This is a genomic window from Phaeobacter sp. G2, from assembly GCA_025163595.1.
Lineage (GTDB): Bacteria > Pseudomonadota > Alphaproteobacteria > Rhodobacterales > Rhodobacteraceae > Pseudophaeobacter.
In genome coordinates this window covers 3,720,418-4,141,732 of record CP104100.1, presented here as the reverse complement: position 1 = coordinate 4,141,732, position 421,315 = coordinate 3,720,418, and the positions used below count along the sequence as shown (strand labels likewise).

The window sequence follows — 421,315 nt, the reverse complement described above, 5'->3', positions numbered from 1 at the left end:
ATGACGGAAGAAAAATGGGGACAGCTCAGAACACGGCTTTTGAAGACTGTTGGCCAAAATAACTTTACGACCTGGATCGAACCGTTGGAGTTCAATTCAGTTGACGATGGTGTGGCGGTGTTTCACGTGCCAACCAATTTTATGGGCAACTACGTTAGCCAGAACTTTGCCGATCTCATTCTGCATGAGTTCAGCATCTCTGGCGAACCGGTTCAACGCCTGGCCTTTCGGGTTGCTGCCAATTCACCTGCACGCCCCGTGCGTCAGGTCGAACAACCCGCAGAGCCCTTTGCTGAAATGCAGGGCGGCTCTGGCCAACAGAACAATGAGTCTCAGTGGCACCAGGAGCCTGCGCGTTCTGCAAATACTGGTTCTGCAAATACTGGCGCGTCTTTGTCTGCCAAAGCAGCTGCCGCAGCGCCAATGGACACATTGCAGGCGGCGCCGCTGGATCCACGGTTTACCTTTGACAACTTTGTCGTTGGCAAGCCAAACGAGCTGGCCCATGCCGCAGCGCGCCGGGTTGCCGAAGGCGGCCCCGTGACCTTCAATCCGCTGGTGCTGTATGGCGGTGTCGGGCTGGGTAAAACGCACCTGATGCATGCGATTGCCTGGGAAATCAGCGCTCAGAATCCTGGTCTGAACGTGCTGTACCTGTCGGCTGAACAGTTCATGTATCGTTTTGTGCAGGCTCTGCGCGAACGCAAGATGATGGATTTTAAGCACCTGTTCCGTTCGGTTGATGTGCTGATGGTGGATGACGTGCAATTCATCGCTGGCAAGGATTCCACTCAGGAAGAATTCTTCCATACCTTCAACGCTCTGGTGGATCAGAACAAACAGATCATTATCTCAGCCGACCGCGCCCCGGGGGAGATCAAGGATCTGGAAGACCGGGTGAAATCGCGTCTGCAATGTGGCCTGGTGGTGGATCTGCACCCAACAGACTATGAGCTGCGCCTGGGCATTCTGCAAACCAAGGTGCAGCTGCAGCAAAAGACCTATCCGGATCTGGAAATTGCCGATGGGGTGCTGGAATTCCTGGCGCATCGGATTTCCACCAACGTACGTGTTCTCGAAGGCGCGCTGACCCGGCTGTTTGCTTTTGCTTCGCTGGTGGGGCGCGAGATCGACATGGATCTGACCCAGGATTGCCTGGCGGATGTTTTGCGCGCCTCTGAGCGCAAGATCACCGTCGAGGAAATCCAGCGCAAGGTGTCAGAGTATTACAACATCCGGATGTCGGACATCATTGGCCCTAAACGTCTGCGCTCTTACGCGCGGCCACGGCAGGTGGCGATGTATCTGTGCAAAAAGCTCACCAGCCGCAGCCTGCCAGAGATTGGCCGTCGCTTTGGGGGCCGTGACCATACAACGGTCATGCATGGGGTGCGCCGCATCGAAGAGCTGAAGTCAACTGACGGTCAGATCGCCGAAGATGTGGAAATGCTGCGCCGCGCGCTTGAATCCTAATCTGCCGACCCGGCTATGACTAAAAGAGACGGTCCTGGATTTCCGGGGCCGTTTTCTGTTTGACGCCCAGTCTGTCGGCCGGTTTGTCGGCCAGTCTGCGGCCCGGTCTGTTGTTCGGCGTCTTGTCCGGTGTAGCCGCCTGTGTAGCTGCCTGTGTGGCAGCCCGTACAGCTGCCTGCGTTTCGCCTGTGGACCGGGTTCAATCGCAACGATTCTGTGGCTTTCAGGCTGTTGTGGGATCTCACCTCTTGACGCTGCCGGGAATCCCTTAGAAAACTCAATAAAAGCCTTGTGCATGAGGGGCAAACCGCTACTTTGCTTGTCCCGACCCTTGCTCTGTCAGGGCCCGGGGCGGGAGCCTGCAGGGACAGCGAAACAGCTTTGACGAGACGGGCGCGACGAAGAGGAAAGCGACATGAAGATCAGCATCGAACGCGGCACACTGCTGAAGGCGGTTGCGCAGGCCCAGTCAGTGGTGGAGCGTCGCAATACCATTCCGATCCTGGCAAATGTCCTGATCGAGGCCGAAGGCGAAGTGGCCCAGTTCCGCGCCACCGACCTGGATATCGAAGTTGTCGACAAGGCCCCGGCGCAGGTTGAGCGCGCAGGTGCCACCACCGTCGCTGCCACAACCTTGCATGAAATTGTGCGCAAGCTGCCGGATGGCGCCTTGGTGACGCTCACGGCGGATGCGGCAACTGGCCGCCTGACGGTTGAGGCCGGGCGCTCGAACTTCTCGCTGGCCACCCTGCCACGGGAAGATTTCCCGGTTATGGCCAGTTCTGAATACCACTCGAACTTCACCGCCAATGCGGCGATGCTGCGTCGGCTTTTTGATAAATCCAAATTTGCCATCTCCACCGAAGAGACCCGCTATTATCTTAATGGCGTCTATATGCATGTTTCTGATGCGGCGGAGGGCGGCAAGGTGTTGCGCTGCGTGGCCACCGATGGTCACCGTCTGGCCCGGATTGATGCGCCGCTGCCAATGGGGGCCGAGGACATGCCGGGCGTGATCGTGCCGCGCAAAACCGTCGGCGAGATGCGCAAGCTGCTGGATGACGACGACATGGATATTGCGGTCTCTGTCTCCGAGACCAAAGTCCGCTTTGCCACCCCCAATATCACCCTGACTTCCAAGGTCATTGATGGCACTTTCCCGGATTACACCCGGGTCATTCCGGTCGGCAATACCCGCCGGCTTGAGGTGGACGCGGATGAATTTGCCCGCGCGGTGGACAGGGTTGCAACGGTTTCATCTGAGCGGTCGCGCGCGGTGAAGCTGCAGCTGGAAGAAGATCGCCTGATCCTGTCGGTCAATGCGCCCGACAGCGGTGCCGCCGAAGAAGAGCTGGCGGTGGCCTATGCGGATGAACGCTTGGAGATTGGCTTTAATGCCAAGTATCTGCTGGAAATCGCCAATCAGGTTGATCGTGAGAACGCGGTGTTTATGTTCAATTCCTCTGGCGATCCGACCCTGATGCGCGAAGGCAGCGACGAAAGCGCGGTCTATGTTGTTATGCCGATGCGCGTATAATTGGTGGTTTGCGGCTGCGCCGTGTAGCAAAAGGCGCGCCCATTCATGTTGGCCTTAACTGAATTGACTTTGTCCCACTTCCGCTCGCATCTGCGGGCGGAATTGCATTTGGATGGGCGCCCCGTGGCCATTCATGGCAATAATGGTGCCGGCAAGACCAATATCCTGGAGGCTGTTTCACTGTTTTCTCCCGGGCGTGGCCTGCGGCGGTCCAGTGCCGCCGATATGGTGCGCCGTCCCGAAGGGCTGGGCTGGAAGCTGAAAGCGGTCTTGCAAGCGCCGGATCAGGCCTATGAGATCGAGACCTGGTCGGACGAGGGTTCTGCGCGCCAAGTGCGGATCGACAACAAGGCGTCGAACCAGATTGCCCTGGGGCAAATCTGTCGGGTGGTCTGGCTGGTGCCGGTGATGGACCGTCTGTGGGTCGAGGCCGCTGAGGGGCGTCGCCGGTTTCTGGACCGCATAGCGCTGAGTTTTGATCCCAACCATGCTGAGGCGACACTGACTTATGAAAAGGCCATGCGCGAGCGCAACAAGCTGCTGAAGGATCAGGTTCGTGATGCGGCCTGGTACCGGGTGGTTGAGGCCCAGATGGGCGCAGCTGGACATCGGATTCACAGCGCGCGGTGCGCTGCGGTGCAGCGGCTGGCGGCGGCGCAGGCCACCGCCGAGACGGCCTTTCCCACGGCGCAACTGGAGCTGGTGCAGTCCGAGGGCGAGATGCCGACAAGCGAAGCGGATCTGGTTCAGGCTCTGGCTGAGGGGCGGATGCGGGACATGGCGGTTGGCCGGACCCTGGTTGGGCCGCACCGAAGTGATCTGATTGGCACCTATGCGCGCAAGGGGATTGCTGCCAAGGAATGTTCCACCGGGGAGCAGAAGGCACTTTTGGTCTCGTTGATTTTGGCCAATGCCCGCGCCCTGGCCGCCAGCGAGGGGGCGCCGCCAATCCTGCTGCTGGATGAGGTTGCAGCACATCTGGATGCCGATCGGCGCGCCGCATTATATGATGAAATCTGCGCTCTTGGGGCGCAGGCCTGGATGACAGGCACCGGGCCAGAGCTGTTTGCGGAGCTGGGAAGTCGCGCTCAGACTTTTGAAATCGGTGAGGTGGACGGGGCATCGCAGGTGGTCAGCGAATGAGCCTGTCTGTCTGGGATCTGCTGCTCTATGCGGGTGCCCTGTTTGTGCTGTTTCTGACGCCGGGGCCGGTGTGGCTGGCGCTGATGGCGCGGGCGGTCTCTGGTGGGTTTCAGGCGGCCTGGCCCCTGGCTGTGGGCGTGGCCATTGGCGATCTGATCTGGCCGTTGGTGGCGATTGGCGGCATGTCCTGGCTGGCCAGCAGCCTGGGCGAGGTGATGCTGGTGCTGCGTTGGGGGGCCTGCCTGATGTTTGTCATCATGGGCTGTCTGGTGATCCGCGGGGCGGGGCGAAAGGTTGCCGAGAACCGGGCCTTGACCCGGCCGGGTGCCTGGGCCGGATTTGTGGCGGGGGTTGCTGTGATCATGGGAAATCCCAAGGCAATCCTGTTCTACATGGGGCTGTTGCCCGGCTTTTTTGACCTTGGCGCGCTTGGCTGGGTCGATGTTGTGGTGATCATTTGCCTATCCTTTGCGGTGCCGCTGTTGGGCAACTTGGCGATGGCGGCCTTGGTGCATTCCCTGCGGGCGGTGATTGCCTCGCCAGAGGCCATGCGGCGGCTCAACCTGACCTCGGGCGCATTGCTGATCGGGGTTGGGCTGCTGCTGCCCTTTACCTGATTTCACCCACGATTTTCTGCGAACTGACAGCGGGTCGGCGGCTTTGTTCTCGTCCCTGTTCGGGGCTAAGAAAAAGCCCCATCGTGGGTGACATTAGGGGCCAAGTTGCGTATAAAATCAGAAAGTTAAAACAGGAAGTCGCGAATGTCTGATAACGAACAGAACCCAGCTGAATATGGTGCCGATTCCATTAAGGTTCTCAAAGGGTTGGAGGCAGTTCGCAAACGTCCTGGCATGTATATCGGTGACACCGATGACGGCTCTGGTCTGCACCATATGGTCTATGAGGTGGTGGACAACGGAATTGATGAGGCCCTGGCCAATCATGCCGATCACGTTCGGGTCACAATTCATGCGGACAGTTCCGTTTCCGTCTATGACAACGGGCGTGGGATTCCGGTGGGCATCCACGAAGAAGAAGGCGTTTCAGCGGCTGAAGTCATCATGACCCAGCTGCACGCGGGCGGCAAATTTGACAGCAACTCCTATAAGGTGTCTGGCGGTCTGCACGGGGTGGGGGTTTCGGTTGTAAACGCCCTGTCCGACTGGCTGGAACTGCGGATCTGGCGCGAAGGCAAAGAACACGTCGCGCGGTTTGAACATGGCGATACTGCTGAGCATCTGAAGGTTGTGCAGGAGTGTGGCGATAGAACCGGCACCGAAGTGCGATTTATGGCTTCGACCGACACGTTTTCGAACCTGGAATACTCGTTTGAGACGCTGGAAAAGCGCCTGCGTGAGCTGGCCTTCTTGAACTCCGGCGTCAAGATCATCCTGATTGATGAACGCCCGGCAGAACGGCTGGAATCGGAGCTGATTTATGAAGGCGGCGTCAAAGAGTTTGTCAAATACCTGGACCGCTCAAAGACCCCGGTGATGGATACCCCGGTCTATATCACCGGCGAAAAGGACGACATCGGTGTCGAGGTGGCGATGTGGTGGAACGACAGCTACCATGAATCGGTGCTGCCCTTTACCAATAACATTCCACAGCGCGACGGCGGCACCCACCTGGCGGGGTTCCGTGGGGCGCTGACCCGGACGATCAACAACTATGCCCAGTCCAGCGGCATTGCCAAAAAAGAGAAGGTCTCTTTCACCGGCGATGATGCCCGCGAAGGGCTGACCTGCGTCTTGTCCGTCAAGGTGCCGGATCCCAAATTCTCCAGCCAGACCAAGGATAAACTGGTCTCCTCCGAGGTGCGCCCGGTGGTCGAGAGCCTGGTGAACGAAAAGCTGGCGGAATGGTTTGAGGAAAACCCAAACCAGGCCAAACAGATCGTCGGCAAGGTTGTCGAGGCAGCGCTGGCCCGCGAAGCCGCTCGCAAGGCGCGCGAGCTGACCCGCCGCAAAAACCCGATGGATCTCAACTTTCTCAGCTCTAAACTGAAAGACTGCTCGGACAAGGATCCGGTCAATACCGAAATCTTCCTGGTGGAGGGGGATTCCGCTGGTGGCTCTGCCCAGACTGGGCGTGACCGGAAAACCCAGGCGATCCTGCCGCTCAAGGGTAAAATCCTGAATGTCGAGCGCGCGCGATTTGACCGCATGCTGGGGAGCCAGGAAATTGGCAACATGGTCATGGCCCTGGGCACCGGCATTGGCCGGGACGAGTTCAACATCGACAAGCTGCGCTACCATAAGATCGTCATCATGACCGATGCGGATGTTGATGGTGCCCATATCCGAACGCTGCTGTTGACCTTCTTCTACCGCCAGATGCCTGAGCTGATCGAAGGCGGTTACCTTTATATCGCCCAGCCACCGCTGTACAAAGTGGCGCGCGGCAAGTCCGAGGTGTACCTGAAAGACCAGGCCGAAATGGATGACTATCTGGTCAATCAGGGCGTCGAAGGGGCAACGCTGAAACTGGGCTCCGGCGAAGAGCTGGTTGGTCAGGATCTGATCCGCGTTGTCGATGAGGCGCGTCAGTTGAAACGGGTTCTGGACGCCTTTCCGACCCATTATCCGCGCCATATTCTGGAGCAGGCAGCAGTGGCTGGCGCCTTTGTGCCTGGTGCCGTTGATGCCGACTTGCAGGGCGTTGCCGACCGGGTTGCGACGCGGCTTGATCTCATTGCGCTGGAATATGAAAAGGGCTGGCAGGGCCGGATTACCCAGGATCACGGCATCCGTCTGGCCCGCATTCTGCGCGGGGTCGAAGAGGTGCGCACCCTGGACGGCCCCATGCTGCGATCCGGTGAAGCGCGTAAAACCGGCAGCTTTACCAAAAGCTTGCAGGAAGTTTACGGAACCTCTGGCCAGTTGGTGCGACGGGATCGCGCCCAGGCAATCCATGGGCCGCTTGATCTGTTGAAGGCCATCATGGAAGAGGGCGAAAAAGGCCTGACGCTGCAGCGCTACAAAGGTCTGGGCGAAATGAACCCGGATCAGCTGTGGGAAACCACCCTGGACCCGGATGCCCGCACCCTGTTGCAGGTCCGTGTCGACGATGTGATTGGGGCAGATGATCTGTTTACCAAACTGATGGGCGACGTGGTTGAGCCAAGACGCGAGTTCATTCAGAAAAACGCCCTGAGCGTCGAAAACCTGGATTTCTAAGCCTTTTCTGGTTCTCGCAGAGTTTTGCATTCGGGCGATCTATCTCGCCCGAATGACGGCGCATTATTCCGTACTGCTTTTGTTACTGATCGCCCGGATTTCAGGGGCGCGAAACCGAGTGGGTGCAATTGCGAAAAGGCGGGTTTACCCTTAATGAGGCCAAGTAGGATTTGAGCGCCATTCATCATCTCTGGTGATGTGCCTTTAACAGAAACTGTGCTTCTTCTTTGCGCATGAGCTGCGATAAAGGTGTGTCAGAGGAGCCCGACCATGTCCCAGAAAACGCGTGAAAACATTGATACTCCGCAGGGGTTGGCCTTTGCTATTTCCGCCTATGTTTTGTGGGGGTTCCTGCCGCTATACATGAAACTGGTGTCCCATATTCCTGCGGCAGAGGTGGTGGCGCATCGGGTGCTTTGGTCGGTGCCGGTGGCGGGGCTGCTGTTGGTGGTCATGGGGCGGACCAGGGATCTACGCGCCGCGCTGAAAAGCCCGCGCACGTTGGCCATGGCCTGTGTGACGGCGGCGCTGATCTCGGTGAATTGGGGGATTTACGTTTGGTCGATTGCCTCGGGCCATGCGCTGGATGCTGCCCTTGGCTATTACATCAACCCGCTGTTCAGTATTGCCCTGGGCTCCCTGCTGCTGCGCGAGCGACTGACGCCAACGCAACTGGTGGCCATTGCTCTGGCTGCTGCTGCTGTGGTGGTCCTGACGGTCGAGGCCGGGCGGCTGCCCTGGGTGGCAATTGCGCTGACGCTGAGCTGGGGCTTTTATGCATTCTTCAAGAAACAGCTACCGGTTGGCCCCAATCAGGGCTTTATGCTGGAAGTGCTGATCCTGACGCCTCCGGCGCTGGGGTATCTGGCCTATGCTTCGGCCACCGGCGGAACCCATTTCCAGGGCGTGGATATCTGGCTGTTGATGGGCTGTGGGCTGGTGACGGCAGTGCCGCTGATTGTCTATGCCAATGGGGCAAAACTGCTGCGGCTTTCGACCATTGGCATCTTGCAGTACATCGCGCCAACGATGATTTTCCTGATCGCGGTTTTTGTCTTTGGTGAGGAGTTCGGCCGCGCCCGGATGATTGCCTTCCCTATGATCTGGATGGCCTTGGTGATTTATTCGATCCCGCTGATCCGACAGCTGCGTAGCCAGCCCAAGCCCGCCGTTTAACGCCGGGGCGATCCCGCAACACGACCGCCATATCGCCGCCGGGGGCTGCCTGTGAAGGCAGCCCTGACAGGTTTAGGATTTGCTCAGCTCAGGGCTTTGCGGAATTCCAAAAAGCGGGCATCTGTGCTGACCCGCGCATTGATGGCGTCGCGCAGGGCGCCAATGGTTTTGTGGGGGCGCATAACCACTTCAAAGGTCTGGATCAGACCTGCGTCATTCAGGGTGATCAGATCAACACCGACAGTGTCGAGATCGCCAACCTTGCATTGAAACTCCAGCGCCCAGTCTTTGCCCTCGCCCATGATGCGGCGATAGCGGAATTCGGAGAACACCTTGCCCACATGACCCAGCACCGCGGCAACCGGTGCGCGGCCTGTCCAGGTTTTCCAATAGGTCGGCGGCAGGAAGCTCACATCTTCGGCCAGCAGATCGGCGATAAGGCTTTCGTCGCCTTTGGCAACAACCTCCTGCATGCGGGTGATGGTTGGATGCATGGTCTCTCTCCCTCAAATTTTGACATGTGTTTGACATGTCTCTGTTGGGGGGAACTCTGCGGTTCCTCCCCAATCGGGGCAAGCGCGACGTCACGGGAACTTGCCGTGGCGGGCAAGGCACAGTAGGCAGGCGCCTATGGCTGTTTCAAGTGACTATACCCCGCCGCAGGACCCGCTGGAGATCCTGCATCACGATGCGCAGATTCTGGTGGTGAACAAACCGGCTGGGCTGCTGAGCGTGCCTGGGCGCGGCGAACATCTGGCCGACTGCCTGGTCAGTCGCCTACAGCTGGCCTTTCCCGAAGCCTTGCTGGTCCATCGTCTGGACCGGGATACTTCGGGGGTTCTGGTCTTTGGGGTGACGCCCCATGCGCAGCGGCATCTGTCGATGCAGTTTGAAAAACGCACCACCCGCAAAGCCTATGTTGCGCGGCTCACCGGCCATCTGGAGCCCCGCGCCGGAGAGGTAGATCTGCCGCTGATTGTGGACTGGCCCAACCGGCCCCGGCAGATGGTCTGCCATGACACGGGTAAGCCCGCTGTCACCGACTACCGGGTGGTGAAATACGGTGAGGGTGAGACCCGCGTGCGACTGACGCCCAAGACCGGACGCACCCATCAGCTGCGGGTGCATATGATGGCATTGGGCCATGCGATCCTTGGGGATCCGCTCTATGCCACCGGGGCGGCGCGTGAATTTCCCCGGATGATGCTGCATTCAGAAGAATTGCGGATCAAACATCCTGACAGCGGGGAATCGATGAAGTTTCGCGCCAAGGCGCCTTTCTGACCGCAGCTGCGGCGCCCCTGCGACTGATTGGCCTAGGCGGTGATTTTCAACCAGTCGTTGGGCAGAATGTCGGGGTTGCTGAGCTTGGGGTCGCCAAACCAGTTGGTTGGCCCTGCCACACGTTTCTGTGCATTTTGGTTGAGCCATGCCGCCCACCAGGAAAACGAGCTATTGCCGATGATGTTGTGATTGCACAGGCTCATCAGGCGCATGTCTTCAAAATCGGTCTCCGGCCCGTTGAAATCCACTACCACCTTGCGGCAGGGCAGCGGCAGATTGGCCTTGGCCCAATCGGGATCATCGGAAAAGACATAGACGGTCGGCGCCGCATCCGGCAGGCCGTCTAGGATGCGGGCCAGGGCGGCCTCGTAATAGGCCTGATCACAGAGCACATGGGCCGCAAGCGCCACATAATCACCGCGCCGCACATGCAGGGAAATGGCAGGGCCAGAGGCAATTTGCGCAGCCATTTCCGCGTTTTGGCTGTTGCTGAAATCCGGGAAGGTGAAGGCGGACCGGGTCAGATCCGCGATGCCATGAAAATACTTCTCGCTTTGCCAATAACCGTGCAGGTAGCTGTCATCTCCCCAGGTTTCAAAGGCTGGATTGTAGCCAAGGCCGCGTTCGCGGCGAAACCGTGGTGCCAGCCTCAGCCCACGCCAGAGGGCATAGCGCAGCGGCGCCTGCTGTTTGAGCGGCGGCAGCTTGGCGGCGGGGGTGAGATCAAGATCAAACACCCGGGTAAGCACGCCCTCATTGCGCAGCTCGGCCCCGCGGCTGTCCAGCGCGACGGTGGTGTGCAACCGATGCGCCAGCGCGCGGGCGGCAGCATATTGAAACATCTGGTTGCCGAGACGACCGTGCAGACGGGCAGTGATCATGGCGGGTTCCTCATCAGATGGCAGGCAATAGGGCGCCTGTTCTCCATAGAGTGCTTTTGATCCGGTGACCAGTTTGCGCGGGTGCCCCAAGTGTTTCGCACGCGAAACACTAGCCGCGCGACGGGGTGGGGCGCTGATGCCAGCGGCTAAAGGGGCCGTGGTTGAATGCAGGATCTGGCGGTTCTGGCAATTTGGCGATGAACTCGATTGAGTGGCCGTCGGGATCTTTGCAATAGACCGATAGGGCAGGCATCCAGCCAATGACGGTGGGCTCGCTGATCTCCTCTCCTGTCAGTCCCAGAGGCTGAATGCCGCGCTGGCAGAGCTGATCACAGAGCCCGTGGATGTCCCGGGCGGCCATACGAAAGGCAAAATGCAGCTTCATGGAAAGCGGCGCGCTGCCCGTCTCCCAGAGGCCCAGCATGGCGGTTTCCGGGCTGCCGACCCAGTAAAAGGTCACCCGGCGTTGTGGCAGATCATGGGCCAGCTTCAGGCCAAGGATATCCTGATAAAAGGCCCGGGCACGCGTCAGGTTTGCAACCGGAATATGGGTTTCATACAGCCCAGTGATGGTGCCAGAGATCTGATCGGGCTGTCCTTTGCAGTCAGGGGCGGGGTCAGGGTGTTGCAGTTGATGTGATGTCATTGGTGTGCCTTTGATTGAGATGCATTTGACTGTGCTGTCTCAACCCGGCTTTAGGTCAAGGCACAATTTTAGTCATCTGTGCGACTTGACGGAGACGGGGAAACTGGCGTAAGCGAGGCGCGAGGTTTGGGTCTCCTGCCTGCCGCAGCCCGTTTTGAGGGCCATGGTGAAACCCTGAGAAGATCAAGACGACATCTATCGCTCAACCTATGGCGCGCTGGATGGCAATGCGGTGACCATCGTGACTTGCGTGCCCTTTATGGGACGAGAAACAGATGACTGATTTTTCTAATGTACCTTCAACGGATGCGTTGAAGCTGCAGGCAAAGCGCCTGCGTCAACAACTGAAAACGAGCGGCGTTGAGGTCGGCCATTCCAAATCTCTGGAATTGGTGGCGCAACAATATGGTGCCCGTGACTGGAATACCCTGCAGGCGCGGTCCTCAAACCGGTTGCAGCTGCGGGTTGGCGATCGGGTGCGTGGACGCTACCTCGGACAGGCCTTTATCGGTGAAATACGCGGGTTGTCCCTGATGGGGGATGGTGAACACCGCCAGGTCACGCTGCATTTTGACACTCCAGTCGATGTGGTGCAGTTCGAGAGCTTTTCGGCGCTGCGCCAGCGGGTCAAAGGGGTGATCGGTTGGGGGGGCTGTTCGCCACAGAAAACCTCTGATGGAGTGCCGCAACTTATTGTCGAAGGCCCGGCCTGAAGAGGGCATAGCCCTACAGGCTTTGAACTTGCGCGTTACAAAAAGGGGGAGCTCCCGCGCGTCGGCAGTGTTTCTGGCGAAACCCTTCCTCCCCTTGGGCCCGGCGCCGCGCTTTAGCGCGGCGCCGGGCCCAAGATCCGCCATTGTTCTGGCAAAGCCAGGACAGCGGCGGGACGCGGGAGAGCTAGCTTTCTTAAATTGGAGCTACCTTTTTTCAAATTGCGTCTGATCTGTGCAGACCAGGAAGCTGGGATAAGAGTTCGATGACAGACAAAAAGAAAGGTCGCCCCTTGGGCGACCTTTTAAAATGTCCGTCTCTGGCGAGACGGTCTTTATTCTGGAGTCCAGCCGCCGACGGCTTTCACCTCGAGGAAATCCTCAATCCCCCAGCTGCCGCCTTCGCGGCCATTGCCAGATTGTTTCATGCCGCCAAAAGGCGCGCCAGCACTGCGGGATTTGCCGTTGATTTCAACCATGCCAGAGCGCAGCACACGGGCCATACGGTTGGCCCGGGCGCTGTCTTGGGTCTGCACGTAGTTGGTCAGACCATAGGGGGTGTCATTGGCGATCTCGATGGCTTCCTCTTCGGTGTCAAAGGGAATCATGGTCAGAACCGGGCCAAAGATCTCTTCGCGGGCAACCACCATCTGGTTGTTGGCATCGGCAAACACCGTGGGTTTGACATAAAAGCCCTTATTCAGCCCGTCTGGGCGTCCGGTGCCGCCAGCAACCAGCTTGGCGCCTTCGTCAATGCCCTTTTGGATCAGATCCTGGATCTTGTTCCACTGCAGCTCATTCACCACCGGGCCGATATGGCGACCACTCTCGGAGGCGGGACCAACGGTAACCTTGGAGGCAACCTCGGCCGCTGTGGCAACTGCCTGATCGTAGATGCCTTTCTGAACCAGCATCCGGCTGGGGGCGTTACAGCTTTGGCCGGTGTTGTTCATCATGTGCAGCACGCCTCGCTTGACGGCCTTGTCATCGGCATCATCAAAGATCACGTTGGCGCCTTTGCCGCCGAGCTCCAGGTGCACCTTCTTCAGGGTGTCCGCTGCCGATTTGGAGATCGCGGTACCGGCGCGGGTCGAGCCGGTGAAGGAGACCATATCCACGTCAGGATGCGCGGTCAGCTGAGAGCCAACACCGGTGCCGTCGCCGTTGACCAGGTTGAACACCCCCTTGGGGAAGCCGGCCTCGTCCATCATTTCGGCAAAGAGCATCGCGTTGAGCGGGCTTTGCTCGGAGGGTTTCAGCACCATGGTGCAGCCGGCAACCGCAGCCGCACCGACTTTCAGCGTCACCTGGTTCATGGGCCAGTTCCACGGGGTGATCAGCGCCGCAACGCCAACGGCTTCGTGGATGATACGGTCATTTGGGGCGTGATCGCCCAGCGGCGCGTCAAAGTCATAGGCCTTGGCGGCGTTGATAAAGTTTTGCAGGTGATAGCTGCCGGCGCCAACCTGCTGGCTGCGGGCCATATCAATCGGGGCCCCCATCTCGATCGACATGGCTTGCGCCATCTCTTCGCTGCGCTTGCCGTAGATCTCGATCAGTTTCTCAACCAGGGCGATACGCTCGGCCACGGGTGTGGCCATCCAGCCTGGCAGAGCGGCCTTGGCGGCGGCAACAGCTGCGTCGGTATCAGCCTTGTCGCCCAACGAGATCACCGCACAGGCTTCTTCGGTTGAGGGGTCGATCACCTCAAAATCATTTGCCTGCGCGGGGGCAACCCACGCACCGTTGATGTAAAAGTCGCGTTTCTCAATCATGTCCGGTCTCCCATTCAGACGCAGAATCCGGCAGGCTGGCCGGACGTCAGATAGCAGTGTGTCACCGCGCTTCCGGAGGGGCAAGCGATCACCTGCAATAATTTGATCATATTATTCGAGAGAGAAACGGGCGCAAGCGAAGTTTCGCGAAGTACGGTGCATTCCGCCATAGTCTTTGCCTTTTGGGCTGGCCAATCCAGCCTCGGGCTGTAACGTTGCGGCATCACAGACAGCGGGCTGTTTTGCAGCCCGGACTAAACATGAGAGGAGACCGTCATGGGTTTGCGCATTAATGATGTCGTTCCGAATTTCACGGCTGACACCGACCAGGGAGAGATCAGTTTTCACGATTGGATCGGTGACAGCTGGGCCATCCTGTTTTCCCACCCCAAGGATTTCACCCCTGTGTGCACCACCGAGTTTTCCGCTGTTGCGCAGTTGAATGACGAATGGGCCAAGCGCGGCACCAAGGTGATTGGTGTTTCCGTTGATGGTGTTGAGGACCACAAAAAGTGGAAAGGCGACATCGAGAAATACGGCAATGCCGCCGCTGGCTTCCCGATCATCGCGGATGAAGGTCTGGCGGTCTCTAAAGCCTTTGATATGCTGCCCGCCGAAGCCTATATGCCCGACGGTCGTACCCCTGCCGATAGCGCCACTGTGCGTTCGGTCTTTATCATTGGGCCAGACAAACAGCTGAAGCTGTCGATGACCTACCCGATGTCCGTGGGGCGTAACTTTGCCGAAATCCTGCGCGCCCTGGACGGGTTGCAGATGGCGACCGGCAATGGCGTGGCCACTCCGGCCAACTGGGTGCCTGGTGAAGATGTGATCATCCCGCCCACTGTGTCGAACGAGGACGCCACAGCAAAGTTTGGCGAGTTCGAGACCATCTTCCCCTATCTGCGCAAAACCAAAGCGCCGGAATAAGACGCCGGAATAAGCTCCCTGGTAAGTGAACCGGGCAAGCAAGCCGATGAATAGAAATGAGCGGGCCAGTCAGTTTTGGCTGGCCCGCTTTTCTACCACTTGGGCAACCCGTCCCATGTCGCGCCGTCTGGATGCTGCTGTTTGGTTGGCATCGGCCACAAAAACGCTTATCCGGGAATGGTGTGGCTCTGAAGTGATCTGGAAGAGGAAAACAGGTGGCATCTCTTAAGCGTTGGATCGATCTCAAGCGAAACCCGTGGAAGGCGCCGCTGCACAAGGGGATGAAGGCCTGGAAAGCTGACAAGGCTTCGGATAGCCATCTGTTGCAGTATGACGACCTGCCTGAGCAGCCGGTTGTTCTGGATATCGGTGGCTATGAAGGCGGCTGGAGTGACGTGGTCCTGGCGGTTCGGCCTGCGGCGATCATTCATATTTTTGAGCCTCACCCAGGTTTTGCCAAAGAGTTGCGTCGCAAGTTTTCAGCCAATGCAAACATCACGGTCCACGAGTGTGCCATTGGCGCACAGCCGGGGCAGATAACGCTGAGCGATTCTGCGGATGCCTCCTCTGCCTTTGGGGCAAAATCCGGTCAGACCTATGTGGCCGAGGTCCGCTCGGTTGCGGATTTCTTTGCCGCGTCAGGTTTGCAAAGCGTCGATCTGGCCAAAATCAATATTGAAGGCGGGGAATACGATCTGTTGCCGGGGTTGATCGATACCGGGCTGATCGGGCGGATCAAACGGCTTCAGGTGCAGTTTCACCTGTTTGATCCCTCGTGGAGCGCCGATCGCGACGCCATTAGAAAGCAGCTGGATGCAACCCATTCCTGCGCCTGGTGTTATACCTTCGTCTGGGAGGAATGGCGCCTGAAATAGGCGCTGTCAGGGCAGCTTTTCAGGTCAGTTTTTCAGGCCCATATTAAAGGCCCGTATTAAAGGTCAGTCTCTTTGCGGCCGGGTTGAAACCTGCGCCCGGTAGAGGCTGCGTTTGAATTCGCGGCCCAGCTTACTGCCGGATTTGCGTTTTTGAATGGTGGAGCCGCCAAGGGCCTCTGTCTGTTCCGAGACCCCATTGGGCAGGATGGTCTGGATTTGCTGCTGATGAATCCAATGCATCTGCAAAAAGGTATCTACGGGGCGGTCCAGCTGTTCGGTGGCCGCCAGCAACCGCTTGGCAGCGGCGCGACCCACGATCTGTGCAACGGTTTGCAGGCCGATGACCCTGGGCAGGAATAGCTTGCTCTCCCCCTGCTGCGCGTGTTGCGCCACAGGCACCTCCCGGCGCTTGGCTGGCAGCCGGATAAAGCTATCGGTACTGGCCTGTTCTGTGATCAGCATCAGCACATCAGCCCAGAGAGAGTGGTCAAGCGCCAGATCATCTTCGACAATTAGGGCATAGTCCCAACCTGCATCGACAATGCGCTGCCAACAGCGCCGATGCGACAGAAAGCAGCCGATTTCTCCGGGGGAGAGGCGGAAAGGGTAGCTTGGCTTGTGCAGATCACCGGGGTGCAGGATGTCACTGACCTCCGCAGCCACCGCGCGCCCGTTCACGGCCTCAATGACTTCGGCATCGGGGAGCGTAAACAGCAGGTGCTCCACATTGGCGGCACGTTTGCCGCTGCCAGGCATATGAATGATCAGCGAATGCATGGGCTGCATCTACCGCAGAAAGGCGCGTTAGAAAAGCGTTCTGACTGCCAGGCGGAATCGCGTGTGGACTCACCGGGGTGGCGGGGAGTGGCGGGGAGGCCCCTGTAAGCAAAAAGGCCCCCGAGCACTGCTCCGGGGCCTTTCCTAATTGTCATAAGACGGGATTAGTCTTCTTTTTTCTCAGGAGCCATTTCTTCGCCGGTTTCCTGATCGATCATTTTCATCGACAGACGCACCTTGCCGCGATCGTCGAAGCCCAAGAGCTTCACTTTCACTTCCTGACCTTCCTTCAGAACATCCGAAGGGTGGTTCAGGCGGCGGTTTTCGATCTGGGACACGTGCACCAGGCCGTCGCGCTTGCCAAAGAAGTTCACAAAGGCACCAAAGTCGACAATTTTGACAACTTTACCGGTGTAGATTTTGCCTTCTTCGGGCTCGGCCACGATCGAATAGATCATGTCGTAGGCTTTCTTGATCGAGTCGCCGTTGGGCGATGCGATCTTGATGATGCCTTCGTCATTGATGTCGACCTTGGCGCCGGAGACTTCAACGATCTCACGGATGACCTTACCGCCGGACCCGATCACTTCACGGATCTTGTCGGTGGGCACCTGCATGGTCTCGATGCGGGGCGCGTGGATCGAGAAGTCCGCAGCACCGGACAGCGCTTTGTTCATCTCGCCCAGGATGTGGATACGGCCAGCTTTGGCCTGCTCCAGGGCTTTTTCCATGATCTCGGGCGTGATGCCTGCGATCTTGATGTCCATCTGCAGCGAGGTGATGCCTGCTTCGGTACCGGCCACTTTGAAGTCCATGTCGCCCAGGTGATCTTCGTCGCCCAGAATGTCGGACAGGATCGCATAAGAACCGTCGTCTTCCAGGATCAGACCCATGGCAACACCAGCAACCGGTGCTTTCAGCGGAACGCCCGCATCCATCATCGACAGGGAGCCACCACAAACGGAGGCCATCGAGGAGGAACCGTTGGATTCGGTGATCTCGGAGACCACGCGGATGGTGTAGGGGAAGTCGGTTGCCGCAGGCAGAACCGCCTGAAGCGCACGCCATGCCAGCTTACCGTGACCAATTTCACGACGGCCGGGGCCGCCCACACGACCAACTTCACCAACCGAATAGGGAGGGAAGTTATAGTGCAGCAGGAAGTTGGATTTGAAGTTGCCGTGCAGCGCGTCGATGAACTGCTCGTCGTCGCCGGTGCCCAAAGTGGTCACAACCAGACCCTGGGTTTCACCACGGGTGAACAGGGCAGAGCCGTGGGTCCGTGGCAGCAGGCCGGTTTCAGACACGATGTCGCGGATTTCGTCGGTGGCACGGCCATCGATACGCTTACCGGTTTTGACAACGTCGCCACGCAGAATGCCAGCTTCCAGCTTCTTCATCGCCGAGCCAAGGTTGGCATCGTCCAGCTGCTCTTCGTTCAGAGCGGCCTTGATGGTTTCGCGGGCAGCGGCAACAGCACTGGTGCGCTCTTGCTTGTCGCTGATTGCAAAGGCAGCGCGCATTTCGGTTTCACCGGCAGCTTTTACCGCTTCAAACAGATCTGCATAATCCGGTGCTGCAAAGTCAAACGGCTCTTTTGCCGCGTCTTCCGCCAGCGAGATGATCAGGTCGATCACCGGCTGAATGGCGTCATGGGCGAATTTAACCGCGCCCAGCATTTCGGCTTCCGACAGCTCATAGGCTTCGGATTCAACCATCATCACCGCGTCTTTGGTGCCGGCAACAACCAGATCCAGGCGCTGTTCAGGGTTCAGGCGCAGGTCCTGCATGTCGTCAACGGTTGGGTTGAGGACGTATTCGCCGCCTTCAAAACCAACGCGGGCCGCTGCGATTGGACCCATGAAGGGCGCACCAGACAGGGTCAGCGCGGCGGAGGCCGCGATCATTGCAACCATGTCCGGGTCATTGACCAGGTCGTGGCTCAGCACGGTGCACATGACCAGAACTTCGTTTTTGAAGCCGGGAACAAACAGCGGGCGGATCGGACGGTCGATCAGGCGCGCAGTCAGTGTTTCTTTTTCGGTTGGGCGCGCTTCGCGCTTGAAGAAACCGCCGGGTACTTTACCCGCGGCATAGTATTTTTCCTGGTAGTGGACTGTCAGAGGAAAGAAGTCCTGACCGGGCTTTTGCTTACGGGCAAAAGTCACGTTGGCCATAACGCTGGTTTCACCCAGTGTGGCGATGACAGAGCCATCAGCCTGACGGGCAACCTTGCCCGTTTCCAGTGTCAGCGTCTCTTCGCCCCACTGCATAGATTTTTTCGTAACGTTGAACATGTCAGCATCCTAATTGGGAGCACTCCCAGGCGGATCCCGGGTCTCCCGTTGCATATAGCGGCCGCATTGCCGCCGGCTTCTTCCATCTTTATTTCGCGTGTCGAAGCCAAGCACGTGTCTCAGATAGGCCGCCCATACATGAGATTGGCCCGAAAAGAAAGCAAAAGAGCCGGTTGCTGTCTCTTGTGGCCCTTCGCACTGGCGATATAGTATCAGGATGAGAGGACGACCTCCCTCACAGTGGTGGGACAGCGCAGGGGACGGCCCCGATCACAGGCATCCCGTGGGGCAGGACAACAGGTATCTCATGCGCAGTACAGCAGACAGAATTCGCCACGCGATCAGCTTTGAGGTAATAGGATTATTGGCGGTGACACCGCTTGGGTCCTGGGTTTTTGGCATGGAGATACATGCGATTGGTGTGGTGGTTCTGGCCGGAGCGAGCCTCGCGACTGTTTGGACCTATATCTATAATTTGGGCTTTGACCACGCCATGTTGCGGTGGCTTGGCCATTGCCGCAAATCGCCGCTGATGCGGGTTTTGCACGCGCTGTTGCTGGAGGCCGGGTTGCTGGCAGTTTTGCTGCCCTTTACCGCTTGGTATTTGCAGATTGGGCTATGGACCGCCTTGATCATGGATCTGGGTTTTTCCGGGTTTTACCTCGTCTACGCCTTTTGCTTTAACTGGGCCTATGATGTGATCTTTCCCGTCCCGAGGCAGCCCATCCGTGACTAAAGCGTTTGGCCCGCTTGGGTGAAGCTGCTGGCGATGTGTTGCAGCGCTGCCTGGTTTGCCTTGTAAAAGACCCAGTTCTTGATCTTTTTCGAGCTCACCAATCCGGCCTGTTCCAGGTTTTTCATATGGCTGGTCACTGTCGGTTGGCTGAGGCCGGTTTTGTCGGTGATAAAGCCAACACAAACGCCATCCTCCACCAGGTCGCCATCGCGCTGCGGCGGAAAATGGCTTTGGGGATCCAGCAGCCATTCCATGATCTGAACCCGATGTGGGTTGGCCAGGGCACGCAGCGCGGCAAGGTGGGTGACAAGCGACTTGTTCATATAGTAAATCTTCTATATAGAATATTTTCGATATTGCATCGAATAGGACGAGATTGCCATGAATGAAGATCAGTTGCTACAGGAAGCCGACAGGCGCGGCCGCGACTATGTGGCGGGGGCAGACGCACGTCGGGTTTTCCCCCGTGATCAGGATGTTGCGGCGCTTGCGGGATTTGATGAGACCCTGACAGACCAGGGGCGCCCGGCGGCGGAAACCATTGCCTTGATGGATGATCTTGGCTCCCCGGCCACGGTGGCCTCCAACGGGCCGAACTATTTTGGCTTTGTCATTGGTGCCAGCCTGCCTGTGGCAGCAGCGGCGGAACGTCTGGCGATAGCCTGGGATCAATGCGCCTCGACCGAGGATGGCAGTCCGGCGGCCTATGCCCTGGAACAGCAGGCCAGCAAATGGCTGTTGGATATTCTGGATTTGCCGCGCAGCAGCGCCGTGGCCTTTGGTACCTCTGCCACTGCTTGTGGGCTCAGCTGTTTGGCCGCTGCCCGGGCCGCGCTGTTGGCGCGGCAGGGGTGGGACGTGGTAAATGACGGGCTGCATGGGGCGCCGCAGGTCAAGGTTGTGGTGCCTGCCAACACCCATGTCACCGTGCGTAAGGCGCTGCAGGTGCTGGGCTTTGGCTGGAACCAGGTGATCAAGGCGCCGGTGGATGATCAGGGGCGGATCCTGCCGGACCAGTTGCCCGACATGGATGCCGCAACCCTGTTGGTGTTACAGGCCGGCGAGGTCAATACTGGCGAGTTTGATGATTTTGCCGCGATTATCCCTGGCGCCAAATCCGCGGGGGCCTGGGTGCATGTGGATGGGGCCTTTGGGCTTTGGGCCCGGGCTGCGCCGGGATTGCGCGACTTGACCAGAGGGATTGAGGGCGCCGACAGCTGGACAACCGATGGCCATAAATGGCTCAACACGCCTTATGACGGCGCAATGGCCATTTGCCGTGATCCCCAGGCGCTGGCCCGGGTGATGAACAGCGATGCGGCTTATTCCACTGCCTCGGCAGATGCGCAGAAAAACCTAACGCTGGAGTTTTCCCGCCGGGCGCGGGGTATTCCGATCTGGGCAGCTCTGCGCACCCTGGGCAAGGCAGGCGTCGCAGATCTGGTTACGGGCCATCACAATCAGGCCCGTCGCATTGGGGCTGCCCTGGAGGCTGCAGGGTTTGAGGTGTTGAACCGGGTCGTGCTCAATCAGGTCTTGGTGCGCGGTGGGGATGACGCTGCGACCGAGGCCATTTTGCAGAAAGTACAGCAAAGCGGCACTTCTTGGTTTGGGGGAACCATCTGGCAGGGCCGCCCGGCTTTTCGCATCAGCCTCTCTTCTTTCCGCACCCAGGACAGCCATGTGGATCAGCTTATCTCTCTGCTGGTCAGGATCGGCGCAAATGGCGCGGGCTGACTGAATAGCGCAGAGGAGGGCGGGGCGATCCTTATACCGCGGTCTGTTTGAACTTTGGCAGTCGCACCTTGCGCGTGGCGGGGCCATAGACAGGTCCCAAGGGCTGGGCCGGGCTGGTTTTTGCTCTGGTGCGTTTCAGGATCAAAGGCTTGAAATCGCCTTTTTGCATGGATCTGTGCAGGCTCAGTGAAAAGGTCAAGGTACGTCTCCTCGTAGTTGTTGTACGACCTGAGTACCTGATTTCTTTGCCCCGGCTAAGATATGCAGGGGGAGGTTTTGGGGAGCGATAGGGGCAGGGTATATCCAAAAGTGTAGGGGGCGGCGGCGCATTGGGAGATGTTCTGCACCGTGCTGCCGCCGCCAGCGCTATGATCACCTGTCTGGCAAAGCCTGCCCCTGCCGAGGCTTTTCGCCGCGGGCCAGCGTTGCGGCCTCGGCCCGGTCGAGACTCGCCAGAGCCTGTTCCAGACTGTCGCCCCTGGCTTTGGTTTTGAGCCAGACCCTGAGGCAGGAGGCTGGCGACCAGGGCAATTTGGCGCTCTGCATCCACAGGCGCAGGTCGCGCGGCAATTGATCGTAGACCTGCATCGGATCTTCGCGGCGTCGGCGGCGTTTTACCCGCGTTTCGCCCAGGTTACGTTTGGCCATATGGCGGAGAGGGTGAGGTTGCATGAGTACACAAGTGTTATAACGTATCAGAACCTCTTACCGCTCGGTCCCACCCGATGCAAGCGCGCCTGAGCCGGGGGTAGACAAAAGACAAAAAAAACGCCCGCTCAAATCTGAGCGGGCGTTGATAATCCAGAAGGATTGGTATTCTTAGCGGCGGATGCCAAGGCGTTTGATCAGGTCCTGGTAACGGGCCACATCTTTGCCTTTGGTGTAGTCCAGCAGCTTCCGACGCAGAGCAACCATTTTCAGAAGGCCACGACGACCGTGGTTGTCTTTCTTGTGGGTTTTGAAGTGCTCGGTCAGGGTGTTGATGCGCGAGGTAAGGATAGCAACCTGGACTTCGGGCGAACCGGTGTCGCCTTCTTTGGTTGCGAATTCTTTCATCAGGCGTGCTTTTTCTTCAGCTGTGATCGACATCGGGGTCTCCTTTAAAAGGTTAGAGTGATGGCACAGGCCGGGATGTCGTCCAGCGCAGGCCCATGGAGTAGAAACCGCCGCGAATCCCTTGGGAAGCCGAGGCAGATGCGGGCGTATAGGCGGAACTGTAAGAAAAGGCAAAGCAGAACTGCAATTGCAGCCAAAACACCTGCCTTTTCCGGGCTAGATCATCCGGCCTTACCTATCTGCCATGCGGCCCGACCAGTCTAGACTGTGAGGCCAAGCTGGGCATCCACCAAAGCAATATCCCCAACGCTCAGCCCTTCGGCCCCGGTGAGGCGCAAAACCTCTGCTCCGTTGACGCGAATGATCTGCTGGTCGGGGTCGTCACTGTCTGGCTCAATCGAAATCTCGGGCTCGGGTTCGCTGTCCGGGTTCCAGAACACCACCAGCTGATCCTCAGCGCTGTCAAAATCCATCAGCTGGACAGCTTCGCCGCTGCCAGCCAGATCTTCGGCCCAGATCTCATCGGCTCCGTCGCCGCCAGTGACGATATCGCCTGCTCCGGCAACCAGTGTATCGTCGCCATCGCCGCCATTGAGGTAATCCACGTCGGTGCCATCATCGGCGCCCCAGACAAAATCATTTCCCACGCCACCAAACAGGCTGTCCTGACCGGCGCCGCCTTGCAGACTGTCGTTGCCGTCATTGCCGTGAAGGGCGTCGTTGCCGTCCTCACCGTTAAGCGAATCATCCCCTTGGCCGCCATGGCCCTGATCATCGCCACCGCCGCCTATCAGCGTATCGGCACCAAAATGGCCAAACAGGCTGTCGCTGCCTGCGCCGCCTGCCAGGCTGTCATCACCGTATTCGCCGTGCAGCAGGTCAGCGCCGCTGCCGCCCATCAGCGTGTCGTCGCCCGTCCCGCCGTGCAGCCTGTCGTCGTCGGCGCCGCCGTCAATGGAATCACTGCCGCCATAGCCGTTAATCTGGTCATCGCCGTCTTCTCCGAGGAGCTCGTCGTCGAAGTCGCTGCCGCCAAGGATATCCGCAATCTCGGAACCGGTGAGCTGGTCACCATCATAGATCAGTCGCCGTCCTGTATCGCTGCCGGTGTCGCCAGTGTCATCAGGATCGGTTGAATCGCCACTTCCCGTGTCGATAAAATCGCAGATCTCAAGCCCCTCGTCGGTGCCGCTGGTTTCACCATCAAGAAATTCATCTGCAGGGATGGTTGGGACATCGTCGGGGTAATTGGGATCAGAGCCGCCGCCAGTGGTTTGGGCCTCGTCGGCGTCATCCGTTGGCCCGTCGTCACCAAAATCCAGCAGGGCGGCACCGCCGATTCCCATGAGACCCAACAAGCCTGCAATCCACAACATGGCATCTCTCCAAAACCGGCCAGGGCAGAGCGCAACCAGACCGTTCATTTGTGATCAGTTTGCCATATTTTCCCTAATTGTATCCAAACAAATGGAGCACATCGGTTAATGTCACTTTTCGCCAGACTTCAATGGCTTGGCGAAATACCGGTGATAGAGCCACCGTTAAAAATGCATTAATCCCAGCGCAGGGGGCGCTGGCTATAGGCAATATAGAGCGGGTGTTTGGGGTGGCCATGCTTGCTGAGACCCAGGTGGTGCAACGGTCTGCCACTGGCGCGCAGTAGGGTCTCGATCTCGGCGCCCTGGTCGCGGTGGACGCCGTGGGTGCCCCAGGCGCAGATCACCATATCGGCCCAGTCCAGCCCCTTGAGGATCGCCGCCCTGTTGTCGGGGCCTTCCGGATCAGCGGCGCTGCGCATCACCTTTGGATCAGTGGCGCGGATGGCAAAGATATTGGTGGCCTGAAACCCACCAAAGCCCAGGGCGCGGGCGCGCCGTTCGCAGCGCTCGATGGTGGGGTCGTTCTGCACTTCGGTCGCCTTGGAGGGGTTCAGCATGACAAACATCACCCGCTGCCCCGCCGGGTCCCAGACACGGGTGAGGCTGTAGCGAAAGGTCTCGCAATCGGAATAGACGGCGGTAGAGGGCGCGTCGCCCTTGGTATGGCTGCGGGTGATCATGGCGCTGTCCTGCCAGTCCCGTCGTCGCGAGGCAAGCCCAGCCGTTAAGAGCGGGCTTGCCCGGGGCGGCTTCAGTCGGGCTGTACGAACACCCTGGAGGGATGCAGCTCGCCCGCCTTGTAGATGCCCACGGCGACGGCCTTGCCATCCAGCGAGGCCCAGGCTTCATCGCCGTATTCCAGGTCTGAGGCCAGCACCATGCCGGGGTTGCCATTGCGCAGACGGGTGGCGCCTTCGGGGGTGCATTTCAGCTCGGGCAACTCGGCCAGTCCCTCTTCCAATGGGCGCAGATGGCTGTCCAGCTCTGGGGTGCGCTCCATGCGCAATACCTCGTCCAGGGTCAGCCCATCGGCGGCCTCAAAGGGGCCGGACCAGATGCGGCGCAGCACTTTTACATGGCCATGGCAGCCCAGCGCGGCGCCCAGATCACGGGCGATGGAGCGCACATAGCCGCCTTTGCCACAGGTCATTTCCAGCACCACGTGATCGGCGTCGGGGCGATCCACCAGCACCAGCTCTTCGACCCACAGGGGCCGGGCGGCGATTTCAAAATCCTCATCGCCGTCGCGGGCCAGTTTATAGGCGCGCTGACCGTCGATTTTGACGGCAGAAAACTTGGGCGGGATTTGCTGAATATCGCCAATGAACTGCGACAGGGCCTCTTTGATTTCATCGTCACTGGGCCGTGCTTCGCTAGAGGCAATGACTTCGCCCTCGGCGTCATCGGTATTGGTGGCCTGACCCAGCCGCACGGTAAAGCTATAGGCCTTTAGCGCATCGGTAATATAGGGAACGGTCTTGGTGGCTTCCCCCAGGGCAATGGCCAACACGCCGGTGGCTTCGGGATCCAGAGTGCCTGCATGGCCGGCCTTCTTGGCCTCCAGCGCCCAGCGCACCTTGTTCACCACGGCGGTGGAAGTCAGCCCGGCGGGTTTATCCACCACCAGCCAACCCGAAATATCGCGGCCTTTGCGTTTGCGTGCCATGCCTGTTCCCTAAATTCTAGTGAGGCGCGCGGCCTATCCCAAGGAAGAAGCCCTGTCAATTCTGCTGTCGCTGACTGGGCAGGCCTCCCCTGGGCGCTGGTGGTCTACTCAACCACGCCCACAATGGGCCCCATCATGAAACCCGCATCACTGCGTCCGATCTGCGGCGCATGCAGCCGCGAGATATTGCCATCAAAATAAAGCGCGCTGGGCAGCTGCAGGTGGTCGCGAAACAGGCTGCCAAACTGGTGAAAGGTCACCGCGTTGCGTGAAATGGCAAAAACCACGCGGCTGCCATCGGCTGAGGTGCCAACGCCGTTGCGGATGTAGGCAGAGGTCGAATTGGGCAGAAACCGCGGGTGCAGCTCGCCGTCGATCACCAGCATTGGACCCGATTGGGTGGCTGATCTGCAGCTGATGCCGGCATCGCGAAAAGCCAGGGTTTCAAACACATCGGCGCGCCCCTGGCGCAGGCAGAACACCCCATTGGGCAGCAGGCCAAAGTTGCCAGGGCCGGCATTGGGGATCAGCCGCATTTCTTGCTTGCCGTCTTCGATATACAGGCCAACAGGGGCGCGATTGGCGTGATACATCCCGGCATTGGTGGCAAAGACCAGCTCTTTGCCTTCCGATTTCAGCGCCTTTGCGATGTTGGAGAAATGGCCAAACACCTGGTCTTTGTCGTCGCGCAGGAACAGTTTCAGCTGGGCCCGGGTCGCATCAACGTCGCAGATCGTATAGCGATTGCCTTCGTAGCTGAGATCGCTGCAGCTGACCGCGCTGCTGTCGCCGGCGTTTGCCGGCCCAACGATAGGCCCGACCACTGGCAAGACCCAGAGGGCCGCCAGCAGTATGAGAGCCCTAAGGATCAATCCTCAAGATCGCGGCGCACCGCGTCTTGTTCCAGCATCCGCCGGGTGGCATCCATCTGATCATAGGTAAGATCCAGCTGGAACCGCAGATCGGGTGTGTATTTCATCCCCAGCTTCTTACCCGCTAGGGTGCGCAACTCCCATTTGTTGCGGGCCAGCAGCTTGAGCAGATCCTCCTGCCCCTTGCCGCCCAGAGGCAGCACATAGGCGGTGGCGATACGCAGATCCGGGGTCACCCGGACCTCGCCAACGGTGATCGACATGCGATTCAGCTCGGGATCGTGCAGCTCGCCACGGGACAGGACTTCGGACAGGGTCCGGCGGATCAGCTCGCCGACGCGCAGCTGCCGTTGGGAGGGGGCGCGCCCCTCGGGAGATTTGTTCTTTGCCATATCTTGGATCTAAGCCGAAACCACCCCTTTGCCAAGTCATCGCCAAGCGGGTAGGAGAAAACCAGCAGAGTTTTTCTACGATCCATCCATCCAAGGGCGAGGACCACAGCAATGACCGAGACACCAGGCATCGTGATTACAGGGGCTTCTGGCCGTATGGGGCAGATGTTGATCAAGACGGTTCTGGACAGCGACAAGGCACGGCTTGTTGGGGCAGTGGAACGCGCGGGCCATGCCTGGGTTGGTCAGGATCTGGGGCTTGCCATGGGGGGCAGCGCCATTGGTGTCGTGGTCACCGATGATCCGCTGGAGGCCTTTTCAAAGGCCCAGGCGGTGATTGATTTCACCTCACCGGAGGCGACGCTTGCCTTCTCCAAACTGGCGGCGCAGGCAAGGGCGGTGCATGTGATTGGCACCACCGGCATGTCCGAGGCGCAGATCGCCCAGCTGGAACCCGCAGCACGCCATGCGGTTCTGGTGCGGGCCGGCAATATGAGCCTGGGGGTCAATCTTTTGGTACAGCTGACCAAAAAGGTCGCCGCAGCCCTGGATGAGGATTTTGATATTGAGGTGATCGAGGCCCATCACCATCACAAGGTCGACGCGCCCTCGGGCACCGCGCTGATGCTGGGCGAGGCCGCCGCCGAGGGGCGCGGTGTGACCCTGGCGGATGTCTCGGACTCTGGGCGTGATGGCATTACGGGCGCGCGCAAGCGCGGCGATATCGGGTTCAGCGCTATCCGGGGTGGTGACATCGTCGGGGAGCATGACGTGCTGTTTGCCGCCGCTGGGGAGCGCATCGTATTGCGCCACATGGCCACTGACCGGGCGATCTTTGCCCGTGGCGCTTTGAAAGCCGCGTTGTGGGGCCAGGATAAGGCACCGGGCGAATATGACATGCTGGATGTTCTGGGGCTTTGACAGGCCAGGTTGCAGGGGCGGCCTTTGCAGGCCGCTGCCTCCGGCGGAGGTATTTTTAGAAAGATGAAAGCCCTAGTCTATTGATCTGGATATGGGCTTTGTCGCCGGGATCAGAGTGAGGCGGTCTCGTTAAATCCCTCAAAACCCTGGGTGGTTTCCACCACTGAGGCCTCATAATGGGCAATGAGTGGCATCACCAAGGGTTCGACGTCTTGCGCCCAGACCGGACCGTCGTAGAAGGCCTGTTTGATTGCATCGCGGTGTTCAAGGTTTTGAAAGGCGCGCATCCAATGGACTTTGTCTGGATCGTCGAGGTCGCGCAGTGGGCCAAAGACCAACATGCCGGCCTCGCGCAGAGCGGCGCGGTTCATCTCTTCAAAGACCTTAATAGAGGTCTCGCGCTGGCCTGGGTGCAGGGTGTAGCGGCGGATTTCCAGAATCATCAGCGGTGATCCTTGCAAAAACAGGGCATCAAAAGTCGATGGCGATGCCTTTTTTCTCCCAGTCGCCGTAGCGGGCCGGGTCCAGGCCGTCGCGCCCGCCCAGCTCTACCGGTGGCTTGGCTTTGGCCTCTGCGGCTTTGCGCCGTTCGGCGGCTTCTGCCAGGGCGCGCTGGGCGGCGGCGGGCAGATCGGGATCAATGGTTGGTTCAGCCTGTTTGGCGGGCGGGGTTTCGGCGCTCATGGCGGGTTCCTTTATGCTGTGGCCATGATATACGCCCCTTTTTGGTGGGGACAAGCCACCTCTGGCGTCGGCGCTGTGGCAAGCGGGGCGCGCGTCTATGCCAAGGAGAGCAGCAATGTCCGATGGAACTCAGGCCCGCCGTACGGTGATCTATCTTTTGGATCAGGTTCTGGGTGAAGGGCGCCTTCTGGCGGAGTGTTATGCGGCGGGCGCCTTGGAGCGTCTGACGCCTGAGGATCGCGCCCGGACCCAGCGGTTGACCCTGCAAACCCTGCGCAGCCTGGAACGCGCCGATCGGGTGCTGCAAAAACACCTGAAGAAATCGACACCGCTGACCGTACAGAATGCGCTGCGTCTGGGCGCGGTTGAGCTGTGCCACGGGGCGGCGGCGCATGGCGTGGTGAACGATATGGTGGCAATTATCTCTAAGCATCGCCGCCATGGACAGCTGAAAGGCCTGGTCAACGCGGTTTTGCGCAAAGTGGCGGAGCAAGGCCCGGCGGAATGGGCAAAGCTGCGGGTGCCGCGCCTGCCCAAATGGCTGCGCAAGCCCCTGGCGGAGGCCTGGGGGGCTGAGGCGATGCTGGAGATCGAGGCGGCGCACTATGCCGGGGCGCCCCTGGATATCACCGGCAAGCCGGGCGCGGATCTGACGCCGTTGGGCGGGACTGCCCTGGCGACAGGATCACTCCGGTTGCAAGAGGCCGGTCAGGTTTCGGCCCTGGCCGGCTATGGTGCAGGTGACTGGTGGGTGCAGGATGCTGCCGCCGCCTTGCCCGCCCAGATGTTGCAGGCCAAAGCGGGCGAGCGGGTGCTGGATCTCTGTGCTGCTCCTGGGGGCAAGACCATGCAGATGGCGGCCAGCGGTGCCAGCGTGACGGCTGTTGATACCTCGGCCGCCAGGATGGAACGGTTGCAGGAAAACCTCACCCGGACCGGGCTGACAGCTGATCTGGTTGTGGGGGATGCGCTGGAGCAGGACGGGCAGTTTGATGCGGTGTTGCTGGATGCGCCTTGTTCGGCAACCGGCACTATTCGCCGCCACCCGGACCTCCCCCATGCCAAAGACGGCAGCGCCTTTGGTGCGCTGATCGAGTTGCAGGCGCAGATGCTGGCCCATGCCTGGAGCCTGGTAAAACCCGGTGGGCGCATGGTGTTTTGCACCTGTTCGTTGCTGCCGGATGAGGGCGAGTGCCAAGTTGAGGAGGCGCTGGAGATGTTCCCGGATATGACCGTAGACCGCGATGTGCTGCCGCCGCTGGGGATTGATCCGGCCTGGATCACCGAAGAAGGTGGCTTGCGTCTGCGGCCAGACTATTGGCCCCAGCAGGGCGGGATAGACGGGTTTTACATGGCGCTTTTGCGCAAATCTGCCTAGGGCTGCACCGTGAGGTCGCTTTCATCGGTGACTTGATGCGCCAAGGCGGCTATCCTTTTGCCAAAACGTCGGCCAATCACAGGCACACAGGCGTGAGGCAGAGAGCATGTCCAGATACGACAGAGTAGCGGGTCGCGGGACTCGCATGATGAATAGGCTATACGCCTGGCGCGCCCGCAAGCAGCCAGCAGCCACCGGGTTTGTCTCGCAACCCGAACCTCGCACCATTGGCAGTTTTGCCCGTGGCCGTCAGCTGGTGGCGGGCAATCTGCTGTTTGCCGGCTATCTGGTCGAATCAGAAACCACCGGCCTGTGGGACGTCAACGCACCGGATGCGGCCTTTGAGGCGGAACGTCAGGGCTTTGGTTGGCTTGATGATCTGGCGGCGGTTGGCGATATCAAGGCACGGGTCAAGGCGCAGAAATGGGTCTGGGGCTGGATCGAAACCCATGGCGCAGGCAATGGGCGAGGGGCGGCTTTGGCCTGGTCGCCGGATCTGACCGGCCGCCGGGTGATCCGCTGGATCAACCATGCTCTGTTCCTGCTCAGCAGCAAAGACCGCGCCGAGACCGAAGTGTTCTATCAGTCCCTGTCGCAGCAGACTTGGTTTCTGTCCCAGCGCTGGCAGGGAGCCTCGCCGGGATTGCCCCGGTTTGAGGCCCTGACAGGTCTGATCTATGCCGGTTTGGCGCTGCAGGGCCGCGAAGAGCTGGCGGATCCGGCGATCCGGGCCCTGGCGGCGGAATGCGAGCGCCAGATAGATGCCGAGGGCGGCGTGCCGACGCGCAATCCCGAAGAGCTGCTGGAAGTCTTTACCCTGTTGACCTGGGCCGCCGCCGCCCTGCATGAGGCCGGTCGCACGGTGCCTGCGGCACAGACAGCGGCGATCGAGCGGATTGCCCCGGCACTGCGCACGCTGCGTCATGCGGATGGCGGGCTGGCGCGGTTTCATGGTGGCGGGCGTGGCTTGGAAGGCTGGCTGGATCATGCCCTGGCGGCCAGCCACGTGACAGGAGATCACCGTGACGGGCTGGCTATGGGGTATGCTCGTCTGGCGGCGCGCAGAACCTCTGTGGTGATTGATGCTGCGGTGCCCCCACAGGGTGCGGCCTCCAGCAATGGCCATGCATCGACACTGGCGTTTGAACTGACTTCGGGGCGGCGGCCTTTGATTGTCAACTGCGGCTCGGGAGAGACCTTTGGTCTGGAATGGCGTCGCGCCGGACGGGCAACGCCGTCGCATTCAACCCTGTGTCTGGCAGGGCATTCCAGCGCCCGGCTGGCGGCTCCGGATCGCACCACTGGCCAGGAACTGCTGGTGGAAGGCCCCGGCGAGGTGCAGGTCGCTTTGGATGAGCAGGCCGAAGGTCATCGCTTTCAGGGCGGGCATGACGGCTATCTGCGAGGCTTTGGCCTGACCCATGCCCGCACTCTGGAGCTGTCGGATGATGGTCGCAGCCTGTCTGGCGAAGATCTGTTGGTGGCCATCGAAGATCCGGCCAAACGGGTCTTTTCCAAGGTGCTTGATCACTCGGGCGCCAAGGGCGTCGGGTTTGAGCTGCGCTTGCATCTCCACCCTGAGGTGGATTCTGCGCTGGATCTGGGGGGCTCGGCGGTGTCGATGGCACTGAAGAGCGGCGAGATTTGGGTGTTTCGCCACGACGGCAGCTGCGATTTGAAGCTGGAACCCAGTGTTTATCTGGAAAAAACGCGATTAAAGCCTCGTGCGTCAAAGCAGATCGTTTTATCTGGTCGCGCAATCGAGTATGCGACACGCGTCCGGTGGACGCTCAGCAAGGCGCAGGAGACTGCGATTGCCGTGCGCGACCTGAATCGGGATGAGCCCGAAATTTTTGACTGAGCCTAATGAGCCTGTAAAGGACCGCCCTGCCATGACCGACCAGACCCCCATCCGCCGCGCCCTGCTTTCCGTATCCGACAAGACCGGTCTCATCGACCTGGGCAAGGCGCTGAGCGCCCGCGGCGTTGAGCTTTTGTCCACCGGTGGGTCTGCCAAGACCCTGCGCGAGGCGGGCCTCACGGTCAAAGATGTGGCCGATATCACCGGCTTTCCTGAAATGATGGATGGCCGGGTGAAAACTCTGCACCCGATGGTGCATGGCGGGCTGCTGGCGCTGCGCGACAATGCCGATCACGTCAAAGCCATGGACGAGCACGGCATTGGCCCCATCGACCTGTTGGTGGTGAACCTCTACCCGTTTGAGGAAACCGTCGCCAAGGGTGCCGACTATGACACCTGCATCGAAAACATCGACATCGGCGGCCCGGCGATGATTCGCGCCGCTGCAAAAAATCATGGTGATGTGACCGTGGTGGTGGATGTGGCCGACTATGATGCGGTCCTGGCTGACATGGACCAGAACAACGGGGCCACCGACCCCGCATACCGCCGTAAGCTGGCGCAAATCGCCTATGCCCGCACCGCGGCCTATGACGCGGCTGTATCCACCTGGCTGGCTGGCGCGCTGGAGCTGGAAGCGCCCCGTCGCCGTGCCTTTGCCGGTGAGCTGAAACAGACCCTGCGCTATGGTGAGAACAGCCACCAGAAAGCGGCCTTTTACACCGATGGCACCGACCGCCCCGGCGTTGCCACCGCGCAGCAGTTGCAGGGCAAGGAGCTCTCCTACAACAATATCAACGACACCGACGCCGCCTATGAGCTGGTTGCCGAGTTCGACCCGGCTGAAACCGCCGCCGTGGCCATCATCAAGCACGCCAACCCCTGCGGTGTGGCCAAGGGCGCCACGCTGACAGAGGCCTATCAAAAGGCCTTTGATTGCGACCGCACCTCTGCCTTTGGTGGCATTGTGGCGTTGAACCAGCCGTTGGACGCAGAAACCGCCACCAAAATCGTCGAGATCTTCACCGAGGTGGTGATTGCCCCCGGTGCCTCGGATGAGGCCAAGGCGATCTTTGCCGCCAAGAAAAACCTGCGCCTGCTGCTGACCGATGGTCTGCCAGACACCCGCGTGGCCCAAACCGCCTACAAACAGGTTGGCGGCGGTGTTTTGGTGCAGGACAAGGACGTGGGCTATGTCGGGCTGGATGATCTGAAGGTTGTCACCGAAAAAGCACCGACCGAGGAACAGATGCAGGATCTGCTCTTTGCCTGGAAGGTTGCCAAACACGTCAAATCCAACGCCATCGTCTATGTCAAAGGCAATGCCACCGTTGGCGTCGGTGCCGGCCAGATGAGCCGCCTGGACAGTGCCAATGTGGCCGCTTCCAAGGCGCAGCGCATGGCGGATGAGCTGGGCCTGGACGAAAGCCTCGCCAAAGGATCGGCTGTGGCTTCAGACGCCTTCTTCCCCTTTGCGGATGGCCTGCTGGAAGCGGCGGCTGCAGGCGCGACCTGCGTGATCCAGCCCGGTGGCTCGATGCGCGACGATGAGGTGATCGCGGCAGCCAATGCCCAGGGCATCGCCATGGTCTTTACCGGCATGCGCCACTTCCGTCACTAAACCAGACACGAGCAAAACATGGCAGCAGCACGTATGATATTTTGGGGCGCCTTCTGGGCCTTTCTGTTGGATCAGGCCAGCAAATACCTGGTCATCCACTGGATGGGCCTGTCACGGCGTCTCAGCATTGATGTGCTGCCGCCCCTGCTGAATTTTCGCTATGGCGAAAACACCGGCATTAATTTTGGCTTGTTTGGCGATGGCACCGAGAGTGCCCGTTGGATTTTGATTGCTCTGTCGCTGGCGATTTGCCTGGCGCTGGTGCTTTGGATTGGGCGCGGGCGCGACAAGGGCGCCCTGATGCAGGTCTCGGCGGGGCTGGTCATTGGCGGTGCGCTTGGCAATGTCGCCGATCGTCTGCTTTATGGCTATGTGCTCGACTTTCTCAACATGTCCTGTTGTGGGCTGAACAATCCCTATGTCTTTAATCTGGCGGATGTGTTCATCTTTGCCGGAGCAGCGGGTTTGATCCTGTTTGAGGGGCGCATCAAAAAGCCTGCGTGACCTCCATTGGGAAATAGGCTAAAACCGCGTTGAAACTGTCGGGAGTATTGGGGAAATGCGAATTCCTCTGGCGATTATCGGTCTGATTTGTGCTGTGGCTGTATCTGGCTGCGGCCGAAAAGAGCTGCGGGATATCCGCAGTACCGGCACCGGACCGGATGAGTTCCTTGTCTTGCCGCCCAAACCTTTGAGCGCCCCTGAGAACTATACTGCCCTGCCAACCCCAACCCCGGGTGGGCAAAACCGCAGTGATGTGAACCCGCAGGCCGAGGCTGTTGTTGCCTTGGGAGGCAAACCTGCTGCCCTGCTGCCCGGCAACGCGATCCCTGCCAGCGATTCTGGTCTGGTCACCGCCTCCAGCCGCTATGGCGTGTCTGCGGATGTGCGCCAGGTGCTGGCCAGCGAGGACGCAGCTTTCCTCAAACGCAGACGTCGCGGTGGGCGGATCAAGATTGCGCCTGTTGATCGCTACGAACAGATCTATTCCAAACAAACGCTTGATCCCTTTGCGGCCAATGAAGCCTTTCGCCGGGCTGGGGTTGCAACACCTTCGGCACCGCCCCGGAACGAAGAATAACGGCGTTTTCTCTACTGAAATGGGTTTGATTGACCTGGCTTGATGGGGCTGCTTGCGCGGCCCCGTATGCGTTAGCGGGTCTGTCTGGCGCTGCTGTCTCGGCTGCTTCATTTCCCGGTGTTTCATCTATGATTCACCCGGTCTTGCTACCGTCATGACGACGGAAATTGGGCTGGAAATGGGCTGGGGCAAGAGGCTCTGCCAGTATTCACCTTTGCGAGAGTGTCGCTTGCGCCCAGATGTCAGGGGCGTAGGTTGAATAGAGTACAGGGCTGCCCCAAATATGGGGCCTGGCCCAAGGGCCGCAAGGTCAACAATGAGGAGAGTGCCGAATGTTCCCAAGGATTGCTTTGGCGGCCACCGTGCTAAGCTTTAGCCTGACGGCGGCTCTGGCCGACACGCAGGATGGCGCTGCGGGACCGGATGATATGGTGACCAGTTTTGCCTTGGACAATGGCATGGAAGTTGTCGTCGTAGAGGATCACCGGGTGCCGGTGGTGCAGCATATGGTCTGGTATCGCGCCGGCTCCGCGGATGAACCCATTGGTCAATCCGGGGTGGCGCATTTTCTGGAACATCTTCTGTTCAAGGGCACCGATACCCTTGCCCCTGGTGAGCTCTCGGCGACCGTGGCGGCCAATGGTGGCCGCGACAATGCCTTTACCAGCTACGATTACACCGCCTATTACCAGCGCGTTGCCTCAGATCGGCTAGAGCTGATGATGCGGATGGAGAGTGACCGCATGGTCAATCTGCGTCTTTCCGAAGAAGAGATTGTCACCGAGCGGGAAGTCATTCTGGAAGAGCGCAACCAGCGCACCGATAACAGTCCCCGCGCCCTGTTTGGCGAGCAGCTGAACGCGGCGCAGTATCTCAACCATCGTTACGGTCAGCCGGTGATTGGCTGGCGCCACGAGATGGAATCCCTGGACATCGACGATGCCCTGTCCTTTTACGGCACATTCTATGCGCCCAATAACGCCATTCTGGTGGTTTCAGGGGACGTTGACCCCGCAGAGGTCAAATCCCTGGCCGAGACTTATTATGGCAGCCTTCCGGCCAACCCTGATCTGCCAAAGGTGCGGGCCCGCAGCAAAGAGCCGCCGCAAAACGCCGAGCGGCGGCTGATCTTTCGCGATCCCCGCGTGGCCCAGCCCTATGTTCAGCGCTCCTATCTGGCAACCGAGCGCAACGCCGGAGCCCAGGAAGAGGCGGCAGCGCTTTATCTGCTGGCAGAGCTGTTGGGGGGTGGGTCCACCTCCTACCTGTCCAATGCGCTGCAATTTGACCAGCAGGTCGCGGTCTATACCGGGGCGTTTTATTCGGGTGTGTCATTGGACAAGACCAGTTTTGACTTTCTGATTGTACCTGCCGAGGGCGTCAGCCTGGACCAGGCCGAAGCGGCGCTGGATGCCACCGTGAGTGCCTTCCTGGCCGAGGGCGTCGATGCCGAACAGCTGGAGCGGATCAAGCTGCAGCTGCGGGCGTCGGAGATTTATGCCCGCGATAATGTGGACGGGATTGCAAATCGCTATGGCCGGGCGCTGACCTCGGGCTTGACGGTGCAGGATGTACAGGACTGGCCGCAGATACTGCAGTCTGTCACCTCGGATGAAATCATTGCCGCAGCGCAAAACTTGCTCCGCCCCGAAGCCTCGGTGACGGGCTGGATGATGCGGCAGGAGGAGGGCGAATGATGCGTCTTACAGCTTTGACGATGGCAGTTTTTGCCTGGGTTTCCCTGTTGGTCCTGCCCGCGCAGGCCGAGATTAAAATCAACGAAGTGACCTCTCCCGGCGGGATTACCGCCTGGCTGGTCGAGGACCACTCGATCCCCTTTACTGCACTTGAATTGCGCTTTCGCGGCGGCACCTCGCTGGATGCGCCGGGCAAACGTGGCGCCACTTATATGATGGCTGGATTGCTCGAAGAGGGCTCTGGCGAGATGCGGGCGCAGGCCTATGCCCGTGCGGTTGAAAATCTGGCGGCCAGCTTTGGCTATGACGCGGACCGGGACAGCCTGTCGGTCTCGGCGCGGTTTCTCAGTGAAAACCGCGATGCGGCTGTGGGTTTGCTGCGCCAAACCCTGCAAGAGCCGCGCTTTGATCAGGATGCGCTTGACCGGGTGCGGGCGCAGGTGCTGGCCGGGCTGCGGTCGGATCTGAAAGACCCCAACAAGATCGCCAGTCGGGCCTTTGCCGAAATGGCCTATGGCGATCACCCCTATGGCAGCTCTGGCAAGGGCACCATAGACAGTGTTTCCGCGCTGACCCGTCAGGATATCTTTGCCGCCCATGAGGCCGTTTTTGCCCGCGACAGACTTTATGTCAGTGCTGTCGGTGATATCACCCCTGATGAGCTGGGCGCGCTGTTGGACCGGCTTCTGGGGGACATGGCGCCTACGGGCGCGCCATTGCCCGGCCCGGCCGAGGTGACGATTTCTGGCGGCATCAGCATTGTTGATTACGACACGCCGCAATCGGTGGCGCTGTTTGGTCATATGGGGATCACCCGGGATGATCCCCGATTCTTTGCCGCCTATATCATGAATCAGATCCTTGGCGGTGGCTCCTTTGACAGTCGCCTGATGACAGAGGTGCGCGAAAAGCGCGGCCTGACCTATGGGGTCTATTCTTATCTGGTGCCGCAGGATCTGGCCTCTGTCTATATGGGGCAGCTGGGCTCTGCGAATGGCAAAATGGCCGAAGCGGTGGAGGTAATTCAGGGCGAATGGCAGCGGCTTGCCAGCGATGGCGTCACCGAGAAAGAGCTGACAGACGCCAAGACCTATCTCACCGGGGCCTATCCGCTGCGCTTTGACGGCAATGGCCGGATTGCCTCAATCCTGGTGGGGATGCAGATAGATGACCTGCCCATCGACTATGTCCAGACCCGCAATGATAAGGTTAACGCGGTCACCCTGGAGGAGATCAATCAGGTGGCCAGTGAAATTCTGCTGCCCGAGGCGCTACATTTTGTTGTGGTTGGCCGACCTGAGGGGCTGATCGCCAGCCCCTGACGGGTCAAGCGCTCAGGCGTAGGGCCAACAAAAGGCGACACAGCATAGCGTTCAGGGCCGGGGATTTCCCCGGCCCTGTTGTTTTGCACCCGCGCTTTCGCCGGGCCTGAATCTGGGGGTTTTCCCTATTCGCCGTAGGGCACCCAGATGTTTTTCACTTCGGTGGCTTCCAACAGGAACTTGCGGCTGTGATCGTGGCTCCAGTCGAGCGACGCGGCATGGGCGACCCAGGTCCGTTTGAGGTTGAGCGCCGAGGCCTCTTCGATGGTCTGCGCCAGATCGGTTGAAGAAAAGCTCCAGACCGCATCCACATTCATATGGGCGGCCAGGGGCTGTGCCAGCTCCGCAGCCTCGCCGGTCAGAATATTGACCACGCCGGCGGGCACATCCGAGGTTTCCAGCACCTGATAGAAATCAGTGGCGGCCAGCGGGAAGGGACCCGAGGCGGCAAGCACCACCCGGTTGCCCATGGCCAGGGCAGGCGCCATGACCGAGACAAGCCCCAACAGCGGCGCCTCATCGGCGCAGAGCGCGCCAATCACCCCGACGGGTTCTTTCATGGCCAGGGCAACCGCCCGCATGGGCACACCATGGGCCTGACCGTCGTATTTGTCGGCCCAGGCGGCAGCGGTGAACAGCCGTTCAATCGCGGTCTCAACCTCTTTGGCTCCTGCCTTTTTACCAGTCATAGCATCAATGCGATGGGCAAATTCATCCGCCCGCGCTGACAGGTTCTCGCCGATGTAATACAGAATTTGCGCCCGCAGATGGCCGGTGGTCTTGGACCAGGCCTTGGCTCCGGCGGCGGCCTCGACTGCGTTGCGGACGTCTTTGCGGCTGCCCATGCCCACATGACCCAAAAGCCCGCCGTGACTGTTGAAGACGGGCTTTGAATAGCCACTGTCGGGTCGCGCTTGCTTGCCACCGATATACATCTTGGCGGTGCGGTCCACCGGATCGGCGCTGTGGCTATCCTGTTTGCCGGCAAAGGCCGCGACAGGCGCCAGCGGTTTGGTTTTGCCTTTGGGGCGGGTATAGGCGCTGAGCCCTTCCCAGCCGCCTTCGCGGCCAAATCCGCTTTCACGGACACCGCCAAACCCGGCTGCGGCATCAAACATATTGGTGCCATTGATCCAGACCACGCCGGCCACCAGTTTTGGCGCCAGATCCAGCGCTAGATTTATATTCTCGCTCCAGACGGTGGCCGCCAACCCGTAGCGGCTGCTATTGGCCAGCTCCACCGCCTCGGCGGGGGTGCGGAAGGTGCAGGAGACCAGCACCGGGCCAAAGATCTCTTCCTGCATCAGCGGATCCGACGGGGCCAGACCCTGGATCAGGGTGGGTGGGAAGAAGCTGCCCTGGGGCGGCAGACGCAGGCTGGGCTGATAGGTTTCCCCGGCCTGATTGCCGGCAACCAGCGTGGTGATTGTGTCCAGCTGCACCGGATCCACCACCGCGCCGATGTCGATGGATTTGTCCAGCGGGTTGCCGATGCGCAGCTTGTCCATGCGGGCTTTGAGCTTGGTATAGAACCGATCGGCAATGCTTTCCTGCACCAACAGCCGCGAGCCGGCGCAGCAGACTTGCCCCTGGTTGAACCAGATGGCATCGACCAGGCCTTCCACAGCGGAGTCCAGATCGGCATCGTCAAACACGATATAGGGCGATTTCCCCCCCAGCTCGAGGGTCAGCGCCTTGCCGGTGCCTGCGGTGGCTTCGCGGATGCGGCGCCCCACAGAGGTGGAGCCGGTAAAGGCGATTTTGTCCAACTCTGCGGCGACGATCATTTCACCAACGGCGCCATCGCCGGTGACAATATTGACCACGCCCTTGGGCAGGCCGGCCTGTTGACAGATATCCGCAAACAGCAGCGCGGTGAGCGAGGTATATTCTGCCGGTTTCAGCACCACGGTATTGCCCATGGCAATCGCAGGCGCGACCTTCCAGGCCAGCATCAAGAGCGGGAAGTTCCAGGGGATGATCTGGCCACAGACCCCAAGCGCCTGGGCCTCGGGCAGTTCGCTTTCCATCAGCTGGGCCATGCCGGCGTGATAGTAGAAATGGCGCTGCGCCAGCGGGATATCAATATCACGGCTTTCGCGAATTGGTTTGCCATTGTCGAGCGTTTCCAGCACCGCAAACAGGCGGGCGTGTTTCTGCAGCAGCCGGGCAATGGCATAGAGGAAACGGGCGCGTCCCGGTCCGCCGAGCTTTTCCCATTTTGGCTGCGCTGTGCGCGCGGATTTTACCGCCGCATCAACATCGTCCTGGGTAGCCTGGCTCAGGGTGGCCAGTACCTCACCCGTTGCGGGATTGCGGCTGTCAAACCCATCCTGGGGCGCGGTGAAGGCACCGTTGATGAAATGGCCAAAACGATCGCCCTGATCAATCAGCCAAGCCAAGGCCTCGGCGGCATTTTCGGGGGCAGGGCCGTAATCCATGGCGTCGAACTTCTCTTTGATGGTCATTGTATCGGCTCCTTAGCCGTGCAGCCCTGGGGTTTGAGCACCCGTTGGCTGGAGGCAGGATGGCGCAGCAGGGCCGCTGCGGGACGAAGAGGGCGCGGCACAAGATTGCCGCCGCAGTTTGGGCAGGTGCCTTTGAGGATGTTGTCGGCGCAATCGGCGCAGAAGGTGCACTCAAAGGTGCAGATACGGGCCTCTGGGCTCTGCGGCGGCAGATCGCGGTCGCAGCACTCACAATTTGGTCTCAGCTCCAGCATCTGCTCAGGCCATCGCATGGCGGTAGCTGGCAGAGTAGGCACCGCTGGTGTGGTGTTCCAGCTGACGTTCAATGTCGTTCAGCAGGGAGGAGGCGCCAAAGCGGAACAGATCGGGCTGGAGCCAGCGATCTCCCAGCTCTTCCTTGATCAACGACAGATAGATCAGCGCATCCTTGGCCTTGGAAATACCTCCGGCGGGTTTGTAGCCAACGCGGAAGCCGGTGCGGTCGTAATAGTCGCGGATGGCGCGGATCATCACCAGGCTGACAGGCAGGGTGGCGTTGACGCTCTCCTTGCCGGTGGAGGTCTTGATGAAATCCGCCCCGGCCATCATGCAGATCAGCGAGGCCCGCGCCACATTGCGCAACGACCCCAGCTCTCCGGTGGCGAGGATCGCCTTGACATGGGCCTCGCCGCAGGCCGCGCGAAAGGCCTGCATTTCATCATACAGCGCCTGCCAATTGCCCGCCAGAACATGGCGGCGCGAGATCACGATGTCGATCTCCTTGGCGCCCGCCTTGACGCTTTCCTCGATCTCGGCGACCCGCAGGTGAAAGGGCGACAGCCCGGCAGGAAAGCCGGTGGAGACCGCCGCGACGGGAATGTCGGTGCCTTTCAGTGCCTGAACCGCTGCTGCGACCATTTCGTGATAGACGCAGACCGCCCCGGTGGTGAGTGGCGGCATGTCGAGCGCCTGCAGGATATCCCCGCGCACCGGCTGACGCGCCTTGGCGCAGAGCCTGCGCACGCGCTCTTCGGTATCATCCCCGGACAGGGTGGTCAGGTCGATGCAGGTCACCGCCTTGAGCAACCAGGCGGCCTGATAGTCCTTTTTGACGCTGCGCCGTGCAGGCAGCGTGGCGCAGCGACGTTCGATCGCAGAAGTATTGGCCTGCACGCCTGCGACCCAGTCCAGATCCAGGTCCATGCCCGGGTTGCGGGGCTCCTGGGCCAGTGCTAGCGGTTTTGTATCTTGCAAGGTTTGGCTTTCCATTCCGGGGATCCTCAACAGAGTTCTGCGCAAAAGTCGCACGGGTGCGGCATCTTGGCAAGTAAACCACGCAGGAGGCGGGTCCGATTTTGACCTTTTGGACAAACGTCAGAGAAGTTTCTTGCGAATAAGTCGCAATTTCATTGACTAAGTTGAGAATCATTCTCATATTCAACCCACCCGCTACAAACAGGAGGCTCCGGCCCATGCGTATGAGACACTTTGCCTATCTGGGCCTGATGATGCTTCTGGCTTTGCCGATGACCGCAGGCCGGGTGCTGGCCGAGGCGCCGCTCAAAGTGGTGGCGACCACTGGAATGATCGCAGATGCGGCGCGTCAGATTGGTGGCGATGCGGTAAAGGTCCAGGCCCTGATGGGACCGGGGGTGGATCCCCATGGCTATCGTCAGACGCGCTCGGACATTGTGGCCATGACCCGGGCTGATCTGGTGCTGTGGCATGGTCTGTACCTTGAGGCGCAGATGCAGGATTTTTTCCATGATCTGGAACGCAAGCGACCAGTGGTGGCGGTGGCGGAAGGGCTGCCAAAGGATCTGCTGCGGGGCCATGATGACTATGCCGACAAATATGACCCCCATGTCTGGATGACCCCCGTGCTGTGGAAACTGGTTGTCGCAGAGGTGCAAGAGGCCCTGACCACGGCGCGCCCCGAGTCGGCAGAGGTTTTTGCCGCCAATGCCGCGAGGCATCTGGCAGACCTGGACCGGCTGATCACCTATGGGACAGATGTCCTGTCTCAGGTGCCGGAAAACAACCGCGTCCTGCTGACCGCCCATGATGCCTTTGGCTATTTTGGCCGTGACTTTGGATTTGAGGTGCTGGGCATTCAGGGCATTTCCACCCAGTCAGAGGCCGGGTTGAACCGGATTGGCGAGCTGGTTGATCTGCTGGTCTCACGCGATATCAAAGCGGTTTTTGTCGAAAGCTCGGTCTCTGATCGCTCCATGCGGGCCCTGATCGAAGGGGCGGCTGCCCAGGGGCATGAGGTCTCTATCGGCGGGGAGCTGTTTTCGGATGCGATGGGCGCTGACGGCACCTATGAGGGCACATACCTCGGGATGCTGGATCATAATATGACAAGCATTGCCAGGGCGCTTGGGGCGGTAGAAACCCCGGCCCGCGGCATGGATGGAAAGCTTTCGGCGGGATTATGACTGTGACAGTAGAAATTGTAGAAACACCGGTTGCGGCCCATATGGACAGCGGCGCGGCGCAGAATGCAAAGATCGCCCAAAGCCCCCTTGCCATTCGCGGCCTTACCGTAACTTACGGTGAAAAACCGGCGGTATTCTCGGTAGATATGACCGTTGAACCGGGACAGATGACAGCGATCATCGGCCCCAATGGGGCGGGGAAATCAACCCTGCTCAAAGCGGCCTTGGGCATTGTTCCACCTGTCTCTGGCCGGGTGACAGTTTTTGGCCGCTCTTTGGCAGAGCAACGCGCCCGGATCGCCTATGTGCCGCAGCGCGCCAGCGTTGATTGGGATTTCCCGACACGGGTGATCGATGTGGTTCTGATGGGGCTGTACCGCGAACTGGGCCTGTTGGGGCGGGTCAAACGCGCCCATCGCGCCAAAGCCTTGGACTGTCTTGCCCGTGTTGGCATGGCGGATTTTGCGAGCCGCCAGATTGGCCAGCTTTCGGGTGGTCAGCAGCAGCGGGTGTTTCTGGCCCGTGCTCTGGCCCAGGGGGCGGACCTGTATCTGCTGGACGAACCCTTTGCCGGGGTGGATGCAGCCACTGAAAAGGCGATTATCGCGGTTTTGAAATCCCTGCGTGAGGCCGGGAAAACCGTGGTGGTGGTGCATCACGATCTGGCCACCGTCACCGAGTATTTCGACAATGTCTTCCTGATCAACACCCGCAGCATTGCCGAAGGCCCGGTGGCCCAGGCCTTTACCGAAGAGACCCTGCAGGCGGCCTATGGCGGGCGGCTGGCAACCTCGCAAATTGATCAACTGGCCAAGGTCTGAGAGGAGCACCCCTATGCTACTGGACGCTCTGCTGCTTCAGCTCGGCTATAATGCCACGCTTGTTGCCCTGGGGGCCGCGCTTTTGGGCACCTCGGCGGGGATCACGGGCACCTTTTTGTTTCTGCGCAAACGCGCGCTGGTCTCGGACGCGGTCAGTCACGCCACCTTGCCCGGTGTCTGCATCGCCTTTCTGGTGATGGCCTTCGCCGGGGGGGATGGCCGCAATCTGGCGGGGCTTTTGCTGGGCTCGGCGGTTTCTGCTGCGATTGGCCTGTGGTGCATGAACTGGCTGACCCGCAACACACGCCTGGCCGAGGACGCCGCTATTGGTGCGGTTCTGTCGGTGTTCTTTGGCCTTGGCATTGTATTGCTGACGGTTATTCAAACGCTTGGTGTCGGACGTCAGGCGGGGCTGGAGGGCTTCCTGCTCGGCTCTACTGCGGGCATGCTGTATAGTGATGCGGTGGTGATTGCGGCAGGCGGGGCTGTGACGCTGTTGCTGGTTTTGCTGATGCGCAGGCCGATGACCCTGGTGGCTTTTGATCCCGAATATGCCGCCGCCCGTGGCCTGCCGGTAGATCGTATCGACATGCTGATGATGGGGCTGGTCATGGCGGTCACTGTTGTGGGGTTGAAAATTGTCGGACTGATCCTGATCGTGGCGCTGCTGATCATTCCCGCTGTTACCGCGCGGTTCTGGTCGGAACGATCCGACCATGTGGTCTTTCTTGCCGGCCTGTTTGGCGGTGTGGCTGCCTATCTGGGGGCGGCCCTGTCCGCCTCGGCGCCCAACCTGCCGACGGGGCCGCTGATTGTTCTGGTTAGTTTTGCCTTCTTTGTGCTGTCCCTGTTTCTGGCACCCAATCGCGGTGTACTGGCGGCAGTGCTGCGCCATCTGCGGTTCCAGCGCCGGGTGCATCTGCGTCAGGGGCTGTTGGCGCTGGCGCAGGGCCAGGCAATCTACGAGAGCCTCACTCTGCGATTGTTGCGCCGCGCAGGACTGACTCGCGCCGATGGGGTGGCAACCGCCAGGGGCCGCGCCCGCGCTGCCAAGGCGCTGCGCGACGAGCGCCGCTGGCAAGTGGTGCGCAGTGATATCACCCATGAGGCGGCAGCGGCGCTATATGATGGGCTACGCGACATTGAAACGGTGCTGACGCAGGATCAAATTCAGGAAATCGACCGCCAGATCGGTGGCCCACGCGAGGTGATGTCATGAGCGGTGAAGAGTTTGTGCCCCTGTCGCTGACGCCAATGCTGATTGGCATTTTTGCCGCCGTGGCCTGTGCCTTGCCGGGGAACTTCCTGTTGTTGCGGCGACAGGCCCTGATCGGCGATGCCATCAGCCATGTGGTGCTGCCGGGCATTGTTGTGGCCTTTTTGGTGACCGGGATGATCGCCGCCTGGCCGATGATGCTGGGCGCGGCGGCGGCAGCAGTTTTTGCCGTGGTGATGATCGAAGCAATCCGCCGTCTGGGTCGGATTGAGCCGGGCGCAGCCATGGGCGTGGTGTTTACCTCCATGTTTGCCGCCGGGGTGTTGTTGCTGGAACAAAGTGATACCTCAGCGGTGCATCTGGATGTGGAACATGCGCTTTATGGCAACCTGGAAAGCCTGATCTGGCTGGATGCCACCGGCTGGGCCTCGCTGCTGGACCCGGAGGCGCTGCGCTATATCCCGGCTGAGCTGCCGCGTATGGCGCTGACGCTGGTCGGGGTTTGTCTGTTCATTGCACTGTTCTGGCGGGCGTTGAAAATCTCCACCTTTGATGAAGGCTTTGCCCGCACCATGGGGATCCGCACCAATCTGTTGGGGCTGGGACTGGTGATTACCGCCGCTGTCGCCGCTGTGGCGGCTTTTGATGCGGTGGGCTCGATCATCGTGATCGCCATGTTTATCTGCCCGCCCGCGGCGGCGCGCATGATGACCAACCGGTTGGAAGCGCAGATTGCCTGGAGTGTTCTCTTTGCGGTGCTTTCGGCGGTGCTGGGCTATATCTTTGCAGGGTTTGGGCCGCTGTGGCTGGGGGCGGCAGATGCTGTTAGCGCTGCGGGCATGATTGCCACGGTTTCTGGGGTGATCCTGGCCATTGCCGCCCGTTTTGGTCCCTGTCGTGGCCGGTCCGGCGCGCCGGTGGGCGTCTGACGCAGACCGCAGCAGGCTGACAGGTTAGACCACAGAGTGGGGAGCATATTTTTGTTCCCCTCTTGTTCGTTTTTTGCACCAGACCCTGTGGTAGAATCGTGGGAAGCTGCTAAATTTAGCGGTATGAGCAGCCAAGACCCCCATATCAGCGATCATGATCGCCCGACCATTCGTCAGCTTGATGACAGTGCAATCAACCGGATCGCCGCTGGCGAGGTGGTGGAACGCCCGGCCTCGGCCGTCAAGGAACTGGTGGAAAACGCCATTGATGCCGGCGCGCAGCGTATAACCATCGAGATCGCAGATGGCGGCAAGACCCTGATCCGGGTGACGGATGATGGCTGTGGCATGACCTCCCGCGATCTGCCGCTGGCGTTGTCGCGCCATGCGACCTCAAAAATTGATGGCACCGATCTGCTGAATATCCATACCTTTGGCTTTCGCGGCGAGGCGCTGCCAAGTCTGGGTGCTGTGGGGCGGTTGACCATAACCAGCCGGGCCGAAGGCCATGATGCGGCGCAGATCCGGGTGGCGGGGGGCAAGATGGAACCGGTGCGCCCTGCGGCCCTGCGCTCCGGCACCATCGTCGAGCTGAGCGACTTGTTTTATGCCACCCCGGCACGGTTGAAGTTCATGCGCACGGACCGGGCGGAATCCCAGGCGATTGGCGATGTGGTGAAACGGCTCGCCATGGCAGAGCCTTCGGTGGGGTTCACCCTGCGCGATGTTTCTGGCGGCGGTGAAGGTCGGGTGACTTTTCGGGCAGATCCGTTGACTGGCGATTTGTTTGACGCGCTGCATGGGCGCCTGGCCTCGGTGCTAGGGCGGGAATTTGCGGAAAACGCGCTGCGTATAGATGCCACCCGCGAGGGTATTCGCCTGTTTGGCTATGCCGCCCTGCCGACCTATTCGCGCGGGGCTGCGGTGGCGCAGTTCCTGTTTGTGAATTCGCGGCCGGTCAAGGACAAGATGCTGACCGGAGCCCTGCGGGGGGCCTATTTTGATTTTCTCAGCCGTGATCGCCATCCGGCGGCGGCGCTGTTTATCGACTGTGACCCTACCCTGGTGGATGTGAATGTACATCCGGCGAAGTCCGAAGTGCGTTTTCGCGATCCTGGGCTTGCGCGTGGGCTGATTGTTTCGGCACTGCGACACGCCCTGGCCGAGGCCGGGCATCGGGCCTCGACCACGGTGGCCGGCGCCACATTGGGAGCAATGCGGCCAGAGGCGCCAACCGCCAGCGGCGCGGCACGGGTCTATCAGATGGATCGCCCCTCCATGGGGGCGCGGACGGCGTCCTATGCCGGGCAACACCCCGCGTTTTCCCCAGCACCGCCGTTGACATATGGCGCGCCGGAGACCGAAGGCTTTGCCGAGCTGCAAGGAGAATACAGTGGCCGCCTAACCGAGGCCCCGGGGCCCGTGTCGGATGCGCCCGAAACCACCGCCCCCGGGGCCGAGCAATTGCCGCTTGGGGCGGCACGCGGGCAGGTGCATGAAAACTACATCATCGCCCAGACCGCTGACGGTATGGTGATCGTCGATCAACATGCGGCCCATGAGCGGCTGGTCTATGAAAAGCTGAAGCAGCAGATGGCGGAGAATGGCGTCGCGGCCCAGGCCTTGTTGATCCCCGAGATTGTTGAGTTGGGCAGCAATGACTGCGCGCGCATCTTGGCCCATGCGGAGGCGCTGAAGAAATTTGGCCTCGGGTTGGAAGCTTTCGGCGGAAATGCCCTCGCCGTGCGTGAAACCCCCGCATTGCTGGGAGAGGTGAACGCAGAGGCCATGGTAAAAGATATTCTGGATGAGCTGGACGACCAGGGCGAAAGCCAGCTGGTGCAGGCGCGGCTGGAGGCGATCCTGTCCAGGGTTGCCTGCCACGGGTCGATCCGGTCCGGTCGGCGCATGCGCGGTGAAGAGATGAATGCGCTGCTGCGCGAAATGGAGGCAACACCGCATTCCGGCCAATGCAACCATGGTCGCCCCACCTATGTGGAGCTGAAGCTTGCCGATATCGAACGGCTGTTTGGGCGCAGCTGATGGAGGGCATGGAGGAGGCAGTTCAGGCAATGAATGAGGTCGGGCTGCTGATCCTTCTGGCGGGCGGGTTTGCTGCCCTGCTGGTGTTGCTGCTCGTCCTGTCGCTGCGGGCCTCGGCGCGGGTGGCGCGGGCCATGGGGCCGCTCACGGGGCAGATCGGCCAGCTGGGCCAATCTGTGCATCAATTGCAGGGCGGTTTGCAGCATGTGTCCGACACCCAGGCGAGCGCACAGGTGCAGATGGTGCAGACGGTCGAGGCGCGCCTGACTGCGGTGCAGCAGCATATGAATGACCGGCTGGCGGACAATGCCCTGCGCCAGGCGCAGTCCATGGCGCAGATGCAGGAGCGCATGCAGGAAAGCCTGCATGGCAGCAGCAAACGCACGGTAACCTCGCTCACTCAGTTGCAGGAACGTCTGGCGGTGATCGACAAGGCACAGGACAATATCACCAAACTGTCGGGGGATGTGCTGGGGCTGCAGGATATTTTGTCCAACAAGCAAACTCGCGGCGCCTTTGGGGAAATTCAGCTGTTTGACATCGTCTCCAAGGCGCTGCCGGCGGGCAGCTACACAATGCAGGCGACCCTGAGCAACGGCAAACGCGCCGATTGCCTGGTGCATCTGCCCAACCCGCCGGGGCCAATTGTCATCGACAGTAAATTCCCGCTGGAGCCCTATGAGGCGCTGCACCGGGCCGAGAGCCGCGACGAGAAAGCCTATGCCATTCGGCAAATGAAAGCGGCGCTGCGGGCCCATATCACTGCGATCTCGGAAAAATACATTATTGATGGTGAAACCGCCGAAGGCGCGTTGATGTTTCTGCCCTCAGAGGCGGTTTATGCAGAGCTGCACGCCAATTTCACCGCCGTGGTGCGGGAAGGCTTTGCCGCCAAGGTCTGGATTGTCTCCCCCACCACCTGCATGGCGACACTGAATACCATGCGCGCGATCCTCAAGGATGCGCGGATGCGCGAACAGGCCGGGGCGATACGGTCTGAATTGGGGCTTTTGTACCGGGATATGGAACGCTTAGGGGAACGGGTGGGCAATCTGGACCGCCATTTTGGCCAAGCCGCCAAGGATATAGCCGAGATCCAAGTCAGCGCTGAAAAGGCCGGAAAACGGGCCAAGCGTTTGGATAATTTTGATTTTGAAGAGATCGCCGGCGATGTCGCTGGCACTATTGCGCCCCTGGAGCAGACCCCATAATGAAAAGCGAACCTCTGGATACAAAACTACTGCGTCAGGCGGAGGTGAAGGTTGAGCGGATGGTGGCCGTTCTGCGTGTCGCCGTGGCTGGTTGTTTATTGGCCGCCTTTTTGATCCTGGTAAAGGGAGAGGGCGCAGACCAGTCTTATCTGAGGATCCAGTGGCTATTGGCGCTGCTCACGCTGCTGTCGTATTTTGTCCTGGGGGCGATCTCTTATTGGCTGGCCACCTCGGGGCGGTTTCGGCGCTGGATGGTCTGGCCAGCGGTGACGCTGGATTGTCTGTTCATGCTGGTGAACACATGGGCGGGACTGAGCAATACCGGCTTTCCCGGGGAGCTGACCTTTTTGTTGCCGCCCACCTGGCTGGTGCCGGTTATTCTGGCCTTTGCGGTGTTGCGGTTTAATCCTTATCTGCAGGCCTATTGTGTGGTGCTGACGGTGGGAGGTTTGTTCTATCTGACGCTCTGGCAACCCGAAGAAATCACACCTGACCTGGCTGCGCGTGCCGAGTTCATGCTGTTGTTGCCCCCAAATATGGTGCGGATTGTGATGATTGCCCTGGGCGGATTGGTGTTGATTGTGGCCGCTTACCGGGCGCGGCAGCTGTTGCATAGTTCGATCACGGATGCCCGCGCCCGCGCCAATCTTACCCGTTATCTGCCGGCGCAAATGGCGGACCGGCTGGCGGCGGGTGAGCTGAGCGAGCTGCGCAAAGGGCGCCAGCAGGAAATGGTGGTGATGTTTGTCGATATTCGCGGCTTTACCCAGTGGTCCGAGGGCCGGGCACCAGAAGAAGTCGGCGCCTATATCAGCGAGTTTCGCCGCCGCGTGCAGCGTGCGGTGGGACAGAACCAGGGTATGATCGACAAGTTCATCGGCGATGCTGCAATGATCCTGTTTGAAGGCGAGAGCGCTGCGGCCCGGTCCCTAGCCTGTGTTGATGACCTGCTGGTGGAGCTGAAGGACTGGGGCAGAGAGCGTCAGGCTGAGGGGCGCGAACCGGTGCGTGTAGGGATTGGTCTGCATCTGGGCGAGGTTTTTTCCGGTGTGGTCGGCGATGCCCAGCGTTTGGAGTATTCGGTCTTTGGCGATACGGTGAACACGGCGGCGCGTCTGGAAGAGCTGACCAAATCGGCAGGCGTGGATGTGATTGCCTCGGCGGCGGTGCTGCAGGCGGCAGGAAGCGAGCCCGCGCGCGAGGGCTGGTCTGCGCTGCCGGCGGAGCACTTGCGCGGGCGCAGCAGCGGGGTCGAAATCTTCGGACGTGGGGCACTGGAGGGCTAAGCGCGCCGGGCCATTGCTCTATCGCTGGTTTCTTGCCCCAGATCAAAGACCCTCGGGTTGTGCTGCTGTCTGATGTTCTTAACGGCGAACAGAAGGAGACGAACAATGCTGGAGATTTCCACACGCAAGATTGCACAGGTGGCCCTGATGGCACGGGAGCTGGGACGGGCAGAAGGCGAGCTGCGCGCCTTTATCGACCGCCTGGGCATGGATGAGCAGGCGGAACTCACCGCAATCATGTGGGTTGGCCGGGGCAGTTTTGAGCCGGAAGAACTGGCCGAAGCCATTGCAACAGCCAAATCTGAGGCCTCTACCCCGACGGCTGACTATCTGATTGGCACCCCACATCTGGCCGACAACATAGAGGCTGGTCTGGATGCGCTGGGCGTCGATGTGCAGGATGTCGAGGACGATGTGATCGGCCGTTAGGCCGATCTGATGAGGGCCAGAACCCAGTGGCCAAAGCCCCCGAAATTCGAGGTCGTGTAACCTGAGGCCCCGGACCCTGTGCCCCCTGAAGCAGGGGCATTCGCGGGCAGATCATTTACAGCTGCGGGACTACCTGTTTCAGCTCAGCGGCTTCGGCGCGGCTGAGCTGTTGGCCCTGTTTACGCTTGAGCAGCACGTCGCGGGCGCGGGCGTATTGGTCATCCTGCCAGAAGATCATGCAGCCGTTGCAACCCTTGCCGCAACAGCCCTCGACACCAACACGATTGGTTTTTAAGCGGCGGGTATTGCCGTCTTCCTCGATGCTTTTGGTCAGGGCGTCGCGACGCTTGGCATAGGCGGCGGGGTTTTCCTTGCCGCTGATCTCCAACCCCTGGGTGAGCTTGTCAAACCGCACCCGGTTCCATTGTTCCTCGGTTAGGGCGCGTTCCTTGCGCATCACCGAATACTGCGGGAACCGCAGCTTTAGCGCGTCGATGTCTTCGTGGTCGAACAGGGTGAAGGGCAGGCGGATCACCGTCTTGGTGCTACCCTGCACGACCTCTGTCCTTTGGCCAGTGGTGGCGTTTTCAAACTCGTAGACTCGCAACAGCACTGTCTCGCGGGCGATGGGAGAGACAAACTCCAGAACCTCACCGGCAACCAGCTTGTTCTTCACCTCCACCAGAAAGGCATCCTCTGCCACCTCGGTGACGACGCCAGCATATTCCCACTGCGCCAGGGAGGCGGTGTGTTCGTAATTATGGGCGTAATTGGTCAACCGACCCTCGTGGAAGGCCAGGGTGTAGCCGCGATTGCCCACCGCCTCCAGCTCGCGCATATAGGGTTTGGGGTCCCAGTTTTCCGGGTCTGCGTAGTAGTCATCAATCGCCATGCGGTAGGCGCGGGCGACGATGGCGCAGTAGTATTCAGACTTGCCGCGTCCCTCAACCTTGAGACTGTCAACGCCGATTTCCAGGTATTCGTTCAGCTTTGGCATGATGCAGAGATCTTTGGAATTGAGGATGTAGGAGCCGCGCGCGTCTTCCTCAATCGGCATCAGCTCACCGGGGCGGCAGCCCTCTTCCAGCAGGAATTCGAACATATCGGCGTTGTCATCGGTGATCTGAAGATCCTGCACGGTGCCGTCCTTTAGGCGCATGCGGAAGCTATAGTTCCAGCGGCAGGAATTGGCGCAATTGCCCTGATTGGCACCGCGTTCGGCCATAAAGTTCGACAGCAAGCAGCGGCCGGAATAGGTCATGCACATGGCCCCATGTACAAAGGCCTCCAGCTTGATATCCGGGCATTTTTCGCGGATCTCTTTCAGCTCAGAAAACGAAACTTCGCGGGCCAGAACGCAGAGATCAGCCCCCTGATCCTGCCAGAATTTGACCGACAGCCAGGAGCAGATATTGCTTTGGGTTGAGATATGCAGCGGTAGCTCGGGGGCGCGGTCCTTGACGTATTGAAAGACGCCGGGGTCTGCGATGATCAAACCATCGGGGCGCACCTTGCGGACGGTGTCGATATATTCGTCCAGCTTGTCGATGTCTTTGTTGTGGGAAAACAGGTTCAGGGTCAGATAGGCGCGCCGCCCATGGGCGTGACAGAAGGCTACACCCTCGATCACCTCCTCCAGCGAGAACTCGGATTTGGTGCGCAGGGACATATCCGGGGTGCCGAGATAGACCGCATCAGCCCCGTATAAAATGGCCAGCTTGAGCTTGCGCAGGTTGCCTGCGGGCATCAAAAGCTCGGAGCGTTTCATAGGTGATGTTGCGGCGCGGGTCATAGGCTAGGTCTCTTCACCAGGAATGGGGAAGCGCGCCTATAGAACGGGCCGGGACAGAAAAATATGATCTAGCGCAAAGAGGTGCGCATCTGCAAAGGCCAGCCCAGTGAAACAGGCTGGCCAAAGGGCGCATAATTCCGCCAAATTATACGCCTTCTGCCGTCAGCTTTTCAGCGGGCAGGTGTTGATACCCAGGATTGTGTAGAGCGGGCAGTTGCCCAGCAGGCCAGTGGCCAGAGGCACGATCCCGATCAAGCCCCAAAGCGACTGGGGGCCGATAAAGACAAGCGAGAGCAGGACGATACCGGCGATGACGCGCAGGATGCGGTCGATTTTGCCTTCGTTCTTGGTCATGGGAAGATCTCCTTTTGCGGTGTTGAGAAGAGTATAGCAAAACCAAGATGTGAGGGGCGGTGACAGAGTCACCAGATTGGCCAAGAAATCTATTTTTGTTCGGCAATCTGCGCCAGCTCAGGTGCATTGCAGATGTGAATACCGTCCGAGAGCTGTTCGACCAGGCCACGGCGGGCAAACTCTGCCAGGCGACGCGACACATATGCGCGCCCCGAGGCAGTTTCAGCCGCCAGCGCGGTGTGGGTGACAGGCACGATCCCGGTAGCATCGACAAGACGCAGCAAAACCTTGGCGAGGCGGGCGTCAAACCCTGTCAGCGCGACGTCTTCGATCAGTTGCTGGTATTCGCTGAACCGCAGCGCAACGGAGGTCAGCACGTCATTGCGAAAGGCCTCATCCTGTTCGATCACCTGTCGAAACTGGCCTGCCGGGATCAGATCTCCGTGCAGATTTTCTTCGACCACACCCTCGGCGGCATAGGTTTGATCCTCGATCAGGCAGGTAAAGGTCTGCAGGCAGACCTCACCGGGGTGTACCCGGTATAGCACCACCTCGCGGCCGCTGCTGCCAGTCAGGGTGACCTTGATACAGCCCTGTTTCAGGACCAGAAATCCGGGGCACTCCTGTCCAGGGCTGAACAGCGTGGTGCCCTTTGGGGCCGAGAATTTTCTACCGATCTTCATCAGGGCCACTCCTAACAGAACTGGGTCTACCCGACACCAGCAGGCTGGCAAGTGCAAGCGACATCCAAGTCGCAGTCCAGCGAGACTTGGGACGTATCAAAAAAGGGGGAGAACCAAAAAAGGGCCCGCTTGCGCAGGCCCTTTAAATGTCGACTATCCGAGGTCTCAGGCGAGGCGGTCGGTGACCTCCAGGTGCTGCGCCAATGTGCCGATCTTGCCCATCCAGTCTGCGACCAGCCCAGCATCGCTGGGGGCGGCGTGTACGCCGGGGGCGATCTTACCGTTCATCACCGCCTCAATAGCATAGGACACCGGATAAGAGACCAGACGCGCCATGGCGGTGCCACGTTCGTCCCCCCAGGCATCCATCACATAGGTTTTGTGCCAGACGGTCTCGCCTGCCTTTTCCGCCTTCAGATCCACGCAGAGCACAACCCGGTCGGGCTCGCCCTCATCATAGGAGTTCTCTTCCCAGAACTGATCCGACATTTCCTTCAGCCGGGCATCGCCGGCTTCGCCTTCCAGGGTTTCTACTTCTTTGAACACAGCGTCCCAGGCCTGCGCCCAGCCATTCAGACGCAGGGTGCCGCGGACGAACTCTTTTACTTTCCAGTCAGCGCCAAACTCATACTGGCCGATAAAGGGCAGGGAATCGCGGTTGGGGTAAACTTCAAAGCTCTCTGGTGTGGGCAGAGGCGCGTCAAAGGTAGAGATCGCGTCCCAGGGGCGGGCGACGTCCAGCTCTTTGAAATCACGAATTGATTTCGAGGGTGAGCGCAGCGCTTTCAGCACGCCCAGGGGCGACCAGCTGAATTTGTAGCGGAAGGGGTTGGGGGTCTTTGGGATGCCGCCGCAATAGGACAGAAAGCTCACCTCATTGGCCGGATCAAAGGCGGCAGAGGCCTTGTACTCATCCACCAGCGCATGGGCCATCAGGTGGTCGATGCCAGGGTCAAGCCCCACCTCGTTGACCAGTGCCACACCGGCGTCTTTGGCCTTGCCATCCAGCGCACGCATTTCAGGCGCGATGTAGGAGGACGACACAAAATGGGCGCCTTTTGAGATCGCCAGCTCTGCCAGCGCTACATGCCAGTCGCCGGGCAGCATCGAGACAACAACATCCGCCGGGCTCAGCATCTCGCCCAGGTTGTTGATGTCAAAGGCATGGATATTGGAGGTCAGATCGCCGACCGCCGCGCGGGCCTTGTCGGCCGTGCGGTTCCAGACGGCAACATCGTGGCCCGCCTCAAGCAGGCGACGCAGGCCGGGAATGGCGGAGAGGCCGGTGCCGCACCAATGAATAGTCATGAGAGTTCTCCCTTATTTATAACGCAGTTTGGCGGCGACAATGCTCACCACAATGAGAATGGCACAGATATTGGCGATCATGATCGGCCAGTCGTTGACCATGATCCCGTATAAAAACCACAGGCTGACGGTGAGCAGAAACATCAAGTTTGCGGCCAGAGACAGACCAGATGTATCCCGGCTGGCCCAGGCCTTCCAAGCCTGAGGCAACCAGCAGATGGTCCCCATAAAGGCCGCGAGATATCCCACATACAGCTCCATCAGGCGGGTACAAATTCGCGGAATGTGGCCTCTGCCCGGCCCCAGACGCCGGATTTCAGATCAGCCAGCGTCAGCAGCGAGGGCAGCAGCTGTCCGGCGTAGTCATGGGAGCTTTCGACGGGCAGCATTGACGGCAGGTTGTCGATCGCCATCACATCCATCACCGGATCACTGGCAACGCGCAGCGCCGGGGCCTCCCAGCTGGTGGCCTGATCATAGATCGGCACCGGATTGTAATCGCTGTCGGGATCACAGGCGACATCGCCAATCGCCGTCAGTTTACGCGCCGCCGAGAGCGCCTCGGCAGGCACAAAGACAGGGGTGCCGGGGCGGGCAAAGATGCAGTTGAGAAACAGATCGTGCTGCAGGATCTCGGGGAAGGGGCCGCCGCTTGCAGTCTCTGCCATATCCCATTTGGTGACGGTGATCCCCATTGCCTCGCATAGATCCGCAGCGCCGGTGCCGACGCGACCCATGGCGCCGATGACAATGGCGGTGGGCACATCTGCCTGCACAGCTTTCAACTCGGCGTTCAATTCCGCCAGCAGGGCATCCTTGCCGGGGTAGACACCCACGGGGCCGCAGATGTCGCCGCGCTGCTGGGCACACCAGCTTTTCAGGGTGACGGCAGCGCCCGCATAGCCGGCCCAATAGCCAAAGGCGGCAACCCGTCGGCCTGCCTCGTCCACCAGATATTCCAGATCATACAGCGTGCCGCCGCCAGCGGCAAACCGGTCCAGCAGCGCCTTGCCCGAATGCTGGCCCTTGAAGGCATGACCAAACATGATGTGGCGATGGGGCAGTGGGGTACCATCCTCGGGCAGTTCCTTGAGGCCAAAGATGATGGCATCCGCCGGGGCACTGGGCCAGGAGTTTTCGGCTGCGATCTCACAGCCGGCATCGATGTAGCCTTGCAGAGGGATTGCGCGTACCGCGCTCTCCTCCACCGTGACTTTGATGCCGCCTGACATGAGCGCCTTGGCGCCTTCGGGCGTCAGGCCAACGCGGTCTTCATTGGGGCGCTGTTCGGCCCGTACCCAGAGATGTGTCATTGTGGGATCCTTTAGAGCATGTCCTTGGCAGAGACTGCGCGCACGGAGTCGCGCTGTTCCATTGCCGCCATGAAGGACTGTATTTTGGGAAAATCTGCAAGGGTCACGCCATCGCCTTGCAGCCAGGTGCAGACCACGTAGAGATAGCAATCGGCAAGGCTGAGCCTGTCCCCCAGAACAAAGGGACCGCGCAGCCCGTATTGGCTCAGGTGAGCGCAGCTGTCGGCCATGGTCTGTGGCACCTTGGCCTGCATGTCCTTGTAGCTGGAGGTCTTGCTAGCCCAGCGGCTGCCGCGCATCTTGTGGGCGTGGTTCACATGCATGGTCGAGGCGAGGTAATACATCACCTCCCGCATCCGGGCCAACAGAACCGGATCAGTGGGGCGCAGGTCTGCATCAGGGGCAATATCGGCAATATAGTCCAGCAGCGCACCGGTTTCGGTCAGGATGCCGCCGTCCACCGCCAGGGCAGGCACCCGTGATTTGGGGTTGATCTGGGCATAGGCGGGGCTGGTCTGTTCCTTGCTGGCAAAATCAATCTTGATGGCCTCATAGTCGAGACCAGCCTCTTCCAGCGCGATGGCGACCGCAATCGAAATGGTCCCCGGGGCGTAATAGAGTTGCATGTCAGATCTCCTGTTGGGGCTAGGGTGGGGCAGAGCGCGGGCCGCGCGTCAAAGGTGGGTCTGCGCGTAGAGCCGATCCGCAGTGTCCAGATGCGGCACCGCGTTGAACAGGACCGGGCTCAGATGACCGCCGATGGGAAACAGCCGGTGCATCGAGGTATTCATGATTGCCAGGGCCATACGGGCCATCCCGTCGGTATCAAGCCCCATGGCCTGACGCATCGCCATTGAGATAAAGCCACCCGAGGTGACCACCAGGGCGGGACCATCCCCGGCAGCAATCTCGGTCAGAACCGATTGGGTCCGGTTTTCAAAGTCTTCCCAGCTTTCGGGAGGATTTTTTATCTCTCCGGCTGACCAGGCTTTGAACACCTTTGGCAGATGCGCGATAAAGCCTTCGCGTTCCTGCGGAACGGCCAGCCCTTGCTGGACCTCCATGGCCTGGGCCATGGTGAAATACTCCATCTCGTTGAGGCGGGCATCCTGAATGACCTCGGCGCAGCCCATGCCCGCAGCGGTTTCAATATGGCGGGTCAGGGTGCCGCAATAGACGCGGGGGTGATGGCTGCCGCTGGCATCCAGATAGCGCCCCAACCAGGCCGCCTGCTGGTGCCCCAGCTCGCTCAGCCGGTCATAGCTGACTTCATCGCGGGCCTCGGTGTTGGCCTGCCCGTGGCGGACCAGGGTGATATGTGTCATGCGACGGATCCTATTTCTGTTCCTCAATTTCATAGGTGAGCCAGCAGCGACATGGAAGAGCGTGTTTGGGATGGGTGCAGCTTTTTGATGGGATGGAAAAAGTTCACCCCTGTTAGGCCGGTTTGAGCCTGAAAATGTTCGATTTGGCTATTTCGCCGCAATTAGATGTAAATGTTGCAGATCCACGTCTTGACCATTGCACTGGGGGCAAAGCCATGAATTAGTCAAGGTATCGCAGAATGCGACAAGACTGACGCCCGGCGCTCGACGCCTGACAATCCCCAACAGAGGTACGCCCATGACCCTGAACCCTGATCGCTTTCTCGAGGATCTGCACCGGTTGCGGTCCTTTGGTGCTTCGGGACAGGGAAAGGGCGTTGTCCGCCCGGCCTTTACCGCAGTGGATATCGCGGCGCGCCGCTGGTTGGCCTCTCGGATGCAGGAGGCAGGTCTGAAAACCCATCTTGATCCCGTTGGCAATCTCTTCGGGTTGAACGGAGAAAAATCTCTGTTGATCGGCTCTCACAGTGACAGTCAGCCTGAAGGTGGCTGGCTCGATGGGGCGCTGGGGGTGGTGGCAGGGCTGGAAATCGCCCGCGCTGCCAAAGAGGCAGGTGGCCCGGCTATTTCCGTGGTGAATTTTCAGGACGAAGAGGGGCGGTTTGGCATTCTCACCGGCTCTGATGTCTGGACTGGAAAAATCTCGCTGGCAGAGGCGGATGCCCTGACAGACACAGATGGCCTGACGCTGAGCGTGGCCCGCTCGCGTATGGCCGGTCGGACCCGCGAGTTTTTGCCCCATGACATGTTCACCGGCTTTATCGAGATGCATATCGAACAGGGGCCGGGCATGGATGTCTCGGGGGATCAGATTGGCGTGGTCAGCGACATTGTTGGCATTCGCGAGGTTCGAGTCACAATAACGGGTCGCCAGAACCACGCAGGCACCACGCCGATGGCGCTGCGTCAGGATGCGTTTCAGGCGCTGTCCACTTTTAACCAGCGGATCAACGAGCGGTTCTCGGCGGTGGCGACGCCTGAAACCGTCTGGACGCTGGGCCATGCGGAGCTGAGCCCGAATGCCTCCTCTGTTGTTCCAGGTCTGGCGCGGTTCGCATTGCAGTGGCGCGATGGGGATCGGGAACGTTTGATCCATATGGAAAAGATCATGCGTGAGGTGGCGGCAGAGGTTGCCCGCGCGCAAAGGGTCAAGATCGAACTGGGGGAGGTTGGCGGTATTGAACCCGCGGCGATGGATTCGCGCCTCAAACAGGCGCTGCGCACCGCAGCAGAGGATCTGGCGCCAGGAAAATGGCTGGACCTGCCGTCAGGCGCGTTGCATGACGCGGCCAATGTGTCTCAGGTAATGCCCAGTGCAATGCTCTTTGTTCCCTCGATTGGCGGCATCAGCCACGCGTTTGATGAGGACACCAAAGAGGCGGACCTGGTAAAGGGGCTGGAAGTTCTGAACCAGGCGGCATTGTCTTTGTGAGCCAAGCCTTTGGCTCGGGTCAGTCGCGGGCGTAGCCCCGTTTCAGCATGCGGTTGCGGTGTTTGTCCGCCGCCAGCGAGGCCTCGCGCAGGTTGTCATAGATGTTGATGGTGCTTTGGCCATTGCGGCCTGCAACGCCCCACTCCCGGAGGACGGAAACCTCGGAAAACAGGTTCAACGCCAGCTCGATCCGGTAGAACCGGGAGCGGCGGTTTTGGGTTTGGCAATAAAGCAGACAGGTGGCCATAGGGTGATTCTATACCAGAGCGAATCGTTGCGGCAAGAGCGGTCTGTCAGGATTTCCCGCCGCACCCGTGAGAGGCTGGCACCGCGTCACCCTTGGTTGTTTGTCCCCGGGCCAGTTCTGGCTTAGTGCCTGTTAGCGCCAGGTCACATCCCCAAGGAAAATATATCCCGCCCCGTAGATGGTTTTGATCAGGCGCGGGTTTTTGGGATCTTCGCGCAGTTTGGTCCGCAGGCGGGACACCCGCACATCCATGGCCCGGTCAAAGCTGTCACCAGCACCACCGCCAAGGCTTTCTTGCATCTGCGCCCGCGAAATCAGCCGCTTTGGACTGTCGAGAAACAGCCGCAGTACCTCTCCCTCGGCATGGGAGAACGGCACTTCGACGCCTTTGTCATCTTCGAGCAGATAGCGGTCAAAATATGCGGTCCAGCCGGCAAACTCGGCGGCGTTGCCACTGACTGGCTGGCTGCGGGGGCCAGCGCGCAGGCGGGCGCGAATGCGGGCAACCACCTCGGCGGGATCAAAGGGTTTGGTGATATAGTCATCGGCTCCCAGTTCCAGCCCGGTGACGCGATCCTGCACCTGGGCGCGGCCCGAAATGATGATGACGGCAGCGCCCTGTTCCAGCGCTAGGCGATGCACCAGGGCAAGCCCATCCACATCCGGCAACGACAGGTCAACCAGGCAGACATCCGGTGTCACCCGTTTGAGGGAGGCCTCAAACTCGCGGGCGCGGGCAAAGCTTTGGGTGCGAAACCCGGCGTCCTGCAGGCAATCGGTGAGAATCTGGCGAATTTCGGGTTCATCGTCCAGAATGGTGACGAGGGGCGCGGTCATGCTGGTGTCTCCGGAGTGATGAGGGCCGACAGTTGCTGGGTCGTAAAGGGTTTTTGCAGCACCGGTCCAGACTTGAGAGCCATGCGGTACTGCGGATCACTGGGCGGCAAAGAGGTCATCAATACAATAGGCAGATGGGTGCCTTTCAGGCGTTGCGCCAGATCAATGCCGGTTGCCTCCCCCTCTAGCCGCACATCTGACAGCACCAATGCGATATCCGGCAGGTCGGCGGCCAGGGCTGAGGCCTCGTCGACGCTGGTGGCCTCGATCACTGAATAGCCAAGATCAATCAGCATATCGCGGAAGGTGGCGCGCAGCTCTTCGCTGTCTTCGACCAAAAGCGCCAGGCCGCCTTTGGCATCGGGGGCCACCCGATAGGGCAAGCGCAGGGTGATGCTGGCCCCGGACACCGTGTTGCCCACCCGCATGTCGCCGCCTGCGGATTTTGCCATGTCATAGACCATGGGCAGACCCAGACCTGACCCTTCACTGCCCTTGGTGGTGAAAAACGGGTTGAGAGCGTTTTTGAGCGCCTCGCTAGAGAAGCCAGGGCCGGTGTCCGTGACGCTGATTTCCAGCCAGATTTGACCCACCACATGGGCGCTTACGGTGATCTGCCCGTTGATGCCGCAGGCGTCACGGGCGTTGAGGATCAGGTTCAGAAGCGCGTCCTGCAGTTTGCCGGCATCCAGCAGCAACAAGACATCGGGGGTATTGTCCAGCACGCTCAACCCCATGCCCTGCGGCAACGAAGGGGTGGCGAGAATTTTCAGCTCGGACAGCAGCGCGTGCATATTGGTGGCCTGTGGGCGCAGGCTGCGCTGGCCGGTCATCTCGGCAATCCGATTCAGCAATCGGCCACCGCGCCGCGCCGCGGCCAGGGTGCCGCGTATCATGTCCTGGGCCTGGGGCGGCAGCTGCATCTTGTCGAGCTTGCCCTGCATGCCAAGGATGATGGTCAAGAGATTGGAGAAATCATGCGCCAGCCCCGAAGTCATCTGCGCTGCCATTTCGCGCCTGCGCGCCTGTTGCAGGGCAACGCGGGCCTGGGTTTCCTCGGTGACATCCATCGACAAAATATAGACGCCGCCGCTTTTGTCGGGGGTAAAGGCCACCCGGATGCGGCGGCTGTCATGGGCTTCGGTGAATTCAAACACCGGACTACCGCCCTTGTAGGCTGCCATCAGATGCGGCTCGATCTTGGCAAATGCCTGTGGCCCCAGCGCCTCGGAGATATGCATTTCCAGAATTTCAGAGGGGCGGCTGGGAAACACCGAGCTCAGCCGCCTGTTGGTATAGGTGTAATAGCCATCGCCGTCGACATGGGCGATATGGGCTGGCATCATCTCGGTGGTGAGCCGGGTGCGGCCCTCGATTTCGGTGAGCTGGCGTTTTGCCTCTTCTAGGGCGGTGATGGTGGCGGCCAGCTTGCGGTTGGTCGCCGAGAGCTCTTCGGTGTGAGAGATCAACCGGTCTGACATTTCCTCAGATTTGGCCCGCAACAACTGCTCCACCCGTTTGGTGCGGCTGATATCGGTGTAGACCGCAACCCAACCGCCCTGGGGCAGCGGTGCGCCTTCGATTGAGATCATCTGACCATTGGCGCGGGTGCGTTCGATATAGTGGGGTTCAAAATCCAGCGCCTGTTCCACCCGGGCGCTGACAAATTCCTCGATATCCTCCATTGGCCCATATTCACCGCTGGCGGCGATATGGCGAATGGTGTCCTCAAAATGCGCTCCGGGGCTGACCAGATCATTGGGGAGGTTGAACATTTCCTGAAACCGGTTGTTACAAACCGCCAGCCGCAGCTCACTGTCATAGATCGAGATCGCCTGGGCAATCAGGTTCAGCCCGGCAGTGGTCATCGCGGCGCGTGTTTTGTCGGATGTATTCATGGTGCCTCCCCGGGCATGGGGTACCATCCTGACCCAAAAGAGCAAGGGCGGCGCGCTGACGCGGGGAAGAGTTACCCGTTTATGAGCGCGCGCATGGCAGAGCGGGTGCCGGGGCCGACCTTGCCGTCGATCGCCCCCGAATACAGCCCCATATCGCGCAGCCTGCGTTGCATCGCCATCAGGGTGCTTTGGCGCCAGGAATCGCTGGACCAGCCCAACGGGGTCTCGCTGCCCAGTTTCAGACCGTCGATGTAATAGGACACCGCGCGCTGGTCGTTTTGCGAAACCCCACGCCCCAGCTCGTACTGGACACCGATGTTGACGGTCGCGGTCGCATGTCCCTGCGCCGCCGCCTTGTGGTACCACTCCAGGGCCTGGCTGTAGCTTTTCTGAACGCCCCGGCCCTTTTCATACATCCACCCCAGCGAGGTCTGGGCCTTTGCCAGGTCACGATTGGCAGCCCTGCGGAACCAGCGCACCGCTTCGATGTCGTTCTGGGACACGCCATGCCCTTCGCGGTAAAAGATGCCAAGCTTGTACAATGCGTTCAGATGCTCTGCCTGTGCCGCCTTTTGATACCAGCTGAAGGCGCGAGAATAGCTTTGGCTGACGCCGCGACCCTTTTCATACATCCAGGCCAGATTATACTGGGCGCGGGGGTGATCCCTGTTGGCGGCCCTACGATACCAGGACAGGGCCAGGGCATCATCCTGTGGCACGGCGCGGCCTTTTTCATACATCCAGCCAAGCTGGGTTTCGGCAATGGGATAGCCTTGGTCTGCGGCGCGTTTAAGCAGGCTTACGGCGATCTGATCGTCCTGGGTCACGCCCTGACCCTTGCGGTACATCAGTGCCAGATTGGTTTGCGCCATAGGATCCTGCGCCGCCGCCGCAGTGCGGTAATGGGACAGGGCCTGCTGCAGATCTTCGGCCTTGTCATAGGCCCGGGCCAAAAACGCCTGCACCGCAGGGGTGTCAGGGTTGAGATTTGCCGCCCGTTTGCAGGCCGGGATCGCAGAGAATGCGTTCAGTTCTTTCCAGTCCACCCCAGAAGACTGGATGCGCTGGCTGATCAGCTGCGGGTGGCGCGGATGCCCGGCGGCATCGGCGCAGGACCGCAGGGCTGCCTGCTGGGCCGAGAACGTCGGCGTCGCCACTGCTGGTGAGAGAGCAGCAGGCGAGGGCGAACTGGGCGCAACAGATGCGGCTGCAGAGACAGGGGGGGTGACTGCGACCGTTGGTCGATTGCCCTTTCCTTTGGACAGCAGCGCCGCAAACTGGTCTGCGGCTGGATTTGCTGCCGATTGGTCCACCTGGCTGGGGGCCTCTGCCGCAGGATCTGGCTGCGTGGGTGTCACCGCCGCGGGGGGCTGGGGGGCTGGGGATGTCTGCGCTCGGGTTTGCGTAGTGGTCGAGGGAGAGACCGCTGCGGGGTCACAGCGCAGTCGCAAATAGGCCTCGGCGATGGGCGCAAAGACATGATCCGAACAAGTGGTCTGATAGGCAGAATACGCATAACACTGGTCGGCCTGCTGGGCGACTTGGAACAAGGCGCTGCATTGATCCAGTTCCGAGGTCTCTGCTTCGGTTTCGTCAGAGGTGGAGGGTGGCTGGACGCCACATTGCCCGGCAAGACAAATACGTTCGGTTGTCTGGTCATAATAGGCAGGCAGCTGCTGGTGCCCGCCATAGGAGGCGGCCTGTCGGGTGGTCTGCCTGCGGGCGTCCAGAATGGCGTCCTGAAGATAGGTGCCCGGTTTCAGGTGCTGGACAAAATTGCGGGTAAAGACAGAGAGCTTTTGATCCGGGCTGTCTGTTGGCAGATGATCCAGGGCCTGCTGCCCCTTGCCGGCGGAATAGACAATAAAGGTGCCGGTGCTGGGCAGAACTGGCGTCAACCCGCGTGTCACACCAATGGATTTTGTGCCGGGACTTTGCAAAAACGGGCTGTCGCGACAGGCGTCAATCACCGCGATGGTCAGCGCGACACCTCTGGCTTCCAGCTCATCCAGCAGGCCGTTATGGCCGTTCTGCAGCGGAATGGTTGCGTCTTCCAGAAGCTTTTGGAACTCGGGCTGCGGGCGCTGCACCTCGGTTGGAACAATATAGTTGACCCGGCCATTGCTCCAGCCATGCCCGGAATAGATAAAGGCAACATCATCGCCGGGGGCGACCTGATTGAGGAAGCTGTAAAAGGCGTGCAGGGTCTGGCGTCTGTTGAGGTCCTTGGTCAAGGTAACCGCAAAACCCAGACCTTTTAGTGCTTTAGCATAGGCTTCAGCGTCGGCATGGGTGTTGGCTAGATCTCCCAGTTCTGCGTAGTCGGAGTTTCCCAAAATAAAGGCATGCCGTGCCGCAGATGCCTGCGAGGCGAGAAAGACGGTCAGAACCAGAGCCAGAAAACGTCTCATCATATTCCCCGCAAAGCACCAAATTCCATGGCAGCAATGTTGGCGGACCGTAGCCCATCTTGGCAAGTGTTGTGATTTCCAGCCCCATAGTTTTTTGCCGACATCTAAAAATTAGGCAGTCTGAGAACGGCTGTTACAATTCGTTAGATTTGTGAAAACTTCACGAAAAAGTTGACCGGCTAGCATGTTGCAGTCCCTAGTCGGGACCAGAATCGTGTGACAGCGATCTGCCGGTCGGGGAAGGCCGGAATGGGAGGAGAAAGACATTGGCTCAGATGCAGTCAGGCGCTGCGGGGAAACTCTCCCTGCCGGCGCTGCTTGAACGCAACGTAGCGGAATTCGGTGATCAGCCGGCTTACCGGGAAAAAGAATTTGGCATTTGGCAGTGCTGGACCTGGGCGGAAACCGCCAAGGAGATCGAGGCATTGGCGCTTGGTCTTATCAATCTTGGTGTGAATGAAGGCGACTTTATCGCCATCATTGGCGGCAACCGCCCCTATATGTACTGGTCGATGGTTGCAGCCCAATCCGTGGGCGCCATCCCGGTGCCGCTGTACCAGGACGCCAACGCAGAAGAGATGGCCTATGTGCTGGACCACTGTGGCGCACGCTTTGTGATCGCCGCTGACCAGGAACAGGTCGACAAGGTGATCGAGGTGCAGGATCAATTGCACCAGTTTGAGCACCTGATCTACCTGGATCCACGGGGCCTGCGCAAATACGACCACCACGCGCTGCATGAATATTCCCATGTTCAGAACCAGGGTCGCGCCGCCTATGACGAGTGGATCACCGATCTGAACGACCGTCGTGCCAAGCTGACCTACGACAGCACCTGCGTGATGTTGTATACCTCGGGCACCACCGGCAAACCGAAGGGCGTGGTGCTGTCCAACCGCAACATCATCGAGAGCGCCAAGAACGCTTGCGAATTTGATAAGCTGAAACAGACAGACCAGATCCTGGCCTATCTGCCGATGGCCTGGGTTGGGGACTTCATCTTCTCGATTGGTCAGGCCTATTGGAGCGGGTTCTGCGTGAACTGCCCGGAAAGCCCTGAGACCATGATGACCGATCTGCGTGAGATCGGCCCCAGCTACTACTTTGCACCGCCACGTGTGTTTGAAACCCAGCTGACCAATGTGATGATCCGCATGGAAGACGCGGGTAATTTCAAACGCAACATGTTCCACCACTTTATGGCCCATGCCAAAAGGGTTGGTCCTGATATTCTAGACGGCAAGCCCGTTGGCATGATGGACCGGCTGAAATACAAGCTGGGCGATCTGCTGGTCTATGGTCCGCTGAAAGACACGCTGGGTTTTGGCAATGTCCGCGTCGGCTATACCGCCGGTGAAGCCATCGGCCCGGAGATTTTTGAGTTCTACCGCTCGCTGGGGATTAACCTCAAACAGCTTTATGGTCAGACCGAAGCCACTGTTTTCATCACCGTGCAGCCAGATGGCGAAGTGCGGGCGGATACCGTTGGCGTACCAGCGCCAGATGTGGAAATCCGCATCTCCGACAATGGCGAGATCTTCTACCGGAGCCCGGGTACTTTTGTGGAATACTACAAAAACCCCGAAAGCACCGCAGATACCAAGGATCCCGAAGGTTGGGTTGCCACAGGTGACGCGGGCTTCTTTGAGGCAGACTCCGGCCATCTGCGCATCATCGACCGGGCCAAGGACGTTGGCAAAATGGCTGATGGCAGCATGTTTGCCCCCAAATTTGTCGAGAACAAACTGAAGTTCTATCCCGACATTCTGGAGGCGGTGCTGTTTGGCAATGAAAAAGATCGTTGCGTTGCCTTCATCAACATCGACCTTTCGGCGGTGGGTAACTGGGCAGAACGCAACAATATCGCCTATGCCTCCTATCAGGAATTGGCGGGTCACCCCAAGGTGCTTCAGTCGATCCAGGAGCATGTCTCGGAGGTGAACAAATCAGTGGCTGCGGATCCGATGCTGTCGGGCTGTCAGGTGCACCGATTTGTGGTTCTGCACAAGGAACTGGATGCGGATGATGGTGAGATGACCCGGACCCGCAAGGTACGTCGTCGGATCGTCGAAGAAAAATTCGCTGACATCATTGGCGCGCTGTATGACGGGGCGGGTGAGATTTCGACCACCACCGAAGTTACCTATGAAGACGGTCGCAAGGGATCGATCAGCGCTACGCTGACCATTATTGACGCGGATCTGTCCGCAACGGTCCAACAGCGGGTGGCCGCAGAATGAGTACGCAATACTCAGACAGGCTTAGCGCCCGTCTCAAACCACTTGGCCTGATCTCAAACGAGGTCGGGGCAGTGTTCGGGATGAAAGGCGGTATGCACCACCTGGCGGATCATAAGCGGCGCGCTGAACTCACGGGTTCTGCGTCTGAGACTGGCGCGGCTTTCGGATGGGGACAGGCCGTTGCGTCTGCACTCAAGCGCCATGTCCAACAGGCAACTGTGCTCGAACTCGCTAAACATTGCAGGGATCTCCTTGCTGCTCATCTTTCTCAAGTGTCCGCTGATTTGGTTAACATTTTAGTGTGGCGAAAAAATGGAGACGTCGCATATGCTTGACCAATCCGATAGCTATGTCACCGCAGACGGTCGCACCATCGGCGGTGTGGTGATGGAAATGAAAAACATCACCCTGCGCTTTGGCGGTGTGGTGGCGATCAAGGATATCTCTTTTGATATCCGCGAAGGCGAAATTCGCGCCATCATCGGCCCCAACGGCGCCGGCAAATCGTCGATGTTGAACGTCATCTCGGGCTTCTATGTGCCGCAAGAAGGCACGGTGGAGTTTCATGGCAAGCCGCGCCCGCAGATGCGCCCCTATGAGGTGGCACAGCAGGGCATCGCCCGGACCTTCCAGAACATCGCGCTGTTTGAAGGCATGAGCGTTCTGGACAATGTTATGACGGGCCGCCTGAACCACATGAAAACCAACTTGCTTCAGCAAGCATTGTGGAAGGGCAAGGCTGAGAAGGAAGAGACCGCCAACCGTGAAGTGGTTGAAAAGGTTATCGACTTTCTTGAAATTCAGCACATTCGCAAAACACCTGTTTCCCGTCTGCCGTATGGTTTGAAAAAGCGGGTGGAACTGGCGCGGGCCCTGGCGGCAGAGCCAAAGCTGCTGCTGCTGGACGAACCGATGGCGGGGATGAACGTCGAGGAAAAAGAGGACATGTCCCGCTTTATTCTTGATGTGAACGACGAATTTGGCACCACCATCGCCCTGATCGAACATGACATGGGCGTGGTGATGGATCTGTCGGACCGCGTGGTGGTGATGGATTACGGCAAAAAAATTGGCGACGGCACACCGGACGAAGTGCGCAACAACCAGGATGTGATCGACGCCTATCTGGGGGTGGCACATGACTAAAGTTCTGACAGATATGAGGAGAGCGACTGATGTCTGACCAGTTTCTTTTTGCAACCGAAGTCTTCTTCAACGGGCTGATGGCCGGGGTGCTCTATGCACTGGTGGCGCTGGGCTTTGTCCTGATCTACAAGGCCTCCGGCATTTTCAACTACGCCCAGGGTGTTATGGCGCTGTTTGCGGCGATGACCCTGGTGGGCATCATGCAGGGGCAGGTGCCGTTCAGCCATATCATCAACGCGATGTTTGGCACCGAGGTGCACCACTTTGGCTGGCATGTGCCGGCGCTGCTGGCCATCTTGCTGACGGTTGGGGTGATGGTGATTTTTGCCTGGCTGGTGCAGCGCATTGTGATGCGCCATCTGGTGGGCCAGGAGCCGATCATCCTGTTCATGGCAACCATTGGCCTGGCGTATTTCCTCGAAGGATTTTCCGATCTGATGTGGGGGTCCGAGATCAAGAAGCTGGATGTGGGTCTGCCCCAGGGTGGCTCGTTCTGGATCGAAGACATGACCGCAGGTCTTGGCTCTGACAATTTCTACGGCTTCTTCATCGACCAACTGGACATCGTGGCGACTGTGATTGCGGCGCTTCTGGTGGTCGGGCTGGTACTCTTTGCCCAGTATACCAAACAGGGCCGCGCCATGCGGGCTGTGGCGGATGACCACCAGGCGGCACTGTCGGTTGGTATCTCGCTGAACTTCATCTGGGTTCTGGTCTGGTCGGTTGCGGGCTTTGTTGCCCTGGTGGCCGGTATCGTCTGGGGCACCAAGTCGGGGGTGCAGTTCTCGCTGTCCCTGATTGCGCTCAAGGCCTTGCCGGTTCTGATGCTGGGCGGCTTTACCTCCATCCCCGGCGCCATTGTTGGTGGCTTGATCATCGGCGTCGGCGAAAAGATGTTTGAATTTGCCATCGGCCCCATGGTGGGCGGTGCTACCGAGAACTGGTTTGCCTATGTGTTGGCGCTCTTGTTCCTGGTGTTCAGACCGCAGGGCCTGTTTGGCGAAAAGATCATCGAGAGGGTCTGATCCCCCAAAGCAAGACTGGCCTTCCCGCTCCGTTCCGGATGGGGAGGCATCAAGAACCCCTCGCAGCCTGCGCCATGTGTGTGCGCACCGTAAACTAGGAGACCATTTAGGATGAAGCTTATCGCCATCATCAACGTGATTGCCTGGTCCGGTTTCTGGGCCTTTGGATACCTGGCCATCAGCGCCAATGGATTTTCCGAAGCTCAGATTGTCACCGCGGCGCTGCTGGCGGCTGGGGGTCTCTTTACCGGCATCATTGCTTATCTGCGCCTGGCCCGTTCTGCTGAGTCGAGCGGATATGCAAAAAAATCCAATCAAATGAGCGCAGCGGATCGTAATCGCGCGCACCAACAGGGGAGCATCTAACCCATGTTCTATCGCGAAGCCGGAGACTTCAAAGTCTCTTATGAACAGGACAGCCAGACCTTCCCGATCAAGTTTGATCGCTATCGGTATTACTTTGTGCTGCTCATCGCCTTTCTGGTCATTCCGTTCCTTATCAATGACTACTGGGCCAGCGCCATTTTGCTGCCGTTTCTGATCTATTCGATCGCTGCGATCGGCCTCAATGTTCTGGTTGGCTATGCCGGTCAGGTGAGCCTTGGGACTGGTGGTTTTATGGCTGTGGGCGCCTATGCCTGTTACAAGCTGATGACGGCTTTCCCCGAAGTGAGCATGTTTATCCATGTATTGCTGGCGGGCGGCGTTACCGGCCTAGTCTGTGTGCTGTTTGGCCTGCCAAGCCTGCGCATCAAGGGCTTTTACCTGGCGGTGGCGACACTGGCGGCGCAGTTCTTCCTGGTCTGGTTGTTCAACCGGGTGCCATGGTTCTACAACTATTCTGCCTCTGGCCAGATCAACGCGCCTGAGCGTGATGTCTTTGGCATCCTGATCACCGGCCCCAACGCACCCGCCTGGGCAACCTATCTGTTCTGCCTGGCCTTCCTGACGCTCTCTGCTTTGGTGGCCCGTAACCTGACCCGTGGCACCGTTGGCCGCAGCTGGATGGCGATCCGCGACATGGATATCGCGGCGGAAATCATCGGGGTAAACCCGCTGAAGGCGAAACTGACGGCCTTTGCAGTTTCTGGCTTTTTTATCGGCATCTCTGGGGCGCTGTTCTTTGCGCTGTACCTTGGTGCTGTAGAAGTCGGCGAGGCCTTTGGCATCACCAAGTCGTTCCAGGTTTTGTTCATGGTGATCATTGGTGGCCTGGGCTCGATCTTTGGCTCCTTTGCTGGCGCGGCCTTTCTGGTCCTGCTGCCGGTGATCCTGAAGGTGGTTGGCGTGGATGTGCTGGGTTGGCCCACAGATATCGTGGCCCATTTCCAGCTGGTGATCGTCGGGGCACTGATCGTGTTTTTCCTGATTGTGGAACCACATGGGCTGGCGCAGCTTTGGCGCGTTGCAAAAGAGAAACTGAGGCTATGGCCCTTCCCGCACTAACGCGGCAAGGTATGAGAAGAGCGGCGGGGACAAGAGCAATATTTCAGCCCCGCCTACCCAAGACGACTATCGGATGAGACCAAGGGAGGATGAATACCGATGAAAATGAAACTTACCACTTTGGCGCTGGGCGCCATGATGGCTGCGGGTCCGGCAATGGCGGACCTGGTGTTCCCATCGCTGAGCTATCGTACCGGCCCCTATGCTGCGGGCGGTATCCCGTTTGCGGATGGCTATGCTGACTATTTCACCCTCGTAAACGAGCGTGATGGCGGTATCGGTGGTGTCAAGGCACGGCTGATCGAGTGCGAGACCGGCTATAACACCGAAAAAGGTGTGGAATGCTACGAATCCACCAAAGGCGAAGGTGCCCTGGTGTATCAACCGCTCTCCACTGGTATTACCTATCAGCTGATCCCAAAAACCGCTGCTGACGGCATCCCACTCCACACCATGGGCTATGGCCGGACCTCAGCTGCCAATGGCGATGTCTTTGGCAATGTCTTCAACTACCCGGCCAACTACTGGGATGGCGCATCTGGCATCATCAACTACCTACTGGACGAAAACGGTGGCGACCTGAAGGGCAAGAAAATTGCTCTGGTTTACCACAACTCTGCCTACGGTAAGGAGCCTATCCGCACCCTGGAAGAGCTCGCTGCAAAGCACGGTTTTGAACTGACCGCTCTGCCTGTTGACCACCCTGGTCAGGAGCAGAAATCCCAGTGGCTGCAAATCCGCCGCGAGCGTCCTGACTTTGTCGTGATGTGGGGCTGGGGCGTGATGAACCAGGTTGCTGTTCAGGAAGCCGCAAACATCCGTTTCCCAATGGAAAACTTCATTGGTGTTTGGTGGTCCGGTGCTGAGCATGACGTTCTGTCCGCGGGCGCTGCTGCTGATGGCTACAAAGCTGTGACGTTCCACAATGTTGGCCGTGACTTCCCTGTATTTGACGACATCCAGAAATATGTTGTTGACACAGGTAAGGCAGCTGGCGCTGGCGATCAAATCGGCAACGTGCTGTATAACCGTGGTCTCTATGCGGCGATGCTGGCAGTTGAAGCCGCCAAAACCGCTCAGGAAATCCACGGCACAGCTGACATCACCCCTGCGATGATGCGCGATGGCATGGAAGCTCTGGAAATGCCCGAAGCCCGGATGTCCTCGCTTGGCATGCCCTACTTTGGCCCCTCCTTCAACGTGTCCTGTGAAAACCACGGTGGCCCTGGCCTCGTTGGTATGACCCAGTGGGACGCTGAGTCCAAAACCTGGAGCCTGGTGTCCGATTTCCAAAAGACCGACACGGATGTGATCAAGCCGCTGATCGATGCAGACTCTGCGTCTTATGCGACTGAAAACAACATCGAATCCCAGTGTAACTAAAGACTAATCCGATCCCACATTTGTGTGGGGTCGGGCCTTAATCCGGCGCGGCGGCTTCATCCTGCCGCGCCACACCGACCAGACCCGGATGCGCCAAAAACAGCGCCCTGGACCGTATGAGGACAAGCTTTGATGCTGGATGCAGCCAACACCACTGATGTGCAGGCCGAGACCCTGCTAGAGGTCAACAATATCGAGGTGATCTACAATCACGTGATCCTGGTGCTGAAAGGCGTCAGCCTCAATGTTCCAAAAGGCGGCATTACAGCGCTTTTGGGCGGCAATGGTGCCGGTAAGACCACAACGCTCAAGGCGATCTCGAACCTGCTGCGCTCTGAGCGCGGCGAGGTGACCAAGGGATCGGTGAAATACCGTGGCAAGAATGTTCACGATGCAGACCCTGCCGAACTGGTGCGCAACGGCGTCATCCAGGTGATGGAAGGCCGCCACTGCTTTGAGCACCTGACAGTCGAAGAAAACCTGCTGACTGGCGCCTATACCCGAGCTGACCGGGGTGCGAAGATCCAGCAAGATCTTGAAATGGTTTATACCTATTTCCCACGTCTGAAAGAACGCCGCAAAAGCCAGGCGGGCTATACTTCGGGTGGGGAACAGCAGATGGTGGCCATGGGCCGTGCTTTGATGAGCCGCCCTGAAACCATCCTGCTGGATGAACCCTCGATGGGGCTGGCACCCCAGCTGGTGGAACAGATCTTCGAGATCGTCAAAACCATCAACGAACAGGAAGGCGTGACCTTCCTTCTGGCGGAACAGAACACCAATGTGGCGCTGCGCTATGCCCATTATGGCTATATTCTGGAATCCGGCCGGGTGGTGATGGATGGTCCCGCAGCAGAGCTGCGCGAAAACCCTGATGTAAAAGAGTTCTACCTTGGCATGTCCGATGATGGACGCAAGAGCTTCCGCGATGTGCGTTCCTATCGCCGTCGTAAGCGGTGGTTGAGCTAAGGGAGTGATGGTGAACCTATGACCTATTATGATACCCTAGAAACGCGGTCCGACGACCAGCGCGCCAGTGATCTGGCCGCGGCGCTGCCCAAACAGATTGCTTTGGCCCAAACGGCTGCCGGTTATGCCGACAGCCTGAGCGGGATTGAAGCCAGTAGTATAACGTCGGCTGCGGATCTGGCGGCACTGCCGGTACTGCGCAAGTCTGACCTCAGTAAGGCTCAGGGCGGCAATGCGCCTTTTGGTGGTTTCACTGTGAAACCGGCCTCTGGGTTTGCCCATATTTTCCAATCCCCAGGCCCGATCTATGAACCGGGCGGCGTTGATCACGATTGGTGGCGCATGGGGCGCTTCCTGCATGCGGTTGGCATCGGCGCTGGTGATGTGGTGCAGAACTGCTTTGGCTACCATCTGACCCCTGCTGGCATGATCTTTGAAAACGGCGCCCGCGCCGTCGGTGCTGCGGTGCTACCGGCTGGCACCGGCCAGACCGAGTTGCAGGTGACAGCGGCACGGGATGTGGGTGCCACGGCCTATGCCGGCACGCCTGACTACCTGAAGGTCATTCTCGACAAGGCCGAAACCATGGGCGTAAAGCTGGGCTTTACCAAGGCGGCGGTTGGCGGCGGTGCGCTGTTTCCCTCGCTGCGTCAGGAATATGCGGATCGCGGTATTACCTGCCTGCAAAGCTACGCCACAGCGGATCTTGGCAGTATCGCCTATGAGAGCGCTGCGATGGAGGGCATGATCGTTGATGAAAACGTCATCGTCGAGATCGTCACCCCTGGCACTGGCACACCTGTTGCACCCGGTGAAGTGGGCGAGGTGGTGGTGACAACGCTCAACCCAGACTATCCGCTGATCCGTTTTGCCACGGGTGATCTGTCGGCCATCCTGCCGGGCACCTCCCCCTGCGGGCGGACCAACCTGCGGATCAAGGGCTGGATGGGGCGCGCGGATCAGACCACCAAGATCAAGGGCATGTTTGTTCGTCCTGAACAGGTCGCGGCGCTGGTTGAAAAGCATGATGAGATCGTCAAGGCCCGTGTGATTGCCGCCCGTGATGGCGAGATGGACACCATGACGGTGCAGATCGAAGCCAATGCCGGCGATGAGATCACCTTTGGTAAATCGGTAATCGAAGTGCTGAAGATGAAGGCTAAGATCGAAGTGGTCGCCCCGGGTGCCCTGCCCAAGGATGGCTTGGTGATCGAGGATCAGCGCAGCTACGATTAAACACTCCTAGGCCCGGCAGTCTGATGCCGGGCTCTCGTATCCCCGCACTGCTTGTCGGTGTCCTTTCCCTCCGATCTGCCTGGCGGCTGTCGGGGGGATTTTTATATGGGAGGGATGGGGCACAACGCCGACCGGGGCCATGCGCGAACATGCTTATGGCATCGCCGGAATGTCCGTTGGCGCAGATTCAGCACCCGCCGCTGTGAGCATGGCATGTATCTGCCCCCGGTGGTGGGTTTGGTGGTTGAACAGCTGAACGACGCAGATCGCTTTTGCCATTTTGATCCTGGCAGCACCGTCAGGCGGATACCAGCTGGTCGTGCCATTGAGCTCTGCGTTGGTCAGGCTGGCTGCCCAGTCTTCGATTTCTGCATTCCGACCTGTGCGGAGGTGCTTGAACTCAGCCCAATCTGAGGGGCTGGTCAGCGCATGTTTGATCGAATCCTGCGGGCGTTGGTTGCCTTTGATGCGCTCAAGCATGAGGGCGTCTGCCCAATAGAGATGGTTCAATGTTGCAGCTATGGATTTAAAAAACGCGCCCCGATCCTGCCAGCGTTCGGAATCGGTCAATCCATCGGCTGCAGCAACAAGGCAGGTATTTTGCCAGCTGTTGTAGCGTGCCAGGAGACGGCAATAGTCGGCTGAAATCATCTTTCAGGGCCTCACTGTAATTGGGGGGATTGGATGTCTTGCATAGGCCAAGCCAGATGCACAAAGACCCACACAGGCTGTGGCACCGTGGGGTGAGTGTCAGTGTATAGGTGTCAGCGGATTTGGGTAGGCCTTTTCTGACCCTAGCTTTTGCTCAGCTACAAAAGCCTGCGCTGCAAAAACAGCCGCGTTGGGTTTCCTGCTGGAGTTTCTGACCAAAATGATCGAATAAGGGGAAAAGCCAACTAGACAGCCAAGAGCCAGATACATGACCGCCGTGAGCGAGACAGATGAATACGCCCCAAAGGGCAACCGCCGTGGGCGACGGTCGGGAACCGGGGTGTTCTCCTTCCTGGCCTGGGCTGTTGCGCTGGCTTGTATCTTGCCGATGGTTGCGGTGGCTCTGGCGGCGCTGACCGGCGGCACAGAGACAATCCGGCATCTGGTCGATACCGTGCTAACCGGCTATGCGCTGACCACCTTTGCTTTGGTGGCTCTGGTGTCTGTGGGCACCCTGGGAATTGGTGTTGGTGCTGCCTGGCTGGTGACCATGACACGGTTTCCCGGCGTGCGTTTGTTTGAAATCGCCCTGGTCCTGCCGCTGGCCTTTCCGGCCTATGTTCTGGCCTATGCCTATACCTTTGTGTTGGACCACCCCGGCATTGTGCAGAGCAGTTTGCGCCAGGTGACCGGTTGGGGGCCGCGCGATTACTGGTTCCCCGAGATCCGGTCCCTGGGGGGCGCGGCGGTGATGCTGGTGCTGGTGCTGTATCCCTATGTCTATCTGTTGGCGCGGGCTGCCTTTTTGCAGCAAAGCGGCGGTGCCTTTCTGGCGGCGCGGGCGCTGGGGAAAAACGCCTTTCAGGCCTTTTGGCTGGTCAGCCTGCCAATGGCACGTCCTGCAATTGCCTCGGGCGTGTTGCTGGCAGTGATGGAGACGATCGCGGATTTTGGCACCGTGTCCTACTTTGGCGTACAGACCTTTGCCACCGGGATCTACACCAGCTGGTTCTCCATGGGGGATCGGGCGGGGGCCGCACAACTGGCGCTGTGCTTGCTGAGTTTTGCGCTGGCGCTGGCCGTGGTGGAACGTTCGACCCGTGGCAAGGCGCGCTATCATCAGGCGGGTAAACAGCACGCGGCGATGCCACCGGCTGAGCTCAAAGGCTGGCAATCTGGCGGCGCCTGGGTGCTTTGTGCGCTGCCGGTCTGTCTGGGCTTTTTGCTGCCGGTGATTATCCTGTTCAATATGGGGCTGCAGTCCGAACAAAACCTGCTAAGCCGCCGCTATATTGGCTTTTTGCAAAACTCCCTTACCCTGGCGACACTGGCTGCCCTGCTGACGGTGCTGGCGGCGGTCTGCCTTGGCTTTTATCAGCGGCTGCGCCCCGGGCGGACGTCCTCGACGGCGGCCTATATGTCCCGGTTGGGATATGCGGTGCCCGGTGGGGTTATTGCGGTGGGGCTGATGGTGCCTTTTGCCGCCTTTGACAATGCCCTGGACGCCTGGATGCGGGCCAATTTTGAGATCCGTACCGGGCTGTTGATTTCCGGCTCGATCTGGCTGTTGGTGGCGGCCTATATGGTGCGCTTTCTGGCGGCGGCGCTTGGCGCCTATGAAAGCGGGCAGTCCACGGTGCATGCCAATATGGATGCGGCCGCGCGGTCATTGGGGCAGGGGCCCCTGGGAATGTTGCGGCGCGTGCACCTGCCAATGCTTACCCCCAGTTTGCTGACCGCCCTACTGATAGTCTTTGTCGATGTGATGAAGGAACTGCCGGCCACTCTGATCATGCGCCCCTTCAACTATGACACCCTGGCGGTGCAGGCCTACCGATTGGCCTCGGATGAGCGGCTGGAAGGCGCGGCGGTGCCGTCATTGGTCATCGTAGCACTTGGGCTGTTGCCGGTGATCCTTATCTGTCGTCAGGTAGGACGGCGCTAGGCAAGCGCTGCTGTCGCCGCTCAACCGTTCCACCAATCCTCAATCTGATCCCGGCTGATCTGGTCCTTTGGCCCCAGAGCCACCAGTTGGGTCTGGGTCGCGTCGCAGCGCTTGGCCTCGACGTTCTGGCCGACAATATGCAGCGCATAGGCGCCGCCGGTGGTCAGCACAAATCCCTTCATCCGGTAAAGCCCCTGTGGCCGCGCTGCCAGCTTGTCGCCAAGTTCACGGCGATCAAGGGGTGTTTCGCTGTCAAATTGCCAGGTGGTAAAGGCCGGATGCGCTGTGATCCTGCTGCGGTTTTGCGGCAGCGGCAGCACATCAAACAGCAGGTCAGCCAATGGCGTCGCATCCAACAGGCGCAAGCCACGGGCACCGATCTGGGAAAGCTGCGCCTGCAGATCCGTATCCAGCGCGGTGGTTTTGCTCACCAGCACCAGATCGGCGCTGCTGATTTGCTGACGCACCAGGTCGGCCACTGCCGGGTCGGCCAACAGCTCCGGGGTGTTTGTGCCATCCACCAAGGAGACGATACCGCCATAGATCAGGTCTGGGATGTTTTGGATGGTGGCCGCAATCGCAGACGGATCTGACACGCCGCTGGCCTCGATCAGGATATGATCCGGGCGGTCGGCCTGAATTGCGATTCTGCGCAGCGCCATCTGCAGATCCTGATCCATACTGCAGCAAACACAGCCATTGGTCAGCGCCAGGGTCTCGCCCTCTTCGGCCTGGATCAGGGCGTCATCAATGTTTACCGCACCAAAATCATTGACCACAACCATCAGCCGCAACCCGTGGTCTTCGGCCAGCAGGCGATTGATCAGGGTGGTTTTCCCCGCACCCAGATAGCCGCTGAGAACGGTGACAGGCAGGCGGGTCATAACGCGCCTCGCGAGAGATTATGCCGCCGGGATGCTGCCGTGATCTGAACCATTTGGGCCTCCTGCCTGTCCCTAGTATTGCTGCAGCTATAGGCCAGCAGACAGGACCGGGTCTAGGGGGCCTGATCCACGGGCAGGAGGGGCTTGAACAGATAGGTGGTGGCTTCAAAAACATCCGCGCTGGGGCTGCGGCAATATCCGGGGATTGTGCCGGCAACCTGATAGCCGAGGCTTTCATACAGATGCTGCGAGGGATCGCCAGAGCGGGTGTCCAGAACCAATAGTGTTTTGCGCTGGTGCCGCGCCTGCGCTTCTAGGGCCTGCATCAATGTCCGGCCCATCCCGCCGCGGCGGGCCTTTGGGTGAACCAGCAGTTTGGCCACATCCGCGCGGTGTTGTTGGTTGGGAGGCTGTGAAACCACCAATTGCGCGGTGCCTTGCAGCTCACCGTCAACAAAGGCGCCAAACAGTATGGTGTCGCCGCGTTGCACTGCGGGAAAGATCTGATCGCTCCAGAACCGGGCGGCATCTTGGGGGGAAAAGGGCAGGACAAAGCTGACACTGGCACCGGCCTGAACGCAGGCCCATAGAATCTCGGCCAGCGCGTCGGTCAGGCCATGCAGTTCAGTGGCAGTCACAGGGCGTATGTCGAGTGTCATATCAGTACCAGGATGTAGCGGGCCCCTTGAGGCCCTGATGAAAATTGTGAGGATCCGGTCAGATGATAGCGCAGGCAATCACCGACTTGCAGCGCATGGGTTGTCCCGGAGAGGGTCAGCTGCAGCGCCCCCTGTTGCAGGATCAGATGGTGTTCCAGACCAGGGCGCGACGGGGAATCATAGGTGATGGTCTGATCAGGTGGCAAATAGCCGGCAATGACCTCGCCAGCCAAGGTCGGCGCGGGGGGCGAGACCTGCCGTCGCTCAAACCCGGTGGTTGGATCCCGCCAGATTTGTTGGTCAGCGGCGGCTATCAGCGGCGCGTGGGTGTCTTCTACCTGCATCATCAGCCGCGACATTGGCAGCGCATAGGCAGCACACAGCTGGCCGAGGCTTTCAGCAGTGGGGCTGACCTCACCCTTTTCCAAACGTGACAGGCTGGCCCGGCTGATGCCGCTTGCCTGCGCCAACTGGTCCAGTGACCAGCCCCTGTCCTGTCTGAGTGTCGCCAGCCGGTTGGCCAGACGGCTGTTAAAGTTTTGCATCTGTGTCACCCCTCTATCATGAGGGAATATTTCCCATATATGAGATTCGCGCAAGAAAAAAACACCCGGAGCAGAATTTCTGCTCCGGGTGGATTTGCGGTCAGGGGAGGGCGTTTATTCCCAGCCGGCCTGATCAAAGATTTTCTGCGCTTCGGGGATGTTCTTGGCGACCTCAGACAGGTTCACATCGTCAGGCTTGAAGAAGCCCAGGGCGGCAATGCTTGGGGCCAGACCAACACCGGGCACGCCGGGGTATTCGTCGTTGCCCGCCGAGAAATACTGCTGCGCCTGATCCGAGGCGAGATATTCCAGGAACTTCACCGCATTGTCGCGGTTGGGCGCATTGGCGGCAACGCCGGCACCAGAAAGGTTCATGTGGGCGCCTTCGGCATCCTGCGAGGGGAAGACCCAGCCGATCATGTCACGGCTGTCGGACAGGCCTTTGACGTTCTTGCGGATCGAGCGGGCAAAATAGTAGCTGTTGCCAACGGCAATTTCGCATTCGCCGGAAACGATGCCGCGCATTTGGTCGGTATCACCGCCCTGGGGCGCGCGGGCCATATTGGCGACAACGCCTTTGGCCCAGTCCGCAGCCTTTTCCACGCCGTGGTGGGTGACGATAGAGGCTAGCAAAGTCTGGTTATAGGTGTTGCTGGAAGAGCGAATGCAGATCTGACCTTTGTAGGCCGGATCGGCAAGTTCCAGATAGGTGCGCGGTGGGGTGGCGACATCGTTTTTGTCATAAAAGATGATCCGGGCGCGCTGTGAGAAGCCAAACCACTGGTTGTCGCTGTCCTGGATGTAGCTGGGAACCTTGGCTTCCAGAACCGCGCTGTCGACGGGCTGCAAGATGCCTGCGTTTTTGGCGCGGGCCAGCCGCGAGGTGTCCACGGTCAGCAGGATATCGGCAGGAGAATTGGCGCCTTCGGCGGACATGCGGGCGATCAACTCGTCTGCTTTGCCTTCGATCCGGTTGATGGTGATGCCGGTGGCCTCCTCAAAATCGGAATAGAGGCGCTCGTCGGTGTCATAGTGGCGTGAGGAATAGAGGTTCAACTCACCTTCGGCAGCGGCAGAGGTTGCAACGGCGGCTGCAAGAGCGCCTGCAAGAATGGTTGTGGCTTTCAACATAGCGATTCCGATCTACAAATAGTCCGCGTTGGGTCTGCGGCGTTTCCGACTGATTTTGTCAATTATAGAAAAAACCGGAGAAGGGAAATGAAAACTGACAAAAACCATCAGAAAAAATCCCTGACGGACCCGCAGCTGCGGATGAAAGCCCCATCGGGGTGGGGAAAGGAAACAAGGGAAGTCCGGATCAAGGACGCACTGGATCAAGGGCAGACTGGGCAGTGTCCAAACACAAAAAAACCGCATCCAAGGATGCGGTTCTTCCGATTAGAGCGAGATCTTAGTCTCAGCCCTGGCGTGCTTTGAAGCGCGGCTGTGTCTTGTTGATCACGTAGACGCGGCCCTTGCGACGCACAATGCGGCAATCACGGTGCCGGTTCTTGAGCGAGCGGAGCGAATTCTTGACTTTCATAGTCATTCTCCTGTTCTGCGGCGCGAACCAGCGCCTGGGTTTGCGGATGTCCCGACCGAATGGCCAGAACAGTGAATTCATGGTGGGCACTACAAGGTTCGAACTTGTGACCCCTTCGATGTCAACGAAGTGCTCTACCGCTGAGCTAAGCGCCCATGAAACCCTTGCGACCCCCTGTCCCAAAATAAATGGGACGCGGAGAACCGCGCCGGTGAAGGGGTCTATAATCAGAGTCGCGAAGGGGCGCAAGAGCTTTTGATGCTAGAATTTTCGCTCTATGGTGATTTCAAGAAACCAAGGGCAGAAGCACCTATGTCAAAGCAAGCATTTTCCGTTTTTTCGCCGGTTGAACTGACGTCATCGGTGGTTTTTGCCTCACCTCATAGCGGATCTGATTACGATTCTGCCTTTTTGCAGAGTTCAATTTTGGATGCCCAGCAGATTCGCAGCTCGGAAGATGCCTTTGTGGATCAGCTTTTTGCGGATGTGACCAGATTCGGGGCACCTTTGCTTACGGCGCAAAAGCCCCGCGCCTTTCTGGATCTCAATCGCGCCACAGACGAACTGGACCCAGCCCTGATTCAGGGGGTGTCGCGCCGGGGGCAGAATCCTCGGGTTGCTTCGGGCCTTGGGGTGATTCCCCGTGTGGTGGCAAATGGTCGGGCGATTTACCGGGGTAAAATGCACCAGCAAGAGGCGCAGCGGCGCATTCAGGACTATTGGCACCCCTACCACACCGCCCTTCAAGGGTTGATGCGACAGGCACAGGGCCGGTTTGGCCATTCCATTCTTATTGATTGCCATTCCATGCCCCACGAGGCCGTTGCAACTCTGCCCGCGCGGGGGGCTGTCCCGCCCGAGGTGGTGCTGGGCGATCGGTTTGGCTCTTCCGCCGGGGCGGCGGTGATGGACCAGGTCGAATCAGCCTTTGTTGGGGCGGGATTGCGGGTGGCGCGCAATGCGCCCTTTGCCGGCGCCTATATTACCCGCACCTATGGACGCCCATCGCGGGGGCAGCATGCGGTGCAGATCGAGATTGATCGCTCTCTTTATATGAATGAGGCCGAGGTGCGCCCGAATGAAAATTTCGCGGCCTTCCGCGAGCTGTTGGGGCGGGTCGCGGGGGAAATTGCCGCGATAAAACCAGAGGATAGTAACATGCCGCTGGCGGCCGAATAGACCGGCGGCGAACGGAGGGCGGATCCAGGCGCCTTAGCGCAGGGCGCGCCCTTTCAGAATGGCGCTGTCGCCAAATCGTTTTCGAATCGCATCCGTGGCGCGCTCTGCCTGGGCGCGCTTTCCTGCCTGTGGGTCCAGCAAATCGCCACTGGAATCGGCCTGCGACTCGGGGGTCAGATCCGAGATGCCACAGCCAAGCAGCCGGTACGGGCCCTGGGCGCCAACTTGATCCAGCAAGGCGCGGGATTGGCGATAGATCACATCGGCCAATTGGGTTGGGCTGTGCAGCGATATCCGCCGGGTCAGAGCCGAATGATTGGCCCGCTTGAGTTTGAGAGTCACCACCCGGCCGGCCATGGATTTGGCCTTGGCGCGATCGGCCACCTGTTCTGCCAGCCGCCACAGATGCCCGTCCAGCACATCCAGGCTGGCGGTGTCCTCCATAAAGGTGGTCTCTTTTGAGATTGATTTCACCGGGGCGTTTGCCGACACACGGCGGCGGTCTTCGCCGCGGGCCAGATGCCACAGCCGCTCCCCGGTGCCACCAAAGCGGGCGACAAGATCCTGTTGCTCCCAGCGCAGCAGATCAGAAAAACTGCGAATACCGGCCTTGTCCAAAGAGGCCTGCGCCGCCGGGCCAATTCCCCAGATCAGCCGCACCGGTTTGTCGCGCAGGAAATCGGCGGTCTCGCCCTTGCCGATCACCGAAAATCCGCGCGGTTTATCCAGATCAGAGGCGACCTTGGCCAGGAACTTATTGTGCGACAACCCGATGGACCCGGTGATCCCCAGCTCGTCTTTCATCCGTTTGACCAATCGCGCCAGCATCACTGCGGGGGGGCGGCCGTGCAGCTTCTCGGTGCCAGACAAATCCATAAAGGCCTCATCCAGCGACAGGGGCTCCACTTCTGGGGTGAGCTCATCCATCATCGCGCGCACCGCCCGGCTGACCTCGACATAGGCGGACATGCGCGGTTTGATTGCCACCGCATCGGGGCAGAGTTTCAGCGCCTGAAACATCGGCATGGCAGAGCGAACGCCGCGGATGCGCGCCACATAACAGGCGGTGGACACAACCCCGCGCTTGCCGCCGCCGATGATCACCGGTTTGCTGGCGAGCTCGGGATTGTCGCGTTTTTCAACACTGGCGTAAAAGGCGTCGCAGTCCATATGGGCGATGGTCAAAGAGAATAGCTCATCATGCTGTTTGATGCGCGGGCTGCCACAGTTTGGGCAGCGTCGCGTCGGAGCGATCTGGCTGAGGCAATCACGGCATAGGGCTTGCATGGCGCAGTGGAGGCTTTATCTCTGTGTGGAGCGATACAGCATTTTACCCCGGCTGTTTCGGCTTGTCTGTAGGACTATCAGCTTACAAGTGAAGAACATGTCTTTTTCCGGTGCAAAACTGGCCCTGTTTCTGGGGCGCGATCTGTTGGTGATCAAGCGCGATGACAAGCCGGAGATTCCCTATCCGGGCTATTGGGATCTGCCCGGAGGCGGGCGCGAAGACGGGGAAAGCCCCGAGGCCTGTGTGCTGCGCGAAACCCTGGAAGAAGTCGGCCTGTCGATCCCTGCGTCAGATCTGACCTGGTCCCAAAGTTACCAGCGTCCACGTGGCACTGTTTGGTTCTTTGCCAGCCATCAACCGGCGGAGCTGGTGAAACAGGTCCGGCTGGGGTCTGAAGGGCAATGCTGGCGCCTGATGGCGCCGCAGAGTTATTGCAGCCACGCCCTGGCGGTGCCGCATTTTGCCGAACAGTTGCAAAGCTACCTGGCGGGCTGAGCCGCAGTCTACACCGATGGGCTGGGTCGCGGCGCTGCAAGAGCGCACCGTGGTTTTTCTATGATCTGGGCAAAAAATTCCCCCGCTCTCAGGCGGGGGCAGGAAGACGAGCCTCAGGAAGAGGAGCTCGTCAGGGGAGTGTCTCGGGATCAGAATCGCCCATAGCGGAGCGTTACGCAAATTTCATCGTGTGTGCGTATTGGTGCGCAACCGTTCGATGTGGCTTTCGTGTCACGTGGCAATTTGGCACAGCAAGGCGCGTGGGATGGAATTGTCACTTGAATACAGGGTGTTGACGTAGGGTAAGCTGCGAGATTGCGTATCAAGCCTTCGTCGCTGGGAAGGCGATCCCAAAGTAATTTGTTTGATGCATTTTTGGGCAGACGTGGCATTGATCGGGGTTTGCAACTCTTTTCAGTGGCAAACGATCAGGTAATGCGCCAAAAAAGTGCCGCAACACTTACCGCTCCCTCTTGATCGCCAAAGGGAGCGGATGCGATCCACGCTGACTGGTTTTTTACGGCTCAGGCCGCGCGGAGCTCGTCTAGAATCGCTAGGGCTGCTGCCCGTGGATCAGTGGCTTGCCAGATGGGGCGTCCTACCACAATGTGATCGGCGCCATCGGCAATGGCACTGGCCGGAGTTGCCACACGCTTTTGATCCCCCAGATCTGCCCCCACCGGGCGCACGCCTGGGGTGACAATCAGCTTGCCTGCGGCCTCGGGCAGGGCGCGAATGAGCGCCGCCTCTTGTGGGCTGGCAATCACCCCATCGGCACCAGCGGCAAAGGCATTGCCGGCGCGTTCCTGCACCAAATGGCGGATCTCTCCGGGTTTGATCAGGGCGCCATCCAGATCACCGCGATCCAGCGAGGTCAGAATGGTCACGGCGAGGATCTTCATGTCTTTGCCTGCAGCGCCCTCTTTGGCGGCTTTCACCACATAGGGGTCGCCATGCACGGTGAGAAAATCCAGGTCGAACTGCGCCAGGCCGCGCACGGCGCTTTCAACGGTGGCGCCGATGTCAAACAGCTTCATGTCGAGAAAGATCCGCTTGCCCAGCTCCTGCTTTAGCTCATTGGCCAGCGCCAACCCGCCGCCTGTCAGCATGCCAAGGCCGATCTTGTAGAAGGAAACTGCATCGCCCAGCTGTTCGGCCAGCTTCAACCCGGCCAAGGCATCGGGAACATCCATGGCAACAATCAGGCGGTCGTCGGCTGTGGTCTGGGACATGAGGCTTCTCCGGAAATCTGGGCTGAGTATCAGGGCTGAGGGATTGGCGCTTTCCTACTGCGCTGCTGAGAGTGGGGAAAGCCCCAAAAGGGGGAGTCTTTCCTTGGCATTGATACATATCAGGGATTTTTCAGGAATTTTGCCACAGTATGATCTTGAAGAGGCGCTAAGACCTCCCAAATTGATCTGTGAGGCCCGGACCGGGGCGTGCCGCAAAGCGGGCGCAACCACATCTATTCGGGCGCTTGTAAAAGGAGAAAGACATGGACTTGAACAAGTTCACCGAGCGGGCACGGGGTTTCGTGCAGGCGGCGCAGACCATTGCGATGCGCGAAGAGCATCAGCGGATGATGCCGGAACATCTACTCAAAGCATTGATGGATGACGATCAGGGGCTGGCGAGCAATCTGATTGGTAAATCCGGTGGCAATGCCGCCCAGGTGGTTGTGGCTGTCGATATTGCCGTGGGCAAGCTGCCCAAAGTCAGCGGCGACGCCGCGCAGGTCTATCTGGACGGCCAGACTGCCAAGGTTCTGGATGAAGCCAGCAAGATCGCCGAGAAGGCCGGCGACAGCTTTGTGCCCGTCGAGCGGGTGCTGATGGCGCTGTGCATGGTGAAATCCAAAGCCAAAGACGCGCTGGAGGCAGGTGACGTCACAGCGCAGAAGCTGAATGAAGCCGTCAACGATATTCGTAAAGGCCGCACAGCGGACAGCGCCACCGCCGAAGAAGGCTATGACGCGCTAAAGAAATACGCCCGTGACCTGACCGAGGCAGCGCGCGAAGGCAAGATTGACCCTATTATTGGCCGCGATGAGGAAATCCGCCGCGCCATGCAGGTGCTGTCGCGCCGTACCAAGAATAATCCGGTTCTGATTGGTGAGCCAGGCGTGGGTAAAACCGCCATCGCCGAAGGCATGGCCCTGCGCATCGTCAACGGGGATGTGCCCGAATCTCTGCGCGATAAGCAGCTGTTGTCCCTGGACATGGGCGCGCTGATTGCCGGGGCAAAATATCGTGGCGAATTCGAAGAGCGCCTGAAGGCGGTTCTGACCGAAGTCACCGAGGCTGCGGGTGAGATCATTCTGTTCATTGACGAGATGCACACCCTGGTGGGCGCGGGCAAATCCGATGGCGCCATGGATGCGGCCAACCTGATCAAACCTGCGCTGGCGCGCGGTGAGCTGCACTGTATCGGGGCCACCACCCTGGATGAATACCGCAAATATGTGGAAAAAGACGCGGCCCTGGCCCGTCGGTTCCAGCCCGTTGTGGTGCAGGAACCCACGGTAGAAGACACCGTGTCGATTCTGCGTGGCATCAAGGAAAAGTATGAGCTGCACCACGGGGTACGGATTGCCGATGCCGCCCTGGTCGCGGCGGCAACCCTGTCGAACCGCTATATCACTGACCGTTTCCTGCCGGATAAGGCCATTGATCTGGTGGATGAGGCCGCCAGCCGTTTGCGCATGCAGGTGGACAGCAAACCAGAAGAACTGGATGCGCTGGACCGTCAGATCCTGCAGATGCAGATCGAGGAAGAGGCGCTGAAGGTCGAAGACGATGCCGCCTCCAAGGATCGGCTGGAAACCCTGCAAAAGGAATTGTCGGATCTGCAGGAACAGTCCTCTGAGATGACCGCCCAGTGGCAGGCCGAACGGGATAAACTGGCCGGCGCCCGCGACATCAAGGAACAGTTGGACCGCGCCCGTGCTGATCTGGAAATCGCCAAGCGTGAGGCCAATCTGGCCCGCGCCGGGGAGCTGTCCTATGGCGTTATCCCGGATCTGGAAAAGCAGTTGGTCGCGGCCGAAAGCCGCGAAGAGCAGGATGTGCTGGTCGAAGAGGCGGTGCGACCCGAGCAAATCGCCGGGGTGGTGGAACGTTGGACCGGTATCCCGACCTCCAAAATGCTGGAGGGCGAGCGCGACAAACTGCTGCGCATGGAAGACGCGCTGCATTCCCGTGTCATTGGCCAGAACGCACCGGTGACGGCGGTGGCCAATGCAGTGCGCCGGGCACGGGCTGGGCTCAACGATGAAAACCGCCCCTTGGGCTCTTTCCTGTTCCTGGGGCCAACTGGGGTAGGGAAAACTGAGCTGACCAAGGCGGTGGCGAACTTCCTGTTTGACGACGACAACGCCATGGTGCGGATCGACATGTCAGAATACATGGAAAAGCACAGCGTTGCCCGTCTGATCGGGGCACCTCCCGGCTATGTGGGCTATGACGAAGGTGGCGCCTTGACCGAGGCAGTGCGTCGGCGCCCTTATCAGGTGGTGCTGTTTGACGAGGTGGAAAAAGCGCACCCGGATGTCTTTAACGTGCTGTTGCAGGTTCTGGACGACGGCATGCTCACCGATGGTCAGGGGCGCACGGTTGATTTCAAGCAGACGCTGATCATCCTGACCTCGAACCTTGGCGCCCAGGCGCTGAGCCAGTTGCCCGAAGGGGCGGATGCCTCGGATGCCAAACGGGACGTGATGGATGCGGTGCGGGCGCATTTCCGACCGGAATTCCTCAACCGTCTGGATGAGACCATCATCTTTGACCGTCTGGCGCGCAAGGATATGGACGGTATCGTTGATATCCAGATCGCCCGCCTGGCCAAACGTCTGGCCGCGCGCAAGATCACCCTGTCTTTGGACGAGGGCGCTAAGACCTGGCTGGCGGATGAAGGCTATGACCCGGTCTTTGGGGCGCGCCCGCTCAAGCGGGTGATCCAACGGGCCTTGCAGAACGCCCTGGCGGAACTGCTGCTGAGCGGTGAAGTCAAAGACGGCGATACCATCCCCGTTTCGGCAGGTGGCGATGGGCTGATCATCGGCGATCGCCTTGGCACCACTGAGCGGCCAAAACCGGATGACGCCGTGGTGCACTGACACGCGGTTTGTACGCTGAACATGAGAAAGCCCGCCAGTTTTGGCGGGCTTTTGTTATTAGAGACCTGTGTTGGGGCAACGGGCTGCGGGTGAGGTTATTCCTCAATGGCTTCCTGTACGATCTCATCTAATAGGGTCTGGATCACCTGCATCGCCCCCTCTGGGAAGCTGCGAAAACCCACGGTGACGCTGTCTTCGCCGGGGCGCTGGGCGACAAAGATGTCATAGGGGCAGAAGGTGATGTTCATCGGGTCGGCTTCCATCACCTGACGTGACAGTGTGGCGGAGCAGAAGGAATAGACGTCAGCCTGCTGAAACAGAACCACATCGGATCCAACATCGGCGCGGGTGCGCTCCAACATCTCGCCCACGTGGCTGATGTGGTCGACCACAAAGCCACGGTCGGTTATGGCGCTTTCCAGACCAAAGGTCACATCCCCATAGTCCAACCCGGTGGTGTAGCTGACCATGTCGTCGGCTTGTGCTGGGGTGAACAACAGCGTGTTCATGGCAAAACTGGCGGCGACGGTGAAATATTTCATCTGACTTCTCCCAATGTGAACAGCAGTACCTTGCCCATTGTGGGCATCCCCCTCATTTTAGGGAGATAGAGACAGGCAGCACAGGGTCGCCTGTTGCATTTATATATAGGAGTTTTTGCATGGGTTTCGCGGCAAAGGCTATAGAGTTTCTTGCACTTGGATTTGTTTTCTTTCTTGGCGCTCTGGTGCTGGTGGGCTTGCTTTTGTTTGTTGTGGACCGGCTGCAGACCCAGGATGCGATCCGCAGGAACTACCCTGTTGTTGGTAGATTTCGCCATTTGTTCAGCACCATGGGAGAGTTTTTCCGTCAATATTTCTTTGCCATGGACCGGGAAGAGATGCCCTTTAATCGGGCTCAACGCGAATGGGTTGGCCGCGCTGCCGAAGGGGTGGGAAATACCGTTGCTTTTGGATCAACCCGCAACATTACCGTGCCGGGCACACCCATTTTTGTAAACGCGCCCTTTCCGCCGCTGGATGATCAATATGCCAGTACCGAACCCCTGTGTATTGGCGCGGATGCACGGGTGCCCTACATGGCGCCCTCTTTCTTTAATATCTCGGGCATGAGCTATGGAGCGCTGTCGCAGCCGGCGGTGCGGGCCCTGAGCCGGGGCGCACGCGAGGCCGGTGTCTGGTTGAACACCGGGGAGGGCGGGCTCAGCCCGTTTCACCTGGAGGGCGGCTGCGATATTGTCTTTCAGATTGGCACCGCCAAATATGGTGTGCGCAACCCCGAGGGTGGGTTGAGCGACACCAAGCTGCGCGAGATTGCTGCCAACCCCACGGTGCGGATGTTTGAGCTGAAGCTGTCCCAGGGGGCCAAACCGGGCAAAGGTGGCATCCTGCCGGCGGCAAAGGTCAGCGCCGAGATCGCCGCCATTCGCGGCATAGCCGAGGGGCAGGCCAGCATCTCGCCCAACCGGCACCCCGAGATGCGGGATTTTGATGATTTGCTGGACATGATCTCTCATGTGCGGGAGGTGACGGGCAAACCGGTTGGCATCAAAACCGTGGTTGGCTCGGAAGTGGTGATGCGGGAAATGTTCATGGTGATTGCCTCGCGTCCCAAGGCGGCGCCGGATTTCATCACCATTGATGGCGGCGAAGGTGGCACCGGGGCGGCGCCGATGCCGCTGATTGATCTGGTGGGCATGTCGGTGCGCGAAGCCCTGCCGCTGGTCTGTAATCTGCGGGATGAATACGGCTTTCGCGATCGTATCCGGCTGATTTCCAGCGGCAAGCTGGTCAATCCTGGCGATGTGGCCTGGGCGCTGGCGGCGGGCGCGGATTTTGTCACCTCGGCGCGTGGTTTCATGTTTTCGCTGGGCTGTATTCAGGCGCTGAAATGTAACAAAAACACCTGCCCTACTGGCATTACCACCCATGATCCTCGGTTTCAGAAAGGCCTGGTTGTCGAAGATAAATACAAACGCGTGGCGCGCTATGCCACCGAGATCATCCATGAGGTTGAAACCATCGCGCATTCGGTTGGGGTGACTGAACCGCGCAAGCTGCGCCGCCGTCATGTGCGCATCATGCAGGAGGATGGTCACTCCCGTCCGATGAATGAAATCATGCCAAGTTACAGTGCCGTCGCGCAGACGTGACAGGATATGTTTTGGCCGGCGCGGCGTGCTGGGTTAGGTCAGTTGGGACTGATACATTTTAGGAGACGCCCTCATGGCCCGTCGCTGGACCAATACTCTGACTGCCGCAGATGTGACGCCGAAAGCTACATTTATGAACCGCCGCCAGATCATGGCGGGGCTTGGCGGTATGGCGGGGCTGGCTGGGCTTGGCGGGTTGCCAGGGCCAGCACAGGCAGAAACTCTGGAGCCAAACTCCTGGGAAGATGTGACCAACTATTGCAACTATTATGAGTTTGGCACCGGCAAGGGCGACCCTGCCAAATATGCCGGTCAGCTGACCACCGCGCCCTGGAGCGTCAAGATTGACGGGATGGTGGAGCGCCCCGGCGACTATGATTTCCAGCAGATCCTGGGCGAGATGACCCTGGAAGAACGGATCTACCGCTTCCGCTGTGTCGAGGCCTGGTCGATGGTGGTGCCCTGGACCGGGTTTGAATTGGCCGACTTGCTGGCCCTGGCCGGTGTAAAGTCAGAGGCCAAATACGTGGCCTTTGAAACGCTCTATCGTCCCTCTGAAATGCCCGGCACCGCGTACCGGGTGCTGGATTGGCCGTACCGCGAAGGTCTGCGCCTGGATGAGGCCATGCACCCGCTGACCCTGATGGCGACCGGTATCTTTGGCAAAGACCTGCCAAACCAGAACGGCGCGCCTTTGCGATTGGTTGTGCCATGGAAATACGGCTTCAAATCAATCAAATCCATTGTGCGGATTACCCTGACGGATAAAGAACCCCAGACCAGCTGGAACATGGCAAACGCGCGAGAGTACGGCTTCTACAGCAATGTGAACCCGGAGGTCTCGCATCCACGGTGGAGCCAGGCCTCTGAGCGTCGCCTGGGCGGCGGGTTGTTTGCCAGCCGTCGGGACACGCTGATGTTCAATGGCTACGGCGATGAGGTTGCATCACTGTATGAGGGAATGGATCTGGCCAAGTTCTTCTAGCGCTCCGCTCTGGTGCCCGGTTGGGCCCTGAGCGACAGGACCCATTGTGGCGGGGCAGCGTATATTGGGGTCTCCTCGCTGGAGGCCTCATGGCCTCGTATTCAAGAGGGTGGAGTTACCCGCGTTAGAACGCGCCAGAACGACGGATGAGGACGTTTCGCCAGATGATCGACGCCATAAATACTGCTCTGCGCAGACTTCCTACTTGGGTTCTGTATTTGCTTGGGTCTCTTTATCCTGTCTGGCTGCTCTATTTAGGAATGACCGGGGGGCTGGGGGCTGATCCGGTCAAGGCGTTGGAGCATGAGTTGGGGGAGCGCGCCCTGCAGCTATTGATCTTGGGGTTGGCGGTCACGCCGTTGCGCCGCTTTGTCGGGGTGAATTTGATCAGGTTCCGTCGGGCGCTGGGCGTGCTGACCTTTACCTATGTGGCTCTGCATCTGCTGGTCTGGTTGCTGCTGGATGTGCAAGTTGTCAGTCAGATCCTCGCTGACATCGCCAAGCGACCCTATATCTCCATTGGCATGGCGGGCTTTGTTCTCATGGTGCCGCTTGCGCTCACCTCGAATGATGCCTCTGTCAAACGCCTTGGCCGCAAATGGAAACGTCTTCATCTGCTCACCTATCCCGCTGCTTTCCTGGGCGGCCTACACTACGTGATGCTGGTGAAAGGATTTCAGATCGAGCCCTTGATCTATTTGACGGTGATTGTGGTTTTGCTGGCGCTTCGTTTGTTTGGGTTTGTTGTCCGCAGTTTTGTTGTTTTGCGGGTTTAGTGGTTTTGGTTTGGATGTTTTTGGAAGGCTGAGTGGGCTGTTTGGTTCGCGGGCGTGGTTTTGATGTGTTGCCTTGGGTGAGTCTTGGCTGGGGCGTGTTGAGTGTTGTGGCTTGGGGCGGTGTTTGGGTGTTTGGTTTTGGATTGGCTGGGTGATTTTGGGATTAACTCCGTGATTTTGCGTTATTTTTGGGATTTTCCAAAAAAGATGATATTTTTGTAATTTAGGTGTTGCGGGTTTGTTGAGTTAACACTAGAACCCCCTCTACCGGCGGCGGAGACGCGGCACGGTGGGGCGGCTGAGAGGTCGCTGACTGGCAGGAAAGGCTGCTGGACGCTCAGGAGAGACTGGGGCATCTGGAGGATGTTATGAGGCGGTTGCGCTAAGGAATTGGCGCGGTGGCCTTGTTTTTGGCCTTTAGGTGTTGCTCTTTGACATTGATGATAACTGAAGAGATATGTGGGCGGTTTGGTTCGTTTCGATGGATCAACGTCTGTATATCAACGCTAGTAGGGTGGGCCATTTGGTCTGTTCGATGATCTAGTGTCAGCTTCACTGTTTGACGGACTTTTGTTTACTTTTGTAAACTGAAGCACAATCAAACAGATGACTTCCGATACGTGTCCAATCCTTAGCCGGGTGGACATAGGGATCTGCCCCCAAAAGCGGTCCTGAGTATTGGAGATGTGCAGAGGTTCGAACGTCAAGGATAGCATCGCGAGATGCTTTCAACTTGAGAGTTTGATCCTGGCTCAGAACGAACGCTGGCGGCAGGCTTAACACATGCAAGTCGAGCGCACTCTTCGGAGTGAGCGGCGGACGGGTTAGTAACGCGTGGGAACGTGCCCTTCTCTAAGGAATAGCCACTGGAAACGGTGAGTAATACCTTATACGCCCTTCGGGGGAAAGATTTATCGGAGAAGGATCGGCCCGCGTTAGATTAGATAGTTGGTGGGGTAATGGCCTACCAAGTCTACGATCTATAGCTGGTTTTAGAGGATGATCAGCAACACTGGGACTGAGACACGGCCCAGACTCCTACGGGAGGCAGCAGTGGGGAATCTTGGACAATGGGCGCAAGCCTGATCCAGCCATGCCGCGTGAGTGATGAAGGCCTTAGGGTCGTAAAGCTCTTTCGCCAGAGATGATAATGACAGTATCTGGTAAAGAAACCCCGGCTAACTCCGTGCCAGCAGCCGCGGTAATACGGAGGGGGTTAGCGTTGTTCGGAATTACTGGGCGTAAAGCGCACGTAGGCGGATCAGAAAGTATAGGGTGAAATCCCAGGGCTCAACCCTGGAACTGCCTTGTAAACTCCTGGTCTTGAGTTCGAGAGAGGTGAGTGGAATTCCGAGTGTAGAGGTGAAATTCGTAGATATTCGGAGGAACACCAGTGGCGAAGGCGGCTCACTGGCTCGATACTGACGCTGAGGTGCGAAAGTGTGGGGAGCAAACAGGATTAGATACCCTGGTAGTCCACACCGTAAACGATGAATGCCAGACGTCAGCAAGCATGCTTGTTGGTGTCACACCTAACGGATTAAGCATTCCGCCTGGGGAGTACGGTCGCAAGATTAAAACTCAAAGGAATTGACGGGGGCCCGCACAAGCGGTGGAGCATGTGGTTTAATTCGAAGCAACGCGCAGAACCTTACCAACCCTTGACATCCTTGGACCGCTAGAGAGATCTAGCTTTCTCGCAAGAGACCAAGTGACAGGTGCTGCATGGCTGTCGTCAGCTCGTGTCGTGAGATGTTCGGTTAAGTCCGGCAACGAGCGCAACCCACATCCTTAGTTGCCAGCAGTTCGGCTGGGCACTCTAGGGAAACTGCCCGTGATAAGCGGGAGGAAGGTGTGGATGACGTCAAGTCCTCATGGCCCTTACGGGTTGGGCTACACACGTGCTACAATGGCATCAACAATGGGTTAATCCCCAAAAGATGTCTCAGTTCGGATTGGGGTCTGCAACTCGACCCCATGAAGTCGGAATCGCTAGTAATCGCGTAACAGCATGACGCGGTGAATACGTTCCCGGGCCTTGTACACACCGCCCGTCACACCATGGGAGTTGGATCTACCCGAAGGCCGTGCGCTAACTTTTGAGGCAGCGGACCACGGTGGGTTCAGCGACTGGGGTGAAGTCGTAACAAGGTAGCCGTAGGGGAACCTGCGGCTGGATCACCTCCTTTCTAAGGATGTATCTAGCAAGAAGAACTTGTTCTTCCTCGTGATACACTTAGCAATGAACAGTAATCAAAACTGTTCAACATCGGGGCATCTACTGGATGTCCTTTGGACCGAGCCGTCCTCATATCTCTTCAGACAAGTCGCGGCAGCAGCCGTTATCTGGCGCTGCCTGGTGACATAACCACTGAGTGCTGCTCTCGGGCATTGCTTTGCAATACCCTGTCGCACACGGGTTTTGATTTGCTTTGCAAATCGAAAACCGGGTCGGTAGCTCAGGTGGTTAGAGCGCACGCCTGATAAGCGTGAGGTCGGAGGTTCAAGTCCTCCTCGACCCACCACTCATCCTTCGGGATTAAGATGGGGCCTTAGCTCAGCTGGGAGAGCGCCTGATTTGCATTCAGGAGGTCAGGAGTTCGATCCTCCTAGGCTCCACCATTAAACAATTAGATCGTTAAGCACTGTGCGCAGTTCTTAACCGTCCAATTGGACGAATTGATATCGTAAAGAGAGAAACAATCAACAACACTGTTGATCGCCCCGAGTGTGGGGATGATCTCAGATTGGTGCTGATTAGACCTTCGGGTTTATGATGCGAGCTTATGAACACGTCTGTTTCCTCGGACGTCCATGGGTCTGCCGGTTTGAAACGACAGAGTTGTCCAAGTCAAGTACACTAACCCGGTTCTAATTCCGCAAGGTTTTGGAACCAATTGTATTTATGATGTTTGTTTTGCGAAGGGGCTGCGACCGACATCACAGCCTTAGTAGTGAAACGACTTTCGCATCATAAATGCGGGAAAGTATGCTTTTTGGTTCAGAGATTGTGGTCCGGCTACTTACCAGCGGCTGGATCCTGATGGTTTAGGCTATCTATTTCTGGATCAGATCAAGCGCGAGAAGGGCGTTTGGTGAATGCCTTGGCAGTAAGAGGCGATGAAAGACGTGATACTCTGCGATAAGTCATGGGGAGCTGAGAATAAGCTTTGATCCATGAATTTCTGAATGGGGCAACCCACCTGAAAGTTCATTATTGTTACTTCGGTAGCCAATAATGTTCTTAACCAGGTACTTATGAACTGAATACATAGGTTTATAAGAGCAAACCCGGGGAACTGAAACATCTAAGTACCCGGAGGAAAGGAAATCAATTGATACTCCCCTAGTAGCGGCGAGCGAACGGGGACCAGCCGAGCCTTGAGTGTGAGAAGAACCTGTTGGGAAGCAGGACCATAGCGGGTGATAGTCCCGTATTCGAAACATGATAGGACGTATTAAGTAGGGCGGAACACGTGAAATTCTGTCTGAAGATCGGAGGACCACCTTCGAAGGCTAAGTACTCCTTACTGACCGATAGTGAACCAGTACCGTGAGGGAAAGGTGAAAAGCACCCCGACGAGGGGAGTGAAACAGTACCTGAAACCGAACGCCTACAATCAGTTGGAGGGCCCTTGCGGCCTGACAGCGTACCTTTTGTATAATGGGTCATCGACTTGGTCTCACGAGCAAGCTTAAACCGTTAGGTGTAGGCGCAGCGAAAGCGAGTCTTAATAGGGCGAATGAGTTCGTGGGATCAGACCCGAAACCGAGTGATCTAGGCATGGCCAGGTTGAAGGTGCAGTAACATGCACTGGAGGACCGAACCCACATCTGTTGAAAAAGATCGGGATGAGCTGTGCCTAGGGGTGAAAGGCCAATCAAACTCGGAGATAGCTGGTTCTCTGCGAAATCTATTTAGGTAGAGCGTCGTACGAATACCCCGGGGGGTAGAGCACTGGATGGGTAATGGGGACTCACCGTCTTACTGATCCTAACCAAACTCCGAATACCCGGGAGTACTATACGGCAGACACACTGCGGATGCTAACGTCCGTAGTGGAGAGGGAAACAACCCTGACCTCCAGCTAAGGCCCCTAATTCATGGCTAAGTGGGAAAGCAGGTGGGATGTCCAAAACAACCAGGAAGTTGGCTTAGAAGCAGCCATCTTTTAAAGATAGCGTAACAGCTCACTGGTCTAATTAAGACGTCCTGCGGCGAAGATGTAACGGGGCTCAAGCCATGAGCCGAAGCTGAGGATGCACATAGTGCATGGTAGCAGAGCGTAGTGTGACATAGTTCCATGTCTCCTTACCTACTTCGGTAGGATTGGAGACACGGAGCTTTCGATGAAGCGGGCGCGTGAGCGATCCCGTGGAGAGATCACTAGCGAGAATGATGACATGAGTAGCGACAAAGAGTGTGAGAGACACTCTCGCCGAAAGTCCAAGGGTTCCTGCTTAAAGCTAATCTGAGCAGGGTAAGCCGACCCCTAAGGCGAGGCCGAAAGGCGTAGTCGATGGGAACCAGGTTAATATTCCTGGGCCATGAGGTGGTGACGGATCGCAGGTGTTGTTCATCCTTATTGGATTGAATGAGCAGCTGAGCGGTTCCTGGAAATAGCCCCTCTATAAGATCGTACCCTAAACCGACACAGGTGGACTGGTAGAGAATACCAAGGCGCTTGAGAGAACGATGTTGAAGGAACTCGGCAAAATACCTCCGTAAGTTCGCGAGAAGGAGGCCCGGGTCCTACGCAAGTGGAATCCGGGGGCACAAACCAGGGGGTGGCGACTGTTTATTAAAAACACAGGGCTCTGCGAAGTCGCAAGACGACGTATAGGGTCTGACGCCTGCCCGGTGCCTGAAGGTTAAAAGGAGGGGTGAGAGCTCTGAATTGAAGCCCAGGTAAACGGCGGCCGTAACTATAACGGTCCTAAGGTAGCGAAATTCCTTGTCGGGTAAGTTCCGACCTGCACGAATGGCGTAACGACTTCCCCGCTGTCTCCAACATCGACTCAGCGAAATTGAATTGCCTGTCAAGATGCAGGCTTCCCGCGGTTAGACGGAAAGACCCCGTGCACCTTTACTACAGCTTCGCACTGGCATCAGGATTGTGACGTGCAGGATAGGTGGTAGGCATCGAAACCGAGACGCTAGTCTCGGTGGAGCCTCCCTTGAGATACCACCCTTCGCACTCTTGATGTCTAACCGCGGTCCGTTATCCGGATCCGGGACCCTGCGTGGCGGGTAGTTTGACTGGGGCGGTCGCCTCCTAAAGCGTAACGGAGGCGCGCGAAGGTTGGCTCAGAGCGGTCGGAAATCGCTCGTTGAGTGCAATGGCAAAAGCCAGCCTGACTGCGAGACTGACAAGTCGAGCAGAGACGAAAGTCGGCCATAGTGATCCGGTGGTCCCGAGTGGAAGGGCCATCGCTCAACGGATAAAAGGTACGCCGGGGATAACAGGCTGATACTGCCCAAGAGTCCATATCGACGGCAGTGTTTGGCACCTCGATGTCGGCTCATCTCATCCTGGGGCTGGAGCAGGTCCCAAGGGTACGGCTGTTCGCCGTTTAAAGAGGTACGTGAGCTGGGTTTAGAACGTCGTGAGACAGTTCGGTCCCTATCTGCCGTGGGTGTAGGATACTTGAGAGGAGTTGCCCCTAGTACGAGAGGACCGGGGTGAACGAACCACTGGTGGACCAGTTGTCGTGCCAACGGCAGTGCTGGGTAGCTATGTTCGGACAGGATAACCGCTGAAGGCATCTAAGCGGGAAGCCCCCCTCAAAACAAGGTATCCCTGAGGGCCGAGGTAGACCACCTCGTCAATAGGCCAGAGATGTAAGCGTGGTAACACGTTCAGTTGACTGGTACTAATCGCCCGATTGGCTTGATCTGATCTAGTAATAGACAGCCAAGAACCAAATAAGCACCACAGGACTTGGACTTAATGTTGATTGTTTCTTCCGATATCAGTTGTGAAACCACCAGGTGACATAACTGACGTGCGGCAATGCGGTTTTAAAATCAAAACCGCTGCCTGCCGCGCGATACTTTGCTTCGCAAAGATATCGGATTTGGATTTTTCTTGGTTTGGTGGCGATAGCGAGAGCAAAACACCCGGTCCCATCCCGAACCCGGAAGTTAAGTGCCTTTGCGCCAATGGTACTGCGTCTTAAGGCGTGGGAGAGTAGGTCACTGCCAAACCTAGTAAAATCCAAAATCTCAAAAACGATAACATTAACGCTAACTACTAGGACAAATCGTCCTCAAGTAGAAAAGCGATAGGACATCATAACTGTCGCGGGATGGAGCAGCCCGGTAGCTCGTCAGGCTCATAACCTGAAGGTCGTAGGTTCAAATCCTACTCCCGCAACCAAATTTAATACATGAAATAAGACACTTAACGCCACCTCAGGGTGGCTTTACGCGTTGGTGCGCTACGCCCGGTGCTACGCCGCGCAGCAAACAGCAGCTAAGTTGGCGAGGCGTCTTCTGCGGGCTCTGGAAGCACTCTGGAAGCAGATCGGGAGCAGGCAGCGCGTGAAACACAGTGCCCATCCTCTTTCTAAACCAATCTTCATATGCAAAAACACAGAGAATACACCGTCTATGCTGTCAGCACTATCAGCCGGATTTGACCTGCGCCCAAACGAAAAATTCAGCGATGGCGGAACACGCAGAGCGCGACCACTGCTGCCGTTCGTGGTGACGGCTGTAATGTCTGCTAGGAGATTGGCAACTCCGAAGTTGCTTTCTCGGTCGAGACTACGATGGATGTCCGAAATTTGCGAACATTCCTATCAGAAAAGAAGAACCGATGTGTGAAGGCTTCGTAGCCTGCGATATCTTTTGCCATCACGACGAGGATGAAATCTGCCTCGCCCGCGATACAATAGAAGTGCGTTACTTGCCGATCTTCACGCGCTTTACGCTTGAATGCATCAATCTGATCAAGCCGATCACGTTCCAGTTCTACCGACACGATGGCAGTAATGCCAAGGCCGAGAGATTTTGGGTCAAGAATTGCGACCTCGCTTTTGATCACACCCGCGTCCCGCAGCGCCCGAATCCGTCTCTGCACTGAAGCTTTCGAAATGCCTGTGGCATCTGCAAATGATTGCACGGAAGTTTTGGCATCTTTTTGAAAAAGATCGAGCAGCTTTCGATCTGTTGCGTCCATGACTTAAAAGTTCCCATTTTTGCAAGATTGTGATGCGATCGCATCGCATATATCCTGATGTAGGTATATATCGCATCGAGCAACCTGTCTATTCATGTCCTCATGAAACACGGTGCTATTGCTATCCTCCCTCTCGCTCTTGGCGCTGCTATCTATGGCTTTGCGTTCGGTCTTCTTGCTGCCCAAGTTGGTTTCCCATGGTGGGGCGTTGGACTGATGAGCGCCACCGTTCATGCAGGGTCGTCTCAGATCGTCGCGGTGGAACAGTTTGCCTCCACGCAAACGGTCGCCGGTGCTGCCCTGGCAGGGGCTGCGCTGAATCTGCGCTATATAGGGATTGTCGCATCGCTGTCGGATGTGTTGGCAGGTCTATCGTTGAGGGCCAAACTCTTGGCGATCCACATCACGGGCGACGAAAACTGGGCGTTGACGATGGCGGAACGCGCCAAATCGCCAGATGTTGGGGCGGCCTTCCTCATGGGATCAGGCCTTGTGATGATCGCTGTCTGGACAGTTTCAACAACGGTTGGAGCAGTGATTGGGGCGGTGCTGCCCGACCTTGAACGCTTTGGATTGGGGTTCGCATTTACAGCCGCATTCATTGCAATGGCACGAGGGCTTTGGCGTGGAAGGCCACAGATGTTGCCCTGGGTGGTCGCCGCCACCGTAACCATCGCGGTCGTGTCTCTTGGATTGCCGAAGGCCTATGCAATCGTCGCTGGGACGGTTGCCGGTCTGGCGATGTCCTTGATCTTGCATCGTGCCAGCGGAGTGGTCGCATGAGCGTCGCGCACTGGGGGGTCATCGGCATTTTAGCTCTTGCCGCGTTCTCCATTCGCATTCTCGGTTTGATTGCAGGCGGACGCATCCGTGGCTCACGCCATGCGTGGGTGTTAGACGATTTACCGGGTTTGATCGTTGTCAGTCTGGTTGCAGCATCGCTTGCGGGTCAACCATTGCAGACATGGGTTGCAGCCGGCGCGGCACTCGGAGCGGCAGTTCTAACCAATCACGTTATTGCCACGATGGTGGTTGGTGTGGTGGCCTTTGCGGGTCTCGCAGCCTTTGGGCTTTGACATTGAAACGGGGCCTGCCGAGTACCCCGCTGCAGGTCCTTAGTCGACCCTCAGCTTTCTCTAAAGCGGATTTGCGTTCCGTTACAACAGTTTCGCCGTAGGTCCCATCGTTTGTCTCCTGGGCCTAGAAAACGGGGGGCACTTTAATTGAGGTTAAGGGCCTTCTGGGCCCACCCTGATGAACTGTCTCTGACTGTTCTGAAATAATCTGTCGTAAGAACGATGACTTCAAAAGAATCGACTGCGCTATTCGGGTAAACTACATACTGAACACACGTGTGGGCACGAGGCCTGATGTTGTAGGGGGGGCATATGACGGCAAAAGATCTGGGTGAGCAGGATGAGTCCCTTAGAGAGCTTAAGGTTTCGTCGCCGCAACAGGTAAGATCGGATTCCCATCTGAAAGTTGATGTTTTCCAAGCTGCGACGCGTGAGATTTCATTAACAGATCTGTCCTTGCTTCAGGAACTGATTGTCGGTGTCTTTTGGCCACATCGCGACCGGGATCTCGAAATGCTGATACAGCTGGGGCAGGGATACCTTGCTTTAGATGAAATTGGCCGCCCTTTGAGTTCTGCGATGAAGTTCGAAATGGGCTCGGAATTTGCGATGTTGGGCATGATGATCACCGCTCCGCGTTTGCAGACACGGGGGACGGGGCGCTGGATGTTGGCGCAAATCATGGAGGACTGTGGCGCGCGGGATCTCCGTCTGAGCGCAACGCGTGCGGGCTACCGTTTGTATAAAAATGCGGGCTTCCAACCGGTGGCAACGATCCGGCAGCAACAGGGCATCGCGCGGGCGATTGCGCCGCTGCCACTGGCTCATACCGATGTGCGCGCTGTTGAAGAGAGAGACTGGCCAGAGCTGCTGGAGCTGGACACAGGTGCCTATGGCGCCGACCGCCAAACCATTCTTCAGGCGCTGCAGGCCAAGTCTGACTGTGTTGTCGCAGAACGCGCAGGACAGATTGCGGGATATGCGATGATCCGCAACTTTGGCCGAGGTCAGGTGATTGGACCGGTGGTGGCAGACAGTGACGCGCTGGCGATACAATTGATCGCGCCGTTGATTCAGAAACGCGCAGGGACCTTTCTGCGCCTGGATACCCCGGTGGAGGAAGGCGAATTGACCGAGTTTCTGTCAGCTGCCGGGCTGGGCTTGTATGACACCGTGACAGAAATGTACCTAGGCAACCAGCGGCGCGCCACAACGGGCGCTGTGTTGTATGGATTGGCTGCGCACTCCCTGGGGTAAGGGGCCTGCCCCAGGGTTACGACAGGCGGTCTTTGAGACCAAACCACAGGCCCACTAGCGGAAGAAACCAGGGCTGGCCGGAATGGGCGGGAATTGTCGGCCAATTCAACCCATCCAGAGGCGTGTCTTCCTTGACGCCCATAGCTTTGTTCGCCAGTTTTTGCCCCAGCAATGTTGAAAACTGCGCCCCATGGCCGGAATAGCCCATGCCATAGATCATGCCATCAGCTTCGCCCGCCCGGGGAAAGCGATCTTTGGTCATGCCAACAAGACCTCCCCAGCAGTAGTCGATGTCGATGTTTTGGGTCTGCGGAAAGATTTCGGTCATGGATTTGCGCAAAATGGCGCCCGACTTTGCGTCTGAGCGCTGATTGCTATCCGCAGAAAACCGCGCCCGCCCGCCAAAGATCAGCCGGTTATCCGGGGACAGGCGAAAGTAGTTCCCGATGTTCAGCGAGGTTACACAGGTGCGATTCCCCGGCATGACCTCCGCGACTTCGATTTGGGACAACGGACGGGTGGCCACGATGAAGGAGCCAACAGGAATGATGCGCCTGCGAAAGAACCCCAGGGGGGCGGTTTTAACCTGCGCAGAATAGGCCCCGGTGGCGGCGATCACACGATCTGCGGTCAGGCTGCCGCGCATGGTGTCAAGCTGCCAGCCCTTTGCGGTTTTGGATCGCGCAGTAACTGGAGCGTTTTCCCAAATCGTGGCCCCGTGCCGCTGTGCCGCCTGCGCCAGGCCGCAGACATAGCGCCCCATATGCATCATGGCAGACTTTCCATAAAGGATCGCACCATGAAAGCGATCACTGCCAACCTCATCCTTCAGCTCAGAGCGGTCGAGCCAGCGGGTCTCTGGGTCGACCTCTTTGTTCAGCAGCTCAAAATTCGCTTTCATAGCCGTAACATGAGACGGCTTAGAGGCCAGTTTCAGTTTACCTGAGCGGCGAAAATCACATTGAATGCCCTCAGCCTCAATAAGTTCCTCGATAACATCAATAGAGTGATCGTAGGCCTGATACAGCGCCTGGGCGCGTGTCGCGCCCAAGTGGGATTTGGCAGAGGCAAAATCATGGGCCAGGCCGTTGTTCAGATGGCCACCGTTTCGTCCAGAGGCCCCGGCGCCAACGTGTTCTGCCTCCAGGATCGCCACAGACACCCCCGCCTTGGCAAGGCGATGTGCGGCGCTGAGCCCGGTAAAGCCGGCCCCGATGATGGCAACATCAAAGTGACCGCTTACCGGGGCAGGGCATGCCGCCTCGAACGGGGCAGCTGTTTCATGCCAATAGGAGGCAAACTGCATTACAAACCAACCACTTTTGCCAGACCGGAAAGATCGGGGAGTTCTGTGTAGCCGTAGTATGGGTTTGCCGGCTCATGGCCGCGGTTGATCCAGACCTTATTGGTGATCCCCAGATCATGGGCTGTCATCAGATCGTAGCGGAAAGACGACGATACATGCAGGACGTCTTCTGGTCCGCACCCAAGCTGATCAAACATATACTCAAACGCCCGCATTTGCGGCTTGTAGGCCTGCGCGTCTTCGGCTGTGAACACATGCGCGATGGGCGAGCCCAGTTTTTCGATATTGTGGGGGATTTGCGCGTTCATCGAGTTGGTCAGCGCCACCAGTGGTATTTCATGGGCCACGTTGGCCAGCCCAGCGGGCACATCGGCATGGGGTCCCCAGGTTGGGACGCGGTGGTAGATTTCTTTCGCAATCGCAGGATCAAAGGCCAGATTGTTCCGTTTGCAAGCCCGTTCAAGCGCGTTGTAAACGATCTCAGCATATGGCTTCCAGGCCCCCAGAACTTCATCGAGGCGATAGGCTGAAAAATCCTGGATGAATTTTGCCAGTGCCTCTGCGGACAGAATGTTGCTGTAGTGATCCGTCGCCGCACCGGCCATATCAAAGTTAATCATGGTGCCGTGGCAGTCAAAGGTGATGTATTTAGGGCGGAAGGTCATCCGAGCTCTCCAGTGTTTCGTCGAGACCATCTTGTCGCTTTCCAAGGCGCGCCAGATGCCGGGTTTGCCAAAACCAAGGCAGGAAATTCTGAAATACAAATGCACAACAGCAGAGCCTGCCATCTGACCGGCGGGCTTAACCGATGCGCCTTGTGAAGCCGGTGCAGACTGTCTGCAGATAAGGTGACGTTAGAAAATGGGGCAGCAGATGACAATTTTAACCGCCGAAGACCTGTTAGGCAGGCTGGTGGGGTATCCCACCGTTGTGGGCCACGCAAACCTCAACCTGATACAGTTTATTGCTGATTACCTTGAGAGCTACGGAGCCCAGGTTCATGTTTTGACCGGGCCGGAAGGTGACCGTGCCAATCTGTTTGCCACCATTGGCGATCCCTCAGTTCCTGGGTACATCCTGTCTGGGCACGTGGATGTTGTGCCCGCCGGTGAGCCTGAATGGAAAGGGGATCCTTTCAAAATGCGCCGCGATGGGGACCGCCTGATTGGGCGCGGAACCTGCGATATGAAAGGCTTTGATGCCGCTGTCCTGGCGGCGGTGCCAGATCTGGCAGCCCTGTCGCTGTCTGCCCCGGTTCATATTGCACTGTCCTATGATGAAGAGGCCGGCTGCAAAGGGGTGCCCCATATGATTGCGGAGCTGCCAAACCTTTGTGCCAGGCCGTTGGGCTGCATCGTTGGGGAGCCAACGGGATTGCAGCCCGTGTTGGCCCACAAGGGGAAAGCGGCGCTGCGGCTGCGGGCCAAAGGTTTGTCCGGTCACAGCTCGCGCCCTGATCAGGGGCAAAATGCTATTCACGCTTTGCTTCCGGCGCTTAGTGCGGCTGCGGCGCAGGCTGAGGCCTTAAAGACCCAATCGCAGGATGCGCGTTTTGCGCCGTCCTATTCGACCCTTCAGATTGGTGTTGTGCAGGGCGGGCAAGCGGTCAACATCATACCGGATCACGCCGAAGCACTGATCGAAACACGGGCCATTGCCGGTGTCGATCCCCGGCAGCTGATGGCGCCGATTATCGCACAGGCCGGATCTTCGCTGGAGGTTGACTGGATTTCCTCCTACCCGGCGCTGGCATTACCGACAGAGTCCGACCTGAGCCGGCTCATGAGCGAACTCTCTGGAAAACCACCCCTTGGGGCTGTCAGTTTTGGCACCGAAGCAGGGCTGTTTCAGCAGGCTGGAATCCCTTCGATCATCTGCGGTCCGGGGGACATCTCGCGGGCGCATAAACCAGAAGAGTATCTGACCCGCGCAGAGCTGGAGGCAACGCGGGACATGATCTGTAAGCTGGGCCAGCACCTGGCAAACTAGCTGCGTAGCATTTTGTGCTGCAAACACTCTCGATGCAGTTTCTTTGCTGCTTTCCCCACCTCAAACGCAGCGCAACGCGTATGTCAAAGCCGGTAGGCTGGGGGCAAGTAATCATGGAATTGAAATTATGACGACAACTTTGGACAGGATCCAATTGGTGGATTTCTCCGCAGATCACTTGCCCGGAGCGGTGCGGCTCAGCCAAGAGGCGGGATGGCCACACCGGACACAGGATTGGGCGCTGACGCTTTCGCACTCCACAGGGGTTGTCGCGCTACAAGAGGGCGAAGTTGTAGGCACGGCGCTTGCCTCGGTTTTTGGCGATGTTGCCACCCTTAATATGATCATCGTTGATGAGCGCCTGCGCGGTCGCCGCCTGGGACGTCGTCTGATGGATGCGGTTATTGCGTATGCTGGTGCACGGGAAATGCGGCTGATTGCAACCCAGGACGGGCTGCCGCTCTATGAAAAGCTGGGGTTCAAAGCGATCGGTGACGTCGCGCAGTTCCAAGGGCTGGTTCGGGCCGCTCCACCCGCCGATGGGGTGAACACCGATGGCTACGATCTGGACCGTATGGTCGCGATGGATAGGGCCGCCTCTGGCCTGGAGCGCGGCGATCTGTTGAAGCAGATCTCAGAGCAGGGGCAGGTGTTTTACACCGACCAGGGCTTTGCCATGCTGCGCGATTTTGGCCGTGGCAAGGTGCTTGGCCCGATTGTCGCGCAAAATCTGGAAACGGCCCGCAGTTTGCTGGCGACAGCGGCGCACACAGAAAACGGCTCTTTTCTGCGCCTTGATACGCCGGTTCCAGAACTGGGCACATTTGCGCAGGAGCTGGGTCTGGAACCCGTCGGCGGCGGCACCTGCATGGTGCTTCAGCCGCAGCAGGCCACCTATGGCAACACCTTTCAGACCTATGGTCTGGTTTCTCAGGCTTTGGGGTAAACAATGAACACTCAATTGCATTCAAACGCGTTACACGAATTGGACCGTCAGCATTTTGTGCATCCGGTCTCGTCCTGGCAGGGACACGAAGCACGGGGTGTTCGCATCCTGAAAAGCGCAAAAGGGGCCACCGTTACTGATTCTGAGGGTCGCCAGCTTTTGGATGGTTTTGCCGGTCTGTGGTGTGTGAACGCCGGCTATGGCCATGAAAGCGTTGTTGAGGCGGCGGCCGAGCAAATGCGCCGTCTGCCCTATGCGACGGGGTATTTTGATCTCGGCTCTGAGGCCCCTATCAAATTGGCGGCTGAGCTGGCGGACCGCGCGCCAGGGGATCTGAACCACATCTTCTTTACGCTTGGCGGCTCTGACGCGGTGGATAGCACCATTCGTTTTGTGCGCTACTATTGGCATTCCAAAGGCCAGCCCCAGAAAGACCAGTATATCTCGGTTGAACAGGGCTATCACGGCTCTACCTCTGCAGGCGCGGGCCTGACAGCGCTGCCGACGTTTCACGACGGGTTTGGTGTGCCGTTCAATTGGCAGCATAAAATCCCGTCGCATTACCTGTATCGCAACCCGGTGGGAAGCGATCCTGCGACCGTTATTGCCGCATCGGTTGCCGCCCTAAGGGCAAAGGTTGCAGAGCTGGGGCAAGAACGCGTTGCCGCCTTCTATGTAGAGCCGATCCAGGGCTCATCTGGCGTCTTGGTGCCGCCAAAAGGCTGGATCAAGGCAATGCGCGACACCTGCGCCGAGCTGGACATCCTTTTTATCGCGGATGAGGTTATCACCGGGTTCGGGCGCACTGGCCCAATGTTTGCCTGCGAAGAAGAAGGCATCGTGCCCGACATGATGACAACGGCAAAGGGGCTGACCTCTGGCTATTCGCCAATGGGGGCCGTGTTCCTGTCAGATCACGTCTACCAAACAATTGCCGAAGGGGCGGGGCCAAAGGCCGTTGGCCACGGCTTTACCTATTCAGCGCATCCGGTCAGTGCGGTTGTGGCGCTGGAAGTGCTGAAGCTTTATGAGGGCGGGTTGTTTGAAAACGGCATCAAGATGGGGGACCGTCTGCAAAAGGGTCTGGCCGGATTGTCAGATCACCCCCTTGTTGGGGATGTGCGGGGCCGGGGGATGCTAGCGGCAATTGAACTGGTCACGGATAAGGACAAGAAAACCCCGGTGCCCGCCGAGCTCCAGGCCGCGACACGTCTGTTTGATCGTGCATGGAATAACGGCCTGATCATTCGCGCCTTTCCGCAGGGCGTGTTTGGATTTGCGCCGCCGCTGTGTTGTACTGCTGATGAAATCGACGCCATCGTTGATCGAACCAAACAGGTGCTTGATCTCACCCTGGAAGATCCGGAAATCAGAGCCGTGCTGCGCGGATGACTCTACTGCTTCAAAGCTTTCCTGCGCGGGCCAAGGTCTGGAGTGAGGTCTTTGCCGCCGCAGGAGAGCCTCTTTTCACCCAGGCTCCTTCGGGGGCGGAGGCCAAAGACGTCACGGCATTGGCCTGCTGGCAGCCGCCATCTGATTTGACGGTATACCAAAACCTGAAACTGGTTTTGTCCGTTGGGGCTGGGGTGGATCAGATGCCTGCTTTGCCTCAGCATATCATGCTGTGCCGGTCTGCGGCGCCGGGGATTGAAACGCAGGTGCGCGACTGGGTGACCATGGCCTGTTTGATGATGCATCGGGATATGCCCGCGTATCTGCAGCAGGCCCGCACAGGGGCGTGGAACAGTCGGGACACCAGGGCCACGACCACGCGCCGGGTTGGCGTGCTGGGCATGGGGCGGATCGGCCGACTGGTGGCCCAAAGCTTGACCGCTTTGGGCTTTCCGGTTGTTGGCTGGTCGCGCTCTGGGCGGCCTGTTGACGGGGTTGAAATCTATGGCGCCGAGGCCTTGTCGGCGGTGCTGGCACAGGCTGACATCTTGGTCTGTCTGCTGCCTCTGACCCAGGAAACCAAGGGCATTCTGAACGCAAAAACCTTTGCCGCGCTGCCCAAAGGTGCCCATTTGGTCCATGCCGGGCGCGGTGCGCACCTGCATATGGATGATCTGCGGGATGCCTTGGACAGCGGGGATCTGACCTCTGCCATGTTGGATGTCACCAACCCCGAGCCGCTTGCCAAAGGCCATTGGGCCTGGGCACATCCGCAGGTGATCATCACGCCGCATATTGCGGCGCAGACCGACGCATATGAAGGGGCGCACCACGCGCTGAATGTTATCCAGGCCCTGAAACGTGGGGAAATTCCACCGGGTTTGGTGGATCAAACCAATGGCTATTGAAAGGCGCGGGTGGCGAAGGTCGGCAATCAGATGTTCTGCGGACTTCACCAACTTGGAAGATTCTGCCGCAGGAGGCCCGGATATCAAACAATATGCGCAGGTTTACTGGCGGATGATGAGTTCAGGAAGTGCTGTGGCACTGGGGTCTACCTCTCTTCTGGTTTCACCAGAGGAACGGGTCTCACCGTCTTGCGACGCAATCTGTCGCTGACCAGACGAAGGCTGTCACTCTTCAAGAATGCTTCTTGCCTGTGCGGTTGCGCGGGCCCCACAACAAACAGGGATTGAACATGACCAATAATAAACCAACAAATTGGACCGGTCGCGACGATAAAATGGTCGAAAATGCGATCCGGCGTGGTGCAACGCGGCGCGACTTGCTGAAGATGCTGGCTGCTTCGGGGGTTGCTGTCGGCGCAGGATCGTCTTTGCTGCTGGGCGCAACAGGCGCGGTGGCTGAAACACCGGTCTTTGGTGGCCATTTGAAAGCGGCGGGCTGGTCGTCATCCACCGCCGATACGCTTGACCCGGCAAAGGCCTCTTTGTCCACTGATTACGTCCGCTGCTGCGCGGTTTACAACCGACTGACCTTCTTGGATGAATTTGGTCAGGTGCAAATGGAACTGGCCGATAGCATTGATTCTGCCGATGCCAAAACCTGGACCGTTAAGCTGAAATCCGGCGTTACCTTCCATGATGGTAAGCCCTTTACCGCGGCGGATGTGGTGTTTTCCATGAACCGCCACCTGGATCCGGCGGTTGGGTCCAAGGTCAATTCCATCGCCAAGCAGATGACCGCGATTAAGGCGGTTGATGATCTGACCGTTGAAATTGTTCTCGAGGAATCCAACGCCGACCTGCCCACGATCCTGTCGTTGCACCACTTTATGATTGTGGCGGATGGCACGACTGATTTCTCAAAGGGCAACGGCACCGGCGCCTTTATGATGGAGACCTTTGAACCGGGTGTGAAATCCATCGCGGTGAAGAACCCGAATTACTTTAAGGATGGTCCCTATCTGGACAGCTTTGAGTATTTTGCCATCACCGACAACAACGCGCGTGTAAATGCGGTTCTGTCCGGTGACATTCATATGGGTGCCTCCATCAAGGGTCGTTCGCGCCGCATGTTGGAAGGCCAGGACCACGTTTGGTCATCTGTTACCAGCTCCGGCAATTATACTAACCTGAACATCCGTCTGGACATGGAACCCGGTGCCAAAGCGGGCTTCATCGAAGGGATGAAGCATCTGATCAATCGCGAAGTAATCGAAAAATCGGTTCTGCGCGGTATGGCGACCGTCGGCAACGACCAGCCAGTGTCTGCAGCAAACCGCTATCACAACTCTGAGCTGGCCCCCAAAGCCTATGATCCGGAGAAGGCCAAAGCACTGTTCGCCAAGTCCGGCCTGCTGGGCGAGTCGGTTCCAATCGTTGCCTCTGATGCGGCAACGGCCTCTGTTGATATGGCGACGGTGGTTCAGCAGGCAGGGTCGGAAATCGGCATGAACTTTGACGTTCAGCGGGTACCGTCTGATGGCTACTGGTCCAAATACTGGCTGAAAGCGCCCATTCACTTTGGCAATATCAACCCACGTCCCACACCGGATATTCTGTTCTCGCTGCTCTACAGCTCGGATGCCAAGTGGAACGAGAGCCAGTTTAAATCCGAAAAGTTCGACAAGATGCTGATCGAAGCACGTGGTGCCTTGAATGAGGATCTCCGCAAGGAAATCTATTGGGAAATGCAGGACATGGTTGCCAATGACGCGGGCACGGTCATTCCGGCCTATTTGGCAAACGTGGATGCACTGTCCACCTCTGTGAAAGGTCTGCGCTCAAACCCGTTGGGCGGCCAAATGGGCTATGCATTTGCCGAATACGTCTGGCTCGACGCCTAACAGACTTAAATCAGTATGTCCCTGCGCTGGGTTTCCCGGCGCAGGGAACGCGCATTTTTAAGACCCAGATCCGGAGAGCCCGCGTTGCATAGATCGTCTCATACCTGGCTGCTTGTCGCACACCGACTTGGCATCGCATTGATAACATTAATCATTGTTTCTTTTGCGGTATTTTTCGCCACCGAACTGTTGCCCGGTGATGTCGCTGAGATCCTATTGGGGCAGGCGGCAACCCCCGATGCTGTCGCCGGGTTGCGGGATGCCATGGGGTTGAACGAACCCGCATTATCGCGGTTCCTGTCCTGGCTGGGCGGGCTCGCCACTGGCGATATGGGGCGCTCTTATGTCAACGACATCAGTGTCGCTGATTTGATTGGACGCCGGCTCTCCAACTCCCTGCGGCTGGCAGGGGTTGTCACCGTGATCTGCGTCCCCTTTGCCCTGACCTGCGGTATCGCTGCAGCCATGTGGCAGGATTCCCTGCTAGATCGGTTTGTGTCGATCCTGACGATTTCGGTGATCTCCATTCCGGAATTTATGGTCGCCACACTGGCGGTTCTGGTGTTTGCGGTCTGGCTGGATTGGCTGCCAGCCCTGAGCTACGGGGCGGATGCCAGCAATTTTGCCGCGCTGCTCAAAGCCTATGCGATGCCTGTCATCACCTTGACCTGTGTTGTGTCGGCGCAGATGATCCGCATGACCCGCGCTGCGGTGATCGAGACAATCAAAACACCCTATGTCGAAATGGCCCTTCTGAAAGGGGCAAGCCGTCGACGCATGGTTCTACATCATGCCTTGCCCAATGCGCTGGGCCCTATCGCCAATGCGGTGGCGCTGTCGCTGTCCTATCTCGTCGGTGGCGTCATCATCGTCGAGACCGTTTTCAACTATCCGGGGGTGGCCAAACTGATGGTGGATGCCGTTGCAACGCGTGACCTGCCGCTCATCCAGTCCTGCGCGATGGTGTTCTGTGTGAGCTATCTTTCTTTGATCACCTTGGCTGATGTGATCGCCACTCTGTCCAACCCAAGGCTGCGGAAATGATGCAAGATACTCAAGGCTCCGAACGCAAATTCTCAATCACTGGTCATGGCTATTCCTTTAATATGGCGGGACGAATTGGCCTGACCATAATCCTGTTCTGGGCTGTGATCGCTATAATCGCCCCCTGGATTATTCCCTATCCGCCGGGCAAAATTGTGGATTGGGACTACTTTGGCCCAATCAGCGAAAGCTATTGGATGGGCACGGATTATCTGGGTCGGGACATCCTGAGCCGGGTTTTGATGGGGGCAAGATATACCGTCGGCATATCACTGGCCGGCGTCACCCTGGCCTGTAGCGGCGGTATTGTTCTGGGCATGGTCGCGGCTGTGATTGGCGGATGGCTTGATACGATCCTGTCACGCCTGCTGGATGCGTTTAACGGCATTCCCTCCTTGTTGTTTGGCCTGGTTGTTGTTGCCGCCGTTGGCTCGTCCATCCCTGTGCTGGTTCTGACGCTGGCCGCGATTTACCTGCCCGGAAGCTACCGTTTTGCGCGGGCTTTGGCGGTGAATGTGAACACGATGGATTTTGTCACCGTGGCCCGTGCCCGCGGTGAGCAAACGGGATATCTTATTCGCACCGAGATCTTTCCCAACATCCTGGGGCCGGTGCTGGCGGACCTTGGTCTGCGCTTTGTCTTTATCGTTTTGGTTTTGTCGGGACTGTCCTTCCTCGGCATTGGTGTGCAACCGCCCCATGCTGACTGGGGCGGGTTGGTACGTGAAAACATCGAGGGCCTTAGCCTTGGGGCGCCTGCGGTGATCTTCCCCTGTATCGCAATCGCCTCCCTGACTATTTCGGTGAATATGTTCATCGATAACCTTCCACAAAAAATCCGCGACAGGAGCAACTGATGAGCCAACCCCTTGTGTCTGTTCGAGATCTTGTGATCGGCGCGGTGACGGATTCTGGCCGCGAGGTCGAGATTATTCGCCATGTCAGTTTTGACATCCAACCGGGTGAGATCGTTGCACTGATTGGCGAAAGCGGATCGGGCAAGACAACGATCGCCCTGTCGCTGATGGGCCATTGTCGCCCGGGCTGTTCCATCAATGGCGGCTCTATTCAGTTGGGCGCGCAGGATGTTACCAAACTGACAGAACCCCAACGCGCCCGGTTGCGTGGGACAGAAGTTTCCTACATTCCGCAGTCCGCTGCGGCGGCCTTTAACCCGTCGCAACGGATCATGGATCAGGTCATCGAAATTACCGACATTCATAATTTGATGCCCCGTCCCGAAGCTGAAGCCAAGGCGGTTGAGCTGTTCCGCGCGCTGGCGCTTCTTGAGCCTGACAGCATTGGGCAACGCTATCCCCATCAGGTCTCGGGTGGGCAGCTGCAACGGTTGTCGGCGGCGATGGCGCTGATCGGCGATCCGCAGCTTGTCATCTTTGACGAGCCCACGACGGCGCTGGATGTCACCACGCAGATTGAGGTTCTCAGGGCGTTTCGATCGGTGATGCAGGGGAGCGGCATGGCCGGTGTCTATGTCAGCCATGATCTGGCAGTGGTGGCGCAGGTTGCGGATCGCATTATTGTTCTGAAAGAAGGGCAAATTCAGGAAGTCGGGATGACACGAGACATCTTGGATGCGCCGCAACACCCCTATACCCAAGAATTGTTAGCCGCCTTCAAACCGGTGCCTTTTGCCTCGGTCAAAGCTGCCGTGGCCAAGGCCGAAGCCCCCATTCTTGAGGTCAACAACCTCTCTGCGGGCTACGGGCCGACACGTTCGGGCGAGGCAGAGTTCAAAGTTCTGGATAACATCAACTTTCAGATGGAAAGAGGCACAAACCTCGGGGTCATCGGGGAAAGCGGGTCGGGAAAATCGACGCTTGCTCGGGCGGTTGCCGGCATTTTGCCCCGCTACAAGGGCGACGTATTTTCGCAGGGTGAGGCTCTTTCGCCAGATCTGAAAGACCGCTCCAAAGATCAACTGCGGCGGCTTCAAATTGTGTTTCAGTTGGCAGATACGGCTTTGAATCCAGCCCAGCCGATTGACTCAATTCTGTCCCGACCGCTGAAGTTCTATCACGGTATGACTGGCAAGGCACGTGAGCGGCGTGTGATTGAACTGTTGGATATGGTGCAGCTGCCAGCGGCAATGCGGCACCGGCTCCCGGGGGAGCTGTCGGGCGGGCAAAAACAGCGGGTGAATTTTGCCAGGGCGCTTGCGGCGGAACCAGACCTGATCCTTTGCGATGAAATCACATCGGCTTTGGACACGGTAGTAGCTGCGGCCATGCTGGATTTGCTCAAGGACCTGCAACGGGACCTAGGGCTCAGCTATATGTTCATTAGCCATGATCTTTCGACGGTCGAAGCGATCTGCGATGATGTTCTTGTCATGCTGAAAGGGGAGCTCGTCGAATCCTTGCCCGCAGCACAGATGAACGAAAGCGCGGAACATCCCTATTCACGGCTTTTGATCTCATCGGTGCCCAAGCTGGATCCAGACTGGCTGGCCAACCTCGAACACAACCCAGAGCTGGCAAAAGCCATGCAGGGCCGTTAGCTCTGGTCGTGAACCCGATCCCCAAACAGACGCCCGAGTGGAAGATGGTTTTTCACAAAGGGCGTCTTCATCACGACAAAGCTGAAGTATTTGTCGATGCCAACATCCTTGTCGATCAGGGCTTCGACAATATTTTGATAGTCCGAAATGCCGGCGGTTACAAATTTGGCAAGGTAGTCATAACCGCCTGAAACGAGGTGACATTCAACGCAGCTGTCGATTTTTTCCAGGGTCTCTTGAAAGCGCGCAAAGTCGATTTGGCGGTGGTTTTTGAGAGTGAATTCCGTAAACACCGTCAGCGTCTCACCCAGTTTCGCGACATCAATCAAAGCGGTGTATCCGGAGATATAGCCAGCCTTCTGAAGCTTTTTCACCCGCATCAGGCAGGGAGAGGGCGACAGGTTGACAATCTCCGAGAGCTCAACATTGGTAATCCGCCCATTTTCTTGCAGAGCAGCCAGTATGTTCACATCGATACGGTCGAGTTTGTAGGTCTGGGTCATTCAAAATTCCACGTGAATGGCTGTGCGTTCTTCATAAGAGCATACTATTTGCTGGTCCTGTAACCATTCGCTGGGTGGCTCTTTAACAGAATATGCTGAATTTCCACCCAATCCGGTAGTTCGCATCGCTTGTTTCAAGTTACTTCCTAAGAAAAGATTTGGGATTTTTTGATGACTGCTCCGCTCTTGCACATTTTGTCCGCAACCGATTGTCCGCAACACGCGGATACAGTGGTTATTGGCGGAGGTATTGTTGGCGTCAGCACCGCCTACTGGCTGGCGCGGGCCGGGCAAAAAGTGGTGCTGCTGGAAAAGGGCCGTATCGGAGCTGAGCAATCCAGCCGAAACTGGGGCTGGTGCCGGCAGCAAAACCGGGATGCCCGTGAATTGCCCTTGTCGCGTGTGAGCCTGTCTCTGTGGGAAGAGATGATGCAGGATTGCGGCGCTGAAATTGGGTTTCGCCGCTGTGGTTTGATCTATCTTTCCAACGATGAGGCCGAAATCGAAGGCTGGGCCCGGTGGGGTCATTTTGCCCGTGGTGAGGGCGTTGATACCCGTATGTTGACCGCTACAGAAGCTGCCGAACACGGGGCGGCCACTGGGCAGGCCTGGAAGGGCGGGGTCTGGTCTCCGACGGATGGTATTGCCGACCCTGCGGCGGCGGCGCCGATGATTGCGCAGGGGATCGTGAAACACGGCGGAATTGTCCTGCAGGGCTGCGCGGCGCGCGGACTTGAAACCAGCGGCGGAGCGGTCAGCGCCGTGGTCACCGAAAAAGGGGTGATCCAGACCAAACAAGTTGTGCTTTCTGGCGGCGCCTGGGCCGGCAGTTTCCTGCATCAGCTGGGTATTTTCTTCCCGCAGTCCTCGGTGCGCAGCTCGATCCTTTCGGTGGCACCCGGGGCGCAGGGCCTGCCAGATGCGGTGCATACCAAAGAGGTCTCTGTCACCCGGCGCGGCGATGGCGGCTATACGTTGGCCATCTCGGGCCTGGCAAAGGTCGATCCCACCCCGCGTATGCTGCGCGGATCTAAACACTTTCTGCCGATGTTTCTGCGCCGCTGGCGCTCGCTGGCCCCTGGCGGGCCGCAGGCCTGGCGGTGCAATTTTGACGGTTTGAAAAAGTGGAAGCTGGATCAGCCGACGCCGATGGAGCACATGCGTATATTGGACCCGCGCCCGGATGCGCCCACAATTGTAAAAACCCTGGCCCAGGGGCGCCAGTTGTTTCCGGCTTTGCAGAATGTGCCTTTGCAGGCCTCCTGGGCCGGGTATATCGACAGCACTCCAGACGGCGTTCCGGTCATTGACAGCGATATCGGAATGCCGGGGCTGGCTCTGGCGGCGGGTCTGTCCGGGCATGGGTTTGGTATTGGCCCCGGTGTCGGCCACCTGATGGCGGATATGGTGTTGGGGCGGACACCGGTTACTGAAACGGGACAATACAAACTGTCCCGTTTTGCAAAGAGCCAATGGGGCAAAGTTTCTGAGTTCTGACCTCATGCGCTGAACCGCGCGATGTCAAAAGGCGCCAGCGGCGTGGTGCAGCTCCCCGTTGTGATAAGTTCCGCCATGGCATCACCCACGCCCGGCCCCAGCTGGAAGCCATGTCCACAAAAGCCAAAGGCATGAAAAAGACCTTGGGTGGTGCCGGAAGGCCCCATCACGGGCAGCATGTCTTCGACATAGCCCTCGACACCAGACCACTGCCGAATAATGGTCGCCTGGCGCAGGGCGGGCACCAGTTTCACAACCTCTTGCAACTGCTTTGACAGGTTGTGTGGATCAATCTTGGCAAATCCGTCTGCCCCAACCTGGGTGCGCGCAACCGCGCCGCCAAAGACCACATTGCCGCGCTCGACTTGGCGCAAATAGGCCCCGTGTTGTTTTGACCAAACCCCGACCACAGGTAAAATGCGATGGGGCAGGGGCTCTGTGACCCCCATTTGTGGCCCTGCCAAAGTGATAGGAACCTCTTCGCCAAAGCGGCGCGCGATGTCAGGCCCCCAGGCGCCGGCGCAATTCACAAGCAGGTCGGCAGAAAATGTACCAGCTGAGGTCACCACTTCAAAGCCGCTGGCCGTTTTGCTGATTTCAGAAACATGGGCCTGCTCGTGAATGGTGGCGCCGCCGCGCGCCGCAGCACCTGCAAAGGCGGGGCTGATGAGGCGCGGGTTGGCAGAGCCATCATCCGGCGAAAAAGACGCCGCAATTGCATCGGGGCCCAGCCCCGGAAACCGCTTGCGAATGTCCTTTGGCTCCAGAACCTCCAGTTCCAACCCCCAATCCAGCGCGTCTTTGCGAAATTGCTGCATCAGGGCCAGGCCATCGTGGTCAAAGATAAGCCGCAAATGCCCGGTTGCCCGGAATTCGACATCCATACCCAGCCAGGTTTCCAGTTTTGACCACAGCCCCAGTGAGCGATTGGCCAGGGGCATCTGCGGCAGATACCGCCCCGACCGTCTGATATTCCCAAAGGAGGCCACGGTTGCACCGGCACCAATATGGCCGCGCTCAATCAGCGTCACGCGGACTCCGCGTTGGGTTAGAAAATACGCCGTGGCGGTTCCCATAAGACCGCCGCCTAAGATCATCACATGCACAGCACAATACCCCCTGCATCCATCAAAGAGGCAACGACCGCTTGCGTCAAAGACGGCTTTCTGTGACACCTATAAGGATAGCCTATGGAGTTGTCATGCGCGCGCGCCAATTGGAAGTGTTTACAGCCGTCATGCGGATCGGCACCGTGACAGGTGCTGCCCGTATGCTGAATATTTCGCAACCGGCCCTCAGCCAGGTCTTGCGTCACACCGAAGACGAGCTTGGGTTTTTGCTGTTTAGTCGCGAAAAGGGGCGCCTGCATCCCACCCCCGAGGCGCTAGAGCTTTATCCCGATGCCGAACGCCTTTTTGCCGGGCTCGAAGGTCTGCGCCGCAAATCGACAGATCTGCGAAAGGGGCGGTCGGGGCTTGTCCGTATTGCCGCGTCGGCACCGCCGTCAATGTCGGTTTTACCCAATGCATTGGCCATGCTGCGGCAAAAACACCCGAACATTCAATTGCGCGCGCATGTGGCCCCGATCAACACCTTGATATCCATGTTGCGGGCAGGGGACGCCACATTGGCGCTGGCGTTAGATGATCAAATGCCGCCAGACATATGCGCAGACGTCATTGATAGGACATCCTTCTGCTGCTTGATGTCGGCACAGTCTGATCTGGTCAGCGCCTCGGAAATCAGTTTTGATATGTTGGCGGATCGCACCGTTATTTCATACCGGGCGCAGACCCGTCCCAGAGATGAATTGCAACAGGCGGCGCAGGCGCAGGGGCTGGGGTTTCAACCCGATTTGGAAATTGATTCCTCAATTACAGCGGTTGGATTTGTTCAGGCCGGGTTGGGTGTCGCCTTGGTGGATGCCCTGCTGCCTTGGCATCAATTTCAGGGTGTGGTGGTGCGTCCCTTGGCCAACAGTCCCAAATTGCCCCTATCTTTGTTGACGCTAAAGGACAGGCCATTGTCCCAGGCCGATCAGATCATGTCCGCAGAGCTGCGGGCGATCTGTGAAAGGGACGACACGGAATAGCCATAAGTGTGGCTTATGGATTTGCACCGTAAGCGTCTTGGACGGTCTTCGCTCAATCTGTTCCCTTAGGGACAACAGATTGAAAGGGACGCAAATTATGGATGGGACTAGACCTCATCGTGAAGACTGGAAGATCGGCGTCGATATTGGCGGCACCTTCATGGACTTCTGTGCGCTGGAAGTGAATTCCGGCCGTTTGGCAACTTTGAAAGTTCTGACAACTCCCGATGATCCGGGTGCGGAACTGACCACAGGGTTGTCACTGCTGGAAGAGCGGGACCAGCTTTTGCCCGAGACAGTGACGCGGTTTGTGCATGGGACCACCGTGGGAATTAACACGGTGTTGCAGCGCAAAGGCGCCAAGCTGGCGATGATTACCAACGCCGGCTTTGAAGATGTGCTTGAGTTGGCGCGCCTGCGCATGCCCGAGATGTATTCCCTGTTTTGCCACCGCGCTGCGCCGCTGATTTCGCGTGATCATATCTTTGGTGTGACTGCCCGGCTGAATGCACAGGGGGAAGAAACCACCGCACTGGAGGAAGGCTCTGTTGCAGAAGCCATCCAAAAGGCGCTTTTGGCGGGTGCTGAGGGCATTATCGTTTCTTTCTTGCACAGCTGGCGCAATGACGCGCATGAGCGGCGGGTGAAAGACATGATATTGGACATGGCACCGGGGGTTTTTGCCTTCACCTCCTCCGAAGTCTGGCCGGTGATCCGCGAGTATGAACGCGGATGTACAGCGATTATGAATGGCTATGTGCACCCGCGTGTTGCCGGTTATCTCGACGCGCTAGAGACGCGTTTGGCCAGCAAGAATATCCCGGCAAAGGCTTTGCTCACCAAATCAAACGGCGGTGTGATGAGCGCAGGCGACGGGCGAGAGAACTGCGTTTCCATGCTGTTGTCAGGCTCGGCATCTGGTGTGACGGGCGCTGCCTGGCTGGCACGTCAGGCCGGAGAAGACCGCATCCTGACCCTGGATATTGGCGGCACCTCTGCCGATATCGCCCTGATCATTGATGGCGCGGCGAATTTTGGCACCGGGGAAATGATTGGTGATTTCCCGCTGTATATTCCTTCGGTTTCTGTCAGCTCAATTGCCATCGGTGGCGGCTCCATTGCGTCAGTTGATGACCATGGTGTCCTGCGGGTGGGACCGGGGTCTGCTGGATCCACCCCGGGGCCTGCCTGCTATGGGCGCGGTGGCACCGAGGCGACGGTGACAGATGCAATGGCTGTCTGCGGCTGGCTGGGGCATAGTGATCTGGCCTATGGGCAGCTCCGGATGGATCGGGATCTGGCGATTCAGGCCGTGGCTGTGTTGGCCGCGCAGCTAGAGCGCAGCACCGAAGAAACGGCTCAGGCGATCTTGAACATTGCGCTGTCCGAAATGTTCGTCGAGGTCGAAAAGCTCGCGTCACGCGAAGGTGTCGATCTGAGGGAATTCACATTGCTGCCCTTTGGCGGCGGCGGGCCGATGCTGGGGGCTTTCCTTGCAAGGGATCTGGGTATGACACGGGTTCTTGCCCCCCGACGCCCCGGTGTTGTGTCAGCGCTTGGTGGATTGGTGGCTGACCTGAGGGGGGATTTCATCCGCACCGTCTTTGCGGGGCTTGATGATAAACTTGTCCCTGCTTTACAGGCGCAGTTCACAGAGCTTGCGCAAGAGGGCCATGCGTGGCTGAGCAGGCAGGGCCATGATGGACCCGCTGAACTGCAGCTGACCGCCGACATGCGGTATTCAGGTCAAAGCTTTGAGATCGAAGTTGCGCTCAAACCAGAGTGGCTGGAGAGTGCCTGTGACATCGCTGACGCTTTCCACAAAACCCACGCCCGTATCTATGACTTTGCGGATCCAGACGGGCTGATCGAGGTTGTGAACCTGCGGCTGGCAATTGTTGGCGCAGGCCCAAATCCTGAAATTCCGGCGCAAACCGTCAGTGCCAGCACGGCAGAGTCAGAAAAAACCGTCTTGGTCTACACCGGCAGCTACCGCGATGTTCCGCTGTATCGGCGCGAGACCTTGTCCCCTGGCACCCAGCTGCGCGGGCCAGCAATTGTTTCACAAGAAGACACGACGCTGATCATTCCACAGGAGTGCACGGCCGAGGTGGATTTTGCTTCGAACATCGTTGTGCATATCGAGGGCTCTGCTCATGACTGATAAAATGACACTGCGGGTTTTGGCGAACCATGCCCGCGCCGCCGCTGAAAACATGGCGCATACCCTGCACCGCACAGCGCATTCGGCATTTGTAAAAGAAACGCAGGACTTTACCGTCATGCTGATGGATCGGCGCGGGGATACCTTTGCTGTGCCAATGGACCTGGGGGCGACCTGGTATCCGGGTCTGACCTATGGCCGTGCGATTGATATGGTGTCGGACTATCGACCGGGCGATGTCGCCTTTACCAATGATCCCTATTCCGGCCACGTCGCAACACATGCCCCCGACACCCATCTTTGGAAGCCGGTGTTCAGCGACGGTGAAATCGTTGCCTGGACGGGGGGGCATATTCACAACACCGACATGGGGGGCGCTGTGCCTGCCTCCCTTAGCCGGTCGCTGACAGAGGTCCACCAGGAAGGTCTGCGCTTCCCCCCGATGAAGCTGGTGCAAGAAGGCCAGTTTGATGAGACGGTGATGCGGATCATGGAAACCAATGTGCGTAAGCCAGGGCTGAACATTGGCGACATCAAGGCGCTTGTCGGGGCTTTGAACACCGGTGAACGCAAGGTGCAGGCGATGATCCAAAGGTTTGGCAAAACCGGCTTTGTCGATGGGGTGTCGCAGTTGATGGACCAGGCCGAAGCCGAAGCGCGGGCCATTCTACGGGCGACGCCGGACGGGGAATACATCTTTGCGGACTACGCCGACGAAGACAGCGATGCGGGCAATCCATGCCGCTTGCACCTGAAACTCTGCATCCAGGGGGATCAGGCGGTTCTCGATTTCTCCGGTTCCGATCCGCAGCTGGGCTCGTCTTTGAACGTACCCTCAGGTGGGGATCCTCGTCATACGATACTGTTGGTGGGGGTCTATTATGTGCTGTACACCCTGAACCCGCAGATTTTGTTGAACACGGGCCTGACCCGCGCCTTTACCTGCATCACCCCCAAAGGCTCGGTGCTGAATCCGGTTGCGCCGGCTGCGGTAGGGATGCGGTCCCTGACCTGTGCCCGGCTGCGGTCGGTCATTTTTGGAGCCTTTGCCCAGGCCATTCCCGATAAAATGCCCGCAGCCCCTGCAGGCAACAATTGCATCGTGAATGTGATGACACGGGACGAGCGTCACCAAAAAACGGTGATTGCAGCGGTGAACCCGGTTGTGGGCGGCGGTGGCGGGATGCCTCATCGCGATGGGACCAACGGGTCTGGCGCGGATGCGGCCTATCTCAAGAACACACCGATCGAGATAACCGAAACCGAGGTCCCCGTAGAGGTGCTACGCTATGGTCTCGCGCAGGATACCGGCGGGGCAGGGCAATGGCGCGGCGGGCTGGCGACGGAGCTCTCGTTTCGCGTCTTTGCGCCCGACACCCGGATTACAGCGCGCAATCGGGATCGTTCAAAGTTCCGGCCATGGGGCACCCTGGGCGGGCAATCTGCGGGCCTGGCGCATATGGTATTGAACCCCGGTCAGCCTGCAGAAACGGATCTGGGCAACCGTGATACAGCCGTGCTGCAACCCGGTGACGTATTGATGATCCGCTCTGCCGGCGGTGGCGGACGAGGTGATCCATACCTGCGCGCCCCTGAGCGCGTGGCGCGCGATGTCGCCTGTGGCTATGTCTCGCAAGAGGCGGCGGCCCATGACTACGGTGTCGTCATCGACAATGGTATCGTTGATCAGAAACAGACACAGGCCCTGCGTAAGAAACGCCCGTTGCGGGACAGCATGTTCGACTATGGAGCGGAGCGGACCGCCTATGAGACCCAGTGGAGCGATGCCGCCTATGAGGTCTTGAACACGACCCTGGGCAAACTGCCTATTCACTGGCGGTTCTTCACCAAAACCGAGGTCTTTGCGCGGATGACAGACCGCAAGGGCGCCGAGGGGGTAGAGGCGGCGCTGGGCGAGATTTGCACGCGTTTCCCTGAACTTGCGGCACTGCTGGCACGAGATACACAGCCGGGTGACGCATGACGGCCCGCGTGCAACGTCTGACAGCGATCACACGGCCTAAAATCGAGTTTCTGTTCGATGGGCAGCCGCTGTCCGGCCAGCAGGGGGATACCATCCTCACCGCGATATTGTCCAACAGGGGCGCGTTGCGCGCGGCTGAGTTCGGGCCAGAACAACGTGCCGGGTTTTGCCTGATGGGGGCCTGCCAGGACTGCTGGGTCTGGCGAGAAGAGGGAGCCCGCTTGCGGGCCTGCTCAACTCAACTGCACGCGGGCTTGCGGCTGAGGTCAAAAGCCCCTGATGGATGGCTGTCATGACAGAGGCGTTAAGCACTGGTGTTCTCATCGTAGGCGCTGGGCCTGCCGGAATTCGCGCGGCGCAAACCTGCGTAGCCGCAGGTTTGCATCCGATAGTGGTGGACGAGGCCAGCCAGGCGGGGGGGCAAATTTACCGACGCCCTGCTAGCACAGCGTCGCGCAGTGCCAAGGACCGGTATGGGTCGGAAGCGGGTAAGGCATTGGCACTGCATAACTGCTTTGACCAGATGGTGTCACATGGACAGGTGACCCATCTGTCCCAAAGCTCGGTCACAGCCATCGCCCATCAGTCTGCGCAAGTCCTGACACAGGATGGTATCAAGGTCATAGGCTATGAGAACCTTATTTTGTGCACCGGCGCGGGCGACCGTTTGCTGCCGGTTCCGGGATGGCAATCGGCTGGTGTGTTTTCCTTGGGGGCCATGCAAATTGCCCTAAAAACACAAGAGATCGCCCTGGGGCGGCGGCTGGTTCTGGCCGGCACCGGCCCATTGCTGACCTTGGTGGCGGCGCAACTGATCCGGGCGGGGGCCGAGGTGGCAGCGGTGTTGGATACGGCCCCGATGCGACAACAGGTTAAGGGAGCCTGGGCTATGGCCAGGGCGCGCCCCATCGTGACGCTCCGCGGGGCCTACCTGCGGGCAATACTGGGGCGACGCTACCAGGCCGGCGTGCGCAACTTGCAGATCACAACAAATGAGGCCGGACCGACCCAAATCGGCTGGCAAGATCACAGAGGTCAGGACCGTAGAACAGCCTGCGACGGGGTGGGGCTGGGCTGGCACCTTATGGCCGATACACAGCTTGCGGATCTGGCTGGGGCAAATTTCTGCTGGTCACCTGAATGGTCACAGTGGCTGCCGGCAAGTGATCCTGCCGGGCGCCTTGGCAATGGCGTCTATCTGGCTGGGGACGGGCTGCGCATTCTGGGGGCTGATGCCGCAGAATGTGCCGGACAGATCGCCGCAACCGCCTGTCTGGAGGACATGGGGCGTGCCTGCAACCCGCGCAAGCGCGTGCACCGACGCTATGCCCGGATGCAACGGTTTGCCGCTGGTCTGGCGCAGGCTTTTCAGGTGCCACAGGAGCTTATTTCACAACTGCCGTCTGATACGGTGATTTGCCGATGCGAAGGGGTGGAGCTTGGCGACATTCAGGCTGCGGCGCGGCGGGTTGGGCCAGAAATCAATCGGGTCAAATCCCAGTGTCGGATTGGCATGGGGCGCTGTCAGGGGCGCTATTGCCAGTTTGCTGCGGGGCGCATTCTTGCAGAAATGGGCCAGGTGGGGCCTGCAAAAATCGGGCGCTTGCGGGCGCAACCGCCGCTGCGCCCGCTACCGGTTTCAGCCGCTCTCCAGAGCGAAAGCGTGAAAGACCCGCAGTAAGGAAAATATTGTGCCGCATTTTGCGGGATTTCGGCCCTTCTTGCCGAACCCCAAGGCTTAGATTGAGCACAAATCCAATCACGATCGGCGCCCATGAAACGTTCATTTGATCCCAGCACATTGACCCTGCCCACAGGGCACTACATCGGAAACGCCTATGTCCCGGCAGCGGCAGAGATTGCGGTGACAGCTCCCTCCGATGGCCGCAGCCTGGCAGGCATCGCCAGGGCGGATGCCGCCATCGTCGATCAGGCTGTTGAGACGGCAAAACAAGCGCTGCGCACCTCGGGTTGGGCGACATGTGCCCCGCGCGACCGTCTTCGCGCGCTGCAGGCCTGGGCTGACCTTATTGAGGCCGAAGCCGAAACACTGGCCAAACTGGAAGCGGTCTGTTCCACCCGGCCTGTGGGACAAGCAGCCGTGGGTGATGTCTTGATCACCGCAACACAGATCAGGTTTTTTGCCGAATTTGCCGACAAGGAAGGGGGCGATCTGGCCCCGACCTCTGCCGGGCAGCTGGGCTTTATCTCCCATGAACCCTATGGGGTTGTTGGGGCAATCACCCCCTGGAACTATCCGATTTCAATGGCGGGCTGGAAGCTGGCCCCGGCTTTGGCCGCCGGAAACGCGGTGGTTTTGAAACCTTCCGAGATGACGCCATTTTCGACCCTGTACATGGCTGAACTGGCTGTGTGTGCGGGTATTCCTGCCGGGTTGATCAATATCGTTCTGGGCGACGGCCAAACCACCGGCGCGGCCATCACCGGCCACCCAGATATTGCCAAGGTCAGTTTCACCGGCTCAACCCGCGCAGGCGGAGCGATCATGGAAAACATCGCCAAGACGGGGGTCAAGCCGATGACCCTAGAACTGGGCGGCAAGTCGCCGCAGATCGTTTTTGCGGATGCGGACCTGGAGCTGGTGGCCGATTGTCTTGCCCGTGGCATTCTGCCCAATGCAGGGCAGACCTGTGTTGCGGGGACGCGTTTGATTGTTCATCGCGATATTGCGGATGCGCTGGCGCAAAAGCTCATCCTGGCCTTTGCTCAGGAAAAACCAGCCGCGACCTGGGAGGATCCTGCCGGGTTTTCACCTATTATTTCGTCGCAGCAGCTGCAGCGGATCGACAGCATCGTCCAGGCCGCCAAATCCGAGGGCGCAGAGCTGCTGTGTGGCGGCAAAGCCTTTGATCGGAAGGGCAGTTTCTATCAGCCAACGATCATCGCCGGTGTCACTGACAGCAACCCTGCGGTGACCGAAGAAATCTTTGGCCCCGTCGTCACCTTGCAGACCTTTGCAAGCGAGGAAGAGGCTCTAACCCTGGGCAATCATCCGACCTATGGGCTTTGTGCCGGTGTTTATACCCGTGATCTTTCACGGGCGCTGCGTGTCACCAAGTCGCTGGAAGCGGGCACTGTCTGGGTTAATCGCTATGGGCGTTCGCAGGATCACATCTTGCCCACAGGGGGCTGGAAGGCGAGCGGCCTGGGCAAGGACCTGGGGCGCGAAGCCTTTCTTGCCAACCGCCGCAGCAAATCCGTGCTGATTGATCTGTGACACTAAAAGAAAGCTCTTAATATGAAATCTTACCAGATCGCTTTGATCCCCGGTGATGGCATTGGCGTCGACGTGACGGATGCAACGGTTCAGGTTCTGGAGGCTGCGGCCCAAAAATTCGGCTTTCAGCTGAATAACACAGAATTCCCCTGGTCCTGTGAATGGTACCTGAAGCATGGCACCATGATGCCAAAGGACGGGATTGAAACCCTTCGCGCCTTTGATGCGATCTTTCTTGGCGCTGTGGGTTGGCCTGAAACCGTGGCAGATTCAGTGTCTTTACATGGGCTGCTTCTGCCGATCCGCAAAGCGTTCAAACAATACGCTAATGTCCGGCCGCACCGGCTGTTGCCCGGGGTCCAAGGACCCTTGGTCGCCGACGCTTTTGACATTCTCTGCATTCGCGAAAACACCGAAGGTGAATACTCTGGGGCGGGGGGACGTGTGCATCAAGGCACCGCTGATGAAGTGGCGGTGGAGACCTCGGTTTTCACCCGCACCGGTGTCGAACGCATTCTCCGATATGGGTTTGAACAGGCCCGCGCCAGACGTGGGCATTTGACGTCGGTCACCAAATCCAATGCGCAAAAATATTCGATGGTGTTCTGGGACGAGGTCACCCGCGAACTGGCGGCAGAATATCCAGATGTCACGGTTAGCCAAATGCACATCGACGCCATGGCGGCAAAAATGGTGATGGCGCCGCAGGACCTGGATGTGATCGTGGCTTCAAACCTGTTTGGCGACATTCTGACAGATCTCGGCGCGGCCATTCAGGGCGGGCTTGGCTTTGCGGCCTCCGCCAATATCTGCCCAGATCATAGCGGCCCATCCATGTTTGAGCCGGTGCATGGCTCGGCCCCTGACATCGCGGGACAAGACATCGCAAACCCCATCGCCGCCATCTGGTCTGCCGCCATGATGCTGGATCATCTGGGCGAAGCAGAGGCCGCCTCCGCTGTGCTGTCGGCGATCGAAGTGGCGACTGAAAAAGGCATTGGCACCCATCCCGGCAAACACGCGACTGCTATCATCACCGCAGCAATCATCGCAGAACTGGAGCTTTGATCATGAACCTACAAGACCCCAAATTGTTGCGCCACGCCGCATTTATCAACGGCGAATGGCTGGAACGCCCTGACATGTCAGTGACCAACCCTGCGACCGGATCTGTGATCGGCAAGGTTCCGGATTGCACCGGGGCCGAGACCGAGGCCGCCATCGCGGCAGCTGAGACGGCAATGGTCGCCTGGCGCGCACGTTCCAATGCAGAGCGGGCGAATCTTTTGATGGCCTGGCATGACCTGATGTTGACCCACAAACAGGATCTGGGTCGTATTCTCAGCGCTGAACAGGGTAAACCCCTGGCTGAGGCCGAAGGTGAAATTGACTATGGGGCAAGTTTTGTGCGGTGGTTCGCCGAAGAAGCCCGCCGGATCAATGGGAAGGTCATCCCGGTTCCTGGTAAAAAATTGCTTGCCTTGAAAGAGCCCGTTGGGGTTGCGGCGATCATCACGCCCTGGAATTTCCCCAATGCGATGATCACCCGCAAGGTCGCGCCCGCCTTGGCGGCCGGCTGTACCGTTGTGATCAAACCCTCTGACTTTACCCCATATTCAGCCTTGGCGCTTGCTGTTCTGGCAGAGCGAGCCGGCATACCCAAGGGTGTCATCAATGTCGTCACAGGTCTGCCCACAGAGATCGGCAAGGCCCTGACCTCTAGCCCGGTTGTGCGCAAACTATCCTTCACTGGCTCGACCCGCGTTGGGGCCTTGTTGGCAGAACAATGCGCGCCGAGCTTGAAGAAACTGAGCCTCGAGCTGGGCGGCAACGCGCCCTTTGTTGTCTTTGATGACGCCAATATTGACGCCGCTGTTGAGGGCGCGATGCTGTCGAAATTCCGCAACGGTGGCCAGACCTGCGTCTGCGCCAACCGGATTTTGGTGCAATCGGAAATCTATGATGCCTTTGTGGAAAAGCTAACCGCGCGGGTAGATGCACTGACCGTGGGGCAGGGGGATCACGCAGGAGTTGATATTGGCCCCATGATCAACGCCGCCGCGCTTGAAAAGATCAATACCCATGTTCAAGACGCAGTGGCAAAGGGCGCCACCCGCACCACGCGGCAACGTCAGCTCAGCGCGCAATTTGCGGATCCCCTGGTGTTGCGCGATGCCACAACCGAGATGCAGTTGGCGTCGGAAGAAACCTTTGGGCCGGTTGCGCCGATCTTTCGATTTGAAACCGAAGACGAGGCGCTCGAGATCGCAAATGGCACCCCCTTTGGATTGGCTGCCTATTTCTATACCCAGGACATCGCCCGCGCGTTCCGGTTTGGCGAGGCGCTCGAATTTGGCTTGGTTGGGCTCAACACTGGGGCGGTGAGCAATGCCGAAGCGCCGTTTGGTGGGGTGAAATCCTCTGGCCTGGGCCGTGAAGGCGCGCAGGAGGGGATCGAAGAGTACCTGGAAACAAAAGCGCTCCATATTGGCGGCCTGTAAGACTGATCCTTTGGCTTGTCGCTCTGCATATGCCGCCTGTTGGGGCGGCATATGTTTGTCCGGTTAGGGGCTCGAAACACTCTTTAATAGTGCATCCAGGGCGACGCCAATATCGACGGCTCCCTTGGCTGCTAGATCGGTCAACCCAATATAGGCGCCGTAGACTAGGTGAACGACAGCGGGATCATGTTGCCCAATATCAGCTAGCAGCTCTGCCAGGAACGCCAGCCTGATGTGATCAACGTCGTTGACCACCGCTAAGGCGTCTGGATCCGTTAATGCCCATGACCGCATTGCGGGTTCAACCCGCCGCCCGCCAAATCTGTCGGGGGCTGATCCTGACGCCTGCGCAATCAACCGTTCCAAACGCAGTGATGCATCCACTGCGCTGACGCTTTCAATTTCCTCAGCAACCCTATTGCGCCAGAGCGCCAGCATCTCGCGTTTGAAGGAGGGAAGGTCGTCGAAGTTCCAATAGAACGATCCTTTGGTGGCTCCAAGATTTCGCGCCAGGGCTTCGACCCTGATTGCGGTTGGGCCATCGGATGTAAGAGCACGAAAGCCGGCGGCCAACCAGGTCTCTGATGGGAATTTGGTTTTGTTCATCGTCAAAATATACGCTGCCGTATTTACAATTCCAAGGGGCATCATATACGGTGGCGTATGTAGGCATCTCAAGCGGGTAAATGTGACTTGAAACATCCACCGAAGATACGGTTTGTGCGGCTCACGGATGTCGCATTGGAAGACATCGTTTTGCATATGAATACCCCGCGCGTTGCGGAACACATGCCGCTCTTGGGGGCGAAATGGACCCTAGATGATGCCAGACAGTTTGTTGCTGCGAAGGAAGAGTACTGGCAGCGCGATGGTCTGGGCCATTGGGCGGTCTTGAGCGATGAAGCCTATGTTGGATGGGGTGGGTTTCAAAAAGAAGGCACAGAGTGGGACTTTGGCCTGGTCCTCACGCCGGGCAATTTTGGTCTGGGGATGCTCATCTCAAGAAAAGCCATTGCATTTGCGAAGGCAGATCCACGCATTGAATTCGTGACGGTCCTGCTGCCGCCCTCTCGCAGGAATTTGGGGGCGCTTGTCCGCGCCGGGGCCAAGTTTACCAAAGAGATCGAATATGACGGTGAGGTTTTTAGGAAATATCGGCTTGAAACGTCGTGATGCCGCTGCGCTCTGGGACAATTCATCCATATCGCTGCAGTCGGCGGTTCTGATCCGCGCGACCGGCGCATGAACCGCCTCATGTGATACGCGGTGTGACACTGTTTAGGGACAACCTAAGCAGTGCTGCGAGAAATCGTAGTTTTAGGGCATTGTCTTCTCCTTTAGCTTGGAAAGGATCGCCCGACATCGGGCCAAAAGCACCTTTAAAAGCAGGGGAAGGCGGACATGCCCGTGGAAAAGACTGATACATTGATCGTCGGGGGCGGACAGGCTGGCATCGCCATGAGTGAGCACCTTGGCCGGGCCGGAGTGCCGCATCTGGTGCTGGAAAAAAACCGCACGGCCGAAGCCTGGCGCACCGGGCGCTGGGATGCGCTGGTGACCAACGGGCCAGTGTGGCATGACCGTTTCCCAAATATGAATTTCGAGGGCGAGGCACCTGATGCCTTTGTTTCCAAGGATCGTGTGGCTGATTACCTGGTGGACTACGCCGCAATGGTACAGGCGCCGATCCGTGAAGGGGTCGAGGTGCTGGAAGCCCGGCGTCAGCCCGGCACTGGCCGGTTCCTGGTTAAAACCAGCGCGGGCGAGATTGAGGCCGACCGCATCGTGGCGGCGACCGGCGCGTTTCAGCATCCGGTGATTCCACCCATCGTTCCGGAAACCGCGCCGGTCACCCAGCTTCATTCGTTTCACTACAAAAACCCCGATCAACTCCCCGATGGGGCGGTTATGGTGGTCGGTGCCGGGGCATCCGGGGCGCAGATTGCAGACGAACTGAACCGCGCGGGTCGCAAAGTGTTCCTGTCGGTGGGCTCGCATGGCCGTCCACCACGTCGCTATCGGGGGCGTGACTTTGTCTGGTGGCTAGGGGTGCTGGGCCTGTGGGACATGGCCGCACCCGCGCCCGGCACAGAGCATGTGACCATCTCAGTCAGCGGAGCCTATGGCGGGCAGACCATGGATTTCCGTCGCCTCGCGGGGGAGGGCGTGGTGCTGACCGGTTTGACTGCGGGCTATGAGGACGGCGTGCTGCGCTTTGCTGTCGATCTGCAGGCCAACGTGGCAAAGGGCGATGCAGATTACGCCGAGTTGCTTGATATGGCGGATGCCTATGTCGCGCGCACAGGCCTTGATCTGCCCATGGACCCGCAGGCGCGGCAGGCCTTCCCCGACCCGGACTGTCTGAGCCAGCCGCTGAACGCCATCGACCTGAAACAAGAGAACGTGGGCACAATCATTTGGGCCACCGGCTTTCGGCAGGACTTTGACTGGCTCAAGGTTGACGCTTTTGATGAGCGTGGCGCGCCAATCCACCAACGCGGACTGTCCACAGAGCCGGGGGTGTATTTCCTTGGGCTGCCCTGGCAGTCGCGGCGGGGGTCGTCTTTCCTGTGGGGCGTGTGGCACGACGCCAAACATGTCGCCGATCAAATTGAAATCCAGCGAGCCTACATGGCTTATGACGGCGAGGCGGCGATTGTGTCGGCCGCCGCAGAATAAACCTGACAGGAGCGCCCATATGGCACATACCCGTATTCGCAAATTCAACACCGGTGACACTTACCCCGAGCAGAACCTCGACAATGATCTGTGCCAGGCCGTGGTCACGCAGGGCGGCAAGACCGTTTGGCTGCGGGGGCAATGCCCACAGAGCCTTGATGATGCCAAAAACATCGACAGCCATGATCCGGTGGAGCAGACCCATAAGGTGATGCAGAATATTCGCCAGCTGATCGAAGAGGCCGGCGGCGACATGAGCCACTTGGTCAAGGTGGTGGTCTATATCACCGACGTGCGCCACCGCGAGGCGGTCTATCGCACCATGGGCGAATATATCAAAGGCGTGCATCCGGTTTCGACCGGGCTTGTGGTGCAGGCGTTGGCGCGGCCCGATTGGCTGGTTGAGATCGACGGCACTGCCGTGATCCCGGATTGAGCGCATGACCTTTTCTCTTGTAGCGCGCTGCGCCGAAACCGGCATGTTTGGCATGGCAATTTCCTCCTCGTCACCGGCTGTCGCTGCGCGCTGTGCTTTTGCCCGCGCAGGCGTGGGCGCGGTGGCCTCGCAGAACGTGACCGATCCCTCGCTGGGGCCGCTTACGCTTGACCTGATGCAAGGCGGTATGTCCGCGCCTGAGGCCATTGCCGAGGTGCAGGCCCGTGGCCAGTTCATGGAATACCGGCAAGTGCTGGCGGTAGACGGGCAGGGCCGCACGGCGATCCATTCCGGCCCCAAAAGCCTGGGTATCTGGACCCAGGCAGAGGCGGAAAATGTGGCCTCGGGGGGGAACCTTCTTGCCAATGACAGCGTCCCGCAGGCCATTGTGGCGGGATTCACGGGGGCCAAGGGCCATATCGGTGACCGCCTGATTGCTGCGATGCGCGCAGGCCTCTCCGCCGGAGGTGAAGCCGGGCCAGTACATTCCGCCGGAATGATGATTGTCGATAAGGTCGCCTGGCCGGTGGCTGAGCTGCGCTGCGACTGGACCCAGGGTTGCCCGATTGAAAACATCGCCACCGCCTGGGAGGTCTACAAGCCGCAGCTTGACGCCTATACCCAGCGCGCGCTCGACCCGCGCGAGGCGCCGTCCTACGGCGTGCCGGGCGACGAATAGAACAGGAAGGAACAGGGATGCGGGATTTCACCCTTCAGGACTGGCGGGCCAAGGCCGCTGCGCTGGACATCCGTCGCCAGGCGTTTATCGACGGCAAATTCACCGATGCCATCTCAGGCAAGACCTTTGATAGCGTAAACCCAGCCGATGGCGCCGTTCTGGCACCGGTGGCGGAATGCGATGCAGCGGATGTGGATTTGGCTGTGGCCGCCGGGCGCCGGGCCTTTGACGATGGCCGCTGGTCGCGCATGGCGCCGGGGGACCGCAAGGCGGTTTTGCTGAAACTGGCTGATCTGATCCGCGCCAATCTGGAAGAAATGGCGCTGCTTGACTGTCTGGATATGGGCAAACCCATCACCGATGCGATGACCGTCGATGCCCCGGGCTCGGCCCAGTTTTTCCAATGGTACGCTGAGGCGATCGACAAGATTTATGACGAGGTCGCCCCAACAGGCCCCGGTGATCTGGCGCTGGTGCGCCGGGTGCCTTTGGGCGTCGTGGGGGCGGTTGTGCCTTGGAACTTCCCGCTGGATATGGCGACATGGAAATCGGCCGCGGCACTGGCGGCGGGCAATTCCGTGGTGTTGAAACCTGCCGAGCAATCGCCGCTGTCGGCGCTTCGACTGGCGGAACTGGCTGCTGAGGCCGGGGTGCCTGACGGGGTGTTCAATGTGGTGCCCGGATTTGGTGCCAAAGCGGGCCGCGCGCTGGGCCTGCATATGGATGTGGATTGTCTGGCCTTTATCGGGTCAACCGCAACCGGCAAGCGTTTTATGGAATACTCCGGGCAATCGAACCTGAAACAGGTATGGCCAGAAACCGGCGGCAAAAGCCCCAACCTCGTCTTTGCCGATTGCGAGGATCTGGAGGCGGCGGCTGACATGGCGGCCTTTGGTATCTTCTTCAATCAGGGGGAAGTTTGCTCGGCCAATTCGCGGCTTTATGTGGAACGGTCAATCAAAGACGCGCTGGTGGAAAAGCTGATTGCGCGGGCCGAAGGCATGCAACCGGGCGTTCCGCTGGAGCCAGCGACAAAAATGGGCGCAATCGTCGATGAAGAACAGACCCAAGGCATCATGCGCTTTGTCGAAGCTGGCAAACAGACTGCCGATCTGGTGACTGGCGGCGCAAGGGTGCAGGTGAATGGAAGGGGCTGTTTTGTACAACCTACGATCTTTTCCGAGGTGTCCCATGACGACGCGCTTGCCCGCGATGAAATCTTTGGTCCTGTGTTGTCGGTGATCCCCTTTGACACCGAAGACGAGGCCGTCACCATGGCCAATGATTCAATCTATGGTCTGGCGGCCTCGGTCTGGACCGACAATCTGTCCCGCGCCTGTCGGGTGTCTGATCGGCTGCATGTGGGTACGGTTTCGGTGAACACGGTTGATGCCCTGTCGGCGCAGACGCCGTTTGGCGGAATGAAACAGTCGGGGTTTGGGCGTGATTTATCGCTGCATTCGCTGGACAAATACTCCGCCCTCAAGACCACCTGGATCAAATACAAATCCTGATCGCCCGGCGCGGCTCTGACAGGCGCGCGAGAGAGGTGAATGATTGCCGTTTAGGAGACGAGAATGCGCGATTCCCGCTACGATATTCTGTTTGAACCGATGCAGATCGGCCCGGTCACGGCCAAGAACCGCTTTTATCAGGTGCCCCATTGCAACGGTGGGGGTTACCGCGATCCGTCTGCCGCGGCCGAAAAGGTCTATACGCCTGATGATCTGATGGATGGGATCGTGCCCGGCGGCACCGTGGTGATTTATGACGATGATCACTACTATATGGGCGGCGTTCTGGCTGAGCTTTTGGTGAAGCAGTGCGCGAGAGTGACCCTGATCACCCCATCGGCCTATGTCTCTGACTGGACCAACAACACATTGGAGCAGGCGACGATCCATGCCCGGCTGGACGAAATGGGTGTCGATATTGTGCTGAACCGCGGCGTCACCGAAGTGGCCCGCGATCACGTGATCTCGAACTGCGTCTATACCGGCAAAACCCGCAGCTACCCCTGTGACGCGGTTGTCATGGTTGCATCGCGTAGTGGCAATGATCAGCTGTTCCAGGGACTGAAAGCGCGGCAGGCGGACTGGGCCGATGCGGGTATTCGCTCGGTCAAGCTGTTTGGCGATGCCGAGGCCGCTGGCCCGATTGCCTGGGCAACCTATGCCGGGCATCGCAATGCGCGGGAATTGGATGAGGCTGACATCGGTGACGATCTGCCATTCCGCCGGGAAATCACCGAACTGGCGCCGCAATGAGCGCGGCGGTGCCCAAGGCCCGCACCGGCGACATTCTCGCCCAGCTCATTAGTTTTCCAACAGTCAGCGCGGATAGCAATCTGGCGCTGATCGACTATGTCGAAGACCTGCTCAAAACCGCAGGGTTCGAGACCTGCCGGCTTGCTGACCCCGAGCTCCCAAAGGCGGGGCTGATGGCGCGCATCGGTCCCAAGGGTCCGGGCGGCGTGATGCTGTCGGCCCACAGCGATGTGATTCCTGGTGAGGGGCAGGACTGGACCCACCCGCCGTTTGACATGACGCGCGCGGATGGGCGGATCTATGGGCGCGGTAGCACCGACATGAAGGGGTTTCTGGCCTCCGCCCTGTCGCTGGCAGAGCGCGCCGGGGAGGCGCCCCTGGCCCAGCCTTTGATGCTGGCGATCTCCTATGATGAGGAGGTGGGATGCCAGGGCATTCGCAAGATGATACCGGGGATTGAGGCGCTTGGCTGGCGCCCGGACCTGTGCATCGTCGGCGAGCCAACGTCGATGCATCCGGCCATCGGTCATAAGGGCAAGGCGGCGTTTCGTGCCATATGCCATGGCGAGGCGGGCCATTCGGCGCTTGCCCCACGGTTTGTGAACGCGCTGCATCTTGCCGCAGACGTCTTGACTGCCTTGCGCGCCCTGCAGGATGAATACGCCAGCTCAGGCTCGCAGGACGCGGCCTATGACATTGCCTATTCCACCGTACATGCCGGAACAATGCAGGGCGGTACCGCGCTCAACATTGTGCCGGACCACGCCGAGATCGCGTTCGAGCTGCGCCATTTGCCGACTGACCAGCGTGAGGCGTTTGAAACCAGGCTTGCCAGGAAAATTGGCAATACCACCGGGATTGAGATCACCTGCACCAATACTTACCCAGGCCTGGAGGTATCGCCAGATGCACCAGAGGTGGCGCGGGTTGCAGCGCTTTGCGGCAGCAAGGCTGCGATCAAGGTTGCCTTTGGCACCGAGGCAGGCTTTTTTACGGAGCTTGGTATCCCGACAGTGGTATGTGGCCCCGGCGACATGGCCGGGCAGGGGCACAAGGCGGATGAATACCTGGAAGAGGCGCAGCTGGCCGCCTGTGACGAGATGATGGACCGCCTCCTGGCCGAGCTAAGCTGACCTGACTTAACGCGAGTTGAGAAGCTGGGGCACATGTGTGGAGATCCAGTCATTTGCATGGGTCAGAAAGGCGTCATGCAGCTGGATCCGGGCACTGCTGGCGATGGACAGCAGGCCCAGCTTCATGGGGCGGTGGTTGCCCGTCAGTGGCAGGAACCGCATGGGCTTACCATCTGGCGCCAGATCATGCAGCGGACGGATGTTTACGATCGAATAGCCAAAGCCGTTTGCGACCAGTCCCCGCATCACCGCCATATCCTGTGTCCGCTCGGCGATGTTTACGTGCAGCCCTGCGCGGGTAAAAAACGACAGAAAATAGTCCGCACTATGGGGCAGATCCAAAAGAACCATGGGATAGTCCGCCAGGTCTTCTATCGCGACGGAGTGTTGATCGGCCAGGGGATGGGTTTCGCTGAGCGCCACCAGCGGCGGCAGGGTCACCATCGGGTGAAAGCTCAGGTCGCGAGGCAGGTCCAGATCATAGGTCAGCGCCACATCTATCTTGGCCTGGCGCAGCAGAATGAAAAGTTCTGATTGGTTGGCTTCGATCTGGCTGATGCGGACCTCGCTGTATTGGTCGGTAAAACTACGGCGCAGGCCCGGCAGCACAACCTGGGCAAAGGTGCTGAGACAACCAATCGACAGCGGTCCGCGGATCGACCCAGCAAGCGACGCGGCGAGATCGGCAAGACCCGACGCCTGTTGCAGCACGCCCTTTGCATGATCAAGCATTGCGTGACCCGCCGGCGTGGGTGTCAGCCCCTGTGCGTGATGTCGCACAAAAAGCATCACCCCCAGCTCCTCCTCAAGCTGCGACACGCTTGCCGAGATGGACGGGGAGGAGACATTGAGCAAGTGAGACGCTGCCGTGATACTGCCGGTTTCGCCGACGGCCACAAAGTACTCAATCTGCCGCAAAGTGTATCTGATAGGCATGGTGTTAGCCTCGTTTCCTGATGGTCGGCGCGTGCGGTTTAAACCGTGCCGGGCGGGGCGATAGGCATCGCCGGATCCCGCGCCGCTACCGAAGTATCAAGGGGAGCTTGGCCGGAAGCAACGATCTATCCTGTCCACGGCAGCTTAGCCAGTGATGACGTGGGACATCATTCTCCGCGCGGCGTTTGTGATTAAAAATTAAGCTCTGAACGATGTAAACCCGCAGGTGCTGTGTGACCGTCAGCGGATGGCAGGAAAATGCGGCTTGCCCGGTGAAAGCTATATCTATCTAGAACTCCAAAGGAATTTAGAGTTATTGGCGCAAACCGCAGGGGATTTTTTCGTGGCGTTTAGCCCCTGCCTAATCAGCGATTTCGCAACTACTCATTTACCTGTCCCGCTGACGCGGCCTTTAACCAATGAGGCAGACCGTGCATAAAGCTGAGAGCAAAGTTGAGTTCTACTATATCGTGATCGGCGCAGGGTCTGCGGGCTGTGTTCTGGCAAACCGCCTGTCGGCCAACCCTGCCCATCGGGTGCTGGTGGTCGAGGCGGGGGGACGGTTGCTGGAATGGGGCCATGGGCTTGCGGTTCATACCTGCGTGTTGCGGCCCGGCTCGGTTGGGGAAATCCGGCTGGGGTATGAGAATGGCGCGCCGGTGCCGCTGATTGATTACCGGTTTTTCTCAGACCGCCGCGATCTCGATACCCTGATCGAAGGGATCAAAACCGCGCGCCAAATCTTTGCGGCTGCGCCGATGGCGGGGCTCGGCGGTAAAGAGATTCTCCCCGGCCCAGCGGTGCAAAGCGATGATGAGATCGAGGCCTACCTGCGTGCCGAAGCTTTGACCGTTTATCATCCGGTTGGCACCGCAAAGATGGGCACCGATCCCACGGCGGTGGTTGATCCGGTGTCGATGCGGGTGCGCGGCTTGCAGAACCTGCGGGTTGCCGATGCTTCGATCATGCCGACGCTGATCGGTGGCAACACAAATGCGCCCACAATGGTTATCGGTGAAAAATGCGCCCGTGCGATGCTTGGATGACTGATGCTCGGGTGACTGTGGATGCCCGCCCACATTCCGGCTGTGTCTGCCTATTCAGAAACATGATCTGAACCAGCACCGTTAAACAGATCGGCTAAACAGATCAGCCACCCGCCGAGCCCAAACCACTGTGCAAAGGCCCGGCGCTGTTGGTCTCTCGTTGGCGATAGGCGCCTGGGGTGGCATTGGTCCAGCGCCGGAAGGCGCGATGGAAATTTGCAGCAGAGGCAAAGCCGATATCCTGCGAGATCTCCTCAATGCTTTTGAGACCGCGCGACAGATCACGTATGGCAATATCGCGGCGCAGGCCGTCTTTGATCGCCTGAAAGGAGGTGCCTTCGCCGCCCAACCGCCGGATCAGGGTGCGGGGGGTCAGGTTCAGGTCCTTGGCCGCGTCTTTGAGATGATAATCCAGCCTGTCCGAGAGCAACAAAAGGTCCCGTAACCGCAGGGGCAGAGCATGGGTGCGATAGCTGGTAAAGATCCAGTCTCGGGGGGCGCGCAGCAGGAATTCCTGCATTTCCAACTCGCTGCGGGCGACAGGCAGGTCATCGGGCTGGCTGCCAAAAACAATCCTGGACTGCCCCTGGCCAAACAGGATCGGCGCCGGAAACAACACCGGGTAGTCTTCGGCAAATTCGGGGCGCTCAAAGGCAAAGCCGACTTCAGTCAGCGGCAGTTCACGCCCGGTAAGCCAGGAGGAGACCCCGTGGGCAAGTTTCAGCAAGAACATATGGCCAAACCGCTGAGGCCTGTGCTGCCCACGTGGCGCCAACAGGATGCAGATTTGTCCGGCCTCTGTCTCGAGCACCAGTTGGAAATCATCCAACAGGAGGTTCCAGAAGGAGGTAAATCGAAACAGCGCCGCCGAAAGCGAAGAAGCCCCCCGCATAGAGGCGCAGAGATGTTTCAGGGTGCCGGTGCGAATAGGGCGGCTCCACAGGCCCATCATTTCATCACCGGTCTCCTGCGCGACCAGCTGATACAGGCGGACGATCTGATCATGGGTCACACGCCCACCGGGCTGGGCGGACCCGACCAAACCGATCTGATCCAGAAATCCGGCCAGCTGCTGCGGCGGGCAATGTTGACGCAGGACCTGCAACCAGTCTTCCAGAAAGGCGCGGGATACGGTGGGCAGAAAGTCTGGGCTGGGGTCAAATATCATAGGGGGTTTTTGCGAGGCTTTGTCACTTTTTGCAAGGTTTTCGTCCACTGCGGAGATTGTTCCGACAATTTACCGTCTCTATCTGGCATATTAAGCAAGCCCGATTGAGCGGCAGATCAGACAGATATCCCAGTGGAGGCGACCGCCCGTGAGTTTTGATGCACCCGTAAAAGACATGCTTTTCAACATTGAACACCTTTCTCGCTGGTCCGAGGTTGCCGGGCTGGACAAATACGACGGCCTTGAGCTGAGTGACGCGGGCGCCGTGTTGGAAGAGTTTGGCCGCTTTTGTGCCGAGGAAATTGCGCCGCTGAACGCCTCTGGCGATGCCGATGCATCCCATTTTCAGGACGGCAAGGTTCAGCTGGCTGGCGGCTTTGCGCAGGCCTATCAGAAATTTGTTGAAATGGGCTGGCAAAGTCTGCCCCATCCCAGCGCCTTTGGTGGCCAGGACCTGCCCCGCGCTGTGGCGGCCTCTGCCACCGAGATGCTGAACGCGGCCAATCTCAGCTTTGCGCTGTGTCCGCTGCTGACAGACGGCGCTATTGAGGCGCTGCTCACCGCCGGATCTGACGCCACCAAGGCGACCTATCTGGATAATCTGGTCAGCGGCAAATGGACCGGCACCATGAACCTGACCGAGCCCCAGGCCGGCAGCGATCTGGCGCTGGTACGCAGCCGCGCCGAACCCCAGGCGGATGGCACCTACAAGGTCAGCGGCACCAAGATCTTTATCACCTATGGTGAACACGACATGTCGGAAAACATCGTGCATCTGGTGCTGGCACGCACCCCGGATGCCCCGGCGGGTGTCAAAGGCATCAGCCTGTTTTTGGTGCCAAAATTCATGGTCGGAGACGATGGTGCACTGGGCGCGCGCAACGCGGTTCACTGTCAAAGTGTCGAGCATAAACTGGGCATCAAGGCCAGCCCGACGGCCGTGCTGCAGTTCGAAGGCGCCACCGGGTTTTTGATCGGTGAAGAAAACGCAGGCCTCACCTATATGTTCGAGATGATGAATTCGGCCCGCTATGCGGTGGGTCTGCAGGGGATCGCCGTGGGTGAGCGCGCCTATCAGCAGGCGCTGACCTTTGCCAAGGAACGGGTCCAAAGCGCGCCGGTGGATGGCTCCAGCCGCGACGCGGTGACCATTGTCCATCACCCGGACGTGCGCCGCATGCTGATGCGGATGCGGGTGCTGACCGAAGGGGCGCGCGGCATGGCCGCCTTTGCCGCTGGTTGTCAGGATCTGGCCCGCAATGCCGTGTCGCCCGAAGCGCAGGCAGAGGCCAAGGCACTGTCAGAATTCCTCACGCCGCTGGTCAAAGGCTTCAGCACCGAAAATGGTGTCGAGGTGGCGTCCTTGGGTGTCCAGGTACATGGTGGCATGGGCTTTATTGAAGAAACCGGCGCGGCGCAGCATTACCGCGATGCCCGCATTCTGCCAATCTATGAAGGCACCACCGCCATTCAGGCCAATGATCTGGTGGGGCGCAAAACGCTGCGCGATGGCGGTAAAACGGCCCGTGCCCTGGCCGCACGGATTGCTGAGACAGAAGCAGAGCTGGCGGCAGGCTCAGCTGCGGCCCAGGCCGTTGCGCCACGCCTGGCAGTTGCGCGGCAGGCCTTTGAAGAGGTGGTCGCGCATTTGCTCAGCCTGGATAAGGCGGAAATGCCTGCCGCCTTTGGCGCTGGTGTGCCCTATCTGATGCTGGCCGGGAATTTGGTCTCTGGCTGGCAGATGGCGCGTGGCCTGCTGGCCGCAGAAGCGGCCCTGGCGCGCGGCGAAGACCCGGAGTTTTTGACGGCCAAGGTGGCCTCGGCCCGGTTCTATGCTGATCACGTGTTGTGTGAGACCGAGGTGCAGCGCAGCCGCTGCGTTTCCGGCGCTGAAAGCCTCGCGGCGGCACTGCTGTAACCGCACCACATAAATCTTCTTTTAGGGCGGCGCCTGCCCCGGCGCCCGCTTCTCCTCACATGCTTATAAGGACCGTACCATGACTGTCGAAATTGACATCTCCCGCTTCAAGAACCTCGACCTTCAGGCCCATGAGGATGGTGTCTGGGTTGTCACCCTGAACCGCCCGACCAAACGCAACGCACTGGATATCGATACCATCGAAGAGCTGGTTGATTTCTTCTCCACCGCGCCGCGCGCTGGCGTCAAGGCGGTGGTTCTGGCGGGGGCTGGGGATCACTTCTGCGCTGGGCTTGATCTGATTGAACACCACGACGAAGACCGCAGCCCGGCGGATTTCATGCATGTCTGCCTGCGCTGGCACGAGGCCTTTAACAAGATGGAATACGGCGGCGTTCCGGTCATCGCCGCTCTGCAGGGCGCGGTTGTTGGGGGCGGGCTGGAACTGGCCAGTTCGGCCCATGTGCGGGTGATGGATCAGAGCACCTATTTTGCCCTGCCCGAGGGGCAGCGCGGGTTGTTCACCGGCGGTGGTGCCACCATCCGGGTGACTGATCTGGTGGGTAAATCCCGCATGATCGACATGATGCTGACGGGCCGTGTCTATCAGGGGCAGGAGGCCTGCGATCTGGGGCTGGCACAGTATATTGTCGAAGGTTCCAGTTTTGACAAGGCGCTGGAACTGGCGCGCCGCACCGCTGAGAACCTGCCGCTGTCGAACTTTGCCATTTGCTCTGCTGTTAGCCATATGCAGAACATGTCAGCGATGGATGCCGCCTACGCCGAGGCTGTGGTGGCGGGTGTGGTCAACACCCAACCCGATGCCCGCGCACGGCTTGCGGCCTTTGCTGACAAAAGCGCCGCCCGGGTGCGTCGCAACGACTAAGACCCAAGACCCGAGCCCATTGCTGCCCTGCCCTTTGCAAAAGGGGCGGGGTTTTTCTTTTTCACCCCTGCAGTGTCCAGGGTTCAACAGCACCTGAATGGGGAAGCTGGTGAAGCGCAGGGGAATCAGATAGGAAAATTATGTGGCTGTTTGTCTCGTGCCACTGCCGGATCTGTATCGCTCTTGTTGCCCGCCTACGGGATGAAGGAAAGAATTGACCGCATGAAACATGTCCCCAAAGAAACCACCGATGACGCCCTTATTCAGGAATTTCTGAACAAGGGTGGCAAAGTCAATGTTGGCAAGACCAAACCGATGCCAAGCGAGCTCGGTCTGAGTAACAATGTCTGGAACAACAAAATGACCAAAGAAGAAAAAGCGGCCCGCGATAAGCCGAAGAAGTAGCGTCACCCGGTGCGCAAAACCAAGCGGGCTGCTTTGCGCGGATTTGCTGCGGTGACAGGCATTGAGTAGTCTCGCCCTGCGAACCGGGCGAGACTGTTTGTTTAGGTCAGCTTTGTTTAGGCCGTGCCGGTCTTCACGACCATCTTGCCAAAGTTCCGGCCCTCAAGCAGATCGTTGAAGGCTGCAGGCGCCTTCTCCAGACCTTCAACCAGTTGCTCGCGGTATTTGATCTGACCGCTTTTGATCCAGCCGATCATTTCCTTGGAAAACTCGGGGTAGTGATGCGGGAAGTCGTCAAAGATGATAAAGCCCTGCATCTTGATCTTTTTCACCAGCAAGGCTCCCATCAAGGCGCCCATGCGATCGGGGCCATCGGGCAGGCTGGTGGCGTTATACTGCGAGATCAATCCGCACAGGGGCACCCGCGCATTGGGGTTCAGCAGTGGCAGCACGGCATCAAACACAGCGCCACCGACGTTTTCAAAATAGACATCAATGCCATCAGGGCAGGCGGCCTTGAGCTGCTGGGCAAAATCCGCAGCGTTGCGGTCGATACAGGCATCAAAGCCCAGCTCGTTTACCGCATAGGCGCATTTTTCAGGCCCACCCGCGATGCCGACAGCACGACAGCCTTTGATTTTGGCAATCTGGCCAACAGTTGCCCCCACAGGACCGGTGGCCGCTGCGGTGACGACGGTTTCACCCGCCTTGGGCTCGCCGATATAGAGCAATCCGCAATAGGCGGTGAAACCGGGCATGCCCATAATGCCAAGCGCCCATGACGGCTGTGCCGGATCGGCCCCCATATTGGTGACGCCCACCCCGTCTGAAATGGCATAGTCCTGCCAGCCGCTAAAGCTGAGCACCCAGTCGCCGGGGGCAAAGCCCTCCACATCCGAAGTCACAACCTGTGCCACGGTGCCGCCGACCATCGGATCGCCAATGGCAACCGGATCGGCATAGGATTTGGCGTCGTTCATGCGGCCACGCATGTAGGGGTCCAGCGACAGGTATTCGACCCGCAACAGCATTTCCCCCTTGCCTGCGACGGGCAGATCGGCGGTTTCCAGAGCGAGAGTGGTGTCATCCGGTTTGCCAACCGGGCGGTTCTTCAGAACGATCTGGCGGTTTTTATCGGCGGTTTGTGGCATTGGGTTTCCTATGTGTTGGGGGATGTTTGTTCGGGTTCGGGGTGTGGTTCGGGCAAGAGCGCCAGAGTGGCCTCCATCGCCTGCAACAGCGGATCAGCGCTGCGGGACAGTTTGGCCATCAGGCTGGCACCCAGCCACATCTGATAGAGCGCAGGACCAACCAGGTCGGGTTGCACCGAAGCGGCGATGGAGCCGTCTTTCTGGCCCTCGGCAATGGTCCTGGCCAGGCGTCTGCTTACGGTACGTGTTCCGGCCTCCAGAAGGTGACGCATCTCGTTTGATATGTCAGAGACTTCTGCGCCCAGTTTCACGATCAGGCATTGGCTGCAGGCCTCTTGGCTGCTTTGACTGCTCACCCAGCGTGACCAATACTCCAACAGCCGGGCCCGTGCCGTTGGGGCACTGTCCTCCAGTATCTCGGTCAGCGTCTCGCCATATTGGCTGAGATACTGTTCCAGCAGTTTGCAGCCAAAATCCTCTTTTGAGGCAAAGTAGTGATAGAAGGAGCCTTTGGGCACCGCAGCGGTTTTGAGCAGCTCTGCGAGCCCCATACCGGTAAATCCACGCTGTGCCACAAGGGCCCGGCCGGTGGTTAGAATATGGTCGCGGGTGGAATCGGTTTGCGTTGTCATGGCGCATGAGATGACAAGAATTAGACCGGTCGTCTAGTGCGGTGAATTGGAAACCCCACGTCACTTACTGCGCGGCAAAAGGCGGCTTCAATGGGGGCGTTTTTGTGTTTGCCCGTCAAAGTGACGTTTGGTCCAACGGCTATGACGCAGGATTAACCCTCTGCAAAACAGGGGATCCCTCGTCTAGTCTTAGATCCTTGTAACGACGCATGATCCCAGCCGGAGGCAGCCATGAGCGACCTGAAAACCCAGTTTCGAACCTGCAATATCTGCGAGGCCATGTGCGGGCTGATTGTCACCTACGACGATACCGAGGTGCATTCGATCAAGCCAAACCCCAAGGATCCGTTGTCGCGCGGCCATATTTGCCCAAAGGCCATCGCGCTACAGGATTTCCGCACCGATCCGGACCGGGTGACAACGCCGTTGAAAAAGGTAGACGGTGAATTTGTGCCAATCAGCTGGGACGAGGCCTATGCGTTTGCCGCGCACCGTCTGGCCGCAGTGCAACAGGCCCATGGCAAGGACGGGGTTGGCATCTATCTTGGCAATCCCAATGCCCATAAATTTGGCAACCTCCTGACCCTGCCGGGACTGGTCAAGGCGCTGGGCACAAGCAACCGCTATTCCTCGGCGACAGCGGATCAGATCCCGCATCATGTCGCCTCGATCCATATGCTGGGTCACCCGATGCTGATGCCCGTGCCGGATGTGGCGCGCACGGATCTCATGCTGATCCTGGGCGGCAATCCCGTGGTTTCCAATGGGTCGATGATGACGGCGCCGGGCTTTGGCAAGCGCATGGATGAGATCAAGGCGCGCGGTGGCCGCGTGGTGGTGATCGACCCGCGCCGCACTGAAACTGCGGCCCGCGCGGGTGAGCACCTGTTCATCCAACCCGAAACCGATGCCCTGTTACTTCTGGCGCTGATCCACGAGGTCTTTGCCCAGGGGCTGGAAGATCTTGGCGCGCTGGCTGACATCACCGATGGGGTCGAGGTGCTGAAAGATGCGGTGCAGCCCTTTACCGCTGACAAGGCTGCGGCGATGACGGGTATTGAGGCGCAGACCATCCGCGATCTGGCCCGCGATTTTGCCTCTGCAAAATCGGCTGTGTGTTACGCGCGTATGGGGGCCTCAACCCAGAGCTTTGGCTCCCTGTGCCAATGGGCCAATAATGCGCTCAATATCATTACCGGCAATTTTGACAGCCCCGGCGGCGCAATGTTCACCACACCGGCGCTGGACAATGTCGGCATGAACAGCCGCAAAGGCAAGAGGCGCAGCTACCCGGAGAGACGCTCGCGGGTGTCCCAGCAGCCGCTCTATAATGGTGAGTTCCCGGTTTCGGTCATGGCAGAGGAGATGGAGACGCCGGGTGAGGGGCAGATCAAGGCGATGATCACCGTGGCTGGCAACCCTGTCCTGACGGCTCCGAATGGTCAGCGCATTGGCCGTGCGTTTGAGGCGCTCGACTTTATGATGTCGGTTGACCTCCACATCAATGACACCACCCGCCATGCAGATCTGATCCTGCCGGCCACGGTGGCGCTGGAGGAAGAGGTCTATGACATGGTCTTCCACAGTTTTGCGGTGCACAACACCGCAGCCTTTGCCAAACCAGTCTTTGCTCCGCCCAATGGCAACCCGCAGGAATGGGAGGTAATCTCCCGCTTGGCGGCGAAGATATCAGGATCCAGCAGCATCGGCCCTTCCCCAACCAAAATGCTGGAGATGCTGCTGCAGCAGGGGTTCCACAGCGGGACTGTCACGGTAGAGACGATGTTGAACGCGCCCAGTGGCGCCATTGACCTGGGCCCGCTGGTCTCAAACCTGGCCGATCGGCTGGAGACCCCGGATGCACGGTTGCACCTGGCGCCCGAAGTGTTCCTGGCGGACTTGCCGCGATTGCTGGACTTCCAGCCCCCGGTCTGTGACGATTTCCCCTTGCTGATGATTGGTCGCCGGCAGGTGCGCAGCCATAACAGTTGGACTCAGAACAGCCCGCGTCTGGTCAAGGGGCGCAATCGTTGCACGGTGCAGCTCAACCCGGCTGACGCCGCACGGTTTGGCCTGACCGAAGCCCAGGATGTGGAGATCGAAAGCGCAGTAGGAGCGGCAAGGTTTCCGGTTGAGATCACCGAAGAGATTGCGCCTGGTGTTGTGTCGATCCCTCAGGGGTGGGGGCAGCGAAAGGGCAAGCTTTCGGCGGCGACCAGGGTGCAGACGGTATCAATCAACGATCTGACCGATGATCGTCGCATTGACCCCATCAGTGGCAACGCTGCCTTTAACGGAATCCCCGTGCGCGCCCGCGCTGTGTAGCGCTTCGTCTAATCGCCGCGGTTTTTGGTTTGGATGTTTTTGGAAGGGTGAGGGGGTGGTTTGGTTCGGGGGCGTGGTTTTGATGTGTTGTCTTGGGTGAGTCTTGGCTGGGGCGTGTTGAGTATTGTGGTTTGGGGCGGTGTTTGTGTGTTTGGTTTTGGATTGGCCGGGTGATTTTGGGATTAACCCCTTGATTTTGCGTTATTTTTGGGATTTTCCAAAAAAGATGATATTTTTGTAATTTAGGTGTTGCGGGTTTGTTGAGTTAACACTAGAACCCCCTCTACCGGCGGCGGAGACGCGGCACGGTGGGGCGGCTGAGAGGTCGCTGACTGGCAGGAAAGGCTGCTGGACGCTCAGGAGAGACTGGGGCATCTGGAGGATGTTATGAGGCGGTTGCGCTAAGGAATTGGCGCGGTGGCCTTGTTTTTGGCCTTTAGGTGTTGCTCTTTGACATTGATGATAACTGAAGAGATATGTGGGCGGTTTGGTTCGTTTCGATGGATCAACGTCTGTATATCAACGCTAGTAGGGTGGGCCATTTGGTCTGTTCGATGATCTAGTGTCAGCTTCACTGTTTGACGGACTTTTGTTTACTTTTGTAAACTGAAGCACAATCAAACAGATGACTTCCGATACGTGTCCAATCCTTAGCCGGGTGGACATAGGGATCTGCCCCCAAAAGCGGTCCTGAGTATTGGAGATGTGCAGAGGTTCGAACGTCAAGGATAGCATCGCGAGATGCTTTCAACTTGAGAGTTTGATCCTGGCTCAGAACGAACGCTGGCGGCAGGCTTAACACATGCAAGTCGAGCGCACTCTTCGGAGTGAGCGGCGGACGGGTTAGTAACGCGTGGGAACGTGCCCTTCTCTAAGGAATAGCCACTGGAAACGGTGAGTAATACCTTATACGCCCTTCGGGGGAAAGATTTATCGGAGAAGGATCGGCCCGCGTTAGATTAGATAGTTGGTGGGGTAATGGCCTACCAAGTCTACGATCTATAGCTGGTTTTAGAGGATGATCAGCAACACTGGGACTGAGACACGGCCCAGACTCCTACGGGAGGCAGCAGTGGGGAATCTTGGACAATGGGCGCAAGCCTGATCCAGCCATGCCGCGTGAGTGATGAAGGCCTTAGGGTCGTAAAGCTCTTTCGCCAGAGATGATAATGACAGTATCTGGTAAAGAAACCCCGGCTAACTCCGTGCCAGCAGCCGCGGTAATACGGAGGGGGTTAGCGTTGTTCGGAATTACTGGGCGTAAAGCGCACGTAGGCGGATCAGAAAGTATAGGGTGAAATCCCAGGGCTCAACCCTGGAACTGCCTTGTAAACTCCTGGTCTTGAGTTCGAGAGAGGTGAGTGGAATTCCGAGTGTAGAGGTGAAATTCGTAGATATTCGGAGGAACACCAGTGGCGAAGGCGGCTCACTGGCTCGATACTGACGCTGAGGTGCGAAAGTGTGGGGAGCAAACAGGATTAGATACCCTGGTAGTCCACACCGTAAACGATGAATGCCAGACGTCAGCAAGCATGCTTGTTGGTGTCACACCTAACGGATTAAGCATTCCGCCTGGGGAGTACGGTCGCAAGATTAAAACTCAAAGGAATTGACGGGGGCCCGCACAAGCGGTGGAGCATGTGGTTTAATTCGAAGCAACGCGCAGAACCTTACCAACCCTTGACATCCTTGGACCGCTAGAGAGATCTAGCTTTCTCGCAAGAGACCAAGTGACAGGTGCTGCATGGCTGTCGTCAGCTCGTGTCGTGAGATGTTCGGTTAAGTCCGGCAACGAGCGCAACCCACATCCTTAGTTGCCAGCAGTTCGGCTGGGCACTCTAGGGAAACTGCCCGTGATAAGCGGGAGGAAGGTGTGGATGACGTCAAGTCCTCATGGCCCTTACGGGTTGGGCTACACACGTGCTACAATGGCATCAACAATGGGTTAATCCCCAAAAGATGTCTCAGTTCGGATTGGGGTCTGCAACTCGACCCCATGAAGTCGGAATCGCTAGTAATCGCGTAACAGCATGACGCGGTGAATACGTTCCCGGGCCTTGTACACACCGCCCGTCACACCATGGGAGTTGGATCTACCCGAAGGCCGTGCGCTAACTTTTGAGGCAGCGGACCACGGTGGGTTCAGCGACTGGGGTGAAGTCGTAACAAGGTAGCCGTAGGGGAACCTGCGGCTGGATCACCTCCTTTCTAAGGATGTATCTAGCAAGAAGAACTTGTTCTTCCTCGTGATACACTTAGCAATGAACAGTAATCAAAACTGTTCAACATCGGGGCATCTACTGGATGTCCTTTGGACCGAGCCGTCCTCATATCTCTTCAGACAAGTCGCGGCAGCAGCCGTTATCTGGCGCTGCCTGGTGACATAACCACTGAGTGCTGCTCTCGGGCATTGCTTTGCAATACCCTGTCGCACACGGGTTTTGATTTGCTTTGCAAATCGAAAACCGGGTCGGTAGCTCAGGTGGTTAGAGCGCACGCCTGATAAGCGTGAGGTCGGAGGTTCAAGTCCTCCTCGACCCACCACTCATCCTTCGGGATTAAGATGGGGCCTTAGCTCAGCTGGGAGAGCGCCTGATTTGCATTCAGGAGGTCAGGAGTTCGATCCTCCTAGGCTCCACCATTAAACAATTAGATCGTTAAGCACTGTGCGCAGTTCTTAACCGTCCAATTGGACGAATTGATATCGTAAAGAGAGAAACAATCAACAACACTGTTGATCGCCCCGAGTGTGGGGATGATCTCAGATTGGTGCTGATTAGACCTTCGGGTTTATGATGCGAGCTTATGAACACGTCTGTTTCCTCGGACGTCCATGGGTCTGCCGGTTTGAAACGACAGAGTTGTCCAAGTCAAGTACACTAACCCGGTTCTAATTCCGCAAGGTTTTGGAACCAATTGTATTTATGATGTTTGTTTTGCGAAGGGGCTGCGACCGACATCACAGCCTTAGTAGTGAAACGACTTTCGCATCATAAATGCGGGAAAGTATGCTTTTTGGTTCAGAGATTGTGGTCCGGCTACTTACCAGCGGCTGGATCCTGATGGTTTAGGCTATCTATTTCTGGATCAGATCAAGCGCGAGAAGGGCGTTTGGTGAATGCCTTGGCAGTAAGAGGCGATGAAAGACGTGATACTCTGCGATAAGTCATGGGGAGCTGAGAATAAGCTTTGATCCATGAATTTCTGAATGGGGCAACCCACCTGAAAGTTCATTATTGTTACTTCGGTAGCCAATAATGTTCTTAACCAGGTACTTATGAACTGAATACATAGGTTTATAAGAGCAAACCCGGGGAACTGAAACATCTAAGTACCCGGAGGAAAGGAAATCAATTGATACTCCCCTAGTAGCGGCGAGCGAACGGGGACCAGCCGAGCCTTGAGTGTGAGAAGAACCTGTTGGGAAGCAGGACCATAGCGGGTGATAGTCCCGTATTCGAAACATGATAGGACGTATTAAGTAGGGCGGAACACGTGAAATTCTGTCTGAAGATCGGAGGACCACCTTCGAAGGCTAAGTACTCCTTACTGACCGATAGTGAACCAGTACCGTGAGGGAAAGGTGAAAAGCACCCCGACGAGGGGAGTGAAACAGTACCTGAAACCGAACGCCTACAATCAGTTGGAGGGCCCTTGCGGCCTGACAGCGTACCTTTTGTATAATGGGTCATCGACTTGGTCTCACGAGCAAGCTTAAACCGTTAGGTGTAGGCGCAGCGAAAGCGAGTCTTAATAGGGCGAATGAGTTCGTGGGATCAGACCCGAAACCGAGTGATCTAGGCATGGCCAGGTTGAAGGTGCAGTAACATGCACTGGAGGACCGAACCCACATCTGTTGAAAAAGATCGGGATGAGCTGTGCCTAGGGGTGAAAGGCCAATCAAACTCGGAGATAGCTGGTTCTCTGCGAAATCTATTTAGGTAGAGCGTCGTACGAATACCCCGGGGGGTAGAGCACTGGATGGGTAATGGGGACTCACCGTCTTACTGATCCTAACCAAACTCCGAATACCCGGGAGTACTATACGGCAGACACACTGCGGATGCTAACGTCCGTAGTGGAGAGGGAAACAACCCTGACCTCCAGCTAAGGCCCCTAATTCATGGCTAAGTGGGAAAGCAGGTGGGATGTCCAAAACAACCAGGAAGTTGGCTTAGAAGCAGCCATCTTTTAAAGATAGCGTAACAGCTCACTGGTCTAATTAAGACGTCCTGCGGCGAAGATGTAACGGGGCTCAAGCCATGAGCCGAAGCTGAGGATGCACATAGTGCATGGTAGCAGAGCGTAGTGTGACATAGTTCCATGTCTCCTTACCTACTTCGGTAGGATTGGAGACACGGAGCTTTCGATGAAGCGGGCGCGTGAGCGATCCCGTGGAGAGATCACTAGCGAGAATGATGACATGAGTAGCGACAAAGAGTGTGAGAGACACTCTCGCCGAAAGTCCAAGGGTTCCTGCTTAAAGCTAATCTGAGCAGGGTAAGCCGACCCCTAAGGCGAGGCCGAAAGGCGTAGTCGATGGGAACCAGGTTAATATTCCTGGGCCATGAGGTGGTGACGGATCGCAGGTGTTGTTCATCCTTATTGGATTGAATGAGCAGCTGAGCGGTTCCTGGAAATAGCCCCTCTATAAGATCGTACCCTAAACCGACACAGGTGGACTGGTAGAGAATACCAAGGCGCTTGAGAGAACGATGTTGAAGGAACTCGGCAAAATACCTCCGTAAGTTCGCGAGAAGGAGGCCCGGGTCCTACGCAAGTGGAATCCGGGGGCACAAACCAGGGGGTGGCGACTGTTTATTAAAAACACAGGGCTCTGCGAAGTCGCAAGACGACGTATAGGGTCTGACGCCTGCCCGGTGCCTGAAGGTTAAAAGGAGGGGTGAGAGCTCTGAATTGAAGCCCAGGTAAACGGCGGCCGTAACTATAACGGTCCTAAGGTAGCGAAATTCCTTGTCGGGTAAGTTCCGACCTGCACGAATGGCGTAACGACTTCCCCGCTGTCTCCAACATCGACTCAGCGAAATTGAATTGCCTGTCAAGATGCAGGCTTCCCGCGGTTAGACGGAAAGACCCCGTGCACCTTTACTACAGCTTCGCACTGGCATCAGGATTGTGACGTGCAGGATAGGTGGTAGGCATCGAAACCGAGACGCTAGTCTCGGTGGAGCCTCCCTTGAGATACCACCCTTCGCACTCTTGATGTCTAACCGCGGTCCGTTATCCGGATCCGGGACCCTGCGTGGCGGGTAGTTTGACTGGGGCGGTCGCCTCCTAAAGCGTAACGGAGGCGCGCGAAGGTTGGCTCAGAGCGGTCGGAAATCGCTCGTTGAGTGCAATGGCAAAAGCCAGCCTGACTGCGAGACTGACAAGTCGAGCAGAGACGAAAGTCGGCCATAGTGATCCGGTGGTCCCGAGTGGAAGGGCCATCGCTCAACGGATAAAAGGTACGCCGGGGATAACAGGCTGATACTGCCCAAGAGTCCATATCGACGGCAGTGTTTGGCACCTCGATGTCGGCTCATCTCATCCTGGGGCTGGAGCAGGTCCCAAGGGTACGGCTGTTCGCCGTTTAAAGAGGTACGTGAGCTGGGTTTAGAACGTCGTGAGACAGTTCGGTCCCTATCTGCCGTGGGTGTAGGATACTTGAGAGGAGTTGCCCCTAGTACGAGAGGACCGGGGTGAACGAACCACTGGTGGACCAGTTGTCGTGCCAACGGCAGTGCTGGGTAGCTATGTTCGGACAGGATAACCGCTGAAGGCATCTAAGCGGGAAGCCCCCCTCAAAACAAGGTATCCCTGAGGGCCGAGGTAGACCACCTCGTCAATAGGCCAGAGATGTAAGCGTGGTAACACGTTCAGTTGACTGGTACTAATCGCCCGATTGGCTTGATCTGATCTAGTAATAGACAGCCAAGAACCAAATAAGCACCACAGGACTTGGACTTAATGTTGATTGTTCCTTCCGATATCAGTTGTGAAACCACCAGGTGACATAACTGACGTGCGGCAATGCGGTTTTAAAATCAAAACCGCTGCCTGCCGCGCGATACTTTGCTTCGCAAAGATATCGGATTTGGATTTTTCTTGGTTTGGTGGCGATAGCGAGAGCAAAACACCCGGTCCCATCCCGAACCCGGAAGTTAAGTGCCTTTGCGCCAATGGTACTGCGTCTTAAGGCGTGGGAGAGTAGGTCACTGCCAAACCTAGTAAAATCCAAAATCTCAAAAACGATAACATTAACGCTAACTACTAGGACAAATCGTCCTCAAGTAGAAAAGCGATAGGACATCATAACTGTCGCGGGATGGAGCAGCCCGGTAGCTCGTCAGGCTCATAACCTGAAGGTCGTAGGTTCAAATCCTACTCCCGCAACCAATAATTTCTGAGCAATATCAATACACTAATCGCCCTCGGGCGATTTGATGCGTTTTGATCCCGTGTCCCGTGTCCCGTGTCCGGCAGGTGTCCGCTTTGAAATCCATCTTCAATACTCCTTTCATATGGTAATCTGAGGGTAGTCAGAACCCACACCACCCTTTTTGACGGTCGTTTTCAAGTTGAGCAGAGAGACTATGGTACATTCAGTCACAGGAAAATTATGGAAATTCGGGTGGTTCAGTTTGGTTCTTTTGTTAGGTTTGAATTGTAGAAAGTCGACTTGGCCAGTAGACATCTTTTTTCGCATCGCTATCGGCATTTCGCGAAAATTTATCCAAACTCAAGATAGCCGATCAATTCAGCAGAATAGCTGCCATCACCGGCCGCCGCGCCTTTGTGCTTCAATTCTCGATGCAGTGTCGGCTCAACATAGCGATGGAATAGGTCACGGCGCTGCTCTGCATTCAATATCGGACGGATAGAGCTGCCGCGAAGCAGGGAGTCAACTTGGCGTTCGGCGGCAAGCATCCGTTGACCAGGCTTTGTTGCACAAATCGGGGTCTGAGCGCATTTCCCCTTTCCCTGGACGGATTTACCCTACGGGCTCTGTGACGGGTATGCCAAGAGCGGTGTAGCGGTTTAGGACCGCGATGCGGACTTGGATTTCCGCTACCTGCCGGTCGAAGTCCCAGGCCATCAGCGATTGGTCGAGCAGCTTCACACAGTGCATCTTGGTTTCAACGCGGCTTCGGCGGTGGTATCCGCTCCATCGTCGCCACAGCGCGCGCCCTAGGTATCGTGAGGCATTGACCGCTTCGTTTCTTGCGATGGCTCCGGCGCTTGTGGGTTTCCACGGTTTGGCGTTCTTGCGCGGCGGAATGACTGCATGAGCGCCCCGTGCTGCAATCACGTCATGGCATCTGCGCGTGTCGTAGGCACCATCGGCGGTCACTGACCCAAGGTCCTGATCTGGTGGGATTTGGTTGAGCAGTTCAGGCAACATGGGCGCATCACCGATGTTGCTGGTGGTGACCTCTACCGCGCGAACCTCCAGCGTTTCCTCATCAATCCCGATATGTATCTTGCGCCAAATACGTCGCTTGGGGCCGCCATGCTTGCGGGCGTTCCATTCACCTTCGCCCTCTGCCTTGATGCCTGTGCTATCGATCAGAAGGTTCAGTGGGCCAGTCCCACCGAAATACGGCAAGCTCACGTTCAGCGTCTTCTGGCGGCGCCACAGCGTACTGAAATCGGGCACGGACCAATCCAGTCCGACCAGCCGCAACAGACTCTCAACGAACCCAGCCGTCTGCCTCAGTGGCATACCGAAAAGGACTTTCATGGTCAGACAGGTCTGGATCGCGGCATCGCTGAACTTGCATTGACGACCGCGCCTGCCGGTCGGTGGCGGTGTCCAAACCATCTCGGGATCAAACCAGATCGCCAACGATCCACGCTGCTTCAGCGCGTCATTGGAAGACGACCAATTCGTGGTCTTATACTTCGTAGGGGCCCAACTGCTCATGCATCCCAGCTATCACGCTGGATTCATACAGTGAATCCCCGTCACGATTTGTGCAACAAAGCCATCAGCAGGTGCAAAAAGTAGCTTAAATCACGCCAGATGCTGTCCAACAGATGGGAGTAGCTCAGCCATGGTGCTGCCGGCGGGGGCGGCATGGCACCTAGCCTGCAGTGGTTCCCGTTCCGGCCTGTCCCAGCGCATGGGCGTGCACCTTTTGGTATGCACGCTCGGCGGCAGGCAGCAGCCTGTGATGACGCAGCCGCAAGAGAGAGAAGGGTGATACCATAGGATGAACAGGAAGCTGGATATCGCGAATGCCCAGCGGACCAAGCCGATCCGTCACCAGCAGATCCTTCACATCCGACGCCACCGCCGCAATCGCCTGCGCGCGGGTCACCATCGCCACGTGGATCAGCAGCGATGTGGTCGCAGTCACCACATTGGGCGGCTCAAGCCCCTGTCCCATGAAATGCCGTTCCACTGCACGGCGCAGCGGTGTGCCCTGAGGCTGCATCACCCACCGTTCATCGGCAAGGTCGCGTTCGGGAACTGTGCGGTCGGCCAGCGGGTGCCCGGCATGGGCGATAATGGAAATCCGTTCATGCTTGAGCTGGCGGGCCTCGAACAGTCGGGCCTCCATGCGGTCGGGGATGCGGCACAGGGCAAAGTCGATGGCCCCCTCCATAAGCTGCTGGGCCAGTGCCTCGGAGGTGCCGACGCTGATTTCGGTGCGTATGCCCGGGTGGCTTTGGGTCATCTCCTCAATCACGGGCAACACGATCGAGATTGATGCAGCGGTGACCGCGCCCACCCGCACACGCCCCTGTTCCCCCCGCGCCACAAGGCCGAGTTCGTCATCAGCGGTATCCAGTTCAATCAGGATGCGACACGCGCGTTCGGCAAAGACGTCGCCCACCGCGGTCAGATGGATGCCTCGCGGGCCACGGGTGCAGAACGGCACCCCGAGGATCTTTTCCAGTTCGCCCAGCATCCGGCTTGCGGCGGGCTGGGTCAGGCCGATCTGCTCGGCGGCGATGCTGACCTGCCCGCTGTCGCGAAGCGCTGCCGCTAGCCGCAGGTGGCGCATCTGTAGGCCCTGTCCAAGCAGGGCATTGGTCAAAGACGGGGGCATGGCGACCTTCTCATTATATCATTTCTGGTATGCAGTTCGCACAATAACTCATTTGAGAGGTATGTCACGAAGGTTTATCCAGCTTCCCAGGGAGAAAATCGGGAGGCACCATGCATCTATCTCAAGTCAAAGACCGCAGCGGCGCGTTGATCGTCGTGCTGCGCGACGGGGTCGACGCCCACGCGCTGCCCGGTGTGGAATCGTCCTATGCGCTGGCCATGCAGGCCGCGTCCGAACGGCGAAGCCTGTCGTCGCTGCTGGCAGACCTGCCGCGCGGCGAGACCGTCGATCTGGAGCGTGTCGCCCGCGAAGGCGCCTTTGCCCTGCCCATGAGCCACCCGGATGCGGCACATATGTACCTGTGCGGCACCGGGCTGACGCATCTTGGGTCAGCCTCGACCCGCGATGCGATGCACGGCGGCGGGACCGAAACAGTGACCGACAGCATGAAGATGTTCCGCCTTGGCATTGAGGGCGGCAAGCCCGCGACCGGTGAAGTCGGCGCCCAGCCGGAATGGTTCTACAAAGGCAATGGCAGCACAGCGGTGCCCTGCGGCGACGCGCTGACCTCGCCCGCCTTCGCGCTTGATGGCGGCGAAGAACCCGAAATCGCGGGCTTTTACGTCATCGCCCCGGATGGGGCGCCGATGCGGGTCGGCTTTTCGCTGTGCAATGAATTCTCGGACCACGTGACCGAGCGGCTGAATTACCTCTTCCTTGCCCATTCGAAATTGCGCCCTGCCTCTTTCGGACCAGAGCTGCGCCTTGGAGATCTGCCCCGCGACATCCGCGGGCGGTCGCGCATCCTGCGCGATGGCAAAGCGATCTTTGATCAGCCCTTCCTGTCGGGCGAAGAGAACATGTCGCATTCGATTGCCAATCTGGAACACCACCATTTCAAATACGCCACCTTCCGCCAGCCGGGGGATTTGCACCTGCACATGTTCGGCACTGCGACGCTGTCCTGTGGGGCAGGGCTGCAGACCCAGCCCGGCGACACGTTTGAAATCTCGGCGCCGGATTTCGGTTTGCCGCTGGTCAATACCTTTGCGGTAGAGGACGCCGCCGTGCGTCCGGTCAACGTCGCAGCATTGTGAGGCAGTCATGAAGGCAAGCAAATTCAAACCCGCCGCATGGCCGCGCAAGCTGCGCAGTCAGGAATGGTATGGTGGCAGCACCCGCGACGCGATCTATCATCGTGGCTGGATGAAAAACCAAGGCTACCCGCATGACGTGTTCGACGGGCGGCCGGTCATCGGCATCCTCAACACATGGTCGGAACTGACCCCCTGCAACGGCCACCTGCGCGAGCTGGCCGAAAAGGTGAAAGCGGGCATCTGGGAGGCGGGCGGCCTGCCCGTCGAGGTGCCGGTATTCTCGGCGTCCGAAAACACCTTCCGTCCCACGGCAATGATGTTCCGCAACCTCGCGGCGATGGCCGTCGAAGAGGCGATGCGCGGTCAGCCGATGGATGGCGCGGTGCTGTTGGTGGGCTGCGACAAGACCACGCCATCGCTGCTGATGGGCGCCGCGTCAGTTGATATTCCGTCCATCGTCGTCACCGGCGGGCCAATGCTGAACGGCTATTTCCGTGGCGAACGGGTCGGCAGCGGCACCCACCTGTGGAAATTCTCCGAGGCGGTAAAGGCGGGCGAGATGAACCAGGACGAATTCCTCGAAGCGGAACAGTCGATGTCGCGCTCGTCGGGGACATGCAACACCATGGGCACCGCATCGACCATGGCCAGCATGGCCGAAGCGCTTGGCATGGCGCTGTCGGGTAACGCGGCGATCCCTGCGGTGGACAGCCGCCGCCGGGTGATGGCAATGGAATCGGGCCGCCGTATCGTGCAGATGGTCAAGGACGATCTGAAACCGTCGGACGTCATGACGAAAGAGGCGTTTGAAAACGCCATCCGTACAAATGGCGCCATTGGTGGATCGACCAACGCGGTGGTTCACCTACTTGCCATGGCGGGACGCGTGGGCGTGGATCTGACCCTTGCGGACTGGGATCGCTGCGGGCGCGATGTGCCCTGCATCGTCAACCTGATGCCGTCGGGCAAATACCTGATGGAAGAATTCTACTACGCCGGTGGTCTGCCGGTGGTGCTGCGCCGCCTGTTTGAGGCCGGACAGCTGCACGGCGACGCGCTTACCGTGTCGGGCGGCGGCATCGGTGACGAAGTTTCGCAGGCCGAAAACCACAACGAGGATGTCATTTTGCCCGTGGATCAGGCGCTGACCCCGCAGGGCGGCATCGCGGTGCTGACCGGCAACCTTGCGCCCAAGGGCGCGGTGCTTAAACCGTCAGCAGCGACGCCGGATTTGATGGTGCACACGGGCCGCGCCGTGGTGTTCGAGGACATCGACGATTACAAGGCGCGCATCGACGACGAGGATCTCGACATTGACGAGACCTGCGTGATGGTGCTGCGCAACTGCGGCCCCAAGGGTTATCCCGGCATGGCCGAGGTTGGCAACATGGGCCTTCCGCCCAAAGTGCTGCGCAAAGGCATCACCGACATGATCCGCATTTCGGATGCGCGCATGTCAGGCACCGCCTATGGCACGGTGATCCTGCACACCGCCCCCGAAGCCGCCGCCGGAGGCCCGCTTGCGGTGGTGCAAAGCGGTGACATGATCGAACTGGACGTGCCGAACCGCCGGTTGCATCTGGATATTTCCGACACGGAACTGGCCGAACGGCTGGGGCGCTGGCAGGCTACCCACGAAAGGGCGGCGTCGGGCTATCTGTGGCTGCATCAGGAACATGTGGAAGGGGCCGACACCGGCGCTGACCTGCGTTTTCTGAAGGGCTGCCGCGGGTCCTATGTGGCCAAGGACAGCCACTGATGGATGGAGAACCCCGCATGACCCCGCACTGCATCGCGATCGGACCGTTTTCCGATGACGAATCCCGCGCCCTGCTGGATGAGCTGTCGGCGCGCCACGTTCCTGATTTCGACGCGGTGGACACGCCCGAGGGCATCACCGCCATCGCCTTTAAGGGTCACGCGCCCTTTGGCGGGGCACAGATGGACCGCTTTCCCGACCTTGGACTGATCGCCAATTTCGGTGTGGGGTATGATGCCATCGACGTAGGCGCGGCGCAGGCGCGCGGCATTGCCGTCACCAACACCCCGGATGTACTGAATGACGACGTGGCCGACCTTGCGCTGGCGCTGACGCTGGCACAGTTCCGACGGCTGGCCGAGGGCGACCGCTGGGTGCGCTCTGGCCTGTGGAAGGACGGCGCCATGCCGCTGGCGCGACAGATGTCGGGCCGCAAGGTGGGCATCCTTGGGCTGGGCCGCGTCGGGCGCGAGATCGCCAACCGCTTTGCCGCTTTCAAGTGCCCGGTGCATTACTGGTCGCGCGCACCCAAGGACACCCCCGGTTGGACCCACCACGCTACGCCGCAGACGCTGGCACAGGCTGTCGACATCCTTGTGGTTGCCGTGGTCGGCGGCGATGACACAAAGCACATCGTCGACGCGCGGATGCTGGAAGCGCTGGGGCAGGGGGGTGTTCTGGTCAATGTCGCCCGCGGGTCCTGCGTGGACGAGGCCGCGCTGCTAAGAGCGCTGGAACAACAGACAATCGCCGGTGCAGCGCTTGATGTTTTCGAACACGAGCCAACCCCGGGCGCACCCTTTGCGCAGCTGGAAACCGTTGCGCTCTATCCCCACGGAGGCTCGGCCACCGCCGAGACCCGCGCCGCCATGGCGCGCCTGCAACGGGACAACATCCGCGCCTTCCTGCAAGGCGCACAACTACGGACGCCGGTTACCGGCTGACGTTCATCACCACGGAGGAGGAACCAAAGATGAACAACACCTTTAAGGGAGGCATCGCCGCCATCGCGCTGTTCAGCGCGGGCGCGGTCAGCGCCGAGACGCTGCGCATCCAGACCTACATCGCACCCGAGACCATCTCGGGGCGCAACGCCCAGGCCTTTGTCGACGACGTGGCCACCATGTCAGGCGGCGATCTGACCATCGAGATGTTCTTTTCGTCTTCGGTGGTGAAATCCGTCGAAGGCTGGGACGCTTCGGTCAACGGCATCATCGACTGCGACATGACGCAGGCCAGCTACCAGACCGGCAAGGATCCGGGGTTTCAGTTCCTTGGCGATATCATGGGTGGCTATGAGACACCCTGGCAGCAATACGCCTGGCTGTATGAACAGGACGGGCTGGCAATCGCCAACGAGCTGTACAACGAATACGACATGCAGCTGGTGGGCTGGTGGCTTTATGGCCCCGAAAGCATGAGCTCGACCACGTCGCTGGCGGGTGTCGAAGACCTTAAAGACTGGAAATTCCGGTCGCCCCCGGGGATGGAAACCGAAATCTTTGCCAAGCTTGGCGCATCGCCCATCGTGATGGATTTCAACGAGATCTTCACTGCTCTCGAAACCGGCATCATCGACGGCGCTGATGCGTCGGGGCTGGCAAACAATGTCGGGCTGGGGCTCTATGATGTGGCGGGTTATGCGACCTTCCCAGGCTTTCACTCCATGCCGTCCGACCACCTTGCCTGCAACAAGAACCGCTGGGATGGCCTGAGCGAAGAGCACCAGCGCATCATGTCGGTGGCCATGCACAAGCTGGGCATGCGCACCACGCTGGCGATGATGGTCGCCAACGAGACCGCCGCGAAAGAGCTTGAGGCCGACGGCATTGAGCTTCAGAACTGGTCAGATGCCGACCGCGGTGCGTTCCGCGAGGCGGCCCGCGCCACTTGGGAAGAATGGGCGCAAAAATCACCTGCCGCGCGCAAGATCGTCGACAGCCACGTGTCGTTCATGACAGATCTCGGCCTGATCGAACCCGAGTCCAACTGATCAGACCCGCAAGCGGACAGGCAGGGCGCGCTGTTGTGTCCTGCCTACTCCGCCTGTTTTCCCAACCTGTTTTTACCGCCAGTTCTTGAGGACACCGACATGACTTCCAAACCGGGACATGACCCCGGCGCGCGAACGGTAGATACCGTGACGCTGCCGGAACTTGCCTGGCCCGCGGGCTTTGTGATCGCCATGGCATGGGCCGTCTGGCACATGCCGCGCATGCTGGTTTCGCTGGGCCTTGGCACCGAGGGTCTGGCGCGCCAGACCGCTAACGCCACAACGATTGACTGGTTGTCCGTCATCGCGGCGATAATCTGCCTTGGCGGCGGGCTGGCAAGCCTGAAGCCACGGCCCATCGAGGTTGCCCCGCGCAACGTCTTTGACCGGCTGGGCCTGTTCATCGGGCGCGGCTGCATGATGTTGGTGGCGCTTACGGTCGCGGTGATGTTCATTGAGGTGGTCATGCGATACCTGCTGGCGCGGCCGACGCTTTGGGCCAACGAACTGTCGCTGTGGCTTGCAGGCTTCGTCTTTGCGCTGTCGGGCGTCTATGCGATGCAGCAGCGTAGCCATATCGCCATCACCCTGCTGCACGACGCGGTGCCCACTTGGCTGCGCCGCGTCTTCGACATTGTCAGCACCGCGCTGATCGTCGCGTTTGCCGCCTGTCTGACGTGGGGTGCCTTCAACGAAGCGCGTGACAAGTTCTTCCGCTGGGAAACCTTCGGCACCGCCTTCGATCCGCCCATTCCCGCCACGCTGAAGCCGCTGATCATCCTTGTGGTGATCCTGATCGCGGTCCAGGCGGTGGTCAATCTTGTGGCTGACTGGTCGCGCCTCGCACGCGCCGTGAGCAGCGCCGAGAACGAACTGATCGGCACGCTGCGAACCGCCGGCGAAGAGGGGGGCCGCTAAATGGATATCGGAACGCTTTCCCTTCTACTGCTGCTGGGCATGGTGGTGCTGCTGGTGATCGGCATGCCGCTGGCCTTTGCCTCTGGTGCGCTGGCCGCTGCGGTGCTGATCATGAAATTTGGCCCTGATCTGCTGTTCGGCAATTTCGGGATGGGGCCGCTGTCCATTCTGGGGCAACGTATCTACGGCATTACCACCGATTACGTGATGATTTCGGTGCCGTTGTTCATATTCATGGCAAACCTGCTGGAAAAATCCGGCATCGCCGCCGAAATGTACAGCTCGCTTCAGGTCTGGCTGAACCGTACCCGGGGCGGCATCGCGGTGGTGACATCCATCATGGCGGTTGTCATGGCGGCAATGTCTGGCATCGTCGGCGGCGAGGTGGTCCTGCTGGGCCTTATCGCGCTGCCGCAGATGTTGAGGCTGGGATATGATCGCAACCTTGCCATCGGCACGATCTGTGCCAGCGGCAGCCTTGGCACGATGATCCCGCCGTCGATCGTTCTTATCATGTACGGCCTTGTTACCGAGACCTCGATCAAGGCGCTGTTCACCGCATCCTTCCTGCCGGGATTCATGCTCGCGATGTTCTACATGGTCTACATCCTTGTGCGCACGCGGATGAACCCGTCGCTGGCGCCGCTGCCCGAACCGTCGCCGGACGAACCTTCGGGGGGAGAAAAGCGCCTGCTGTTCGGGGTCTTCGTCGCAATTCTGGTGGCTGTCTGCGCAGCGCTCTGGACGGTGCAGGGCATCGTGTCGGGTGGGCTTGGGGCCATGCCACTGGTGCTGCTGGCGCTGGCTGTCGGCACGCTTGTGCTGGGGCGGGGACGCATCGCAACCGCATGGAGCATGGGGCGCGGGCTGGTCGCACCGCTGGTGGTTATCGGTGTGGTACTTGGATCGATCTACGGTGGCATCACCGGGATCACCGAAGCGGCTGGCATGGGCGCTGTGGCGGTCATGGTACTGACCGCGCTGCGCCGCGAACTGACGCTGACCCTTGTATGGGACAGTCTTGTCCGCACCTTGTTGTCCACCGGGACGATCCTGTGGGTCACCATTGGCGCCACCGCGCTTGCGGGGGCCTACACCATCGTCGGCGGGCCGACCTATATCGCCGGTGTGATTACCGGGGCCGAACTGCCAAGCATGATGGTCATCCTTGTGATGATGATAATTTTCCTCTTCCTTGGGGCCTTCATGGACTGGATCGGCATCGTGCTGCTGGTGATGCCGGTGTTCCTGCCCATCGTGCGCGCCCTGCCGGTTGAGGAAATCGGCCTGATCGGCTCGCTTGATCCGTCGATGGTCGCAATCTGGTTCGGGGTGGTGTTCTGTATGAACATGCAGGTCAGTTTCCTGTCGCCGCCCTTTGGCCCCGCAGCCTTCTACCTGAAATCCGTGGCCCCGCCCGAAATCTCACTGACGGATATCTTCCGGGGCTTCCTTCCCTTCATCTGCCTCCAGCTTCTGGCGCTTTGCTTATTGCTGGCCTGGCCTGGGATCGTGACGCTGCTGCTATAGCACGGGCCCCCCACTCTTCATCCCTGAACAAAGGAGACCTTCCAATGGACGGAACAACCACCCACTTCGCCCCTCATGGCAAGCACCTCATCGCCGGTGACTGGATCGGTTCGGAGCAGACATTTCTGTCGAACCCGGTCTTGGGTGACGCCAATGCCTTTAGCGTCGGCACTCCGGATCTGGTGAACCGCGCCTGCGAAGCCGCTGAAAACGCTTTTGAGACCTACGGCTACAACTCCCGCGAGGCGCGCGCGGCCTTCCTTGACCGTATCGCCGACGAGATCGAGGCGCGGGCCAACGCGATCACACAAATCGGGACACAGGAAACCGGCCTGCCCGAAGCGCGCCTGAACGGCGAACGCGGGCGCACCACCGGCCAGCTGCGCCTGTTTGCGACCCATATCCGCGATGGTGCCTATCTTGACCGGCGCCACGACGCGGCGATGCCCGACCGGCAGCCGCTGCCGCGCGCGGATCTGCGGATGATCCAGCGACCCATCGGCCCGGTGGCGGTGTTCGGCGCATCGAACTTCCCGCTGGCGTTTTCCACCGCTGGCGGTGACACCGCCTCTGCTCTGGCCGCTGGCTGCCCCGTGGTGGTCAAGGGCCATTCGGCCCACCCCGGTACCGGCGAGATCGTCGCCGAAGCCATCGCCGCCGGGATCTCTGCCTGTGACATGCCCGCCGGGGTGTTCTCGCTCATTCAGGGCGGCAAGCGCGACGTTGGTCAGGCGCTGGTACAGCATCCGCTGATCAAGGCGGTCGGCTTTACCGGATCGCTCGGTGGCGGTCGCGCGCTGTTCGATCTATGCGCACAGCGCCCCGAACCGATCCCCTTCTTTGGCGAGCTGGGCAGCGTCAACCCGATGTTCGTGCTGCCGCAGGCCACCGCCGCGCGCGGTGAGGCAATCGGTGCGGGCTGGGCGGCATCGCTGACCATGGGCGCGGGACAGTTCTGCACCAACCCCGGCATCGCCGTGGTGAGATCAGGTCCCGAAGGCGATGCGCTGGTCAAGGCGGCGGCAGAGGCACTGCAGCAAAGCGCCCCGCAGACCATGCTGACCGACGGCATCGCCAGCGCCTACCGTGATGGCAAGGACCGAATGGATGGACGCAACGCGGTGCGGTCGGTGCTGGCAACCGACAGCGACGGGCGCGCCGTTGCGCCCAACCTCTATGAAACCGACGCGTCCGCCTATCTACAGGACAAAGCGCTGGGGGAAGAGGTCTTTGGCCCGCTTGGCCTTGTGGTTCGGGTGTCCGACGAAGACGAGATGCTGGCGCTGGCCCGTGGCTGTGATGGACAGCTGACCGCAACGCTGCACATGGATGACGGCGACGCGAGCTTTGCACGTCGACTGCTACCAGTGCTGGAGCGCAAGGCCGGTCGCATTCTGGCCAACGGCTTTCCCACCGGTGTCGAGGTCTGCGATGCCATGGTTCATGGCGGCCCATACCCGGCGTCAACCAACTTCGGCGCCACCTCGGTTGGCACTCTGTCAATCCGCCGCTTCCTGCGCCCGGTCTGCTACCAGGATATCCCCGGCAGCGTTCTGCCAGAGGATCTTTAATGTCAGTCAGGAAGGGACTGTTCCATTAGTTCGATGAGGGCACTTTCTGGCAGCGTCTTTGCCGCCTTACGCCGCGAGGCCGAGCATCTCGTGGACGAGGGCGATCTCGCCTTGGACGCCCGGTTTCATGTCATCGATGTGGTGGTTTTTGATGGTTCGGATGGTGTCACTGTGCCCTAATTAATCAGATACGTGTCTGAAATTGTGGTTCTGTCGCAAACTTTTTTGACTATTGAGGGTGGCATTCTGTGGACACACTTATGCTGCGAGCATCGCGAACTGCTGGAATGCGGTGCGCTCGTTGGTTTCGAGTTGCCCCTTTCGGATTATGTGTGCTGTCTCGATCCCAGCCAGTGTAGCGTCGGCTGAATGGAAGGCCTTGAAGCCAAGCATGGGGCGCGTGATCCGTTTTATGAAACGGTGGTCCTGTTCCACGATGTTGTTGAGGTATTTGACCTGGAGGATCTTGATCGTGCTTCCAAAACCCGAGAACTTCAGGATGACGTTAACGCTTTCCAGGCCCGCCAGATTGGCCCCGCTCTTGTCGATAACGACCCGAACCGGCACGCCATTGGTGCCAATTGCTCGCTCTCCGAGCGCCGCGCCGCAGCCTTGTCGCGGCGCTCGGAGAGCATGAAATCAAGGGTTTTGCCTGTCTTGTCAACGGCTCTGTAATAATAGGTCCATCGTCCCTTAACCTTGATGTAGGTTTCATCCATGCGCCAAGATATGGCGATCGGCCGCTTCCGTGCTTGGGCATTCGCGGCGATCATGGGCGAGAACTTGATCACCCACCGGTTCAATGTCGTATGGTCAACGTCAGTCCCACGTTCAGCCATGATTTCTTCCAGGTCGCGATAGGAAACGCCATATCGCACATAGAAATACACCGCGTATAGGATCACGCTTTTAGGATAATGGGCTCCCTTGAAATCAGCCGACATCCAATACACCCTGCTGCTTGCTTGATAACCATGTCGCAAAATCAGCCAACGAACGAAACACCGAAAAAGTTTGCGACAGAACCATCCGGACATCTTCCTCGACTGGTCTGGTGGTGGAACGCTGAACGCCGAAAGTGCGCACCGGTCAGCGAACAGATAAACGGCTGTTGGTTCTGTCCTAGCGCTTGTCGCAGCGCCCATGGGACGTTATGTCGGCCATAACAGCCAGAGAGAACCGATATGCCCGTTTTTCTAGACACTTCTGACGCAGATTTTGAAACCGCCTTTGTTAGGTTGCTGAATGCCAAGCGCGAAGACAGCCCGGATGTAGACGCCGCTGTGGCTGAAATCATTGCTGATGTACGCGCCCGCGGCGATGCTGCAGTGCTTGAGCTCACGGCGAAATTTGATCGCTTGGATCTTACAGCAGACCAGCTGGCCATCTCGGAAGCGGAAGTGGATGCCGCCATCGCCAGCGTGTCGCCGCAAGAACGTGCCGCGCTTGAACTGGCAGCGGATCGCATTCGCGCCTATCACGCCCAGCAAATGCCGACAGACGCTCAGTGGGAAGATGCTTCAGGCGCTACCTTGGGCTGGCGCTGGTCACCGGTTTCGGCGGCAGGGCTTTATGTTCCTGGTGGGCTTGCGTCCTATCCGTCATCAGTGTTGATGAATGCAATTCCAGCGCAGGTGGCCGGGGTTGCGCGCCTGGCGATCACTGTGCCAGCACCAGATGGTGTGCTGAACCCACTGGTCCTGCTGGCCGCGCGGCTGTCCGGCGTCACCGAGATTTACCGAATTGGCGGCGCTCAGGCGATTGCGGCACTGGCCTATGGCACCCAAACTATCGCGCCTGTGGACAAAATCACCGGCCCGGGCAATGCCTTTGTTGCCGCCGCCAAGAGACGTGTGTTTGGCAAGGTTGGCATCGACATGATCGCCGGCCCCTCCGAGATTTTGGTCATCGCCGACAAAAACAATACCCCCGACTGGATCGCTCTGGATTTGTTGAGCCAGGCAGAACACGATGAAAGCGCGCAATCGCTGTTGATCACCGATGACGCTGACTTTGGTCGCGCCGTCGCCACGGCAGTTGAGCATCGCCTAAAAACCCTGGACCGCCGCAAGATCGCAGGCGCTAGCTGGCAGGATTTTGGCGCCGTGATCACTGTCCGTGATCTGGATGAAGCAGCCGAACTTTCCAACCGGATTGCGCCTGAGCACCTGGAGCTTTGTGTTGCCGACCCACAAGCGCTGAGCCTCAAAACCATCCACGCCGGGGCGATTTTCTTAGGCCAGTACACCCCGGAAGCCATTGGTGACTATGTTGGCGGTCCCAACCACGTCTTGCCAACAGCGCGCTCAGCACGGTTTTCTTCTGGGCTTTCGGTGATGGATTTTGTCAAACGCACGACACTTAGCCAGATGACACCGGCTGCTTTGCGCGCCATTGGTCCCGCGGCAGAAGTCTTGGCAAAGAGTGAAAGCTTGGAGGCTCATGGCCTTTCAGTAACCGCCCGGCTAGACGCCTTGAACACAGAATAAGAGAAACAAAAGCAGGGGGCGCTGCCCCCTTCTGGGCCGAGGGTAACTTCATTGTGGGATATTCTGGGCCAAATGAGGCTTCAGCATATCTCGGTTACCAGCTTTCCAATCGACTTTCATTGCCCGCCTCCCTTTTGTTCAGGCGGCCTAAATTTTCCCAGATGGGCGATTCGCCAGGTTCGTCTTCCAAGGTTGCCGTCAGGCGCTGATAAACACGCCCTGCCAAGCTGACGATCTGTTTGAGGGGAAGCGGCTCAGGTTTGGCCCGAAGGGCAGCCCAGCGGCGTTGGATGGCCGCATACTCGGTCGCAAAGCGTTCCTTTGCTTCCGCAGTTTCTCGTGTTCGCAAGGACTTCGGCACCTCAGTACGTCCGAAAGACGCCGTCAGGTCAGCGAGACGCGCACGCGGATGTAGTAGATTCCACTCTTTGGCTCTTTGACAGGACGGGGCATAGTCAGGGTCACTGTGTCGGAGTCTGCAAGTGTAAGGCGCTGTTTTGGCGCAATTATCTACATCTATTGAGATTTTCATGGTGCTGCTGGAGAGAATCGAACTCTCGACCTCTCCCTTACCAAGGGAGTGCTCTACCTCTGAGCTACAGCAGCGCCGTGAGGGGGCTTTTAGGGATAAACGCAGGAGGGCGCAAGAGCTTCTGGACGGTTTTTTCCCACTAAGTTACAGAAGGTTCATGGTAGAGAAAAAACCGCAGAAATCGAGTCAAGCGACCTCCCAGCGTGAGGACCGGCTCAAAGCCTCGTTAAAGGCCAATATGGCGCGTCGTAAGGCGCAGGCCAAGGCGCGTGCAGTGAAACAGAACACAACGACCGAAGAGTCGGAAAGGTAGAGGCAGATGGATTCGATTTTGGTAAAAGGTAACGGCCCCCTGAGCGGCCAGATTCCAATCGCCGGGGCAAAAAATGCCTGCCTTGCGCTGATGCCCGCGACCCTGCTCAGCGAGGAGCCGCTGACACTAACCAATGCGCCACGGCTCAGCGATATCGCAACAATGACCGAGTTGTTGCAATCCTTGGGGGCCGAAGTCTCCAGCTTGCAGGAGGGGCAGGTTCAGGCGCTCTCGAGCCATACAATCGACAACCATGTCGCTGACTACGAGATCGTTCGCAAGATGCGGGCCTCTAACCTGGTGTTGGGGCCGATGCTGGCCCGTCTTGGGCAGGCGGTGGTGTCCCTGCCGGGCGGCTGCGCGATTGGCGCGCGTCCGATGGATTTGCATATTCATGGGCTTGAAGCGCTGGGTGCCGAAATTGAGCTGAAAGACGGCTATCTGCATGCCAAGGCGCCACGTGGCCTAAAAGGCGCGGTGATACAGCTTAGCTTTGCCTCTGTGGGGGCTACGGAAAACATTATGATGGCGGCCACCCTGGCCAAGGGAACCACGGTGATCAAAAACGCCGCGCGCGAACCTGAAATCGTTGACCTGGCAGACTGCCTGAACAAGATGGGCGCCCAGGTGGAAGGCGCCGGTAGCCCGGACATCACCATCCAGGGCGTGGACCGCCTGCATGGGGCGACGCATCCGGTGGTCACTGACCGGATTGAGCTGGGCACCTATATGCTGGCGCCTGCGATTTGTGGCGGCGAGGTCGAGCTGCTGGGCGGGCGTCTTGATCTGGTTGGTGCCTTTGTTGAGAAACTGAACGAAGCCGGTGTTGATGTCACCGAGACCAAGGCGGGCCTGAAGGTCAAGCGCCGCGGTGACCGTGTCAAAGCGGTGAATGTTACCACTGAACCCTTTCCCGGTTTCCCCACCGACTTGCAGGCGCAGATGATGGCCCTGATGTGCACCGCAGAGGGGACCAGCGTGTTGGAAGAGAAAATCTTTGAGAATCGCTTTATGCATGCGCCCGAGCTGATCCGCATGGGGGCCAAGATCGATGTACAGGGCGGCCTCGCCACGGTGACGGGAGTTGACCACCTGAAGGGGGCGCCAGTCATGGCCACCGATCTGCGGGCCTCGGTCTCGTTGATCCTGGCCGGTCTTGCCGCCGAGGGGGAAACCATCGTTAATCGTGTCTATCACCTGGATCGCGGCTACGAGCAGGTGGTGCGTAAATTCTCAGGGGTTGGCGCTCAAATCGAACGTATCAAGGGGAGCTGACCGATGTCAGACGCGAGCTTTCACGACGGGCGCGAGGCGCCGCTGAACCTCGGGGCGCTGAGCGCCGAGGATCTGCAAGTGGTGTCGACGCTGATACAGGACGCGGTCTTCCCCATCAGCGAGATGAGCTGGCGCGCCAAGGAGCATCGTTTTGCGCTGCTGCTTAATCGGTTTCGCTGGGAGGATCTGTCCAGTGCTGAAAAACGCGGCCGCCCTTTTGAGCGGGTGCAGTCCCTGTTGGTCATCGACGGGGTTCTGGGGGTTGCCTCGCAGGGGATTGATCGCGGCGATAAAGACACCATTCTTTCGCTGCTCTCGGTGCATTTTGAGCCCGGCGAGGACGGCGCAGGCCATGTGCGGCTGACCCTGGCAGGGGATGGCAGCATCCGTTTGGCAGTAGAGACACTGGAGGTCAGCCTGCGCGATGTCACCCGCCCCTATCTGGCCCCCTCAAAACAGGCCCCGGCGCACCGGGACTAAACTATGAGGGATCAGTCGGGCCGGTGGCGCCGCTGCTCGCTGCTCCGCTTGCGAACACCGGTGCTGAACCTGCGCCTGCCTAGTCGGTCAGGCGCTGTTTTGCCTCGCGGGCCAATGCCTCAATCTCATCCCAGGCCTGGGCCGAGACCAGAGCATCCGGTGCGATCCAGCTGCCGCCTGCACAGAGCACATTGGACAGACTGAGATAGTCAGGGGCGTTCGACAGGCTGATCCCGCCTGTTGGGCAAAAATGGATCTGCGGCAAAGGCGCGCCAATCGCCTTGAGCGCGGGAGCGCCGCCAGAGGCCTCGGCTGGGAAAAACTTCTGCGTTGTGAACCCCCGTTCAAGCAGGCGCATGGCTTCGCTTGCGGTGGCGGCGCCGGGCAACAGCGGCAGATCCTCTGCAAGGCAGGCCTCTATCAGGGTGTCGGTGGCGCCAGGGGAGACACCAAACATGGCACCGGCGGCTTTGGCCTGTCGCACATCCTGGGGGGTGACCAGTGTGCCTGCGCCAACAACACCGCCGGGGACTTTGGACATTTCTGCAATCACATCCAGCGCTGCTGGCGTGCGCAATGTGACCTCCAGCGCGGGCAGTCCACCAGTGATCAAGGCCTTGGCCAGGGCAGCGGCATTGGCGACATCCCGTACCACCAGAACTGGCATGATGGGGGCCAGTTCACAGACTTCACGGGTCTTCTTTTGCGCGGCTTCTGAATTATGTGTCATCATGTATCACCTTTTTGCATGCGGGCCGGAATAGCCACAGGTATCGGGATGGGCGCGATAGCGCCGATCGTATTAGCTGGACCCGAAGCGCCGGGCCCGCCCCGGGGATCAGCCGACCGGGGGGAAAATCCGCAGCAGCGATTGATCAGGCCCATGGTTGACCGACTATATAATCCCAGTCGCTTGCGTTGCTTTCTAGTGTTCCAAATTTTAACAGGTCAGTCCGACCATATATTTCGGCGATTTCTGTTGCAAACGCGCGGACCGATTTTGGGATGCCTGTGCAGATGTTGATTGCACCGACATCCGCCCCGAGCGCCGCTGCAGAAATGGTTTCTCCGGCGACTTTAACGTCAATAAAGTCGCGCACCTCTCGGCCCGAGCCCAGGGTTACGGGTTTACCTTCCGACAAGTGGCTGTGCAAATACGGGTGCAACCGTTGTTCATGCTCTCCTTCGCCATAGGGCTGGAACAGCCGGCACCACAGGAACTCAGTCTTGGTTTCGCTAAACAACCCGCTCAGCGCATGAAATGCAGCGGCTTTGGCCTGACCATAGGGGGTGCTGGGCGCCAGGACGGTTTCGGGTGTGAGGATTTCGGGTCCCAACTGGTATTCGATACAGGTGCCAACCCCCACAAACCGACGCAGGTCTGCCTGCAGGGCACCGCGCGCCATTTGAAGCGTACCGATGAGGCAGTCAGTGTTTTTGGGAGAGGTCAGATACTTTCCCGGCTCGGTATACCATGCGGAATGAATGAGGGTGTCGATCCCCGTCAGGGTTTCGGCCCACCAATCGGCGCTCTGGGCAAAAATATCCTCTACTTCTACAATTTCGCAAGTCTCTGGAAGGTCGCCCAGTTTTTCCTGCCATCCCGGCCGGACCAGCAAACGCAAGTTCACATCACGGGCAACACAAGCCGCCAGGATCTGGCGACCAACAAAGCCTGTCGCCCCGGTTATGAGAACGCGCGGTGTCACGTGAGCTTGAGCTCTGGCACCGCAATCACAAAGGTGCTGCCATTTTTTGCCAAGTCTTTGTTTTGCGACATAACCTCATCCGCAATATTCCAGGGGAGAATTAGAATATAGTCGGGCTGCGCTGCGGTCAGTGCGGCGGGAGCTTTGATCGGAATATGGCTTCCGGGCATGAATTTGCCGATCTTAGAGGGGGCAGCGTCACTGATGAACGGGATCAAATCCGGCCCCACACCACAGAAATTCAGCAGCGTATTACCCTTTGCTGCGGCCCCGTAACCGACGACTGTTTTTCCTTCAGCTTTGGCGTCCAGCAAAAACCGCAACAGGCCATTCTTGACGTTCTCAGCCCGGTCTTGAAAACCGCGATAGGTGTCTTCATTCAAAAGGCCTGCGTCAACTTCTGCAGCCAAGATCTTTGTGACATTCTCTGTCGCGACATGAGACGCACCGTCCAGGCAGCCAAAGACGCGCAGACTGCCGCCATGCGTTGACAGCTCCTCCACATCAAAGACCCGCAGACCGGCCGCTTTGAAAATGCTGATCACAGGATGCAGGGCGAGATAGGAGAAATGCTCGTGATAGACGGTGTCGAACTGGTTTTGCTGTACCAGCTGTCCAAGATGCGGGAATTCAAAGGTAACTACGCCGTCTTCGGCCAGCAGCTCAGCGACACCTCGGGTGAAATCATTGATGTCGGGGACATGGGCATAGACGTTGTTGCCTAAGATCAGATCCGCCTTCGGGCCTGTTTTTGCGAGTTGACGTCCTAAATCCGCACCAAAGAACTCTTGCAGCACCGGGACCCCCAATGCCTCAGCCGCTTCTGCGGTCGATCGGGTCGGCTCTACCCCCAGACAGGGGATGCCACTGGCCACAAAGTTTTTCAGCAAGTAGCCATCGTTTGAGGCCAGCTCGACCACAAAACTCGTCTCGTTCAGCCCCAGTCGTTTGGTCATCTGCGCGCAGTAGCGTTCTGCGTGCGCCAGCCAGCCCTTGGAGGTCGAGGAGAAATAGGCATAGTCCTCGCGAAACAGGGCGTCATGCGCGGCATAGTCTTCGGTCTGGACCAGCCAGCACTTGGTGCAGGTCAAGACACGCAAAGGATAGCTGACCTCTGGCTTGTTCAGGTCATCGGCAGACAGATAGTCGTTGGAGGGAGGGGCATAGCCCAGGTCCAAGAATTTCAGTGACAAATCAGTGTGGCAATGGCGACATTTCATAGGATTAACGGCTTCATATCGGGAAGAAGAGGAAGCGCGCGATCGCGCGGCGATGTTTCGGTCACGGGTAGCGGCCAGGCAATGGCAAGTGTCGGATCATCAAAACGCACACCGCCTTCGTGATCAGGTGCATAGGGGGCCGAATGCATATAGTGCAATTCCACATTATCGGTCAGCGTTTGAAATCCGTGGGCGCAGCCCTGCGGGATATAGAGAGTGTCCATCTGGTCACTGTCTAAAGTCACGCCACAATGGGCCCCATAGGTTTCTGACCCCGCACGCAGGTCAACCACCACATCATAGACCTTGCCGGTAACCGCGCGCACCAGCTTTATCTCGCTAAAAGGGGCGCGCTGAAAGTGCAGGCCGCGCAGAGTGCCTTGTTGCGCGCTGCGGGACAGATTCATCTGCACCCATTGGGTATTCAGCCCAGCCGCGTCAAAGTGGTCTGAGCAAAACAGCCGCGCAAAGGCGCCGCGGTTGTCCCCACGTTTTTCCGGCACAATATGGTAGGCGCCCGCGATCGAGAGAGGGGTTATTTTCATGCGCGGGTGAACTCTGCAATTTGGGCCAAAGACAGGTCAACGGGGGCAGCACCTTCGTGGGTTTGGCGATACCACTGCATCGTCTTGGAGACGGCAGTTTCAAAATCCCATCGAGGCGCCCAGCCCAATTTCTGCTTGGCTTTGTCGATGTTCAACATCAGCAGATTGGCTTCATGTGGCATCTCGCTGTTATCTGTGGGGGCGTAGCTGCCCGGCCAGGATTTAAGCGCTTCGATGATGACATCTTGAACGGTGCGGTTGTCTGTGATGTCTGGACCAAAGTTATAGGCATCGGCAAACTGTGGGTCGCTATACAACAGTTCCGCCAGCTGCATGTAGCCTGCCAGGGGCTCTAGCACATGTTGCCAGGGGCGCACGGCATGGGGATTGCGGGTCAGCAAAGGTTTCTTGGCAATCAATGCGCGGGCGATGTCAGGGACCAGGCGGTTTTCACACCAATCCCCACCGCCAATAACGTTGCCGGCGCGCGCTGATGCTAATCGGATCTGGTGTTTTTCTTGTGAAAAGACAGACCTGTAGCTGTTAATGACCAGTTCAGACCCAGCCTTGGAGGCGCTGTATGGATCAATGCCGCCCAGCGGGTCGTCCTCGGTGAAGGCATGTTTTGTTTCGTTGTTGCGATACACTTTGTCTGTGGTGACCGCGACAACGGTTGCCGGGCGCTGCAGAACGCGCAGGGCTTCGAACAGGTTTGCGGTGCCCATGACATTTGTTTGCCATGTGGTCAGCGTGTCGCTGTAGCCGCGCAGCACCAACGACTGGGCAGCCAGGTGAAAGACGATGTCAGGCTGTGCGGCCTCCACAGCCGCGCGCAGGTCGTCATATGAATTGATGTCGCCAAACTGACTGTGGGTGCGGCCGGCAATGTCGAATTGGTCAAACAAAGCCAGATCGGTGTCAGGGGGCAGGGCGTAGCCCGTGACCTGTGCCCCCATCTGGGACAGCCACAACGCCATCCAGCTGCCTTTGAAGCCGGTGTGCCCGGTTAGGAAAACGCGTTTGCCCTGCCAGAAATCAGACATGTTTACGCCCAGACACGCCAGGGCGGGTTTTTCTGGTCGGTCCACATGGCTTCGAGCGCATTGCGGTCTCGCAGGGTATCCATCGCAGCCCAGAACCCGTCGTGCTTGCGGACAGAGAGTTGGCCTTCGTGGGCCAGACCCATCAGGGGTTCTTGTTCCAGGATGGTGGCATCCCCGTCAATGTGATCCAACATTTCTGGCTCGCAAACCATAAAGCCACCGCTGACCCAGCGGCCATCGCCTTTGGGCTTTTCCAGAAAACGGTTGATCTTTGTGCCTTCGATTTCCAGGGATCCAAAACGCCCTTCTGGCTGAACGGCTGAGATGGTGGCAATGCGTCCCTCACGTTTGTGAAAGGCGATCAGATCGGCAATGTCGATGTTGCTCAAGCCATCGCCGTAGGTCAGGCAGAAGGTGTCATCCAAATGCTCGCGAATTCGCTTTACGCGACCGCCAGTCTGGGTGTGCTCACCAGTATCAACCAGGGTGACTTTCCAGGGTTCTGTGCGTTGATTATGCACGTGCATTTCATTGTTTGACATATCGAAGGTAACATCCGACATGTGCAGGAAATAATTCGCAAAATACTCTTTAATCATATAACCGCGATAGCCGCAGCAAATCACAAAATCATTGACGCCAAAGTGCGAATATATCTTCATGATATGCCACAAAATAGGTCGCCCACCAATTTCGATCATCGGCTTGGGGCGCATGTGGGATTCTTCGCTGATCCGCGTGCCCAGCCCGCCGGCTAAAATTACCGCTTTCGTCATATTTTACATTTCTCATTTTTCGCATAAGTAAGGGCACCGGACCGCGTAAACCTGATGCAAATCTGCTCAAGTGAACGGTTTCAAGCCAAGAAAATATTTGTAGTAAATTCACCGACTGTGCATCCATAACAGCGCTGTGATCAGAAAAACAAGAGTGCAAAATGATATCAGCTAGCGCCTGTCCGTGCCCTATTTGTGCAAACACTGGGAGCAACCTTACGCTTGATGAGCGCCCTAACATCCCGTCTTTGCAAAATGTGGCACTCCAGACCTCGGCCGAAGCGCTGGCATTTCCGCAAGGTGCCATCACTATGGTCCGCTGTGCCAACTGCAGCTTTGTGTGGAACGCCTCTTTTGATCCCGCCAAGATTTCCTACGATGAAACCTACAACAATGACGTCACTTCCTCAGCCTATTACTTGGCACATCTGGATGCGATGGCCGATCGCGTCATTGCCTCCGTGCCTGAGGATGCAGATATCCACTATGTTGAAATTGGATGCGGCGAAGGCGACTTTCTGAGCCTGGTTCATCAACGGGCTGGTGGGCGGATGAAATCGGCGACAGGGTTTGATCCTTCCTTTACCGGAGAAGACAAGTTGCCGGATGGGGCCAAGGTCTATCGCAACTTTTTCTCGCCTGACAACACAGATCAGATTCCTGCCGAGGCCAATGTGGTTTGCTCCCGGCACACAATAGAACATGTGGCGGACGTCCAGAACTTTGCAACCGCCTTGGCGGCGGCTCTGGCGCCGGGGCGGACACTATTTATCGAAACGCCAGACGCGAACTGGATCCTGGAGCACACTGCATTTCAGGATTTCTTCTACGAGCATTGTTCTATCTACACGCCAGACTCCATCCGTTTTCTCCTGGCTCAACAGGGCTTGGAGTGCGACGTAGAGCCGGTCTATGATGGCCAATACATGTGGATTTCGGCGCGGATGCCAGAAACACCAGTTCAAGCAAAGCCTGCGGAACTCTCGGGACAATTGGGACTGAACTACCTGGAAAACAAACGTCAGATGATGGCGGAATGGACCACGTACTTTGAAGGCCGCAGGGCGATCGCGCCCGTTGCGCTTTGGGGCGGGGCCTCAAAAGGGGTTACATTTTCACTCTTGTTCAACACTGCCGAAGACGCGCCCATTGACTGTGTGATTGACCTGAATGTCGCCAAACAGGGGTGCTTCATGCCGATTAGCGGCACCATGATCGTTTCGCCAGAGACGGCAAAGTCCCGTGGCGTTGGTACCGTGATCATCATGAATCCGAACTACGAAGACGAAATTCGGCAGCAAATACAGGACATGGGTTGGACCGCTGAAGTGCGTGTTCTAAACGGTTAGCATCAGCCCTGTGCCTGCGCCCTGTTTGACCGCGCGCCGGGCTGTGCCTGCGGTCAGATTACAATTTTGCAGCTAACCATACCCGTTACAGAGCCCGTAGGATAAGAACTGCCGTCGCTTGGGACTGTTTTGGGGTTTTCGCACCTTTCAAAGCCTGTGGCAGTTGCGGGTTGGGGGCAGGGCGTTACACTCTACATTGCCGATGATGGGAAAATCGTAAGCAATAGGCAAACCCATGCAGAGTTCAACAGCCTTCCGTACAAGCGGATTGACCAAGGTTTATGGCAGCGGCCATTCGGCGGTGCATGCTTTACGCGGTGTTGACCTGGAAATTCCCTCTGGTGACATCGTGGTTCTGTTGGGGCCGTCGGGGTCAGGGAAATCGACCCTGCTGAACATCATTGGCGGTCTGGACCGCGGCACCAAGGGTGAGGTCTATTTCCGCGATCACTGCCTTAGCGATATGTCGGATGCGCAGCTGACACGCTATCGGCGCGATCATGTGGGTTTTGTGTTTCAGTTCTATAATCTTATGCCCAGCCTGACGGCGCGTGAAAACGTCGAGCTGGTGACGGAAATTGCAGCAGACCCGATGGACCCCGATGAGGCCCTCGCCCTGGTTGGGCTGCGCGAACGGGTGGACCATTTCCCGGCGCAGCTCTCAGGTGGGGAACAGCAGCGGGTGGCCATCGCCCGCGCCATCGCCAAACGGCCTGAGGTTCTGTTTTGTGATGAACCAACCGGGGCGCTCGACAGTGAGACGGGGCGGGCAGTATTACAGGTGCTACGGGATGTGAATGCCGAAATGGGCTCTACCATTTTGATGGTGACCCATAACGCCAATACCGCCGCCATGGCGGATCGGGTAATCTATTTTGCCGATGGCGGCATCCGCAAAGTGGTGGAGAACAGTGAAAAACTCAGCCCTTCAGAGATCTACTGGTGACACCGCTGGATCATAAGCTGCTGCGCGACCTTTGGCGCATCAAGGGGCAGGCCCTGGCGATTGGGATGGTGATTTCTGTTGGGGTGATGATGCTGGTGATGATGACAGGGCTGGTGTCGTCGCTTGGCGAAACCCGGGCGGCCTATTACCAACGCTACCGGTTGGCCGATGCCTTTGTGCCGGTGAAACGCGCGCCGGAACGACTGACATCTCATCTGGCGCAGATCTCAGGGGTTGCCGCCGTTGAAACACGGGTCACCGGGCGGGCCCTGATTGATCTGCCAGACCAAAGCCTGCCAGTGCAGGCCCAGGCGCTGTCCTTGCCAGAGCGCAGGCGCCCGGCGTTGAATGATATCTACCTCACCCATGGGCGGTTCCCGGCTTTGGGCCGGACCGAAGAAATTGTGCTTTTGCAGAGTTTTGCCAAGGCCCATGATTTACTGCCGGGGGATACTCTGGCCGCCACCATGAATGGCAGCCGACGCCAGTTCAAAATTGCCGGATTGGCGCAAAGCCCAGAGTTTCTCTATGTTACGGCACCGGGGGAGCTGGTGCCTGATGATGCCCGTTTTGGGGTGATCTGGATGCACCGCGCTGGGCTTGCCGCCGCCTATGATCTGGAGGGGGCGTTTAATGAGGCTCTGCTTGGGGTGACGCGGGGCGCCAATGTCGAGGCGGTTCTTGATCGCGCCGACCGCCTGATGGCGCCCTATGGGGGCAGCGGTGGCTATCCCTTGGCGGACCAGTTTTCGAACCGCTTCATCTCTGAGGAAATCTCTGGCATGGCGGCGGCCTCCAAGGGGGTGCCCCCCATCTTTCTCGCGGTGGCCGCTTTTCTGCTCTACATCGTTATCAGTCGCATGGTGCAATCCGAGCGCGAGCAAATCGGCCTGATGAAGGCCTTTGGCTATACCGATTTTGAGGTGGGGAGCCATTATTTCAAGATGATCCTGGCCATCGCGCTGGGCGGTGCGCTGGCCGGATGTTTGGCCGGAATTGCCAGTGGCCGGGCGATGATCGGGCTGTATGGGCTGTATTTCAAGTTTCCCTTTCTGGTCTTTCGCCTCGACCCGGCCTCCTTTGTGACGGGGGTAACGGTGAGTGTGGTTTCGGCCTCGGCGGGCGGGCTTTGGGTGCTGCGGCAGGTTTTTGCCCTGACCCCAGCAAGCGCAATGCGCCCGCCCGCGCCGCCGGATTACAGTCGCACTCAAAGGCTGGGCAAAACCCTGTCGGCGCTACTGGATCAACCCAGTCGTATGGTTTTGCGCCGCCTGACGCGACAGCCAGTTCGCATGGTGGGGGCCATGGTTGGCATTGCCTGCGGCATGGGCTTGTCGGTGGCGATGATCACGATCTACGCGGGGTTTGATCGCACCATTGATCTGACGTTTTCGGTTGTGGACAGAAGCGACGTAAGCGTGACCTTCACCCAGCCTGTTGGCGAAAAGGCCCTGTTTGAGCTGCGGCGCATCAAGGGGGTGATGCAGGTCGAGCCGGTACGCCAGGTTCCGGTGGTGCTGCGCAACGGGGTGCATAGCTATCGTAGTGCCATCACCGGCCTGCCGCAAAAGCCAATTCTGAACCGGGCGCTGGATGAAAGCATGGCGCCAATCCAGATGCCAAAAACCGGCGTTGTACTGTCCAGTGTTCTGGCCGAGATCCTGCAGATCAAGGCGGGGGAGATGCTGACCGTTGAGGTGCGAGAGGGGCGGCAACCGGAGTTGCAGGTCCCTGTTTCTGCGGTTGCTCAGACGCTGTTGGGGGCGCCGGCCTATATGGATCTGACGGCGCTTAACCAGGTTCTGCGGGAACCGGGACGGGTGTCGGGGGCCTATCTGACAATTGATGGGGCCCGGTCCGATGGTATCTACCAGACTCTGCAGGACATGCCCACGGTTGCCGGGCTGAGCCTGAAAGAGGATGCTCTGGAGGCCTTTGTGGTGTTGATGAATACCGGCGCTGGGGCCATGCGCTATGTGATGGGGGCTATCGCCTTTGTTATTACCTTTGGCATTGTCTACAACGCCGCCCGCATCGCCTATGCGGAACGCACCCGCGATCTGGCCAGCCTGCGGGTGATTGGTTTCAGCAAAGGCGAGGCGGCTTTTGTGCTGCTCGGAGAGCTGGCGGTGGTGACATTGATCTCCCTGCCAGTTGGGGCAATGCTGGGCTACCATCTTTCTTTTGGTATCGCGGCAGGTTTTTCAACGGATCTGTATCAGATCCCGGCGGTCTTTGACCCGGTGAGCTATGGCCAGGCGGTCCTTGTGGTTGTTATCGCTGCAGTGATTTCCGGCTGGTTGGTCAAGCGCGATCTCGACCGATCTGATTTGATCGACGCATTAAAAACACGGGAGTAACCCATGGCACAGGCAAAAAAACGATCGCGTCTGGTGTTGATGCTGGGTGTTGGCGGGCTGCTCGCAGCGGCGCTGGTGGCCGCCTTTTGGCCCCGCCCCTTGATGGTGGATCTGCAAGAGGTCAGCCGCGGGGCGCTACAGATCTCCATTGACGAGGAAGGCCGCACCCGGGTGAGTGAACCCTATGTGGTGTCGACGCCGGTTGCCGGGCGGTTGCAGCGGGTTGAGGTCGACCCCGGTGACCCGGTGGTACGCGGAGAGACGGTCATTGTGACGATGTTGCCGACCAACCCAGTGGCGCTGGATCTGCGAACCCGGGAGCAGGCGCAGGCAGCGGTGCGATCAGCAGAGGCGGCCCTACGCGGTGCCCATGCCGATCTGAGCGCCGCCGAAGCCAGCCGGGACCTGGCCGAGACCGAGTTGCAACGCACCGAGCAGTTGGCGCAACGCAATATTGCCAGTCCTGCAGCCTATGATCGGGCCAAACGCGGGTTTCGCATCTCCGAAGCCCAGGTGCAGATGGCCGAGGCGGCAATCGGCACTCGCGAAGCGGATCTTGCCAATGCCCAGGCGCAGCTTATTGGTTTTGAGGATCTGGGTCTTGGTGCCGCCCTGCGCGACAAGACCCAGAATGAAATCCCGCTGCATGCTCCGGCCACGGGGCGAATTTTGCAGGTCATGCATCAAAGCGCCACAACCCTGCCTGCGGGGGAGCCGATCATGGAGATCGGCGATATCGATGGGGATCTGGAAATTGTGGTGGATCTGATCTCATCGGATGCGGTGCAGGTTACACGCGGCGACCCGGTGTTGATCGAGGATTGGGGTGGGGCGGCCACCCTGCACGGAGAGGTCGCGCGGATTGATCCCTTTGGTATCACCAAGGTCTCGGCGCTGGGCGTGGAAGAGCAGCGGGTGCCGGTGGTGATCGCGCTGGCCTCTCCGGCAGAGGATCGCGCCGGGTTGGGGCATGGCTACCGGGTTGAAACACGGATCATTGTCTGGCGGGCAGAAGATGTACTGCGGGTGCCCTCCAGCGCCTTGTTCCGGGTGGGTGAGAGCTGGTCTGTTTTTGTCATGGTTGACGGGGTTGCCACCCAGCGCCAGATCGACATCAGCCACAACAATGGCATCCAGGCGCAGGTGGTCAGTGGATTGACCGAAGGCGAGCAGGTGGTGATTTACCCCTCTGCGGCCATCCAAAACGGTGCCGCGATTACCCGCCGCATTATCGAATAGGCAGCCGTACTGCGGTGAGGCCCGGAGAGGATTGTCGGAGCTCTGGAGCGGCGCCCTGTTAGGTGTTGTCCTCTATTCTGGATTTGATAAAGGGCGCCTGGTGCCAGGGCTCCGAGAGCCCCTCTGTTTTTCGGCAATGGCTGGCGGTTGTCAGTTGAGCCGTCGTCGAAACCTAGGGCTTCAAAATCACCTCAGGTCTGCGCCTGAAGACTGCGCAGGCAATCCGCCACATGGTCACCCACATCAAAGACGGGAATGATGACAGAGATTAGAGGCCGTGGTTTGGAGTGTTGCATTCGATGAGACAGCTTCTACAAAAATGGCCGGTTCTACAAATAGGGTCGGCGCGGGTGCACTAGTACATCACCAGGGGCTGCGCAGTCACTAACCCTAATTGCTGTGCGCTCTTCCAGGTCCTTGACACGCTGGGGGGCGAAGCTGGCTCATGGGCTTGTTTGCTGAGCATTCTGAGGTCTGTCCCTGCTCTGGCTCTGCCTTGCGCAGGTTTGGTCTGCTGGTCATATAGGAGGGCGAAAAGGGGTAAACATGACAGAGCAACTGTTTTATGTTCTTGGTGGAATTGGCATGTTCCTGATGGGGATGAAGGTGATGACCGAGGCCCTGCGCGAAGCAGCCGGCACTGGGTTACAGGCCATCCTGACCAGATTTACCACCACTCCCTTTACCGGCGTCCTATCAGGCGGGCTGACCACCGCTGCGATCCAGTCTTCCAGTGCGACAACCGTGATGACGGTTGGCTTTGTCGGGGCGGGGTTATTGACCATGCCGCAGGCGCTTGGGGTGATTTACGGGGCCAATATTGGCACCACGGCGACGGGCTGGTTGGTGAGCCTGCTGGGCTTCAAGCTCAAACTGGGCACTGTGGCGATGGCGCTGCTGTTTCCGGCCAGCCTGCTGGACCTTTTGGCGCGGGGTGGTTGGGCACGAGCCGGGCGCATGTTGGCAGGGCTCTGCCTTTTGCTCATCGGCCTGGATCTGATGCAGGCAGGGATGAAGGATGCTGGCACTATCCTGCGCCCCGAGATGTTGCCGTCTGGTTCAGTCCTTGGTCTGCTGGCCCTTGCTGCCCTGGGCGCAGGGCTGACGGTTGTCATGCAAAGCTCTTCGGCGGCCATGGCTCTGGCCCTGGTCATGATCCAAAGTGGTGCCATCAGCCTGACGCAGGCTGTGGCGATTGTGGCGGGGATGAATATCGGCACCACCTGCACCGCCTTGCTGGCCTCGCTGGGCGGGTCGCGGCCCATGCGGCAGACTGCGGTTGCCAATCTGCTTTTCAATGTGGCGACCAGCCTGATAGCGGTGCCTGTGTTGTTGTTTGGGTTGGGGGCGCTGCAGGAACTGGCCGTGCGGACCAATCCGATGACCGCGATTTTGGTGTTTCATACCGGGTTTAATGTGGTTGGCGCGATGCTGTTCCTGCCGGTCACGGCGCAGTTTGCGCGGTTCATCACCTGGCTGATGCCAGAGACGCCTAAGACAAGATTGGTTGATCTGGACCGGGCCTTGCTGTCGGATCCGGTCACGGCGCTCTTGGCGGTGCAGGCCGCGCTGGAGCTGCTGGAACATCGGGTCTACGGGGCTATGGCCTCTGCCCTGCAGGTGCCGGCGGACTATCGTGGGATAGCAGCGCTGTCTCCCTGTCGCGCCGCTCTGGCTGAGGTCGAGGCCTTCCTTGCGGATATTCGCCTGACGGCAGATCATGCAAGACAGGAGGTCGCGCTGTCCGCCTTGCTGCACCAGACCGACCATCTGTTGCGGCTGCTGGAACGGTTGAGCCAGACCGGGCGGATATCGGTTCTGAAGGAGGATCCGCTGTTGCGACGTCCAGCCCTGATCACCGGGGTGGTGCTCCGTCGGCTGATCGAGGGGTGTTGCTCTGATGCCGAACAAGCCCGGTTGCAGCGGCTTGCGGTTTTGGTCAATCACCGCAAGGACCGACATCGCCGTGGGTTGCTGTTGGGAGAACACGCCGGGCTATTTGATCTGAACGAGGTGTTTTCCAACACCGATGCAATGCGTTGGCTGACCCGTTGCCTGCACCATCTCGAAAGGTTGGAACACTATCGTCAGGTCACCAGAGCGGCCCTGCCTGTCGCCAGAGCGATGCCCTAGCCAAATCTATCTGTTCAAAAAAGAAAAGAGGGCGTTTTCGCCCTCTTTTTTAGGTTACCAATGGGGTCCAGCGGCAGCGCCCCTCAGAGGCCCGCCACTGGTAATAGGATTACAGGCTGGCCTGCAGGGCTGCGACCACGGCGTCGCCCATTTCGCTGGTCGAAATCGGATCAACACCGTCTTCACCCAGCAGATCTGCGGTACGGGCACCGTCCGAGAGCACTGTTTCGATGGCTTTTTCCAGACGGTCGGCCTCGGCCCCCATGTCAAAGCTGTAGCGCAGCGCCATGGCAAAGCTGAGGATACAGGCGATCGGGTTTGCCTTGCCCTGGCCTGCGATGTCCGGGGCTGAGCCGTGCACCGGTTCGTACATCGCTTTGGGGCGGCCATTGGCCATCGGCGCGCCAAGGCTGGCCGAGGGCAACATGCCCAACGAGCCGGTCAGCATCGCGGCACAATCGGACAGGATGTCGCCAAACAGGTTGTCGGTCAGGATGACGTCGAACTGTTTTGGCGCCCGCACCAGCTGCATGGCGCCGTTATCGGCATACATGTGCGACAGCTCTACCTCGGGGTATTCCTTGCCCACACGGGTGGCCACTTCGCGCCACAGGATACCGCTTTCCATCACATTGGCCTTCTCCATCGAGCAGACCTTTTTGTTGCGGCGCATCGCCAGTTCAAAGGCCGAGCGGGCAGCGCGTTCGATCTCAGACTCGGTGTAGCGCTGGGTGTTGATGCCGACGCGCTCGTTGCCTTCTTCAAAGATGCCGCGCGGCTCGCCAAAATAGACGCCCGAGGTCAGCTCGCGCAGGATCATGATGTCCAGGCCGGCCACGATGTCGCGCTTCAGCGAGGAAAAATCGGCCAGCGCGTCAAAGCACTGCGCGGGACGCAGGTTGGCATAGAGATCCATTTCCTTGCGCAGGCGCAGCAGGCCCCGTTCTGGTTTGACCGAGAAGTCCAGATCGTCATAGGCTGGGCCGCCAACCGCGCCGAGCAGAACCGCGTCCACCTCTTGTGCGCGGGCCATGGTTTCATCCGCCAGGGGAACGCCATGTTTGTCATAGGCGGCGCCGCCGACCAGATCTTCGCTCACATCGAACTGAATGTCGCGGGCTTCACCAAACCAGGTGATGACTTTACGAACCTCGGTCATGACCTCGGGGCCGATACCGTCGCCGGGCAGAATCAGAATCGATGGATTGGACATATGTGCCTCCTAAAAACAGTTGGCAACGGCCTACCCCTCTGGGGCCTCAGGGTCAACAACGGCCCCTGATTTCAAGGGCGAAGGTGGCGATTTACTGGCCATTTTCAGGCCTTTTGCCAACAGCGACCAGACCCGCCGGATGCGGGGCGTTTCCCGCATGGCGCTATGGGTGGTGAGCCAGACCGGCAGCGGTGGAATTTCGACGCCCAGATCCAGCTCTGCCACGGTGGTATCGGCGCGCGCCACATCGCTTTGGCAAAAGCCGATGCCGCATCCTGCCCGCACCAGTTGCCAGTAGGTCGCCTGATTGTCACAGCGCATGGCAAAGGTGCTGCGATCAACCTGCCATCCCATCGCCCGCATGGCGTTGAGGATCAGCGCGTTGTTGTCATAACCCACCAGGTCATGCTGCCACAGTTCTGCTGCGCTGCGGGGAGTGCCGCGTCGCGCTAGGTATGTGTGGGCGGCAAAAATACCCAGCGGCAGATCGGCGATATGTTGGGTGATCACATCCAGCTGGCTGGGGCGATACATGCGCAGGGCAATATCGGCGGCCCGGTACAACAGGTTTTCGCTTTCATCTGTTGGCACCAGTTCTAGCTCAATCCCCGGTTCTGCCTGGCGAATATCGGCCAGTATGGGGGGCAACAGGTAGTGGGAGGCAAAAACGCTGGCGGTGATGCGGACGGTGCCGGCCAGCTCTTCGGACTGGCCCGCGGCCTGAAGCGACAAACGATACATCTGGGCCTGCATTTCCCGCGCCATGGGCAATAGCGCGGTCCCGGCCTGCGACAGGCGCAATCCGCGCGGGTGGCGATCAAACAGTTGCTGGTTGAGGCTGGCCTCCAGGCTTTGGATGTGGCGGCCCAGGGTGGGCTGGCTGCGGTCTAACTGCCGCGCCGCCGCCGAAAGCGAGCCGCAGTCGGCGACGGCCAGGAAGCTTTGGATGAGCGACCAATCGGTGAGCAGTGCATCATTCATGCATTAATGAATGGCAGATCTAAAAATTTTGGCAATGCCATATGTCAATTGAATAGGAGAGGCTGGGGCCAGTGTTCAGGATAGGAGAAGATTTTATGACACAGACAGCTCTCATACTCGGTGCTTCGGGCCGGTTTGGCCGCGCGGCAGCGGCTGCTTTTGAGCGGGCCGGATGGCAGGTAAAGCGCTTTCAGCGCGGGACGGAAAACCTGTCGCAGGTCGCTGTCGGGGTCGATGTGATCGTGAACAGCTGGAACCCGGCCTATCCGGATTGGGCAAAACAGGTGCCAAGCCTACACCGTCAGGTGATTAGGGCCGCTGAAATGAGTGGCGCGACGGTCATTCTGCCCGGTAATGTCTATGTTTTTGGCCCCCAAACCCCGTTCCCATGGTCTGAGCAGAGCCCCCATGCGGCGCAAAACCCGCTGGGACGTATCCGAGTGGAGATGGAGGCGGCCTATCGTGCCTCCAAGGCGCGGGTGATCGTGCTGCGCTCGGGGGATTATCTGGATACCGAGGCGTCGGGGAACTGGTTTGATGAGATGATCACAGCCAAGCTGGGCAGGGGCAAATTCATCTACCCAGGGCGGGCGGATATTCCTCATGCCTGGGGCTATTTGCCGGACAAGGCCCGGGCTGCGGTGGGGCTGGCTGAAAAACGCGCCGAACTGCCGCGCTTTTTGGATGTTCCCTTTGCGGGCTATACCCTCACCGGGCATGAGCTGCTGGCGGCAATAAACGCGCATCTGCACCAGCCGGCCAAACTGAGCCAGATGTCCTGGCTTCCCCTGCAGCTGGCTCGTCCGTTCTGGCCCTTGGGGCGCTGCCTGTTGGAGATGCGGTATCTGTGGGATACCCCACATAGCCTGAGCGGGGATCTGCTACAGCAGCTCTTGCCCGATTTTCAGGTGACCCCGGTGGCACAGGCTTTGCCACATTGCCTGCCCGAGGCGCTGTTGATCCCTCAAACGGGCAGAAGGCTGAAGGCAGAGGGAAGCGGCGGCTTAGCGGCCTAGTCGAGGAGGATATCCAGCCAAACCAGCCTATGGCGGCTGGCAATTGCGGCGGCGGAGGTGGCGCTGTCAGGCCAGATCACCCCGGAGGCCGCAACGTGCCAGTCCTGCGAGGGCAGCAGGTAGTCCACCCGCATGCGGCGGCCTTCGCCCCAATCCACGGTCTGAGCTCCCCCCTGCGGTGACAGGGGGCGCGGATCCTGTAGCCTGGGGTCCTGTAACAGTCTGGCGATGGTTTCGCGTCGGCCCGCGCCAGTGTCGGGGTCCAGGTTTGCGCCACCGGCGATAACAAACCGTTGGGTTGGTGGGCGCGCGAATTCTGCCGGGAGCTGCCCGTCAAGAAGCCCGTCAAGTAGCCCGTCCAGAAAAACCTGCCAAAGGCGGATCTCATCGGCATTGCGCAACCCGTTGCGGTCTTCGATGCCGTCGAACACCGGCGGCGCGGCCTGAAAACACAACAGCGTCAGTCGGGAGCCGTTTGCCAGCTCCACCGGCAAGACCCAATGGGCAGTGGAGGACAGGCGTTGGATTGCCTGGGCGGGCTTTGACGGAAAGGGGCTGCCATCCGGGTGCTGGGGCAGGGCGGCGCCGGGGATGTCGCGCCACACCAGCGGGCTAAGGTCAATCAGCTCCTCTACCACCAGCGGGTAGCGCGACAATACCGCCATGCCACCGCGCCCGGTGTAGTCACCAAAGCCCTGTGAATCGCCGGGGCCACCCAGGCGGCCATCACCATCCAGATCAAGATCGGTGGCAAGGCCCGCATTGGGCTGACCCGCAAAGAGATGCGGGTAAGTCGCGCCTTCCTGCGCCAGCTGCCGCGCCAGCGCCTTGAGCGCCAGATTGTCGTGGTCCCAGTCAAGACCCTGCAACACCAGGATATCAGGCTGTGCCTGGGTGATGACGGTGATCACCGCAGCAATTTGCGCGTCCTCACCGCGGGTAATATCGCGCAGCAGCAGGCCCGGCCCCTTGCGGGACAGCTCAGTATTGAATGTAGCGATGCGTAGGGTTTCCGCCTGCGCCAATAGCGGCGGGGCGAGGCAGGTGAACAGCACTGAAAACAGCACAGGAGTACGCGGCAACATGGAGAGATATCGCCATATCACCCAAGGCATCATACAGCCTGAAGGGTTTCGGCATGGGCGTAGACGGCCCGTCTTTTCTGCGCGATCAAATCGGCGACCCGCAGCATCGCCAGCCCGCGCATGATCATCGAGGCCGGGACAAAGGCCCAGGCCGTTATCACCCAAACCAACATCTGAGGGGAGGTGAGCTGGCTGACATCTATCAGGCCGGACATGAGTTTGATCATGGCGGGAATGGCAAAGGGCAGCAACACCCCGATGACGATATTGATACGGCCATCCCGCTGCAGCCGGCTGACAACATCGCCGCCGGTGGTGGGATCAAACAGCGGTAGGTTCACCCAGACATTAAAGGCGCCATTGGCGACAGGCCAGTTGCCGATCCGTATGGCGATAATAAACCCCAGGGTCGCCAGTGCCGAGACAAGATAGGCGATGCCGGCAGCGCTCCGGGTCAGCTGAAGGCTTTCGCTGGGGGTGTCCAGTGGCAGCATCAAAACCGTCAATTGCACTGGAGAGTAGGCAAAATCCAGGGCCTCGCCCAGCTGCGTTCCCAGACCCTGCACCAGTGCGGTAAGACCGGTTGGGTCCAGCGGATGACGCGTCAGCAGGCTGAGCAGACCGACCATAACAAAGGCCGCGATAAACCGCATTCGGTTCAGCGGTGGCGCCTCGCGAAATTCGACAAAGCTGGGATAGTTGGAGAAATACTCGGCAAAGGTCAACGCTCCGCCAAGGATCGCCATCAGGACGATGATCTCTGGAGATTCTGTGGCAGAAACCGGCAGTAACATCGATGGCATTGCGATCAGCAATGCAACCAATACACTACGAGTTGCCGCGCCTGATATGCGAGCAATCACTGCTTTTTTTCCCTTCAAACTGGACTGGACGGTACTTTGCCGTGCCCTTGTTCCAACTTGATGCATCCTGGACTGCCCAGAATGCGCGCCTCAATTTTGCCCCATTTCTGCATGGATTGGCTGCTGGGCTCAAGTTTCCAATTGCGGAAGTGTGATTTTCCTTAAGGAAGCTATGGGGGCTGATGCCCGAATGCATCAATTTTGGCCAAACCTATCAGCAACTTGTCCAGCTTATACCAGATCTTGTGGTTGCAGGGCGTTAGACCCCCAGTCCGATTTGAAGCTGGATTGGGCAAGCCCAAGGGGGTGGAAATGTGTCGCATTTGTGGCGCATTTGTCTTAATTTGCACTCAAATGGTGTGGCCACAGCTTTTGGTGGCTGGGCTTTGCGCCCCAAAAGTGGCTGCCCGGATGAATACAGCCGCCCCAGAATTCTGGAGCGGCTGTATTCAATTTCGATCTGCGCGCGGCCCAACAGGCACGCAGCGCTGGAAACGCGGTGGTTAGACCCAGGGACGTTCCTGCGCCATCTTGTCTTCGTAGGTGTGAACCGCGCTCTGCTTTTGCAGGGTCTGGCCGATGTCATCCAGCCCTTCCAGCAGGCATTGCTTCTTAAAGCTATCAACCTCGAACTTGATCACTTCCCCGTCCGAGGTGGTGATTTCCTGGGCCTCAAGGTCCACGGTCATACGGGCGTTTGCGCCCTTTTCCGCGTCCTTCATCAACAGGTCGACCTGCTCTTGTGGCAGAACAACCGGCAGGATGCCGTTCTTGAAGCAGTTGTTGAAGAAGATGTCGGCAAAGGAGGTCGAGACCACACATTTGATGCCAAAATCAGCAATCGCCCAAGGCGCGTGTTCCCGCGAGGAGCCACAGCCAAAGTTGTCGCCAGCCACCAGGATCTCTGCGTTGCGATACTGGGGTTTGTTCAGCACAAAATCAGCAATTTCGCTGCCGTCGCGGTTATAGCGCATCTCGTCAAACAGATTCTTGCCAAAGCCCGTCCGTGCAATCGACTTCAGGAACACCTTGGGGATGATCATATCAGTGTCGATGTTGACCAGGGGCATAGGGGCGGCGATGCCGGTGAGTTTTTGAAACTTATCCATCTGTCTCGCTCCTTCAGATCAAATCACGGATGTCGGTCAGCTTGCCGGTGAGGGCAGCTGCGGCGGCCATGGCCGGCGACACCAGATGGGTGCGGCCCTTGTAGCCCTGACGTCCCTCAAAGTTGCGGTTCGAAGTCGCGGCGCAGCGCTCACCTTCGGACAGCTGATCGGGGTTCATCGCCAGACACATGGAACAGCCCGCAAGACGCCATTCAAAACCTGCCTCGCGGAAGATATCCGCCAGACCTTCTTCTTCGGCCTGGGCGCGAACCAGGCCAGAGCCGGGAACGATCATGGCCCGCATGCCGTCTTTGATCTTCTTGCCTTTGACCACTTCGGCCACGGCGCGGAAATCTTCGATGCGGCCATTGGTGCAGGAGCCGATAAAGACGGTGTCGATCTCGATGTCGGTCAGTTTCTGACCGGGGGTCAGACCCATGTATTCGATCGAACGGCGCGCGGCCTCAACCTTGCCACCCTCAAAATCTTCGGGGTTAGGCACTACACCAGTGATCGGCAGCACATCCTCGGGCGAGGTGCCCCAGGTCACAACCGGCTGGATATCTTCGCCGCGCAGGGTGACAACCTTGTCAAAATGCGCGCCCTCATCGGTGTAGAGCGTCTTCCACCAGTTCAGCGCGGCTTCCCACTGGGCGCCCTTGGGGGCGTGGGGGCGACCGTTGACATAGGCGTAGGTGGTTTCATCCGGAGCAATCAGACCGGCGCGGGCGCCGCCTTCGATTGCCATGTTGCAGACGGTCATGCGACCTTCCATCGACAGATCACGGATCGCTTCGCCACAATACTCGATGACATAGCCGGTACCGCCGCCGGTGCCGGTTTCACCGATCACCGCCAGGGTGATGTCCTTGGCAGTGACGCCAGGGTTGAGCTTGCCGGTGATCTCAACCTTCATGTTCAGGGATTTTTTCTGAATCAAGGTCTGGGTGGCCAGCACGTGCTCCACCTCGGAGGTGCCGATACCATGGGCCAGGGCGCCAAAGGCACCGTGGGTGGCAGTGTGGCTGTCGCCGCAGACCACGGTCATGCCGGGCAGGGTCCAGCCCTGTTCCGGGCCGACGATGTGCACGATGCCCTGGCGCACGTCAGAGACCGGATAGTAGTGCACGCCAAATTCGCGGGCGTTCTTGTCGAGCGCCTCGACCTGGATGCGGCTTTCGGGCGTCATTTGCGAAGGATCATCGCGGCCCTCAGTGGTGGGGACGTTGTGATCCGGCACTGCAATCGTTTTGTCCGGCGCATGCACAGTGCGGCCGGCCAGGCGCAGACCTTCAAAGGCCTGCGGGCTGGTCACTTCGTGGACCAGGTGGCGGTCAATATAAAGAAGGCAGGTGCCGTCCTCTGCTTCATGCGCAACATGCGCATCCCAGATCTTGTCATAGAGCGTTTTGGGGGACATGTGTCCTCTCCCGTATATTCAATTGTGAGTAGCTGGCGTAGGGCGTGGGCTGCCGATTATAGGCGCGCCAGGACCGTGCGGGCGGCACCATAGAATCGCTCGCGCAGGCGGGCGCGATCTTGCAACTCAATAGTCTGGGCCAATACGAGGGTCATGTGCGTCAGATACAGGGGGGCGGGCAGGCGATCAAGGGCTGGCTTGGCGAGAACGCCGTAATCTGGGCAAACTTTCCTTTGAATCCTTGTAAATATGATGTGTTCCCTCTTTCGGTGCGGCGGCAGATCAGGCAGAGAGTGTCGATGATTCGAGTCCCGTTGCCGCATTTATTGAAATGTGGCGCGGGAATTGCTATTTTTAGCATATCCCCAGCGCCGGGGGAGGGTCGGCGCGCCTTATGGAGGACAGTGTTCTGTCGACCGAACCTCAAGCGGCTGTTGCCGCTGCTAGCGAGGCAGCCGAGGGTGCTGCCAAGAGCCGCCCATCCAATGTTGTATTGTTGGAGCGGATCCTGAGCTCTCTGGATGAAGATAAAGCCGAAGAGGTCGTGCAGATTGATTTGCGCGGCAAGACGGCGATCGCCGATTTCATGGTCATTGCGACGGGTCGTTCGAGCCGTCAGGTGGCAGGGATTGCGGAAAAGCTGACCGATCGCCTGAAGCAGGAATATGGTATTCTCAGCAAGGTCGAAGGTCGCGACACCGGCGATTGGGTCTTGATTGATACCGGCGATGTGATCGTGCATCTGTTCCGCCCGGAAGTGCGCGAGTTCTACCAGATCGAAAAGCTCTGGCAGCCCGGTGTGACCCCTGGTCAGGATGGCGCCTAAGCTGTGGTTTTGACACTGGAGGTGGCGCCCTGTTTGGGTGCCGTCTCTGCTCTGTCACACGCGACAGGTCGCTTTATGCCGTAATTCCCAGCGAGGGCCCTTCCGATGCGTATACATATCTGCGCGGTTGGACGTCTGCGCGCTGGGCCTGAAAAGACCCTCATCGACGACTATCTCACACGGTTTGACCGCACCGGGCGGGCGCTGGGCCTGGGTCCGGCCCGCATCGTTGAGGTCGAAGACAAGAAAAACGCCGGCATGGGCGCCGAGGCGGGTTTGCTGCGCAAGGCCCTGCCCAAGGGGGCGGTGATCTGCACCCTGGATGAGCGGGGCAAGCTGCTCAGCTCGCCCGATTTTGCCGACCGTCTGGGCAGCTGGCGCGATTCCGGGCGCCAGGATCTGGCGCTGATCATTGGCGGCGCGGACGGCATTGATCCCAGTCTGCGCGCCGAGGCGGATTTCTCACTGTCATTTGGGAAAATGGTCTGGCCGCATATGCTGGTGCGGGTGATGGTGGCCGAGCAGATTTACCGCGCAGCCACCATCCTGTCAGGCAGCCCCTATCACAGAAGCTGAGTGCGCACAGGCGCGCCGGGACCAGCTCGGCCGCGCCACGCGGTCTTGTTTAGTCTTCGGCGGGTTCAATCATTTCCATGCGGGTGGCATGGCGACCGCCTTCAAATTCTGCGGACAGGAAGGCGTCGACGATATCCAGCGCCAGGCCTTTGCCCACAACCCGCGCACCGATTGACAGCATATTGGCGTCATTGTGTTGGCGGATCATGCGGGCGGAAAAGGTATCGGCGCAGACGCCGCAGCGAATGCCTTTGACCTTGTTTGCGGCCATCATGATGCCCTGACCGGTGCCACAGACGATAACACCCAGATCACAGTCACCCGAGGCCACGCGCTCGGCGGCTTCGCGCCCGTGCTTGGGGTAATCTGTGCTGTCCGATGTGGTGGGGCCGATATCAATGACTTCCCAGCCTTGGTTTGCGATGTGATCGGCAATGGTCTGGCGAAGCTGAATGTCGGCGTGATCGCTGGAAAGAACGACGCGTTTTGAGGCTGTCATGGCAGGGGTGTCCCGTAGCAAAGGAGGAGGTGGCGAATTGCCAGACCTGTGTCACAAGATGCCCCTTTCTGCAAGGACGAGGCGGGCGTTGCTGTTGGACAAAGGGCTGCGCGTGTTACTTTAGGTCAACCACAAACAGCGCGTCTGCCCAGCCGTGGACCAGGCAGCGCGCCTGTATATGGACCTGGGTCGTACCCGTAGGGATCACCACGCCGGACAGGGATCTGGTAAAGGGCTGTTCCTGGACATGGGGGTGGGCCAGCACTCGCAGCCCGAGCTCATTGCCCTGCATGTCCAGCACCCGCCAGCCATCGGCATAGTGGTCCCAGCCGGTATCCGGGTGGGACAGGGTGACATCAAAGCGCCATGTGGTGCCAGAGGGCACTGCAGTGACCGCTTCGATTTTTGGGCCGTCGGCCAGAGCGGGCAGCGCCATGAAGGCAAGCAGGAGGGAGAGGAGAGGGCGTTGCATGGATATACCCTAGCCTTTCTGCGGTGGTGGTACAGTCACGAAGGCGTGTCTGCCTGCTTGGTTTATCCGCTGTGACAACTTCGTGCTTGCTTGAATGGGGTAATTGGTAATATTACTTTACCAGATGTCGCGCCGCCAAAGGAGAGCCCCATGGAGATGCCTGTCCCCAATTCCACCATTCTGGCCCGCAAGGCGCATCTTGCTGCCCGTTTGTCAGCGGTGCTGCCAAGTGATGCGGTGATCCAGGATGAAATGGAAACGCGCGCCTATGAGTGCGACGGTTTGGCAGCCTATCGCTGCCCGCCGTTGCTGGCTGTCTTGCCGCGCACCACGCAGGAGGTCTCGGATATCCTGCGGATCTGCCATGAAGAGGGCGTGCCAGTGGTGCCGCGCGGGGCAGGCACCTCGCTGGCGGGGGGCGCTTTGCCGACGGCCGACAGCGTGATCCTGGGCGTGGCGCGGATGAACGAGGTGCTGGACACGGATTACGATAACCGGGTGATCCGGGTGCAATCGGGGCGCACCAACCTCAGCGTGTCCGGCGCGGTAGAGGAAGAAGAGTTTTTCTATGCACCGGATCCGTCGAGCCAGCTGGCCTGTGCCATTGCCGGCAATATCGCCATGAACTCGGGCGGGGCGCATTGTCTGAAATATGGTGTGACCACCAATAACCTGCTGGGCGTAACCCTGGTGATGATGGATGGCACTGTGGTGGAGATCGGCGGCGCCCACCTGGATGCCGGCGGGCTGGACCTTCTGGGGGTGATCTGCGGCAGCGAAGGGCAGCTTGGGGTTGTGACCGAGGCGACCCTGCGCATTCTGCGCAAACCTGAAGGCGCTCGTCCTGTGTTGATCGGCTATGACAGCAACGAAGTCGCGGGCGCCTGTGTCAGCGATATCATCAAGGCAGGGGTTTTGCCGGTTGCGATCGAATTTATGGACCGCCCCTGCATCGAGGCCTGCGAGGCATTCGCCAAGGCTGGCTATCCGATGTGCGAGGCCTTGCTGATTATCGAGGTGGAGGGCAGTGACGCGGAAATCGCCCATCAGCTGGAGCTGATTATCGAAATCGCCCGGACCCATAACCCGGTAGAACTGCGCGAGGCCGGGGACGCGGATCAGGCAGCCCGTATCTGGTTGGGGCGCAAATCGGCCTTTGGCGCCATGGGACAGATCAATGACTACATGTGCCTGGATGGGACCATCCCTGTCGGCTCCTTACCGCAGGTGCTGCGCCGGATTGGTGAGCTGTCACAGGAATACGGGCTGGACGTGGCCAATGTGTTTCACGCTGGTGACGGCAATATGCATCCGTTGATCCTGTTTGATGCCAACAAACCAGGAGATCTGGAGCTGTGTGAGCAGTTTGGCGCTGAGGTGCTGAAACTCTGTGTGGATGTCGGCGGCTGCCTCACTGGGGAACATGGTGTTGGCATCGAGAAACGTGATTTGATGCTGTATCAATATGCGCCGGTGGACCTGGAGGCGCAGCTTTTGGTCAAGGATGTCTTTGACCCCAAGTGGTTGCTGAACCCGGCAAAGGTTTTTCCGCTATCGGTGACCGAGGGTCGTCGGGTGCCGGTCCTGGCGGCTGAGTGACGGACGTTGAGTGAGGGAAGCTGTGTGATGGGGGCTTTGCCCCCAAACCCCCAAGGTATTTTTTGGAAAGATGAAAATGTATAATCCGCAGGATGAGGCTGAACTGGCTGAAGTGATTGCCGAGGCGCCCGCCCCCTTTTGTATAGAAGGCGGCGGTACGCGTGGTTTTGGCGGGGCGGGGGAGGTGCTGAGCACGTCTGGACTGACGGGCATTGAAGTTTATGAGCCCGGATCCCTTACCCTGGTGGCCAAGGCGGGAACGCCTGTGGCGGAAATCGAACAGATTTTGGCCGCAGAAGGGCAGCGTATGGCCTTTGAACCAATGGATATGCGTGGGGTGTTGGGCACCAGTGGCGTGGCGACGATTGGGGGAGTCTTTGCCACCAACAGCTCGGGTCCGCGCCGCATTCAGGGTGGGGCAGCGCGCGATTATCTTTTGGGGGTGCGGTTTGTCGATGGTAGCGGTCAAGTGATCAAGAACGGTGGCCGGGTGATGAAGAATGTCACTGGCTATGATTTGGTGAAACTGATGGCGGGGGCGCATGGCACTCTTGGTGTGTTGAGCGAGCTGTCGCTGAAAGTGTTGCCTAACCCAGAGGCTGTTGTGACCGTCAGTGTTGCAGTGGCTGACCTGACAGTGGCGGTGCGGGCGATGTCGGCGGCTTTGGGCTCTCCCTATGATGTGAGCGGTGCGGCCTATGACCCTGATACCGGACTTGTCCATGTGCGGCTGGAAGGCTTTGCCCGCTCGGTCACGTATCGCCAGGAGAAACTGGCCACGGAACTGGCTGGTTTTGGTACGGTTGCGACCGACCCGGGCTCTGAGGTGCTGTGGCAGGGGATCCGCGATGTTGCCGGGTTCCACGGCCGGGTGGGAGATGTTTGGCGGATCTCGGTCCGACCGTCGGATGCGCCCCTGCTGGCGCCGATGTTGGAGGCGGAGGCGCTGCAGTTTGACTGGGGTGGTGGGTTGATTTGGGCCCTCTGTGACGCGGGTGCCGACCTGCGGGCCAGAATGGCGCAGGCAGGGGTCGCAGGCCATGCAACCCTGGTGCGCGGCAGTGCCGAAACAATGACCCGGTTGGGCCGCTTCCAGCCGCAGGTTGCCCCGCTGGAAGCGATCGCAAAAGGTCTGCGGCAGAGGTTTGACCCCAAAGGCCTGCTTAATCCGGGGGTGATGGGATGATTTTGTCGGATAAGCGTCGACAGGCAAAGCGCTGGGGAGCTTTCTTGCTCAATTTGCTCGCTACTGTGCGCTCACCGCGCCCTGAAGAACTGCCGCAGGAGGTCTGATATGCAGACAAATTTCACCAAAGAACAACTGCAGGACCCGGGGACGCAACGTGCCAATGAAATCCTGCGCGCCTGCGTGCACTGCGGCTTTTGTACCGCGACCTGTCCGACCTATCAGGTGCTGGGCGATGAGCTCGACAGCCCGCGCGGCCGGATCTATCTGATCAAGGACATGCTGGAGAACAACCGGGTGCCGGATGTCAAGACGGTCAAACATATCGACCGGTGTCTCAGCTGTCTGGCCTGTATGACCACCTGCCCGTCGGGGGTGCATTACATGCATCTGGTGGATCACGCCCGCGCCTATATCGACAAAAATTACCAACGCCCCGTGATGGACCGCCTGTTGCGGGCTGTTCTGGCGCGGATTCTGCCCTATCCGGGGCGGTTCCGTCTGGCCCTGTTGGGAGCGAAGATGGCGCGCCCGTTCAAAACCCTGGTGCCGGATGCGCGGCTCAGGGCGATGTTGGAGATGGCGCCAAAGCAAATCCCGCCGGTCAGTCGCAATGATGACCCGCAGAGCTTTGCGGCGGAGGCGCCACAGAAGAAACGGGTGGCGCTGATGACCGGCTGTGCGCAAAAGGCGCTGAACACCGATATCAATGATGCCACCATCCGGCTGCTGACCCGATTGGGTTGCGAGGTTGTGGTGGCGGAAGGCGCGGGCTGCTGTGGTGCGTTGACCCATCACATGGGGCGCGAGACCGAAAGCCACGCCACCGCTGCCAAGAATATCCGTGCCTGGAGCGCCGAGATTGATGGCAAAGGGCTGGATGCCATTGTCATCAACACTTCGGGTTGCGGCACCACGGTCAAGGACTACGGCCATATGTTCCGCAATGATCCCCTGGCTGCGGATGCGGCGCGTGTTTCTGAACGCTGTCTGGATATCTCTGAGCTGTTGATGCAGTTGGATCTCCCCGTCGGGGCTGACAAAGAGCTGACGGTTGCCTATCACGCGGCCTGTTCCTTGCAGCATGGTCAACAGATCAAAAGCCACCCCAAGACCCTGTTGAAACGCGCCGGGTTCAAGGTGGTGGAGCCCGCCGACAGCCATCTGTGCTGCGGCTCGGCAGGGACCTATAACCTGATGCAGCCGGAAATCTCGGGGCAGTTGAAGGCGCGCAAGGTCAAAACCCTAGAGGCCAAATCCCCGGATCTGATTGCTGCAGGCAATATCGGCTGCATGATGCAGATAGGATCCGCGACCGAAGTACCTATCCTGCATACGGTTGAGCTGCTGGACTGGGCTACGGGTGGGCCAATACCCCCTGCCATGGCAGGGGGATCTCAGCGTGCAAATGAGGTGCCGATCCTGCGCTGAGCCTTGGTTGATGCTACAGCCCTGATAGCGGCGTGCAGTTTTTTCCCTTTGGGGCTGTCTTTCCTGCGGCGTTGCCGTATTTTTGCCGAAGCTTGCAGGTAAACATGCCAGCAACCGGGTGAGGAGACTGATGTGCTGGGTTTGCGTTTCATTGGACAGGGCTTTGCCGGGCTGTTCGGCCTTATAGGGCTTTTTCCGGTGATGGCACAGGCGGCTGACAGCCGCCTGCAGCGCATGGAAACCTCTGATGCCGGGCGCGGCTGGGAGGCCGTGGGGCGGTTGGATGTCGATGGTGAAGGCTTTTGCACCGGGGCGCTGATCGCGCCGGATCTGGTGCTGACGGCAGCGCATTGTCTGTATGATGCCCGCAGCGGCGTCCGTATCCAGCCAAAAACAATTGAATTCCTGGCGGGCTGGCGCAATGGCCGTGCCTCGGCCTACCGGACTGTCACCCGGGCTGTGGTGCATCCCGACTATATCTTTGACGGAGAGGTCTCGACTGACCGGGTGCGCAGGGATATTGCCTTGTTGCAATTGCAACGGCCGATCCGCAATACCACCGTTATTCCGTTTCAGACCGACAACCGCCCGCGCAAAGGTGCGGATGTGGGGGTTGTGTCTTATGCCCATGACCGCTCAGAAGCGCCGTCAATCCAAGAACTGTGTTCGGTGATGGCGCGTCAGGAGGGGGTGCTGATTATGTCCTGTGACGTTGATTTTGGCTCGTCCGGGGCGCCGGTGTTTTCATTTTCCGGGGGCAAGCCACGCATCGTTTCGGTGGTTTCGGCCAAGGCCGAGGTTGACGGCAAGCGGGTGTCCCTGGGGGCGGATCTTGCCAAAGAGCTGCAGATCCTGCGGGCGCAGCTCACCAGTACGCGCATTGGCAGCCGCATGCCCGAAGGCGTGGGCAGGGTTCAGGTTGGCGGTGCCCGTTCGTCAGGTGGAGCCAAATTTGTGCGCCCGGGCGGCTAGGCGATAGCGCCATGCGCCGCGCCGTGGGGCTGTGCTGTCAGGTCTTGAAATCGGATAGCGCGTGCATATTTCATGTTTTGTCGGGGTCGCCGGTTACCGGGGCCCAGATGTCCACCGCCTGTCCCATCCGGGAGGGCACAAGAATGTCGCTCATATTCGAGGATAAAACATGCGTAGATTTGACTTTGCACCACTCAACCGTGCAACTATTGGTTTTGACCAGATCGCTGATCTGATGGACCGCGCCCTGAGCAATGACGTCGGTCAGCCCAGCTACCCCCCTTACAATATCGAAAAAACCGCTGCTGACAGCTATCGGATTTCCATCGCGGTCGCAGGGTTCAGCGGAGAAGACCTGACCGTTGAGGTCAAGGAAAACGCTCTGGTGGTTTCTGCCGGAAAGGCGGATGAGGCCGAGGGCCGCAGCTTTTTGCACCGGGGCATCGCCACCCGTGCCTTTGAGCGCCAGTTTACCCTCGCGGATCACGTCCGGGTCACCGGCGCCAGCCACGCTGATGGCATGCTGCATATCGATCTGCACCGCGAGGTGCCCGAAGCGCTAAAGCCACGCCGGATTGAGATCAGCTCGACCGGGCCGCAGCGGACCGCGATTGAGTCTGACGCGCAGCCGATCAACTAAGGTCAGCCCCCTAACTTCTTTCTGTTCAAGGCTTTCTCCAGGGAGCCTGGATGGAATGACCATAGCCCCAGGCCGCAGATGTGGCTTGGGGCTATGGGCGTTTTTGGGTCGCGTTCGTGAAACCTCCATATCACTTACCATTTGGTAGGTATCCCTGCTTACCGAATGGTAAGTTTTGCGAGGCTGTGCTAGGCTTGAGCTACCTAATCAGAGGTCAGCCCATGTCATCTGCACAGCACACACAAAGCGAGCTGTTGCGCGCCGCCAGACGCCACTTTGCTGAACGGGGGTATCAAGGCGCCAGCCTGGCCCGGATCTCCTCGGAGTCGGGGGTTTCCAAACAGGCCTTGCTGCATCATTTCAAAACCAAGGATCAGCTCTATCGCGCGGTTCTGGATCAGTTGAACCAAGAGCTGGTGCAGCTGCTTTTTGCCGTGATGGAAGAGACAGAACAGGCTGAACTGCAGATTGAGAGGGTCTTTGTGGCCCTGTCAGGGTTCTTCCTGAAGCAGCGCTCAGCCCCGGCTTTGCTGATAGGGGTTTTGATTGATGGACCGGGCCAGGCCGCAGTTGCGGATGACCTGCGCCCGCCGGTGCAGGATTTTTTGGAGCCGCTGGCAGCTTTGATCCAGGCCACAGAGCGCTGGCGGGACGCGGGCTTTGCTGCGGCACTTTCGATTGCCATGGAACTATTGGGGGTTGTCTGCCTGTTGCCTGCGGCGCGGTGCAACCTGTCATATCGTTTTGGTAAGGATCCAGTGGACCAAGGCGCAGGCCTTGCCCCCGCCCATACGCGCGATCTGGTTCGAAGCGTGGTAAGGCGATGATAGATAGGGGCTAAACAGGTCGGTGCGACGCGACAGACCTGCCAGGGGCAATTGTGCTGCTTATTTGTCGACCCCCATGCAGTCATGCAACGTTGAATTGATTTTAGTTTTGTCTCTTGCTCAACAGGTTCTATAAACGTGCAGGAAAAAGTAATGTTTGTGTAAATAGGGGGGGCCGAAATGGAGGGGAATGACGTCAAAGAGATGCAGTCCAGTTTTTCCTTGATCTACGCGAGAAAGGCAGAACTGGCGGAGCGGTTTTACGTCCACCTTTTTGAGCTTTTGCCTGAAGTGGAACCCCTGTTCGGCGGTGACTTTGCCAAACAGAAGGAAATGTTTTCTGCCATGTTGACCTATTGCCTCAAAGGAGTGGCCAACAACCAGAGCATGACCCATGCGCGCGACAGCCTGTCGTTGACCCACGGGCGCTACAACCTTGGCCGCCAGGAAACGGCTTTGGCTGGTAAAGCTGTGATGGCGGCGTTGGAGGATGTCCTGGGCAATGATCTTACGCGAGAACAGGTCAGTGTTTGGGACCAAGCCATTGCCGGGGTCATGGATCTACTTCATGCAGAACCAGAACCAGAACCCGATGCTGAGCGCCAACCCTGAACCTATGTTGGGGGCCTGAGCCCAAGAGGCAGGCAGGCGACGGGGTGCGCTCCTGCCACACTGGGCCCCAATAGACATCAGGGCCCAGAACGGTCTTTTAGTGATGTCACACTGACATGCAGATGTATTTCATTTCCAGATAGTCTTCGATGCCGTGGTGGCTACCTTCGCGGCCCAGGCCGGATTGTTTGACGCCGCCAAAGGGGGCCACTTCGGTGGAAATAAGACCCGTGTTGACGCCAACGATGCCATATTCCAGGGCCTCAGCGACCTTGTAAACGCGGCTCAAATCTTTGGCATAGAAATACGACGCAAGGCCAAAGATGGTGTCATTGGCCATCTCAATGACGTCGTCTTCGCTCTCAAACTTGAACAAAGGTGCCAATGGTCCAAAGGTTTCATCGGTGGCAAAGGCCATCTTGCGGGTTGCCCCGGTGACAATGGTCGGTTGAAAGAAGGTTCCGCCCAGATCGGATGGGGTGCCACCTAGAATGACCTCGGCCCCTTTGGCGGTCGCATCTGCAATATGGTCCTGCACTTTGGTCACTGCCTTGGCGTTGATCAGCGGGCCAAACACGGTGCCATTTTCCATGCCATCGCCGACCTTCATTTTGGCAACGGCTTCCTTCAGCTTGGCGGCAAATTGATCATAGACCCCGGCCTGCACATAGATCCGGTTGGCGCAGACACAGGTCTGACCATTGTTGCGGAACTTGCACATGATCGCGCCTTCTACGGCGGCATCCAGATCGGCGTCGTCAAAGACGATGAACGGGGCGTTACCACCCAGCTCCATCGAGCACTTTGTCACTGTGTCAGCAGCCTGGCGCATCAGGATGCGACCCACTTCGGTGGAGCCGGTGAAGGTGAGTTTGCGCACCGTGTTGTTTTCACAGAACTCCTTGCCGATTTCGGAGGCATTGGAGGAGGGCACAACGTTGAACACGCCGGCAGGAATGCCAGCGCGGTCCGCCAGGACACCCAGCGCAGTGGCCGAGAGCGGGGTGAGTTCCGCCGGGCGGGCGACAAAGGCGCAGCCTGCTGCCAGTGCCGGGCCGGCCTTGCGGGTGATCATTGCATTGGGAAAGTTCCAGGGCGTAATGGAGGCGGCAACACCAATAGGTTGTTTCAGAACGGTGATGCGCTTGTCGCGCTGGTGGCCAGGAATAGTCTCGCCATAGATGCGTTTGGCTTCTTCGGAAAAGAATTCAATGAAGGATGCACCATAGGCGATCTCGCCGCGGGCTTCGGCCAGCGGTTTACCCATTTCGGCTGTCAGGATCACCGCCAGATCTTCCTGATTGGCCATCATCAGATCATACCATTTACGCAGCACAGATGCGCGTTCTTTGCCGGTCCATTTCGCCCATTCTTTTTGCGCAGCATCGGCCTGGGCGATGGCTCCGGCGACCTGGGCGCGGCTGACATCGGCAACCTGGGCAATCACATCGCCGCGCGCCGGGTTGGTCACATCGAACGTGCCCTCACCATCGACGAACGCCCCGCCGATATAGGCGCGGGTTTCCAACAGGGTTGGGTCGCTCAACAGAGTCTTCAGCGCGGTGGTTGTTTGTAGCATAGGGGCCTCCCGAGGGTGTTTGTGCAGACATGGAAAACTGTTCCCGATAGATATGTCCAGAAAGATCCATAAGTCCAGAATTTGATCATAAGTTAATTTACTTGTTAATTTAATTCCATTGGGGAGAAGAGTGTTTGACAATGGCAAAGCCAGATTGTCACTTGTTGCACAAATAGGGGAGCACACTGATGGAACTGGATGATGCCTATGCAAATGGCGCGCACATTGCTGGAGCCGAGGATTTTCCGCCGCGCTGGGCGGCTTCGGCCGAGGATTTCCGCAATAGCCTGCACGAACGGGCGCGTCTGAATCTCCCCTATGGTGACGGCGCGCGGCATTGCTTTGATCTCTTCATGCCTGAAACGGCCCCAAAGGGGGTGCTGATTTTTGTGCATGGCGGCTATTGGCTGGCCTTTGACAAAAGCTCTTGGTCGCATCTGGCAGTGGGCGCATTGGCCCAGGGCTGGGCGGTGGCGATGCCCTCTTATGATCTGTGCCCAGAGGTGCGAATTGCGGATATCACACAGCAGGTGGCCAAGGCCGTGGTTCGCATTGCTGAAGAGGTGCCGGAGGTGCCGATCTCGCTTGCCGGCCATTCGGCTGGGGGGCATCTGGTAGCGCGAATGCTGGATCCAAAGGTGATCCCCAATGCGGTTGGCGCGCGTTTGAAGGTGGTTGTGCCGATTTCGCCACTGGCGGATCTGCTGCCGCTGCTGCGCACCTCGATGAATGACAAGTTCCAGATGGACAACGACGCGGCCAAGGCCGAAAGCCCGGTGGAAATGCAGGAACGCTACCAGACTGAGGTGACTGTTTGGGTTGGTGCAGAAGAGCGCCCCGCCTTCCTGGATCAGGCGCAGTGGCTGGCAGATGCCTGGCACGCGGATCACGTGATTGCCTTTGGCAAACACCATTTTAATGTCGTGGACCCCCTTGCAGATCCCGAGAGCGATCTGGTTCGCTTGCTCACAAGCTAGGCCCAGGGACGAAGATATGCGGGAGGCAGCGAAGAAATAACGCTTGCCTCCGCGATGATTCGGGCGCATTTTTCAGCCTGACTGGGCGATGGCGTCGCCACATGAACGTGCAGACTTGGGATGATAACCACTTGTTTCGTCCGTCAGCGCCACATGGGTCACTTTCAATTTTTTCGTCCTGTACGCCAGGACCTTTCTTGAGCAAAGGAAGGATCCAGCATGACTGCACGTCCTGACATGTATCGTTTTCACAATGGTGAAAAAGCCCCGCTGCAATTTGCGGTCTCTGAGTATGAGGCGCGCATCGCCGGCCTGCGTAAAATCATGACCGACAAGGGGGTGAGCGCGGCCGTTTTCACCTCGATGCATAATATCTCTTACTATTCCGGCTTTACCTACTGCGCCTTTGGCCGCCCCTATGGGCTGGTTGTGACGGCGACCGAGGCCGTAACCGTCTCGGCGGGTATTGACGCGGGCCAGCCCTGGCGCCGGTCGTTCTGCGACAATATCACCTATACCGACTGGCAGCGCGACAATTTCTGGCGGGCGATCAAATCGGTCTCGGGTGATGGAAGCGTTGTAGGCTATGAGAGCGACCACCTGACCCTGCTGCAAAAGGGCAAGCTGGAAAGCTACCTGAGCCCGTCGAAGTTGGTGGATCTTTATGAACCCACCATGGTGCAGCGCATGGGCAAATCCGATGCAGAGCTGGAGATGATCCGTGCGGGTGCAGCCGTGGCAGATGTGGGCGGTTTTGCCATTCGGGATGCGATCAAGGAAGGCGCGCGCGAGATTGATGTGGCCATGGCCGGGCGGGACGCGATGGAGCTGGAGATTGCCAAGCGGTTTCCCGATGCGGAATATCGCGACAGCTGGGTCTGGTTCCAGTCGGGGATCAATACTGATGGCGCGCATAATCCGGTGACAGGGCGCAGATTGCAGCGCGGTGATATCCTGTCGCTGAATACCTTTCCGATGATTTCCGGCTATTACACAGCGCTGGAACGTACCCTGTTTTTGGGCGACGTGGATGCCGAGAGCCTGAAAATCTGGGAGGCCAATGTGGCGGCCCATGAATATGGCATTTCACTGCTGAAACCCGGGGCCAGCTGTGCCGAGATCACCAATCAGATCAACGCCTTCTTTGAAGAGCGCGACCTGCTGCAATATCGCACCTTTGGCTATGGCCATTCCTTTGGGGTGCTGTCGCATTACTACGGGCGTGAAGCCGGGCTGGAGCTGCGTGAAGACATCGACACGGTGCTGGAGCCCGGGATGGTGATTTCGATGGAGCCGATGCTGACCCTGGCCGCAGGGCAGCCCGGCGCCGGTGGCTACCGTGAGCATGATATTTTGATTATCCATGAGGAGGGCAATGAAAATATCACCAAATATCCCTATGGGCCTGGGTTCAACGTTGTTGGCTGAACGCCCAGGCGCCACGTCGTGAAAGACCAGCGTGGCGCTCCCGCCCGGATCTGATCCCTGCCGGGATCACATGCCCGTTGGGCATGGCACCGCGCCTTTGGCGCGGTGCTGTCCCGTGATACGACCTGACCCTGTGGTCGGATCGCGCAGGGTTTATGACTGAGGCCATAGAGTGTATTTTGCACCCATGCGGGAGCCTGCGGGTGCTTTCTGGGGGGCTGACCCTTGCTTTCAAAGCCAAACCTTTTATGAGTACCGACCTCACCTTGGTGTTGGACGGGGCCCTGCAAGTCAGTGTGGATCCTGTTTTAACAGCGGGTGGGGAGTTGTTTCCAACACTGATCTCTGTCTCATATAGGTGACCAGGCCACGCCATGGATGAACCCCACGACAAAAGACTGACCGAGTTTGCGCTGATCCAGCTCTTGCCCAATATCATGACGGTTGGCGCAATCTGCGCCGGGCTTTCGGCTATCCGTTTTGGGGTGCAGGGCAACTATGTGCTGGCGGTACAGCTGATACTCCTGGCGGCGCTTCTGGACGGGCTGGACGGGCGCCTTGCACGGGCCCTGGGCAGCGACAGCAAGATGGGCGCCGAGCTGGATTCGCTGGCGGATTTCCTCAACTTTGGTGTTGCCGCGCCGCTGGTGATCTATTTCTGGGCGCTTCAGGACATGAGCAATGCTGGCTGGATCTCGGTCCTGGTGTTTTCTGTCTGCTGCGTGGTGCGGCTGGCCAGGTTCAATGTCGCCACTAAATCCGAAGAGGTCAGCGACGTGGCCAGTGGATATTTTGTTGGCATCCCTTCGCCCGCCGGGGCGCTACTGGCGATGCTGCCCATGTTCATTTCTTTTGCCTTTGATGCGGGAACCGGATTCCCCAAGCTGCTGATCTGTTTGCATATGGTGGTCATTGGGTTGTTGATGATCAGCCGCATTCCTACCTGGTCGCCCAAGCTGGTACGCATCTCACGCGAGAACGTGAAGTATTTTCTTGTTGCCTGCGCCTTTGCCGGTGCTGCTGTATTGACCTACGCCTGGACGACAATGGTTGTTCTCTGTCTCAGCTATGTTGTGCTGGTGATCTGGGGATTGCTGAAACGATCCTCGCCGGAATAACCCTGACCGCCAAGGCTGGCCAGTATCCTGCCAGCGCCCCGCCAGAGCGCTGCTGTTGCTTTCGTTTGTAGACTGTCACCGGACCCCTGTTTGGCAGAGGTTGTCTAAACAAGGGCAGGGCGCTGGTCATAGCGGAGCCGGTCGGCGCGTATACCAGGTTGATGATCCACGGCCCATTCATTCAGCGCCCCTATCGCCTGGTGCAAAGACAGCCCGCGCGCGGTGAGGCTATATTCCACATGTGGCGGGGCAGAGGGCAGAACCCTGCGGATGACCAGCCCGTCACGTTCCAGATTTCGCAGGGTCACTGCCAGCATGCGTTGCGAAATACCGTCGATCACCCGCTTCAAAGCATTAAAACGGCAGGGACCTTTGGAAAGCTCCAAAATGGTCAGAACGGTCCATGCATCGCCGACCCGGTCCAGCACGTCTCGGATCGGACAGTCATAGTCGAGTTTGCGCTTTGCTCCCATTGGGTTCCTGCCTTGTTTCTATGTGGCTGGCCCTGTTTCAGACCAGGTTTTTTCGCCGCGTAAGGGGCGGTTCCCTCAAAGTAACTATAAGACGAAAAGATGCGTATTCCGTTGGCCTCTGTCGCTGCGTATCTAGTTACTAGTAGTAACTTATACCGAAAAGAGAACTAATATGAAACTCCTGATCATTGGGGCCACGGGCATGATTGGTAGCCGCTTGGTTGCAGAAGCTGAATCGCGGGGCCACAGCGTAGTGGCCGCCTCTCGCAAGGGGAGCACAGTAGGCAATGCCCAGCCGCTGTCCCTGGAGGTGACCGATGTAGAGGCCGTGGTCGCTGCCGCCCAGACTGTGGATCTGGTGATCACAGCGGTGAGCCCGCGTACTAGCGGCAACGCGATGGACGATGCTCTGGGCTATGGCGCTGCGCTGATTGAGGCAGCCCCGCAGATTGGCAAGCGCCTGATGGTCGTTGGGGGCGCCGGGACCCTGAATCTGCCAGACGGCACACCGGTCGCCGATGTGGTGCCAGAGCCGTATCAAGATGAAGCCAAAGCGATGCGTGCCATGTATGAAATGCTGGCAAAGAGCACAGCAGATTTTACCTTTATGGCACCGGCCGGGGTGATTGAACCCGGCGAGCGCACTGGTGTGTTCCGGCTGGGGCAACGTGCGTTCCTGACGGATGATGAGGGCAATAGCCAGATCAGCGCAGAGGATTATGCCGTGGCATTCATGGATGAGGTCGAGGTGCCAAAACACCCGCGCCAGGTCTTTACTGCCGCCTACTGATAGGCAGCTCTGGCGGGTACGCTAAGGTCGCCAGATGCTTTTGCTGCAATGAGGCCTGCAAGCGGCGCGACGGCTCCCAACCGCTGATTTCAGCCTGGCCATTCCACCCCGATTTCGCCGGGCAGAGTGCTGGTCATGCGGTTCCGGCTGGGGCATAGTACAGGCAAGACAGACAAGACCCCGGTAGAGGATCTCTGCCGGGGTCTTTTGCTGTCATTTGACCCGGAATGGGCTGTATCCGGCAAGCCGGGCGTCAGAAAAGGAGCGGAAAAATGTTTGCCTTTCTTCGTCTTGTTTTGCTGCTTCTGATCATCCTGACCCTGATCTACGGTGGCGTCTCGCTCTATTCGCGTGAGCGACGACGCGCCAAACTGAAACAGCATTGGGCAGTCAAGGGGTTGACCGGAGACCGGCAGAGCTTCATCCAGCGGGGGCTGAAACAATACGACCACTCATTGCGGCGGCGGCTGATCCTATTGGTCTATATCCTGCCGCTGAGCGCAATCGCGCTGGTCATCTATGTGGTAAACTTTAGCTAAGGGGCATCTGTCATGGCCTATATCAAATGGGGATTTTTGATCACGGTTTGGTCTGTTTTTGCAGCCTTCCTGCATTATACCCTGCCGCAATACGATGTGGTGCGGATCGTCAGCACCTATGAGGAGCGCCAGGAGCTGGACAATTGGAAGCGGATCTTCTGGTCGACCCCGGACAATCCGACACAGGCGGCGATCACGCGGGATGTGCAATTCATTCAGTCCTTCCGCGCCAATGGTGATGCGATCGTTTACCGCAACGAGGACACTGGCTGGCATTGGCCGCCCTATTTCAAGTTTGATACCGCCAATCTTTATACCGAAGCCAATGACGCGATCTCGACCAAGGATGACCCGGAATGGGTTGTGGTTCTGCACTACGGCTGGCGCAGTGTGTTCTTGTCCACCTTTCCCAATGCGATCTCAATCACGCCGGTGTCCGGTCCTGATGACAAGCCGCTCAATTGGTTCAATATCATCTTCCTGACCCTGCTGGCGGCGCTGTTTTGGGCTATCTATGTGCGCTGGCGCCGGTTTCGCCGCGATCGGATTGATCCGGTGCTGGAGGATGTCGAAGACGGGTTTTATGCGGCGGGAGACGCCATTTCGGAACGGCGCGGGCGGCTGCGGCGGTGGTTTTCCAGCCTCAAGGGATGAAACTGAGGCCGCCCCGCCTGATTTTGGCGGGGCGGCAAGGCCACAGGAAAGCCCGGGCGCAACGGGTCTAATCTGCAAAAAGATGTGGTGTTTGGGCCAGGTCCTTGGCGGTTTCAAAGGGCAGGCTGAAGAATCGCGCCAAGCGGTCGGCGTTTTCCTCGGCGCTGTCGGATTCGCGAATGATCGTGTAATTGGAATAGCCGGAATCGCGAATGCGGTCGGATTCGTAGACAATGTCATTGCGGATTGTCGGCAGAAGCCGTTCCAGCGACTGTTGCGGCGTACGCTCCCCGGCGAGCCCGACCCGATGGGCATGGCCAATCAGATAGTCATCTGAGAAATCGCATTCGATCTGCAACGTGCGGGTGGTCGAACGATCAGAGTTGAAGTCATTCATCAGCTCCAAGGCGGACGGGTCCATGCAGATGATCAGGCGGTTGGTGTCAAAATATTCAAACAACATCCGCATCAGCGCTCGCCGGTGCCGGGTACGCTTGCTCAGGGAGGCCTGAATACCGCCCAGGTCCGGCAGCGGCGTGCCTTCTTCGTGGAACAGATAATCAATTGCGGGGATATTGGTGCTTTGGCGCAGCTGTTCGATCAGGCGCTTGGCAACGTGCCATTTCTTGCAGACCACGATCATCAGTTCGCGCTCGCGCCCAAGCGAGCTTTCCTTTTCCCAGAATCGGGTGGCAAACCGTCGGCCAATGCGGCCGCGCTTCACCAGGAAATTGTAAAGGCTGCGGCCCTCGTTGGAGATCTGAAAGCTCACGCCTTGCGCTGCATAAAGGCGCCCCAGGCGCAGTTTCAGCTCTTTGGCATCCGGGCTGATTTTACGGGCAAAGAGAAAGTCCTGGCTGAGCAGCAAGTCATAGTGATCATTGTAGAAATTCACCGGCATGCCGTAATCGGTAAACATTAAAAAGGTCAGGGTGCGGCTGTCGATCTCGGATCCCGGAACCAGGTGACGCACCAGAGTTTGAAAAAAGGTCTCATCCGGAATCCAGGTGGTCTGGAAGAAGCGGATGATGTCTTTGCGCTCGGCAAGCAGGTCAAAGATACATTCCACTGTGCGGCGGCGCAGGCACCACCATTGGCTGCCGATCTGCACCTGAAGATCACCGGGAATCTCTCGCCTCAGCCCCAGTTTTTTTTGCAGGTTCACACTGGCATAGAACAGCGCCTTGTTTTTGCGTTCATTGAAGAAGTGGCGATAGGTCAGCCGTTCTTCTTTCATGCCGGTCTTGATCCAGTCGCTGCCGAAGAAATCAAAGCTTTCGATGAAATCGCAGTCATTACGGTCCAGGAAGTCATGGGCGTATTCGGCAGTCTTGATCGCCATACAGTCGCCAGACAGCATGTAAAAATGTGTGGCGCGCGGAAATTCTTCGATGGCGCTGTGCAGCGCGTGCAGGGTGGCCTGCACTAGGGACCACTCTCCCCAGCCACATTTGATACGTGTCTTGGCAAAACAGACGTTTGGATTGTCGGCCAATGCCTTTTGAATGCTGGCGTAATCCTCTGGTTTGGCACGGCGGTCAAAATGGATGGACATGTAGTCGCCAACCGCCGTCAGCTGTTCAGCCTGCTGGATGATCGCTTCGGGATCCTTGTGGCAGAGCAGGATATACGCAATTTTTGCCATTTTGGAGACGATACACCTTGCTTCAGCTCGATTGTCTCCTTGATAAAGGCGCGAGCGCATTGAATAAACCAGATTATTTGAATTTTATGCTTAGATGTGGATTGTACCGTCAAAGCGGCACGACTGGAGGAAGGCTTACATGGGATTTCCGGGCACTTGGATGACCGAAAGCGAGAGCGTGATTTATCGCGTGGTGCCCAAATGCGCCTGCTCGACCATTGGCCAAATCCTGCACTATTCGGATCATGGCAAATTCTTTGATGGCGATATCCATGATGCGCAGAACGGGCTGCACAAATGGGCGCTGGAGCACAGCCAGGGGCCGATCACCCGCAATGTACGTGGCCAACGCACCTATGCGTTTACCTGCGTGCGTAACCCCTATACCCGGGTGCTCAGCTCGTTTTTTGACAAGATCTGCGGCATCCAGCGTAACGGCAAACGCTATCGCGGCAATCTGGTACCCAAACTGATAAATGAATATGGCATCGAGGTCGGCGGCGAGGACGGCAAGCAGGAGTTCGACCAGATCCAGAGCTTTCGCCGGTTTTTGCTGTTTGTGCGCGACAGCATTCGCTTCCGCCGCCCGATGGACCCCGATATCCACTGGTCTGCGATGTCGGGTCATGTCTCGACCTTCATCTGGAATGGTGGTCGCTACAATAAGATCTTCTGGACCGAGGATTTCAACGGAGGCATGCAGGAGGTGCTAGACGCCATCGAGGCGCCTCATACCGTCGACCTGGCCAATATCCCCCGCTTTAACGAAAGCGAAGGCCATGGTCCCAAACGGGCGCATCCGGTTGAGGACTATTTTGACGATCTGTCGATGCACCTGATTTACGAGATCTACAAACGCGATTTCGACCTATTCAAATACGATTTTGAAGACCCTTCCAACAAGATGCCCACTGGGGAAATTGATCTCGACGAAGTGCACGCCAAACTCGGTGAATAGGTCAGCAGGCCCCTTTCAATAAAAGGGGGGGGCTCCCGCCCGTCTCGGAACAATCAAAGATTGATCCTCCCCCGTTGGGGGTGGCGCCGCGCTTACGCGCGGCGCGGCAGTGTTTGAGATTTCGCGCGGTGGACCTCGCGTCCCGGGTCAAGGGCGGCAAAGCCGCCGCGCATCTGCGCGGTTTACCCTTGAGGCGGGGTATTCTTGTAAAAATTGACCGGGCGCGTTCAGGGCAGACCTGCCCCTGAACCGCTTCTCAGCAGATTTCTATTTTTTCTCCTTGCCCCAACTATTTCGATGGCGAGACCCACTTGGCGGCTAGATCCGCGCCGGGCGGAGCCCGGCGCCATGCCCAACGCTTCAAAGGCTTTCTGCCGTTAGGCAGAAGGCCTGCAGAGGGGGCGGGAGCACCAGCTGGACTTGTATAGTGGTTGATCAAAAGAAAACCCTCCGCATCAAGGATGCAGAGGGTCATTGGCATGGTAAAGTGGTGGTTATCAGCCGTCGTAGTCTTCCGGCAGCTCGCGTACTGCGCCTTTGGCGGCAGACGTGGCCAGCATTGCATAGGCCTTCAGCGCTTTAGAGACCTTACGTTTACGCGGTTTGGCGGGCTTCCAGCCTGCGGCGTCCTGGGCTGCGCGACGTGTTGCCAGAACCTCATCCGAAACTGCCAGATGGATGGTGCGGTTGGGGATGTCGATCTCGATCTTGTCACCCATCTCAACCAGACCAATGGCGCCGCCTTCTGCGGCCTCAGGCGAGGCATGACCAATTGACAACCCGGAGGTGCCGCCGGAGAAACGACCATCGGTCAGCAGGGCGCAGTCTTTGCCCAGGCCTTTGGATTTCAGGTAGGAGGTCGGGTAGAGCATCTCCTGCATCCCCGGACCGCCCCGCGGACCCTCATAGCGGATCACCACCACATCACCGGCCTTGACCTTGCCAGTCAAAATGTCGCTGACGGCCTGATCCTGGCTTTCGCAGACATAGGCGGAGCCGGTGAATTGCAGGATCGAGGCATCCACACCGGCGGTTTTGACGATGCAGCCGTCCAGGGCGATATTGCCAAACAGGACCGCAAGACCGCCATCCTGGCTAAAGGCATGTTCCTTGGAGCGGATGACACCGCCTTCACGGTCCACGTCGACCTCTTTATAACGGTTTTCGGTGGAAAAGGCCTGGGTGGTGCGCACACCGCCCGGAGCCGCTTTGAACAGCTGCTCAGCCTCAGGGTTGTTGGCGACCTTGATATCCCATTTGGCGATAGCTTCGCCCATTGAGGCCGAATGCACGGTGGAACAGTCATCATGCAACAGGCCGGCGCGGGAAAGTTCCCCCAGGATCGAGAAGATGCCACCAGCACGGTGCACGTCTTCCATATGCACGTTTTCGATATTCGGTGCGACCTTGCACAGGCAGGGCACCTGACGGCTGAGTCGGTCGATGTCATCCATGGTGAACTTGATCTCGCCCTCATTGGCGATTGCCAGCAAGTGCAAAACCGTATTGGTCGACCCGCCCATGGCGATATCCAGGCTCATGGCATTCTCGAAGGCCTCAAAGGTGGCGATCTCACGGGGCAGCAGGCCTGCCTCGTTGCCCTCGTAGTGGCGTTTGGTAATCTCGACGATCTTGCGGCCGGCCTCCAGGAACAGGTGTTTGCGGTCCGCATGGGTCGCCAGGGTGGAGCCATTGCCAGGCAGCGCCAGGCCCAGGGCCTCGGCCAGGCAGTTCATCGAGTTGGCGGTGAACATGCCGGAACACGACCCGCAGGTGGGGCAGGCGTTTTCCTCGATATGCTGTACTTCGGCGTCGGTCAGCGTGTCGCTGGCAGCGGCAACCATGGCATCGACCAGATCGACCTTTTTTGCATCAAGCGATTCGATGTCGATCTTGCCGGCCTCCATCGGGCCGCCTGAAACAAAGATCACCGGAATGTTCAGGCGCATGGCGGCCATCATCATCCCCGGAGTGATCTTATCGCAGTTGGAGATACAGACCATGGCATCGGCGCAATGGGCGTTGACCATGTATTCGACGCTATCGGCGATCACTTCGCGCGAGGGCAGTGAATAGAGCATGCCGTCATGCCCCATGGCGATGCCGTCATCCACCGCAATGGTGTTGAACTCTTTGGCAACGCCGCCAGCGGCTTCGACCTCGCGGGCGACCATTTGGCCCAGATCTTTGAGGTGCACGTGGCCGGGCACAAACTGGGTGAAAGAGTTGACGATGGCGATGATCGGTTTGCCGAAATCATCGTCCTGCATGCCGGTGGCGCGCCACAATCCGCGGGCGCCCGCCATATTGCGGCCGTGGGTGGAGGTTCTGGATCGGTACATTGGCATCTGAGCTGTTTCCCTTGTCTTTGCCCTCAGACACATCATTTGCGCAACAAACGCAATATCCGGAGGCAGGTTTTGGTTCTTTTGATCTCAAGAGCCCGCCTTTGAGGTGGGTATTACGGGCTCCATGGGGGTGAAGGCGCTGTTCTCAGGGGGCTTTGGCTGCTGCGCTGGGCTTGGGCGTGCTGCGTGAAAAGAGGTGATTCACCAGCAATCCAAAGACCAAGGCCCAGAAGGCGGCGCCGATGCCAAAAAAACTGACGCCGGACACGGCAGTCATAAAGGTGATCAGCGCCGCTTCACGCCCGGTCTCTTGGTGCAAGGCCTGTGACAGGCTGTTGCCGATGGTTGCCAGCAGGGCTAGCCCGGCAACACCAGCAATCAGCGCTGGCGGAGCGATGAGAAACAGGCTGATGACGGTGGCGCCGCCCAGGCCAACCAAGCAGTACATCACTCCGGCGGCAGCGCTGGCGAGATAGCGGGTTTTGGGGTCATCATCGGCTTCCGGGCCGGCGCAGATCGCGGCGGTGATGGCGGCAAAGTTGAAGGCAAAGCCACCAAAGGGAGCCAGGATTAGGGTGGCAATACCGGTCACGGTCAGGGTGGCAGAGACCGGCGGTGTGTAGCCTGCAGCGCGCAGGGTGACGGTGCCGGGCATGTTTTGCGAGCACATGGTCACAATATACAGCGGCAGGCCAACGCCGATCAATACCGGCAGAGAAAAGGCGGGGCTGACGGCTTCGGGCAGGGTCAGGCTTGTGTTCAATTGGGTGAAATCGCCAAAGCTGCCTGCGGCGCCTGCCCAAATTCCGCCGACCAGCAGAACGGCCAAAATGGTGTAGCGGGCAAACCAGAGCCGTCCGGCCAGAAAGGTCACGCCCATTATGGCCAGTAACGCGGTGTCCTCATTGAGGGCGGTAAAGGCGGAGAGGCCAAAATTGAACAAGATCCCAGCCAACAGAGCATTGGCCAGACTGTCGGGGATCAGTCGTGCCAGCCGCTCAAACCAGCCGGTCAGCCCGGTTAAGGTGAGCAGCAAACCGCAGAACAAAAAGGCGCCGACGGCCTGGTCAAGTGCGACGTCTTTCAATCCCACAGCCAGCAGTGCGGCGCCGGGTGTCGACCAGGCCGTCAGCACCGGCATGCGAAACCAGAGGGACAGCATCAAAGAGGTCAGGCCCATGCCAAGCCCCAGGGCCACCAGCCAGCTGTTTGCCTGTGCCTGGGTCGCGCCCACGGCTTCGATCGCCTGGAAAATGATGGCCACCGAACTGGTATAGCCAACCAGCACGGCAATGGCTCCGGCCGCCAGATGCGAGAGTTTCAGGTGAGAGAGCATTTGGGTTTTCCTTCTCGCGGGGGCTGGGCTAGGGTGGCGTGCGTTATAACGCTCATGTTGCCCTTGTGCGTTATAACGCACAAGCCCCTTTTTTTGAATCGCCTGCTTTAGGCTCTTTGGAGCACAGATCATGACAGAGGATATTATCGGCGCGAATCTGCGAAACCTCCGCAATACGGCCGGGATCAGCCTGTCCAAGGCCGCCGATCTGACGGGGGTGAGCAAGGCCATGCTGGGGCAGATTGAGCGGGGCGAATCCAGCCCGACAATTGCCACCCTGTGGAAAATCGCCAAGGGGTTTCACCTGCCGCTGTCGGCGCTGATTGGCACACCCGATGCGGGTCGACCTGATCCAGCTGTGGCCTATAAAACCGTGCAGTTTCCGGGCAGCATTGCGGTGAAAATCATCTTTCCCTTTGACCCCGTGCTTGGCGGCGAAACCTTTCAAATCAGTCTGACACCAGGCCAGTCCCATGTCTCGCAGCCGCATGAGAATGGGGTGATAGAAGAGGTTTTTGTGCTGGCGGGCACGATGGAGGTGTTGCGCGACGATGTCTGGCAGCCCGTTGGCGTCGGAGAGGGGGTTCGATTCAGGGCGGATCAGCCCCATGGATATCGTGGCGGCGCGGAGGGGGCGGTGTTTTTGAACATGCATCACTATCCCCGTCACGTTGGAAATGCGGACCAGGCCTGACAGTGGTCTGATAGGGGGCAAGTATATGGCTGGAAGGGAAAAGAGCATGGAGACTCTGCGCGGCAGTTTTCTGATGGTTCTGGCTATGGCAGCCTTTGCTTTGGAAGACATGTTTATCAAACGCGTGGCGCAGGAACTGCCGGTTGGGCAGATCCTTGTGCTCTTTGGTCTTGGCGGTATGGCGGTTTTTGCTGCGGTGGCGCGTGCGCAGGGGCAGCGCCTGTGGCATCCGGGGTTTTGCACGCGCCCTTTGGTGGTGCGATCGCTTGCAGAGGTCACCGGGCGGCTCTGTTTTACCCTGGCTATCGCCTTGACGCCACTGTCCTCGGCTTCGGCGATTTTGCAGGCCACCCCGCTGGTGGTGGCAGGGGGCGCGGTGGTGTTTTTTGGCGAAAAGGTTGGCTGGCGGCGCTGGTTGGCCATTACGCTTGGCTTTGTGGGAGTGCTGATGATCCTGCGCCCGGGCGCTAGCGGGTTTGAGATCTATTCGCTTTTTGCGGTGATCGGCACACTGGGTTTTGCCGGGCGCGACCTTGCCACCCGCGCGGCCCCCAATTCCATGACCAACCTGCAACTGGGACTATTTGGCTTTGCCATGCTGGTCATTGCCGGGATCATGGCGCTGGCCTGGAGCGGCGGCGCCGTATGGCCCAGTGGTCGGGCCTGGCTGTATCTGGGGCTTACCACCGGTATTGGCGTCATTGCCTATAACGCGCTAACCGGCGCGATGCGCCATGGGGAAATCTCGGTTGTGGCGCCGTTTCGCTATACCCGGCTGGTCTTTGCCATGGCGCTGGGCATTCTGGTCTTTGGCGAGCGTCCAGACAGCTGGACCTTGTTGGGCAGCGCAGTGATCGTCGCGAGTGGTTTCTTCACCCTGATCCGCAGCTCCAGGCGATAGAGGCATCTTGCGTCCACTCGCCTGGGCGCTTACATCTGCCAGTCATGGCTCAGACGAAATCAGACCCGAACTACAAAGTGATCGCCGAAAACCGCCGTGCGCGGTTTGACTACGCCATCGAGGATGACGTGGAATGCGGTGTTGTGCTTGAAGGCTCCGAAGTGAAGGCCCTGCGCGAAGGCGGCACAAATATCGCCGAAAGCTATGCGGCGGTGGAGGATGGCGAGCTGTGGCTGGTGAATTCTTATATTCCGCCCTATTCGCAGGCCAAGATGTTCAAACATGTGGAACGTCGCCGCCGCAAGCTGCTGGTCTCGCGCAAGCAGCTGTCGGATATGTGGAACGCGACCCAGCGCAAGGGGATGACGCTTGTGCCTATCGTGATGTATTTCAATCACAAGGGCCGCGCCAAGCTGAAGATCGGCATCGCCAAGGGTAAAAAGGCCCATGACAAGCGCGAAGCCGAGGCCAAGCGTGACTGGTCACGTCAGAAGAGCCGCCTGATGAAGGATCACGGCTGATCCTGCCTGTGGCGCGGTTGCCGGGTTAGATGCGACACTTACCCTAATACGACCTTGAAACGCCTGGCTTGTCAGCGAGGCGAGTGGCTCCCCCTTGATCCCGGCATCTTACTGACAACTTTGAGCCGCCTTGCGCATAATTGCAGCCTTCCCTTGCACCTGTGTCATGCCAATAGTAGGCATTGACACATCTTCAGGGAGGCTTTGATGCGCGACGATCCAAAAACTCTTGTATCCACCGAGTGGCTGGCCGCTCACCTGAAAGATCCGGACCTGCGGGTGCTGGACGGATCTTGGTACCTGCCGCAGGAAGAGCGTGATGCTAAGGCGGAATATGACGCCGGGCACATCCCCAACGCACGGTTCTTTGATATTGATGACATTTCTGACCATCGTTCAGAACTGCCGCATATGGTGCCTCCGGTTGAGAAATTTATGTCCCGCCTGCGCAGCATGGGCGTGGGAGACGGCCACCAAGTTGTTGTCTACGACGGCGCCGGTCTGAAATCGGCCGCTCGGGTCTGGTGGTTGTTCCGCCTGATGGGGCAGAGCAATATCGCAGTACTGGACGGCGGCCTGCCCAAATGGCTGGCCGAGGGTCGCGAGACTGAAGATCTGCCACCGGTGATTCGTGATCGCCATATGACCGTGCGGGTGCAGAACCATTTGGTACGCGATGTGACACAGGTGTCTTCCGCCGCCAAGCTGGGCGACTATGAGATCATCGACGCCCGCGCTGCTGCGCGTTTTCGCGGCGAGGTGCCTGAACCCCGTGAAGGGCTGCGTAGCGGCCATATTCCGGGCTCAAAGAACACGCCTTACACAGATTTGCTTCAGGCGGACGGCACCCTCAAGGAACCAGAAGAGCTGCGCTCGGTTTTTGAGGCCGCTGGCGTTGATCTGAACAAACCCGCCATTACCACCTGTGGGTCGGGCGTCACCGCTGCGGTGCTGAGCCTGGGCCTGGAGCGGATCGGCAAGACCGATCATGCGCTATATGACGGATCCTGGTCGGAATGGGGTGCCTTCCCGACCCTTGCCGTTGCAACCGGAGAGACCTGATGTTCGAAACTCTGAAGCCACAGCCAGCTGACAAAATCCTGGCTCTGATGCAAATGTTCCGCGAAGATCCGCGCGATAACAAAATCGACCTGGGCGTCGGCGTGTACAAAAACGCCGAAGGCCTGACGCCGGTGATGCGTGCCATCAAGGCTGCCGAGCATAAGCTCTGGGAAGAGCAGACCAGCAAATCCTACGTTGGCTTGGCAGGGGACCCAGCCTATGGCGATGCGATGATCAAACTGATCCTCGGCGATGCCGTGGCGCGGGAAAACATCGCCGCAGCCGCCACTCCCGGCGGCACTGGCGCGGTGCGTCAGGCCTTTGAGATGATCAAAATGGCCAATCCATCGGCCAAGGTGCATGTTTCCGATCCGACCTGGCCGAACCATGTGTCTATTCTGCAGTATGTTGGCATTGAAACTGTCACCTACCGCTATTTTGACCGCGAAACCCGTGGCGTGAACTTTGACGGCATGATCGAGGATCTGAAACTGGCCGCCAAGGGCGATGTGGTGCTGCTGCACGGCTGCTGTCACAACCCAACCGGCGCCAATCTCAACGAGACACAGTGGCAAGACGTCATCGCACTGATGAATGAGCGCGGCCTGATCCCGATGATCGACATTGCCTATCAGGGCTTTGGCGACGGTCTGGAAGAAGACGCGCTGGGTGTGCGTCTGGTGGCTGCTGGCTGCCCAGAGGTGCTGATTGCCGCCAGCTGTTCCAAGAACTTTGGCATCTACCGCGAACGCACCGGCCTGTTGATGGCGGTGGCGCAGGACAAGGGGCTGCAGGTGGTTAATCAGGGCACCCTGGCCTTTCTCAACCGGCAGAACTATTCCTTCCCGCCGGACCACGGCGCCCGTCTGGTGACCATGATCCTCAACGATGATGCGCTGCGCGCGGATTGGATGGCAGAGTTGGAAGATGTGCGTCTGGGCATGCTGGGACTGCGTACGGATCTGGCGAATGAGCTGCAGCGCCTGTCCGGCTCTGACCGCTTTGGCTTTCTGGCGCAGCACCGGGGCATGTTCTCGCTGCTGGGAACCTCTCCGGAACTGGTTGAGAAAATGCGTCTCGATAACGGTATCTACATGGTCAGCGACAGCCGCATGAACATTGCGGGTCTGAACACGGCCACTATTCCTGTCCTGGCAAAAGCGATCATTGACGCCGGCGTCTGAAGCCCATTCAGCCAGGTTTTGAAAGTACAAAGCGCGCCCCCTGGGGCGCGTTTTTGTGTCTGCAAAGCAGGCCCGGCCCGAAAAGCGCCCGTGGAGGGGCCAAACGAAAAAACGCGACCCCAGGGGGCCGCGTTTTCTGTGTTCTGCTCATAGGTCTTTGGGCGTTAGCCTGCTTTGAACTCAGGGTAGGCTTCCATACCCAGCTCTGCCATGTCGAGCCCGTTGATCTCGTCTTCTTCGCTGACGCGGATGCCCATGGTGGACTTCAGGATCAGCCAGACAATGCCGGAGACGATGAAGGTGAAGGCACCGATGGCAACAAAGCCGGTGATCTGGGTCACGAAGGAAGTGTCGGCGGTGTAGAAGGGAACCGCAAAGGTACCCCAGAGACCGGCAACCAGGTGCACCGGGATGGCACCAACAACGTCATCGATTTTCAGCTTGTCCAGCATCGGTACAACAAAGACCACGATCACACCGCCAACAGCACCAATCCACAGAGCGCCAAACAGAGTTGGGTCAAGCGGGCCGGCAGTGATGGAGACCAGACCAGCCAGGGCGCCGTTCAGGGTCATGGTGAGGTCGGGCTTTTTGAACATGACCTGGGTCAGGATCAGCGCGGTGACGGCACCAGACGCAGCAGCCATATTGGTGTTGGCAAAGATGCGGGAGATGTCAGTGATATCGCCCACGGTGCCCATCGCCAGCTGCGAGCCACCGTTGAAACCAAACCAGCCGAGCCACAGGATAAAGGTACCCAAGGTTGCCAGCGCCAGGTTGGAACCAGGCATCGGGATGGTTTTGTCGCCTTTGTATTTACCGATACGTGGGCCGAGGATCAGAGCGCCTGCCAGGGCTGCAAAGCCACCTGCTGCGTGCACCACGGTCGAGCCGGCAAAGTCAGAGAAACCCATTTCCGAGAGGAAGCCGCCGCCCCACTGCCAGGATGCGCCGATGGGGTAGATGATACCGGTCAGCACAGCCACAAAGATCAGGAAGGGCCAGAGTTTGATACGCTCCGCCAGGGTGCCCGAAACAATCGAGGCCGTGGTGGCGCAGAACATCAGCTGGAAGAAGAAATCAGAGCCAACCGAGGCATAGTCCAGGGAGGCATCCGCTGCGTCCAGACCAACAGCTTCCAACGCGGTGGGCGAGAAGGCACCAAGGATGCCGCCAATCGACCAGGCGTCGCCGGGGTACATCAGGTTAAAGCCAACCAGCCAGTACATAATGGCGGCAATCGAGAACAGCGCGATGTTCTTGGTTAGCTGCATGGTTACGTTCTTGGAGCGTACCAGACCGGCTTCGAGCATGGCAAAACCAGCAGCCATCCAGAACACCATAAAGCCACCAATCAGGAACAGCAGCGTGGTAAAGATATAGGGGGTGATATCAGCGGGGGCTGCGGCAGCAGCCTCATCCGCCAGGGCCAGGCCCGGCAGAGTGGTCAGCGCCAGGGCCGACAAAGAGAGAGAGAATTTACGCATCAGTTTTCCTCCAAATGCGGCGCTTAAAGCGCGTCTTGATTGGTTTCGCCGGTGCGCACCCGCAGGGCATGCTCCACGTCGATTACAAAGATCTTGCCATCACCGATCTTGCCGGTGCGGGCGGTATTGGCGATGGTTTCAACCACTTGCTCCGCGAGGCCGGCAGAGACCACGATTTCCAGCTTCAGCTTGGGGACAAAGTTCACTTCGTACTCGGCGCCGCGGTAGATTTCGGTATGGCCAGCCTGGGCGCCAAAGCCTTTGACTTCGGAAACCATCAACCCGGAAACGCCGATACCTGTCAGTGCTTCGCGGACGTCCTCCAGTTTGAAGGGTTTGATGGCTGCGATGATCATTTTCATTTCGACATCCTCGTCTTGGAAAGGTGCCTGTCACCAAGGGATCTGGCTGTTGCACCCGCGTATTTGCAATTGCAGAAAAACCAAGCCGCCGAGTCGGGGGAACCGGAGCGGTGGTTTTGCAGGTGCAGCACGGAGGCGTCGGTTAAAAAAGGAGCGCAAAATTGTAAATCTGCTCGAAAATTAGGCGGCAAGAGAAGCTATTTTCCCCTTAAACCGCCTCTCTACAAAGCAGAGCAGAGAGGGTAGAGTGGTAAAAACGGGCAAACCGGGCAGGATTGTGAAGATGGCGCAGGGTTCAGGGCAAAAGCCACTGGTGGCGGAAAAACGCTATGCAAAGGCAGGGGGCAAACGGCCTGCCAAACGACGTGGTGGGCTTTGGGGGCTGCTGTTTGGCAGGCCAAAGGCAAAACCGCGGCCCAAGCCCAAAGCGAAACCTCGACCTCAGTCCCGGGCTAACCCCCAGCGACCAGCCTCGGCGCGGCAAAAGCCGACGCGGCCCCGTAAGCCACGTGGGGTGATTGGGACTTTGTTGATGCCGGTGCGCTGGCTATTGCGGCTGATCTGGAGCTTTTCCTGGCGGGTTGGGTTTATCGTTCTCACCCTGGTGGGCATGGCAGTGGGCTATCAGGTGCTGAACCTGCCAGAGGTCTCAACCCTATTGGATGGCCGCGCGCACGGCTCTGTGACCCTGCTGGACCATGAGGGCGACGTCTTTGCCTGGCGGGGAGATCAGTTTGGTGGTGTGGTGACCGCGCAGACGGTCTCACCCTATCTGAAAAACGCGATCGTCGCGACTGAGGACAAACGGTTCTACCGCCACTTTGGGATTTCGCCCCGTGGTGTGGCCTCAGCGGTGCGGATCAATTTGAGCGAAGGGCGCGGTCCGCTGTCGGGGCATGGGGGCTCCACCATTACCCAACAGACGGCCAAGTTGCTGTGCCTCGGGCGGGTCTATGATCCCACAGAATGGGAGAATGAGGCCGACTATGAGAAAGACTGTCGCCAGGGATCGCTGTGGCGCAAGGGCACCGAGGCTATCTATGCGCTGGCCATGGAGGTCAAATATAGCAAGGACGAAATCCTTTCGATCTATATGAACCGCGCCTACATGGGCGGTGGCGCCTATGGGGCGGAGGCTGCGGCGCAGCGCTATTTTGGCAAATCCGCCAACCAGCTGAGCGCCGCTGAAGGGGCGATGCTGGCGGGATTGCTGACCGCGCCGTCCTCGCTGGCGCCGACCAATAATCTCAAGCGGTCGCAGGATCGTGCAGCGACCGTGCTGCGCCTGATGCAGGAGCAGGGCTACATTAGCCAGGCCGACGCCAAAGCGGGGCAGGATCATCCGGCGCGGCTCAGCCAGGCGGCAGAGGCGCGGGCAGGTGGCTATTTCGCAGACTGGATCATGGACAGTGTGCCCAGCTATTTTGGCGCCCAAACGTCGGAAGATGTGGTGATCCGCACCACCATGGACCAACGGCTGCAATCCGCCGTCGAAGAGGCGATGACCTATGTTTTTGAAAACAAGGTCCGCAAGGGGTCCAAGGCGCAGGCCGCAATTGTGGTGATGAGCGCGGATGGCGCGGTGCGTGCCATGGTTGGCGGACGCAAGACCCGGGTTTCTGGCGTGTTCAACCGCGCCACCCAGGCAAAGCGGCAAACCGGCTCGGCGTTCAAACCCTTTGTCTATGCAACCGCGCTGGAACTGGGCTATTCGCCGCTCGATATCCTGTTGGATACGGAATATTGCCTGGATCTGCCCGGATCTGGCGAATGGTGCCCCAAGAACTATACTCGTAAATACTATGGTGAGGTGACGCTGGCCCGTGCCCTAAGGGATTCGCTGAATATTCCCGCCGTGAAACTATCTGAAGCCGTGGGGCGGGATCTTGTGCGTCGGGTTGCTAGCGATTTTGGCATTGATAACGAAATGGCCGAAGGGCCGGCACTGGCGCTGGGGGCCTCGGAAAGCACGTTGCTGGAAATGACGGGCGCCTATGCCGGGATCCTCAATGGTGGCTCTTCGGTGACGCCCTACGGCGTCAGCGAGCTGCGCCTGGCCACCGATACAGAACCCTTGATGGGGCGCAGTGGTGGCATGGGCGAGCGGGTGATCCGTACCAAGGCAGCGCAACAGCTGGTTTGGATGATGGAGAAGGTCATCTCTGAGGGCACCGGACGTCGGGCGCAGATCCCCGGTTGGCAGGCGGCCGGGAAATCCGGCACCACCCAGGCTGCGCGCGATGCCTGGTTCATCGGCTTTACCGCAGATTATGTGGCCGGTGTCTGGATGGGCTATGATGACAACACGCCTTTGAGCGGTGTCACCGGCGGTGGTCTGCCAGCGGAGATCTGGCACGAAGCCATGGTCCGGGTGCATGAGGGTCTGACACCAGAACCCCTGCCGATGTTGGCGCCTGAACCCATTGCGCCTCCTGTGCAGCCGGCTCCGCAACGGCGGCGCGACCGGATCCAGCCGGGCCGTGAGATCGGCCGGGCGGTGGATGGGCTTTTGCGCGACATCTTTGGCCGCAACTAGCCCGCCTGTCTGCTGCGTAGCAAAAAAGAAAAGGCTCCCGGTTGGGAGCCTTTTGTCTGTGATGATAAGGTCTGGCGCGACTGGCCTTAGCTTTGGCGCTTCAGCTCGGCAATCATTGCGTCGATATCGCCTTTGTTGCTGTCCAGGATCGCGCCAATCTCGGTGCGCTCGGTCAGCAGCAGGTTCACCCCTTCGATATACATATTAAAGAAGAGATCTTTGCCAGAGCGGTCAGAAACCAGAAAGGTGACCTCAAAGGGGGCTTGCCCCTGCAGAAAGGCGGTGGTGCTGACTTCGTACCACTTCTTGACCCGCTTGACGCTTTTCACTTCCAGGCTACCACCGATGAATTCGCGGAAGCGTTTGCCGTATTTGCGGGAGATATAGCCCTGGAAGGTCTTGGAGAAATTCCGTTTTTGGGCAGCAGAGGCCCGGCGGGCATCAACGCCAAGCGCATAGGCCGCAATATAGGAGGTGTCGCTGTAGCGTTTGAAGATCCGTTCAAACTCGCGGAACATGGCATTTTCCGCCTTGCCCGACGCGATGACCTTATTGATGTCGGTGACGAGGCTGTTGATCAAACTGCTGGCGCCAGCTTCGTTCAAAGCCCAAAGGGGGGCCGCAGGCACAAGCGCCGCGCTGGCAGTGAGACCGGTCAGAAAGCTGCGGCGATGCATCATTTAAAATCCTTCAGTATCTAGGTCAAAGGGGTCGATCTCACTGATCTCGGCTGTTTCACCCAGCTCAAAGCGCCGGTTCTGTAGATACAGCAGCCGGGCCTGGGCATAGCTGTCGGCACTTTCATAGAGAATCGAATCCACGGTATCTGAATATCTGCCACGATCGCCCATGCGACGCACTATCTCAGCGTAAATGCTGATGTTATCGGCGGGATTGTTCCGAGCGTAGCCAATGGGGTTGGTGAAGAAATCGACAAGAATTCCCGTGGCATCCCGCGCGGTGGAGGGGCCATAAAGCGGCAGTTCAACATAGGCGCCTTCCCCGACGCCCCATACAGCCAGTGTTTTGCCAAAATCGGTATCTACCTGGGGAAGGTTGAATTCAGTGGCGGGGTCCGCAAGGCCCAGAAAGCCAATTGTTGTGTTCATGGCGAACCGGGCCAAAGCCTGCCCGGCCAGCTTGGGGTTGCCTTGCAGCAGGGCATTGACGGCCTGCCCCGGCATCGACAGGTTCCGGGCGAAGGAAGAAAAGCTGGTCACCATAGGTTCGGGGACGATGGTCACATAGCCCTTGGAGGCGGGCCGAAAGGCGTAGCGATCAACTGCTAGATTAAAGCTGTGCACAGACCGGTTTGTGTTTTCATAGGGGTCAAAAACCTCGCCAGCAGCCCTGGCCTCAGGGCTTTGTGTGGCGCAGCCTGCCAGTGACAGAACCATAGCAAGCGCAGCAAAAACAAAACGAGGTTTGGTGAAAAGTCGCATTCGGTATGTGATCCAGTTAATTCGCTATTTGAGAAACACGCGCGGCCTATTTAAGGACAATCCCGAAGATTCCCACTTTCAACAGCAATTTGTTTGCACGTTTGTGGCAGATTCGGAACAGGTTTCCCCAGATTGGTAGATGGTGGAGGGTTTAATATGTCGCGGGCGGTTTGAACAGCTAGAGCATAGTCAATATGGCAAATAAAACATTTAAGCTTGGTTATGATGAACTTACGGCCTGCCGCCGCCAAAGCCGTGGCCTGTACTGGGCCGTTGGTATTTTTAGTGTCTTTGTAAACCTGCTGATGTTGACGGGGCCGCTCTATATGATGCAGGTCTATGATCGCGTGCTAGGCAGTGGGTCGGAGGCGACCCTGGTGGCCCTGTCGCTGCTGGTCCTGTTTCTTTATGGCATGATGGGGCTTCTGGACTACGTGCGTGGTCGGGTGCTGGCAAGGATTGGCGCCCGGTTTCAGGCGCAACTGGACAAACGGGTGTTTGACGCCATGGTCCGCCGTTCCGCGGTGGCCCAGGACCCGGTTGCCCAGACTGGGACTGCAGATCTGGAGGCAATTCAGAGACTGATGTCTTCACCGGTTTTGGGCGCTGCGTTTGATCTACCCTCGACACCCTTCTTTCTCGCTGGGATTGCCCTGTTCCACCCCTGGCTGGGATTGCTTGCCCTGGGGGGCGGCGCGGTTTTGGTTGCGGTGGCGTTGCTCAATCAGGTGTTCAGCCGTGAGCCGTTGCAAAAGGCGGCGGTTTCCTCCCATCGCGCCAATCTCTCTTCTGAGGAAATTCGCGGCGAGGCAGAGATGATCCAATCCATGGGCATGCGCGGCGCCGCGTTTCAGCGCTGGCAGAAAATTCGCACAGCGGCCCTGAAAGACACGCTGAGCGCCAATGATACCGGCGGCGGCTTCACCACTCTGACCAAGACACTGCGACTGTTTCTACAATCCGCAATGCTGGGCTTGGGGGCCTATCTGGCGCTGCAGGGGGAGGTTTCGCCGGGGGCGATGATTGCGGGGTCGATATTGATGGGGCGCGCCCTGGCACCAATCGAGCTGGGGCTGGGGCAATGGGCTCTGGTGCAGCGCGCCATCAAAGGCTGGCATTCCCTGGCGGAGCTGCTGACCAAGGTGCCGCCCGAAATGGAGCGCATGGCACTGCCACAGCCCGCGGCGCGTCTGGAGGTTCAGGCGCTGGCAGTGGTGCCACCGGGGGAGAGCCGGGCACAGCTGCGCAACGTCAGTTTCCGGGTCGAGCCAGGCCAGGCGATTGGGGTGATTGGTCCCTCGGGGTCGGGCAAATCGACGCTGGCCAAGGCGCTGACGGGGGCCTGGAAACCGGCTGCCGGCACCGTGCGCCTGGATGGTGCAGCGCTGGACCAATACGACCCGGATGTTTTAGGGCGACATTTTGGCTATCTACCGCAGCGCGTGCAGCTGTTTGACGGCACCATTGCGCAGAATATCGCGCGCTTGGCTGAGGAGCCAGATGCCGAAAAAGTCGTGGCCGCAGCCAAGAAAGCAGCAGCCCATGAGATGATCGTCAACCTGCCAGATGGCTACGACACCCGCGTATCTGCGGGGGGCGGGCGCCTGTCAGGAGGACAGATGCAGCGCGTGGCCCTGGCCCGTGCGCTTTATGATAAGCCGGTGATTGTGATCCTGGATGAGCCCAACTCGAACCTTGATAACGAAGGCTCTGTGGCTCTGAACCAGGCGATCAAGGCGCTCAAAGCTGCGGGTCAGTCCGTGCTCATCATGGCGCACCGCCCGGCAGCTATACAGGAATGTGAGATGCTCCTGGTGATCGACAACGGCGTGCAAACCGCCTTTGGGCCCAAGGATAAGGTGTTGCAGGAAATGGTGGCCAATCATCAGTCCATTCGCAAGACGGCTGGCACGGGAGGTGTGCAATGAGCCAGGACAGCGAATGGTCTGCCCGCAAGCCCCTGCTGATTGGCGCCGTGAGCCTGCTTATCCTGTTGGGCGGTTTTGGGACCTGGGCGGTGATGTCGTCTATTGCCGGGGCGGTTGTTGCCTCTGGCCGTATCGAGGTGGATCGCAACCGGCAGGTCGTGCAGCATCTGGATGGCGGTATTGTCGCCGAGATCCTGGTGGATGAGGGCGACAGCGTCGCTCTCGGCCAGATGTTGCTACGTCTCGACGCCAAGGAGTTGCGCTCGCAACTGGCCATTATCGAGGGCCAGTTGTTTGAAATGATGGCGCGGCGCGGACGGCTGGAAGCGGAACGTGACAGCGCCAAAGAGGTTACCTTTGATGCGGAGCTGTTGGCTCTGACCGAGACCCGTCCGGCGGTGCTTGATCTGGTAGAGGGTCAGCGCCGTCTGTTTGTGGCCCGCGAAGAATCCATTGCCCGTGAAATTGAACAGCTGGACAAACGCAGCTCGCAGACGCGGGATCAGATCACCGGGATCAAGGCACAGCAGGCCTCGATGGAGCAGCAGCTGGAGTTGATCGCCGAGGAGCTGAAGAACCAGACAATTCTGCTGGACCGGGGGCTGGCGCAGGCGGGGACTGTGCTCAACCTGCGCCGCACCGAGGCCGATCTGAGTGGCCGTTTGGGAGAGCTGATCGCCACCGAGGCCCAGGCCTTGGGGCGGATTACCGAGACTGAGATCGTGATCCTGAAACTGGGCTCGACCCGGCGGGAAGAGGCGATCACCCAGCTGCGCGATCTACGGTTTCAGGAATTGGAGCTGGGCGAAAACCGCCGCACCCTGCTGGAGCGCCTGGATCGGCTGGATATCACCGCACCGGTTTCGGGAATTGTCTATGACATGCAGGTTCACACCCCCCGTTCGGTAATCCGGGCGGCAGACCCGGTGCTTTATCTGGTGCCGCAGGACCGCCCGCTGGTGATCGTGGCGCAGGTGTCGCCCACGGATATCGAACAGATCTATGTCGGGCAGGATGTGACGCTGAAATTTTCGTCTCTGGATCAGCGCAATACCCCGGATCTCTATGGCAAGGTCATGCAGGTCTCGGCGGATGCATTTGAGGACCAGAACACCAGGGCCTCTTTTTACCGGGCTGAAATAGAACTGAACGCAGAGGAGGCGCAGCGCCTGCCCAAAGGTACGGTGCTTATTCCCGGCATGCCGGTGGAAAGCTACATCCGTACCCAGGATCGTTCGCCGCTGACCTATCTGGTGAAACCCCTGGCCGACTATTTTGTCAAAGCCTTTCGCGAAGACTGATGCCCCGGTGCTGGTGGCTGTTGTCGTTTTTGCTCTTTCCGGCGCGGGTCATCAGCGCTAGCGTCGCCGCGAAACATCGGCGTTGAAGGAGCGTGACCATGAGCATCGAAGCAAACCTAAAAGACCTGGGCGTCACCCTGCCAGAGGCCCCGGCCCCGGCGGCCAACTATGTGCCTTTTGTCGTTGCGGGTGACATGGTCTATGTCTCCGGGCAGATCTCTGCGGATGAAAACGGCTTGATCACCGGCACCCTGGGTGCGGATCTGGATGTCGAGGCGGGTCAGGCCGCCGCCAAGCGCTGTGCCATCTCCCTGCTGGCGCAGCTGAAAGCCGCCTGCGGTGGCGATCTTGAACGCCTGGTACGGGTGGTGAAGTTGGGCGCATTTGTCAATTCCACTGCGGATTTCACCCAGCAGCCACAGGTGGTAAATGGCGCCTCAGATTTCCTGGTTGCCGCACTGGGAGACGCTGGTCGCCACGCGCGCTCGGCCGTTAGCTCGCCGTCGTTGCCACTGGGGGTGGCGGTTGAAATCGACGCGGTGTTCCAGATCAAATGATCCCAAAACTCCCTGCTGACCTGCGGTCGCTGCCGGTTGCCCATCGGGCGCTGCATGATGTGACGGATGGACGGCCCGAGAACAGCCGCGCGGCCATCCGCGCGGCAATTGCGGCGGGCTATGCGATCGAAATTGATTTGCAGCGCTCCTGCGATGGCTGTCCCATGGTGTTTCATGACGACGACCTGGACCGTCTGACCGAGGCCACAGGTTTGGTCGCGGCCCGCAGCCGGGCAGAGCTGGAACGGATCCCGCTAACAGGCGGCGACGGCGAGTGTATACCCACCCTGGCAGAGGTGCTGGATCTGGTGGCCGGTCAGGTGCCGTTACTGATTGAGGTTAAGGATCAGGATGGTAATCTGGGTCCCGATGTGGGTGATCTGGAAGAGGCCACCGCCAAGGTCCTGCAGGGTTATGGGGGAACTGTCGCCCTGATGTCGTTCAATCCACATTCGACCGCTGCATTGGCGCAATACGCCCCCCATATTGCGCGGGGTTTGGTGACCAGCGCGTATGACCCGACGGACTGGACCCCGGTTCCCAAAGCCACCTGTGAGCGGCTGCGCGACATCCCTGATTTTGACAGCAGCCAGTCCAGTTTTATCAGCCACGAGGTGGGGGATCTGTCACGTCAGCGGGTGCAGGATTTGCGCGCCGCTGGGGTGCCGGTTCTATGCTGGACGGTGAAAAGCCGTGCAGCCGAGGACGAGGCGCGCAAATGGGTGGATAATGTTACTTTTGAACAATATCTTTCGCCGCTGCCGGCTTGATCAACGCGATACGCTGCTCAAATAGTGTCAGGAGCAGGGAGAGTTTATGGATCACAAACCAGTTGAAATTCGCGTGCTTGGCAGCCTGTCGCAGATTGCGGCAGCGGATTGGGATGCCTGTGCCTGCCCGGAAGCCTCTGATGGCGGGCGTCCTTTGGATCCCTTTACCACCTACCGGTTTCTCAGCGCGTTAGAGCAAAGCGGGTCGGTAGGGCCGGGCACGGGATGGCAGCCGCAATATCTGACCGCCTCTCTCGACGGGGCCTTGATTGCCTGCGCGCCGCTCTATGCCAAATCGCACAGCCAGGGCGAATATATCTTTGATCACAACTGGGGCCATGCCTATGAGCAGGCTGGCGGGAGTTATTATCCCAAGCTGCAGATCGCAGTGCCCTTTACCCCTGCCACGGGGCGGCGGTTGCTGGTGCGGCCCGGCTATGAGGGGATTGGCCAATCGGCCCTGGTGCAGGGGGCGGTGCAGCTGGCGGGCGACAATCAGGTCTCATCCCTGCATGTGACCTTTTGCACCTCTGAAGAGGCGCAGATCGGCACCGAGATGGGGCTGATGCCACGGGTCAGCCAACAGTTTCACTGGCTCAACGATGGTTATGCGGATTTTGACGGCTTTCTGGCGGCGCTGTCGTCGCGCAAGCGTAAAAATATCCGCAAGGAACGCGCCCAGGCTCAGAGCTTTGGTGGCACAATCCACAGCTATACCGGGGAGCAGCTCCGCCCGGAGCACTGGGATGCCTTCTGGGCCTTTTATCAGGATACCGGATCGCGCAAATGGGGCACACCCTATCTGACGCGGGAGTTCTTTTCGATCATTCACGAAACCATGGCGGATGATCTGCATCTCATTTTGGCGGAACGCGATGGTTATCCGGTTGCGGGGGCGTTGAATTTCATCGGGCGTGAGACCCTATATGGGCGCTACTGGGGCTGCCTGGAACATCACCCCTGTTTACACTTTGAATTATGCTACTATCAGGCCATTGATTTTGCCATTGCCAATCAGCTGTTACGGGTTGAGGCTGGCGCGCAGGGCGAACACAAACTGGCGCGTGGCTACCTGCCAGTGGAGACACACAGCCTGCATTGGATCGGCGATGCAGGGTTTGCCGAGGCCGTTGGCCGGTATCTAGAAGCCGAGCGGGCAGCGGTGGCAGAAGAGGTCGAGGTGCTGACCAGCTATGGGCCGTTTCGCAAAGCAGAAGTGGAGGAACAGGAATGACCGAGAAACTATCAGAGGCCACGCGCGGGCCGCTACTGGATCCGCTGTTTGCAACCGGATGGCAGATGGTTGATGGGCGCGATGCCCTGAGCAAGACCTTCACGTTTGACAGTTTTGTCGACGCCTTTGGCTGGATGACCCGTGCCGCGATCTGGGCGGAAAAATGGGACCACCATCCAGAATGGAGCAATATCTACAATCAGGTAACGGTCGTGCTCACCACCCATGACGTGGAGGGGGTCTCGGCACTGGATGCCAAGCTGGCGCGGAAATTCGATAGCCTGGTCTGAAATTTTGGCCTTAAATTTTGGCCTGAAACTCTGGCCTGAAACTCTGGCCTGAGATCAAAAATGCGGCTGCCCAAGCGATAGGCTCGGGCAGCCGTTTTGCATCAGCCAATCGAGGCCAGCAGGCCTTCGCCAGCAGAGAGTTCGCACTGGCCGGGGTTTTCTTCCATGTTGAGCTGGGTCACGACGCCATCCTCAACCAGCATTGCATAGCGCAGCGAACGGCCAATCAGCCCGGCGGGCGGCGCGTCAAAGCGCATGCCGATTGCATCGGTAAAGGCGCTTTCGGCATCGGCCAGCATGGAAATTCCGGCAGCCGTGGCGCCGGTTGCTTCGCCCCAGGCCTGCATCACAAAGGGATCATTGGCCGAGATGCAGATGATCTCGTCGACGCCTTTGGCAGCAAACTGATCCTTGGTGCGGATAAAACTGGGCACATGGGCGGAATGACAGGTTGGGGTAAAGGCGCCGGGCACCGCAAAAATTGCGACTTTGCGGCCCTTTACCTTATCGGCCATCTGCACCTGTTCGGGGCCTTCAGCGCCCATTTGGGTGAGCGTTGCATCGGGCAGTTTCTCTCCAGCAGAAATCATTGCGCGTTTCCTCTGTTGTGGTGATTGCGTTTAGGTTCTTCGCCCCTATAGGGTCACCACAACAGGAGACCAGAACCAGCGTGGGAGGCAAGAGGTGAAATGAGTCACATCATTGTGATCGGAGCAGGACAGGCAGGATCGTCCTTGGTGGCGAAGCTGCGCAAAGATGGGTTTGAGGGCGAAATCACCTTGATTGGGGCCGAAAACACCCTGCCATATCAGCGCCCGCCGCTGTCTAAGGCCTATCTGCTGGGAGAGATGGATCTGGAGCGGCTGTTCTTGCGGCCTGAGAGTTTTTACGCTGACAACAACATTACCCTACGTCTCGGCACCGTGGTGACGGCGATTGATGCTGGGGCCAAGACCCTGAGGCTGGGCGATGAGGTGATTGCTTACGACCAGCTGGCCCTGACCACCGGATCGGATCCACGGCAGCTGCCTGCCGCCATCGGCGGTGATCTTGGCGGGGTTTTTGTGGTGCGCAGCCTGGGCGATGTTGATGCAATGGCGCCCTATGTGGTTGCAGGCAAGCGCGCCTTGATCGTTGGCGGTGGTTACATCGGGCTGGAGGCCGCAGCGGTCTGCGCCAAACGCGGGGTTGATGTCACGTTGGTGGAGATGGGCGATCGCATCCTGCAGCGGGTCGCCGCGCCCGAGACCTCTGACTATTTCCGCGCTCTGCACCGGGATCACGGTGTGACCATCCTGGAGGGCACCGGGCTGGACCGTCTGGAAGGCGAGGCGGGCAATGTGACACGCGCCGTCCTGGGCGACGGCTCCACTGTTGAGGTTGATTTTGTCGTTGTTGGCGTTGGTATCACCCCCAGCACCCAACTGGCGGCGCTGGCCGGGGTGGAGGTGGAGAATGGCATCAAGACCGATGCGCAGGGGCGCACATCTGACCCGTCGATCTGGTCCGCGGGGGATTGTGCCTCTTTCCCGTATAAAGGCGGTCGTATCCGGCTGGAAAGCGTGCCAAACGCCATTGATCAGGCCGAGGTCGTGGCGCAGAACATGATGGGCGCGGGCAAGGACTATGTGGCAACGCCCTGGTTCTGGTCGGATCAATATGATGTCAAACTACAGATCGCCGGCTTAAACACCGGGTTTGACAATGTTGTCACCCGCGCCGGTGACGGTCGGACCACCTCGTTCTGGTACTATAAGGGCGATCAATTGGTTGCGGTGGACGCAATGAATGATCCGCGTGCCTATATGGTCGGCAAACGGCTGATCGACATGGGCAAGACGGCAGATAAGGCGGCGGTGGCAGACGCTGCGGCGGATCTGAAACCCCTGCTGAAAGCATGAGGATCATCGCCGGGGACTTTCGCGGTCGCGCCTTGGCGGCGCTGGGCAAGGGCGATGCGGGGGCACATCTGCGTCCCACCACTGACCGGGTGCGCGAGAGCCTGTTCAACGTGCTGGCGCATCAGGTTGATTTTGACGGCATGCGGGTGCTGGATCTTTTTGCCGGCACCGGTGCGCTGGGGCTCGAGGCCCTGTCACGCGGCGCCGAGAGCGTGACATTTGTCGATGACGGCCGGGTATCGCAGGGGCTGATCGCCAAAAATATGGACATCTGTCGCGCGGGTGATCGCGCCAGCCTGATCCGGCGCGATGCGCTGAAGCTGGGGGAGAACCCGCAGGCGCCCTTTGATGTGGTGTTTCTTGATCCTCCCTATGGCAAAGGCCTGGGGGAAAAGGCCCTGAAGGCCGCCGAGGCTGGCGGCTGGATAGCGGAGGATGCGCTGATCATCTGGGAGGAAAACGCGGCGATGTCCCCTCCCGAAGGCTATGAGCTGCGAGACGCGCGCAAATATGGCGACAGCCATATTACCCTGTTGTTGCGGGGGGTGTCAGTCTGAAACAGGCGCGGGGTAGATCGGGCGGTTTTGTGCCGGTACAGGGTTTGCATCAGGGTTTTGCGCGGGGCAGAATACCGGGGCTTTGCCTCAGGAATTCATGACATGCCTACGACCTTTCCAACGCCACAGCTGGTTATTTTTGATTGCGACGGGGTATTGGTCGATAGTGAACGGGTGTCAAATCAGGCGCTGGTCGACAATTTGTCCAGGCATGGGCTGGCGCTGAGCCTTGAACGCTCGATGCAGCTGTTTGTCGGTGGCACCATGACTGGTGTCATGCAGAAAGCCATCGCGCTAGGGGCGGATCTGCATGAGGGCTGGGTTGATGAAATCTATGGGGAAACCTATGCGGCGCTCAAGGCCGGTGTGGATCTGACGCCGGGCGTAACGGCGCTTTTGGCGGTCCTGGATCAGCATCAAATCCCCTGTTGTGTGGCGTCCAATGGCAGCGAAGACAAGATGCGCATCACCCTGGGGCAGAACGGGCTGTGGCAGCGGTTTCACCCCAGTGCGATGTTTTCAGCCCATTCCCTGGGCGTGGCAAAACCGGATCCGGGGCTTTTTTTGGCGGCTGCCAGCCATTTTGGCATACAGGCGCGCGACTGCTTGGTAGTCGAAGACAGCACCACCGGGGCCACGGCGGCGGCGCGGGCAGGTATGCGGTGTCTTGGCTTTGCGCCTGATGGCGATGGCGCAGCGCTGACAGCGGTGGGCGCAGAAGTTTTCCACCATATGTCTGATGTCCCGGCCTTGATCGGGCTTTGAGCAAACTCCTTTCCCCAAATGAAAAGCCCCAACCGAGGGTCGGGGCTTTTGATATCAGGGCGCCGGGGCTGAGGTCCTAGCCGTAGGTCGGGTGGAACTTGCCGCCGGGTGAGAGGGTGAAAATGTCAAACCCGTCTGCGGTGACGCCAATGGAATGTTCAAACTGCGCCGACAGGGATTTGTCGCGGGTGACAGCGGTCCATTCATCGGCGAGAATCTTGGTCTCGGGGCGGCCCAGATTGATCATCGGCTCGATGGTAAAGAACATGCCCTCTTCCAGCTTTGGGCCGGTTCCGGGGCGGCCATAGTGCAGCACATTGGGCGGCGCATGAAACACCAGCCCCAAACCATGGCCGCAGAAATCGCGCACCACGCTCATCCGCTGGCTTTCAGCATAGGATTGGATGGCATGACCGATGTCGCCAAAGGTATTGCCGGGCTTCACCACCTCGATCCCTTTCATCAGGCTGTCATGGGTCACCTGAATCAGGCGCTCGGCCTTGCGCGACAGTTTGCCAGCAACAAACATCCGCGAGGTATCGCCAAACCAGCCATCCACGATGACGGTCACGTCGATATTGAGGATGTCGCCATCTTTCAGCTTTTTGTCACTGGGGATGCCGTGGCAGACCACGTGGTTTACTGAAATGCAGCTGGCGTGCTGATAGCCCTTGTAGCCGATGGTGGCAGATTTTGCCCCGGCCTCTTCGACCATATTGGTGATGAGCCGGTCGATCTCGCCGGTGGTCTGACCTGGAAAAACATGCTGTGCGATGTCATCCAGAATCTGCGCGGCCAGCTTCCCGGCCACATGCATGCCGGAAAAATCGGCTTCCTGGTAAATGCGAATGCCGTCTTTGGTGGTGCGGCCGTCTTTCGATCTCATCAAGCTGGGCTCCGTAGGCGTGTCTCTTGGGGACTATGTAAGGGGATTTGGTTAAAAGAACCAGAGCCGCCGTTGTAAAACCGGGGCTGGGGGCTGGTGCAGGTCAGGCTGCTGGCAGCCTTGGCCCAGGGCGATCTTTTGCACAGAATTGCATCTGCGTTAGATCAGCCCCCGCGTCCGCAATATAGTACGCCGTCTAAAGCGACCGCGTATCCCTGTCTGTGGGCGCGGATGCAGATTGTCCTGATTGATCGAGAATGTTGCTTTGACACCCTTTGCGGCTGGGATAGGAAGATAAAATGAAATTTTCTACACCTCTCATCCCGGCCACCTTGATCCGGCGCTACAAGCGATTTTTGGCCGATTGTCTGCTGCCAGATGGCCAGGAAATCACCGCCCACTGCCCCAACCCCGGTTCAATGACCGGGCTGGCAGAGCCGGGCATGCGGATCTGGTTGGAGCCCAACAATGACCCCCGGAAAAAGCTGAAATACGGCTGGCGATTGGTTGAGCATGGGAACGGACATTTCTCAGGCATTGATACTGCGGTTCCCAACCGGGTTTTGCGTTCCGCCCTTGAGGCTCAGAAAATCACCGAGCTGGCTGACTACAAAACCGTACAGCCCGAAGTGAAATATGGTGAAAACAGCCGCATTGATTTTCTTCTGACACAGCCCGGTTTTCCGGCCTGCTATGTCGAGGTCAAGAGCGTCACGCTGATGCGGCAACCGGGCTTGGCGGAGTTTCCTGATAGTGTGACCAAACGGGGGACAAAACACCTGGAAGAACTGGCCCGTATGGTAGAGCAGGGACACCGGGCGGTGATGCTCTATCTTGTGCAACGCACAGATTGCGACCGCTTTCAGCTCGCTGATGATATCGACCCGGCCTATGCGCGGGCCTTTGATCATGCGCAAATCTGTGGCGTTGAGCGGCTGGTTTACAGCACACAGATCAGCCCGCATGAGATAACTGTGGCGGCACCTGTCGTTGGGGTGTGACTGGCCATTTTGCCAAATGGCCAGTTCTAGGCCCGGATCTGCGCGACCTGACGGGTAAGCTGTGCAAGAAAATCAACGACCTTTGATCGGTTCTGCGGCTCCAACATGGTCTGATGAATTTGCTCTGGTGACAGTTTCATTAGGTCAAACCTGGCGAAGGTTTCTGGGGTGAACCCATCGCTGACTGTGGCCAAAACCAGCCGCAACTGAGCAAGCATGTCATCCCCTCGGTGTGAGGCGTGCAGTAAGGCTATAGGCTTGCCAATAATCTCGTCTCGGGACACCAGCCAATCAATCGCGTTTTTCAAGCCACCGGGAATTGCCCTTATGTATTCGGGGCTTGCGATGATCAGCGCATCATTTTCCCGGATCAGGTTAATGAAGGTCTGAACGGGCTGCGGCAAAGGATTTTGTTCTGCGTCAGGTGAGAAGACGGGCAAATCAGCGACGCCTGCGAAAACCGTTACGCGATGATCAGAACCTGCGATTTCAGACACAGATTTGAGCAAAGCGGTGTTGGTGGATGTGGCGCGGCCACTGCCAGAGATTGCGAGAAGTTTCATAGCCTCTGAGTAGAACACCCCATGGGCTGGCACAACGATCGCAGTGTGGGATTGGCTGACCTGCAAGCAAGATGTTGCTGCAGGGCGTGCCCATAGAGGCTTGGAATGGTACAAAAGGGAGCACGCAGGGGGCGAAATCGTCAGCAGGTCTGAGAACGCCATGGTGAGGAAAGTGTTTGCACCAATCTTGGCCAGAAACCGCGCGTCAGAGCTTGCCTGAGACGGGATGCCCGCTTGCCCTTGATGCAGGAGTGGCTATCTTGCAGCAAAGATCGCGCAGAGTGTCATCATAGGAGAGAGAAGATGCCCAACCCAAGTGCCGCAATGTTGGTCATCGGTGATGAAATCCTGTCAGGACGGACCCAGGACACCAATACGCATTTTCTGGCAGGTGAGCTGACCAAACATGGCATCGACCTGAAGGAAGTGCGGGTGATCAGCGATGATGCGCCGGTTATTATTGCCGCCGTGCAAGCGCTGAGCAAAAGGTTTGACCATGTCTTTACCAGTGGCGGCATTGGCCCCACCCATGATGATATCACCGCGGATTGCATAGCAGAGGCCTTTGGCGCCCATCTTGATGTGCGCGACGATGCCCGGGCGATTCTGGCGGCGCATTATGCCAATTCGGGGCAAGAGCTAAACGCGGCGCGCCTGCGCATGGCGCGAATCCCCGACGGTGCGACCTTGATTGACAATCCGGTGTCTTCGGCGCCGGGATTCAGCTTAGGCAATGTGCATGTAATGGCTGGGGTACCAACGGTTTTTCAGGCCATGGTGGCTAGCGTTCTGCCGGGGCTGACCGGCGGCGAGCCCTTGCTGTCACAAAGCCTGCGGGTGATGCGCGGCGAAGGCGATATCGCGGCTTTCCTGTCGGATCTGGCCGCGCGGCACGGGGATTTGTCGATCGGTTGCTATCCGTTTCAGCACAACGGCGCCTACGGGGCCAATGTGGTGATCCGTGGCCACAATGGCCCCGGGGTTGACGCGGCAATGCGGGAGTTGGCACAGGAGATGGGGCTATGAGCATGGGCGCCACGCTGACAGATCCAAAGTACTATGATGTGGTTGAGGCCACCTGGCCTGCGGCTGGAAAACGCAGACTTGGGCCTGTCACTTTGCGCGACGGACAGGGCGGCGGCAGCCGCGTTTCGGCCGCCAGCGTTGAGGGTCCCGCCTCGGAGGCTGAGATCGAGGCCGCCGAACAGGCGATGCGCGCCATGGGGCAAGATTGCCTCTTTATGGTTCGCGATGGCCAGGACGAGCTGGATGCACAGCTGGCCGCGCGCGGCTATCTGGTGAAAGACCCGGTCAATCTGTGGCTTTGTCCGATTGAACAGCTGGCAGACCAAGAGATCCCCCGTGTCACCACCTTTGCCCTGTGGTCGCCGCTAGAAATCCAGCGTGAAATCTGGATCGCTGGGGGCATTGGCCCGGAACGTCAGGCGATCATGGACCGGGCTGCTGGTCCCAAGGCGGCCCTGTTGGCGCGCAATGATGATAAACCAGCCGGGGCAGGTTTTGTGGCGGTGCATGATGGTGTGGCCATGGTGCATGCGCTGGAGATCCTGCCGCACCAACGCCGCCGTGGCATGGGGGTTTGGATGATGCGTCAGGCCGCCTTGTGGGCGGCTGAAAATGGCGCGCGCGAGCTGGCAGTGCTTTGCACCAAGAAAAACGCCGGAGCCAACGGACTTTATGCCTCATTGGGCATGACCAATTGCGGACAATACCATTACCGACATTTACCTTCAGGAGCTTAATTCACCATGACCGATCAAACAGCGCCAACCGCCCTGGATCTGCCGCCTTTGGACCCGCTGCCTGCGGGCATGCAGAAGTATTTCGGCATCTGCCAGGACAAGCTGGGCATGGTGCCTAACGTGCTGCGCGCCCATGCGTTTGATGAGAATAAACTTAACACCTTTAGTGCGCTCTACAATGAGCTGATGCTAGGCGACAGCGGCCTGAGCAAACTGGAACGCGAGATGATCGCGGTGGCGGTTTCGGCGGTCAACGGCTGCTTTTATTGTCTTGCGGCCCATGGCGCTGCGGTTCGCCAGCTTTCGGGCGATCCAAAACTGGGCGAGATGCTGGTGATGAATTACCGGGTTGCCCCGTTGGATGCGCGCCAACGGGCCATGCTGGATTTTGCGGTCAAGGTCACCAAGGCCAGCACCGAGATCGAAGAGGCCGATCGCGAAATTCTGCGCCAGGTTGGCTTTAGCGATCGCGATATCTGGGACATTGCCAATGTTACCGCGTTTTACAACATGTCCAACCGTGTTGCCTCGGCCACTGGCATGGTGCCAAACGACGAATACCACGCGCAGTTCCGGTGAGGCAGACCAGATGAGGCTTGGCCCTGCTGTTCTGGCTCTTGGCAGCTGTCTGACCCTGGCTTTCTCCGCTGTTGCAGCTTCGGCTCAATCAGGGGGGGAGGCGGCCTTGCGGCTGCCTGCGGGTGCCACAGCCCGCTCCGAGCGGGAAACTGCGTTGGGCACCTATGCGCTACCGGTTGGCGCCTTTAGCGCGGCGGGTATCCCCCTGCGCCTGCAAGAAGGCCATATCCTGCGGCGGACCTGGCATCTGCAAGGCGATACAACTGTTTTGCAGGTTTTGGATGTGCTGCGCAGCCAGCTGGTAGAACAGGGCTATGAAATCCTGTTCCAATGCGAAACCCGCCAATGCGGTGGCTTTGATTTTCGCTTTGGCATCGAAGTCGTCCCCGCACCCGACATGGTTGTCAGCCTGTCGGATTACCATTTTCTGGCGGCGCAGAAACAGACCGTGGCGGCGACGGCGGATCTTGCCACGGCGGGGCAGGCAACAGCTGAGCCTGCTGCGGCCAGGCAGGTGGTTTCGTTGTTGGTGTCACGAAGCGGAACAGTAACCTACATTCAGTTGATCGAGGTCTCACCGGAAAAACAGGCGCCTTTGGCTCTGGTGACAGCAGAAACACCCGCCTCCGCCCTTCCGTTACAAGCTCAAACACAAACCGCTTTGGGGCTGGCAAGCCTGCTCGAACAACAGGGCCATGTCGTGCTGGCCGGAGTGGTGTTTGGCACCGGAGGGGAAGCACTGGGCCAGGACGCTATTGCCAGTCTGGAGCAGCTCGCAGGCTTTTTGGAAGAGCAGCCCCAGGCTCAGATTCTGGTTGTTGGACACACTGACAGCGTTGGCGGGCTTGATGACAACAAGTCCCTTTCACTGCGGCGGGCCTCGGTGGTCAAGGAAACACTGGTGCAGACCTATGGTGTTTCTGACGGGCGTATCGAGGTTGCGGGAGCCGGCTACATGGCGCCGATTGCCAGTAATCTCACAGCCGCCGGGCGCGAGAAAAATCGCCGGGTGGAGGTGGTTCTGCTCTCCAGATAATCTAGGGTCAGGACTATGGGCTCCAAACCGAGGAAAGCGCTGTCCTTTCTGCGGGTGGCGCAGCAGAAAACTGCCCCCGCCTGAGCAGGAGCAGCTTTGAAAAGAGAGGAGTCATGGGGCTGTGTCGCCAATCAGGCGGACTGTTGCCACTCTTCGCTATCTTTGCCGGCAAAGGAATGGGCCAGAAAGTCGATAAAGGCACGGACCTTGGGCTGGGTGAACTTGCCCGGAGGATAGACCGCATAGATGCCCTGGGTCTCTACGGGCAGGTTTGGCATGACGTCTTCGACCAGCCCCTCTGCCATCGCTTCAGAGTAGAGGTAGCTGGGCAGATAGGCGATGCCCAGACCCGAGATCGCAGCATTGAGCAGGGATTGCCCATCGTTCACCGACAGCCAGCCCGTGGTGCGCACCTGGCGCTTCTCACCAGAGGGGGCGGTGATCTTCCAGACATTGCCGCTGGACTGGTTGGAATAGTGCAAAAGCTTGTGGGTGTTCAGATCGTCGATTTTTTGCGGTCGGCCAAATTGTTCCAGATAGCCCGGTGAGGCGATCATCCGTTTGGTGGTCTCGGTGAGCTTGCGGGCCTTGAGCGAGCTGTCTTCCAGTTCGCCAATGCGCAGAGCCATATCAAAACCTTCTGAAATCAGCTCCACATAGCGGTTGTTCAGGACCATGTTGACAGTGATATCGGGGAAATCCCGTAGGAAATCCGACAGCACCGGTGACAGATGGTTGACGCCAAAATCCGTCGCCACCGAAATCCTGAGCAGCCCCGAAGGCGCGGATTGCATGGAGGAGACAAGCGCGTCAGCTTCGCCGGCATCGTTCAGCACGCGTCTGGCGCGGTCATAATAGGCGAGGCCGATTTCTGTCGGCGACACGCGGCGCGTTGTGCGGTTCAACAGCCGGGCGCCGAGGCGGGTCTCCAGGCTGGATACATGTTTAGATACGGCGGATTTTGAAATCCCCATCTTCTTTGCCGCGTCGGTGAACCCGCCCTGGTCCACGACATTGGCAAAGGCCTCCATTTCGGTCAGTCGATCCATTCGCAGGGTCCTTTTGTTTCGTTTGCTCGACCTGTGTTTGGCGTCGAATTCGGGCAAGAACGGGGCAATGGTGGGATAATTGCAGGGTTTTCTCAAAACCGTTCAGGTACTGGAAACGGTCGCACAATGTGGCGATTTTGACCGTTTCGTTCAGAAAAAACAGACCAGCTACCGGCAGCCGCAGGGATGGGGCCAGCGGCAGCGGCAGTTGAGCAAGCTGGCTGAGCTCCAGAAGAAGAGGCGCGCCAAAGTCCAAGGTCAAAAACATGCGCTGCGCAAGGCGCACTCTATGAAAGAGGGTGCAAAGAGCTCCATCAGATTTTGCCCCATTTGCCCAGCCTATAGGCTTCCTTGGACCAAGATAACGGGATGTACACTACTTTTGAATATAACTGGGAGCCAGAACGTATAATGTTTGTAAAGGCTGATAACTCATGCATCGTTTTTCACTGCGTACGCAGGTTTTTATTTTAGGGGGCGCTTTTGTTGCGATGCTGGCGCTGGTCGCTGGAATCTCCTGGCTCGTCAGCAATCGTTTGACAGAAAGCATCTATCAATCGCGCTTGGTTGTGGCACAGCTGAAGAGCCTGGATGATATGAAAGAAGATATCGAACAGGGTTTGGCGGATCTATTGGCCTATACTGGTGGCGACAACGAAGGAATAACGGGGCTGCGCGGCAACATAGACGAGGTCGCCACAGAAATTGCTGGTGCCGAGGATCGCTTTGTTAAGGTCTCTTCTGCAAATGCTGTTCAAAACGATGTTTATGAATCTGTCATCGCTCTGACGCCAACTGTCGATGGCTTCACCGCTATGCTTGCTGCACTTGAAAAGACCGAAGCGGGTGCAGACCGCCGGGCTTTTGCCTATGATCAAGTTGTTCCCGCCATTGCCCATCTTCGTGATTCGGTTAATTCCATGCAGGACATCATGGGGGCGCGAAAACAGGCGGTTGAGGATCAAATTACCAGTCTGATTGCGCGCAGCGAGATTGTGCAGCTGGGCACTAACATTGCGGCAATGGTGGGCGCACTGGTCATGGCGTTGGTGTTTGGCCAGCTTCTGAGCCGGCCAATTGTTGCTGCAGCGCGTTCTGTGAATAGATTGGTGGAAGACGACTACCAAAGCGAGATTGAAGATACCCATCGCCGGGATGAGGTCGGGGCCATTGCCCGCAACCTTGCGGATCTGCGGCAACGGTTGGACCAGGCCAAATCAATTGAGCTGAAAAATCAGCAGGAAAATGAGCGCAGGGTTGAATTGTTCCATGTTCTCAGCGCCTCCATGGCGGATCTGAAATCTGGCGATATGAACCAGCGGATTCCTGCGGGGGACTGGACCGACCTGGGCGAGAGCTATGAAATGCTCTGTATTGACTTTAATGATCTCGCGGGCGCCTTGGGAGAACTGGTGCAAGAGCTCAGCGTGAGTTCGAGCGCGGTGGGCCAGAATGCGCAGGGGCTGTCCACGATGTCCGATGAAATGTCCCGTCGAGCGGAAACCCAGGCTGCAACACTGGAAGAATCCGCCGCAGCATTGGAACAATTGTCAGCGAGTGTGCAATCCGCAGCGGAACAAGCGCAGGCGGCGGATGAACAGGCTGCCGAGGGCCGCAGACGGGCGGAACAGGGCGGCGGTGTTATGCAGGAGGCGATGCAGGCGATGACCTCCATCGCGGAGTCTTCTGAAAACATCAGCAAGATCATCACGGTGATTGATGACATCGCCTTTCAGACCAGTCTTTTGGCCCTGAATGCGGGGGTAGAAGCAGCCCGCGCCGGTGAGGCCGGTCGTGGATTTGCGGTTGTTGCTTCGGAGGTGCGTAGCCTTGCCCATCTGGCAGCCAAATCGGCCAATGACATCAAGGGGCTGGTGACCAATAGTTCAAAACAGGTCGAAGATGGCGAGCGCCTGGTACAGGCCACCAGCGAGACCTTGGCGCAGATTGTCGAAAGCGTAACCAGCGTTTCTGAACGTGTCTCTTCGATTGCCGCTTCAGCGACCGAACAGGCCTCTGGCCTGCGCGAGATCAACATTGGTGTCTCCCAGCTGGACAAGGTCACCCAGGAAAATGCCGCCATGGTGCAAGAAACCAACAGCGCCAGCCAGAAGATGAAAGACGAAGCATCGCGGTTGTCAAACCTGCTGCAAAGGTTTGCCGGCTCTGGTGATGCGCAGCAAGACGTGGCCTGATAACCCGGTTTCACCAGGGGACAGGATTTGGCAATATAAAGGCTTCGCTCCAGAGCGAAGCCTTTATGCTGTGGAATTGGCTAGGCTTGGGATCCCAAGAACAGGAAACCCGCCATGCTTACATGTATTATCCGCTACCAGATCGACCCAACAAAAACCGAGGCCTTCCGCCAGTATGCGCGCAATTGGGGGGAGGCCATTCCCCGCAATGGCGCCGACCTGATTGGCTATTTTGCCCCGCATGAAGGATCTGCAACCCAGGCCTATGGGATCTATAACATTGCCGACCTTGCCAGCTATGAGCGCTATCGGGCCCGGCTGGCCGTTGATCCGCTGGGGCAGGAGAACTACGCCTTTGCCCAGCGGGAGCGGTTTATCTTGCGGGAGGAGCGCAGCTTCCTCAAGCTGGCCTCAACACCAGATGTCCCCACCGCAGGAGCGCGCAAGTGATAGCCGTGATTTTTGAAGTGCAGATTGCCGAGGGGCAAAAGCCAAGCTATCTTGAGGTGGCGGCAGAGCTGAAGCCACTGCTGGAGCAGATTGATGGCTTTATTTCGGTGGAGCGGTTCCAAAGCCTCAGCCAGCCGAACAAGCTGCTGTCTCTTTCCTTCTTTCGCGATGAACAGGCGGTGCAGCAGTGGCGGCAGTTGACACAGCATCGCACAGCCCAAAGCAAAGGCCGGGATGGGATTTTTGCGGACTATCGGCTGAAAGTGGCAGAGGTTCAGCGCGACTATGGCATGCGGGACCGTCAAGAGGCCCCCGAGGATAGCCAGGTAGCAAACAAATCGATTTGACGCCTCAGACAGGGGGGGCTCCCGCCCGTCGTTGGCTTTTGCCAAAGCCGCCTCCCGTTGGGGGTAGCGCCGCGCGCAATGCACGCGGCGCTACCCCCAGGTCGCACGGGATGGTGGCCTGGCTTTGCCAGGACATCTGTGGGCGCGGGAGGATTTGGCCGTAACCTTCAGCGCCTAGAGTGTGGCAGCCAGCCTGGTTCCCTGGTTGATGGCGCGCTTTGCATCCAGTTCTGCGGCAACATCGGCGCCCCCGATGACATGGCAGGGCACGCCTTTGGCCGCGAGCGCCTCCGCGAGACTGCGGTCCGAGACCTGCCCGGCGCAAAGCACAAAGCTATCCGCTGCGATAACGGTGGGGGTCTCACGCGCCTCGCCAAAGCTGACATGCAGCCCCTCGTCGTCGATGCGTTCATAGTTCACGCCGCCAACAAAGTTCACGCCCTTCATCTTGAGCGTGGCCCGGTGGATCCAGCCAGTGGTCTTGCCCAGGCCTTTGCCATGGGCCTGTTTTTTGCGTTGCAACAGTGTGACTTCACGGGCCGGAGCCTCGGGTTGTGGTCCCTCGGGGGCAAGACCGGAGCGGTGCTCGGCCGGGTCGGTGACCCCCCATTCCTTCATCCAGAGAGGCAGGTCTTCCGTTGGGCTTTTGCCCTCGTGCAGCAGGTATTCGCTGACATCAAAGCCAATGCCGCCGGCGCCGATAACCGCAACCGTCTTGCCGACGGGTTTCTTGTGGCGCAGCACGTCGATATAGCTCAGCACCTCGGGGCGGTCCTGACCGGGAATGCCGGGATCGCGGGGCATGACCCCGGTGGCAATGATCACCTCGTCATAGGTGGTGAGGTCCTCTGCAGAGACCTCGCGCCCCAGTTCCAGAGTGATCCCGGCCTCGGCCACCATGGTGCGATACCAATCGACAAGGCCCCAGAACTCTTCCTTGCCGGGCACCTGTTTCGCCATGTTGAGCTGGCCACCGATCTCATCCGACCTGTCAAAGACGGTGACCTTATGGCCCCGCTGCGCCGCAGCCAGAGCGGTCGATAGACCTGCAGGACCCGCACCCACAATCGCCACGGATTTGAGCACATCCGCCGTGCCCAGGACCAGCTCGGTCTCATGGCAGGCCATGGGGTTCACCAGACAAGAGGTCAGTTTGCCGCCAAAGGTGTGATCCAGGCAGGCCTGATTGCAGCCGATGCAGGGAGCAATCTGTGCACCTTTACCGGCTTCGGCCTTGGCGACAAAATGCGCATCTGCCAACATCGGTCGCGCCATCGACACCATATCGGCACAGCCCGTGGCCAGCACCTCCTCGCCCACTTCCGGCGTGTTGATCCGGTTTGAGGTGATCACCGGGATCGAGACCTTGCCCATCAGTTTCTTGGTGACCCAGGCAAAGGCCGCGCGCGGGACCGAGGTGGCGATTGTGGGAATGCGTGCCTCGTGCCAGCCGATGCCGGTATTGATGATGGTGGCGCCGGCCTTTTCGACCTCTTGCGCCAGCTGCACCACCTCATCATGGGTCGAGCCATTGGGCACCAGGTCGATCATCGACAGGCGATAGATGATGATGAAATCACGGCCCACGGCTTCGCGGGTGCGGCGGACCACGTCGATGGGCAGGCGCATGCGGTTTTCATAGGATCCGCCCCAGCGGTCGGTGCGCTTGTTTGTATGGGTGACCAGGAACTGGTTGAGGAAATAGCCCTCAGAGCCCATGATCTCCACCCCGTCATAACCCGCTTTCTGGGCCAATACGGCAGCATTGACGATATCCGCTATCTGCTTCTCGATGCCTTCTTCGTCCAGCTCATTGGGCGGGAAGGGGGAAATCGGCGATTTTACCGGGCTGGGGGCGACGCATTTGGGGCCGTAGGAATAGCGGCCCGCATGTAGGATCTGCATGGCGATCTTGCCACCGGCCTCATGCACGCGCTTGGTGACAATGGAATGGCTGGCGACCTCTTCATCCGTGGTCATCATCGACGCCCCAGGCAGTACCGAGCCTTCGAGATTGGGGCCAATGCCGCCGGTGACCATCAGGCCAACATTGCCGCGCGCCCGTTCGGCATAGAACTCCGCCACCCGATTCCAGTCTTTGGTTTCTTCCAGACCAGTGTGCATCGAGCCCATCAGCACCCGGTTTTTCAATGTGGTAAATCCGAGATCCAGCGGCGCCAGAAGATTTGGGTACGCAGTCATGACACTCTCCCTTGTCGTTGTCGCCAAAAATGCCCTGCGCAGACGGGCTTGTCACGCCTCAACGCGGCGTCACCCCCTTGCCTGCCCTGACGACACCGGGTCTAAGGAGAAACAGCAGAGCCACAGCGCCGATATTACCGCGCTGCGGCCTTTGTCTGCATCTGCCCCAGTGGCCCAAGGAGACTAAAATGACGCCCGAAGAAATTGCAAAGCTGCCCTATCGTCCCAATGTGGGCATCATGTTGGTAAACCGGGCCAACCATGTCTTTGTGGCACAGCGCAAGGACCGGTTTCAGGATGCCTGGCAAATGCCGCAGGGGGGGATCGACCGCGGCGAGGACGCCCGTGTGGCAGCCCTGCGAGAGCTGGAAGAAGAAACCGGCGTGACCCAGGATCTGGTAGAGATCATTGCCGAAAGTGACGGCTGGCTGCCCTATGACCTGCCGCATGACGTGGTGCCAAAGTTCTGGGGCGGCAAATATCGCGGTCAGGAACAAAAATGGTATCTGATGCGGTTTCTTGGCCGCGATGATCAGATCAATATCGAAACTGAACATCCTGAGTTTTCGGACTGGTGCTGGCAGCCGGTGGATCAGCTGGTGGAAAAGATTGTCCCCTTCAAGCGTGAGGTCTACGCCCGCGTGGTGGTTGAATTTTCTGCCCATTTCTGAGCCCAGAGCATGCGGGGGAAGGGGTGGACTTGGGAGGCTGCTTCGAGCCGCGTTTCAGTGAGCGAGAACTGAGTTTTCCTGCCCATGCGGAGACCCCTTGGGGCCTGGCCCGGCCCCTGGGTTTTGTAACCTACGAGGGGAGCTTTGCTTTGGGGCGGCGAAAGCCCAGGTTAGATTGCCCCAACCAGAGACTGAACAGGGCCAGGGCAGCGCCCGAAATTTGCATCGGGGTCAGGCTCTCGCCCAGCAAGGTCCATCCCAAAAAGACGGCTGAGAGCGGGCTTAGAACCCCCAAAAGCGAGACTTTGGCAGGCTCGATCCGGGCCAAGCCGCGAAACCACAGAATATAGGTCAGGGCGCCACCGATCAGGCTCATGTAGGCCAGGCCAATGAGGTTGTTGCCTGTCAGTAGGGGGATGTCGGCCAGGCTGGGGGCCGCAAAGGGGATCAGCAGCAATCCACCGGCGGTCAATTGCCAGGCGGTGAAGGTGAGTGGGGGGACTGGTGGTTGCCATTTGCGTGTCAAAACCACGCCTGCGGCCATGGAGACGGCGCCGCCCAAGCCAGCCACAACACCCCAGAAATCAAGGGCGGCCGCTGGGGTCAGCACCAGCAGTGCCACACCAAGAATACTAAGCGCCGCAGCCAGTAGCGCGGTGGGGCGGATGGGCGTTTGCAGCGCATAGGCGGAGAAAAATACCACCAACAACGGCTGCGCCGCGCCCAGCGTTGCCGCCACGCCACCAGGGAGCCGGTATGCAGCGACAAAAAGCAGGGTCCAAAACAGCGAAAAGTTGAGCGTCGCCAGCACCAATAGCTTTGGAATCCAGGCAATCGGCGGCAATTGGCGGACGATCAGCAGCAGGATCAGCCCAGCGGGCAGGGCGCGCAATAGCGCCACCAGAAGCGGCGATTGCCCCGGTAGCAGACTGGTCGTAACAATATAGCTGCTGCCCCAGATGGTCGGGGCAAGCGCGGTGAGAAATAGATCCAAACGGGCCATATCTTGAGTCTCCTGAATTTTATCTTGATGTCAAGATAATTGGGTTTGTCTTGACATCAAGATAAATTCTGAACAGGCTATGTGCATGGATCATGTAGACTTTATCACTGACCAATGGGCGCGCGAACGGCCCGATCTGGATGTCAGCGCCATGGGGATCATTGGCCGGGTGGCCCGGCTTTATCTTGCTTATCAGGAGGCGATGCAGGTCACGTTCTCCCGCTACGGTTTGAATGCTGCAAAATTCGACGTGCTGGCAACTCTGCGCCGCTCAGGCGCGCCCTATCGGCTGTCACCGGGGGACTTGCTCAAAGCAACCATGGTGGCCTCTGGCACTATGACCAACCGGATTTCCCGTCTCGAAGCAGAGGGCCTGGTGCTGCGTCTGATCAATCCTGACGACAGCCGCAGCTTTCTGATCGAACTCAGCGCCGATGGTCTGGCTTTGATTGACCGGGTGGTGGAAGATCATGTCGCAACGCAGGAACGCCTGCTTGCCCCGATGCCCAAGCAAGAGCGCACTGCTCTCAAGACCCTGCTGTCGCGGGCACAGGCAGCGGTTGAAAAATCATCAGGCTAGGGGCGCTTGGCTTTGCCACCTGTGCCAGAACACTGGTAGAAAAGAGCGCCGGAGCGCGGGGTGGCAAAGCCTCCCCGCGCTGGGCCCAACGGGAGCCCTCCCGCCGGAGGCGAGAGGGGCGACGGGCGGGAGAGCCCGCTTTGTGATTGAAACCAGGCGCTGTGCTTACAGCAGGCCGGCCTCGCGGATCAGCTCCAGCATATTGCTCTCGGGGCGTGGACCGATATGGCTAATGACCTCAGCCGCGCAGATGTTGCCAATCTTGGCACAGGTTTCCAGATCACGGCCGGTGGCAAGACCAAACAGGAAGCCGGCGGCAAACTGATCGCCAGCCCCGGTTGCATCTACCGGCACCACCCTGGTGACGGGCACATCCAGCCGGGTTTCACCGCTGATCACGGTGACGCCATCGCCAGAGCGGGTGCAGACCACCAGCGGGCAAATCGCCGCCGTTTTGGCCAGGCCCACTTCCAGGTCATCGGTCTCAAACAGCGATTTGATCTCGTCCTCGTTGCCGATCACAAAATCCAGATCATGTTCGATCAAGGACAGAAAATCTGCCCGGTGCCGTTCGACACAGAAGGGATCCGAGATGGCGATACCAGATTTGCCACCGCCCTTACGGCAGTCCCGCGCGGCTTCCATGAAGGCTGACTTGCCCTTGTCCTTGTCAAACAGATAGCCTTCCAGGAACATGATTTGGGCGCTGCCGGCCACGGCGTTTGGCACATCGGCGCTGCTCAGCTCGGAGGAGATACCAAGATAGGTGTTCATCGAGCGTTCGCCATCCGGCGATACAAAGATCATCGACCGCGAGGTCGGCAACTCGCCACCCGCAACGGGTGGGTTTACAAAATCAACGCCGTCTTCGTTCATGGCATTGGCATAAAAATGCCCCAACGCATCGTCATGCACCCGCCCGATAAAGGCGGCGTCCAGACCCAGAGCCCCGGCGCCGGCGATGGTATTGGCGACCGATCCACCGGGGGTCTGCACCCGGTTTTCCATGGCACCATACAGCACTTCGCCACGATCCCGTTCGATCAGTTGCATGATGCCTTTTTCGATTCCCATATGGGCCAGAAAGCTGTCATCGCTTTGCGAAATTACGTCGACAACCGCATTGCCGATGCCAACGATTTGGTAGGTTTTCATAGGTTCTTGTCCTCATATTGACAGAGATCGCGGATCAGGCAGGTGCCACACAGCGGCTTGCGCGCCTTGCAGTGATAGCGTCCGTGCAGGATCAGCCAATGATGTGCATGTTGCTGAAAATCAGCGGGAATATTATCTTCAACGGCGCGCTCTACCGCATCGACATCCTTACCTGGGGCTATGCCCGAACGGTTGCCAACGCGAAAAATATGGGTGTCGACGGCCTGTGCAGGCTGATGCCACCACATGTTCAAAACCACATTGGCGGTTTTGCGGCCTACTCCGGGCAACGATTGCAGCGCCGCGCGGGAGTTTGGCACCTCGCCGCCATAGTCATCCACCAAAATCTGGCTGAGCTTGATGACATTCTTGGCCTTCTGGCGAAACAGGCCGATGGTCTTGATATGTTCGGTGACGCCTTCAAGGCCGAGATCCAGCATCTTTTGCGGCGTATCCGCGATTTGGAACAGCGCGCGGGTGGCTTTGTTCACGCCTGCATCGGTCGCCTGTGCCGACAGGGCCACAGCCACCACCAGCGTGTAGACATTGACATGCTCCAATTCGCCCTTGGGCTCTGGTTCCGCGGCCTGAAAGCGCGAGAAGATTTCGCGAATGGTATGATAATCGAGTTGCTTTGCCATAATCGGGCTTATCGCCGTTTTGGCCAACATCCTGCAATGCCAAAGCGTCGGCGCGGTTTACAAGGGCTTTTCTGCTTGTTCTTTGGCCACAGCAGCGCCTCTCTGGCCGGATCATCGCCGCGCGGCTTGCATCTGAGGACATTTTCGCAAGTTTCGGGTCGCTGGCCGGTGGCAGATGGCAGTATGATCAGAGCAGACAGAGACGAAAAGGGCGCGGCATGAACATACAGGCAAGCGAGCAAGGCTACCATTATGGCGTCATGCGCCGCGCCATCGACCTGATTGATGCGGGCGGCGATAATCTGTCGCTGGAAGAGCTGGCAAAACGCATGGATATGAGCCCGGCACATTTTCAGCGCTTGTTTTCCGCCTGGGTTGGGGTCTCCCCCAAGCGATATCAGCAGTATCTGCGGCTTGGACATGCAAAGACCCTGCTGCGGGATCGGTTTTCCACGCTGGAAACCGCGCATGCGGTGGGGCTGTCTGGGTCCGGCAGGCTGCATGATCTCTTTATACGCTGGGAGGCGATGAGCCCCGGCGAATATGCCCGCAAAGGCGCTGGCTTGGACATTCTCTGGGGCTGGTTTGACAGTCCCTTTGGGCTGGCGCTGGTAATGGGCACGCAGAAAGGTATTTGTGGCCTGGGTTTTGCTGCTGAAACAGGGGCCGAGCCAACCCTGGCGGATATGCGCAGCCGCTGGCCACAGGCAAGGTTTGTCGAGGATCCTATGGCATTGCGGCCTTTGGTTGATGCAGCCTTTGCGCAAAAGGGGGAAACCGCGCTGCATCTGATTGGCGCCCCGTTGCAAATCAAGGTCTGGGAGGCGCTGATGTCAATTCCGGATGGGCATGTCACCAGCTATTCGGAAATCGCCAAGTCCATCGGCGCTCCAAAGGCGGTCAGGGCGGTTGGCACCGCTGTTGGCCGCAACCCGGTCAGCTGGCTGATCCCATGCCACCGGGCGCTCAAGAAATCAGGTGAGCTGGGGGGGTATCATTGGGGGCAACCCGTGAAGCGCGCCATGCTGGCCTATGAGGCCGCCCGCGCTGACACGCCAGAGCGCGAGTCGGAAAAGGCCTAGCCGACAGCGTTTTGTACACTGAATTTATGCGGTGCTGGCTGTTTTTGCGCAGTATTTCGCCGAAACGGGCAAGCAAGAGCTTGAGCCGGCTCTCCTCAGCGTCGATATATACGGGGACGCGGTGCAGGATTTGCATCGGCGAGCAGAGAATGAGGTGACCCAGTGACCGTTTTGAAAATCTCCAGCGCGGGCCTGTTGGCTGCGCTCCTTGGGCTGACCACCGCCTGTACTGATACCAATGCCCTGCGCCAGCCGGGCGAAAAAGAGCGCAATGGCCTGATTGCCGGGGCAATTGTGGGGGCTGGGCTGGCGGGTCTGTCAAATTCCAGCAACAAAGGCGCGGCAGTCGTTGCTGGCGCTGCTGCGGGGGCCTTGTTGGGGGGCGCCATTGGCAACCAGTTGGACAAGCAAGAGGCTGAGCTGCGCCAGAGCCTGTCCAACAATGGCATTACCATCGTCAATACCGGCGATCGTTTGATCCTTTCCTTGCCAAATGATTTGACCTTTGCCACCGATAGCGCGGCAATCTCCCCAGCGGTTGAATCCGACCTGCGGCAAGTTTCGCAGAGCCTGGTGAGATATCCCAACAGCACGGTTCAGGTGATTGGCCATACCGACAGTGACGGCGATGCGGCATACAATCAGACCCTGTCAGAGCAGCGGGCGAATACCGTTGCCGATCAGGTGCAGGCGGACGGGGTGCCGTACAACCGGCTGCAGACCTATGGGCGCGGGGAATCTCAGCCTGTGGCAAGCAATCTGACCGCAGAGGGCAAAGCGCAGAACCGCCGGGTTGAGATCGTGATTGTTCCCACCGCCTGATGTGGCGATGAGAGAGATCGGGCGGGCGTTATTAGCACCACTGAGGGGCCACATGTTGATGTGGCCTCTTTTGCATTTTGCTCTGCCGCGCGGCTGGGGCCTGTGATTGGGTGGTTGCCAAGGAGGGGGCAGGGCGTAAGGTTGCGCAATGACACATCTCAATGCTTCCGCTTCTCCCTCTGACGGCAATATTCTCCGTAGTCTCGATGTCATGGACCCTGCGCGGTCTGCGGCACTGCAGGTTGCGCTTGGATTGCAGCCAAGCATCGTCGCAGGCACAGAACTGCCGCCGTTTTTTCATCAACTCTATTTCTGGACACCGGTGCCGCCGGAGCAGCTGGGCCGAGATGGCCACCCAGGGCTAAGCACATCGGGGTTGATCCCTGATCTTGGTTTGCCGCGGCGCATGTGGGCTGGTGGCCGGTTGCAGTTTGAACGCCCGCTCAAGGCTGGGGTTGAGGCGGAAAAACGTTCTGTTGTGGAGCGCTCGCAGACCAAGATGGGGCGAACCGGGCCTTTGGGGTTTGTCACCCTGCGCCATGACATTCACCAGCAGGGACAGCGATGTCTGCGCGAGTGGCACGATCTTGTCTACCGCGAGGATCCCTCTCCCGAGGCGCCAAAACCACTACCGCCACAGGCCCGTGAAGATGAAGAAGAGGCGCGACAGGTCCAGTTCGACTCGACCTTGCTGTTTCGCTATTCGGCGCTCACCTTTAATGGTCATCGCATCCATTATGACCTGGACTATGCCCGCGAAGTTGAGGGCTATGCAGGTCTGGTGGTGCATGGCCCGCTATTGGCGCAGCAGCTGATGTTGCTGGCTGTCGAGCTGATGGGACCACTGGCTGAGTTTTCCTTTTGTGCCACCGCACCTTTGATGCATTTTGAGGCGGCGACCCTGTGTTGCAATGGACAGGATCTTTGGGTGCGCGCGCCAGATGGGCGACAATGCATGCAGGCCCAAGCCCTGCCTCAGGCAAAGGTTTGAACGTCAGACAAGGGGGAGCTCCCGCGCCTTTTTGAACACCAGCAGGGCTGGTCATCAAAAGAAGTCTTGGGCCCGGCGCCGCTGCGCGGCGCAACAGGGCTGCTGGGGAAGCGCTTGAGCGGCAGGTCTGCCTCTCAAGACGCGTGGTCCAGTTTACAGGGCCCTGTGCCGCCTCAAGGGTGAACCGCGCTGGCACGCGGCGGCTGACGCCGCCCTTGACCCGCCAAAGGGCAAAAGAACCGGGCCGGGGGAGGTCTGTAGATTTGGTTCAAAGGTTGTCTTCGACCCGAAAACCCGGGGGAATGTGGTCTTTGCCGTCCAGCAGCAGGTCTGCCATGACCTGAGAGACCTTGGGGGCCATGCCAAACCCAATTTTGAAGCCGCCATTGGCGATGTAGTGTTCTGGGCGCTGGGGCCAGGCGCCCAGCATTGGCGCGCGGCTTTTGGCGCGGGGCCGAACCCCTGCCCAGCGTTCTATGACTTCGGCCTGTTGCAGCACAGGCACCGCTGCAGTGGCGCGGGCGATGACATCGTCGAGCTGAGCGTCTGTGTCGTATGGGTGCTCAAAGCTGCGTTCGCTGGTGGAACCGATGGCGACGGTGCCGTCGGCATGGGGAATAATATGCAGACCATCCGCATAGAGCTGTGGCACCTCGCCGGCGTCATGGCGCAGCAGCGCGGCCTGGCCTTTTACCCCATTGCCCATGGGTTTCGCAAAGCTGTCGTTGAGCTCTAGCAGGCCAGCGTAGCCCTTGGCGTGCAGCACCAGGCCGGTATCGGGGCCACCCTCTGTTATGGTCACGCCCTTACTGGCCAGGGCAGCCATCAGGGCGGCGCAGGCGCGGCGGGGGTGCATGCGGCCGCTCAATGTATCCTGGACAACCAGTCCGCTGGCGCTGGGTGGGCACCAGGTACCTAGGTCAGAGGCTGGACGGACTTGCCACCGGGCCTGACCTTGCCAGAGGCTGCGGGCGGTGTCTTCGCGCTGGTAGGCAAGTTCAACTGCGCGGGCGTCCTGCAGCGGCTGCAGGCGTCCGGTGCGACCATAGCCAGCGGTGACCCCTCCGGCGGCTTCGACCTCTGCCCAGAAGGTTTGCGCCATCAGCAGGCTGTCGAGTTGGAACTGCTTTTTGGGGTTCCAGTTTTCCGGCACATGGGGCGCCAGGGCGCCAACGAGGCCGCCACTGGAGCCCGCCCCGGCGCCGTGAGGGTCGATCACCTGTACCCGGGCGCCGCGCTGGGCGCAGGCCCAGGCGATGGACAGCCCAAAGATGCCTGCGCCCCGGACGGTGATATCTGCCATTGTCATTTGCCATGCCTTTCGCCAGTGTCGCGCCAGTTTTCAGGCTTCATGTAGGGGATTTTGCCATGGCGGACCAGCAGGCACAGCTCAGCTGGCGGGATGATCGCATTCCGGTCTCGGATCAGTTTGATGATCCCTATTTCTCGATCCAGGATGGTCTGGCCGAGACCTGCCATGTTTTTCTGGGCGGCAATGATCTGCCAACACGGTTTGCGCCTGAATTTCATGTGGCTGAGCTGGGCTTTGGCACCGGGCTGAATATGTTGGCCACCTGGCGCGCCTGGGAGCAGAGCGGACAGCAGACTGCGCTGCGCTTCACCAGTTTTGAGGCCTTCCCGATGGCTCCTGCCGATATGAAGAAAGCTTTGGCGGCTTTTCCTGATATCCAGCCCTGGGCGGATCGGTTTCTGGCACAGTGGCAGGGCAGCGGGCACTGTGATTTGGGGACATTGCAGCTGCAGGTGGTCACAGGCGACGCGCGCCTGTCGCTACCAGAGTGGACAGGGGTGGTTGATGCCTGGTTTCTGGATGGATTCTCTCCGGCGAAAAATCCCGAGCTGTGGCAGCAGGATCTGTTGCAGGCGGTTGCGGATCATACCAGGCCGGGGGGCAGTGCGGCGACTTACACGGCAGCAGGGTTTGTGCGGCGGGGGCTGGAAGCCGCAGGGTTTACCGTGACACGGGTGCCGGGATTTGGGCGTAAACGACATATGACCAAGGCGGTCAGAACAGAGGCGAATTTGGAATGAGCACGGCAACGGCAGGCAGCACACCTCAAAGCAATAATGTGCCCATGGGCATTTTGCTGATGATTGGGGCGACAATTGTCTTTGCCCTGCAGGACGGGATTTCGCGCCATCTGGCGGGCACCTATAACACCTATATGGTGGTGATGGTGCGTTACTGGTTTTTTGCGGCTTTTGTGGTGTTCCTGGCGATGCGGACGCCGGGGGGCATCAGAGGCGTGGCCCGCACCAGTCAGTTGGGATTGCAGATCTTTCGCGGTGTCCTGCTGGTTGGTGAGATCTGCGTCGCTGTCTATGGCTTTACCCTGTTGGGGCTGGTCGAAAGCCAGGCGGTGTTTATCTGCTATCCGCTGTTGGTTGCCGCGCTGAGCGGCCCGGTGCTGGGCGAAAGCGTTGGCTGGCGCCGCTGGGCGGCGATTGGTGTGGGGCTCATCGGGGTGCTGATCATTCTGCAGCCCGGCACCGGAGTGTTTGATCCTGCGGCTTTGATCCCCTTTGCCTCGGCGCTGATGTTTGCGGTCTATGGGCTGGTGACCCGTTATGCGGCGCGGCGCGACAGCACCGCCACCAGCTTTTTCTGGACCGGGATCGCGGGCATGGTGTTTATGACCTTGATCGGCATTTGGTTCTGGGAACCCATGAGCCAGGGGGATTGGCTGTGGATGGCCCTGCTGTGCGTTTCTGGCGTCACCGGACATTGGTTGCTGATCAAATGTTACGAGATGGCAGAGGCCAGCGCGGTGCAGCCCTTTGCCTATTTCCACCTGGTCTGGGCGGCAATTCTGGGGGTCAGCATCTTTGGCGAAGTGATCCGTCTGAATGTGGCAAGCGGCGCGGCGATCATCATCGCAGCGGGGCTATTCACTTTGTGGCGCGAAAGCCGCAAGGCTCGCGCCTGACAGTTCCTTTGAGAAGGGGACCGGCAGAGGCGTTTTGCCCAGCCGCGCGCGATAGACAGGCAGGCTTTCGGTGACCCGCATCACGTAGTTGCGGGTCTCGTTAAAGGGAATGTGCTCTATCCAGTCGATGATATTCGGGCTGCCGCTGCGGGGATCGCCGTATCGCTTCATCCAGGCAATCGGGCGACGTGGGCCGGCGTTATATCCCGCCGCCATCATCACCACATTGCCGTTGAATTCTGCGGCCAACCCGGCCAGGTACTGGCTGCCCAATGTGGCGTTATAATCCCATTCTGCTGTCAGGCGGGCGGTTTCATGTTTGGCCAGAATATCCAGCTCTGTTGCCACCAGTTTGGCTGTGGCTGGCATAAGCTGCATCAAACCGCGCGCCCCTGCGTGGCTGACCACCAGGGGGTCAAATTCGCTTTCGCGCCGGGCAATTGCCAGGGTCATCTCTGAGGCCATAGGCAGTTTTTGCAGGGCAATAGGGTGCAGCGGGTAATAGGCCCCTTGCAGTTCGACACCGGCCTGGGCCGCGCGTTTGGCAATCATCACCGCCAGATGTGGCTCTTTCATTGCAACGGCCATCTGCCCCATCTGCTGCGCTTCAAGCGGTGACAGGCTTTCCACCTGATGGGTAAAGAACCGTTCTGCCAGCGTCAGCTCGCCCGCCTGCAACAGCAGCAAAGCGGCTTCAACCACCGAGGTGTCCAGAAAAGCAGCACTGCGCCAGGGCGGCAGCTGTGGCGGTGTCACAAGCGCCGGATCAAAGCTGCGTCCCAGGGCTTCTGCTGCCAGTAGCCCGTAAAAGGACGTCTGGTAGGCAGCGGCCTTTGCATAGGCCGAATGAGCCTTGTCCACCTCGCCGAGAGCCGCATGGGCCCGGCCCAGCCAATAGCCGCCACGCCCCACGGAAATTGGCGTCTCAACAGAGGCAAGAAACCGGTCAAAATGATAGACGGCCAGTTCTGCGTCCTTCAGCTTGCGCAGGGCGATATACCCGGCAAGCCATTCGCAATCAGAATAGCCATAGCCAACCTCTGGCCTGGAAAAATGATGCGCGGCCAGTTGATAGGCCTGTTCATGCTTTCCGTCGCGCATCAGTTGACGTGCCAGATCTCGACGGCGGCGCAGCCATTTTTCCGGCTGTCCCAGGGCCTTGGCGCTGGTGCTGCGATCCATCATCAGGGCAATGGCATCGTCCTGGCGGTTTTTGCGGTCGCGCCAGACAAAACGATCATAGGCCAGACCTGGGTCATTTTGCAGTGCTGCGGGAATGGCTTTGATCTTTGCATCCACCCCATTGGCTTGCTTTTGCAGCGCAATACGGGCCTCTGCCAGGGCGCGCTCAGCCGCGCCAACCAGCGGCAGCATGGGCGTCGCACTGAGATCATGAGAGTCCCACAGCAGCTGGCTCAGCCGGGTGGCATGATGCGGCTTCAAAAGCTTGCCATGATCCGCAAGATAGGCCTCTTGGGTCTCCGCGCTCATCGGCATGGTTTGCCAGGCCCGGATCAGCTCCGCCTCGCCCTGACTTTGCTGCCCCTTGGCAAAAAACGCACGGGCCAGGCTGGCGGCCCCTTCCGGGGTCTGGGGCGGCTGATCGGCAAAAAAGGCGCGTACGCGCTGGTGTGATTTTTCGATGATCAACTCTTCATTGCGCCGCCGCAGATAGGGCAGACCGGGCCAGTCAGGCCGTCGCGCCAAAAAGCTCTCCACATCCTCAGCCGTGCCTTCTTTGGCCCGCAACCGGTGCCATTCAACAACGTCACGGGCCACGGAGCCTTTTGCTCCGGCGGACTGCAGGGCCTGGGGCCAGTCCTGCGTGCGCAGGTGCTCCAGAGCCCGTTCCAGCCGGTGCGGCTGGGCTGTTGCGACGGATCCAAGCATCAGGATCAGCGATATCAGGAGCAGTATGCGTGTCATGGCTTGCTTTTATAGTGGATCCGGGGATAGAGCCATTGACGATAATCCGAGAATGGCCGGTATCAACTCAATTTCCGGTCATTTCCACACAGTTGGCGGGCCTCCGCCTGTCACGACCATTCGCTAAGGGAGCGCACCCATGTTTACAGGCTCTATGCCAGCCCTCGTCACCCCGTTTCAAAACGGCGCGTTGGATCTGGATGCGCTTAAACGCTTGGTTGATTGGCACATCGCTGAAGGCTCAAGCGGTTTGGTACCGGTTGGCACCACCGGCGAAAGCCCCACCCTGACCCATGAGGAACACGAGGCGGTAATCGCCGAGGTGGTCAAGGCGGCAGCCGGGCGCGTGCCAGTGATTGCCGGTGCCGGGTCCAACAACACGGTCGAAACGATTCGTTTTGTCGAGTTTGCCCAGAAGGTCGGCGCCGATGCCGCTCTGGTGGTGACCCCCTATTACAACAAGCCGACACAGCGCGGTTTGCTGGCGCATTTTCAGGCCGCCCATGACTGTGCCGATGTGCCAATCATCATCTACAATATCCCGGGTCGCTCGATCGTTGATATGACGCCTGCCACCATGGCAGAGCTGGCCAAGCTGCCGCGCATTATTGGCGTCAAGGATGCCACCGGTGACATCGCCCGTGTCAGCCAGCAGCGTGCCAGCTGTGGCGCCGATTTTGTCCAGCTCTCCGGCGAAGACGCCACCGCGCTGGGCTTTAACGCCCACGGCGGTGTTGGCTGCATCTCGGTGACGGCAAATGTTGCGCCAAGGCTTTGCGCTGAATTTCAGGCAGCTACTCTGGCAGGCGACTACGCCAAAGCGCTGGAATATCAGGACAAACTGATGCCCCTGCACGAGGCGATCTTTATCGAACCCGGTCTGGTCGGCGCCAAATATGGTCTCAGCAAACTGGGCCTGTGCTCCCAGGAAATCCGCTCTCCGCTGACCGGCCTTGAGGACAGCACCAAGGCCGCCATTGACGCGGCCATGGCGCACGCAGGTCTTCTATAAACTTCAGTCAGGCAGGTTTGCTTTTAGGTGAAACAGGCCCGGCAGCTTTGCGGGGCCTGTTTCATATTGCGCTTTCCTCAGCAGCTCTGCTTCATCTTACGCAAAATACCTCGGGGTGAATGCACCGCAGGTGCAGAGGGGTTGGCCCCTAATGCCGTCGCCGGTGATTACCCCGCGCGAATTTGGAGCGAAGGAAAAGCGCCACTTAGGGGCTGCGCCTAGCGTTTTCCGTAGTACAATCCCACCACATGTTCCGCCTGGGCAAAGAACAGCCAGCGCGACACCGCAATCCCAGCCATATGCGAAAGCACAGCAAAGGCTGCCATCAGATGTTTGACCAGACTGGACTCCACTGGCAGCACCAGGAACAGGACTGGCACGGCAAAGCCCAGGATCAGCGCAATGGCCCGCAGCTTTTGCGCATGTCTGCGCCCCACCACATGCACAAATTCCCGCAACAGATAGTTGCTGCCAGTATGGGGCGGCTCAAAAGCGCGCACAGTGCCCCCCTCGGTGCCCAGACCGGTGGCGCTGGACATGGTGGTGCCAGAGGTGGCAAAGGCCCGGTCACCCTGCCACCAATAGGCCAGCTGTACCACTGCGGCCGCCAGCAAGAACCAGACCGCGAGGCGCTCTTGTCCGGCCAGCAGGGCGCCTCCGGCTAGGGCAAAGCTGAGGAACATCACCGGTGTCAGCGGCATGTGCCAACGGGGGATGGTCTTGAGCTGGGTATAGATCATTGAGGTGGTAAAGACGGTGCCAAGGCTCAGCCCGGCGCCGATCACGCCCAGAACAGGCCAGTGCGTTTCGAGAAAGATTGCGCCAATTGCATAAAGCCCCATCACCAGCAGCGCCGTCACGGCGCAAATGCCTTCGCGGCTGAGCCAGCTTGTGCGCCATTGGCTGAAGGCTTTGAAAGCGCGTTCCGGGCGGCCAAGGTGAAAGGTCGAGGCCAGCAGTCCCCCGACCGCCAGAGCATAAGCAATAGCGTAGAACACAAAGGCCACCCAGCCAGTCACGCCAGGGGAGCCGAGGCCGAGAAAGGCCAGCAGCCCAAATCCGAGGCCAGAGAGGGTGGTAAAGAGAATGACGGATGGTGCCGGATGCATCAGGCGGTCCCTCCTGAAGACTGATCCGAGGACTGGCTGGAAGACTGGCCGGAAGACTGGCCTGGCAGTTTGTCGAGGGCCTTGTCGAGCCAGCCAAGAAAGCCGCCGGGGGTTTCGGTGACCGGCGCCAGCAGTGGCGCCAGAATGTCGATCTGCTCTTCCAGTTTGTCTTTGGGGCGCGGCGGTAAGTATTTGTTTACCGGTTTGGTGCCCATCTCGGGCATCAGATCCATGCCGCCGCGCTCAACCACCAGCTGGCTGACGGCACTGTCTGGATCGCCAAGATCGCCAAAGTGTCGCGCACCTGCAGGGCAGGTCCGCACACAGGAGGGGACACGGTCCACCTCTGGCAGATTTTCATTGTAGATCCGGTCAACACAGAGGGTGCATTTTTTCATCACGCCTTCGGCCAGATCCAGCTCGCGCGCGCCATAGGGGCAGGACCAGGCACAAAGCCCGCAGCCGATGCAGTCGCTCTCATTGACCAGAACAATGCCGTCTTCAACCCGTTTGTAGCTGGCGCCGGTGGGGCAGACGGTGACGCAGGGGGCGTCTTCGCAGTGCAGGCAGGATTTGGGGAAATGGATCAGCTGCGCTGCCGGGGCGGGCTGCGCCGCTGTGGCCGCGGGCTGCACCTCGAAACTATGCACCCGGTTGAGGAAGGTGCCGGCAGGGTCGGCGCCATAGGCGTCCTGGTCTGATAGCGGCGCTCCGTAGTTTTCGGTGTTCCAGCCTTTGCAGGAGATCACGCAGGCATGGCAGCCAACGCAGGTGTCCAGATCGATGACCAGGCCCATTTTTTTGGCGGTATTGGTGGGGAGTTCAGTCATCAGAACATGCCTCCGCTCATTTTGAATTGCAGGACCGGGGCGCTGCCCCGGACCCCGAGGTATTTGCGGTCAGATGAAGAGCAGGGGTGCCAGAGAAAAAGCAGGGTCATTTTCCCACCTTCCATGACAGATTTTTGGGACCGGTGCCGACGGGGGATTTGATTGGCTTCAGCGAGGGTTTGCTTTCGGTGAAATCTGCCGGGGCAGCTGCTTTTTCGATTTTCACCTTGAGGTCAAACCAGGCGGCCTGGCCGGTAATGGGGTCGGAGTTGGCCCAGCGAAGACCGTCACCTTTGGGCGGCATCAGCTCGTGGATCAGGTGGTTGAGCAGGAAGCCCTTGGTGGCTTCGGGAGCGTCTTCTTGCAGGCCCCAGGTGCCTTTGCGTTTGCCGATGGCGTTCCAGGTCCAGACGGTGTTGTCGTTGAGCGCTGCCATTTCCATCACTGGTACGGTGATTTCCCCATGGGGAGAGGAAACCCTGGCCCAGTCGCCATCTGCCAAGTCGTGTTGGCGCATCAGTTTTGTTGGCAGATAGAGCGGGTTGTGCCCATGCAGCTGTCTGAGCCAGGCGTTTTGGCTGCCCCAGGAGTGATACATCGCCATGGGGCGTTGGGTTAGGGCGTTGACGGTGAAACCCTCGTTGCCCTGCTGATCTGTCTCATACCAGATTGGCAGCGGGTCCATGGTGTCTTTGATGCGCTGACGCAGGTGTTCCGGGGGCTGGCGTTCGCCGTGACCTTCGGCGGCCAGTTGGAATTTGCGCATCGGCTCCACATAGAGCTGAAACAGATAGGGTTGGGGGCTGTCATAAAGGCCAAGATCCACCGCCCAGTCCTGATAGGCCCTGTTCCAGGGTTTGAAGTAGCTGGCCTCGGCAGGGATGTGTTCGACAAAGAAGCCGCCGTTTTTGATGTATTTGTCCAGCTGCTGCGGGTTTGGCTCCCCGCGCCCGGATTTGTCGCCATCGGGGCCGCGAAAGCCCGCCAGCGGGCCAATGCCGGGTTTGCGTTCGTGGTTGACGATATAGTCGGCGTAGTCCTGCCATTTGGCGCTGCCGTCTTCATTTGTGAAACCGGGCAGTTTCATCTTGTTGGCCAGCTGCACCAGCACGGTCTGAAAGCCGCGCACGCCATGATGACCGGGCCGGTCGGGCTCGATCACCGGCCAGCGGATGGCATCGGCGGCGCCATCGGCTTCGCAAATGGGGCGGTCCAGCATCGAGATGCAGTCGTGGCGCTCCAGATAGGTGGTGTCGGGTAGGATTAGATCGGCATAGGCCACCATTTCCGAAGAATAGGCATCGGAATAGATGATGCGGGGGATCTTGTATTCGCCGTCGGCGTCCTTGTCGGTCAGCATCTCGATTACACCACCGGTGTTCATCGAGGAATTCCACGACATATTGGCCATATACATGAACAGAGTGTCGATCTTGTAAGGATCGCCTGCATGGGCGTTGGAAATCACCATATGCATCAGCCCGTGGCTGGACATCGGATTTTCCCAGGTAAAGGCCTTGTCGATGCGCGCCGGGCTGCCGTCACTTTTCAGAGCCAGATGTTCGGGGCCATGCACAAAGCCCAGGTGCGGGCCATCCAGCGGTTTGTTGGGGGTGACCCGGCAATGGGGGGCCGGATGGGCCTCGACCGGTTTGGGATAGGGGGGTTTGAAGCGGAAGCCACCGGGGGCTTCGACCGTGCCAAGCAGGATCTGCAGCACATGCAGGGCGCGGCAGGTCTGAAAGCCGTTGGCATGGGCCGAGACACCGCGCATGGCATGCATGGCGACGGGGCGGCCGATCATCTTTTTGTGTTTTTCACCGCGAAAATCGGTCCATTCCTGGTCCAGCTCAAAGGCCTCGTCAAAGGCGACGCGGGCCAGTTCTGCGGCAATGGCACGGATGCGCGTGGCCGGAATGCCGCAACGCTCGGCCACGGCTTCGGGGGCGTATTCGTCTTTCAGGTAACGCTGGGCCATCAGCTGAAACACCGAGACATGGGTGATATCGCCCATCTTGAAACTGCCGCCTAAATCGGGGCGCACGCCCTTCATGTCAAAGGGGGCAAGTTTGCTGGTGTTGCGGTTGATCACCAGCGGTGAGCCGTGGTCGTCGCGCAGGAACAGGCCCTTGTCCGGCGAATGGGGGTCCTGGTTCACCAGCACCGGTGCATTGGTGTAGCGGCTGAGGTAATCCAGATCGATCTTGCCAGCCTTCATCAGCTCATGCACCAGGGCCAGGATGAACAAGCCGTCGGTGCCAGGGGTGATGCCGACCCAGTCATCTGCGATGGCGTTATAACCCGAGCGGATCGGATTGACGCCGATCACCCGCGCACCGCGCGCCTTGATCTTGCCGAGGCCCATTTTGATCGGGTTGCTGTCGTGGTCTTCGGCAACGCCAAACAGCATGAACAGCTTGGTATGATCCCAGTCGGGCTGGCCGAATTCCCAAAAGGCGCCGCCCATGGTGTAGATGCCAGCGGTGGCCATATTGACCGAGCAAAAGCCACCGTGGGCTGCGTAGTTACAGGTGCCAAAATTCTGCGCCCAGAAGCCGGTGAAGGATTGCGACTGATCCCGACCAGTAAAAAAGGCCAGCTTTGACGGGTCATCACGGCGGATCGGCTCCAGCCAGCCAGCGGCGATCTCCAGCGCTTCATCCCAGGAGATTTCCTCAAACTCGCCAGACCCCCGAGGCCCAACACGTTTCAGCGGCGCCTTCAGCCGTGAAGGCGCATTGACCTGCATGATGCCGGCAGACCCCTTGGCACAGAGTACGCCCTTGTTGACCGGGTGATCGCGGTTGCCTTCGATATAGGCGACCTCTTTCTTGCCGTCCTCATTGGTTTTCATATGCACGTTGATGCCACACCGGCAGGCGCACATGTAGCAGGTGGTCTGACGGATCTCGTCTGATACCTTGGGGGATGTCTCCACCCGGGGTTGCTGGAACGTCATCTGGCCTCCCTATAACGTTGTCTGTCCAAGGCGGATCTCAGCTCAGGACAGTGATCCCTGCCAGGATGAGCCCGGCAATGAACAGTGTTTCGACGATGAGTAAGGCAATGGCCGCGCCTCCGACGGCCAGCACCTGTTTTAGATTGGTCTTCATGCCCACGGCCGCAATCGCGGTGAGCAGCAACCAGCGTGACCACTGGCTGAGAAAATCGCTGACGCTCGCCGGGATCAGTCCAAAGGAGTTGAGCCCGGCGAGCAAGAGAAAAGCAACCACAAAGCCAGGCAGCAGCGGCGGACGGGTGCCATCTTTGGGCAGCTGGGCAAAGGCACGGATCATCAGCGAGGCCACCAAAACGATGGGCGCCAGCATGGCGACGCGCATCAGCTTGACCAGAGTGGCAGTATCCCCGGTCTGTTCCGAGATGGAAAAGCCGGCGCCAACCACCTGGGCGACATCATGAATGGTCCCACCCAGGAAGACGCCGGCCTGCACCGGGTTTAGCCCGAGGAAATTCACCAAGATAGGATAGGCAATCATGGCGAGGGTCGACAGCACGGTGACGCCCATCACGGTAAAGATAAGCCGTTCTTCGGAACGCCCGTCGCGGGGCAGGATCGCGCTGATCGCCATGGCGGCGGAGGCTCCGCAGATTGCCACGGAGCCGGCGGTCAACAGTGCAAAACGCCATTTGTGACCAAAAAACCGCGCCACCAGCAGGCCAAAGCCAATGGTGGCAATCACACCGCCCACAACCAGCGCAATGAGATCCCACCCCAGGGCCATCATCAACCCCATCGAAACCCGCACCCCCAAAAAGGCAATGCCCAGACGCAACAGCGACCGCGCCGAAAAGGCGATGCCGGCAACTGTTTTGCCTTCTTCGCCAAGAAAGCTCACGGCGATGCCCAGTAGCAGTGCCAGCAGCATCGCCGGGGTGGCGTAATGGTCTGCCAGGAATTGCGCGGTGGCAGCGACAATCAGTGCCACGGCAACACCGGGAAACAGCTCCTTGCTGTGGGCCCGTAGGCTCTGGACCATCTGCGTTGTCCGGTTGGGCGGGATCGTCTGGGTCACAGCGGCGCTTTCACACAGAGGCTGCAAAGGCGCAGACGTTGGGGCTGTGGCCCTCGCGGCCTATGCCGGGCAGCAAGCGGCAGGTTCCTTTGCTTGCGCAAAGGGGCCAGTTTGCTGTGATGTATCGGTGAAACAAGGGCGCATGGTGTCACGTTCATGTGGCGCCTCGGAGCAAGGCATCGGCATCCATGGCGATCTGGCGCTCTTCCTCTGCTGGGACGATCCAGGCCGTAGGCGTCGCTGTGGGGCTGGTCAGGCAGGGGGTGTTCTGGGTGTTTCTATCGGGATCAATCGCGCAGCCAAGCCAGGCAAACCCATCAAGGATACGGGCGCGGATGCCGCTGGCGTTTTCACCAATGCCGCCGGTAAAGGCGATGGCATCGCAGCCTCCCATGGCGCCGATCAGACTGTGACCGTGGCGGATGGCCCAGTAGCAAAAGTGGTCGATTGCAAACTGCGCCTCAGGCGTGCCTGCCTGTTCCAGCGCCCGCATGTCCGACAGGCCGCCAGACAGGCCGATCAGGCCGGACCGGTTGTTTAGCAGCGCCTTGGTCTCATTCAGGCCGATCTCTTCCACCAGTCTGAGCGTCGCATTCGGGTCCAGGGTGCCGACCCGGGTGCCCATGGTCAGCCCCTCAAGTGGGGAATAGCCCATGGTTGTACCCACCGACTGACCGTCCTTGATGGCGCAGATAGAGGCGCCGTTGCCAAGGTGCAGCGCCAGCAGTCGCTGCGGCAAGGGGTGGGTGGAGATCTCAGGCAGGCGGCGGCACAACGCGGCGTAGGACAGCCCGTGAAACCCATAGCGGCGCAGGCCCAGGGCTTCGGCCTGGGGCGGCAGGGCGTAGCGGCTGGCGACCTCGGGGGCGGTGGCGTGAAAAGCGGTGTCAAAACTGGCATATTGCGGCAGATCTGGGGCCAGATGGTCCAGGGCATCCATCGCCAACAGCGCATGGGGGTTGTGCAGCGGTGCCAGTGGCACACAGGCCTGGATCTCGGCGCGCACCGGTGGGGTGATGCGGGTCGGCTGCGTGAGGGTTTGGCCACCATGCACCACGCGATGGGCCACCGCACGCAGGCTGTTTGGGCCTGCGCCCTGTTGGGTAAGCCGGTCCAGAACTGCCGCAATCGCCTGATCGTGATCAAGCAGATCCAGCGGCTCCGTCTGTGCGCCGATGCGCAGGGTTCCCCGAGCGCCAATACCCTCCGCAACACCGCTTATGCGTTCGTGCAGCTGGGCGTCAAAGACCGCGAACTTGACAGAAGAGGACCCGGTATTCAGCACCAATATGTCTGCAGAGGTGTTCATAGCGCCACCTTGAGGATGTTGAGAACGGAAAACACCGTCAGCAGCGCTACAATCACCCGGCGAAACTGCGCCTGTGAGGCCGAGGAAAACCGCAGGCTCCCGGCCCAGATGCCAAGCCCCAGAATGGGAAAGGCCAGCAGCACACCGATCAGGGTTTCGCCGCCGGTCAAGCCATTGGCGTGCATCACCGGCAGGGCCATCAGGTCAATCCCGGTGAGAAAGACAATCATGGTGGCGCGAAACACCGCCGGGGCAACCGGCTGCGCGGTGAGGAACGCCGCCGCAGGCAGGCCGCCAACGCCGGCGCTATTGACCATGCCGGACAATAGTCCAACCGCCAGATTGCCATTAAAACCAATTTGGCGACGCAGCTGCCAGCCGCTCAGCAGGATCAGGCTCAGCATCAAAATTACGGCTGAAATGGCCAGCCGGGCCTGATCTTCGCCCAGGCGGGCCATGACGGTCACCGCAGGAATGGTGGCGATTGCAGCCCCAATCAGCAAGGGCCGCACACGGGACCAGTCCACATGGGCCCGAATGCCCCGGGCCTGAAACAGGGTCATGGTGATTTCACAGGCAAAAATCACCGGGATCAGTGGCAGCGGATTGGTGGTCAGGGCCGCCAGAATTATAAATATCGCGGAAAATCCAAAGCCGGAGTAGCCGCGAATATAGGCCGCCGCAAACAGTGCGGCGGCCAGATATGCCCCTTGGCCTGCTGTTAGATCAAAGGGCAGCTCCATCTGGATCAGACCTGCTGTTCGCGCATGTCAGAAGCGTCGATACCTGCAACCTCGACCGGCTTTTTCATCGCGTCGCGGCGGAAGGGTTCGCCCAGTTCCTGGTTGATCATCGCCTCGATGAGGGTGGTGATCCCGTTCTTCTGATCTTCGACAGCTTGCGACAGGGCGGCTGTCAGCTCATCCATGGTGCGGGCAATGACGCCTTTCAGACCACAGGCCGTGGCGATCCCCGCATAAGACACCTGCTGGTCCAGCTCGGTGCCAACAAAGTTGTCATCGAACCACAGGGTCGAGTTGCGCTTTTCCGCGCCCCACTGGTAGTTGCGGAACACGACCTGCGTCACCGCGGGCCACTCGCTGCGGCCAATTGCGGTCAGTTCGGTCACCGCAATGCCAAAGGCACCGTCGCCAGAAAAGCCGACAACCGGCACATCAGGGCAACCGATCTTGGCGCCAACAACCGCTGGCAGGCCATAACCACAGGGGCCAAACAGGCCGGGGGCCAGATATTTGCGGCTGTCATCAAAGGACGGATAGGCGTTGCCGATGGCGCAGTTGTTGCCAATATCAGACGAGATGATCGCCTCTTTTGGCAGCGCGGATTGGATTGCACGCCAGGCCATGCGCGGGCTCATCCATTCTGGTTTATCTGCGCGGGCGCGTTCGTTCCAGGTGGTGCCGGGATCGTCGTCTTCGTGATCCATCGAGCTGAGCTGCTGCGCCCAGGTGGATTTTGCGGTGGAGATCAGCGTCATGCGATCGTCGCGACCCTCGTCACCGGCGCTGTCAGACAGTTTTTCCAGGATCGACGTGGCGACTTTTTTGGCGTCGCCCACGATGCCAACGGTGACCTTTTTGGTCAGGCCGATGCGGTCAGGGTTGATGTCGACCTGGATGATCTTGGCCTCTGTTGGCCAGTAGTCGATGCCATAACCGGGCAGGGTCGAAAACGGGTTCAGGCGTGACCCTAGCGCCAACACCACATCTGCCTTGGCGATCAGCTCCATGCCGGCTTTGGAGCCATTGTAGCCCAGCGGACCCGCAAACAGGGGGTGCGATCCGGGGAAGGCGTCGTTGTGCTGGTAGCCAACACAGACCGGAGCACTGAGACGCTCGGCCAGCTCTTTGGAGGCCTCGATGCCACCGGACAGAACCACACCGGCCCCGTTCAGGATGACGGGGAACTTGGCGTCGGACAGCAGATCAGCCGCTTCCTGCAGCGAGGCTTCGCCGCCACCGGGGCGTTCAAACTCCACGATCTGTGGCAGCTCAATATCGACGATCTGGGTCCACATATCACGGGGGATGTTCAGCTGCGCCGGGGCAGAGCTGCGCTTGGCCTGCATGATCACCCGGCTGAGAACTTCTGCCACGCGGGACGGATCACGGACTTCTTCCTGGTAGCAAACGCAGTCGGCAAACATGCGCATTTGTTCCATTTCCTGGAAACCACCCTGACCGATGGTCTTGTTGGCGGCCTGTGGTGTGACCAGCAACAGCGGCGTGTGGTTCCAGTATGCGGTTTTGACGGCGGTGACAAAATTGGTGATGCCGGGGCCGTTCTGGGCGATCATCATCGACATCTTGCCGGTGGCGCGGGTATAGCCATCTGCCATCATGCCGCCAGAGCCCTCATGGGCGCAGTCCCAGAAGGTGATGCCTGCTTTGGGGAAGATGTCGGAAATCGGCATCATTGCCGAACCAATAATACCAAATGCATGCTGAATGCCGTGCATTTGCAGGGTTTTTACAAAGGCTTCCTCGGTGGTCATTTTCATGGCGGGTGCTCCTAAGTGAGACGCATAGAGCCCCGGCCAGTTACCGGGGATTATCACTGGTTTAGGCAGACTAAGCCCGCGCAGTTAGGGCCAGTTCCAAACGCGGATAGAGCCAAAACAGGCGCTGCCTTTGCAAAAGTAGGGGCTTTCAGCGGATCACCTGCGCGCGCAGGGTTCCGAGATATCAATGCGCGATATGATTTGTCTCATTCAACATGAGTGTTGCTGTGGCAGATCAGGGGTTGGTTAGGCTGTTTCTGCCTGTTTCAGGGCCTGCGCCAAGAGGGCCAGGCCAGGCGCAATGCGGTTGGCAGAAATGGAGGAATAGCCAAGCCGAAAGAAGTTGTGCTGGCGATGTTGCGCCGAAAAGAACGGCGCTCCGGGTTCAACAATGACGCTGTCGGGTTTCAACTGCTCAGCAATATGAGCCATGTTGATGCCATCGGGCGCCTGCATCCACAAAGATGAGCCGCCGTAGACCCCCTCGCCCGATACCGTGAGCCCATGTTCGATGATGGCTTCTTCGATCACTTGGCGGCGGTCCTGCAGAACCTTTGCGGTGCGCCGGATCTGGGCATCATAATGCCCCAGGGACAGGAAATAGGCGACGGTACGTTGGACATGGCCCGGAGGATGTCGCAGTACATTGGCGCGCAGGGCGCGGGCTTGGCGAATAAAGGCTTCGGAGCCGACAATATAGCCCAGTCGCAACCCTGGAAACAGGGATTTGGAGAAGCTGCCGACATAAATCACCCTGCCATCGGAATCGAGTGACTTCAGGGCCGGGGAGGGCGCCCGCATAAAGGACATTTCAAATTCATAGTCGTCTTCGACAATGACCGCATCAATGTCATGGGCACGTTGCAGCAACTCACGGCGCCGTGCCATGGGCATGGTTGCCGTGGTGGGGCTTTGATGGCTGGGGGTGCAGAAAATGACATCCGTGTCATCGGATATGTCCTGTGGTGGTAGACCGTCCTGATCCACTGGGATGCAATCAACCTGACAGCCCACATGATGCAACTGGTCGCGCAGGGTGTAATAGGTCGGGTCTTCGATGGTGGCTTTGCTGCTCTGGTTCAGCAAGAGCTGACCAGCCAGCCAGAGGGCGTTTTGGGCGCCAAGGGTGATCAGGATCTGTTCGGGCCGGGCAATGACGCCACGACGGGGCAGGGTGTGGCGGGCGATGTATTCGATCAGCAGGGGGTCGTCTTGGTCGAAATAGTCGTCTGTCAGCGCCGCAAAGTCTTTTTGCCCCAGGGCGCGCAGCGAGCAAAGCCGCCAATTGGCATGATCAAACAGCGAGGGATCAGCCTGCCCGTAGATAAAGGGGTAGCGATAGCTGCGCCAGTCTCGGGCCTTGCGCGGGGTGTCGCCGCCAGTGAATTTGCGCACCAGTACAGTGTCCCAGTCCACTGCCTCTCTGGATTGCACAGGAGGGGTGTAGATTGGTGGGACAGGTGCGTTTTCCGACACAAAATACCCGGAGCGGCCGCGCGATGTCAGGTAATCATTTGCCAGTAGTTCTGTATAGGCCAGCGTGACGGTGATGCGGCTAATGCCCAGATGTACCGCCAGTTTTCGCGAGGAGGGCAGCTTTTCACCAACGCGAAAGCGCCCTGAAAGGATGCCTTCGGCGATCATTTCCTGGATTTGCGCCTGCAGGGTGCCCTGGGCGTCGGAATTCAGGAAAAATGTGTCAACGGATATAGCCATGACGGGCACCTTAGGGTGGACATAAAGCGTGCGCAATCTGGACTTAAGGGGAGGCGGAAGATTCATGGGGTTGTCTTTTGCAAAATAAACCATAAAACTAGTTTTATAGAATCAAAGAGGAGATCCAGAATGTTGTGGGAAGAAGCGGCACAGGGTTTTGCAGCCATGGGCTCGGAATCGCGCCTGCAGGTATTGCGCTGTCTTATTCGCGCAGGCCGGGAAGGGCTCACTGTTGGGGACATTCAGGACCGAACGGGTATTGCTCCGTCGACCCTGGCGCATCATTTGAAATTCTTGACCGGCGCTGGCGTCGTTGATCAGGCGCGGGTTGGGCGCAGCACTCTGAACCAGGCAAATTTTGAACAACTGGAAAAACTGGCGGGCTTTATCTTAAGCGAATGCTGCGCCGATCTTCCCCATAACAAGGCGGCAAATGATGGCTGATCTGTCTCAGAACTCATCCCACCCCCTGCCGGAGGCGAAAGGCCCCCGATTGGCGTGGCTAAAAACACCCTGGACTGTGAGCCTGCTTATACTTTGTGCCGTATTGTTGCTGGATCCGGGGAATTTCCAGGCCGTGGTCATTTTTGCCGCCAAGGCTTTGGCTCATACGGGTCGGTATATTCTCTTTGCGGTGTTGCTGTTGGCCTATCTCAAGGCCACTGGGGCAGAAACCATGGTGGCGCGGGCCTTTGTTGGGCGTGAGGTGCGGATGATTTTTCTGGCCGCAGTCTTTGGCGGCCTGGCACCGTTCTGTTCCTGCGAGGTCATCCCCTTTATTGCCGGGCTTCTGGCGCTGGGCGCACCACTTTCCGCCGTGATGGCCTTCTGGCTGGCGTCACCACTGATTGACCCACCAACCCTGCTGATTACAGCCGGCGCGCTGGGCTGGGATTTTGCCATCGGCAAAGCGGTCATCGCCGTTGCCCTGGGGCTGTTTGGCGGGTTCTTTGTCAAAACTCTGATGGGGCAGGGGGCCTTTGCTGATCCGCTGAAACAGGCGCCCAGCTGTTCCAGTTGCTGTTCTTCCGGTCCAAAGCTGGATGACAAACCACACTGGAAATTCTGGCAGGACCCGGAGCGGCGCCTGAAATTCCGCAGCGAGTTTATCAGTAATGGATTGTTTCTGCTGAAATGGCTGGCGCTGGCCTATGTGTTGGAGGCAATTCTGGTGCATTACGTGCCTGCTGATCTGATTGCAGGTCTTGTTGGGGGCGACGGCGTGGTGCCGATTGTCCTGGCGGCGCTGGTGGGCATGCCGGCCTATCTCAACTCTTATGTGGCGCCGCCCCTGTTGGCGGGGCTGATGGAGCAGGGCATGAGCGCCGGTGCTGCGATGTCCTTTATGGTGGCCGGGGCTGTGAGCTCGATCCCGGCGATGGCGGCGGTCTGGTCCCTGGTCAAGCCAAAGGTCTTTGCCACCTATCTGGGGCTTGGCGTCAGTGGCGCTATTGTTTCGGGGGTGCTGTTCCAGCTGATCTGATTGGCTAGAGCTCCGGGTGGGGCTCCCGCCCGGAGTTGTCATTCAAAGAATGCCTGCCTCCCGTTGGGCCCAGCGCCGCGCTGACGCGCGGCGCTGTGGCGTTTGGGGCAAAGCTGTCGCAGGGGAGCACAGCTGTTTAAAATGCCTAGCTGGCCGATTATACAGCCGCGTCGATCAATACCGTGTCATAAGATGGTTCAGATGGGCCTGAATGGTTGGCCATTCCGGTGCGATGATCGAATAGACTGCCGTGTCGCGGAGGCTGCCGTTCCCCATCCGCATATGAGCCCGTAAGATGCCATCAGGTTTTGCCCCAAGTCGTTCAATCGCACGGCGGCTTTGGTGGTTGATCACATGGGTGCGGAACTCCACGGCGATGGCGTCGAGATCCTCAAAGGCGTGGCGCAGCATCAGCAGTTTACATTCGGTGTTCAACCCCGAGCGCTGTACCGATTTGCGGTACCAGGTCGAGCCGATTTCAAGCCGCTGATTGATCTGGTCGATATTCATATAGGTGGTCATGCCGACAGCCCGGTCAGAGGCGTCCAGAATGGCAAAGGCCACCATGCTGCCTGCCTGTTGCAGCGCCAATCGCCGGTCAATCTCGGCTGGGACATCGGCCGGGGCGGGTATTGTCGTGTACCACAGCGCAGCAAGGTTACCATCGGCGCTGGCCTCGGCCAGATCGGCGGCGTGGGCTTGGCTGAGCGGCGCAAGCGTGACCTGCTGACCGGTAAGTGTGACGGGTGTGGCCCACATGGGTCGACTCCTTTATCGCATATCCTTTGCGCCAAAGTGCAGTCGGGATGGGCTGTTAGAAAGAGCCACTTTTGTTCAAAATGGGCAGTCCAAAATGCTCGTGCTGCCTGGACTGATATGTAAAACGCCCCGGAAAACCGGGGCGTTTTAGTTGTAAGTGAGGACTGGAGGTTTTAGCCAAAGACCTTGGTTAGGGCCTTGTCGACAGCATCGGTGATGGCGTCGATGTCTTCGGCGGTGACGATCAGCGCCGGGCTGAAGCACAGGGTGTTGTTCTTACCGGGAACAGAGCGGTTGGTGACACCGATCAGAACACCCTGGGCACCACAGTCTGCCACAACCTGCTGGGCGAGCTTCTCGTCCACTGGCTCTTTGGTTTCGCGATCAGTGACCAGTTCGGCCCCAAGGAACAGACCCTTGCCGCGTACATCGCCAATCACGGGGTGCTTTTCTTTCAGCGCCAGCAGATTGTTCATCATCCGTTCGCCCATGGCGGTGCAGTTGTCCAGCAGGCCCTCTTCTTCGATGATGCGCATGTTTTCGAGCGCCGCCGCAGGGCCGGCGGTGCAGCCACCAAAGGTGGAGATGTCGCGGAAGTAGTTCAGCGGGTCCGAGGCATCATCTTTGAACATGTCAAAGACCTCTTCGGTGGTGACCAGCAGGGCGATAGCTGCATAGCCGGAGGCAACACCTTTGGCCATGGTGACAAAATCAGGCTTGATGCCGTAGTGTTGATAGCCAAACCAGGTGCCGGTGCGGCCCACGCCACAGACAACTTCGTCGATGTGCAGCAGAATGTCATACTGGGTGCAGATCTCCTGCACGCGCTCCCAATAGCCTTCGGGGGCCTCAATGACGCCGCCACCGGCTGTCACCGGCTCCAGGCACAGGGCACCAACAGTTTCGGGGCCTTCGCGCAGGATCACTTCTTCGATGGCATTGGCGGCAGCAATGCCAAACTCACGCCCCGACAGATGTTCAAGACCCAGCTCGTGCTTGCGGTATTCCATGCAGTGGGGCACGCGAATGAAATCAGGCGCAAAGGGGCCGTATTGCGCGTTGCGCTCATCCTGGCCACCGGCGGACATCGCCGCCAGCGTGGAGCCGTGGTAATCGCGATCCCGGTACAGGATCTTGGTTTTCTTGCCGCCGTATTTTTTGTGCGCGATCTGGCGCACCATCTTAAAGGCTTTCTCGTTCGCCTCGGAGCCGGAGTTGTTGTAGTAGACGCGGCTCATGCCCGGCATCTTTTCGATCAGTTTCTCGGCAAAAAGCGCACCGGGGATCGAGCCTGCAGACTGGGCAAAATAGCACAGCTTCATCATCTGGTTATAGACGGCTTTGCAGATCTCTTCGCGGCCATAGCCGACGTTGACAGTCCAGACGCCGCCAGAGACCGCATCCAGGAACTCTTTGCCGTTCTGATCCCAGACGCGCATGCCTTTGCCTTCGACGATGATGCGCGGATCATTCTCTTCAAAGGGCTTATGCTGAATCAGGTGGTGCCAGACATGGGCCTTATCAGCCGCAACTACCCGGCTGAGATCGTTTTCGTTGAACGTGCCGTCCATGACATGTCCTTCCATAAAAGTAAAAGTGGGGGTGTCTGCCAGCTGCCTGTCAGCCGGAGTCGTCATAATCTGACGAAACGCCAAAACGGGCGGATACTCTAGGGCCAGATGGTGGGGTGTTTTGCGTCCAGTTTTGGGGCAGGCCTGGCAGGCTATGGCAGGCCCATTTTTAACCAATTGGTAAAAAAGAACTTTCCCCCTGGGACAGGGGGGACCTGTGGGCAGAACCCGTAGGGTTTGGGACCCATGTTTGGTCTGTTGAGGTCGAAAATGGCTTCACATCCGGGTGAAGAGATAGCGAAAGAGCAAATGTTCTGAAAATGCTATCTTGAGATCGCACTGGGCTGTCGCCAGTGTTTTGGCGACGCCAAAGCAGGAGATAAGAGGTGGCAGATTATCAGCTGACCGTGGCGCCCAACGGGGCGCGTCGGCAAAAAGCCGATCATCCAGAGTTGCCAATCACGCCGCAGGAGTTGGCACAAACCGCACGGGCCTGTGCCGAGGCAGGTGCCAGCACATTACACCTGCACGTGCGCGATGATGCGGGCGGGCATTCCCTGGATGCCGGGCGCTATCGTGCGGCCATGGCAGCTGTGGCGGATGCAGCGCCCAATATGGGTGTACAGATCACCACCGAAAGCGCCGGGATCTATGCCCCAGAGACGCAGCTGGCCTGTTTGCAGGCGCTGCGCCCCGCTGCGGCCTCGATTGCGGTGCGGGAAATGGCCAGGGCGCCCGAGGTAGCGGTGCGTGCCTATGGGCTGTGCGCCGAGGCGGGCACTCAGGTTCAGCATATTTTGTATTCACCGGCCTGCATTGCCCAGCTCACATCCTGGTATGCCGACGGCGTCGTCCCTGCGGCGATGCGAGATGTGATCTTTGTGCTGGGGCAATACGCGCCCGCGACACCGGGACGGCCCGATGGGCTGGCCGATTTTGTGTCGGCAGCTAAGGCGCTGGATCTCAGTTGGAGCCTATGCGCCTTTGGCCGAGACGAGCGCGCCTGCCTGCTGGCGGCGATCCGGGCGGGCGGCAATGCCCGTGTTGGATTTGAGAACAACCTGGAGACCCCAGAGGGCAGAGTGCTGCAGGATAATGCCGCTTCGGTCGCGGCGCTGGTCAAGGCCGCCTCACTGGCAGGCCATACCCTAAAAAGGAACTGATCCATGAGCCATGTTTTTCCACGTCATACAAAGGCCAACCTGCCCACTGCTGTGGCGGGTGACGGCTGCTATCTGATCGATGCAACGGGCAAACGCTATTTTGACGGCTCCGGCGGGGCGGCGGTGTCCTGCCTGGGCCATTCGGACGCGGCTGTGATCCGCGCGGTGCAGGAACAGGTGGGAAAGCTGGCCTTTGCCCATACCGGATTTATGACATCGGAACCGGCAGAGGCTCTGGCTGATTTGCTGATTGAGCAAGCCCCGGCGGGGTTGGATCGGGTCTATTTTGTTTCTGGAGGGTCCGAGGCCACCGAAGCCGCAATCAAGTTGACGCGTCAATACCACCTTGAACGCGGCGAGCCAGAGCGCCGCCATCTGATTGCGCGGCGGCAAAGCTATCATGGCAACACTCTGGGGGCCCTGGCCGCCGGCGGCAACGCCTTGCGGCGACAGCAGTTTGATCCGCTGTTAATCGGCGTGTCGCATATCGCGCCCTGTTATGAATATGCCGATCGCCCCGAGGGCGAGAGCGCCTTTGACTACGGCCAGCGGGTCGCCAATGAGCTGGAGGCGGAAATCCTGCGTCTGGGTCCTGAAACCGTGATGGGATTTATCGCCGAACCGGTTGTCGGAGCCACCTCTGGCGCGGTGCCTGCGGTGCCGGGCTATTTCAAACGCATTCGCGAGATATGTGACAAATACGGCGTCTTGCTGATCCTGGATGAGGTCATGTGTGGCATGGGCCGCACAGGCCATATGTTTGCCTGCGATGCCGATGGGGTGTCGCCCGATATCCTGTGTATCGCCAAAGGCCTGGGCGCGGGATACCAGCCCATAGGTGCGATGCTGTGCAGCGCAGATATCTATGCAGCTATCACGGCAGGGAGCGGCTTTTTTCAACATGGCCACACCTATATAGGTCATCCGGTGGCAACTGCAGCCGGGCTTGCCGTGGTGACGGAGATGCTCAGCAGGGATTTGATTTCCAAGTGCCGCGACAGGGGGGCGCAGCTGCAGTCGGCCTTGGTCGACCGGTTTGCGGATCATCCACATGTGGGGGATATTCGTGGTCGTGGCTTGTTTCGCGGCATTGAATTGGTGGCGGATCGTACAACAAAAGCGCCGTTTGATCCGGGTAAGACCCTTGCTGCCAAGGTAAAAAGCGCTGCCTTTGAGGCCGGGTTGATCTGTTATCCGATGTCTGGCACCCGTGATGGGCGTATCGGCGACCATGTCCTGCTGGCGCCGCCCTTTATCATGACCGAAGCCCAGATTGGCGAAGTGGTGGACAAGTTGGATCAGGCTATCGCCCTTGCCTTGCAGGGGATCTAGGCCCCAGGGGGCTTAGATCGGGATTTTCTGGTGGATTAGCTCAGATCAAAGCGATCTGCGTTCATCACTTTGACCCAGGCGGCAGCAAAGTCCTGCACAAACCGCGCCTTTGCGTCGTCCTGGGCGTAGGTCTCTGCGATGGCGCGCAGCTGCGAATTGGAGCCAAAGGCCAGATCAACGCGGCTTGCGGTCCATTTTGCTGCACCGCTGGCGCGGTCGGTCCCGGCGTAGCTGCCATCGTCCTGCGGCGCCCACTGGGTCGCCATATCGAGCAGATTGACAAAGAAGTCGGTGCTTAGGCTACCAGGGGTGCTGGTGAAGACACCCAATGAGGATCCGCCGTAGTTCGCGCCCAAGACCCGCAAGCCACCGATCAGAACCGTCATTTCCGGCGCTGTCAGGGTCAACAGCTGGGCCTTGTCCAGCAACATCTCTTCGGGGGAGATGCTATACTGCTTTTTCTGGTAGTTGCGGAAGCCATCGGCCTCTGGTTCCAGAACGGCAAAGCCGTCGACATCGGTCTGCTCTTGGGTGGCATCGGTGCGACCGGGTGCAAATGGCACCTCGATCTCCTGACCTGCGGCACGTGCGGCCTGTTCCACAGCGGCTGAACCGGCCAGAACAATCAGATCCGCCATTGAGATCTGCCGCTCCCGCACTGTGGCGTTGAAGGTGCTGCGGATCTTTTCAAGTCCACTTAGGACGCGCGCCAGTTGCTCGGGCTGGTTCACCTCCCAATCTTTCTGCGGGCTCAGCTGGATGCGCGCGCCATTGGCGCCGCCGCGTTTGTCAGACCCGCGGAAGGTGGAGGCCGAGGCCCAGGCGGTGGACACCAAGTCTGCAACAGAGAGATCAGAGGCCAGAACTTCGGCTTTCAGAGCGGCAATGTCGGCCTCATTGACCAATGCGTGATCTACAGCGGGAACGCAGTCCTGCCAGATCAGCTCTTCTGCCGGGACTTCATCCCCGAGATAAAGCGACCGTGGCCCCATATCGCGGTGGGTGAGCTTGAACCAGGCGCGGGCAAAGGCATCGGCCAGCTCTTCTGGGTTCTCATGGAAGCGTTTGGAGATTGGCCCGTAGATCGGATCCATCCGCATCGCCATATCAGCCGTGGTCATCATGGTCTTGACCTTCTTGCTGGAGTCATGGGCCGCCGGGGCCATGTCCTCGGGGCGGACATTGACCGGTTCCCAGATCCAGGCGCCTGAGGGCGATTTGGTCAGGTTCCAGTCATAGCCAAACAGCAGGTCAAAATAGCCGTTGTCCCACTGGGTCGGGTTGGCGGTCCAGGCGCCCTCAATACCGCTGGTGGTGGTGTCATCGCCTTTGCCGGTGCCGTGGCTGTTGATCCAGCCCAGGCCCATGGTTTCAATCGGCGCGGCTTCTGGCTCTGGGCCAACCAAATCCGGATCCCCGGCGCCATGGGCCTTGCCAAAGGTATGGCCACCGGCCACCAGCGCGACGGTTTCCTCGTCGTTCATCGACATGCGGGCAAAGGTTTCGCGGATGTCCCGCCCCGAGGCCAGGGCATCGGGCTGCCCATCGGGACCTTCGGGGTTCACATAGATCAGGCCCATCTGCACCGCAGCCAGTGGGTTTTCCAGATCACGCTCGCCGGAATAGCGGCTGTTCTGGGCAGAACTATCGGCCAGCCATTCGTCCTCGCGTCCCCAATAGACGTCTTCTTCGGGCTCCCAGACATCGGCCCGGCCCCCGGCAAAGCCAAAGGTCTTGCCGCCCATGCTTTCAATGGCACAATTGCCGGCCAGGATCATCAGGTCAGCCCAGCTGATCTTGTTGCCGTATTTCTGTTTGATCGGCCACAGCAGGCGGCGCGCCTTGTCGAGGTTGCCGTTGTCGGGCCAGCTGTTGAGCGGCGCAAACCGCTGCTGCCCAGTGCCGCTGCCGCCGCGCCCATCCGAGGTGCGATAGGTGCCGGCGCTGTGCCAGGCCATGCGGATGAACAAGCCGCCGTAATGGCCATAATCGGCAGGCCACCAGTCCTGGCTGTCGGTCATCAGCGCCACGAGATCCTGTTTCAGAGCCGTAAGGTCCAAGGATTTGAAGGCCTCTGCATAGTCGAAATCAGCCGCCATAGGGTCGGATTTTTCGGAGTTCTGATGCAGAAGTTTCAGATTGAGCTGGTTGGGCCACCAATCCTTGTTTGATCTTACACCGGTTGAGGCGCTTTTGGCACCGCTGTGCATCACCGGGCATCCACCTGTTTGTGGGGCGTCGTTTCCGTCCATTTTGGTCTCCGATCTGGCTTGCTTTTATGGCCGTGGCGAGAGGAGGACGCAGATTTTTCTGCCTCCTTCTTAGGGTATGCAGGCAGGGTAGCAAGGTGAATTGATAAAAGGAAATTGCACTTTTGTATTGTTGTCATAGGAAGAGGTTATGATGGTGACGATTTGAGGCCGCCAGCTGAAATCAAACCAGGGTGGTCCGAGCTCTCCATAGAAAACGGCGCCACCCAGCCCTGATCGCTCCGGAATCAGGGCCCTTGATAAAACGGCCAGGGCTGGCAAACTGGTAGCCTTTTCAAGGGGAATTCAGGGTTGCCGCCGTAGGGCGTCAATGCGGTCACAGATTTGCATATACGTCGTTGCACCTGTGAAATCCGTTTCCAGAACCTGCCTCAGGCCAATGCCGTCAAACCGTTCTGACCTATTGATAAGACGGGAGAAAAAGGCGTTTATATTTCGCTCATCCGCAATCGAGATACGTTGAGCCAGTGGTTCAGCAGGCAAGACGCCCCTGAAATTGGGGTCATAGTCCAGCAGGGCTGGGCATAGGCGTTTTTGCCAGATGTCCTGCCCGCTCTCGCTTTGCTGTGAGGTCGTAGCCAGGATCGGTTGCAGCAGCGCAGGTTTGTTTGGCAGAATGCGCACCATGGGAACAACCTGGGCCGCAGAGGGGCTCGTTTCGCTGCGATCCGGGCGGCGGGGGCGCCGGGGCTGCGAAAACGATGCATCCACCCAGTGTTGAGGGTGCGGCCACTGTGGTGCGCGCATCGCTTCATCACTGTCATGGGACATGTCGGCGCAGACCTGCTGACGATGGGTGAGCACAGGGTTCTGGCCATTTTGTGCCAGGAGATCCTCAAAACTGGCCAGCCGGATCTCTAAGGTCTCGAGGATTGGGGCCATCTCGCTAGCAATGACGCCCTGTCCTGTGCTGCTGGGGTTATTGGCAGATGCGGTTTGCCCGCCAATCTGTAGCGCCACGGCATCGCCCGTGGCGGCCGAGACCCAGGCGGACCCACTGTCGCCAGCGGATGAGACCTTGCCGCCTGCAACAGGAATGTCGGTTTCATAGACCAATTTCAGCCCTTCTATATCGCGGTATTCCAGCATGCCTTGCCGTGTTTCATACTGCAGGCGATACAGCCCCCTGCCATCGACCCGCGCCTGGGCGTTGCTAGATGCGCGGGAGGTTTTGTTCAGGATTTCACCCAGACAGGCAGATCTGACACGGCTGATACTCTCAAAACCGCCAAATTGCAGTGGCAGCCAGGGCTGATCCGGCAGCAGTTCAGCCAAAGCGGCATCTCCGCTGCGGTTCAGCATCCAGCGTTTCAGATTGGCTATGTGATTGCGGGGGTCAAATTCATCATCACGCTCCCCCAGTTGCATGATTGGATCATTGCGGCGTGCCCGTGGGCCAGCCAAAACATGCCAATTTGACAGGATGCCGGGTCTGCCGGTGGTCTTATCAATTACCACCAGGCCAATTGTACCCGCTCCCTCACCGGATCTGCCGCAGGGAAGGCCGCCCATGGTATAGGGTTGTCGGGTGCTGGCCCGGCGCGCGGCGCCAGGTTCCAATGAGGGCTGATAGGCGGCTTCGATGACGTCCAGTGCGACGCCTTCCACATGGGTTGGCAGCACCTGTGAGGGCATCAGGGCGTCAAGCGGCAGTTTGCGATCTAGATGCAGGCGCAGGCAGATCTCATCGGTGCGCTGCCCCTGCCGCCAGCGATAGCCGATGTCCACGCCGCGAAAATAGGAACGGTGGCCAAAGGTCTGATAGGCCTTTGCAAGCGGGTAATCCAAATCTGCTGGAAAACTGGTGTCGCGAATTGGTTCAGCAGTGTGCAACTCAGCCATGGTTCTCTCCCGGTTTCACCAATTGGGCGTTTTTTTGAAACATCGTAAAAGCCGACTGTGAAGGCAGCGTGATATTGCAGTCAGGAGGCTGGCTGGGCGTTTTGATAGGCAGGTTTTGACGCTACGCTGGTGGTCATCTGTCAACGGGGTATGCAGACTATAGGCGAGCAGTTTCAAAAGAAACCCTTGGAAAGAGAGCGCTTTGAAGGCAAGGTTGCGCTAATCCGTTCCAGAAGAGTGTGAGAGACATGTTTGATTTGACCACTGTAACCGCTGAACAATTTGCCAAATTCCAGGATCAGGAGTTTGTGATTACCTCTGCGGAGCCACCCGTCACTTTGAAGTTGATCGAAGTGACCAAACTTGGGACGGGTGAGCGGGAAGGCGGCGCTTTTTCACTGTTATGGCAGGGACCGCAAACGCCAGCTTTAACCCAGGAAATACATAAGCTGTCCCATCCCGAAACGGGGGACCAGGACCTGTTTCTGGTGCCTGTGGCGCAGAAAGAGGCCGGGTTTCAATACGAGGCGGTCTTTACCTGACCGCCTGACGTTGTCCGCGCGGCCTCAGCAGCTTGGGGCGTCCAGAACAACAAATCATAGACGCCCTTTTCCTCGATCGTGACAAAGCCAAGCCGGTGGTAGAGCGCCATTGCCGGGTTGGCCTTTTCGACATGGATACCAATACCGCGTGAGCCATCGGCAGCCGCGCCTATCTGCAAGTCTCGCAACAAGCTGGCGCCGATGCCCTGACCACGTGCCTCTGGCATCAGGGCAATGTCGATAATCCGGTGCTCTTTGGGCCAACGCTCAAGGTAAAGACGCCCTATTGGGTTGCCTTTTTGCTCAATCACCAGCCACAGCGCATCTGGATAATGCTTTTGGTAGTGGCTGTGTTGGGCCTCAAACTGCATTTGGCAAAAGGCCTGCTTCTCTGCCTCGCCCCAGCCGACCTGCGCCAGTTCAGCCTCACGTGTCGAACGATAAAGCCGCGACAGAAATCCCATGTCCTGGTCGGTGATCGGTCGAAAACCTATGTGGTGTCGCGCTGCATGGTGAAGCAGGGGCAATTGGGTCATAAACAGGCCTTTGCGGTTGCGAGGGGCAGATCTCCGGGCAGGTCTGCGACAGGCCCGGGGCTAGAACCAAAAGGTTTGACAGGAAAGGGCGCAGTCTGTTTCGCCCCGCCGGTGTGACAAGTTTTGGCGCGGCCGCAGCCTATCCGCGAGAGGGGTAAAGCCCCTGCAGTGCGATGATGAAATTCATCACCAAAAAGGGCTGCATATTGTTATGTGCCTGACTGCCACCTGTATCCGTTACCGTTTCGCTTGCCATATTCGTCAGCCCTGACCCATTGGTCTCGTATAGCCGGTCCAAGAAGCCGTTTTTTGAGATAGCGGCTGTAGGGCCAGGGGGGGTGCCGGAAGCCCCAGCGCCGGTACGTGCACGGACTGTGTGTGAATGGTTTGGAATCTGTGACTCGGTGAGGGTAACCGTTTCGACCCCTGTTCTTTGCCCGAGGCGTCGGGAGGTCAGGCCCGGACCCCGACCGGGGTGCATCGGTGCGCGCCCTTCAAGATTGGGAAGCGCTGTGGTTGTGCGACCATCACCGCCATAAGTTGTTCCAATCAGTGAGAATAATGCGGTGTTTTGTGCTATTGGAAGCAATTGACCGTTGCAAAAGGCCCAGCTGCGTGGAGCAAAGTTACCGGCAAAAATGCGGATCTCCGCAATAAAAGGTTCTGACATGCGACAAACTCCTAATGACGGCTTGGATAAATGCCAAAGAGAGCAATTATGAAATGAATGCAAAGTGCAGGCATAAGATTTGTATGGCTGCGGGATCCTCCTGTATTGGTAACCATGCTGTTACCCATACTGGTGTCCTGTGACGCATCGGCGAGATAGGCAACGCCAACGTCTGCAGCAAGCGCCCTGCCTTGCGGCGAGGTGCTTGTGGCCGTCTGGGTGTTGGCGCGAAAGTCATGCGTGTGGCTTGCCAGTTGGTTGACGGTTAAGGTCTCTTTTTCTGCGCCGCTTTTTGCGCCAAGCCGTCGCGGGCTGAGACCAGGACCTTGGCCTGCGTGAATAGGAAGACGGCCACGCGCATCGGGCAGGCCGAATGTGGTGCGCCCGTCTCCGCCATAGATCGTGCCCAATAGGGAGAAGAGGGCGTCATTTTGTGAAACAGCGAGCAATTGCCCGTCACAAAAAGCCCACCCGCGAGGCGCGAAATTACCTGCGAACATACGAATTTCGCCAACAAAAGGCTCTGACATGCATTGACCTCCGAGGTCTAATTACGTGAAGGGAACAGCCCCTGTAGGGCGATGCAGAAATTGAGGGTAATATAGGGCTGCATGTTATTATGTGCCTGCCCACCCCCCGCACTGGTAATTGTGCCGCTGCGCAAAGACGTGGCGCTCGCGGCTTCGAAATCCCGATAAACCAAATCGGGCTGCACTTCTTGGGCAAAATAGGCCCTGTCGGGACTGGCAGTGGTTGCAGCCTGCGACGAGGCCATAACGCCATGACTGTGCGCTGACATTTCTGTCGCGGATAAGGTATGGGTTTCCTCCCCGCTTTTCTGCCCGAGCTGGTGGCCATCTCCGACATGCATCGGGGTGCGCCCTCGCAGATCTGGCAGCGCAAAGCTGGTGCGGCCATCACCGCCATAAGTCGTTCCCAATAATGAATAAAGGGATTGGTTTTGATTGATAGGAAGTATCTGGCCGTCAAGAAATGCCCAGCCACGTGGCGCAAAATTAAATCCTACCATTCGAACTTCAGCTAGAAAGGGTTCTGACACGGAAACCTCCAATTTTCCAATCTGGAATCAATGTATTGCACAATGCCGAATGCGTGCATGTTGGCAACATGTCCAATTGATCAGAGAGCTGATATTACAACCCTCTAGGGAAACGCTTGCATTTTTGCTCAATTTGCGCAATCCAAAATTGTAAAAAGTGGTAACATTGACCTAGGGAGGATGTGGGGAAGCCGCCTCTATTAAGTGTTTTCTCCGCAAGAAATTGAAATTTATGAAATATTTGTCAAAGTTCCGCCTCAAGGCGCTTTCCGCCTTCGCAGTTTTTCCTCTGGTTGCGTTGGTGCTTGTGTTGGCGCTGCCCAAACCAGCTCATGCGGGTTTTTCAGACTGCCCGCCAGTTTCGACTGTCGGGCACACATTGGCTTTGAACCTGACCGATGGTGAGTGTTTTATCGCGGAACTTGGCCTTGGTCCAAACTCTGACGGCTCCGAAGACTACGTACTCATTCAGATGGCGAACTCTGCGGGATCAACAAATTTTCAACTCGCTGATGGCGGAGCTGATGCGCGGTCGGTGTCCTATGTTGTAAATGGCGTAACCATCAATAACGGGAACCCAAACTACACCACAAACTGTTCCGCTGGCTGCTCTGCATCCGGCACCCATGGCGGTACTCCCTTTAGTTTTACCTATACTGATACGGGTCTATCAGGCGATACTGGCGCCACAGTTGGCCCCCCCTCGGCCTTCACCTCCCCCTCGGGCGGCGGGCAAAGCGCCACGATCTCGACCGCTTTTGCCTCGGTTCTGACGGCAACGGTTGTCGATGCTGGCAGTAATCCGGTTTCAGGTGTTTCCGTTACCTTCACGGCGCCCGGCTCCGGTGCCAGTGGCACCTTCTCCGGGGGCGGTGTATCAGAAACGGTCACCACAAATGGGTCAGGTGTTGCGACTTCGACCACCTTTACCGCCAATACTGTGGCGGGGGGGTACAACGTGGTTGCCTCCAGTGCGGGTATTTCAAACCAAAGTTTTGCCCTGACCAATACGGCGGGGGCTGCGGCAACGCTGGCGGTGTCCAGTGGCGATAGCCAGAGCACGGCGATCTCGACCTCTTTTGGCACCGCGCTGGTGGCGCTGGTGACGGACGCCGGGGGCAATCCTGTCTCTGGGGTGACGGTGAACTTCGCGGCACCGGGAAGTGGTGCTTCGGCGGCGCTGTCTGCGGGCTCTGATGTGACGGATGGCTCTGGCCTGGCCTCGGTGACGGCGACGGCCAATACAGTGGCGGGGGGCTATAATGTGACGGCCAGCGCCACGGGGCTGACCTCGGTGACCTTCGGGCTGACCAATACCACGGGGGCTGCGGCAACGCTGGCGGTGTCCAGTGGCGATAGCCAGAGCACGGCGATCTCGACCTCTTTTGGCACCGCGCTGGTGGCGCTGGTGACGGACGCCGGGGGCAATCCTGTCTCTGGGGTGACGGTGAACTTCGCGGCCCCGGGGAGTGGCGCTTCGGCGGCGCTGTCTGCGGGCTCTGATGTGACGGATGGCTCTGGCCTGGCCTCGGTGACGGCGACGGCCAATACAGTGGCGGGGGGCTATAACGTGACGGCCAGCGCCACGGGTCTGACCTCGGTGACCTTCGGGCTGACCAATACCACGGGGGCTGCGGCAACGCTGGCGGTGTCCAGTGGCGACAGCCAGAGCACGGCGATCTCGACGGCGTTTGGCACCGCGCTGGTGGCGCTGGTGACGGACGCCGGGGGCAATCCTGTCTCTGGGGTGACGGTGAACTTCGCGGCACCGGGAAGTGGTGCTTCGGCGGCGCTGTCTGCGGGCTCTGATGTGACGGATGCCTCGGGCCTGGCCTCGGTGACGGCGACGGCGAATACAGTGGCGGGGGGCTATAATGTGACGGCCAGCGCCACGGGTCTGACCTCGGTGACTTTTGGGCTGACCAATACGTCGGGGGCTGCGGCAACGCTGGCGGTGTCCAGCGGCGACAGCCAGAGCACGGCGATCTCGACCTCTTTTGGCACTGCGCTGGTGGCGCTGGTGACGGACGCCGGGGGCAATCCTGTCTCTGGGGTGACGGTGAACTTCGCGGCCCCGGGGAGTGGCGCTTCGGCGGCGCTGTCGGCGGGCTCTGATGTGACGGATGCCTCGGGCCTGGCCTCGGTTACGGCGACGGCCAATGCCACGGCGGGGGCCTATAATGTGACGGCCAGCGCCACGGGTCTGACCTCGGTAACCTTCGGGCTGACCAATACCACGGGGGCTGCGGCAACGCTGGCGGTGTCCAGTGGCGACAGCCAGAGCACGGCGATCTCGACCGCTTTTGGCACCGCGCTGGTGGCGCTGGTGACGGACGCCGGGGGCAATCCTGTCTCTGGGGTGACGGTGAACTTCGCGGCCCCGGGGAGTGGCGCTTCGGCGGCGCTGTCTGCGGGCTCTGATGTGACGGATGGCTCCGGTCTGGCCTCGGTGACGGCGACGGCGAATGCAGTGGCGGGGGGCTATAATGTGACGGCCAGCGCCACGGGTCTGACCTCGGTGACTTTTGGGCTGAGCAATACAACGGGGGCTGCGGCAACGCTGGCGGTGTCCAGTGGCGATAGCCAGAGCGCGGCGATCTCGACCTCTTTTGGCACCGCGCTGGTGGCGCTGGTGACGGACGCCGGGGGCAATCCTGTCTCTGGGGTGACGGTGAACTTCGCGGCCCCGGGGAGTGGCGCTTCGGCGGCGCTGTCGGCGGGCTCTGATGTGACGGATGCCTCTGGCCTGGCCTCGGTGACGGCGACGGCCAATGCCACGGCGGGGGCCTATAATGTGACGGCCAGCGCCACGGGTCTGACCTCGGTGACCTTTGGGTTGACCAATACGTCGGGGGCTGCGGCAACGCTGGCGGTGTCCAGCGGCGACAGCCAGAGCACGGCGATCTCGACCTCTTTTGGCACCGCGCTGGTGGCGCTGGTGACGGACGCCGGGGGCAATCCTGTGTCTGGGGTGACGGTGAACTTCGCGGCACCGGGAAGTGGTGCTTCGGCGGCGCTGTCGGCGGGCTCTGATGTGACGGATGCCTCTGGCCTGGCCTCGGTGACGGCGACGGCGAATGCAGTGGCGGGGGGCTATAATGTGACGGCCAGCGCCACGGGTCTGACCTCGGTAACCTTCGGGTTGACCAATACGACGGGGGCAGCGGCAACGCTGGCGGTGTCCAGCGGCGACAGCCAGAGCACGGCGATCTCGACCTCTTTTGGCACCGCGTTGGTGGCGCTGGTGACGGACGCCGGGGGCAATCCTGTCTCTGGGGTGACGGTGAACTTCGCGGCCCCGGGGAGTGGCGCCTCGGCGGCGCTGTCGGCGGGCTCTGATGTGACGGATGCCTCTGGCCTGGCCTCGGTGACGGCGACGGCCAATGCGACGGCGGGGGGCTATAATGTGACGGCCAGCGCCACGGGGCTGACCTCGGTGACCTTCGGGTTGACCAATACGTCGGGGGCTGCGGCAACGCTGGCGGTGTCCAGCGGCGACAGCCAGAGCACGGCGATCTCGACCTCTTTTGGCACCGCGCTGGTGGCGCTGGTGACGGACGCCGGGGGCAATCCTGTGTCTGGGGTGACGGTGAACTTCGCGGCACCGGGGAGTGGCGCTTCGGCGGCGCTGTCTGCGGGCTCTGATGTGACGGATGCCTCTGGCCTGGCCTCGGTGACGGCGACGGCCAATGCGACGGCGGGGGGCTATAATGTGACGGCCAGCGCCACGGGGCTGACCTCGGTGACCTTTGGGTTGACCAATACGACGGGGGCAGCGGCAACGCTGGCGGTGTCCAGCGGCGACAGCCAGAGCACGGCGATCTCGACCTCTTTTGGCACCGCGCTGGTGGCGCTGGTGACGGACGCCGGGGGCAATCCTGTCTCTGGGGTGACGGTGAACTTCGCGGCCCCGGGGAGTGGCGCCTCGGCGGCGCTGTCTGCGGGCTCTGATGTGACGGATGCCTCGGGCCTGGCCTCGGTGACGGCGACGGCCAATGCAGTGGCGGGGGGCTATAATGTGACGGCCAGCGCCACGGGTCTGACCTCGGTGACCTTCGGGTTGACCAATACGTCGGGGGCAGCGGCAACACTGGCGGTGTCCAGCGGCGACAGCCAGAGCGCGGCGATCTCGACCTCTTTTGGCACCGCGCTGGTGGCGCTGGTGACGGACGCCGGGGGCAATCCTGTGTCTGGGGTGACGGTGAACTTCGCGGCCCCGGGGAGTGGCGCTTCGGCGGCGCTGTCTGCGGGCTCTGATGTGAGCGATGGCTCTGGCCTGGCCTCGGTGACGGCGACGGCGAATGCAGTGGCGGGGGGCTATAATGTGACGGCCAGCGCCACGGGGCTGACCTCGGTGACCTTCGGGCTGACCAATACCACGGGGGCTGCGGCAACGCTGGCGGTGTCCAGCGGCGACAGCCAGAGCACGGCGATCTCGACCTCTTTTGGCACCGCGCTGGTGGCGCTGGTGACGGACGCCGGGGGCAATCCTGTGTCTGGGGTGACGGTGAACTTCGCGGCACCGGGGAGTGGCGCTTCGGCGGCGCTGTCTGCGGGCTCTGATGTGACGGATGCCTCTGGCCTGGCCTCGGTGACGGCGACGGCGAATGCAGTGGCGGGGGGCTATAATGTGACGGCCAGCGCCACGGGTCTGACCTCGGTGACCTTTGGGCTGACCAATACGACGGGGGCAGCGGCAACGCTGGCGGTGTCCAGCGGCGACAGCCAGAGCACGGCGATCTCGACCTCTTTTGGCACCGCGCTGGTGGCGCTGGTGACGGACGCCGGGGGCAATCCTGTCTCTGGGGTGACGGTGAACTTCGCGGCTCCGGGGAGTGGCGCCTCGGCGGCGCTGTCTGCGGGCTCTGATGTGACGGATGCCTCGGGCCTGGCCTCGGTGACGGCGACGGCCAATGCCACGGCGGGGGCCTATAATGTGACGGCCAGCGCCACGGGTCTGACCTCGGTAACCTTCGGGCTGACCAATACGACGGGGGCAGCGGCAACGCTGGCGGTGTCCAGTGGCGACAGCCAGAGCACGGCGATCTCGACCTCTTTTGGCACCGCGCTGGTGGCGCTGGTGACGGACGCCGGGGGCAATCCTGTCTCTGGGGTGACGGTGAACTTCGCCGCACCGGGGAGTGGCGCCTCGGCGGCGCTGTCTGCGGGCTCTGATGTGACGGATGTCTCTGGCCTGGCCTCGGTGACGGCGACGGCCAATGCCACGGCGGGGGCCTATAATGTGACGGCCAGCGCCACGGGTCTGACCTCGGTGACCTTCGGGCTGACAAATTTGGATGTTGTGGCACCTACTGTCACGCTATCAACCAGTGCGGTGTCGGTGCGGCCTGGTGAAGACTTTGATGTCACGGCGACGTTCTCTGAAGCGGTCACCGGGTTTGCCCTGCTTGATGTGCTCGTCACGCATGGTTCTGCGGTTGAGCTTTCCGGGAGCGGGTCTGTCTACGTTATTACGATCCGGCCAACGGGAAGTGGTGACATTGGCGTTTCGATTGCGGCTGGGGGGGCAGAGGATTCTTCGGGCAATGGCAACATCGCCTCCGGCGCGATTGCTGTCCAGAGCTCGGCAGTTGAGGAGACCAGTCAGCTTATTGGTCAGTTCATGAACACCCGGGCAACCCAGTTGATCAGCAATCAGCCCGATTTGACAGGGTTCTTGTCCGGTAGCGGAGCGGGGCTGGGCCAGGGGCAGGGGCAGTTTAACCTGGCGGTCACCCGCGGGCAGGGAACCTTTGACATCTCGACGCGACCGGGGTCGCGTGTCTGGACCCGGTTGCAGGGGGCTATAAGCCGCGAAGGCACCAGTGATAGCTCCTATGTCTTTGGCGTTGCTGGCAGTCACTTTGCCATCAACAAGAACCTATTGCTTGGGGCAATGCTGCAGCTGGATTACCTGGATCAGGACGATGGCGCGGCCAGTATCAAAGGCAAGGGTTGGTTGATCGGCCCCTATTTTGTCACCAAGTTTCCAGACCGTGACGTCTTTGTTGAGGGGCGGATTCTTTATGGGCAGAGTTCAAACGATGTCTCTCCGTTTGGCACCTATACGGACAAGGTTGAGACTGAGCGTTTTCTCGCCTTGTTGAAGCTCTCGGGATCAATGCTCTATGGCAAAACCACCCTGATCCCAAAGGTTCAACTTACCTATACGACGGACGATCAGAAGGCCTACCGCGACAGTCTGGGCAACCTGATCCCGGACTTGGATGTTGCATGGGGGCAGGTTGAGCTTGGGCTTGATTTTGAGACACCGCTTGAAGTGCGGCGCGGCAATGGCGAGGTGCTGTTGTTTGGCGGGATCAGCGCAATTGGCAGCCATGTGAAAAACTCGGGCAATGCAGTCACCACCTCTTCCAATGTGCAGGGGGCGCGCGCGCGGGCCAAGCTGGGGCTGAGTTATCATTTTGCGGATCAGGGCGTGTTCCAAGCGGAGACCTTTTATGATGGGATCGGCATGAGCGGCTATGAGAGCTACGGGCTGCAGGTCGGGTTTGATCTGAAGTTCTAGGCGAGCGCCTTTCAACACCTAAGAGCGCGGTCCCGGCGGCGCTCTTTTTATTTTGTCGCGGGTAGGGCTGGGTAAGACCGGATGAAACTAGGCGGGCAGGTTTTCGAAAGTGCGCGGGTGGCAGGAATGTCGGATTGGTTCTCCGGAAGAGCTGCGGTAAAGAAAGGCCATGGCCCAGATAGAATCCCTCTTTGTGACCCGCTTGTACCGCGCTGCCCTGTCCGAATGCGGACCGGCAATTGATGCGCAGGAAATGGAAACCTCTTGCATTGTTATCGCCGAAGATGACGAGGCCGGACAGGACTGGTGCGAGGAGAACGGCTATCCCGGCTATACCTCCTATGCGTCCCTGACGGATCTGCCCTGGCGCTTCCCAGTCTTTGCCGATCTGGTGAAATGCCTGGACGAACATGTCGCCAATTTTGCCAAGGATCTGGAGTTTGATCTGGATGACCGCAAGCTGGTGCTGGAGGATCTGTGGATCAACATCCTGCCCGAAGGCGGCATGCATGCGTCACACATCCATCCACATTCGGTGATTTCCGGCACCACCTATGTGTCGATGCCAGAGGGGACCTCTGCGCTGAAGCTGGAAGATCCGCGCTCTGCCATGATGATGGCATCACCAGTGCGGGTGAAGGACGCGCGGCGTGAGCTGAAGCCCTTTATCTACATGAAGCCGGCCGTGGGCGATGTTCTGCTTTGGGAGAGCTGGCTGCGCCATGAGGTGCCGATGAACATGGCTGAAGACGAGCGAATTTCCGTCAGCTTCAATTATCGCTGGGAGTAGGCTGTCAGCGTTTGACCTGATTGTGAATGCCAATTCACCTAGAGGAGCCGCCGGGTATGGAACTTTTTCTTCTCGTGCCCCTTATCTTGTGTTGCCTCGGGGTCTTGCTGCTACTTTCCTACGCTATGCTGAACTACTTCAGACTTCTGATATGGCTCATTAAGTGGGGATTGATTGTTCAGTTGAGCGCGCTCGTTGTGTGCCTCCCTGTCTTTGTGATTTTGGCTGTTCTGGAACATGAGTTGGGCCTGAGCCAAAGCATTTCAGAGCCGACATTTACAGGCGTATTTGTGGTCGCTTGCGTTTTGGCAGGACTGAATATTTACAGCAGAAAAAGGCAGGAACGCCGTGCTGAGACGGCGCGTAAAGACGCGTGATCAATCAACTATACGTTCCGTTCGGTTGCGCTGCTTGGCTGTTTTGGCCTGATTGAAGGATTGAAAGGGCGAGCGCCTATAAAGGTTGTCAATTAGGGGTTGCGTGGCTAGGAGCTCTGGTAAGTCTTGTGTTTGAAAAACGAAAATGGAATTCTACGATGAAGTTTAAATTAATCGCGCTCGCTGCGGCTACAGCGCTTGTTTCCGCCTGTAATCCTGATCCTCAATCTGCCCATGACCGCCGACAGGTATTGATGGCCAAAGTGTTTCCAAATCCTGAGGACCGTAAAGGCCTGCATCTGGCTTTCCCAGTGTCATCAGCCTTGGAGGTTATCTACTTCCCAGGGCAGGTGAGCCAGTCAACAGTCGATCGACGCGCTGCTGGATACTGTCAGCGTATCGGCAAGCCGGAAACCAAGTTTCAAAAAGCGCCAGAGGCGAGTAAATCAACCTTGGCCAATGGGGTGCAGGTTGCTTCAATGACTGTTTGGTACGATTGCGACTAACGGTTTCGTATTTAGGGGGCGAGGGAGTAAGCCATAGGCTGCCCAAACCTTTCCCTTGCCCCCACCCCGCATCTCCCCTATAGGGGCACATCGCTTGGGCTAAATTCGTCTTGGATTTGGCCCCGGTGATTCTTTTCTGCACTTTATTGAGTGCGGGTTTTACATAACCCACCAGATAACAAGGTGACCCTCACGGGGCCTTCTGGTGCTTTGGACAAGGAACAAAGGCGATGAACGCCAATGATCTGCGTGACAAGACCGTGGATGAACTCCGCGATGTGCTTGCCAACATGAAAAAAGAGAGCTTCAATCTCCGTTTTCAACAAGCTACCGGTCAGCTGGAAAACACTGCAGGCATCAAAGCGGCACGCCGCAATGCTGCTCGTGTGAAAACCATTCTGAACGAAAAAGCTGCAGCCGCAGCAGCAGAATAAGGAGCCTGACAGATGCCCAAACGTATTCTCACAGGCACCGTGACCAGCGACGCCAACGCCCAGACCGTAACAGTTTCGGTTGAACGCCGCTTCACGCACCCTGTTCTGAAAAAGACCATTCGTAAGTCCAAAAAGTATCGGGCGCACGATGAACAGAACGCTTTCAAGGTCGGCGACCAAGTCCGCATCATCGAGTGCGCGCCGAAATCGAAAACGAAACGCTGGGAAGTTGTGACCGCTTAAGAGACCGTAAGGTCCCATAAGCGGCAAACTGACCAGTTTGTCGAAACCCTGGGGGATTACAGCACGCATCGCTGCCCCATAGGTCGGGAGAAACCACATGATCCAGATGCAAACAAACCTGGATGTTGCTGACAACTCCGGCGCTCGCCGAGTTCAGTGCATCAAGGTTCTGGGTGGTTCCAAGCGTAAATACGCATCCGTAGGCGACATCATTGTTGTCTCGGTTAAGGAAGCCATCCCCCGCGGTCGCGTTAAGAAAGGTGATGTCCGTAAGGCCGTCGTCGTTCGCACCGCCAAAGAAGTCCGTCGTGCCGATGGTACCGCGATCCGTTTTGATCGCAACGCCGCCGTCATCCTGAACACCAACAACGAGCCCGTAGGTACACGTATCTTTGGACCAGTTGTTCGTGAGCTGCGCGCCAAGAACTTCATGAAAATCATCTCGCTTGCTCCGGAGGTGCTGTAACAATGGCTGCTAAACTCCGCAAAGGCGACAAGGTTGTCATGCTGTCCGGCAAGGACAAGGGTAAAGAGGGCGTTATCGCTTCTGTTGATCCCAAAGCCGGCAAGGCGATCGTTGATGGGCTGAACATGGCGATCCGCCATACCCGTCAATCGCAGAACGAACAGGGCGGACGTCTGCCCAAAGCACTGCCAGTCGATCTGTCGAACCTGGCTCTGCTCGACTCCAATGGCAAAGCAACCCGCGTTGGCTTCCGCATGGAAGACGACAAAAAGGTCCGCTTCGCCAAAACGACTGGGGAGACTGTCTGATGCTTGATAATGCAACCTACACTCCACGTCTGAAGACTCTTTACAAGGACACCATCTGTGGCGCCCTGAAAGAAGAGTTTGGCTACAAGAACGACATGCAGCTGCCTAAGCTGGAAAAAATCGTTCTGAACATTGGCTGCGGCCGGGCTGCTGTTCGTGACAGCAAAAAAGCCAAATCCGCTCAGGCTGATCTCAGCACCATCGCTGGCCAGAAAGCTCTGACCACTGTGGCAAAGAACTCCATCGCTGGCTTCCGTGTACGTGAAGGCATGCCGATGGGCGCAAAGGTTACTCTGCGCGGCGACCGGATGTTTGAATTCCTGGACCGTCTGATCACCATCGCGATGCCCCGTATCCGTGACTTCCGCGGCGTATCGGGTACCTCCTTTGACGGCCGTGGCAACTACGCCATGGGTCTGAAAGAGCATCTCGTGTTTCCAGAAATCGATTTTGATAAAATCGACGAAAACTGGGGCATGGATATCGTGATTGCCACAACCGCGAAAACCGACGCCGAAGCGAAGGCACTGTTGAAAGCTTTCAACATGCCCTTCAATAGCTGAGCGCGGGAAGGATAGTAGAGACATGGCTAAGAAAAGCATGATCGAACGCGAGAAAAAGCGCGAGCGTCTGGTGGCAAAATATGCCGCAAAACGCGCCGAGCTGAAAGAAATCGCGAATGACGAATCCAAGTCGATGGAAGAGCGTTTCAAAGCGCGCCTGACATTGGCCAAACTGCCGCGGAATTCTTCGGCAACTCGTCTGCACAACCGTTGTCAGCTGACCGGTCGTCCTCACGCTTACTATCGTAAGCTGAAGGTCAGCCGGATCGCGCTGCGGGAACTGGGCTCGAATGGCCAGATCCCCGGTATGGTGAAATCGAGCTGGTAAGGGAGAGACAGATATGAACGATCCTATCGGCGATATGCTCACCCGTATCCGTAACTCGCAAATGCGTGGCAAATCCACCGTAAGCTCCCCAGCGTCAAAGCTGCGGGCTTGGGTTCTGGACGTGCTGGCAGACGAGGGTTACATCCGCGGCTACGAGAAATCCACTGACGAACGCGGCCATCCGGCGCTGGAAATCAGTCTCAAGTACTACGACGGCGATCCTGTCATTCGTGAAGTGAAGCGGGTTTCCAAACCTGGCCGTCGCGTTTACATGGGCGTCAATGACATCCCGTCGGTCCGTCAGGGCCTGGGTGTGTCGATTGTCTCCACCCCCAAGGGTGTGATGTCGGACGCAAACGCACGCGCAGCCAATGTTGGCGGCGAAGTGCTCTGCACCGTCTTCTAAGGAGGCCTTTTCGATGTCCCGTATTGGTAAAAAATCGGTCGACCTGCCCAGCGGTGTAACCGCTGCCGTGTCCGGCCAGAGCATCGAAGTCAAAGGTCCCAAAGGGACCCGCAGCTTCACTGCAACCGACGATGTCACTCTGACTGTTGAAGACAACGCTGTTTCGGTCACGCCTCGCGGCATGTCCAAGCGCGCCCGTCAGCAGTGGGGTATGTCCCGCACCATGGTTGCCAACTTGGTAACCGGCGTGACCACCGGCTTTAAGAAAGAGCTGGAGATCCAGGGTGTGGGTTACCGGGCTCAGATGCAGGGGAATACCCTGAAGCTGAACCTCGGTTACAGCCACGATGTCGAATTTGTTGCTCCGGAGGGTGTTACCATCACCGCGCCGAAGCAGACAGAAATCGTTGTGGAAGGGAACGACCAGCAGCAGGTGGGCGAAGTCGCGGCGAAGATCCGTGATTGGCGCCGTCCCGAGCCCTATAAGGGCAAAGGCATCCGCTACAAGGGTGAGTTCGTCTTCCGCAAAGAAGGCAAGAAGAAGTAAGGACCAGCACAATGGCAAACAGCAAACGTACCCTGTTTCTGAAGCGTCGCCTGCGCGTCCGGAACAAACTTCGCAAGGTCAACGCTGGCCGTCTGCGTCTTTCTGTCCACCGTTCGAACAAGAACCTCTCGGTTCAGCTGATCGACGATCTGGCAGGCAAGACTCTGGCGTCCGCATCGACCCTGGAAAAAGATCTTGGCTTTGTAGGCAAGAACAACATCGAAGCAGCAACCAAAGTGGGTTCGGTTATCGCCGAACGTGCCAAGGCGGCTGGCGTCTCTGAGGCGTATTTCGATCGTGGCGGCTTCCTGTTCCACGGCAAGGTGAAGGCTCTGGCCGACGCTGCGCGTGAAGGCGGCCTCAAGATCTAAAGACTTGCGGGTGGCGATACCGCCACCCCGATGATCCGGGAGGCGCGTCTTTGGGCGCGCCTCACCAGGATTGGAACAATTGGCGCTCGTCGCCACACACAAAGGAATGCTTTATGGCAGAACGTGATAACCGCCGTGGCAATCGCCGCGACCGTGATGAGACACCCGAATTTGCGGATCGTTTGGTTGCAATCAACCGTGTTTCCAAAACCGTAAAAGGCGGTAAGCGCTTTGGTTTTGCAGCACTGGTTGTTGTTGGTGACCAAAAGGGCCGCGTCGGCTTTGGCAAAGGTAAAGCCAAAGAAGTCCCCGAGGCGATCCGCAAGGCCACTGAACAGGCCAAGCGTCAGATGGTTCGTGTGCCTCTGAAAGAGGGTCGTACCCTGCACCACGACATTGCAGGTCGCCACGGCGCCGGCAAAGTTGTCATGCGGACGGCTCCTGAAGGTACCGGTATTATTGCTGGTGGTCCAATGCGTGCAGTTTTCGAAATGCTCGGCGTCAAAGACGTTGTGTCCAAGTCGATCGGCTCGCAGAACCCCTACAACATGATCCGTGCAACCATTGATGGCCTGACCAAAGAGCAGAGCCCCCGTTCGGTTGCTCAGCGTCGTGGTAAAAAGGTCGCCGATATCCTGCCCAAGCGGGACGAAGCACCTGCTGCTGAAGCAGCAGAAGCGTAAGGAGACGGACAATGGCTAAAACAATCGTTGTTAAGCAGATCGGTTCCCCGATCCGCCGCCCCGCCGACCAGCGCGCGACGCTGATCGGTCTGGGTCTGAACAAGATGCACAAAACCCGTGAACTCGAAGACACTCCTTCGGTTCGTGGCATGGTGCGCAAGGTCTCTCACATGGTAGAGATCATCGAAGAGCGCGACTAAGCCTCTTTCGAATGACTGATTAAGGACGCCTCCGGGAAACCGGGGGCGTCTTTTCTTGTGGCGGGGGGCTTCTCTGCCCGCCAGCCCGGTCGAGGCCACCATGAGCCCGGCCTATGCATCGGATGCATAGCGGGTTGTCTTGTTGCAGTGGTTGTTTGTAACAAATTTATTGCTTTATTCCAGAGACACCTAAACGGGTTAGAAAAAGGGCTGGGAAATGGGTCTCAGCCGTAGCTAAGGAATAGCCAATTGGCATTTGTTCAAAACACCACCACCGACTTTGGTATCACCGCGCGTCTGCGGGCCTTTGTGGCGCAAGCCAGTGCAAACTGGGCGATGAACCGTGAGTACAAGCGCACCTATGCGCAGCTGTCGCGTCTCACCAATCGCGAGCTGGCAGACATCGGTGTCCGCCGCTGCGATATCGCAGATATCGCGCGCAAACACGTTCATCACCTGTAACCCGATCAGCCAGAGCTCTCCTCCCTCGCTCCTGATCGAAAAAAAACGTCTCTGTTTCAGCAGGGACGTTTTTTGATTCTGAAACCGTCTCTGTCCAATAAACTGTTGGCATGGCGTCAATGTGAGGGGGGCGAGATCCGCAAGGGCTTGATCCGGGGGGGCTGGGCGGCTATAGGCACACGGTGGCCTCTTGGGGTCATGGAATCATATATCAAAGACATGCCGTGGTTGATCCTGTTTACGCTTCTGGGATCACATCCGGCGAAGGAGAAGCGAAATGAAACTTCACGAACTCAGCGACAATCCAGGTGCCGCCAAAAAACGTATGCGTGTTGCCCGTGGTCCCGGCTCCGGCAAGGGTAAAATGGGTGGCCGTGGTATCAAAGGTCAGAAATCCCGTTCGGGTGTTTCGATCAATGGCTACGAAGGTGGTCAGATGCCATTGTACCAGCGTCTGCCTAAGCGTGGCTTCAACAAGCCAAACCGCAAAGCATACGCCGTTGTGAACCTGGGCCTGATCCAGAAATTCATCGACCTGGGCAAGCTGGACGCAGCCTCGATCACCGAAGACACCCTGGTGGCTTCCGGTCTGATCCGTCGCAAAAAAGACGGTGTCCGCGTTCTGGCCAAAGGTGAATTGACCGCAAAAGCCACCATCGCCGTAACCGGCGCATCCGCTGCTGCTATTGAAGCAGTTGCAAAGGCCGGTGGCGCATTGACCGTGGCAACAGCAGCCGCAGCTGAGTAACGGCTTGTGAGCGGCGAGATTGCCGCTTACATAGGTCATCAGTTTCCCTATACGCCGTCCGAGCCGGAAAAGGGCTCCGGGCGGCGTTTTTGCAAAAAGAGACCCATTTCATGGTATCAGCAGCAGAACAAATGGCAGCGAACACCAGCTGGTCCGCACTTGGCAAAGCCACGGATCTGCGCAATCGCATCTTGTTTACGCTTGGCCTTTTGATCGTATATCGCCTCGGAACCTTCATTCCGGTTCCTGGCATCGACTCAGGCGCGCTTCGCAACTTTATGGAAGCGGCAGGGCAGGGCATTGGCGGCATGGTGTCGATGTTCACCGGTGGCGCCCTTGGCCGGATGGGCATTTTTGCCCTCGGGATCATGCCCTATATTTCGGCTTCGATCATTGTGCAGTTGCTGACCTCCATGGTCCCGGCACTTGAGCAGCTCAAAAAAGAGGGTGCCCAGGGCCAGAAGAAAATCAACCAATACACTCGCTATGGCACTGTGGCGCTGGCGACAGCGCAGGCCTATGGCCTCGCGGTTTCGCTGGAAGCCGGTGACCTGGCGACTGATCCGGGCATGTACTTCCGTATGGCCTGCATGATCACCCTGGTGGGTGGCACCATGTTCCTGATGTGGTTGGGTGAGCAGATCACCCAGCGCGGTCTGGGCAATGGTATCTCGCTGATCATCTTTGTCGGCATCATCGCCGAGGTTCCGGCCTCGATTGCGCAGTTCTTTGCCTCTGGCCGTTCCGGTGCAATCAGCCCAGCGGTGATCATCGGTGTGATGCTGATGGTGGTTGCGGTGATCATGTTTGTGGTCTTCATGGAGCGCGCCTTGCGCAAGATCCACATCCAGTACCCGCGCCGCCAGGTCGGCATGAAGGTCTATGATGGCGGCTCTTCGCACCTGCCGGTGAAAGTGAACCCAGCGGGCGTTATCCCAGCGATCTTTGCCAGCTCGCTGCTGCTGCTGCCAACCACGATTTCGGCTTTCTCATCCGGTGCAACCAACGGTCCGGTGATGTCCTGGCTCCTGGCCAACTTTGGCCCCGGCCAGCCGCTCTACCTGTTGTTCTTTGTCTCGATGATTGTGTTCTTTGCCTATTTCTACACCTTCAACGTGGCCTTCAAGCCCGAGGATGTGGCCAATAACCTGAAGAACCAGAACGGCTTTGTGCCCGGTATTCGCCCGGGCAAGAAGACCGCCGAATATATCGAATATGTGGTGAACCGCATTCTGGTACTGGGGTCGATGTATCTGGCGGTGGTTTGCCTGCTTCCAGAAGTGCTGCGTGGCCAGTTTGCCTTCCCGGTCTACTTTGGCGGTACATCGGTGCTGATTGTGGTCTCCGTAACCATGGACACCATTCAGCAGGCGCAAAGTCACCTGTTGGCGCACCAGTATGAGGGGCTCATCGAGAAGAGCCAGCTGCGTGGCCGGAACAAGAAACGAGCAAAACGGGGGCCCTCTCGCCGATGACCAATATCATTCTTTTAGGGCCACCCGGTGCGGGTAAGGGGACGCAGGCGCGTCATTTGACCGACGCGCGCGGCATGGTTCAGCTCTCCACTGGTGATATGCTGCGCGACGCGCAGTCCAGTGGCTCGGAGATGGGTAAAAAGGTTGCCGACGTCATTGCCCGCGGTGAGCTGGTCACAGATGAGATCGTTATTGATCTGATCCGCGAAAAGCTCGTTGAAGGCGCCGAAGGAGGCTTTATCTTTGATGGCTTCCCCCGCACCCTGGGGCAGGCTGATGCCCTGGGTGAATTACTGGCGGAAATGGGCCTGACCCTGGACGCGGTGATTGAGATGGCAGTGGATGACAGCGCGCTTGTTGCGCGCATCACCGGCCGCTCCACCTGTGGCGGTTGCGGTGAAGTCTACCACGACCAGACCAAACCCTGGCCTGCGGATGGCAAATGCAGCAACTGTGGCAGCACAGAGGTAAAGCGCCGCGCAGACGACAATGAGGAAAGCCTCAAGACCCGTCTGATGGAGTATTACAAAAAGACCTCGCCGCTGTTGGGCTATTACTACGCCAAGGGCGATCTGCAGTCCGTTGATGGATTGCAGAATATGGACGCTGTAAAAGCGGATATTGCAACGGTTCTGGCTGAGTAAACTCTGCAAGCTGAGATCTGATATCGAAAAAAGGGAGCCTCGTTGCTCCCTTTTTTGTTGGGGTGCCGGAAACGACCTTGGCATCGCTTGGCGGTGAGAGTGTCTTTGTTGGCTGTTTCTGTCTGAAACAGGCTGTGCGTTTACAAAAACTGAAACAAGCAGCCTATAGTGATCCTGACCCATCCCATTTTAGAGAAAGCCCAGTTGATGAAATTCCTTCTACCTTCCATTGTCCTGTTTTCCTTCACCCTGCCGCTGCAGGCCCAGCATTTGCTTGTCGATAGTCCGGAGGGCTGTGACATCGTGATGTCGAGCCCGGATGGCGATCTTGACTATGCGGGGAACGGCGGGCTGCTCTTGAATGAAACTGGCTATAGCTCGTTGGAGTATTTCTGCTCTTTCACGCCCAAGGCGCTGTACCAATGGCAGGTCTATGATGTGACCACCCACGTGGGCCAGTGCCAGATGCCAGGGCCGGAGTTTGTGCCGCAGCTGTTCACCATTGTCCGCGACCCCGACCAACCGGGCGTCATCTCCATTTTTACGGGTGACGCAGAGCCACTGCGGTTTTATAATTGCGCATCGTGACGCCAATTGGCTGAAAAGCCCGCCTTTTGATGAAAAAGGCCTGGTTCATCTCTTGACGGGTTGACGCTCTGTTCAAATCCTCATACGCAACCCCATCCCTTTGTGGGATGATTCCATGTGGGCAGATTCTTTTGCCTGCATGACCACCTCAAAATGCTGGGCTGAACGGCTGAACTGCCAGGGTCGAGCGTTGTGAAAAAAGGTTCTGGAGCTACGGAACCGCAACGAAAAGGAAAGTGACACGTGGCACGTATTGCCGGCGTAAACATCCCCGCTGCTAAGCGGGTACCTATCGCCCTCACCTATATCACCGGAATCGGAAACACCTCGGCTGCCGCAATCTGCGAAGCTGTTGGCATTGATGCGGCCCGTCGCGTCAACGAATTGTCTGATGCCGAAATTCTGGCCATCCGCGAGCACATCGATGCAAACTTCACCGTTGAAGGTGACCTGCGTCGTGAAGTTCAGATGAACGTCAAGCGTCTGATGGATCTGGGTTGCTACCGCGGCCTGCGCCATCGTCGTAACCTGCCCGTTCGCGGTCAGCGTACCCACACCAACGCTCGCACTCGCAAAGGCCCCGCAAAGGCCATTGCCGGTAAGAAGAAGTAAGGGAGGGTTTGATCAATGGCACGCGATAAGACTCGTACGAAGAAAAAAGAGCGTAAGAACATCGCAACTGGTGTTGCGCATGTGAACTCATCGTTCAACAACACCAAGATCCTGATCTCTGATGTTCAGGGTAATGCGATTGCATGGTCCTCTGCTGGCTCCATGGGCTTCAAAGGGTCGCGTAAATCGACTCCTTATGCGGCTCAGATGGCGGCAGAAGATGCCGGCAAAAAGGCACAGGATCACGGTGTTAAAACTCTTGAAGTTGAAGTTCAGGGCCCCGGTGGCGGTCGTGAATCTGCCCTGCGCGCTCTGGCCGCAATCGGCTTCAACATCACCTCGATCCGCGACGTAACACCGATGGCACACAATGGCTGCCGTCCACCTAAGCGTCGTCGCGTCTAAGACTTCGAGACTTACGCTGGGGCCCCGCTTGTTTGCCGGGCCCCAGTCCGTCATTTTAAACCTCGGGCGTCTGCACCTTCGGACATGAGGTACAGACAGGAATGGAGGGACTGCATGATCCATAAAAATTGGGCAGAGCTGATCAAGCCAACGCAGCTTGAAGCAAAGCCGGGCAACGATCCCGCACGTCAGGCAACAATTATTGCCGAACCGCTTGAGCGTGGCTTTGGCCTGACGCTTGGCAACGCGCTGCGCCGCGTTCTGATGAGCTCGCTGCAAGGTGCCGCGATCACATCCGTACAGATCGACAACGTTCTGCACGAATTCTCCAGCGTTGCTGGCGTTCGTGAAGATGTCACCGATATCATCCTGAATCTCAAGGGTGTCTCCCTGCGCATGGACGTCGAAGGCCCCAAGCGCCTGTCGATCAATGCCAAAGGCCCAGCTGTTGTCACCGCCGGTGACATCTCTGAGTCCGCAGGCATCGAGGTTCTGAACCGCGAGCATGTTATCTGCCATCTGGATGATGGCGCTGACCTGTTCATGGAACTGACTGTGAATACCGGCAAGGGCTATGTCTCTGCCGATAAGAACAAGCCAGAAGACGCACCCATTGGTCTGATCCCAATCGATGCGATCTACTCGCCGGTGAAAAAGGTGTCTTATGACGTTCAGCCTACCCGTGAGGGCCAGGTGCTGGACTATGACAAGCTGACGCTGAAAATCGAAACAGACGGTTCCGTTACCCCGGATGACGCCCTGGCCTATGCCGCGCGTATCCTGCAGGACCAGCTGTCGATCTTCGTCAACTTCGAAGAGCCCGAGTCGGCGAACCGTCAGGACGAAGACGATGGTCTCGAGTTCAACCCGCTTCTGCTGAAGAAAGTGGACGAGCTGGAACTGTCTGTCCGGTCGGCAAACTGCCTCAAGAACGACAACATCGTTTACATCGGCGATCTGATCCAGAAGACCGAAGCAGAAATGCTGCGCACGCCAAACTTTGGCCGCAAGTCGCTGAACGAGATCAAAGAAGTGCTGTCCGGCATGGGTCTGCACCTCGGCATGGACGTCGAGGACTGGCCACCAGACAACATCGAAGATCTGGCCAAGAAGTTCGAAGACACGTTCTAAGAACCTCACTCGGTCACACAGAATTTGAGGGCAGGCCCAGGTCTGCCCTTAAACAATGCCCGCGCTGGCGGGGAAAGATGGGCACATGCCCCAAGGAGAGCAGCTGACACGCATCGGCTGACAGACAAAGCAAAACGCGAAAGAAGGAATTGAACAATGCGTCACGCACGTGGTTACCGCCGCCTGAACCGTACTCATGAGCACCGTAAGGCCCTGTTTGCAAACATGGCTGGCTCGCTGATCGAGCACGAGCAGATCAAAACGACTCTGCCCAAGGCAAAAGAATTGCGCCCCATCATCGAAAAGATGATCACCCTGGCAAAACGCGGCGACCTGCACGCCCGTCGTCAGGCCAACGCGCGCCTGAAGGAAGACCAGTATGTCTCCAAACTGTTTGATGTGCTTGGCCCCCGCTACAAAGACCGCCAGGGCGGCTATGTTCGCATCCTGAAAGCGGGCTTCCGCTATGGTGACATGGCGCCTATGGCGATCATCGAATTCGTCGATCGTGACGTTGCTGCCAAAGGCGCCGCCGACAAGGCGCGCGTTGCTGCAGAAATCGAAGCTGACGACGCAGAATAAGACTGTCTGACATCGTCAGATGGCATGGCCCTCGCTCCTTTGGAGCGGGGGCTTTTTGTTGGAATGATTGCCGACCATGAATTTTCTAGCGCCGGACCACTTTACGGGTTTTGCGCTCCTTCACAAAGCCACCGCGCTGGCCCCGTTGGGGTATTGGGGGCGGGTGGCAAAGCGCAGGTATGGCAGTGGAACACGACGGCCTTTGCAGGCGCAGTGTCTGCGGCAATGCTGTCGTTCAAGGCGCTACGACGAAGGTCGGCTTTGAGCGTATGAAAGAGCTTGTAAATCGTGTCAGTAAATCGCCTTCACCCAGATGTCGCTGAAGTTCATTTAACTTTCATACCACTGTCAATGAGCTGAAACTTGCACCGCGTTAAGCATCGGTATCTCATCTGATTAGGATCACATTCCCATGCCTCGCATCACATTTACCCGTCGCCAAGCGCTTTTGGGCACGGCCGCACTTTCTGCTACCATTGCCATGCCATCCCTTTCGAGAGCGCAATCGCGTCCACTGATCACCCATGGCATTATGTCTGGTGATGTCGCCCATGATGGCGCTGTCATTTGGAGCCGCGCTGATCGCGAGGCCAAGATGCTTGTCGAGTGGGCAACCACCGAAAGCATGACAGACGCGCGCGCTGTTCCCGCATTGGCAGTTGGAACACCGACCGATTACACAGGCAAGCTGGCGCTCACCGGACTGCCAAGCGATCAGGATATTTTTTACCGCGTAACAATGTCCGATCTTGCTGATGGCACGCTTTCAGAGCCGATGACCGGCACTTTCCGGACCGCGCCCATGGGCAACCGGGACATCAGTTTTGTTTGGTCTGGCGATACGGCTGGTCAAGGTTGGGGTATTGACGAAGATCGCGGCGGCATGACCACCTATGCGACGATGAACAGTCACGCGCCTGATTTTTTCCTGCATTCCGGTGATACGGTCTACGCCGATGGTCCGTTGCAAGAAGAAGTCGCACTCGACGACGGCTCGATCTGGAAAAACATCGTCACACCCGCCAAGATGAAGGTGGCTGAGACTTTGGACGAATTCCGCGGCCAGCATTTGTACAACTACATGGATAAAAACGTGCAGGCGTTTAATGCCTCCGTGCCTATGATTTCTCAGTGGGACGACCACGAAGTCACAAATAACTGGTATCCCAATGAAATGTTGACTGCGGATGACCGTTATACGGAGAAATCACTGCAGGTCCTGGCAGCCCGTTCCGCACGCGCGTTCCACGAAATGATGCCAACCCGTCAGGTTCTGTCGGAACCGATGCGCGTCTATCGCAAGGTGTCCTACGGCCCGTTGCTGGATATTTTCGTGATCGATATGCGGACCTATCGCGGCGACAACACGGCCAACACCGAGGCTGAAGGCACTCCGTTCCTGGGCGCGGAACAGCTTGCTTGGCTGAAACGCGAGATGGTGAACTCTACCGCAACATGGAAGATCATCGCGGCCGACATGCCAATTGGCATGATGGTACGAGATGGTGACAACATGGAAAACGGTGCAAACGGCGATGGCCCGGTCCTGGGCCGTGAAAAGGATGTCGCCGCAGTCCTGTCGTTCATTAAAACCGCCGAGATCACCAACACTGTTTGGCTCACAGCAGATGTGCATTACACCGCCGCCCATCACTATTCGCCTGACCGCGCTGTTTTTCAGGAGTTTGAACCGTTCTGGGAATTTGTCTCCGGTCCATTGCATGCCGGTACATTCGGACCCTCCGAATACGACAACACCTTTGGTCCCGAAGTGCGCTTTGCAAAACATCCTGAAGAAGGGCAAGCCAACCTGCCGCCAAGCGACGGGTTGCAGTTCTTTGGCAAAGTCGACATTGCGGCGAATACGGGCGTGATGACTGTGCGCTTGATGGACAGCGCAGATGTGGAGCTTTGGTCGGTTGAGTTGGAGCCGAAGATCGCTATCTGATCTGCCCAAGATTGAGGTGGCCTGTTTGGGCCACCTCAAGAACTCAAACGATGCGCCTCAGATTCTCAGCTGCCGAGCGGGCACAAAGCCGACCGTCTGAATTTGCTTTTGCAAACTGTAGAGTGGTTCGTAAAAACCGGCTTTCACCGTGGTGAAATATGGGCGCACTCCGGGTTCAAAGCAGCCGTTGTCCTTTCGATGAGGTCTTGTGAAAGCTTGGCTAGCTCAGTTTTGAAAAAACGCTTTCAACTTTCCTGATGACAGTCTGGCGAATCTCCGCTAGCGTCGCCCACATGACCCAAACCTATGCTGCAATCTGGTTTTATTTTTATCCGGGCCGACAGGCGGACGGAGGGGTCTTGGCGTGCAGATGACATAGTGCGCAAAAGCAGATACCACACCAACCGCCCTCAGCAGATGGCGGTTTTTTTGTATCCGCCGCCACGCAAAAAGGGCCTCCCGCAAGGAACCTTAGGACTATGACACCCCATATTGAAAACCTCCGCATCACCGATATGCAGGAGCTGATCTCGCCGGATGAGCTGGCAGAGAAACTGCCCAGCAATGATCTGGCCAGCAAGACCGTGTTGGATAGCCGCGCTGATATTCAAAAGGTGCTGCGCGGCGCCGATGATCGCTTGGTCGTTGTTGTCGGCCCCTGTTCGATCCATGATACTGCGGCGGCCTTGGACTACGCTGCGCGTTTGAAACCCCTGCGCGAAGAGCTGGCGGGCGAGTTGGAAATTGTGATGCGGGTCTATTTCGAAAAGCCCCGCACTATCAGCGGCTGGAAAGGGCTGGTAAATGATCCCGGCCTGGATGGTTCCTTCCGCATCAATGACGGGCTGGAGATGGCGCGCAAGCTCTTGCTTAATATCAACCAGATGGGGCTACCAGTGGGGACCGAATTCCTGGATACGGCGGTGCCGCAATACCTGTCGGACCTGATGGCCTGGGCCGCTATTGGTGCGCGCACCACCGAGAGCCAGATCCACCGCGAGATGGCCTCGGGCCTCAGTTGCCCTGTGGGGTTCAAAAATGGCACCCGGGGCAATGTGCAGATCGCCATTGATGCGGTGCGCTCGTCCGCGCATCCGCATCATTTCATGGCCTTGGCCAAAAATGGTCGCGCGGCGATTGCGGCCACCAGCGGCAACCCGGATTGCCACCTGATCCTGCGGGGCGGCGGTGGAACCAACTATGATGCGGGTTCAGTCGATGCCGCCTGTCAGAAGGCTGAACAGGACGGTATTCGCGGTCATGTGATGATCGACGCCAGCCACGCCAACAGCGACAAAGATCCGGCCAAACAGCCGCTGGTTTTGCAGGATGTCGGTGACCAGCTGCGGGCTGGCGAGCAGCGTATCACCGGGGTTATGGTGGAGAGCCATCTGGTCGCCGGGCGTCAGGATCTGGGCAAGGGCGATCTGACCTACGGCCAGTCGATCACCGACGGCTGCATTGGCTGGGACGACACTGTGACGGAACTGCATAAGCTGGCGGATGCTGTCAAAGCGCGCCGGGCACGGCCCAATCAAATGGCGGGGTGAAACGACCGCAGATCTGGGTTGCTCCCGTCCTGTTGTCGGACTGGGAGGACCCAGACCGGGTCTCCTTGGCAAAGCTTGCATTTGGGCCTCGGCAGAAGCATATCCTAGAGTAACACTTTTACGGGAGATCCCATGATCCGTACTGCTTCTTTCGCCCGCTTTGCCCTATCTTTGGTTCTTGCTCTCGCGGTAGGGCTCCCAGCGCAGGCGGAAACCCGTGTGCCGCAATCCCAGACCGAAATCTCGCTTGGGTTTGCGCCCCTGGTCAAGCAGGCGGCGCCAGCGGTGGTGAATATCTACGCCAAGATCGTGCGCCAGCAACACCAGCGCTCTCCCTTTATGAACGATCCCTTCTTTGAGGATTTCTTCCGCAACTTCTCCAATCCGCGCCCGCGAGTCGAAAGCTCACTCGGGTCAGGGGTGATTCTGTCACAGGACGGCATCATTGTTTCAAACTACCACGTGGTGGCGATGGCGACTGAAATTCGGGTGGTGACCACGGATAAGCGCGAATATGAGGCCCGCGTCGTCCTGGCCGATCAGGCAAGCGATCTCGCCATTTTGCAGCTCGAAGACGCCGCAGATCTGCCGTTTTTGACCCTGCGCAACAGTGACGAAGTCGAAGTTGGCGAGCTGGCCTTGGCCATCGGTAACCCCTTTGGCGTTGGTCAGACCGTGAGCAGCGGCATTGTCTCGGGCTTGGCGCGCAGTGGCACCGCCTCGGGGGAGGGCTTTGGCTATTACATTCAGACCGATGCGCCGATCAACCCGGGTAACTCGGGCGGTGCGTTGATTGATGTGAATGGCGACCTCATCGGCATCAATACCCGGATTCTCAGCCGCTCTGGCGGCTCCAACGGCATCGGCTTTGCCATTCCTGCCAATTTGGTGCGTGAGTTTGTCAAACAGGCGCGGGCTGGCTCAGAAGGCTTTCAGCGCCCCTGGGCCGGTATGGCGGGCCAGCCGGTGGATGCGGATCTGGCAGCCTCCTTGGGTATGGACCTGCCCGAAGGCATGGTTATCTCTGAATTGCATCCGCAAAGCCCCTTTGCCAAGGCAGGATTTGAGGTCGGCGATGTGATTACAGACGTGGATGGCCAGGTGGTGAATTCTCCTTCTGAAATGGTGTTTCGCATGTCGGTTGCTGGTCTGGATGGCACCTCGATGGTGACACGGCTGCGCGGTGACATCCGCGAAACTCTGGTGGTAGAGATGTTTACCGCCCCCAATGACCCGCCGGCGCGGTCTGTGGTAATGAATGAAAACAGTGTGTTGCCGGGGCTGACCGTCGGCTTGATCAACCCTGTTGCCATTGTTCGCTTGCAGCTGCCGCTTTCGGCCACTGGTGTTGCGGTGCTGGATCCAGGCCCCTACGCGGCGCGCGCCGGGATCAAAGCGGGCGATATCCTGCTGGCCATCAATGGCAAGGAGGTGACCTCCTCGGAGGATGTTCCAGCTCTGCTGGAGCAGGCCGGTCGCCGTCTTCGGTTTGATCTGAACCGGCGTGGGCAGCGGGTCAGCCTGCATATGCGGCGCTGAGCAATGGCGGATCTATTTGACAGTGGTGCAAAGCCCGAAGCTGAATCCGCTGCCGAGGTAAACAGGCCGCTGGCGGATCGTTTGCGGCCCAAATCGCTGGCAGAGGTGATCGGCCAGGCGCAGGTTCTGGGCGAAGAGGCGCCGCTGGGGGTGATGCTGTCCTCGGGCTCGTTGTCGTCGTTGATTTTCTGGGGGCCGCCCGGGGTGGGAAAAACCACCATCGCGCGGTTGCTGGCACGGGAAACGGATCTGCATTTTGTCCAGATCTCGGCGATTTTTACCGGGGTGCCAGATCTGCGCAAGGTGTTTGAGGCCGCCAAGATCCGGCGCCAAAATGGTCAGGGCACGCTGCTGTTCGTCGATGAGATCCATCGCTTCAACAAGGCGCAGCAGGATGGGTTTTTGCCCTATATGGAAGATGGCACCATCTTGTTGGTTGGCGCCACTACTGAAAACCCCTCGTTTGAGCTGAACGCCGCTGTGCTGTCGCGGTCGCAGGTCCTGGTGCTGGAGCGGTTGTCGTTGGTGGATCTGGAACTGTTGACCCAGCGGGCCGAGCGGGAGTTGGGCAAAGCGCTGCCGCTGAGTGGTGAGGCGCGGGATGCGCTGCATGAAATGGCCGATGGCGACGGGCGCACGTTGCTCAACCTGATTGAACAGGTTGCGGCCTGGCGGGTAGACATCCCACTGGGGCGCGAGGCCCTGGCAACCCGGTTGATGCGACGGGCCTCCAAATATGACAAATCCGGTGACGAGCACTATAACCTCATATCCGCACTACATAAATCCATCCGGGGGTCCGATCCGGACGCGGCGCTGTATTGGTTGGGGCGGATGCTGGAGGGCGGCGAGGATCCGCGATTCCTGGCCCGGCGTCTAACCATGATGTCGACCGAGGATATCGGTCTGGCGGATCCACAGGCCAACACGGTTTGCCTCAATGCCTGGAACACCTATGAGCGCCTTGGCAGCCCCGAAGGCGAGCTGGCTCTGGCCAATGCGGCGGTCTATCTGGCGCTGGCCCCCAAATCCAACGCGGTCTATGTCGGCATCAAGGCGGCACGTCGTCTGGCCAAGGAAACCGGATCAGCGCCGCCACCTAAACATATCATGAATGCGCCAACCAAGCTGATGGCGGAACAAGGCTATGGCGATGGCTATGCCTATGACCATGATGCCGAGGATGGGTTTTCGGGACAGAACTACTTTCCCGATGGGGTGCGCCGCCCAGTGTTGTATCAGCCAGTGGAGCGTGGCTTTGAGCGCGAGTTGAAAAGGCGATCAGAGTATTTTGCCAAGCTTCGATTGCAGCGCAACTCATAAGAGCGGCTTTCCCTGCTGGAAAACCGCAGCCTCCGGCGGAGGTATTTTGGGAAAGATGAAGCTGAAGGGGAATCTTTTAGGCGAGCTTATTGACGTGAACTGCAATCAATTGCCGTAAATTTGAACCGTCGTGTTTTGCCCGCATCCGTTTTGCCGTCTTGGACAAATGGGCCAGAGTGGCGTTCAGCCAGCTCGGCTTTGCCCTGGCAGGTCAATGCAGCGGTTATAGGTGTTGTTTTCATGTCTCCTCTGTTTGGTTTTTTTGGCGGTGTGTCCCAGTTGTTTGGATGTGAGGCAGGGGACGTGCTGCATAGCGGCTAAAACTTGACATCCTGTTCCGGTCGCGCCACAGACCCTTGATGATTTCAACGGTATCTCTGGTCGCCCTTGGCGGCGCCTGCGGAGCGGTGCTGCGCTATCTGACCGGCCTGGGTGTTTTGCGCCTGGTTGGCCATCAGGAGTTTCCGCTCGCCATTATCTCGGTGAATGTGATTGGCTCCTTTTTGATGGGGGTCTTTGTGGTGGTGGCGGCCCAAAAAGGGGTGACTCACCTTAGCCCCTTGGTGATGACCGGCTTTCTGGGTGGTTTTACCACCTTTTCGGCTTTCTCGCTGGAGACGGCCAATCTGATTGAGCGTGGCGCCCTGGGGCAGGCTGCGGTCTATGTTTTGCTTTCTGTTGGCCTGTCGGTTGGCGGATTGTTTTTGGGCCTTTGGCTCGCAAGAGGAGTGTTCGCATGAGCGGCGTACAGATGATTACCGTAGCCGAGGCGGATGACGACCAGCGGATCGACCGTTGGCTGCGTCGGTTGTTCCCCCATGTGAACCAGGGCCGGATTGAGAAGATGTGCCGCAAGGGCGAGCTGCGTCTGGATGGCGGTCGGGTCAAGGCCAATACGCGGGTTGCAGCCGGGCAGGTGGTGCGGGTGCCGCCCCTGGCGGAGTCGGATTTGAAACCGGCAGCCCCCCGTGTGGCGCGGATTTCCGAGGCCGACGCCAAGATGATCCGGGGCTGTGTTATCTACAAAGATGACGATGTCATCGTGTTAAACAAACCGGCGGGTCTGGCGGTGCAGGGGGGCAGCGGCACCACCAAGCACGTCGATGGCTTGGCGGATGCCCTGCGCTTTGATGCAGAAGAAAAACCCCGTCTGGTGCATCGTCTCGACAAGGATACTTCTGGTGTTCTGGTGCTGGCGCGCAACCGGCTGGCGGCCAAGTCGCTGACAGCGGCCTTTCGCCATCGCAACACCCGGAAGATCTACTGGGCGCTGGTTGCGGGCGTTCCGACGCCCTACCTGGGCGAGATCAAGGCTGGTCTGGTCAAGGCAGGCGGACATGGCTCCAGCGGGGAGGGCGAAAAAATGATCGCCGTGCATCCCAATGAGATCGACAGAACCCCAGGCGCCAAGCGGGCCCATACCTATTACGCCACCCTGTACCGGGTGGCGGGTCGGGCTTCTTGGGTGGCGATGGAGCCGGTCACCGGGCGCACCCATCAGCTGCGGGCGCATATGGCAGAGATTGGCCATCCGATTATTGGCGACGGCAAATACGGTGGCTCGGGTCAGGAAAACCTGGGCGATGGCTGGGGGGCTCAGCTGGGCGGTGTGATCAGCAAGAAGCTGCATCTGCATGCCCGTCGTCTGGTGTTTGAACACCCAACCACCAAGAAAGACATTGTGATGACGGCTGAGCTTCCGGATCACATGAAGGAGAGCTGGGAGACCTTTGGCTGGACCGAAGACCTGGCGGCAGATGACCCGTTTGAGGGGCTGATGTGAGCGCAGACCTGCGGCTGATCCTGTTTGATGTGGATGGCACCCTGGCGGACAGTCAGGACGCCATCGCAGCGGCCATGCGTTTTGCCTTTGAGGGGCAGAGGCTGGCGGTCCCGGCGCGGGCTGAGATCCTGTCTATTGTAGGATTGTCACTGCCTTTGGCGATGGACCAGCTGGCGCCGAGCCACCCTTCAGAGGTGCGGGCGCAGTTGGTCGCGGGCTACAAGCAAGCCTATATGGACAAACGGCTGGCGCAGGGAGCAGGGCATTCGCCGCTGTTTCCAGGCGCTGCCGAAGTTCTGGCGCAGCTACATGCGGTGCCAGAATATCTGCTTGGGGTCGCGACGGGCAAATCACAACGTGGATTGGATGCCTTGATTGCCGCCCACGGGTTAGACTGTTTTGTCACCCGGCAGGTTGCGGATCACCATCCCTCCAAACCGCACCCGTCGATGATTTTGACTGCGCTGGCTGAAACCGGTGTTGAACCCGCCGATGCGGTGATGATCGGTGACACGAGTTTTGACATTGATATGGGGCGCGCTTCTGGCGTCCGTACCATCGCAGTTGACTGGGGCTATCACCCGGCGGCTGAGCTGGGGGCGGATCATATCATCAGCAGTTTTGACCAGTTGGCGCCCTTGTTGCAACAGATCTGGAAGACATGAGAGATGAGTGATTGGAAGCAAAAGCGGTTCTGGAAACAGGTCTCTGCGGTCGAAGTTGATGGCGGTTTCTCGGTTCTATTGGATGGGCGCGGGGTAAAGACACCTGCGAAGGTTTCCCTGACCCTGCCCAGTCTTGAGATGGCAGAGGCGATTGCTGCGGAGTGGGATGCGCAGGTGGAAGGGATCAATCCCGAAACCATGCCCTATACCCGCTCGGCCAATGCCGCAATTGATAAGGTCGCGAATCAGCATGCTGAAGTCGCCGACATGCTGGCGGATTATGGCGATTCGGACCTGTTGTGCTACCGCGCGGACAGCCCGCAGGAGCTGGTGGCGCGTCAGGCCGCGCATTGGGACCCTGCCTTGGATTGGGCCAAAGATACCCTGGGTGCGCGGCTTGAAACCCGCCAGGGCCTGCTGCATGCGCGGCAGAATCCTGCGGCCCTGTCGGTCTTGCGCGATGCGGTTCACGATCTGAACAATTTCCAACTCGCGGCCTTTCACGACCTGGTTTCGATGTCCGGATCCCTGGTCCTGGGCTTTGCGGCTGCCCATAATTGGCGCACAGCTGATGATATTTGGCAGATATCGCGCCTGGACGAGACCTGGCAAGAAGAACAATGGGGTGTCGATGAGGAGGCGCAAGAGACTGCAGAGTTGAAGCGAGCTGCCTTTCTACACGCAAAAAGTTTCTACGACATTTGTTAAGAAGACAGCAAATTGCGAGACTGATCACTATTCAGAAATTTTGTATCTATTAGTGCAGAGTTCGCTATGCGGACATCGAAATTCATGATCACACACTTGACGTTTGTTGATGAATGCGCCCAAACTCCCTGTACGAATTGGGGTTTCGCCCCAGTTCACACCATTTCCGGCACCTCTGTGTCGGGCAAAAAAAACCACCGCAATAGGTGGAAAATCAGGAAGAGGTAAATATGAAAAATACCGTAATTTTGGGCGCGCTGACCATTGCTGGTCTGTCTGCTGGTGCAGCTGCGGCTGGCACTCTGGACGACGTCAAAGCCCGCGGCAAACTGAACTGCGGCGTCACCACCGGTCTGGTGGGCTTTGCGGCTCCAAATGCCAGCGGCGAATGGGAAGGCTTTGACGTTGCCGTATGTCGCGCTGTTGCAGCCGCTGTACTGGGCGATGCCACCGCTGTCGAATTCGTGCCAACAACCGGCAAGACCCGCTTTACCGCGCTGGCGTCTGGCGAAATCGACATGCTGGCCCGGAACACCACCTGGACCTTTTCGCGCGATGTTGACCTGAAGTTCGAATTCACCGGCGTGAACTACTACGACGGTCAAGGCTTCATGGTTCCTAAAGAGCTGGGTGTTTCCTCGGCCAAAGAACTCGATGGCGCCACTGTCTGCATTAAGACTGGTACCACCACCGAGCTGAACCTGGCGGACTTCTTCCGCTCGAACAACATCTCTTATGAGCCTGTTCCAATCGAAACCAACGCTGAAGCACAGCAGCAGTATCTGGCTGGTGCCTGCGACGTGTACACCACCGATGCCTCCGGTCTGGCCGCAACCCGTGCCACATTCGAAGCACCTGATGCACACACCCTGCTGCCCGAAATCATCTCCAAAGAGCCTCTGGGCCCGCTGGTTCGTCATGGCGACCACGAGTGGGGCGACGTTGTGCGCTGGACATTGAACGCGTTGATCGCAGCTGAAGAGCTGGGCGTCACTTCTGCCAACATCAATGAGATGGCGGCTGGCACCAACAACCCTGAAATCAACCGTCTCCTGGGCACCGAAGGTACCCTGGGTGAGATGCTTGGTCTGTCGGCTGACTGGGGCAAGAACGCGATCGCTGCTGGCGGTAACTACGGTGAAGTCTTTGCTGATAACATCGGTGAAGCAACACCTATCGGTCTGGCACGTGGCCTGAACGCACAGTGGACCAAAGGCGGCCTGCTGTACGCACCTCCTTTCCGCTAAGATCCATTTAGGAAGGGGCGCAGGACATCCTGCGCCCTTTTTCCTTCTGACACTATCCAACCAAAAAACGCTTTAGATCTGACACGAGCGGGGAGCCAACCCCGCCGAACGGTAGATCTATGAGCTACGGGGATCACTTTCATGTCAACTCTCACTGACCCACCGCAGGAGCAGTTCCGGCTCTCCATGCTGGTCAACGATACCCGCTATCGATCATTGACCTTCCAGGCGATAGCCGCCTTGGTCCTGGCCTTGGCCATATGGTACCTGGGCAATAACCTCATTCAGAACCTGCGCGCAGCTGGCCTGAACATTTCCTACAGTTTTCTGGGCGATCGGTCTGGCTATGACATCGCTCAACGTCTTATCGAATATGACAGCCAGTCCAGCCATGCCAGCGCCGCTGTTGTGGGTATTCTCAATACGCTTTTGGTGGCCTTCTTAGCCTGTATCACGGCGACATTTTTTGGCGTCATTGCCGGTGTTTTGCGTTTGTCGAACAACTGGTTGGTGTCAAAACTGATGGCCGTCTATGTTGAGATCTTTCGCAACATTCCGGTGCTGATCTGGATCATCATCATTTTCACCATCATGACGGCCGTTATGCCGGGTCCACGCGATTTCCGTGGTGCAGACCCATCTTCCAGCATGGTGTTTGACCTCTTTGCCTTTACCAACCGCGGCGTCTACACCCCGATGCCATTGTTCGAGAGCGGGCTGTTTGCCTCCGCTGCCCTGAACTGGCTATTGGTTCTCGCGGTTCTGGTAGGATCGTTTTTTGTGATGCGCATGGTGAACGCCAGTGCAACCCAAAAGCAGGAAGCAACGGGCATTCGTCCCAACACCCTCTTTGTCAACTTGGCGGTTTGGATTGTTCCCTTTGCCCTGCTGATGCTTGTGATGGGACTGACCTGGGAAGTGCCAGAGCTGAAGGGCTTTAACTTTAAGGGCGGTATCAAAATTGGTGGCCCGCTGATCGCATTGTGGTTCGCGCTGTCGATCTATACCGGTGCCTTTATCGCGGAAAACGTCCGTGCTGGCATCCAGGCGATCTCAAAAGGCCAGACCGAAGCGGCTGCGGCCCTGGGTATGCGTCCTGGCCGGATCATGAACCTGGTGGTTCTGCCCCAGGCTTTGCGGGTGATTATCCCGCCGCTGATCTCCAACTTTCTCAACATCACCAAAAACTCTTCGCTGGCGATCGCCGTGGGCTATGCGGATATCACCGCAACACTGGGCGGGGTTACCCTGAACCAGACCGGGCGCGCGATTGAATGCGTGCTGTTGCTGATGCTGTTCTATCTCACCGCATCCTTGATGATTTCTATGGTGATGAATGTCTACAACGCCTCCGTTAAGCTGAAGGAGCGCTGAGCCATGAGCGATAAACAAAACAATCCGATTGCCTTTGTCGCCACAAGCGTCATACCAGAATCGCCGCCGCCTGCGCGTGATACTGGTGCCTATAAGTGGGTGCGCGAGAACCTGTTCTCAAACATTCCCAACAGTATATTGACGCTTCTTTCCCTTGCCCTGCTCTATTCCCTGCTCAGCAATACCCTACCCTGGATGCTGAACGGAATCTGGACCACCTCTTCGCTGGCTGAGTGTCGCGAGATTCTGGATGGTAAATCAGGCGCCTGTTTCTCGGTCCTGACTGAGCGCTGGAATCAACTGCTCTATGGGTTCAAATACCCCACAGACCAATACTGGCGGCCAAACCTGGCGCTGGTCCTGTTGCTGATCGCCTTGGCACCGGTGTTGTTCTTTGACCTGCCGCGCAAGCTGTTGGCCTTTACCGTTGTTTACCCCTTCCTGGCCTTCTGGCTGATCTGGGGCGGCGCTTTCATGGTGCCTGTTGTTGCCCTGGTTGGCTTTGCTGTTGCTGCGGTTGTGTTTCAGTACCTTGGCAAGAGCAGCTTTGCAGCGGGGTTCTTTGGGTCCATCGTTGCGGCCCTGGTGATCTGGAAAATCGGCGGGATGCTCATTCCTGAAGGCGCGTCGGACACGGCGATGCTGTCGGCAGTGCCGTCACGGGATCTGGGTGGCTTTATGCTCAACATGATGCTGGGCGTGACCTGCGTGTCGCTGTCGGTGCCATTGGGGATTGCCCTGGCTTTGGGGCGCCAGTCCTCTATGCCGCTGATCAAATGGATCTGCGTGGTCTTTATCGAGTTCGTGCGCGGCGTGCCGCTGATCACGCTGCTCTTTGTGGCCTCGGTGATGCTGTCCTACTTCTTCCCACCGGATGCATCTGTGGATCTGTTCCTGCGTGTGGTCATCATGATCACCCTCTTCTCTGCGGCCTATATCGCCGAAGTGATCCGGGGTGGCCTCGCGGCTCTGCCAAAGGGACAATATGAGGCCGCCGACAGTCTGGGTCTGGATTACCCGCAGGCGATGCGTCTGATCATTCTGCCTCAGGCCCTGAAGATCTCTATTCCGGGTATCGTGAATGTGGCCGTTGGCCTGTTCAAGGATACTACGCTGGTGTCGGTCATTTCGATGTTCGACCTCGTGGGAATGATCCGTGGTCCTATTCTTGCCTCGACCGAATGGAACGGCGTCTACTGGGAGCTTCTGGGCTTTGCAGCGCTGCTGTTCTTCATCGTTTGCTACGGCATTTCTCAATACTCTCAGTGGCTCGAGCGTCGCCTCGCCACTGGTCACCGATAAGGAGGCCGGACAATGGCTGACACTTCTCAAATGCAAGTCTCTGACGAAATTGCAATCACCATCAACCAGATGAACAAATGGTACGGGTCGTTTCACGTGCTGCGCGACATCAACCTGACCGTTAATCAGGGGGAGCGGATTGTTATCTGTGGTCCGTCCGGGTCGGGTAAATCGACCCTGATCCGCTGCATCAACGCGCTGGAAGAGCACCAGCAGGGCTCGATTGAGGTCGATGGGACCCTGCTGTCCAATGATCTGAAAAACATCGACAAGATCCGGTCAGAGGTTGGCATGTGCTTCCAGCACTTTAACCTGTTCCCGCATCTGACCATTCTGGAAAACTGCACGCTGGCGCCGATCTGGGTTCGTAAAACACCCAAGAAAGAAGCCGAAGAGCGGGCGATGCATTTCCTGGAAAAGGTGAAAATTCCGGATCAGGCCAACAAATACCCCGGCCAATTGTCCGGTGGTCAGCAGCAGCGTGTGGCCATTGCCCGCTCGCTTTGCATGATGCCGCGGATCATGTTGTTTGATGAGCCAACCTCGGCGCTGGATCCAGAGATGATCAAAGAGGTGCTCGACACCATGATCGAACTGGCAGAAGAGGGCATGACGATGCTTTGTGTGACCCACGAAATGGGTTTTGCCCGTCAGGTGGCGAACCGGGTGATCTTTATGGATGCCGGTCAGATTGTGGAGCAGAACGAGCCGGAAGAGTTCTTCAACAATCCACAAAGCGAACGGACCCAATTGTTCCTGAGCCAAATCCTCGGCCACTGAGTGTTGAGAGTAAACTGAGATAGAGTGGCCCCCCGGTTTTCCGGGGGGCCTTTTCTTTTCCGCCATAAAGGTCAGGCGGCGCTGAAGTGCATGCGGATTTCGGGATGGCCGAAGAAGCCATTGATCCGCTCTTCTCCTGCGGTGAAACCGTAGTTTTGATAGAAGCGACGCCCGATAGAGTTCTTGGTAAAGACATCAAGTTCGAGATATCCTTTGCGTGCAACGGCGCGATCCATCAGCGCGCGTCCGATGCCACGTCCGTGAAACGCTGGGCGTAGAAACAACCCGCCGACCTCGTGGTCGATCAGTGAGATGAAACCGACGGGCGCACCTGCGACGTCGACCATGTAGGTTTCTGCCAAATCGAGGAAATGGTCGCGGATCATGGCCTCTGCCTGATCCGTGGCCTCTGTCGTAAGAAACGGATGGGCGAGCGCACTGGCTTCACGCCAGATGGAAAGAACAGCGGGTTTGTCCGCTGGAGTATAGGGTCTGATCATGTCAGGCATGTCCCTTGAAGAAAACTGCGTCTTACGCAGTTCGGAAAGTTGAGAAAGACGAAGCAAACAAAAACCGTGCCGTTGCATGTTGAAAACGGCCTGATGTGGTTTTGAACTGTGCAGCGGTGCCGAAGGCACCATCCTCAACGGGACATAAAATCTCCAGGGTAGATATGCGGACGGCTATATCAACAGCATGCCTTTAGCCAGAGCGAATTCAGGTCACCAGCAATTCACGCGGGACGATGAATTCAATCACCCTGCCGCTACTCCAGGTCAGATCCGCCCAGGTGTCGATGTCAAACTTGGCGATCAGGGTTGCGCCGGTTGGATAGTCGTCAAAGCGGGTATGATCCGCAGGGTAGTTTACAATGGCATGGGCAAAGGCCGCTATCCCCGGATTATGGCCCAAGATCATCGTGCGCGAATGTGATGCTTCTTTTAGCACCTGAAAGATGATGTCAGAGCTTGCGTGATAGAGCCGTTCGGTAAAGACCGCAGGCGCCTCAATGCCGGTCAGCTGATAGGTCTCCCGCGTGCGCTGAGAGGAGGACGAAAGGACCTGTTGCGGCAGTTCGTTTGTTTCTCGCAGCCAATTCCCAAGCGCCCTGGCAGAATCCCGCCCCCGACTGTTCAGCGGGCGAGAATGATCGCTAGGGGCGTTGCTGTCCCAGGCGGATTTTGCGTGACGGGTCAGGATCAGGGTACAGGTCATGATGGGTGAAAATACCTCATGTGATGTGCGGTTTGTTCAATGGGTCGTCCAGCCCCCTGGCTGAGGGGACATGCGCACCGGGCGCGGCATCCCTGCGTCATGCAGGCTACTCCGGCCGGGTTCTCTAAGTGGTGGTGACAGGCGGCCAGATCATAGGGACCACCTTCAACCATGGCATCTGCCGGACATGACGTTAAACATGGCTGGGTTGTGCAGGTCGCGCAGGGAGAGTGTGCCAAAGGAGGAGGGGGGATGTCAAAGTTTTGATCGAAGTGGAGCGCCCCCCGAAAGGAAATCAACATGCCTACCTCATCATGCACCATCATTTGTGACGGGGATGTGAAGGCCCGACCCGAGGCCAGAGCCCAGTCCACAAAGGGCGTATAGGGTGGGCCCCCAAAGGGAAAATAGGCTGTGGCGCCCAGATTCGCTGCCAGACTGCCAATCACGCGTGTTGACCAGCGATCCACAGGATCCGGTCTGGCCTCCAGATACTCGGGGGAGCGGGTGAAGATCGGCCAGTACGCCGCGCCGCAGCCCAATAGAATCAGGGTGCCATGGGACAGCCCCTTGACTGGGCGGTCGCCGGGGTAGAGCGCGCCATAGATCTGCAGGCCCGCAGCACGCGCGGCCTGGGCGATATCAGCGTAGCCCTGCTGTGGACCGGTCTTGGCCTGCTTAGGCGTCATGCTAACCTCCCGAGGCGTCTGCAGAGGAGGATAGCAGAATGTTGAGCAGGGGATGCGCAAAAACGGCAATACCGTTCAGATAGGCTGGCTTGCGCCGTTCTATTGGAGGCTGAAGGCGCGGCCCTAGGTTCAGGCGCGGATCATCGAGCCTGCGCCGTGGTCGGTAAACAGTTCCAGCAGCACAGCGTTTTTGACCCGGCCATCAACAATGGTACAGGCGCGCACGCCGGAACGAACGGCCTCCAGAGCGGTTTCGGTTTTGGGAATCATACCCCCTGCAATGACACCTTCGGCGGTCAGACGTTCCACATCAGCGGCTTTCAACTCGGTCACAACTTCGCCAGTTGCATCCTTGACGCCGGAAACATCCGTCAGCAGCAGCAGCCGGTCGGCGTTGAGCGCAGTGGCGATAGCGCCAGCTGCGGTGTCACCATTGATATTAAAGGTCTCACCCGCGCGGCCAGCCCCGATGGGGGCAATCACCGGGATGATGTCTTTTTCAAACAGATCATGCAGAACCTGTGGCTCCATCTGTACCGGGGCACCGACAAAGCCAAGCTTGGCATTGGCCTGATCGCAGGTGATCAGATTGGCGTCCTTGCCCGACAGGCCCACGGCGCGGCCTCCCTGGGCATTGATCGCCTGCACAATGCGTTTGTTGACCACCCCAGAGAGCACCATCTCCACCACTTCCATGGTGGCCTGATCGGTGACCCGCTTGCCGTCAACAAACTCTGACTGGATCTGCAGTTTGTCCAGCATGGCATTGATCATCGGCCCGCCGCCATGCACGATCACCGGATTGACTCCGACCTGGCGCATCAACACGATATCGCGGGCAAAGGTTTCCATCGCTTCGTCGCTGCCCATGGCATGGCCACCCAGCTTGATGACAACAATGGCTCCGTCATAGCGCTGCAAATAGGGCAGGGCGCTCGACAGAGTTTCAGCAGTGGCAATCCAGTCGCGGTTCATATCTTGTTTCTTCATGGCTCGGGGTCCTCTTGGCATCTGGTGTTACTTGCTTCTGGCACTGCTGCCAAGTGCGACATAGAGATTGCAGCTCCGGGCTGGCCTGATAGGGTCGCCTCACAGCTCAGAAAGATGGAAATTACGCCATGCGCCAAAAGACTTTGCTTCTGACCGGCGCCAGCCGGGGCATTGGCCACGCAACTGTGCGACGCTTCAGCGCCGAAGGCTGGCGGGTGATCACCTGTTCACGGCAACCCTTCCCCGAGGAATGCCCCTGGGGTGGCGGTGCTGAGAATCACGTGCAACTGGACCTGTCGGACCCTTCTGACACCATCAACGCGGTGGGCGTCATCCAAGAACGGCTAGGCGGGCAGCTTGATGCGCTGGTCAACAATGCGGGTATCTCTCCCAAAGGTCCCGAAGGTGAGCGGTTGAACACCCTGGACACCGACTTGATGACCTGGGGCAAGGTCTTTCACGTCAACTTCTTTTCCTCTGTGGTGCTGGCACGCGGGTTGAAGGACGAACTGGCCGCCGCCAAGGGATCAGTGGTCAACGTGACCTCGATTGCCGGCAGTCGGGTGCATCCCTTTGCCGGGGCCGCTTATGCTACGTCCAAGGCGGCACTGGCAGCGCTGACCCGCGAGATGGCCCATGATTTTGGCCCCCTCGGGGTGCGGGTGAATGCCATCGCGCCGGGAGAGGTGGAAACCGCGATCCTGTCCCCTGGCACCGACAAGATTGTCGAGAAGCTCCCGATGCAGCGCCTCGGCCAGCCAGAGGAGGTCGCCGCGGCGATCTATTTCCTGTGCTCGCAGGAAAGCTCTTATATCTCGGGTGCGGAGATCGAAGTGAACGGCGCCCAACACGTCTGAAACCAGAAAGGGTCGCAAAATGCCCCCACAGAGGGGGCTAAGCGCTGCGCAGGCTGGTGGGCTGCCTATTCAAGACCGCAGATGATGGAGCGCAGGGTGGCGATGCCATCGCCTTTCTCCGAGGAGGTCAGCACGATCTCCGGATAGGCTGCAGGGTGGCGTGCCAGGGCCGTGCGGACCTGTTCAATCACCCGTTCACGATCCTTCAGCTTGACCTTGTCGGCCTTGGTCATGACGCACTGAAACGTCACAGCAGAGCTGTCCAGCAGGCTCATGATCTCTTCGTCCACATCCTTGACGCCGTGACGGCTGTCGATCAGCACAAAGGCGCGGCGCAGGGTCTGACGGCCACTGAGGTAGCGCTTGAGCAGCTTTTGCCATTTCTCCACCACCGCCAGCGGCGCATTGGCATAGCCATAGCCGGGAAGGTCCACCAGATAGAGCTCGGGGCCCTGGGTGAAAAAGTTGATCTCTTGCGTGCGGCCCGGCGTGTTGGAGGCACGTGCCAGGCCCTTGGTGCCGGTGAGGGCATTGATCAGACTGGATTTGCCAACGTTGGAACGGCCGGCAAAGCAGACCTCCATGCGGTCTGCATCAGGCAGGCCGGACATGGCCACCACGCCTTTGACAAACAGGGATTCGCCGGCAAACAGCTTGCGGCCCTTTTCTGTGGTGATCTGGTCAGGCTCTTCAGCGAGGGCGAATGGGATCTGCATCAGACAAGCTCCAGAGTATCGGTGAGGGCAATGTTCCCATCGCACAGCACCTTGGCACGAATGCCAAAATCAGTATGGCCCCAGTGGTCGCGCAGGGCCTTTAGGGTGTTGGCGTCGCGGCTGCCCGTGTCCGGGTTGGTTTCGGTTGCGCGACAGCGGGTGATGCGGTCGATCACTTCCAGACGCACTTCACCAATCTGCAACTGGCGCCCAACCCAGTCAAATTCCTCAAAGGGGGCAGCGCCGTCGATCCACAGATTGCCACGGAACCGGCGCGGGTCCAATTCCTGTCCCAGAGTTTCCCCAAGTGCCCGCAAGGAGGCCAGTGACAGGATCGAGAGCGCCGAAAAACTGGCATCAGCCATGCCGCTTGCCGGGGCTGCAATCAAACTGTGTGGCTGTGGCCGCTCGGCCGGGTAGATCGGTCGCAGCCAATCCACCAGTTTTGCACCATCCGTTGCCGGGTCCAGGGTGATCTCACCCTGTTTGGGGTGGCGAAGAGTGATTTTGTCGCCCAGTGTTTCGCCCTGTGTTTGGGCGGTAACGGCCATGAGTTCGGGACCGAAACAGCCGCGGGCAAAGTTGCGGCAGTGTTGCCATGCGCCGGTGTCTTCGGCGGTGCCGGTCAGCACAGCCCAGGCCCGGTCCAACGGCATAGGTCCGCCTGTCTCCAGACGGACCTGTGTCACTGATTCGGCCCCGATGCCTTTGATCGGGTGCCGCCACATTTGTTTGACAGTCGCTGTCATTCTTTCCCGGCCTTTGGCTTACGCTTGACGCTGGCTTTGATGTTGCCAAAAACGTCAGGCTTATAGCCGTGGCTGCGCATGATCAGATACTGCTGGCTAAAGGTGATGGTGTTGTTGGCGATCCAGTAGACAACCAGACCAGAGGCAAAACCACCCAGCATGAACATGAAGACCCAAGGCATCCAGGCAAAGATCATTTGCTGTGTTGGATCCGTCGGAGCCGGGTTCAGCTTTTGCTGCAGCCACATCGAGATCCCCAACAGCAGTGGCAGGATGCCGATAAAGACCAGCGCCATGATGCTATCAGGGGCCGGACCGTTAAAGGGCAGCAAACCAAAGAGGTTGAGCAAAGAGGTTGGATCCGGTGCGCTCAGATCCTGGAAAGGACCAAAGAAGGGCGCGTGACGCAGTTCCAGCGTTACAAAAATCACCTTGTACAGCGAGAAGAAGATCGGGATCTGGATCAGGATCGGCAGACAGCCGGCGGCAGGGTTCACTTTTTCCCGCTTATACAGCTCCATGATTTCTTTTTGCTGCTTTTGGCGATCATCACCCGCGCGCTCTTTCAGCTTCTCCATCTCCGGCTGCAGCTCTTTCATCTTCGCCATCGAGGCATAAGATTTATACGCCAGCGGGAAGACCAGGATCTTGATCAGTACGGTCAGGGCAATGATCGCCCAGCCCATGTTGCCAATCAGCCCGTGCAGGAAGTGGAGAACTGCAAAGATCGGTTTGGTCAGGAAGAAGAACCAGCCCCAGTCGATGCTGTCGAGGAAGCCGGCAATGCCGCCCTTTTCATAGGCGCGGATGGTTGCCCATTCCTTGGCCCCGGAAAACAGCTGAGTGGTAACCTCGGATGTTTCGCCTGCGGCCAGGGTCATGGTCGGCAGCACCACGTCGGTTTGATAGATATCCCGACGTTCGTCATATTTAGCCGAAGAGCGGAACGCCTGGCCCGGTGCCGGGATCAGCGTCGACATCCAATAGTGATCGGTGAAACCGATCCAGCCGTCGCCTTCTACCTGTTTGATTTCGGAACGCGATCCGTCGCGGGGATCAATTTCAAAATCGGCAACATCGGAATAATCCAGTTCGGTCAGCTCACCGTCGGTCATGCCAACAATGCCTTCGTGCAGGATGAAGAAGTTCTTCAGGTCAGCAGGTTCACCATGGCGCGCCAGGGTGCCATAGGGAGCCAGCGAAACTGTGTTGCCGGTGCCATTGGTGACCGATTGGGTGATCGCGAACATATAGTCCTCGTCCACCGCGATGGTGCGGTTGAAGGTCAAGCCCTTGCCGTTGTCCCAGGTCAGGGTGACGGGGCTGTCAGGTGTCAGCTCAGCACCAGCGGGGGCGGTCCAAAGAGTATTGGCTCCTGGGACGTCCTCAGCTGCCAGACCGCTGCCAGGTGCCCAGCCATAGAGGGCGTAATAGGCGCCTTGCTCTCCAACCGGAGAGAGAAACTGGACAATGTCCGGTGCATCAATGGTGACGCGGTAGTCTTTTAGGGCCAGGTCGTCGAGGCGACCGCCCTGCAGCGAGATGCTACCGGTCAGGCGATCAGATTCGATGGTGACGCGTGGCGCGTCAGAGACGCTGGCCTCTTCTGCAGGCTGATTGGTCGCAGCATCGGCTGCGACGGCTGCACTCGGCGTGCTGACGGGCCCATCTGCGGATGCCGTCTCAGTCGCCTGGACTTCGGGAGCCGGCGGGACCTCTGGGGGTGGAAAAAAGTACATCCACCCAAGAAGCACGAGGCTGCTGAGTGCGATTGCGAGAATGAGATTCTTGTTCTGGTCGTCCATTTGGGACTGCCACCTCGTGTAGGGAATGACAGGGTGTGGTTCAACAGAGAAGACCCCCAAAGGTCAAGCGGAATCACGGGAATCCGGGGCGGCAAAGCGCCCCGAAGCCAGAAAAGCGGTATTTCGCCAGTGATTAGCCGGTGATTAGACCGAGTCTAGATTGAGATCAGCGGGTGTTGCGGCCGATTTCCGGGGCTTCCTGCAGTTTCGCCTCGTGCGCGGTCATCCAGTCGAGTGTCTGGTCAAATGGCATAGGGCGACCGATGCCAAAGCCCTGAACATGATCGCAGCCAAGTTGGGACAGCAGTGCATGCTCACCGACGGTTTCGACACCCTCCGCCAGAGTCTCAAGATCCAGACGTTCGGCCATGGTCAAAATGGCGGCGATCAGCTTTTGCTGGTCTGGGTCACGATCCGCCCGCAGTACAAATGAGCGGTCAATCTTGATCCGGGAGATATTGAACCGGCGCACCGCCGAAATTGAGGCATGACCGGTGCCGAAATCGTCCAATTCGATGTGGCAGCCCAGGTCGCTGAGAGCCGCAATATTGCGGGTGACCACGTCATCGGGCCGGTCGGTCATGACGGTTTCCAGGATTTCAACCGAAAGACGTGCAGGCGGCAGGTTAAACCGTTCCAGTTCCCATTTGATATTCTCGGACAAATTGGGATTGCGCAGTTCCTGGGTCGCAAAGTTTACCCCAACGGCAGGCACTTTCAGCCCTGCGGCATCCCAGGCATTGAGCGCGGTCAGCGAATGATAGAGCATGACCTGGCTGAGCCGTTCCATCAGCCCGGCTTCCTCCAACACGGGCAGGAATTTGCCAGGTGGGATCAGCCCGCGCACGGGGTGCATCCAACGGGCCAGGGCTTCAAACCCGGATACACGACCCGTGTCTGTACAGATCTGTGGTTGGAACCAGGGCAGGATATGTCCAGCTTCCAGGGCTTCGGCGGCTTCCTCGCGTAGGCTGCCGCGGGCTTTGCTGCGCTGATACATGTCGGCGGAAAACACACGAATTCCTGAGGGGCCGTTTTGCTGGGCCTCAGTCAGAGCCGCAGAGGCCGCTGTGGACCAGTCGGAGTATTCCCGGCTGGGGGCACGGGTGTTCAGGCAAAACCCGATCGAGCAAGAGGTATAGACTGTGGAGCCCCCCAGGGAGATCGGCTCTTCGACAGCAGCTTGAATACGCCCGGCCATCTGAACACAGGTTTCCAGATCCAATTGCAGCACCGGGGTCAGGCAGACAGCAAATTTGCTATCGCCAATCCGCGCAACGGTATCGCCATTGCGCAGAGTGCTGGCAATGCGTTCGCCGCAGCTTTGAATAATCAGATCGCTTGCTTCCTGACCTTCGCGATTGATGAGCTCTTTGAATTCATCAACTTCGATGTAGTAGAGCGCCGAGCGCAGCTCGGTGTTGCCGCAGTCATCGACGATGCGCTTCATTTCCAGCTCAAAGCCTTCACGCAGCATCAACCCGGTGACGCTGTCGCGTGGGGCAAAATTGCTGCCATGATTGGAGAAGGCTCCAAAAGCGGCAAAGATCAGCGGGATACCCAGTGCAACCCACAGCAGGGCCGCTTCACCACCGAGCCAAAAGGTTGCGAGGGTGAGGGCGGGTAAGAACGCGAGAATGGGAGGCGCCAAAAGCGCTGGAGCCAGTCTCGCCCGAATTCGGTTATAAAGACCGGAATTCGCTTTTGTCATGTTCAGACCTTTCGCCTAAAGCAGGGGTGCTTGGGCAGAATAGAGGCCTGTTTCTGACTCCGGAGTTAACGCAGCAGCGGAATCTCATCCGAATCGACGCTTTCTTCGCTTATTTTGCGTTCCAGGCCGGCAAAATCGAACAGCTTGGGGTCCAGGAGGTGCGAGGGGCGGGCGTTGGTCAGGGCGCGAAACATCACCTGACGTCGTCCTGGACTGTTGCTTTCCCACTGGTCGAGAATCTGTTTGACCTGCTGGCGTTGCAGGCCATCCTGACTGCCGCAAAGATCACAGGGGATGATGGGATAATCCATTGCTTTGGCAAACTTTTCGCAGTCCGCCTCGGCGACATGGGCCAGCGGGCGATAGACAAAAAGATCGCCTTCTTCATTGATCAGTTTTGGTGGCATGGTGGCAAGTCGGCCACCGTGAAACAGGTTCATAAAGAAGGTTTCCAGGATGTCATCGCGGTGATGGCCAAGAATCACTGCTGAGCAGCCTTCTTCACGGGCCACACGGTACAGGTTGCCACGACGCAGGCGCGAGCAGAGCGCGCAAAAGGTCCGTCCCGCGGGCACCTTGTCCACCACGATGCTATAGGTGTCCTGGTATTCAATGCGGTGCGGTACGCCCATTTTTTCCAGGAACGCAGGCAGCACAGTGGCCGGAAATCCCGGTTGTCCCTGGTCCAGATTGCAGGCCAGCAGATCTACCGGCAACAGCCCACGCCATTTCAGCTCGTGCAGCACCGCCAGCAGCGTATAGCTGTCCTTGCCACCGGAGAGGCAGACCAGCCACCTGGGGGTGCTGCCATCGGCGGGACGCTCAATCATGCCGTATTGTTCAATCGCCTCTCGGGCCTGACGCACGATACGTTTGCGCAGCTTTTTGAACTCGGTGGTTGAGGGTGCCCCGGCAAAAAGCGGGTGAATTTCGGACTGATCATCATCAAACATGCAGCGCCCCTTAAACAACTATCTTTGGCAAAGCAACAAATGCTGCAGTTGGCGCGACAGGTGTGATTGCCTCACCAAGCCTGACCCGTCTGAAAATTCTCGAACCGACTCATCCAAAACCTTTGCCGCACCGTAGTCATTTTATCATGTGGGTATTCAAAAAGGGGAAAACAGATGCGTGGCGTCGTGAACTGGATCGTGATCTGTGTTTTGGGTCTGGTTCTTGTGGCCTGTGGGCGACCAGAACTGTCGGATGCAAAGTTGAGCGACAAGACTCTAAACCTTGAGCAGTATTTCCAGGGACGCACAGTGGCTTACGGGCAATTTGAAGACCGCTTTGGGACCGTGCGAAGACGGTTCAAGGTCGATATCGACGGGACTTGGGACGGTACGGTGCTGCGTCTTGCGGAGCGGTTTCGCTATTCAGATGGCACACAGGAAACGCGCAACTGGGCGCTGACAAAGACCGGGCCAGAAACCTGGACCGGAACAGCAGAGGGCGTGCAGGGCCTCGCCCGTGGCACAGAAAGCGGTGATACCTTCAACTGGCACTATACCATTGATCTGCCCTTGGCGGATGGCGGCACCCAACGCGTGGCATTCGACGATTGGATGTGGCTGTTGGAGGATGGTCGCTTGCTGAATAAGGCTTATATGAGCCGCTTTGGCATCACCCTGGGCGTTGTCACGATCTTTTTCGAAAAGGAATAGCTGGGCTACTTTTCCTGAAGCAGTTTGTCGTGCTCCGGGTCACTCCCTGGAACCGGATCATAGCCATTCCCCCCCAGGGGGTGGCAGCGACCGATGCGGCGGACCGTCAGGTAGGCGCCTTTGATAGCACCATGTTTTTCAAAGGCTTCAAGCGAATAGGCGGAACAGGTTGGCTGATAGCGGCAGTTAAACCCGACCCAGGGCGAAAAGAGCAACCGATAGGCGCGGACCGGCAGGGCGAGGATATGGGCGAGCGGTGTCATGGCGCTAAGATAGGCTCAGCGTCGCGGTGAGAGAAGATCATCCGTGGATCTTTTTGATCGCATAGGCCAGATCGCGCTTGAGATCTTCAAAGCCGCGATTGGCGGTCACTTCGGCACGGCCGATCAACACATAGTCCCAGCCATCGCGGCCAATACCGGGTAGAACATGGCGCGCAGCTTCGCGCAGGCGCCGTTTGGCGCGGTTGCGTGCCACCGCATTGCCAACCTTTTTGGAACAGGTAAAGCCGACGCGAAAACCATCGGCCTCGCCCTCTTTGCGCTTGCGGCCCTGCACCATCATGCTTTTGGTGCCCTGACGGCGGGCGCGGGCAGCGGCGAGGAACGCGCTGCGCTTAGCCAAAACCACCAATGGCGGCAGTTTCGGAGGCCTTTGGGCTGCCGTCTCACAAACAGAAACCGCCGAAGGCTGGTTCCCGACGGCAGCTGAGCTGTCCTGTGGGGCCTTCGGCGGTGTCATATCTGTCAATCCTTGGGGCGTCGCGCTTATGCGCTCAGCTCCTTGCGGCCACGTGCGCGGCGTGCGTTAAGGATCTTACGGCCTGCCTTGGTGGCCATGCGCGCACGAAAACCGTGGCGACGTTTACGAACCAGGTTCGAGGGCTGAAAGGTGCGTTTCATCGCTCCGGTCTCCAATTTCTACAGGGCAAAGCGGAATCGCTACCCGTGGTGTCTATCTCGAAGCCCGGTCTTTAGAAGGGATTCTCTGGCAAGTCAAACGCTGAGCCGGTTTTTTGGCAGCTCGGGGTGATATTTCTGTCAAAAACCGCCAGAAAGAGCGCGATATAGTCCAGGCATTGTTTCAATACCTCTAGGCAAATGCGTGATTCCTCACAAAAACAGCCTACCAGATCAAGGCCGCGTGATAAGCCCCCGTTCGCTCTCGCAGCAGTTATAGTTTAAGCGTAGCACCCTAGTTCAACCCCCAAGCCAGGCTGAGAGTGGCCAAGAGAGATAGAGAAAGATGACCGAGACGCCAAAACGCGGGCTAGCCCGTCACCTTCCCTTGATTGCCGTGGTCGTGATCGCTTTGATCGGGGCTGCAACGCTCAAAGATCACCTGAGCTTTGACACGCTGCGCGATAACCGCGAGGTATTGATGGCGTTTCGCGATCAGAACTTCCTGGGGCTGGTGGCGCTGTTTGTCGGCATCTACATTCTGATTGTTGTGTTTTCGCTGCCCGGCGCTGCGGTGGCGTCGGTCACGGGCGGCTTTCTGTTTGGACTGGCAACCGGGACAGCTCTGAACGTTCTGGCGGCCACTATCGGTGCCAGTGGCATCTTTTTGGCGGCGCGGCTGGGCCTGGGGGAGATGCTGACCTCCAAGCTGGAAGCGGCGGAAGGCCGGGTGCAGATGCTGAAGAACGCGTTGCGCCAAAATGAGATCGAAGTCCTGCTGTTGCTGCGCCTGGTGCCTGCGGTGCCGTTTTTTGTCGCCAACCTGCTGCCGGCGCTGGTGGGCGTGCGGTTTGGCAACTTCCTGTGGACCACGGCCCTGGGTATCATTCCGGGGGCCATTGTCTTTACCTGGATCGGCGTTGGAGTTGGCGAGGTGTTTGACCGGGGCGAAGACCCTGATCTGTCCCTATTGTGGGAACCTCATGTAATTGCTCCGCTGCTGGGGCTCTGTGTGCTGGCTGCCATGCCGATCATCGTAAAAGCCCTGCGGCCTAAGAAGAAAGCGAGCTGAGCCATGAGCCCGACCTCTCAGACCCCGATAAGATGTGATCTGCTTGTCATTGGGGCTGGCTCTGGTGGGCTATCGGTTGCGGCCGGGGCCAGCCAGATGGGGGCCTCTGTGGTGCTGCTGGAAGGTCATAAGATGGGCGGTGATTGCCTGAACTATGGCTGTGTGCCCTCAAAGGCGCTGCTGGCCAGTGCCAAGGTGGCCTATGGGCAGAGCCATGCGGCGGCCTTTGGCATTGCGGATCATGCACCGCTGGTGGATTACGCCGCCGCCAAGGCCCATGTTCAAAACACCATAGAAACCATCGCGCCGATGGATAGTCCGGAACGTTTTGAAGGGTTCGGGGTGCGGGTCATCCGCGAATTTGGTGCCTTTATCTCACCCACCGAGGTGCAGGCCGGTGATCATATCATTCGCGCCCGCCGGGTGGTGATTGCCACCGGGTCATCGCCGCTGGTGCCGCCGGTACCCGGGCTGGAGAGCGTGCCCTATGAAACCAACGAGACGCTGTTTGATCTGCGCGAGCGCCCAGAGCATCTGCTGATTATTGGCGGCGGACCTATCGGCATGGAAATGGCGCAGGCGCATATCCGTCTGGGCTGCAAGGTGACGGTGATCGAAGGTGCCAAGGCGCTGGGCCGTGACGACCCCGAGGCCGCCGCCATTGTTTTGCAGGCTTTGCGTTCTGAGGGTGTCGAGATCGCCGAGGATGCCCTGGCCGCCGAGATCACTGGGAGGGGCGGTGCTATTGAGGTGAAGACCAAGGATGGGCGCAGCTTTGCGGGCTCACACTTGTTGATGGCCGTAGGGCGTAAAAGCAACGTGGAGCGGTTGAACCTCAAGGCCGGCGGCATTGCGCCGAGCCGAACAGGCATCGAGGTGGATGCGTCTTTGCGCACCAGCAACAAGCGGGTCTATGCCATTGGTGACGTAGCTGGCGGGCTGCAATTTACCCATGTGGCGGGCTATCATGCCGGGGTTATCATCCGCTCGGCCCTGTTTGGTCTGCCTTCCAAGGCGCAGGAGCTGCATATCCCGCGCGCCACCTATACCGACCCGGAATTGGCGCAGGTTGGGCTGACCGAAGCAGAGGCCCGCGCCCAGTATGGCGACAGGCTAGAGCTGGCCCGGTTTGAGTTCCACCACAATGACCGCGCTTTGGCGGAGTTGAAAACCAAGGGCTTTATCAAGGTGATGGTGGTCAAGGGGCGGCCTGTCGGGGCGACAATTGTGGGCCACCAGGCGGGTGAATTGATATCCTTGTGGTCGCTGGCGCTGGCCAATAGGCTCAAGATGAGTCAGATTGCGGCGATGGTTGCGCCCTATCCTTCTATTGGGGAAATCAACAAACGTGTTGCCGGAGCCTATTTCTCACCCCGGCTCTTTGAGAGCCAATTGGTCAAACGAGCGGTGCAATTTGTGCAGCGCTGGATTCCCTAAGCTGGAAAGGGCTCTATGCTGAATTCGCTTTCAGGCAGGTTCCTGGTCCTGACCATTGTTTTTGTGATGCTGGCCGAAATTCTGATCTTCGTGCCGTCTATTTCCCGTTTCCGGCTCGATTATCTTGCCGAGCGCCTGGAGCGGGCGCAGATTGCCTCCTTGGTGCTGCTTGCGGATGACATGCTGGACACCGATCTTGAATCGGAGCTGCTGCAGAATGCCGGGGTCTATAACGTGGTGTTGCGCCGCGATGAGGTGCGCCAGCTGATGTTGTCTTCGCCGATCCCGCAGCCGATTGCGGGCACCTATGATTTGCGGATGGCCAGCGCAGTGACTCTGATTGGCGATGCCTTTCGCCAGTTGGCCAGTCCAGCCAATAGAATCATCCGGGTGATCGGGGCGCCGGTGCGCGACGCGGGGCTGTTGATTGAAATCACTATCGAGACCGCACCGCTGAGGATGGCGATGATCGACTACGGAGTGCGGGTCCTGTTGCTGTCTGCGGTGATTTCGATCTTTACAGCCCTGTTGCTGTTTGCGGCGGTGCGGGTGTTCCTGGTGCGGCCCATCAAGGGGGTTGTTGGCTATATGCAACGCTATGCCGCCGCGCCCGAGGATGCCCGCGGCATCATCCAACCCAATGCCGGGGTAATTGAGCTGCGTGAAGCAGAGGAAGCGCTACAAAAGCTGCAGACAGAGCTGACCCAGGCGCTGCGGCAACGGGAAAGGCTGGCGCAACTGGGGGGCGCCGTGGCCAAGATCAGCCATGATCTGCGCAATATCCTGACCTCGGCGCAGCTGTTCACCGACCGCATCGAGATGAGCGAAGACCCTCTGGTGCGGCGGCTGGCCCCCAAGCTGGTGAATTCCATCACCCGCGCCGTGTCCCTATGCGAAGGCACCCTGGCCTTTGGTCGCGCCGAAGAGCCGGCTCCAACCTTTTCCCATGTGGCGTTATGCGAGCTCGTCGAAGACATCGTTGAGAGCGAATTGCTGGCCCCGGCAGAGGTTGCGGTTGATCTGGTCAATGCGGTGCCCAAGGGGATGATGATACGTGGTGATTCAGAGCAGTTGTTTCGGGTTGTTATGAATTTGGTGCGCAATGCGCGGCAGGCTATTGTTGCCACCGGAAAAACCGGCAGCGTGACAATTGCCGCAAGAGACGATGGGGATGCCTGGTGGATCACTGTGTCTGATACCGGCCCGGGGTTGCCCAAGCGGGCCCATGAGAATCTATTTACGCCGTTCCAGGGCAGCGTGCGCAAAGGCGGCAGTGGTCTGGGCCTGGCGATTGCCGCAGAGCTGATCAAAGGGCACGGCGGTTCGGTGACGCTCAGCGAGACAGGCCCCGAGGGCAGCAGGTTTGAGATACATCTGCCAAAAGGCGATGGAACCCTGTGACCTGCAAGCTGTGCCTCTTGCTGTCAAAAAGCAGGAGATCAAAAAGACCGGAACTTATTTGTTTTTGGGGTTGCGCGCCCCATCCCCTAGGACTAAACCCCGCCGCAGTGGACCGATAGCTCAGCTGGATAGAGTACCTGACTACGAATCAGGGGGTCGGGGGTTCGAATCCTCCTCGGTCCGCCACTATTTCAATTCACCCCGATTGGGGATGTTTTGGGAAGGTTAGGGAGCCCGCCGTAATTTGGCTTGCTTCTCCAGGGCAGGAGCCTTAAATCCTGACGCAGTGGACCGATAGCTCAGCTGGATAGAGTACCTGACTACGAATCAGGGGGTCGGGGGTTCGAATCCTCCTCGGTCCGCCACTGCCCCCCCCTCTATGGAACGTCAAACGAAATTGGCTTTTACGTCATAAACTTGCCTGATCGCCGCGAACCGGATGACTATGGGCAGACCGCGAATATCCAGTTCGTCCCCTCCTTTTCAATGTCATGCTTGGTTAGATCTTAAAGACGACGATGCACGGAAAGCGTCTATACCATGCTGGGACCGCGGCAGGACCGGCTAAGGTACAAACGGCTCAAACCGGTCCTTGGAAAACTTCAGCAGTTCTGCGGTGTAGCTTTTGTCCAAGTTCAAAGAAGCTTCTCGATCTCCTATGAATGAGGCTCAACCTGAGCCACATCTGAATTGCTTTGCGGCGGCATCCACAGTGTCGGCGGGATGGGCCAGCGATAGTGCCTATCCCCCAGTGTGAACGTCTCCACTGGCAAAGACATGAATTCGCAAGAGTGCGCCGCGCATGGACGAACCGACGTGAATTTTCAGCTTACGAGTCGCCTCACCCGCCAGGTCCCTTGTGTTAGGGCTCAGCTTTATGAGGCGTTTGAGGTTCACACATAGAAAAGGAGACGTCACCACGCGGGCAATTGCCCAGTTGGTTTCAACCATCTCGCGAGGGATCGCTGTCGTAACGACGATCTCCACCTTTCCAGCCACGATCAGATGACGATCGCGCTGGCGCATATGATCCGTGCAACTTTCTTCGTTGGTCGCGAGTGGGAGCGGCGCGGGCAGCGGCGCAGCGACTTCGCATCCGGCGAAGGTCGCCGCCAATCTGCGGAAACCAACGCATGTAAAAAAATAGCTGGCTTCCGTTGAACTCCCTTCAAGCTGTTTGGGTCGGCTAACACCGCTCGCACGACAGCTTTGGACACATCTGTCGCCCCTGGGGGCCTGCCTCAGGGCAGGCCTTTCACCACCCCTTTCGCAACCAGTTTCTGAACGTCCGCTGTCTGCAGGCCCAATTGGTTGGACAAGACGTCAAAGGTGTTTTCCCCTAGCATGGACGGCGCGGTGGCTTTGGCCGGACCGACACCATCGAACCGGATTGGGCCGCGAACCAATTTCATATCGCCGATTTCCGGATGTGTGATTTCTTCGACAAGCCCTTGTTTGGCAGCATGGTCTTGTTCAAGCGCCTCGCCGATGGACAGGATCGGCGCGCTCGGCACGTCGAACTCTTCCAGTCTTTGCAGCCAGTAAGCAGTGGTGTCTTTGGTCATCCGCGCATGGATGATGGGGTGTAGCGCGTCGCGGTTGGCAAGCCGCGCGTCATACAGCGCAAAGCGAGGGTCCTTTATCAGGTCCTCGCGGTCCAGACTGCGGGCAAAGTTGTGCCAGAAACGTTCGGTCAAGCAGGCCACGATGACGTGCCCGTCTGAGGTTGGGAACGATCCATAGGGCACAATGCTGGGATGCTGTGTGCCGACCGGCTGCGGGCTTTGTCCGGTGACAAAATAGATTTGCGACAGATACCCCTGCAACGCGATCAGGCTGTCGAGCATGGCGACTTCGATATGTTTGCCGCGCCCCGTGGCGTTGCGCTCGTGCAGGGCTGCGAGCAGACCAAATACCGAAAATATACTGCCAGCCATATCGCCAAGGGGAATGCCGAGTTTATTTGGTGCCTGGCCGGGTTCGCAATTGACGCTCATAACGCCGGACAGCGCCTGCGCTACGATGTCAAACGCGGGTTTGTCGCCGTGCGGGCTGTTGGCGCCAAAGCCAGTGATTGAACAATAGAGCAGCCGTTCATTTTCGCTCCGCAGGGTGTCGTACCCCAGGCCCAGCCGATCCATCACACCGGGGCGGAAATTTTCCAGAACAATGTCGCTTTGCTGCGCCAGATCTTTGGCTATCTGCATGCCCTCGGGTGATTTCAGATCTAGTGAGATGCTTTTCTTGCTGCGATTGAGTGCGATGTAATAGTGGCTCATGCCGTTTTGAAACGGGGGGAAGTTTCGGGTCTCATCGCCGGAAAGGATCGGTTCGACCTTGATAACTTCGGCGCCAAGGTCCGCCAGAACCATGCTGGCATAAGGACCAGACAGAATGCGTGAAAAGTCGAGAACTTTAATGCCTGCCAGCGGGCCTGCGGCGGTTTTTTGTTGGCTATCGCTCATGGGGTCTCTCCCGATGTCTTTGAAATTTTCATCACTGCCGAGGCGCTGGCGACCAGCCTGTCGTCACAGGTGATGTCGGCATCGACAAACACCAAAGACCGCGTCGCCTGACGAATTGAGGGCTGGAGTGTCAGGAAATCTCTAGCGCGGGCGACACCCAGAAACCGCGTTTCCATTTGCACTGTCACCGTGGGCTGGCGGTCTGCCGCATTCCAGGCGGTAATCGCAATCACCTGATCCAAAAGACTGGTAAGGACCCCTCCGTGAATAATTCCCAGATGGTTCTTGTGGCTCTCGTTGGTTTGCAGCGCATACCGGTACTGCTGGTCCGCATCCTTGGCGCGCAACAGCGGCCCGATCAGCGTCATAAAGCCGTCAATCTTCATCTCTCGCCATTCTCGCGTCGCGATGTCTTGTATCGTCACGATCTAACTCCCTGTGTCTATTTGTATTTTTTCGATGTCTTCCCGGATGGCCATCATGGATTTGACCAATTTGGGGATTTGCTTGTCCTGCAAGCGCTCGCTGATACCAATTGCCACGATCGAGCGTGTCATCTTGCGGCTGGCGCCAAAGACGGGGACGGCAACAACCGTCACGCCGGAAATATAGCTGCCCTGATCCACCGCGTAGCCAAGCTCGCGCGCCTTTACGACTTCTTCGCGCCACTGTTCGAGAGAGGGGGGGTGATCCCAGGTCAGCTTGTGAAACCGCTCTGTAAGTTCGGCATCGTCCTCTACGTTGAAGGCGGCGAACAGGCGGCCTGTAGCGCTGATCAGGGCGGGAAAGCGGCTGCCCAGATCCACCTGCAGCCGGAACGGAATGTTGGACTGCGACAGGGCAATGACCACCATCTGTCCCGGTTCAGACAGTTGGGTGGCAATACCGGTCACACCGAATTTTTCGGATAGCCCTGAAAGTTTTGGCTGAATCAATACCGAGAACGTATTGCGCTGAAGCGCCGCCCGAGCGAGGGGCAAAATACCGATTCCAATCGTGTAGCGCTTCAGATTCGAATCGAATTCAACCAGCCCCTCTTCTTCAAGAACGCGCAAAATGTGCAGGCAGGTGCTGGGGATCAGCCCCAGCTCTCTTGCGATCGGATTGACGCCCACCGGCTCATTCGAGCGGGCCAAAAATCTCAATATAGCAAGGGCGCGCGAGACCGCAGGCACCTGCCGCTTGGTTGTTGGTTTCTTGTCGTCGCTTGTCATTTCAGGCCTCTTTTCAATGTCATATTGTTGTCTATATACAATAGTAACACCATATTGACAATAGATGATCGCTATCCTTACCCTTGTCAACGAGCCAGGGCACACCTTCTTGGGGGCCTGCTGAAAATTTTGGGGAGGAGATGGGGATGACCCGCTTGACGGAATTCACGTCCTATTCGGACGCTCAAAAGCAATACTCGAAAGAGAAGCTTTGGGAGTTGTTCGACGGCGATAGAGCGCAGTTCAACATTGCCCATGAATGCCTTGATCGGCACGTCGACGGGGACAACGTGGCGCTTCGGATCGCGCATTCTGACGGGGCTGACGAAATTCTGACCTTCGAAGAGGTGTCACGCCGTTCGTCGCAGATCGCGCACTATCTGGACGCCAAGGGTATCAAGAAAGGCGACCGTGTCGCCGTGATGATCGAACCCTCTCTGGCCTTCTATGCTGCAATGTTCGGTGTAATCAAAAGCGGCGCGGTCGCGGTGCCAATGTTCTCGTTGTTCGGGCCGGATGGCATTCGTCTGCGTGTCGGTGATTGCCAGCCTGCAGTGTTCTTGACCAATTGCGAAAAGGCCCCCGATGCGGTTGCGGGTGGCGCCGAAAATGTCACCGTGGTTGATCAGAATTTCCTGGAGGGGCTGAACGATCTGCCCGCATCTTACAACTGCACCACTGCGGGCAGCGATCTGGCGGTTTTGCAATATACCTCGGGCACCACCCGTGCATTGCCTGCCGCTGTCAAACACAGCCACCAGTCGATTGTAACGCTGATGGTCGCGGCGCTTTATGCGACGGGCATTCGCCCCGGAGATCGTTTCTTCTGCCCGTCTTCGCCTGCCTGGGGCCATGGTTTGTGGCACGGCACACTTGCGCCGATGGCGATGGGCGTGTCGACGGGCACATTCAGCGGCAAATTTGATGCCGTGCGCCTGCTACGGGCCTTGCATGATTTTCGCATCACCAACCTGACCGCTGCGGCAACGCATTACCGGATGATGCGCAATTCTGGCGAAGCCGAGAGCTTCACCTATTCTTTTGACAAGCTGTCCTTTACCGGCGAGCCGATCGACTCGGAAACCGCGACCTACGTTGAGCAGGTTTTTGGCACCAAGGTACGTTCGATGTACGGCACCACCGAAATTGGCGTCATTATCGCCAACTATCCCGGTGCCGATGATCTGGAAGTGCGCGATGGCGCCATGGGCAAGGCTGTGCCCGGCGTCGAAGTGGAGGTGCAGCGACCGGACGGGTCGGCTGCGGATCCCGACGAAACCGGCGAACTGATGGTCAAGAAACGCGGTCAGTGGTTCCAGACCAAGGATATGGGCCGCGTTGATGCCGATGGCTATTTCTACCACGGCGGTCGGGCAGATGACGTGATCATTTCAGCGGGTTGGACAATCGGCGCGGTCGAGGTCGAAGATGCGGTGCTGAGCCATCCGGCTGTTTCCGAATGCGCGGTCATCGGCACCCCCGACGCGCTGCGCGGGCTGGTGGTCAAGGCCTATATCATCCTCAAGGGAGATGAGACGCCCGACCTGGCCCAAAGCATTCAGGACCATGTGCGCTCCAGGCTCGCCCGCCACGAATACCCCCGTCAAATCGAATTTGTCACTGACCTGCCAAAGACGCCGGCCGGGAAAGTGAACCGCAAAGTTCTGAGAGATCAGGAAGCTGAAAAACTGGCGGCCGCGGAATAATCCGACCCGCCCCCCCATACATCAAGGAGAAGAAGATGAACGACATGACACGGAAGTTTCCGAAAATTACCGATGAAGGTCTGGAAGATCTGCGCAAACGCGTTGGCGTAAAGATCGAAAGAACGGTTGAGCCTTGGTGCTATGAAGCCACCCGCGACAATATCCGCCACTATGCCCACGGCATTGGCGACGATAACCCGCTGTGGTGTGATCCCGACTATGCCAAGACCACCAAATACGGTGATGTTCTGGCGCTGCCCAGCTTTCTGTTTTCGACCAGCCGGATCATTTCTGGCTATGTTGGCGGCCTGCCGGGCGTACACGCTATGTGGTCGGGGGCAAACTGGACATGGCACAAGCCAATCCTGCGCAACACCGAGTTCCACACTGAGGCCTATCTGAAAGACTTGATCGAGCATGACACCCGTTTTGCTGGCAAGGCGATCCAGCAGATCTATCACGTCGATTTCTATGATGCGAAAACTGGCGAAATGCTGGCTGAGGCCGACAGCTGGTGTTTCCGTACCGACCGCGATCAGGCGCGCGAAAACGGCACCAAGTATACCGAGGCCAAAAAGAACGGTCGCAAGGTCTGGACCGATGCGGAGCTTCAGGAATTCTACAAGTATTATGAGCAGGAAACCATCCGCGGTGCCGAAACCCGCTATTGGGATGACGTCAACGAAGGCGACGAACTGCCGACAATGGTCAAGGGCCCGATGACAGCCACCGGCTTTATTGCCTATGCGCAGGGGTGGGGCGGTCTCTATATCCGCGCCAACAAACTGGCCTGGCAGCTGCAGCAGAAACACCCCAGCGCCGGCCCAAAGAACAAATTCGGTATCCCCGATTGCCCCGAGCGGGTGCACTGGGAAGAAGAATTTGCCCTCGAGGTTGGTGCACCGGGTGCTTATGACTACGGCCCTGAGCGCACATCATGGCTGACACATCAGGTCACCAACTGGATGGGTGATGATGGGTTCTTGGCAAAATCCACCTGCGAAGTGCGCCGTCACAACCCCGAGGGGGACATCATCCTGATCCACGGTCGCGTCATCCGTAAGTTTGAGGAAGATGGGCGTTACCTGCTGGAAATCAAGCAGCGTGCAGAGCAGCAAGATGGCGAAATGTCAGCTGTTGGTACGGCAATCGTCGAACTGCCAAAACGCTGAGGTCTACCACGATTCAACTGCTGGGGAGGCACCGTTGAAACTACTGGAAAAACTTCTGATAAAAATCGAGGATACCCTTCATCTCGGAGGGTGCCTCGGCCTCGTCGCCGTCGCGGCGCTGATCAATGCGGATATTCTGCTCCGGCTTTTCTTCAACAGGCCGGTGCAGATCCAGTTTGAACTGACCGAGCTCTACTTGATGCCGGCTCTTGCCACCCTGTCCCTGTCGCGGGTTTTTCGCGATGGGGGGCATCTGGCGCTGGATTTCATGCCGCAACACCTACCCGGCGCTCTCGATCCGATTGTCACCAAATTACGTCTGCTTTTGCCTGCGGTTTTCTTTGCTGCAGTCACGTGGATGTCCGGCAAATTTGCCCTCAAAGCAATCCTGCATGGTGATGTCGAATACGGGGCCATCGATTGGCCGCTTGGCTGGGCCTACGCCGTTATCCCTTTGGGATGCAGCGTGTTGCTTCTGCGGCTGCTCTACGATGCGTTCAATTCAGAACCCCTGCTTGAGCGCACAACAAATTCAATGGGAGGAGAATGAAATGAAACATACGAATAAACTCTTGGCAGTTGTCGCAGGTGCATTTGCATTTGCTGGTTTGTCAGCCCAGGCGGAAACGCTGCGGTTGGGTGACTTTCAGTCGACCAGCCATATCGTTTCCATCGAGGGAACGGTAAAATGGATGGAGGCCGTGACCCAGGCGACGGACGGCGCAATTACATTTGAACATTTCCCCTCGCAACAGGCGGCGAAATCCAAAGCGCAGCTGGATGCCGTGAACAATGGCATTCTGGATGCTGCCCTGCTTGGCGCGTCTTATCACGCTGACGCCTTGCCGCTGAATTCGGTTGTGGGTCTGCCGGGCTACTACAGCTCTGCGGTACAGGGGACTGCGACCCTGCAAAAGATGCTGGCAAACGGCCCCCTGCGCGAAGAAATCCTTGCGGCTGGCGTGACACCTATCTTCGGCTTTGTTTTGCCGCCCTATCAGGTGCTGGCCAAATCGCGGCTGGGAATGCCCGCTAATTGGGCAGGTCTTGATGTGCGCACCTCTGGGTCGACCCAGGCGATGACCGCACGCGCGCTTGGCGGAGTTGGCATCTCTATTCCGGGCCCCGAGGTCTACACTGCAGTTGAACGTGGGCGGCTGGATTCCGTCTTGTTCCCGCTTGCCTCGGTTCCGGGCTACAAGTTGAACGAGGTGGTCAGCCATATTTCCACCAATGGGTCCTTTGGCGGCTACAGCTTTATCATGGTGGTGCGCTCTGAACTGTTCGATGCTCAGCCGGCTGATGTAAGGGCGACGATGCTTGAGCTTGGCAATGAAAGCGCCACACGCGTCGCGCAGGCGCAGGATGCCTCGGTTGAGGGCTTGATCGAAGAGTGGAAGGCAGAAGGCATCGACACCTATGCGTTCAGCGAAGAAGAGCTGGCGTCGATTTCAGATGCTTTGCAGGCTGTCAGCCTTGATTGGGCCGAACGTCTTCAGGATGACAAAGCCTCCGCCGTGCTCGCGACCTATCGCGCACTGACCGGCGAATAAATCCACGTTCCAAAACACATAACCGGGCGGCCGTTTCGGCGACCGCCTGCCACTTACGGAGCGCAGGTTACCTAGATGCTTACCTTTTTTGTCATCCTCATTCTTCTGGCCGTTCTTATGGCAGCACGGGTGCCGATCGCCTTTGCCATGGGCATTGCCGGCACATTCGGCCTCGCGGCTCAGCTTGGGGTTCGCCCTGCACTGGCGGTGTTGGAACGGACGTTCTTTGACTCGTCTGCCTCGTTCATCTTGGTTGCGATCCCCTTGTTTATCCTGATGGCTGAACTTCTGACTGCTGGTGACGTCACGCGGCGTGCAATCATAGCCTGCCAGTCCTGGGTTGGCCATTTCAAGGGCGGCCTGGCCATCGCGACGGTTGGTGCTTCTGTGCTGCTTGCAGCGCTGGTTGGCAGCTCGACTGCCTCGACGGCTGCGATGTCTGCCTCGGCCTTTCCAGAGATGCGTCGCCATAATTACTCCGACCGGCTGGCTGCTGCTGTTGTGAGTGTGGGCGGAACCCTGGCAGTGGTTGTGCCACCCTCGATCGTGTTGGTGGTTTATGGCGTGCTGACCGAAACTTCGATCGGTAAATTGTTCATCGCCGGGATCATTCCAGGCCTTTTGACGGCATGTGGCCTGGGCGTTGTGATCAAGATCATCGCGCATACCACTGATCAGGCCCCCAAAGGCGAACCCTTTGTCTTGGTCAAAGCCGTCAAGCAAAGCCGACACGTTTTGCCGATGGTGTTGTTGATGTTTGCTGTCATTGGCGCAATTTACGGTGGCATTGCATCCCCATCCGAGGCGGCAGCCCTGGGCGTAATGGGATCGCTGGTGATCGTGCTGGCGCAACGCACATTGAGTTTTGTCCAATTCAACCGCTCGGTCAGCAGTGCAATCCGGGCAACAGTGATGATTGTCACCATCATCGCCTGTTCGGCGATTTTCTCCAACTACCTTGCCTTTACCCGCATCACCCACAGCCTGCTTGAATTTGTGGCGACCACCGACATGCCGCGTGAAGTCATCATTGGGATTATCATTCTGGCCCTGCTGGTCATGGGCATGTTCATGGATCAGCTTGCCATTTTGTCCCTGGCGATGCCGCTGGCCTTTCCAACGGCGATGGCGCTGGATTGCAATCCGGTCTGGTTCGGCATCGTGGTGACCAAGACGGTCGAAATTGGTCTTTTGACACCGCCGTTGGGGCTCAATGCCTATGTGGCATCAGCGCAAACCAAGGTGCCGCTCAAAACCATCTTCAAGGGGGTTCTGCCCTTCCTCGGGATGGAAGTTGTCGTGCTGATCCTGCTGCTGGCCTTCCCGTCGATCACCCTGTTCCTGCCGGAACTTATGAGCAGCTGACCTTCAGCCGCGACGTTCCGATTTTATCATCGCAGGGCGCCAGTCTCACCTGCGAAAACGAGAAGAAAGAAGCGAAATGACGATATTGCAAAGCAGTCAGGTGCCGTCCTCTGCAGAGTTTCTTGAGAATGCAGCATCCATGGAGGCGCAATACGCAAAGATTGCAACCGAAGCGGCGCGTATTGTCACCGGCGGTTCTGAATCCTCAAGGTCGCGCCATGTCGCGCGGGGCAAACTTTTGCCGCGGGACAGAATTGCCGGGCTGCTGGATCCTGGATCACCGTTTCTTGAGGTCGGGCTGTTTGCGGCCTCGGGTCTCTATAATGACGAAGTGCCCTCGGCGGGGGCAATCGCCGGGATCGGTCGCGTCGAAGGGCGCGATTGCATGATCCTGTGCAATGACGCGACGGTCAAAGGCGGCACATACTTCCCCATGACGGTGAAAAAGCACCTGCGCGCACAGGAAATCGCCGAGGAAAACCATCTGCCTTGTATCTACCTTGTCGATTCTGGCGGTGCGAACCTGAATAATCAGGATGAGGTCTTCCCAGACCGCGATCACTTTGGGCGGATCTTTTTCAATCAGTCCCGGATGAGCGCAAAGGGCATTGCGCAGATCTCTGTTGTGATGGGGTCCTGTACCGCTGGCGGTGCCTATGTTCCAGCTATGAGCGATCAAACCATCATTGTGCGCGAGCAGGGCACGATTTTTCTGGCAGGTCCGCCGTTGGTCAAGGTGGCCACGGGCGAAATCATTGATGCTGAAACGCTGGGAGGGGGGGACACCCACACGCGGCTGTCTGGTGTGGCGGACTACCTTGCCGATGATGATCGCCATGCGCTGGCTCTGGCGCGCGAAATCATCAGCCATCTGGGCCCGGTTGCGCGCCCGACCGTCGATTTCAAAAAGCCTAAAGCACCGCTGTACCCGCCCGAGGATGTGATGGGTGTGGTTCCGGCCAATGACAAAACGCCCTATGATGTGCGCGAAATCATCGCCCGTCTGGTTGATGGCTCGGATTTCGCCGAATTCAAACCGCGCTATGGCACAACCCTGATCACCGGCTTTGCGCATATCGACGGCGTGCCAGTCGGCATAATCGCCAACAATGGTGTGCTGTTCTCGGAAAGTTCGACCAAGGGCGCACATTTTATCGAGCTGTGCTGCCAGCGGAAAATCCCGCTGCTGTTCTTGCAGAATATCACAGGTTTTATGGTCGGCTCGAAATACGAAGCGGGCGGCATTGCCAAAGACGGTGCCAAACTGGTGACGGCGGTGTCGACGGCCTCGGTTCCCAAGGTCACCGTGATCATTGGCGGCTCTTACGGGGCGGGCAACTACGGCATGTGCGGGCGGGCGTTTGGACCCCGCTTTGTCTGGACCTGGCCGAATGCGCGGATCTCCGTGATGGGCGGCGCGCAGGCTTCGGGCGTTCTGGCCGATGTGCGCCGCGCTGCAATCGAGGCCAAGGGCGGTACCTGGTCGGCTGAAGAAGAAGCCGATTTCAAGCAACCCACAATCGACATGTTCGAGCGCCAGTCCCAGCCGCTCTATGCCTCGGCGCGGCTGTGGGATGATGGGATCATTGATCCGCGAAACACCCGCGAAGTTGTCTCTCTCTCGCTTCGGGCCGCACTGAATGCGCCTGTCGAAGATACCAAATTTGGCCTGTTCAGGATGTGATGATGAAAAAGCCCTTCTCTAAAATACTGATCGCGAACCGTGGCGAAATCGCCTGTCGCGTCATCCGTACTGCCCGTCAAATGGGGATCGCAACTGTTGCGGTCTATTCCGATGCAGACGCTGCTGCGATGCATGTTGCAATGGCTGACGAGGCTGTTCACATCGGGCCATCGCCTGTTTCCGAAAGCTATCTGCTAGGAGCGCGTATAATTGAGGCCGCCCTGACAACCGGTGCGCAGGCGATCCACCCCGGCTACGGGTTTCTGTCGGAAAATCCTGATTTCGTTGATGCGGTTGATGCCGCCGGTTTGATCTTTGTCGGCCCCTCCGCTGCAGCGATCCGCGCGATGGGCCTGAAAGACGCAGCCAAGGATCTGATGTCCAAGGCCGGTGTGCCGGTGGTGCCCGGCTACCAGGGCAGCAATCAGGATGCAGCATTCCTTGCCGGGGAGGCTGAAAAAATCGGCTACCCTGTCTTGATCAAGGCGCGCGCTGGCGGCGGTGGCAAGGGGATGCGTAAAGTCGACGATCCTGCCGAATTTTCCGAGGCGCTTGTCTCGGCGCAGCGCGAAGGGCAGGCGTCCTTTGGCGATCCGCATGTACTGATCGAAAAGTTCATTACCTCGCCACGCCATATCGAAGTGCAGGTGTTCGGGGACAACCACGGCGGTGCCGTGCATCTGTTTGAACGCGACTGTTCGCTACAGCGCCGCCATCAGAAAGTCATCGAGGAAGCACCCGCGCCGGGTATGACACCAGAGGTGCGCGCGGCCATGACCGAGGCGGCGGTGACGGCTGCAAAGGCGATCGGCTATAGCGGCGCCGGCACCATCGAATTCATCGTCGACGGGTCCGGTCCGCTGCAGGAGGATGGGTTTTGGTTCATGGAAATGAATACCCGCCTACAGGTGGAACACCCGGTCACCGAGGCAATCACCGGTGTGGATCTGGTTGAATGGCAATTGCATGTTGCCGCTGGCGCACCGCTGCCGTTGGCGCAGGATGCGTTGCAGATCAACGGTCACGCCTTTGAGGCGCGGCTTTATGCAGAAGACCCATCAAAGGGGTTTCTGCCTGCCACCGGTAAGCTGGAACATCTGGCGTTCAGCGAGCATGCCCGCAACGATTCAGGCGTGCGCAGTGGCGACAGCATCAGCCCGTTCTATGACCCGATGATCGCCAAGGTGATCACCCACGCAGCTACCCGCACCGAAGCGCTGGATGGGTTGCTGCGGGCCCTGGGCGAGACGCATGTCGCGGGCACAGCCACCAATGCCGAATTCCTCTCGGCCCTGGCGCAGCATGACGGGTTCGTCAACGGCAGCTTTGACACCGGTGTGATCGAGCGCGACCTGACAGCGCTGACCTCCAGCGCGCCGTTGAGCGAATCCCATATTGCATTTGCGGCCTTGGCAGCGCTGAAGCTTGACCCAAAGGCGCGTGATTTCGGTTTCCGGCTTTGGGGGCACGCAGAACACGCGCTGCGCTTTGTCTATGACGGTGAAGTGGTCGAGCGTCGGATCACCCTGCACGGTGACGGGTCGGTGTCGCTTTCAGACGATCTGAACGACGGGTTGAAACTGTCGCAACTGTCAATTGATGGGGCAGAAATGACGGCCCGTATTGGTGATGCGAAAACACTGATCACGGCGCAGGTGCAAACGGCCACACGCAACGCAGAGCTTTTGGTTTCGGTGTTGTGCGGTGGCGTTGTGCGCGATCTGCTGTTGCCTGACCCACGATCCGGTCTCGCAATGGCGGCGGATCTTGGCGATGTTGTCGTGGCCCCTATGACCGGGACGATTGTCGCTTTGGGCGTTGCCGTTGGCGATCATGTGGAAGAGGGCGCAAAACTGGGTGTGATGGAAGCGATGAAGATGGAAACCTCGCTATTGGCGCCACGTGCGGGCACTGTCGCAGCGGTGCTTTGTGCGGTTGGTGATCCGGTTGAGGGCGGGTCTGTTCTTGTCAATTTTGAAGAGTTGGCGGCCGAATGAGGGGGCAAAGATGACCGATCATGTCCGGGTATACGAAGTGGGCCCCCGTGATGGGCTGCAGAATGAAGCGGGCTTCATCCCCACCGCCAGGAAGATCGCTTTGATTGACCTGCTGTCGCGGGCAGGGTTCGAAAAGATTGAGGCCACCAGCTTTGTGTCGCCCAAGTGGGTGCCGCAGCTCTCTGATGCTGCCGAGGTGATGGCGCAAATTGCCCGCGCAGAGGGCACCGACTATGCGGTTCTGACCCCCAACCAAAGAGGGTTTGAGGCCGCCAAAGCAGCCGGAGCGGATGAGGTCGCGATATTTGGTTCCGCGTCGGAAGCTTTCAGCCAGAAGAACATCAATTGTTCCATTGCAGAAAGTTTAGAGCGGTTTGCACCTGTAGCCGTTGCCGCGAAAGAGGCGGGCATTCGGCTGCGTGGCTATGTGTCATGTGTGGTGGAATGCCCCTATTCCGGCATGGTTGAGCCGCAAGCCGTGCGCGACACCGCATTTGCGATGCAGGAAATGGGGTGCTACGAAATTTCCCTGGGCGACACCATTGGCCGGGCCAGCCCCGAGGCCACGCTGCGTATGCTTGAGGCTGTCGTCGAGTATGTTCCAGCCCAAGCGCTTGCCGGTCACTTTCATGATACGTCTGGGCGCGCGCTCGACAATGTTGCCGTCGCGCTCGACATGGGGCTTCGTAGCTTTGATAGCGCGGTGGGTGGTTTGGGCGGATGCCCCTATGCGCCCGGCGCCAAAGGCAATCTGTCGACAACCTCTCTTATCTCTTTTCTTGAACAGCGCGGTTTTCATACCGGAATTGATATCACGCTGCTGGCGCAGGCCGAGGCCTTGGTCGCCTCTCTTGCGCCGGGCAGCCAGGCAAAGGTAGCACCATGAGCTTTGAAACAATTCGAGTGGCGACAGACGCGCGCGGCATTGCCGTGGTGACGCTGAATCGCCCTGACAAACACAACGCAATGAATGCGCAGATGATCGCAGAGCTGAGCGAGGCGGCACGTTCTCTGGCCGCTGATACCGTGGTGCGCGCAGTGGTTTTGCGCGCGAATGGGCCCACGTTTTGTGCAGGGGGTGATCTGGGCTGGATGCGCGCCCAGGCGGAAAAAGACCGCGCTGGAAAGATGAAAGAGGCGGGTGCCTTGGCCACGATGCTGGGACTGTGGAACGTCCTGCCCAAGCCTTTGATCGGTCGTGTTCATGGTGCAGCCTACGGCGGTGGGCTTGGCCTGATTGCTGTCTGTGACGTGGTGGTGGCGGAAGACAAAACGCGCTTTGCTTTAACCGAAACACGGTTGGGCTTGATCCCGGCGACGATTGGTCCGTTCGTCGTTAGGCGTTTGGGAGAAGCTTTTGCGCGGCAGGTGTTTTTCACCGGCAAGCCGTTCGACACCGCTTTTCTGATGCGGGCGGGTATGGTTGCGTGCTCCTGCAGTGCCGAAGAGCTTGACGCAGCGGTTGAAGATGAAATCCAGGCGATATTGTCCTGCGCGCCGGGGGCTGTTGCAAGGGCCAAAAACCTGTCCCGCTGGCTGATGGCCAACGATGATCCTGCCAGTGCGGCTGACTATTCTGCCAATGCACTCGCAGATTGCTGGGAGACCGCGGAAACGCAAGAAGGCATCTCTGCTTTTTTTGCAAAAGAAACGCCGTCTTGGCGTCAATCGAACCAGGGATAGATCTCATGCGAACACCACAAAATACAGCGCACTTATAGAAATGGTGGTCAGCTCTGCATCGTCCGTGAATACCGTAAGAAATCTGGGTCTCGTTTTTTCTGACGTTCTGCTGCTCGCAGCCAGCAGCAGAATTGCGGTTCCAATGTTGCGTTGACCGCGCGGTAAAAAGGCGCCGAACAACGTGCCGACTTTCTGGCCGGTGCGTCGATATGGCGGATCAGCCGTGTGCGGGTCTGACAGATCGTGAATGGTATCATGTTCGAGGCGGGGATACCCGATGCCCCATCGCAGCCCAAAAGGCCTGCGCCACTGCTTAGGGCGCAAAGGCTTCCCGTTCAGTGATCCTCTCAAACTCGGGCAAGAACTCTTCATGGTGCAAAGCGAGATATTTTGTGATCCGTTCGTTGCTGACCAATCTGGTGACGTAGCCGCGTGCAACAACGAGGTCGAGATGATCGATCCCATAGCTCTCCTCAACCAATCGCACTTGCCGTTCGAGGTTCGCAGAATCGTTTTCCATAAGATCAAGTTGTTCGCGCGAAATCCCTTTTATTTTCTTTGGCTTGGCACCGGCGAAAAGCTGGTTTTCGGGTGTCGCTGCCAGCAAAGACCGGGCATAGTTTATGGTATATTTGTTCATGGCGACCATCAGCTGCGCAGCCTCGATCTGGCGTATCGGTTTCATTTTCTTGAGAACCCGAAAGCCGGTTAAAGCCACTTGTTTGTCTTTGAGTAGCTCCGCAGCCTCACCGCAAATGCCATCCAGGAGACGCCGCTTTTCTTGTAATGTCTTGATGTTGACGTTGAGAGCGCTGGCAAGGCGCTCTTCGGGGACGCCAAGAGTCAACGCACGCAACATCATCTTGGTAGGTCTTCATCAGCGTTTCGAGGGAAAGGTTCTTTTTTGAGCGCCCAATAGAAGTGGCCTGACCTTTGCCATGTTTTAGTCTTGCCTCGACGAGCCGTTTTGCTGCCAAAAGGCGCCCGCCGCGCAAAAGCTTGCGCTCGTAGGCTTTGCGCAGAACGGTTTGAACATTGACGTCTTCCGCACGCTTGACGCCTTTCACGATGGTGGAGACAGGACTGCCATCGTTGTCAAACTGCTCGGCGCAATATTCGACAGCTATGCCAGCACGCTTGCAGATATATTCGTAGTAGGCGCTCTCATCCGCATCCTGAAACCTGCCCCAGCGGCTGATGTCATACACAAGAACTGTGTTGAATTCTGCTTTTCCAACCTGGATGTCAGGTTCATACGGTCCGACAGCGGAGCATCTGATCGAGTTAATGAGAAACTCAGATACGGTGCTTGCGGTCGTTTTGGGATTGGCAGGGCGAGAAGAAGCCATGACGACCGAACGCCTTAAACGTGTTCGTACAGAGCTGGCGGCGGTGTTGAGCAACTTGGATGCGATCTGCGACCCAGGCGGCAACGACACAGCGTCTTGAGAGCAAGTAATGGCCCCCACAAGCGATCCGTGATGCTGGGAAGAATCGCGCCTACCGGTTTGAGGCGGGTAAATACGACAAGCCAGAAGCTCGCGGGGCTTCTCGGTTTGGGTCAGAATTGAATGACGTGATCCGCGCGGTGATCCATGATTTGGCCGAGAGCCGGACCGGGACAGAGTGGGGTGCAAGAAGCAGCACAAATATTGCGGCAAACCCCTCCCAGATCAGGCTCTCTTCGCCGGTTTCTGGCGAAACAGAGCAGGGCCATACGCCAGGACAAAGCCAGCAAAAGCCATGAGCCACAGGAGGCCGGACACATAGCTCATTTCCAGCCATAGCGAGGTCGAAAGCCGTGCAAAGACTGCCCCGAACAGGCTCAGGTAGATCACGACGGTGATCCGATTTGCCACCAGCTCTTGGCCGGTGTGCCCCAGCGTGGCGCGTGTCATCACGGCCAATGTCATGGATCCTATGGCCCCGGCCATCCACAAATGCTGTGCGCTTGCAGTACCGGGAGTGCTCGCCAGTTGGTCAAGCCCCAAGGCAAAGGCGCCCACAGGGATGAACAAGTACGAAACATGCAGAACCCAAACCAGGGGTTCGCTGAGTGTGTGATGCCCCTGCCAACGCAGCAGGCGTGCAAGATGCAGGACACCAAAAAGGACAAGGGCGATGCCCGTCAGTCTGTCCAAAGGCTGCACGACCCAGAGGGGCAGGACCACGATACCTGCCAGCAAAACCAGCTTGTCAAATCGCTGCATGGGCGGTGCCGGGCGCGCGGGATTGTCGGTGCGGGCCAGCCAATTGCGGGTGAAAGAGGGAATGATCCGTCCACCGATGACCGCGATCATCATCACCGCCGTCGCAAGGCCAAGGCGTAAACCCATGCCTTGTGCCGCATAGTCGCCGCGCAGCGCCTCATAGTGGAACAGGCTATTGGCCAGCGTGAACATTGCCAACATCGCCAGTACGATCAGGTTGCGCCAATTCTTGCCCGCCACGATTTCGCGCAGGATCATTCCCCCCAAAACCAACGGGAAAGCCAGATCGACAACAGGTGCTACCACCGCAGGCAGCAGGGCGGAAAAGAACACGGCGATCCGGCCCAGGGCCCACAGGGTAAACAACGCCACCAAACGCCGGCCAACCATCGGTAAGCGCCCGGTCCAGTTGGGAACCGCCGTCAGCAGAAATCCCGCCAGCACTGCCCCGAGATAGCCGAACAGGAACTCATGCGCGTGCCATGAAACAGGATCAAAGCGGGTCGGCAGGTCAATTGCGCCCGTCAAAGCCGCCAACCAGACCAGCATCGCCACCACGGCCCAGATGGTCCCGAACAGAAAGAAGGGGCGAAACCCGTAGCTGAACAGCGCAGGCCCTTGCCATGCGCGCATTTGCTCTGCCGATGTCTGTGCCATTAGCGACCTCCGATCGTTGTGCGCTGGGTCCTGAGGTGCGTGCCATCTTGGGAACAGGTCAGGCGCACTTTCGTGGTGTGGTAAAAGAATGTCAGACGCATGCGGCCAGCATCCTCGTCTACTCCGGTCTCGAACCGGGTTGTGATCTCTTCAGCGCGCATCTTGGCCTGAACGTCAGCCGCACTCAGGCCAAGCAGGTCTGCCACGTCCATGGCATCCACAGTCGGCTGACCGTCTTTCATCTCGATCTTCATGTTTCCGGTGTCCTGTCGGCCACATCCATCAGGTGTCGGATATGGCGGGAAAAATACCATGTGGCAGGCGCGCCGATGAGACACCCAAGCGCAATCGACCACGCGGTCGACGCAACAGGGCCACCCACCCAACTGAAGATCAGCGAGGCGAAAAAGACATTCACCGCTGCGGCCCCGGCCCCGAACGGGTAGAGAACCAGCGCGATCTGCCCGGTTGACCACCCGGCTCGTGCTGTCGCGGCTTGGGTCATTTGCGCGATACCAGCCGCTGCACCGCAGCCATCGCTACAACCAGCGCAAGGCAGGCCAGCGCGTACCAGAATTCGGCGGTTGCCGATTGCGCCTGCGGGATCGGGCGGTCGAAACCTCCGGCCAGGACGGGAGAGGCGATAAGGCTTGAGAGGATGAGCGTTATAAAACTGCGCATGTCAGGTCTCCTGTGTCAGGGTGCGGTAGATGTCCGGCAGCGCCTTGGTCAGGCGTTCCGGGTTGGGCAAAAGGGTAAAGCCACCACGCCCAAAGATACGGGCAAACCAGTCCTGCCCGTCTTCGTCGATGATGATGCCATGCAGGCTTTGCCCCGCATTGCGGGCTTCGCGTACAGCCATGTGGCTATCCTCAATACCGTGCTGGCCTTCGTAGTGATCAAGGTCATTGGGTTTTCCATCGGTCAGCACAATCAACAGCTTACGCGCCGACGGTTCCTCGGCCAGTTGTGCGCTGACATGGCGAATTGCCGTGCCAAGGCGGGTGTAATGCCCGGGTTTCAATGCGCCGATATTGGCGGTGATGTCAGGGGACATCGGGGCCTCAAAGCCCTTGCAACGCGTCAGAAATACCCGGTCGCGACGCAGCGAGGAGAAGCCCCAGATGCCCAGCCGGTCGCCCGCCGCGTCAATGCCACCCGCAAGGGCTGCCATCGCTTCGCGCGCCACTGCGATCACCGAAGTGTCGCCAATCGCCGCCTCAGTCGATCGCGAGGTGTCGATGAGGAAGGCCACCGACAGATCGCGCTCGGTCTGGCGTGCGGACTGCCATATGCGATCCGAGCCGCGCCCAGTTGCCAGCAGGTCGGCACGCGCGGTCAGCAGCGCGTCGAGGTCCAGCTCGGTTCCATCCACCTGACGGGGTTGTAGAACGCGACGTGGGCGCAGGGCCTCGAACTGGCGGCGTACTTCACGCATCCTTCGCTCATTGGGGGCAAAAATCGTATTCCCTGGTTGCGCAGGTGCGTCCAGAACCCGGCAGTGATCTGGCATGTAGCTGCGCGACCTGTGGTTCCATTCTGGGTATGTGTGCTCGCCGGCCAACGCCTCGTGATCGGCATCGGCGGGGGACAGATCGAGATGCAAACGCAGGCGGGTGGCTGCCTTGCGATCCTGTTTGGACAGCGTGATCTCATCCTGATCGTCGGCGGCTTTTTGAGCGTTTTCATCATCGTCATCATCCACACTGCGGTTGATGTTCATCGATTCAACCCAGGACAGGATCGATTCAAAGCGGTGGATGATGAAGCTGTCCTTGCGGTTGTTCTGCTCCTGATCCTTGCGATTGCCCAGCTTGCGCGCCGTGTGTGCTGCATTGGGCGGAGGTGCCGCAGCAGCAGCCTGTTCTTCCTCGGCCGCCGCGCCAGAGCCGGGTCGTACAAAGCGCAGCCAGATCGGGACAGGTGCGATTGGCATATAGCGGTGCGATGCAGGTTCACGTGTCAGAACCGGCGACCCGCCGCAAAGCTGATCGCGAATGGCAGCTTCCAGCGCGGCCTCTTGTGAGGGGCGCAAAACGTCTGGCCGGGCAGCGACACAGGCTTTTGCCATCTTGGTATAGGCCTGCCGCAATCCGGGGCAGGCCGCATAAGCGGCATCCGCAGCACCGGCATTTGCCCGGATTTGCGCGCAATCCTGCGCTGGCCCGTCTGGCGAAAGATCTAGCCCGGAGACATCCGTCAGCGCCGCCAGCGCGGTGAGCCAGAAATACGCAGCCCGGTTCAGCGCGGGATCGGGAAACGCTGCGATGAATGGGGGCAAGGCAAGCCTTTCGCCATCAAAGCGTGCCACCCATTCATGGTCACGGTCCGCCCCCAGCTTGCGCCGTATGGGCTGACGATGCTTGACCAGCGTGGCCGCCGCCTCGGACAGGTCCACCCCCGGCGCACCGCCAAGGGATCGAAACAGCACCGCGAGGCTGGGCCGGACCGAGGCCAGCGAGATGCTGGCCTCGGGATAGGACACCTCTGCTCCGATCCCGCTGGCCATATCGTGCCAGAGATTGCCAACGGTTTCTTCGGGCTCCATGAGGTCAAGCAGGTGCATGGGTCTTATCCGTAAATGGTCGAGACGAGATCGCGCAGCGCCTGCTGCACATCGGGTTCATCGCTCAGGGGTTCGATCACTGCCGCTTCGAGCGCCTGATCCACGCCCATGCCACCGGCCATCAGCGTGGCGGCATAGATCAGCAGGCGGGTGGACACCCCTTCTTCGAGGTCTATGCCGGACAGCCTGCGGATATGCCCGGCCAACCGCACCAATGGCGCAACGCGCCCCGGTTCGAGCCGACTTTCGGCGGCGACTACAGCGACCTCTGTCTCGGCCGCGGGGAAGTCGAAGGACACCGACAGGAACCGTTGCCGTGTTGATGGCTTCAGTCGTTTCAGCACGTTCTGGTAGCCGGGGTTGTAGCTGGCGACGAGCATGAAGTCCTTGGGGGCGACCAGCTCTTCGCCCGTGCGGTCGATCATCAATGTGCGCCGCGTGTCGGTCAGAGGGTGCAGAACGACGGTGACGTCTTTACGCGCTTCCACCACCTCATCGAGGTAGCAGATGCCGCCTTCGCGCACCGCCCGGGTCAAAGGTCCATCGACCCAGACGGTCTCTCCGCCCTTCAGCAGGTAACGCCCGATCAGGTCGGCCGCTGACAGATCGTCATGGCAGGCGACCGTATAAAGCGGTTTGCCCATTTTTGCCGCCATGTGTTCGACAAAGCGCGTCTTGCCGCAGCCGGTCGGCCCCTTCAGAAGAAGGGGCAAACCGTTGTCATAGGCCGTCTGGAACAGATCGCATTCGCGGCCTGTTGCCTGATAGAACGGCAGGGGTGGGGTGACTTGCATGTTCATGGCTTACTCTCCCGGCACAGGGTTGGCAGAGCCGGGTGCGATGACCTCGGACTTGCGGACGACCAGCAGCGAATAGATGAACAGGATTGCCCCGATCACCACCGCAAGGCCTGCGCCCCACCGCATCAGGTAGAAGATCGACAGGCTTTCCTGCACCTCCATGTAGTAGTCACCGACCACCCGCTGCATGTGCGTCTGGATGGTGCCGGCAAAGGTCAGCACAAAGGTCATGAACGCCATCCCCCCGGTCATCAGCCAGAAGCTCGCCATATTGAGCACCTGATTATAGGGTGCGCGCTGCCGCAGCATCGGCATGGCATAGGTAAAGATCGCCAGGTTTAGGGCCACATAGGCGCCATAGAAGGCAAGGTGGCCGTGGGCTGCGGTGATCTGCGTGCCGTGGCTGTAGAAGTTCACCCCGTGCAAGGTGTGCAGGAAACCCCAGACACCCGCGCCGAAGAACGCGACGGTGGAGGACCCGAGCGACCACAGAAGCGCTGCCTTGTTCGGGTGGTTCTTGCGGCCTTTCCACACCATGACGAAGGCAAAGCTCATCATCAGGAAGAAGGGGATCACCTCGAAGGTGGAGAAAATCGAACCGACCCACTGCCAGTATCCCGGCAGACCGATCCAGTAGAAATGGTGCCCGGTGCCGAGGATGCCGCTGAACAGCGCGGTGGCAACGATGACGTAAAGCCATTTTTCCACCACTTCGCGGTCAACGCCGGTGAGCTTGAGCAGCAGGAAGGCCAGAATCGCGGCCATCACCAATTCCCAGGTCGCTTCGACCCAAAGGTGCACGACGAACCACCAGTACATTTTGTCCAGTGACAGGTTGTCAGGGTTGATGAAAGCAAACACCCACAGCAGCGACAGCAGCCATAGCCCCATCAGCAGCACGTTGGTGATTGCGGTCTTCTTGCCCGCCAGTACTGTCATTGACACGTTCAAAAGGAAGATCAGCGCGGCAACGAGAATGCCGAATTTGACCCATAGCGGTTGTTCGAGAAACTCACGCCCGCCGTGGATGCCGACAAGGTAGGAGCCGACCGCCCCAAGCGTGCCGACCAGAAGAATGATCAGCTGGATGTAGGCCAGCTTTGGTGACCAGATTTCGCGCTCGGATTCTTCGGGTATCAGGAAATAGGCCGCACCAAAGAAGCCCAGCAGCAGCCAGACAATCAGCGCGTTGGTGTGAATCATGCGGATCACGTTGAACGGCAGAAGCTCTGCCAGGAAGTTGGGCGAGACATAGACCCAGCCCGCCAGCAATCCGCCCAGCACCTGAATGCCGAACAGCGCCATCGCGGCCAGAAAGTACCAGTACGCCACACTTTGAGATTGATATTTCATTTGTATGCCCTCCTTATCCTGCGTCATTGGGCGGCCAGCCCTGCGTGTCTGTCTGGTCAGCCCACCGCAGGAATTCGGCGAGACCGCGGATGTCTTCGTCGGTCATTTCGTAGCGGGGCATCTGGCGACGGCCCTCGATGCCGCTGGGTTGCGCCTCGATCCATCCTTTGAGTATTTCGAAGGCACCTTCTGGATCATCCAGCACGCCCCAGCGGGTCATCACATTGCCGACCTCGGGGGCGAAATAGGCGCCCTCGCCATGCAGGCTGTGACAGTTGATGCAGGAGTTCCGCTCCCACACGTGTTTGCCGTGGATGACCTCTTCACTCAGCGGCATGCCCGCTGTCGACGTGGTCACCACGTATCGGTGCGACTGCACGGTCATCACCACAAAGACCACGACAAAGAAAATCGAGCCTCCGTAGAAGATGTTGCGCGCCCGCGATTTTGTTAGAAATTCAGCCATTTTACGGCCTCCTTGAACTCGGGATGGCCAGTTTTACGATCAAGGTTGGTGGCGAAGTTTGCGCCAGCGCAACGTTTGAAGCGATTGGAACAATAGAGTGCATTGTGAAAGGAGCACTCTATGCGTCACTCCAATCTCGACGATCCGGACCTGGCTTTGGCCGACCTGATGACCAAATGGCCGCAGACAATTCCCGTCTTTGTCCGGCACAAAATGCTGTGTGTCGGCTGTCTCGTCAGTCCATTCCACACCATTGCAGACGCCTGCGCGGAATATCATCTTGATGAAGAAGTGTTTCTTGCTGAATTGATAACGGCCGCCGGTCTGGCGTGATCCGGGATCGGTCTGTCCGTGCTCGGTCTGCCCGTGCTAGGTCTGACTGAGCACCACCAGCGCATGCGGATCACAGACCGTGATGCGCTTGCGCTTGCTTTGAACAAGCCCTTGCTTTTCCCATCCGCTTAGCAGGCGGCTGGCTGTATGCAGCGTGGTCGCCGTCAACTCGGACAAGTCCTGGCGCGTGATCGGAAAATCAATCTCGATCCCACCGTCCACCTTGCGCCCCGTCTGATTGATCAGCCGCAGAAGCGCATTTGCGACACGCTGCTCGACCTGCTGCGTGGCCATTTCCACGACACGGCTTTGGACTTCAGCAAGCCTGAAACCAAGCGTCTTGTAGGTTTCGGTCGCAAACCCGTCATAGTCAGCGATGAACCTGTCCCAAAGCCGCGTCGGCCAGCTCAGTACAATTGATTCCGTCGCGGATAGGGCCGTGGCAGGATAGGTATCGCGGCCAATGGCCTTGGCGATACCCATCAGCTGACCGGCCGGGATATGCAGGGCCGTCACTTGTTCACCTGTCGGCGTGATCCGAATGACCCGCACATATCCATCCAGCAGCATATAGAACCGTTCTGCCGGATGACCTTCTTCAAAGATCGCAGTTCCCGCATCGTATCGCCGTGCGGTGGCCAGATCGAGGATCGTGCGAATCTGACGTCGATCCAACCGCGAAAACGGAGGCAGATGCGTCAGCAGGCTTTCGTCAAGCCGCGGCAGGGTTTTTCGCAAAGGCATATTGTCCATGTCCTATGTCATGCCACACAACCCGATCCTGCGCCACATTGAGTTCACGACAATACGCGTCGCAAATCACCAAGTAGTTTGTGCCAGAGCAAATTGTCCTTGGTGCGATCCAGTAGTCTTCAGATCAAACGACATCACGATTTGAAAAGGAAACGACGATGATCCGCCAACTTGCAACAGGTCTTGCTCTTGCCACCCTAATGGGCAGCGCTGCGTTTGCTGAAACCATCGAGGTTCAGATGCTCAACAAGGGCAGCGATGGCGAACGCATGGTGTTTGAACCCGCCTTCGTTCAGGCGCAGCCGGGCGACACAATCAAATTCGTTGCCGCATCCCGCGGTCACAACGCCGAAACCGTTGACGGGATGATCCCCGAAGGTGCCGAAGGCTTTGCCGGCAAGATCAATAAAGAGATCGAGGTCACGCTCGAAACCGAAGGCTACTACGGCGTCATCTGCAAACCGCACTTCGCCATGGGCATGGTGATGACCATTGCCGTTGGCGACGCCGAAGTGCCCGCTGATTTTCTTGAAGGACGCATCCCGCGCAAAGCCAAGGAACGCTTTGAAGCGCAGCTCGCCAATTTCTAGCCATCTACCGGTGTTCGGGCACTGTGGCCCGACACCGCCAATCATTGTCAGGAGAAAGCTATGACCAAGTTCATCAACCCCGGCCTTATGAAAACAAGCCGCCGCAATATGCTGCGCGGAAGCGTGCTGGCCGGGGCGGCCGCAATGACAGGGGCCGGCGCCATGTCCGCACCGCGCGCGCCGCGCATGCCTCGGATGAGTGCCATCAACGCCGCGTCCGCTAAAATCTACACAGCTTCCGGTCAGCAAGAGGCTACCACAACCGCTAAGCCAACCGATCTGTCAGGCTATACCCGCGTCAAACAAGAGTTGGTCGCGCCTCCCTTTGCGCCGGTGCATGAGCAGGTTGCCACAGGCGGTCCAAAAATTATCGAAATTACTATGGAGACCGAGGAACGCCTGATGGTGGTGGATGAGGATACCGGCGCGTCGATCTGGGCGCTGACCTACAACGGCTCAGTGCCCGGCCCGCTCATCATCTGCCACGAAGGCGACATGATCGAACTGACCTTGCGCAACCCCGTTGACAGTATGATGGAGCACAACATCGACTTCCACGCGTCAACCGGCGCTTTGGGCGGCGGGGGTCTGACCCACGTCTTTCCTGGTGAAGAAACCGTGCTGCGCTGGAAAGCGACCAAGCCGGGCTGCTTTACCTATCACTGTGCCCCCGGCGGCGCGATGATCCCCTATCACGTGACCCACGGGATGAACGGCGCCGTCATGGTGCTGCCGCGCGACGGGCTTAAGGACAAGGACGGCAATCCGCTGCGCTATGACAGCATCGCCTACATCGGTGAACAGGATTATTACCTGCCGATGGACGAAAACGGTGACTACCGCCAATATGAAGTTGCCGGAGACGACTATTCGGACAGCCTTGAGGCCATGCGCAGCCTGATCCCGACCCATTCGGTGTTCAACGGCGCAGTGGGTGCCTTGACTGGCGAACACGCGCTAAAAGCCAATGTCGGCGAAACCGTTCTGATGATCCACAACCAGGCCAACCGGGACTCGCGGCCGCACCTGATCGGTGGCCACGGCAACTATGTCTGGGAATCGTCCTTCACCGACGATCCGCTGCAAGGCATGGAAACCTGGTTCGTGCGCGGCGGCAGCGCTGTGGCGGCAATGTACACTTTTGAGCAACCCGGGGTCTATGCCTACGTCAACCACAACCTGATCGAAGGCGTCATGCTGGGGGCAACCGCACACTTTGTCGTCGATGGTGAGTGGGACAATGAGCTGATGGAGCAGGTCATCGCTCCGCGCGAATTTACAACCTAAACACCGACAAAAAGGGAAACGATCATGCCTGCCGTCCAAAACCTCAGTTCCAATCTCAAGACGTCCCTTCGTTTTGCGGCATTCGGGGTTCTGGCGGCAGGTCTTGTCGGGGGCGTGCTCTGGCAGCGCGCCCCCGATGCCACATTTGTTCCTGTCATGTCCGATCGGCCTGTGATCCTGCCAGATGGCAGTGCCATGTATGTCCAACGTCACGAAGTCACCGTTGCCGAATGGAATATGTGCCATGCGGACAACGCGTGCTCAATTGCACTGCGCGCAAGACCCGATCAAGACCCAGCGATCACACCTGCTACAGGCCTCAGCTATGTTGACGTTCAGGAATATCTTTCTTGGGTCAACGAAGTTTCCGGTCAGACATTTCGTCTTCCCACCGCCATCGAATGGGATCACATGGCCGCGTCCGTTTTGCCAGATGCACCCGATCCAATCTTTACCGATCCTTCGCTGACATGGGCTTCTACATATCTGATAGAGGGCATCGCGCCCCGCGCGCTGAAACCGCAAGGCAGTTTTTCGACATCGCCGGAGGGCATTGTTGACCTTGACGGCAGTGTCTGGGAATGGACGCAAGAGTGCTATGCTGGCGCATCAGAGGGCGTGGACCCGGCCCGTTGCCCGGCGTTTATTGTCGGCGGTGAACACCTTGCGGCGATGTCCTATCTCATCCGCGACCCGGCGCGTGGAGGCTGCGCCGTTGGCACGCCCCCCGCGCATCTGGGCATGCGGCTTGTGGCAGACAGACCAATCAAAGGCCTGTGACGTGGTCCGGAAAAACCGGACAGCGTGCTAAGATATATTCAACCTTGAATGCAGGATAGGCAAAGGACCAAGAAAGGCCGTTTTCCAGATTAGTTTAAGGCCACGGTCGCGCCTGTGGCAGTGCGAGGTGAAAAGACGGCGGCAGGGATTGCAGCGAAGCACAGGGGGGCTTTGTTACCACAGGTTTTTGCATGCAAACCCTGACAGGCGACACAGGTGACGGCGTGAAAACGGCAGGCTATTGATGGTCGTGGCTGAACCATCCTGCGCCTGAACCGCAATTCTAGGGTGCAAGAGTTATGAAATTGATGCTTTCAACACGTTTGTCTGGCCCAAAGCCAATGGCGGCATACCAGTTTGCGATATCTTGCGGCGCTTCTGAACAAACGAGGGCGTTGTATCTCTCTGCCGTTGGGGCCTCACCACTCGGCACACGGCCCAATATCGCAATCACCTCTCCTCGCGTCAGTCCAACCCGCAGCCCTGATGGCATATCCCAGGCCGCATCCGTGGCCTGCATGGCAATCACCAGCCCATCAAGAACGTCGATATTGAGACCATGCGCTGTGATCCGTTCAAGCTCGCGGCCATCGGGAAGAAACACGCCGCTCGCTTCGGGTGATCCAAGTTTGGCAAGTGTCGCCACAGGATCCCCCATTGCGACACCGCCAAGCATGAATTCACTGCTCAGCAAGCACCCGCCGCTGGTGTCCGACAGCAAAATTGGCTCCTGCACCACGGCCTCCCGCAGCCATGTTTTTGAATCGTCGTCCCATACCAGGCCAGCAGCCACCTTGGCATCATAGAGCCCGCCGCCAAACCCATAGGTCACCGTGTCGGGGAGACATTCCAGCCTGCGCAGGCTTTGACCGTTCTGGGCAACGTCGATCCAGCCAAAGCGTCGCGGACCAAGCTGCATCTCCTCGTCGGAAAACGGCCGCTCAAATCCCCCGCCGATCTGATAGCTAAAAGCACCGTTGTAAAAAGTTACTGTCTCGCTGATAGCTTTCCCTAAGCCAGACCACGGCTCGAAATCCACATGCGCCACAGTGTCCGAAAGGGTTAAATCAGGGGCGCCGTCAATCGGTCCATAGCGATAGGTTGCGACCTGATCATCAAAGCAAACACGAACTTCGGTGTTGCGCCCTTTGATCTGGCAGGAGGTGAAGGCTTCCTGCCCCGCCGGGCAACCCGCCTGTGCCAGGCTCCCCAAAAGCGTGCTGCAAACGACAGCACAAACACTCAAATTCCGCCGCATAACCCTGGCGCTCCTATCATATTCAATATCAGGCCCATGGTTCGATACCCTGATTGCACTGGCCGCTATTGATCGGCCTGGCCGTCAATCAAGCCAAGATTTATTGCCGCTTGTCGCATTGCGTCAATGGCTTGCCACGATGGATTTGCCGCGCATATTGCCGATGTTTCATAATAGAAACCCGAGTCCAGAAGAGGCGTTGAAGACGATGTGGTAGAAAGGTCGGCGACTGTGAAGTGGTTGTCCTGCATAAACCGCTTGATCAAAACCGCATATGGCACAACGTCTTCGGAAGGCAATCCAAGGTCATCATGAAACGCACCTGTCCGGCGATAGTGGGCAATCTCGGCGTCATGGTAGTCAAAAATGACCTCCTCATGGCGCTGGCCTAGCGCGTGGCAGGTCAGTTTTATCAGCTCATCAGCAGTGAAGTGCTGTGGTTCATCTGCACTTACCCAAACGAAAGTTGCCAGCGCAGCGGCAGAGGCACATACACATAACCCTATTGCGAAAAATCTCTGCATAGAGCCACGTTGAATGCTTTGGGTCTGTTTGTCAAAACGTCGGTTCTCTTCAGTAGAGCTGACAGAATTCTGCGTTGATATTGAATAACAGATGGGGGCGAAGCTAAGATTGAGGGAGCAGACTGGATAACCGGCGATAGCGGTTGCGGCGCCAGGTGGTGAACAGGTCAGGCGGTGAACAGGTGATGGTCGTGAACTGCAGGAAGGGCTAGATTAGCTTGACCTGCCTATGGAGGAACGGGACATGAAACTTTTGGCGACAGCGGCAACGGGATTGCTGATGACTACGCAGGCATTTGCCGGTTCTTACGAGGTAAGATGTGAGACAAAATCGGTGCCGTATCAGGAAACCGTGAGAGGCGGGAGCCCAGAAAAAGTAATCGGCGGTGCGATTGTAGGCGGTGTGATCGGCAAGGTTGTGACCGACAAGAATGCCGGCGCTGCAGTCGGTGCGATCGTTGGCGGAGCCATCGCCAATGAAACCAGCAGGAATAGAGTCACCAAATATAGAGAGGTCGAGACCTGCACGAACGTGTTCATTCCGGAGCGCATCTCGGATGAAGCAACGCTGCAAAGTGCCCTGCTGGATCTGAACGAAGGCAAATCCGTCAGCAAAGAAATGATCATGGACGTACAGTATACGATTGGCGTCTCCTATGACGGCAAGTGGGGCCCGAAGTCTCAACTGGCTGCAGAGAAATACTTGGCCAATCTTGAGCCCGACGCGCCGTTGTATTCACTGGTGGTCAACGATGTGGTCATCGTCAGCTCAGCCGACGTCGGCGCAATTGATGAGATCAAGGAGGCGCTGCTTGAAGCTGGTGTTGCCTCGCAGATCTTTGTTGATTTGGAGTGACGGGCGGAGAGCAGCCGTTGTCTTCAGTCCCGCAGACGGCAGGTTTATCCCCATAGCCGCCCATCAGCATGGGTTTTGCGCTGTAAACCGGGGACAGGGTAGAATGCCGCATTTTGTTTTTGGAATGTGGTGACTAGGGTGCTTGGCAGATGCAGCTCTGCGTATAAGTGAAAGATGCCCTGCCATGATCCGTACCATTGTTACTGTCGCCGCGCTTGTTCTCCCCGGCTTTGCCTCCGGGCAGAGCCTTGACGTTCAGCCGGTAGTGCCGGGGATCTGGGCTATCGTTGGTCCAACTGCGCAGCGCAACCCGGACAATCACGCCAACAACGCAACCTTTGGTCTGGTCGAAACCGGTGCTGGCGCGGTTCTGGTTGATCCAGGCGGGTCCTGGGCGGGCGCAGAGGCACTGCACGGGGTGGTGCGTGGGCTCACTGATCAGCCGGTGAAATATGTGATCAACACTGGTGGGCAGGACCATCGCTGGCTTGGCAATGGCTATTGGCAGGCACAGGGCGCAACTGTCATCGCCTCAGAGGCGGCGGTCATGGATCACAAAGACCGGGCTTCGCTGCAGATGTCAGCCCTGACCCATTTCCTGGGGGACGGCCTTGAGGGCACAGAACCGTCCTTTGCCGATATCACCTTTGAAACCGAATACCAGTTGGATCTGGGCCAGAAGAGCTTTGAGATCATGCACCGCGGCTCGGCCCATACTCTGGGTGACAGTTTTGTCTGGCTGCAAGATCAGGAGGTCATGTTCACAGGTGATATTGTCTATGTCGATCGCATGTTGGGGATCGGCCCGGCAGGGGATAGCGCCAGCTGGCTGGAGGCGTTTGATGCCATGGCGGCCTTTGGCGCCAAGCATATTGTGCCAGGCCATGGCAGAGCCACGGATATGGCACAGGCGCGGGCGGAAACCCGTGATTACCTGTCACATCTGCGCAGCGAGATCGGCAAAGTGATCGAGGCGGGCGGATCCATCGAGGAAGGGACCCATATTGACCAGTCTCAGTTCAGCTACCTAGAGGTTTTTGAGCAGATCTCTCGGAAAAACGCACAGAACGTCTACATGCAGATGGAATGGGAGTGAGGCCGCGACGCCTGCGCTGGCCGGCTAAACCCCTTCGAAATGGCCTCAAGGTGTCGGCGGAGTGTGGCCTGTTCCATGGTGAGCTCGGATTGCTCCTGTGCGCCTTGAGAGAAGTCAGGTAGCGAGTGGCCTATGTCCAGCGCAACAGAGCTGGAACGACCAAAGTCTCCACATAAACCACCTAAGAGAGTGCCCCATGCGTAACCTGCTAAACCCCGATGCCGTTCATCCTGCCATCGAAGAGATGATCAGCATCTACCACCAGGACACCGTGCAAGAGGTCATGGACGCGGTCTCTGGCAATGGGGTTGTCGTGGTGGGGATGAAATATAATCCTGTGGTGTCAAAAGCGCGCAAATCGCTGCAAGCGGCAGGCATTCCCTTCACCTATCTAGAATACGGCAGCTACACCGCGCAGTGGCACAGGCGACTGGCAATCAAGATGTGGTCGGGGTGGCCGACCTTTCCGATGATCTTTGTTGATCAGAGTCTTGTGGGTGGCAATGCCGAGCTGCAAGCGTTGATGAGTGATCCAAACCAGGACCTGCCGTCGTTGAAGCGCAGCTGAGGCCCTGTCCCGGGCGACCTTGGCCATTCGGGTCTTTGGGGGCGCAGGCCTGGACCCTTTGCAAGTTCACTTTCTCTGAAATTCCCCCTCATGGCTGGGGTGCTTTGTGCATGATTTTGGTGCAATTGCCGCGAGAACGCACAGGGGATGATCGGTGTGCTGCGCCTGGATTGGCCTTGGAGCTGAGCAATTTTGAGAGTGCAAAATAGGGGCGTGGCCAGTTATTTTTCCGTAAACATGACCTGACAGGGGCTGTTGCGCTGTGATTGATGACTAAAATTAAGACAAAAAAAGGACTTGGAATGTTAGTTACTTCGCAATTGGAGAATAAGTTAAGCGCGGAGTAGGGCATTGTTTTTTAATAAAAAGTCTCAAAAAGAGATCTCCGAAATTGAGACGGACAAAGTTATCGCAGGTTTGATCGACCGCACTCAGGCGACTATCCAGTTTGACCCTCAGGGCAAAATATTAACCGCGAACAAGAACTTCCTGACGGTCATGGGGTATGACTTGGAGGAAGTCCTTGGCAAGCATCACTCGATGTTTGTAGCCAAGGATTTTGTTGAAAGCCCAGACTATGCCGCTTTCTGGGAAAGGTTGGGTAAGGGCGAGGATATTACCGACCAATTCCCGCGATTGGCGAAGGATGGATCGGTAATCTGGATCCAGGCCACATATGCGTCCTGCCTCGGAGCTGATGGCACTCTGGAGCGGGTGGTGAAAGTTGCCAGTGATGTGACCGCGCGGCGTCGTGGCCTTGGGGTGATTGCCGAAGGGCTGGAGGCGTTGCGCGATGGCAACCTCATTCACCGGGTTGAGGTGTCGGATATTCCTGACATCGGACATCTCGGCAAGGCGTTCAATGACTCCGTTGAACAGCTGGAAGCCACGGTGACCAATGCCAAAACCGTCTCTGTTGGGGTGGGGCGGACGGCGGGTGAGATCAGCCAGTCCTCGAGTGATCTGTCACAGCGCACCGAAAGCCAGGCGGCAACATTGGAACAAACCGCTGCAGCGCTAGAGGAGCTGACCGCAACCGTGAAGTCCTCTGCTGATGGGGCAAAACGGGTTGAAGAAATTGTGGGCGAGGCGCAGACTGTTGCCACTCAGAGCGGGGTTGTGGTTGGCAAGGCAATTGAGGCCATGTCAAAGATTGAAGGCTCTTCTGATGAAATCGCCAAAATCATCACAGTCATTGATGACATTGCCTTTCAGACAAATCTGTTGGCGCTTAACGCCGGGGTCGAAGCCGCGCGCGCCGGGGAGGCCGGGCGTGGCTTTGCCGTTGTTGCCTCAGAGGTACGCGGACTGGCACAGCGCTCCGCCCAAGCCGCAGGCGAGATCAAAGATCTGATCGACCAGAGCCAACATCATGTGGGCAGTGGTGTTGGTTTGGTTGGAGAAACGGGCGCAGAGCTGGAGCGCATCATTGAAAGCGTTGGTACCATTACCGTGCATATCGGTGAAATCGCGCGCGGCGCAGCTGAACAGTCATCGGCGCTCTCGGAAATCAACACCGGCGTCACGCAAATGGATCAGGTGACGCAGCAGAACGCGGCCATGGTCGAAGAAACGACGGCTGTTAGCCTGACCCTGTCCAACGATGCCGGGCAATTGACCCAGCAATTGGCCGCCTTCAAGGTGAACGCTGAAAGCGGGTCAAACGTGGTGCAGATGCCTGCGGTGTCGGCTCAGCACAAGAACAGTTCATCGCCCGCAATGTTACACACAGGCACCGGGGCGCAGGTGGTCACTTCTGCGGCATCAGCACATGGGGAAACTCCGGGGTGGGATGATTTTTGATCCCGGCCGGCACTGCCCTTTCGGGGGCATTGACCCCGATACTTCTGGTCTGAAAACCCTATAAACGCAGCGGCCTGGATCTCCGGGCCGTTTGCGATTTCATGGGCTAGGTTATCATCTGGCACCAGCTGGTAGGAAAACCTATTGCGTTGCGCAAGCGCGTGCCTGCGGCAAAAGCAATATTGACACCAGCCAGAGCTGCCGCGACGGTGGCGCCACACTTTTCTGGGGGCATCAGGTGACACAAAACACGTCGCGTTTTCCGATCATTCGCACCGCTGGGCTGGAAGGTATGCTGGTGACTTTTTCAGATGCGCTGAGCGAGTCTTCCAACCGCGCTACCCTGGCCTTTGGTGAAGCGGTGAAGGCCAGCGCCTGGCCCGGGGTTGCGGAGGTGTCGACCTCGCTGGCCTCTGTTTTTCTGCGTTTTGACAGGACAGTGCTGCGCCATGAAGCCCTGCAAGATCTGCTTTGGGACCTGCTGAAACAACAGGACTGGCAACAGGCGCCCCTGCCGGCAGGGCGTCGTTTGTGGCGGGTGCCGACGGTGTTTGGCACCGATCTGGCGCCGCAATTGGCCGAAGCCGCCGATGCCGCCGGCATGAGCGAGACCCAGGCGATTGACAGCTTGGGCAGCGCGCGGGTGCGGGTTCTGACCATTGGATTTGCGCCGGGGCAGCCCTATCTGGGGCCTCTCGGGGCGGAGTGGAACCTGCCGCGCCAGACCGAGCTGACACCACAGGTGCCCGTTGGGGCGCTGGTGCTGGCGATCAGCCAGTTTGTGCTCTTTGCCACCACCGCGCCAACAGGCTGGCGTCACGTCGGTCAAACCGGGTTTCGTGGCTTTCAGCTGGGCAGGCCCGAACCCATCGCCCTGCGGCCCGGGGATGAGATGATTTTTACCCCGGTCACCAGATCCGACTATGATCGCTTCTGTGTGGAAGACAGCCATTTTGGTGGCGCCAGCCGCGAGGAGATCCCAGCATGAGTGCGCTCAAGGTTCTTCGCATTGGCCCGCTTGCCTTGATCCAGGATCAAGGGCGCCCGGGACAGTTGCAGCAGGGGGTTTCCCGCGGCGGGGCGGCTGATCTACTGGCCCTGGCCGAAGGCGCGGCCCTGTTGCGGCAGGATACCCACCTGGCGGCGCTGGAGATGGCCGGCATCGGCGGGCTGTTTGAGGCAACCGGCCCCCTGCGCATTGCCCTCACAGGGGCGCCGATGCAGGTGAGCCTTGATGGCGAAAGCCTTGCCTGGAATGCTTCGCACCAGATGTGGGCCGGGCAAAAGCTGGAGATCGGCGCCGCGCGCAAGGGACAATATGGCTATCTGCATCTGGGTGGTGGCATCGCCAGCGAGGTGCTGCTTGGCGCCCGCGCGGTGCATGTGATGTCTGGCCTGGGCAGCCCTGTTGCCGTGGGCGATGTGCTGCCCTGCGGTGAAGACCGTGGTCGCGAAGTCGGACTTGGGCTGGCAGCCGAGGATCGATTTCAGGGCGGGGCATTGCGGATTGTTGAGGGCTTTCAGTCCGACCTATTTGCCGCCGAGGTGCGGGCACGGTTTGCCGATACCGCTTTTAGGCGTGGCAGCCGGGCCAATCGGATGGGGGTCGAGATGACTTCTGACGGGGCGGGGTTCTCGGCTGCGGGGCAGCTCAATATTCTGTCTGAGGTGATCCTGCCGGGGGATGTACAGATGACCGGCGATGGCAAACCCTTTGTGCTGCTGCGCGAGGCGCAAACCACTGGGGGTTACCCACGGATTGGCACGGTTTTGCCCTGTGATCTGAGCAAGGTGGCCCAGGCCCAGGCCGGAACAGATTTGCAATTCACCTGGGTCACTCTGGACGAGGGGCTGGCGATCCAGGCCAAACAGGATGCTTTGGTGAAAGCGCTGCCTTCGGCCTGCAAGCCCTTATTGCGTGATCCGGCGATGATGCAGGATCTGCTTTCTTTTCAACTGGTCAGCGGGGTGGTCTCGGCAGAGGCGGACCCTTTTGAATCTGGAGACATCACATGAGCAACACTGACGTGGTCAATCTGAGCAAGGCAAAAACTGTCGATCTCAACGCGGATATGGGCGAAAGCTTTGGCCCCTGGACCATGGGCGACGACACCGCACTGCTGGATATTGTGACCTCAGCCAATATCGCCTGTGGTTTCCATGCGGGCGATGCAGATGTGATGGCTGCCACCATGGCGCTGGCCCGCGACAACGGCGTGGGTGTCGGGGCGCATCCTGGTTTCCCGGATCTGCAGGGCTTTGGCCGTCGCAAGATGCAGATGACCCCGGCCAGCCTGGGCAATATGGTGCGCTACCAGCTGGGTGCGGCACGGGGCATGGCGGCAGCACAAGGCGCCCAGGTGCGGCATTTGAAATTGCACGGGGCGCTGTCCAATATGGCCTGCGTTGATCACGCCATGGCGCGGGCCTGTTATGAGGCGGCGCTGGAAGTGGACCCGGATATCATCATCATGGTGCTGGCCGCCACCGCGATGGAGGACGTGGTGCGCGATCTGGGCTGCAACTGGTGTGGCGAGATCTTTGCTGATCGCGCCTATAACGATGACGGCACGCTGGTGGATCGCGCGTTGCCGGGGGCCGTGATCCATGATGCAGAACTGGCCGGGCCGCGTATCCTGCAAATGGTGCAGGAAGGCGCGATCATTACCGAAAGCGGCAAGCGCATTGCCACCTCGATTGATACCATCTGTCTGCATGGCGACACCGCCGAGGCGGTAGAGCTGGCAAAATCCGTGCGCAACAGTCTACAGGCCGGTGGCGTTGAGCTGGCGCAGTTCAAGGGCCGCAGCGGCTAGCGGAGGCCTCGGTCCTTACCCGATGGTATTGAGGATCAGGGTGGCAATCTGGGTCGAGGAATGAACCCCCAGCTTGCCATAGGCGCGGCGACGCAGGGTGCGGATGGTGTTCTCGGAAACCCCCAGTTCCAGGGCGGTGCCGGCGACACTCAGCCCCTGCACGCCCAGATCGCAGACCTCGGCTTCACGCGGGGTGAGCGTGCCAAAGAGGCCGGCGTCCCGCTCACGTAGGGCAGAGGCGCGACCGCTGGCCGCCTGTCCGATGGCGGCTGACCCGACAATGCGATGGCGCAGCCCGATCAGCTCATGCGCCAGGGGCAGAACCTGTTGCAGGCGCTGCATGTCCTGACTGCTAAGCCAGCCGGATTTTTCGCCCCGCAAAAAGAAAGACTGGAACCCCACGCGGTCGTTCAGGGAGGAGACCGTGACCCGTTCGATCACCTGATCGCGGGCATAGATCGGGCTGATCGGATCATCCGGGCTAGGGCGCCAGCGCTCGATCACCAGACCGCCGCCCTCGGCGGCATGGATCCGTTGCAGAATGCTTTGCATCAGGCGCTCGTTTTTCAGGATCGTGCTGGCATTGCGGTTGAACCAATAGCCGCTCATCTCTCCGGCCCAGATCGATAGCACCGGCGCTGGGCGGGACATGTCCGGGACATAAAAGGTGCCAAAATTGGCGATCTCGGCCGCGGTGCGAATGTAGCCTAGCAGATGGCGGGCAAAATCCGGCCGCACAACAGCGGCGGCAAGCTCGGCAACACCATCACGGGGGAGGGGCCTGGGCGGAAATATGTCACTCATTCGGGTGACAGACTGGAGCAGTGACTGTGGAATAGTCAAGTTTCTTTCACCGATCCCAGCTGCGAGGCCCGGCCACCATGACCAAGATCTTTTCAACCCGGCAGCGGCCAATGCATATGGGTCCCTTCCCGATGGAGCGGCTGGTGCGCGGGCCGATGCCGGATCTTGCGGCCGTGCCAGTCGCGCAGCCGCTGGAGTTCCGCCGTCCCACGGCACCTGCCTCGATCGTCAATGCGATGGGCGACTATCAGGCGATGATGGATGCGATCCGCGATGGGTTGGTGAACAAGGCGCAGGCGGCCTGCCCAAGCGATCCACAGGCGCGTGCAGAGCATATCAAGGCCTTTGGCTATTTTTCCGATGCTTCCATGGTGGGGATCGGCCCGGTACCGACGTCGGCACGGCTGGCGCAGTCCTATCGCAATCCGGATATTGACCGGCTGTCGGAGGATCTGAAAACCCGCCAGACCAAGACACTGGCGGCGGGCATTGATCACATCATGGCCGATCTCAAAGAAGCGATGCATGCGCCGCCCACCACCATTGGCGATCACAAGCACGCCATTGTTTTTCTCTATGACATGCCGCGTGATCCGCGCCTGGATGAGGAAGGCGCCGAGTGGATCCAGGATGCCGAGCAGCATCGCGCCTGTCTGCGCGCCAGCGAAACGGCTGTTGTGCTGGCCAATTACATCCGGCTGTTGGGCTGGGATGCCAAGGCCCATACTGGCACCTCATCGGATGTGGATCTCAACCAGCTGGCGGTGGCCGCTGGGCTGGTCGCGGTGCAGGAGGGGCGCCTGGTCAGCCCCTATCTGGGGGAGCGCTTTGGTCTGGCGGTGGTGACGACCGATTTTGACCTGGCGATGGACCAGCCTTTGCTGCCGCTGGATCAACAGCCGATCATGCAGGTCAAGGGGCCAAAATGGTGGCTCGGACTGGGCTCGCAGCGCTCTGCCCTGAATGGCGATCCCTTCGGGGCGCGCGAATTCAAGGATGGCCCGCACCCCTTTGAAACGCTGAAAAGGGTGAAGGATCCTACCACCTATATAGATGAACCCAATGTGGCGCGGGTGCCAAAACGCACAGATATGTTTGCCCGCAGCCAGTTTGGCGATATGGGCAAGGGAAACCAGGTGGCGGCGACGGGCGGCTTTTATGTGCGCAAGGCAGCGCCCTCCATGGCGCAGCGCCGAATGCTGGGCGCCTTTGTGCTGTTGCAGGATGGCTCCCCCGCCAAGGGCCCGCGCCCCAGTGATGCGGCGCGCAATGCGGCCAATATCAAAGCCGCCAGCTACTGGCTGGGCATTGATGCGGTTGGCATCAGCCGCTGCCCGGACTGGACCTGGTACAGCCATGATGCGACGGGCGCCGAGATTCACCCGGAACACGATCAGGCAATCAGTATGATTGTCGATCAGGGCTTTGACACCACCGAGGGCACTTCGGGGGATGATTGGATCGCGGTGGCCCAGTCGATGCGGGCCTATCTGCGGTTCTCGCTGCTTGGTGGCGTTATTGCCCGCCAGATCCGCAACTTGGGCTACAAGGCCAAGGCCCATACGGTGATGGATGGCGAGGTGCTGCAGCCACCCTTGCTGCTGCTCTCGGGCCTGGGAGAGGTCAGCCGGATTGGTGAAGTCATCCTCAACCCCTTTCTGGGGCCAAGGTTGAAATCCGGGGTGGTGACCACCGATATGCCAATGGCCCATGATGCGCCGATTGACTTTGGCCTGCAGAAATTCTGCGAAGCCTGCAACAAATGCGCCCGTGAATGCCCCTCAGGGGCGATCACCGCCGGACCCAAGCTGATGTTCAACGGCTATGAGATCTGGAAATCGGACAGCCAGAAATGCACCACCTACCGGATTACCACCCCGGGCGGCGCCATGTGTGGGCGCTGCATGAAGACCTGTCCCTGGAATCTGGAGGGCATCTTTGCCGAGCGCCCGTTTCGATGGGCGGCGATGAACATCCCCCAGGCCGCGCCGGTGCTGGCCAAGCTCGACGATGCGCTGGGCAATGGCGAGATGAACCCGGCCAAGAAATGGTGGTGGGATCTGGAGATGCAAGAGGACGGAGGCTACCGCCCGACGCGCCATCCGGTGAATGCGCGCGCCCTGCAAAAGGATCTGGATCTGAAGTACGAAGACCAAACACTGGCGGTCTACCCGGCGCATCTGGCACCGCACCCCTGGCCCTATCCCTTCCCGATGGACCGCGAAGCCGGGATCGAAGCCTACCAGCAGATGATCACAGTGGAGGAGTACAAGTCGCGCCGCGCCAAGGGGGAGACCGGCGCCTGGGATCACCGCTACAGCAATGATGTGGACAGCCCGGTGCTGGGCGTGCGGGTGTCGCGGGTCCAGGCCATGGGCCCGGATATAACCAAATACGAATTTCAAAGCCTGGACGGCTCCCCCTTGCCGGAATGGACGGCGGGGGCCCATCTCGACATCGTGGTGGCGCCGGAATATCTGCGCCAGTATTCCATGTCGGGCGATCCGGCGGACCGCTCCACATACCAGATCGGGGTGCTGCGCGAGGATGCCGGGCGCGGCGGCTCGCTGCTGTTGCACCGGATCTTTGCCGAGGGGCGCAAGATCTTCATCTCCAAGCCGATCAATCACTTCCCACTCACCGAGGGCGCGGCAAAATCCTACCTCATGGGCGGCGGCATCGGGGTGACACCGATGATCGCCATGGCGCACCGGCTGCATGCGCTGGGCCAGGCGTTCGAGCTGCACTACTCGATCTCAAACCGCGCGGCGGCGGGCTATCTGCAGGATCTTGCACAGGCGCCTTGGTCCGACAGGGTGCATATCCATGTCTCGGCGGAGGGCACGCGGGCCGATCTGGATCGGCTGCTGGCGGGCTACGGGCCCGGCCAGCACGTCTACACCTGCGGGCCGGATCGCTACATGGAGGCGGTGATGCAGGCCGCCGAGCGGCAGGGCTTTCCCGAGGAGGCGCGTCACCTGGAGTATTTCTCGGTGCCAGAGCTGCCGGAGTATGAAAACCACGCCTTCACCCTCAAACTGGCCCGGTCGGGCAGGGTGCTTGAGGTGCCTGCGAGCAAGACCGCAACAGATGTCCTGCTGGAAAACGGCGTTCATATTGATGTGAAATGTTCGGACGGCATTTGCGGCGTGTGCAAATGTGGCCTGCTGTCCGGGGAGGTCGAACACCGCGACTTTGTGCTGTCCAAAGCACAGCGCAAAGAGGCTGTGGTCCTGTGCCAGTCACGGGCCGCCCAAAAGGATGGCACTATTGAGGTGGACCTGTAAGGGCGGATACGCCTTTAGCGGCTGAACCAACTGGGGAGTGTGGTTCGAAACTGAAACCGCAGGCTCTTGCAGCGCAGGACAGAGCTGGCCTCGTCCCGTACCGGCGATTGCAGGCTGCGCCAGGCGGTTTTCTCGGCCTCATCCCAGGGAAGCTGTGGCAGCGCCTCTGCTTCTTCGCGTTTCTCTACCGCTTCTTTTGCCGCCTGCTTCCAGGCCTTTCCAGGGGTGCCAGGGCCTTCGCTATTGCCCACCTCCTGGCGCACCTCGGACATCGCCGACAAGGCGGCGACATCCGCATATTTCAAATGGGCCAGATAAACCCCGCGCGGCATGGCAAAGGGAAACTGCGCCAGCCGTGCCGGGCGCAGCTGGATGCCATGACGGCGCAGCCCGATGGGTCTGCGGACGGCCCAGGCCTTGCTGTAGTGTCCGGTGAATACGGCGTCCCGGGTTTTGGCAAAGACGGACAGGTCCGTGGCGTTCACGTCGGACTGCGAGAAATCAAACAGATTAAAGCCAAGCGCAAAAACCGCAGGCGCCTGTTGATCTGCCAGCATATCAGCCAGCGATCCCCAGCGGGCGGGATCCAGGCAAATCAGCTCATCCGCATCACTTCGAATAACCCAGTCATAGATCTCCAGCAGACCCTGCTGAAACCCATTCAGCATCCGGCCCCGCCAGTGGTCAAACCCCTGCAAACGATTCCGCGGTATGGTCAGCACCGAGGCGCCGGGGCAAATCTCTTGAATGCGCGGATCCGCACCGTGGGACACCACATACAGGTTCTCGGGGCCAAGCAGCCGACTGTAGTGGCGAAACCATTGGGACAAAGCCCAGTGGTCCTTATAGGCCATGGTGAGTGCGCAAATTTTCATGCCCGCACTATGGGAGCCGTGCGGGCGTTCGCCAAGAGCGTTTCATGACAAACAAGAGCGTTTCATAACAGGGCGGGGTGAACTGCCTTCGGGTTTGGTCTCCTGTGCTGATCCTGAATGGCATCAGGACGGCAAGACATCCCTACCAGCGGCCCTTTCAGCGGCGCGCGGCAGGCGGAATCGCAGCCGAGTCGCCAGGCCGTCTTGTGGCTACTTGTGTGCGCATAACTACATGTTGAGGCTGACCCTTTGGCCTAACTGCAAAAGCTATGTGGCCTGCAGGGGAGAGCAGTACGACAGGAGCGGCTTTGGCTAGATTGAGATTTGATAAGGTGCTGAATTTATGTGATTTTCAGGCCTTTTCCAAAAAAGATGATATTTTTGTAATTTAGGTGTTGCGGGTTTGTTGAGTTAACACTAGAACCCCCTCTACCGGCGGCGGAGACGCGGCACGGTGGGGCGGCTGAGAGGTCGCTGACTGGCAGGAAAGGCTGCTGGACGCTCAGGAGAGACTGGGGCATCTGGAGGATGTTATGAGGCGGTTGCGCTAAGGAATTGGCGCGGTGGCCTTGTTTTTGGCCTTTAGGTGTTGCTCTTTGACATTGATGATAACTGAAGAGATATGTGGGCGGTTTGGTTCGTTTCGATGGATCAACGTCTGTATATCAACGCTAGTAGGGTGGGCCATTTGGTCTGTTCGATGATCTAGTGTCAGCTTCACTGTTTGACGGACTTTTGTTTACTTTTGTAAACTGAAGCACAATCAAACAGATGACTTCCGATACGTGTCCAATCCTTAGCCGGGTGGACATAGGGATCTGCCCCCAAAAGCGGTCCTGAGTATTGGAGATGTGCAGAGGTTCGAACGTCAAGGATAGCATCGCGAGATGCTTTCAACTTGAGAGTTTGATCCTGGCTCAGAACGAACGCTGGCGGCAGGCTTAACACATGCAAGTCGAGCGCACTCTTCGGAGTGAGCGGCGGACGGGTTAGTAACGCGTGGGAACGTGCCCTTCTCTAAGGAATAGTCACTGGAAACGGTGAGTAATACCTTATACGCCCTTCGGGGGAAAGATTTATCGGAGAAGGATCGGCCCGCGTTAGATTAGATAGTTGGTGGGGTAATGGCCTACCAAGTCTACGATCTATAGCTGGTTTTAGAGGATGATCAGCAACACTGGGACTGAGACACGGCCCAGACTCCTACGGGAGGCAGCAGTGGGGAATCTTGGACAATGGGCGCAAGCCTGATCCAGCCATGCCGCGTGAGTGATGAAGGCCTTAGGGTCGTAAAGCTCTTTCGCCAGAGATGATAATGACAGTATCTGGTAAAGAAACCCCGGCTAACTCCGTGCCAGCAGCCGCGGTAATACGGAGGGGGTTAGCGTTGTTCGGAATTACTGGGCGTAAAGCGCACGTAGGCGGATCAGAAAGTATAGGGTGAAATCCCAGGGCTCAACCCTGGAACTGCCTTGTAAACTCCTGGTCTTGAGTTCGAGAGAGGTGAGTGGAATTCCGAGTGTAGAGGTGAAATTCGTAGATATTCGGAGGAACACCAGTGGCGAAGGCGGCTCACTGGCTCGATACTGACGCTGAGGTGCGAAAGTGTGGGGAGCAAACAGGATTAGATACCCTGGTAGTCCACACCGTAAACGATGAATGCCAGACGTCAGCAAGCATGCTTGTTGGTGTCACACCTAACGGATTAAGCATTCCGCCTGGGGAGTACGGTCGCAAGATTAAAACTCAAAGGAATTGACGGGGGCCCGCACAAGCGGTGGAGCATGTGGTTTAATTCGAAGCAACGCGCAGAACCTTACCAACCCTTGACATCCTTGGACCGCTAGAGAGATCTAGCTTTCTCGCAAGAGACCAAGTGACAGGTGCTGCATGGCTGTCGTCAGCTCGTGTCGTGAGATGTTCGGTTAAGTCCGGCAACGAGCGCAACCCACATCCTTAGTTGCCAGCAGTTCGGCTGGGCACTCTAGGGAAACTGCCCGTGATAAGCGGGAGGAAGGTGTGGATGACGTCAAGTCCTCATGGCCCTTACGGGTTGGGCTACACACGTGCTACAATGGCATCAACAATGGGTTAATCCCCAAAAGATGTCTCAGTTCGGATTGGGGTCTGCAACTCGACCCCATGAAGTCGGAATCGCTAGTAATCGCGTAACAGCATGACGCGGTGAATACGTTCCCGGGCCTTGTACACACCGCCCGTCACACCATGGGAGTTGGATCTACCCGAAGGCCGTGCGCTAACTTTTGAGGCAGCGGACCACGGTGGGTTCAGCGACTGGGGTGAAGTCGTAACAAGGTAGCCGTAGGGGAACCTGCGGCTGGATCACCTCCTTTCTAAGGATGTATCTAGCAAGAAGAACTTGTTCTTCCTCGTGATACACTTAGCAATGAACAGTAATCAAAACTGTTCAACATCGGGGCATCTACTGGATGTCCTTTGGACCGAGCCGTCCTCATATCTCTTCAGACAAGTCGCGGCAGCAGCCGTTATCTGGCGCTGCCTGGTGACATAACCACTGAGTGCTGCTCTCGGGCATTGCTTTGCAATACCCTGTCGCACACGGGTTTTGATTTGCTTTGCAAATCGAAAACCGGGTCGGTAGCTCAGGTGGTTAGAGCGCACGCCTGATAAGCGTGAGGTCGGAGGTTCAAGTCCTCCTCGACCCACCACTCATCCTTCGGGATTAAGATGGGGCCTTAGCTCAGCTGGGAGAGCGCCTGATTTGCATTCAGGAGGTCAGGAGTTCGATCCTCCTAGGCTCCACCATTAAACAATTAGATCGTTAAGCACTGTGCGCAGTTCTTAACCGTCCAATTGGACGAATTGATATCGTAAAGAGAGAAACAATCAACAACACTGTTGATCGCCCCGAGTGTGGGGATGATCTCAGATTGGTGCTGATTAGACCTTCGGGTTTATGATGCGAGCTTATGAACACGTCTGTTTCCTCGGACGTCCATGGGTCTGCCGGTTTGAAACGACAGAGTTGTCCAAGTCAAGTACACTAACCCGGTTCTAATTCCGCAAGGTTTTGGAACCAATTGTATTTATGATGTTTGTTTTGCGAAGGGGCTGCGACCGACATCACAGCCTTAGTAGTGAAACGACTTTCGCATCATAAATGCGGGAAAGTATGCTTTTTGGTTCAGAGATTGTGGTCCGGCTACTTACCAGCGGCTGGATCCTGATGGTTTAGGCTATCTATTTCTGGATCAGATCAAGCGCGAGAAGGGCGTTTGGTGAATGCCTTGGCAGTAAGAGGCGATGAAAGACGTGATACTCTGCGATAAGTCATGGGGAGCTGAGAATAAGCTTTGATCCATGAATTTCTGAATGGGGCAACCCACCTGAAAGTTCATTATTGTTACTTCGGTAGCCAATAATGTTCTTAACCAGGTACTTATGAACTGAATACATAGGTTTATAAGAGCAAACCCGGGGAACTGAAACATCTAAGTACCCGGAGGAAAGGAAATCAATTGATACTCCCCTAGTAGCGGCGAGCGAACGGGGACCAGCCGAGCCTTGAGTGTGAGAAGAACCTGTTGGGAAGCAGGACCATAGCGGGTGATAGTCCCGTATTCGAAACATGATAGGACGTATTAAGTAGGGCGGAACACGTGAAATTCTGTCTGAAGATCGGAGGACCACCTTCGAAGGCTAAGTACTCCTTACTGACCGATAGTGAACCAGTACCGTGAGGGAAAGGTGAAAAGCACCCCGACGAGGGGAGTGAAACAGTACCTGAAACCGAACGCCTACAATCAGTTGGAGGGCCCTTGCGGCCTGACAGCGTACCTTTTGTATAATGGGTCATCGACTTGGTCTCACGAGCAAGCTTAAACCGTTAGGTGTAGGCGCAGCGAAAGCGAGTCTTAATAGGGCGAATGAGTTCGTGGGATCAGACCCGAAACCGAGTGATCTAGGCATGGCCAGGTTGAAGGTGCAGTAACATGCACTGGAGGACCGAACCCACATCTGTTGAAAAAGATCGGGATGAGCTGTGCCTAGGGGTGAAAGGCCAATCAAACTCGGAGATAGCTGGTTCTCTGCGAAATCTATTTAGGTAGAGCGTCGTACGAATACCCCGGGGGGTAGAGCACTGGATGGGTAATGGGGACTCACCGTCTTACTGATCCTAACCAAACTCCGAATACCCGGGAGTACTATACGGCAGACACACTGCGGATGCTAACGTCCGTAGTGGAGAGGGAAACAACCCTGACCTCCAGCTAAGGCCCCTAATTCATGGCTAAGTGGGAAAGCAGGTGGGATGTCCAAAACAACCAGGAAGTTGGCTTAGAAGCAGCCATCTTTTAAAGATAGCGTAACAGCTCACTGGTCTAATTAAGACGTCCTGCGGCGAAGATGTAACGGGGCTCAAGCCATGAGCCGAAGCTGAGGATGCACATAGTGCATGGTAGCAGAGCGTAGTGTGACATAGTTCCATGTCTCCTTACCTACTTCGGTAGGATTGGAGACACGGAGCTTTCGATGAAGCGGGCGCGTGAGCGATCCCGTGGAGAGATCACTAGCGAGAATGATGACATGAGTAGCGACAAAGAGTGTGAGAGACACTCTCGCCGAAAGTCCAAGGGTTCCTGCTTAAAGCTAATCTGAGCAGGGTAAGCCGACCCCTAAGGCGAGGCCGAAAGGCGTAGTCGATGGGAACCAGGTTAATATTCCTGGGCCATGAGGTGGTGACGGATCGCAGGTGTTGTTCATCCTTATTGGATTGAATGAGCAGCTGAGCGGTTCCTGGAAATAGCCCCTCTATAAGATCGTACCCTAAACCGACACAGGTGGACTGGTAGAGAATACCAAGGCGCTTGAGAGAACGATGTTGAAGGAACTCGGCAAAATACCTCCGTAAGTTCGCGAGAAGGAGGCCCGGGTCCTACGCAAGTGGAATCCGGGGGCACAAACCAGGGGGTGGCGACTGTTTATTAAAAACACAGGGCTCTGCGAAGTCGCAAGACGACGTATAGGGTCTGACGCCTGCCCGGTGCCTGAAGGTTAAAAGGAGGGGTGAGAGCTCTGAATTGAAGCCCAGGTAAACGGCGGCCGTAACTATAACGGTCCTAAGGTAGCGAAATTCCTTGTCGGGTAAGTTCCGACCTGCACGAATGGCGTAACGACTTCCCCGCTGTCTCCAACATCGACTCAGCGAAATTGAATTGCCTGTCAAGATGCAGGCTTCCCGCGGTTAGACGGAAAGACCCCGTGCACCTTTACTACAGCTTCGCACTGGCATCAGGATTGTGACGTGCAGGATAGGTGGTAGGCATCGAAACCGAGACGCTAGTCTCGGTGGAGCCTCCCTTGAGATACCACCCTTCGCACTCTTGATGTCTAACCGCGGTCCGTTATCCGGATCCGGGACCCTGCGTGGCGGGTAGTTTGACTGGGGCGGTCGCCTCCTAAAGCGTAACGGAGGCGCGCGAAGGTTGGCTCAGAGCGGTCGGAAATCGCTCGTTGAGTGCAATGGCAAAAGCCAGCCTGACTGCGAGACTGACAAGTCGAGCAGAGACGAAAGTCGGCCATAGTGATCCGGTGGTCCCGAGTGGAAGGGCCATCGCTCAACGGATAAAAGGTACGCCGGGGATAACAGGCTGATACTGCCCAAGAGTCCATATCGACGGCAGTGTTTGGCACCTCGATGTCGGCTCATCTCATCCTGGGGCTGGAGCAGGTCCCAAGGGTACGGCTGTTCGCCGTTTAAAGAGGTACGTGAGCTGGGTTTAGAACGTCGTGAGACAGTTCGGTCCCTATCTGCCGTGGGTGTAGGATACTTGAGAGGAGTTGCCCCTAGTACGAGAGGACCGGGGTGAACGAACCACTGGTGGACCAGTTGTCGTGCCAACGGCAGTGCTGGGTAGCTATGTTCGGACAGGATAACCGCTGAAGGCATCTAAGCGGGAAGCCCCCCTCAAAACAAGGTATCCCTGAGGGCCGAGGTAGACCACCTCGTCAATAGGCCAGAGATGTAAGCGTGGTAACACGTTCAGTTGACTGGTACTAATCGCCCGATTGGCTTGATCTGATCTAGTAATAGACAGCCAAGAACCAAATAAGCACCACAGGACTTGGACTTAATGTTGATTGTTTCTTCCGATATCAGTTGTGAAACCACCAGGTGACATAACTGACGTGCGGCAATGCGGTTTTAAAATCAAAACCGCTGCCTGCCGCGCGATACTTTGCTTCGCAAAGATATCGGATTTGGATTTTTCTTGGTTTGGTGGCGATAGCGAGAGCAAAACACCCGGTCCCATCCCGAACCCGGAAGTTAAGTGCCTTTGCGCCAATGGTACTGCGTCTTAAGGCGTGGGAGAGTAGGTCACTGCCAAACCTAGTAAAATCCAAAATCTCAAAAACGATAACATTAACGCTAACTACTAGGACAAATCGTCCTCAAGTAGAAAAGCGATAGGACATCATAACTGTCGCGGGATGGAGCAGCCCGGTAGCTCGTCAGGCTCATAACCTGAAGGTCGTAGGTTCAAATCCTACTCCCGCAACCAAATTCAGCGAACACTCGCTAATATCCAAGCCCGCCCCTAAGGCGGGCTTTGTTATGTTCAGCATCTCCAATAGCTTACCACGAAGCTCAAGCGCGTGATGCTTCGCATCCGCGTCCCAGGTCACAACAACAGTATCAATGATTTGGTGGAGTTCTTCGCTGGCACGCCCAGAGACGCCCTCGTCTGATAGGGTGCCCACCAGATCATCAATATGCGCGCGGTAAAGGGCAGGGAGGTCCTGGGGCAAGAAGATGGGTTCTGGGGCTGCGGCGTCCCGTTTGGCCCGTGCTTGGGTCAGTTCAGCATCCACCTTGTTGAGCTGGGCGATGACAGGGGCAGAATAGTCCCCATCCTCAACCGCCTTCATCAGGTTTGCGTGCCGGGACTCCAGCTGGCGCACAGCCTGACTATGGAGCCGGAGCAAATCATCGCGTTCTTTCTCTTCACCTTTCTTGCGCGCCAGAAACTTCTCCCGAAACTCTGCATAGGCTTCGTCCCGCATCAGACCAGATTTGAGGCCCGAGAGGATGGAGGTGGCTGCGTCTTCTTCTTTGAGGCCGCGCATACCGCTACAAACTGATGCGCCTTTCTCCTTGGCGTTGGCGCAATAATAGCGTCGCGCCTTGCCGCTGCCTGCCACGGTGAGATTGCCGCCGCACTGGCCGCAGGTCATTAACCCGGACAGCAAGTATTTGCGCCGCCGTAATGATTGCCCAACAGAGAGGCCTTTCTTGTCCGTGGCGGGTGTGGTGCTGCGCACCTTTCTGTGCCCCGCTTGCACAGCTTTGACGGCGTCCCATAGCTCTTGGTCGATGATCCGCAGGTCGGGGACTTCTTGGATCTCCCAGTCTTCCACGGGATTTAGGCGTGAGACCCGTTTGCCGGTCTCGGGGTGTTTGGAATAGCGTAGGCGGTTCCAAATCCGGCGACCAATATAGAGCTCGTTGTTCAGGATTCCTGTCCCCCGGGTGGGGTTGCCGTTGATGGTGTTTTGCTTCCAATGTCCACGGGTTATGCGTTTGGTATTGGCGGCCGGTGAGGGGATGCCGTCTGCATTGAGTTGCGCAGCGATTTTGATCGGTGAGGCACCTGACGCATAGTCAGTGAAGATCCGGCGAATGATCGCCGCTTCGTTGTCGTCGATTGTGAGCTGGCCTTTTTTGGCTATGCCGTCCGGCCCAATGCTCAGGGCGTATCCATATGATCTGCCGCCTGCGCTCTGGCCACGTTCAAACTTCCCGCGCAGTCCGCGCCGGGTTTTGAGGGCGAGGTCTTCAAGAAATATCTGTGCCATCGTGGACATAATGCCAATGTCGAGCAGACCGAGCTTACCTTTGCCCAACTGATGAAGCTCAATGTCTGCGAAGGTGGTCGCTTTGTAGAAGTTTGAGGCCCGTTCCAGGTCGCGCCCGAGGCGGTCGACGTGTTCGAACAAGACAATGTCAAAGGATCGCGCGTGGACCGCGGCAAGTAGCTCCTGAAACCCCGGGCGATCCCGCAGCGCGCCGGACAAACCGGCATCGGCGTATTCTTTGACCACTTCATATCCGCTGCGTTCTGCGTGTTTGCGGCATTCACTGAACTGGTCATCGACGGACTTGGGGTTTTGCATGTCCGAGGAGTAGCGCGCATAAATCGCGACGCGGGGTTTGTCAGTCATTCAGAATCTCCTTGAGTCGCAAAACTGCCGTGGCCAGAAAGATGATACAAATACAAGTTTAGTGATCTGTGGTGCGGCTTGCCTTAATCCCGTCAAAATCGGCTCTATGATAAAGATCACTGCGTTCGGTGTTTCTTCCTTCGTTCCGCCCTCCTGGGTGGCCCGCTTGGCGGCGACTTCGGCAATCAGGTCGATCAGATTTGTGAGGGTCATTCGCTTCTCCTTCGGTTGTGGACACACAAGAACCAACAACACGATGAGATCGGTGGCCTGCTACGGTTGGTCGTTTACGCCCGTACAGAGATGATCTGTGCGGGCGTCTCTGTTTGGGCGGCGCGCCGACATCTGTAGCAGCAGAAGGTTCGCCAGCGCGCCTGACGCGGGGTGTCTAAGCCCGCGTGTCTCTGTAAATCAGAGGCTCTGACACAACGCGTCCAGCGCCTCCTGCGCGTGCATCAGGTCATGCACGGCTTGCAAGGTCTCGTAGAGCTCGAAGAACATGATCATCGCGCGGCCCAGTTCATCCGCGCGCGCCGTTGTGCGCGTCTCCTGCCAGCAGGCTGGTTCGGAAACGTTGCACTCATCATAGTCGCGGTGCTGATGCACGGTCGTGCCCTTGTCGATCTCCCGGGTGAGGAAATCCATCTGCACGTCCAGTTCCTCCAGGATCTCTGGCTTGAAGATCTGGCGGGCCTCAATCAGCTTGATCAGCCGCTCAAAGCCGACACGTTCCAGCGGTTGGATGTTGTGCAGCACGTCCATCCGGATCGCTGTGATGCAGTCACGGGATTTTGCGAAACCTGCCGCGGCGATGGCTTCGATATTGTCATATGTAATGGGCAGAAACTGGTGGGTCATACGAGACCTCCTTTGGATTTGAGGGTGATGGCTGCGCGAGATGCGCGGTTCCGCTCCAGGAAACCGCGCTCTTCGCGTAGCCTTCGCGCCTGTTCCTCCCAACGCTCCCGCCGGGTCTCGGCCTGGATGTCTGCCTTGGCCTGCAGGCGGGCGCGCACGTCGTTCATACGGTCCACCAGCGGCGCATCAAGTCGGCCGATCAGGGTGCCGCGCTCCTCGCTGCCCTCAAAGCCGGGGTGGTTGACGCTGACGATCACACGGCGCGCGCAGACAAAGCGGGAGGGCCGATCCAGCCCCGCCGCGTGGCAGGAGGCAGTGTGTCCAACGCGGACCTCATATCCTCTGTTGGCCTTGGTGCGGGCGGAGGTGCCGTAGGCGAGTTCGACAAATTTGATGCCATTCAGCTCAAAGACATCGAGAACCAGGCAGGGGCGCAGTTTGGGGGATGCCGCTGGGGTTGTGGGGTCCTCACTGATCGGAAATGCGAACAGAACAACGTCACCGCGCTCGACGAGGCCTTTCCAGTCGAAGTCCGGCACGAAGGATTGGGGGGAGTAATACATCTGGGGTCTCCATTGATGTGATTGAAAATCGACACCAGCTTTGGAAACCTAAAAGGCCTCCCGTTTTGCTGCGCGTCACAAAAAACGCGCAGCAAAACGGGAGGCTAAAAGAACAGGGAGAGCGGCGAGAGGGAAACCCTCTCGTCAAATTTGGCACGCGACGGGGAGGAGGGCGGAAAACGGACCTTAGCTGCACCTGCGAGAGGTTCATGGCCAAGAAGGATTAGCGGCCATTCAAACCAGCATGCCCCTCGGAGCGATGCTGCGCACTGCACCAAGGGCAGCTATGCGCAGATAACGGCGTTTGCAAAGTTTGGCCCACACCCTGAAAATTCAGCGCAAACGCGCTGCAACGCCGCGTCAACACCTGACATTGGTGATCTTTGCATCGAAAAGTCGGGCTAGATGACGGCCATGCGGGACAAATTGAGCTTTCGCTGCGGCTGTGCAAACGGCGGCTATTGAAGATTTTATGGTGCCAAAAACGACCCTATTTGGGGCGCTCAATAACCTACGAGTCTTGATACCCTCTGCGTTGCAGAGGAGATCCTAGTTGAGGCCACACTGGACCTGATGAATTTTCGGCGCTGTTGCAGACAAAGTCGGCCACTCGCCGCTGGTTGCACGCGATTGTTTTGGCCAAGGTTGGCCGCAGATTTTTCACTATTGGTGATAGTTGAAAGTGACGCAGATAGGGAGCTTTGTGTGCGCTTGGCAACCTTAACCAAATGTCAAAATGGATGAAACTTGGGTTCCATCTCATCATAAGGCCCGATTCAGGTGAGGAAGTTAGGTGGGACCAGCGGGGCTGGACATCGATTAAGGGCCTGAGCGCAGGTTTCGACATGCCAAGACTCGTAGACTTTTTGCTCCAGATGGAATTTGTGCTACTTTAAGTAGAATATCGGGAGAATCATTCATGCGCAACGTATTCTATAAGAAGGTAGTAGCATTTTTCTCACTGCTTTTTTTGCTTGCTGCTTGCGACCCTTTAATTAGTCCTTTCAGAGAGCAAGCGTACGAAAATGCGACAACATTAAAAGCGCAAAGCTTGGCGCTTATCGCAAAATCTGGACAGCCATACAGCGTATATCAAGCTGCCATCGAGAAACTCTTGGTCGATGTGGATGCCGCCTATGAGTACGCGGATGGGTTGCCTAAGAATGATATAGTGTCAAAACAATGGGATACTCTACGTGATCCGGAAGGTAACTTGTTGGGTGGTTTCGCTACGAGGTGGCGTAACTCTGGATCTCTAAGCATGTTTTTGAGAGAGGAGATTGCGCTTCAAGTCGCTGATGCATTCGACACCATTATTTGCGTCGAAATCAATAAGCGAGAAGCATCTGTTTGTGATAATATTTAGAGGACGATGAAATGTCACTATCAGGAAGTTGGGAAGATTTTATTGACGCTGTACAAGACGGCTTGAAGACGCTCGCAAAGAACACGGTTCAGGAGGCGTTAGATCAAGCAGAAACTGACGCCAAGGTATTTGTAAAAAACAGCGAAGAATCTCTTCGCCGTTGGGGTGATGCCCTTGCGCAAGGAAAGATCACCAAGGATGATTTTGAATACTTGGTAGGTGGGCAAAAAGACCTCGCCAAGATGCATGCACTCAAAGCGGTTGGCGTGACCCAAGCAAGACTTGAAAGGTTTCGAACGGGGTTGATCAGCCTGATTGTCAGCTCTGCGTTCGACGTAGTGGGGCTCTAAGAAAATTCGGATATCGTCGTATTACTGAAGAAAAAATTGCAATTTTTAGATTGGGAGTTCCTATTGTTTCGTTTTGAAGAAATCATGGAAACCGTATTTAAGTGGGAAGGGGGGTACGTTGATCATCCTCAAGACCCTGGAGGAGCCACGAACCACGGCATTACCCACAAAGTTTTGGCGAAATGGCGCGGCGTTGCTTCAGTTACTAAGCAAGAGGTCCGCGACCTGACCAAGGCCGAAGCCCGAGATATTTTTAAGTCCAGATATTATGATGTGATCAAAGGGGGCCATCTACCAAGGCCGATTGATCTGGTAATGATGGACGGCGCGGTTAACCATGGTACCGGTACGATGGTTAGGTTTCTGGAGGACGCTTGTGACTTGGCTGAAAACGGTCGCTTAAGCGTCGCGGAAGCCAAAAAGGTGGCCGAACTGTCCAGTGACGAACTGGTGAAAGTCGCAGTTGCGCTCGCGGAAGCGAGAAAGGCCCGATATCTCGGGCATCCAAAAGTTCAGTTCTTTATCAAAGGTTGGCGTAACAGACTAAACGATGTCATGGCAACAGCAATGAACGACCTTGCGGGAAGCTGGTCATTCTCGGATGGGTATGACGGTTCAGGCAATGCTCAACCAGTAGAGCCAGACCCTCAATCCAGCATGGTCCCTGCTGCCATTGATGACGAAGACTTGCAGATCGCCTTGAAGCGTTGGGGCTTTTACCACAACGAAATTGATGGGTTGTTCGGCAAGAACTCAAACGCAGCAGCAAGAGACGCTCTTCAAGCCAACGACGAGATTGTTTCGGGAGACTGGCGAACTTGGGGGGTCGCGCGGCGCAAGCTCGCTATTGGTCAGTTGATTTGCCGTGACCTTGATTTAAGCGTGGGGCGGATTGACGGGTTGTTTGGACCACGTACAGAATTGGCGTTTATCGCGTTTAATCGTTTGAAAGCCGGGCTGGATCATGAAGAAAAATGGCGCGATGATCTCGAAGCCCCCAAGCCCTTCAAACCAGTCGAGAAATCAAAATCCGTATGGCCAAAACAGAAGGATGTTCCATCCTTCTTTGGTACTGTTTGTAAGCCTAAGATGAAACGCCTCTCGTTGCCTTTCGAGATGAAGCTTGCTTGGGATTTAGGTACTACTATCGACGGCTTCATGATCCACGAAAAAGCTCACGACAGTGCGTCGCGTGTGTTCGACCAAATTTACAAAGAGTACGGTGACGACGGGATAGTGGATCTCGGCATTAATCTGTTTGCAGGATGCTATAACTGTAGAAAGATGACGGGCGGTAGCCGAGCTTCTATGCACTCGTGGGCGATAGCGATTGATTTCGACAGTGCTCGCAACAGGTACAAATGGGACCATAAACACGCACGACTAGCCAAACCGGATGCAGTCAAATTCTGGGAATTTTGGGAAGCTGAAGGCTGGATCAGTCTTGGCAGAGCGCGGGATTTTGACTGGATGCACGTCCAGGCGGCGCGTTTATAATTTGTAAAAGCCAAAATAAGTTTATGAAGGAGCTTGCGTTATGAAACTTCAGATCTCAAAGAAATGCAGAGATATTTCCCCGGCTGAAGTTGTAAAGGCACGACCAAGCTGGTTTTTGGGGGAACCATGAGATTCATTTTTGCGGTAGCAATACTAATTTCAGTTTGGGCGCAGCAGGTCGTCGCTGAATCTTTCAAGTTGTCGTTGTTGATATACAACGTCGGCACCGCTCCGCAGGCTCGCGCTCGAGTTTTCCTGTATACCCAAAACGACAACCAAATTGGTGGCTTTGAATTGATAGCCGAACTGGGAGACGACGACAAAAACTCTTACGGTCAGTACGAGTTGCGAAGAGAGAACCTTAGGTTCTCTGGAAATGTTCATCGAGGCCTTTTGTATGCCGACATAGTAGATGTAAACGGGTCCCTGCTAAGGCGAGTACCACTTACCTATTTTGATGAGAAGGGCATCACAGATCTTCGATGGCTGAAATTAAAGCTGAGAGCAGATAATAGTCTTGATCTCCAATTCAGCTCGAACTACCCGGCTGACCTGACAGAAAGAGGATTATTCACAGATGAAAATTCGGATTTTCTTCTTTTCGCTTTGCGAACCCTGGTTACAAAAGGGTATGTCACGGATGAGACGCACTGGCGTCGCCTTTATCAAATATTTTTGACTAATATTCACTACTTCGGAGACGGCGGAATAGAAAACATCGCTCGAGTTTTAAGATTCTTGGAAGACCGCTACGACAACAACAAAGAGGATTCTGGGTTTGTCGGTTTTTACTTGGAGCTTCTAAGCCGAATTATGACTTCAGAATTTGGGGGTAGATCAGCACCCGGTTTTCGTAGTCTTGAGGACTATGTCGTAGCCAGGATTTCAACGGTCTTTTCAGAGCAGCCAATCGTGTCAATGAATGCTGGGGCGAAAGTCCTGCTGGCACTTCATGAGGATAAGAAGATTGATGCATGTTTTCGAGTTTCCCAATCTTTCCTGAAGTCATTAGCACTCGATCAAGCCGCCTACACACATATTGTGGATGGAAGCCAGCTAGAACTAGACTTTAAGCGTATTTTGAAGCGAACGATTGATTGCGCTCAAAGGCTGTATGTGTCTGAATCAGATACTGATTCAAACAACGCCTCGCTTGGAAACTTAGCAGGCGGAGTGGCTTATCTTGGAAACGAGGACGGCGAGAAGTTGCTGTTGTTGAGAAACTTCTATCGTACATACAATTTGGCTGAAGCTTTGTTTCCAAGGCGTGAAGATAAAGGTGATTGGCGTCAAGTTTACTCCTACTATGACAGCATTAGATCTTCCAAAATATTAGAGGATGGAAATCCATGAATGCACAGAAATTTTCTATGGCAGTTGGCTTGCTTGTTGTTGTTGGGCATGTTGCAATTACATACCTTCTTATTTTTTACTTTGACCTGCCGGAAGGAGCTAAACTTTCGGAAATAAGCTTGCCGTTGACGGTTGCCTACGTATCATCGGTTGTAATGTGGTTTTTTAGAATGAGGGGCCTAGTCACTTCGGAAGACGCAGTCGGCCTCCCGCTTGTTGCACTTGTATTTATAATAGTTTTCGCAATGCTTGGCGGGCTTTTTGCAGTTCCTTATTCGGTTTTGAATAATCCAGATGCTAGCCTTGATAGTTTGAATGACCGCTATCTGATGATTGAGATGGCATTTGGCGGCGTATTTGGAATTGTTATGTCCGAGCTGTTTGGCTACGAGCATGGTGCGTAGTTTCACCAGAAGCCCACATATGCATTGGGTCGGTAGGGGGGACCTACTTACTCGTGTTCCGTTGAGCAACAGTCTGGCCATGGAATCTGTGGTGATGTTCCCGAAAACTGCCGTTTGTTCATAGTGCAGCATTTGTGGCTTTGGGCTCACTGCCGACATTGAGGGCAACAAGTCGCATTTGACAGCTTGAATGTCCGGTTCCGGGAAGTCGAGACGCGATTTGTGCATGTGCGGCGACGAGAGCCAGCCTCCCTTCGCATCGGTCACTTTGGGCTGACAACGGTCATCAGGTATGTAAATCTGACGACGGTGTTGCTGCAATCCTGCTGCCGCACTGCCGCAAGGCAGCTTCGAGCCCAAGATACGAAATGCTGCAGAGTGGTCGAATGGCGGCTTTGAAACAGCGCCAGACAGCCTATCTGGTTCGTTCGGCCTGCTTGCTCTCGCGAGGCTGGCAATGGTTCAGCCCTTCAATCAAGATAGGGTGCCAGTACATCTTCGACCCAGGCCATGAACAAGCGGACCCGCCGCGACAGGTTGCGACGGTGTACCACCACAAGGCTGACCTCCAGAGGTTCGGGCCTGAGGTGTGACAGGACCTCTACCAAGGCACCGCTTTCCAGATGCCGGTGAACGCCGGTATAGGCGGCCTGGATCAGGCCCAGACCCGCGAGACCTGCGGCCTCGTAGGTTTGCACGCTGTTCACTTGCAATGCGCCGGGCAATGGCAGCGTCGCGTAGTTATCGCCGTCGGGATATTCCCAGCCGTAGGGCCGCGCGCCAAGGGTTCGGCTGTAATGGATGGTTCTGTGACCTTGCTGCCGGAGATCATCCAACGATAACGGAGTGCCGTGCTGCGCCAGATAGGTGGGGCTTGCGGCATTCACCATGCGCAGCCGCCCCACGGGGCGGGCGATCAGGGTTTCGTCTCCGATCGGTCCGATACGCAGCACGCAGTCGAAACCCTCGTCGACAAGATCCACCTGCCGGTCGGTACTGGACAGCTCCAACTCAAGATCCGGATAAGAGGCCATGAAACCCGGCAAGGCGGGCACCAGCGTCGAGCGCGCCAGCTCGGTCGGCAAATCCACCCGCAACCGTCCCCGCAGCGCCACGTCATCGCCTGCGAACATCGTGCTCATGTCGTCGAAATCGCTCAGCAGGTCCCGCGCGCGCTGGTAGAAGCTGCGCCCGTCCTCGGTCAATTGCACAGTGCGCGTCGTGCGGTGCAACAGCCTGACGCCCAGCTCTTCTTCAAGCTGCCGCACAACGGTCGAGGTGCGGCCCTTCTGCGTGCCCAGGCTTTCGGCCGCACGGCTGAAACTGCGCATTTCAGCGACGCGCAGGAAGATCTGAAGGTGTTCCAGGCTGTGCATCCGGGGGCCGCCATTGTTTCGTTTGAGGTGAACAGTACGTTCTTATTCGCATGATTTATAGGCCCAATGTGGAGGGGTAGATAGGGGAGCAGAAGAAAACTCCACAAGGCCCCACATCATGTCAGACAGATCGAAATCAGACGGCCTGCACCGGCTTGGACGCGCAGCCAGCGTGCTGGCTGTCGCGGCCCTGCTTGCCGACGGCATCGTGCAATTCCTTGTTCCCGCGCTGGCGGGTCCGATGTTGGACGAGGCCGGGTTCGATACCGGCATGGCCCCGCTTCTGGGCACACTGATGATCGGCTGTGCCGTCCTTTACGCCATCCCGAAAACAGCCGTGCTTGGCGCGATCCTGACGACCGGATTTCTGGGCGGCGCGATCTGCGCGCATGTCCGGCTGGGCGAGATCGGCTCCGCGCCCGAAATCATCTCGCTGGTGCTGGGCGTGCTGGTCTGGGGCGGCCTGTGGCTGCGCGATCCACGCCTGCGCGCGTTGCTCCCGGTCCGCAGCACCACCTGATCCATCCCACCGAAAGCCGCGCCACAGGGATCCCCTGCGGCCTGCGCCCCCCCTAAAATCTCAAGGAAAACTCCATGACCAAAGACACAATCACCAGCGCCATCGTTTACCATTCCGGCTATGGCCACACCCTGCGCGTGGCCGAAGCGGTCGCCCAAGGCGGCAACGGCACGCTGATCGCCATCGACGCCGAAGGCAACATACCCGACGCGGCGTGGGACACACTGCTGAACGCGGATGCCATCATCTTCGGGTCGCCGACCTACATGGGTGGTCCAAGCTGGCAGTTCAAAAAGTTCGCCGATGCCTCCTCCAAGCCTTGGTTCGCGGCAGAGTGGGAAGACAAGATCATGGGCGGCTTCACCAATTCCGCCAGCCTCAACGGCGACAAGCTGAACACGCTGCAATACTTCATGTTGCTTGCCGGTCAGCACGGCGGGCACTGGGTGTCGCTTGCGATCAAGCCTGCCAACACCAAGGCGGCCAAGCGCGATGACTTGAACAGGATGGGCGCCTATGCCGGCCTCATGACCCAGGCCGATGCCGATGCCGCCCCCGACGAGATGTCGGCGGGGGATCTGGAAACCGCGCGTCTTTACGGCGTTCGGGTGGCAAAGGTCGCTGCACAGCTCGCCGCAGCGCGGTCTGCACGGTAACGAGGGAAATCCAATGAAAAATACAGATGAATCACCCTTCATCGGCGGACGCTGGTCGCCCGCCGACGGCGGAAAAACCTACACCTGCCTTGATCCCTACACAGGCGAAACGGCGACCCGCGCATCGGCAGCCGGGACGCATGACGTTGAGCGCGCGGTGCAGGCCGCGCAGGGGGCCTTCGCCCCCTGGGCGGCCTGCACCGCATGTGCGGGGTGACTATCTGATGGCCACGGCCGAGGCGGTACAGGCCCGCGCCGGCGAAATATCTGCCGCGATCACGGTCGAAATGGGCGGCCCTGCCGCCTGGGGCGCCTACAACGTCAAGGTGTTGTGCGAGAAACTCCGCTTTGCGGCGGGCGCGGCCTATCAGGGGCTGACCGGCGAGGCGATCCCTTCGAACACCCCTGACCGCACCATGATGGCCATCCGAAAGCCGGCGGGCGTCGTCGTCAGCATCATTCCGTGGAACGCACCTGCTTTGCTCGTCGGGGCATCTGTTCCTGCCGCGCTGGTGGTCGGCAATACCGTGGTCATGAAGGTCTCGGAGCAGACCCCGCTGACCCGCTGACCCACACGCTGGTCACACAGTGCTTTGCCGATGCGGGGATCCCCGACGGCGTCCTCAACCTGATCACGAACGCACCTGACAATGCGGCCGAAGTGGTCGATGCCCTGATCGCCCATAGGGACGTGCGCCGGGTTCACTTTACCGGGTCGACGCAGGTCGGACGCATCATCGCCCAGAAGGCAGGAGCGCATCTGAAACCTGCGGTGCTGGAACTGGGCGGCAAGGCGCCCTGCATCGTGCTGGCAGATGCCGACCTGGACCGGGCGGTCAGCGCAGCCGCCTTCGGCTCTGTTGCCAACGCCGGTCAGGGGTGCCTGTCGACAGAGCGCATCATCGTGGATCGTTCCATTGCCGATGCCTTCTGTGACCGCCTTGCCGCGCTGGCGAAGACCGTTCCCTACGGGGATCCGCGCCGGGACGGCACGGTTCTGGGCCCTGTGATCAACGAGGCCGCAGTGACACGCCTGCGCGACATGACCGAGGATGCTGTCGCCAGGGGGGCGGAATGCCTTGCCGGCGGAACCGCCGAAGGACGCGTCTTTGCCCCGACCGTGCTGAAGGGCGTCACGTCCCAGATGAGGGTATACCAGGAGGAGAGCTTTGGCCCCATGGCGAGTGTCGTCATCGTGGACGGCCCCGAAGACGCCCTGCGGGTGCCCAACGACAACGACTACGGCCTTTCCTCTGCAATCTTCAGTCGCGACGTGACGCTGGCGCTCGACATGGCCAAACGTCTGAACGCGGGGATGTCGCATATCAACGGCACGACGCTGGATGACGAACCGCAGATCCCCTTCGGCGGCGTCAGGGACAGTGGCTATGGCCGCTCGGGCGGCGCCATGGGCTTTGAGGCGTTCACCGAAATTCAGTGGATTTCCATCGAAGGGCCGAACGCAGGGCGCTACCCTATCGCGGAATAGCGGCCCGAATGCGGTTGGTTCGTACCGCGAGGAGTATCGGTTTGCCAAAGCGAATCCATCGGTAGAACATTTCTTAGGAAAGCGTCCAAAACCAGCCGTTGGCGCAGTTGCAGCGCAATGGGGCTTCGTCCGCTTGGTGGACCTTCGCGTGCCAGATTGTGCTGCATGATGCCGTCGACGGCGGCTTTGGTGAAGCTGCGCCGCAGCGAAGCCTGACCTGGCGAATGTCGGCTTCGGGCCGAAAGCGACTTGTTTAGCAACTCATAACGCGGGTCATTTACTCACTAAGCAGCTCGCACTCCGGCCCTTCGGTTCTCCGTTCGAGCTGCGCGTTCGCCAGGGGCGCGCCCCTGGACCCTGGCCGCCTGCGGCGACCTTGGGAGACGTCCAACTCTCCCAAACCCTCACGGGGCTTTCAGCCTGAGAAAGGGAGGTTTCGCCCTCCCCTTTCATCCCCACTCGCAGATGGGCACTCGCCGAGCCCCCCTGCACCCCCTGGCAGCCTATCCAGCTGGGACCAAAGAGGGGGCCTTCCCCTCTCTGGACACTCCACGGCAAGGACCATTCGCCATCTGTCCCTGCACCCTTTCCGGCGTCTCCGACGACTAATCCAAGATTGCCGTGGCACACGCTTGCGCGCCCAGACCAGCCTTTCACCGACCGGTCAAGATGCTGCGGTCGCATCCCGCATTGCCGACGTTAGCTGCGAGCGCGAAATCAAGGTGGCAGCGAACTGGTGGTGTGCGGACAAAGCGCCATTTTACTGCGGATGCGCCAATGACCGGTTTCGAACCAAGCGCTGGACGGCTCAAGGCCGCCTTTGGGTCAATTGCGCCAAGTCAACATTCACTGTGTCGAGGTATCTCGCAAAGAGCTTGCCACCCTCATCATCGAAGTAACGGCCAGTGCGATGGCAATCGTTGATGCGATCAATCCTGAACGATCTGAAGTCGTCCCGACGTTCACACCAGCACGTCATGGTCCAGACGCGGCCCCAATACGCGTTTTGCAGGGGCCAAACCACCCGGGTCGTGGATTGATGGCCCAAGGACTGATAAGCGATTTCCAGCTTTTCTTTGCTACGGATCGCCGAGCGGATGCGTGGCATATGCTCAAATCCGATTTTCGCCTGCGCGAAGGGATAGACCCCGAAGCCCCAATTTTTCGGAACTGTGCCGTTTGCTGTAGCCACCTTGTTGATTTTCGAAGTGAGAGACGCCGCTGCTGTCTGCAGCTCGGTGTCCGCCGCTTCTGACACAATTGCCATGCCCAGATGCAGCGCCTCCAATTCCGTCAAGGAAAGGTTCATCGGCGGGAGGAACACAGGCTCGCGCAGCATATATCCCACACCACGTTCACCTTCTATTGGGATGCCCGAGGCGACAAGCGTGTCGAAATCCCGATAGATCGTACGCACCGAGACTTCCAATCGGTCAGCAATGTCACGGGCAAGGTGCAAGCGACCATCTTGAACGATCTCTATGATCTCCGAAAGACGGTCACTGCGACGCATTTTGCCTCCTTAGTTCACGCTGATCTCAAGGGTGGTATGATGCAAGACAACGCTTGGCCCGTCGATGGCTTTCATACAAGTCGCAAGGGTTGGCTCCTTACCAATCTGTGCGGCCGCCGCTTTGGCCGCGTCAAGCGTTTCCCATTCGACATGCTCGATCCAAAGCCCATCATCGCCGCACGACAAGCGACGCGAGACAAATCCCGCCTGCTCGCGGGCGAAGTCGGTTATAGCTTCGGCATCCTTGGCAAAGTCTTCGCGGCTGATGCCGTCGACCAGTTTGAAAGTGACTGTTTCGATTGTGTGTTTGGTCATGTCTCATCTCCTCGATTTTGGTGACGAGACCGACCTAACTCAACCCAACTGCCAATTGTTGTCAGTTGGGTTATGCCCTTGAACCGTTGCAGCAGTGATGTAGTCATTTCTTTCGAGAGAGGACATTCGCTGCGGCGCAGAAAATTGGTAGACTGGGCTCAAAGCCGCCTTGCGGCGGTGCAGCGTGTGGTTTTCACCCTGAACACTCTGTCGCCGGTCTGATCGGCCCACCTGGTTGACTGCTGTCAGCCCGAAGGAGACATTTGTTTTTGACGTAGCATTGACAGCGCACTTCCCCAAAAAAAGGGGAGCCGAAATTCGTAGTGGCTGCAAGTCGAGGCTTAGTGGAACGTGAACCACCAAACGCGGTTGGAGCACCCATACCTCCGCCGAAGACCTGACCCATCGGTTTGCTAAAGAGACAATTGTCAATCGTTTCATTGAATAGTTTTTTCTGCATCGCAGCGAAGTCGTTACAAAGTCCTGCCAGAATGGTTCGGGAGCAAAACAGGGGCCTGTGATGTTTTCACTCGAAGGAAAGAAGGCGCTCATTGTCGGCGTCGCCAATGAGCAGTCCATCGCCTATGGCTGCGCCACGGCCATCCGTGCACAGGGTGCGGATCTGGCAATCACCTATCTCAACGAAAAGGCCGAAAAATGGGTTCGCCCACTCGCCGAGAAACTTGATGCCGAAATCATCGAGCCCCTCGATGTCCGCCATCCAGAACAAGAATCCGCGCTCTTTGATGTGATCCGCGCGACATGGGGAGAACTCGACATTCTGGTCCATTCGATCGCCTTCTGTCCGAAAGAGGACCTGCACGGTCGGGTCTTAGATTGCTCAACAGAAGGGTTCCAGCTTGCAATGGACCTGTCAGTTCATTCCTTCTTACGGCTGATCCGGCTGGCCGAGCCGATGATGCGGAATGGTGGCACATGCATGACGGTGACTTTCTATGGTTCTGAGGAGGTGATCGAGGATTACAACATCATGGGGCCGGTCAAGGCTGCTCTGGAAAGTGCTACGCGATACGCTGCGGCCGAACTTGGCGAGAAAATGATCTCTGTCAACGCGCTCTCCCCCGGGCCGCTGGCCACGCGAGCCGCTTCCGGGATTGAGCATTTCGACGAGATGTTGGCGAAGGCCGCCAAGCGCGCACCAACCCACACTCTGGCCCGCATCGAAGATATCGGTGCCTACGCGGCCTTTCTTGCGTCCAAGGAGGCACGCAACGTCACCGGCGCTGTCGTTAAAATCGACGGTGGCTTTTCAATCATGGGATGACTTCGGTCTTGGTGCGCCTTAGGGCGCAATTTCTCCCCTTCAAGGATAAGAACCGTGTCTCGCACCCGTACCGACAATCAAGAAGCCATCAGTCAATCCCTCAGGCTTCAGCCAGATGCCCTTAGGGCGGCCACACAACGCCTTGGCCTGAAGGCAATGCAAAGAGGTTGGGCCGATACCGAGCGGATACAAGGGGAAGGCCTTAGTCTGATCAAGAGAAGTTGGGAGGACAAGGGTGGTTCTCTGATAACCGATTGGCATGAGTATGTGACCGATGCGGTCCAGCGCGGAATTCTGACGCTCGACGCCTTGCGGCAATGGTCTGACATGAACATCCAGTCACAGGATAGGGGAGCACCACCTGAGCATGTGCTGAAATACGATTTCGAGATCATCTTAGAAGGCAAGGACCTACCCGAGCCGTGCAACTATGTTCTGCTGCGCATAGTTCCGCCTGAGGGCGTTGTAATCCGGGAATGGAAGCGCCCCTACGTGATCATCGACCCGCGCGCGGGTCATGGCCCCGGGATTGGTGGTTTCAAGCACGACAGCCAGGTCGGTGTCGCGCTCGCTGATGGCCACCCAGTTTATTTCGTGACCTTTCGACAAATGCCACAGCCAGGGCAGACGCTGGCCCGCGTGACCCGTGCAGAGGCCGCTTTCCTGCGTCATATTGCAAATACCCATCCCGACAGCCCTGCCCCAATTGTCGTGGGTAATTGCCAGGGAGGCTGGGCCACCGCAATTCTCGCGGCCACCAATCCCGATCTCACCGGACCCATTGTGCTGAATGGTGCGCCGATGTCCTACTGGTCCGGGAAACTCGGCCAGGATCCAATGCGCTATTCCGCAGGTGTTCAGGGTGGCACATGGTTGGCTCAGATGGCTTCTGATCTGGGCGGCGGAATCTTTGACGGTGCAAATCTGGTGGGCAATTTCGAAAAGCTCAACCCGGGCAGAAACTACCTGCGGAAATACTATGACCTCTATGCGTCCGTTGATGACGACGTCGAAAAATTTCTAGAATTTGAGAAATGGTGGGGTGCATTCTATTGCATGACCGGGGACGAAATTCGCTGGATTGTGGAGAATCTCTTTGTCGGGAACAAGCTCGGCAACAACACCGCACAGCTCGAACCCGGTCTCCCGATTGATCTTAAGGCAATCCGAGCGCCGATCATTTGCTTCGCTTCGCACGGCGACAATATTACCCCGGTGGGCCAGGCGCTGAATTGGATTATCGACACCTATGGCGACGAGCACGAGATTGAGGTGCTGGGCCAGAGGATCCTTTACCTCGTGCACGAAGACGTTGGCCACCTGGGGATCTTCGTTTCGGGCAAAATCGCTAAACGCGAGCATACGGAAATGGCCTCAGCGCTTAAGACGATTGAGGCGCTGGCGCCTGGGCTTTACGAGATTCTCATTGAGGATGTGCAAGGAGAAGGCAATGCAAAGGAGTTTGCTCTCAGCTTTGCTCGGCGCTCACTTGTAGATGTCGCTTCCCATTCCGGCCAGCGCCGCGAAGAACCAGCTTTCGCCGCTGTGGCCCGCTATTCCGAAGCGATTGCAGAAAGCTACGATACGACCATGAGTCCCCTCCTTCAGGCAACGGTGACTGAGCAAATGGGCGAGCTGGCGCGAGACATGCATCCTATGCGGCAGAGACGCCGCAGTTTCAGTAGTGCCAACCCGGCAATGGCAACAATCCCGACCCAGGCCGACACCACACGCCGGAACCGTAAGAAAGTAAGTGCGGACAACCCTTTTCTGCTGGCAGAACAGCTCATAATAGATATGGCTGAGACCAATCTTAATGTGATGACCGCCTGGCGCGAAGCTACGCAAGAAATCGCCTTCTTCACCCTCTGGGGCACGCCAATGGCCATCAACTATGGCACCCCGCGCGATATCCATCGCACACATCAACGCCCGGAAGATCTCGTAAGCCTGCCAGGCGTCCAGAACGCACTGGCTCGAATAAACGAAGGCGGCTTTGCTGAGGGCTTGCTTAGAATTCTCATTCTGCTCGCCAATACGCGTAAGGATGTGCGGCAGGACCGTTTGGAGCGTTCGGCGCGCATCCTCTCGGAAACCCATCCGTTCGACGAAATTCCGTCAGATGATCGAGTTCGGATGATCCAGGAACAAACCCTGGTGGTTGAGTATGGTGGAGACGCCGCGCTAGAAAGCCTGCCGCGTTTGCTTTCGAACGCTGAGAACCGCTGTCGAGCGATAAGTACTGCGCGCTACATCATCGGTGATAAAAGCGAAATGACGGCGGAGACCCGCCAAATGATAGATCACATCGAAACCCTTCTCACTAGGGGGCAGTCAGCAACAGCAGCGCAATAAAAGCCGAGACAAAAAAGCCTATCTTCGCCAGAAAACGAGCAAGCACCAGCTGTTTAAACACTCCCGGCCTTTGGCACCAACGACAGGTTCGGGCGAAAAAGTGACTTTGCAAAGGTCGCTTTCTGCGCACAGCCGACCTTGGCGCGTGGCGCAGCATATGGGATCCGCTTGAGATGGTTTGGAACGGCTGCTTCAGTCTGTCCGTCCCGGAGCTCTCGCAGGTGCAGCTAATGTCCGCAATCCGCCCAATCCATCTGCGTTTGATCGGCCCTTGCCCGTCCGTCTCTGAAGCGATTTCTTTCACCTGCAACTTTCGACGCGCCCAAATTATGGTCTCGAAAACCGCATAACCATTTTTTCGTCTCCACCACCAAGGAGATGATAAAATGGATGGTTCACACTTCGAAACACGCTACCCGGTTGTCCTGCGCTTTGAGGGCATCGGGCCTGAACACCTCGCAGGCTATGAGAAACACCGCAAGCGGGTCGGCGGTGACATCGGCCACATTCTTGAACATCCGCCAGCGCCAAATCGCTTGCTGCTCGGAGGCGAGGACTGGGCTGCCAATGCCTTGGCGGAGATCGCAGCTATTAAGGCGCAGAACTTTGCGTCCGAGCTGGAGGCCCTGGAGCAGCGCAAGCGAAAAAAAGACATCCAGAAGCGGCTGGCTGTGGGGCCGCACAATCCTTGGCGGCCAACGCGGCACGGGCCGATGCGCGAGGTGATCTTGACGGTCAACAAGGCGTGGTTCGATGCTGGCCCCGCAGCTGTATTTGGCGAAGGCGTCGAGCACAATCAACGGATTGCGGATTTTGAACGGCTGTCCATCGCTTGGCTGAAGGAGACTTTTGTCGATGATGTCATTCATGCTCGGGCAGATCTTGATGAAGAGGCCTACCACATTCACGCCGTGATCATGCCGCGCGTGCAGGTTGAGATGACGCGCAAGGACAAAAAGACCGGTGAGAAAAAAGTCATCGCCACCCGGCTGATGCTTCAGCCTTCCAAGTTTGATGTGATCGAAGATTATGAGCACGCCCAAGATAGCGTTGGCGAATGGTTCTCCGAGATCGGTCTTGATCGTGGGGAACGGCGCAAGGAGGCATACCGCGAGGCCATCGCCAAGGGCAAGACACCGCCTCCAAAGCGGATGCACAGTAAAACACGCGACTGGCGGCGCAAGAAGGACCTTGAGCTGGCCAAGCGTGAGCGCGATCTTGAAACCCGCTCGGCCGTCGCCGAAGAGAAAGCGGCGGAGGCAGAGACCATAATTGAAATCACCGAGGCGGTGGCGCAGGGCGCGGTCGATCCTGTTGCGAAAACCGCTGAGGGGGCGTTGGCTCCGGTCAAAGGGCGAGAGCAGGACGAGGTGTTCTTGCGGGCGCAGCGACATGCGCAACGTTCACCCAAAGGGGCATCGCGCATTGCAAAGGCGTTCCGCCGCGGATGGGGCGCGATGTTCAAGACGGCGCGCAACGAAGCGCTTGCGCGGGTCAATGCAGACTTCCGCGCCGCCAATAAGACGCTTGAAGAGGTGAGGGGACTGTTGGCCAGGATTGGCGGGACTTTGGGAGCCGATCTGTCGGGCAATATCAGCAAGCTTCCAGACCTGGCTCGACGCCTGAAAATGACGATTTTGGCAGGAAATCTTTCACATGAAAGATCCGCAGAGAGCCGGGAAAATAAAAACATAGATAATACAAATAGTTGAGCGGTTCTCGCGCCATTTTCTCCGAGAAAAAACGATTGCCCGCAGAAAAACGTTTTTATCTAATTTTTATGCCGCGGGGCAATCCCGCCTCAAGCGGTAAAAACACCAAACCAAAGGACTCTAAAATGAGCAAACGTATGTTCCGCAAGCCCGTCAAATCCACCCGTAAGAACCCTGCTGCGGCGACAATGAGCCCGGCAATGCAAGCCGCTATGTTTAAGGTCGCGAATGTCGCGGCGAATATGTCCAGAAAGGACGAGGCCACACAACAGGCCGCCCGAAAGGCGATCGCCGATACGATCGAAGATTGGATCGGGTTTTTGGCCGAAAACGAGCCCGAAGCCGTTGAGGATTTTTACTACGAGGTCTGCATGCTGGCGACCGCCGGCAATCGCCGCCGGATCGCAAAACACAGCCCAATGCCAGAGGGCGTCTTCGAGCGGGTTGAAGATGATCTGCGCGAGCAGAAGGAAGAAGCAAAACGTGAGGCGGAAAAGCAGCAAGGCACCAAAGGCGATACCAAAGAGCTGGTCTCGGAATAAGCCTCAGCTGCCGATAGTCAGAAAAGTTCGCCAAAGTCCAATTCCCCCTCCCGCAACCAAATTTAGCGAACACTCAAGCGTGTTCCCATCAAGCCCTTCTCCGGAAGGGATTTTTGCGTTTGGAGCCACGTCGATCATCGCTGCCAGCGCCCCTTCGAGAGCCACCGTGACCTGGCCGTTTTAAGACCCACCACCACACGCTCAATGAGCCCGCGCACGGTTTCCAGTGCCTCAGTCCGGATATCGGGGTTTTCCCCGCAAGCCGGGGGGAACCGGTAGTGATCCTCCCCCACTGACGTGGTCCTCCGCAGTGATTAGGAAAACGAGGAAACACATGGCTATCAAGCGACCAAAGCTGAAAGGGGACGCAACACTTGCAGCTAGCCTTCAGAGCCCATCTATGCAGATCGGGCGGAAAACGGACCTTAGCTGCAAGTGCTCGGGTCATGCATCGGGAAGGCGAAAGCAGCCATTCAGCTGCCAAACAGCCGCCTCTCGGTGCTGCGGCCCCCATCAAGGGCAGCAATGCGCAGATTGCACACTTTGCAAAGTTTGGCCGTTGCGTCAGAGCCGCCATTGGTGAAAGATGCAGCGAACGGCGGTAGAGAGCCCGACTCGGTCGTTGTGATTTTATGCTGCGTGCGCTCGCAGCGAATTTAACGGGACGCGGGTACAATTGAGTCTACTGCGATGGGGCGGGCACATCGGCCATTCATGTCGGACGCAGCGAGAACGCAAGCCCGAGCTGGCCAGATGCAGTTATCCGGCAATTGGCACACGTGCTCTTGCGCCTCTTCCCTATATGCTCCCCCCAAAATTGAATTTCACTTGATGGCCAGTGTATAGGCTGCGTTAATACACATCAACTAAACACTAACGAAGCAAACAAATTTAGGAAAGCCATTGCAAAGCCAAAGTGAAACATCAAGACTTCCTACGTTTCATGCGCAAACCTAAGGTTGTAAGCCTGCTTTGGCTGCTGTTGGTGGCACTTTGGGCGGCGCTGTCAGCGCCGCTTCATGCGCAGGAAACGGCAGCTGAGCCGTTGGTCATGCCGTTTACGAATTTCAAGCCATTTGCGCATGTCGGGCCCGATGGCAGGCCTGCAGGGTTTTCCGTTGAACTGGCCGAAATGATTGCCGCCGAAATCGGTGTGCCCGTTGAATTCCAATATGTGCCAACCGCTCCCGACGTTGTTGCCACGCTCGCGTCTGGCCGCGCCCAACTCTTTGCAGGAATCGTCCAACTTCCCGCACTCTCCCAAACGTATGTATTTTCCGATCCCGTGGCGTCTGAGACATTGCTGTTCACAGTGTTGGCCTCCAATCGCACCGCATTTTCCGTAGGTCCGATTCAAAACTTGAGAATTGGCGTGATGCCGACTGTACTGGGGTCCGAAGAACCAATCCTGGCGGACAATATTGCCGTCCCGTTTTCGAGCCTTGAACGGGCTGTCGTTTCGCTGCTGTCGGGGGGTGTTGACGCACTTTTGATACCGCCGATAACTGTGTACAGGCTGGCCCGCGCTGCGGATATTGACGGTCGGTTGAGTTTTGTTGGCGATCCCTTGCAGGAAGCAACCCGTCATGTCGCCCTGCATGAAAGCCTTGCCGCGCTGTTGGGACCTATCAATGAGGCACTTGCCCGGCTGGAGGCCGATGGACGGTTGCCAGCCCTGCGACGCGCTTACAGTCTTGATGTCCCAGCACAGCCCCCTGATGTTCTGACGGTTGGGGTCACAGATTTTGGCAATTACACCATCATAAACGACGATGGCAGCTTTAGTGGTTTTGCGGTGGAGGTCCTGCAATATCTGGCGGAACTGGCCGATCTTGAGCTGAAGTTCACCCCAATTACATCCGAAGAATGGGGGCTGGGGCCTGGCGTAGGGCCGTTTGACATGCTCCCGCAAATATCGGTGAGCGCTGAACGCGCATCACGGATGGATTTCACCTTGCCGATTGAACGCGGGGCCTTTGGCATCTTCATGCGCCAGGGTGAGACCGACGATGTGCTTGGTTTGAACGACCTTGTGGACCGGCCTGTCGCCATACAGGAGATCAGCCGAACCAACCACGATGCGCGCAATGCCGGGATGACAAATATTGTCACTTTCGATGACCTGGAGCCGATGATTGCAGCACTTGAACGCAAAGAGGTGGATGCGTTCCTCTACTCCGTAGACCCGGTTGAAGCGTTTATCGAACAATCGGGAAACGATGAGCGGATCGAAATGGTTCAGCCAGCGTATTTGCAGGTCTAGCGGAGAATCGCCCTGCGCCCCGGGCTTGGGTATGTGCGCGAGCGGTTGGATGCGGTCATTCCAGGCTATTTAATCTCAGATAAATACGCGGCACTGCACCAGGAATACTTTGGTGTGCCGCGCTTCTGGACACCGACACGGATCTATACCGCGTTCGGTTTTGGCGCTGCCGTGGCCCTTTTCCTGCTGGCGTTACTATATGTACAGCGGCAGCGGCAGAGGCAGAAGATGTTGGATTTTGCCCATCAGCAGCGCGAACTGGAACGCGAACAAGCCCACACCGAAACCCTTGGCAAGGTGATTACAGAACTTGAACGCTCTAACCGGGAATTGGACGAATTCGCCTATATCGCATCGCATGATCTGAAAGAACCGCTGCGCGGTATCGCGATCAACGCCAGTTTTCTGGCCCGCGAACAGCTTTCGGAAAAGGGCAATGAACGTGTGGAACGTATGCTCTTGCTCGCCAAACGGATGGAACAGCTGGTCTCAGACCTGTTGTTCTTTTCCCGGTTGGGGCGCGGTGAAAAGGTGATGAAAGATGTCGATACCAGCCACATCGTTGAAGGTATTGAGAAAGAACTGAAAGAATGGATGACAGAGCGGCAGGGCGAAATTCAATGCTCTGCTGACCTGCCTTGGATCTACGCAGAGCGATCAAAGGTCAAAACTGTCTTTCAGAACCTGATTGTAAATGCGCTGAAGTACAACGACTCAGACACCAAAACAGTACAGGTTGGGTTCAGTCCCGAAGCCACTGCCAATGAGATGATACTACATGATGTCTTTTGGGTGCGGGACAATGGTATTGGCATCGAAGACAAAAACCGCGACAAGATTTTCCGCATTTTCCAGCGCCTCAACCGCGAAGAACTCTATGGTGCGGGCACCGGTGCAGGGCTGTCATTTGTGCGCAGGATTATCGAGAAATACGGCGGCACGATCACGTTCGAAAGCGACCCAGAGAGCGGCACCACATTCTATTTCTCAATGCCGCTGGCCAACATCAAAACCAAATCAAAAAAAGACCTGACAGGAGTGAAGCAACATGGACAGCTCAGCCACGATTTTGATCGTAGAAGACAACCCTGACGATTATGAGGCTTGCTTCACGGCACTGACGCAAGATCACAACCTGGCCAATCCTATTTATTGGTGCAAGACTGGTGATGAAGCGCTGGACTATTTGTGCGGAAACGGAGCGTTCGCAGAAAACAAACCAGCAATGCCCTGCCTTATCATGCTGGACCTCAACCTGCCGGGCACGGACGGGCGTCAGGTGCTGGCCCAGATCAAACACGACGAGATGCTCAGAAAAATCCCGGTAATCGTGATGACATCCTCGAGCGATCAGGCTGACATTGACGCCTGCTATCGTGAAGGGGCCAACAGCTATGTGGTCAAACCGGTTGATCTGAATGGCTTCATCGAGGCGATCACGCGGTTGCGGGACTACTGGTTCCAGATTGTTGTTCTTCCACAGCCAATGGGGACATAAGTGACTGAAATCCTTATTATTGATGACAGCCCTGACGATCGGGAATTGTTGACGGATATGCTGCATGAGGTTGATGGTTTCAGAACACATGCCATAAACTCGGGTCACCAAGCTCTGGCTTATGTCGCTGAAAACCTTGTGGATTGCGTATTGCTGGACTACCGTCGGCAGGGCGAAGACGGGTTGGCGATTTTGACTGCTCTCAAATCCAGGAATTTGTTTTTGCCTGTTGTCATGATCAGCGGGGATGGCAACGAAGAACTGGCCGCAGCAGCGGTCTGTGCCGGGGCCAAAGGATACCTGAGTAAATCAAATATTAATGCTGGCAAACTTGAGACCGCAATCAGGACCGCGATCACGGAATGTCAAAAAGACCTTAAAAACACTGGCACAACGGAGAATGTTGCCCTGCGGGTGTTGTTGGTCGAAGACAATGACGACGACCGCGAAAACATCGCAGAAATGATCCGCGCGAGTCGCAGCGGGGTTTCGGTTGAGGCCGCGGCGAACGGCACTGAGGCACTGGCTTATTTCAGGGAATCCGACCCTGATTGCGTCATTCTGGATTATCGCCTCGAAGCAGAAGATGGGCTTGATATTCTTGCAGAGTTCAAGGCGATTTCACCCTTTACGCCCGTTGTCATGTTGACCGGACAGGGCAACGAAGAAGTCGCGGCCAGATGCATCAAGGTCGGGGCCGCTGATTATCTGATCAAACAGCGGTTGAATGAAACCTACCTGCGCAGCGCGATTGAAAACGCAATCAGCCGCTCTGCACTCGAGGCCCGAGTGGCCGATCAGGACGACGAGCGGCGGCAGTTCCTGAACATTTTGGTGCACGATTTGCGTCAGCCGCTCCGAAACGTGCGCACGCTAGGAGAAATGGCTCAAGAAGATCTGGCAACAGGTGATTTCGATCAATTGCAAGAACTCCTGTCCTCTCAGGCACAGGTCGCAACGCGGGCCGACGAGCTGATCCAGGTGCTTGCAGGCTATGCGATTCTGGATCAGGATGTCCCGTTTGCCGATGTTCCGTTGCTTGAGGCAGCGCAGGCCGCCACTGACAATCTTTCCCACCATATTGCGGAACGAAAAGCCAAGGTCACCCTCAACAAGATGCCAGCCGCGCTTGGCAACAAAGCCCAATTGATTCAGCTTTTTCAGAACCTGATTGGAAACGGATTAAAGTACAACCAGTCCGAGACACCACAAATCACAGTCGAGGTAGAATCCACAAACGAAAAAGACGTCGTCATCTCGGTTGCGGACAATGGCATCGGCATTCCCGAAAAGCATCTACAAGGCATTTTCGCCCCTCTGAAACGGCTCTGGGCACAACAACAGTACGAAGGCACCGGTTTGGGCCTTGCGACATGTCAGAAAATCGTGACGAAGCACAAGGGCATCATCTGGTGCACCTCGGTCGAAGGAGAGGGTAGCAAATTTCACATCCGCTTCCGCTTGGCGACTGCACCAGAGCAATGAGTGTGCCGCATCTGCGGTGGGCCTGCGTTAGCGCACTGCTGGAAAGCTAACCGCCACAAAGGCCACGTCTTTTGTGTCCAAACGCCATTACAGTGAAAGCACAGTTTCGGTTTCACCCAAAACAGTGCAGTTGAATGGCAGCAATGGCGAGACACGCTGCGCTGCAACAATTGATATGCCGTGGCTGCGAGGGAATGCTGCGTCAGCAAAGCGCGAAAAACGAATGACGGGAAAGTCCCGCACTGCTGCCCTCCGGCCAACTAAAATGCTGCACAACGTGTCGAATGGCTGGTTTGGTGAAGCTGCAACGCAGAACCTGGCCAGTCGCCCAAGGGCCGGTCAGGGCCACCTGCGGCAGATGTCGATGTTCGGGTGCGAAGCGCAAACCGATGCGTCAGGCTTGCAGCGTCCGGCGCTATGTAAGGACCCATAGCTTCTGCAATAACGGTGCCCTTGGTTATCCAGCTGCTGATACAGGCCTTGATCCGCTAGATCAACGCTCCCGTGGTGATCACATCCCATAGCCTGACAAGGAAGTTGTGTTCTTCCATCACGGAATTCCAGGTCACGATTTGCCTTTGCCGTGTCTCGTAGCTCCCGCCTTCGCGGCGCTCACCGGGCTGATAGACCACATTGCCATACGCGTCACAAATATCGGCAGCAGCCGGTTTGCCTCCATACCAGAAATCCCACTCAACCTCTGACAGATGTGCGCGCGTCGCGCCAGGAGCTGCCATATAGGCACCATTACGCGCCATAATGGCGCCTGCTGGGCCGGACAGCCACCAGTTCAGGTAAATGTAGGCCAATTCTTCGGTGCGCTGGTCGAGATGCCGCGAAAGAGCCATGCCGCCGCACCAGCCGCGATAGCCTTCGCGCGGGGCGCACATCCGGATGGGCATACCTCGGGCCTTTTGCGATAGATAGTTCGACCACCACATCGTTGACAGTTTTGCGGCACCATCTGCACCAGGTGTCCTGTCGGTCCAGAAACCGGCAAATTGACCCGACAATTGGTATTGCTTAACCAGGCGGATGAAACTTCCGATTTCGCTGAGGGTCAGGTTTCCTGGATTTTGGCATTGGAATTCCCCCCGCGCGCGCAACGCCAGCAACAGGTCAGGCACACCGATTGCTGCATCCGCTTGAATGGCGACCCTGCCGCGCCACTGCTCGGACAAAAGATCGCCCCAGCTGGTGGGCTCGGCTGCGGAACTGTTTCCGACAATGGCAAAACTGTCGGCGTTGTACACTGTTGGCAGCATGGAGATCTGCCCTGAGATGGCAGGCCCCAACTCGCCGTTTTCCTGCACAAACAACCGGTCTCGGGGCGTCCCGCGCGACACGCTCCCTTCCGAACCGCTCTGCAGCACTGGCCAGTTGCGGACCTCGTCCCAGCAGCTTATCCGATTTACCTCAATGGGACGCAGCGATCGCGCGGGCCAGACCAGATCGAGGTCGTGGAACCACTGATCATAAATGTCGAAACTCTCAGGTGCCAGCACACCACGACGCTGGGCTTCGATCCCATCCAAGGCGGTAAATTCAAGCCGGATGCCCAGATCGGCCTCGGCCGAGGCGAGGATCGTGTTGATTAACGTCACCCCGGTTCCCAGCACGCGCAGCACTGGCGGGTTAATGTGCAAAGGCGGTGATGTCAGTTGATCCGGCATTCTGCTTTATGTCTATCAGGATGTTTTTACGTTTAAAAAGGCTTCAAACGAGGCACGCAGCAACGCCATGTCCAGATTGCGTCCTATAAATACCAGGTGCGACCTTTGATCGGAAGGCATTGCGCTGTCAAGGTGACGTGGGTGGTGCAATGTATGGCCGACCCCATCAATCAGGACGATGCCCTCCCGCGTTTTGAGCAGGCATTTCACCCGCAACAGATTGGTGCCGTGACGGTGGATGAGCGCCGAGAGCCAGACGACAAAGCCAGTCCAGTCCAGAGGATCATCAAAGCTGAGGCTTAGGGTCTGTGCCCCGGTGCCGTCACTATGGGTGGGGGCGCGTATGTTTGTCAGGACGGGGCGATTGCCGCTATCGCAGGCAATATCCGCAAACGTCGGACACTTTTGGGCATCCAGCAGCTGTGCTGTCGGGTTGATCAACCCCAGTCGCAGCTGCAGGTTCGGTAGCCGATCCTGAGGGACGAGGTCGGTCTTTGACAGCAGGATCGTGCTGGCCGCTGCCACCTGCGCAACCCACTCGGGCTGGTCGGCGTGTAAAGAGACCCCGTTCTGCGCATCGGCCACGGTCACCACATCCTGCAAGACGACCTGATTGTGCAGCACCGGATCAAAGGTCAGCGTTGACAGGATTTGCGACGGATCCGCCAATCCGGTGGTTTCAATGACAATCCGGTCAAACTGTGGCACCTCGCCGTTTCTCGCCTGCGTTATCAGGTTCAGGATGGCGTCTTTCAGCTCGCCTCGGATCTGACAGCAGATACAGCCGGAATCGAGCAGCACAGTGTCCGGCGCGATTGTGCCCACCAACAGATGATCGATGCCAACCGCCCCGAACTCATTCACCAGAACGGCAACCCGGCCTGCGGCTTCATCTTTCAGCGCGCGCGACAGCCAGGTGGTTTTTCCAGAACCTAAAAAGCCGGTCAGCAGGGTGATGGGAACAGCTGTGCGACGGGTCATGACACCGCTCCTGGCTCTGGGAAGGTTTCCGGATCTAGCGGGTCAAATCCGCCGCCAAACTCCGCTTCAAGCGCGGCCCAGACCTCGGTGACATTGCTGACTATGGCCTGCCGTCCGGTCAGACTGCGCAGAATATAGCTTTGCCCCTGCCAGTCCGAAAGCTGGATGCGCTGGCGTGCGAGCATGCGGTTGACCGCCGCGACCCGCGCCGTCCGGTGCCGTCGCCGCAGCACAGGATCTGCCGAGGCCTTGGTTTCAATCCCGGCAGCGCTCCAGTGATCATCCGTGCCAAAAATTCCGCATAAACCGCACATGCTGATATCCTTTGAGCTTGGTGACTTGGCGGGAGGGGAGGCCCCTCCCGCCGGTATGATCACGCTTTGCGTGGTGCGCGGGCGTTATAGTCGTCTGCGATCTCGTCGAAGGTGGCCCATTGCACGCCCTCGTGGCTGTTGATGTATTCAATCAGCCGCTCGTGCATCATCAGAACCTGCGGACGGCCCGAAACATCCGGGTGGATGGTCATGGTGAAAACCGCATAGTCGTTCTCACGGTAGACGTAATCGAACTGATCCTTCCACATCTGCTCGATATCGCGCGGATTGACGAACCCGTGGCTGTTCGGCGATTTCTTGATGAACATCATCGGTGGCAGGTCGTCGAGATACCAATTGGCGGGAATTTCGATCAGGTCGGTTTCCTCGCCCCGCTCCAGCGGCTTCATCCAGGCGTCGGGATGCTGGCTGTAGTCAATTTTGGTCCAGCTGTCGCCAACCCGCACCCGGTAAGGGTGGAAATCGTTGTGCATCAGCGAGTGATCGTATTTGATCCCGCGCTCCAGCAACAACTCATTGGTGACATTAGAGAACTCCCACCAAGGGGCAACGTAGCCGGTCGGGCGCTTACCGCTCAGGGTGGTTGCCAGCTCGATCGATTTGTCGAGGATCGCCATTTCCTGCTCGCGGGTCATCGCAATGGGGTTTTCGTGCGAATAGCCGTGAATGCCGATTTCGTGACCTGCCTTGGCGACCGCAGCCATTTCATCGGGGAAGGTTTCCATCGAGTGGCCCGGAATGAACCAGGTGGTTTTGATGCCATATTTTTCGAACAGTTTTAGCAGGCGCGGCGAGCCAACTTCGCCCGCAAACATCCCGCGCGAGATGTCATCAGGCGAGTCCTCGCCACCGTAAGACCCGAGCCAGCCGGCCACGGCATCGACATCCACGCCATAAGCGACAAAAATTTTCTTTGTCATTTTCATTCTCCCTTAGATGTTGAAGGTTGGTTGGGTAAGTGCGGGGATCAGCTGCGCGACCTGGGTCAGCAGCCCATCATCATTGCCGGAGGCCGCCGAGAGCAGGATCGACCCTTGGACACGGCCGTCTGCGTCAGGCAGCGGCACGGCGAGGCCAGGCCAGTCCAGGAGGCTGCCGATCATCGTGGCGGCCAGCAGTCTGGCGTTCAGTTCCTGTGCCGCATCCTCGTCGTGCAGATAAACCGGCAGTGGGTGACGCAGTGAAGGCACTGTTGGAAAAGCAAGCAGCCTGTCCCCGATCTCGGCGCGGGCCGCAGAAATCAACCGCTCCCGCTTTTGCAGGTATTGTGCATATTGCGCGTCGCTCAAAACCGGAGCCTGCTGCAGCCGTGTGCGGATCATCGGGTCGATCTTGTCGGCCTCGTCGCTTGCCAGCAGATCTGCGTATTTCCGCCGGGCCTCAATCGCCACCAGCGGACCCTCGGAGGTGGTCAGCGCACGCAGCGCGTCAACCGATTTCAGATGTGTGGAGCGCAGGCTCCACCCAGCTGCTGCCATACGGCTGAGCGCCGCCTGATAGGCTGCGATCACATCCCGTTCCCACACCATCCCGAGACTTTCCGACAGATCGAGGATTTCCGTCTTCGTTCGGTCCGTGCGCGCCGTCGGTTGGGTGTTCAGAATTTGATCAGTCGCGCGCAGCACCTCAAAGGATCGCGCCAATGTGCCAACGGTATCAAGTGTGCGCGACAGCGTGTGAACTCCGGTTCTGTCATAGCGGGTGGCACTGGGCTTGAAGCCAAAGATACCATTCAGCGCCGCTGGGAGCCGGACCGACCCAGAGGTGTCCGTTCCGACCCCCAGGTCGGCAAGTCCAGCCGCCACCAGCACCGCGGATCCCGAGCTGGAGCCGCCCGGCAGCAGCGGAACGCCCTCCGACAGGGCAGAGGCTGGGGTGCCATAATGCGGGTTGATCCCAAGGCCGGAGAAGGCAAATTCTGAAAGGCCGGTCCGGCCCAGCGATACACCGCCTGCAGTCTCTATCAAAGAAACACAGCGTGCGTCCTGTGTCGCAGGCGGCGCGGATTTGCGCAGAGCCGATCCGCAGGTGGTGATCTGGCCCGTCTGGTCGATGATATCCTTCCAGAGGACGCTCATTCCGTCCAAAGCCCCCAAGCACTGACCACGGGCCGCGCGGTCTTCAGCCTGCGCCGCCTGGGTCGCCGCGCGCTCCGCAGTGATCGCAGTGCAGGCGCCGGACTCTGTCCAGCTTTCCAGTGCCCGCAGAGCGGCAGCGGTCCGTTCCCTCACAGAGGCTGTCTTTGTTCCGGCTGGGGTAGGTTCTTGAAACAATGTCATGTTGGTCTCCACGGGCGGGTGCGATACCCCCCGCCCGGATTGATCGGTTTGCCCGGATTGATCGGCTTAAAGGTCTTCTCGCGCGATTGCATGTGACGGGATGTCTGCGGTTTTGACCCGCTGCATTCCGTTGGCCGCCGTATAGACCCAGTTCAGATCCACGGATGTCGCGAGATATTTTGCGTCGTCCGGGTCTTTGATCTCGGCCTGCTCATGGCGTGGCAGGACCCAGGCTTTCATCAGGATGAAATACACAGCCATTGCAGCCGGGAAGCCGACGACATAAGCGTATTGGATGAAATACAGCGCCAGCCCACCGCCAACGGCCCAGGCGATCAGGCCGGCCGGGTTCCAGCCGCCAAAGTAACGGAACTGGCCGTCTTCGCGGTACAGGTCCGGCACGTTCAGGCGGCGGCCCCGGATCAGGAAATAGTCGCAGACCATGATGCCGCCGACAGCTGACAGTACCGCGCCATACATGCCGAGGTAGGTGAACAGGTGGTTCAGGATCAGCCAGGGCATGGTGAGCGTGCCAACGATGCCTGCAATCACGATTCCCATGGCATAGGTAATGCGAGGGGCACCAGCGTTGACAAAGGTCAGCGCCGCCGGGATCAGGTTTGCGCTGGTGTTGGTGGACCACTGCGCCAGGATTACCATCGCCAGCAGCAAGACCAGCGTGCCCCCGGTGCCCTGCGCCTGAATGACGTTGATCGGGTTCCAATCCCCGGTTGCGATAAAGGACACGGCCCCGATCAGCGCGATCCAGCTTTGTGCCACCGGAAGGGCGATGAACTGCGCCGCAAAGATGTTGCGATTCCGGCGCAAGAAGCTTTTCTCGCCTCCGTTCGTTTTCAGAAATCGGGTGATATTGGGGATATCTACCGCAAGCGCCGACCAGAACGCCATATTGGCCACGAAGAGCGCGACGATGCTCATTTCCGCGTCCCCGGCAAAGGTCCAGATGTTGTGCCCACTGGCCGAAGCGACGTTTTCCAGGGTGTGATACATCCAGATCGAAATCGCAATGATCGCGGGGGCGGCGATGCTGGCGAGCAACTGCACTGCGCGGATGCCCATCGCAGTGTTGATGATCTGGATTAGGCCGAAGGCCACATACCAGAAGACCCAGCTGTCGAACCCACCGAGGTAAGACACGATGCCGTTCAGCGCCAGTGCTCCGAGGTAGGTCTGAATGCCAAACCAGGCCGCCGCCACGATACCGCGTGTGACCGAGGGCAAATGCGTGCCAACGGTGCCAAAAGGCGCCCGTAGATAGACCGCAAAGCTAATGCCATGCTCGGTGCCGATATCGGCTGTCAACGCCATCACCAGCCCAAGCACAAGATTGGCAAGGAAAATGGTTCCGATCACCGTTGTCAGCGGCAACCCGGCGACCCCGCCCGCGCCCAGTTGGAAAGTCGCGATAATGACTGCCATGCCAATCCAGATCCACACGTAGCCTAGTCCGCCGATGGTTCGCTGATTGAGCCAGACCGGCAAAATTGAAGCTTCTAACAGATGCGATTTTTCATCCGCCGTCGGGCGCTGCGCCGCCGCTTCTGAATGTGCCATCTCCTGTCCTCCCGAATATTAATGATCTTTAGTATTCATAAGATCATTTATTTGAAATGGAAGCTTTTTGTTTCCCCGTGTGGCGGCCTAAGGTATGCTACAGGCCGGGGTCGGGATCTCAGCGCAGGTCAGCCAGTTGTCTGGATCCAGAAACAGAACGCAGAAGTGAATTTTAAATTTGTCTATAATTCCCAGATACATATCTATTTCCGAAGCGATCAGAGATGCGATGGATTCTGGGCGGCTAGAAGCGGGTCAGGTTCTGACGGAAGAGCCATTGGCCCGGCATTTCGGCACCAGCAGAACCACGATCAGGAAGGCGCTTGCTGAACTTCATACTGCAAAAATGATCACCCGTTTTGAGGGGCGGGGCTTTCTGGTTGGGGCTGATTCTGCGGCACCACCCCGTCGAGTTTCGATTGAGCAGGCCCTCTTTGAATCCACCGCAAGCCGCAGCGTCCCAAGGGCGCTGTCCAACCCCGATCAAATCCTGCCGGTCCTGCGCGAAGAGCTGATCCGCGCCCTTCCTTTTGGTCCTTTGGAAGTCAATGAAGGGAAGCTGACTGAACATTTTTCCGTCAGTCGGACGGTCGTCCGTGATATGCTCTCACAGCTCCGCAGCTCAGGGATCGTTGAAAAGAACGAGCGGTCGAAATGGGTATTGCCGGTGTTGACTGCCATGGACGTGCGCAATCATTATCAGTTGCGCATCCTGTTGGAACCCGTTGCCCTGGCCGAGGCTGCGCCCAACATTGCCAAAGGCCATATTGAACGGGCTTTGGCGCAAGCAAGGGAGCTTGGCCACCAGAAGCAGGAACTGGACGCAGAGGGCATTTCCAAGATGGAAACTGCATTGCATGTGGAGGCGCTGTCTGGCTGTACCAACAACCACTTGCTCAAGACACTTCAAAAATCACGCCTGGTCCTGGCAATCAATGAAATGTTCCGCTTGCTTCTTGGCCGTTCTCCGGGAGCCAGCCGCCTCGTTTCTGAGCATGTCGCGGTTCTTGAGGCGTTGGTGCGAAACGATACAGCCGCCGCCGCGTCCATGCTGGAAATCCACCTGCTGGAAGCGCGCGAACGCACTTGCAAAAGGCTGCAGACACTGTCGGTTTTACCACCGCCAGAATTACCGAGCTATCTGGCCCCTGGGACGGTCTCGATAAATCAAACAACATTGCTCAACTAAGAGGAACGCTTCTTGCTGCCCAACCGGGCTGCCTGCCTGCGCGCCCGGGGAGGCTTTGGCAAACCTGCCTCGGACTGCAAAAATCCTTGATATGAAGCCGAATTGCTGCGAGGAGATCCGGAATATGTCGAACGACGCATTTACATGTTTTGAGGTGGGAAATGACTGAATTTAAGCAAGAGATTGCAGGCCGCATTGCGGAAATGATGAACGACAAGCCGTTGAACGACTTGGCTATGACATTTCTGCAAGCAACGACCCATCCGAAGTATTCGTATAACTACCATTGGCAAGATCGGCCGATCATTCAATACCCGCAAGACATCGTAGCGATGCAGGAACTCATCTGGAGCATCAAGCCCGACCTGATCATCGAGACGGGTATTGCGCATGGTGGGTCGCTGGTCTTCAGTGCGTCCATGCTTGCGTTACTGGATATGTGCGATGCCATTGAGGCGGGCACAGTCCTTGATCCATCTAAATCGTCCCGCAAAGTTCTGGGTATCGACATCGACATCCGCGCGCATAACCTCGCTGCCATTCAGGATCATCCAATGGCCTCTCGCATCGAGATGATCGAGGGGTCCAGCATTGACCCTGACATCTTCGCCAAGGTTAAAAAGGCTGCGGAGGGATACCAGCGCGTTCTTGTCTGTCTAGATTCAAACCACACTCATGATCATGTCCGGAGCGAACTGGAGCTTTATGCGCCGCTCACGTCGGTCGGAAGTTATTGCGTCGTCTTCGACACGCTAATCGAGGATATGCCAGCGGACGAGTATCCTGATCGCTCCTGGGGGCCGGGTAACAATCCCAAAACTGCGGTTTGGGACTATCTAAAGACCCACTCCGAGTTCGAGATTGACAAGAGCATCCCCGCGAAACTGCTGATCACGGTCGCTCATGACGGTTTTCTCAAACGGGTCCGGTAGATCAAAGCTGGCGCTGAAAATCCTTGGACCGACGCTTGGCCTCCTTCCAGGCCAAGCGAGATGTCATATCGCCTGACAGAACCGCGCCAAAATCTTGCCCCAAGATCGCATCTATCATATGCGCTGCCGTAAGAATGGTGTTTTCGCCTCCCTGGGCTGCGGAAACCCTGAAGCTCGATAGTTGCCCCTGGGCACGGGCAAAGCGCTCTTGCAGGCTTCGTTTGGCCTGAGGTGGGCCTTGCAGAGCTGCGTCTAGGACGGATTGTATGCCCTTCGCTTCCGCGTGGTCCCGCAAAATGCCCTGTATTTGCTCTGCTAGCGCAGGGTTCTTGCGTGTCGATCCACGAACATACTTATACCAGCTGAGGTAGTCGGGCTGAATTGCCTCAAGGCCATGGTTGCGTCGCAAGGTCTCCAGGGTCGAGAAAAACGCCAATGGGACTGATCCGGCATGGGGAAACACATCGCTCATCGGGTCGGTAATGTTCTCTTTTGCAAAAAGCTTGCTGCTGTTGGTCCCAGAACTATTGTTTTGTTCGGCTCCGTGGCCACCGCCGGTGCTTGCCGGGCTGTATCCGTTGATCGAGAACGGGTGGTCGACCCCGATGAAATGGCCGTCTTTCAAGATGGATCTATACGATAGGTTGACGTCAGGGATTGCGCTGTCGAAAACCGTTCTCCCGTCCATCGACGTCTTGAGCATGTAGGCGCGCGAAAGGCAGCCATGATATATATCTGGAACCGGACGCAGGTTGGATACATCTGCCGTCATGAGCTTCTGTAGGTTGTCCGCGCCGTGGAAAGCCTTTGGAGAGCCAAAGCAATTGTCGCGGTAGAATCTGACACCGCCGGTCTTCCTGCCATACCCTTCAATGGGCCAGCCATAGGTTGCCTTGATCCAACTCAGACCATCAGGCCTGTTGGCCTCCAAAAGCTGCCGCAAGTACGGGAACTGTTTTGGGAGTATCCCGTCGTCATCGCCGAAGTAGATCAGATAATCACCTGTCGATGCGTTGAAAGCGGTTTCAAAGTTCTGCCGCATTGAAAGCCGCGCACCCGTATTCACGTAGACCAGTCGGCTGTCATCGAACTCTTGCATGAGTTCCTTGGTCCCGTCGGAGCTGGCATTGTCGCTTACAATGATCTCAATGTTGTCATCGTCGATCTCGAGAGCAGTCTGAACGGAATGCCGCAAATACTGGCCTCGTTCTCGGGTCGGAATGGCAATGCTGATTTTCAATTTGAAGAGCTCCTTCTGCATTATCTAACGTAGAGATAACCCTTAATCTCATGCGATTTTCTGGGCCGAAGTGAATCCGGGTTCCCAACTCTACCCGCAGTCCAAGAAATGCAAATCTCAAAGCTACGATGAATTTGTAATGGATGGCCGAAGTCCAGACAACAAAGAACTATCGCCGCAAGTGCGGCTTTGGCCTTTCACGGGGACGTCTGAAGTTTTGCAAACACAGTAGCAAACCGTCCCAGAAGGTCGGTGGCACATGTGGCTAGGTTTCTGGACTTTCGCCGCCAGCTTGTGGCAGCGTGATCACAATGGATCAAAAGGCGGGAATGCACTATCACTTGATCTGGCAGTTGGTCTGGATCAGTTGGGCCAGGCTCTCAAGTGGAGGTCTCGCCCTTGGCTGGCCCCTGTCTCAGTTATGGAAAGAAGATCATTAGTGGCTTCGCGATTTGGACTCCTTCTAGCCGGTCTTGTGGCACTGACTGTTGGCACTGCTGCGGCGGCGCAAACCGAGCTGAGCATGTGGTATCATGGATCGCAGAATGAAACTGAACGCCGGGTCATTGTTGAGATCGTCGAGGATTTCAATGCCAGTCAACCGGATTGGAAAGTCATCCTGATGAGCTTTCCTGAAGGCAGTTACAATGACTCGGTGGTTCGGGCGGCTCAGACCGGGAACCTGCCTGACATCATTGATGTGGATGCGCCGGTGGTCGCCAATTGGGCATGGTTGGGATATCTGCAGCCGCTGCGCATAGAGGAGGCCGCGGTCGAGGCGTTCCTGCCATCCGCTGTTGGGCGCTGGAATGGTCATATCTATTCGGTTGGCCTGTGGGAGGCTGCGCTTGCGATCCTGACACGCAAGTCCACCTTGGAAAAATATGACATCCGACTGCCAAGTCTTGCGGACCCCTGGAGTGCGGCCGAATTTGAAACGGCCTTGGTTAAACTCAAAGCATCCGGGGAGTTCGACTATCCGCTGGACCTGGGGCTGAGCAGGGAGGGCGAATGGTTTCCCTATGCCATTAGCCCCTTTTTGCAAAGCTTCGGCGGTGATCTGGTGGACAGATCTGACTATAGTTCGGCACAGGGTGTGTTAAATGGCGAGGCCGCGCTGAGATTTGGAACTTGGTGGCAGTCCCTGTTTTCGCGCGGGTTTGTTCCCAGCCCGGAACAGTCGCAACCAAACCGCACCGCCGCGTTGATTGATGGTACATATGCCATGGCCTGGGACGGCAATTGGACCGTTCTGGATTTCATCGATGCCGTAGGAGAGGATGCCGTATTTCTGCCCGCACCCGATTTTGGCAAGGGCAGTGTCATCGGCGCCGGGAGCTGGCAGTTTGGCGTGTCAGCCACGTCAGAACATGTGGATGGAGCCAGCGCCTTTGTCGAGTTTGCGATTCAAGACCGATACCTGTCCACCATCGCGGATGAATTGGGATTGATCCCACCCACCCTGGCAGCCGCAAGAGCATCCACGACCTATGGCCCGGAGGGCTGGTTGCCAGGGTTTGTCGATTTGTCGCGCCAACAGGCTTTGCTACGTCCGGTGTCTCCCAGCTATGTTGTGATAGCAAAGGTGTTTGAAAGAGCCCTGGTTGAGATCGCTGAAGGTGCGGATGTGAAGGCCGTGCTTGATGAAGCGACCGATGACATCAATCGAGATATCACGCGAAATGCAGGGTATGTAAACCAATTGAGCGTTGATTAGGGGCGCTATGCTTTCTGATGATGGGGCTGGAAGGTGTTGAGCAGAGGCCGGGTAAGCGACCTCAAAGGGTGGATCGAGTGATAGAGGGACTTCTAAACAGGTTTTGCTTCGCCACTAAGGTGTTTCCGGCCTTGCTGGGAATGTTGTGTCTTGCAGTCCTGCCGGGGCAACTGGATGCAGATCCGCTGCGTGTTGGCTTTTATGAAAACCGGCCCAAAATTTTTCGAGACGCAGCTGGGCAACCCGCCGGTTTTTGGCCGGAGGTGACCGAAGCCATTCTGTCTGAAATGGGCTATGATTTCGAATACGTCGACTGTGAATGGGAGACCTGCCTGGAGATGGTGGGGCAGGGGCAGCTCGACCTTATGCCGGATGTGGCCTTTTCTGAAGAGCGCACAGCGCAGTTCCAGTTTATCAACGAAGCGCTGATTTATTCATGGTCTACCATCGTCACCTCCCAGGAGGTTGAGATTACCTCTCTGGCGGATTTTGAGGGCAAGAGAATTGCCGTGCTCGCAAATAGTATCCAGGAGCGTGACCTGAGGCGGTTTTTACGCAAAGAAGGGCTAAAGAGTAAGCTGATCTGGACGTCGTCAGTGCAGGGCGCGATTGATGCGATTTTGGTTGGTGATGCGGATTTGGCAATTACCAATACGTTCTTTGCGGTGCAGATGGCCAATCAGAACAGTTTGCGTATTCCTGAGCTGCCATTTCAGGTCAACTCGTATCACTATGTAGTGCCGCCGGATGCCCCGGAAAACTTTGTCCAGGCGATGAACCTGGCCAGCTACCGGCAGCAAATGACCTTTGGGTCGGACTTTCACTCTGCCAAGTATGAATGGATTTCCTTTCACAAAGCCCCGCTGCCGAGCTGGCTTATTACTGTGCTGTTTGTAGCGGTTTCTGTGCTTTTGGTGTCAGCAGTGCTCATATTCATCCTGCGCCGTGTTGTTCGGGCGCGCACCTTAGATCTTGCGGCCACAGTTGATGCGCTAAGCGCAGAAATGGATCTTCGCAAAAAGGCCGAGAAGTTTGCCCTGGAAACCCAGAAATTTGACGCGATAGGCCGGCTTGTCGGGGGCGTCGCCCATGATTTCAACAATCTATTGTCGGTGATCATGGGCAACCTCGAATTGCTAAAAGACCAGCGTGGGCTGGATGCTCCCTCCTTGAAGTTCATTGACCAAGCACTGTCCGCGACCAAACGCGGGGCCAAACTGTCCTATGATCTCTTGTCTTTTGGGCGGCGTGCTCAGCTTGTGCCGCAGGTGCTGCGGGTTGATCTGGTTTTGCGTGGTATCGAGGAGATGTTGCGCCGGACCTTGCCTGAAAACATATCTGTGGAATTCTCCTATGACCCTCTTGTGAAGGCGGTTCTTCTGGATCAGGGGCAGCTGGAGAATGCGGTTTTGAACCTGGTGTTGAACGCCCGCGATGCGATGCCAGACGGGGGCAAGCTGACAGTTTCGGTGTCTAACCTAGGGGCGGGCCAAAGCGACGGCGATGACCTTTCAGGCGAGCAGGTGGTGGTCTCTGTGACGGACACCGGCGTGGGGATCAAAGAAGATGCTTTGAGTAAGGTGTTTGAGCCCTTTTTCACAACCAAAGAATTCGACAAGGGATCGGGGATGGGGCTGGCGATGGTGCATGGCTTTGTGACCCAGTCGGGGGGTAAGATCCGTATCCGCAGTGTCTGGGAGCAGGGGACGACGGTGGAGCTGAGATTTCCGGTGACCGTTGAGGCCGCGGATCAGGCGGCGGGAGGTGACATTTCCACAGGTTTTTTGGGCGATGAACAGATCTTACTGGTTGAAGATGACGATGATGTCCGCAGCGCCCTGAGCCAACGGCTTGCGGCCTCTGGGTTTCGTGTGACGCAGGCCCACAACGGCACAGAGGCCCTGGATCTGGTCAAAAAGGTACCTGAATTTGACCTGGTTGTGACGGATCTGACGATGCCTGGGCCGGTACAGGGGCTGGATTTGGTGGCGCAGGTCAGAAAGGTGCTCGATGGTGTCCCGATCGTGATCCTCACGGGGTATGGCGCTGATGTGCTCGATAGTGTCTCGGGTCTGCCAAAGCTTACCGTGCTTAATAAACCTGTCTCGGGACCTGTTTTGATTTCCAAAATTCGCGCTCTTTTGGACAGCTGACCGCTGCACCTGGCGCGAGGTGCAGCGCAAAACGGGGGCTGTTGGGCCTTTGCGCTGTGATGGGTGATCTTCTGGGCGGTGTCGTGATGCCTTGATGCGCAGGGGAATGGAAACTGTCACCGTTCTGTTAAAACGATGGGGTACCTCCATATGCGACGCAAGTGACAGCGGGCGACGCGCATGAAATACCGAACCATTTTTTTGTCCGATATCCATTTGGGCACCCCAGGATGTCAGGCTGAATTACTGCTGGATTTCCTCAAATGCCACGAAGCAGACACCTACTATTTGGTTGGTGACATTGTGGACGCCTGGCGCATTCGCAGAAAGGGTTTCCTCTGGCCGCAGGCGCACAATGACGTGGTGCAAACGCTTCTGGCCAAGGCACATGGCGGTGCCCGGATCTATTTAATCCCCGGCAACCATGACGAATTCCTGCGCTCCTACTTTGGCACTCATTTTGGCGGTATCGAGGTGCTGGGGTCTGCCGAGTTCACCGCCCATAACGGAAAATGTTATCTGGTTACCCATGGTGATCAATTTGATGCGGTGGTGACAAACGCCAAATGGCTCGCGCATCTTGGGGACCGGGCCTATGAATTGATGCTGTGGCTGAACACCCGCCTTAATCGGCTTCGCCATCTCTGGGGCGGACAGTACTGGTCCTTGTCAAAATGGGCCAAGCACCAGGTCAAGCAGGCGGTCAATTTTATCAGCGAGTATGAAACAGTGCTGACTGCCGAGGCACGGCGCGGCGGCTACGATGGGGTGATCTGCGGTCATATTCATAGTGCCGCCATCCGTGACATGGGAGAGGTGACCTATGTAAACACTGGTGACTGGGTCGAAAGCTGCACCGCTGTCGTTGAAACGGCAGATGGCAGTCTTGCTCTTATTGATTGGACGCGTTCTGCGCGCCAGTCTCGCGGCGAGTCGCGCCGCCAACTTGGCCGTCAGCCTCGTCGCCGGGCACGCGATGCCCAGCCCGAAGAAAAAGTTCTCGAAAACGTTTAGGGGATACACCCAATGAATTCTTCCGCCCAGGCTCAATTGGACGCGGCTGTTTTGCAGGATGGCGATGCGGCAACCGGATGGCTTGAACGTCTGTTCTCGCGTCTGTTTCTGGGGTTGGTCTATCCGCAGATCTGGGAAGATCCAGTGGTGGACATGGAGGCGCTGGAGATTTCAGCAGAGGATAATCTGGTCTGCATCGCCTCTGGCAGCTGCAATCTAATGTCGTATCTGACCGCTGGCCCGGCTTCGGTCACGGCGGTAGATCTGTCGCCTGCCCATGTGGCCTTGGGCAAGTTGAAACTGACTGCCGCCCAAGCCCTGCCGGACTATGCCGCCTTTTATCAGTTTTTTGGTCGGGCAGACCTGGCCAGCAACGCCGTCCTGTATGAGCGCTATATCCAACCAAAGCTAGACCCCGGCGCGCGGGCGTTTTGGCAGGGGCGGCAGCTGATAAACCGCCGCATCACGTTGTTTCAAAAGGGGCTTTATAAATACGGGCTGCTTGGTCGCTTTTTGGGGGCGGTGCATTTGGTTGCCCGTCTGGGGCGGGTGAATTTTGCGCCCTTGCTGGCCGCACGCAGCCTACAGGAACAACAGGCGTTTTTTGATCAGAAGATCAGCCCCCTGTTTGATATGTGGCTGGTGCGCCGGCTGGCTGGGTTTCGCGCTGCGCTTTTTGGCCTGGGTATTCCTCCGGCGCAGTATGACAAACTGGCGGCTGACGGCGGTGGCGATGTGTTGCCGGTACTGCGCGAACGGGTCCGCAAACTGATGTGTGACACCCCGATCCGGGACAATTATTTTGCCTGGCAGGCCTTTGCACGCGGGTATGACCCGGCACCGGATGGGTCTCTGCCGCCCTATCTGCAGCAGCGCAATTTCCAGGCTCTGCGGGACTATGCCGACCGGGGCCGCATCGTAAACCGCTCCCTTACCGACCAGTTGGCGCAGGAGCCTGACAGCTCGAAACAGGGCTATATCCTGCTGGATGCCCAGGATTGGATGAATGACAGTCAGTTGAATGCGCTTTGGCAGCAAATCACCCGCACGGCAACGCCCGGGGCAAAGGTGATTTTTCGCACTGGCGGCGCTGAGGACATCCTGCCGGGCCGAGTGTCGCCTGACATCCTGGGGCGCTGGGCCTATGACGCAGAGGTTTCCAAGCGGGGCAGCAAGCAGGATCGCTCAGCGATCTACGGCGGCTTTCATCTCTATCGTTTTCAGGGCTGATCAGATGCGCGACGCGACCCCCAATGCCCATGCAGCACTGATGGACCAAACCTACCGCTATCAACGCATATTCTATGATTTGACCCGAAAGTACTATCTGTTTGGGCGCGATGCGCTGATTGATGATCTGGCGCCCGACGCCGACGCGCATGTTCTTGAACTTGCCTGTGGCACGGGGCGAAATTTGCAATTGGCTGAGGGGAAATACCCCGACTGCACCTTTTACGGGCTTGATATCTCGTCAGAGATGTTGGTGTCCGCCGGGAAAAAACTGGGCGCGCGGGTTGCCTTGGCTCAGGCTGATGCCTGCCATTTTGAGGCCGCGCAACTGTTCGGCCGCGACGCATTTGATCGCATCTTTATCTCTTACGGGATTTCAATGATCCCGGATTGGCAGCAGGCTTTGCGCCAGGCCTTTGGGGCGCTTGCTCCGGGCGGCACGCTGCATGTTGTGGATTTTTCCAATCTGGAGGGATGGCCCGGCTGGTGCCGGGGCCTGCTGCATCGCTGGCTGACGAAATTCCATGTGAGCCCACGATTAGAGTTGGCAAGCGAGCTCGACAAGATCGCCCGTGAGCTGGGCGGCAGGGCACAATGCCGCCAGCTTTATCGCGGCTACGCGCAATATGGGATCCTGCGCAAGACCGGCTAACTCTGCGCTCCTGGCGTTGTTTGACTGGGCGTTGTTTGACTGGGCGCTGTTTGGCTGGCCACTGTTTGACTGGTCACAGTCGGGCCTGAGATCTCAACCAGGGTCAGGTGAAATCCCAGATCACGAAGGATTGTGCTGAGCATCGCTGATCAGCACCACAGGCGTGGGAGCCTGGGTTTGGGCTCTTGCCAGCGGGGCGCCCAGGCCAAGAACCAGCGTTGCGGCTGTTAAGGTGGCGCTGCCGCCCAGCAAGGCAACTGCGGTGAATTTGATGAAAGGCATGAAGCTGTTCATTGATTTATTCCTTGAGGCAAAAACGGTGCGGTAAAGGGTCGAACCTGCTTTTGCAGAGAAAACAGCTCCAAACCCACTGGATGTCAAAATGAATACGTGATTTCTGGTGCCAAAATATTGACTGGATGTGCCAAAGACTTGACAGCAAATGCCAAAGGTTGACCCTTTGGTAACGTAAATGTTACTGATATTTGATCGCAGCTCAGGCGCTTGGTAGTCTGTTGAGCGCATCAATTTGGAGCCGGGACTTGACCTCTGTTTCGACACTCTACGCCAGAAAACAGATCGAACATGCAGACCAGATAGCCGACAAGGGCAAGCTGCTGGATCTGGTCGGCCTGACGCCAGAAACGTTAGCCGACCCTACGGTCATGGTGCCGGTTGAGGCCTATCACGACCTGATGGAGGAGGTTGCCAAAAGCGAGTTCCCGGATCTGAGGTTTCACATGAAAACCTGTCGGAGCATGCGGTGCGATGAGTTTGGCGTCTTTGGGCTTGCGCTGAAATCTGCCCCAACCCTGCGTCATGGGTTTCAGCGAATTTGGCGTTATACCCGACTACACAATCGCGTTGCGAGTTTTTCTGCCGAACAGGAGGGCGATCGGTTCTGTTGGTCCATGCAGGCCCCCAAGACGGACCGGCTCGGGGCCTTTTTGTCGGTAGAGGCCGCCATGGGTACGACACTGACGCTCTGTCGTGAAACGACCAGCCCGGAATTTCAGCCCTGCCATGTGCAATTTGTCCATGAAAGAGACGGCTCTATTGATGCCCTGGTAGAGCATTTTGGCTGTGTGCCGGAATTTGGAGCCCGGTCGGATGCGTTGCATTTTGATGTCCAGGACGTTGATCAGCCTAGCAGCATTGGCGATACAGGTGTCTGGAATTTCCTGATCTCTCATCTGGAGCAGATGCTGGAAAAAGAACGTGACCAGGAGCAAAGCTTTGAAGCCCAGGTGATTGAGGAAATTGCCAAACTGCTGAGTGGTGGGGTGCCGCAGCTGTCGGAGGTTGCCAAAAACATGGGACTGGGGGGGCGCACCTTTCAGCGACGGCTGAGCGAGAGGGGGCATAGTTTTCAATCCCTCACCGACGAATCGCGCCGGAAACTCGCCCAGCAGCTTATTCAATCGTCGAGCTATTCCTTCTCTGAGATTGCCTTTTTGACCGGGTTTTCTGAACAAAGCGCCTTTTCACGGGCCTTTAAGCGCTGGTCTGGCCAAACGCCCAAGGCCTACCGGAGTGGCCTGCGCGACAGCAGCGCCGCAACATCCTGCCCTGCTGAATAAGGCCCCTGTTTTGCAGGCATGCTCCCCTTTGAGGGGGGGCGCTTAGCAGTGCAGGTAATGTCGGGCGACCATGCCGGGGTTGGTGGGGTGAAGATATATGACTTGTCATTTATTTGTTTTTCAGGCTCTATCTGGTCGCTGGGGGCTTATGCCCAAGTCAGCAAAAACTGTGGCCGAAAGAAACAGGGCCGAAAAAATGAAGGCCAGGCAGGACCGGGACGAGACGAATATCTTTGCCCGAGGAGATGATCTGCTGGAGGAGGAGAAAGAACCATGACCAAACGCCCCAATGTTTTGTGGATTATGGCCGATCAACTGCGGTTTGATTACCTGAGCTGCTATGGTCACCCGCACCTGCATACACCGCATATTGATGCCCTGGCAAAACGCGGGGTGCAATTCAACAAGGCCTATATCCAGTCGCCGGTCTGCGGTCCGTCGCGGATGTCGGCCTATACCGGGCGCTATGTGCGCAGCCATGGCTCAACCTGGAATGGTATGCCGCTGCGGGTTGGGGAACCCACCTTGGGCGATCACCTGCGCGAGGCAGGTGCGCGGGCGGTTTTGGTTGGAAAAACCCATATGACCGCAGATCTGGAGGGCATGGCCTGGCTTGGCATTGATCCCGACAGCACGATTGGCGTCAGCCGGTCTGAATGTGGTTTTGACCCTTTTGAGCGTGACGATGGTCTGCACCCTGATAGCGCCCGCCAAAAATGGTCTGCCTATGATGACTATCTGGTGGAAAACGGCTTTAAGTCAGAAAACCCCTGGGGTGATTTTGCCAATTCGGGCCTGGATGAAAATGGCGAACGGCTGTCGGCCTGGCTACTGAAAAACTCGCGCTTGCCTGCGGATGTGCCCGAAGAGCATTCCGAGACCGCCTATATGACCAATCGCGCCATTGATTTCATGACTGAGGCTACTGCGGATGGACGTCCCTGGATGTGCCACCTGTCCTATATCAAACCCCATTGGCCCTACATCGTGCCAAAGCCCTACCATGATATGTATGGGCCAGAGCACGTCATCGCTCCGGTCCGCTCTGAAGCGGAGCGCGACACCGATCACCCCCTGATGCAGGCCTATCTGAACGCCCGTGTCTGTCGCAGCTTTGCCCGCGACCATGTGCGTGAACATGTGATCCCGGCCTATATGGGGCTGATCAAGCAGCTCGATGATAACCTCGGTCGGCTTTTTGCCTGGATGGAGGCGGCGGGCTTGAGCGAGAATACCATCATCGCCTTTACCTCGGATCACGGCGATTACATGGGCGATCACTGGATGGGCGACAAGGATTTCTACCACGATGTTGCCGCCAAAGTGCCGCTGATCATTGCAGACCCCCGCAGCGAGGCGGATGCCTCGCGCGGGTCCATCTGCGAAGAGCTGGTCGAAATGATTGATCTGGCACCCACATTTATGAATGCGCTGGGCTGCGAGGCCAAGCCGCATATCATTGAAGGGCGCGATCTGACACCGATCCTGAACGGGACAGAAGGCTTTTCCAGACGCTATGCGATCAGCGAACATGACTATCACTGGTCCGATATGGCCCGCGCGCTGGGCGTGGCGCAGGAACATGCTCATACGGTGATGATATTTGATGGACGGTGGAAATTTATCCGCTGCGAAGGCTTCCGACCGGTGCTGTTCGATCTGGAAACCGACCCGCAGGAAGTGAAAGATCTGGGCGCTTCGGAGCAGGCAGACCACATTGCGGTGCGCGCCCGGATGGAGGCGGCGCTGCTGGATTGGGCGCGACGGCACCACACCC

385 protein-coding genes, 13 tRNA genes, 9 rRNA genes and 1 pseudogene (1 of these 408 cut by a window edge) are annotated in these 421,315 nt (G+C 58.3%); 254 read left to right on the top strand and 154 right to left on the bottom strand.

The genetic code is table 11. The annotated features are described in order from the left end of the window. From dnaA to rarD, 6 genes are all read left to right on the top strand, one after another. Entirely contained in the window at nucleotides 1-1,473 is a 1,473-nt protein-coding gene (dnaA, locus tag N1037_19685; protein ID UWS79435.1) for a chromosomal replication initiator protein DnaA, read from the top strand. Between the two features lie 415 nt (nucleotides 1,474-1,888). Beyond that, nucleotides 1,889-3,010 carry a DNA polymerase III subunit beta gene (gene dnaN / locus N1037_19680; GenBank protein UWS79434.1) on the top strand — a complete coding sequence of 374 codons (1,122 nt, stop codon included), beginning with the start codon at nucleotides 1,889-1,891 and terminating at the stop codon, nucleotides 3,008-3,010. 45 nt (nucleotides 3,011-3,055) lie between these two features. Continuing rightward, the gene (gene recF, locus N1037_19675) at nucleotides 3,056-4,153 is read left to right on the top strand and encodes a DNA replication/repair protein RecF (GenBank protein ID UWS79433.1); all 1,098 of its coding nucleotides are present in this window, start codon (nucleotides 3,056-3,058) and stop codon (nucleotides 4,151-4,153) included. Beyond that, entirely contained in the window at nucleotides 4,150-4,770 is a 621-nt protein-coding gene (locus N1037_19670; protein UWS79432.1) for a LysE family translocator, read from the top strand. The genes recF and N1037_19670 overlap by 4 nt, the downstream gene beginning before the upstream one ends. 144 nt (nucleotides 4,771-4,914) lie before the next feature. Then, on the top strand, nucleotides 4,915-7,332 hold the full coding sequence (gyrB, locus tag N1037_19665; protein UWS79431.1) for a DNA topoisomerase (ATP-hydrolyzing) subunit B: 2,418 nt from the start codon (nucleotides 4,915-4,917) through the stop codon (nucleotides 7,330-7,332). Between the two features lie 270 nt (nucleotides 7,333-7,602). Continuing rightward, a complete protein-coding gene (gene rarD, locus N1037_19660; GenBank protein UWS79430.1) occupies nucleotides 7,603-8,508 on the top strand; it encodes an EamA family transporter RarD in 906 nt (301 codons plus the stop codon). An 83-nt stretch (nucleotides 8,509-8,591) separates the two neighbouring features. Here rarD and N1037_19655 read toward each other — a convergent pair whose 3' ends face one another. After that, entirely contained in the window at nucleotides 8,592-9,002 is a 411-nt protein-coding gene (locus N1037_19655; GenBank protein ID UWS79429.1) for a nuclear transport factor 2 family protein, read from the bottom strand. 136 nt (nucleotides 9,003-9,138) lie between these two features. Here N1037_19655 and N1037_19650 point away from each other — a divergent pair, with 136 nt between their 5' ends. Beyond that, nucleotides 9,139-9,792 (top strand): RluA family pseudouridine synthase, encoded by a 654-nt coding sequence (locus N1037_19650; protein UWS79428.1) that lies wholly within the window; start codon nucleotides 9,139-9,141, stop codon nucleotides 9,790-9,792. Between the two features lie 32 nt (nucleotides 9,793-9,824). Here N1037_19650 and N1037_19645 read toward each other — a convergent pair whose 3' ends face one another. Continuing rightward, the gene (locus N1037_19645; protein ID UWS79427.1) at nucleotides 9,825-10,673 is read right to left on the bottom strand and encodes an alpha-1,2-fucosyltransferase; all 849 of its coding nucleotides are present in this window, start codon (nucleotides 10,671-10,673) and stop codon (nucleotides 9,825-9,827) included. A gap of 109 nt (nucleotides 10,674-10,782) precedes the next feature. Next, on the bottom strand, nucleotides 10,783-11,319 hold the full coding sequence (locus N1037_19640) for a VOC family protein (GenBank protein ID UWS79426.1): 537 nt from the start codon (nucleotides 11,317-11,319) through the stop codon (nucleotides 10,783-10,785). Nucleotides 11,320-11,594: 275 nt separating this feature from the next. Here N1037_19640 and N1037_19635 point away from each other — a divergent pair, with 275 nt between their 5' ends. Beyond that, complete coding sequence (locus N1037_19635; protein ID UWS79425.1) at nucleotides 11,595-12,032, top strand: glyoxalase superfamily protein; 438 nt, start codon at nucleotides 11,595-11,597, stop codon at nucleotides 12,030-12,032. 332 nt (nucleotides 12,033-12,364) lie between these two features. Here N1037_19635 and N1037_19630 read toward each other — a convergent pair whose 3' ends face one another. Then, nucleotides 12,365-13,804, bottom strand: a complete 1,440-nt coding sequence (locus N1037_19630; protein ID UWS79424.1) for an aldehyde dehydrogenase family protein — start codon at nucleotides 13,802-13,804, stop codon at nucleotides 12,365-12,367. 276 nt (nucleotides 13,805-14,080) lie between these two features. On the opposite strand from N1037_19630, the gene N1037_19625 reads away from it, so the two are divergent. Beyond that, nucleotides 14,081-14,734 (top strand): peroxiredoxin, encoded by a 654-nt coding sequence (locus N1037_19625; GenBank protein ID UWS79423.1) that lies wholly within the window; start codon nucleotides 14,081-14,083, stop codon nucleotides 14,732-14,734. Nucleotides 14,735-14,949: 215 nt separating this feature from the next. Next, nucleotides 14,950-15,609 (top strand): FkbM family methyltransferase, encoded by a 660-nt coding sequence (locus N1037_19620; GenBank protein ID UWS79422.1) that lies wholly within the window; start codon nucleotides 14,950-14,952, stop codon nucleotides 15,607-15,609. Between the two features lie 63 nt (nucleotides 15,610-15,672). Here the strand turns inward: N1037_19620 and N1037_19615 are convergent, their stop codons facing one another. Next, a complete protein-coding gene (locus N1037_19615) occupies nucleotides 15,673-16,386 on the bottom strand; it encodes a glycosyltransferase family 25 protein (protein ID UWS79421.1) in 714 nt (237 codons plus the stop codon). A 164-nt stretch (nucleotides 16,387-16,550) separates the two neighbouring features. Then, the gene (gene pnp, locus N1037_19610; protein UWS79420.1) at nucleotides 16,551-18,683 is read right to left on the bottom strand and encodes a polyribonucleotide nucleotidyltransferase; all 2,133 of its coding nucleotides are present in this window, start codon (nucleotides 18,681-18,683) and stop codon (nucleotides 16,551-16,553) included. Between the two features lie 307 nt (nucleotides 18,684-18,990). Between pnp and N1037_19605 the strand changes: the two genes are divergently transcribed. After that, the gene (locus N1037_19605; GenBank protein UWS79419.1) at nucleotides 18,991-19,419 is read left to right on the top strand and encodes a PACE efflux transporter; all 429 of its coding nucleotides are present in this window, start codon (nucleotides 18,991-18,993) and stop codon (nucleotides 19,417-19,419) included. On the opposite strand, the gene N1037_19600 is transcribed toward N1037_19605, so the two are convergent. Beyond that, nucleotides 19,416-19,742: a helix-turn-helix domain-containing protein gene (locus tag N1037_19600; protein ID UWS79418.1), complete on the bottom strand. Its 327-nt coding sequence runs from the start codon at nucleotides 19,740-19,742 to the stop codon at nucleotides 19,416-19,418. The two genes, N1037_19605 and N1037_19600, sit on opposite strands and share 4 nt — an antisense overlap. Before the next feature lie 58 nt (nucleotides 19,743-19,800). Here N1037_19600 and N1037_19595 point away from each other — a divergent pair, with 58 nt between their 5' ends. Continuing rightward, entirely contained in the window at nucleotides 19,801-21,156 is a 1,356-nt protein-coding gene (locus N1037_19595; protein ID UWS79417.1) for a pyridoxal-dependent decarboxylase, read from the top strand. A gap of 31 nt (nucleotides 21,157-21,187) precedes the next feature. Here the strand turns inward: N1037_19595 and N1037_19590 are convergent, their stop codons facing one another. The 8 genes from N1037_19590 to rbfA all read right to left on the bottom strand — a co-directional run bounded on the left by N1037_19590 (nucleotide 21,188) and on the right by rbfA (nucleotide 26,521). Continuing rightward, nucleotides 21,188-21,355 (bottom strand): hypothetical protein, encoded by a 168-nt coding sequence (locus tag N1037_19590; protein UWS79416.1) that lies wholly within the window; start codon nucleotides 21,353-21,355, stop codon nucleotides 21,188-21,190. A gap of 173 nt (nucleotides 21,356-21,528) precedes the next feature. Continuing rightward, on the bottom strand, nucleotides 21,529-21,828 hold the full coding sequence (locus N1037_19585) for a DUF6525 family protein (GenBank protein UWS79415.1): 300 nt from the start codon (nucleotides 21,826-21,828) through the stop codon (nucleotides 21,529-21,531). A 147-nt stretch (nucleotides 21,829-21,975) separates the two neighbouring features. Beyond that, nucleotides 21,976-22,245: a 30S ribosomal protein S15 gene (rpsO, locus tag N1037_19580; protein ID UWS79414.1), complete on the bottom strand. Its 270-nt coding sequence runs from the start codon at nucleotides 22,243-22,245 to the stop codon at nucleotides 21,976-21,978. A gap of 227 nt (nucleotides 22,246-22,472) precedes the next feature. Further along, nucleotides 22,473-23,588, bottom strand: coding sequence for a calcium-binding protein (locus N1037_19575; protein ID UWS79413.1), 1,116 nt, complete (start codon nucleotides 23,586-23,588; stop codon nucleotides 22,473-22,475). Between the two features lie 176 nt (nucleotides 23,589-23,764). Continuing rightward, the gene (locus N1037_19570; GenBank protein UWS79412.1) at nucleotides 23,765-24,271 is read right to left on the bottom strand and encodes a DUF1643 domain-containing protein; all 507 of its coding nucleotides are present in this window, start codon (nucleotides 24,269-24,271) and stop codon (nucleotides 23,765-23,767) included. A gap of 71 nt (nucleotides 24,272-24,342) precedes the next feature. Further along, nucleotides 24,343-25,257: a tRNA pseudouridine(55) synthase TruB gene (truB, locus tag N1037_19565; protein UWS79411.1), complete on the bottom strand. Its 915-nt coding sequence runs from the start codon at nucleotides 25,255-25,257 to the stop codon at nucleotides 24,343-24,345. A gap of 104 nt (nucleotides 25,258-25,361) precedes the next feature. Next, on the bottom strand, nucleotides 25,362-26,081 hold the full coding sequence (locus N1037_19560) for a phosphodiester glycosidase family protein (GenBank protein ID UWS79410.1): 720 nt from the start codon (nucleotides 26,079-26,081) through the stop codon (nucleotides 25,362-25,364). A 44-nt stretch (nucleotides 26,082-26,125) separates the two neighbouring features. Beyond that, on the bottom strand, nucleotides 26,126-26,521 hold the full coding sequence (rbfA, locus tag N1037_19555) for a 30S ribosome-binding factor RbfA (GenBank protein ID UWS79409.1): 396 nt from the start codon (nucleotides 26,519-26,521) through the stop codon (nucleotides 26,126-26,128). Between the two features lie 111 nt (nucleotides 26,522-26,632). Here rbfA and dapB point away from each other — a divergent pair, with 111 nt between their 5' ends. Further along, nucleotides 26,633-27,442: a 4-hydroxy-tetrahydrodipicolinate reductase gene (gene dapB, locus N1037_19550; GenBank protein ID UWS79408.1), complete on the top strand. Its 810-nt coding sequence runs from the start codon at nucleotides 26,633-26,635 to the stop codon at nucleotides 27,440-27,442. 110 nt (nucleotides 27,443-27,552) lie between these two features. Here the strand turns inward: dapB and N1037_19545 are convergent, their stop codons facing one another. Next, nucleotides 27,553-27,885, bottom strand: a complete 333-nt coding sequence (locus N1037_19545; GenBank protein ID UWS79407.1) for an antibiotic biosynthesis monooxygenase — start codon at nucleotides 27,883-27,885, stop codon at nucleotides 27,553-27,555. A gap of 28 nt (nucleotides 27,886-27,913) precedes the next feature. Beyond that, entirely contained in the window at nucleotides 27,914-28,126 is a 213-nt protein-coding gene (locus tag N1037_19540) for a DUF1674 domain-containing protein (protein ID UWS79406.1), read from the bottom strand. Nucleotides 28,127-28,241: 115 nt separating this feature from the next. Here N1037_19540 and N1037_19535 point away from each other — a divergent pair, with 115 nt between their 5' ends. The 7 genes from N1037_19535 to N1037_19505 all read left to right on the top strand — a co-directional run bounded on the left by N1037_19535 (nucleotide 28,242) and on the right by N1037_19505 (nucleotide 37,086). Continuing rightward, entirely contained in the window at nucleotides 28,242-29,504 is a 1,263-nt protein-coding gene (locus tag N1037_19535) for a methyltransferase domain-containing protein (GenBank protein UWS79405.1), read from the top strand. A 106-nt stretch (nucleotides 29,505-29,610) separates the two neighbouring features. Continuing rightward, entirely contained in the window at nucleotides 29,611-31,365 is a 1,755-nt protein-coding gene (locus tag N1037_19530) for a heparinase II/III family protein (GenBank protein UWS79404.1), read from the top strand. A 31-nt stretch (nucleotides 31,366-31,396) separates the two neighbouring features. Further along, nucleotides 31,397-32,986: a bifunctional phosphoribosylaminoimidazolecarboxamide formyltransferase/IMP cyclohydrolase gene (gene purH / locus N1037_19525; protein UWS79403.1), complete on the top strand. Its 1,590-nt coding sequence runs from the start codon at nucleotides 31,397-31,399 to the stop codon at nucleotides 32,984-32,986. Nucleotides 32,987-33,004: 18 nt separating this feature from the next. After that, nucleotides 33,005-33,490: a signal peptidase II gene (gene lspA / locus N1037_19520; protein ID UWS79402.1), complete on the top strand. Its 486-nt coding sequence runs from the start codon at nucleotides 33,005-33,007 to the stop codon at nucleotides 33,488-33,490. Nucleotides 33,491-33,545: 55 nt separating this feature from the next. Continuing rightward, a complete protein-coding gene (locus tag N1037_19515; GenBank protein UWS79401.1) occupies nucleotides 33,546-34,067 on the top strand; it encodes a DUF3035 domain-containing protein in 522 nt (173 codons plus the stop codon). Between the two features lie 332 nt (nucleotides 34,068-34,399). Beyond that, entirely contained in the window at nucleotides 34,400-35,764 is a 1,365-nt protein-coding gene (locus N1037_19510; protein UWS79400.1) for an insulinase family protein, read from the top strand. After that, nucleotides 35,761-37,086, top strand: a complete 1,326-nt coding sequence (locus tag N1037_19505; GenBank protein UWS79399.1) for an insulinase family protein — start codon at nucleotides 35,761-35,763, stop codon at nucleotides 37,084-37,086. Before N1037_19510 ends, N1037_19505 begins: the two co-directional genes overlap by 4 nt. Nucleotides 37,087-37,211: 125 nt before the next feature. Here the strand turns inward: N1037_19505 and N1037_19500 are convergent, their stop codons facing one another. Genes N1037_19500 through deoC form a run of 3 tightly spaced genes read right to left on the bottom strand, consistent with a single transcriptional unit; the run spans nucleotide 37,212 to nucleotide 40,802 of the window. After that, entirely contained in the window at nucleotides 37,212-39,554 is a 2,343-nt protein-coding gene (locus N1037_19500) for an aldehyde dehydrogenase family protein (protein ID UWS79398.1), read from the bottom strand. Next, complete coding sequence (locus N1037_19495; protein UWS81407.1) at nucleotides 39,551-39,808, bottom strand: DUF1272 domain-containing protein; 258 nt, start codon at nucleotides 39,806-39,808, stop codon at nucleotides 39,551-39,553. The genes N1037_19500 and N1037_19495 overlap by 4 nt, the downstream gene beginning before the upstream one ends. A 4-nt stretch (nucleotides 39,809-39,812) precedes the next feature. Further along, nucleotides 39,813-40,802 carry a deoxyribose-phosphate aldolase gene (gene deoC, locus N1037_19490; protein UWS79397.1) on the bottom strand — a complete coding sequence of 330 codons (990 nt, stop codon included), beginning with the start codon at nucleotides 40,800-40,802 and terminating at the stop codon, nucleotides 39,813-39,815. Between the two features lie 236 nt (nucleotides 40,803-41,038). On the opposite strand from deoC, the gene N1037_19485 reads away from it, so the two are divergent. The 8 genes from N1037_19485 (at nucleotide 41,039) to N1037_19450 (ending at nucleotide 49,909) form a co-directional block, all read left to right on the top strand. Next, nucleotides 41,039-41,974, top strand: coding sequence for a zinc ABC transporter substrate-binding protein (locus N1037_19485; GenBank protein UWS81406.1), 936 nt, complete (start codon nucleotides 41,039-41,041; stop codon nucleotides 41,972-41,974). A 41-nt stretch (nucleotides 41,975-42,015) separates the two neighbouring features. Further along, nucleotides 42,016-42,795, top strand: a complete 780-nt coding sequence (locus N1037_19480; GenBank protein ID UWS81405.1) for a metal ABC transporter ATP-binding protein — start codon at nucleotides 42,016-42,018, stop codon at nucleotides 42,793-42,795. A gap of 13 nt (nucleotides 42,796-42,808) precedes the next feature. Next, on the top strand, nucleotides 42,809-44,014 hold the full coding sequence (locus N1037_19475; protein UWS79396.1) for a metal ABC transporter permease: 1,206 nt from the start codon (nucleotides 42,809-42,811) through the stop codon (nucleotides 44,012-44,014). Continuing rightward, nucleotides 44,011-44,940 (top strand): metal ABC transporter permease, encoded by a 930-nt coding sequence (locus tag N1037_19470; GenBank protein UWS79395.1) that lies wholly within the window; start codon nucleotides 44,011-44,013, stop codon nucleotides 44,938-44,940. Before N1037_19475 ends, N1037_19470 begins: the two co-directional genes overlap by 4 nt. Before the next feature lie 123 nt (nucleotides 44,941-45,063). Continuing rightward, entirely contained in the window at nucleotides 45,064-46,983 is a 1,920-nt protein-coding gene (gene mutL / locus N1037_19465) for a DNA mismatch repair endonuclease MutL (protein UWS79394.1), read from the top strand. Continuing rightward, a complete protein-coding gene (gene rmuC / locus N1037_19460; protein UWS79393.1) occupies nucleotides 46,983-48,194 on the top strand; it encodes a DNA recombination protein RmuC in 1,212 nt (403 codons plus the stop codon). The genes mutL and rmuC overlap by 1 nt, the downstream gene beginning before the upstream one ends. Further along, nucleotides 48,194-49,480, top strand: a complete 1,287-nt coding sequence (locus tag N1037_19455) for an adenylate/guanylate cyclase domain-containing protein (protein ID UWS79392.1) — start codon at nucleotides 48,194-48,196, stop codon at nucleotides 49,478-49,480. Before rmuC ends, N1037_19455 begins: the two co-directional genes overlap by 1 nt. Before the next feature lie 105 nt (nucleotides 49,481-49,585). Next, nucleotides 49,586-49,909 carry a DUF3775 domain-containing protein gene (locus N1037_19450; protein ID UWS79391.1) on the top strand — a complete coding sequence of 108 codons (324 nt, stop codon included), beginning with the start codon at nucleotides 49,586-49,588 and terminating at the stop codon, nucleotides 49,907-49,909. 115 nt (nucleotides 49,910-50,024) lie between these two features. Here the strand turns inward: N1037_19450 and N1037_19445 are convergent, their stop codons facing one another. The 8 genes from N1037_19445 to N1037_19410 form a co-directional block, all read right to left on the bottom strand. Next, a complete protein-coding gene (locus N1037_19445; GenBank protein ID UWS79390.1) occupies nucleotides 50,025-51,701 on the bottom strand; it encodes a U32 family peptidase C-terminal domain-containing protein in 1,677 nt (558 codons plus the stop codon). A 162-nt stretch (nucleotides 51,702-51,863) separates the two neighbouring features. After that, a complete protein-coding gene (locus N1037_19440) occupies nucleotides 51,864-52,055 on the bottom strand; it encodes a DUF2892 domain-containing protein (GenBank protein UWS79389.1) in 192 nt (63 codons plus the stop codon). Between the two features lie 89 nt (nucleotides 52,056-52,144). Then, the gene (locus N1037_19435; GenBank protein ID UWS79388.1) at nucleotides 52,145-52,738 is read right to left on the bottom strand and encodes a Crp/Fnr family transcriptional regulator; all 594 of its coding nucleotides are present in this window, start codon (nucleotides 52,736-52,738) and stop codon (nucleotides 52,145-52,147) included. A gap of 165 nt (nucleotides 52,739-52,903) precedes the next feature. After that, nucleotides 52,904-54,046, bottom strand: a complete 1,143-nt coding sequence (locus N1037_19430; GenBank protein UWS79387.1) for a saccharopine dehydrogenase NADP-binding domain-containing protein — start codon at nucleotides 54,044-54,046, stop codon at nucleotides 52,904-52,906. Nucleotides 54,047-54,058: 12 nt separating this feature from the next. Beyond that, entirely contained in the window at nucleotides 54,059-54,307 is a 249-nt protein-coding gene (locus N1037_19425; GenBank protein ID UWS79386.1) for a SemiSWEET transporter, read from the bottom strand. After that, on the bottom strand, nucleotides 54,307-55,359 hold the full coding sequence (locus tag N1037_19420) for a saccharopine dehydrogenase (GenBank protein UWS79385.1): 1,053 nt from the start codon (nucleotides 55,357-55,359) through the stop codon (nucleotides 54,307-54,309). The genes N1037_19425 and N1037_19420 overlap by 1 nt, the downstream gene beginning before the upstream one ends. An 11-nt stretch (nucleotides 55,360-55,370) precedes the next feature. Then, nucleotides 55,371-55,985: a glutathione S-transferase family protein gene (locus N1037_19415; GenBank protein UWS79384.1), complete on the bottom strand. Its 615-nt coding sequence runs from the start codon at nucleotides 55,983-55,985 to the stop codon at nucleotides 55,371-55,373. A gap of 48 nt (nucleotides 55,986-56,033) precedes the next feature. After that, nucleotides 56,034-56,684 (bottom strand): histidine phosphatase family protein, encoded by a 651-nt coding sequence (locus N1037_19410; protein UWS79383.1) that lies wholly within the window; start codon nucleotides 56,682-56,684, stop codon nucleotides 56,034-56,036. Nucleotides 56,685-56,982: 298 nt separating this feature from the next. On the opposite strand from N1037_19410, the gene N1037_19405 reads away from it, so the two are divergent. Continuing rightward, complete coding sequence (locus N1037_19405) at nucleotides 56,983-58,176, top strand: hydantoinase/carbamoylase family amidase (protein ID UWS79382.1); 1,194 nt, start codon at nucleotides 56,983-56,985, stop codon at nucleotides 58,174-58,176. Nucleotides 58,177-58,195: 19 nt separating this feature from the next. Here the strand turns inward: N1037_19405 and N1037_19400 are convergent, their stop codons facing one another. The 4 genes from N1037_19400 to N1037_19385 all read right to left on the bottom strand — a co-directional run bounded on the left by N1037_19400 (nucleotide 58,196) and on the right by N1037_19385 (nucleotide 63,569). Further along, the gene (locus N1037_19400) at nucleotides 58,196-58,423 is read right to left on the bottom strand and encodes a WGR domain-containing protein (protein UWS79381.1); all 228 of its coding nucleotides are present in this window, start codon (nucleotides 58,421-58,423) and stop codon (nucleotides 58,196-58,198) included. A 132-nt stretch (nucleotides 58,424-58,555) separates the two neighbouring features. Next, nucleotides 58,556-59,260, bottom strand: a complete 705-nt coding sequence (locus N1037_19395; protein UWS79380.1) for a response regulator transcription factor — start codon at nucleotides 59,258-59,260, stop codon at nucleotides 58,556-58,558. Continuing rightward, nucleotides 59,257-61,158, bottom strand: coding sequence for a PAS-domain containing protein (locus tag N1037_19390; GenBank protein UWS79379.1), 1,902 nt, complete (start codon nucleotides 61,156-61,158; stop codon nucleotides 59,257-59,259). Before N1037_19390 ends, N1037_19395 begins: the two co-directional genes overlap by 4 nt. Before the next feature lie 71 nt (nucleotides 61,159-61,229). Further along, complete coding sequence (locus N1037_19385; protein ID UWS79378.1) at nucleotides 61,230-63,569, bottom strand: caspase family protein; 2,340 nt, start codon at nucleotides 63,567-63,569, stop codon at nucleotides 61,230-61,232. 275 nt (nucleotides 63,570-63,844) lie between these two features. On the opposite strand from N1037_19385, the gene N1037_19380 reads away from it, so the two are divergent. Continuing rightward, on the top strand, nucleotides 63,845-65,809 hold the full coding sequence (locus tag N1037_19380; GenBank protein ID UWS81404.1) for an AMP-binding protein: 1,965 nt from the start codon (nucleotides 63,845-63,847) through the stop codon (nucleotides 65,807-65,809). A gap of 53 nt (nucleotides 65,810-65,862) precedes the next feature. Here the strand turns inward: N1037_19380 and N1037_19375 are convergent, their stop codons facing one another. Next, nucleotides 65,863-66,048 carry a hypothetical protein gene (locus tag N1037_19375; GenBank protein UWS79377.1) on the bottom strand — a complete coding sequence of 62 codons (186 nt, stop codon included), beginning with the start codon at nucleotides 66,046-66,048 and terminating at the stop codon, nucleotides 65,863-65,865. An 88-nt stretch (nucleotides 66,049-66,136) separates the two neighbouring features. Here N1037_19375 and N1037_19370 point away from each other — a divergent pair, with 88 nt between their 5' ends. From N1037_19370 to N1037_19340, 7 genes are all read left to right on the top strand, one after another. Continuing rightward, on the top strand, nucleotides 66,137-66,955 hold the full coding sequence (locus tag N1037_19370; protein ID UWS79376.1) for an ABC transporter ATP-binding protein: 819 nt from the start codon (nucleotides 66,137-66,139) through the stop codon (nucleotides 66,953-66,955). A 29-nt stretch (nucleotides 66,956-66,984) separates the two neighbouring features. Beyond that, nucleotides 66,985-67,980: a branched-chain amino acid ABC transporter permease gene (locus N1037_19365; GenBank protein ID UWS79375.1), complete on the top strand. Its 996-nt coding sequence runs from the start codon at nucleotides 66,985-66,987 to the stop codon at nucleotides 67,978-67,980. 111 nt (nucleotides 67,981-68,091) lie between these two features. Beyond that, nucleotides 68,092-68,346, top strand: a complete 255-nt coding sequence (locus N1037_19360; GenBank protein ID UWS79374.1) for a hypothetical protein — start codon at nucleotides 68,092-68,094, stop codon at nucleotides 68,344-68,346. 3 nt (nucleotides 68,347-68,349) lie between these two features. Continuing rightward, the gene (locus N1037_19355; protein ID UWS79373.1) at nucleotides 68,350-69,426 is read left to right on the top strand and encodes a branched-chain amino acid ABC transporter permease; all 1,077 of its coding nucleotides are present in this window, start codon (nucleotides 68,350-68,352) and stop codon (nucleotides 69,424-69,426) included. A gap of 99 nt (nucleotides 69,427-69,525) precedes the next feature. Then, nucleotides 69,526-70,809, top strand: coding sequence for an ABC transporter substrate-binding protein (locus tag N1037_19350; GenBank protein UWS79372.1), 1,284 nt, complete (start codon nucleotides 69,526-69,528; stop codon nucleotides 70,807-70,809). A gap of 132 nt (nucleotides 70,810-70,941) precedes the next feature. Beyond that, nucleotides 70,942-71,778 (top strand): ABC transporter ATP-binding protein, encoded by an 837-nt coding sequence (locus tag N1037_19345; protein ID UWS79371.1) that lies wholly within the window; start codon nucleotides 70,942-70,944, stop codon nucleotides 71,776-71,778. A gap of 18 nt (nucleotides 71,779-71,796) precedes the next feature. Next, entirely contained in the window at nucleotides 71,797-73,014 is a 1,218-nt protein-coding gene (locus N1037_19340; protein UWS79370.1) for a phenylacetate--CoA ligase family protein, read from the top strand. A gap of 153 nt (nucleotides 73,015-73,167) precedes the next feature. On the opposite strand, the gene N1037_19335 is transcribed toward N1037_19340, so the two are convergent. Beyond that, nucleotides 73,168-73,665 (bottom strand): DinB family protein, encoded by a 498-nt coding sequence (locus N1037_19335; protein UWS79369.1) that lies wholly within the window; start codon nucleotides 73,663-73,665, stop codon nucleotides 73,168-73,170. 268 nt (nucleotides 73,666-73,933) lie between these two features. Between N1037_19335 and N1037_19330 the strand changes: the two genes are divergently transcribed. Then, nucleotides 73,934-75,610 carry an iron ABC transporter permease gene (locus tag N1037_19330; GenBank protein UWS79368.1) on the top strand — a complete coding sequence of 559 codons (1,677 nt, stop codon included), beginning with the start codon at nucleotides 73,934-73,936 and terminating at the stop codon, nucleotides 75,608-75,610. A gap of 20 nt (nucleotides 75,611-75,630) precedes the next feature. On the opposite strand, the gene N1037_19325 is transcribed toward N1037_19330, so the two are convergent. From N1037_19325 to N1037_19300, 6 genes are all read right to left on the bottom strand, one after another. Continuing rightward, nucleotides 75,631-76,494 carry a GTP-binding protein gene (locus N1037_19325; GenBank protein ID UWS79367.1) on the bottom strand — a complete coding sequence of 288 codons (864 nt, stop codon included), beginning with the start codon at nucleotides 76,492-76,494 and terminating at the stop codon, nucleotides 75,631-75,633. A 113-nt stretch (nucleotides 76,495-76,607) separates the two neighbouring features. Continuing rightward, a complete protein-coding gene (locus N1037_19320) occupies nucleotides 76,608-77,153 on the bottom strand; it encodes a GNAT family N-acetyltransferase (protein UWS79366.1) in 546 nt (181 codons plus the stop codon). Continuing rightward, nucleotides 77,150-77,698, bottom strand: coding sequence for a helix-turn-helix domain-containing protein (locus tag N1037_19315; protein ID UWS79365.1), 549 nt, complete (start codon nucleotides 77,696-77,698; stop codon nucleotides 77,150-77,152). Before N1037_19315 ends, N1037_19320 begins: the two co-directional genes overlap by 4 nt. Before the next feature lie 114 nt (nucleotides 77,699-77,812). Further along, the gene (locus tag N1037_19310; protein ID UWS79364.1) at nucleotides 77,813-78,829 is read right to left on the bottom strand and encodes a Fe(3+) ABC transporter substrate-binding protein; all 1,017 of its coding nucleotides are present in this window, start codon (nucleotides 78,827-78,829) and stop codon (nucleotides 77,813-77,815) included. Between the two features lie 286 nt (nucleotides 78,830-79,115). Next, a complete protein-coding gene (ykgO, locus tag N1037_19305; protein ID UWS79363.1) occupies nucleotides 79,116-79,241 on the bottom strand; it encodes a type B 50S ribosomal protein L36 in 126 nt (41 codons plus the stop codon). An 80-nt stretch (nucleotides 79,242-79,321) separates the two neighbouring features. Then, nucleotides 79,322-79,396, bottom strand: a tRNA-Val gene (locus N1037_19300). A gap of 157 nt (nucleotides 79,397-79,553) precedes the next feature. On the opposite strand from N1037_19300, the gene N1037_19295 reads away from it, so the two are divergent. Further along, on the top strand, nucleotides 79,554-80,420 hold the full coding sequence (locus tag N1037_19295) for an N-formylglutamate amidohydrolase (protein UWS81403.1): 867 nt from the start codon (nucleotides 79,554-79,556) through the stop codon (nucleotides 80,418-80,420). A gap of 33 nt (nucleotides 80,421-80,453) precedes the next feature. On the opposite strand, the gene N1037_19290 is transcribed toward N1037_19295, so the two are convergent. Beyond that, complete coding sequence (locus tag N1037_19290; GenBank protein UWS79362.1) at nucleotides 80,454-81,707, bottom strand: DNA polymerase IV; 1,254 nt, start codon at nucleotides 81,705-81,707, stop codon at nucleotides 80,454-80,456. 97 nt (nucleotides 81,708-81,804) lie between these two features. Between N1037_19290 and N1037_19285 the strand changes: the two genes are divergently transcribed. Beyond that, entirely contained in the window at nucleotides 81,805-82,203 is a 399-nt protein-coding gene (locus N1037_19285) for an NUDIX hydrolase (protein ID UWS79361.1), read from the top strand. 524 nt (nucleotides 82,204-82,727) lie between these two features. On the opposite strand, the gene pyrF is transcribed toward N1037_19285, so the two are convergent. Next, nucleotides 82,728-83,435 (bottom strand): orotidine-5'-phosphate decarboxylase, encoded by a 708-nt coding sequence (gene pyrF / locus N1037_19280; protein UWS79360.1) that lies wholly within the window; start codon nucleotides 83,433-83,435, stop codon nucleotides 82,728-82,730. A 263-nt stretch (nucleotides 83,436-83,698) separates the two neighbouring features. Between pyrF and clpB the strand changes: the two genes are divergently transcribed. After that, the gene (gene clpB / locus N1037_19275) at nucleotides 83,699-86,317 is read left to right on the top strand and encodes an ATP-dependent chaperone ClpB (GenBank protein UWS79359.1); all 2,619 of its coding nucleotides are present in this window, start codon (nucleotides 83,699-83,701) and stop codon (nucleotides 86,315-86,317) included. Between the two features lie 95 nt (nucleotides 86,318-86,412). On the opposite strand, the gene N1037_19270 is transcribed toward clpB, so the two are convergent. Beyond that, nucleotides 86,413-86,859: a DUF302 domain-containing protein gene (locus tag N1037_19270; protein UWS79358.1), complete on the bottom strand. Its 447-nt coding sequence runs from the start codon at nucleotides 86,857-86,859 to the stop codon at nucleotides 86,413-86,415. Between the two features lie 119 nt (nucleotides 86,860-86,978). Between N1037_19270 and N1037_19265 the strand changes: the two genes are divergently transcribed. The 9 genes from N1037_19265 to N1037_19225 all read left to right on the top strand — a co-directional run bounded on the left by N1037_19265 (nucleotide 86,979) and on the right by N1037_19225 (nucleotide 96,610). Beyond that, a complete protein-coding gene (locus N1037_19265; GenBank protein ID UWS79357.1) occupies nucleotides 86,979-88,469 on the top strand; it encodes an FMN-binding glutamate synthase family protein in 1,491 nt (496 codons plus the stop codon). Between the two features lie 73 nt (nucleotides 88,470-88,542). Beyond that, nucleotides 88,543-89,454: a protein-methionine-sulfoxide reductase catalytic subunit MsrP gene (msrP, locus tag N1037_19260; protein ID UWS79356.1), complete on the top strand. Its 912-nt coding sequence runs from the start codon at nucleotides 88,543-88,545 to the stop codon at nucleotides 89,452-89,454. Between the two features lie 164 nt (nucleotides 89,455-89,618). Beyond that, entirely contained in the window at nucleotides 89,619-90,230 is a 612-nt protein-coding gene (gene msrQ / locus N1037_19255) for a protein-methionine-sulfoxide reductase heme-binding subunit MsrQ (GenBank protein UWS79355.1), read from the top strand. Between the two features lie 729 nt (nucleotides 90,231-90,959). Then, nucleotides 90,960-92,419 (top strand): 16S ribosomal RNA (locus N1037_19250). 259 nt (nucleotides 92,420-92,678) lie between these two features. Then, nucleotides 92,679-92,755: transfer RNA gene (locus N1037_19245), tRNA-Ile, on the top strand. 21 nt (nucleotides 92,756-92,776) lie between these two features. Further along, a tRNA-Ala gene (locus tag N1037_19240) sits at nucleotides 92,777-92,852 on the top strand. A gap of 449 nt (nucleotides 92,853-93,301) precedes the next feature. Next, a 23S ribosomal RNA gene (locus tag N1037_19235) occupies nucleotides 93,302-96,129 on the top strand. Nucleotides 96,130-96,323: 194 nt separating this feature from the next. Further along, nucleotides 96,324-96,438: ribosomal RNA gene (rrf, locus tag N1037_19230) — 5S ribosomal RNA — on the top strand. Together the 16S, 23S and 5S rRNA genes with 3 tRNA genes alongside form the textbook arrangement of a ribosomal RNA operon. 95 nt (nucleotides 96,439-96,533) lie before the next feature. Continuing rightward, nucleotides 96,534-96,610 (top strand) — tRNA-Met (locus N1037_19225). 348 nt (nucleotides 96,611-96,958) lie between these two features. Here N1037_19225 and N1037_19220 read toward each other — a convergent pair. Then, complete coding sequence (locus N1037_19220) at nucleotides 96,959-97,414, bottom strand: Lrp/AsnC family transcriptional regulator (protein ID UWS79354.1); 456 nt, start codon at nucleotides 97,412-97,414, stop codon at nucleotides 96,959-96,961. A gap of 102 nt (nucleotides 97,415-97,516) precedes the next feature. Between N1037_19220 and N1037_19215 the strand changes: the two genes are divergently transcribed. The 3 genes from N1037_19215 to N1037_19205 all read left to right on the top strand — a co-directional run bounded on the left by N1037_19215 (nucleotide 97,517) and on the right by N1037_19205 (nucleotide 99,747). After that, nucleotides 97,517-98,197 (top strand): AzlC family ABC transporter permease, encoded by a 681-nt coding sequence (locus N1037_19215; GenBank protein UWS79353.1) that lies wholly within the window; start codon nucleotides 97,517-97,519, stop codon nucleotides 98,195-98,197. Then, entirely contained in the window at nucleotides 98,194-98,490 is a 297-nt protein-coding gene (locus N1037_19210; GenBank protein UWS79352.1) for an AzlD domain-containing protein, read from the top strand. Before N1037_19215 ends, N1037_19210 begins: the two co-directional genes overlap by 4 nt. Nucleotides 98,491-98,802: 312 nt before the next feature. After that, entirely contained in the window at nucleotides 98,803-99,747 is a 945-nt protein-coding gene (locus N1037_19205; GenBank protein UWS79351.1) for an N-acetyltransferase, read from the top strand. Between the two features lie 16 nt (nucleotides 99,748-99,763). Here the strand turns inward: N1037_19205 and N1037_19200 are convergent, their stop codons facing one another. Next, on the bottom strand, nucleotides 99,764-101,053 hold the full coding sequence (locus tag N1037_19200; GenBank protein ID UWS79350.1) for an FAD-binding oxidoreductase: 1,290 nt from the start codon (nucleotides 101,051-101,053) through the stop codon (nucleotides 99,764-99,766). Then, nucleotides 101,053-101,718, bottom strand: coding sequence for a haloacid dehalogenase type II (locus N1037_19195; protein ID UWS79349.1), 666 nt, complete (start codon nucleotides 101,716-101,718; stop codon nucleotides 101,053-101,055). Before N1037_19195 ends, N1037_19200 begins: the two co-directional genes overlap by 1 nt. Nucleotides 101,719-101,926: 208 nt before the next feature. Here N1037_19195 and argE (N1037_19190) point away from each other — a divergent pair, with 208 nt between their 5' ends. From argE (N1037_19190) to N1037_19155, 8 genes are all read left to right on the top strand, one after another. Continuing rightward, complete coding sequence (gene argE / locus N1037_19190; protein ID UWS79348.1) at nucleotides 101,927-103,042, top strand: acetylornithine deacetylase; 1,116 nt, start codon at nucleotides 101,927-101,929, stop codon at nucleotides 103,040-103,042. 127 nt (nucleotides 103,043-103,169) lie between these two features. Then, on the top strand, nucleotides 103,170-103,988 hold the full coding sequence (locus N1037_19185; protein ID UWS79347.1) for a GNAT family N-acetyltransferase: 819 nt from the start codon (nucleotides 103,170-103,172) through the stop codon (nucleotides 103,986-103,988). A gap of 3 nt (nucleotides 103,989-103,991) precedes the next feature. Next, the gene (locus N1037_19180) at nucleotides 103,992-105,380 is read left to right on the top strand and encodes an aspartate aminotransferase family protein (GenBank protein UWS79346.1); all 1,389 of its coding nucleotides are present in this window, start codon (nucleotides 103,992-103,994) and stop codon (nucleotides 105,378-105,380) included. Further along, complete coding sequence (locus N1037_19175; GenBank protein ID UWS79345.1) at nucleotides 105,377-106,288, top strand: glyoxylate/hydroxypyruvate reductase A; 912 nt, start codon at nucleotides 105,377-105,379, stop codon at nucleotides 106,286-106,288. The genes N1037_19180 and N1037_19175 overlap by 4 nt, the downstream gene beginning before the upstream one ends. A 290-nt stretch (nucleotides 106,289-106,578) precedes the next feature. Then, nucleotides 106,579-108,189 (top strand): ABC transporter substrate-binding protein, encoded by a 1,611-nt coding sequence (locus tag N1037_19170; GenBank protein ID UWS79344.1) that lies wholly within the window; start codon nucleotides 106,579-106,581, stop codon nucleotides 108,187-108,189. Between the two features lie 138 nt (nucleotides 108,190-108,327). Then, a complete protein-coding gene (locus tag N1037_19165) occupies nucleotides 108,328-109,233 on the top strand; it encodes an ABC transporter permease (GenBank protein UWS79343.1) in 906 nt (301 codons plus the stop codon). After that, nucleotides 109,230-110,090: an ABC transporter permease gene (locus N1037_19160; GenBank protein UWS79342.1), complete on the top strand. Its 861-nt coding sequence runs from the start codon at nucleotides 109,230-109,232 to the stop codon at nucleotides 110,088-110,090. Before N1037_19165 ends, N1037_19160 begins: the two co-directional genes overlap by 4 nt. Beyond that, on the top strand, nucleotides 110,090-111,751 hold the full coding sequence (locus N1037_19155; GenBank protein UWS79341.1) for an ABC transporter ATP-binding protein: 1,662 nt from the start codon (nucleotides 110,090-110,092) through the stop codon (nucleotides 111,749-111,751). Before N1037_19160 ends, N1037_19155 begins: the two co-directional genes overlap by 1 nt. Here N1037_19155 and N1037_19150 read toward each other — a convergent pair. Continuing rightward, nucleotides 111,748-112,254: an Lrp/AsnC family transcriptional regulator gene (locus tag N1037_19150; GenBank protein ID UWS79340.1), complete on the bottom strand. Its 507-nt coding sequence runs from the start codon at nucleotides 112,252-112,254 to the stop codon at nucleotides 111,748-111,750. The two genes, N1037_19155 and N1037_19150, sit on opposite strands and share 4 nt — an antisense overlap. Nucleotides 112,255-112,425: 171 nt before the next feature. Here N1037_19150 and N1037_19145 point away from each other — a divergent pair, with 171 nt between their 5' ends. Further along, nucleotides 112,426-113,751 (top strand): FAD-binding oxidoreductase, encoded by a 1,326-nt coding sequence (locus tag N1037_19145; protein UWS79339.1) that lies wholly within the window; start codon nucleotides 112,426-112,428, stop codon nucleotides 113,749-113,751. A gap of 2 nt (nucleotides 113,752-113,753) precedes the next feature. Here N1037_19145 and N1037_19140 read toward each other — a convergent pair whose 3' ends face one another. Then, nucleotides 113,754-114,827 carry an FAD-binding oxidoreductase gene (locus N1037_19140; GenBank protein UWS79338.1) on the bottom strand — a complete coding sequence of 358 codons (1,074 nt, stop codon included), beginning with the start codon at nucleotides 114,825-114,827 and terminating at the stop codon, nucleotides 113,754-113,756. Nucleotides 114,828-114,952: 125 nt separating this feature from the next. On the opposite strand from N1037_19140, the gene N1037_19135 reads away from it, so the two are divergent. The 8 genes from N1037_19135 (at nucleotide 114,953) to N1037_19100 (ending at nucleotide 125,730) form a co-directional block, all read left to right on the top strand. Continuing rightward, on the top strand, nucleotides 114,953-115,843 hold the full coding sequence (locus N1037_19135; protein ID UWS79337.1) for a LysR family transcriptional regulator: 891 nt from the start codon (nucleotides 114,953-114,955) through the stop codon (nucleotides 115,841-115,843). 97 nt (nucleotides 115,844-115,940) lie between these two features. Then, nucleotides 115,941-118,007 carry a hydantoinase/oxoprolinase family protein gene (locus tag N1037_19130; GenBank protein UWS79336.1) on the top strand — a complete coding sequence of 689 codons (2,067 nt, stop codon included), beginning with the start codon at nucleotides 115,941-115,943 and terminating at the stop codon, nucleotides 118,005-118,007. Beyond that, nucleotides 118,000-119,991, top strand: a complete 1,992-nt coding sequence (locus N1037_19125; protein ID UWS79335.1) for a hydantoinase B/oxoprolinase family protein — start codon at nucleotides 118,000-118,002, stop codon at nucleotides 119,989-119,991. Before N1037_19130 ends, N1037_19125 begins: the two co-directional genes overlap by 8 nt. Next, nucleotides 119,988-120,287 carry a (2Fe-2S)-binding protein gene (locus N1037_19120; GenBank protein UWS79334.1) on the top strand — a complete coding sequence of 100 codons (300 nt, stop codon included), beginning with the start codon at nucleotides 119,988-119,990 and terminating at the stop codon, nucleotides 120,285-120,287. Before N1037_19125 ends, N1037_19120 begins: the two co-directional genes overlap by 4 nt. Then, the gene (locus tag N1037_19115) at nucleotides 120,284-121,672 is read left to right on the top strand and encodes an NAD(P)/FAD-dependent oxidoreductase (protein ID UWS79333.1); all 1,389 of its coding nucleotides are present in this window, start codon (nucleotides 120,284-120,286) and stop codon (nucleotides 121,670-121,672) included. Before N1037_19120 ends, N1037_19115 begins: the two co-directional genes overlap by 4 nt. Nucleotides 121,673-121,765: 93 nt before the next feature. Next, nucleotides 121,766-123,229: an aldehyde dehydrogenase family protein gene (locus N1037_19110; protein ID UWS79332.1), complete on the top strand. Its 1,464-nt coding sequence runs from the start codon at nucleotides 121,766-121,768 to the stop codon at nucleotides 123,227-123,229. A gap of 21 nt (nucleotides 123,230-123,250) precedes the next feature. Then, a complete protein-coding gene (locus N1037_19105; GenBank protein UWS79331.1) occupies nucleotides 123,251-124,297 on the top strand; it encodes a tartrate dehydrogenase in 1,047 nt (348 codons plus the stop codon). Between the two features lie 2 nt (nucleotides 124,298-124,299). Next, nucleotides 124,300-125,730 (top strand): NAD-dependent succinate-semialdehyde dehydrogenase, encoded by a 1,431-nt coding sequence (locus N1037_19100; protein UWS79330.1) that lies wholly within the window; start codon nucleotides 124,300-124,302, stop codon nucleotides 125,728-125,730. Nucleotides 125,731-125,793: 63 nt separating this feature from the next. Here the strand turns inward: N1037_19100 and N1037_19095 are convergent, their stop codons facing one another. Continuing rightward, nucleotides 125,794-126,492, bottom strand: coding sequence for a TetR/AcrR family transcriptional regulator (locus N1037_19095; GenBank protein UWS79329.1), 699 nt, complete (start codon nucleotides 126,490-126,492; stop codon nucleotides 125,794-125,796). Between N1037_19095 and N1037_19090 the strand changes: the two genes are divergently transcribed. The 7 genes from N1037_19090 (at nucleotide 126,493) to argE (N1037_19060) (ending at nucleotide 132,924) form a co-directional block, all read left to right on the top strand. Next, the gene (locus N1037_19090) at nucleotides 126,493-126,903 is read left to right on the top strand and encodes a hypothetical protein (protein UWS81402.1); all 411 of its coding nucleotides are present in this window, start codon (nucleotides 126,493-126,495) and stop codon (nucleotides 126,901-126,903) included. Between the two features lie 228 nt (nucleotides 126,904-127,131). Then, entirely contained in the window at nucleotides 127,132-128,409 is a 1,278-nt protein-coding gene (locus N1037_19085; protein UWS79328.1) for an NAD(P)/FAD-dependent oxidoreductase, read from the top strand. A gap of 19 nt (nucleotides 128,410-128,428) precedes the next feature. Then, nucleotides 128,429-128,845 (top strand): RidA family protein, encoded by a 417-nt coding sequence (locus tag N1037_19080; protein ID UWS79327.1) that lies wholly within the window; start codon nucleotides 128,429-128,431, stop codon nucleotides 128,843-128,845. A gap of 4 nt (nucleotides 128,846-128,849) precedes the next feature. Then, nucleotides 128,850-129,524 carry a DUF1028 domain-containing protein gene (locus N1037_19075; protein ID UWS79326.1) on the top strand — a complete coding sequence of 225 codons (675 nt, stop codon included), beginning with the start codon at nucleotides 128,850-128,852 and terminating at the stop codon, nucleotides 129,522-129,524. A gap of 17 nt (nucleotides 129,525-129,541) precedes the next feature. After that, nucleotides 129,542-131,038: an aldehyde dehydrogenase gene (locus tag N1037_19070; protein ID UWS79325.1), complete on the top strand. Its 1,497-nt coding sequence runs from the start codon at nucleotides 129,542-129,544 to the stop codon at nucleotides 131,036-131,038. A 63-nt stretch (nucleotides 131,039-131,101) separates the two neighbouring features. Further along, nucleotides 131,102-131,791, top strand: coding sequence for a hypothetical protein (locus N1037_19065; protein UWS79324.1), 690 nt, complete (start codon nucleotides 131,102-131,104; stop codon nucleotides 131,789-131,791). Next, a complete protein-coding gene (gene argE / locus N1037_19060; protein UWS79323.1) occupies nucleotides 131,788-132,924 on the top strand; it encodes an acetylornithine deacetylase in 1,137 nt (378 codons plus the stop codon). The genes N1037_19065 and argE (N1037_19060) overlap by 4 nt, the downstream gene beginning before the upstream one ends. 6 nt (nucleotides 132,925-132,930) lie before the next feature. Here the strand turns inward: argE (N1037_19060) and N1037_19055 are convergent, their stop codons facing one another. Continuing rightward, nucleotides 132,931-133,860 (bottom strand): LysR family transcriptional regulator, encoded by a 930-nt coding sequence (locus N1037_19055; GenBank protein UWS79322.1) that lies wholly within the window; start codon nucleotides 133,858-133,860, stop codon nucleotides 132,931-132,933. 431 nt (nucleotides 133,861-134,291) lie between these two features. On the opposite strand from N1037_19055, the gene N1037_19050 reads away from it, so the two are divergent. Further along, on the top strand, nucleotides 134,292-134,906 hold the full coding sequence (locus N1037_19050) for a GMC oxidoreductase (protein ID UWS79321.1): 615 nt from the start codon (nucleotides 134,292-134,294) through the stop codon (nucleotides 134,904-134,906). A 103-nt stretch (nucleotides 134,907-135,009) separates the two neighbouring features. Here the strand turns inward: N1037_19050 and N1037_19045 are convergent, their stop codons facing one another. Then, nucleotides 135,010-136,074, bottom strand: a complete 1,065-nt coding sequence (locus N1037_19045) for an AraC family transcriptional regulator (protein ID UWS79320.1) — start codon at nucleotides 136,072-136,074, stop codon at nucleotides 135,010-135,012. Between the two features lie 148 nt (nucleotides 136,075-136,222). On the opposite strand from N1037_19045, the gene N1037_19040 reads away from it, so the two are divergent. The 3 genes from N1037_19040 to N1037_19030 all read left to right on the top strand — a co-directional run bounded on the left by N1037_19040 (nucleotide 136,223) and on the right by N1037_19030 (nucleotide 139,283). Then, nucleotides 136,223-137,992: an acyl-CoA dehydrogenase gene (locus tag N1037_19040; GenBank protein UWS79319.1), complete on the top strand. Its 1,770-nt coding sequence runs from the start codon at nucleotides 136,223-136,225 to the stop codon at nucleotides 137,990-137,992. Nucleotides 137,993-138,071: 79 nt separating this feature from the next. Further along, a complete protein-coding gene (locus N1037_19035) occupies nucleotides 138,072-138,878 on the top strand; it encodes a crotonase/enoyl-CoA hydratase family protein (protein UWS79318.1) in 807 nt (268 codons plus the stop codon). A gap of 222 nt (nucleotides 138,879-139,100) precedes the next feature. Then, complete coding sequence (locus N1037_19030; protein UWS79317.1) at nucleotides 139,101-139,283, top strand: hypothetical protein; 183 nt, start codon at nucleotides 139,101-139,103, stop codon at nucleotides 139,281-139,283. Between the two features lie 116 nt (nucleotides 139,284-139,399). On the opposite strand, the gene N1037_19025 is transcribed toward N1037_19030, so the two are convergent. Together N1037_19025 and N1037_19020 are read right to left on the bottom strand one after the other, a co-directional pair. Then, nucleotides 139,400-140,434, bottom strand: a complete 1,035-nt coding sequence (locus N1037_19025) for an NADP-dependent oxidoreductase (GenBank protein UWS79316.1) — start codon at nucleotides 140,432-140,434, stop codon at nucleotides 139,400-139,402. Between the two features lie 8 nt (nucleotides 140,435-140,442). Next, nucleotides 140,443-141,066, bottom strand: a complete 624-nt coding sequence (locus tag N1037_19020) for a TetR/AcrR family transcriptional regulator (protein UWS79315.1) — start codon at nucleotides 141,064-141,066, stop codon at nucleotides 140,443-140,445. A 231-nt stretch (nucleotides 141,067-141,297) separates the two neighbouring features. Between N1037_19020 and N1037_19015 the strand changes: the two genes are divergently transcribed. The 7 genes from N1037_19015 (at nucleotide 141,298) to N1037_18985 (ending at nucleotide 149,790) form a co-directional block, all read left to right on the top strand. Next, on the top strand, nucleotides 141,298-143,391 hold the full coding sequence (locus tag N1037_19015) for a molybdopterin oxidoreductase family protein (protein ID UWS79314.1): 2,094 nt from the start codon (nucleotides 141,298-141,300) through the stop codon (nucleotides 143,389-143,391). Nucleotides 143,392-144,139: 748 nt separating this feature from the next. Continuing rightward, nucleotides 144,140-145,599, top strand: a 16S ribosomal RNA gene (locus N1037_19010). Nucleotides 145,600-145,858: 259 nt separating this feature from the next. Continuing rightward, nucleotides 145,859-145,935 (top strand) — tRNA-Ile (locus N1037_19005). Between the two features lie 21 nt (nucleotides 145,936-145,956). Next, nucleotides 145,957-146,032: transfer RNA gene (locus tag N1037_19000), tRNA-Ala, on the top strand. Between the two features lie 449 nt (nucleotides 146,033-146,481). Next, nucleotides 146,482-149,309, top strand: a 23S ribosomal RNA gene (locus tag N1037_18995). Nucleotides 149,310-149,503: 194 nt separating this feature from the next. Next, nucleotides 149,504-149,618: ribosomal RNA gene (gene rrf, locus N1037_18990) — 5S ribosomal RNA — on the top strand. A 95-nt stretch (nucleotides 149,619-149,713) separates the two neighbouring features. Then, a tRNA-Met gene (locus tag N1037_18985) sits at nucleotides 149,714-149,790 on the top strand. Nucleotides 149,791-150,123: 333 nt separating this feature from the next. On the opposite strand, the gene N1037_18980 is transcribed toward N1037_18985, so the two are convergent. The 3 genes from N1037_18980 to N1037_18970 all read right to left on the bottom strand — a co-directional run bounded on the left by N1037_18980 (nucleotide 150,124) and on the right by N1037_18970 (nucleotide 152,450). Further along, nucleotides 150,124-150,321, bottom strand: a complete 198-nt coding sequence (locus tag N1037_18980) for a hypothetical protein (GenBank protein ID UWS79313.1) — start codon at nucleotides 150,319-150,321, stop codon at nucleotides 150,124-150,126. Nucleotides 150,322-150,385: 64 nt separating this feature from the next. Next, nucleotides 150,386-151,318, bottom strand: a complete 933-nt coding sequence (locus tag N1037_18975) for an IS5 family transposase (protein UWS79312.1) — start codon at nucleotides 151,316-151,318, stop codon at nucleotides 150,386-150,388. A 160-nt stretch (nucleotides 151,319-151,478) separates the two neighbouring features. After that, a complete protein-coding gene (locus N1037_18970; GenBank protein UWS79311.1) occupies nucleotides 151,479-152,450 on the bottom strand; it encodes a LysR family transcriptional regulator in 972 nt (323 codons plus the stop codon). Between the two features lie 110 nt (nucleotides 152,451-152,560). Here N1037_18970 and gguC point away from each other — a divergent pair, with 110 nt between their 5' ends. From gguC to N1037_18930, 8 genes are all read left to right on the top strand, one after another. Beyond that, on the top strand, nucleotides 152,561-153,547 hold the full coding sequence (gguC, locus tag N1037_18965) for a GguC family protein (protein UWS79310.1): 987 nt from the start codon (nucleotides 152,561-152,563) through the stop codon (nucleotides 153,545-153,547). A 7-nt stretch (nucleotides 153,548-153,554) separates the two neighbouring features. Continuing rightward, the gene (gene araD, locus N1037_18960) at nucleotides 153,555-155,306 is read left to right on the top strand and encodes an L-arabinonate dehydratase (GenBank protein UWS79309.1); all 1,752 of its coding nucleotides are present in this window, start codon (nucleotides 153,555-153,557) and stop codon (nucleotides 155,304-155,306) included. Then, nucleotides 155,306-156,250 (top strand): 2-hydroxyacid dehydrogenase, encoded by a 945-nt coding sequence (locus tag N1037_18955; protein ID UWS79308.1) that lies wholly within the window; start codon nucleotides 155,306-155,308, stop codon nucleotides 156,248-156,250. Before araD ends, N1037_18955 begins: the two co-directional genes overlap by 1 nt. Before the next feature lie 29 nt (nucleotides 156,251-156,279). Further along, a complete protein-coding gene (locus N1037_18950) occupies nucleotides 156,280-157,299 on the top strand; it encodes a TRAP transporter substrate-binding protein (GenBank protein ID UWS79307.1) in 1,020 nt (339 codons plus the stop codon). A gap of 99 nt (nucleotides 157,300-157,398) precedes the next feature. Beyond that, nucleotides 157,399-158,217 (top strand): TRAP transporter small permease, encoded by an 819-nt coding sequence (locus N1037_18945; GenBank protein ID UWS79306.1) that lies wholly within the window; start codon nucleotides 157,399-157,401, stop codon nucleotides 158,215-158,217. Further along, nucleotides 158,218-159,747, top strand: coding sequence for a TRAP transporter large permease subunit (locus N1037_18940; protein UWS79305.1), 1,530 nt, complete (start codon nucleotides 158,218-158,220; stop codon nucleotides 159,745-159,747). It abuts the gene before it with no gap. Nucleotides 159,748-159,791: 44 nt separating this feature from the next. After that, on the top strand, nucleotides 159,792-161,318 hold the full coding sequence (locus N1037_18935) for an aldehyde dehydrogenase (NADP(+)) (GenBank protein ID UWS79304.1): 1,527 nt from the start codon (nucleotides 159,792-159,794) through the stop codon (nucleotides 161,316-161,318). 33 nt (nucleotides 161,319-161,351) lie between these two features. After that, nucleotides 161,352-161,498 (top strand): hypothetical protein, encoded by a 147-nt coding sequence (locus tag N1037_18930; GenBank protein ID UWS79303.1) that lies wholly within the window; start codon nucleotides 161,352-161,354, stop codon nucleotides 161,496-161,498. A 78-nt stretch (nucleotides 161,499-161,576) separates the two neighbouring features. On the opposite strand, the gene N1037_18925 is transcribed toward N1037_18930, so the two are convergent. Next, nucleotides 161,577-162,262 (bottom strand): IS6 family transposase gene (locus N1037_18925; GenBank protein UWS79302.1). Its coding sequence is split into 2 segments (ribosomal slippage): nucleotides 161,577-161,911 and nucleotides 161,911-162,262, totalling 687 coding nucleotides; the frame shifts between segments, so codons are not numbered across the junction. Between the two features lie 240 nt (nucleotides 162,263-162,502). Here N1037_18925 and hisD point away from each other — a divergent pair. Next, nucleotides 162,503-163,807, top strand: coding sequence for a histidinol dehydrogenase (gene hisD, locus N1037_18920; GenBank protein ID UWS79301.1), 1,305 nt, complete (start codon nucleotides 162,503-162,505; stop codon nucleotides 163,805-163,807). A 94-nt stretch (nucleotides 163,808-163,901) separates the two neighbouring features. Here the strand turns inward: hisD and N1037_18915 are convergent, their stop codons facing one another. Together N1037_18915 and N1037_18910 are read right to left on the bottom strand one after the other, a co-directional pair. After that, complete coding sequence (locus N1037_18915) at nucleotides 163,902-164,168, bottom strand: hypothetical protein (protein ID UWS79300.1); 267 nt, start codon at nucleotides 164,166-164,168, stop codon at nucleotides 163,902-163,904. Between the two features lie 170 nt (nucleotides 164,169-164,338). Beyond that, nucleotides 164,339-164,413: transfer RNA gene (locus tag N1037_18910), tRNA-Thr, on the bottom strand. A gap of 245 nt (nucleotides 164,414-164,658) precedes the next feature. Between N1037_18910 and murA the strand changes: the two genes are divergently transcribed. Continuing rightward, entirely contained in the window at nucleotides 164,659-165,927 is a 1,269-nt protein-coding gene (murA, locus tag N1037_18905; GenBank protein ID UWS79299.1) for a UDP-N-acetylglucosamine 1-carboxyvinyltransferase, read from the top strand. Between the two features lie 3 nt (nucleotides 165,928-165,930). Next, complete coding sequence (locus N1037_18900; GenBank protein UWS79298.1) at nucleotides 165,931-166,407, top strand: DUF2948 family protein; 477 nt, start codon at nucleotides 165,931-165,933, stop codon at nucleotides 166,405-166,407. 79 nt (nucleotides 166,408-166,486) lie between these two features. On the opposite strand, the gene eda is transcribed toward N1037_18900, so the two are convergent. The 6 genes from eda to rfbF form a co-directional block, all read right to left on the bottom strand. After that, nucleotides 166,487-167,137 carry a bifunctional 4-hydroxy-2-oxoglutarate aldolase/2-dehydro-3-deoxy-phosphogluconate aldolase gene (eda, locus tag N1037_18895; protein UWS79297.1) on the bottom strand — a complete coding sequence of 217 codons (651 nt, stop codon included), beginning with the start codon at nucleotides 167,135-167,137 and terminating at the stop codon, nucleotides 166,487-166,489. A gap of 145 nt (nucleotides 167,138-167,282) precedes the next feature. Next, nucleotides 167,283-168,116 (bottom strand): NAD(P)-dependent oxidoreductase, encoded by an 834-nt coding sequence (locus N1037_18890; protein UWS79296.1) that lies wholly within the window; start codon nucleotides 168,114-168,116, stop codon nucleotides 167,283-167,285. Next, nucleotides 168,113-169,309 carry a class I SAM-dependent methyltransferase gene (locus N1037_18885; GenBank protein UWS79295.1) on the bottom strand — a complete coding sequence of 399 codons (1,197 nt, stop codon included), beginning with the start codon at nucleotides 169,307-169,309 and terminating at the stop codon, nucleotides 168,113-168,115. Before N1037_18885 ends, N1037_18890 begins: the two co-directional genes overlap by 4 nt. Nucleotides 169,310-169,332: 23 nt before the next feature. Continuing rightward, entirely contained in the window at nucleotides 169,333-169,881 is a 549-nt protein-coding gene (gene rfbC, locus N1037_18880; protein ID UWS79294.1) for a dTDP-4-dehydrorhamnose 3,5-epimerase, read from the bottom strand. Continuing rightward, nucleotides 169,878-170,924 (bottom strand): CDP-glucose 4,6-dehydratase, encoded by a 1,047-nt coding sequence (gene rfbG, locus N1037_18875; GenBank protein UWS79293.1) that lies wholly within the window; start codon nucleotides 170,922-170,924, stop codon nucleotides 169,878-169,880. Before rfbG ends, rfbC begins: the two co-directional genes overlap by 4 nt. A gap of 2 nt (nucleotides 170,925-170,926) precedes the next feature. Next, nucleotides 170,927-171,700: a glucose-1-phosphate cytidylyltransferase gene (rfbF, locus tag N1037_18870; GenBank protein ID UWS79292.1), complete on the bottom strand. Its 774-nt coding sequence runs from the start codon at nucleotides 171,698-171,700 to the stop codon at nucleotides 170,927-170,929. Between the two features lie 311 nt (nucleotides 171,701-172,011). Between rfbF and N1037_18865 the strand changes: the two genes are divergently transcribed. From N1037_18865 to N1037_18845, 5 genes are all read left to right on the top strand, one after another. Next, nucleotides 172,012-173,049 carry a class I SAM-dependent methyltransferase gene (locus N1037_18865; GenBank protein ID UWS79291.1) on the top strand — a complete coding sequence of 346 codons (1,038 nt, stop codon included), beginning with the start codon at nucleotides 172,012-172,014 and terminating at the stop codon, nucleotides 173,047-173,049. Nucleotides 173,050-173,284: 235 nt separating this feature from the next. Further along, nucleotides 173,285-173,995 carry an ABC transporter ATP-binding protein gene (locus N1037_18860; protein ID UWS79290.1) on the top strand — a complete coding sequence of 237 codons (711 nt, stop codon included), beginning with the start codon at nucleotides 173,285-173,287 and terminating at the stop codon, nucleotides 173,993-173,995. Further along, nucleotides 173,992-176,355, top strand: coding sequence for an ABC transporter permease (locus tag N1037_18855; GenBank protein ID UWS79289.1), 2,364 nt, complete (start codon nucleotides 173,992-173,994; stop codon nucleotides 176,353-176,355). Before N1037_18860 ends, N1037_18855 begins: the two co-directional genes overlap by 4 nt. 3 nt (nucleotides 176,356-176,358) lie before the next feature. Beyond that, complete coding sequence (locus tag N1037_18850) at nucleotides 176,359-177,594, top strand: HlyD family efflux transporter periplasmic adaptor subunit (protein UWS79288.1); 1,236 nt, start codon at nucleotides 176,359-176,361, stop codon at nucleotides 177,592-177,594. A gap of 546 nt (nucleotides 177,595-178,140) precedes the next feature. Beyond that, nucleotides 178,141-179,727 carry a Na/Pi symporter gene (locus N1037_18845; protein ID UWS79287.1) on the top strand — a complete coding sequence of 529 codons (1,587 nt, stop codon included), beginning with the start codon at nucleotides 178,141-178,143 and terminating at the stop codon, nucleotides 179,725-179,727. A 109-nt stretch (nucleotides 179,728-179,836) separates the two neighbouring features. Here N1037_18845 and leuB read toward each other — a convergent pair whose 3' ends face one another. Both leuB and N1037_18835 read right to left on the bottom strand, forming a co-directional pair. Further along, nucleotides 179,837-180,940, bottom strand: coding sequence for a 3-isopropylmalate dehydrogenase (gene leuB, locus N1037_18840; GenBank protein UWS79286.1), 1,104 nt, complete (start codon nucleotides 180,938-180,940; stop codon nucleotides 179,837-179,839). 30 nt (nucleotides 180,941-180,970) lie between these two features. After that, nucleotides 180,971-181,921: a LysR family transcriptional regulator gene (locus tag N1037_18835; protein UWS79285.1), complete on the bottom strand. Its 951-nt coding sequence runs from the start codon at nucleotides 181,919-181,921 to the stop codon at nucleotides 180,971-180,973. Between the two features lie 95 nt (nucleotides 181,922-182,016). Here N1037_18835 and N1037_18830 point away from each other — a divergent pair, with 95 nt between their 5' ends. Beyond that, complete coding sequence (locus N1037_18830) at nucleotides 182,017-182,937, top strand: sugar nucleotide-binding protein (protein UWS79284.1); 921 nt, start codon at nucleotides 182,017-182,019, stop codon at nucleotides 182,935-182,937. On the opposite strand, the gene N1037_18825 is transcribed toward N1037_18830, so the two are convergent. From N1037_18825 to leuC, 4 genes are all read right to left on the bottom strand, one after another. After that, nucleotides 182,934-184,022, bottom strand: coding sequence for an endonuclease/exonuclease/phosphatase family protein (locus N1037_18825; protein UWS79283.1), 1,089 nt, complete (start codon nucleotides 184,020-184,022; stop codon nucleotides 182,934-182,936). The genes N1037_18830 and N1037_18825 overlap by 4 nt on opposite strands. A 29-nt stretch (nucleotides 184,023-184,051) precedes the next feature. Next, complete coding sequence (locus N1037_18820) at nucleotides 184,052-184,885, bottom strand: hypothetical protein (protein UWS79282.1); 834 nt, start codon at nucleotides 184,883-184,885, stop codon at nucleotides 184,052-184,054. A 503-nt stretch (nucleotides 184,886-185,388) separates the two neighbouring features. After that, the gene (gene leuD, locus N1037_18815) at nucleotides 185,389-185,994 is read right to left on the bottom strand and encodes a 3-isopropylmalate dehydratase small subunit (protein UWS79281.1); all 606 of its coding nucleotides are present in this window, start codon (nucleotides 185,992-185,994) and stop codon (nucleotides 185,389-185,391) included. Between the two features lie 13 nt (nucleotides 185,995-186,007). Beyond that, entirely contained in the window at nucleotides 186,008-187,414 is a 1,407-nt protein-coding gene (gene leuC / locus N1037_18810) for a 3-isopropylmalate dehydratase large subunit (protein ID UWS79280.1), read from the bottom strand. A gap of 394 nt (nucleotides 187,415-187,808) precedes the next feature. Here leuC and rsfS point away from each other — a divergent pair, with 394 nt between their 5' ends. Further along, entirely contained in the window at nucleotides 187,809-188,240 is a 432-nt protein-coding gene (rsfS, locus tag N1037_18805) for a ribosome silencing factor (GenBank protein ID UWS79279.1), read from the top strand. A 105-nt stretch (nucleotides 188,241-188,345) separates the two neighbouring features. Further along, entirely contained in the window at nucleotides 188,346-188,816 is a 471-nt protein-coding gene (gene rlmH, locus N1037_18800) for a 23S rRNA (pseudouridine(1915)-N(3))-methyltransferase RlmH (protein ID UWS79278.1), read from the top strand. A gap of 49 nt (nucleotides 188,817-188,865) precedes the next feature. Here the strand turns inward: rlmH and rpiB are convergent, their stop codons facing one another. Beyond that, nucleotides 188,866-189,315 (bottom strand): ribose 5-phosphate isomerase B, encoded by a 450-nt coding sequence (gene rpiB, locus N1037_18795; protein ID UWS79277.1) that lies wholly within the window; start codon nucleotides 189,313-189,315, stop codon nucleotides 188,866-188,868. 115 nt (nucleotides 189,316-189,430) lie between these two features. After that, complete coding sequence (locus tag N1037_18790) at nucleotides 189,431-189,787, bottom strand: hypothetical protein (protein UWS79276.1); 357 nt, start codon at nucleotides 189,785-189,787, stop codon at nucleotides 189,431-189,433. Between the two features lie 150 nt (nucleotides 189,788-189,937). On the opposite strand from N1037_18790, the gene N1037_18785 reads away from it, so the two are divergent. From N1037_18785 to N1037_18755, 7 genes are all read left to right on the top strand, one after another. Then, nucleotides 189,938-191,386: an FAD-binding protein gene (locus N1037_18785; protein ID UWS79275.1), complete on the top strand. Its 1,449-nt coding sequence runs from the start codon at nucleotides 189,938-189,940 to the stop codon at nucleotides 191,384-191,386. A 76-nt stretch (nucleotides 191,387-191,462) separates the two neighbouring features. After that, a complete protein-coding gene (locus tag N1037_18780; protein UWS79274.1) occupies nucleotides 191,463-192,572 on the top strand; it encodes an FAD-binding protein in 1,110 nt (369 codons plus the stop codon). 108 nt (nucleotides 192,573-192,680) lie between these two features. Further along, nucleotides 192,681-194,003 carry a glycolate oxidase subunit GlcF gene (gene glcF / locus N1037_18775; GenBank protein UWS79273.1) on the top strand — a complete coding sequence of 441 codons (1,323 nt, stop codon included), beginning with the start codon at nucleotides 192,681-192,683 and terminating at the stop codon, nucleotides 194,001-194,003. A gap of 201 nt (nucleotides 194,004-194,204) precedes the next feature. Then, nucleotides 194,205-194,975, top strand: a complete 771-nt coding sequence (locus tag N1037_18770) for a S1 family peptidase (protein UWS81401.1) — start codon at nucleotides 194,205-194,207, stop codon at nucleotides 194,973-194,975. 169 nt (nucleotides 194,976-195,144) lie between these two features. Next, nucleotides 195,145-195,615, top strand: a complete 471-nt coding sequence (locus N1037_18765) for an Hsp20 family protein (protein UWS79272.1) — start codon at nucleotides 195,145-195,147, stop codon at nucleotides 195,613-195,615. A 221-nt stretch (nucleotides 195,616-195,836) separates the two neighbouring features. Then, entirely contained in the window at nucleotides 195,837-196,442 is a 606-nt protein-coding gene (locus N1037_18760; GenBank protein UWS79271.1) for a TetR/AcrR family transcriptional regulator, read from the top strand. A gap of 180 nt (nucleotides 196,443-196,622) precedes the next feature. Then, nucleotides 196,623-197,054, top strand: a complete 432-nt coding sequence (locus N1037_18755; GenBank protein UWS79270.1) for a globin domain protein — start codon at nucleotides 196,623-196,625, stop codon at nucleotides 197,052-197,054. A 106-nt stretch (nucleotides 197,055-197,160) separates the two neighbouring features. Here the strand turns inward: N1037_18755 and N1037_18750 are convergent, their stop codons facing one another. Beyond that, nucleotides 197,161-198,633, bottom strand: coding sequence for an NAD-dependent succinate-semialdehyde dehydrogenase (locus tag N1037_18750; GenBank protein ID UWS79269.1), 1,473 nt, complete (start codon nucleotides 198,631-198,633; stop codon nucleotides 197,161-197,163). Nucleotides 198,634-198,821: 188 nt separating this feature from the next. Here N1037_18750 and N1037_18745 point away from each other — a divergent pair, with 188 nt between their 5' ends. The 3 genes from N1037_18745 to pssA all read left to right on the top strand — a co-directional run bounded on the left by N1037_18745 (nucleotide 198,822) and on the right by pssA (nucleotide 202,156). Then, the gene (locus N1037_18745; GenBank protein UWS79268.1) at nucleotides 198,822-199,610 is read left to right on the top strand and encodes an alpha/beta hydrolase; all 789 of its coding nucleotides are present in this window, start codon (nucleotides 198,822-198,824) and stop codon (nucleotides 199,608-199,610) included. A gap of 219 nt (nucleotides 199,611-199,829) precedes the next feature. Continuing rightward, nucleotides 199,830-201,038: an aminopeptidase P family protein gene (locus N1037_18740; protein UWS79267.1), complete on the top strand. Its 1,209-nt coding sequence runs from the start codon at nucleotides 199,830-199,832 to the stop codon at nucleotides 201,036-201,038. Between the two features lie 374 nt (nucleotides 201,039-201,412). Continuing rightward, nucleotides 201,413-202,156, top strand: coding sequence for a CDP-diacylglycerol--serine O-phosphatidyltransferase (gene pssA, locus N1037_18735; GenBank protein ID UWS79266.1), 744 nt, complete (start codon nucleotides 201,413-201,415; stop codon nucleotides 202,154-202,156). Nucleotides 202,157-202,260: 104 nt separating this feature from the next. On the opposite strand, the gene N1037_18730 is transcribed toward pssA, so the two are convergent. Beyond that, entirely contained in the window at nucleotides 202,261-202,629 is a 369-nt protein-coding gene (locus N1037_18730; GenBank protein UWS79265.1) for a helix-turn-helix transcriptional regulator, read from the bottom strand. 172 nt (nucleotides 202,630-202,801) lie between these two features. On the opposite strand from N1037_18730, the gene N1037_18725 reads away from it, so the two are divergent. From N1037_18725 to N1037_18715, 3 genes are all read left to right on the top strand, one after another. Further along, nucleotides 202,802-203,419 (top strand): NAD(P)H-binding protein, encoded by a 618-nt coding sequence (locus N1037_18725; GenBank protein ID UWS79264.1) that lies wholly within the window; start codon nucleotides 202,802-202,804, stop codon nucleotides 203,417-203,419. Between the two features lie 272 nt (nucleotides 203,420-203,691). Next, on the top strand, nucleotides 203,692-203,958 hold the full coding sequence (locus N1037_18720) for a hypothetical protein (protein ID UWS79263.1): 267 nt from the start codon (nucleotides 203,692-203,694) through the stop codon (nucleotides 203,956-203,958). 12 nt (nucleotides 203,959-203,970) lie between these two features. Then, nucleotides 203,971-204,612, top strand: coding sequence for a DUF1523 family protein (locus N1037_18715; protein ID UWS79262.1), 642 nt, complete (start codon nucleotides 203,971-203,973; stop codon nucleotides 204,610-204,612). A gap of 67 nt (nucleotides 204,613-204,679) precedes the next feature. On the opposite strand, the gene N1037_18710 is transcribed toward N1037_18715, so the two are convergent. Then, the gene (locus N1037_18710; GenBank protein UWS79261.1) at nucleotides 204,680-206,257 is read right to left on the bottom strand and encodes a beta-1,6-N-acetylglucosaminyltransferase; all 1,578 of its coding nucleotides are present in this window, start codon (nucleotides 206,255-206,257) and stop codon (nucleotides 204,680-204,682) included. A 139-nt stretch (nucleotides 206,258-206,396) separates the two neighbouring features. On the opposite strand from N1037_18710, the gene N1037_18705 reads away from it, so the two are divergent. Then, nucleotides 206,397-207,215 carry a sulfotransferase family protein gene (locus tag N1037_18705; protein UWS79260.1) on the top strand — a complete coding sequence of 273 codons (819 nt, stop codon included), beginning with the start codon at nucleotides 206,397-206,399 and terminating at the stop codon, nucleotides 207,213-207,215. A 497-nt stretch (nucleotides 207,216-207,712) separates the two neighbouring features. Here the strand turns inward: N1037_18705 and ilvD are convergent, their stop codons facing one another. After that, nucleotides 207,713-209,563 carry a dihydroxy-acid dehydratase gene (gene ilvD / locus N1037_18700; GenBank protein ID UWS79259.1) on the bottom strand — a complete coding sequence of 617 codons (1,851 nt, stop codon included), beginning with the start codon at nucleotides 209,561-209,563 and terminating at the stop codon, nucleotides 207,713-207,715. Between the two features lie 145 nt (nucleotides 209,564-209,708). Then, on the bottom strand, nucleotides 209,709-210,899 hold the full coding sequence (locus N1037_18695) for a benzoate/H(+) symporter BenE family transporter (protein ID UWS79258.1): 1,191 nt from the start codon (nucleotides 210,897-210,899) through the stop codon (nucleotides 209,709-209,711). Nucleotides 210,900-211,029: 130 nt separating this feature from the next. On the opposite strand from N1037_18695, the gene N1037_18690 reads away from it, so the two are divergent. The 5 genes from N1037_18690 (at nucleotide 211,030) to N1037_18670 (ending at nucleotide 215,261) form a co-directional block, all read left to right on the top strand. Then, complete coding sequence (locus tag N1037_18690) at nucleotides 211,030-211,593, top strand: XRE family transcriptional regulator (protein ID UWS79257.1); 564 nt, start codon at nucleotides 211,030-211,032, stop codon at nucleotides 211,591-211,593. Nucleotides 211,594-211,639: 46 nt separating this feature from the next. Beyond that, nucleotides 211,640-212,494: a DMT family transporter gene (locus N1037_18685; protein UWS79256.1), complete on the top strand. Its 855-nt coding sequence runs from the start codon at nucleotides 211,640-211,642 to the stop codon at nucleotides 212,492-212,494. 44 nt (nucleotides 212,495-212,538) lie between these two features. After that, nucleotides 212,539-213,015, top strand: coding sequence for an SsrA-binding protein SmpB (gene smpB / locus N1037_18680; GenBank protein UWS79255.1), 477 nt, complete (start codon nucleotides 212,539-212,541; stop codon nucleotides 213,013-213,015). A gap of 207 nt (nucleotides 213,016-213,222) precedes the next feature. After that, nucleotides 213,223-214,077 (top strand): 3-mercaptopyruvate sulfurtransferase, encoded by an 855-nt coding sequence (gene sseA / locus N1037_18675; GenBank protein ID UWS79254.1) that lies wholly within the window; start codon nucleotides 213,223-213,225, stop codon nucleotides 214,075-214,077. Then, nucleotides 214,077-215,261, top strand: coding sequence for an aspartate/tyrosine/aromatic aminotransferase (locus N1037_18670; GenBank protein UWS79253.1), 1,185 nt, complete (start codon nucleotides 214,077-214,079; stop codon nucleotides 215,259-215,261). The genes sseA and N1037_18670 overlap by 1 nt, the downstream gene beginning before the upstream one ends. 164 nt (nucleotides 215,262-215,425) lie before the next feature. On the opposite strand, the gene N1037_18665 is transcribed toward N1037_18670, so the two are convergent. Together N1037_18665 and N1037_18660 are read right to left on the bottom strand one after the other, a co-directional pair. Then, the gene (locus N1037_18665) at nucleotides 215,426-216,748 is read right to left on the bottom strand and encodes an ammonium transporter (GenBank protein ID UWS79252.1); all 1,323 of its coding nucleotides are present in this window, start codon (nucleotides 216,746-216,748) and stop codon (nucleotides 215,426-215,428) included. Nucleotides 216,749-216,771: 23 nt separating this feature from the next. Further along, a complete protein-coding gene (locus N1037_18660) occupies nucleotides 216,772-217,110 on the bottom strand; it encodes a P-II family nitrogen regulator (protein ID UWS79251.1) in 339 nt (112 codons plus the stop codon). A gap of 283 nt (nucleotides 217,111-217,393) precedes the next feature. Between N1037_18660 and N1037_18655 the strand changes: the two genes are divergently transcribed. Beyond that, entirely contained in the window at nucleotides 217,394-219,646 is a 2,253-nt protein-coding gene (locus tag N1037_18655; protein ID UWS79250.1) for a PBP1A family penicillin-binding protein, read from the top strand. A gap of 86 nt (nucleotides 219,647-219,732) precedes the next feature. Here the strand turns inward: N1037_18655 and N1037_18650 are convergent, their stop codons facing one another. Both N1037_18650 and N1037_18645 read right to left on the bottom strand, forming a co-directional pair. Then, nucleotides 219,733-220,323, bottom strand: a complete 591-nt coding sequence (locus tag N1037_18650; GenBank protein ID UWS81400.1) for an ABC transporter substrate-binding protein — start codon at nucleotides 220,321-220,323, stop codon at nucleotides 219,733-219,735. A gap of 3 nt (nucleotides 220,324-220,326) precedes the next feature. Then, on the bottom strand, nucleotides 220,327-221,088 hold the full coding sequence (locus tag N1037_18645; GenBank protein UWS79249.1) for a VacJ family lipoprotein: 762 nt from the start codon (nucleotides 221,086-221,088) through the stop codon (nucleotides 220,327-220,329). A 194-nt stretch (nucleotides 221,089-221,282) separates the two neighbouring features. Between N1037_18645 and N1037_18640 the strand changes: the two genes are divergently transcribed. From N1037_18640 to N1037_18615, 6 genes are all read left to right on the top strand, one after another. Beyond that, complete coding sequence (locus tag N1037_18640; GenBank protein ID UWS79248.1) at nucleotides 221,283-223,016, top strand: type I secretion system permease/ATPase; 1,734 nt, start codon at nucleotides 221,283-221,285, stop codon at nucleotides 223,014-223,016. Further along, on the top strand, nucleotides 223,013-224,317 hold the full coding sequence (locus N1037_18635) for an HlyD family type I secretion periplasmic adaptor subunit (protein UWS79247.1): 1,305 nt from the start codon (nucleotides 223,013-223,015) through the stop codon (nucleotides 224,315-224,317). Before N1037_18640 ends, N1037_18635 begins: the two co-directional genes overlap by 4 nt. A 98-nt stretch (nucleotides 224,318-224,415) precedes the next feature. Then, on the top strand, nucleotides 224,416-224,874 hold the full coding sequence (locus N1037_18630) for a RidA family protein (protein UWS79246.1): 459 nt from the start codon (nucleotides 224,416-224,418) through the stop codon (nucleotides 224,872-224,874). Beyond that, the gene (locus N1037_18625; GenBank protein UWS79245.1) at nucleotides 224,871-225,644 is read left to right on the top strand and encodes a glycerophosphodiester phosphodiesterase family protein; all 774 of its coding nucleotides are present in this window, start codon (nucleotides 224,871-224,873) and stop codon (nucleotides 225,642-225,644) included. Before N1037_18630 ends, N1037_18625 begins: the two co-directional genes overlap by 4 nt. Before the next feature lie 46 nt (nucleotides 225,645-225,690). After that, on the top strand, nucleotides 225,691-226,878 hold the full coding sequence (locus N1037_18620; protein ID UWS79244.1) for a GNAT family N-acetyltransferase: 1,188 nt from the start codon (nucleotides 225,691-225,693) through the stop codon (nucleotides 226,876-226,878). Beyond that, nucleotides 226,875-227,168: a 4a-hydroxytetrahydrobiopterin dehydratase gene (locus N1037_18615; GenBank protein UWS79243.1), complete on the top strand. Its 294-nt coding sequence runs from the start codon at nucleotides 226,875-226,877 to the stop codon at nucleotides 227,166-227,168. Before N1037_18620 ends, N1037_18615 begins: the two co-directional genes overlap by 4 nt. Nucleotides 227,169-227,269: 101 nt before the next feature. Here the strand turns inward: N1037_18615 and N1037_18610 are convergent, their stop codons facing one another. Further along, complete coding sequence (locus N1037_18610) at nucleotides 227,270-227,758, bottom strand: peroxiredoxin (GenBank protein ID UWS79242.1); 489 nt, start codon at nucleotides 227,756-227,758, stop codon at nucleotides 227,270-227,272. A gap of 99 nt (nucleotides 227,759-227,857) precedes the next feature. Between N1037_18610 and N1037_18605 the strand changes: the two genes are divergently transcribed. From N1037_18605 to N1037_18595, 3 genes are all read left to right on the top strand, one after another. After that, complete coding sequence (locus N1037_18605; protein ID UWS79241.1) at nucleotides 227,858-229,069, top strand: NAD(P)/FAD-dependent oxidoreductase; 1,212 nt, start codon at nucleotides 227,858-227,860, stop codon at nucleotides 229,067-229,069. Further along, nucleotides 229,066-229,626 carry a 16S rRNA (guanine(966)-N(2))-methyltransferase RsmD gene (rsmD, locus tag N1037_18600; GenBank protein ID UWS79240.1) on the top strand — a complete coding sequence of 187 codons (561 nt, stop codon included), beginning with the start codon at nucleotides 229,066-229,068 and terminating at the stop codon, nucleotides 229,624-229,626. Before N1037_18605 ends, rsmD begins: the two co-directional genes overlap by 4 nt. A gap of 102 nt (nucleotides 229,627-229,728) precedes the next feature. After that, nucleotides 229,729-230,391 (top strand): HAD family phosphatase, encoded by a 663-nt coding sequence (locus tag N1037_18595; GenBank protein ID UWS79239.1) that lies wholly within the window; start codon nucleotides 229,729-229,731, stop codon nucleotides 230,389-230,391. Between the two features lie 76 nt (nucleotides 230,392-230,467). Here the strand turns inward: N1037_18595 and map are convergent, their stop codons facing one another. Further along, nucleotides 230,468-231,277 carry a type I methionyl aminopeptidase gene (map, locus tag N1037_18590; GenBank protein ID UWS79238.1) on the bottom strand — a complete coding sequence of 270 codons (810 nt, stop codon included), beginning with the start codon at nucleotides 231,275-231,277 and terminating at the stop codon, nucleotides 230,468-230,470. A 299-nt stretch (nucleotides 231,278-231,576) separates the two neighbouring features. Between map and sfsA the strand changes: the two genes are divergently transcribed. Then, the gene (gene sfsA / locus N1037_18585) at nucleotides 231,577-232,278 is read left to right on the top strand and encodes a DNA/RNA nuclease SfsA (GenBank protein ID UWS79237.1); all 702 of its coding nucleotides are present in this window, start codon (nucleotides 231,577-231,579) and stop codon (nucleotides 232,276-232,278) included. Between the two features lie 26 nt (nucleotides 232,279-232,304). On the opposite strand, the gene N1037_18580 is transcribed toward sfsA, so the two are convergent. Then, nucleotides 232,305-232,841, bottom strand: coding sequence for an NAD(P)H-dependent oxidoreductase (locus N1037_18580; protein ID UWS79236.1), 537 nt, complete (start codon nucleotides 232,839-232,841; stop codon nucleotides 232,305-232,307). A gap of 303 nt (nucleotides 232,842-233,144) precedes the next feature. Here N1037_18580 and N1037_18575 point away from each other — a divergent pair, with 303 nt between their 5' ends. Genes N1037_18575 through N1037_18560 form a run of 4 tightly spaced genes read left to right on the top strand, consistent with a single transcriptional unit; the run spans nucleotide 233,145 to nucleotide 236,219 of the window. After that, nucleotides 233,145-233,867 carry a molybdopterin-binding protein gene (locus tag N1037_18575; protein ID UWS79235.1) on the top strand — a complete coding sequence of 241 codons (723 nt, stop codon included), beginning with the start codon at nucleotides 233,145-233,147 and terminating at the stop codon, nucleotides 233,865-233,867. Then, on the top strand, nucleotides 233,864-234,604 hold the full coding sequence (locus N1037_18570) for a GNAT family N-acetyltransferase (GenBank protein UWS79234.1): 741 nt from the start codon (nucleotides 233,864-233,866) through the stop codon (nucleotides 234,602-234,604). The genes N1037_18575 and N1037_18570 overlap by 4 nt, the downstream gene beginning before the upstream one ends. 6 nt (nucleotides 234,605-234,610) lie before the next feature. After that, on the top strand, nucleotides 234,611-235,183 hold the full coding sequence (locus N1037_18565) for a peroxidase-related enzyme (protein UWS79233.1): 573 nt from the start codon (nucleotides 234,611-234,613) through the stop codon (nucleotides 235,181-235,183). Nucleotides 235,184-235,193: 10 nt separating this feature from the next. Next, entirely contained in the window at nucleotides 235,194-236,219 is a 1,026-nt protein-coding gene (locus tag N1037_18560) for an OmpA family protein (protein UWS79232.1), read from the top strand. Nucleotides 236,220-236,350: 131 nt separating this feature from the next. Here N1037_18560 and N1037_18555 read toward each other — a convergent pair whose 3' ends face one another. Continuing rightward, on the bottom strand, nucleotides 236,351-237,268 hold the full coding sequence (locus N1037_18555; GenBank protein ID UWS79231.1) for a LysR family transcriptional regulator: 918 nt from the start codon (nucleotides 237,266-237,268) through the stop codon (nucleotides 236,351-236,353). A 434-nt stretch (nucleotides 237,269-237,702) separates the two neighbouring features. Here N1037_18555 and N1037_18550 point away from each other — a divergent pair, with 434 nt between their 5' ends. From N1037_18550 to N1037_18540, 3 genes are all read left to right on the top strand, one after another. After that, a complete protein-coding gene (locus N1037_18550; protein UWS79230.1) occupies nucleotides 237,703-239,463 on the top strand; it encodes a methyl-accepting chemotaxis protein in 1,761 nt (586 codons plus the stop codon). Nucleotides 239,464-239,577: 114 nt separating this feature from the next. Then, nucleotides 239,578-239,913, top strand: a complete 336-nt coding sequence (locus tag N1037_18545; protein UWS79229.1) for an NIPSNAP family protein — start codon at nucleotides 239,578-239,580, stop codon at nucleotides 239,911-239,913. Continuing rightward, the gene (locus N1037_18540) at nucleotides 239,910-240,260 is read left to right on the top strand and encodes an antibiotic biosynthesis monooxygenase (protein ID UWS79228.1); all 351 of its coding nucleotides are present in this window, start codon (nucleotides 239,910-239,912) and stop codon (nucleotides 240,258-240,260) included. The genes N1037_18545 and N1037_18540 overlap by 4 nt, the downstream gene beginning before the upstream one ends. Nucleotides 240,261-240,434: 174 nt before the next feature. Here the strand turns inward: N1037_18540 and N1037_18535 are convergent, their stop codons facing one another. After that, entirely contained in the window at nucleotides 240,435-242,462 is a 2,028-nt protein-coding gene (locus tag N1037_18535) for an NADPH-dependent 2,4-dienoyl-CoA reductase (GenBank protein UWS79227.1), read from the bottom strand. Between the two features lie 188 nt (nucleotides 242,463-242,650). On the opposite strand from N1037_18535, the gene N1037_18530 reads away from it, so the two are divergent. Continuing rightward, nucleotides 242,651-243,133 carry an RNA pyrophosphohydrolase gene (locus N1037_18530; protein ID UWS79226.1) on the top strand — a complete coding sequence of 161 codons (483 nt, stop codon included), beginning with the start codon at nucleotides 242,651-242,653 and terminating at the stop codon, nucleotides 243,131-243,133. Between the two features lie 130 nt (nucleotides 243,134-243,263). Here N1037_18530 and N1037_18525 read toward each other — a convergent pair whose 3' ends face one another. Continuing rightward, nucleotides 243,264-244,136: a DMT family transporter gene (locus N1037_18525; protein ID UWS79225.1), complete on the bottom strand. Its 873-nt coding sequence runs from the start codon at nucleotides 244,134-244,136 to the stop codon at nucleotides 243,264-243,266. 85 nt (nucleotides 244,137-244,221) lie between these two features. Between N1037_18525 and N1037_18520 the strand changes: the two genes are divergently transcribed. Beyond that, on the top strand, nucleotides 244,222-244,716 hold the full coding sequence (locus N1037_18520; protein UWS79224.1) for a MarR family transcriptional regulator: 495 nt from the start codon (nucleotides 244,222-244,224) through the stop codon (nucleotides 244,714-244,716). Between the two features lie 165 nt (nucleotides 244,717-244,881). Here the strand turns inward: N1037_18520 and N1037_18515 are convergent, their stop codons facing one another. After that, nucleotides 244,882-245,871, bottom strand: a complete 990-nt coding sequence (locus tag N1037_18515; protein UWS79223.1) for an adenosine kinase — start codon at nucleotides 245,869-245,871, stop codon at nucleotides 244,882-244,884. After that, nucleotides 245,868-246,512, bottom strand: a complete 645-nt coding sequence (gene nth, locus N1037_18510; protein UWS79222.1) for an endonuclease III — start codon at nucleotides 246,510-246,512, stop codon at nucleotides 245,868-245,870. Before nth ends, N1037_18515 begins: the two co-directional genes overlap by 4 nt. Nucleotides 246,513-246,730: 218 nt before the next feature. Between nth and N1037_18505 the strand changes: the two genes are divergently transcribed. The 3 genes from N1037_18505 (at nucleotide 246,731) to N1037_18495 (ending at nucleotide 249,407) form a co-directional block, all read left to right on the top strand. Further along, the gene (locus N1037_18505) at nucleotides 246,731-247,594 is read left to right on the top strand and encodes a bifunctional helix-turn-helix domain-containing protein/methylated-DNA--[protein]-cysteine S-methyltransferase (GenBank protein ID UWS79221.1); all 864 of its coding nucleotides are present in this window, start codon (nucleotides 246,731-246,733) and stop codon (nucleotides 247,592-247,594) included. 162 nt (nucleotides 247,595-247,756) lie between these two features. After that, on the top strand, nucleotides 247,757-248,416 hold the full coding sequence (locus tag N1037_18500; GenBank protein UWS79220.1) for an OmpA family protein: 660 nt from the start codon (nucleotides 247,757-247,759) through the stop codon (nucleotides 248,414-248,416). A gap of 148 nt (nucleotides 248,417-248,564) precedes the next feature. Further along, nucleotides 248,565-249,407, top strand: coding sequence for an acyl dehydratase (locus N1037_18495; GenBank protein ID UWS79219.1), 843 nt, complete (start codon nucleotides 248,565-248,567; stop codon nucleotides 249,405-249,407). Nucleotides 249,408-249,675: 268 nt separating this feature from the next. Here the strand turns inward: N1037_18495 and N1037_18490 are convergent, their stop codons facing one another. After that, nucleotides 249,676-250,716: an FAD-binding oxidoreductase gene (locus N1037_18490; GenBank protein UWS79218.1), complete on the bottom strand. Its 1,041-nt coding sequence runs from the start codon at nucleotides 250,714-250,716 to the stop codon at nucleotides 249,676-249,678. A 59-nt stretch (nucleotides 250,717-250,775) separates the two neighbouring features. On the opposite strand from N1037_18490, the gene mnmD reads away from it, so the two are divergent. Both mnmD and N1037_18480 read left to right on the top strand, forming a co-directional pair. Next, the gene (mnmD, locus tag N1037_18485) at nucleotides 250,776-251,459 is read left to right on the top strand and encodes a tRNA (5-methylaminomethyl-2-thiouridine)(34)-methyltransferase MnmD (protein UWS79217.1); all 684 of its coding nucleotides are present in this window, start codon (nucleotides 250,776-250,778) and stop codon (nucleotides 251,457-251,459) included. Beyond that, nucleotides 251,456-252,355, top strand: coding sequence for a DMT family transporter (locus tag N1037_18480; GenBank protein UWS79216.1), 900 nt, complete (start codon nucleotides 251,456-251,458; stop codon nucleotides 252,353-252,355). Before mnmD ends, N1037_18480 begins: the two co-directional genes overlap by 4 nt. Here N1037_18480 and N1037_18475 read toward each other — a convergent pair. Further along, nucleotides 252,314-254,281, bottom strand: coding sequence for a lytic transglycosylase domain-containing protein (locus N1037_18475; protein ID UWS79215.1), 1,968 nt, complete (start codon nucleotides 254,279-254,281; stop codon nucleotides 252,314-252,316). The genes N1037_18480 and N1037_18475 overlap by 42 nt on opposite strands. A gap of 139 nt (nucleotides 254,282-254,420) precedes the next feature. On the opposite strand from N1037_18475, the gene dapA reads away from it, so the two are divergent. Further along, nucleotides 254,421-255,293, top strand: a complete 873-nt coding sequence (gene dapA, locus N1037_18470) for a 4-hydroxy-tetrahydrodipicolinate synthase (GenBank protein ID UWS79214.1) — start codon at nucleotides 254,421-254,423, stop codon at nucleotides 255,291-255,293. A gap of 218 nt (nucleotides 255,294-255,511) precedes the next feature. On the opposite strand, the gene N1037_18465 is transcribed toward dapA, so the two are convergent. From N1037_18465 to N1037_18430, 8 genes are all read right to left on the bottom strand, one after another. Then, nucleotides 255,512-256,402 (bottom strand): dimethyl sulfoxide reductase anchor subunit, encoded by an 891-nt coding sequence (locus tag N1037_18465; GenBank protein UWS79213.1) that lies wholly within the window; start codon nucleotides 256,400-256,402, stop codon nucleotides 255,512-255,514. Beyond that, nucleotides 256,402-257,232: a 4Fe-4S dicluster domain-containing protein gene (locus N1037_18460; GenBank protein UWS79212.1), complete on the bottom strand. Its 831-nt coding sequence runs from the start codon at nucleotides 257,230-257,232 to the stop codon at nucleotides 256,402-256,404. Before N1037_18460 ends, N1037_18465 begins: the two co-directional genes overlap by 1 nt. Nucleotides 257,233-257,338: 106 nt before the next feature. Continuing rightward, nucleotides 257,339-260,191, bottom strand: coding sequence for a molybdopterin oxidoreductase family protein (locus N1037_18455; GenBank protein ID UWS79211.1), 2,853 nt, complete (start codon nucleotides 260,189-260,191; stop codon nucleotides 257,339-257,341). Between the two features lie 37 nt (nucleotides 260,192-260,228). Further along, a complete protein-coding gene (locus N1037_18450; protein ID UWS79210.1) occupies nucleotides 260,229-261,230 on the bottom strand; it encodes a putative sulfate exporter family transporter in 1,002 nt (333 codons plus the stop codon). 190 nt (nucleotides 261,231-261,420) lie between these two features. Continuing rightward, entirely contained in the window at nucleotides 261,421-262,575 is a 1,155-nt protein-coding gene (locus N1037_18445) for an acetate/propionate family kinase (GenBank protein ID UWS79209.1), read from the bottom strand. Beyond that, nucleotides 262,572-263,318 (bottom strand): TSUP family transporter, encoded by a 747-nt coding sequence (locus N1037_18440; protein UWS79208.1) that lies wholly within the window; start codon nucleotides 263,316-263,318, stop codon nucleotides 262,572-262,574. The genes N1037_18445 and N1037_18440 overlap by 4 nt, the downstream gene beginning before the upstream one ends. A gap of 5 nt (nucleotides 263,319-263,323) precedes the next feature. Further along, nucleotides 263,324-265,096 (bottom strand): sulfoacetaldehyde acetyltransferase, encoded by a 1,773-nt coding sequence (xsc, locus tag N1037_18435; GenBank protein UWS79207.1) that lies wholly within the window; start codon nucleotides 265,094-265,096, stop codon nucleotides 263,324-263,326. A 246-nt stretch (nucleotides 265,097-265,342) separates the two neighbouring features. Next, nucleotides 265,343-266,812, bottom strand: coding sequence for a PLP-dependent aminotransferase family protein (locus N1037_18430; protein ID UWS79206.1), 1,470 nt, complete (start codon nucleotides 266,810-266,812; stop codon nucleotides 265,343-265,345). Between the two features lie 129 nt (nucleotides 266,813-266,941). Between N1037_18430 and N1037_18425 the strand changes: the two genes are divergently transcribed. Together N1037_18425 and N1037_18420 are read left to right on the top strand one after the other, a co-directional pair. Continuing rightward, a complete protein-coding gene (locus N1037_18425; protein ID UWS79205.1) occupies nucleotides 266,942-267,256 on the top strand; it encodes an ArsR family transcriptional regulator in 315 nt (104 codons plus the stop codon). Next, nucleotides 267,249-268,295 (top strand): permease, encoded by a 1,047-nt coding sequence (locus N1037_18420; protein UWS79204.1) that lies wholly within the window; start codon nucleotides 267,249-267,251, stop codon nucleotides 268,293-268,295. The genes N1037_18425 and N1037_18420 overlap by 8 nt, the downstream gene beginning before the upstream one ends. A 174-nt stretch (nucleotides 268,296-268,469) precedes the next feature. Here the strand turns inward: N1037_18420 and N1037_18415 are convergent, their stop codons facing one another. Together N1037_18415 and N1037_18410 are read right to left on the bottom strand one after the other, a co-directional pair. Beyond that, nucleotides 268,470-269,054, bottom strand: a complete 585-nt coding sequence (locus N1037_18415) for a GNAT family N-acetyltransferase (GenBank protein ID UWS79203.1) — start codon at nucleotides 269,052-269,054, stop codon at nucleotides 268,470-268,472. Nucleotides 269,055-269,227: 173 nt separating this feature from the next. Beyond that, the gene (locus N1037_18410) at nucleotides 269,228-270,625 is read right to left on the bottom strand and encodes an aminotransferase class III-fold pyridoxal phosphate-dependent enzyme (protein UWS79202.1); all 1,398 of its coding nucleotides are present in this window, start codon (nucleotides 270,623-270,625) and stop codon (nucleotides 269,228-269,230) included. Between the two features lie 386 nt (nucleotides 270,626-271,011). Between N1037_18410 and N1037_18405 the strand changes: the two genes are divergently transcribed. After that, nucleotides 271,012-271,788 (top strand): 3-keto-5-aminohexanoate cleavage protein, encoded by a 777-nt coding sequence (locus N1037_18405; protein ID UWS79201.1) that lies wholly within the window; start codon nucleotides 271,012-271,014, stop codon nucleotides 271,786-271,788. A gap of 3 nt (nucleotides 271,789-271,791) precedes the next feature. Beyond that, on the top strand, nucleotides 271,792-273,120 hold the full coding sequence (locus tag N1037_18400) for an aspartate aminotransferase family protein (GenBank protein UWS79200.1): 1,329 nt from the start codon (nucleotides 271,792-271,794) through the stop codon (nucleotides 273,118-273,120). A 35-nt stretch (nucleotides 273,121-273,155) separates the two neighbouring features. On the opposite strand, the gene katG is transcribed toward N1037_18400, so the two are convergent. Together katG and N1037_18390 are read right to left on the bottom strand one after the other, a co-directional pair. Further along, a complete protein-coding gene (katG, locus tag N1037_18395) occupies nucleotides 273,156-275,372 on the bottom strand; it encodes a catalase/peroxidase HPI (GenBank protein ID UWS79199.1) in 2,217 nt (738 codons plus the stop codon). A 303-nt stretch (nucleotides 275,373-275,675) separates the two neighbouring features. Continuing rightward, nucleotides 275,676-277,232, bottom strand: a complete 1,557-nt coding sequence (locus N1037_18390; protein UWS79198.1) for a hypothetical protein — start codon at nucleotides 277,230-277,232, stop codon at nucleotides 275,676-275,678. 248 nt (nucleotides 277,233-277,480) lie between these two features. Between N1037_18390 and N1037_18385 the strand changes: the two genes are divergently transcribed. Then, nucleotides 277,481-277,774, top strand: a complete 294-nt coding sequence (locus tag N1037_18385) for a hypothetical protein (protein ID UWS79197.1) — start codon at nucleotides 277,481-277,483, stop codon at nucleotides 277,772-277,774. Here N1037_18385 and N1037_18380 read toward each other — a convergent pair. From N1037_18380 to N1037_18365, 4 genes are all read right to left on the bottom strand, one after another. After that, the gene (locus N1037_18380; GenBank protein ID UWS79196.1) at nucleotides 277,750-278,310 is read right to left on the bottom strand and encodes a GNAT family N-acetyltransferase; all 561 of its coding nucleotides are present in this window, start codon (nucleotides 278,308-278,310) and stop codon (nucleotides 277,750-277,752) included. The genes N1037_18385 and N1037_18380 overlap by 25 nt on opposite strands. A 139-nt stretch (nucleotides 278,311-278,449) precedes the next feature. Next, nucleotides 278,450-278,980: a tail fiber protein gene (locus tag N1037_18375; protein ID UWS79195.1), complete on the bottom strand. Its 531-nt coding sequence runs from the start codon at nucleotides 278,978-278,980 to the stop codon at nucleotides 278,450-278,452. Nucleotides 278,981-278,991: 11 nt separating this feature from the next. Next, nucleotides 278,992-279,510, bottom strand: coding sequence for a tail fiber protein (locus tag N1037_18370; GenBank protein ID UWS79194.1), 519 nt, complete (start codon nucleotides 279,508-279,510; stop codon nucleotides 278,992-278,994). Nucleotides 279,511-279,527: 17 nt separating this feature from the next. Further along, nucleotides 279,528-280,040: a tail fiber protein gene (locus N1037_18365; GenBank protein UWS79193.1), complete on the bottom strand. Its 513-nt coding sequence runs from the start codon at nucleotides 280,038-280,040 to the stop codon at nucleotides 279,528-279,530. A gap of 232 nt (nucleotides 280,041-280,272) precedes the next feature. Between N1037_18365 and N1037_18360 the strand changes: the two genes are divergently transcribed. From N1037_18360 to N1037_18185, 36 genes are all read left to right on the top strand, one after another. Further along, nucleotides 280,273-286,569, top strand: a complete 6,297-nt coding sequence (locus N1037_18360; GenBank protein UWS79192.1) for an Ig-like domain-containing protein — start codon at nucleotides 280,273-280,275, stop codon at nucleotides 286,567-286,569. Between the two features lie 169 nt (nucleotides 286,570-286,738). Further along, nucleotides 286,739-287,359, top strand: a complete 621-nt coding sequence (locus tag N1037_18355) for a 2OG-Fe(II) oxygenase family protein (GenBank protein UWS79191.1) — start codon at nucleotides 286,739-286,741, stop codon at nucleotides 287,357-287,359. Nucleotides 287,360-287,415: 56 nt separating this feature from the next. After that, on the top strand, nucleotides 287,416-287,736 hold the full coding sequence (locus tag N1037_18350; protein UWS79190.1) for a hypothetical protein: 321 nt from the start codon (nucleotides 287,416-287,418) through the stop codon (nucleotides 287,734-287,736). A gap of 158 nt (nucleotides 287,737-287,894) precedes the next feature. After that, entirely contained in the window at nucleotides 287,895-288,242 is a 348-nt protein-coding gene (locus tag N1037_18345; GenBank protein UWS79189.1) for a hypothetical protein, read from the top strand. Between the two features lie 230 nt (nucleotides 288,243-288,472). Next, nucleotides 288,473-288,676 carry a 50S ribosomal protein L29 gene (rpmC, locus tag N1037_18340; GenBank protein UWS79188.1) on the top strand — a complete coding sequence of 68 codons (204 nt, stop codon included), beginning with the start codon at nucleotides 288,473-288,475 and terminating at the stop codon, nucleotides 288,674-288,676. A 12-nt stretch (nucleotides 288,677-288,688) separates the two neighbouring features. Further along, nucleotides 288,689-288,919 carry a 30S ribosomal protein S17 gene (rpsQ, locus tag N1037_18335; GenBank protein UWS79187.1) on the top strand — a complete coding sequence of 77 codons (231 nt, stop codon included), beginning with the start codon at nucleotides 288,689-288,691 and terminating at the stop codon, nucleotides 288,917-288,919. A gap of 97 nt (nucleotides 288,920-289,016) precedes the next feature. Continuing rightward, nucleotides 289,017-289,385 carry a 50S ribosomal protein L14 gene (gene rplN, locus N1037_18330; protein ID UWS79186.1) on the top strand — a complete coding sequence of 123 codons (369 nt, stop codon included), beginning with the start codon at nucleotides 289,017-289,019 and terminating at the stop codon, nucleotides 289,383-289,385. A 2-nt stretch (nucleotides 289,386-289,387) separates the two neighbouring features. Next, on the top strand, nucleotides 289,388-289,693 hold the full coding sequence (rplX, locus tag N1037_18325; GenBank protein ID UWS79185.1) for a 50S ribosomal protein L24: 306 nt from the start codon (nucleotides 289,388-289,390) through the stop codon (nucleotides 289,691-289,693). Beyond that, nucleotides 289,693-290,256 (top strand): 50S ribosomal protein L5, encoded by a 564-nt coding sequence (gene rplE, locus N1037_18320; protein ID UWS79184.1) that lies wholly within the window; start codon nucleotides 289,693-289,695, stop codon nucleotides 290,254-290,256. Before rplX ends, rplE begins: the two co-directional genes overlap by 1 nt. 22 nt (nucleotides 290,257-290,278) lie before the next feature. Beyond that, on the top strand, nucleotides 290,279-290,584 hold the full coding sequence (rpsN, locus tag N1037_18315) for a 30S ribosomal protein S14 (GenBank protein ID UWS79183.1): 306 nt from the start codon (nucleotides 290,279-290,281) through the stop codon (nucleotides 290,582-290,584). Nucleotides 290,585-290,597: 13 nt separating this feature from the next. After that, nucleotides 290,598-290,990 (top strand): 30S ribosomal protein S8, encoded by a 393-nt coding sequence (rpsH, locus tag N1037_18310; GenBank protein ID UWS79182.1) that lies wholly within the window; start codon nucleotides 290,598-290,600, stop codon nucleotides 290,988-290,990. Nucleotides 290,991-291,003: 13 nt separating this feature from the next. After that, entirely contained in the window at nucleotides 291,004-291,537 is a 534-nt protein-coding gene (rplF, locus tag N1037_18305; GenBank protein ID UWS79181.1) for a 50S ribosomal protein L6, read from the top strand. Nucleotides 291,538-291,548: 11 nt separating this feature from the next. Beyond that, entirely contained in the window at nucleotides 291,549-291,908 is a 360-nt protein-coding gene (gene rplR / locus N1037_18300; protein ID UWS79180.1) for a 50S ribosomal protein L18, read from the top strand. Nucleotides 291,909-292,021: 113 nt separating this feature from the next. Next, complete coding sequence (gene rpsE / locus N1037_18295; GenBank protein UWS79179.1) at nucleotides 292,022-292,591, top strand: 30S ribosomal protein S5; 570 nt, start codon at nucleotides 292,022-292,024, stop codon at nucleotides 292,589-292,591. 11 nt (nucleotides 292,592-292,602) lie between these two features. After that, entirely contained in the window at nucleotides 292,603-292,791 is a 189-nt protein-coding gene (gene rpmD, locus N1037_18290) for a 50S ribosomal protein L30 (protein UWS79178.1), read from the top strand. A gap of 249 nt (nucleotides 292,792-293,040) precedes the next feature. Beyond that, the gene (locus N1037_18285; GenBank protein UWS79177.1) at nucleotides 293,041-293,253 is read left to right on the top strand and encodes a DUF1127 domain-containing protein; all 213 of its coding nucleotides are present in this window, start codon (nucleotides 293,041-293,043) and stop codon (nucleotides 293,251-293,253) included. Nucleotides 293,254-293,530: 277 nt separating this feature from the next. Beyond that, complete coding sequence (gene rplO / locus N1037_18280; protein ID UWS79176.1) at nucleotides 293,531-294,001, top strand: 50S ribosomal protein L15; 471 nt, start codon at nucleotides 293,531-293,533, stop codon at nucleotides 293,999-294,001. A gap of 110 nt (nucleotides 294,002-294,111) precedes the next feature. Next, a complete protein-coding gene (gene secY, locus N1037_18275) occupies nucleotides 294,112-295,476 on the top strand; it encodes a preprotein translocase subunit SecY (protein ID UWS79175.1) in 1,365 nt (454 codons plus the stop codon). After that, nucleotides 295,473-296,120 carry an adenylate kinase gene (locus N1037_18270; protein ID UWS79174.1) on the top strand — a complete coding sequence of 216 codons (648 nt, stop codon included), beginning with the start codon at nucleotides 295,473-295,475 and terminating at the stop codon, nucleotides 296,118-296,120. Before secY ends, N1037_18270 begins: the two co-directional genes overlap by 4 nt. Before the next feature lie 207 nt (nucleotides 296,121-296,327). Further along, on the top strand, nucleotides 296,328-296,708 hold the full coding sequence (locus N1037_18265) for a hypothetical protein (GenBank protein ID UWS79173.1): 381 nt from the start codon (nucleotides 296,328-296,330) through the stop codon (nucleotides 296,706-296,708). A 243-nt stretch (nucleotides 296,709-296,951) separates the two neighbouring features. Beyond that, nucleotides 296,952-297,320 (top strand): 30S ribosomal protein S13, encoded by a 369-nt coding sequence (gene rpsM, locus N1037_18260; protein UWS79172.1) that lies wholly within the window; start codon nucleotides 296,952-296,954, stop codon nucleotides 297,318-297,320. Between the two features lie 15 nt (nucleotides 297,321-297,335). Then, entirely contained in the window at nucleotides 297,336-297,725 is a 390-nt protein-coding gene (gene rpsK / locus N1037_18255; GenBank protein ID UWS79171.1) for a 30S ribosomal protein S11, read from the top strand. Between the two features lie 114 nt (nucleotides 297,726-297,839). After that, the gene (locus N1037_18250; protein ID UWS79170.1) at nucleotides 297,840-298,856 is read left to right on the top strand and encodes a DNA-directed RNA polymerase subunit alpha; all 1,017 of its coding nucleotides are present in this window, start codon (nucleotides 297,840-297,842) and stop codon (nucleotides 298,854-298,856) included. A gap of 156 nt (nucleotides 298,857-299,012) precedes the next feature. Continuing rightward, nucleotides 299,013-299,438 carry a 50S ribosomal protein L17 gene (gene rplQ / locus N1037_18245; GenBank protein UWS79169.1) on the top strand — a complete coding sequence of 142 codons (426 nt, stop codon included), beginning with the start codon at nucleotides 299,013-299,015 and terminating at the stop codon, nucleotides 299,436-299,438. A 448-nt stretch (nucleotides 299,439-299,886) separates the two neighbouring features. Beyond that, the gene (locus N1037_18240; GenBank protein UWS79168.1) at nucleotides 299,887-301,386 is read left to right on the top strand and encodes an alkaline phosphatase D family protein; all 1,500 of its coding nucleotides are present in this window, start codon (nucleotides 299,887-299,889) and stop codon (nucleotides 301,384-301,386) included. 479 nt (nucleotides 301,387-301,865) lie between these two features. Further along, nucleotides 301,866-302,936, top strand: a complete 1,071-nt coding sequence (locus tag N1037_18235) for a 3-deoxy-7-phosphoheptulonate synthase (protein UWS79167.1) — start codon at nucleotides 301,866-301,868, stop codon at nucleotides 302,934-302,936. Nucleotides 302,937-303,068: 132 nt separating this feature from the next. Continuing rightward, a complete protein-coding gene (locus N1037_18230) occupies nucleotides 303,069-304,475 on the top strand; it encodes a trypsin-like peptidase domain-containing protein (protein ID UWS79166.1) in 1,407 nt (468 codons plus the stop codon). 3 nt (nucleotides 304,476-304,478) lie between these two features. Beyond that, a complete protein-coding gene (locus N1037_18225) occupies nucleotides 304,479-305,798 on the top strand; it encodes a replication-associated recombination protein A (GenBank protein ID UWS79165.1) in 1,320 nt (439 codons plus the stop codon). A 359-nt stretch (nucleotides 305,799-306,157) separates the two neighbouring features. After that, on the top strand, nucleotides 306,158-306,538 hold the full coding sequence (crcB, locus tag N1037_18220) for a fluoride efflux transporter CrcB (GenBank protein UWS79164.1): 381 nt from the start codon (nucleotides 306,158-306,160) through the stop codon (nucleotides 306,536-306,538). Then, nucleotides 306,535-307,581 (top strand): RluA family pseudouridine synthase, encoded by a 1,047-nt coding sequence (locus N1037_18215; GenBank protein ID UWS79163.1) that lies wholly within the window; start codon nucleotides 306,535-306,537, stop codon nucleotides 307,579-307,581. The genes crcB and N1037_18215 overlap by 4 nt, the downstream gene beginning before the upstream one ends. Beyond that, nucleotides 307,578-308,246, top strand: coding sequence for an HAD-IA family hydrolase (locus N1037_18210; protein ID UWS79162.1), 669 nt, complete (start codon nucleotides 307,578-307,580; stop codon nucleotides 308,244-308,246). Before N1037_18215 ends, N1037_18210 begins: the two co-directional genes overlap by 4 nt. Before the next feature lie 3 nt (nucleotides 308,247-308,249). Then, entirely contained in the window at nucleotides 308,250-308,954 is a 705-nt protein-coding gene (locus tag N1037_18205) for an ATPase (protein ID UWS79161.1), read from the top strand. A 230-nt stretch (nucleotides 308,955-309,184) separates the two neighbouring features. After that, complete coding sequence (locus tag N1037_18200) at nucleotides 309,185-310,201, top strand: amino acid ABC transporter substrate-binding protein (protein ID UWS79160.1); 1,017 nt, start codon at nucleotides 309,185-309,187, stop codon at nucleotides 310,199-310,201. A gap of 141 nt (nucleotides 310,202-310,342) precedes the next feature. After that, nucleotides 310,343-311,575, top strand: coding sequence for an ABC transporter permease subunit (locus N1037_18195; protein ID UWS79159.1), 1,233 nt, complete (start codon nucleotides 310,343-310,345; stop codon nucleotides 311,573-311,575). Between the two features lie 3 nt (nucleotides 311,576-311,578). After that, complete coding sequence (locus N1037_18190; protein ID UWS79158.1) at nucleotides 311,579-312,877, top strand: amino acid ABC transporter permease; 1,299 nt, start codon at nucleotides 311,579-311,581, stop codon at nucleotides 312,875-312,877. 12 nt (nucleotides 312,878-312,889) lie between these two features. Further along, entirely contained in the window at nucleotides 312,890-313,657 is a 768-nt protein-coding gene (locus tag N1037_18185; protein ID UWS79157.1) for an amino acid ABC transporter ATP-binding protein, read from the top strand. Nucleotides 313,658-313,728: 71 nt separating this feature from the next. On the opposite strand, the gene N1037_18180 is transcribed toward N1037_18185, so the two are convergent. The 4 genes from N1037_18180 to argB form a co-directional block, all read right to left on the bottom strand. After that, nucleotides 313,729-314,157, bottom strand: coding sequence for a GNAT family N-acetyltransferase (locus N1037_18180; protein ID UWS79156.1), 429 nt, complete (start codon nucleotides 314,155-314,157; stop codon nucleotides 313,729-313,731). A gap of 217 nt (nucleotides 314,158-314,374) precedes the next feature. Next, nucleotides 314,375-314,872, bottom strand: a complete 498-nt coding sequence (locus N1037_18175) for a histidine phosphatase family protein (protein ID UWS79155.1) — start codon at nucleotides 314,870-314,872, stop codon at nucleotides 314,375-314,377. Next, nucleotides 314,869-315,561: a ferredoxin gene (locus tag N1037_18170; GenBank protein UWS79154.1), complete on the bottom strand. Its 693-nt coding sequence runs from the start codon at nucleotides 315,559-315,561 to the stop codon at nucleotides 314,869-314,871. The genes N1037_18175 and N1037_18170 overlap by 4 nt, the downstream gene beginning before the upstream one ends. Before the next feature lie 129 nt (nucleotides 315,562-315,690). Then, nucleotides 315,691-316,551 (bottom strand): acetylglutamate kinase, encoded by an 861-nt coding sequence (argB, locus tag N1037_18165; protein ID UWS79153.1) that lies wholly within the window; start codon nucleotides 316,549-316,551, stop codon nucleotides 315,691-315,693. A gap of 128 nt (nucleotides 316,552-316,679) precedes the next feature. Between argB and N1037_18160 the strand changes: the two genes are divergently transcribed. Then, nucleotides 316,680-317,408: an SDR family oxidoreductase gene (locus N1037_18160; protein UWS79152.1), complete on the top strand. Its 729-nt coding sequence runs from the start codon at nucleotides 316,680-316,682 to the stop codon at nucleotides 317,406-317,408. Nucleotides 317,409-317,473: 65 nt separating this feature from the next. Here the strand turns inward: N1037_18160 and yihA are convergent, their stop codons facing one another. The 5 genes from yihA to ttcA form a co-directional block, all read right to left on the bottom strand. Then, nucleotides 317,474-318,124, bottom strand: a complete 651-nt coding sequence (yihA, locus tag N1037_18155; protein ID UWS79151.1) for a ribosome biogenesis GTP-binding protein YihA/YsxC — start codon at nucleotides 318,122-318,124, stop codon at nucleotides 317,474-317,476. Next, entirely contained in the window at nucleotides 318,124-318,873 is a 750-nt protein-coding gene (locus tag N1037_18150; protein ID UWS79150.1) for an MOSC domain-containing protein, read from the bottom strand. Before N1037_18150 ends, yihA begins: the two co-directional genes overlap by 1 nt. Next, on the bottom strand, nucleotides 318,870-320,678 hold the full coding sequence (gene yidC / locus N1037_18145) for a membrane protein insertase YidC (protein UWS79149.1): 1,809 nt from the start codon (nucleotides 320,676-320,678) through the stop codon (nucleotides 318,870-318,872). The genes N1037_18150 and yidC overlap by 4 nt, the downstream gene beginning before the upstream one ends. A gap of 166 nt (nucleotides 320,679-320,844) precedes the next feature. Further along, a complete protein-coding gene (locus N1037_18140) occupies nucleotides 320,845-322,389 on the bottom strand; it encodes a bifunctional diguanylate cyclase/phosphodiesterase (GenBank protein ID UWS79148.1) in 1,545 nt (514 codons plus the stop codon). 65 nt (nucleotides 322,390-322,454) lie between these two features. Continuing rightward, a complete protein-coding gene (gene ttcA / locus N1037_18135; protein ID UWS79147.1) occupies nucleotides 322,455-323,342 on the bottom strand; it encodes a tRNA 2-thiocytidine(32) synthetase TtcA in 888 nt (295 codons plus the stop codon). Nucleotides 323,343-323,516: 174 nt separating this feature from the next. Here ttcA and N1037_18130 point away from each other — a divergent pair, with 174 nt between their 5' ends. Continuing rightward, a complete protein-coding gene (locus N1037_18130; protein ID UWS79146.1) occupies nucleotides 323,517-324,053 on the top strand; it encodes a DUF3833 domain-containing protein in 537 nt (178 codons plus the stop codon). A gap of 5 nt (nucleotides 324,054-324,058) precedes the next feature. Here the strand turns inward: N1037_18130 and yidD are convergent, their stop codons facing one another. From yidD to rpmH, 3 genes are read right to left on the bottom strand one after another with little or no spacing between them, the layout of a single operon-like run. Continuing rightward, on the bottom strand, nucleotides 324,059-324,316 hold the full coding sequence (gene yidD, locus N1037_18125) for a membrane protein insertion efficiency factor YidD (protein UWS79145.1): 258 nt from the start codon (nucleotides 324,314-324,316) through the stop codon (nucleotides 324,059-324,061). A gap of 37 nt (nucleotides 324,317-324,353) precedes the next feature. Next, a complete protein-coding gene (gene rnpA, locus N1037_18120; protein UWS79144.1) occupies nucleotides 324,354-324,794 on the bottom strand; it encodes a ribonuclease P protein component in 441 nt (146 codons plus the stop codon). Nucleotides 324,795-324,820: 26 nt separating this feature from the next. Further along, nucleotides 324,821-324,955, bottom strand: coding sequence for a 50S ribosomal protein L34 (gene rpmH / locus N1037_18115; GenBank protein ID UWS79143.1), 135 nt, complete (start codon nucleotides 324,953-324,955; stop codon nucleotides 324,821-324,823). A 343-nt stretch (nucleotides 324,956-325,298) separates the two neighbouring features. On the opposite strand from rpmH, the gene N1037_18110 reads away from it, so the two are divergent. The 5 genes from N1037_18110 to N1037_18090 all read left to right on the top strand — a co-directional run bounded on the left by N1037_18110 (nucleotide 325,299) and on the right by N1037_18090 (nucleotide 329,227). Next, nucleotides 325,299-326,024 carry a VTT domain-containing protein gene (locus N1037_18110; protein UWS79142.1) on the top strand — a complete coding sequence of 242 codons (726 nt, stop codon included), beginning with the start codon at nucleotides 325,299-325,301 and terminating at the stop codon, nucleotides 326,022-326,024. A 3-nt stretch (nucleotides 326,025-326,027) separates the two neighbouring features. Next, nucleotides 326,028-327,461, top strand: coding sequence for an FAD-dependent oxidoreductase (locus N1037_18105; GenBank protein UWS79141.1), 1,434 nt, complete (start codon nucleotides 326,028-326,030; stop codon nucleotides 327,459-327,461). 15 nt (nucleotides 327,462-327,476) lie between these two features. Further along, nucleotides 327,477-328,862 (top strand): HAMP domain-containing histidine kinase, encoded by a 1,386-nt coding sequence (locus tag N1037_18100; protein ID UWS79140.1) that lies wholly within the window; start codon nucleotides 327,477-327,479, stop codon nucleotides 328,860-328,862. 109 nt (nucleotides 328,863-328,971) lie between these two features. Beyond that, nucleotides 328,972-329,048 (top strand) — tRNA-Arg (locus N1037_18095). 102 nt (nucleotides 329,049-329,150) lie between these two features. Continuing rightward, nucleotides 329,151-329,227 (top strand) — tRNA-Arg (locus N1037_18090). A gap of 376 nt (nucleotides 329,228-329,603) precedes the next feature. Here the strand turns inward: N1037_18090 and N1037_18085 are convergent. The 4 genes from N1037_18085 to N1037_18070 all read right to left on the bottom strand — a co-directional run bounded on the left by N1037_18085 (nucleotide 329,604) and on the right by N1037_18070 (nucleotide 332,541). After that, the gene (locus N1037_18085) at nucleotides 329,604-329,978 is read right to left on the bottom strand and encodes a hypothetical protein (GenBank protein ID UWS79139.1); all 375 of its coding nucleotides are present in this window, start codon (nucleotides 329,976-329,978) and stop codon (nucleotides 329,604-329,606) included. A gap of 125 nt (nucleotides 329,979-330,103) precedes the next feature. Further along, the gene (locus N1037_18080; protein UWS79138.1) at nucleotides 330,104-331,327 is read right to left on the bottom strand and encodes a CoA transferase; all 1,224 of its coding nucleotides are present in this window, start codon (nucleotides 331,325-331,327) and stop codon (nucleotides 330,104-330,106) included. Next, the gene (locus tag N1037_18075) at nucleotides 331,324-331,752 is read right to left on the bottom strand and encodes a PaaI family thioesterase (protein ID UWS79137.1); all 429 of its coding nucleotides are present in this window, start codon (nucleotides 331,750-331,752) and stop codon (nucleotides 331,324-331,326) included. The genes N1037_18080 and N1037_18075 overlap by 4 nt, the downstream gene beginning before the upstream one ends. Before the next feature lie 3 nt (nucleotides 331,753-331,755). After that, the gene (locus N1037_18070) at nucleotides 331,756-332,541 is read right to left on the bottom strand and encodes an IclR family transcriptional regulator (GenBank protein ID UWS79136.1); all 786 of its coding nucleotides are present in this window, start codon (nucleotides 332,539-332,541) and stop codon (nucleotides 331,756-331,758) included. Nucleotides 332,542-332,687: 146 nt separating this feature from the next. Here N1037_18070 and N1037_18065 point away from each other — a divergent pair, with 146 nt between their 5' ends. The 9 genes from N1037_18065 (at nucleotide 332,688) to N1037_18025 (ending at nucleotide 343,701) form a co-directional block, all read left to right on the top strand. Then, nucleotides 332,688-334,247 (top strand): AMP-binding protein, encoded by a 1,560-nt coding sequence (locus N1037_18065; protein ID UWS79135.1) that lies wholly within the window; start codon nucleotides 332,688-332,690, stop codon nucleotides 334,245-334,247. 35 nt (nucleotides 334,248-334,282) lie between these two features. Next, on the top strand, nucleotides 334,283-335,419 hold the full coding sequence (locus N1037_18060; GenBank protein ID UWS79134.1) for a MaoC family dehydratase N-terminal domain-containing protein: 1,137 nt from the start codon (nucleotides 334,283-334,285) through the stop codon (nucleotides 335,417-335,419). Between the two features lie 34 nt (nucleotides 335,420-335,453). Continuing rightward, on the top strand, nucleotides 335,454-335,969 hold the full coding sequence (locus N1037_18055) for a TRAP transporter small permease (GenBank protein UWS79133.1): 516 nt from the start codon (nucleotides 335,454-335,456) through the stop codon (nucleotides 335,967-335,969). A gap of 1 nt (nucleotide 335,970) precedes the next feature. After that, the gene (gene dctP, locus N1037_18050) at nucleotides 335,971-336,972 is read left to right on the top strand and encodes a TRAP transporter substrate-binding protein DctP (GenBank protein UWS79132.1); all 1,002 of its coding nucleotides are present in this window, start codon (nucleotides 335,971-335,973) and stop codon (nucleotides 336,970-336,972) included. A gap of 75 nt (nucleotides 336,973-337,047) precedes the next feature. Continuing rightward, nucleotides 337,048-338,337 carry a TRAP transporter large permease gene (locus N1037_18045; protein UWS79131.1) on the top strand — a complete coding sequence of 430 codons (1,290 nt, stop codon included), beginning with the start codon at nucleotides 337,048-337,050 and terminating at the stop codon, nucleotides 338,335-338,337. A gap of 76 nt (nucleotides 338,338-338,413) precedes the next feature. Next, complete coding sequence (locus N1037_18040) at nucleotides 338,414-340,021, top strand: methylcrotonoyl-CoA carboxylase (protein UWS79130.1); 1,608 nt, start codon at nucleotides 338,414-338,416, stop codon at nucleotides 340,019-340,021. Between the two features lie 2 nt (nucleotides 340,022-340,023). Next, nucleotides 340,024-342,018 (top strand): acetyl/propionyl/methylcrotonyl-CoA carboxylase subunit alpha, encoded by a 1,995-nt coding sequence (locus N1037_18035; protein UWS79129.1) that lies wholly within the window; start codon nucleotides 340,024-340,026, stop codon nucleotides 342,016-342,018. A 10-nt stretch (nucleotides 342,019-342,028) separates the two neighbouring features. Further along, nucleotides 342,029-342,904 carry a hydroxymethylglutaryl-CoA lyase gene (locus N1037_18030; protein ID UWS79128.1) on the top strand — a complete coding sequence of 292 codons (876 nt, stop codon included), beginning with the start codon at nucleotides 342,029-342,031 and terminating at the stop codon, nucleotides 342,902-342,904. Beyond that, nucleotides 342,901-343,701, top strand: a complete 801-nt coding sequence (locus N1037_18025; protein UWS79127.1) for a crotonase/enoyl-CoA hydratase family protein — start codon at nucleotides 342,901-342,903, stop codon at nucleotides 343,699-343,701. The genes N1037_18030 and N1037_18025 overlap by 4 nt, the downstream gene beginning before the upstream one ends. A 313-nt stretch (nucleotides 343,702-344,014) precedes the next feature. On the opposite strand, the gene N1037_18020 is transcribed toward N1037_18025, so the two are convergent. From N1037_18020 to N1037_17975, 10 genes and pseudogenes are all read right to left on the bottom strand, one after another. Continuing rightward, the gene (locus N1037_18020; GenBank protein ID UWS81399.1) at nucleotides 344,015-344,560 is read right to left on the bottom strand and encodes a hypothetical protein; all 546 of its coding nucleotides are present in this window, start codon (nucleotides 344,558-344,560) and stop codon (nucleotides 344,015-344,017) included. A 190-nt stretch (nucleotides 344,561-344,750) separates the two neighbouring features. Continuing rightward, a pseudogene (locus N1037_18015) lies at nucleotides 344,751-344,948 on the bottom strand (recombinase family protein). A gap of 426 nt (nucleotides 344,949-345,374) precedes the next feature. Continuing rightward, nucleotides 345,375-346,568: an NnrS family protein gene (locus N1037_18010; protein ID UWS79126.1), complete on the bottom strand. Its 1,194-nt coding sequence runs from the start codon at nucleotides 346,566-346,568 to the stop codon at nucleotides 345,375-345,377. Next, nucleotides 346,568-346,822: a DUF6522 family protein gene (locus tag N1037_18005; GenBank protein ID UWS79125.1), complete on the bottom strand. Its 255-nt coding sequence runs from the start codon at nucleotides 346,820-346,822 to the stop codon at nucleotides 346,568-346,570. Before N1037_18005 ends, N1037_18010 begins: the two co-directional genes overlap by 1 nt. Continuing rightward, nucleotides 346,819-347,073, bottom strand: a complete 255-nt coding sequence (locus tag N1037_18000) for an NnrT protein (protein UWS79124.1) — start codon at nucleotides 347,071-347,073, stop codon at nucleotides 346,819-346,821. The genes N1037_18005 and N1037_18000 overlap by 4 nt, the downstream gene beginning before the upstream one ends. Next, nucleotides 347,070-347,249: a protein NnrT gene (locus tag N1037_17995; protein UWS79123.1), complete on the bottom strand. Its 180-nt coding sequence runs from the start codon at nucleotides 347,247-347,249 to the stop codon at nucleotides 347,070-347,072. The genes N1037_18000 and N1037_17995 overlap by 4 nt, the downstream gene beginning before the upstream one ends. Nucleotide 347,250: 1 nt before the next feature. Beyond that, nucleotides 347,251-349,134 (bottom strand): VWA domain-containing protein, encoded by a 1,884-nt coding sequence (locus N1037_17990; protein UWS79122.1) that lies wholly within the window; start codon nucleotides 349,132-349,134, stop codon nucleotides 347,251-347,253. 5 nt (nucleotides 349,135-349,139) lie between these two features. Further along, a complete protein-coding gene (locus tag N1037_17985) occupies nucleotides 349,140-349,934 on the bottom strand; it encodes a CbbQ/NirQ/NorQ/GpvN family protein (protein UWS79121.1) in 795 nt (264 codons plus the stop codon). A gap of 3 nt (nucleotides 349,935-349,937) precedes the next feature. After that, nucleotides 349,938-351,287: a cbb3-type cytochrome c oxidase subunit I gene (locus N1037_17980; GenBank protein UWS79120.1), complete on the bottom strand. Its 1,350-nt coding sequence runs from the start codon at nucleotides 351,285-351,287 to the stop codon at nucleotides 349,938-349,940. A gap of 13 nt (nucleotides 351,288-351,300) precedes the next feature. Continuing rightward, the gene (locus N1037_17975; GenBank protein ID UWS79119.1) at nucleotides 351,301-351,753 is read right to left on the bottom strand and encodes a cytochrome c; all 453 of its coding nucleotides are present in this window, start codon (nucleotides 351,751-351,753) and stop codon (nucleotides 351,301-351,303) included. A gap of 120 nt (nucleotides 351,754-351,873) precedes the next feature. On the opposite strand from N1037_17975, the gene N1037_17970 reads away from it, so the two are divergent. Further along, entirely contained in the window at nucleotides 351,874-352,086 is a 213-nt protein-coding gene (locus N1037_17970) for a DUF1858 domain-containing protein (protein UWS79118.1), read from the top strand. Between the two features lie 36 nt (nucleotides 352,087-352,122). Here N1037_17970 and N1037_17965 read toward each other — a convergent pair whose 3' ends face one another. Further along, nucleotides 352,123-352,830: a Crp/Fnr family transcriptional regulator gene (locus N1037_17965; GenBank protein UWS79117.1), complete on the bottom strand. Its 708-nt coding sequence runs from the start codon at nucleotides 352,828-352,830 to the stop codon at nucleotides 352,123-352,125. A 167-nt stretch (nucleotides 352,831-352,997) separates the two neighbouring features. On the opposite strand from N1037_17965, the gene N1037_17960 reads away from it, so the two are divergent. From N1037_17960 to N1037_17950, 3 genes are read left to right on the top strand one after another with little or no spacing between them, the layout of a single operon-like run. Beyond that, nucleotides 352,998-353,429: a pseudoazurin gene (locus N1037_17960; GenBank protein ID UWS79116.1), complete on the top strand. Its 432-nt coding sequence runs from the start codon at nucleotides 352,998-353,000 to the stop codon at nucleotides 353,427-353,429. Between the two features lie 60 nt (nucleotides 353,430-353,489). After that, nucleotides 353,490-354,716 (top strand): copper-containing nitrite reductase, encoded by a 1,227-nt coding sequence (nirK, locus tag N1037_17955; GenBank protein ID UWS79115.1) that lies wholly within the window; start codon nucleotides 353,490-353,492, stop codon nucleotides 354,714-354,716. Nucleotides 354,717-354,740: 24 nt separating this feature from the next. Continuing rightward, a complete protein-coding gene (locus N1037_17950) occupies nucleotides 354,741-355,496 on the top strand; it encodes a formylglycine-generating enzyme family protein (protein UWS79114.1) in 756 nt (251 codons plus the stop codon). A 283-nt stretch (nucleotides 355,497-355,779) separates the two neighbouring features. Here the strand turns inward: N1037_17950 and N1037_17945 are convergent, their stop codons facing one another. Together N1037_17945 and N1037_17940 are read right to left on the bottom strand one after the other, a co-directional pair. Continuing rightward, on the bottom strand, nucleotides 355,780-356,754 hold the full coding sequence (locus tag N1037_17945) for a hypothetical protein (protein UWS79113.1): 975 nt from the start codon (nucleotides 356,752-356,754) through the stop codon (nucleotides 355,780-355,782). 65 nt (nucleotides 356,755-356,819) lie between these two features. Next, a complete protein-coding gene (locus tag N1037_17940) occupies nucleotides 356,820-357,278 on the bottom strand; it encodes a hypothetical protein (GenBank protein ID UWS79112.1) in 459 nt (152 codons plus the stop codon). Between the two features lie 244 nt (nucleotides 357,279-357,522). Here N1037_17940 and N1037_17935 point away from each other — a divergent pair, with 244 nt between their 5' ends. From N1037_17935 to N1037_17905, 7 genes are all read left to right on the top strand, one after another. Beyond that, nucleotides 357,523-358,134, top strand: a complete 612-nt coding sequence (locus tag N1037_17935; GenBank protein ID UWS79111.1) for a hypothetical protein — start codon at nucleotides 357,523-357,525, stop codon at nucleotides 358,132-358,134. Nucleotides 358,135-358,318: 184 nt separating this feature from the next. Beyond that, the gene (locus N1037_17930; protein UWS79110.1) at nucleotides 358,319-359,230 is read left to right on the top strand and encodes an MBL fold metallo-hydrolase; all 912 of its coding nucleotides are present in this window, start codon (nucleotides 358,319-358,321) and stop codon (nucleotides 359,228-359,230) included. A gap of 196 nt (nucleotides 359,231-359,426) precedes the next feature. Next, nucleotides 359,427-359,798, top strand: a complete 372-nt coding sequence (locus N1037_17925; GenBank protein UWS79109.1) for a glutaredoxin — start codon at nucleotides 359,427-359,429, stop codon at nucleotides 359,796-359,798. A 351-nt stretch (nucleotides 359,799-360,149) separates the two neighbouring features. Next, on the top strand, nucleotides 360,150-361,601 hold the full coding sequence (locus tag N1037_17920; GenBank protein ID UWS79108.1) for a methyl-accepting chemotaxis protein: 1,452 nt from the start codon (nucleotides 360,150-360,152) through the stop codon (nucleotides 361,599-361,601). Between the two features lie 292 nt (nucleotides 361,602-361,893). Continuing rightward, nucleotides 361,894-362,589 (top strand): allophanate hydrolase subunit 1, encoded by a 696-nt coding sequence (locus tag N1037_17915; protein ID UWS81398.1) that lies wholly within the window; start codon nucleotides 361,894-361,896, stop codon nucleotides 362,587-362,589. Further along, nucleotides 362,586-363,617 (top strand): urea amidolyase, encoded by a 1,032-nt coding sequence (locus N1037_17910; GenBank protein UWS79107.1) that lies wholly within the window; start codon nucleotides 362,586-362,588, stop codon nucleotides 363,615-363,617. Before N1037_17915 ends, N1037_17910 begins: the two co-directional genes overlap by 4 nt. Continuing rightward, nucleotides 363,614-364,417, top strand: a complete 804-nt coding sequence (locus N1037_17905; GenBank protein UWS79106.1) for a 5-oxoprolinase subunit PxpA — start codon at nucleotides 363,614-363,616, stop codon at nucleotides 364,415-364,417. Before N1037_17910 ends, N1037_17905 begins: the two co-directional genes overlap by 4 nt. Nucleotides 364,418-364,432: 15 nt before the next feature. On the opposite strand, the gene N1037_17900 is transcribed toward N1037_17905, so the two are convergent. Then, the gene (locus N1037_17900) at nucleotides 364,433-365,221 is read right to left on the bottom strand and encodes a helix-turn-helix transcriptional regulator (GenBank protein UWS79105.1); all 789 of its coding nucleotides are present in this window, start codon (nucleotides 365,219-365,221) and stop codon (nucleotides 364,433-364,435) included. Nucleotides 365,222-365,298: 77 nt separating this feature from the next. Between N1037_17900 and N1037_17895 the strand changes: the two genes are divergently transcribed. Further along, nucleotides 365,299-368,508 carry a 2Fe-2S iron-sulfur cluster-binding protein gene (locus tag N1037_17895; GenBank protein ID UWS79104.1) on the top strand — a complete coding sequence of 1,070 codons (3,210 nt, stop codon included), beginning with the start codon at nucleotides 365,299-365,301 and terminating at the stop codon, nucleotides 368,506-368,508. A 14-nt stretch (nucleotides 368,509-368,522) separates the two neighbouring features. On the opposite strand, the gene N1037_17890 is transcribed toward N1037_17895, so the two are convergent. After that, a complete protein-coding gene (locus N1037_17890; protein ID UWS79103.1) occupies nucleotides 368,523-369,383 on the bottom strand; it encodes a glycosyltransferase family 2 protein in 861 nt (286 codons plus the stop codon). Between the two features lie 894 nt (nucleotides 369,384-370,277). On the opposite strand from N1037_17890, the gene N1037_17885 reads away from it, so the two are divergent. From N1037_17885 to N1037_17860, 6 genes are all read left to right on the top strand, one after another. Continuing rightward, nucleotides 370,278-371,737, top strand: a 16S ribosomal RNA gene (locus N1037_17885). A gap of 259 nt (nucleotides 371,738-371,996) precedes the next feature. After that, nucleotides 371,997-372,073: transfer RNA gene (locus N1037_17880), tRNA-Ile, on the top strand. Nucleotides 372,074-372,094: 21 nt separating this feature from the next. Continuing rightward, nucleotides 372,095-372,170 (top strand) — tRNA-Ala (locus tag N1037_17875). Between the two features lie 449 nt (nucleotides 372,171-372,619). Then, a 23S ribosomal RNA gene (locus N1037_17870) occupies nucleotides 372,620-375,447 on the top strand. Between the two features lie 194 nt (nucleotides 375,448-375,641). After that, a 5S ribosomal RNA gene (gene rrf / locus N1037_17865) occupies nucleotides 375,642-375,756 on the top strand. A 95-nt stretch (nucleotides 375,757-375,851) separates the two neighbouring features. Then, nucleotides 375,852-375,928: transfer RNA gene (locus N1037_17860), tRNA-Met, on the top strand. Here N1037_17860 and N1037_17855 read toward each other — a convergent pair. The 4 genes from N1037_17855 to N1037_17840 all read right to left on the bottom strand — a co-directional run bounded on the left by N1037_17855 (nucleotide 375,885) and on the right by N1037_17840 (nucleotide 379,009). Then, nucleotides 375,885-377,540, bottom strand: coding sequence for a recombinase family protein (locus N1037_17855; protein UWS81397.1), 1,656 nt, complete (start codon nucleotides 377,538-377,540; stop codon nucleotides 375,885-375,887). The genes N1037_17860 and N1037_17855 overlap by 44 nt on opposite strands. Nucleotides 377,541-377,588: 48 nt before the next feature. Next, nucleotides 377,589-377,801, bottom strand: a complete 213-nt coding sequence (locus N1037_17850; GenBank protein UWS79102.1) for a hypothetical protein — start codon at nucleotides 377,799-377,801, stop codon at nucleotides 377,589-377,591. 198 nt (nucleotides 377,802-377,999) lie between these two features. Beyond that, the gene (locus N1037_17845; protein UWS79101.1) at nucleotides 378,000-378,446 is read right to left on the bottom strand and encodes a hypothetical protein; all 447 of its coding nucleotides are present in this window, start codon (nucleotides 378,444-378,446) and stop codon (nucleotides 378,000-378,002) included. Then, nucleotides 378,443-379,009 carry a type II toxin-antitoxin system PemK/MazF family toxin gene (locus N1037_17840; protein UWS79100.1) on the bottom strand — a complete coding sequence of 189 codons (567 nt, stop codon included), beginning with the start codon at nucleotides 379,007-379,009 and terminating at the stop codon, nucleotides 378,443-378,445. The genes N1037_17845 and N1037_17840 overlap by 4 nt, the downstream gene beginning before the upstream one ends. Before the next feature lie 919 nt (nucleotides 379,010-379,928). Between N1037_17840 and N1037_17835 the strand changes: the two genes are divergently transcribed. The 5 genes from N1037_17835 to N1037_17815 all read left to right on the top strand — a co-directional run bounded on the left by N1037_17835 (nucleotide 379,929) and on the right by N1037_17815 (nucleotide 383,979). Further along, entirely contained in the window at nucleotides 379,929-380,375 is a 447-nt protein-coding gene (locus tag N1037_17835) for a hypothetical protein (protein UWS79099.1), read from the top strand. 11 nt (nucleotides 380,376-380,386) lie between these two features. Next, nucleotides 380,387-380,725, top strand: coding sequence for a hypothetical protein (locus N1037_17830; protein ID UWS79098.1), 339 nt, complete (start codon nucleotides 380,387-380,389; stop codon nucleotides 380,723-380,725). Between the two features lie 63 nt (nucleotides 380,726-380,788). After that, nucleotides 380,789-382,222, top strand: coding sequence for a hypothetical protein (locus N1037_17825; GenBank protein UWS79097.1), 1,434 nt, complete (start codon nucleotides 380,789-380,791; stop codon nucleotides 382,220-382,222). 126 nt (nucleotides 382,223-382,348) lie between these two features. Beyond that, nucleotides 382,349-383,575 (top strand): hypothetical protein, encoded by a 1,227-nt coding sequence (locus tag N1037_17820; GenBank protein UWS79096.1) that lies wholly within the window; start codon nucleotides 382,349-382,351, stop codon nucleotides 383,573-383,575. After that, on the top strand, nucleotides 383,572-383,979 hold the full coding sequence (locus N1037_17815; protein ID UWS79095.1) for a hypothetical protein: 408 nt from the start codon (nucleotides 383,572-383,574) through the stop codon (nucleotides 383,977-383,979). The genes N1037_17820 and N1037_17815 overlap by 4 nt, the downstream gene beginning before the upstream one ends. A 470-nt stretch (nucleotides 383,980-384,449) precedes the next feature. Here N1037_17815 and N1037_17810 read toward each other — a convergent pair whose 3' ends face one another. After that, nucleotides 384,450-385,355: a LysR family transcriptional regulator gene (locus tag N1037_17810; protein ID UWS79094.1), complete on the bottom strand. Its 906-nt coding sequence runs from the start codon at nucleotides 385,353-385,355 to the stop codon at nucleotides 384,450-384,452. A gap of 118 nt (nucleotides 385,356-385,473) precedes the next feature. Between N1037_17810 and N1037_17805 the strand changes: the two genes are divergently transcribed. From N1037_17805 to N1037_17785, 5 genes are all read left to right on the top strand, one after another. After that, nucleotides 385,474-385,875, top strand: a complete 402-nt coding sequence (locus N1037_17805) for a DoxX family protein (GenBank protein ID UWS79093.1) — start codon at nucleotides 385,474-385,476, stop codon at nucleotides 385,873-385,875. 74 nt (nucleotides 385,876-385,949) lie between these two features. After that, nucleotides 385,950-386,531 (top strand): flavodoxin family protein, encoded by a 582-nt coding sequence (locus N1037_17800; GenBank protein UWS79092.1) that lies wholly within the window; start codon nucleotides 385,950-385,952, stop codon nucleotides 386,529-386,531. A 13-nt stretch (nucleotides 386,532-386,544) separates the two neighbouring features. Further along, a complete protein-coding gene (locus N1037_17795) occupies nucleotides 386,545-386,748 on the top strand; it encodes an aldehyde dehydrogenase family protein (GenBank protein UWS79091.1) in 204 nt (67 codons plus the stop codon). A 7-nt stretch (nucleotides 386,749-386,755) separates the two neighbouring features. After that, nucleotides 386,756-387,100: an aldehyde dehydrogenase family protein gene (locus tag N1037_17790; protein ID UWS79090.1), complete on the top strand. Its 345-nt coding sequence runs from the start codon at nucleotides 386,756-386,758 to the stop codon at nucleotides 387,098-387,100. Beyond that, complete coding sequence (locus N1037_17785; protein ID UWS79089.1) at nucleotides 386,995-388,020, top strand: aldehyde dehydrogenase family protein; 1,026 nt, start codon at nucleotides 386,995-386,997, stop codon at nucleotides 388,018-388,020. Before N1037_17790 ends, N1037_17785 begins: the two co-directional genes overlap by 106 nt. Before the next feature lie 808 nt (nucleotides 388,021-388,828). On the opposite strand, the gene N1037_17780 is transcribed toward N1037_17785, so the two are convergent. Together N1037_17780 and N1037_17775 are read right to left on the bottom strand one after the other, a co-directional pair. Next, nucleotides 388,829-389,533 (bottom strand): YafY family transcriptional regulator, encoded by a 705-nt coding sequence (locus N1037_17780; GenBank protein UWS79088.1) that lies wholly within the window; start codon nucleotides 389,531-389,533, stop codon nucleotides 388,829-388,831. Nucleotides 389,534-389,542: 9 nt separating this feature from the next. Further along, nucleotides 389,543-389,848, bottom strand: a complete 306-nt coding sequence (locus N1037_17775; GenBank protein ID UWS79087.1) for a hypothetical protein — start codon at nucleotides 389,846-389,848, stop codon at nucleotides 389,543-389,545. A 520-nt stretch (nucleotides 389,849-390,368) separates the two neighbouring features. Between N1037_17775 and fabI the strand changes: the two genes are divergently transcribed. From fabI to N1037_17735, 8 genes are all read left to right on the top strand, one after another. Beyond that, complete coding sequence (fabI, locus tag N1037_17770; GenBank protein ID UWS79086.1) at nucleotides 390,369-391,133, top strand: enoyl-ACP reductase FabI; 765 nt, start codon at nucleotides 390,369-390,371, stop codon at nucleotides 391,131-391,133. Between the two features lie 54 nt (nucleotides 391,134-391,187). Beyond that, complete coding sequence (locus tag N1037_17765; GenBank protein UWS79085.1) at nucleotides 391,188-393,488, top strand: DUF3141 domain-containing protein; 2,301 nt, start codon at nucleotides 391,188-391,190, stop codon at nucleotides 393,486-393,488. Nucleotides 393,489-393,874: 386 nt separating this feature from the next. Continuing rightward, nucleotides 393,875-395,200 (top strand): plasmid recombination protein, encoded by a 1,326-nt coding sequence (locus N1037_17760; protein ID UWS79084.1) that lies wholly within the window; start codon nucleotides 393,875-393,877, stop codon nucleotides 395,198-395,200. Between the two features lie 125 nt (nucleotides 395,201-395,325). Beyond that, on the top strand, nucleotides 395,326-395,742 hold the full coding sequence (locus N1037_17755) for a hypothetical protein (GenBank protein ID UWS79083.1): 417 nt from the start codon (nucleotides 395,326-395,328) through the stop codon (nucleotides 395,740-395,742). 1,051 nt (nucleotides 395,743-396,793) lie between these two features. Continuing rightward, nucleotides 396,794-398,005 (top strand): transporter substrate-binding domain-containing protein, encoded by a 1,212-nt coding sequence (locus N1037_17750; GenBank protein UWS81396.1) that lies wholly within the window; start codon nucleotides 396,794-396,796, stop codon nucleotides 398,003-398,005. 33 nt (nucleotides 398,006-398,038) lie between these two features. Beyond that, nucleotides 398,039-399,097: an ATP-binding protein gene (locus N1037_17745; protein ID UWS79082.1), complete on the top strand. Its 1,059-nt coding sequence runs from the start codon at nucleotides 398,039-398,041 to the stop codon at nucleotides 399,095-399,097. Then, nucleotides 399,054-399,503, top strand: coding sequence for a response regulator (locus tag N1037_17740; GenBank protein ID UWS79081.1), 450 nt, complete (start codon nucleotides 399,054-399,056; stop codon nucleotides 399,501-399,503). The genes N1037_17745 and N1037_17740 overlap by 44 nt, the downstream gene beginning before the upstream one ends. After that, complete coding sequence (locus N1037_17735) at nucleotides 399,504-400,988, top strand: response regulator (protein ID UWS79080.1); 1,485 nt, start codon at nucleotides 399,504-399,506, stop codon at nucleotides 400,986-400,988. It begins immediately after the preceding gene. A gap of 488 nt (nucleotides 400,989-401,476) precedes the next feature. On the opposite strand, the gene N1037_17730 is transcribed toward N1037_17735, so the two are convergent. The 6 genes from N1037_17730 to N1037_17705 all read right to left on the bottom strand — a co-directional run bounded on the left by N1037_17730 (nucleotide 401,477) and on the right by N1037_17705 (nucleotide 407,831). Continuing rightward, the gene (locus N1037_17730) at nucleotides 401,477-402,661 is read right to left on the bottom strand and encodes an extracellular solute-binding protein (GenBank protein ID UWS79079.1); all 1,185 of its coding nucleotides are present in this window, start codon (nucleotides 402,659-402,661) and stop codon (nucleotides 401,477-401,479) included. A 15-nt stretch (nucleotides 402,662-402,676) separates the two neighbouring features. Further along, a complete protein-coding gene (locus N1037_17725; GenBank protein UWS79078.1) occupies nucleotides 402,677-403,642 on the bottom strand; it encodes a GTP-binding protein in 966 nt (321 codons plus the stop codon). After that, nucleotides 403,639-403,956, bottom strand: a complete 318-nt coding sequence (locus N1037_17720) for a hypothetical protein (protein ID UWS79077.1) — start codon at nucleotides 403,954-403,956, stop codon at nucleotides 403,639-403,641. The genes N1037_17725 and N1037_17720 overlap by 4 nt, the downstream gene beginning before the upstream one ends. Before the next feature lie 59 nt (nucleotides 403,957-404,015). Beyond that, the gene (locus N1037_17715; protein ID UWS79076.1) at nucleotides 404,016-404,897 is read right to left on the bottom strand and encodes a polysaccharide deacetylase; all 882 of its coding nucleotides are present in this window, start codon (nucleotides 404,895-404,897) and stop codon (nucleotides 404,016-404,018) included. Between the two features lie 12 nt (nucleotides 404,898-404,909). After that, nucleotides 404,910-406,208 carry an amidase family protein gene (locus tag N1037_17710; GenBank protein UWS79075.1) on the bottom strand — a complete coding sequence of 433 codons (1,299 nt, stop codon included), beginning with the start codon at nucleotides 406,206-406,208 and terminating at the stop codon, nucleotides 404,910-404,912. Nucleotides 406,209-406,322: 114 nt separating this feature from the next. Next, nucleotides 406,323-407,831, bottom strand: a complete 1,509-nt coding sequence (locus tag N1037_17705; protein ID UWS79074.1) for an NCS1 family transporter — start codon at nucleotides 407,829-407,831, stop codon at nucleotides 406,323-406,325. 229 nt (nucleotides 407,832-408,060) lie between these two features. On the opposite strand from N1037_17705, the gene N1037_17700 reads away from it, so the two are divergent. Both N1037_17700 and N1037_17695 read left to right on the top strand, forming a co-directional pair. Beyond that, on the top strand, nucleotides 408,061-409,020 hold the full coding sequence (locus tag N1037_17700; protein UWS79073.1) for a GntR family transcriptional regulator: 960 nt from the start codon (nucleotides 408,061-408,063) through the stop codon (nucleotides 409,018-409,020). A gap of 161 nt (nucleotides 409,021-409,181) precedes the next feature. Continuing rightward, nucleotides 409,182-409,952 (top strand): cephalosporin hydroxylase family protein, encoded by a 771-nt coding sequence (locus tag N1037_17695; protein ID UWS79072.1) that lies wholly within the window; start codon nucleotides 409,182-409,184, stop codon nucleotides 409,950-409,952. 1 nt (nucleotide 409,953) lies between these two features. On the opposite strand, the gene N1037_17690 is transcribed toward N1037_17695, so the two are convergent. Next, nucleotides 409,954-411,192: a glycosyltransferase family 2 protein gene (locus N1037_17690; GenBank protein UWS79071.1), complete on the bottom strand. Its 1,239-nt coding sequence runs from the start codon at nucleotides 411,190-411,192 to the stop codon at nucleotides 409,954-409,956. A gap of 475 nt (nucleotides 411,193-411,667) precedes the next feature. On the opposite strand from N1037_17690, the gene N1037_17685 reads away from it, so the two are divergent. From N1037_17685 to N1037_17665, 5 genes are all read left to right on the top strand, one after another. Beyond that, nucleotides 411,668-412,909 carry an extracellular solute-binding protein gene (locus tag N1037_17685; protein UWS79070.1) on the top strand — a complete coding sequence of 414 codons (1,242 nt, stop codon included), beginning with the start codon at nucleotides 411,668-411,670 and terminating at the stop codon, nucleotides 412,907-412,909. A gap of 140 nt (nucleotides 412,910-413,049) precedes the next feature. Next, nucleotides 413,050-415,062 (top strand): transporter substrate-binding domain-containing protein, encoded by a 2,013-nt coding sequence (locus N1037_17680; GenBank protein UWS81395.1) that lies wholly within the window; start codon nucleotides 413,050-413,052, stop codon nucleotides 415,060-415,062. A gap of 180 nt (nucleotides 415,063-415,242) precedes the next feature. Continuing rightward, nucleotides 415,243-416,076, top strand: coding sequence for a UDP-2,3-diacylglucosamine diphosphatase (locus N1037_17675; GenBank protein ID UWS79069.1), 834 nt, complete (start codon nucleotides 415,243-415,245; stop codon nucleotides 416,074-416,076). A 12-nt stretch (nucleotides 416,077-416,088) separates the two neighbouring features. Continuing rightward, nucleotides 416,089-417,306: a DUF3419 family protein gene (locus N1037_17670; protein UWS79068.1), complete on the top strand. Its 1,218-nt coding sequence runs from the start codon at nucleotides 416,089-416,091 to the stop codon at nucleotides 417,304-417,306. Nucleotides 417,307-417,310: 4 nt separating this feature from the next. Further along, a complete protein-coding gene (locus tag N1037_17665; protein ID UWS79067.1) occupies nucleotides 417,311-417,958 on the top strand; it encodes a class I SAM-dependent methyltransferase in 648 nt (215 codons plus the stop codon). A 120-nt stretch (nucleotides 417,959-418,078) separates the two neighbouring features. Here N1037_17665 and N1037_17660 read toward each other — a convergent pair whose 3' ends face one another. Next, entirely contained in the window at nucleotides 418,079-418,483 is a 405-nt protein-coding gene (locus N1037_17660; GenBank protein ID UWS79066.1) for a hypothetical protein, read from the bottom strand. Between the two features lie 17 nt (nucleotides 418,484-418,500). Here N1037_17660 and N1037_17655 point away from each other — a divergent pair, with 17 nt between their 5' ends. Next, nucleotides 418,501-419,538 carry an AraC family transcriptional regulator gene (locus N1037_17655; protein UWS79065.1) on the top strand — a complete coding sequence of 346 codons (1,038 nt, stop codon included), beginning with the start codon at nucleotides 418,501-418,503 and terminating at the stop codon, nucleotides 419,536-419,538. Between the two features lie 273 nt (nucleotides 419,539-419,811). Next, a protein-coding gene (locus N1037_17650; GenBank protein UWS79064.1) for a sulfatase-like hydrolase/transferase crosses the window boundary here: on the top strand, nucleotides 419,812-421,315 show its 5' portion. 146 nt of this gene lie beyond the right edge of the window; the window shows 1,504 of its 1,650 coding nt (coding positions 1-1,504); its start codon is at nucleotides 419,812-419,814; its stop codon lies off the right edge, out of view.

Excerpts from the sequence above, each read along its gene's own strand:
- dnaA (UWS79435.1), top strand. The coding sequence starts at position 1 with ATGACGGAAGAAAAATGGGGACAGCTCAGAACACGGCTTTTGAAGACT.
- dnaN (UWS79434.1), top strand. The coding sequence starts at position 1,889 with ATGAAGATCAGCATCGAACGCGGCACACTGCTGAAGGCGGTTGCGCAG.
- recF (UWS79433.1), top strand. The coding sequence starts at position 3,056 with ATGTTGGCCTTAACTGAATTGACTTTGTCCCACTTCCGCTCGCATCTG.
- N1037_19670 (UWS79432.1), top strand. The coding sequence starts at position 4,150 with ATGAGCCTGTCTGTCTGGGATCTGCTGCTCTATGCGGGTGCCCTGTTT.
- gyrB (UWS79431.1), top strand. The coding sequence starts at position 4,915 with ATGTCTGATAACGAACAGAACCCAGCTGAATATGGTGCCGATTCCATT.
- rarD (UWS79430.1), top strand. The coding sequence starts at position 7,603 with ATGTCCCAGAAAACGCGTGAAAACATTGATACTCCGCAGGGGTTGGCC.
- N1037_19655 (UWS79429.1), bottom strand. The coding sequence starts at position 9,002 with ATGCATCCAACCATCACCCGCATGCAGGAGGTTGTTGCCAAAGGCGAC.
- N1037_19650 (UWS79428.1), top strand. The coding sequence starts at position 9,139 with ATGGCTGTTTCAAGTGACTATACCCCGCCGCAGGACCCGCTGGAGATC.
- N1037_19645 (UWS79427.1), bottom strand. The coding sequence starts at position 10,673 with ATGATCACTGCCCGTCTGCACGGTCGTCTCGGCAACCAGATGTTTCAA.
- N1037_19640 (UWS79426.1), bottom strand. The coding sequence starts at position 11,319 with ATGACATCACATCAACTGCAACACCCTGACCCCGCCCCTGACTGCAAA.
- N1037_19635 (UWS79425.1), top strand. The coding sequence starts at position 11,595 with ATGACTGATTTTTCTAATGTACCTTCAACGGATGCGTTGAAGCTGCAG.
- N1037_19630 (UWS79424.1), bottom strand. The coding sequence starts at position 13,804 with ATGATTGAGAAACGCGACTTTTACATCAACGGTGCGTGGGTTGCCCCC.
- N1037_19625 (UWS79423.1), top strand. The coding sequence starts at position 14,081 with ATGGGTTTGCGCATTAATGATGTCGTTCCGAATTTCACGGCTGACACC.
- N1037_19615 (UWS79421.1), bottom strand. The coding sequence starts at position 16,386 with ATGCATTCGCTGATCATTCATATGCCTGGCAGCGGCAAACGTGCCGCC.
- pnp (UWS79420.1), bottom strand. The coding sequence starts at position 18,683 with ATGTTCAACGTTACGAAAAAATCTATGCAGTGGGGCGAAGAGACGCTG.
- N1037_19605 (UWS79419.1), top strand. The coding sequence starts at position 18,991 with ATGCGCAGTACAGCAGACAGAATTCGCCACGCGATCAGCTTTGAGGTA.
- N1037_19600 (UWS79418.1), bottom strand. The coding sequence starts at position 19,742 with ATGAACAAGTCGCTTGTCACCCACCTTGCCGCGCTGCGTGCCCTGGCC.
- N1037_19595 (UWS79417.1), top strand. The coding sequence starts at position 19,801 with ATGAATGAAGATCAGTTGCTACAGGAAGCCGACAGGCGCGGCCGCGAC.
- N1037_19585 (UWS79415.1), bottom strand. The coding sequence starts at position 21,828 with ATGCAACCTCACCCTCTCCGCCATATGGCCAAACGTAACCTGGGCGAA.
- rpsO (UWS79414.1), bottom strand. The coding sequence starts at position 22,245 with ATGTCGATCACAGCTGAAGAAAAAGCACGCCTGATGAAAGAATTCGCA.
- N1037_19575 (UWS79413.1), bottom strand. The coding sequence starts at position 23,588 with ATGTTGTGGATTGCAGGCTTGTTGGGTCTCATGGGAATCGGCGGTGCC.
- N1037_19570 (UWS79412.1), bottom strand. The coding sequence starts at position 24,271 with ATGATCACCCGCAGCCATACCAAGGGCGACGCGCCCTCTACCGCCGTC.
- truB (UWS79411.1), bottom strand. The coding sequence starts at position 25,257 with ATGGCACGCAAACGCAAAGGCCGCGATATTTCGGGTTGGCTGGTGGTG.
- rbfA (UWS79409.1), bottom strand. The coding sequence starts at position 26,521 with ATGGCAAAGAACAAATCTCCCGAGGGGCGCGCCCCCTCCCAACGGCAG.
- dapB (UWS79408.1), top strand. The coding sequence starts at position 26,633 with ATGACCGAGACACCAGGCATCGTGATTACAGGGGCTTCTGGCCGTATG.
- N1037_19545 (UWS79407.1), bottom strand. The coding sequence starts at position 27,885 with ATGATTCTGGAAATCCGCCGCTACACCCTGCACCCAGGCCAGCGCGAG.
- N1037_19540 (UWS79406.1), bottom strand. The coding sequence starts at position 28,126 with ATGAGCGCCGAAACCCCGCCCGCCAAACAGGCTGAACCAACCATTGAT.
- N1037_19535 (UWS79405.1), top strand. The coding sequence starts at position 28,242 with ATGTCCGATGGAACTCAGGCCCGCCGTACGGTGATCTATCTTTTGGAT.
- N1037_19530 (UWS79404.1), top strand. The coding sequence starts at position 29,611 with ATGTCCAGATACGACAGAGTAGCGGGTCGCGGGACTCGCATGATGAAT.
- purH (UWS79403.1), top strand. The coding sequence starts at position 31,397 with ATGACCGACCAGACCCCCATCCGCCGCGCCCTGCTTTCCGTATCCGAC.
- lspA (UWS79402.1), top strand. The coding sequence starts at position 33,005 with ATGGCAGCAGCACGTATGATATTTTGGGGCGCCTTCTGGGCCTTTCTG.
- N1037_19515 (UWS79401.1), top strand. The coding sequence starts at position 33,546 with ATGCGAATTCCTCTGGCGATTATCGGTCTGATTTGTGCTGTGGCTGTA.
- N1037_19510 (UWS79400.1), top strand. The coding sequence starts at position 34,400 with ATGTTCCCAAGGATTGCTTTGGCGGCCACCGTGCTAAGCTTTAGCCTG.
- N1037_19505 (UWS79399.1), top strand. The coding sequence starts at position 35,761 with ATGATGCGTCTTACAGCTTTGACGATGGCAGTTTTTGCCTGGGTTTCC.
- N1037_19500 (UWS79398.1), bottom strand. The coding sequence starts at position 39,554 with ATGACCATCAAAGAGAAGTTCGACGCCATGGATTACGGCCCTGCCCCC.
- N1037_19495 (UWS81407.1), bottom strand. The coding sequence starts at position 39,808 with ATGCTGGAGCTGAGACCAAATTGTGAGTGCTGCGACCGCGATCTGCCG.
- deoC (UWS79397.1), bottom strand. The coding sequence starts at position 40,802 with ATGGAAAGCCAAACCTTGCAAGATACAAAACCGCTAGCACTGGCCCAG.
- N1037_19485 (UWS81406.1), top strand. The coding sequence starts at position 41,039 with ATGATGCTTCTGGCTTTGCCGATGACCGCAGGCCGGGTGCTGGCCGAG.
- N1037_19480 (UWS81405.1), top strand. The coding sequence starts at position 42,016 with ATGGACAGCGGCGCGGCGCAGAATGCAAAGATCGCCCAAAGCCCCCTT.
- N1037_19475 (UWS79396.1), top strand. The coding sequence starts at position 42,809 with ATGCTACTGGACGCTCTGCTGCTTCAGCTCGGCTATAATGCCACGCTT.
- N1037_19470 (UWS79395.1), top strand. The coding sequence starts at position 44,011 with ATGAGCGGTGAAGAGTTTGTGCCCCTGTCGCTGACGCCAATGCTGATT.
- mutL (UWS79394.1), top strand. The coding sequence starts at position 45,064 with ATGAGCAGCCAAGACCCCCATATCAGCGATCATGATCGCCCGACCATT.
- rmuC (UWS79393.1), top strand. The coding sequence starts at position 46,983 with ATGGAGGGCATGGAGGAGGCAGTTCAGGCAATGAATGAGGTCGGGCTG.
- N1037_19455 (UWS79392.1), top strand. The coding sequence starts at position 48,194 with ATGAAAAGCGAACCTCTGGATACAAAACTACTGCGTCAGGCGGAGGTG.
- N1037_19450 (UWS79391.1), top strand. The coding sequence starts at position 49,586 with ATGCTGGAGATTTCCACACGCAAGATTGCACAGGTGGCCCTGATGGCA.
- N1037_19445 (UWS79390.1), bottom strand. The coding sequence starts at position 51,701 with ATGACCCGCGCCGCAACATCACCTATGAAACGCTCCGAGCTTTTGATG.
- N1037_19440 (UWS79389.1), bottom strand. The coding sequence starts at position 52,055 with ATGACCAAGAACGAAGGCAAAATCGACCGCATCCTGCGCGTCATCGCC.
- N1037_19435 (UWS79388.1), bottom strand. The coding sequence starts at position 52,738 with ATGAAGATCGGTAGAAAATTCTCGGCCCCAAAGGGCACCACGCTGTTC.
- N1037_19430 (UWS79387.1), bottom strand. The coding sequence starts at position 54,046 with ATGACTATTCATTGGTGCGGCACCGGCCTCTCCGCCATTCCCGGCCTG.
- N1037_19425 (UWS79386.1), bottom strand. The coding sequence starts at position 54,307 with ATGGAGCTGTATGTGGGATATCTCGCGGCCTTTATGGGGACCATCTGC.
- N1037_19420 (UWS79385.1), bottom strand. The coding sequence starts at position 55,359 with ATGACACATCTCTGGGTACGGGCCGAACAGCGCCCCAATGAAGACCGC.
- N1037_19415 (UWS79384.1), bottom strand. The coding sequence starts at position 55,985 with ATGCAACTCTATTACGCCCCGGGGACCATTTCGATTGCGGTCGCCATC.
- N1037_19410 (UWS79383.1), bottom strand. The coding sequence starts at position 56,684 with ATGACACATATCACCCTGGTCCGCCACGGGCAGGCCAACACCGAGGCC.
- N1037_19405 (UWS79382.1), top strand. The coding sequence starts at position 56,983 with ATGACCCTGAACCCTGATCGCTTTCTCGAGGATCTGCACCGGTTGCGG.
- N1037_19400 (UWS79381.1), bottom strand. The coding sequence starts at position 58,423 with ATGGCCACCTGTCTGCTTTATTGCCAAACCCAAAACCGCCGCTCCCGG.
- N1037_19395 (UWS79380.1), bottom strand. The coding sequence starts at position 59,260 with ATGACCGCGCCCCTCGTCACCATTCTGGACGATGAACCCGAAATTCGC.
- N1037_19390 (UWS79379.1), bottom strand. The coding sequence starts at position 61,158 with ATGAATACATCCGACAAAACACGCGCCGCGATGACCACTGCCGGGCTG.
- N1037_19385 (UWS79378.1), bottom strand. The coding sequence starts at position 63,569 with ATGAGACGTTTTCTGGCTCTGGTTCTGACCGTCTTTCTCGCCTCGCAG.
- N1037_19380 (UWS81404.1), top strand. The coding sequence starts at position 63,845 with ATGCAGTCAGGCGCTGCGGGGAAACTCTCCCTGCCGGCGCTGCTTGAA.
- N1037_19375 (UWS79377.1), bottom strand. The coding sequence starts at position 66,048 with ATGTTTAGCGAGTTCGAGCACAGTTGCCTGTTGGACATGGCGCTTGAG.
- N1037_19370 (UWS79376.1), top strand. The coding sequence starts at position 66,137 with ATGCTTGACCAATCCGATAGCTATGTCACCGCAGACGGTCGCACCATC.
- N1037_19365 (UWS79375.1), top strand. The coding sequence starts at position 66,985 with ATGTCTGACCAGTTTCTTTTTGCAACCGAAGTCTTCTTCAACGGGCTG.
- N1037_19360 (UWS79374.1), top strand. The coding sequence starts at position 68,092 with ATGAAGCTTATCGCCATCATCAACGTGATTGCCTGGTCCGGTTTCTGG.
- N1037_19355 (UWS79373.1), top strand. The coding sequence starts at position 68,350 with ATGTTCTATCGCGAAGCCGGAGACTTCAAAGTCTCTTATGAACAGGAC.
- N1037_19350 (UWS79372.1), top strand. The coding sequence starts at position 69,526 with ATGAAAATGAAACTTACCACTTTGGCGCTGGGCGCCATGATGGCTGCG.
- N1037_19345 (UWS79371.1), top strand. The coding sequence starts at position 70,942 with ATGCTGGATGCAGCCAACACCACTGATGTGCAGGCCGAGACCCTGCTA.
- N1037_19340 (UWS79370.1), top strand. The coding sequence starts at position 71,797 with ATGACCTATTATGATACCCTAGAAACGCGGTCCGACGACCAGCGCGCC.
- N1037_19335 (UWS79369.1), bottom strand. The coding sequence starts at position 73,665 with ATGATTTCAGCCGACTATTGCCGTCTCCTGGCACGCTACAACAGCTGG.
- N1037_19330 (UWS79368.1), top strand. The coding sequence starts at position 73,934 with ATGACCGCCGTGAGCGAGACAGATGAATACGCCCCAAAGGGCAACCGC.
- N1037_19325 (UWS79367.1), bottom strand. The coding sequence starts at position 76,494 with ATGACCCGCCTGCCTGTCACCGTTCTCAGCGGCTATCTGGGTGCGGGG.
- N1037_19320 (UWS79366.1), bottom strand. The coding sequence starts at position 77,153 with ATGACACTCGACATACGCCCTGTGACTGCCACTGAACTGCATGGCCTG.
- N1037_19315 (UWS79365.1), bottom strand. The coding sequence starts at position 77,698 with ATGCAAAACTTTAACAGCCGTCTGGCCAACCGGCTGGCGACACTCAGA.
- N1037_19310 (UWS79364.1), bottom strand. The coding sequence starts at position 78,829 with ATGTTGAAAGCCACAACCATTCTTGCAGGCGCTCTTGCAGCCGCCGTT.
- ykgO (UWS79363.1), bottom strand. The coding sequence starts at position 79,241 with ATGAAAGTCAAGAATTCGCTCCGCTCGCTCAAGAACCGGCACCGTGAT.
- N1037_19295 (UWS81403.1), top strand. The coding sequence starts at position 79,554 with ATGTCAAAGCAAGCATTTTCCGTTTTTTCGCCGGTTGAACTGACGTCA.
- N1037_19290 (UWS79362.1), bottom strand. The coding sequence starts at position 81,707 with ATGCAAGCCCTATGCCGTGATTGCCTCAGCCAGATCGCTCCGACGCGA.
- N1037_19285 (UWS79361.1), top strand. The coding sequence starts at position 81,805 with ATGTCTTTTTCCGGTGCAAAACTGGCCCTGTTTCTGGGGCGCGATCTG.
- pyrF (UWS79360.1), bottom strand. The coding sequence starts at position 83,435 with ATGTCCCAGACCACAGCCGACGACCGCCTGATTGTTGCCATGGATGTT.
- clpB (UWS79359.1), top strand. The coding sequence starts at position 83,699 with ATGGACTTGAACAAGTTCACCGAGCGGGCACGGGGTTTCGTGCAGGCG.
- N1037_19270 (UWS79358.1), bottom strand. The coding sequence starts at position 86,859 with ATGAAATATTTCACCGTCGCCGCCAGTTTTGCCATGAACACGCTGTTG.
- N1037_19265 (UWS79357.1), top strand. The coding sequence starts at position 86,979 with ATGGGTTTCGCGGCAAAGGCTATAGAGTTTCTTGCACTTGGATTTGTT.
- msrP (UWS79356.1), top strand. The coding sequence starts at position 88,543 with ATGGCCCGTCGCTGGACCAATACTCTGACTGCCGCAGATGTGACGCCG.
- msrQ (UWS79355.1), top strand. The coding sequence starts at position 89,619 with ATGATCGACGCCATAAATACTGCTCTGCGCAGACTTCCTACTTGGGTT.
- N1037_19220 (UWS79354.1), bottom strand. The coding sequence starts at position 97,414 with ATGGACGCAACAGATCGAAAGCTGCTCGATCTTTTTCAAAAAGATGCC.
- N1037_19215 (UWS79353.1), top strand. The coding sequence starts at position 97,517 with ATGAAACACGGTGCTATTGCTATCCTCCCTCTCGCTCTTGGCGCTGCT.
- N1037_19210 (UWS79352.1), top strand. The coding sequence starts at position 98,194 with ATGAGCGTCGCGCACTGGGGGGTCATCGGCATTTTAGCTCTTGCCGCG.
- N1037_19205 (UWS79351.1), top strand. The coding sequence starts at position 98,803 with ATGACGGCAAAAGATCTGGGTGAGCAGGATGAGTCCCTTAGAGAGCTT.
- N1037_19200 (UWS79350.1), bottom strand. The coding sequence starts at position 101,053 with ATGCAGTTTGCCTCCTATTGGCATGAAACAGCTGCCCCGTTCGAGGCG.
- N1037_19195 (UWS79349.1), bottom strand. The coding sequence starts at position 101,718 with ATGACCTTCCGCCCTAAATACATCACCTTTGACTGCCACGGCACCATG.
- argE (UWS79348.1), top strand. The coding sequence starts at position 101,927 with ATGACAATTTTAACCGCCGAAGACCTGTTAGGCAGGCTGGTGGGGTAT.
- N1037_19185 (UWS79347.1), top strand. The coding sequence starts at position 103,170 with ATGACGACAACTTTGGACAGGATCCAATTGGTGGATTTCTCCGCAGAT.
- N1037_19180 (UWS79346.1), top strand. The coding sequence starts at position 103,992 with ATGAACACTCAATTGCATTCAAACGCGTTACACGAATTGGACCGTCAG.
- N1037_19175 (UWS79345.1), top strand. The coding sequence starts at position 105,377 with ATGACTCTACTGCTTCAAAGCTTTCCTGCGCGGGCCAAGGTCTGGAGT.
- N1037_19170 (UWS79344.1), top strand. The coding sequence starts at position 106,579 with ATGACCAATAATAAACCAACAAATTGGACCGGTCGCGACGATAAAATG.
- N1037_19160 (UWS79342.1), top strand. The coding sequence starts at position 109,230 with ATGATGCAAGATACTCAAGGCTCCGAACGCAAATTCTCAATCACTGGT.
- N1037_19155 (UWS79341.1), top strand. The coding sequence starts at position 110,090 with ATGAGCCAACCCCTTGTGTCTGTTCGAGATCTTGTGATCGGCGCGGTG.
- N1037_19150 (UWS79340.1), bottom strand. The coding sequence starts at position 112,254 with ATGACCCAGACCTACAAACTCGACCGTATCGATGTGAACATACTGGCT.
- N1037_19145 (UWS79339.1), top strand. The coding sequence starts at position 112,426 with ATGACTGCTCCGCTCTTGCACATTTTGTCCGCAACCGATTGTCCGCAA.
- N1037_19140 (UWS79338.1), bottom strand. The coding sequence starts at position 114,827 with ATGGGAACCGCCACGGCGTATTTTCTAACCCAACGCGGAGTCCGCGTG.
- N1037_19135 (UWS79337.1), top strand. The coding sequence starts at position 114,953 with ATGCGCGCGCGCCAATTGGAAGTGTTTACAGCCGTCATGCGGATCGGC.
- N1037_19130 (UWS79336.1), top strand. The coding sequence starts at position 115,941 with ATGGATGGGACTAGACCTCATCGTGAAGACTGGAAGATCGGCGTCGAT.
- N1037_19125 (UWS79335.1), top strand. The coding sequence starts at position 118,000 with ATGACTGATAAAATGACACTGCGGGTTTTGGCGAACCATGCCCGCGCC.
- N1037_19120 (UWS79334.1), top strand. The coding sequence starts at position 119,988 with ATGACGGCCCGCGTGCAACGTCTGACAGCGATCACACGGCCTAAAATC.
- N1037_19115 (UWS79333.1), top strand. The coding sequence starts at position 120,284 with ATGACAGAGGCGTTAAGCACTGGTGTTCTCATCGTAGGCGCTGGGCCT.
- N1037_19110 (UWS79332.1), top strand. The coding sequence starts at position 121,766 with ATGAAACGTTCATTTGATCCCAGCACATTGACCCTGCCCACAGGGCAC.
- N1037_19105 (UWS79331.1), top strand. The coding sequence starts at position 123,251 with ATGAAATCTTACCAGATCGCTTTGATCCCCGGTGATGGCATTGGCGTC.
- N1037_19100 (UWS79330.1), top strand. The coding sequence starts at position 124,300 with ATGAACCTACAAGACCCCAAATTGTTGCGCCACGCCGCATTTATCAAC.
- N1037_19095 (UWS79329.1), bottom strand. The coding sequence starts at position 126,492 with ATGCAAAACGATGTCTTCCAATGCGACATCCGTGAGCCGCACAAACCG.
- N1037_19090 (UWS81402.1), top strand. The coding sequence starts at position 126,493 with ATGAATACCCCGCGCGTTGCGGAACACATGCCGCTCTTGGGGGCGAAA.
- N1037_19085 (UWS79328.1), top strand. The coding sequence starts at position 127,132 with ATGCCCGTGGAAAAGACTGATACATTGATCGTCGGGGGCGGACAGGCT.
- N1037_19080 (UWS79327.1), top strand. The coding sequence starts at position 128,429 with ATGGCACATACCCGTATTCGCAAATTCAACACCGGTGACACTTACCCC.
- N1037_19075 (UWS79326.1), top strand. The coding sequence starts at position 128,850 with ATGACCTTTTCTCTTGTAGCGCGCTGCGCCGAAACCGGCATGTTTGGC.
- N1037_19070 (UWS79325.1), top strand. The coding sequence starts at position 129,542 with ATGCGGGATTTCACCCTTCAGGACTGGCGGGCCAAGGCCGCTGCGCTG.
- N1037_19065 (UWS79324.1), top strand. The coding sequence starts at position 131,102 with ATGCGCGATTCCCGCTACGATATTCTGTTTGAACCGATGCAGATCGGC.
- argE (UWS79323.1), top strand. The coding sequence starts at position 131,788 with ATGAGCGCGGCGGTGCCCAAGGCCCGCACCGGCGACATTCTCGCCCAG.
- N1037_19055 (UWS79322.1), bottom strand. The coding sequence starts at position 133,860 with ATGCCTATCAGATACACTTTGCGGCAGATTGAGTACTTTGTGGCCGTC.
- N1037_19045 (UWS79320.1), bottom strand. The coding sequence starts at position 136,074 with ATGATATTTGACCCCAGCCCAGACTTTCTGCCCACCGTATCCCGCGCC.
- N1037_19035 (UWS79318.1), top strand. The coding sequence starts at position 138,072 with ATGACTGTCGAAATTGACATCTCCCGCTTCAAGAACCTCGACCTTCAG.
- N1037_19030 (UWS79317.1), top strand. The coding sequence starts at position 139,101 with ATGAAACATGTCCCCAAAGAAACCACCGATGACGCCCTTATTCAGGAA.
- N1037_19025 (UWS79316.1), bottom strand. The coding sequence starts at position 140,434 with ATGCCACAAACCGCCGATAAAAACCGCCAGATCGTTCTGAAGAACCGC.
- N1037_19020 (UWS79315.1), bottom strand. The coding sequence starts at position 141,066 with ATGACAACGCAAACCGATTCCACCCGCGACCATATTCTAACCACCGGC.
- N1037_19015 (UWS79314.1), top strand. The coding sequence starts at position 141,298 with ATGAGCGACCTGAAAACCCAGTTTCGAACCTGCAATATCTGCGAGGCC.
- N1037_18980 (UWS79313.1), bottom strand. The coding sequence starts at position 150,321 with ATGCTTGCCGCCGAACGCCAAGTTGACTCCCTGCTTCGCGGCAGCTCT.
- N1037_18975 (UWS79312.1), bottom strand. The coding sequence starts at position 151,318 with ATGAGCAGTTGGGCCCCTACGAAGTATAAGACCACGAATTGGTCGTCT.
- N1037_18970 (UWS79311.1), bottom strand. The coding sequence starts at position 152,450 with ATGCCCCCGTCTTTGACCAATGCCCTGCTTGGACAGGGCCTACAGATG.
- gguC (UWS79310.1), top strand. The coding sequence starts at position 152,561 with ATGCATCTATCTCAAGTCAAAGACCGCAGCGGCGCGTTGATCGTCGTG.
- araD (UWS79309.1), top strand. The coding sequence starts at position 153,555 with ATGAAGGCAAGCAAATTCAAACCCGCCGCATGGCCGCGCAAGCTGCGC.
- N1037_18955 (UWS79308.1), top strand. The coding sequence starts at position 155,306 with ATGGATGGAGAACCCCGCATGACCCCGCACTGCATCGCGATCGGACCG.
- N1037_18950 (UWS79307.1), top strand. The coding sequence starts at position 156,280 with ATGAACAACACCTTTAAGGGAGGCATCGCCGCCATCGCGCTGTTCAGC.
- N1037_18945 (UWS79306.1), top strand. The coding sequence starts at position 157,399 with ATGACTTCCAAACCGGGACATGACCCCGGCGCGCGAACGGTAGATACC.
- N1037_18940 (UWS79305.1), top strand. The coding sequence starts at position 158,218 with ATGGATATCGGAACGCTTTCCCTTCTACTGCTGCTGGGCATGGTGGTG.
- N1037_18935 (UWS79304.1), top strand. The coding sequence starts at position 159,792 with ATGGACGGAACAACCACCCACTTCGCCCCTCATGGCAAGCACCTCATC.
- N1037_18930 (UWS79303.1), top strand. The coding sequence starts at position 161,352 with ATGAGGGCACTTTCTGGCAGCGTCTTTGCCGCCTTACGCCGCGAGGCC.
- hisD (UWS79301.1), top strand. The coding sequence starts at position 162,503 with ATGCCCGTTTTTCTAGACACTTCTGACGCAGATTTTGAAACCGCCTTT.
- murA (UWS79299.1), top strand. The coding sequence starts at position 164,659 with ATGGATTCGATTTTGGTAAAAGGTAACGGCCCCCTGAGCGGCCAGATT.
- N1037_18900 (UWS79298.1), top strand. The coding sequence starts at position 165,931 with ATGTCAGACGCGAGCTTTCACGACGGGCGCGAGGCGCCGCTGAACCTC.
- eda (UWS79297.1), bottom strand. The coding sequence starts at position 167,137 with ATGACACATAATTCAGAAGCCGCGCAAAAGAAGACCCGTGAAGTCTGT.
- rfbC (UWS79294.1), bottom strand. The coding sequence starts at position 169,881 with ATGAAAATAACCCCTCTCTCGATCGCGGGCGCCTACCATATTGTGCCG.
- rfbG (UWS79293.1), bottom strand. The coding sequence starts at position 170,924 with ATGTCTGATTTCTGGCAGGGCAAACGCGTTTTCCTAACCGGGCACACC.
- rfbF (UWS79292.1), bottom strand. The coding sequence starts at position 171,700 with ATGACGAAAGCGGTAATTTTAGCCGGCGGGCTGGGCACGCGGATCAGC.
- N1037_18865 (UWS79291.1), top strand. The coding sequence starts at position 172,012 with ATGGTCCGCTGTGCCAACTGCAGCTTTGTGTGGAACGCCTCTTTTGAT.
- N1037_18860 (UWS79290.1), top strand. The coding sequence starts at position 173,285 with ATGCAGAGTTCAACAGCCTTCCGTACAAGCGGATTGACCAAGGTTTAT.
- N1037_18850 (UWS79288.1), top strand. The coding sequence starts at position 176,359 with ATGGCACAGGCAAAAAAACGATCGCGTCTGGTGTTGATGCTGGGTGTT.
- N1037_18845 (UWS79287.1), top strand. The coding sequence starts at position 178,141 with ATGACAGAGCAACTGTTTTATGTTCTTGGTGGAATTGGCATGTTCCTG.
- leuB (UWS79286.1), bottom strand. The coding sequence starts at position 180,940 with ATGTCCAATCCATCGATTCTGATTCTGCCCGGCGACGGTATCGGCCCC.
- N1037_18835 (UWS79285.1), bottom strand. The coding sequence starts at position 181,921 with ATGAATGATGCACTGCTCACCGATTGGTCGCTCATCCAAAGCTTCCTG.
- N1037_18830 (UWS79284.1), top strand. The coding sequence starts at position 182,017 with ATGACACAGACAGCTCTCATACTCGGTGCTTCGGGCCGGTTTGGCCGC.
- N1037_18825 (UWS79283.1), bottom strand. The coding sequence starts at position 184,022 with ATGTTGCCGCGTACTCCTGTGCTGTTTTCAGTGCTGTTCACCTGCCTC.
- leuD (UWS79281.1), bottom strand. The coding sequence starts at position 185,994 with ATGGATAAGTTTCAAAAACTCACCGGCATCGCCGCCCCTATGCCCCTG.
- leuC (UWS79280.1), bottom strand. The coding sequence starts at position 187,414 with ATGTCCCCCAAAACGCTCTATGACAAGATCTGGGATGCGCATGTTGCG.
- rsfS (UWS79279.1), top strand. The coding sequence starts at position 187,809 with ATGGAGGACAGTGTTCTGTCGACCGAACCTCAAGCGGCTGTTGCCGCT.
- rlmH (UWS79278.1), top strand. The coding sequence starts at position 188,346 with ATGCGTATACATATCTGCGCGGTTGGACGTCTGCGCGCTGGGCCTGAA.
- rpiB (UWS79277.1), bottom strand. The coding sequence starts at position 189,315 with ATGACAGCCTCAAAACGCGTCGTTCTTTCCAGCGATCACGCCGACATT.
- N1037_18790 (UWS79276.1), bottom strand. The coding sequence starts at position 189,787 with ATGCAACGCCCTCTCCTCTCCCTCCTGCTTGCCTTCATGGCGCTGCCC.
- N1037_18785 (UWS79275.1), top strand. The coding sequence starts at position 189,938 with ATGGAGATGCCTGTCCCCAATTCCACCATTCTGGCCCGCAAGGCGCAT.
- N1037_18780 (UWS79274.1), top strand. The coding sequence starts at position 191,463 with ATGTATAATCCGCAGGATGAGGCTGAACTGGCTGAAGTGATTGCCGAG.
- glcF (UWS79273.1), top strand. The coding sequence starts at position 192,681 with ATGCAGACAAATTTCACCAAAGAACAACTGCAGGACCCGGGGACGCAA.
- N1037_18770 (UWS81401.1), top strand. The coding sequence starts at position 194,205 with ATGGCACAGGCGGCTGACAGCCGCCTGCAGCGCATGGAAACCTCTGAT.
- N1037_18765 (UWS79272.1), top strand. The coding sequence starts at position 195,145 with ATGCGTAGATTTGACTTTGCACCACTCAACCGTGCAACTATTGGTTTT.
- N1037_18760 (UWS79271.1), top strand. The coding sequence starts at position 195,837 with ATGTCATCTGCACAGCACACACAAAGCGAGCTGTTGCGCGCCGCCAGA.
- N1037_18755 (UWS79270.1), top strand. The coding sequence starts at position 196,623 with ATGGAGGGGAATGACGTCAAAGAGATGCAGTCCAGTTTTTCCTTGATC.
- N1037_18750 (UWS79269.1), bottom strand. The coding sequence starts at position 198,633 with ATGCTACAAACAACCACCGCGCTGAAGACTCTGTTGAGCGACCCAACC.
- N1037_18745 (UWS79268.1), top strand. The coding sequence starts at position 198,822 with ATGGAACTGGATGATGCCTATGCAAATGGCGCGCACATTGCTGGAGCC.
- N1037_18740 (UWS79267.1), top strand. The coding sequence starts at position 199,830 with ATGACTGCACGTCCTGACATGTATCGTTTTCACAATGGTGAAAAAGCC.
- pssA (UWS79266.1), top strand. The coding sequence starts at position 201,413 with ATGGATGAACCCCACGACAAAAGACTGACCGAGTTTGCGCTGATCCAG.
- N1037_18730 (UWS79265.1), bottom strand. The coding sequence starts at position 202,629 with ATGGGAGCAAAGCGCAAACTCGACTATGACTGTCCGATCCGAGACGTG.
- N1037_18725 (UWS79264.1), top strand. The coding sequence starts at position 202,802 with ATGAAACTCCTGATCATTGGGGCCACGGGCATGATTGGTAGCCGCTTG.
- N1037_18720 (UWS79263.1), top strand. The coding sequence starts at position 203,692 with ATGTTTGCCTTTCTTCGTCTTGTTTTGCTGCTTCTGATCATCCTGACC.
- N1037_18715 (UWS79262.1), top strand. The coding sequence starts at position 203,971 with ATGGCCTATATCAAATGGGGATTTTTGATCACGGTTTGGTCTGTTTTT.
- N1037_18710 (UWS79261.1), bottom strand. The coding sequence starts at position 206,257 with ATGGCAAAAATTGCGTATATCCTGCTCTGCCACAAGGATCCCGAAGCG.
- N1037_18705 (UWS79260.1), top strand. The coding sequence starts at position 206,397 with ATGGGATTTCCGGGCACTTGGATGACCGAAAGCGAGAGCGTGATTTAT.
- ilvD (UWS79259.1), bottom strand. The coding sequence starts at position 209,563 with ATGCCAATGTACCGATCCAGAACCTCCACCCACGGCCGCAATATGGCG.
- N1037_18695 (UWS79258.1), bottom strand. The coding sequence starts at position 210,899 with ATGCTCTCTCACCTGAAACTCTCGCATCTGGCGGCCGGAGCCATTGCC.
- N1037_18690 (UWS79257.1), top strand. The coding sequence starts at position 211,030 with ATGACAGAGGATATTATCGGCGCGAATCTGCGAAACCTCCGCAATACG.
- N1037_18685 (UWS79256.1), top strand. The coding sequence starts at position 211,640 with ATGGAGACTCTGCGCGGCAGTTTTCTGATGGTTCTGGCTATGGCAGCC.
- smpB (UWS79255.1), top strand. The coding sequence starts at position 212,539 with ATGGCTCAGACGAAATCAGACCCGAACTACAAAGTGATCGCCGAAAAC.
- sseA (UWS79254.1), top strand. The coding sequence starts at position 213,223 with ATGCGCGACGATCCAAAAACTCTTGTATCCACCGAGTGGCTGGCCGCT.
- N1037_18670 (UWS79253.1), top strand. The coding sequence starts at position 214,077 with ATGTTCGAAACTCTGAAGCCACAGCCAGCTGACAAAATCCTGGCTCTG.
- N1037_18665 (UWS79252.1), bottom strand. The coding sequence starts at position 216,748 with ATGCGTAAATTCTCTCTCTCTTTGTCGGCCCTGGCGCTGACCACTCTG.
- N1037_18660 (UWS79251.1), bottom strand. The coding sequence starts at position 217,110 with ATGAAAATGATCATCGCAGCCATCAAACCCTTCAAACTGGAGGACGTC.
- N1037_18655 (UWS79250.1), top strand. The coding sequence starts at position 217,394 with ATGGCGCAGGGTTCAGGGCAAAAGCCACTGGTGGCGGAAAAACGCTAT.
- N1037_18650 (UWS81400.1), bottom strand. The coding sequence starts at position 220,323 with ATGCATCGCCGCAGCTTTCTGACCGGTCTCACTGCCAGCGCGGCGCTT.
- N1037_18645 (UWS79249.1), bottom strand. The coding sequence starts at position 221,088 with ATGCGACTTTTCACCAAACCTCGTTTTGTTTTTGCTGCGCTTGCTATG.
- N1037_18640 (UWS79248.1), top strand. The coding sequence starts at position 221,283 with ATGGCAAATAAAACATTTAAGCTTGGTTATGATGAACTTACGGCCTGC.
- N1037_18635 (UWS79247.1), top strand. The coding sequence starts at position 223,013 with ATGAGCCAGGACAGCGAATGGTCTGCCCGCAAGCCCCTGCTGATTGGC.
- N1037_18630 (UWS79246.1), top strand. The coding sequence starts at position 224,416 with ATGAGCATCGAAGCAAACCTAAAAGACCTGGGCGTCACCCTGCCAGAG.
- N1037_18625 (UWS79245.1), top strand. The coding sequence starts at position 224,871 with ATGATCCCAAAACTCCCTGCTGACCTGCGGTCGCTGCCGGTTGCCCAT.
- N1037_18620 (UWS79244.1), top strand. The coding sequence starts at position 225,691 with ATGGATCACAAACCAGTTGAAATTCGCGTGCTTGGCAGCCTGTCGCAG.
- N1037_18615 (UWS79243.1), top strand. The coding sequence starts at position 226,875 with ATGACCGAGAAACTATCAGAGGCCACGCGCGGGCCGCTACTGGATCCG.
- N1037_18610 (UWS79242.1), bottom strand. The coding sequence starts at position 227,758 with ATGATTTCTGCTGGAGAGAAACTGCCCGATGCAACGCTCACCCAAATG.
- N1037_18605 (UWS79241.1), top strand. The coding sequence starts at position 227,858 with ATGAGTCACATCATTGTGATCGGAGCAGGACAGGCAGGATCGTCCTTG.
- rsmD (UWS79240.1), top strand. The coding sequence starts at position 229,066 with ATGAGGATCATCGCCGGGGACTTTCGCGGTCGCGCCTTGGCGGCGCTG.
- N1037_18595 (UWS79239.1), top strand. The coding sequence starts at position 229,729 with ATGCCTACGACCTTTCCAACGCCACAGCTGGTTATTTTTGATTGCGAC.
- map (UWS79238.1), bottom strand. The coding sequence starts at position 231,277 with ATGAGATCGAAAGACGGCCGCACCACCAAAGACGGCATTCGCATTTAC.
- sfsA (UWS79237.1), top strand. The coding sequence starts at position 231,577 with ATGAAATTTTCTACACCTCTCATCCCGGCCACCTTGATCCGGCGCTAC.
- N1037_18580 (UWS79236.1), bottom strand. The coding sequence starts at position 232,841 with ATGAAACTTCTCGCAATCTCTGGCAGTGGCCGCGCCACATCCACCAAC.
- N1037_18575 (UWS79235.1), top strand. The coding sequence starts at position 233,145 with ATGCCCAACCCAAGTGCCGCAATGTTGGTCATCGGTGATGAAATCCTG.
- N1037_18570 (UWS79234.1), top strand. The coding sequence starts at position 233,864 with ATGAGCATGGGCGCCACGCTGACAGATCCAAAGTACTATGATGTGGTT.
- N1037_18565 (UWS79233.1), top strand. The coding sequence starts at position 234,611 with ATGACCGATCAAACAGCGCCAACCGCCCTGGATCTGCCGCCTTTGGAC.
- N1037_18560 (UWS79232.1), top strand. The coding sequence starts at position 235,194 with ATGAGGCTTGGCCCTGCTGTTCTGGCTCTTGGCAGCTGTCTGACCCTG.
- N1037_18555 (UWS79231.1), bottom strand. The coding sequence starts at position 237,268 with ATGGATCGACTGACCGAAATGGAGGCCTTTGCCAATGTCGTGGACCAG.
- N1037_18550 (UWS79230.1), top strand. The coding sequence starts at position 237,703 with ATGCATCGTTTTTCACTGCGTACGCAGGTTTTTATTTTAGGGGGCGCT.
- N1037_18545 (UWS79229.1), top strand. The coding sequence starts at position 239,578 with ATGCTTACATGTATTATCCGCTACCAGATCGACCCAACAAAAACCGAG.
- N1037_18535 (UWS79227.1), bottom strand. The coding sequence starts at position 242,462 with ATGACTGCGTACCCAAATCTTCTGGCGCCGCTGGATCTCGGATTTACC.
- N1037_18530 (UWS79226.1), top strand. The coding sequence starts at position 242,651 with ATGACGCCCGAAGAAATTGCAAAGCTGCCCTATCGTCCCAATGTGGGC.
- N1037_18525 (UWS79225.1), bottom strand. The coding sequence starts at position 244,136 with ATGGCCCGTTTGGATCTATTTCTCACCGCGCTTGCCCCGACCATCTGG.
- N1037_18520 (UWS79224.1), top strand. The coding sequence starts at position 244,222 with ATGGATCATGTAGACTTTATCACTGACCAATGGGCGCGCGAACGGCCC.
- N1037_18515 (UWS79223.1), bottom strand. The coding sequence starts at position 245,871 with ATGAAAACCTACCAAATCGTTGGCATCGGCAATGCGGTTGTCGACGTA.
- nth (UWS79222.1), bottom strand. The coding sequence starts at position 246,512 with ATGGCAAAGCAACTCGATTATCATACCATTCGCGAAATCTTCTCGCGC.
- N1037_18505 (UWS79221.1), top strand. The coding sequence starts at position 246,731 with ATGAACATACAGGCAAGCGAGCAAGGCTACCATTATGGCGTCATGCGC.
- N1037_18495 (UWS79219.1), top strand. The coding sequence starts at position 248,565 with ATGACACATCTCAATGCTTCCGCTTCTCCCTCTGACGGCAATATTCTC.
- N1037_18490 (UWS79218.1), bottom strand. The coding sequence starts at position 250,716 with ATGACAATGGCAGATATCACCGTCCGGGGCGCAGGCATCTTTGGGCTG.
- mnmD (UWS79217.1), top strand. The coding sequence starts at position 250,776 with ATGGCGGACCAGCAGGCACAGCTCAGCTGGCGGGATGATCGCATTCCG.
- N1037_18480 (UWS79216.1), top strand. The coding sequence starts at position 251,456 with ATGAGCACGGCAACGGCAGGCAGCACACCTCAAAGCAATAATGTGCCC.
- N1037_18475 (UWS79215.1), bottom strand. The coding sequence starts at position 254,281 with ATGACACGCATACTGCTCCTGATATCGCTGATCCTGATGCTTGGATCC.
- dapA (UWS79214.1), top strand. The coding sequence starts at position 254,421 with ATGTTTACAGGCTCTATGCCAGCCCTCGTCACCCCGTTTCAAAACGGC.
- N1037_18465 (UWS79213.1), bottom strand. The coding sequence starts at position 256,402 with ATGCATCCGGCACCATCCGTCATTCTCTTTACCACCCTCTCTGGCCTC.
- N1037_18460 (UWS79212.1), bottom strand. The coding sequence starts at position 257,232 with ATGACTGAACTCCCCACCAATACCGCCAAAAAAATGGGCCTGGTCATC.
- N1037_18455 (UWS79211.1), bottom strand. The coding sequence starts at position 260,191 with ATGACGTTCCAGCAACCCCGGGTGGAGACATCCCCCAAGGTATCAGAC.
- N1037_18450 (UWS79210.1), bottom strand. The coding sequence starts at position 261,230 with ATGGTCCAGAGCCTACGGGCCCACAGCAAGGAGCTGTTTCCCGGTGTT.
- N1037_18445 (UWS79209.1), bottom strand. The coding sequence starts at position 262,575 with ATGAACACCTCTGCAGACATATTGGTGCTGAATACCGGGTCCTCTTCT.
- N1037_18440 (UWS79208.1), bottom strand. The coding sequence starts at position 263,318 with ATGGAGCTGCCCTTTGATCTAACAGCAGGCCAAGGGGCATATCTGGCC.
- xsc (UWS79207.1), bottom strand. The coding sequence starts at position 265,096 with ATGAAAATGACCACCGAGGAAGCCTTTGTAAAAACCCTGCAAATGCAC.
- N1037_18430 (UWS79206.1), bottom strand. The coding sequence starts at position 266,812 with ATGGCTATATCCGTTGACACATTTTTCCTGAATTCCGACGCCCAGGGC.
- N1037_18425 (UWS79205.1), top strand. The coding sequence starts at position 266,942 with ATGTTGTGGGAAGAAGCGGCACAGGGTTTTGCAGCCATGGGCTCGGAA.
- N1037_18420 (UWS79204.1), top strand. The coding sequence starts at position 267,249 with ATGGCTGATCTGTCTCAGAACTCATCCCACCCCCTGCCGGAGGCGAAA.
- N1037_18415 (UWS79203.1), bottom strand. The coding sequence starts at position 269,054 with ATGTGGGCCACACCCGTCACACTTACCGGTCAGCAGGTCACGCTTGCG.
- N1037_18410 (UWS79202.1), bottom strand. The coding sequence starts at position 270,625 with ATGGACGGCACGTTCAACGAAAACGATCTCAGCCGGGTAGTTGCGGCT.
- N1037_18400 (UWS79200.1), top strand. The coding sequence starts at position 271,792 with ATGAGCCATGTTTTTCCACGTCATACAAAGGCCAACCTGCCCACTGCT.
- katG (UWS79199.1), bottom strand. The coding sequence starts at position 275,372 with ATGGACGGAAACGACGCCCCACAAACAGGTGGATGCCCGGTGATGCAC.
- N1037_18390 (UWS79198.1), bottom strand. The coding sequence starts at position 277,232 with ATGGCTGAGTTGCACACTGCTGAACCAATTCGCGACACCAGTTTTCCA.
- N1037_18385 (UWS79197.1), top strand. The coding sequence starts at position 277,481 with ATGTTTGATTTGACCACTGTAACCGCTGAACAATTTGCCAAATTCCAG.
- N1037_18380 (UWS79196.1), bottom strand. The coding sequence starts at position 278,310 with ATGACCCAATTGCCCCTGCTTCACCATGCAGCGCGACACCACATAGGT.
- N1037_18375 (UWS79195.1), bottom strand. The coding sequence starts at position 278,980 with ATGTCAGAACCTTTTATTGCGGAGATCCGCATTTTTGCCGGTAACTTT.
- N1037_18370 (UWS79194.1), bottom strand. The coding sequence starts at position 279,510 with ATGTCAGAGCCTTTTGTTGGCGAAATTCGTATGTTCGCAGGTAATTTC.
- N1037_18360 (UWS79192.1), top strand. The coding sequence starts at position 280,273 with ATGAAATATTTGTCAAAGTTCCGCCTCAAGGCGCTTTCCGCCTTCGCA.
- N1037_18355 (UWS79191.1), top strand. The coding sequence starts at position 286,739 with ATGGCCCAGATAGAATCCCTCTTTGTGACCCGCTTGTACCGCGCTGCC.
- N1037_18350 (UWS79190.1), top strand. The coding sequence starts at position 287,416 with ATGGAACTTTTTCTTCTCGTGCCCCTTATCTTGTGTTGCCTCGGGGTC.
- N1037_18345 (UWS79189.1), top strand. The coding sequence starts at position 287,895 with ATGAAGTTTAAATTAATCGCGCTCGCTGCGGCTACAGCGCTTGTTTCC.
- rpmC (UWS79188.1), top strand. The coding sequence starts at position 288,473 with ATGAACGCCAATGATCTGCGTGACAAGACCGTGGATGAACTCCGCGAT.
- rpsQ (UWS79187.1), top strand. The coding sequence starts at position 288,689 with ATGCCCAAACGTATTCTCACAGGCACCGTGACCAGCGACGCCAACGCC.
- rplN (UWS79186.1), top strand. The coding sequence starts at position 289,017 with ATGATCCAGATGCAAACAAACCTGGATGTTGCTGACAACTCCGGCGCT.
- rplX (UWS79185.1), top strand. The coding sequence starts at position 289,388 with ATGGCTGCTAAACTCCGCAAAGGCGACAAGGTTGTCATGCTGTCCGGC.
- rplE (UWS79184.1), top strand. The coding sequence starts at position 289,693 with ATGCTTGATAATGCAACCTACACTCCACGTCTGAAGACTCTTTACAAG.
- rpsN (UWS79183.1), top strand. The coding sequence starts at position 290,279 with ATGGCTAAGAAAAGCATGATCGAACGCGAGAAAAAGCGCGAGCGTCTG.
- rpsH (UWS79182.1), top strand. The coding sequence starts at position 290,598 with ATGAACGATCCTATCGGCGATATGCTCACCCGTATCCGTAACTCGCAA.
- rplF (UWS79181.1), top strand. The coding sequence starts at position 291,004 with ATGTCCCGTATTGGTAAAAAATCGGTCGACCTGCCCAGCGGTGTAACC.
- rplR (UWS79180.1), top strand. The coding sequence starts at position 291,549 with ATGGCAAACAGCAAACGTACCCTGTTTCTGAAGCGTCGCCTGCGCGTC.
- rpsE (UWS79179.1), top strand. The coding sequence starts at position 292,022 with ATGGCAGAACGTGATAACCGCCGTGGCAATCGCCGCGACCGTGATGAG.
- rpmD (UWS79178.1), top strand. The coding sequence starts at position 292,603 with ATGGCTAAAACAATCGTTGTTAAGCAGATCGGTTCCCCGATCCGCCGC.
- rplO (UWS79176.1), top strand. The coding sequence starts at position 293,531 with ATGAAACTTCACGAACTCAGCGACAATCCAGGTGCCGCCAAAAAACGT.
- secY (UWS79175.1), top strand. The coding sequence starts at position 294,112 with ATGGTATCAGCAGCAGAACAAATGGCAGCGAACACCAGCTGGTCCGCA.
- N1037_18270 (UWS79174.1), top strand. The coding sequence starts at position 295,473 with ATGACCAATATCATTCTTTTAGGGCCACCCGGTGCGGGTAAGGGGACG.
- N1037_18265 (UWS79173.1), top strand. The coding sequence starts at position 296,328 with ATGAAATTCCTTCTACCTTCCATTGTCCTGTTTTCCTTCACCCTGCCG.
- rpsK (UWS79171.1), top strand. The coding sequence starts at position 297,336 with ATGGCACGCGATAAGACTCGTACGAAGAAAAAAGAGCGTAAGAACATC.
- N1037_18250 (UWS79170.1), top strand. The coding sequence starts at position 297,840 with ATGATCCATAAAAATTGGGCAGAGCTGATCAAGCCAACGCAGCTTGAA.
- rplQ (UWS79169.1), top strand. The coding sequence starts at position 299,013 with ATGCGTCACGCACGTGGTTACCGCCGCCTGAACCGTACTCATGAGCAC.
- N1037_18235 (UWS79167.1), top strand. The coding sequence starts at position 301,866 with ATGACACCCCATATTGAAAACCTCCGCATCACCGATATGCAGGAGCTG.
- N1037_18230 (UWS79166.1), top strand. The coding sequence starts at position 303,069 with ATGATCCGTACTGCTTCTTTCGCCCGCTTTGCCCTATCTTTGGTTCTT.
- N1037_18225 (UWS79165.1), top strand. The coding sequence starts at position 304,479 with ATGGCGGATCTATTTGACAGTGGTGCAAAGCCCGAAGCTGAATCCGCT.
- crcB (UWS79164.1), top strand. The coding sequence starts at position 306,158 with ATGATTTCAACGGTATCTCTGGTCGCCCTTGGCGGCGCCTGCGGAGCG.
- N1037_18215 (UWS79163.1), top strand. The coding sequence starts at position 306,535 with ATGAGCGGCGTACAGATGATTACCGTAGCCGAGGCGGATGACGACCAG.
- N1037_18205 (UWS79161.1), top strand. The coding sequence starts at position 308,250 with ATGAGTGATTGGAAGCAAAAGCGGTTCTGGAAACAGGTCTCTGCGGTC.
- N1037_18200 (UWS79160.1), top strand. The coding sequence starts at position 309,185 with ATGAAAAATACCGTAATTTTGGGCGCGCTGACCATTGCTGGTCTGTCT.
- N1037_18195 (UWS79159.1), top strand. The coding sequence starts at position 310,343 with ATGTCAACTCTCACTGACCCACCGCAGGAGCAGTTCCGGCTCTCCATG.
- N1037_18190 (UWS79158.1), top strand. The coding sequence starts at position 311,579 with ATGAGCGATAAACAAAACAATCCGATTGCCTTTGTCGCCACAAGCGTC.
- N1037_18185 (UWS79157.1), top strand. The coding sequence starts at position 312,890 with ATGGCTGACACTTCTCAAATGCAAGTCTCTGACGAAATTGCAATCACC.
- N1037_18180 (UWS79156.1), bottom strand. The coding sequence starts at position 314,157 with ATGATCAGACCCTATACTCCAGCGGACAAACCCGCTGTTCTTTCCATC.
- N1037_18175 (UWS79155.1), bottom strand. The coding sequence starts at position 314,872 with ATGACCTGTACCCTGATCCTGACCCGTCACGCAAAATCCGCCTGGGAC.
- N1037_18170 (UWS79154.1), bottom strand. The coding sequence starts at position 315,561 with ATGACGCCTAAGCAGGCCAAGACCGGTCCACAGCAGGGCTACGCTGAT.
- argB (UWS79153.1), bottom strand. The coding sequence starts at position 316,551 with ATGAAGAAACAAGATATGAACCGCGACTGGATTGCCACTGCTGAAACT.
- N1037_18160 (UWS79152.1), top strand. The coding sequence starts at position 316,680 with ATGCGCCAAAAGACTTTGCTTCTGACCGGCGCCAGCCGGGGCATTGGC.
- yihA (UWS79151.1), bottom strand. The coding sequence starts at position 318,124 with ATGCAGATCCCATTCGCCCTCGCTGAAGAGCCTGACCAGATCACCACA.
- N1037_18150 (UWS79150.1), bottom strand. The coding sequence starts at position 318,873 with ATGACAGCGACTGTCAAACAAATGTGGCGGCACCCGATCAAAGGCATC.
- yidC (UWS79149.1), bottom strand. The coding sequence starts at position 320,678 with ATGGACGACCAGAACAAGAATCTCATTCTCGCAATCGCACTCAGCAGC.
- N1037_18140 (UWS79148.1), bottom strand. The coding sequence starts at position 322,389 with ATGACAAAAGCGAATTCCGGTCTTTATAACCGAATTCGGGCGAGACTG.
- ttcA (UWS79147.1), bottom strand. The coding sequence starts at position 323,342 with ATGTTTGATGATGATCAGTCCGAAATTCACCCGCTTTTTGCCGGGGCA.
- N1037_18130 (UWS79146.1), top strand. The coding sequence starts at position 323,517 with ATGCGTGGCGTCGTGAACTGGATCGTGATCTGTGTTTTGGGTCTGGTT.
- yidD (UWS79145.1), bottom strand. The coding sequence starts at position 324,316 with ATGACACCGCTCGCCCATATCCTCGCCCTGCCGGTCCGCGCCTATCGG.
- rnpA (UWS79144.1), bottom strand. The coding sequence starts at position 324,794 with ATGACACCGCCGAAGGCCCCACAGGACAGCTCAGCTGCCGTCGGGAAC.
- rpmH (UWS79143.1), bottom strand. The coding sequence starts at position 324,955 with ATGAAACGCACCTTTCAGCCCTCGAACCTGGTTCGTAAACGTCGCCAC.
- N1037_18110 (UWS79142.1), top strand. The coding sequence starts at position 325,299 with ATGACCGAGACGCCAAAACGCGGGCTAGCCCGTCACCTTCCCTTGATT.
- N1037_18105 (UWS79141.1), top strand. The coding sequence starts at position 326,028 with ATGAGCCCGACCTCTCAGACCCCGATAAGATGTGATCTGCTTGTCATT.
- N1037_18100 (UWS79140.1), top strand. The coding sequence starts at position 327,477 with ATGCTGAATTCGCTTTCAGGCAGGTTCCTGGTCCTGACCATTGTTTTT.
- N1037_18080 (UWS79138.1), bottom strand. The coding sequence starts at position 331,327 with ATGAGCGATAGCCAACAAAAAACCGCCGCAGGCCCGCTGGCAGGCATT.
- N1037_18070 (UWS79136.1), bottom strand. The coding sequence starts at position 332,541 with ATGACAAGCGACGACAAGAAACCAACAACCAAGCGGCAGGTGCCTGCG.
- N1037_18065 (UWS79135.1), top strand. The coding sequence starts at position 332,688 with ATGACCCGCTTGACGGAATTCACGTCCTATTCGGACGCTCAAAAGCAA.
- N1037_18060 (UWS79134.1), top strand. The coding sequence starts at position 334,283 with ATGAACGACATGACACGGAAGTTTCCGAAAATTACCGATGAAGGTCTG.
- dctP (UWS79132.1), top strand. The coding sequence starts at position 335,971 with ATGAAACATACGAATAAACTCTTGGCAGTTGTCGCAGGTGCATTTGCA.
- N1037_18045 (UWS79131.1), top strand. The coding sequence starts at position 337,048 with ATGCTTACCTTTTTTGTCATCCTCATTCTTCTGGCCGTTCTTATGGCA.
- N1037_18040 (UWS79130.1), top strand. The coding sequence starts at position 338,414 with ATGACGATATTGCAAAGCAGTCAGGTGCCGTCCTCTGCAGAGTTTCTT.
- N1037_18035 (UWS79129.1), top strand. The coding sequence starts at position 340,024 with ATGAAAAAGCCCTTCTCTAAAATACTGATCGCGAACCGTGGCGAAATC.
- N1037_18030 (UWS79128.1), top strand. The coding sequence starts at position 342,029 with ATGACCGATCATGTCCGGGTATACGAAGTGGGCCCCCGTGATGGGCTG.
- N1037_18025 (UWS79127.1), top strand. The coding sequence starts at position 342,901 with ATGAGCTTTGAAACAATTCGAGTGGCGACAGACGCGCGCGGCATTGCC.
- N1037_18020 (UWS81399.1), bottom strand. The coding sequence starts at position 344,560 with ATGTTGCGTGCGTTGACTCTTGGCGTCCCCGAAGAGCGCCTTGCCAGC.
- N1037_18010 (UWS79126.1), bottom strand. The coding sequence starts at position 346,568 with ATGGCACAGACATCGGCAGAGCAAATGCGCGCATGGCAAGGGCCTGCG.
- N1037_18005 (UWS79125.1), bottom strand. The coding sequence starts at position 346,822 with ATGAAGATCGAGATGAAAGACGGTCAGCCGACTGTGGATGCCATGGAC.
- N1037_18000 (UWS79124.1), bottom strand. The coding sequence starts at position 347,073 with ATGACCCAAGCCGCGACAGCACGAGCCGGGTGGTCAACCGGGCAGATC.
- N1037_17995 (UWS79123.1), bottom strand. The coding sequence starts at position 347,249 with ATGCGCAGTTTTATAACGCTCATCCTCTCAAGCCTTATCGCCTCTCCC.
- N1037_17990 (UWS79122.1), bottom strand. The coding sequence starts at position 349,134 with ATGCACCTGCTTGACCTCATGGAGCCCGAAGAAACCGTTGGCAATCTC.
- N1037_17985 (UWS79121.1), bottom strand. The coding sequence starts at position 349,934 with ATGAACATGCAAGTCACCCCACCCCTGCCGTTCTATCAGGCAACAGGC.
- N1037_17980 (UWS79120.1), bottom strand. The coding sequence starts at position 351,287 with ATGAAATATCAATCTCAAAGTGTGGCGTACTGGTACTTTCTGGCCGCG.
- N1037_17975 (UWS79119.1), bottom strand. The coding sequence starts at position 351,753 with ATGGCTGAATTTCTAACAAAATCGCGGGCGCGCAACATCTTCTACGGA.
- N1037_17970 (UWS79118.1), top strand. The coding sequence starts at position 351,874 with ATGCGTCACTCCAATCTCGACGATCCGGACCTGGCTTTGGCCGACCTG.
- N1037_17965 (UWS79117.1), bottom strand. The coding sequence starts at position 352,830 with ATGCCTTTGCGAAAAACCCTGCCGCGGCTTGACGAAAGCCTGCTGACG.
- N1037_17960 (UWS79116.1), top strand. The coding sequence starts at position 352,998 with ATGATCCGCCAACTTGCAACAGGTCTTGCTCTTGCCACCCTAATGGGC.
- nirK (UWS79115.1), top strand. The coding sequence starts at position 353,490 with ATGACCAAGTTCATCAACCCCGGCCTTATGAAAACAAGCCGCCGCAAT.
- N1037_17950 (UWS79114.1), top strand. The coding sequence starts at position 354,741 with ATGCCTGCCGTCCAAAACCTCAGTTCCAATCTCAAGACGTCCCTTCGT.
- N1037_17945 (UWS79113.1), bottom strand. The coding sequence starts at position 356,754 with ATGCGGCGGAATTTGAGTGTTTGTGCTGTCGTTTGCAGCACGCTTTTG.
- N1037_17940 (UWS79112.1), bottom strand. The coding sequence starts at position 357,278 with ATGCAGAGATTTTTCGCAATAGGGTTATGTGTATGTGCCTCTGCCGCT.
- N1037_17935 (UWS79111.1), top strand. The coding sequence starts at position 357,523 with ATGAAACTTTTGGCGACAGCGGCAACGGGATTGCTGATGACTACGCAG.
- N1037_17930 (UWS79110.1), top strand. The coding sequence starts at position 358,319 with ATGATCCGTACCATTGTTACTGTCGCCGCGCTTGTTCTCCCCGGCTTT.
- N1037_17925 (UWS79109.1), top strand. The coding sequence starts at position 359,427 with ATGCGTAACCTGCTAAACCCCGATGCCGTTCATCCTGCCATCGAAGAG.
- N1037_17915 (UWS81398.1), top strand. The coding sequence starts at position 361,894 with ATGCTGGTGACTTTTTCAGATGCGCTGAGCGAGTCTTCCAACCGCGCT.
- N1037_17910 (UWS79107.1), top strand. The coding sequence starts at position 362,586 with ATGAGTGCGCTCAAGGTTCTTCGCATTGGCCCGCTTGCCTTGATCCAG.
- N1037_17905 (UWS79106.1), top strand. The coding sequence starts at position 363,614 with ATGAGCAACACTGACGTGGTCAATCTGAGCAAGGCAAAAACTGTCGAT.
- N1037_17900 (UWS79105.1), bottom strand. The coding sequence starts at position 365,221 with ATGAGTGACATATTTCCGCCCAGGCCCCTCCCCCGTGATGGTGTTGCC.
- N1037_17895 (UWS79104.1), top strand. The coding sequence starts at position 365,299 with ATGACCAAGATCTTTTCAACCCGGCAGCGGCCAATGCATATGGGTCCC.
- N1037_17890 (UWS79103.1), bottom strand. The coding sequence starts at position 369,383 with ATGAAAATTTGCGCACTCACCATGGCCTATAAGGACCACTGGGCTTTG.
- N1037_17855 (UWS81397.1), bottom strand. The coding sequence starts at position 377,540 with ATGCAAAACCCCAAGTCCGTCGATGACCAGTTCAGTGAATGCCGCAAA.
- N1037_17850 (UWS79102.1), bottom strand. The coding sequence starts at position 377,801 with ATGACCCTCACAAATCTGATCGACCTGATTGCCGAAGTCGCCGCCAAG.
- N1037_17845 (UWS79101.1), bottom strand. The coding sequence starts at position 378,446 with ATGACCCACCAGTTTCTGCCCATTACATATGACAATATCGAAGCCATC.
- N1037_17840 (UWS79100.1), bottom strand. The coding sequence starts at position 379,009 with ATGTATTACTCCCCCCAATCCTTCGTGCCGGACTTCGACTGGAAAGGC.
- N1037_17835 (UWS79099.1), top strand. The coding sequence starts at position 379,929 with ATGCGCAACGTATTCTATAAGAAGGTAGTAGCATTTTTCTCACTGCTT.
- N1037_17830 (UWS79098.1), top strand. The coding sequence starts at position 380,387 with ATGTCACTATCAGGAAGTTGGGAAGATTTTATTGACGCTGTACAAGAC.
- N1037_17820 (UWS79096.1), top strand. The coding sequence starts at position 382,349 with ATGAGATTCATTTTTGCGGTAGCAATACTAATTTCAGTTTGGGCGCAG.
- N1037_17815 (UWS79095.1), top strand. The coding sequence starts at position 383,572 with ATGAATGCACAGAAATTTTCTATGGCAGTTGGCTTGCTTGTTGTTGTT.
- N1037_17810 (UWS79094.1), bottom strand. The coding sequence starts at position 385,355 with ATGCACAGCCTGGAACACCTTCAGATCTTCCTGCGCGTCGCTGAAATG.
- N1037_17805 (UWS79093.1), top strand. The coding sequence starts at position 385,474 with ATGTCAGACAGATCGAAATCAGACGGCCTGCACCGGCTTGGACGCGCA.
- N1037_17800 (UWS79092.1), top strand. The coding sequence starts at position 385,950 with ATGACCAAAGACACAATCACCAGCGCCATCGTTTACCATTCCGGCTAT.
- N1037_17795 (UWS79091.1), top strand. The coding sequence starts at position 386,545 with ATGAAAAATACAGATGAATCACCCTTCATCGGCGGACGCTGGTCGCCC.
- N1037_17790 (UWS79090.1), top strand. The coding sequence starts at position 386,756 with ATGGCCACGGCCGAGGCGGTACAGGCCCGCGCCGGCGAAATATCTGCC.
- N1037_17780 (UWS79088.1), bottom strand. The coding sequence starts at position 389,533 with ATGCGTCGCAGTGACCGTCTTTCGGAGATCATAGAGATCGTTCAAGAT.
- N1037_17775 (UWS79087.1), bottom strand. The coding sequence starts at position 389,848 with ATGACCAAACACACAATCGAAACAGTCACTTTCAAACTGGTCGACGGC.
- fabI (UWS79086.1), top strand. The coding sequence starts at position 390,369 with ATGTTTTCACTCGAAGGAAAGAAGGCGCTCATTGTCGGCGTCGCCAAT.
- N1037_17760 (UWS79084.1), top strand. The coding sequence starts at position 393,875 with ATGGATGGTTCACACTTCGAAACACGCTACCCGGTTGTCCTGCGCTTT.
- N1037_17755 (UWS79083.1), top strand. The coding sequence starts at position 395,326 with ATGAGCAAACGTATGTTCCGCAAGCCCGTCAAATCCACCCGTAAGAAC.
- N1037_17750 (UWS81396.1), top strand. The coding sequence starts at position 396,794 with ATGCCGTTTACGAATTTCAAGCCATTTGCGCATGTCGGGCCCGATGGC.
- N1037_17740 (UWS79081.1), top strand. The coding sequence starts at position 399,054 with ATGGACAGCTCAGCCACGATTTTGATCGTAGAAGACAACCCTGACGAT.
- N1037_17730 (UWS79079.1), bottom strand. The coding sequence starts at position 402,661 with ATGCCGGATCAACTGACATCACCGCCTTTGCACATTAACCCGCCAGTG.
- N1037_17725 (UWS79078.1), bottom strand. The coding sequence starts at position 403,642 with ATGACCCGTCGCACAGCTGTTCCCATCACCCTGCTGACCGGCTTTTTA.
- N1037_17720 (UWS79077.1), bottom strand. The coding sequence starts at position 403,956 with ATGTGCGGTTTATGCGGAATTTTTGGCACGGATGATCACTGGAGCGCT.
- N1037_17715 (UWS79076.1), bottom strand. The coding sequence starts at position 404,897 with ATGACAAAGAAAATTTTTGTCGCTTATGGCGTGGATGTCGATGCCGTG.
- N1037_17705 (UWS79074.1), bottom strand. The coding sequence starts at position 407,831 with ATGGCACATTCAGAAGCGGCGGCGCAGCGCCCGACGGCGGATGAAAAA.
- N1037_17700 (UWS79073.1), top strand. The coding sequence starts at position 408,061 with ATGGATTCTGGGCGGCTAGAAGCGGGTCAGGTTCTGACGGAAGAGCCA.
- N1037_17695 (UWS79072.1), top strand. The coding sequence starts at position 409,182 with ATGACTGAATTTAAGCAAGAGATTGCAGGCCGCATTGCGGAAATGATG.
- N1037_17680 (UWS81395.1), top strand. The coding sequence starts at position 413,050 with ATGTTGTGTCTTGCAGTCCTGCCGGGGCAACTGGATGCAGATCCGCTG.
- N1037_17675 (UWS79069.1), top strand. The coding sequence starts at position 415,243 with ATGAAATACCGAACCATTTTTTTGTCCGATATCCATTTGGGCACCCCA.
- N1037_17670 (UWS79068.1), top strand. The coding sequence starts at position 416,089 with ATGAATTCTTCCGCCCAGGCTCAATTGGACGCGGCTGTTTTGCAGGAT.
- N1037_17665 (UWS79067.1), top strand. The coding sequence starts at position 417,311 with ATGCGCGACGCGACCCCCAATGCCCATGCAGCACTGATGGACCAAACC.
- N1037_17660 (UWS79066.1), bottom strand. The coding sequence starts at position 418,483 with ATGCGCTCAACAGACTACCAAGCGCCTGAGCTGCGATCAAATATCAGT.